General features: G+C 75.1%; 383 protein-coding genes, 1 tRNA gene, 6 pseudogenes and 1 riboswitch (1 of these 391 cut by a window edge). Of the genes and pseudogenes, 185 read left to right on the top strand and 205 right to left on the bottom strand.

The window, feature by feature from the left end; translation table 11 throughout:
- Positions 1-308 (top strand): annotated as a pseudogene (locus ACR9E3_RS03020) (hypothetical protein); the annotation flags it as partial.
- Here the strand turns inward: ACR9E3_RS03020 and ACR9E3_RS03015 are convergent.
- Positions 214-801, bottom strand: a complete 588-nt coding sequence (locus ACR9E3_RS03015) for a hypothetical protein (protein WP_460378394.1) — start codon at positions 799-801, stop codon at positions 214-216. The pseudogene ACR9E3_RS03020 and the gene ACR9E3_RS03015 overlap by 95 nt on opposite strands.
- 29 nt (positions 802-830) lie before the next feature.
- Positions 831-959: pseudogene (locus tag ACR9E3_RS03010) on the bottom strand (ion channel); the annotation flags it as partial.
- Between the two features lie 525 nt (positions 960-1,484).
- On the opposite strand from ACR9E3_RS03010, the gene ACR9E3_RS03005 reads away from it, so the two are divergent.
- The 6 genes from ACR9E3_RS03005 to ACR9E3_RS02980 all read left to right on the top strand — a co-directional run bounded on the left by ACR9E3_RS03005 (position 1,485) and on the right by ACR9E3_RS02980 (position 6,191).
- Positions 1,485-2,264: a DUF6544 family protein gene (locus tag ACR9E3_RS03005; protein WP_460378344.1), complete on the top strand. Its 780-nt coding sequence runs from the start codon at positions 1,485-1,487 to the stop codon at positions 2,262-2,264.
- Between the two features lie 154 nt (positions 2,265-2,418).
- A complete protein-coding gene (locus ACR9E3_RS03000; RefSeq protein ID WP_460378343.1) occupies positions 2,419-2,943 on the top strand; it encodes an HdeD family acid-resistance protein in 525 nt (174 codons plus the stop codon).
- 102 nt (positions 2,944-3,045) lie between these two features.
- On the top strand, positions 3,046-3,600 hold the full coding sequence (locus ACR9E3_RS02995) for a universal stress protein (protein ID WP_460378341.1): 555 nt from the start codon (positions 3,046-3,048) through the stop codon (positions 3,598-3,600).
- A gap of 201 nt (positions 3,601-3,801) precedes the next feature.
- Positions 3,802-3,924, top strand: coding sequence for a hypothetical protein (locus ACR9E3_RS02990; protein ID WP_460378339.1), 123 nt, complete (start codon positions 3,802-3,804; stop codon positions 3,922-3,924).
- Positions 3,925-4,089: 165 nt separating this feature from the next.
- A complete protein-coding gene (gene ctaD, locus ACR9E3_RS02985) occupies positions 4,090-5,760 on the top strand; it encodes an aa3-type cytochrome oxidase subunit I (RefSeq protein ID WP_460378392.1) in 1,671 nt (556 codons plus the stop codon).
- Positions 5,757-6,191 carry a DUF1622 domain-containing protein gene (locus ACR9E3_RS02980; RefSeq protein WP_460378337.1) on the top strand — a complete coding sequence of 145 codons (435 nt, stop codon included), beginning with the start codon at positions 5,757-5,759 and terminating at the stop codon, positions 6,189-6,191. The genes ctaD and ACR9E3_RS02980 overlap by 4 nt, the downstream gene beginning before the upstream one ends.
- 36 nt (positions 6,192-6,227) lie before the next feature.
- On the opposite strand, the gene ACR9E3_RS02975 is transcribed toward ACR9E3_RS02980, so the two are convergent.
- The 10 genes from ACR9E3_RS02975 to ACR9E3_RS02930 form a co-directional block, all read right to left on the bottom strand.
- A complete protein-coding gene (locus ACR9E3_RS02975; protein WP_460378335.1) occupies positions 6,228-6,851 on the bottom strand; it encodes a chemotaxis protein CheB in 624 nt (207 codons plus the stop codon).
- Positions 6,852-7,022: 171 nt separating this feature from the next.
- Positions 7,023-7,544 (bottom strand): DUF3455 domain-containing protein, encoded by a 522-nt coding sequence (locus tag ACR9E3_RS02970; RefSeq protein ID WP_460378334.1) that lies wholly within the window; start codon positions 7,542-7,544, stop codon positions 7,023-7,025.
- Positions 7,545-7,663: 119 nt separating this feature from the next.
- Positions 7,664-7,816, bottom strand: a complete 153-nt coding sequence (locus ACR9E3_RS02965; protein ID WP_460378332.1) for a hypothetical protein — start codon at positions 7,814-7,816, stop codon at positions 7,664-7,666.
- 256 nt (positions 7,817-8,072) lie between these two features.
- Positions 8,073-8,864, bottom strand: a complete 792-nt coding sequence (locus ACR9E3_RS02960; RefSeq protein ID WP_460378330.1) for an FAD:protein FMN transferase — start codon at positions 8,862-8,864, stop codon at positions 8,073-8,075.
- Positions 8,861-9,355: an FMN-binding protein gene (locus tag ACR9E3_RS02955; RefSeq protein WP_460378328.1), complete on the bottom strand. Its 495-nt coding sequence runs from the start codon at positions 9,353-9,355 to the stop codon at positions 8,861-8,863. Before ACR9E3_RS02955 ends, ACR9E3_RS02960 begins: the two co-directional genes overlap by 4 nt.
- Positions 9,352-10,779, bottom strand: coding sequence for a ferredoxin reductase family protein (locus tag ACR9E3_RS02950; protein ID WP_460378326.1), 1,428 nt, complete (start codon positions 10,777-10,779; stop codon positions 9,352-9,354). The genes ACR9E3_RS02955 and ACR9E3_RS02950 overlap by 4 nt, the downstream gene beginning before the upstream one ends.
- Before the next feature lie 147 nt (positions 10,780-10,926).
- A complete protein-coding gene (locus tag ACR9E3_RS02945) occupies positions 10,927-12,351 on the bottom strand; it encodes a sensor histidine kinase (protein WP_460378324.1) in 1,425 nt (474 codons plus the stop codon).
- Positions 12,348-13,109 carry a response regulator transcription factor gene (locus tag ACR9E3_RS02940; RefSeq protein WP_460378323.1) on the bottom strand — a complete coding sequence of 254 codons (762 nt, stop codon included), beginning with the start codon at positions 13,107-13,109 and terminating at the stop codon, positions 12,348-12,350. Before ACR9E3_RS02940 ends, ACR9E3_RS02945 begins: the two co-directional genes overlap by 4 nt.
- Entirely contained in the window at positions 13,106-13,780 is a 675-nt protein-coding gene (locus ACR9E3_RS02935) for a DUF2231 domain-containing protein (protein WP_460378321.1), read from the bottom strand. The genes ACR9E3_RS02940 and ACR9E3_RS02935 overlap by 4 nt, the downstream gene beginning before the upstream one ends.
- 97 nt (positions 13,781-13,877) lie before the next feature.
- Positions 13,878-14,441: a hypothetical protein gene (locus ACR9E3_RS02930; RefSeq protein ID WP_460378319.1), complete on the bottom strand. Its 564-nt coding sequence runs from the start codon at positions 14,439-14,441 to the stop codon at positions 13,878-13,880.
- Between the two features lie 185 nt (positions 14,442-14,626).
- On the opposite strand from ACR9E3_RS02930, the gene ACR9E3_RS02925 reads away from it, so the two are divergent.
- Positions 14,627-15,352 carry a class I SAM-dependent methyltransferase gene (locus tag ACR9E3_RS02925; protein ID WP_460378318.1) on the top strand — a complete coding sequence of 242 codons (726 nt, stop codon included), beginning with the start codon at positions 14,627-14,629 and terminating at the stop codon, positions 15,350-15,352.
- On the top strand, positions 15,349-15,876 hold the full coding sequence (locus tag ACR9E3_RS02920; RefSeq protein WP_460378316.1) for a flavodoxin domain-containing protein: 528 nt from the start codon (positions 15,349-15,351) through the stop codon (positions 15,874-15,876). Before ACR9E3_RS02925 ends, ACR9E3_RS02920 begins: the two co-directional genes overlap by 4 nt.
- Here the strand turns inward: ACR9E3_RS02920 and ACR9E3_RS02915 are convergent.
- Entirely contained in the window at positions 15,845-18,349 is a 2,505-nt protein-coding gene (locus tag ACR9E3_RS02915) for a cation-translocating P-type ATPase (RefSeq protein ID WP_460378315.1), read from the bottom strand. The genes ACR9E3_RS02920 and ACR9E3_RS02915 overlap by 32 nt on opposite strands.
- Before the next feature lie 164 nt (positions 18,350-18,513).
- Between ACR9E3_RS02915 and ACR9E3_RS02910 the strand changes: the two genes are divergently transcribed.
- The 4 genes from ACR9E3_RS02910 to ACR9E3_RS02895 all read left to right on the top strand — a co-directional run bounded on the left by ACR9E3_RS02910 (position 18,514) and on the right by ACR9E3_RS02895 (position 20,946).
- Entirely contained in the window at positions 18,514-19,242 is a 729-nt protein-coding gene (locus ACR9E3_RS02910; protein WP_460378314.1) for a hypothetical protein, read from the top strand.
- The gene (locus ACR9E3_RS02905) at positions 19,239-19,766 is read left to right on the top strand and encodes a universal stress protein (protein WP_460378312.1); all 528 of its coding nucleotides are present in this window, start codon (positions 19,239-19,241) and stop codon (positions 19,764-19,766) included. Before ACR9E3_RS02910 ends, ACR9E3_RS02905 begins: the two co-directional genes overlap by 4 nt.
- An 89-nt stretch (positions 19,767-19,855) precedes the next feature.
- Entirely contained in the window at positions 19,856-20,497 is a 642-nt protein-coding gene (locus ACR9E3_RS02900; protein ID WP_460378311.1) for a response regulator transcription factor, read from the top strand.
- Between the two features lie 2 nt (positions 20,498-20,499).
- Positions 20,500-20,946 (top strand): universal stress protein, encoded by a 447-nt coding sequence (locus tag ACR9E3_RS02895; protein WP_460378309.1) that lies wholly within the window; start codon positions 20,500-20,502, stop codon positions 20,944-20,946.
- Between the two features lie 27 nt (positions 20,947-20,973).
- Here ACR9E3_RS02895 and ACR9E3_RS02890 read toward each other — a convergent pair whose 3' ends face one another.
- From ACR9E3_RS02890 to ACR9E3_RS02880, 3 genes are all read right to left on the bottom strand, one after another.
- The gene (locus ACR9E3_RS02890; RefSeq protein WP_460378307.1) at positions 20,974-22,287 is read right to left on the bottom strand and encodes a wax ester/triacylglycerol synthase family O-acyltransferase; all 1,314 of its coding nucleotides are present in this window, start codon (positions 22,285-22,287) and stop codon (positions 20,974-20,976) included.
- 70 nt (positions 22,288-22,357) lie between these two features.
- Positions 22,358-23,899, bottom strand: a complete 1,542-nt coding sequence (locus ACR9E3_RS02885; protein ID WP_460378305.1) for a long-chain-fatty-acid--CoA ligase — start codon at positions 23,897-23,899, stop codon at positions 22,358-22,360.
- Entirely contained in the window at positions 23,896-25,293 is a 1,398-nt protein-coding gene (locus ACR9E3_RS02880; protein ID WP_460378304.1) for a WS/DGAT domain-containing protein, read from the bottom strand. The genes ACR9E3_RS02885 and ACR9E3_RS02880 overlap by 4 nt, the downstream gene beginning before the upstream one ends.
- Positions 25,294-25,415: 122 nt before the next feature.
- On the opposite strand from ACR9E3_RS02880, the gene ACR9E3_RS02875 reads away from it, so the two are divergent.
- Positions 25,416-26,261 carry an esterase/lipase family protein gene (locus ACR9E3_RS02875; protein ID WP_460378302.1) on the top strand — a complete coding sequence of 282 codons (846 nt, stop codon included), beginning with the start codon at positions 25,416-25,418 and terminating at the stop codon, positions 26,259-26,261.
- Between the two features lie 9 nt (positions 26,262-26,270).
- On the opposite strand, the gene ACR9E3_RS02870 is transcribed toward ACR9E3_RS02875, so the two are convergent.
- Entirely contained in the window at positions 26,271-27,044 is a 774-nt protein-coding gene (locus tag ACR9E3_RS02870; RefSeq protein WP_460378301.1) for a slipin family protein, read from the bottom strand.
- A 201-nt stretch (positions 27,045-27,245) separates the two neighbouring features.
- Here ACR9E3_RS02870 and ACR9E3_RS02865 point away from each other — a divergent pair, with 201 nt between their 5' ends.
- Positions 27,246-28,595 carry a phosphoribosyltransferase family protein gene (locus ACR9E3_RS02865; protein WP_460378299.1) on the top strand — a complete coding sequence of 450 codons (1,350 nt, stop codon included), beginning with the start codon at positions 27,246-27,248 and terminating at the stop codon, positions 28,593-28,595.
- A complete protein-coding gene (locus ACR9E3_RS02860; protein WP_460378298.1) occupies positions 28,582-29,232 on the top strand; it encodes a phosphoribosyltransferase in 651 nt (216 codons plus the stop codon). The genes ACR9E3_RS02865 and ACR9E3_RS02860 overlap by 14 nt, the downstream gene beginning before the upstream one ends.
- Positions 29,233-29,237: 5 nt before the next feature.
- Here the strand turns inward: ACR9E3_RS02860 and ACR9E3_RS02855 are convergent, their stop codons facing one another.
- Positions 29,238-29,768, bottom strand: a complete 531-nt coding sequence (locus ACR9E3_RS02855) for a MarR family winged helix-turn-helix transcriptional regulator (RefSeq protein ID WP_460378296.1) — start codon at positions 29,766-29,768, stop codon at positions 29,238-29,240.
- Positions 29,769-30,319: 551 nt separating this feature from the next.
- Between ACR9E3_RS02855 and ACR9E3_RS02850 the strand changes: the two genes are divergently transcribed.
- Positions 30,320-30,514 (top strand): hypothetical protein, encoded by a 195-nt coding sequence (locus ACR9E3_RS02850; RefSeq protein ID WP_460378294.1) that lies wholly within the window; start codon positions 30,320-30,322, stop codon positions 30,512-30,514.
- Positions 30,515-30,520: 6 nt separating this feature from the next.
- On the opposite strand, the gene ACR9E3_RS02845 is transcribed toward ACR9E3_RS02850, so the two are convergent.
- Positions 30,521-30,832, bottom strand: coding sequence for a 2TM domain-containing protein (locus ACR9E3_RS02845; protein ID WP_460378292.1), 312 nt, complete (start codon positions 30,830-30,832; stop codon positions 30,521-30,523).
- A gap of 154 nt (positions 30,833-30,986) precedes the next feature.
- Here ACR9E3_RS02845 and ACR9E3_RS02840 point away from each other — a divergent pair, with 154 nt between their 5' ends.
- Genes ACR9E3_RS02840 through ACR9E3_RS02800 form a run of 9 tightly spaced genes read left to right on the top strand, consistent with a single transcriptional unit; the run spans position 30,987 to position 37,672 of the window.
- Complete coding sequence (locus ACR9E3_RS02840; RefSeq protein ID WP_460378290.1) at positions 30,987-31,295, top strand: hypothetical protein; 309 nt, start codon at positions 30,987-30,989, stop codon at positions 31,293-31,295.
- Between the two features lie 25 nt (positions 31,296-31,320).
- Positions 31,321-32,115, top strand: coding sequence for a SpoIIAA family protein (locus ACR9E3_RS02835; protein WP_460378288.1), 795 nt, complete (start codon positions 31,321-31,323; stop codon positions 32,113-32,115).
- A 29-nt stretch (positions 32,116-32,144) separates the two neighbouring features.
- Positions 32,145-32,639, top strand: coding sequence for a universal stress protein (locus ACR9E3_RS02830; protein ID WP_460378287.1), 495 nt, complete (start codon positions 32,145-32,147; stop codon positions 32,637-32,639).
- A 28-nt stretch (positions 32,640-32,667) separates the two neighbouring features.
- Positions 32,668-33,099 (top strand): SpoIIAA family protein, encoded by a 432-nt coding sequence (locus ACR9E3_RS02825; RefSeq protein ID WP_460378285.1) that lies wholly within the window; start codon positions 32,668-32,670, stop codon positions 33,097-33,099.
- A complete protein-coding gene (gene ppsA, locus ACR9E3_RS02820) occupies positions 33,096-35,513 on the top strand; it encodes a phosphoenolpyruvate synthase (RefSeq protein WP_460378283.1) in 2,418 nt (805 codons plus the stop codon). The genes ACR9E3_RS02825 and ppsA overlap by 4 nt, the downstream gene beginning before the upstream one ends.
- A gap of 11 nt (positions 35,514-35,524) precedes the next feature.
- Positions 35,525-35,827 carry a dsRBD fold-containing protein gene (locus ACR9E3_RS02815; protein ID WP_460378282.1) on the top strand — a complete coding sequence of 101 codons (303 nt, stop codon included), beginning with the start codon at positions 35,525-35,527 and terminating at the stop codon, positions 35,825-35,827.
- Positions 35,824-36,525 carry a universal stress protein gene (locus tag ACR9E3_RS02810; RefSeq protein WP_460378280.1) on the top strand — a complete coding sequence of 234 codons (702 nt, stop codon included), beginning with the start codon at positions 35,824-35,826 and terminating at the stop codon, positions 36,523-36,525. The genes ACR9E3_RS02815 and ACR9E3_RS02810 overlap by 4 nt, the downstream gene beginning before the upstream one ends.
- The gene (locus ACR9E3_RS02805) at positions 36,522-37,322 is read left to right on the top strand and encodes an HPF/RaiA family ribosome-associated protein (protein ID WP_460378278.1); all 801 of its coding nucleotides are present in this window, start codon (positions 36,522-36,524) and stop codon (positions 37,320-37,322) included. Before ACR9E3_RS02810 ends, ACR9E3_RS02805 begins: the two co-directional genes overlap by 4 nt.
- The gene (locus tag ACR9E3_RS02800) at positions 37,319-37,672 is read left to right on the top strand and encodes a hypothetical protein (protein ID WP_460378276.1); all 354 of its coding nucleotides are present in this window, start codon (positions 37,319-37,321) and stop codon (positions 37,670-37,672) included. Before ACR9E3_RS02805 ends, ACR9E3_RS02800 begins: the two co-directional genes overlap by 4 nt.
- A 14-nt stretch (positions 37,673-37,686) precedes the next feature.
- Here ACR9E3_RS02800 and ACR9E3_RS02795 read toward each other — a convergent pair whose 3' ends face one another.
- Positions 37,687-38,964: a hypothetical protein gene (locus tag ACR9E3_RS02795; RefSeq protein ID WP_460378274.1), complete on the bottom strand. Its 1,278-nt coding sequence runs from the start codon at positions 38,962-38,964 to the stop codon at positions 37,687-37,689.
- A 165-nt stretch (positions 38,965-39,129) separates the two neighbouring features.
- Here ACR9E3_RS02795 and ACR9E3_RS02790 point away from each other — a divergent pair, with 165 nt between their 5' ends.
- From ACR9E3_RS02790 to ACR9E3_RS02755, 8 genes are all read left to right on the top strand, one after another.
- The gene (locus ACR9E3_RS02790; protein WP_460378272.1) at positions 39,130-39,600 is read left to right on the top strand and encodes an Hsp20/alpha crystallin family protein; all 471 of its coding nucleotides are present in this window, start codon (positions 39,130-39,132) and stop codon (positions 39,598-39,600) included.
- Positions 39,601-39,814: 214 nt separating this feature from the next.
- Complete coding sequence (locus ACR9E3_RS02785) at positions 39,815-40,207, top strand: STAS domain-containing protein (RefSeq protein ID WP_460378270.1); 393 nt, start codon at positions 39,815-39,817, stop codon at positions 40,205-40,207.
- A gap of 119 nt (positions 40,208-40,326) precedes the next feature.
- Positions 40,327-40,551 (top strand): hypothetical protein, encoded by a 225-nt coding sequence (locus ACR9E3_RS02780; protein ID WP_460378268.1) that lies wholly within the window; start codon positions 40,327-40,329, stop codon positions 40,549-40,551.
- Between the two features lie 286 nt (positions 40,552-40,837).
- Positions 40,838-42,622, top strand: coding sequence for an acetate--CoA ligase (gene acsA / locus ACR9E3_RS02775; protein WP_460378267.1), 1,785 nt, complete (start codon positions 40,838-40,840; stop codon positions 42,620-42,622).
- Between the two features lie 38 nt (positions 42,623-42,660).
- Positions 42,661-43,587 carry a pyruvate dehydrogenase (acetyl-transferring) E1 component subunit alpha gene (gene pdhA / locus ACR9E3_RS02770; RefSeq protein WP_460378390.1) on the top strand — a complete coding sequence of 309 codons (927 nt, stop codon included), beginning with the start codon at positions 42,661-42,663 and terminating at the stop codon, positions 43,585-43,587.
- On the top strand, positions 43,584-44,597 hold the full coding sequence (locus tag ACR9E3_RS02765; protein ID WP_460378266.1) for an alpha-ketoacid dehydrogenase subunit beta: 1,014 nt from the start codon (positions 43,584-43,586) through the stop codon (positions 44,595-44,597). Before pdhA ends, ACR9E3_RS02765 begins: the two co-directional genes overlap by 4 nt.
- Positions 44,598-44,600: 3 nt before the next feature.
- Entirely contained in the window at positions 44,601-45,944 is a 1,344-nt protein-coding gene (locus ACR9E3_RS02760; RefSeq protein ID WP_460378265.1) for a dihydrolipoamide acetyltransferase family protein, read from the top strand.
- Positions 45,941-46,201, top strand: coding sequence for an acyl carrier protein (locus ACR9E3_RS02755; RefSeq protein WP_460378263.1), 261 nt, complete (start codon positions 45,941-45,943; stop codon positions 46,199-46,201). Before ACR9E3_RS02760 ends, ACR9E3_RS02755 begins: the two co-directional genes overlap by 4 nt.
- 28 nt (positions 46,202-46,229) lie before the next feature.
- Here ACR9E3_RS02755 and ACR9E3_RS02750 read toward each other — a convergent pair whose 3' ends face one another.
- Genes ACR9E3_RS02750 through ACR9E3_RS02740 form a run of 3 tightly spaced genes read right to left on the bottom strand, consistent with a single transcriptional unit; the run spans position 46,230 to position 49,048 of the window.
- The gene (locus tag ACR9E3_RS02750) at positions 46,230-46,823 is read right to left on the bottom strand and encodes a proteasome activator (RefSeq protein ID WP_460378261.1); all 594 of its coding nucleotides are present in this window, start codon (positions 46,821-46,823) and stop codon (positions 46,230-46,232) included.
- A gap of 50 nt (positions 46,824-46,873) precedes the next feature.
- Positions 46,874-48,448 carry an FAD-dependent monooxygenase gene (locus tag ACR9E3_RS02745; RefSeq protein WP_460378259.1) on the bottom strand — a complete coding sequence of 525 codons (1,575 nt, stop codon included), beginning with the start codon at positions 48,446-48,448 and terminating at the stop codon, positions 46,874-46,876.
- A gap of 3 nt (positions 48,449-48,451) precedes the next feature.
- Positions 48,452-49,048 carry a hypothetical protein gene (locus ACR9E3_RS02740; protein WP_460378257.1) on the bottom strand — a complete coding sequence of 199 codons (597 nt, stop codon included), beginning with the start codon at positions 49,046-49,048 and terminating at the stop codon, positions 48,452-48,454.
- Positions 49,049-49,283: 235 nt separating this feature from the next.
- Here ACR9E3_RS02740 and ACR9E3_RS02735 point away from each other — a divergent pair, with 235 nt between their 5' ends.
- The gene (locus ACR9E3_RS02735; protein WP_460378255.1) at positions 49,284-50,774 is read left to right on the top strand and encodes a sensor histidine kinase; all 1,491 of its coding nucleotides are present in this window, start codon (positions 49,284-49,286) and stop codon (positions 50,772-50,774) included.
- Positions 50,775-50,817: 43 nt separating this feature from the next.
- Here the strand turns inward: ACR9E3_RS02735 and ACR9E3_RS02730 are convergent, their stop codons facing one another.
- Genes ACR9E3_RS02730 through ACR9E3_RS02715 form a run of 4 tightly spaced genes read right to left on the bottom strand, consistent with a single transcriptional unit; the run spans position 50,818 to position 53,475 of the window.
- Positions 50,818-52,098 carry a site-2 protease family protein gene (locus tag ACR9E3_RS02730; protein ID WP_460378253.1) on the bottom strand — a complete coding sequence of 427 codons (1,281 nt, stop codon included), beginning with the start codon at positions 52,096-52,098 and terminating at the stop codon, positions 50,818-50,820.
- Entirely contained in the window at positions 52,095-52,505 is a 411-nt protein-coding gene (locus tag ACR9E3_RS02725; protein ID WP_460378251.1) for a carbohydrate kinase family protein, read from the bottom strand. Before ACR9E3_RS02725 ends, ACR9E3_RS02730 begins: the two co-directional genes overlap by 4 nt.
- Complete coding sequence (locus tag ACR9E3_RS02720) at positions 52,502-53,113, bottom strand: PfkB family carbohydrate kinase (protein ID WP_460378249.1); 612 nt, start codon at positions 53,111-53,113, stop codon at positions 52,502-52,504. Before ACR9E3_RS02720 ends, ACR9E3_RS02725 begins: the two co-directional genes overlap by 4 nt.
- Positions 53,110-53,475, bottom strand: a complete 366-nt coding sequence (locus ACR9E3_RS02715) for a VOC family protein (RefSeq protein ID WP_460378247.1) — start codon at positions 53,473-53,475, stop codon at positions 53,110-53,112. Before ACR9E3_RS02715 ends, ACR9E3_RS02720 begins: the two co-directional genes overlap by 4 nt.
- Positions 53,476-53,643: 168 nt before the next feature.
- On the opposite strand from ACR9E3_RS02715, the gene ACR9E3_RS02710 reads away from it, so the two are divergent.
- A complete protein-coding gene (locus ACR9E3_RS02710) occupies positions 53,644-53,850 on the top strand; it encodes a DUF1918 domain-containing protein (RefSeq protein ID WP_460378245.1) in 207 nt (68 codons plus the stop codon).
- Between the two features lie 12 nt (positions 53,851-53,862).
- Here ACR9E3_RS02710 and ACR9E3_RS02705 read toward each other — a convergent pair whose 3' ends face one another.
- The 8 genes from ACR9E3_RS02705 to ACR9E3_RS02670 form a co-directional block, all read right to left on the bottom strand.
- Complete coding sequence (locus ACR9E3_RS02705) at positions 53,863-55,947, bottom strand: amylo-alpha-1,6-glucosidase (RefSeq protein ID WP_460378243.1); 2,085 nt, start codon at positions 55,945-55,947, stop codon at positions 53,863-53,865.
- A 5-nt stretch (positions 55,948-55,952) separates the two neighbouring features.
- Complete coding sequence (locus ACR9E3_RS02700) at positions 55,953-57,020, bottom strand: glycosyltransferase family 4 protein (RefSeq protein WP_460378241.1); 1,068 nt, start codon at positions 57,018-57,020, stop codon at positions 55,953-55,955.
- 6 nt (positions 57,021-57,026) lie between these two features.
- The gene (locus ACR9E3_RS02695; RefSeq protein ID WP_460378239.1) at positions 57,027-57,266 is read right to left on the bottom strand and encodes a hypothetical protein; all 240 of its coding nucleotides are present in this window, start codon (positions 57,264-57,266) and stop codon (positions 57,027-57,029) included.
- Positions 57,267-57,270: 4 nt separating this feature from the next.
- A complete protein-coding gene (locus tag ACR9E3_RS02690; protein WP_460378238.1) occupies positions 57,271-57,972 on the bottom strand; it encodes a universal stress protein in 702 nt (233 codons plus the stop codon).
- On the bottom strand, positions 57,969-60,662 hold the full coding sequence (locus ACR9E3_RS02685; RefSeq protein WP_460378236.1) for a glycosyl hydrolase family 65 protein: 2,694 nt from the start codon (positions 60,660-60,662) through the stop codon (positions 57,969-57,971). Before ACR9E3_RS02685 ends, ACR9E3_RS02690 begins: the two co-directional genes overlap by 4 nt.
- Positions 60,663-60,669: 7 nt before the next feature.
- Positions 60,670-61,098: a CBS domain-containing protein gene (locus ACR9E3_RS02680; RefSeq protein ID WP_460378234.1), complete on the bottom strand. Its 429-nt coding sequence runs from the start codon at positions 61,096-61,098 to the stop codon at positions 60,670-60,672.
- A gap of 14 nt (positions 61,099-61,112) precedes the next feature.
- A complete protein-coding gene (locus ACR9E3_RS02675) occupies positions 61,113-61,733 on the bottom strand; it encodes a DUF1003 domain-containing protein (RefSeq protein ID WP_460378233.1) in 621 nt (206 codons plus the stop codon).
- A 93-nt stretch (positions 61,734-61,826) separates the two neighbouring features.
- Positions 61,827-62,087, bottom strand: a complete 261-nt coding sequence (locus ACR9E3_RS02670; protein WP_460378231.1) for an SHOCT domain-containing protein — start codon at positions 62,085-62,087, stop codon at positions 61,827-61,829.
- A gap of 182 nt (positions 62,088-62,269) precedes the next feature.
- Between ACR9E3_RS02670 and ACR9E3_RS02665 the strand changes: the two genes are divergently transcribed.
- Both ACR9E3_RS02665 and ACR9E3_RS02660 read left to right on the top strand, forming a co-directional pair.
- On the top strand, positions 62,270-63,268 hold the full coding sequence (locus ACR9E3_RS02665; protein WP_460378230.1) for a zinc-binding alcohol dehydrogenase family protein: 999 nt from the start codon (positions 62,270-62,272) through the stop codon (positions 63,266-63,268).
- 85 nt (positions 63,269-63,353) lie between these two features.
- Positions 63,354-63,869, top strand: a complete 516-nt coding sequence (locus ACR9E3_RS02660) for a universal stress protein (protein WP_460378228.1) — start codon at positions 63,354-63,356, stop codon at positions 63,867-63,869.
- A 9-nt stretch (positions 63,870-63,878) separates the two neighbouring features.
- On the opposite strand, the gene ACR9E3_RS02655 is transcribed toward ACR9E3_RS02660, so the two are convergent.
- Positions 63,879-65,186: a DUF4010 domain-containing protein gene (locus tag ACR9E3_RS02655; RefSeq protein WP_460378227.1), complete on the bottom strand. Its 1,308-nt coding sequence runs from the start codon at positions 65,184-65,186 to the stop codon at positions 63,879-63,881.
- A 182-nt stretch (positions 65,187-65,368) separates the two neighbouring features.
- Here ACR9E3_RS02655 and ACR9E3_RS02650 point away from each other — a divergent pair, with 182 nt between their 5' ends.
- The 6 genes from ACR9E3_RS02650 (at position 65,369) to ACR9E3_RS02625 (ending at position 69,156) form a co-directional block, all read left to right on the top strand.
- Positions 65,369-65,827 carry a CBS domain-containing protein gene (locus tag ACR9E3_RS02650; protein WP_460378225.1) on the top strand — a complete coding sequence of 153 codons (459 nt, stop codon included), beginning with the start codon at positions 65,369-65,371 and terminating at the stop codon, positions 65,825-65,827.
- A gap of 14 nt (positions 65,828-65,841) precedes the next feature.
- A complete protein-coding gene (locus ACR9E3_RS02645) occupies positions 65,842-66,666 on the top strand; it encodes a universal stress protein (protein ID WP_460378223.1) in 825 nt (274 codons plus the stop codon).
- Positions 66,667-66,796: 130 nt separating this feature from the next.
- The gene (locus ACR9E3_RS02640; protein WP_460378221.1) at positions 66,797-67,279 is read left to right on the top strand and encodes a universal stress protein; all 483 of its coding nucleotides are present in this window, start codon (positions 66,797-66,799) and stop codon (positions 67,277-67,279) included.
- Positions 67,280-67,290: 11 nt separating this feature from the next.
- Positions 67,291-67,734 carry a hypothetical protein gene (locus ACR9E3_RS02635; RefSeq protein ID WP_460378219.1) on the top strand — a complete coding sequence of 148 codons (444 nt, stop codon included), beginning with the start codon at positions 67,291-67,293 and terminating at the stop codon, positions 67,732-67,734.
- A complete protein-coding gene (locus ACR9E3_RS02630; RefSeq protein WP_460378217.1) occupies positions 67,731-68,672 on the top strand; it encodes a universal stress protein in 942 nt (313 codons plus the stop codon). Before ACR9E3_RS02635 ends, ACR9E3_RS02630 begins: the two co-directional genes overlap by 4 nt.
- The gene (locus tag ACR9E3_RS02625) at positions 68,665-69,156 is read left to right on the top strand and encodes a universal stress protein (RefSeq protein WP_460378215.1); all 492 of its coding nucleotides are present in this window, start codon (positions 68,665-68,667) and stop codon (positions 69,154-69,156) included. Before ACR9E3_RS02630 ends, ACR9E3_RS02625 begins: the two co-directional genes overlap by 8 nt.
- Before the next feature lie 17 nt (positions 69,157-69,173).
- Here ACR9E3_RS02625 and ACR9E3_RS02620 read toward each other — a convergent pair whose 3' ends face one another.
- Together ACR9E3_RS02620 and ACR9E3_RS02615 are read right to left on the bottom strand one after the other, a co-directional pair.
- Positions 69,174-69,584, bottom strand: a complete 411-nt coding sequence (locus tag ACR9E3_RS02620; protein ID WP_460378213.1) for a pyridoxamine 5'-phosphate oxidase family protein — start codon at positions 69,582-69,584, stop codon at positions 69,174-69,176.
- A complete protein-coding gene (locus ACR9E3_RS02615) occupies positions 69,581-72,364 on the bottom strand; it encodes a cation-translocating P-type ATPase (RefSeq protein ID WP_460378211.1) in 2,784 nt (927 codons plus the stop codon). Before ACR9E3_RS02615 ends, ACR9E3_RS02620 begins: the two co-directional genes overlap by 4 nt.
- Before the next feature lie 137 nt (positions 72,365-72,501).
- Between ACR9E3_RS02615 and ACR9E3_RS02610 the strand changes: the two genes are divergently transcribed.
- Positions 72,502-72,648, top strand: coding sequence for a hypothetical protein (locus tag ACR9E3_RS02610; protein ID WP_460378209.1), 147 nt, complete (start codon positions 72,502-72,504; stop codon positions 72,646-72,648).
- Positions 72,649-72,665: 17 nt separating this feature from the next.
- Here the strand turns inward: ACR9E3_RS02610 and ACR9E3_RS02605 are convergent, their stop codons facing one another.
- Together ACR9E3_RS02605 and ACR9E3_RS02600 are read right to left on the bottom strand one after the other, a co-directional pair.
- On the bottom strand, positions 72,666-73,670 hold the full coding sequence (locus ACR9E3_RS02605; RefSeq protein ID WP_460378208.1) for an Acg family FMN-binding oxidoreductase: 1,005 nt from the start codon (positions 73,668-73,670) through the stop codon (positions 72,666-72,668).
- Positions 73,667-73,948: a hypothetical protein gene (locus tag ACR9E3_RS02600; protein WP_285659107.1), complete on the bottom strand. Its 282-nt coding sequence runs from the start codon at positions 73,946-73,948 to the stop codon at positions 73,667-73,669. The genes ACR9E3_RS02605 and ACR9E3_RS02600 overlap by 4 nt, the downstream gene beginning before the upstream one ends.
- A gap of 156 nt (positions 73,949-74,104) precedes the next feature.
- On the opposite strand from ACR9E3_RS02600, the gene ACR9E3_RS02595 reads away from it, so the two are divergent.
- From ACR9E3_RS02595 to ACR9E3_RS02580, 4 genes are all read left to right on the top strand, one after another.
- Positions 74,105-74,869, top strand: coding sequence for a universal stress protein (locus ACR9E3_RS02595; protein ID WP_460378207.1), 765 nt, complete (start codon positions 74,105-74,107; stop codon positions 74,867-74,869).
- Positions 74,870-74,922: 53 nt separating this feature from the next.
- Entirely contained in the window at positions 74,923-76,074 is a 1,152-nt protein-coding gene (locus ACR9E3_RS02590; RefSeq protein WP_460378206.1) for a cation:proton antiporter domain-containing protein, read from the top strand.
- A 142-nt stretch (positions 76,075-76,216) separates the two neighbouring features.
- Positions 76,217-76,639, top strand: coding sequence for a pyridoxamine 5'-phosphate oxidase family protein (locus tag ACR9E3_RS02585; protein WP_460378205.1), 423 nt, complete (start codon positions 76,217-76,219; stop codon positions 76,637-76,639).
- A 153-nt stretch (positions 76,640-76,792) separates the two neighbouring features.
- Positions 76,793-77,395, top strand: a complete 603-nt coding sequence (locus ACR9E3_RS02580) for an Rv1733c family protein (RefSeq protein WP_460378203.1) — start codon at positions 76,793-76,795, stop codon at positions 77,393-77,395.
- A gap of 20 nt (positions 77,396-77,415) precedes the next feature.
- Here ACR9E3_RS02580 and ACR9E3_RS02575 read toward each other — a convergent pair whose 3' ends face one another.
- Both ACR9E3_RS02575 and ACR9E3_RS02570 read right to left on the bottom strand, forming a co-directional pair.
- Entirely contained in the window at positions 77,416-78,744 is a 1,329-nt protein-coding gene (locus ACR9E3_RS02575) for a GAF domain-containing protein (protein ID WP_460378201.1), read from the bottom strand.
- A gap of 60 nt (positions 78,745-78,804) precedes the next feature.
- The gene (locus tag ACR9E3_RS02570) at positions 78,805-81,468 is read right to left on the bottom strand and encodes a bifunctional acetate--CoA ligase family protein/GNAT family N-acetyltransferase (RefSeq protein WP_460378200.1); all 2,664 of its coding nucleotides are present in this window, start codon (positions 81,466-81,468) and stop codon (positions 78,805-78,807) included.
- 178 nt (positions 81,469-81,646) lie between these two features.
- Here ACR9E3_RS02570 and ACR9E3_RS02565 point away from each other — a divergent pair, with 178 nt between their 5' ends.
- Positions 81,647-83,365, top strand: a complete 1,719-nt coding sequence (locus ACR9E3_RS02565) for a GAF domain-containing sensor histidine kinase (RefSeq protein WP_460378199.1) — start codon at positions 81,647-81,649, stop codon at positions 83,363-83,365.
- Here ACR9E3_RS02565 and ACR9E3_RS02560 read toward each other — a convergent pair whose 3' ends face one another.
- Positions 83,366-84,370, bottom strand: coding sequence for an Acg family FMN-binding oxidoreductase (locus ACR9E3_RS02560; RefSeq protein WP_460378197.1), 1,005 nt, complete (start codon positions 84,368-84,370; stop codon positions 83,366-83,368).
- Between the two features lie 160 nt (positions 84,371-84,530).
- Between ACR9E3_RS02560 and ACR9E3_RS02555 the strand changes: the two genes are divergently transcribed.
- A complete protein-coding gene (locus tag ACR9E3_RS02555; RefSeq protein ID WP_460378195.1) occupies positions 84,531-85,064 on the top strand; it encodes a universal stress protein in 534 nt (177 codons plus the stop codon).
- Positions 85,065-85,154: 90 nt separating this feature from the next.
- Here the strand turns inward: ACR9E3_RS02555 and ACR9E3_RS02550 are convergent, their stop codons facing one another.
- Positions 85,155-86,057, bottom strand: coding sequence for a CBS domain-containing protein (locus tag ACR9E3_RS02550; protein WP_460378193.1), 903 nt, complete (start codon positions 86,055-86,057; stop codon positions 85,155-85,157).
- Between the two features lie 129 nt (positions 86,058-86,186).
- On the opposite strand from ACR9E3_RS02550, the gene ACR9E3_RS02545 reads away from it, so the two are divergent.
- Positions 86,187-86,957 carry a hypothetical protein gene (locus tag ACR9E3_RS02545; protein ID WP_460378191.1) on the top strand — a complete coding sequence of 257 codons (771 nt, stop codon included), beginning with the start codon at positions 86,187-86,189 and terminating at the stop codon, positions 86,955-86,957.
- 48 nt (positions 86,958-87,005) lie between these two features.
- On the opposite strand, the gene ACR9E3_RS02540 is transcribed toward ACR9E3_RS02545, so the two are convergent.
- Together ACR9E3_RS02540 and ACR9E3_RS02535 are read right to left on the bottom strand one after the other, a co-directional pair.
- Entirely contained in the window at positions 87,006-87,764 is a 759-nt protein-coding gene (locus ACR9E3_RS02540; protein WP_460378189.1) for a SpoIIAA family protein, read from the bottom strand.
- Between the two features lie 92 nt (positions 87,765-87,856).
- On the bottom strand, positions 87,857-88,303 hold the full coding sequence (locus tag ACR9E3_RS02535; protein ID WP_460378188.1) for a CBS domain-containing protein: 447 nt from the start codon (positions 88,301-88,303) through the stop codon (positions 87,857-87,859).
- A 172-nt stretch (positions 88,304-88,475) separates the two neighbouring features.
- Here ACR9E3_RS02535 and ACR9E3_RS02530 point away from each other — a divergent pair, with 172 nt between their 5' ends.
- The 5 genes from ACR9E3_RS02530 (at position 88,476) to ACR9E3_RS02510 (ending at position 95,136) form a co-directional block, all read left to right on the top strand.
- The gene (locus ACR9E3_RS02530; protein ID WP_460378186.1) at positions 88,476-89,291 is read left to right on the top strand and encodes a DUF6544 family protein; all 816 of its coding nucleotides are present in this window, start codon (positions 88,476-88,478) and stop codon (positions 89,289-89,291) included.
- Positions 89,285-91,741: a phosphoketolase family protein gene (locus tag ACR9E3_RS02525; RefSeq protein ID WP_460378388.1), complete on the top strand. Its 2,457-nt coding sequence runs from the start codon at positions 89,285-89,287 to the stop codon at positions 91,739-91,741. Before ACR9E3_RS02530 ends, ACR9E3_RS02525 begins: the two co-directional genes overlap by 7 nt.
- 145 nt (positions 91,742-91,886) lie before the next feature.
- Positions 91,887-92,771, top strand: a complete 885-nt coding sequence (locus tag ACR9E3_RS02520) for a universal stress protein (RefSeq protein ID WP_460378185.1) — start codon at positions 91,887-91,889, stop codon at positions 92,769-92,771.
- On the top strand, positions 92,771-93,643 hold the full coding sequence (locus ACR9E3_RS02515) for a universal stress protein (protein WP_460378184.1): 873 nt from the start codon (positions 92,771-92,773) through the stop codon (positions 93,641-93,643). Before ACR9E3_RS02520 ends, ACR9E3_RS02515 begins: the two co-directional genes overlap by 1 nt.
- A complete protein-coding gene (locus ACR9E3_RS02510; protein WP_460378182.1) occupies positions 93,640-95,136 on the top strand; it encodes a bifunctional aminoglycoside phosphotransferase/ATP-binding protein in 1,497 nt (498 codons plus the stop codon). Before ACR9E3_RS02515 ends, ACR9E3_RS02510 begins: the two co-directional genes overlap by 4 nt.
- A 19-nt stretch (positions 95,137-95,155) precedes the next feature.
- Here ACR9E3_RS02510 and ACR9E3_RS02505 read toward each other — a convergent pair whose 3' ends face one another.
- Together ACR9E3_RS02505 and ACR9E3_RS02500 are read right to left on the bottom strand one after the other, a co-directional pair.
- Positions 95,156-96,622 carry a DUF4389 domain-containing protein gene (locus ACR9E3_RS02505; RefSeq protein ID WP_460378180.1) on the bottom strand — a complete coding sequence of 489 codons (1,467 nt, stop codon included), beginning with the start codon at positions 96,620-96,622 and terminating at the stop codon, positions 95,156-95,158.
- Positions 96,619-97,026: a CBS domain-containing protein gene (locus ACR9E3_RS02500; protein WP_460378176.1), complete on the bottom strand. Its 408-nt coding sequence runs from the start codon at positions 97,024-97,026 to the stop codon at positions 96,619-96,621. The genes ACR9E3_RS02505 and ACR9E3_RS02500 overlap by 4 nt, the downstream gene beginning before the upstream one ends.
- A 139-nt stretch (positions 97,027-97,165) precedes the next feature.
- Here ACR9E3_RS02500 and ACR9E3_RS02495 point away from each other — a divergent pair, with 139 nt between their 5' ends.
- The 10 genes from ACR9E3_RS02495 to ACR9E3_RS02450 all read left to right on the top strand — a co-directional run bounded on the left by ACR9E3_RS02495 (position 97,166) and on the right by ACR9E3_RS02450 (position 103,706).
- On the top strand, positions 97,166-97,693 hold the full coding sequence (locus ACR9E3_RS02495) for a flavodoxin family protein (RefSeq protein ID WP_460378174.1): 528 nt from the start codon (positions 97,166-97,168) through the stop codon (positions 97,691-97,693).
- Positions 97,690-98,604, top strand: coding sequence for a universal stress protein (locus tag ACR9E3_RS02490; protein ID WP_460378172.1), 915 nt, complete (start codon positions 97,690-97,692; stop codon positions 98,602-98,604). Before ACR9E3_RS02495 ends, ACR9E3_RS02490 begins: the two co-directional genes overlap by 4 nt.
- Positions 98,601-99,221, top strand: coding sequence for a CBS domain-containing protein (locus tag ACR9E3_RS02485; RefSeq protein WP_460378170.1), 621 nt, complete (start codon positions 98,601-98,603; stop codon positions 99,219-99,221). Before ACR9E3_RS02490 ends, ACR9E3_RS02485 begins: the two co-directional genes overlap by 4 nt.
- 148 nt (positions 99,222-99,369) lie before the next feature.
- Positions 99,370-99,813: a DUF7144 family membrane protein gene (locus tag ACR9E3_RS02480; RefSeq protein ID WP_460378168.1), complete on the top strand. Its 444-nt coding sequence runs from the start codon at positions 99,370-99,372 to the stop codon at positions 99,811-99,813.
- A gap of 60 nt (positions 99,814-99,873) precedes the next feature.
- Entirely contained in the window at positions 99,874-100,419 is a 546-nt protein-coding gene (locus ACR9E3_RS02475) for a MarR family winged helix-turn-helix transcriptional regulator (protein ID WP_460378167.1), read from the top strand.
- A 118-nt stretch (positions 100,420-100,537) separates the two neighbouring features.
- Positions 100,538-100,741, top strand: coding sequence for a hypothetical protein (locus ACR9E3_RS02470; RefSeq protein ID WP_460378165.1), 204 nt, complete (start codon positions 100,538-100,540; stop codon positions 100,739-100,741).
- A gap of 8 nt (positions 100,742-100,749) precedes the next feature.
- Complete coding sequence (locus ACR9E3_RS02465) at positions 100,750-101,691, top strand: universal stress protein (RefSeq protein WP_460378163.1); 942 nt, start codon at positions 100,750-100,752, stop codon at positions 101,689-101,691.
- A gap of 248 nt (positions 101,692-101,939) precedes the next feature.
- A complete protein-coding gene (locus tag ACR9E3_RS02460; protein ID WP_460378161.1) occupies positions 101,940-102,971 on the top strand; it encodes a hypothetical protein in 1,032 nt (343 codons plus the stop codon).
- A 213-nt stretch (positions 102,972-103,184) separates the two neighbouring features.
- A complete protein-coding gene (locus ACR9E3_RS02455) occupies positions 103,185-103,487 on the top strand; it encodes a DUF1905 domain-containing protein (RefSeq protein WP_460378160.1) in 303 nt (100 codons plus the stop codon).
- 24 nt (positions 103,488-103,511) lie between these two features.
- A complete protein-coding gene (locus tag ACR9E3_RS02450) occupies positions 103,512-103,706 on the top strand; it encodes a hypothetical protein (protein WP_460378158.1) in 195 nt (64 codons plus the stop codon).
- 5 nt (positions 103,707-103,711) lie between these two features.
- Here the strand turns inward: ACR9E3_RS02450 and ACR9E3_RS02445 are convergent, their stop codons facing one another.
- From ACR9E3_RS02445 to ACR9E3_RS02435, 3 genes are all read right to left on the bottom strand, one after another.
- Positions 103,712-104,476 carry an alpha/beta fold hydrolase gene (locus ACR9E3_RS02445; RefSeq protein ID WP_460378156.1) on the bottom strand — a complete coding sequence of 255 codons (765 nt, stop codon included), beginning with the start codon at positions 104,474-104,476 and terminating at the stop codon, positions 103,712-103,714.
- Positions 104,473-105,441: a lysostaphin resistance A-like protein gene (locus tag ACR9E3_RS02440; protein ID WP_460378154.1), complete on the bottom strand. Its 969-nt coding sequence runs from the start codon at positions 105,439-105,441 to the stop codon at positions 104,473-104,475. Before ACR9E3_RS02440 ends, ACR9E3_RS02445 begins: the two co-directional genes overlap by 4 nt.
- A 178-nt stretch (positions 105,442-105,619) precedes the next feature.
- Positions 105,620-106,177 carry a cysteine hydrolase family protein gene (locus tag ACR9E3_RS02435; RefSeq protein ID WP_460378152.1) on the bottom strand — a complete coding sequence of 186 codons (558 nt, stop codon included), beginning with the start codon at positions 106,175-106,177 and terminating at the stop codon, positions 105,620-105,622.
- Between the two features lie 75 nt (positions 106,178-106,252).
- Between ACR9E3_RS02435 and arr the strand changes: the two genes are divergently transcribed.
- Both arr and ACR9E3_RS02425 read left to right on the top strand, forming a co-directional pair.
- Positions 106,253-106,699 carry an NAD(+)--rifampin ADP-ribosyltransferase gene (arr, locus tag ACR9E3_RS02430; RefSeq protein ID WP_460378151.1) on the top strand — a complete coding sequence of 149 codons (447 nt, stop codon included), beginning with the start codon at positions 106,253-106,255 and terminating at the stop codon, positions 106,697-106,699.
- 158 nt (positions 106,700-106,857) lie between these two features.
- Complete coding sequence (locus ACR9E3_RS02425) at positions 106,858-107,601, top strand: TetR family transcriptional regulator (protein ID WP_460378149.1); 744 nt, start codon at positions 106,858-106,860, stop codon at positions 107,599-107,601.
- 134 nt (positions 107,602-107,735) lie between these two features.
- Here the strand turns inward: ACR9E3_RS02425 and ACR9E3_RS02420 are convergent, their stop codons facing one another.
- Positions 107,736-108,386 (bottom strand): hypothetical protein, encoded by a 651-nt coding sequence (locus ACR9E3_RS02420; RefSeq protein ID WP_460378147.1) that lies wholly within the window; start codon positions 108,384-108,386, stop codon positions 107,736-107,738.
- Between the two features lie 223 nt (positions 108,387-108,609).
- On the opposite strand from ACR9E3_RS02420, the gene ACR9E3_RS02415 reads away from it, so the two are divergent.
- The gene (locus tag ACR9E3_RS02415; RefSeq protein WP_460378146.1) at positions 108,610-109,329 is read left to right on the top strand and encodes a DUF998 domain-containing protein; all 720 of its coding nucleotides are present in this window, start codon (positions 108,610-108,612) and stop codon (positions 109,327-109,329) included.
- A gap of 192 nt (positions 109,330-109,521) precedes the next feature.
- The gene (locus ACR9E3_RS02410) at positions 109,522-110,325 is read left to right on the top strand and encodes a hypothetical protein (RefSeq protein ID WP_460378144.1); all 804 of its coding nucleotides are present in this window, start codon (positions 109,522-109,524) and stop codon (positions 110,323-110,325) included.
- Between the two features lie 263 nt (positions 110,326-110,588).
- On the opposite strand, the gene ACR9E3_RS02405 is transcribed toward ACR9E3_RS02410, so the two are convergent.
- Positions 110,589-111,041, bottom strand: coding sequence for an anthrone oxygenase family protein (locus ACR9E3_RS02405; RefSeq protein WP_460378142.1), 453 nt, complete (start codon positions 111,039-111,041; stop codon positions 110,589-110,591).
- An 88-nt stretch (positions 111,042-111,129) separates the two neighbouring features.
- On the opposite strand from ACR9E3_RS02405, the gene ACR9E3_RS02400 reads away from it, so the two are divergent.
- Positions 111,130-111,699 carry a TetR/AcrR family transcriptional regulator gene (locus tag ACR9E3_RS02400; RefSeq protein WP_460378140.1) on the top strand — a complete coding sequence of 190 codons (570 nt, stop codon included), beginning with the start codon at positions 111,130-111,132 and terminating at the stop codon, positions 111,697-111,699.
- A 10-nt stretch (positions 111,700-111,709) separates the two neighbouring features.
- On the opposite strand, the gene ACR9E3_RS02395 is transcribed toward ACR9E3_RS02400, so the two are convergent.
- Positions 111,710-112,780 carry a homocysteine S-methyltransferase family protein gene (locus ACR9E3_RS02395; RefSeq protein ID WP_460378138.1) on the bottom strand — a complete coding sequence of 357 codons (1,071 nt, stop codon included), beginning with the start codon at positions 112,778-112,780 and terminating at the stop codon, positions 111,710-111,712.
- A gap of 195 nt (positions 112,781-112,975) precedes the next feature.
- Here ACR9E3_RS02395 and ACR9E3_RS02390 point away from each other — a divergent pair, with 195 nt between their 5' ends.
- A complete protein-coding gene (locus tag ACR9E3_RS02390) occupies positions 112,976-114,328 on the top strand; it encodes an NAD(P)/FAD-dependent oxidoreductase (protein WP_460378136.1) in 1,353 nt (450 codons plus the stop codon).
- Positions 114,329-114,337: 9 nt separating this feature from the next.
- Here the strand turns inward: ACR9E3_RS02390 and ACR9E3_RS02385 are convergent, their stop codons facing one another.
- Positions 114,338-115,033: a hypothetical protein gene (locus tag ACR9E3_RS02385; RefSeq protein WP_460378134.1), complete on the bottom strand. Its 696-nt coding sequence runs from the start codon at positions 115,031-115,033 to the stop codon at positions 114,338-114,340.
- Between the two features lie 30 nt (positions 115,034-115,063).
- Between ACR9E3_RS02385 and ACR9E3_RS02380 the strand changes: the two genes are divergently transcribed.
- A complete protein-coding gene (locus ACR9E3_RS02380; RefSeq protein ID WP_460378132.1) occupies positions 115,064-115,579 on the top strand; it encodes a YchJ family protein in 516 nt (171 codons plus the stop codon).
- Here ACR9E3_RS02380 and ACR9E3_RS02375 read toward each other — a convergent pair.
- The 5 genes from ACR9E3_RS02375 to ACR9E3_RS02355 all read right to left on the bottom strand — a co-directional run bounded on the left by ACR9E3_RS02375 (position 115,516) and on the right by ACR9E3_RS02355 (position 121,698).
- Complete coding sequence (locus tag ACR9E3_RS02375) at positions 115,516-116,511, bottom strand: NAD-dependent epimerase/dehydratase family protein (RefSeq protein WP_460378131.1); 996 nt, start codon at positions 116,509-116,511, stop codon at positions 115,516-115,518. The genes ACR9E3_RS02380 and ACR9E3_RS02375 overlap by 64 nt on opposite strands.
- Positions 116,508-118,163, bottom strand: coding sequence for a fatty acid CoA ligase family protein (locus tag ACR9E3_RS02370; RefSeq protein ID WP_460378129.1), 1,656 nt, complete (start codon positions 118,161-118,163; stop codon positions 116,508-116,510). Before ACR9E3_RS02370 ends, ACR9E3_RS02375 begins: the two co-directional genes overlap by 4 nt.
- Positions 118,160-119,056: an alpha/beta fold hydrolase gene (locus ACR9E3_RS02365; RefSeq protein ID WP_460378127.1), complete on the bottom strand. Its 897-nt coding sequence runs from the start codon at positions 119,054-119,056 to the stop codon at positions 118,160-118,162. The genes ACR9E3_RS02370 and ACR9E3_RS02365 overlap by 4 nt, the downstream gene beginning before the upstream one ends.
- Positions 119,053-120,081 (bottom strand): 3-oxoacyl-ACP synthase III, encoded by a 1,029-nt coding sequence (locus tag ACR9E3_RS02360; RefSeq protein WP_460378125.1) that lies wholly within the window; start codon positions 120,079-120,081, stop codon positions 119,053-119,055. Before ACR9E3_RS02360 ends, ACR9E3_RS02365 begins: the two co-directional genes overlap by 4 nt.
- Positions 120,082-120,333: 252 nt before the next feature.
- A complete protein-coding gene (locus ACR9E3_RS02355; RefSeq protein WP_460378123.1) occupies positions 120,334-121,698 on the bottom strand; it encodes an MBL fold metallo-hydrolase in 1,365 nt (454 codons plus the stop codon).
- Between the two features lie 132 nt (positions 121,699-121,830).
- On the opposite strand from ACR9E3_RS02355, the gene ACR9E3_RS02350 reads away from it, so the two are divergent.
- On the top strand, positions 121,831-122,940 hold the full coding sequence (locus tag ACR9E3_RS02350; protein WP_460378122.1) for a YeiH family protein: 1,110 nt from the start codon (positions 121,831-121,833) through the stop codon (positions 122,938-122,940).
- A gap of 11 nt (positions 122,941-122,951) precedes the next feature.
- On the opposite strand, the gene ACR9E3_RS02345 is transcribed toward ACR9E3_RS02350, so the two are convergent.
- Positions 122,952-123,722, bottom strand: coding sequence for a GntR family transcriptional regulator (locus ACR9E3_RS02345; protein WP_460378121.1), 771 nt, complete (start codon positions 123,720-123,722; stop codon positions 122,952-122,954).
- 135 nt (positions 123,723-123,857) lie between these two features.
- Positions 123,858-124,847 carry a hypothetical protein gene (locus tag ACR9E3_RS02340; RefSeq protein ID WP_460378120.1) on the bottom strand — a complete coding sequence of 330 codons (990 nt, stop codon included), beginning with the start codon at positions 124,845-124,847 and terminating at the stop codon, positions 123,858-123,860.
- A 252-nt stretch (positions 124,848-125,099) separates the two neighbouring features.
- On the opposite strand from ACR9E3_RS02340, the gene ACR9E3_RS02335 reads away from it, so the two are divergent.
- The gene (locus ACR9E3_RS02335) at positions 125,100-125,423 is read left to right on the top strand and encodes a hypothetical protein (RefSeq protein ID WP_460378118.1); all 324 of its coding nucleotides are present in this window, start codon (positions 125,100-125,102) and stop codon (positions 125,421-125,423) included.
- Between the two features lie 125 nt (positions 125,424-125,548).
- Positions 125,549-126,142 (top strand): hypothetical protein, encoded by a 594-nt coding sequence (locus tag ACR9E3_RS02330; RefSeq protein ID WP_460378116.1) that lies wholly within the window; start codon positions 125,549-125,551, stop codon positions 126,140-126,142.
- A 37-nt stretch (positions 126,143-126,179) separates the two neighbouring features.
- Here ACR9E3_RS02330 and ACR9E3_RS02325 read toward each other — a convergent pair whose 3' ends face one another.
- Positions 126,180-126,770 (bottom strand): dihydrofolate reductase family protein, encoded by a 591-nt coding sequence (locus ACR9E3_RS02325; RefSeq protein WP_460378114.1) that lies wholly within the window; start codon positions 126,768-126,770, stop codon positions 126,180-126,182.
- Positions 126,771-126,942: 172 nt separating this feature from the next.
- Between ACR9E3_RS02325 and ACR9E3_RS02320 the strand changes: the two genes are divergently transcribed.
- From ACR9E3_RS02320 to ACR9E3_RS02305, 4 genes are all read left to right on the top strand, one after another.
- Positions 126,943-127,434, top strand: coding sequence for a TIGR03618 family F420-dependent PPOX class oxidoreductase (locus ACR9E3_RS02320; RefSeq protein ID WP_460378112.1), 492 nt, complete (start codon positions 126,943-126,945; stop codon positions 127,432-127,434).
- On the top strand, positions 127,428-128,090 hold the full coding sequence (locus ACR9E3_RS02315) for a haloacid dehalogenase type II (RefSeq protein ID WP_460378110.1): 663 nt from the start codon (positions 127,428-127,430) through the stop codon (positions 128,088-128,090). The genes ACR9E3_RS02320 and ACR9E3_RS02315 overlap by 7 nt, the downstream gene beginning before the upstream one ends.
- A gap of 17 nt (positions 128,091-128,107) precedes the next feature.
- Positions 128,108-128,704, top strand: coding sequence for a hypothetical protein (locus ACR9E3_RS02310; RefSeq protein WP_460378108.1), 597 nt, complete (start codon positions 128,108-128,110; stop codon positions 128,702-128,704).
- Between the two features lie 93 nt (positions 128,705-128,797).
- Complete coding sequence (locus tag ACR9E3_RS02305) at positions 128,798-129,844, top strand: CHAD domain-containing protein (protein ID WP_460378106.1); 1,047 nt, start codon at positions 128,798-128,800, stop codon at positions 129,842-129,844.
- Between the two features lie 9 nt (positions 129,845-129,853).
- On the opposite strand, the gene ACR9E3_RS02300 is transcribed toward ACR9E3_RS02305, so the two are convergent.
- On the bottom strand, positions 129,854-130,009 hold the full coding sequence (locus tag ACR9E3_RS02300; protein ID WP_285659049.1) for a DUF6131 family protein: 156 nt from the start codon (positions 130,007-130,009) through the stop codon (positions 129,854-129,856).
- A 213-nt stretch (positions 130,010-130,222) separates the two neighbouring features.
- On the opposite strand from ACR9E3_RS02300, the gene ACR9E3_RS02295 reads away from it, so the two are divergent.
- From ACR9E3_RS02295 to ACR9E3_RS02285, 3 genes are all read left to right on the top strand, one after another.
- Positions 130,223-130,780, top strand: coding sequence for a hypothetical protein (locus ACR9E3_RS02295; protein WP_460378104.1), 558 nt, complete (start codon positions 130,223-130,225; stop codon positions 130,778-130,780).
- Positions 130,781-130,844: 64 nt separating this feature from the next.
- Positions 130,845-131,678 (top strand): polyphosphate kinase 2, encoded by an 834-nt coding sequence (ppk2, locus tag ACR9E3_RS02290; RefSeq protein WP_460378102.1) that lies wholly within the window; start codon positions 130,845-130,847, stop codon positions 131,676-131,678.
- A gap of 96 nt (positions 131,679-131,774) precedes the next feature.
- The gene (locus tag ACR9E3_RS02285; RefSeq protein ID WP_460378100.1) at positions 131,775-132,983 is read left to right on the top strand and encodes a pyridoxal-phosphate-dependent aminotransferase family protein; all 1,209 of its coding nucleotides are present in this window, start codon (positions 131,775-131,777) and stop codon (positions 132,981-132,983) included.
- 13 nt (positions 132,984-132,996) lie between these two features.
- On the opposite strand, the gene ACR9E3_RS02280 is transcribed toward ACR9E3_RS02285, so the two are convergent.
- A complete protein-coding gene (locus ACR9E3_RS02280) occupies positions 132,997-133,899 on the bottom strand; it encodes an Acg family FMN-binding oxidoreductase (RefSeq protein ID WP_460378099.1) in 903 nt (300 codons plus the stop codon).
- A 194-nt stretch (positions 133,900-134,093) separates the two neighbouring features.
- Entirely contained in the window at positions 134,094-134,231 is a 138-nt protein-coding gene (locus ACR9E3_RS02275; protein WP_460378097.1) for a hypothetical protein, read from the bottom strand.
- Between ACR9E3_RS02275 and ACR9E3_RS02270 the strand changes: the two genes are divergently transcribed.
- The 8 genes from ACR9E3_RS02270 to ACR9E3_RS02235 all read left to right on the top strand — a co-directional run bounded on the left by ACR9E3_RS02270 (position 134,218) and on the right by ACR9E3_RS02235 (position 142,454).
- Complete coding sequence (locus ACR9E3_RS02270; protein WP_460378095.1) at positions 134,218-135,483, top strand: ammonium transporter; 1,266 nt, start codon at positions 134,218-134,220, stop codon at positions 135,481-135,483. The genes ACR9E3_RS02275 and ACR9E3_RS02270 overlap by 14 nt on opposite strands.
- Positions 135,484-135,598: 115 nt before the next feature.
- A complete protein-coding gene (locus ACR9E3_RS02265; protein ID WP_460378093.1) occupies positions 135,599-137,416 on the top strand; it encodes a [protein-PII] uridylyltransferase in 1,818 nt (605 codons plus the stop codon).
- Positions 137,417-137,443: 27 nt separating this feature from the next.
- Entirely contained in the window at positions 137,444-138,082 is a 639-nt protein-coding gene (locus ACR9E3_RS02260) for a DNA-3-methyladenine glycosylase family protein (RefSeq protein ID WP_460378092.1), read from the top strand.
- 13 nt (positions 138,083-138,095) lie between these two features.
- Positions 138,096-138,893, top strand: a complete 798-nt coding sequence (locus ACR9E3_RS02255; RefSeq protein WP_460378090.1) for an alpha/beta fold hydrolase — start codon at positions 138,096-138,098, stop codon at positions 138,891-138,893.
- 79 nt (positions 138,894-138,972) lie between these two features.
- Positions 138,973-139,662, top strand: coding sequence for an alpha/beta fold hydrolase (locus ACR9E3_RS02250; RefSeq protein WP_460378088.1), 690 nt, complete (start codon positions 138,973-138,975; stop codon positions 139,660-139,662).
- 71 nt (positions 139,663-139,733) lie between these two features.
- A complete protein-coding gene (locus ACR9E3_RS02245; protein WP_460378086.1) occupies positions 139,734-140,498 on the top strand; it encodes an SDR family NAD(P)-dependent oxidoreductase in 765 nt (254 codons plus the stop codon).
- Positions 140,498-141,541 (top strand): 2,3-butanediol dehydrogenase, encoded by a 1,044-nt coding sequence (locus ACR9E3_RS02240; RefSeq protein WP_460378084.1) that lies wholly within the window; start codon positions 140,498-140,500, stop codon positions 141,539-141,541. The genes ACR9E3_RS02245 and ACR9E3_RS02240 overlap by 1 nt, the downstream gene beginning before the upstream one ends.
- 10 nt (positions 141,542-141,551) lie before the next feature.
- Entirely contained in the window at positions 141,552-142,454 is a 903-nt protein-coding gene (locus tag ACR9E3_RS02235) for a sulfite exporter TauE/SafE family protein (RefSeq protein WP_460378083.1), read from the top strand.
- Between the two features lie 84 nt (positions 142,455-142,538).
- On the opposite strand, the gene ACR9E3_RS02230 is transcribed toward ACR9E3_RS02235, so the two are convergent.
- The 5 genes from ACR9E3_RS02230 to ACR9E3_RS02210 all read right to left on the bottom strand — a co-directional run bounded on the left by ACR9E3_RS02230 (position 142,539) and on the right by ACR9E3_RS02210 (position 147,113).
- A complete protein-coding gene (locus ACR9E3_RS02230; protein WP_460378081.1) occupies positions 142,539-143,318 on the bottom strand; it encodes an SDR family NAD(P)-dependent oxidoreductase in 780 nt (259 codons plus the stop codon).
- 44 nt (positions 143,319-143,362) lie between these two features.
- The gene (locus tag ACR9E3_RS02225) at positions 143,363-144,676 is read right to left on the bottom strand and encodes an alpha/beta hydrolase family protein (protein ID WP_460378079.1); all 1,314 of its coding nucleotides are present in this window, start codon (positions 144,674-144,676) and stop codon (positions 143,363-143,365) included.
- Positions 144,677-144,743: 67 nt separating this feature from the next.
- The gene (locus ACR9E3_RS02220; protein ID WP_460378078.1) at positions 144,744-145,619 is read right to left on the bottom strand and encodes an EamA family transporter; all 876 of its coding nucleotides are present in this window, start codon (positions 145,617-145,619) and stop codon (positions 144,744-144,746) included.
- 218 nt (positions 145,620-145,837) lie between these two features.
- Positions 145,838-146,764: an LLM class flavin-dependent oxidoreductase gene (locus ACR9E3_RS02215; protein ID WP_460378077.1), complete on the bottom strand. Its 927-nt coding sequence runs from the start codon at positions 146,762-146,764 to the stop codon at positions 145,838-145,840.
- Between the two features lie 10 nt (positions 146,765-146,774).
- The gene (locus ACR9E3_RS02210; protein WP_460378075.1) at positions 146,775-147,113 is read right to left on the bottom strand and encodes a hypothetical protein; all 339 of its coding nucleotides are present in this window, start codon (positions 147,111-147,113) and stop codon (positions 146,775-146,777) included.
- A gap of 10 nt (positions 147,114-147,123) precedes the next feature.
- Between ACR9E3_RS02210 and ACR9E3_RS02205 the strand changes: the two genes are divergently transcribed.
- Entirely contained in the window at positions 147,124-147,696 is a 573-nt protein-coding gene (locus tag ACR9E3_RS02205; RefSeq protein ID WP_460378073.1) for a 2'-5' RNA ligase family protein, read from the top strand.
- Here the strand turns inward: ACR9E3_RS02205 and ACR9E3_RS02200 are convergent.
- Entirely contained in the window at positions 147,632-148,099 is a 468-nt protein-coding gene (locus tag ACR9E3_RS02200) for an SRPBCC family protein (protein ID WP_460378072.1), read from the bottom strand. The genes ACR9E3_RS02205 and ACR9E3_RS02200 overlap by 65 nt on opposite strands.
- A gap of 142 nt (positions 148,100-148,241) precedes the next feature.
- On the opposite strand from ACR9E3_RS02200, the gene ACR9E3_RS02195 reads away from it, so the two are divergent.
- The 5 genes from ACR9E3_RS02195 (at position 148,242) to ACR9E3_RS02175 (ending at position 153,052) form a co-directional block, all read left to right on the top strand.
- Positions 148,242-148,790: a helix-turn-helix domain-containing protein gene (locus tag ACR9E3_RS02195; RefSeq protein ID WP_460378070.1), complete on the top strand. Its 549-nt coding sequence runs from the start codon at positions 148,242-148,244 to the stop codon at positions 148,788-148,790.
- A 70-nt stretch (positions 148,791-148,860) separates the two neighbouring features.
- Entirely contained in the window at positions 148,861-149,376 is a 516-nt protein-coding gene (gene msrA, locus ACR9E3_RS02190; protein WP_285659028.1) for a peptide-methionine (S)-S-oxide reductase MsrA, read from the top strand.
- Positions 149,373-150,161 (top strand): DUF1684 domain-containing protein, encoded by a 789-nt coding sequence (locus ACR9E3_RS02185; RefSeq protein ID WP_460378068.1) that lies wholly within the window; start codon positions 149,373-149,375, stop codon positions 150,159-150,161. Before msrA ends, ACR9E3_RS02185 begins: the two co-directional genes overlap by 4 nt.
- Positions 150,162-150,218: 57 nt before the next feature.
- Positions 150,219-151,049 carry a mycofactocin-coupled SDR family oxidoreductase gene (locus ACR9E3_RS02180; protein WP_460378066.1) on the top strand — a complete coding sequence of 277 codons (831 nt, stop codon included), beginning with the start codon at positions 150,219-150,221 and terminating at the stop codon, positions 151,047-151,049.
- Positions 151,049-153,052 carry a CehA/McbA family metallohydrolase gene (locus ACR9E3_RS02175; RefSeq protein ID WP_460378064.1) on the top strand — a complete coding sequence of 668 codons (2,004 nt, stop codon included), beginning with the start codon at positions 151,049-151,051 and terminating at the stop codon, positions 153,050-153,052. The genes ACR9E3_RS02180 and ACR9E3_RS02175 overlap by 1 nt, the downstream gene beginning before the upstream one ends.
- Before the next feature lie 28 nt (positions 153,053-153,080).
- Here the strand turns inward: ACR9E3_RS02175 and ACR9E3_RS02170 are convergent, their stop codons facing one another.
- A complete protein-coding gene (locus tag ACR9E3_RS02170) occupies positions 153,081-153,824 on the bottom strand; it encodes a methylated-DNA--[protein]-cysteine S-methyltransferase (RefSeq protein WP_460378063.1) in 744 nt (247 codons plus the stop codon).
- On the bottom strand, positions 153,821-154,381 hold the full coding sequence (locus ACR9E3_RS02165) for an RNA polymerase sigma factor (protein ID WP_460378061.1): 561 nt from the start codon (positions 154,379-154,381) through the stop codon (positions 153,821-153,823). The genes ACR9E3_RS02170 and ACR9E3_RS02165 overlap by 4 nt, the downstream gene beginning before the upstream one ends.
- Before the next feature lie 91 nt (positions 154,382-154,472).
- On the opposite strand from ACR9E3_RS02165, the gene ACR9E3_RS02160 reads away from it, so the two are divergent.
- The 4 genes from ACR9E3_RS02160 to ACR9E3_RS02145 are packed head-to-tail and all read left to right on the top strand — an operon-like array spanning position 154,473 to position 156,777.
- Positions 154,473-154,823: a VOC family protein gene (locus ACR9E3_RS02160; RefSeq protein WP_460378060.1), complete on the top strand. Its 351-nt coding sequence runs from the start codon at positions 154,473-154,475 to the stop codon at positions 154,821-154,823.
- Positions 154,824-154,833: 10 nt separating this feature from the next.
- Positions 154,834-155,574 carry an SDR family oxidoreductase gene (locus ACR9E3_RS02155; RefSeq protein ID WP_460378387.1) on the top strand — a complete coding sequence of 247 codons (741 nt, stop codon included), beginning with the start codon at positions 154,834-154,836 and terminating at the stop codon, positions 155,572-155,574.
- 13 nt (positions 155,575-155,587) lie between these two features.
- Positions 155,588-156,043 carry a GatB/YqeY domain-containing protein gene (locus tag ACR9E3_RS02150; protein WP_460378059.1) on the top strand — a complete coding sequence of 152 codons (456 nt, stop codon included), beginning with the start codon at positions 155,588-155,590 and terminating at the stop codon, positions 156,041-156,043.
- On the top strand, positions 156,040-156,777 hold the full coding sequence (locus ACR9E3_RS02145) for an SDR family NAD(P)-dependent oxidoreductase (RefSeq protein WP_460378058.1): 738 nt from the start codon (positions 156,040-156,042) through the stop codon (positions 156,775-156,777). The genes ACR9E3_RS02150 and ACR9E3_RS02145 overlap by 4 nt, the downstream gene beginning before the upstream one ends.
- A 257-nt stretch (positions 156,778-157,034) precedes the next feature.
- Here ACR9E3_RS02145 and ACR9E3_RS02140 read toward each other — a convergent pair whose 3' ends face one another.
- Positions 157,035-157,778 carry a sulfite exporter TauE/SafE family protein gene (locus ACR9E3_RS02140; RefSeq protein ID WP_460378056.1) on the bottom strand — a complete coding sequence of 248 codons (744 nt, stop codon included), beginning with the start codon at positions 157,776-157,778 and terminating at the stop codon, positions 157,035-157,037.
- Between the two features lie 85 nt (positions 157,779-157,863).
- Here ACR9E3_RS02140 and ACR9E3_RS02135 point away from each other — a divergent pair, with 85 nt between their 5' ends.
- The 3 genes from ACR9E3_RS02135 to selD all read left to right on the top strand — a co-directional run bounded on the left by ACR9E3_RS02135 (position 157,864) and on the right by selD (position 160,178).
- Positions 157,864-158,085: an RNA-binding S4 domain-containing protein gene (locus tag ACR9E3_RS02135; protein ID WP_460378385.1), complete on the top strand. Its 222-nt coding sequence runs from the start codon at positions 157,864-157,866 to the stop codon at positions 158,083-158,085.
- A gap of 404 nt (positions 158,086-158,489) precedes the next feature.
- On the top strand, positions 158,490-159,167 hold the full coding sequence (locus tag ACR9E3_RS02130; protein WP_460378054.1) for a DUF742 domain-containing protein: 678 nt from the start codon (positions 158,490-158,492) through the stop codon (positions 159,165-159,167).
- A gap of 9 nt (positions 159,168-159,176) precedes the next feature.
- Positions 159,177-160,178 carry a selenide, water dikinase SelD gene (selD, locus tag ACR9E3_RS02125; protein ID WP_460378052.1) on the top strand — a complete coding sequence of 334 codons (1,002 nt, stop codon included), beginning with the start codon at positions 159,177-159,179 and terminating at the stop codon, positions 160,176-160,178.
- On the opposite strand, the gene ACR9E3_RS02120 is transcribed toward selD, so the two are convergent.
- Positions 160,171-161,268, bottom strand: a complete 1,098-nt coding sequence (locus tag ACR9E3_RS02120; RefSeq protein WP_460378051.1) for a glycosyltransferase family 9 protein — start codon at positions 161,266-161,268, stop codon at positions 160,171-160,173. The two genes, selD and ACR9E3_RS02120, sit on opposite strands and share 8 nt — an antisense overlap.
- 25 nt (positions 161,269-161,293) lie before the next feature.
- On the opposite strand from ACR9E3_RS02120, the gene ACR9E3_RS02115 reads away from it, so the two are divergent.
- The 8 genes from ACR9E3_RS02115 (at position 161,294) to gcvP (ending at position 169,567) form a co-directional block, all read left to right on the top strand.
- Positions 161,294-162,040 carry an SDR family oxidoreductase gene (locus ACR9E3_RS02115; protein ID WP_460378049.1) on the top strand — a complete coding sequence of 249 codons (747 nt, stop codon included), beginning with the start codon at positions 161,294-161,296 and terminating at the stop codon, positions 162,038-162,040.
- A gap of 18 nt (positions 162,041-162,058) precedes the next feature.
- Positions 162,059-162,640: a CDP-alcohol phosphatidyltransferase family protein gene (locus ACR9E3_RS02110; RefSeq protein ID WP_460378048.1), complete on the top strand. Its 582-nt coding sequence runs from the start codon at positions 162,059-162,061 to the stop codon at positions 162,638-162,640.
- Positions 162,641-162,724: 84 nt separating this feature from the next.
- Positions 162,725-163,111, top strand: coding sequence for a glycine cleavage system protein GcvH (gene gcvH / locus ACR9E3_RS02105; RefSeq protein WP_460378046.1), 387 nt, complete (start codon positions 162,725-162,727; stop codon positions 163,109-163,111).
- A gap of 263 nt (positions 163,112-163,374) precedes the next feature.
- A complete protein-coding gene (garA, locus tag ACR9E3_RS02100; protein ID WP_274234813.1) occupies positions 163,375-163,842 on the top strand; it encodes a glycogen accumulation regulator GarA in 468 nt (155 codons plus the stop codon).
- A complete protein-coding gene (locus ACR9E3_RS02095; protein ID WP_460378045.1) occupies positions 163,839-164,741 on the top strand; it encodes a MerR family transcriptional regulator in 903 nt (300 codons plus the stop codon). Before garA ends, ACR9E3_RS02095 begins: the two co-directional genes overlap by 4 nt.
- A gap of 236 nt (positions 164,742-164,977) precedes the next feature.
- Positions 164,978-165,451 (top strand): bifunctional nuclease family protein, encoded by a 474-nt coding sequence (locus ACR9E3_RS02090; protein ID WP_285647930.1) that lies wholly within the window; start codon positions 164,978-164,980, stop codon positions 165,449-165,451.
- A 209-nt stretch (positions 165,452-165,660) separates the two neighbouring features.
- Complete coding sequence (locus tag ACR9E3_RS02085) at positions 165,661-166,275, top strand: MerR family transcriptional regulator (RefSeq protein ID WP_460378044.1); 615 nt, start codon at positions 165,661-165,663, stop codon at positions 166,273-166,275.
- Positions 166,276-166,337: 62 nt separating this feature from the next.
- Positions 166,338-166,441: riboswitch (glycine riboswitch) on the top strand.
- 207 nt (positions 166,442-166,648) lie between these two features.
- Positions 166,649-169,567 carry an aminomethyl-transferring glycine dehydrogenase gene (gcvP, locus tag ACR9E3_RS02080; RefSeq protein ID WP_460378042.1) on the top strand — a complete coding sequence of 973 codons (2,919 nt, stop codon included), beginning with the start codon at positions 166,649-166,651 and terminating at the stop codon, positions 169,565-169,567.
- Positions 169,568-169,619: 52 nt separating this feature from the next.
- On the opposite strand, the pseudogene ACR9E3_RS02075 reads toward gcvP, so the two are convergent.
- The 11 genes and pseudogenes from ACR9E3_RS02075 to ACR9E3_RS02025 all read right to left on the bottom strand — a co-directional run.
- Positions 169,620-169,772 (bottom strand): annotated as a pseudogene (locus ACR9E3_RS02075) (Clp protease N-terminal domain-containing protein); the annotation flags it as partial.
- A gap of 111 nt (positions 169,773-169,883) precedes the next feature.
- A pseudogene (locus ACR9E3_RS02070) lies at positions 169,884-170,186 on the bottom strand (Clp protease N-terminal domain-containing protein); the annotation flags it as partial.
- Positions 170,187-170,208: 22 nt separating this feature from the next.
- Positions 170,209-170,424, bottom strand: coding sequence for a helix-turn-helix domain-containing protein (locus tag ACR9E3_RS02065; protein ID WP_460378041.1), 216 nt, complete (start codon positions 170,422-170,424; stop codon positions 170,209-170,211).
- Between the two features lie 70 nt (positions 170,425-170,494).
- Positions 170,495-171,298 (bottom strand): universal stress protein, encoded by an 804-nt coding sequence (locus tag ACR9E3_RS02060; protein WP_460378039.1) that lies wholly within the window; start codon positions 171,296-171,298, stop codon positions 170,495-170,497.
- Positions 171,295-172,689, bottom strand: a complete 1,395-nt coding sequence (locus tag ACR9E3_RS02055) for an APC family permease (RefSeq protein WP_460378383.1) — start codon at positions 172,687-172,689, stop codon at positions 171,295-171,297. The genes ACR9E3_RS02060 and ACR9E3_RS02055 overlap by 4 nt, the downstream gene beginning before the upstream one ends.
- Before the next feature lie 112 nt (positions 172,690-172,801).
- Positions 172,802-174,106 (bottom strand): MFS transporter, encoded by a 1,305-nt coding sequence (locus tag ACR9E3_RS02050; protein WP_460378381.1) that lies wholly within the window; start codon positions 174,104-174,106, stop codon positions 172,802-172,804.
- Between the two features lie 117 nt (positions 174,107-174,223).
- Positions 174,224-175,000 (bottom strand): hypothetical protein, encoded by a 777-nt coding sequence (locus ACR9E3_RS02045; RefSeq protein ID WP_460378038.1) that lies wholly within the window; start codon positions 174,998-175,000, stop codon positions 174,224-174,226.
- A gap of 316 nt (positions 175,001-175,316) precedes the next feature.
- The gene (locus ACR9E3_RS02040) at positions 175,317-176,324 is read right to left on the bottom strand and encodes an NAD(P)/FAD-dependent oxidoreductase (RefSeq protein ID WP_460378036.1); all 1,008 of its coding nucleotides are present in this window, start codon (positions 176,322-176,324) and stop codon (positions 175,317-175,319) included.
- On the bottom strand, positions 176,321-177,499 hold the full coding sequence (locus tag ACR9E3_RS02035; protein WP_460378034.1) for a hemolysin family protein: 1,179 nt from the start codon (positions 177,497-177,499) through the stop codon (positions 176,321-176,323). The genes ACR9E3_RS02040 and ACR9E3_RS02035 overlap by 4 nt, the downstream gene beginning before the upstream one ends.
- Positions 177,496-178,854 carry a hemolysin family protein gene (locus ACR9E3_RS02030; protein WP_460378033.1) on the bottom strand — a complete coding sequence of 453 codons (1,359 nt, stop codon included), beginning with the start codon at positions 178,852-178,854 and terminating at the stop codon, positions 177,496-177,498. Before ACR9E3_RS02030 ends, ACR9E3_RS02035 begins: the two co-directional genes overlap by 4 nt.
- Before the next feature lie 19 nt (positions 178,855-178,873).
- On the bottom strand, positions 178,874-179,338 hold the full coding sequence (locus ACR9E3_RS02025) for a PPOX class F420-dependent oxidoreductase (RefSeq protein ID WP_460378031.1): 465 nt from the start codon (positions 179,336-179,338) through the stop codon (positions 178,874-178,876).
- A 52-nt stretch (positions 179,339-179,390) separates the two neighbouring features.
- Here ACR9E3_RS02025 and ACR9E3_RS02020 point away from each other — a divergent pair, with 52 nt between their 5' ends.
- The 4 genes from ACR9E3_RS02020 (at position 179,391) to ACR9E3_RS02005 (ending at position 182,330) form a co-directional block, all read left to right on the top strand.
- Positions 179,391-180,131, top strand: a complete 741-nt coding sequence (locus tag ACR9E3_RS02020; RefSeq protein WP_460378029.1) for an SDR family oxidoreductase — start codon at positions 179,391-179,393, stop codon at positions 180,129-180,131.
- An 87-nt stretch (positions 180,132-180,218) separates the two neighbouring features.
- Entirely contained in the window at positions 180,219-181,151 is a 933-nt protein-coding gene (coaA, locus tag ACR9E3_RS02015) for a type I pantothenate kinase (protein WP_460378027.1), read from the top strand.
- A gap of 85 nt (positions 181,152-181,236) precedes the next feature.
- A complete protein-coding gene (locus ACR9E3_RS02010; RefSeq protein WP_285647941.1) occupies positions 181,237-181,704 on the top strand; it encodes a MarR family transcriptional regulator in 468 nt (155 codons plus the stop codon).
- Positions 181,705-181,763: 59 nt separating this feature from the next.
- Positions 181,764-182,330, top strand: a complete 567-nt coding sequence (locus ACR9E3_RS02005; protein WP_460378025.1) for a mycothiol transferase — start codon at positions 181,764-181,766, stop codon at positions 182,328-182,330.
- Here ACR9E3_RS02005 and ACR9E3_RS02000 read toward each other — a convergent pair whose 3' ends face one another.
- Together ACR9E3_RS02000 and ACR9E3_RS01995 are read right to left on the bottom strand one after the other, a co-directional pair.
- Positions 182,331-183,128: a DUF427 domain-containing protein gene (locus ACR9E3_RS02000; RefSeq protein WP_460378023.1), complete on the bottom strand. Its 798-nt coding sequence runs from the start codon at positions 183,126-183,128 to the stop codon at positions 182,331-182,333. It lies immediately after the preceding gene.
- A gap of 73 nt (positions 183,129-183,201) precedes the next feature.
- Positions 183,202-183,855, bottom strand: a complete 654-nt coding sequence (locus ACR9E3_RS01995; RefSeq protein WP_460378022.1) for a GOLPH3/VPS74 family protein — start codon at positions 183,853-183,855, stop codon at positions 183,202-183,204.
- Positions 183,856-183,947: 92 nt separating this feature from the next.
- Here ACR9E3_RS01995 and ACR9E3_RS01990 point away from each other — a divergent pair, with 92 nt between their 5' ends.
- A complete protein-coding gene (locus tag ACR9E3_RS01990) occupies positions 183,948-184,682 on the top strand; it encodes a YqjF family protein (protein WP_460378020.1) in 735 nt (244 codons plus the stop codon).
- A gap of 49 nt (positions 184,683-184,731) precedes the next feature.
- Positions 184,732-185,529 carry an MmyB family transcriptional regulator gene (locus ACR9E3_RS01985; RefSeq protein WP_460378019.1) on the top strand — a complete coding sequence of 266 codons (798 nt, stop codon included), beginning with the start codon at positions 184,732-184,734 and terminating at the stop codon, positions 185,527-185,529.
- A 12-nt stretch (positions 185,530-185,541) separates the two neighbouring features.
- Here ACR9E3_RS01985 and ACR9E3_RS01980 read toward each other — a convergent pair whose 3' ends face one another.
- On the bottom strand, positions 185,542-186,156 hold the full coding sequence (locus tag ACR9E3_RS01980; RefSeq protein WP_460378017.1) for a class I SAM-dependent methyltransferase: 615 nt from the start codon (positions 186,154-186,156) through the stop codon (positions 185,542-185,544).
- 89 nt (positions 186,157-186,245) lie between these two features.
- On the opposite strand from ACR9E3_RS01980, the gene ACR9E3_RS01975 reads away from it, so the two are divergent.
- Genes ACR9E3_RS01975 through ACR9E3_RS01965 form a run of 3 tightly spaced genes read left to right on the top strand, consistent with a single transcriptional unit; the run spans position 186,246 to position 189,263 of the window.
- A complete protein-coding gene (locus tag ACR9E3_RS01975; RefSeq protein ID WP_460378015.1) occupies positions 186,246-187,148 on the top strand; it encodes an acyl-CoA thioesterase in 903 nt (300 codons plus the stop codon).
- A 37-nt stretch (positions 187,149-187,185) separates the two neighbouring features.
- Complete coding sequence (locus ACR9E3_RS01970; protein ID WP_460378014.1) at positions 187,186-187,884, top strand: DUF998 domain-containing protein; 699 nt, start codon at positions 187,186-187,188, stop codon at positions 187,882-187,884.
- An 11-nt stretch (positions 187,885-187,895) separates the two neighbouring features.
- Positions 187,896-189,263, top strand: coding sequence for a pyridoxal phosphate-dependent decarboxylase family protein (locus ACR9E3_RS01965; protein ID WP_460378012.1), 1,368 nt, complete (start codon positions 187,896-187,898; stop codon positions 189,261-189,263).
- On the opposite strand, the gene ACR9E3_RS01960 is transcribed toward ACR9E3_RS01965, so the two are convergent.
- Positions 189,232-189,690 carry a MarR family winged helix-turn-helix transcriptional regulator gene (locus ACR9E3_RS01960; RefSeq protein WP_460378010.1) on the bottom strand — a complete coding sequence of 153 codons (459 nt, stop codon included), beginning with the start codon at positions 189,688-189,690 and terminating at the stop codon, positions 189,232-189,234. The genes ACR9E3_RS01965 and ACR9E3_RS01960 overlap by 32 nt on opposite strands.
- 59 nt (positions 189,691-189,749) lie before the next feature.
- Here ACR9E3_RS01960 and ACR9E3_RS01955 point away from each other — a divergent pair, with 59 nt between their 5' ends.
- The 4 genes from ACR9E3_RS01955 (at position 189,750) to ACR9E3_RS01940 (ending at position 191,735) form a co-directional block, all read left to right on the top strand.
- Positions 189,750-190,076, top strand: coding sequence for an antibiotic biosynthesis monooxygenase family protein (locus tag ACR9E3_RS01955; protein WP_460378008.1), 327 nt, complete (start codon positions 189,750-189,752; stop codon positions 190,074-190,076).
- A gap of 20 nt (positions 190,077-190,096) precedes the next feature.
- Positions 190,097-190,861 (top strand): 5-formyltetrahydrofolate cyclo-ligase, encoded by a 765-nt coding sequence (locus ACR9E3_RS01950; protein ID WP_460378007.1) that lies wholly within the window; start codon positions 190,097-190,099, stop codon positions 190,859-190,861.
- A gap of 71 nt (positions 190,862-190,932) precedes the next feature.
- A complete protein-coding gene (locus ACR9E3_RS01945; RefSeq protein ID WP_460378005.1) occupies positions 190,933-191,082 on the top strand; it encodes a hypothetical protein in 150 nt (49 codons plus the stop codon).
- A 32-nt stretch (positions 191,083-191,114) separates the two neighbouring features.
- Positions 191,115-191,735, top strand: coding sequence for a Uma2 family endonuclease (locus tag ACR9E3_RS01940; RefSeq protein WP_460378003.1), 621 nt, complete (start codon positions 191,115-191,117; stop codon positions 191,733-191,735).
- Here ACR9E3_RS01940 and ACR9E3_RS01935 read toward each other — a convergent pair.
- From ACR9E3_RS01935 to ACR9E3_RS01925, 3 genes and pseudogenes are all read right to left on the bottom strand, one after another.
- Positions 191,687-193,786, bottom strand: a pseudogene (locus ACR9E3_RS01935) (protein kinase domain-containing protein); the annotation flags it as partial. The gene ACR9E3_RS01940 and the pseudogene ACR9E3_RS01935 overlap by 49 nt on opposite strands.
- A 70-nt stretch (positions 193,787-193,856) precedes the next feature.
- Positions 193,857-194,939, bottom strand: a complete 1,083-nt coding sequence (locus ACR9E3_RS01930) for an AbrB family transcriptional regulator (protein WP_460378002.1) — start codon at positions 194,937-194,939, stop codon at positions 193,857-193,859.
- A gap of 11 nt (positions 194,940-194,950) precedes the next feature.
- Positions 194,951-196,141 carry an MFS transporter gene (locus tag ACR9E3_RS01925; protein ID WP_460378001.1) on the bottom strand — a complete coding sequence of 397 codons (1,191 nt, stop codon included), beginning with the start codon at positions 196,139-196,141 and terminating at the stop codon, positions 194,951-194,953.
- A 485-nt stretch (positions 196,142-196,626) separates the two neighbouring features.
- On the opposite strand from ACR9E3_RS01925, the gene ACR9E3_RS01920 reads away from it, so the two are divergent.
- Complete coding sequence (locus ACR9E3_RS01920; RefSeq protein WP_460378000.1) at positions 196,627-197,280, top strand: sigma-70 family RNA polymerase sigma factor; 654 nt, start codon at positions 196,627-196,629, stop codon at positions 197,278-197,280.
- On the opposite strand, the gene ACR9E3_RS01915 is transcribed toward ACR9E3_RS01920, so the two are convergent.
- From ACR9E3_RS01915 to ACR9E3_RS01895, 5 genes are all read right to left on the bottom strand, one after another.
- The gene (locus ACR9E3_RS01915) at positions 197,228-198,466 is read right to left on the bottom strand and encodes a class I SAM-dependent methyltransferase (protein ID WP_460377999.1); all 1,239 of its coding nucleotides are present in this window, start codon (positions 198,464-198,466) and stop codon (positions 197,228-197,230) included. The genes ACR9E3_RS01920 and ACR9E3_RS01915 overlap by 53 nt on opposite strands.
- A gap of 11 nt (positions 198,467-198,477) precedes the next feature.
- On the bottom strand, positions 198,478-199,869 hold the full coding sequence (locus ACR9E3_RS01910) for an FAD-binding oxidoreductase (protein ID WP_460377998.1): 1,392 nt from the start codon (positions 199,867-199,869) through the stop codon (positions 198,478-198,480).
- Between the two features lie 113 nt (positions 199,870-199,982).
- On the bottom strand, positions 199,983-200,918 hold the full coding sequence (locus ACR9E3_RS01905) for a YihY/virulence factor BrkB family protein (protein ID WP_460377997.1): 936 nt from the start codon (positions 200,916-200,918) through the stop codon (positions 199,983-199,985).
- A gap of 50 nt (positions 200,919-200,968) precedes the next feature.
- On the bottom strand, positions 200,969-201,508 hold the full coding sequence (locus tag ACR9E3_RS01900) for a UGSC family (seleno)protein (RefSeq protein WP_460377996.1): 540 nt from the start codon (positions 201,506-201,508) through the stop codon (positions 200,969-200,971).
- Positions 201,508-202,944: a hypothetical protein gene (locus ACR9E3_RS01895; protein ID WP_460377995.1), complete on the bottom strand. Its 1,437-nt coding sequence runs from the start codon at positions 202,942-202,944 to the stop codon at positions 201,508-201,510. Before ACR9E3_RS01895 ends, ACR9E3_RS01900 begins: the two co-directional genes overlap by 1 nt.
- A gap of 106 nt (positions 202,945-203,050) precedes the next feature.
- On the opposite strand from ACR9E3_RS01895, the gene ACR9E3_RS01890 reads away from it, so the two are divergent.
- From ACR9E3_RS01890 to ligD, 4 genes are read left to right on the top strand one after another with little or no spacing between them, the layout of a single operon-like run.
- Positions 203,051-203,635 carry a dihydrofolate reductase family protein gene (locus tag ACR9E3_RS01890; RefSeq protein ID WP_460377993.1) on the top strand — a complete coding sequence of 195 codons (585 nt, stop codon included), beginning with the start codon at positions 203,051-203,053 and terminating at the stop codon, positions 203,633-203,635.
- 39 nt (positions 203,636-203,674) lie between these two features.
- Positions 203,675-204,088 (top strand): CopG family transcriptional regulator, encoded by a 414-nt coding sequence (locus tag ACR9E3_RS01885; protein ID WP_460377992.1) that lies wholly within the window; start codon positions 203,675-203,677, stop codon positions 204,086-204,088.
- 14 nt (positions 204,089-204,102) lie between these two features.
- Positions 204,103-205,137: an extracellular catalytic domain type 1 short-chain-length polyhydroxyalkanoate depolymerase gene (locus tag ACR9E3_RS01880; RefSeq protein ID WP_460377990.1), complete on the top strand. Its 1,035-nt coding sequence runs from the start codon at positions 204,103-204,105 to the stop codon at positions 205,135-205,137.
- Positions 205,138-205,147: 10 nt separating this feature from the next.
- On the top strand, positions 205,148-206,575 hold the full coding sequence (gene ligD / locus ACR9E3_RS01875) for a non-homologous end-joining DNA ligase (RefSeq protein WP_460377989.1): 1,428 nt from the start codon (positions 205,148-205,150) through the stop codon (positions 206,573-206,575).
- Positions 206,576-206,588: 13 nt separating this feature from the next.
- Here ligD and ACR9E3_RS01870 read toward each other — a convergent pair whose 3' ends face one another.
- Entirely contained in the window at positions 206,589-207,422 is an 834-nt protein-coding gene (locus ACR9E3_RS01870) for a hypothetical protein (RefSeq protein ID WP_460377987.1), read from the bottom strand.
- Between the two features lie 175 nt (positions 207,423-207,597).
- Here ACR9E3_RS01870 and ACR9E3_RS01865 point away from each other — a divergent pair, with 175 nt between their 5' ends.
- Together ACR9E3_RS01865 and ACR9E3_RS01860 are read left to right on the top strand one after the other, a co-directional pair.
- The gene (locus ACR9E3_RS01865) at positions 207,598-208,413 is read left to right on the top strand and encodes a glycerophosphodiester phosphodiesterase family protein (protein WP_460377985.1); all 816 of its coding nucleotides are present in this window, start codon (positions 207,598-207,600) and stop codon (positions 208,411-208,413) included.
- A gap of 240 nt (positions 208,414-208,653) precedes the next feature.
- Positions 208,654-208,998 carry an RNA polymerase-binding protein RbpA gene (locus tag ACR9E3_RS01860; RefSeq protein ID WP_285647969.1) on the top strand — a complete coding sequence of 115 codons (345 nt, stop codon included), beginning with the start codon at positions 208,654-208,656 and terminating at the stop codon, positions 208,996-208,998.
- 66 nt (positions 208,999-209,064) lie between these two features.
- Here the strand turns inward: ACR9E3_RS01860 and ACR9E3_RS01855 are convergent, their stop codons facing one another.
- From ACR9E3_RS01855 to ACR9E3_RS01845, 3 genes are read right to left on the bottom strand one after another with little or no spacing between them, the layout of a single operon-like run.
- On the bottom strand, positions 209,065-209,832 hold the full coding sequence (locus ACR9E3_RS01855) for a polyprenol monophosphomannose synthase (RefSeq protein ID WP_460377983.1): 768 nt from the start codon (positions 209,830-209,832) through the stop codon (positions 209,065-209,067).
- A complete protein-coding gene (gene lnt / locus ACR9E3_RS01850) occupies positions 209,829-211,445 on the bottom strand; it encodes an apolipoprotein N-acyltransferase (RefSeq protein ID WP_460377982.1) in 1,617 nt (538 codons plus the stop codon). Before lnt ends, ACR9E3_RS01855 begins: the two co-directional genes overlap by 4 nt.
- On the bottom strand, positions 211,439-212,545 hold the full coding sequence (locus ACR9E3_RS01845) for a M24 family metallopeptidase (protein WP_460377980.1): 1,107 nt from the start codon (positions 212,543-212,545) through the stop codon (positions 211,439-211,441). The genes lnt and ACR9E3_RS01845 overlap by 7 nt, the downstream gene beginning before the upstream one ends.
- 81 nt (positions 212,546-212,626) lie before the next feature.
- On the opposite strand from ACR9E3_RS01845, the gene ACR9E3_RS01840 reads away from it, so the two are divergent.
- On the top strand, positions 212,627-214,597 hold the full coding sequence (locus ACR9E3_RS01840) for a DUF2339 domain-containing protein (RefSeq protein WP_460377979.1): 1,971 nt from the start codon (positions 212,627-212,629) through the stop codon (positions 214,595-214,597).
- Here the strand turns inward: ACR9E3_RS01840 and ACR9E3_RS01835 are convergent.
- Positions 214,489-215,865 carry an FAD-dependent oxidoreductase gene (locus ACR9E3_RS01835; RefSeq protein ID WP_460377977.1) on the bottom strand — a complete coding sequence of 459 codons (1,377 nt, stop codon included), beginning with the start codon at positions 215,863-215,865 and terminating at the stop codon, positions 214,489-214,491. The two genes, ACR9E3_RS01840 and ACR9E3_RS01835, sit on opposite strands and share 109 nt — an antisense overlap.
- Positions 215,866-216,041: 176 nt before the next feature.
- Here ACR9E3_RS01835 and ACR9E3_RS01830 point away from each other — a divergent pair, with 176 nt between their 5' ends.
- Positions 216,042-217,022 carry a 5'-3' exonuclease gene (locus ACR9E3_RS01830; protein WP_460377976.1) on the top strand — a complete coding sequence of 327 codons (981 nt, stop codon included), beginning with the start codon at positions 216,042-216,044 and terminating at the stop codon, positions 217,020-217,022.
- On the opposite strand, the gene ACR9E3_RS01825 is transcribed toward ACR9E3_RS01830, so the two are convergent.
- The 11 genes from ACR9E3_RS01825 to pafA all read right to left on the bottom strand — a co-directional run bounded on the left by ACR9E3_RS01825 (position 217,019) and on the right by pafA (position 230,624).
- Entirely contained in the window at positions 217,019-217,429 is a 411-nt protein-coding gene (locus ACR9E3_RS01825) for an MmcQ/YjbR family DNA-binding protein (RefSeq protein WP_460377974.1), read from the bottom strand. The two genes, ACR9E3_RS01830 and ACR9E3_RS01825, sit on opposite strands and share 4 nt — an antisense overlap.
- Positions 217,429-218,529, bottom strand: a complete 1,101-nt coding sequence (locus tag ACR9E3_RS01820; protein ID WP_460377972.1) for a DUF4333 domain-containing protein — start codon at positions 218,527-218,529, stop codon at positions 217,429-217,431. The genes ACR9E3_RS01825 and ACR9E3_RS01820 overlap by 1 nt, the downstream gene beginning before the upstream one ends.
- A gap of 42 nt (positions 218,530-218,571) precedes the next feature.
- Entirely contained in the window at positions 218,572-221,430 is a 2,859-nt protein-coding gene (locus ACR9E3_RS01815) for a DEAD/DEAH box helicase (protein ID WP_460377970.1), read from the bottom strand.
- Positions 221,431-221,488: 58 nt separating this feature from the next.
- On the bottom strand, positions 221,489-222,508 hold the full coding sequence (gene tatC / locus ACR9E3_RS01810; protein ID WP_460377969.1) for a twin-arginine translocase subunit TatC: 1,020 nt from the start codon (positions 222,506-222,508) through the stop codon (positions 221,489-221,491).
- Between the two features lie 37 nt (positions 222,509-222,545).
- Entirely contained in the window at positions 222,546-222,839 is a 294-nt protein-coding gene (gene tatA / locus ACR9E3_RS01805; protein ID WP_460377967.1) for a Sec-independent protein translocase subunit TatA, read from the bottom strand.
- Between the two features lie 30 nt (positions 222,840-222,869).
- Positions 222,870-223,067 (bottom strand): hypothetical protein, encoded by a 198-nt coding sequence (locus ACR9E3_RS01800; protein ID WP_285647980.1) that lies wholly within the window; start codon positions 223,065-223,067, stop codon positions 222,870-222,872.
- Between the two features lie 117 nt (positions 223,068-223,184).
- Positions 223,185-225,188 carry an HNH endonuclease signature motif containing protein gene (locus ACR9E3_RS01795; protein WP_460377965.1) on the bottom strand — a complete coding sequence of 668 codons (2,004 nt, stop codon included), beginning with the start codon at positions 225,186-225,188 and terminating at the stop codon, positions 223,185-223,187.
- A gap of 45 nt (positions 225,189-225,233) precedes the next feature.
- Positions 225,234-226,226: a helix-turn-helix transcriptional regulator gene (locus tag ACR9E3_RS01790; protein ID WP_460377963.1), complete on the bottom strand. Its 993-nt coding sequence runs from the start codon at positions 226,224-226,226 to the stop codon at positions 225,234-225,236.
- Positions 226,223-227,206, bottom strand: coding sequence for a helix-turn-helix transcriptional regulator (locus ACR9E3_RS01785; RefSeq protein ID WP_285647983.1), 984 nt, complete (start codon positions 227,204-227,206; stop codon positions 226,223-226,225). The genes ACR9E3_RS01790 and ACR9E3_RS01785 overlap by 4 nt, the downstream gene beginning before the upstream one ends.
- Before the next feature lie 54 nt (positions 227,207-227,260).
- Positions 227,261-229,174 (bottom strand): serine/threonine-protein kinase, encoded by a 1,914-nt coding sequence (locus tag ACR9E3_RS01780; protein ID WP_460377961.1) that lies wholly within the window; start codon positions 229,172-229,174, stop codon positions 227,261-227,263.
- 91 nt (positions 229,175-229,265) lie between these two features.
- Entirely contained in the window at positions 229,266-230,624 is a 1,359-nt protein-coding gene (gene pafA, locus ACR9E3_RS01775) for a Pup--protein ligase (RefSeq protein WP_460377959.1), read from the bottom strand.
- A 170-nt stretch (positions 230,625-230,794) separates the two neighbouring features.
- On the opposite strand from pafA, the gene ACR9E3_RS01770 reads away from it, so the two are divergent.
- Both ACR9E3_RS01770 and ACR9E3_RS01765 read left to right on the top strand, forming a co-directional pair.
- Positions 230,795-232,330, top strand: coding sequence for a bifunctional phosphatase PAP2/diacylglycerol kinase family protein (locus tag ACR9E3_RS01770; protein WP_460378379.1), 1,536 nt, complete (start codon positions 230,795-230,797; stop codon positions 232,328-232,330).
- On the top strand, positions 232,303-233,832 hold the full coding sequence (locus ACR9E3_RS01765; protein WP_460377958.1) for a diacylglycerol/lipid kinase family protein: 1,530 nt from the start codon (positions 232,303-232,305) through the stop codon (positions 233,830-233,832). Before ACR9E3_RS01770 ends, ACR9E3_RS01765 begins: the two co-directional genes overlap by 28 nt.
- Here the strand turns inward: ACR9E3_RS01765 and prcA are convergent.
- The 8 genes from prcA to ACR9E3_RS01725 all read right to left on the bottom strand — a co-directional run bounded on the left by prcA (position 233,829) and on the right by ACR9E3_RS01725 (position 242,881).
- Positions 233,829-234,659 carry a proteasome subunit alpha gene (gene prcA / locus ACR9E3_RS01760; protein WP_460377956.1) on the bottom strand — a complete coding sequence of 277 codons (831 nt, stop codon included), beginning with the start codon at positions 234,657-234,659 and terminating at the stop codon, positions 233,829-233,831. The two genes, ACR9E3_RS01765 and prcA, sit on opposite strands and share 4 nt — an antisense overlap.
- 53 nt (positions 234,660-234,712) lie before the next feature.
- Positions 234,713-235,558: a proteasome subunit beta gene (gene prcB / locus ACR9E3_RS01755; RefSeq protein ID WP_460377955.1), complete on the bottom strand. Its 846-nt coding sequence runs from the start codon at positions 235,556-235,558 to the stop codon at positions 234,713-234,715.
- Positions 235,559-235,711: 153 nt separating this feature from the next.
- Positions 235,712-235,906 (bottom strand): ubiquitin-like protein Pup, encoded by a 195-nt coding sequence (locus tag ACR9E3_RS01750; RefSeq protein WP_274194800.1) that lies wholly within the window; start codon positions 235,904-235,906, stop codon positions 235,712-235,714.
- 92 nt (positions 235,907-235,998) lie between these two features.
- A complete protein-coding gene (gene dop, locus ACR9E3_RS01745) occupies positions 235,999-237,516 on the bottom strand; it encodes a depupylase/deamidase Dop (RefSeq protein WP_460377954.1) in 1,518 nt (505 codons plus the stop codon).
- Positions 237,513-238,784, bottom strand: coding sequence for a multidrug effflux MFS transporter (locus ACR9E3_RS01740; protein ID WP_460377953.1), 1,272 nt, complete (start codon positions 238,782-238,784; stop codon positions 237,513-237,515). The genes dop and ACR9E3_RS01740 overlap by 4 nt, the downstream gene beginning before the upstream one ends.
- Positions 238,781-240,031, bottom strand: coding sequence for an esterase/lipase family protein (locus tag ACR9E3_RS01735; protein WP_460377951.1), 1,251 nt, complete (start codon positions 240,029-240,031; stop codon positions 238,781-238,783). The genes ACR9E3_RS01740 and ACR9E3_RS01735 overlap by 4 nt, the downstream gene beginning before the upstream one ends.
- Positions 240,032-240,050: 19 nt before the next feature.
- Positions 240,051-241,871: a proteasome ATPase gene (gene arc, locus ACR9E3_RS01730; protein WP_460377950.1), complete on the bottom strand. Its 1,821-nt coding sequence runs from the start codon at positions 241,869-241,871 to the stop codon at positions 240,051-240,053.
- A 173-nt stretch (positions 241,872-242,044) separates the two neighbouring features.
- Positions 242,045-242,881, bottom strand: coding sequence for a tRNA (adenine-N1)-methyltransferase (locus ACR9E3_RS01725; protein ID WP_460378378.1), 837 nt, complete (start codon positions 242,879-242,881; stop codon positions 242,045-242,047).
- Between the two features lie 117 nt (positions 242,882-242,998).
- Between ACR9E3_RS01725 and ACR9E3_RS01720 the strand changes: the two genes are divergently transcribed.
- The gene (locus tag ACR9E3_RS01720) at positions 242,999-243,859 is read left to right on the top strand and encodes a RecB family exonuclease (protein ID WP_460377948.1); all 861 of its coding nucleotides are present in this window, start codon (positions 242,999-243,001) and stop codon (positions 243,857-243,859) included.
- Positions 243,860-243,879: 20 nt separating this feature from the next.
- Positions 243,880-244,680, top strand: coding sequence for a thioesterase family protein (locus ACR9E3_RS01715; protein ID WP_460378376.1), 801 nt, complete (start codon positions 243,880-243,882; stop codon positions 244,678-244,680).
- Between the two features lie 112 nt (positions 244,681-244,792).
- Here ACR9E3_RS01715 and hisG read toward each other — a convergent pair whose 3' ends face one another.
- From hisG to metH, 4 genes and pseudogenes are all read right to left on the bottom strand, one after another.
- Positions 244,793-245,704: an ATP phosphoribosyltransferase gene (hisG, locus tag ACR9E3_RS01710; RefSeq protein WP_460377947.1), complete on the bottom strand. Its 912-nt coding sequence runs from the start codon at positions 245,702-245,704 to the stop codon at positions 244,793-244,795.
- A 33-nt stretch (positions 245,705-245,737) separates the two neighbouring features.
- Positions 245,738-246,001: a phosphoribosyl-ATP diphosphatase gene (locus ACR9E3_RS01705; protein WP_285647996.1), complete on the bottom strand. Its 264-nt coding sequence runs from the start codon at positions 245,999-246,001 to the stop codon at positions 245,738-245,740.
- A gap of 151 nt (positions 246,002-246,152) precedes the next feature.
- Positions 246,153-246,812 (bottom strand): annotated as a pseudogene (locus ACR9E3_RS01700) (HAD family hydrolase); the annotation flags it as partial.
- The gene (gene metH, locus ACR9E3_RS01695; RefSeq protein ID WP_460377946.1) at positions 246,805-250,350 is read right to left on the bottom strand and encodes a methionine synthase; all 3,546 of its coding nucleotides are present in this window, start codon (positions 250,348-250,350) and stop codon (positions 246,805-246,807) included. The pseudogene ACR9E3_RS01700 and the gene metH, both read right to left, overlap by 8 nt.
- 173 nt (positions 250,351-250,523) lie before the next feature.
- Between metH and ACR9E3_RS01690 the strand changes: the two genes are divergently transcribed.
- Together ACR9E3_RS01690 and ACR9E3_RS01685 are read left to right on the top strand one after the other, a co-directional pair.
- The gene (locus ACR9E3_RS01690; RefSeq protein ID WP_285648567.1) at positions 250,524-251,387 is read left to right on the top strand and encodes a PAC2 family protein; all 864 of its coding nucleotides are present in this window, start codon (positions 250,524-250,526) and stop codon (positions 251,385-251,387) included.
- Positions 251,384-252,544: an MFS transporter gene (locus tag ACR9E3_RS01685; RefSeq protein ID WP_460377944.1), complete on the top strand. Its 1,161-nt coding sequence runs from the start codon at positions 251,384-251,386 to the stop codon at positions 252,542-252,544. Before ACR9E3_RS01690 ends, ACR9E3_RS01685 begins: the two co-directional genes overlap by 4 nt.
- Here ACR9E3_RS01685 and ACR9E3_RS01680 read toward each other — a convergent pair whose 3' ends face one another.
- The 6 genes from ACR9E3_RS01680 to ACR9E3_RS01655 all read right to left on the bottom strand — a co-directional run bounded on the left by ACR9E3_RS01680 (position 252,545) and on the right by ACR9E3_RS01655 (position 260,684).
- Positions 252,545-253,741, bottom strand: coding sequence for an MFS transporter (locus tag ACR9E3_RS01680; protein ID WP_460377942.1), 1,197 nt, complete (start codon positions 253,739-253,741; stop codon positions 252,545-252,547).
- 97 nt (positions 253,742-253,838) lie between these two features.
- Entirely contained in the window at positions 253,839-255,287 is a 1,449-nt protein-coding gene (gene eccB, locus ACR9E3_RS01675; RefSeq protein ID WP_460377941.1) for a type VII secretion protein EccB, read from the bottom strand.
- A gap of 37 nt (positions 255,288-255,324) precedes the next feature.
- The gene (locus ACR9E3_RS01670; RefSeq protein ID WP_460377939.1) at positions 255,325-255,681 is read right to left on the bottom strand and encodes a DUF2237 family protein; all 357 of its coding nucleotides are present in this window, start codon (positions 255,679-255,681) and stop codon (positions 255,325-255,327) included.
- Between the two features lie 64 nt (positions 255,682-255,745).
- Positions 255,746-256,996: a cysteine--1-D-myo-inosityl 2-amino-2-deoxy-alpha-D-glucopyranoside ligase gene (gene mshC / locus ACR9E3_RS01665; RefSeq protein WP_460377937.1), complete on the bottom strand. Its 1,251-nt coding sequence runs from the start codon at positions 256,994-256,996 to the stop codon at positions 255,746-255,748.
- Positions 256,997-257,281: 285 nt separating this feature from the next.
- On the bottom strand, positions 257,282-259,267 hold the full coding sequence (locus tag ACR9E3_RS01660) for a VWA domain-containing protein (RefSeq protein WP_460377936.1): 1,986 nt from the start codon (positions 259,265-259,267) through the stop codon (positions 257,282-257,284).
- Positions 259,257-260,684 carry an ATP-binding protein gene (locus tag ACR9E3_RS01655; protein ID WP_460377934.1) on the bottom strand — a complete coding sequence of 476 codons (1,428 nt, stop codon included), beginning with the start codon at positions 260,682-260,684 and terminating at the stop codon, positions 259,257-259,259. Before ACR9E3_RS01655 ends, ACR9E3_RS01660 begins: the two co-directional genes overlap by 11 nt.
- A 184-nt stretch (positions 260,685-260,868) precedes the next feature.
- On the opposite strand from ACR9E3_RS01655, the gene ACR9E3_RS01650 reads away from it, so the two are divergent.
- Positions 260,869-261,090, top strand: coding sequence for a hypothetical protein (locus tag ACR9E3_RS01650; protein ID WP_460377933.1), 222 nt, complete (start codon positions 260,869-260,871; stop codon positions 261,088-261,090).
- A complete protein-coding gene (locus tag ACR9E3_RS01645; RefSeq protein WP_460377932.1) occupies positions 261,087-261,755 on the top strand; it encodes a sortase domain-containing protein in 669 nt (222 codons plus the stop codon). The genes ACR9E3_RS01650 and ACR9E3_RS01645 overlap by 4 nt, the downstream gene beginning before the upstream one ends.
- Positions 261,756-261,759: 4 nt before the next feature.
- Here the strand turns inward: ACR9E3_RS01645 and ACR9E3_RS01640 are convergent, their stop codons facing one another.
- Entirely contained in the window at positions 261,760-262,380 is a 621-nt protein-coding gene (locus ACR9E3_RS01640) for a TetR/AcrR family transcriptional regulator (RefSeq protein ID WP_460377931.1), read from the bottom strand.
- Positions 262,381-262,494: 114 nt separating this feature from the next.
- Here ACR9E3_RS01640 and ACR9E3_RS01635 point away from each other — a divergent pair, with 114 nt between their 5' ends.
- From ACR9E3_RS01635 to ACR9E3_RS01625, 3 genes are read left to right on the top strand one after another with little or no spacing between them, the layout of a single operon-like run.
- Positions 262,495-263,643 carry an acyl-CoA dehydrogenase family protein gene (locus ACR9E3_RS01635; protein ID WP_460377929.1) on the top strand — a complete coding sequence of 383 codons (1,149 nt, stop codon included), beginning with the start codon at positions 262,495-262,497 and terminating at the stop codon, positions 263,641-263,643.
- A 20-nt stretch (positions 263,644-263,663) separates the two neighbouring features.
- Entirely contained in the window at positions 263,664-264,410 is a 747-nt protein-coding gene (locus ACR9E3_RS01630; protein WP_460377927.1) for an SDR family NAD(P)-dependent oxidoreductase, read from the top strand.
- Between the two features lie 40 nt (positions 264,411-264,450).
- Positions 264,451-265,251 (top strand): enoyl-CoA hydratase/isomerase family protein, encoded by an 801-nt coding sequence (locus tag ACR9E3_RS01625; RefSeq protein ID WP_460377925.1) that lies wholly within the window; start codon positions 264,451-264,453, stop codon positions 265,249-265,251.
- Here the strand turns inward: ACR9E3_RS01625 and ACR9E3_RS01620 are convergent.
- The 6 genes from ACR9E3_RS01620 to ACR9E3_RS01595 form a co-directional block, all read right to left on the bottom strand.
- Positions 265,197-266,489, bottom strand: coding sequence for an MFS transporter (locus ACR9E3_RS01620; protein ID WP_460377923.1), 1,293 nt, complete (start codon positions 266,487-266,489; stop codon positions 265,197-265,199). The genes ACR9E3_RS01625 and ACR9E3_RS01620 overlap by 55 nt on opposite strands.
- Positions 266,486-267,448, bottom strand: coding sequence for an MBL fold metallo-hydrolase (locus tag ACR9E3_RS01615; protein ID WP_460377921.1), 963 nt, complete (start codon positions 267,446-267,448; stop codon positions 266,486-266,488). Before ACR9E3_RS01615 ends, ACR9E3_RS01620 begins: the two co-directional genes overlap by 4 nt.
- Complete coding sequence (locus ACR9E3_RS01610) at positions 267,433-268,191, bottom strand: SCO1664 family protein (protein WP_460378373.1); 759 nt, start codon at positions 268,189-268,191, stop codon at positions 267,433-267,435. The genes ACR9E3_RS01615 and ACR9E3_RS01610 overlap by 16 nt, the downstream gene beginning before the upstream one ends.
- Positions 268,192-268,276: 85 nt before the next feature.
- Entirely contained in the window at positions 268,277-268,846 is a 570-nt protein-coding gene (locus tag ACR9E3_RS01605) for a DUF3090 domain-containing protein (RefSeq protein ID WP_285648015.1), read from the bottom strand.
- A gap of 74 nt (positions 268,847-268,920) precedes the next feature.
- Positions 268,921-269,652, bottom strand: coding sequence for a histidine phosphatase family protein (locus tag ACR9E3_RS01600; protein ID WP_460377920.1), 732 nt, complete (start codon positions 269,650-269,652; stop codon positions 268,921-268,923).
- Positions 269,653-269,673: 21 nt separating this feature from the next.
- Entirely contained in the window at positions 269,674-270,522 is an 849-nt protein-coding gene (locus tag ACR9E3_RS01595; RefSeq protein ID WP_460378371.1) for an undecaprenyl-diphosphate phosphatase, read from the bottom strand.
- A 121-nt stretch (positions 270,523-270,643) separates the two neighbouring features.
- On the opposite strand from ACR9E3_RS01595, the gene ACR9E3_RS01590 reads away from it, so the two are divergent.
- Both ACR9E3_RS01590 and ACR9E3_RS01585 read left to right on the top strand, forming a co-directional pair.
- Positions 270,644-271,657 carry an aldo/keto reductase gene (locus tag ACR9E3_RS01590; RefSeq protein WP_460377918.1) on the top strand — a complete coding sequence of 338 codons (1,014 nt, stop codon included), beginning with the start codon at positions 270,644-270,646 and terminating at the stop codon, positions 271,655-271,657.
- A gap of 89 nt (positions 271,658-271,746) precedes the next feature.
- Positions 271,747-271,995, top strand: coding sequence for a DUF5703 family protein (locus ACR9E3_RS01585; RefSeq protein ID WP_460377916.1), 249 nt, complete (start codon positions 271,747-271,749; stop codon positions 271,993-271,995).
- A 52-nt stretch (positions 271,996-272,047) separates the two neighbouring features.
- Here the strand turns inward: ACR9E3_RS01585 and ACR9E3_RS01580 are convergent, their stop codons facing one another.
- The 4 genes from ACR9E3_RS01580 to ACR9E3_RS01565 all read right to left on the bottom strand — a co-directional run bounded on the left by ACR9E3_RS01580 (position 272,048) and on the right by ACR9E3_RS01565 (position 277,139).
- The gene (locus tag ACR9E3_RS01580; RefSeq protein ID WP_460377915.1) at positions 272,048-274,084 is read right to left on the bottom strand and encodes an MFS transporter; all 2,037 of its coding nucleotides are present in this window, start codon (positions 274,082-274,084) and stop codon (positions 272,048-272,050) included.
- A 72-nt stretch (positions 274,085-274,156) separates the two neighbouring features.
- On the bottom strand, positions 274,157-275,107 hold the full coding sequence (locus ACR9E3_RS01575) for an NADPH:quinone oxidoreductase family protein (RefSeq protein ID WP_460377913.1): 951 nt from the start codon (positions 275,105-275,107) through the stop codon (positions 274,157-274,159).
- A gap of 2 nt (positions 275,108-275,109) precedes the next feature.
- Positions 275,110-275,826, bottom strand: coding sequence for an SDR family NAD(P)-dependent oxidoreductase (locus ACR9E3_RS01570; RefSeq protein WP_460377911.1), 717 nt, complete (start codon positions 275,824-275,826; stop codon positions 275,110-275,112).
- Positions 275,823-277,139 (bottom strand): M20/M25/M40 family metallo-hydrolase, encoded by a 1,317-nt coding sequence (locus ACR9E3_RS01565; protein ID WP_460377909.1) that lies wholly within the window; start codon positions 277,137-277,139, stop codon positions 275,823-275,825. Before ACR9E3_RS01565 ends, ACR9E3_RS01570 begins: the two co-directional genes overlap by 4 nt.
- Before the next feature lie 64 nt (positions 277,140-277,203).
- Here ACR9E3_RS01565 and ACR9E3_RS01560 point away from each other — a divergent pair.
- Positions 277,204-277,287: transfer RNA gene (locus ACR9E3_RS01560), tRNA-Leu, on the top strand.
- 112 nt (positions 277,288-277,399) lie between these two features.
- Here the strand turns inward: ACR9E3_RS01560 and ACR9E3_RS01555 are convergent.
- Positions 277,400-278,518, bottom strand: a complete 1,119-nt coding sequence (locus tag ACR9E3_RS01555; RefSeq protein ID WP_460377907.1) for a hypothetical protein — start codon at positions 278,516-278,518, stop codon at positions 277,400-277,402.
- A gap of 386 nt (positions 278,519-278,904) precedes the next feature.
- Between ACR9E3_RS01555 and ACR9E3_RS01550 the strand changes: the two genes are divergently transcribed.
- Together ACR9E3_RS01550 and ACR9E3_RS01545 are read left to right on the top strand one after the other, a co-directional pair.
- Complete coding sequence (locus ACR9E3_RS01550; protein ID WP_460377906.1) at positions 278,905-279,648, top strand: VOC family protein; 744 nt, start codon at positions 278,905-278,907, stop codon at positions 279,646-279,648.
- Between the two features lie 63 nt (positions 279,649-279,711).
- The gene (locus tag ACR9E3_RS01545) at positions 279,712-280,671 is read left to right on the top strand and encodes an endonuclease/exonuclease/phosphatase family protein (protein WP_460377904.1); all 960 of its coding nucleotides are present in this window, start codon (positions 279,712-279,714) and stop codon (positions 280,669-280,671) included.
- On the opposite strand, the gene ACR9E3_RS01540 is transcribed toward ACR9E3_RS01545, so the two are convergent.
- From ACR9E3_RS01540 to ACR9E3_RS01500, 9 genes are all read right to left on the bottom strand, one after another.
- Positions 280,655-281,089 carry an MOSC domain-containing protein gene (locus ACR9E3_RS01540; protein ID WP_460377902.1) on the bottom strand — a complete coding sequence of 145 codons (435 nt, stop codon included), beginning with the start codon at positions 281,087-281,089 and terminating at the stop codon, positions 280,655-280,657. The two genes, ACR9E3_RS01545 and ACR9E3_RS01540, sit on opposite strands and share 17 nt — an antisense overlap.
- Positions 281,086-282,126: an Atu2307/SP_0267 family LLM class monooxygenase gene (locus ACR9E3_RS01535; protein ID WP_460377900.1), complete on the bottom strand. Its 1,041-nt coding sequence runs from the start codon at positions 282,124-282,126 to the stop codon at positions 281,086-281,088. Before ACR9E3_RS01535 ends, ACR9E3_RS01540 begins: the two co-directional genes overlap by 4 nt.
- Positions 282,123-283,997, bottom strand: a complete 1,875-nt coding sequence (gene htpG, locus ACR9E3_RS01530; protein WP_460377898.1) for a molecular chaperone HtpG — start codon at positions 283,995-283,997, stop codon at positions 282,123-282,125. The genes ACR9E3_RS01535 and htpG overlap by 4 nt, the downstream gene beginning before the upstream one ends.
- A gap of 191 nt (positions 283,998-284,188) precedes the next feature.
- Positions 284,189-284,413, bottom strand: coding sequence for a hypothetical protein (locus tag ACR9E3_RS01525; protein WP_460377897.1), 225 nt, complete (start codon positions 284,411-284,413; stop codon positions 284,189-284,191).
- Between the two features lie 23 nt (positions 284,414-284,436).
- Positions 284,437-284,661 carry a DUF7715 family protein gene (locus tag ACR9E3_RS01520; RefSeq protein WP_460377895.1) on the bottom strand — a complete coding sequence of 75 codons (225 nt, stop codon included), beginning with the start codon at positions 284,659-284,661 and terminating at the stop codon, positions 284,437-284,439.
- Complete coding sequence (locus ACR9E3_RS01515; RefSeq protein WP_460377894.1) at positions 284,642-285,046, bottom strand: hypothetical protein; 405 nt, start codon at positions 285,044-285,046, stop codon at positions 284,642-284,644. Before ACR9E3_RS01515 ends, ACR9E3_RS01520 begins: the two co-directional genes overlap by 20 nt.
- Complete coding sequence (locus tag ACR9E3_RS01510; protein ID WP_460377893.1) at positions 285,039-286,496, bottom strand: multicopper oxidase family protein; 1,458 nt, start codon at positions 286,494-286,496, stop codon at positions 285,039-285,041. The genes ACR9E3_RS01515 and ACR9E3_RS01510 overlap by 8 nt, the downstream gene beginning before the upstream one ends.
- A gap of 127 nt (positions 286,497-286,623) precedes the next feature.
- Positions 286,624-287,316, bottom strand: coding sequence for a response regulator (locus tag ACR9E3_RS01505; RefSeq protein WP_460377892.1), 693 nt, complete (start codon positions 287,314-287,316; stop codon positions 286,624-286,626).
- Entirely contained in the window at positions 287,313-288,428 is a 1,116-nt protein-coding gene (locus tag ACR9E3_RS01500; protein WP_460377890.1) for a sensor histidine kinase, read from the bottom strand. Before ACR9E3_RS01500 ends, ACR9E3_RS01505 begins: the two co-directional genes overlap by 4 nt.
- Positions 288,429-288,576: 148 nt before the next feature.
- On the opposite strand from ACR9E3_RS01500, the gene ilvA reads away from it, so the two are divergent.
- Positions 288,577-289,851: a threonine ammonia-lyase IlvA gene (ilvA, locus tag ACR9E3_RS01495; RefSeq protein WP_460377889.1), complete on the top strand. Its 1,275-nt coding sequence runs from the start codon at positions 288,577-288,579 to the stop codon at positions 289,849-289,851.
- On the opposite strand, the gene ACR9E3_RS01490 is transcribed toward ilvA, so the two are convergent.
- The 5 genes from ACR9E3_RS01490 to ACR9E3_RS01470 form a co-directional block, all read right to left on the bottom strand.
- On the bottom strand, positions 289,848-290,348 hold the full coding sequence (locus ACR9E3_RS01490; protein WP_460377887.1) for a GNAT family N-acetyltransferase: 501 nt from the start codon (positions 290,346-290,348) through the stop codon (positions 289,848-289,850). The two genes, ilvA and ACR9E3_RS01490, sit on opposite strands and share 4 nt — an antisense overlap.
- Positions 290,349-290,352: 4 nt before the next feature.
- A complete protein-coding gene (locus ACR9E3_RS01485; protein WP_460377885.1) occupies positions 290,353-291,561 on the bottom strand; it encodes an MFS transporter in 1,209 nt (402 codons plus the stop codon).
- Between the two features lie 62 nt (positions 291,562-291,623).
- Positions 291,624-293,546, bottom strand: a complete 1,923-nt coding sequence (locus tag ACR9E3_RS01480; protein WP_460377883.1) for a cytochrome c oxidase assembly protein — start codon at positions 293,544-293,546, stop codon at positions 291,624-291,626.
- A complete protein-coding gene (locus tag ACR9E3_RS01475; RefSeq protein WP_460377882.1) occupies positions 293,543-294,007 on the bottom strand; it encodes a hypothetical protein in 465 nt (154 codons plus the stop codon). Before ACR9E3_RS01475 ends, ACR9E3_RS01480 begins: the two co-directional genes overlap by 4 nt.
- A 255-nt stretch (positions 294,008-294,262) precedes the next feature.
- Positions 294,263-295,264, bottom strand: a complete 1,002-nt coding sequence (locus ACR9E3_RS01470; protein ID WP_460377881.1) for an RDD family protein — start codon at positions 295,262-295,264, stop codon at positions 294,263-294,265.
- 56 nt (positions 295,265-295,320) lie between these two features.
- Here ACR9E3_RS01470 and ACR9E3_RS01465 point away from each other — a divergent pair, with 56 nt between their 5' ends.
- Genes ACR9E3_RS01465 through ACR9E3_RS01455 form a run of 3 tightly spaced genes read left to right on the top strand, consistent with a single transcriptional unit; the run spans position 295,321 to position 297,222 of the window.
- A complete protein-coding gene (locus ACR9E3_RS01465; protein ID WP_460377879.1) occupies positions 295,321-296,328 on the top strand; it encodes a stage II sporulation protein M in 1,008 nt (335 codons plus the stop codon).
- A 16-nt stretch (positions 296,329-296,344) separates the two neighbouring features.
- Positions 296,345-296,791 (top strand): helix-turn-helix domain-containing protein, encoded by a 447-nt coding sequence (locus ACR9E3_RS01460; RefSeq protein ID WP_460378369.1) that lies wholly within the window; start codon positions 296,345-296,347, stop codon positions 296,789-296,791.
- A complete protein-coding gene (locus ACR9E3_RS01455) occupies positions 296,788-297,222 on the top strand; it encodes a VOC family protein (protein WP_460377877.1) in 435 nt (144 codons plus the stop codon). The genes ACR9E3_RS01460 and ACR9E3_RS01455 overlap by 4 nt, the downstream gene beginning before the upstream one ends.
- Before the next feature lie 9 nt (positions 297,223-297,231).
- Here ACR9E3_RS01455 and ACR9E3_RS01450 read toward each other — a convergent pair whose 3' ends face one another.
- The 5 genes from ACR9E3_RS01450 to ACR9E3_RS01430 form a co-directional block, all read right to left on the bottom strand.
- Complete coding sequence (locus ACR9E3_RS01450; protein ID WP_460377875.1) at positions 297,232-298,539, bottom strand: DUF58 domain-containing protein; 1,308 nt, start codon at positions 298,537-298,539, stop codon at positions 297,232-297,234.
- Between the two features lie 14 nt (positions 298,540-298,553).
- Complete coding sequence (locus tag ACR9E3_RS01445) at positions 298,554-299,543, bottom strand: AAA family ATPase (RefSeq protein ID WP_460377873.1); 990 nt, start codon at positions 299,541-299,543, stop codon at positions 298,554-298,556.
- A gap of 61 nt (positions 299,544-299,604) precedes the next feature.
- Entirely contained in the window at positions 299,605-300,759 is a 1,155-nt protein-coding gene (locus ACR9E3_RS01440) for a DUF4350 domain-containing protein (protein ID WP_460377871.1), read from the bottom strand.
- Positions 300,760-300,770: 11 nt separating this feature from the next.
- Positions 300,771-301,439 (bottom strand): DUF4129 domain-containing protein, encoded by a 669-nt coding sequence (locus ACR9E3_RS01435; RefSeq protein WP_460377870.1) that lies wholly within the window; start codon positions 301,437-301,439, stop codon positions 300,771-300,773.
- A 2-nt stretch (positions 301,440-301,441) separates the two neighbouring features.
- Entirely contained in the window at positions 301,442-302,830 is a 1,389-nt protein-coding gene (locus ACR9E3_RS01430; RefSeq protein ID WP_460377869.1) for a glycerophosphoryl diester phosphodiesterase membrane domain-containing protein, read from the bottom strand.
- A 113-nt stretch (positions 302,831-302,943) separates the two neighbouring features.
- On the opposite strand from ACR9E3_RS01430, the gene ACR9E3_RS01425 reads away from it, so the two are divergent.
- Positions 302,944-303,534: a putative glycolipid-binding domain-containing protein gene (locus ACR9E3_RS01425; RefSeq protein WP_460377867.1), complete on the top strand. Its 591-nt coding sequence runs from the start codon at positions 302,944-302,946 to the stop codon at positions 303,532-303,534.
- 13 nt (positions 303,535-303,547) lie between these two features.
- Complete coding sequence (locus ACR9E3_RS01420) at positions 303,548-304,216, top strand: TVP38/TMEM64 family protein (protein ID WP_460377866.1); 669 nt, start codon at positions 303,548-303,550, stop codon at positions 304,214-304,216.
- A 4-nt stretch (positions 304,217-304,220) separates the two neighbouring features.
- Here the strand turns inward: ACR9E3_RS01420 and ACR9E3_RS01415 are convergent, their stop codons facing one another.
- Positions 304,221-304,508, bottom strand: a complete 288-nt coding sequence (locus ACR9E3_RS01415) for a hypothetical protein (RefSeq protein WP_285648047.1) — start codon at positions 304,506-304,508, stop codon at positions 304,221-304,223.
- Between the two features lie 141 nt (positions 304,509-304,649).
- The gene (locus ACR9E3_RS01410) at positions 304,650-306,173 is read right to left on the bottom strand and encodes an FAD-dependent oxidoreductase (protein WP_460377864.1); all 1,524 of its coding nucleotides are present in this window, start codon (positions 306,171-306,173) and stop codon (positions 304,650-304,652) included.
- Positions 306,174-306,266: 93 nt separating this feature from the next.
- On the opposite strand from ACR9E3_RS01410, the gene ACR9E3_RS01405 reads away from it, so the two are divergent.
- From ACR9E3_RS01405 to ACR9E3_RS01395, 3 genes are read left to right on the top strand one after another with little or no spacing between them, the layout of a single operon-like run.
- Positions 306,267-306,965, top strand: coding sequence for a ThuA domain-containing protein (locus ACR9E3_RS01405; RefSeq protein WP_460377862.1), 699 nt, complete (start codon positions 306,267-306,269; stop codon positions 306,963-306,965).
- Positions 306,958-307,734 (top strand): sugar phosphate isomerase/epimerase family protein, encoded by a 777-nt coding sequence (locus ACR9E3_RS01400; protein ID WP_460377861.1) that lies wholly within the window; start codon positions 306,958-306,960, stop codon positions 307,732-307,734. Before ACR9E3_RS01405 ends, ACR9E3_RS01400 begins: the two co-directional genes overlap by 8 nt.
- Entirely contained in the window at positions 307,734-308,492 is a 759-nt protein-coding gene (locus tag ACR9E3_RS01395) for an SDR family NAD(P)-dependent oxidoreductase (RefSeq protein ID WP_460377860.1), read from the top strand. Before ACR9E3_RS01400 ends, ACR9E3_RS01395 begins: the two co-directional genes overlap by 1 nt.
- A 73-nt stretch (positions 308,493-308,565) precedes the next feature.
- On the opposite strand, the gene ACR9E3_RS01390 is transcribed toward ACR9E3_RS01395, so the two are convergent.
- The gene (locus ACR9E3_RS01390) at positions 308,566-309,441 is read right to left on the bottom strand and encodes a TrmB family transcriptional regulator (RefSeq protein WP_460377859.1); all 876 of its coding nucleotides are present in this window, start codon (positions 309,439-309,441) and stop codon (positions 308,566-308,568) included.
- Between the two features lie 17 nt (positions 309,442-309,458).
- Positions 309,459-310,235, bottom strand: a complete 777-nt coding sequence (locus tag ACR9E3_RS01385; protein ID WP_460377857.1) for an SDR family NAD(P)-dependent oxidoreductase — start codon at positions 310,233-310,235, stop codon at positions 309,459-309,461.
- 121 nt (positions 310,236-310,356) lie between these two features.
- On the opposite strand from ACR9E3_RS01385, the gene ACR9E3_RS01380 reads away from it, so the two are divergent.
- Positions 310,357-311,736 carry a metal-dependent hydrolase family protein gene (locus ACR9E3_RS01380; protein ID WP_460377856.1) on the top strand — a complete coding sequence of 460 codons (1,380 nt, stop codon included), beginning with the start codon at positions 310,357-310,359 and terminating at the stop codon, positions 311,734-311,736.
- Positions 311,729-312,748 (top strand): amidohydrolase family protein, encoded by a 1,020-nt coding sequence (locus ACR9E3_RS01375; RefSeq protein ID WP_460377854.1) that lies wholly within the window; start codon positions 311,729-311,731, stop codon positions 312,746-312,748. The genes ACR9E3_RS01380 and ACR9E3_RS01375 overlap by 8 nt, the downstream gene beginning before the upstream one ends.
- Here the strand turns inward: ACR9E3_RS01375 and ACR9E3_RS01370 are convergent.
- The 8 genes from ACR9E3_RS01370 to ACR9E3_RS01335 form a co-directional block, all read right to left on the bottom strand.
- The gene (locus tag ACR9E3_RS01370; RefSeq protein ID WP_460377852.1) at positions 312,717-314,033 is read right to left on the bottom strand and encodes an MFS transporter; all 1,317 of its coding nucleotides are present in this window, start codon (positions 314,031-314,033) and stop codon (positions 312,717-312,719) included. The genes ACR9E3_RS01375 and ACR9E3_RS01370 overlap by 32 nt on opposite strands.
- A 94-nt stretch (positions 314,034-314,127) precedes the next feature.
- On the bottom strand, positions 314,128-314,907 hold the full coding sequence (locus ACR9E3_RS01365; protein ID WP_460377850.1) for a metallophosphoesterase family protein: 780 nt from the start codon (positions 314,905-314,907) through the stop codon (positions 314,128-314,130).
- 18 nt (positions 314,908-314,925) lie between these two features.
- On the bottom strand, positions 314,926-315,672 hold the full coding sequence (locus ACR9E3_RS01360) for an SDR family oxidoreductase (protein ID WP_460377848.1): 747 nt from the start codon (positions 315,670-315,672) through the stop codon (positions 314,926-314,928).
- A gap of 19 nt (positions 315,673-315,691) precedes the next feature.
- A complete protein-coding gene (locus tag ACR9E3_RS01355; RefSeq protein WP_460377847.1) occupies positions 315,692-315,922 on the bottom strand; it encodes a ferredoxin in 231 nt (76 codons plus the stop codon).
- Positions 315,919-317,124 (bottom strand): cytochrome P450, encoded by a 1,206-nt coding sequence (locus tag ACR9E3_RS01350; protein WP_460377846.1) that lies wholly within the window; start codon positions 317,122-317,124, stop codon positions 315,919-315,921. Before ACR9E3_RS01350 ends, ACR9E3_RS01355 begins: the two co-directional genes overlap by 4 nt.
- Before the next feature lie 38 nt (positions 317,125-317,162).
- Positions 317,163-318,212 (bottom strand): Gfo/Idh/MocA family protein, encoded by a 1,050-nt coding sequence (locus ACR9E3_RS01345; RefSeq protein ID WP_460377845.1) that lies wholly within the window; start codon positions 318,210-318,212, stop codon positions 317,163-317,165.
- Positions 318,209-319,234 carry an LLM class flavin-dependent oxidoreductase gene (locus ACR9E3_RS01340; RefSeq protein WP_460377843.1) on the bottom strand — a complete coding sequence of 342 codons (1,026 nt, stop codon included), beginning with the start codon at positions 319,232-319,234 and terminating at the stop codon, positions 318,209-318,211. The genes ACR9E3_RS01345 and ACR9E3_RS01340 overlap by 4 nt, the downstream gene beginning before the upstream one ends.
- A 29-nt stretch (positions 319,235-319,263) precedes the next feature.
- Entirely contained in the window at positions 319,264-320,721 is a 1,458-nt protein-coding gene (locus ACR9E3_RS01335; RefSeq protein ID WP_460377841.1) for an FAD-dependent oxidoreductase, read from the bottom strand.
- Positions 320,722-320,888: 167 nt separating this feature from the next.
- On the opposite strand from ACR9E3_RS01335, the gene ACR9E3_RS01330 reads away from it, so the two are divergent.
- The 7 genes from ACR9E3_RS01330 to ACR9E3_RS01300 all read left to right on the top strand — a co-directional run bounded on the left by ACR9E3_RS01330 (position 320,889) and on the right by ACR9E3_RS01300 (position 326,700).
- Positions 320,889-322,091, top strand: coding sequence for a cytochrome P450 (locus tag ACR9E3_RS01330; protein ID WP_460377839.1), 1,203 nt, complete (start codon positions 320,889-320,891; stop codon positions 322,089-322,091).
- Complete coding sequence (locus tag ACR9E3_RS01325; RefSeq protein WP_460377837.1) at positions 322,088-322,519, top strand: nuclear transport factor 2 family protein; 432 nt, start codon at positions 322,088-322,090, stop codon at positions 322,517-322,519. The genes ACR9E3_RS01330 and ACR9E3_RS01325 overlap by 4 nt, the downstream gene beginning before the upstream one ends.
- Complete coding sequence (locus ACR9E3_RS01320) at positions 322,516-323,514, top strand: LLM class flavin-dependent oxidoreductase (protein WP_460377835.1); 999 nt, start codon at positions 322,516-322,518, stop codon at positions 323,512-323,514. Before ACR9E3_RS01325 ends, ACR9E3_RS01320 begins: the two co-directional genes overlap by 4 nt.
- Positions 323,511-323,966: a nuclear transport factor 2 family protein gene (locus ACR9E3_RS01315; RefSeq protein WP_460377834.1), complete on the top strand. Its 456-nt coding sequence runs from the start codon at positions 323,511-323,513 to the stop codon at positions 323,964-323,966. The genes ACR9E3_RS01320 and ACR9E3_RS01315 overlap by 4 nt, the downstream gene beginning before the upstream one ends.
- Before the next feature lie 79 nt (positions 323,967-324,045).
- Complete coding sequence (locus tag ACR9E3_RS01310) at positions 324,046-324,888, top strand: SDR family NAD(P)-dependent oxidoreductase (RefSeq protein ID WP_460377833.1); 843 nt, start codon at positions 324,046-324,048, stop codon at positions 324,886-324,888.
- Between the two features lie 16 nt (positions 324,889-324,904).
- A complete protein-coding gene (locus tag ACR9E3_RS01305; protein ID WP_460377831.1) occupies positions 324,905-326,179 on the top strand; it encodes a cytochrome P450 in 1,275 nt (424 codons plus the stop codon).
- Positions 326,176-326,700, top strand: a complete 525-nt coding sequence (locus ACR9E3_RS01300) for a nuclear transport factor 2 family protein (protein ID WP_460377830.1) — start codon at positions 326,176-326,178, stop codon at positions 326,698-326,700. Before ACR9E3_RS01305 ends, ACR9E3_RS01300 begins: the two co-directional genes overlap by 4 nt.
- 6 nt (positions 326,701-326,706) lie before the next feature.
- Here the strand turns inward: ACR9E3_RS01300 and ACR9E3_RS01295 are convergent, their stop codons facing one another.
- On the bottom strand, positions 326,707-327,282 hold the full coding sequence (locus ACR9E3_RS01295) for a TetR/AcrR family transcriptional regulator (RefSeq protein WP_460377828.1): 576 nt from the start codon (positions 327,280-327,282) through the stop codon (positions 326,707-326,709).
- Positions 327,283-327,367: 85 nt separating this feature from the next.
- On the opposite strand from ACR9E3_RS01295, the gene ACR9E3_RS01290 reads away from it, so the two are divergent.
- The 3 genes from ACR9E3_RS01290 (at position 327,368) to ACR9E3_RS01280 (ending at position 330,615) form a co-directional block, all read left to right on the top strand.
- Positions 327,368-327,997, top strand: a complete 630-nt coding sequence (locus ACR9E3_RS01290; RefSeq protein ID WP_460377827.1) for a hypothetical protein — start codon at positions 327,368-327,370, stop codon at positions 327,995-327,997.
- 72 nt (positions 327,998-328,069) lie between these two features.
- Positions 328,070-329,536: an NAD-dependent succinate-semialdehyde dehydrogenase gene (locus ACR9E3_RS01285; protein ID WP_460377825.1), complete on the top strand. Its 1,467-nt coding sequence runs from the start codon at positions 328,070-328,072 to the stop codon at positions 329,534-329,536.
- Between the two features lie 182 nt (positions 329,537-329,718).
- Positions 329,719-330,615: a hypothetical protein gene (locus tag ACR9E3_RS01280; RefSeq protein ID WP_460377823.1), complete on the top strand. Its 897-nt coding sequence runs from the start codon at positions 329,719-329,721 to the stop codon at positions 330,613-330,615.
- 36 nt (positions 330,616-330,651) lie between these two features.
- Here the strand turns inward: ACR9E3_RS01280 and ACR9E3_RS01275 are convergent, their stop codons facing one another.
- From ACR9E3_RS01275 to ACR9E3_RS01265, 3 genes are all read right to left on the bottom strand, one after another.
- A complete protein-coding gene (locus tag ACR9E3_RS01275) occupies positions 330,652-331,698 on the bottom strand; it encodes a DUF3616 domain-containing protein (protein WP_460377821.1) in 1,047 nt (348 codons plus the stop codon).
- 61 nt (positions 331,699-331,759) lie between these two features.
- Positions 331,760-332,152, bottom strand: a complete 393-nt coding sequence (locus tag ACR9E3_RS01270; protein WP_460377820.1) for a hypothetical protein — start codon at positions 332,150-332,152, stop codon at positions 331,760-331,762.
- A gap of 45 nt (positions 332,153-332,197) precedes the next feature.
- A complete protein-coding gene (locus ACR9E3_RS01265) occupies positions 332,198-333,850 on the bottom strand; it encodes a glutamate--tRNA ligase (protein WP_460377818.1) in 1,653 nt (550 codons plus the stop codon).
- 113 nt (positions 333,851-333,963) lie between these two features.
- On the opposite strand from ACR9E3_RS01265, the gene ACR9E3_RS01260 reads away from it, so the two are divergent.
- Positions 333,964-334,893 (top strand): NADP-dependent oxidoreductase, encoded by a 930-nt coding sequence (locus tag ACR9E3_RS01260; protein WP_460377817.1) that lies wholly within the window; start codon positions 333,964-333,966, stop codon positions 334,891-334,893.
- 1 nt (position 334,894) lies between these two features.
- On the opposite strand, the gene ACR9E3_RS01255 is transcribed toward ACR9E3_RS01260, so the two are convergent.
- Genes ACR9E3_RS01255 through ACR9E3_RS01245 form a run of 3 tightly spaced genes read right to left on the bottom strand, consistent with a single transcriptional unit; the run spans position 334,895 to position 337,403 of the window.
- Positions 334,895-336,067, bottom strand: a complete 1,173-nt coding sequence (locus tag ACR9E3_RS01255; RefSeq protein WP_460377815.1) for an SPFH domain-containing protein — start codon at positions 336,065-336,067, stop codon at positions 334,895-334,897.
- Complete coding sequence (locus tag ACR9E3_RS01250; protein ID WP_460377813.1) at positions 336,067-336,582, bottom strand: NfeD family protein; 516 nt, start codon at positions 336,580-336,582, stop codon at positions 336,067-336,069. Before ACR9E3_RS01250 ends, ACR9E3_RS01255 begins: the two co-directional genes overlap by 1 nt.
- 17 nt (positions 336,583-336,599) lie before the next feature.
- A complete protein-coding gene (locus ACR9E3_RS01245) occupies positions 336,600-337,403 on the bottom strand; it encodes a DUF3097 family protein (protein ID WP_460378367.1) in 804 nt (267 codons plus the stop codon).
- Between the two features lie 1,195 nt (positions 337,404-338,598).
- On the opposite strand from ACR9E3_RS01245, the gene ACR9E3_RS01240 reads away from it, so the two are divergent.
- Positions 338,599-339,390, top strand: a complete 792-nt coding sequence (locus ACR9E3_RS01240) for a hypothetical protein (RefSeq protein ID WP_460377811.1) — start codon at positions 338,599-338,601, stop codon at positions 339,388-339,390.
- On the opposite strand, the gene ACR9E3_RS01235 is transcribed toward ACR9E3_RS01240, so the two are convergent.
- The 6 genes from ACR9E3_RS01235 to ACR9E3_RS01210 form a co-directional block, all read right to left on the bottom strand.
- On the bottom strand, positions 339,387-339,836 hold the full coding sequence (locus ACR9E3_RS01235) for an FmdB family zinc ribbon protein (RefSeq protein ID WP_460377810.1): 450 nt from the start codon (positions 339,834-339,836) through the stop codon (positions 339,387-339,389). The genes ACR9E3_RS01240 and ACR9E3_RS01235 overlap by 4 nt on opposite strands.
- Positions 339,837-339,840: 4 nt before the next feature.
- On the bottom strand, positions 339,841-341,133 hold the full coding sequence (locus ACR9E3_RS01230; protein ID WP_460377808.1) for a hydroxyacid-oxoacid transhydrogenase: 1,293 nt from the start codon (positions 341,131-341,133) through the stop codon (positions 339,841-339,843).
- A gap of 14 nt (positions 341,134-341,147) precedes the next feature.
- Positions 341,148-341,969, bottom strand: a complete 822-nt coding sequence (locus ACR9E3_RS01225) for an N-acyl homoserine lactonase family protein (RefSeq protein ID WP_460377807.1) — start codon at positions 341,967-341,969, stop codon at positions 341,148-341,150.
- A gap of 177 nt (positions 341,970-342,146) precedes the next feature.
- A complete protein-coding gene (locus ACR9E3_RS01220; protein ID WP_460377806.1) occupies positions 342,147-343,181 on the bottom strand; it encodes a ferrochelatase in 1,035 nt (344 codons plus the stop codon).
- 18 nt (positions 343,182-343,199) lie between these two features.
- Entirely contained in the window at positions 343,200-343,967 is a 768-nt protein-coding gene (fabI, locus tag ACR9E3_RS01215) for an enoyl-ACP reductase FabI (protein ID WP_460377805.1), read from the bottom strand.
- A gap of 28 nt (positions 343,968-343,995) precedes the next feature.
- Entirely contained in the window at positions 343,996-344,700 is a 705-nt protein-coding gene (locus ACR9E3_RS01210; protein ID WP_460377804.1) for a beta-ketoacyl-ACP reductase, read from the bottom strand.
- Between the two features lie 185 nt (positions 344,701-344,885).
- On the opposite strand from ACR9E3_RS01210, the gene ACR9E3_RS01205 reads away from it, so the two are divergent.
- The gene (locus tag ACR9E3_RS01205; protein WP_460377803.1) at positions 344,886-346,001 is read left to right on the top strand and encodes an alpha/beta hydrolase fold domain-containing protein; all 1,116 of its coding nucleotides are present in this window, start codon (positions 344,886-344,888) and stop codon (positions 345,999-346,001) included.
- Between the two features lie 9 nt (positions 346,002-346,010).
- On the opposite strand, the gene ACR9E3_RS01200 is transcribed toward ACR9E3_RS01205, so the two are convergent.
- From ACR9E3_RS01200 to ACR9E3_RS01185, 4 genes are all read right to left on the bottom strand, one after another.
- Complete coding sequence (locus ACR9E3_RS01200; protein WP_460377802.1) at positions 346,011-346,982, bottom strand: VWA domain-containing protein; 972 nt, start codon at positions 346,980-346,982, stop codon at positions 346,011-346,013.
- 3 nt (positions 346,983-346,985) lie between these two features.
- On the bottom strand, positions 346,986-348,086 hold the full coding sequence (locus ACR9E3_RS01195; protein WP_460377801.1) for a DUF58 domain-containing protein: 1,101 nt from the start codon (positions 348,084-348,086) through the stop codon (positions 346,986-346,988).
- Positions 348,087-348,096: 10 nt separating this feature from the next.
- Positions 348,097-349,215: an AAA family ATPase gene (locus ACR9E3_RS01190; protein WP_460377800.1), complete on the bottom strand. Its 1,119-nt coding sequence runs from the start codon at positions 349,213-349,215 to the stop codon at positions 348,097-348,099.
- A 136-nt stretch (positions 349,216-349,351) separates the two neighbouring features.
- On the bottom strand, positions 349,352-350,770 hold the full coding sequence (locus tag ACR9E3_RS01185; protein ID WP_460377799.1) for an NlpC/P60 family protein: 1,419 nt from the start codon (positions 350,768-350,770) through the stop codon (positions 349,352-349,354).
- A 445-nt stretch (positions 350,771-351,215) separates the two neighbouring features.
- Between ACR9E3_RS01185 and ACR9E3_RS01180 the strand changes: the two genes are divergently transcribed.
- The gene (locus ACR9E3_RS01180) at positions 351,216-354,047 is read left to right on the top strand and encodes an aconitate hydratase (protein ID WP_460377798.1); all 2,832 of its coding nucleotides are present in this window, start codon (positions 351,216-351,218) and stop codon (positions 354,045-354,047) included.
- A gap of 81 nt (positions 354,048-354,128) precedes the next feature.
- Here the strand turns inward: ACR9E3_RS01180 and ACR9E3_RS01175 are convergent, their stop codons facing one another.
- Positions 354,129-354,956 (bottom strand): siderophore-interacting protein, encoded by an 828-nt coding sequence (locus tag ACR9E3_RS01175; protein WP_460377797.1) that lies wholly within the window; start codon positions 354,954-354,956, stop codon positions 354,129-354,131.
- A gap of 121 nt (positions 354,957-355,077) precedes the next feature.
- Here ACR9E3_RS01175 and ACR9E3_RS01170 point away from each other — a divergent pair, with 121 nt between their 5' ends.
- A complete protein-coding gene (locus tag ACR9E3_RS01170) occupies positions 355,078-356,100 on the top strand; it encodes a class I fructose-bisphosphate aldolase (RefSeq protein WP_460377796.1) in 1,023 nt (340 codons plus the stop codon).
- A gap of 190 nt (positions 356,101-356,290) precedes the next feature.
- Here ACR9E3_RS01170 and ACR9E3_RS01165 read toward each other — a convergent pair whose 3' ends face one another.
- The gene (locus ACR9E3_RS01165; RefSeq protein WP_460377795.1) at positions 356,291-356,605 is read right to left on the bottom strand and encodes a hypothetical protein; all 315 of its coding nucleotides are present in this window, start codon (positions 356,603-356,605) and stop codon (positions 356,291-356,293) included.
- A 10-nt stretch (positions 356,606-356,615) separates the two neighbouring features.
- On the opposite strand from ACR9E3_RS01165, the gene ACR9E3_RS01160 reads away from it, so the two are divergent.
- Both ACR9E3_RS01160 and ACR9E3_RS01155 read left to right on the top strand, forming a co-directional pair.
- Positions 356,616-357,947, top strand: coding sequence for an efflux RND transporter periplasmic adaptor subunit (locus ACR9E3_RS01160; RefSeq protein WP_460377794.1), 1,332 nt, complete (start codon positions 356,616-356,618; stop codon positions 357,945-357,947).
- Positions 357,944-358,726: an efflux RND transporter periplasmic adaptor subunit gene (locus ACR9E3_RS01155; protein ID WP_460377793.1), complete on the top strand. Its 783-nt coding sequence runs from the start codon at positions 357,944-357,946 to the stop codon at positions 358,724-358,726. The genes ACR9E3_RS01160 and ACR9E3_RS01155 overlap by 4 nt, the downstream gene beginning before the upstream one ends.
- A gap of 4 nt (positions 358,727-358,730) precedes the next feature.
- Here the strand turns inward: ACR9E3_RS01155 and ACR9E3_RS01150 are convergent, their stop codons facing one another.
- The 8 genes from ACR9E3_RS01150 to ACR9E3_RS01115 all read right to left on the bottom strand — a co-directional run bounded on the left by ACR9E3_RS01150 (position 358,731) and on the right by ACR9E3_RS01115 (position 369,556).
- The gene (locus ACR9E3_RS01150; RefSeq protein ID WP_460377792.1) at positions 358,731-360,440 is read right to left on the bottom strand and encodes a DHA2 family efflux MFS transporter permease subunit; all 1,710 of its coding nucleotides are present in this window, start codon (positions 360,438-360,440) and stop codon (positions 358,731-358,733) included.
- 145 nt (positions 360,441-360,585) lie between these two features.
- Positions 360,586-362,367: a choline/carnitine O-acyltransferase gene (locus ACR9E3_RS01145; RefSeq protein ID WP_460377791.1), complete on the bottom strand. Its 1,782-nt coding sequence runs from the start codon at positions 362,365-362,367 to the stop codon at positions 360,586-360,588.
- 26 nt (positions 362,368-362,393) lie between these two features.
- Positions 362,394-363,260, bottom strand: coding sequence for a HalD/BesD family halogenase (locus ACR9E3_RS01140; RefSeq protein ID WP_460377790.1), 867 nt, complete (start codon positions 363,258-363,260; stop codon positions 362,394-362,396).
- Between the two features lie 71 nt (positions 363,261-363,331).
- Positions 363,332-364,903: a GMC family oxidoreductase gene (locus tag ACR9E3_RS01135; RefSeq protein WP_460377789.1), complete on the bottom strand. Its 1,572-nt coding sequence runs from the start codon at positions 364,901-364,903 to the stop codon at positions 363,332-363,334.
- Positions 364,903-366,462, bottom strand: a complete 1,560-nt coding sequence (locus ACR9E3_RS01130) for an APC family permease (RefSeq protein ID WP_460377788.1) — start codon at positions 366,460-366,462, stop codon at positions 364,903-364,905. The genes ACR9E3_RS01135 and ACR9E3_RS01130 overlap by 1 nt, the downstream gene beginning before the upstream one ends.
- Positions 366,459-367,952, bottom strand: a complete 1,494-nt coding sequence (locus ACR9E3_RS01125) for an aldehyde dehydrogenase family protein (RefSeq protein WP_460377787.1) — start codon at positions 367,950-367,952, stop codon at positions 366,459-366,461. Before ACR9E3_RS01125 ends, ACR9E3_RS01130 begins: the two co-directional genes overlap by 4 nt.
- A gap of 139 nt (positions 367,953-368,091) precedes the next feature.
- Positions 368,092-368,682: a class I SAM-dependent methyltransferase gene (locus ACR9E3_RS01120; protein ID WP_460377786.1), complete on the bottom strand. Its 591-nt coding sequence runs from the start codon at positions 368,680-368,682 to the stop codon at positions 368,092-368,094.
- A 34-nt stretch (positions 368,683-368,716) separates the two neighbouring features.
- Positions 368,717-369,556 carry an SAM-dependent methyltransferase gene (locus tag ACR9E3_RS01115; RefSeq protein ID WP_460377784.1) on the bottom strand — a complete coding sequence of 280 codons (840 nt, stop codon included), beginning with the start codon at positions 369,554-369,556 and terminating at the stop codon, positions 368,717-368,719.
- 192 nt (positions 369,557-369,748) lie between these two features.
- Between ACR9E3_RS01115 and ACR9E3_RS01110 the strand changes: the two genes are divergently transcribed.
- From ACR9E3_RS01110 to ACR9E3_RS01085, 6 genes are all read left to right on the top strand, one after another.
- Complete coding sequence (locus ACR9E3_RS01110) at positions 369,749-370,633, top strand: helix-turn-helix domain-containing protein (RefSeq protein ID WP_460377782.1); 885 nt, start codon at positions 369,749-369,751, stop codon at positions 370,631-370,633.
- 132 nt (positions 370,634-370,765) lie between these two features.
- Complete coding sequence (locus tag ACR9E3_RS01105; RefSeq protein WP_460377780.1) at positions 370,766-371,023, top strand: DUF397 domain-containing protein; 258 nt, start codon at positions 370,766-370,768, stop codon at positions 371,021-371,023.
- Positions 371,020-371,301 carry a hypothetical protein gene (locus tag ACR9E3_RS01100; RefSeq protein WP_460377778.1) on the top strand — a complete coding sequence of 94 codons (282 nt, stop codon included), beginning with the start codon at positions 371,020-371,022 and terminating at the stop codon, positions 371,299-371,301. The genes ACR9E3_RS01105 and ACR9E3_RS01100 overlap by 4 nt, the downstream gene beginning before the upstream one ends.
- 209 nt (positions 371,302-371,510) lie before the next feature.
- Entirely contained in the window at positions 371,511-372,647 is a 1,137-nt protein-coding gene (locus ACR9E3_RS01095; protein WP_460377776.1) for a hypothetical protein, read from the top strand.
- Positions 372,644-373,084, top strand: coding sequence for a hypothetical protein (locus ACR9E3_RS01090; protein WP_460377774.1), 441 nt, complete (start codon positions 372,644-372,646; stop codon positions 373,082-373,084). Before ACR9E3_RS01095 ends, ACR9E3_RS01090 begins: the two co-directional genes overlap by 4 nt.
- A gap of 25 nt (positions 373,085-373,109) precedes the next feature.
- On the top strand, positions 373,110-373,832 hold the full coding sequence (locus ACR9E3_RS01085) for a hypothetical protein (protein WP_460377772.1): 723 nt from the start codon (positions 373,110-373,112) through the stop codon (positions 373,830-373,832).
- Here the strand turns inward: ACR9E3_RS01085 and egtD are convergent.
- Positions 373,783-374,754: an L-histidine N(alpha)-methyltransferase gene (gene egtD, locus ACR9E3_RS01080; protein ID WP_460377770.1), complete on the bottom strand. Its 972-nt coding sequence runs from the start codon at positions 374,752-374,754 to the stop codon at positions 373,783-373,785. The two genes, ACR9E3_RS01085 and egtD, sit on opposite strands and share 50 nt — an antisense overlap.
- Before the next feature lie 90 nt (positions 374,755-374,844).
- Positions 374,845-375,075, bottom strand: the end of a protein-coding gene (gene egtC, locus ACR9E3_RS01075) for an ergothioneine biosynthesis protein EgtC (protein WP_460377768.1). It continues 570 nt past the right edge of the window; only the last 231 of its 801 coding nucleotides appear in the window; its start codon lies beyond the right edge, outside the window — the gene reads right to left on this strand; the stop codon is at positions 374,845-374,847.

The raw sequence follows: 375,075 nt of genomic DNA, 5'->3' as shown, positions 1-375,075 counted from the left end.
GCGAGCTGGGCCTGTTCACCCAGGTCGAGAACGACACGACCTGCTGCTACGCCCGCCAGGACAAGGTGTGGGTCCGGGGTCCGGGGAACGAGCCCTGGGAGGTCTACACCGTCACCGACGACTCCCCGGTCTACGGCACCGACGGGATCATCACCTCGATGCCCGACGACGCCTCCGCCGAGGCCGGCGCCGGGCAGACCGCGTGCTGTGGGGTCACCGCCTGCTGCTCCCACGACGAGCAGGCCACCGAGCCCGGCGTGACCGTGACCGAGGCCACGACCGCCGCCGGCTGCGGGTGCGTCGCGTGAGCACCGGGTCCGCGGATCGGTCGGCCGTGGATCCGACGGCGTGGTCGTGGGCGTAGGCCTCGAGCACGTCGCGGGTGGAGGCGCCGCCCGGCATCCCGAACCGGTCGCCGATGCCGGCGGCGAAGTCGTCGATCGCCCGCAGCAGCAGCCCGCCGTGGAAGTGCGCGTCGGTGGAGGTGTCCTGCCGGCGGGCCTCCTCGGCGAGATCCAGCAGGTGGTGCATCACCGCCGGGAGCGCGAAGCGCGCGTCGTCGTCGTGGAAGTAGTAGGTGATGGGGAAGGTGACCAGGTCGCGCTCGCACGCCACGAGCCGCGAGGTCAGGTCGGCGTACATGCTCGCCGGGAGCGGTGACGGCGGACCGGGGTCGCCCACATCGGTCCCGACCTCCTCCAGGAGGCGGATCTCGTAGGCGAGGGCCCGCCGTCGCGAGAGCACGGGGAAGATCGAGAGGAGCCACGACACGCTCGCGGTGAGCAGCCCGAGCCCGAGCAAGGCTTCCAGGGGGGGGCGGCGAGGCGGAGCAGCCCGTGGGCGGGCGAGACGTCGCCGTAGCCGAGGGTCGTCAGCGTGACCAGCGAGAAGTAGAGAGCGTCGAGCAGGCTCGTGCCGGCGGCGTCGAGGCCCGTGGTGTGCAGGAAGCCCTCGGGCATCCACGGCCAGTACACGAGCGCCCAGCCGCACCCCAGCAACGTCGCCCAGCTCGCCACGACGACCAGGAAGGAGACGGGCCCGGCGAGGGCCGGGGTCCGCGACCCGGGCAGGTGGCGACACGCCGACCACGTCGTGGCGATCACCGCGCGGCTCGGCGAGCGTCGCCTCGGATGTGAGAACAGGGTGGCGAACACGTCGACGAGGGCGATCACGATCAGCGCCACGCCGGCGACCGAGCCGAGCACGGCGACCGCGGGGGTCACCGCACACCCGGCGGGAGGTGCGGACGGGTCACCCGGACGATCCTGCGGCCCACCGGCGCGACCCGACACGGACCAACGTCCCGGACACCGGTGCCGCCCGGTCCGGGACGCGCCCGTGGGGTGCCGGGCGCGGGCCCCCGGGCCGTCGTCGACGCGCCGGCGGGACCAACGTCCCTGGCGGGTCCGGGCCGGCCCGGCTTCTCTCGTCGCGGCGGACGGCAGACGACACTCCGCCCGGCCGGCTGAGCGGGAGGCCCCTGCATGATCACGTCTCGCGAGCTCGAGTCACTGTTCGGTGCGAGGGAGGCGGTGACGCCCCGCGGTCCGGGGGACGCCGGGCGCTTCCGGCTCGCCACGCTCGACGACCAGGACGCGCCGGTGGCGCAGTACTTCGCGCGAGCGGTCGCGCCCGGGGCGCCGGTCGTCCCCGCGGTCGCGCTGCGGATGCACGGCCGGCTGCGGCTCGGCCGGGTGTGGCTGCCGTACCGGGCCGAGGAGTACCTGGCGCCGCGGCACGGCTTCCGCTGGACGGCGACCGTGGCCGGGATCCTCCGCGGCCAGGACACCGCCGGGGACGGGCAGGGCGCCATGCGGTGGCGTCTGGTGGGACGGGGGAGACCGCTGGTCGACGACGACTCGGCCGACGTCGCCCGCAGCGCCGCCGGTCGCTGCGGCGCGGAAGCGATCTGGGCGCCGACCGCCGTGCTCCCCGGGACGGGCGTCGCGTGGTCGGCAGTGGACGAGCGGGACATCTCCGGGCGGTTCACGATCGGGGACACGGCCGTGGACCTGCTTTACCGGCTCGACGAACGGGGCCACCTCGCGGCGTTCCGCACGACGCGGTGGGGCGATCCCGACGGCAGCGGCCGCTGGGACTGGCATCCCTTCGGCGGCCGGGTGATCTCGACGCGCACCTTCGGCCCGTACACGGTCCCCGCCGCCGGCGCCGTGGGGTGGTACCCCGACGGGCCCGACGCCTCCCGGCGGGAGTTCTTCCGGTTCCGGCTCACGGAACTGCTCCCGAGGACCGTGGACGGCTGACCTCGCTCAGGTGCGGCCGGGCCGAACGCGCGGGCGACAGGGGACCGAGGCCCTGCCCCTGACGGGACCCGCGGCCCTCCCGGAGGACGCCGCGGGCGGGCACCGTCGGCGACCCGACTCCGGATGAAGGGAGCAGGTCGAGATGACGACCGTCATGGAACGACGCAGGACCGGCTGGGATGTGGTGCTCGGCATCCTGCTGCTGCTGGCCGGGCTGTTCGTGCTCGGCAACGCGGTGATCGCCACCTTCCTGTCCGTGCTGCTCCTCGGATGGATCGCGATCGGGTCCGGCGTGGTCACCCTGGTCGGCGCGTTCTTCCGTCGCGAGTCCGGTGTCTCGTGGTCGGCCGCCCTCGGCGGGGCCGTGCTCATCACGCTCGGCGTGATCATCGTGCGCGACCCTCTCGCCGGCGCGGCAGGCCTGACGCTGCTGGCCGGCGCGCTCTTCCTGGCCGTCGGGCTGACCCGGCTCTTCGCCGCGACACAGGTGCCCGCAGCCCGCGTGGTGCTGGTCGTCAGCGGAATCCTGTCGATCATCCTGGGCCTCATCGTGCTGTTCAACTTCACGATCGCGGTGCCGTCGCTGCTGGGCCTCTTGCTCGGGATCCAGATCCTGGTCGAGGGAGCGACGATCCTCGTCGCCGGCCGGATGCGGCCCGCGCCGGCGACGGCTGAGTGACGGTGCCGGTGCGCAGCCGGGCTCCGGTGCGAGGCGCTCGCCCCTGATCCGCCGGTCACGCCGTGGGAGCGAAGGGATCGACACGTGGGGGAGGGCGAGATCGTGGACGACGTAGCGGCACCCGCGCGTCGGGAGGGGGCCGAGGGGGCCGAGGAGCCCCGCCACCGGATCGACGAGGTCGGGGTCCGGGACATCGCCCTCGTCGTGGCGGGCTTCGACGGCTCGGACGAGGCCGCCGAGGCCGTGCGGTGGGCGGCCTCGCTCGCCCGGCTCACCGGGGCAGCCCTGCGGGTGGTGTGGGCGTGGAAGACGCGCGACGTGTGGGACGCGGCGGTCACGGTCAAGGAGACCGGGACGCCCTCGCTCAGCGAGATGGAGGTCGTCGCCCGGCGCCGCCTGGGGGAGGCGGTCGCCGGGCTCGCCGGCGACGAGGTCGCGGACGTCGACCTCCACCTGTCCCAGCGACCCGACGCGGCCGGCATCCTCCTGCACGCCGCGCGGGACGCCGACGTCCTCGTGGTGGGCTCCCGGGGACGCGGGCGGGCGCGTGCCGCGCTGCTGGGCTCGGTGAGCGCGCGCTGCCTGCGCGACGCCGCGTGTCCGGTACTGGTGATCCCGCACCGGCTCGCGCGGCCGGCGGAGGCCACCGACTCCTGACGGACCCCGCCCGTTCGGCCCGGCTCTCCTGACCGACGGCGCTCCGATCACGGGTCCGACGTCCCGGTCCACGGAGGCGGCTCCTTCCTACGGTGACGCTCGACCAGCACCGAGCACGGAGAGTTCACCCGGCGGCTGATCGGGGCGAACGGCCCGCTCGCCTTCCCGCCGGAGTCGCTCGACGTCGACGCCCGCCGCGAGTTGCTGACCGACCTGCGGCGCGAGATCGACGATCCGCCCGGCGACATCGACACGGCCGACCTGGCCGAGTTCGCGGGCATGATCGAGCGCTCGCTGGTCGGCGAGGTGGCGGCCGCGAGCTGACATCCCGCGCCGTCGGACACCGCAGCGCCACGGCGGGAGTCCGACGGCACGGGTGTCCGGGCCTTTCGCCTCTACGCGCCCCGGGCCGCCCGGCGGACGGTGGCGTGGTCGTGAGGAGGGGGCATGGCCATCGCTGAACCGCCGTCGGTGTCGCGCGCGCCGCGGATGCCGACGCCCGTCGTCCCGGCCCCGGCCCCGTCCCCGCCGCGCCGCCGCTCCCGCGGCTCGGCGTTCGCGCACTACCTCCGGACGACGGATCCGAAGGACATCGCGATCCTGTACCTGGTGACCTCGTTCGCCTTCTTCATGACCGGCGGGCTGATGGCCCTGCTGATGCGCGGCGAGCTGGCGCAGCCGGGACTGCAGGTCCTGTCGGTGGAGCAGTACAACCAGCTGTTCACGATGCACGGCACGATCATGCTGCTGCTCTACGCGACCCCGATGGTGTTCGGATTCGCGAACTACATCGTGCCGCTGCAGATCGGCGCACCGGATGTCGCGTTCCCCCGGCTCAACGCCTTCTCCTACTGGCTGTTCCTCTTCGGCGGCACCATCGTGCTGTGCGGGTTCTTCACCCCGGACGGAGCCGCCTCCTTCGGCTGGTTCGCCTACGTCCCGCTCTCCGACATGACCCACAGCCCACAGCTGGGCGCCGACCTGTGGCTGGTGGGTCTGACCATCGGCGGTCTGGGCACGATCCTCTCGGGCGTCAACTTCGTGACGACGATCCTGTGCCTGCGCGCGCCAGGCATGACGATGTTCCGGATGCCGATGTTCACCTGGAACATCCTCGTGACGAGCATCCTGGTCCTCATCGTGTTCCCGCCCCTGGCCTCGTGCCTGCTCGGGCTCGAGGCCGACCGCCGCCTGGGCGCCCACCTGTTCGACCCGGCCAACGGCGGGGCGATCCTCTGGCAGCACCTGTTCTGGTTCTTCGGCCACCCCGAGGTCTACATCCTCGCGCTGCCGTTCTTCGGCATCGCCACGGAGATCTTCCCGGTGTTCAGCCGCAAGCCGCTCTTCGGCTATCGCACCCTCGTGTACGCGACGGTGTCGATCGCGGCGTTGTCGGTGGCCGTGTGGGCCCACCACATGTACGCCACCGGCGCGGTGCTGCTTCCCTTCTTCTCGCTCACCACGTTCCTCATCGCCGTGCCGACCGGCATCAAGTTCTTCAACTGGATCGGCACGATGTGGCGCGGGCAGCTCACCTTCGAGTCGCCCATGCTCTTCGCGCTGGGGTTCCTGGTCACGTTCCTCTTCGGCGGCGTGACCGGCGTCCTGCTGGCGAGCCCGCCGCTGGACTTCCACGTGTCCGACTCGTACTTCGTCGTGGCGCACTTCCACTACGTGCTGTTCGGCACGATCGTGTTCGCCACCTACGCCGGCATCTACTTCTGGTTCCCGAAGATGACCGGCCGGATGATGAGCGAGCGCATCGGGCAGCTGCACTTCTGGATGACGTTCATCGGCTTCCACATGACGTTCCTCGTGCAGCACTGGCTGGGCAACGAGGGCATGCCACGCCGCTACGCCGACTACCTCCCCGGCGACGGGTTCACGACACTGAACACGATCTCCACGATCGGCGCGTTCATCCTCGGGGCGTCGACGCTGCCGTTCGTCTACAACGTGTTCCACAGCTTCCGCTACGGCCGGCGGGTCGAGGTCGACGACCCGTGGGGCCACGGGCGTTCCCTGGAGTGGGCGACGACCTGCCCGCCGCCGCGGCACAACTTCACCGAGCTGCCCCGCATCCGCTCGGAGAGTCCGGCCTTCGACCTGCACTACCCGCACGTGCGGACCCTGTCCGGTCCCGCACACGCCGACCGGTGACCACCTCGGGCTTCGTCGAGGCGATGTCCCGGGTCGCCGAGGCCTTCGAGATCGTCGCGGCGGGGCTGCTCGTCGTCGGTCTCCTGTGGTCGTTCGTGCTGGCCGCGCTGACGTGGGCTCGCACCCGCGCCGCCCACCGCGCCTACCTCGCCCTGCGCGAGTCCTTCGGCGGCACCCTCCTGCTCGGCGTCGAGGTCCTCGTGGCCGCCGACCTCATCCGGACGATCGCCGTGGAACCGACGCTGGAGAACGTCGCGGTGCTCGGGCTCATCGTGGTGATCAGGACCTTCCTGAGCTTCTCGCTCGAGATCGAGATCGAGGGTGTGCCGCCGTGGCGACGGGCTCTGACCTCCGGCCCCGCGCGGGTGGCGCGGGCCGCGCGCCGCGCGCTCGCCGACCCAGCCCGCCCGGAGGACCCGCCCACGGGGTGAGGGAAGCGCTCCGGGACGCCGTGGTCGCCGATCGGCTCAGAGCGCCGGCCCGTCACGCACCGCCGCGGGCTGGACCAGGTCGACCAGCGTGGCGGGGATCCGGGTGACGGGGAGGACGCGGTCGACGGCGTCGTCACGCCCGATGGCCGCCTCCGGCATGCCGAAGTTGGCGGAGGAGGCCCGGTCCGCGGCGAGCACGGTGCCACCGAGATCGTGGACCGCGACCGCCCCCGTGGCGCCGTCGTTGCCGCGGCCGGAGAGCACGACCGCGATGACGCGCGAGCCGGCGGTGACGGCGAGGGTGGTCAGCAGCAGGTCCGCCGACGGTCGGTAGGGCGGGGGGCCACCCGACGCGACGAGCACGATCGTGCCCTCGGCGGTGGCGAGAGCGTGCCGTCCGGGCGGGACGACGAGCACCGGACCGGGCAGGAGTCGCTCTCCCGTGCGGATGGCGCGCACCGGACGCCGGCACCGCCGCGCGAGGACGTGGGGGAGGAAGCCCTCGGAGGTGGGTGCCTGGTGCAGCAGGACCACCAGGGCGGCGGGGAGATCCAGCGGGAGCGGTTCGAGGACCGCGATCGCGGCGTCGAGCCCGCCCGCCGAACCGACGAGGGCGATGACGGGCGCCGACAGCTCGTCGAGCTCGTGCTCCTCCGTCACCGCTCCTCCCGGGTGAGCGTCACCGACCTCGTCATCGTTGCCGCCTCCCGCCTCCGTTGCGTCCAGCCAGTGCCTCACATCGCGCGGTGCCGGGGACCCGTCGTCGGTCCTCCGGGAGCCGGGCCGAACGACCCGAGCGGCGACGTCCTGAGCCGCTGCGCTCGGGTGCCCTCACAGCTCCGGTGCGTAGAAGCGGTACTCCGCCGTGTACGCGACCGGCTGCTCGGCGCCGTCGGCGCACGCCCCGGACGGTGCGGCACCGCCCTGGACACCGAGGCGTTGGACGAAGTCCACCGCGGCCATGACGCCCTGCCCGTCGTGGCCGGTCGCGCGGAGCAGGAGGTCGGAGGCGGCTCCCGGGACGGGCACCGACGCGGCCTGCGTGCCGATCACGGAGCTGCCGTCCGCCGTGGCCGTCCACCGGGGACCGGCGTCGTGGAGGACGTCGGTGCTCTCGGCCGTCAGCACTGCGGCCGGTTGCTTGAGCGCCCACGCGCCGGCGCGGCAGGCGTAGACCTGCACCCCGCGCCGGACTGTCGCCGTCAACGCCAGTCGCTGCCCGACCGGCACGGCGAGCTGCGCCGGAGCCGGTGCTCCGCCGGGTGGCGCCGGCGCGGGCCGGGTTGATGTGCTGCAGGCCGTCAGCGCCGCCACCACGAGCGCGAGGATCAGGGCCCGGACGGAGCCGGTCACGCCGGGATCACCGCGAGGACGGCCGCACGGACGAGACGGTGGTCACGCTGGCACCGGCTCGACACGGGCAGGACCATAACGGTCCCGGCGATTCTTTCCGGCTGACGCTGACATCATCCTCAGTGGTGCGGCAGGTGGGGGTGCATCGACACCTCGGCGACCCGTTGCTCGATGCGCAGCCGGTGGTCCTGGCCGTGCGGGTGCTTCCGCGCCGGCCGAGGCATGCTCGCGGCTCGGTCGAACAGCGTCGACGGATCGCGGAATTCGTCCATGGTCGTCATCGTGGGCTTCCCCCGAATGTCCTTCTCGCCACGACCCACCGTCGGCAGCGGCGCCGTCACCGCCATTCTGCGACATCACGTGATCGTCAAACGGGGCTGTCCGAGTGAACAACGGTGCAGATCCACGAGCAGTACCACGCAATGTCACGGGGTTCTCGCAGAACGAGAACACGGAATGTGTTGGTCTGCCGTGTTGATGCCGGTCGCGCCGCCATTCCGGATCGGCCGTCGGACGACCACTCAGCCCTCACGGGCGGGCGCCTCCCACGGTCGTGCACGTGCCGTCGTCGTCGACCACGAACCCTGTCCGCCCGACCCGGTGCCCGAGCCAGGCGGCGGCGTCCGCGCCCCGGGCGAAGGCGGCGGTGGCGTCGACGTCGGCGACGGCGAGGCTGCCGGCGATCACCGTCACCGACGCGACGCCGGCGGGCGGGAGGCCGGTGCGGGCGTCGACGACGTGGGTGCCGCGGTGGGCGGTCCCCGAGGTGGCGACGGCGCCGTCGCGGATCGGGACGACGGCGAGGACACGACGGGTGTCGTGCGGGTCCTCGATGCCGACGCGCCACGGGCGGTCGGGGTCGAGTGCGTGCCCGAGGACGTCGCCGCCGGCGCCGACGCAGAAGTCGGTGTCGTCGAGGGCGCGCAGGGCCGCGGCCGCACGCTCGACCGCCCAGCCCTTCACGACGCCGCTCGGGTCGAGACGGCGCCGGCCGTCCGGCCCGTGGTGCCACACGGAGAAGGCGCCGTCGGAGGCCCGTTCGGCGCGGTCGGCGAGTGCCAGGACCTCGCCGATCTCGGGTGGGACCGCCGGGTCGTCGAGGGCGAGCTCACCGCGGTCGAGCCGGGAGACGATCGAGTCGGGCCGGTAGGTGCTGAAGACGCGGTCGGCGTGGCCCAGCGACGCCATGACCGCGCGCCACGCGTCCCGACCACGGGCGTCGTCGGCGTGGCGTCCCCGCAGGGCGAGGCTGATCGGGAGGCCCATCACGTGCTCGACGTACCGGGTGGCCGGCGGCCCCGCCGGCGCGCCGGCGGTCACGCCGCCCGGGCCTGGTCGAGGGCGCTCTGCAGCGAGTCGAGGTACCCGGTGCTGGTCACGGTGGCGCCGCTGACCATGTCGATGTCGGCGCTCTGCGCCTGCACCGTCTCGTCGACGAGCTGGGGGATCGCGTCGGCGTTGATCTCCCGGTCCTTGCCGTTGCCGTCCGGGTACTGGACGACGTCGACCGCGGTGATCCGGCCGCCCGCGACGGTGATGCGGGTCTGGACGGGTCCCCAGCGGGTGTCCGCGACGGTGCCCGTGAAGGTCCCGGCGGTGGTGGCCGGGAGGGCCGTCGGCGCGCCCGCCGACGAGGTCGCGGTGGTGCTCGGGGCGGCGGCTCGGGCGGTCGTCGTGGTCCCGCCGGTGCCGCCGGCGGCCTCCTCGCCGGAGGGGAGCGTCGACGAGGTGGAGGTCTTGTAGCCGAAGAGCAGGACCACCGTGCTCACGGTCGTGAGGAACCACAGCAGGATGCGGCGCACGCGGGTCACCAGCCGAAGGTCTCGGAGTGGATGCGGTCGGTCGGGGTGCCGGCCGCGGAGAGGGTCTGCCGCACGAGACGGGTCCACGGGTCGGGGCCGCAGACGTAGACGTCGCGCTCGGCGATGTCGGGCACGCGGGCGAGCAGGGCGGTGAGGTCGTCGGTGTGGCGGAGAGGGCCGCCGACTCCGTCCCCGAGCCAGGAGTCGCTGGATCGCCTCGGCCCGGGCAGCGGGAACAGCCCGATCCCGCACTCCCGGGCGAGGACGGTGAACTCGCGGGCGAAGAGCGGCTCGTCGGTGAACCGGTGGAGGACGACCACGTCACGCCCGGCCTCCCCGAGCTCCTCGGCGAGGGCCCGCAGCGGTGTGATGCCGACCCCGGCGCCGACGAGGGCCACGCGCCCGTTGCTGCCGGCACGGTCGGCGAGCCGCCCGAAGGGGCCCTCGACCAGCGCCCGGGTGCCCGGGCGCAGCCGGCGCAGGGCCCGACTGCCGTCGCCGAGGTCCTTGACCGTGATCCGCAGGCTCCGTCCGTCGGGTGCCGCGGACAGCGAGAAGGGATGCGCGCGGGTCCATCCCGGGCCGGTGAGGAAGCGCCACCCGAAGAACTGGCCCGCCCGGACGTCGAGCTCGGCCAGGTGCCGCCCGCTGAGGTGGACCGACACGCACCCGTCGCCCTCGTCGACCACCGACGTGACGACGAGGCGATGGCGCAGGCTGCGCCGCAGCGGCAGCGCGACCCGCCAGAGGAGCACCGAGCCGGCGGCCAGCGCCCACAGCGTCCACCAGAAGACCGTGCGTGCGGTGGACTCCAGGAACTCCTGGCCCGTCCAGAGCTGGTGCGGCAGCGCGAGCCCGACGCCCAGGTAGGCATAGAGGTGCAGCAGGTGCCAGGACTCGTAGCGCAGCCGAGACCGCGCGGCCCTGATGCTGGTGATCACCACCATGACCAGGCATGCGGTGCCGGCGACGGCGAGCAGCATGCCGGGGTAGTCGACGGTGAGATCCCAGGCCTCGGCGGGGACTCGGGCGAGATCCCCGGCGGCGTAACCCCAGGTGATGAGCCCGATGTGGGCGAGCATGCCCGTGAACGAGGTGAAGCCGACGAGTCGGTGGATGCGGGCGAGCCGGTCCTGCCCGAACGCCTTCTCGAGCAGCGGTACCCGGGCCATGAGGATCACCTGCACGAGCAGGAGCACCGAGGCGAGCAGCCCGGTCAGACGGCCCAGCGAGTCCAGGCCGGTCGCCCAGCCGCTCAGGTCGGAGAGACCGCCGCCGGTGGCCCACCAGAACGTCACCAGCGTGAGGGAGGCGCACAGGAGCGCCTCGGCCGCGGTGCGGAGCCGGCGGTCGCGGACCGCGGGGGTCGCGGCGGCCGCATGGCGGGTCGGGCGGGTCGCGCGGGGGACCGGGCGGCCGAGGGTCGCGGTCACCAGGGCCGCCCGGCGTCCTCGGACGCGGGGACCTCGTGGGGGTTCATCGATCACCTCAGGGCGGTGGTGCGGATTGGTGATCCCCACCGTGACCGCCCGGGGTGAAGCGTCGACGTGGCGCGGTTCGGAGTCGGGTAAGAAGCGCGGCTAGGCGGGCGACGGGGTGCCGTCGGGGCGTTCCGCGGGCAGCAGCCGGCCGGCGCCCACGGAGAAACCGACCGTCGTCCCGCCGCCGGGCGGGGTGGAGACGAACGCACCCCCGTCGTGCCCTTCGGCGACGTCACGCACGATCGCGAGGCCCAGCCCGGAGCCGGGGAGGCCACGGGCCGAGTCGGCCCGGTAGAAGCGGTCGAAGACCCGGGCCGCGTCCGCCGGGGCGATCCCCGGCCCCCGGTCGGTGACCGTCGTCGTGCCGGCGCGGACCCGGGCCAGGATGTCGCCGCTGCCTCCGGCATCGAACTTGACCGCGTTCTCGAGCAGGTTGCCGACCGCGCGTTCGAGCGCGCCGCGCCGACCGCGGACCCGGGAGCCGTCGTCGTCGACGGCCACGTCGCGCCCGCTGCGGCGCTGCACCCGCCCGGCGACCCGGCGCACGAGATCGCCGAGGGCGACGTCCTCCTCGGGCTCCTCGTTGCGACGCGAGAGGGCGAGCTCGACCAGCTCGTCGACGAGGTCGGACAGCTCGCGCGTCTCCCCTTGGACGTCGCTGAGCAGGCGATCGCGGGCGTCGGGTGAGAGCTCGTCGAGGCGGCGCAGGACGCTGGCGTTCGTGCGCAGGCTGGTCAGGGGAGTGCGCAGCTCGTGGGCGGCGTCCTGCACGAGGCGGTCCTGCGCGTCCCGGGCCGCGGCCAGGCGGGCGAGCATGGTGGTGAACGAGGTCGCGAGCCGCCCGACCTCGTCGCGGCCGGACACCGGCACCGCGACGTCGATCCGTCCGTGGTCGGCGATGTCCTCGGCGGTGGTGGCGAGTCGCACGAGCCGCCGGGTGATGCGCCGCGCGAGCAGCCAGCCGGCGCCGGCGGCGCCGACGGTGACCGCGAGGCTGATGAGCGCGATCTCGGTCGCCAGCCCGCCGAGGACGCGGCGGGACAGGTCGATGTCGATGCCGACCTGCACCGCGCCGCGGCCCTCGCCGAGCGCGGTGGTACGCACCCGGTAGGCGCCGCGGCCGAGGTCGGTCTCGGTGGTCGCCGTCTGGCCCGCGGCACCGGAGGAGGCGAGACGGCGCGTCGGGTCGTCGACGGGCAGCCGCACGCGGCGGCCCCCGAGGTAGGAGGCGGTGCCGTCGGGCGCGATCCGTTGGGCGGTCAGCGTCGGGCCTTCGCGGCGCGGGTCGGGCCCGCCGGGCTCGTCGCCGTCGAGGCCGTCGCTGTCGGTGGGCTGCGTGGGCGGGAGCGCGGAGAGGACCGCGGTCTGACCGTCGAGGAGCGCGGTGGTCGCCGAGGCCAGGGAGCGGTCGGTCTCGTCGCTGATGCGCTCGCCCGCGGAGTGGTAGCTCAGGACGCCGACGAGCCCAGCGACAACGGCGGCGACGAGGGCGAACGCCAGGGCGAGGCGCGTGCGCAGGCTCACGGCCGGCGCACCGCGTAGCCGACCCCCCGCACCGTGTGGATCAGCGGAGGAGCGCCCGCCGCCGCCAGCTTGCGGCGCAGGTAGCCGACGTAGACCGCGAGGTTCTTCGAGTCGGCGCCGAAGTCGTAGCCCCAGATCCGGTCGTAGACGGTGCCGTGGTCGAGGACGATGCCCTCGTTGCGGACCAGGAGCTCCAGCAGGTCGAACTCGGTCTTCGACAGCGTCAGCTCCTCGTCGCTCCACCACGCGCGCCGCGCCGCGGGGTCGACGGCGAGGTCCCCGACCGTCAGCCGGGAGCCGGCACCACCCTCCGCGGTCTCCTCGGGGGCGTATGCGGCGCGGCGCAGCAGGGCCCGCAACCGGGCCAGGAGCTCGTCGAGCTCGAAGGGCTTGGGCAGGTAGTCGTCGGCCCCGGCGTCGAGCCCGGCCACACGGTCCGGCGTCTCGATCCGCGCGGTCAGCATGAGCACCGGGGTCCGGTCGCCCTCCGCGCGCAGGAGCCGGCACACCGCGAGCCCGTCGACCCCGGGCATCATCACGTCCACCACGAGCGCATCGAAGGCGACGCGGCGGACGCAGGTCAACGCCTCCACGCCGTCGGCGACCGCGGCCACCTCGTAGCCCTCGAGCTCGAGGGCCCGGGCGAGGGACTCGCGGATGGCGCGATCGTCGTCGGCGACCAGGACGCGCGGCGGCACCCGTCCATCGTGCCGGACCACCGGGGCCGGATCGCCCGCCTTGTCGCCCCGCGGGGTCATCCGTCGTCGTCGGCATCACCGGTGCCGGCTGTGCCGGGAGCGGTGGGCGGTGCGGTGGCACCGGCGGGCGGCTGGGCCGCACCGCCGCCCTGGGGCACGGCGGCCGGGGCTCCCGGCTCGGCGGCGCCCCGATCGGAGATCGGCTGGGAGCTGAACTGCCCGGTCCAGGCCGCGCGGGCCCCGGACTCGCCGATGCGGTAGACGGCGAGCACCGATCCGCCCGCGACGACCACGGCGATCAGTCCGACGATGACGCCGACGACGAGACCTCCGGGCTCGCCCTGGTCCGAACGGTGGCGGGTGAGGCTGCTCGCTGCCCCGGGTCCGTCGTGCGGCCGGGTCAGCCGGTGGGCGGCGAGCCGGCGGCCGAGGACGACCAGGGCGAGGACGGCGAGCCCGACGGACCAGGGCAGCATGCCGTCGCCGAGCTCGGTGTGCTCGTGCACGAGCGGAGAGCTCGGCACCCGGTGTTCCAGCCACTCCCCGGCCTCGGTGGTCAGCGGCACCGACACCAGCGTCAGGACAGCGAGAGCCGCGGTGAGCCAGCTCAGGCGGGCGCGGGCGGCCGGCCAGACGGCGACGGCGACCAGCAGCAGTGCGGTCAGGGGGACGAGCACGACCACCGCGTGCACGAGCAGGACATGGGCGGGGAGGCCGTTGACGACGCTCATGAACGAGGTGCTCCCGGGATAGGGCGAGGCGGGGTCGGCTCGGGGACCCGATGACGCCGCCCTGCCTACCCGGTCCGCGCTGATCCTGCGTCCGTTCTTACCGAACTCCGAACCAGCGATCACGATGCGCGGACCGAGAGCCGGTCGCTGCCACGCCCGGAGCGGGCGCTCGCCCTGGGGGACCGGGAGCCACCGCCGGTGCCGCGGCACGGCGCTCGGCCCGCAGCAGCAGGACCATCGGCAGGATCAGCACCAGGACCCAGACGAGCTCCATCCAGCCGAAGATCCACAGCAGGAGGTAGAACGCGATCACTCCCGCGTACCCGACCTGCGTCGCGCGGCCGCCGCTGAGGGCGAGGACGCCGACACCTGCCTCGAACACCGCCAACAGCCCGATGAGCACGACGGTGTTCGGCACGACGACCGCCTGCCACGCGGTGGCCACCCACGGGAAGAACGACGGGTCGGCGAAGCCGGAGTAGGTCGCGCCGAGCACCAGATTGATCACGTGCAGGAGCGCGCCGCCGACGAGGAAGAGGACACCCACCGCGATCCTCCCGACGACGAGCGCCGCGCGGCTGCGGTGCGCGAGCGCGGCTGCCACGAGAGTCACGATCGCGCACGCGAGCCACAGGCCGATGAACACCGGACTGCTCTCCATCGCGGTCCCTCCCCGGATCGTCAGCCTGGTCCGTGGGATGGCACCGCGGTGGACCGGCGCGCACCAGGGCTCCGGGGCGCCGATCGCGCGTCGAAGGACCCGGGTCGACACCCCCGGAGGACCCTGCCCCGTACGCGGCGGCCCGCCGAGTGTCGCGTCCGTCCCGACACACGGAGGAGACGACGATGGTGGGCCTGACCGGTATCGACGCGCTCGGCTGCGCTGCCGGTGCCCGTGGGCTCGGCGGCCGGGGAGTCGTGATGGACGCCGACGCCTGGAACGCGCGCTGGGCCGAACGGGAGCGTCTCCGCAGCGAGACGCCGAACCGCTGGGTGCACGAGGTCCTCGCTCACCGGTCGCCGGGTCGCGCCCTCGACCTCGCGTGCGGCGACGGCCGCGACGCCGTGTGGCTCGCCCAGCGGGGCTGGGAGGTCACCGGCGTGGACTTCTCCGCGACAGCCCTCGAGCGCGCCGCCGACGAGGCGCGACGCCGAGCGGTGGTGGTGCGCTGGGTGCGGGCCGACGTCACCCGCTGGACGCCGCCCGGGCCGGTCGACCTCGTCCTGATCGCCTACCTGCACCTCCCGCCCGAGGAGCGTCGCCGCGTCCTGCACACGGCGGCGGCCTCTCTCGCTCCCGGCGGCACGCTGCTCGTCGTGGGACACGACAGCGCCAACCTCACGCGCGGTGCCGGGGGGCCGCAGGATCCGGCGGTCCTCTACACCGCGCAGGACCTCGTCGACGACCTCGCCGACGCCCACCTGGAGCTCGTCCGGGGCGTCGAGGTCCCGCGGCCGGTGCCCGGCGGGACCGAGCCCGATCCGATCGACGCGCTCGTCGAGCTGCGGCGGGCGCCCGACGAGGCCGCGGTACCAGCCGCGTCGACGACCGCGGCGGAGGCGCGGTCGTGAAGGTCCTGGTCGGGTACGCCACCGCTCACGGGTCGACCCGCGAGATCGCGGAGCACCTCGCCGCGCGCCTCGCGGCCCACGGCCTCGACGTGGCGGTGCGGGATCTCCCCCACGCCGGGTCGCTGGACGACGTCGACGCCTTCGTCATCGGCAGCGCCGTCCACGACCGCCACTGGTTGCGGGAGGCCGAGGCGTTCATGACCGAGCGGGCCCCCGAGCTGGCGGCGAAGCCGCTCTGGGCCTTCAGCGTCGGCATGCCGGACGCGCTGCGATTCCCGGTGAGCCTGCTGGGCGGATGGCAGGCGCCCGCGCTCGTCGCAGGGTTCGCGGGCTCGGTGTCGATCCGGGACCACCTCGCGCTCAGCGGCGTGGTCCGCGACGAGCACCTGTCGCTGCTCGGCCGGCTGCTGCTGCGCGTCGTCGCGCGCGGCGCGGGGGACTACCGCGACTGGGACCGCGTCGACCGGTGGGCCGACGGGATCGCCCGGGTGCTCAGGAGCCTGCCCGTCGCCCCGTCCCGGTGACGCACGGCCGGGCCACCCACCGCGCGACGAGCCCGGCGACGATCGCGCCCAGGAGGGCGCAGGCGAAACCGGCGGGGGTCGGGGTCGTGGTCCGCAGCAGGGTCATGAGCGGGGTGACGGTCACACCCGCGACCTGGGCGGCGACCGCGCCGACGACCGCCACGAGCAGCCAGTCCGGTCCGGGGGCCGGGCGGGTGCGCGAGCGCCGCGCCCGGATCCCGACGGCCACCCCCAGCTGGGCCAGGCCGAGCGCGAGGAACGCCGCACTGCGGGGGTCGGGATCCCCGGCCAGGAGCAGGGTGCCCAGGCTCAGCGCCGCGACCGTCGCGCCCACGGCCAGCACGGCGAGCCAGAGGCCGCCGGCCAGGACCGAGCTCCCCGGTCGCCGGGGCCTGCCGTTCACCGTCCCGGGCTCGGAGGGCTCGGTGCCGAACGCGACACCGGGCAGCCCGTGGGTCAACAGGTTGATCCAGAGGATCTGGCCGGGCAGCAGCGGCAGGGCGACACCGATCACCGGACCGGCCAGCATGACGAGCACCTCGGCCAGCCCGCCGGCCAGGGCGTAGCCGAGGAAGCGGCGCACGTTGGCGTGGATCCGCCTGCCTTCCTCGACCGCCGTCACCACCGTGGCGAGGTCGTCGTCGGCGAGCACCAGGTCCGCCGCCTGGCGCGCCACCTCGGTGCCGCGCCGTCCCATCGCCACCCCGATGTCCGCGCGCCGCAGGGCGGGTCCGTCGTTCACGCCGTCGCCGGTCATCGCCACGATCTCGCCGCGCGCCTGCCAGCCGGCGACCAGGTCGAGCTTGCGCTCGGGGCGGCAGCGCGCCACGACGTCCGCCCCGATCAGCGCTTCCTCGGTGGCGGTGTCGGCGGACGCGACCCGGAGCGGGCGATCGTCCTGCCCGGCGAGCCCGACCTGCGTGGCGACGGTGGCGGCGGTGCCGGGATGGTCGCCGGTCAGCACCACCGTGCGGATGCCCGCGCGGTGACAGCCGTCGAGGGCGCCCCGCGCCGCGGCGCGGGGGAGATCCCGCAGGGCGACCGCGCCGACGACCTCGAGACCGTCCTCGGCATCGTCCCCTCGGGGCGCCGCGTCGCGGTGGCCGACGGCCAGCACCAGCACGCGCAGCCCCCGACCGGCGGCGTCCTCGGCCCAGGCGCGGGCCCCGTCGGCGCGGACCGAGACCCCGGGCGCCGGGAGCAGTGCCTCGGGGGCGCCCTTCCCGACCACGAGGATCCCGCCCTCGCCGTCGTCGTGCCAGGTCGTCATCCGCCGCCGGACGGCGTCGAAGGGCAGCGCACCCCGGCGGGGGTGCCGCGACCGCATCCCGGTCACGTCGAGACCGCGCTCCGCCGCCCAGGCGACGAGAGCCGCCTCGACCGGGTCGGTGCCAGGCCCCGCGTCGTCGTCGTCCCCGACGGGCGCGTCGTTGCACAGCACCGCGGCACGCAGCAAGTCGCCCCCGTCGTCCTGATCGCCGCTCTCGGCGCTGTCACCGCTGTCACCGCTGTCACCGCTCCACGTCTCCGCGACGCGCAGCCGCCCTTCGGTCAGGGTGCCGGTCTTGTCGGTGGCGAGCAGGGTGACGGCGCCGAGGGTCTCGACCGCCGGCAGGCTCCGGGCGACCGCGTGCCGGGCGGCCATGCGGCGCGCCCCGAGCGCGAGCCCGAGCGTGACCACCACCGGCAGCGACTCGGGCACCGCCGCCACCGCGAGGCTCAGCGCCGCCACGAGCATGAGCAGCGGGGGCTCGCCCCGCAGCAGGCCCAGGACGAAGACCACGGCGCAGGCGACCGCCGTGGCGACCGCGAGCCGGCGCCCGAGGACGGCGAGCTGACGTTGCAGCGGGGTGCGCCGCGACCGCGTGCGGACCAGGCCCTCGGCGATGCGGCCCATCGCCGAGGACGGGCCGGTCGCGTCGACGACGACCTCGCCGCGGCCGCGGGTCACGACGCTGCCCGAGAGCACCGCGGTGCCGGGGCGGTGCGCCTCCACCGGCAACGACTCCCCGGTGACCGCGGCCTCGTCGAGCTGCAGCGACTCGCCCCACAGCACGGTGCCGTCGGCGGCCACGACGTCCCCGGCCGCGACGGCGAGGACGTCGCCGGGCACGACCTCGCGGGCCGGCACCGTGCGCACCCCCTCGAGGCGCCGGACGCGGGCGCGGGCCGCGCCGAGCCGGTCCAGGGCCTCGACGGAGCGGTCGGCGCGGATCTCCTGCACGACCCCGACGGTGGTGTTGCCGAGGACGACCAGCAGCACGACCGCGGTGTCGGCGTGGTCGCCGATGAGGGTGGTGACCACCGCGACGGCGAGCAGGACGAGCACCAGGGGGTCGGTGAGCTGGCCGGTGATCCGCGCCGCGACCGACCGGCGTGGGGAGCGCGGCAGCTCGTTGGGGCCCGACCGGATCAGGCGGAGGGTGGCCTCGGCCTCGGCGAGCCCCGCCGCACCGCGTGCCGTCCTCGTCACGACCCCGGACGGTGACCGGTCGGCGGGACGCGGGACCAGGGCCGGAGGTCACGGGACCACCGTGCCCCCGGGACGGACCTCGGTCCCTGGTGCCGGGGTGTCGCGGCCCGCAGCGTCGTCCGCGACCGGGCCGCGCTCGCCCGGTGGACCACCGGGAGGACACCGTGCACCCTGACGACCGATCGCTGCTCGCCCGGTGGATTCCCGTCGTGACCCTGGCCGAGCTCGCCGGGTTCGCGCTGCCCGCCGTCGTCGGGGTCCTGACCGCCCCGGCGCCGGCGTCCGACGCCGTGCCCGCGCTGGTCGGCGCCGGTGTGGTCGAGGGGATGCTGCTGGGCGCCGGACAGGCCCTCGTCCTGCGCCGCGTCCTGCCCCGTCTCTCGGCGCGGCGCTGGATCGGCGCCACCGCGAGCGGGGCCGCGCTGGCCTACCTGCTGGGTCTCCTGCCCTCGACCGTCTCCCCGGTCGCCGCCACCTGGCCGGCCGCGGTGCTCGTGCTGCTCGCCGTCCCGCTCGGTGTCCTGCTGCTCGCCTCGATCGGCGGGGCGCAGTGGCTCGAGCTGCGGCGCCACGTCGACCGGGCCGGGTGGTGGGTCGCGGTCACGGCGCTCGCCTGGCTGCTCGGGCTCGGCGTCTTCCTCGCCGTGGCGACGCCGCTGTGGCAGCCGGGGCAGACGGTGCTGGTGTCCGTCCTCGTCGGCCTCGCCGCCGGCGCCCTGATGGCGCTGGTGATGGCCACGGTCACCGGTCTCGGACTGGTCCGCCTGCTCGCCACCGCCCAGGCACCCGGGACCCCGGAGGTGCCCTTCGGCCCTGGTCCCGGGGTCCCGCGGGCACGACCGTCCGGGACGACGCCCATGCGGCGGGACGAGCGACAGGAGGAACGGACGTGAGCACCACGGAGACGACGACGCAGGCCGCCATGGCGACGACCGGGCAGGGTCACCGGCCGACGGTGGTGGTCGGCGTCGACGACTCGGGTGGGGCGCGGGCCGCGCTCGCCGACGCCATGCGGTCGGCCGCGCGCCGGGGCGCGCTGCTGCGGGTGGTCGCCGTCTACGAACCACCGGAATGGCGCCTCGGGCCGGCGTTCATGGTGCCGCTGCCGAGTCGCCGGGAGATCGAGGAGTCGCTGGTCGACCGCGCCCGGGCGATGGTCACCGACCTCGCCTACGAGCTCGGCGGCGAGGGGCTGCGGCGCCCCGAGATCGAGGTGGTCGCGATGCCCGGCGACGCCGCGGAGGTCCTCGTCGAGGCCGCGCGGGACGCCGACGAGCTGGTCGTCGGGCACCGCGGCCGTGGTGCGGTCGCGAGCGCGCTGATCGGGTCGGTCGGGTGGGGCTGTGTGCTCCACGCGCCCTGCCCGGTGCGGGTGGTGCCCGACGCGGCCCGGACCGGCTCACCGTCGGTCCCGTGATCGTGGGGACGTTCGACCCTGTCACCTCCTCCTGATCCCGACGAGGCTGGACGCCGTCGCACCCGCGGGACCGCAGAGAGGAGCGCACCGTGATCACGGTGTTCCTGGTGGATGATCATGAGGTGGTCCGGCAGGGCGTCGCGGCGCTGCTCGACGCGCAGGAGGATCTCGAGGTCGTCGGCGGTGCCGGGTCGGTCGCGACGGCGCTGGCGCGCATCCCGGCCCTGCGCCCGCGGGTCGCCGTGCTCGACGTGCGCCTGCCCGACGGCACGGGCATCGAGCTGTGCCGCGAGCTGCGGTCGCGGATGCCCGAGCTGAAGTGCCTCATGCTGACGTCCTTCACCGACGAGCAGGCGATGTTCGACGCGGTGCTCGCCGGTGCCGCCGGCTACGTCATCAAGGACGTGCGCGGCAACGACATCGTCAACGCCGTCCGCGAGGTCGGGTCGGGTGGCACCCTGCTCGACGGCCGGGCCGCCAGCGCTCTCATGCAGCGGTTGCGCACCCGCAGCGAGACCCCGGACCCGTTGGCCGAGCTCACCGCGAAGGAGCGCGAGGTGCTCGACTACATCGGTGAGGGGCTGACCAACCGGGAGATCGGCCAGCGGATGTTCCTCGCCGAGAAGACGGTGAAGAACTACGTCTCCGCGCTGCTCGCGAAGCTCGGGATGCAGCGCCGTGTGCAGGCGGCCGTCCTCGCGAACAAGGTGCGGTCCGAGGAGGGTCGCTGACGGTGCCCGGCGCCGGGAGCGTCGTCGTCGGGATCGACGGGTCGGCGGGATCGGACGCCGCCCTGGAGTTCGCGCTCGACGAGGCCGCGCTGCGGGGGCTGACCGTGACGGCCGTGGCCGCCTGGACGATGCCCGACCCCTGGAACACGCCCGAGGGCCGGGTGCCCTCGGTCGCCGAGATGCAGCGCGCCGCGCTGCGGTCCGGCCGCGAGCAGGTGGCGCGCGTGACCGGGCCGCGCGCGGAGCGGGGCGCCCCGGCGGTGGAGGTCTCGGTGGAGGCGGTGTCCGGCCCGGCCGCGGCCGTGCTCGAGCGCTACGCCCACGACGCCGCCATGCTCGTCGTCGGCCACCGCGGCCGCGGTCCCCTCGCGAGCCGGTTCATCGGCTCGGTGGGCCTGAGCGCGGTGATCCACGCACCCTGCACGGTGGTCGTCGTCCGGCCGGCCTGACCGTCCTTCGCTGTCACGGCGGCGCTGTCACGGCCCCGACAGCGCCGCGAGCACCCTCAGCTCCGAGGAGATCGTGCCCGCGAGCACGTCCAGGTCCTCCACCGACTCGTCGGCGGTCAGGCCGAACACCAGCGCGTCGCGGTAGGTCATGATCGAGACCCCGAGCTGCGCGGAACTGGCGATCGGCACGTAGGGGATGATCTCCAGGAGCTCACGGCCGAGCCCGTAGAGCGTCTCCCGCGGCCCCGGGACGTCGGTGGCCACCGTGACCACCGCCCGCTGGGTGGCCCGCGACGCCCACCGGACCCCCTGGGCGACGAGCGGGTAGGGCTCGTAGCGCGTCATCCCGGTCAGCAGCACACCGGCCTCCGCCTCGCGCGCGTCCTTGCACCCCCGCAGCTCGGCGACGGTGGCGGCCAGCCGTTCCACGGGGTCGTCGAGCTCGACGGGGAGGTGCGGCAGCAGGAGCGAGACCTGGTTGTTCGTCGACGCGTCCCCCGCGGTCCGCGTCGACACCGGCACCAGGGTGCGGACCATGTCCCGGGCGGGCTCCTCGCCCCGCGCGAGGAGCAGGGCGCGGAACCCCGCGGTGACCGCCGCCAGGACCACGTCGTTGAAGGTCCCGCCGAGGTGGCGGCGGACGGTCCGGACGTCGCCGACCCGGCCGCGGGCGAGGGCGAACCGGCGCCCGCGGTGGCGGGGCCCGGTCAACGACGACGGACGGGTCGGCCACAGCGCGCTCAGCAGCGCGCCGCCGCCCCGGGCGAGGGCGCCCAGGTGGTCCCGCCCGACGCGCGGGTGGGTGAGCAGGGTGCCGGCCGCCTGCGCGGCCGCCAGGGGCAGACCCAGCAGGGTGCGGGTGGCCCCCAGCGCGAGCTCCGCGGAGGAGGGCTCGGGCGCCGGTGCGGGCGGGTCGGCGGCCGGCGGGCGCGGTACGGGGGCGACGTCCAGGATGACGCCGTAGAGGTCGGTCCCCGAGATCCCGTCGACCATGCAGTGATGGATCTGGGAGATCAACGCCCAGCGGCCCTCGGCGAGCCCCTCGACCACCCAGTAGCGCCACAGCGGCCGGTCGCGGTCCAGACGGGTGGCCATCACCCGGGCCAGCAGGGCCGCCAGCTCGGCGTCGCCGCCGGGAGCGGGCAGCGCGACCCGGACCACGTGGTCGCGCGCGACGAACCGCGGGTCGTCGACCCAGACGGGGGCGCCCAGGTCGAGCGGCACCCGCCGCACCTTCTGGCGGTAGCGGTGCACGAGGGGGATCCGTCCCGCGAGATGCGCGGCGAACTCCTCGGTGCCCGGGACCGGCCCGGCGAAGACCGCGACGGAGGCGATCGCCATCGACACACCTCGGGCTCGGCGTCCTCGAGCTCCAGGAAGGCCGCGTCGAGCGGGCTCATCGCCTCGGCGTTCACAGGGCCCGCTTGAGGATCTTGCCGCTGGCGCTGATCGGCAGCTCGTCACGGAACTCGACGGACCGCGGGTACTTGTAGGCCGCCATCCGCTCCCGGGCGTAGGCGATCAGTTCCGCCTCGTCGACCTCCGCCCCGGGACGGAGCGCGACGACCGCGTGCACCTCCTGGCCGAGCCGCCGGTCCGGGATCCCGATCACGGCGGCCTCGCGGACGGCGGGATGGGTGCCGAGGACGTCCTCGACCTCGCCGGGGTGCACGTTGTAGCCACCGCGGATGATCAGCTCCGAGGTCCGGCCGACGACGAAGACGAAGCCGTCCTCGTCGACGTACCCCCGATCGCCGGTGTGGAGCCACCCGTCCACCAGCGCCGCCGCGGTCGCCTCCGGGTTGCCGCGGTAGCCGCGCATGACGTTGACGCCGCGCACCACCAGCTCCCCGACGTGGTCGGGGCCGTGGGGCATCGGGCGCCCGTCGGGGTCGCGCACCTGCAGGTCCACGCCGTAGATGGGCTTGCCCGCGCTGTAGGCCCGCCGCTCCTCCGCGCTGATGTTGAAGGTGGTCGTCGAGGCGGTCTCCGAGAGCCCGTAGCCCTCGAGCACGACGACGCCGAACGCGCGCTCGACCGCGTCGAGCACGTCGGCGGCCAGGTGGGCGCCCCCGGAGATCGCCACGCGGAGCGGGGTGAGGTCGCGCTTCGTGCGGTCCGGGTGCTCCAGCAGGGCGACGTACATGGTGGGAACGCCCTCGAACACGGTGACCTGGTCGCGTTCCATCACCTCGAGCACGCGGCCCGCCTCGAACCGGGGCACCAGCGACATCGTCGCCCCGAAGCGCGTGCAGAGGTCGAGCTGGCTCGACAGGGCGAAGATGTGGAACAGCGGCAGCGTCACCAGCACGACGTCGTCCTCGCGGATGCCGAACAGGCGGCCCGGGGTGTCGGCGTTCATGAACAGCTGGAAGTGGGTGAGCTCCGCGCCCTTCGGGTGCCCGGTCGTCCCGGCGGTGTAGACGACGGCGGCGACGTCGCCGGGGTCGCGCGGGACGAGCACGCCGTCGGGGTCGGTCGGCGGGTGGGCGAGCAACTGGTCGAACGGCACGCCGGGGCCTCCCTCGCCGTCGCTCGAGCTCTGCGGCGCGGCGCCTCCCTCCCCGAGCACGAACACCTGCCCCACCCCGGCCCCGGCGGCCGCCGCGGCCGCCGCCGTCGCGCATCCCGCCCAGGTCAGCAGGGCGCGCGCCCCCGAGTCGGCGAGCACATCCGCGATCTCGCGCTCCTTGAACAGCACGTTCACCGGCACCGCGACCAGCCCGGCCTTGAGGATCCCGAACCAGGCGATCGGGAACTCCGGGACGTTGGGGAGCTGGAGCGCCACGGCGTCACCGGGCCGCAGCCCGTGGCGGGACAGCCCCTCGGCCATCCGGTCGGCGGCCGCGTCGAGCTCGCTCCAGCTCAGACGCTGCTCGTCGGCGATGACGGCCGTGCGGTGCGGGTGGCGCCGCGCCGACTCGCGCAGCATGACGGCCAGGTTCAGGCTCATCGTGTCCTCCTCGGGACGTCGGGGTTCGGGGCGTGTCCGCTCCGGCACGGGGGCCGCGGGCCGCCGACGACGGCGGTGAGCTCCTCGTCGAGGGCCCGGACGAGGACGCGGGCGTCGCCGACGCGGCCGAGGTCGGTGCCGAAGCCGATCCGGACGCCGCCGGCGTAGCTGACGATGCAGGCGGTGAGCACCTGGTCGGCGCTGCAGGGCGCCCAACCGACCATGCCGGTGACCTCCGCCCCGGCCAGCGCCATCCGGGTGCGGGGTCCGGGCACGTTCGTCACCACTCCGATCGCCTTGTTGGCCAGGTGGTCGCTGACGAGCGTGGCGACCGGGTCCCACGCCCGGCCGAGCAGCTGCTGGAGCCCGTGGGTGAGCGCCGGCTCCCAGCTGTGGCGGATCCGCTCGACCCGGGCGTGGACCTCCGCCAGCCGGGCCCGGAACGGGCCCCGCAACGGCAGGACGACGAGCACGAGGGCGAAGTGGTTGCCCAGCCGCTCCGGCGGGCCGGCCTCGAGCGGGTCGAGGTTCACCGGCACCATCCAGGCCAGGTCGGACGGCGTGGGGCCGCTCAGCTCGGCCTCGTGGGCGCGGGCGACCGCGCCGCCCAGCAGGGCCAGGCACGCGTCGTTGACCGACGCGCCGTCGGCGTGGGCGAGGTCCGCGAGCAGGTCGAGGGGGATCTCCCGGCTCCAGGCGGCGGTCTTCGTCTCGCGGGGCGGTCCGGTCCAGACCGTGGGCGGGTTCGCCCACCCGAGCATCTCGACGGTGTCGACCGCGGTGTTGAGCGCGGCCGCCGTGAGCCGTACTCCGGCGCCCAGCGCCCGCCAGGGCCGGCGCAGCATCGCGCGCAGGTCGCCCACGAGATCGTCGGTCCCGTGGGTCGCGACCGGTCGGGCGTCGTCGACCGCCCCGTCGAGCGGGTCGAGCAGTCCGAGCGCCAACCGCGTCAACCGCACGCCGTCGGCCAGGGCGTGATGAGCGCGGACGACGATCGCGCTGCCGCCGTCGTGGTCCTGGAGGAGGTGGACCGTCCAGGGCGGGCGCGTCAGGTCGATCGGTGTGCTGCGCAACAGTCCGACCCGCCGCTGCAGGACGGACTCCGGCCGCCCCGGCGGCAGGGGCTCCACGACCAGGTGGCGGTCGAGGTCGAAGTCGGGATCCTCCGCCCAGGACGAGGGCGTCGTGCCGTGGCCGGACACCGGTCGGCAGCGGAACACGGGATGCGGGTCGACGACCCGCTCGGTGAGCAGCCGTCGCAGGGCGGCGGGCTCGACCGGCGTGGCCGTCCACATCACCGAGACGATGCCGAGCACGTTCGAGGGCCGGTCGAGCCGGAGCCACAGGCCGTCCTCCGACGCCATCGGCATCGTCATCGGGGTCGCGTGGGCCATCTCCGCACCGTGCGGGCCGCCGCGACACCGGGACAGGTCCCAACGGCCCGGACCGCCTACCCCGGGTGGCCCGGCGTCTGGTTACGATCCGCACGCGGGGGGCCACGGTGCGGAGGTGGTCCATGACGGCGCTGCGCGAGGATCCGGGTCACGACGAACGCCCCGCGTCCTGGCGGCCCGGTCTCGAGCTCGCGTTCCGCGCGCCCGGCCCGACCGAGACGCCGCCGTCGTGGCCCTTGTTCGCGACCGACCTCGGGCGCGCGCTCGGGGCGTCCGGGATCACCGCGCTCGGGCGATCGGTGCTCCGGGCCGCGCCGACGGGCGACGGGCACCCCGTCCTCGTCCTCCCCGGGCTCGGCGCCGGCGACGCCTCGACCCGCACCCTGCGCCGCGTCCTGCGCCACCGCGGCTACCGCGCGCACGGCTGGCACCTCGGCCGCAACCTCGGGCCGACGCGCGACGTCGTGGAGGGGGTGCCGGCCCGGCTCGCGGAGCTGCACGCGCGGTACGGCCGCCGGGTCAGTGTGGTCGGCTGGAGCCTCGGCGGCATCTACGCCCGCGACGTGGCGCGCCGGGCGCCGGGATGGACCCGCTGCGTCGTGACCCTGGGCAGCCCGGTGCGACTGACGCACCCGGCCCAGACCCGCGCGATGGGTTTCTACCGGGCGGTGTCGGGCCGGCACGTGGCGGCCCACGACATGCCGCCGCCGGAGGTCGACCTGCCCCCGCTGCCGGTGCCGTGCACCTCGATCCTCTCGTCGTGGGACGGGATCGTGTCCTGGCGCGCCTGCGTCGAGCCGCGCGGCGAGCGGGCGGAGTCGATCGCGGTCGTGGGCAGCCACTGCGGTCTCGGCGCGCACCCGGCGGTGCTCTGGGCCCTCGCCGACCGGCTCGCCCTGCCCGAGGGCCGGTGGCGTCCCTTCACCCCGCCACCGGCGCTGCGCTGGCTGTACCCCCCGATGCCCTGACCGCCGGGCTCAGCCGCCGACGGGCGCGCCGTTCACGGCCGCCCCGACCACCGGTGGGGCGGCGGGCGCGGCCTCCCGGGCCACGAACGACCCGAGATCGCGGACGCTGTCGAGGAACTGCGCCGGGAAGACGATCGTGGAGTTCCGCTCGATGGCGATCTCCGAGAGCACCTGCAGGTTGCGCAGCTGCAGCGAGATCGGGTGGGCGGCGATGACGTCCGCCGCCTCCGCGAGCTTGCCGGCGCTGAGCGCCTCGCCCTCGGCGGCGATCACCTTCCCGCGCTTCTCGCGCTCGGCCTCGGCCTCACGGGCCATCGCCCGCTGCATCGCCTGGGGCAGCTCGATGTCCTTGAGCTCCACCAGCTCGACGAGCACCCCCCAGCGCTCGGTGATGCGGTCGAGGATCTCCTTGATGGACTCGTTGAGGGTCTCGGTGTTCGACAGCACGTCGTCGAGGCTGGAGCGGCCGACCACGTTGCGCACCGTCGTCTGGGCGATCTGGCCGATGGCGGTCTGGACGCTCTCGATGGCGATGATGCACGCGACCGGGTCGACGCGGCGGAAGTAGGCGACGGCGGCGACGTTGATCGACACGTTGTCGCGGGTGATCACCTGTTGCGAGGCGATCGGCATCGTCACGGTCCGCAGGGACACCTTCTTCATCCGGTCGACGAACGGGATGATGAAGCGCAGGCCCGGCTCGCGTGTCGAGTGCAGGCGGCCGAAACGGAACACGACGCCGCGCTCGTAGTGCCGCACGACCGCGATACCCAAGAAGCTCATCTGGCACCTCCACCGGGGCCCGGGACCGGGCCCGCCGCCCCCAGTGGGACAGCGGGCGCCGCTCCCGGCCAGGGGCCGCACGTCCTCGCGGCCGGGCCGTAGGGCCCGGAACCGGGTGTCCATCGCTCCTGGAAGCCGCCGGCGGGTCGGCGCGAACCTCGGGGCGCACGAGCGTCCGGACGCGCACCCGAGGAGCGACCCATGATCTTCGACGATCGCGAGGACGCCGGACGGCAGCTCGCCGGGCGCCTCGCTCACCTGGTTGCCCGGGACGTCGTGGTCCTCGGCCTGCCCCACGGGGGCGTCCCCGTCGCCGCGGTCGTCGCCCGCGCCCTCGCGGCGCCGCTCGACGTCATCGTCACCCGCCGTCTGGGGGTGGCCTTCCAGCCCGGGGTGACGATGGGCGCGATCGGGGAGGAGGGCGCTCTGGTGCTCGACGAGGACGTCCTGCGCACGACCGCGTCCGGTGAGGCGGAGCTCGCCGACATCGAACGCCGGGAACGCGGCCGGCTCGCCGAGGACGTCCGGCGCTACCGGGCCGTCCGGCCGCCCGAGCCCCTGGCCGGACGTGTCGCTGTGATCGTCGACGACGGGGCCGTCAGTGGCAGCACCGCCCGGGTGGCCTGCCGGATCGCCCGTGCCCGGGGTGCCTCGCGGGTCGTGCTCGCGACGCCGGTCTGCTCCGGGGACGCCCTGGCCGCGCTGCGGGCGGTGGCCGACGAGGTCGTGGTGCTCACGACGTTGCGTCGCTTCCACGCCGTCGGCGAGGTCTACACCTCCTTCCCCGTGGTCGGAGTCGAGGAGATCGCCGAGCTGCTGCGCCGGGGCGGGCCCGTGCCGAGCACCCGGCCGCTCGACGGCGAGCCGACGGCCGCCGTGGAGGTCGACACGGACCGGGTGCGTCTGCCGGGCTACCTCACCGTGCCCGTCGGTGCCCAGGGGCTCGTCGTGTCCGCCCACGCGAGCGGGAGCAGTCGTTTCGACCCGCGTCATCGCGAGACGGCGCGCTACCTGCGCGAGTCCGGCCTCGCGACGCTCGTGATCGATCTCCTCACCACCGAGGAGGAGATCGCGCGCGAGCACGTCTTCGACGTCGACCTGCTCGCCGCGCGCCTCGGTGCCGTGGTGGCCGACGCGCACGCGCGCCCCGTCTGCCGCGGGCTCCCGGTCGCCCTGCTCGCGGAGAGCACCGCCGGGGCCGCCGCCCTCGTCACCGCGGCCCGCCGCGACGACGTCGCGGCGGTGGTCTGCTGTGAGGGCCGGCCCGACCTCGTCACCGCCTGGCTCGCGCACGTCACGGTGCCCGTCCTGCTCGTCGTCGGCGACCGGACCCCCGTGCTCGCCGAGCTGAACCGCCGGGCCCGCGAGGAGCTCCCGGACGACAGTCGGCTGCGGGTGGTGATGGGCTCGGGGCGGGCCGACGGGGAGCGCGTCCGGGAGGGCGCGCCGACCCGGGCCGCGGAGCTGGCCCGTGACTGGTTCGCCCGGTACCTGACCGCGGCCGCCGAGGCGGTGGCGGTGACGCCCGGGGGTCCCGATGCCGTTCACTGATCGCGTCGACGCCGGACGGCGGCTCGCCGCGGCGCTCGAGCACCTGCGCGACGAGGACGTCGTGGTCCTAGCGCTGCCGCGGGGCGGGTTCCCGGTGGCCGCCGAGGTGGCCCGCTCGCTCGGTGCCCCGCTCGACGTCATCCTCGTGCGCAAGCTCGGGGTGCCCCTCCAGCCCGAGCTCGCGCTCGGCGCCGTGGGCGAGGGCGGCGTGCTCGTGCGGAACGACGTCGTGATCGACCGCGCGCTGGTCGGGGAGCCCGAGCTCGCGGAGATCGAGCGCCGGGCCCGGGCCGAGCTCGAGCGGCGCGCCCGCCGCCTCCGGCCGGACCGGGAGCGGTGCTCCGTCGCGGGCCGGACAGCGCTCCTGGTGGACGACGGTGTCGCGACCGGCGCGACGGCGCGCGCGGCGTGCCGGGTGGCGCGCGCCCAGGGTGCCGCGCGGGTCGTGCTCGCGGTCCCGGTGTGCCCGGCCGCCGTGGCGGCACGGGTGCGCCGCGAGGTGGACGAGCTGGTGTGCCTCGAGACACCCGACGAGCTCTTCGCGGTGGGCGGGTACTACCGGGACTTCCGTCAGATCCCCGACGAGGAGGCGGCCGAGCTGCTGCGGCGCACGGTCCCCGACGACGCCGGCCCCTGACCGGCTCAGCGGGGCTCGTCCCCGACGCCGTGCTCGCTCCTCGCTGCCGTCGCGGCGTCGATCGCGGCGTCGATCGCGGCGCGGACGCCCCCGGTGTCGCCCGCCCGGACACGCAGCGCCGCCGCCATCGCGCTGATGAGCTCCGTGACCGCCGTGCGGAGTACCGGGTCCTCGCGCAGGCGCGGGTCGGCGCGCTCCACGGCGCGACGGAGATCGTCGGTGAACATCGTGAACATGGCCGTGATGGCGGCGTGGCCGCGGGGGGTGAGCTCGACGAGGAGCCGGCGCCGGTCGCGGGGATGCGGCCCCCGCTCGACGTACCCGGCCTGTTCGAGCCGGTCGACCAGGGACGTCCCCGCCGCCGGCGAGACCCCGGCGCGTGCGGCGAGGACCGACGGCGAGTGCGGCCCGTCGTGCAGGAGGTGGCCCAGCACGGCGGCCTCGGTGGTGCTCAGGCCGGCGCCGGCCGCCATGGTCCGGCGGTAGCTGTCCGAGGCGACGATCAGCTCGCGGACGCGGCGGCCGAGCTCGTGCATGGGGTGGTCTCTCGACGAGGGCGCGGGCTCCCGCACGCTAGGCCGGCCCTCCGGGATGTCGCCACGGGCACGAGCCCTCGCCGTCCCGGGACCAAGGTCCCTGGTGCCGTCGCTGCCGGGGAACGCACACTGCGGCCACGACGGACGAGATCGTCCGACGGCCGGATGATCCCGTCGTCGAACTGCTCGGCGAAGATGCGGCGGGTGGCGACTGTGCGCGCCCTGGTCGTGTCCCTAGCGTCGGTGGTGCCCCGATTGATCCGCGCGGTCCTTCCCGATCGACGGGGACAGGCCGCCGGTGGTCGCCATGCCCCCCCAGACCGCCGGCGGCTCCCACTCTCTCGACGACGGGACCGTCGGATGTTCCTGGAGATGCACGGCATCGGTTGCGCCCACTGCGGCCGGGCCGCGTGGGCATGGGTCCACGACCGCCTCTGGCCCTGCGCGTGCCCCGCCCCCGAGCTGGGTCGATCCGCCGCGGACGGGAACGCGGAACGCACCGCGGGACACCCCTCGACGCCGGTCGCGGTGGCGGCGCCGAGGGTGCGGGCGTGATCGGGCCGCAGCGACGGCCGGGCCTGCCGACCCCGCCGCTGTGCGAGCGCTGCTGGTTCCCGGTGCGCCCGGAGCAGCCGGCCCGGCGGCTGGTGATCCGGGGCCTGGACGGCGCCGTCGTCGCCGGATTCGAGCACGCCGGTGACGTCTGCACGCCGCAGCACCCGGGGGCGTCGGACGACGGCGTCTGACGCGGGTCAGGAACGGAGACGCCCCATCTCCTGCTGGATGCGCTCCTCGGTCACGGGATCGGGCCGGTAGACGTCCCAGGCGTTGGCGGCCAGCCCGATGCCCCACCCGAGGATCGGGAAGATCGGCCAGAACAGGGGTGCTCCGGTGACCGCCCAGATCACGACGAGCACGGTGTTCACCAGCACGTAGACGAGCACGTGGGTGCGGAAGTCGGCCCGCTTCTTGAGCCGGCTGATCGCCCGCTGCCGCAGCTCCTCCTCGGTCGGCGGTGACGCGGCCGGAGCGGGCTCGGAGATGCGCTGATCGTCGGTGGTCATGGCGGACCCTCCTCTCGGATCGTCCGGGCACGGTAGGCCCCTGATGAGCGGTGGGGGAGGGCCGCGCGGTCCGGGTCATGGACCCCGTCCGGCGCGGCGGGGAAGGACCATCGGCCCTCACCTCCCGGCGACCACGCCGCGACGATCCTCTCCCATGACGGTGCAACACGCCGTGGTGCCGCGGGAGGCGGCGCCGGCGGCCGCGGACACCCCGAGCCCGGTCGATCGGGGGCAGCACGGCCTCGACCGGGTCGGCGATGTCCTCGTCCGGGGGATGCGCCGGGGAGCGGACGTCGTCGGGGGCGTCCGCTCCCGTCTGCCGCGGCCGGTGCCGATCTACCTCGGTCTCGGCGCCCTCGCTGTGACCGGGGTGCTCAGCTGGCCGGTCGCCGTGGCGGCCGGGTGCGGCTACGCCGCCTTCCGCCACTGGGAGCCCCGGCCCAGCGGGATGCCGCGACCGTGACCCACCGAGGACCGGAGGAGGAGCCGTGCTCGAGAGGATGACCGACGTCCCGCCGGAGATCGACGGTGTCCGTGCCGGGGGTGTGCTGACCCGCGGTGAGTACGACACGGTCGTGCTGCCGATCCTGCAGGACGCCGAGCGGGCGGACCGGCGGCTCCGCGTCCTGTGCCAGATCGACGACGACTACACCGGTCTGACACCGCCCGCGCTGTGGGAGGACCTCCGGCTGGGGGTGCGCGCCGTCGGGCGCTTCGCCGCGTGCGCGGTCGTCTCCGATCTGGCCTGGCTCCGCACGGCGTGCCGCATCGCCGCCTACGCCGTGCCGTATCCGCTGCGGGTGTTCGGGACCGACGAGCGCGAGGACGCCGTCGCGTGGCTGCTGGCGTTCCAGGAGGGGCCGCGGATCCAGACGCGGACCTACGCCGGCACCGGCGTCGTCGTGGTCGAGATCGACCGTGCCCTCCGGACCGCGGACGTCGACGCCCTCGCGGCCGCTGTCGACGACGAGCTCCGGACAGCCTCCGAACTGCGAGGTCTCGTCCTGCACGCGCCCGGGATCCCCGGCTGGGAGAACCTGCCCGCCCTGTGGCGCCATCTCGGGCTCGTGGCGGGCCACCAGCGCCGGGTCCGCCGGCTCGCCCTCGCCGTCGACGGCGCGGTGCCCATCGTCGGGGCGAGCGTCGCCGACGCCGCGCTGCACCCGACCGTGCGCCACTTCGCCTTCGCGGACCTGGACGCCGCGATCGCCTGGGCCGCCGCCGAGGACGAGCCCGGGCAGCACGCACCGGATGAGGCGGTGCCGGCGGGCACGACCGGCTGACCGCCGCCGGTGACGACGAGGAGACCGGGATGGGGCACGAGGAGGAGCCGCTCGTCGTGGTCGGGGTCGACGGGACCGCGCACGGCGCGGTCGCCCTGCGCGAGGCCCTGCTGGAGGCCGCACGCCGCGGGGCGCGGGTGCTGGCCGTCTCGGCCTGGGACCGCCGAGAGCTGACGCCCGACGACTTCTCCGGTGGGCACGTCCACGCCCCGGACGACCGGCGAGTGCGCGAGCAGCGCACGCGCGAGTGGGTCGACGAGGTGCGGGCGGGCGTGCCCGACCTCGCCGCGGTCCCCGTGGACGTCGAGGTGATCCCCGGTCACGCCGGCGAGGTGCTCGTCGAGCGGGCGCACCAGGCGGACCTGCTCGTCGTGGGTCACCGCGGCCGGGCCGGGCTCGCCAGCGTCGCGCTCGGCTCGGTCGGGCTGACCTGCCTGCTGCACGCGCCCTGCCCCGTGCTGGTGGTCCCCGCGATCGGGGCCGCCCTGCGCCCGCCGCCCGAGGCGGCCGCCACCGCCCGGTGACGGCCCCACCGTTCACAGGAGAGACGACATGTTGCAGAAGATCCCGGGCATCCCGGACGGCATTGCGGCGTTCGACGCGGTGGGGACGATCACGGCGGACGACTTCGCGGCCACGATCGAGCCGGTGCTCGACGAGGCCGCACGCGAGGGCCGCCGGCTGCGGATCCTGCTCCGGCTGGGGCCCGAGTACGAGGGCTTCACCGCCGGCGCCGTGTGGGGCAAGACCGAGGCCTGGATGCGGCACCCCCGGCTGTGGCGCTACATCGAGGGCTACGCGCTCGTCAGCGACATCGGGTGGATCGACGAGTTCGTCCACCTGGCGAGCTTCCTCGTCTCCTTCCCGATGCGCGTCTTCGGCGACGACGCCTTCGACGACGCCGTCGCCTGGCTCGTGACGCTGCCGCAGACCTCGGGGGCGACCCACGACGAGGCCGCGGGCCGGGCGCCCGCCTCCTGGTGAGCGCCACCACCGAACGAGCGACGACGGGCGGCGTCCGGCCGCTGACCGAGCTGCGGGCCACCGACGCCGACGAGGTCGGCGGCAAGGCCGCCCACCTCGGCGAGCTGATCGCCCTGGGTTTCCCCGTCCCGGACGGCTTCGTGCTCCCGGCGGAGGCCTACCGCGCGGCGATGGACACCGCGGGGATCCGTGACGCGCTCGCCGCCGGGCACGAGGACGCCCTCGCCGCCCCGCCCGAGACGCTCCCGGGGCTCTGCGCGGCACTCGGCGACCGCGTCCGGGCGGCGGGGATGCCCGGGGCGCTCGCCGAGCACGTCCGCGCCGCGTGGGAGCACCTCGGCCGTCCCGTCGTCGCCGTGCGCTCGTCGGCGGTGGGGGAGGACGGCGCGCAGGCGTCGTTCGCCGGCATGAACGCCTCGTTCACCAACGTCCGCGACGCCGACGAACTGCTCGGGCGCATCGTCGACTGCTGGGCGTCACTGTTCGGCGCCCGGGTCGTGGCCTACCGGGCGGCCCGCGGCAGCGCCGGCGAGCCCGCGATCGCCGTGGTCGTCCAGACGATGGTGCCCGCGGAGCGGGCCGGCGTGGCCTTCACGGCAGACCCGCGGACCGGCGAGCGCGACCGGGTGCTCGTCGAGGCGGCGCTGGGGCAGGGCGAGGTCGTCGTAGGCGGCACGGTCGAGCCCGACACCTACGAGGTCGACGCCGCGAGCATGCAGCTGCGCTCGATGCACGTCGGGACCCAGACGCACGAGGTCGTCCGCGGGCCCGACGGCGCCGACACGACCGTCTCCCTCGACCCCGCCCAGGGCGGCGCACCGGTCCTCGCGCCCGACGAGGCGCTCGCGATCGCCGCCCTGGCGCGCCGCGTCGAGGAGCACTACGGGCACCCGCAGGACGTCGAGTGGGCTCTCGCCGGTGGACGTCTGTGGCTGGTGCAGGCTCGCCCGATCACGACGGGCGTCGGCGTCGGACCCGCGGGACCGTCCGCGGGTGGACGCCTGCTCCGCGGGCTGCCCGCGACCCCGGGGCGCGTCAGCGGGCCCGTCCGGGTGCTCCGGAGCCCGGACGACGGTGGCGCGCTGCGGCCCGGCGAGGTGCTCGTCGCCCCGCTGACGAGCCCCGACTGGCTGCCGACCCTGCGTCGCGCCGCGGCGATCGTCACCGACACCGGCGGCGCGACCTGCCACGCGGCGATCGCCGCCCGTGAGCTCGGCGTGCCCTGCGTCGTGGGCACACGCCGCGCCACCACGGTGCTGACCGACGGCCGGGTCGTCACCGTCGACGGCAGCACCGGCGAGGTGTTCGCCGGGCAGGTCACCGCCGCCCGTGGGACCGGCGACGCCGCCGCGGGCACCGCCGTCGCCACCGTGCCCCCGGCGGAGGTCGCGGTCCGCGAGCCCGCGACCGCGCCCGCCGAGCCCTCGCCCGGCGACGTGACGCCGCTGGGCACCGAGGTCCACGTCAACCTCGCGCTGCCCGAGGCGGCCGCCCGGGTCGCCGTCCAGCCCGGGGTGGACGGCGTCGGGCTCCTGCGCGCCGAGTTCCTCCTGACCTCGGCCCTCGACGGCGTCCACCCCCGCGAGGTCGTGGCCCGCGGGGAGCAGGAGCAGTTCGTCGACCGGGTGGCCGCGTCGGTCGGTCTGATCGCGGCGGCCTTCGCGCCGCGTCCCGTGATCTACCGGACCACCGACCTGCGGAGCAACGAGTTCCGGGGCCTGAGCGGAGGTGACCGCCACGAACCGGTGGAGAACAACCCGATGATCGGCTTCCGGGGCGCCTACCGGTACCTGTGCGAACCCGAGGTGTTCGCCCTCGAGCTGCGCGCGCTCGCGCGCGTCCGCGAGCGTTCGGCGAACCTGCACGTGATGCTGCCGTTCGTCCGGACACGCTGGGAGCTCGAGGCCTGTCTCGAGCTGATCGACACGAGCCCGCTCGGGCGCCGGCGCGGGTTGCAGCGGTGGCTGACGGCCGAGGTGCCCTCCGTGGTGTTCCGCCTGCCCGAGTACCTCGGCTGCGGCATCGACGGCGTCTCGATCGGCAGCAACGACCTCACCCAGCTGATGCTCGGGGTGGACCGCGACAGCGAGCGCTGCGCCGAGGTCTACGACGAGGGCGACGCCGCCGTCGTCGACGCCATCGAGCGGATCCTCGCCACCGCCCGCCGGCACGGCGTGCCGTCGTCGCTGTGCGGCCAGGCGCCGACCCGCCGTCCCGAGTTCGCCGAGGTGCTGGTCCGGGCCGGGATCGGCGCGGTGTCGGTCGACCCGCACGCCGTCGGTGCCGTCCGGGCGGCGATCGGGCGTGCCGAGTGTCGCGTCCTGCTCGACGCGGCGCGGGCCGGGGGGCCGCCAGGACCTCCGGCCACCCGGCCGGGTCCGTCCGCCCCCTCCGACCGACCGCGAGCCGGGTGACGGTGGCGGGCATGACGACCACACGCACCTGGACGGTCACGCTCACCTTCGAGGACGACGACGGCGGGGTGACCTGGGCGCGGGCGGTGCTGGACAGCGCGCCGGACGACGTCCTCGGCCGGGGTGAGGTGCTCGCGGTCGAGGGACGCGCCGTGCGGTGGCCGGACCACCCGGCCGTCGGGATCATCGGGCGCGAGGCGGCCGCCGCCCGGGCGCTCGTGGCGCTCGGGCACCAGCTCGGCGACCACGCCTTCGACGACGCCTTCGCCAACGCCTACGGACGCCCGGCCCTCGGGGCGGGCCCGACCCCGTGACCACCGGGATCGACCCGCTGGCCCTGCTCGCCGTCGGGATCTGGGTCGCGGCGGGAGTGCTGGCCGCGCTCGTGCTGCTGGGCCGCCAGGGCTACCGGGACTGGCGCTGGTACGTCGCGGGCGCGGTGCTCGGCCCGCTGTTCATCCCGGTCGCCGCCGAGCGGGCGGACCGCTCGACGACCGTGCTCGCGACCGACGGCACCGTCCCGCACACCGGGGCACCGACGGTCGTCGTCGGCGTCGACGGGTCGCCCGGGGCGGACGCGGCCGTGCGGTCGACCGCGGCGCTGTTCGACGCCCGGACGGCCCGTGTCGTCCTCGTCGCCGTGGTGGACCCGGAAGCCGCCCATCGCAGCGACGACGAGCGGCGCGCGCGGGCGCGGGCGATGCTCCTCCAGCGGGCCGGGTGGTTCGGTCCCGGCGGCGTCGCCGACCGCGTGGTCCTCGAGGTCGTCGGCGGACAGCCGGCTCGCGCACTGCGGGACGTCGCCGCGGCCCAGCACGCGGCGGTGATCGTGGTCGGCCGACGGGGCACCGGTCTAGGCCCGCGGCTGCTCGGCGACGTCGCCGGCCGGCTCGTGCGGCGTGCCGGGGTGCCGGTCCTGCTCGCCGAGCCCGCCAGGACGCCGGACCCCGGGGCGATCGGGCCGAACGGCCCTGCCGGGCGCCGGGCGACCGGCTCAGCGTCCCGGGCATGACGTCGACTCCTGAGGCCGTTCCGGCCACCCGCGTCCCACCGCCGGTCGTCGAGCTCCGCGGAGCGATCGCGGGCGACCTCGCGACCTACGTCCGGGACAAGATCCTGCGTGCCCTCGACCGCGGGGTCCGCCCGATCGGCCCGGCGCGCGTCCGCGTCGTGCGCCACGACGACCCGGCGCGCGAGCGACCGGTGGTCGCCGCCGCCCACGTCGACGTGGCCCGGCGTCGGTTGCACGTCCACGCGGTCGCCGAGGAGCCCCGGGAAGCGGTCGACCTGCTGATCGACCGGCTGGCCCGCCAGATCGGCGACGCCCACTCCCGTCGGCAGCACCACCACCGCGGTGGCGCCCCGGACGCCGGGGACCCGGACACCGCGATCGGCCGCCACGACGTCGTGCAGGCCGTGCCGACCTCCGCGGCCGACGCCGCCGCGATCATGGAGGACCGGTCGGAGGCGTTCCACCTGTTCGTCGAGCGGACGACCGGGCGGCGGGCCGTCGTCTACTGCGCCGGCCCGACCGGTCGCCGGCTCGCCGTCGACGACGGGTCCGGTCCGGCCGCGGCCACGCCCGACGTGACCACGAGTCCCCACGCCGCCCGCTCGCTCACCCCGGAACGTGCCGTCGAGCACCTGCGTCTCGCCGACATGCCCTTCCTCTTCTTCCACGACACCGAGGCCGACCGCGCACGGGTCGTCCACCTCGACCACCGGGGACGCGGGGTCCTCGTCGACGTGGAGACCGGCGCGGACGGGGACGCGGAGATCGGCGGGGACGTGTCCTGGTCCTCGCCGTGACCGTCCGGGACGTGGCGGCCGGCGTGCTGGTCGCGCTGGCCGTCGCCGCCTGGGTGTTCGGGACCGCGTTCCTGGCACCGCTGGACGGCGCGCGCGGCACCGCGGTGGTCATGACGGCGCTGGGTCTGGCCGCGGCGCTGGTGGGCGGGACCTGGCACGAGCCGGTGCGCAACCCGACCGTCCTGCGGGCACCGGCGGCCCTCGGCCTCGTCGCGATGCTCGCGGCCCTCACGGGCATCGCCACCGGGAGCCGGGCCGCCCTGTCGGTCCTCGTCCTGCTGCTCGTCGTGCTGTGGATGCTGGCCACCCTGCACCATCTCTCCGGGACGAGGCGCCCGCCGCCGCGGTGAGGAGGGGGCGTTCTTCAGGCCCCGGCGTCGTCGGTGGACGGCTCCGGGGCCTCGCTCGGCCCGGACTCCGCCGAGGGCTCCGAGGGCTCCGAGGGCTCCGAGGGCGTGGTCGAGGGGGTGGCGGGCCGGTGGGACGCCGTGCTCGACGGCCGTGCCGACGCGGTGCCCGTCGGCCGGGACGTCGATGCGGACGTCGATGCGGACGTCGATGCCGGTTCCGCCGGTGCGGTGGTGTGCCCGGGAGCCCGCGCCGTCGTCACGGCGGCCGGGGGACGGGCGCGGACGGCGACCGCCGAGACGGGTTCGTCGACCGGGCCAGGGCGGCGCGGGGCGCTCGACCCCCGCGGCCCCGGGACCGGCGGCGCAGGCGGCGTCGCGGCGTCGGGCTCGCCCGGAGCGACGAGGGCGGAGGCCCCGGACGCCGGCGCGGCCAGATCCGTCATCACGGCCAGGGCGGTCGACGCACCGAGCGCGACACCACCCACCACGGCCGCCACGGCGGCCGTCCGGGCGAGCCGCCGGGGCGGTCGCGCGGTCCCGGTGGCGGCCGCCCGGTCCCGGCAGACGGTGAGCGTCGTGGCCACCTCGACGGCACCCGGTCGCTCCCGGGGATCGGTCGCCGTCATCCTGCCGCCCAGGGCGCGCAGGGTCGCCGTGCCCGGCGCGCGGGGCCGCACGCGCGCGTCGAGGAGGATCCGTCCCAGGGCGTACACGTCGGCGGCGGGCCCGGTCTCGCCGGCCCGCTGCTCGGGGGCGCGGTAGCGGCTGTCGTCGGGGAGCCCGGACCACCGCTCGACGAGGGCGGCGACACCGCACTCGGCGATCATCGGGCGTGACCCGCCGAGCAGGATCCGCTCGGGCGTCAGCGCTCCGTGGGCGGAGCCGTGGCGGTGCACGACCGCGAGGGTTCCGGCGAGCTGTCGGGCGAGCTCGGCGAGCTCGGCGACCGTGAACCGGTGGGCGAGGCGCTGCGCGAGCGTCGTCCCCGGGACGCGCTGGCAGACCAGGAAGATCTCGCCTCGGTGCACCCCGCCGTCGAAGAGCTCCACGAGACCGGGCCGGTGCAGGTGGACCGGCGACGCCGGCGACGGCGGCAGCGTGGGGTCGGGGTCCGCGCCCTCGGCGGGCGTGACGAGCACGATCGCGACGCCGCGGCGGAGTCGCGTGTCCCAGCCGTCGTAGACCCGGCGGCGGCGGTCGGCGGTCAGCAGGGGGCCCCGCCGATACCGCCCCGCGATCACGAACGTGTCTGCCCCGGCGCCGTCGGCGGCCGGGGTGTCGACCAGATCCACGGCGTCCCCCCTCGCTCAGCTGACGACGAGCCTCGGGGGGCCCCGAGCGGCGCGGCAGCGCCGGTCGCACCGTCACGGCCGGGACGGGATACCGGCCGGTCGCGGGCCCTTGGTCCCTGGAGCCCTCCGGCGCACCGTCCGACGGTCGGGGCGGAGGTGGAGAACATGACAATCATCCGACGCCAGGGCCCCATGACCTCGGGCGAGGTCTTCCGGCAGTTCGACCGCATGTTCGACGACTGGATGCGTGCCTTCCCGGTGCGCGCGTGGGACCAGCCGGGGCTGCAGGCGCCCGAGGAGATCATCAAGGTCGACGAGTACCGCGAGAACGGTGATCTGGTCATCAAGGCCGAGATGCCGGGCATCGACCCCGAGAAGGACCTCAGCCTGACCGTCGCCGACGGGATGCTCGACCTGCGCGCGGAGCGCAAGGTCACCGAGGACACCGAGGACAAGGGCTACCACCGGCACGAGCTGCGCTACGGCACCTTCGCCCGCCGCCTGCCGCTGCCGGAGGGCGTCGATCCCGACGCCGTCAGCGCGTCCTACAAGGACGGGATCCTGACCGTCCGCGTGCCCATGCCCGCGATCGAGAAGGCGGCCGAGCCCACGACGATCGCCATCGAGAAGGGCTGACCCGGACGCGCGAACGGGACACGTCGACCGTTCGTGTCCGGAGGATCGTCGCTCCGGAGCACACCGCTGGACGGTGCGGCGGATTGTCCGCCGTCCGCACAGTGGGACTCTGGGGCAGCAGAGGGCCGGTGCGACCGGGGAGGTCGCGGCCGGTCCGCGGGGTGGGGGTCACGGCGGGGGCGTCGTCGAGATGCGGGGAACCGAGGTCCTGGTCGTGTTCGAGAGCGACCTCGTCGCGGCCCCACACGTCCGGAGCTGCGTCGAGGAGGTGCGCGCCTCGGGCGTGCCGCTCGTCGTGGAGCCCGCGCTCGTCGACGGTGGGCCGGGTTCGCCCTGCCGTCTGCACCTCGGCGGTGCGCTGTCGTTCTTCACGAGCAGTGGCGCGGCCCTGGTCCTCGCCGCCGCCAGCGAGCCCTGCCGGCGGACCTTCCGCCTCGATCTGGCGCAGCTGGAGTTCCTCGGTCTGCGGGGATGCGACGCCCTGCTCAGCGGTACCCGCGACCTCCGCGAGCACGGCGGGGTCCTCGTCGTCGAGCACCCGCGGGTCGCCGTGCGGCGGGTCCTGCGGCGTGGACTGGCCGGAGCGCAGAACGTGTCCGTCGAGTGACAGCGCGTACCCAGGACGTTCGGCCCTGTCGACGGAGGGCGCGCACGACCGAGGGTGACGCGGGCGCGGGCGGCCCGCTCGTCCCCGATCCCGACCCCGATCCCGACGAACAGGATGCGATGACCACCCAGCTCCCCCTCCGTCCGAGGTCGCATGCCGGGACCGACGGAGAGACCGTCGCCAGCACCGTCCGTCGTCTCGTCTCGGAGTTCCCCGGTCGCTCGCGCGCCCTGGTGGCGACGACGGTGGTCCGCTGCCGGGGCGACCTCGACGGCGTCCCGCCCGGCGCCGTCCCCGAACTGCTCGAGCGGCTGGCCCGCCAACGGCTCCTCGAGTCCTCCTGACGAGCCGGTCCGGGGCAGGAGATCCTTGGGCGGAGTTGCGTCCGGCGGCTGATCGTCCGGACACGGAGCGCGACCGTAGGGTCATGAGGTCGTCGGGCTCATCCCGACCCCGGCGGCAACCGGACCGTCGGTCGCCCCGCCTCCCCCCGCGAGGGCGGCCGACGGTCCCGGCCTCCCGGCCTCCCGGCCTCCCGGCCGCCGCGCCGGCCCGCCGGGACCCGGGGCACCACCGATCAGGCCGTTCGTCCCTGACGCCCGGCCCGTGGTGGGCGGCAGGTTCCACGGTGTGATCGAGACGGCGGACAGGATCGAGAAGCCCCCGGCGGTCCGGCGCGGTGCGCGGATGCCCGACTACGACCGGGCGCGCCGCACGTTCTCCTGGTCCGCGGCCCGCGCGGAGATGAGCGGGCTGCCGGACGGCCGTGGCCTCAACATCGCGCACGAGGCCGTCGACCGGCATGCGGCCACCCGCGGCAACGCGGTGGCCCTGCGGGTGCTCGGACCGGACGGCAGCACCGAGGTCACCTACGCGGAGCTGCGCCGGCGGACCAACCGCTTCGCGAACGTGCTCCGGGCGCTCGGCGTGGGACGTGGCGAGCGCGTCTACACCCTGCTGCCGCGCACGCTCGACCTCTACGTGGCGGCCCTCGGCACGCTCAAGGCCGGATGCGTGCTCTGTCCGCTGTTCTCCGCCTTCGGCCCGGAGCCGGTGGCCCAGCGCCTGCGTCTCGGCGCCGGCCACGTGCTCGTGACGACGTCGCGGCTGTACGAGCGCCGGGTCCGTCCCGTCCGCAGCGAGCTGCCCGCCCTGCGTCACGTGCTGCTCAGCGGCGACCCCGCCGCCCTCCCCGACGACGGCGAGGAGGACCTGTCGTCGCTGCGCAACGCGCTCGCCGCCGTCGACGACGACTTCGCCATCCCGCCCACCGATCCCGAGGACGTGGCGCTGCTGCACTTCACGAGCGGCACCACGGGCACGCCGAAGGGGGCCGTGCACGTGCACGACGCGGTGGTCGCCCACCACGCGACCGCGCGGGCCGCGCTCGACCTCGGGCCGGGCGACGTCTTCTGGTGCACGGCCGACCCGGGCTGGGTCACGGGGACCTCCTACGGGATCGTCGCCCCGCTGACCCACGGCGCGACGCTCGTGGTCGACGAGCAGGAGTTCGATGCCGACCGCTGGTACGAGATCCTCGCCGACCAGCGCGTCACCGTCTGGTACACCGCACCGACGGCCCTGCGGATGCTCGTCCGGCACGGTCCCGAGGCCGCGGCCCGCCACGACCTCTCGGCGCTGCGGCACGTGGCGAGCGTCGGCGAGCCGCTCAACGCCGAGGTCGTCCGATGGTCGGCGGACGTCCTCGGGACGCCGGTGCACGACAACTGGTGGCAGACCGAGACCGGCGCGATCATGATCAGCAACTTCGCGGCGGAGGAGGTGCGCCCCGGGTCGATGGGACGACCGCTGCCCGGTATCGAGGCCACGGTGCTCGAGCGCGGTCCCGACGGACGCGCGCTGCGCACCGACGGCCACGTCCGCGAGGTCGCGACCCCCGACGTCGACGGGGAGCTGGCCCTGCGCGTGGGGTGGCCGTCGCTCTTCCGGGGCTACCTGCACCAGGAGGAGCGGTACGCCGCGTCGTTCGCCGACGGCTGGTACCTCACCGGTGACGTGGTCCGGCGGGACGCGGACGGGTGGTACTGGTTCGCGGGCCGCGCCGACGACGTGATCAAGACCGCCGGCCACCTCGTCGGGCCGTTCGAGGTGGAGAGCGTCCTCATGGCGCACCCCGCCGTGGCCGAGGCCGCGGTGATCGGCAAGCCGGACCCCGTGGCCGGGGAGCTGGTCAAGGCGTTCGTCACGCTCCGGCCGGGGTGGACCCCGGACGACACCCTGCACGGCGACCTGCTGGCCTTCGCCCGGCGACGGCTCGGCAGCGTCGCGCCCAAGGAACTGGTCGTCGACCCGCACCTTCCCCACACCCGCAGCGGGAAGATCCTCCGCAGGCTCCTGCGGGCCCGTGAGCTCGGCCTGCCCGAGGGCGACCTGTCGACGGTGGAGACGTCGTGAGCACCGTCGGCGCCGACCAGCTCGACCTGCTGCGCGGGATGGTGCGGGTCCGGCGCTTCGAGGAACGCTGCGTCGAGCTCTACAGCGGCGAGAGCATCCGCGGCTTCATGCACCTGTGCATCGGGGAGGAGGCCGTCGCGGTCGGGCTCGTGGGCGCGCTCGCGACGGACGACGCCGTCGTGTCCACCTACCGCGAGCACGGCCACGCCCTGGCTCGCGGCGTACCGATGACGGCGATCCTCGCCGAGATGTTCGGCCGCGCGACCGGCTGCAGCCGGGGCCGCGGCGGCTCGATGCACCTCTTCGACGCCTCCCACCGGTTCTACGGCGGCAACGCGATCGTCGGCGGGGGACTCCCGGTGGCGGTCGGCCTCGCCCTGGCCGACGCCCTCGCGGAGCGGCCGGTGGTCACCGCCTGCCTGTTCGGCGACGGCGCGGTCGCCGAGGGCGAGTTCCACGAGTGCCTCAACCTCGCGGCGCTGTGGCACCTGCCCGTGGTCTTCTGCTGTGAGAACAACCGCTACGCGATGGGCACGGCCCTCGAGCACGAGCACGCCCAGACCGATCTCGCGCTGCGTGCCGCGGGCTACGGGATGCTCGCGTGGGCCGTCGACGGCATGGACCCCGAGTCCGTCCGCGATGCCGCCGAGCGCGCCCTCGCCCTCGTCCGCGGCGGGTCCGGTCCCTGCTTCCTGGAGCTGCGCACCTATCGCTTCCGCGCCCACTCGATGTACGACCCCGACCGCTACCGTGACCGCGCCGAGGTGACGCGGTGGAAGGAGCAGGACCCGGTCGACCGCCTGCGGGACCGGATGCTCGCCGCGGGCGACCTCGACGACGAGGGCTGGCGCGGGCTGGTCGCCGACGTCGACGCCGAGATCGCCGAGGCCGAGACGGCCGCCGCGGCCGCCCCGCTCGAGCCGGTCGAGGACCTCGAGCGCTTCGTGTACGCGGAAGCGCCGTGAGTACCGAGGCGGCGGCGACCGCGACCGCTGTCCCCGACGGCGCGGGGCCGATCACGTATCGGGAGGCGCTGCGGGAGGCGCTGCGCGAGGCGCTGCACCGCGACGAGCGCGTGTTCCTCATGGGGGAGGACGTCGGCCGCTACGGCGGCTGCTTCGCGGTGAGCCTGGGTCTGCTCGAGGAGTTCGGACCCGAGCGGGTGCGCGACACCCCGCTGTCGGAGTCCGCGTTCGTCGGAGCCGGCATCGGGGCCGCGCTCGGCGGCCTCCGGCCGATCGTCGAGATCATGACGGTCAACTTCAGCCTGCTGGCCCTCGACCAGATTCTCAACAACGCCGCGACGCTGTCGCACATGTCCGGCGGCCAGCTCGCCGTGCCGCTGGTCATCCGGATGACGACCGGTGCCGGACGGCAGCTCGCGGCGCAGCACTCGCACAGCCTCGAGGGCTGGTACGCCCACATCCCCGGGCTGCGCGTGATCGCCCCGGCGACCGTCACCGACGCCCGCGGCATGCTCGCGCCGGCCCTCGCGTGCCCCGACCCCGTCCTGCTCTTCGAGCACGCCGGCCTCTACGGCTCCCGGGGTGAGACCGGCGCCGGGGCGGTCGCCCTGGACGGGGCGGCGGTCCGACGTCCCGGCACGGACGTCTCCCTGGTGACCTACGGGGGCATGCTCCCCACGGCGCTGGCGGCCGCCGAGCGACTCGAGGCCGCGGGGACGAGCGCCGAGGTCGTCGACCTGCGCTCCCTGCGACCGCTCGACGAGGACACCGTCCTCGCCTCGGTGCGCCGCACCCACCGCCTCGTGGTCGTCGACGAGGGCTGGCGCAGCGGGAGCCTCGCGGCCGAGGTCGCGGCCCGGGTGGCCGAGCGGGCCTTCTACGACCTCGACGCGCCCCCGGAGCGGGTGTGCACCGCCGAGGTCCCCGTCCCCTACGCGGCCCACCTCGAGCGGGCGGCGCTCCCCGCCGTGGACGACGTCGTGGCCGCCGCGCGCCGCACGGTGGGCTGAGCCGTGGGCGAGTTCCGGATGCCCTCGCTCGGCGCGGACATGGACGAGGGAACGGTGGTCGAGTGGTCGGTGGCGCCCGGGGACCCCGTGCACCGCGGGGACCTGATCGCCGCCGTGGACACCGAGAAGTCGGTCGTCGACATCGAGTGCTTCGAGGACGGCGTCGTCGAGCGGATCATCGTCCCCGTCGGCGCGACGGTCCCGGTGGGCACGCCGCTCGCCGTCATCGCCACCGACGGCGCCGTCCCGGAGCGCGCGCCCGAGCCCGTCCCCGAGCCCGTCCCCGAGCCCGTCCCGGCATCGCCGCCCGCCGAGCCACCGCGGGCGACCCCGCTGGTGCGGCACCTCGCCGAGCGGGCCGGGCTCGACGTCGACGACATGCCGGGCACCGGCGTCGGCGGGCGGGTCACGCGCGCCGACGTCCGGGCGGCGTCGGGGGAGCACGCCCCGGTCCCCGTGGAGCCCGTCGCGGTGTCCGCCCCGTCCGCGGGCCCGCCGCGGCCGAGGATCACCCCCTACGCGCGGCGTCTCGCGGCCGAGCGGGGTCTGCCGGTGGAGGAGCTGCGCGCGGGCGGCCCGGACGGTGTCGTCCGGGCCCGGGACGTCCTCGACGGCGCCGAGCCCATCCCCGAGCCCACCCCCGAGCCCACCCCCGAGCCCGGTCCCGCCCCCGAGAGGTCCCGCGCCGCGGGCATGCGGGACGTGATCGCCGCCCGGATGACCCGCTCGCTGGAGATCCCCCAGTACCACGTCGACGCCGTCATCGAGCTCGGCGCGGCGCTGGATCGCCTGCGGGAGACCAACCGGAAGGCCGCGGTCCCGGACCGGATCGTGCCGGCGGCGCTCCTGCTCCACGCCGCGGCGCTCGCGGCGCGGCGGGTCCCCGAGCTCGCCGGATCCTGGGTCGACGGCACGTTCCGACCGGCCGCGGCCGTCGACCTGGGCGTGATCGTCTCCCTGCGCGGCGGGGGCCTGCTGGTGCCCACGATCCCGGCGGCGGATCGGTTGGCCCTGCCCGACCTCATGGCGGCCCTGCGCGACGTGGTGGCCCGCGCTCGTGCCGGGCGCCTCCGGTCGTCCGACACCGCCGACGCCGCCCTCACGGTCACCGACCTCGGTGAGACCGGCGGGCACGCCGTCCACGGGCGGATCTTCCCGCCCCAGGTGGCGCTCGTCGGATTCGGCGCGATCGTGCGTCGCCCGTGGGCCGAGGGCGACCTCCTCGGGGTGCGCCCCACCGTCGCCGCGACGCTCACCGGCGACCACCGGGCCACCGACGGGGTCGTCGGCGGCCGGTTCCTGCACGCGATCGACGACGTCCTGCACGACCTCGAGGAGTGGTCATGAGCCCCACCGCCACCGACGCCGCCCGCGCGCTCGTCCGGTCCAGCCTCGCGCGGATCGCGCCGGGACCGGATCTCGACGCGCTCGGCGACGGCGACGACTTCCGCGACGTCCTGGAGCTCGACTCGCTGGACTTCCTGGCGTTCGTCGAGGACCTGGCCCGGGCCACGCGCGTGCGGATCGACGAGGACGACTACCCGCGCCTGCGGACCGTCGCCACCGCCGCGGCCTTCCTCGCCGGCTCCGGGGTCACCGGATAGGGGCGGCGTCCGAGGCGGTCGGAGGTGGTCAGAGGTAGGGGGCCGACGTCGTCGCGCGGGCGTCCCCCTGCCCGGCCGCCTCGGCCCGCAGCCGCTCGAGCTGCGACTGCCGCGACATCTGCTCGGCGGCGAAGGCCATCTGGGCGCCCTGGAACAGCCCCTCCAGCCACCCGACGAGCTGCGCCTGCGCGATCCGCAGCTCGACGTCGCTCGGCACCTCGGCGTCGGGCAGTGGCACGTCGAGGGCCCGCAGCTCCTCGCGCAGCTCGGGCCCGAGGTGGGTGGCGAGCTCGTCGACCGCACGGTTGCGGAGATCGCGGACGCGCTCGCGCGCCCGGTCGTCGAGCGGCGTGTCCCGGACCTCCTCGAGCACCTTGCGGATCATCGTGCCGATCCGCAGCAGGGGACCGGCGTCGGTGACCTCGCGCTCGGCGCCGGGCGCCGCCGCGGCGCCGTCGGACGCGGGGACCACGGGAGCCGCCGGCGGGGGTGCCGGTACCGGGGCACCGTCCCGGGACCACCGCCGCGTGTCGTGGACGACAGGGCCCGCCGACGGTGCCGACGGTGCGGCCGGCGCGGCCTCCCTCGCCTCGTCGGCCTCGTGGTCCGGGCGCGTCGCCACCATGTCTCCTCCAGCTCCGGGTCCCGCTCGCGGTCTCTGCGATCGGGGTTTCAGGGTTCGCCGGCCGGAGGGCGTCGACCAGGGGCGGAGGGCCCCGATGGGCCGGGACCGACCTCACCGGCCGGCAGCGCGCCGAGGTCGGCCAGCCACTGCATCAGCCGGGCGGGGTCGCGACCCCGGAAGCCGACGTGGCCGTCGGGGCGGACCGCCACGAGGAGGCCGTCGGGGCGGTCGCGCAGCCGGTGGACGGCGACCCTCGGCCCGAGCGGCGGGGGAGCGGGCGCGTCCCGGCCGAGCAGCACGTGGACCGCCGGGGTGGCGGTCAGCGCCGCCAGCCCCACGCGGCCCTGCTCGGTCTCGACCACGGCGTCCGGCAGCCGGTCGCCGGGCCGGGTGCCACGGGGGCCGGGAGCCTCGTCGCGCGAGACGGCGCTGCCCCGGTGACGCACCCACAGGCCGGCGACCAGGTGCCGAGCCGGCGCGGTGAGCCCGCGCCGGCGCAGCAGCGCGGGCAGGACCGGCGCGGCGAGGGGCGCCAGGCCGCCGCGCAGCGCGCCCGCGAGGACGGACGGGGACGACTCGGCCCAGAACACGGCGTCGGTCCAGGCGGCCGAGGCGCGGGCGACCCGGCCGCGCTCGGCACCGTAGGAATCGAGCAGCTCCCCGGGGCGGCGGGCGGTTCCCGCGAACGCGAGCCGCCAGCCGAGGGCGGCGGCGTCCTGGAGGCCGACGTTCATGCCCTGGGCCCCGGCGGGGGAGTGGCCGTGGGCCGCGTCGCCCGCCAGGAACACCGGACCCGCCCGGAAGTGGCGTGCCTGCCGGCGGGCGAGACGGAGGCGGTCCGACCACGCGACGTCGTCGACCCGGGCCGCGAGACCGGCGACGTCGAGGTGGTGCTGCAGCTCGGCGCGGCCCGGAGGCGCCGCGGTGCCGGCGCGCGCCGCGGGGCGTGTCGCGAGCAGCCGCCACGGGGCCTGCTCCCCGAGGCCGAACGCGAACACCACCCCCGCCCGGGCGGCGGCGACGTGGACGGCGCCGGGCTCGAGACCGGTCGCGAGGTCGACGTCGGCGAGCAGGATCTCCTGGCGGTAGGGGCGGGCGTCCTCCCCGATGCCGGCGAGCGACCGCACCGTGCTCGTGACGCCGTCACAGCCGACCACCCAGCGGCTCTCCGTCGCCCCGTCGTCGACCGCGCCGCGGAGCCGCACGCGGGCCCGATCCTCCGGGGCGGGATCGAGACCGTCGAGGGCGACGCCGCGCTCGACGGCGACGCCGCGGCCGTCGAGCGCCTCGGCGAGCACGTCCTCGACCTCCTGCTGGCGGATCATCAGGGGCCGGCCGCAGGGCCCCCCGGAGACGGCGAGCTCCTCGAGCCGCACGCGCACCGTCCGATCGCCGAGGTGCAGCACCGCCCGGGGGTCGTCGAGCGACCGCGCGCGCAGGGCCTCGACCACCCCGAGGGGGCGGAGCTGCTCGAGGGTGCGCGGGTGCACGACGAGGGCGCGGGAGGGCCGGCGGCCGGTGCGCGGGTCGACGATGCGCACCCGGGCGCCGTGGGACCGGGCGTGCAGCGCCAGCGCCAGGCCGGTCGGTCCGGCGCCCGCGACGAGGATGTCGGTGGACACGGGTCAGACGGTGACGGCACGCCACCAGTCGGCGGGCACCGGGCCCGCGCCCGCCGACGCGGGCTCGTCGAGCAGGTCGTCGCGACGCCGTCCGGGCAGGACGGTGTAGGCGATCGAGCCGGGCACGCTGACCAGGGCGAGGACGCGCCAGAGAGCCCGCGCGTAGGCCTCGGCGCGGTCGGCGCCGTCCCAGTCGTAGAGCCCGCGGTACACGCCGAGCTCGTCGGCCGCGACCCACCACTTCGCGACGAACCCCGGGAACCCCGCGAACAGCGGGGTGTTGAGCAGGCTCTCGGCGCGGAACAGGGCGTGCCCGCGGCCGCGGACCCCGCGCAGGCGGAAGCACACCGCCAGCGCGCACGGGCGCGCGGCGGCCGCCCGGTCGACCACCGTCTCGCGGTAGATCGACGCCGAGGTGCCGTCCGCGAAGTGGATCCGGGTGCCGACCCGCGACCGCGGGCAGCGCAGGCGTCGCCGCGCCAGGAGGACCAGCGAGACCACCACGCAGCGCGCGACGGCGAGCGCGGCCCGGCGGCGGGGCAGGGGACCGCCGACGGTCCCGGTCATCCGGTCCGGTCCGCCCGGGTCGATGTGGATCATGGCATCGGTCTCCCGTCGGGCTCGGCGTCGCCGTATCGGCGGGCCCGCCCCGAGGATCGGAGCGGGCGGGCCCGCGCAGGAGGGTCGACCGGCCCGGCGTCGGCAGGGCCTTGGGCCGCCCGGCGCGCCCCGCGGAGCGCCGACGTCACGGCGGGACGGGCCGGAGGTCCCTGGGGACAGCGGCGTGCGCCGGGGATGCTCGCGGCAGCGACGAGCCGAAGGGCGGGCGATGGCCATGGAGCTGCCGAGGGACGGCGCCGACCGGCGTCCCCCGCGGCGTTCCCCCACGCTGCGCGTCACGGTGTGGAGCCTGGTGACGGTGCTGGTCGGGCTCGTCGTGGTGAGCGCTCTCGTCACGGGTCTCGCGCGGCTGCGCATCGCGGGCGGGGTCGAGGAGCTGACCGACCACCTCCTGCCCGCCCAGGCCGAGAGCCGCGCTCTGACCACGGCCTTCGTCGACCAGGAGACGGGCCAGCGCGGGTACCTGCTCACCGGGGACCCGACGTTCCTCGCTCCGTACGCCGCGGGGCGGCGTGCCGAGGCCGACGCCACGGCGGGGCTGTCCGGGCTGCTCGGCCCGGACCCGGGCGCGCAGGCGGACCTGGCGGCGGTCACCGCCGCCGCGCAGCGGTGGCGCACGGAGGTCGCCGAGCCCGACATCGCCGCCCGCCGCGCCGGCCCGGTGCCGCCGCCGGTGCTGGCGTCGTCCGTGGACCGCGGGAAGGCGCTGTTCGACGTGTTGCGCGGGCGCCTGGGCGTGCTCGACGACCGTACCGACGGGCAGGCCCGCGCGGAGATCGCGGTGGTGGCCGCGGCCCAGCAGGCCGCCGACGCGGTCGTGATCGGCGCGGCCGTCCTGTCGTTGGTCGTGGCCGCGGTCGCGATCCCCCTGGTGCGGCGGCGCCTGATCGGTCCCCTCGTCGACCTCCAGAGTCAGGCCGAGCGGACGGCCGCCGGCGCGTACGACACCCCGATCGTGCTCGCCGGTCCCCGGGACCTCACCGCCATCGGCGACGCGGTCGAGACGATGCGGGCCGCCCTGCTGCGTCACGGCGCGGACCTGGCCGACGCGCGGCTCGAGATCGCACTGCGCGACGCCCGCGACCGGTTGGCGGCCGAGGTCCACGACAACAGCATCCAGCGCCTCTTCGCGCTCGGTCTCGCGCTCCAGGTCGCGGCGCACCGCCACCGGGACGCGGCGGACGACCTCGCCCCGCTCGTCGACGAGACCGACGACATCGTCCACGAGCTGCGGGAACTGATCTCCGGTCTCGTCCGCACCGAGGTCTCGGCGGCCACCCTGCGCGAGCAGATGTTCGACCTGGTCCGCGACAGCGGCCGGACCCTCGGGATCACGCCGGCCCTGGAGATCCGCGGACCGGTCGAGGACGTGCTCACCGACACGGTCGCCCAGGAGCTGCTCGCCGTGCTGCGCGAGTGCCTCGCGAACATCGCCCGCCACGCGCGGGCACCGTCGGCGTCCGTGCGGCTCGCGGTCGACGACGAGGCGATCGCCCTCACGGTCTCCGACGACGGCGTGGGCGTCCCGTCCGACCTCACCCCCGGGCAGGGGCTCACCCTCGTCGCGGACCGCGCCGAACGCCTCGGGGGCGCGGTGTCGGTCACGCCGCGCTCCGGCGGCGGCACCCGGGTGTCGTGGCGGATCCCGCGCCCGCAGGGGGAGGAGGCCGTCGAGGCGATCGGACCCGTCTCGACGGTGCCCTGAGCCCGCTCCGCGCCGGTGTCGGCGGTGTCGGCGGTGTCGGAGGTCAGGGCGCGGGACGGGGCGACGAGGCGCCCGACGACCCCGGGCCGCCGGTCCACCACCAGCCGGGGGGCGGGGGCTCGTCGGGGGACGGGACCCCGGCGGGCCGGGTGTCCCCGGCACGTCCCGACCGTGGCGCCGGACGCGGCGGGATCACGCCCGCGTCCCGCAGGACGTCCTCGACCTCGGCGCGGGACACCGTGCCGACCGGCCGGTCACCGTCGAGCAGGACGAGGCGGGCGTCGCGATCGGCGAGAGCGCCGACGGACCGCCCGAGCGGGGCGTCGGGTGGCACGGTCGTCAACCGGGAGGCCGGCACCGCGAAGTGGCGACGGGCGCTCGGGCTCCCCGCCCGCGCCGCCACGGTGCCGAGGAGCTCCGGCGGGAGGTAGCCCGACGGACGCCCGTCGGCGTCGAGCAGGAGGAGCCCCCCGACCGCGGCCGACGGCGACAGCGCCGCGGCGGCCAGCTCGTCGGCCGGGGCGTCGGCGGCGAGCACCCTCGGGGCGGGGGCGGCCGCCGCGGAGACGGGCACACCGTCGAGGGCGCGCCCCTGGCGGGCACGCCGTTCCTCCTCGCCGGCCGCCGCGGCGATGAACCAGCCGACGACCGCCACCCAGAGCCCGCCGAGGTCGACCAGGAACGCGAGGAGGACGCCGCCCGCGACCAGGAGGACCGCGAGGGCCTGCCCGACGCGCGCCGCGGCGATCGCGGCCTGCCACCGGTCCCCGCGCGAGGCCCACAGCGCCGCGCGGAGCACGCGCCCCCCGTCGAGCGGAGCCGCCGGGAGGATGTTGAACACCGCGAGGGCGAGGTTGATCACGGCGAGCTCGGCGAGGACGGCGACGACGAGGTCCCCCGCCGACGCGCGGCCGAGGAGCGCACCGCACGCGAAGAGGCCGGCCAGGCCGGCGCTGACGAGCGGGCCGACCACCGCGACCCGGAGCTCCACCCCGGGGCGCTCCGGCTCGCCCCGCATCCGCGTGGTGCCCCCGAGCAGCCACAGCGTGATGCCCTCGACCTCGAGACCCGCCCGCCGTGCGACCAGTGCGTGGGCCATCTCGTGGGCGAGCAGGGACAGCAGGAGCAGCAGCGCGACGGCCAGCCCGCCCGCGGCGTAGGCGACGCCGGTGTGCCCGGGGGTGAGCAGGGGCAGCTCGGACCGCGCCACGACCAGGGCGATCAGCACGACGATCCCGGCGACGCTCCAGTGCGCCGCGACGGGGATCCCCGCGACGCGGCCCAGCCGCACCGCGCCGGCGTCGGCGGTCCCCGGAGCGGTCACGGCCGGGCGCCCGGGAACGGGACCGGTCGGTAGTCGGCGGGGGCGCGGGAGAGGAGCTCGGTGAGCTCGCCCCGGCGCAGCAGCCCTGCCTGACCACCGACCCGCTGCACGACGTGCATGCTGTTGACCGGCGCCCATCGCAGTGCGGTCCGGAAGGATTCGCCCAGGGCGAGGGCGGCCACGAGCGTCGAGGCGAACGCGTCGCCCGCGCCGGTGCGTTCCACCGGTGGTGCCGGGTCCGGGTAGGTCGGCATCCAGAGGTGTTCGTCCCCGTCGGACGCGTAGGCACCGGCCGGGCCGTCGGTGACCACGACCATCGACGGGCCGAGGTCGTGGAGACGAGCGAGCAGACCGTGCACGTCGGCGTGGTCCCCTCCGGTGACCGTCACGGCCTCCTCACGGTTCATGATCGCGACCTCGCTGCGCCGGTAGACGTCCCGCAGCGGCGCGACACCCGCCCGGATCGGAGCGTCCCGGGCTGGAACGCGAGCCGGACCTCGGGATGCCTGCCCAGCCAGCCGACGATCTCGTCCTGGTAGGCGTCGGCGTGCTCGCTCAGCGAGCTGAAGTAGAGCCAGCGGGGCGGGATCGCCGGCGCCGGCCACCGGTAGGCGAACTCGTGGTGCTTGACCAGGATCGTGCGCTCCGCGCCGTGGCGCAGCAGGAAGTGGTGGTTGCTCTGCTGGTCGGGGTGCACGTGCACGAAGGTGGTGTCGACGCCGTGCTCGGCGAGGCGAGCGGCGATGCGCTGCCCCGTGTCGTCCTTGCCGACGTCGGTGGCGATGGCCGCGTGCAGCCCCAGCCGCGAGCACGCCACCGCGGCGTTCGCCGCGTTGCCCGCGGCGTCGAAGTCCTGGAATCCGGCGAACGGCAGCTTGGCTCCGGAGCGCATGGCGAGCCACGCACCCTCGTCGTCGACGTAGGTGACCGTGTTGGCGTCGCGGATCAGCTCGATCGCGGTGTCCGTGACGACGTCGCCGACGCAGAGGACGTCGCCGTCCCCGGGGGTCGTCACGGCGTCCGCTCCCGCGGCGTGCCGAACAGGCCGACCGGGTTGCCGTCGGGATCGGTGAACATGGCGATCTCGCCGATGTCCCCGACCGGTGCCGGCCCCATCACGCGCCGCCCGCCGAGCTCCTCGACCCGGGCCAGTGTCTTCTCCAGGTCGTCGACCTCCACGTAGAAGGTCACCCACGGCGGCACGCCCTCGGGGGTCTGCATGATGCCGCCGCCGATACCGTCCGGGGAGCCGGTGGACACGACGCCGTAGCCGTGGGACTCGGGCGTCACCGACCAGCCGAAGAGGTCGGTGTAGAAGGCGCGGGAGCGGGCGCCGTCCGCGCCCCCGATCTCGAAGTGCACGACGGGATGACCCATGGTCTCTCCTCCTCGAGGCGTGGCGGGTGCCGTCGGACGACACGCTGGACGCGTTCGGCGGCGGGCGGAGGAGCCGTGGGGCCCGCCACGCACGAGCCGGAGGTCCCTGGTCCGCGCGCGGGCGCGGCGCGACGCTCGGCTCCGGCGGAGCGCGGAGGAGGACCGGACATGCACGCACGGGTCGGGAACTGGCTGATCGTCGAGGGGCTGACCGACGAGTCGCCGCGGCGGCAGGCGCAGATCGTGGCGGTCGACAACGCCGACGGCAGCCCGCCGTTCTGGGTGCGGTGGCTCGACGACGACCACACCAGCCTCGTCTTCCCCGGCCCGGACGCCCGGGTGGAGGAGCATCCGTTGCACGCCGGCACGTCCTGACGCCGCGGCCGATCAGTCCCGCGGCGCCTCGACGCGCAGCGCCGTGCCCTCGAGCCCGGCGATCGACCAGCCCGAGCCGTTGACGGTCACGTCGACGTCGGCCTGCCCGATGCGCAGTCCGCGTACCCGCAGCGGCACCAGCTCGTCGGGCAGCACCGGGCCGCACCGCACCACCCCGCGAGGAACGTCGGGCTCCAGGCGGAGCAGGGACCGCAGCACGAGCACGGGGGCGGCCGCCGCCCACGCCTGCGGGGCGCAGGACGTCGGGTACGGCACCGGACGCCCGGTCCCGTCCCGGCCGAAGCCGCCGAACAGCTCGGGGAGCCGGTGACCGAACGCCTCCGAGGCCCGCAGGAGCGCCGTCGCGAGGCGGCGGGCCTCGTCGAGGAATCCGTACCGCACCAGGCCCGCCACGCACAGCGCCGTGTCGTGCGGCCACACCGAGCCGTTGTGATAGCTCATCGGGTCGAAGGCGCCCATCGACGTCGCGAGCGTCCGGACGCCCCACCCCGAGAACAGCTCGGGGGAGGTGAGGTGGGCGGCCACCGCGGCTGCGTGCTCCCGGTCGACGATCCCGGCCCACAGGGCGTGGCCCATGTTCGAGGCGAGGGCGTCGACGGGGCGCTTGTCGGCGTCGAGCGCGACGGCGAACCAGCCTCGGTCATCGAGCCAGAAGGACCGGTGGAAGGCCCGCCGTAGGTCCGCTGCCCGGCGCCGGCACCGTGCCGCCGTGGCGGCGTCGCCGACCGTGTCCGCGAGGTGGGCGCGGGCGCGGTAGGCCGCGTAGCCGTACGCCTGCACCTCGACGAGGGCGATCGGGGGTTCGGCGAGCCGCCCGTCCGCGTGGTTGACGCCGTCGCGGGAGTCCTTCCACCCCTGGTGCAGGAGCCCGCGTTGCGTGGCGCGCCGGTACTCGACGAACCCGTCCCCGTCGGCGTCCCCGTACGTCTCGATCCAGGCCAGGGCGCGGTCGGCGTGCGGCAGGAGGGCCGTCACCGCGTCCGCCGGCGCCCCCCACCGGGCGAGCTCGTCCAGGACGACGACGAAGAGCGCCGTGGCGTCGGCGGTGCCGTAGTACCGGTCGCGCACGCCCGGGGCGAGCGGGCTGGGCGGGCCGAACCGCAGTTCGTGCACGATCCGCCCGGGCTCCTCCTCGGTGGCGGGGTCGACGGCCGTGCCCTGGTAGGACGCCAGGGTCTGCAGGGTGCCGAGGGCGAGGCTGCGGTCGAGCGGCAGCAGCATCAGGGCGGTCAGCAGCGAGTCGCGTCCGAAGAGCGCCATGAACCACGGCGCGCCCGCCGCCACGACGGCGCGCTCCGGGTGCTCGGGATCGAAGATCCGTAGCGCGCCGAGGTCCTCGACGCTGCGCCGCAGGACGCCCGCGAGGTCGCCGTCGGCGGTCTCGAGGCCGGGATAGCGGTCCCGCCAGGCCCGCAGCCGCCGCGCCGGGCGCGACTGGGCGACGTCCCGACCCGGCGGGTGGTGCAGGGTCATGCGGCGCCCCGCGATCACCGGCTCGACCGCGACGCTCACACGCCACTCGTCGCGGGGCGGGATCTCGGCGTCCCACACCAGGCCGTCCCCGCGCGCCTCCGGGTCACCGTCGGCGCTGACGGTGACGGTGTGGCCGTGCTCCGGGGCGGAGATCACGAGCACGCCCGATCCCGTCGCCGTGGTCGTGGCCAGCCCGTGCGACCGGCCCTCCTTGACGGCGAAGAGGTCGGCGAAATCGGCGCCCACGGTGAGCGCGACGCGGCAGGACACGGCCCGGGCGGTGCTGTTGCGCAGGAGGAGGTCCTCGCGCATGCCCTCGCCGACGTAGCGCCGCCGCACCAGCAGCAGGCTCCCGCGGCGGTGGGCGCTGTCCGGGTCGCCCCGGACGTGCAGGAGCACCGAGCCCACGAACGGCTCGGCGACCTCGGCGCGCAGCGGCTCTCCGGGCAGGTCGTCCACGGTCAGCTCCCAGCGGGAGACGACCCGCACGTCGCGTACGAACAGGCCGCTCGCGTGGCCGGGGGCGATGTCCCCGGAGTCGCCGCTGATGCAGAACGTCGACCCTTCGACGAGCGTGAGCGCCGCGCGCGCCGGGGACGTCACGGCCGTCAGGCGCCGCGCGGCAGGAGCTCGCGGGCCGGGCGGGTTCCGTGGCGCGGGGTGTCGAGCAGCGCGCGATAGAGGCGCACGTGGTCGCGCGCCATGCGGGCCACCGAGAAGCGTTGCTCGGCCGCCGCGCGGCACGCCCGCCGGTCCAGCGACCCGATCCGGTCGAGCGCCGCGACCATCGCGTCCTCGTCGTCGCAGAGGAACCCGGTGCGGCCGTCGTCGACGATCTCCGGAGCGGCGCCCTCGGGGAACGTCACCACCGGCGTCCCGCACGCGAGCGCCTCGGCCATGACGAGCCCGAACGGCTCGCGCCACCGGATGGGGTTGACCAGGGCGACCGCGCCGCCCAGCAGGCGCGCCCGCTGGTCGGGTCCCATCTCCCGCGGGGGCTCGGCGTCCGGGAGGAGCAGCGGACGGACCTCGTCCTCGTAGTAGGCCCGCTCTTCGGGAGTCCGGATCTTCGTGGCCAGGACGAGCCGTCGGCCGGCGGCGCGCGCCACACGCACCGCCCGGTGGACGCCCTTCTCCGGTGCCATCCGACCGATGTACATCAGGTGACCCCCGTCGCCCGGCCCGAACCGGTGGACGTCGAGGTCGATCCCGTGGTGGATCACCGCCGTCACCGGCACGCCGACCGCGGAGCGCGCCTGCGACCGTGAGATCGCGACGATCGAGGCGTGACGGGCGGCCTCGGCCGCCACGCGCAGCGCGGGCGGGGTCAGGAGGTGGTGCAGGGTGGTGACCACCGGGACGCGGGTCGCGCCGCGCCGGCCCGCCACCAGGGGCCCGAGCACCGTGTGGTCGTGGATCAGATCGACGTCGTCGAGGGCGTCGTAGGCGGCGAGGACGTGGGCGGCCTCGGGCAGCGCCGTGTTCATCGGGGCCACCGGGTCGTCGAAGAGGTGGTCCGAGGGCACCGGGCAGGTCGACGTGCCGACGGTGAACAGCCGCACGTCGACGCCCTCGGCCACGAGGCCGTGCGCGAGGTTGTCGATGACCGCCTCGGTGCCGCCGTAGGCCACCGGGGGCACGGGGACCCAGGGCGGGGCGACGATCCCGATCCGCACGGCGGCCTACCGCTCGCCCGGGGCGCGCAGGCATGCCTCCTGCTCGAGGCAGGTTCCGCACGCGTGGGGGTCCACCTGGGAGGTCCACGCCAGCTCCTGGTGCCAGCAGCGCCCGCACGCGCGGCAGAGGAAGTTGGTGCGCTCGGCGTCGTCGACGGGCCACAGCGGCTCGGCGCCGCACGCGGGGCACGCCACCGGCGGGGCGAAGGCGTCGCCCAGGTCCAGCGGGACGGTGTAGGTGGTCATGGGGTCATCGGAACGCGGCGGACTCCTCGGCACGCAGGGCCGAAGGACCCGGAACGCGTCCGTCGACGGGCACGAGCAGCACGGGGACGTCGGCCTCGGCGACGGTGCGGCGGACGACGGGGGCGTGGGCGCCGGCGAGGTCCCGCGACCAGCCGAGCACGATGAGCCCGACCTCCTGCTCCCGGGACGCCGCGAGGACCTCCTCGGCGGGCGCGCCCGAGCGCAGGAGCAAACGGGCCCCCGGCCGGTCGCACCAGCGCGCGAGGAACGCGTCGGCCCACGCCTCGCCCGCGTGGGCGGCCTGGTCCCAGAACGGCGGCGCGCCGGTCCCGGGGTCGAGCACGTGCAGCACGACGAGGTCGCGCCGGGCGAAGCCGGCGGCGTGCGGGATCGCCGCGGCCGCCGCCGCGGTCCCGTCGAGGGGCGCGAGGACGTCCCCGAGGCGGGGACGCGCCGCCTCCACCCCGGGCGGGACGAGGAGCACCGGGACGTCGGCCCGGCGGGCGATCTCCCAGGCCGCGGGCCGGGGCCGCAGCACAGCCGCGGCCGCGTCCCGGCTCGTGAGCGCCTCGAGCACCGCCTCGACCCCGGCGGCACCGGCCGGCGTCGGGACCTCGCGCAGCGACGCGTCGAGGGCCGACGCGGCCGCCCGGCCGACGAGCAGGACCTGCTCGTCCGGGCGCCCGGGGACGACGATCTCGCTCATGCCGGCCTCCCGGCGACGTGGGAGGTGCGGGGGAAGGCCATCGACCCGACGACGCGGGTGGGTGGAGCGTCGTGGACGCCGACCGCGAGCGGCAGGTCGGTGGTCACCGTCGTGGTCCCGCCGTCGGTCCGGACACGCAGCCGTCTCCCCAGGGCACGGAAGCGGACCTCGAACCGCGACCACGACGCCGGCGGGCGCGGATCGACCCGCAGGACGCCGTGCTCGACCCGGACCCCGGCGAAGCCGGTCAGCACGGCCTGCCACGCGGCGCCCATCGCGCCCACGTGCAGGCCCGACACCGTCGTCCCGGTGAGGTCCTGGAGGTCGAGCGACACGGCCGTGCGGAGCATCTCGACCGCCTCGGCGGTCCGCCCGGCCCGGGCCAGCAGCGAGGCCGTGATGCCGGGGGAGAGCGACGAGCCGTGGGCCGTCCGCGGCCCGTAGCGGTCGAGGTCCGCCCCCAGCGCGGCGGGCCCGGCCTCGCCGGGCACCAGGTGGTGGGCCATGAGCACGTCCGGCTGCTTGATCACCTGCGTGCCCGCGACCCGGTCGTGGCCGAGGACGACGTCGGCCGCGACCGGTGCCCGCAACGTCCCCTCCAGCGGCAGGGGCCGCAGGGCGTCGTAACCGGCGAACTGCTCGTGGGCGCCCGTGACCGGGTCGAGCCCGTCGACGATCCGGTCGGCCAGGTCCCGCCAGCGCGCCGCCTCCGCGACCACGACCCCGGCCCGCTGCGCGGTGTCCGCGGCGGCGCGCAGGTTCCACCGCGCCATGATGTTCGTGTAGGCGTCGTCGTCGACGTCCTCGTGGTACTCGTCGGGCCCGATCACCCCGTCGACGTGGGCGCGGCCGTCGTCGTCGACGCGGCAGCGGGCCGCCCAGTAGCGGGCGGTCTCCACCAGCAGCGCGCGGGCCGGCCCGAGGAGGAACTGGGGCTCGCGGCACCACGTGGCGTGGTGGACCGCGGCCCAGGCGACGTCCGCGGTGATGTGCTCCTCGATCGCCCCGGTCCGGATCGCCACGGGGCGGGCCCCGAGGAGCCCGGCGGTGGGGGTGACGTCCTCGCCGCCGGCCGCGGACTCCCACGGGAAGCGGGCGCCCGGCCGGCCGTGGCGACGCGCGTGGTCGCGCGCCGCGGGCAACCGCGCGAGCCGGTAGCACAGCGCGGCGCGGGAGGCCGCGGGATCGAGGGTGGCGAGGGCGGGCACCACGAACACGTCGGCGTCCCAGAAGACGTGGCCCCGGTAGCCGCGCCCCGAGGTGCCGCGGGCCCCGATCGCCAGTTCGCGGTGCCCCGCCCCGCGCGCGGCCCCGGAGGCGAGCCCCCACAGGTGGAACAGGCAGAACCGCAGGGCGCGCTGGAGCTCGGGGTCGTCGGGGATCCGGACGTCCACGTCGTCCCATCGCCGGGCCCACGCCGCGCGGTGGTCGCGCAGCAACCGGTCGAACCCGTCCCGGCCGGCCTCGTCGAGCCCCGCCAGGGCCGGCGCGACGCGCGGCGGCGGACTCCCGGTGGCGTACCGGGCGAGGCGCTCGACGGTGCCCACCGGTCCCTGCCGGCCCCGGTGCTCGACCGCCGCGGCGACGGCCCCGCCCCGCCCGTCGCCGGCACCCACCCTGGCGTAGCGCGACGCGCCGTGCCCACCGGTGGCGGCCCGCTCGCCGGGCGGCACCCGCAGGGCGGGCCCGGGACGCAGCCGTCCGCGGGCCGCCTCCGCGCGCAGGGCCATGACGCCGGGCCGGGTGGCGCTGGCGAAACGGACGGTGCGCAGCCGGACGTCCGGACCCTCCGAGCTGTCGGGGCCGTCCGTCTCCTCCCGCAGCACCACCCCGGTGCGCAGGTCCAGGACCCGGTCGTCGCGGTGGGGCGCGGACCCGAGAGCCAGTCCGGTCCACGACGGCAAGGGGCGCAGCTCCTGCGCCGCCCCGTCGCCGCGGTACACGCCCTGGGCGAGCACGGTGGGGGCGGCTCCCGGGTCCTCCTCGGCCGATCCCCGGGTCCCGACGCCGCCACCCTCGAGGCCGAACAGGGTGTCGACGGCCCGCCGGGGGACCCCGGCCGGGGCCCGCAGGACCCAGCCCGGGTCCTCGTCGATCGTCGGGACGCGACGGTGCCGGCGTCGCCGGCGCTGCTCGTCGAGCAGCGCCAGCACGGTCGCCGCCCCGCCACCGGCGTGGCGCACGGCCGGACCGGCCGGCGCGAGGTCGCCCACCGCGACCGCCGGCGAGCGTCCGGCCTCCGCCACGAGGAGGTCGGCGTCGTCCGGCCCGAGCACGAGCAGGACGAGACCCGGGCCGATGCCCTGGGCCTCGAGGTGGGCCAGGAAGGCGCGCACGGCGCGCGGGGCGCGGGGCCCCCGGGCAGGAGCCGGCGGCCGGTGGTCCGGGAGCGCCTCGGGGCCGTCGGGTGTGCTGGCGATCGGCCGGCCGGACCGGGTGGGCCAGAGCCACCGGACGCCCGGTCCGGTCGCCGGCGGAAGCGTGGCCTCCACCCGGCGCGCGGGCGAGCTCGTGATCAGGAGCAGGTCGATCCCGAGCTCGGAGAGCGCTGCCAGGCGGTGACGCACGCGGGCCGCGACCGCGTTCCCGGCACGCGGGGGCCGCCCGACGGCGGTCTCCCAGCGGACCACGACCGCGTCGACGGTGGCGCCGAGCGGCTCGGCCCGGGCCGGGCTCCCGGTCGGGCCCACGAGGGTGTCAGCCCCGGTCGTGGTCGACGAGGCCGAAGCGGTGCCGCCACACCTCGGCGGACGTGAGCTCGCCCGCCGCCACGCACCGCAGCACGTCGCGCCGGGCGATGAGGCCGACGAGCTCCTCGTTCTCGACGACGGGGAGGGCGCGCAGACCGTGGTCGAGCATCGTGCCGACGGCCTCGCTCACGTCGGCGCCCGGTTCGCGCGTGACCGGGGCGGGGGTCATGACGTCGCGCACCCTGGTGCCGTGCCCGCCGGGCGGGCCGTCCTGCGCCGGGATGCGTCCGCGGACGAGGTCCGCCTCGCCGACGATGCCGACCAGGCCCTTCGCGTCGTCCACCACCGGCATCGAGGAGAAGCCCCGTTCGACGAGCAGGGTCGCGGCCTCGGAGACCGGGGTGTCGGGCCCGACCCGCACCACGGGATGGCTCATGATGTCTCGCACCTTCACGGGGACCTCCTGGGTCTCGGGGCCGCGGGTCCGCGGCCTGCCGGCCAGTCCAGCCCCTGCTCCGCCGAGGGCCCAGGGCCGTTGGTCGCTGGGCGGGGACCCGAACGGCTCGGTGACCGGTCCCCGGGCGGAACCCGCCCGTGGTCGGCCTGGGCCGCCAGCAGTCTCTCGGCGTCCGGGCCGAGGTCGGCGACGCAGCGGCAGCCCGGCGGGTGGGCGTCGCGGTGCCAGGCGAGCAGGAACTGCAGGGCGAGCTGGTTGACCGCGTAGTCGTGCTCGGCCTTGACGCGGTCGCGCTCGGCCTGACGGTTCTGCGAGAGCAGGATGAGCGGCGCCGCGTAGGCGGCCTGCGTGGAGAAGAGCAGGTTGAGCAGGATGAACGGGTAGGGGTCCCAGGCGCGCAGGACGCCGACGACGTTCGCCGCGATCCACACCACGATCGCGGTGCTCTGCGCCAGGATGAACGCCCAGGATCCGAACGCCACCGTGACGCGGTCCGCGACCCGCTCGCCGAGCGTCGCGCCCCCGTGGCGCAGCTGGTTCGCCGGGTGCCGGTAGCGCCCCGACCAGCGGCCGCGGTGCGCGGCGAGCCGGTCGGGGACGTCGGACACGGACATGCCGACGAGCGTCGTCGGAGACCCGGCCGGTCCGGGAGCGTCCGGGGTCCCCGGGGCGGCGGGCCGATCGTCCCGGGCCGGGCGGGACCGGGGTCAGCCGCCGGTCAGCACGCGGCGACGCTCGGCGTAGTCGTCCGCGTCGATCTCGCCGCGCGCGAAGCGCTGGTCGAGGATCTCGCGGGCGTCGGGCGCGCTCGTCGCCGGCCCGACGGCGTCCGGCGGTGTGCCCGGTCCGGCCCGCCACCAGCGCGCCACCCCGAGCACGACCACGACGACCAGCACCCACCACAGGACGGCGCTCACGCCCATCAGCGGCCCCATCCACGCGCCGCCCCAGCCGTAGCCCCACATCATCGTGTCCTCCTCGCCCGTCCGACCGGTACGGGCCGGACGATCGGTGCCGGCGCGCGTCGCGAGGAGTGCCTGACGACCCGTTCCGGGGTGACCACCGGCGGGCGCCCGGCGGGTCCCGCGGCCCTGGTCCTGCCCCCGACGAGAGCGGAACCTCGGGACGTGACGACCGGGAGGGGAGGCCCATGCGAGCGTTCCGCGTGAAGCGCCCGGCACCGGCGGCCGACGGGCCGCTGGAGCAGGTCGAGAAGGCCGTGCCGACGCCGGGGCCGGACGACCTGCTGGTCGCCGTGCTGGCCTGCGGGGTGTGCCGGACCGACCTGCACGTCGCGGAGGGCGACCTGCCGGTCCACCGCTCCGGTGTTGTCCCCGGGCACGAGGTGGTGGGCCGGGTCGAGCGGGTGGGCGAGGACGTCACCGGGTTCGCCGAGGGCGACCGGGTCGGCATCGCGTGGCTGCGCCACACCTGCGGCACGTGCCGGTACTGCCGTCGCGGGGACGAGAACCTCTGCCCCGCCTCGCGCTACACCGGCTGGGACGCCGACGGCGGCTACGCCGACGTCACCACGGTGCCCGCGGCGTACGCCCACCGCCTGCCCGACGGCTACACCGACACCGAGCTCGCCCCGCTGCTCTGCGCCGGGATCATCGGCTTCCACGCCCTGCGCCGCGCCGAGCTCCCTGGGGGCGGGCGCCTCGGGCTCTACGGCTTCGGCGGGAGCGCGCACCTCGCCGGCCAGGTCGCGCTGGCGCAGGGCGCCACGGTCCACGTCATGACCCGCAGCCCCGCCGCGCAGGAGCTGGCCCGGGAGCTCGGCGCGGCCTCGGCCCAGGGCGCCGCCGACCCGCCGCCGGAGCCGCTCGACGCGGCGATCCTGTTCGCCCCGGCCGGCGAGCTGGTGCCGCCGGCCCTGGAGGCCCTCGACCGCGGCGGCACGCTGGCGCTGGCCGGCATCCACCTGACCGACGTCCCGGTCCTGAACTACCAGCGCCACCTGTTCCAGGAACGCACCCTGCGCAGCGTCACGTCGAACACCCGCGCCGACGCGCGCGCGTTCCTGCGCGTCGCCGCCGAGCACCACCTCGAGGTGACGACCGTGCCGTACCCGCTCGACCGGGCGGGCCAGGCCCTCGCGGACCTCGCCGACGACCGCATCACGGGGGCGGCGGTCCTCGTGCCCTGACATCCCGGGACCGAGGGCCCTGCCCGGGGCGCCCCTTCCGTCGCACCGTGAGCTCGACGCGAGGTGTCGGAAGGAGCGGGTGACCATGGTGGACAGTGCGAGGAGCGACGGCGCTCGACGCGTGGTGGTGGGCCTCGACGACTCGGTCGAGGCGCGGGCCGCGCTGCGGTACGCGCTGCGGGAGGCCCGTCGTCGGCGGACCTCGGTCGAGGTCGTGGCCGCCTTCGTCTCCCCGGAACGGCTCGCCGTCCTCGACCGCGTGCCGGTGGTCGCCGATCGCGCCGCGGTCGCGACCGCGACCGAGGCCGCGGCCCGCTCGGTCGTCGACGAGGTGCTCGCCGCCGACCGCGTCGAGCACCCGGACGACGCCGTTCCGACGGTGGCCGTGCGGGCGGTGGCGGGGGACCCGGGCCCGGTGCTGACCGGGGCGTCCTCCGACGCCGCGCTCCTCGTGCTCGGCCACCGTGGTCGCGGGCGGGCGGCGACGACCGTGCTCGGCTCGGTCGGGTGGTGGTGCCTGCGGCACGCCCGGTGCCCGCTGACCGTCATCCCGGCCGCGACGGCCACCCCGGCCGGCCGCAGCGCCGCGACGGCGTCGTGAGTCCGGCGGTCAGGCCGCGAGCACGATGCCCGCGGCGATGGCGGAGACCGGTCCGGTCAGCAGCAGCGCCAGCCGCGTCGCGAAGCGGCGTCCGCCCGCGACGAGCGCCAGGGCGAGCTTGACCGCCGTGTTCGCGGCGAGCGCCAGCCCGACGGCCCCGAGGGCCGTGCCGACCGCGATCACGGGGCCGGCCAGGCTCGCCGCCGCCACCGACGCGGCGTGCGCGTCGGCCAGGCCCCCGACCGCCGCGACGACGGCGACACCGCCCCCGCCCGCCAGCGCGGCCGCACCGCGCGTGGCGAGCAGCAGCACGACGAGGATCGCGGCCAGCGCCAGTGTCGCGGTGAGCGACAGCGGGCGCGCCACGGGCTCGCGCGCCGCGTCGGGGTGCTCCTGCTCGCCTCCGGCCTCCGTGGTCGGGTCGTCGGTCGGGTCGTCGTCCGTCCCGACGGGCAGTCGCCACCAGAGCCAGCCGATCTCGAGGACCAGGACCACGATGCCGCCGAGTGCGGCCGGCAGGAGCCGCAGGGCCACGGTCGGCGCGGCGACGGAGACCACCACGACGAGCTGGACGAGCGTCGCCACGTTCGCGGCGAGGACCGCCGGCATCACCGCCGGCGCCGGGGTCGTCTCCCCTCGCCGTCGCCGGTGCGCCAGCACGAGCGTGGTCGCGGACGCCGACACGAACCCCCCGAGGAACCCGACCAGCAGGAGCCCCATCCGCTCACCCAGCGCGCGGACCCCGACGTAGCCGACCCAGCCGACGACCGTGAGCGCGACGACGAGCAGCCAGATCCGTGACGGGTTGAGGACCCCGTACGGGCCGAGCGGCCGGTCCGGCAGCAACGGCAGGACGACCAGGGCGACGACGAACAACCGCAGCGCGTCCGCCACGTCCTGGTCGGACACGAGCTGGGTCGCGAGGTGGTGGAGCGGACGCTTGAGGGCGAGGACCACGACGACGCCCACGGCGATCGCGACGGCCCAGGAAGGGCGCGTCCAGGCCAGGGCCCCGAGCAGGAAGGCCGCGACGGAGGCGACCTCGGTGGTGGCGCCCAGGTCCGGAGCGGCGGCGGCCCGGATCCCGGCCAGGTAGCCGGCGACGAGCAGCAGCGTCACCGCGGCGAGGGCCGCCACCAGGACGGCGCCGCCGATCGCCGCGGCCACGGCGCCGGTGAGGGCGACGAGGGCGACGGTGCGGGCACCGGCGCTCGGGCGCGGCTCGTCGTCCCGCGCGCTGCGCTCCCGCTCCAGGCCGATCATCAGCCCGATCGCGAGCGCGGTGCCGACGTGGGCGAGGGCCGTGACGGTGTCCACCGGGCTCATCACCTCCCGCCGCCGCGCAGGGGTTCCAGTGCCGCACGCGGGCGGTGGAGCGGACAGGGCCGGCGGTCGTGCCCGGGGCGGCGGAGGTCCCGGGCCGGGCGGACCGTCGTCCCCTGCCGCGCGGTCGCGGCGCCCGGCAGCCTCCGGCGCAGCGACCGTCCCCAGGAGGAGAGATGAGCCCGACCGTCACCCGCTCCGCGGGCGAGACCGTCCCCGTCGGGCGGCTGGCGAACCGCAACCTCGCCACCGTGCCGCCCGACACGTCCCTGCAGGAGGTCGCGGAGGAGCTCGCCATGGACGAGATCGGCGTGGTCGTCGTGCAGTACGGCCACGAGCCGATCGGTGTGGTCTCCGAACGTGACCTCGTCGCCGTCGTCGCGAACGGCGGGACCCTCGACACCCAGGCCTCCGACCTCATGACCGTGGACCTCGTCTCCGCGTCCGAGGACACACCGGTCGTCGCGGTGGCGCGCCTGATGCTCGACGCGGGCGTGCGGCACGTCCTCGTGCGATCCGAGGGCGGCGGGGACGACGGGAACGACGGCGACGACGGGGACGACGGGGACGCCGTCGTCGGCATCGTGTCGATGCGCGACATCGTCGGCTTCCTGCTCGGCGACGCCGGCGCCTGACGCGGGACCTCGCCGTGGCCGCGTCCGTCGCCTCCGGGGACGTGCCCCCCGGACGACGCCCGGCGGGCGTGGTGCGCGCCTACGCGCCCGCCGGGCCGGGGCGGCACGCCGTCCTCTCGTGGGCGCGCCGGCACGCCGACCGGACCGGCGCGCCGCTGGAGATCCTCGTCGATCCCGAGGCCGCCCGGGCGACCTCCCGCCGGCCCTCGGTGCGGGACCTCGGCGCCCGGGCACTCGCCGCGGTGGTGGGGCGGCCGACCCTGGCCGACCGGCTGGGACGCGCCGGTGCGGGCGCCGGGGTCCTCGTGGTGCCGCAGGACACGCCCGGGATCGACCAGCTGGTCGACGGCGCCTACGAGACCGTGGCGGTCGTGCCCGACCAGCCGCCGCACCGCGGCGGGCCGGTCGTGCTCGCGGTCGCACCCCGCACCACCGACGAGGCGGTCGGCGCCGCCTTCGACGCCGCCGCGGCCCGCGGGGCACCCCTGGTCGCGCTGCGCTTCCGCGATCCGGAGCCGGGGGTCCTCGTGACCGACGACGAGCTCGCGGCGGAGACGGCGGAGGAGCGCCGCTTCTGGACCGACCACCTCTCGGGCTGGCACCTCGCCTACCCGGAGGTGGCTCTCGAGGTCCACGTCGCCGACGGCGACCCGGCGCCCGAGCTCGTGGAGGTGTCGTCCGGCGCCCGTCTGCTCGTGCTCGGGCGCCCGCGCCGAGGTCGGCTGCTGGCCGCGGTCACGCCCTCACCCGTGCCCCGGGTCTCCCGGGCGGCCCGGTGCCCGGTGCTCGTCGTCCCGTCGGACGGACCACCGCGCCGGACGTGGCGCACCCGCCCCTGAGGCGGCGGCCGGGACCTTCGGCCCCCGCCTTTCGGGTCGACCCCCGGACCGTCCGGCTCTGACCCGCGGGCGTCGGCGCGCACGAGGCTGGACCCGCGGCACGAGGCCGCAGCCGAGGGAGGGAAGGACCATGACCGAGAACGGCAACCAGGCCGGCGTGATCGTGTGCGGGATCGACGGGTCGACCGGCTCGCGTCTCGCGCTGCAGGAGGCGATCCGCATCGCCGCCCGCCGCGGCGACCGCGTCCGCGCCGTCGCCGTGTACGAGCCGCCCGAGATGTGGTCCGCGTGGAGCTACGGCGCCGCGGCCGCCATCCCGGTGCCGGACCCCGACGCCCTGCGCGAGGACGAGGCGAAGGCCGCCCGCACCATGGTGGACGAGGTGCTCGAGCAGACCTCCTGGGACGTCGCCCTGCCCGAGGTCACCGTCGAGACCGTGGCGGGCCGGCCGGCCGAGGTCCTCGTCGATCTGGCCCGGGGCGCCGACGAGCTGGTGGTCGGTCACCGCGGCCGCGGGGCCTTCGGCAGCATGATGCTCGGCTCGGTCGGCCTCGGCTGTGTGCTGCACGCCGGGTGCCCCGTGACCGTCGTGCCCGAGCCCGCCGCGGCCTGAGGGAGCCGACCGTGTCCGCCTCCGCGGAAGAAGACGTCACGACCGTGGTCGAGGACGACGTGTCGGTGGACGCGGTCGCTCGCCCGGCTGCCTTGATCCCGGAGTCGTGCCCGCTGCCGGAGGCGTGGGCACGGCTCCACCACGACCCGGCCCGTGCGGGTGTCGTGGTGCGCGACGGCCTGCCGATCGCCGTCGTCACGGCGGGCGGCCTCGCCGAGCGTTGGCCCGCGGGCGGACCACTCGTCCAGCACCGGTGGACCGTGCACGACGCGCTCGACCGCCCCTGTGGCGTCGAGGTGCTCGCCGCGGAGGACCCGGTGGTGTACGCCGGTCGGCGTCTGCTCGCCACCGGCCTGCCCGCCCTGCCGGTACGTCGCCGCACCGTGGACGACCCGCTGCGGATCCTGACCACGACCGATGTCCTGCGGGCGCTCCTGGGGGAGTGGGGACCGTGACGCGGCGCGGGGTGGTCGTCGGCCTGGACGGCTCGCCCGCGGCCGCGGCCGCGCTGGCCGTCGCCCTGGAGGAGGGGGCCCGCCGCGGCGACCCCGTCACCGCGGTGCTGGCGTTCCCGGCGGCCGGTTCGTGGGCCGACGGGGAGGGGGTCGAGGACCTGCCGGAGCCGGACCGCATGAGCGAGGCGGTCCTCGAGCAGGCACGGCGCTTCGCCGACGAGGCAGCGATGCCCCTGCCCGCGGGCCTGCGGTCGGTACCCCTCGAGGTGCGGGTGGAGCCGGGATCGCCGGCGCCCGTTCTCGCCGAGGCCGCACGCGACGCCGCGATCCTGGTCGTCGGGCACCGGGGCCGCGGTCCGCTGGGCAGCGCCGTGCTCGGATCGACCGGACTGCGGGTCCTCGCCCTCGCCACCTGCCCCGTGCTCGTGGTGCGACCCCGGGAGCCCGGCCCGGACGGCCCCGTCGTCGTCGGCGTGGACCGCTCGGAGGGTTCCGCCGCCGCGCTGCGCCACGCCCTGGACGAGGGTGCGCGCCGCGGCTCGCGGGTCGTCGCGGTCACCGGGATCGCGCCCCCACCGACGACCGTGGGGTTCCGGCCGCTGCCCGGCCCGACCCTCGAGGCGGTGCGCGAGGCGCTGCGTCCGCGCGTCGAGAAGTTCGTGCACGACGTGACGAAGGAGCACGCGCGTACCCGGTCCGTCCCGCATGTCGACGTCGTCGTGCGGGCCGAGGACCCGACGATGGCGGTGATCGACGTCGCGGAGCAGCTCGGTGCGGGCGTGGTCGTCGTCGGGCGGACGGGACACGGGGCGCTCGTCCGCTGGCTGATCGGGTCGGTCGCGCACGGCGCGGTGCTGCGGGCGCCGTGCCCGGTGGTCGTCGTCCCGCTCGGGGGCCCCGCGGAGACCGACCGGGCAGGAGGCGACGGCGGTGGGTGACGGCACGCCGGGTGTCACCGGCGGCACGGTCGTGGTCGGCATCGACGGCTCCGACGGAGCCCGGGCCGCGCTGCACCACGCCCTCGCGGAGGCGGCCCGTCGCGCCGCCGGGCTCCGCGCGGTCGTCTCCTACCCGCCCGCGGACTACTGGACGGACATCCTGAACCTGGACCGGCGCGCGCCGGCTCCTCCTCCGGACGGCGGCGCCGCGGCGCGGGTCCGGGCCCTCGTCGACGAGGCCGTCGCCGCCCGCCGCGCCGCCGGGGAGCCGGTGCCGCCCGGCCCGGTCGACGTCCTGGGTGTTGCCGGACCGCCCGCGGACGTCCTCGTCGACGCCGCCGGCGACGCGGATCTCCTCGTCGTGGGCCACCGTGGACGTGGTGCCCGGCACGGCCGCCTCACCGGGCCGGTCGCGATCGGGTGCGTCCTGCGCGCCCGCTGCCCCGTGACCGTGGTGCCGCCACCCGGGCCGGGCACCGCCTGACCCCGTCCGACGCCACCTCACTCCCGCCGCGTCTCGCGGCGCAGGCGCCGGCCGGTGAGGCGGTCGATCCTCACCTCGAGCAGGAGCCGGTCCTCCCCGTCGTCGGCGTCCGGCCAGGGATCGGGGTCGGCGGCGACGCCCGGGCGGGCCCGGTGCAGCGTGCCGATGGCGACCACCGACCATCCCGAGCGGTGCACCGGGTCGATCTCGTCCACCTCGAAGGCCACCGTCTGGCCCGCGGCCGCGCGCGCGCCGCTGCGCGGCCCCGCCGCGAGCACGATCGCGGTGTCCTCGACGGCGAAGGCGAACGGCTCGACGGTCGGGCCGTGCTCGTCGGTGAACGCCAGTCGCCCGAGCTCGGCGGTGAGCACCAGGGCCAGGCTCTCCGCGGCGCCCAGGGGTTCGACGATGCCGTGGTCCACCGTCATGACGTCCTCCTCGGGATCGGCGGGGTGTGGCGCCGCCGGCGGCGCCACCGGTCGAGCTCGTCGACGCCCCAGACGACCGGGGCGCAGCACAGCAGCAGGGCGACGGTCGCGGCGTCGAGCGGGGCGGTGCCCACGACGTGCTGGGCGACCGGCAGGTAGACGACGGCGGCGGTGACGACGACCTCGAAGCCGATGCCCCACCACAGCAGCGGGTTGGTCCCCAGACCCACTGACCGCAGCGAGGCGTGCTCGGTGCGGGCGGCGATCGCGGTCCCGATCTGGCAGGCGACGATGCCGACGAAGGTGGCGGTGGTGGCCTCGACGTAGGCCCCGTGCAGCGTGCTGCCGGGCCCGGTCGGGGCGCCCGGGGTCCAGCCGGAGCGCAGCAGCACCAGCAGGAAGGCGCCCGTGGTCAGCACCGCCGAGGTGACCCCGAGCAGACCCCACGCCCGCCAGAGCATGCGGGGGCGGATGACACCCTCGGACCGCGGGCGCGGCGGCCGGGACATGACGCCGGGCTCCGCGGGCTCGCGGCCGAGGGCCAGCGCGGGCAGCGTCTCGGTGCCGAGGTCGATCGCGAGGATCTGCAGCACCGTGAGCCCGAGCGGGATCGCGCCCCCCGAGAGCGCGAAGACCAGGAACGGGACGACCTCCGGGACGGCGTGCGCGAAGATGTAGAGCACGAACTTGCGGACGTCGTCGTAGACCTGCCGTCCGGAGGCCACGGCGCGCTCGATCGTCGCGAAGTCGTCGTCGGTGAGCACCATGGTCGCGGCCTCACGGGCCACGTCGGTGCCCGAGGCCCCCATCGCCACGCCGATGTCGGCGCGCCGCAGCGCGGGCGCGTCGTTGACGCCGTCGCCGGTCACCGCCACGACCTCCCCGAGGTGGTCGAGCGCCTCGACGATGCGCAGCTTCTGCTCGGGCGCCACCCGGGCGAACACGATCTCGTCCCCGGTGGCCAGGAGCGCGTCGAGCTCGCTCTCCCGCAGCGCGGCGAGCTCGTCACCGCCGACCACGCGCAGCCCGTCGGCCCCGATGCCCACCGAGCGCGCCACGGCCTCGGCGGTCACCGGGTGGTCCCCCGTCACCACGTGCACCCGGATCCCGGCGTCGTGGCAGCGGGCGACCGCCGGGGCGACCGAGGCCCGGGGGCGGTCGAAGAGCCCGACCAGCCCCTCGAGCACGAGCCCGGACTCGACCTCGTCGCGCGGTGCGGACACGTCGGCGGCCGTCGCGGGCCGGTCGGCCAGCGCCAGCACCCGCAGGCCCTCGGCGGCGAGCACGGCGGTCGCCTCCAGCACCGTCCTCCGCGCTCCCGCGTCCAGCGGGACCACGCCGCCGCCCCGGCGCATCCCCGTGCAGCGCGCGAGGACCGCCTCCACCGCGCCCTTGGTGTGCACCGCCGGGCCCGCGGGCGTCTCGTCGACGGTGGACATGGCCTTGCGGACGGGGTCGAAGGAGTGCACCGCGCGGCGGTCCGACCCGCGGGGTGCGGCCCGGGTGTCGAGCCCGGCGCCGGCCGCCAGGGCGAGCAGCGCGAGCTCGGTGGGGTCGCCGGACCCCGCGCCGCGGGCGGGGTCGGGGAGGTCGGCGTCGCTGCAGCGCTGGGCGACGCGCGCGAGCTCGGGGGCGCGGCCGATGTCCCGCGCCGGGTCGCCGCGGCCCGCCCCCGGCGTCCAGAAGACCTGCGGACGCATCCGGTTCTCGGTCAGCGTGCCGGTCTTGTCGGTGCAGATCACGGTGGTCGAGCCGAGCGTCTCGACCGCCGAGAGCCGACGGACGACCGCGCCGTGGCGGGCCAGCGAGCGCACCCCGGCGGCGAGGGCCAGCGTGATCGTGGGCAGGAGTCCTTCGGGCACGTTGGCCACGAGCAGGCCGATCGCGAACACCAGCGCGGCGGTGAACGACAGCCCGGCCAGCAGCCCGATCGGCAGGAACGCCGCGCCGGTGCCGATCGCCACCGCCGCGATGAGCCAGGCGACGCGCCGGACCTGGTGCTCGAGCGGGCTCTCGCGGTGGGCGACGCGCCCGGTCAGCGCGGCGATGCGCCCGATCTCGGTGTGCGCCCCGGTGCCCGTGACCAGGGCGCGCGCGGCACCGACCGTGCAGGTGGTGCCACGGAACACCAGGTCCGGGGCCTCCAACGGCGGCCCGGGCGGGTGGGCCCCGGCGCGCCGGGCCACGGGCACCGACTCCCCGGTCAGGGCACTCATGTCGAGCTCGACCGCGCCGGACACGAGCCGCCCGTCGGCGGGGACCGCGGAGCCCTCGGTGATCAGCACGACGTCACCGGCGACGACCTCGGCGGCCGGGATCTCGCGGGCGACGCCGGCGCGCAGCACGCGCGTGCGCGCCGGGAGATACGCCTCGAGCGCCGCGACGGCGTGCTCGGCGTGCTGTTCCTGCCAGAACGCCAGGCCCGCGTTGAGCACGACGACCACGACGATCGCGACGGCGAGGACGGGGGTGTTCGCCAGCAGGGCGAGGCCGGCAGCCGCCCAGAGCAGCAACGCGAGCGGGTGCACGAGCTGGCGGCCCAGCGCACCGGGCCACGCTGCGCGACCGCGGGTCGGCAGGGCGTTGGGCCCCTGGACCTGCAGACGGCGGGCGGCGTCGCGGTCGTCGAGCCCCGCGGGTCCGGAGCGCAGCTCGTGCCAGAGCCGCTCGAGGGGGGCGTCGAGGTCGACCTCGTGACCGGCGCCGGTCCCGCCGTCGCGGCGAGGGCGGGGCGGTCCGGTCCACGTCGCGGTGATCGCCCCGCCCTCGCTCCTCGGCACGAGCCCACCCTCGGCGGGAGGAGTGGCTCCTCCCAGGGCCGAGGGTCGCGGTCGGTTCGGGACGTGGGACCCGGGGCGGGGCCGGTACGTGGGGTCCGGGTCCTGTGCGAGAGGACGTGTCGTCACCGGGACCGGTCGTGCACGCTGCCGCACCGCCGGACACCGACGAGGGTGGCGACCCCGACGCGCCCTCGATGCTCCCGCCGCCTGCCGAGCGCGACCGGTACCGGCCGCTGCGCGGTCTCGAGGAGCTGCTCGACGACGTCCTGGGTCGCACCGGCTGATCCCGGGGAGCTGCGGCTCATCCCACCTCGGTGAGCACCTGCTCCAGCGGGCGCCGCGGGGTCGGGACCAGCGGCGCGCCGAGCGGATCGGGCCAGCCGAGGCGCAGCACGCACACCGGGGGTCGGTGGGCGCCGACCACGAGGTGGCGCACGAGCTCCCTCGTCTCGGGTACCTCGAGGACCTGGGTGACGGGCGTCGTCCCCAGGCCCTGGGCCGTCGCCTCGAGCAGCACCGCGCTGAGCGCCTCGCCCGCCCGCAGCACCGACACCGGGTCGTCGTCGACCGCCGTCAGGACGGCCAGCGCCGAGGCGTCCTCGTGATCGGCGCCGGCGTGGGGCTGGCGCAGCGTCCCGCGCGGGAACCAGCGCAGGACGAGGTCGCGGTAGGACGGCGGGGGCCCGTCGAGGCGGGCACCGGCCGGGATGCCGTCGTGCGCCCCCGCGTAACGATGGGTCCACTGGTTCAGCTCGGCGAGGTAGCCCTCCTGCTCGGGCTGACGGGCCGCGGCGTCCCGCATCGCCCCGGCCAGGAGCGCCCGGTGCCCGCCGTAGGTCAGGTGCAGGACACCGCCGAAGGGACGCGCCGCGTCGTCCAGCGCGCCCAGGACGGCGGGCGACACCGACCGCCCCGAGAACCGCCGGCGATCCGTGTGGCGTTCGTCGATGGCGGCCGCGTGCCGGGACGTCCGCGCGTCCGGCTCGCCGTCCGCGGGCCGGATGCGGACCCGGGCGAGCGGGCGGTCGGCCGGGCCGTCGGGCTGGTGCCGGACGTCGGCGAGCCATCCGTCGCCGGCGAGGGCGACCTGCAGGTGGTGCAGGGCGCATCCACAACCGAGCAGCGTGCCGTGCCCGCGCTCGTCGGTGAACCGGAGCCGCCGGGACCGGTCGACGTACAGGTCGAGCCCGTCGGGACCGAGGACCCATCGCCAGGGCTGGGCGTTGTGCTCGGAGGGGGCCCGCATCGCGCGGGCCGCGGCGGTCCGCAGGGCGGCACGCTCGGCGGCGAGCATCGGGGTGCTCATCGCGCGTACCCCGCCGACGGCGGGCGCCCCAGGTCCCGGGCCGCGACGCGGAGCGCGGCGTCGACGCACGCGTCCGCGCTCTCACCCCGCTCGACCGCCCCGACGACCCAGGTCAGGGTGCGTCGCACGTCGCGGTGCGGCTCGCGGCGCAGCGACGTCCGGGCCTGGTCGAGCGCGGCGAGCAGCGTCACCCGGGGGACGTCGCGACGGCTCAGCGCCACCACCGCGGCGGCGAGGTCGTAGGCCTCGGTCGGTCGGCGTTCGGGCACGGTGTCCATGGCGGCTCCTCTCCCGGCCGCCAGCCCATCGCGGCCGGCGGACCGCGTCGAGGTGCTGCTGGTCCCGACCCACCGGGCCCTGCGCCCCTTCTGGGCGCCGTTCCGGCCCGCCAGTCTCGCCACACCGTGATCCAGCGATCTCCGGAGGTGGGTGTGGTGCTCCGGCGAGTCGTGGTCGGCGTCGGGATCGAGCCGGACGAGCGGACCGTGCGGTGGGCCGCCACGGAGGCGCGCGACCGCGGCCTGGGCCTGGTGCTGGTCCACGCCCTGGTCGGTCCCGTGGGACACCATCCGGGATGGGCCCGCATCGCGGGGCCTGCGCTGCGCCGTCGCGGCCGGCAGGCCCTCGCCGACGCCGCGGGCATCGCGCACGAGGTGGCCCCCGACCTGGAGATCACCAGGTCGGCGGCCGACGGCGGGCCGGTCCCCGTCCTGCGGTCGCACCTCGAGCACGCCGAGATGGTCGTGGTCGGCAGCGACGGGTACGGACGGCTCGGGGACCTGCTGCTCGGTGGCGTGGCCCGCGGTCTCGTCGGCCGCGTCGACGTGCCCGTCGCGGTCGTGCCGGCCGACTTCGACCCCGTGGCACCCCACGGTGACCACGCGCCGGTGCTCCTCGGCGACGACGGCACGCCCGGGTGCGCGGGCGCCTGGCGCTTCGCCGAGGACCGGGCCCGGCGTCGCGGCGCCCCCCTCGTCGCGGTCCGTGTCGCCGCGGACGGCCCCGTCGACCGCGCCCTGGTCGACCGGGCCCGCGGCGCGGACGTCCTCGTGCTCGGCGTGGCCGACCCGTGGTTCCACCACAGCGCGGCACCGGGCGTCGTGCGCCACGCGACGTGCCCGGTGATCATCGTGCCGCCGACGCCCCCGAGGATCGGTGCCGGTGTCCCGGCGCGCGGGGCGGATGTCGGCGCGTCCTGAGACCGGAGCCGCGACGAGGCTCCCGCCCGACCCGTGCGGTGGATGATCGGCGGGTGACGTTCGGGCTGCTCGCGGTGGTCGTGGTGGCCGGGCTGACGGGCCCGGCGCTGGCCGCCGTGCCCCGGGTCCGGGTGCCCGCCGTCGTCGGGGAGATCCTCGCCGGCGCCGTGATCGGGCGCGGGGGGCTCGGCTGGGTGGACCCGTCGGAGCCGACCCTGCGCTTCCTCGGCGAGGTGGGCCTGGCGATGCTGATGTTCGTGATCGGCACCCGGCTGCCGGTCCGCGACCCGGGCCTGCGTCCCCAGCTGGCGTCCATGGCCGCGGCCACGGCGGTCACCGTGGCCCTCGCGATCCCCGCGGGGCTGCTCGTGGCGTGGCTCGGAGCGTCCCCGCCCGCGGTGCTGGTCGTGCTGGTGGCGACGTCGTCGGTCGCGGTGGCCGTCCCCATCCTCGAGTCCGGGCCGGGCGGGCTGCGGGAGCCCGTCGCCGCGTTCACGGCGGGGTGGATCACCGCCCTCGACGTCGTCACCGTGCTCGCCGTCCCGGTGGTCCTGGCCGGCGGAGAGGTCGGGCGGGCGCTGCTCGGCGCGGCGCTCGTCACGGCACTCGCGGTGGTGGCGTGGTGGCTCGGCCGGCGGTTCCGGGCGGCCCGTGCCGTGGTCGTCCTGCGGGACGAGTCCGTCCGCCAGGGCTGGGCGCTGGACCTCCGGCTCGGCCTCGCGGTCCTCTTCGGCCTCGCCGCCCTGGCGGTGGCGTTCGGCGCGAGCGTCCTCGTCGCCGGGTTCGCGGCCGGTGCCGTGCTGGCCGCGCTGGGGGAGCCCCGGCGCCTGGCCCAGCAACTCATCGGGGTCGCCGAGGGCTTCCTGGTGCCCCTTTTCTTCGTGACCTACGGCGCCGGGCTGCGCTTCGCGGCGCTGTTCTCCTCGGCGAGCGCGCTGGTGTTCGGCGGCGCGCTGGTCGCGGCGGCGGTGGTCGTCCACGTCCTGACCGCGATCGCCCTGCGCCGCCCGGCGGCGTCGGGGCTCGTCGCCACCGCCGCACTCGGCGTGCCGTCCGCCGTGGTCGCCGTCGCCTCCTCGCGCGGTCTGTTCGGCGCGGAGCAGGCCGCGGCCGTGACGGCGGCGGCGCTGGTCACGGTCGCGGTCGCCGGGGTGGGCGGAGCGCTGCTGGGCCGGCGCGGCGAGGTCGGGCCGGCGCCGTCCTAGGAGTGGCGTCCCGGGTCGCCCGCCGACCCGTCACGAGCCGATCCGGGACCAACGTCCCCGCGACGAGGGCACCTCGGGGTCCTGCGGCCGGCGGTGCCGGGGGCGAGCGTCGGCCGTCGACGAGACGAGCGGAGGTCCGGACATGACGACGAGCCGCGAGACCGACGAGCTGACCGTGGGCGAGTGCTCCCGCCTGCTCGACACCGTGCCCGTCGGGCGCATGGTCTTCACCGAGGACGACGCCCCGGCGGTCCACCCGGTGAACTTCCTCCGGCACGAGAACTCGATCATCGTGCGGACCGGGGCCGGCCCCAAGCTCGAGGCCGCACGCCGGGGCGACGTCGTGGCCTTCGAGGCCGACGAGATCGACGCCGACGCCCGCGCGGGGTGGAGCGTCCTGGTCGTCGGGCGGGCGGAGGTCGTCAACGACGTCGACGAGCTGCTCGCCGTCCTCGACGTCGGGCACCGGCCGTGGGTCCGGCGCCGTGGTGCCCACGTCCTGAGGATCACGGCCCGGCGCGTGACGGGCCGGCGTCTCGTGCTGGACCCGGAGGGCGGTGGCTGACCGCCGCGACGACCGTCCGATCACCGGCCGATGGTCCCGCCGACTCCGGGCCCCCCCGGCCGCCGTCGGCGGGTCCGCCGCCGGTGCCGTCGCCCCCGGCCGGCGCCCGAGGCTGTCGGTGACAACGAGGAGCACCGAGGGAGGCGGCTCACCATGCGCGACACGACCGAGGCGACGCGACGGGCGATCGGCGCGTTCGTGCCGAGGGCGTCGACCCTGCGACGGCGCAGCGACCGGATCGAGGTGGGCGCACGCTGGGTGCTGCTCGTCCTGGGGCTGATGCTGCTGCCCGTGTTCCTCACGATCGGCAGCTCGGTGACCGCGAGGCTCACCCCCCAGATCGCCACCCAGCAGGCGGAGCGACACCAGGTCACGGCGGTGGTGCTCGCGCCCCCCGAGGACGACACGGGGGCGCGCCCCAACGCGGAGAGCTACGGCTTCCGGGCCCCGGTGGGCTGGACCGCCGCCGACGGCACGCGCCGGGTCGTCGTGACGCACGTGCCGTCGGACGTCCGACGCGGCGACACCCGGACCCTGTGGGTGGATCGTGCGGACCGGCCGACCGTGGCGCCGATGACGCCGGCGTACCCGGCGGGGCAGGGCATCCTGACCACGCTGTTCCTCGTGGTGGCCGACCTGGTGGTGTCGTTGTTGCTGCTCGCCGCACTGCGGTGGGTGCTCGACCGGGCGCGCCTGCGGGCGTGGGAGACGGCGTGGCGCCGGTTCACCGGGCCCGATCACGAGAGCCGGCTCTGAGCCGACGGTGAGCCCGCGGCTCAGCGCGGGAAGACGGTGTCGCGGACCGCGCGGGTGACGTCGTCGAGCTCGGCGACCTGGGCCAGCAGCTGATCGCGCAGCCCCGGCTCGGCGCCCGAGGCGGCGCTGGTCAGCGCGAGACCGACCCGCTGCACGCGCGTGAGCACCTGCTCGGAGAGCGCCAGCACGAGGTGCTCGCGGTCCTCGAGGATGCGGACGGCGTCGCGGTCGCGCCGCCCGCGGGCGATCTCGATCGCGGTGGTGGCGTGTGCCGCGAACGAGAGCAGCATCTCCGCCTCGACCGGCCCGAACACCTCCTCGCCCGCGGTCCTGGTCAGCACGAGCACCGACCGGGTGCCGGCGGCCGACGCGCTCAGCGGGACGGCCAGCAGCGACCGGACCTCCGGGGCCCGCTCGACCATCCCGGTGGTGCGGGGATCGGTCGTCGCGTCGGTGATGAGCACCGGTCCGCCCGCGTCGAGGGCGGCCTGCGTGATCGAGCCGGACACCTCGGCCCGGCGCCCGGCCCAGTCGGCGAGCAGGCCCGCGGCCACCGTGACGCGTGCCGTCCCGGGGTCGTCGTCCGCGACCTCGGTGACCGCGGCACCGCGCGCCCGGGCCACGTCGAGCGCGGTGTCGAGGAGGTGCTGGATCTCCGCCTCCGGGGCGAGCTCGCCGGAGAGCAGGCTGCTCGCGAGGCGCGCGGACGCGGCCTGCCAGCGCGCCCGGCGCCGGGTCGTGTCGAGCAGCAGCGCGTTCTCGATCGCGATGCCGGCCGCGCCGGCGAGGGCCTTGAGCAACTGCTCGTCGTCGGCGCCGAAACCACCCTCGTGCTCGCTCTCGGTGACGTAGAGGTTCCCGTACACGGTGCCGCCCGCGAGCAGGGGGACACCGAGGAAGGACCGCATCGGCGGGTGCCGGGCGGGGAAGCCGACCGCCGACGGGTGGGTCGACAGGTCGGCGAGGCGCAGCGGCCGGGGGTGCTCGATGAGCTCGCCGAGCACGCCCTTGCCCTCCGGGAGCTCGCCGATCCGGGCCACGGTGTCGGCGTCCATCCCCACGTGCACGAAGCGGATGAGACGGCCGTCGCGGACCACCCCGAGCGCGGCGTAGCGCGAGCGCACGAGGCTCCAGGCGTTCTCCACGATGCGTGCCACGAGGTCGTCCAGGTCGAGGCCCGCGGTGATGTGGTGGACGGCGTCGAGGAGACCGCGCAGCCGGCCCTGGGTCAGCTTGACCTCGGTGGCCCGGGCGATGAGCTGGTCGAGCAGGTCGTCGAGCTCCAGGCGGGCGACGGTCGGGAAGGCCAGGCCCTCCGACGGGGTCGTGGGCTCGGAGCGGTCGGACACGACACCCTCTCAGGTCACGGCGTACGCGAGAGGTCCATCGTCGTGCGGAGGGATCACCTGTCAAGCACCTCGGCCGGAGGTCACCGGCGCCACGCGGATGCGCGCGTCGACGAGCCGGCAGGCCCCGGGGGTGCAGACCACCGGGTTGAGGTCCATCTCGGCGATCTGCGGCAGGAGCTCCGCCAGACGGGCCACCCGCGCGATCACCACCGCGAGCCGGTCACGGTCGACGAGCCGGGCGGCGATCCCGCGGTCCAGCGGGAGCTCGTCGAGGAGCTCGGCGAGGTCGGTCGTCGTCAGGGGGACGAGACGGTGCCAGCGGCGGTCGGCCACGTCCGTGCCCGTCCCCCCGACACCGGCGGAGACGAGGGCGCCGAAGTCCGGGTCCCCGGCCACGCCCACGAGCATCTCGGCGCCGGCCGGGACCATCGGCTGGACCAGGGTGCCGCGCCAGGCGTCGCCGAAGCGGGCGGCGAACCCCTCGACGGCGGCACGGACCGCGTCGTCGCCCTCCACCGCCAGGGCGACCCCGCCCTGCTCGGACTTGTGGACCACGCCGTCCGCGACGACCTTGAGCGCCACGGGCCCGGCGTGCGCGCGGGCGGCGGCCACCGCCTCCTCCACGGTGCGGGTGGTCCGGGCGGACAGGAGCTCGAGCCCGGCCGCGCCCAGCACCGCGGCGCACTCGCCGGGGTCGAGCCAGCCGCCGGGGCGCCCGAGCGCGCCGGAGACCACGGCCCGGGCCGCGGCGAGGTCGACCGGGTGCTCGTCGACGGGCAGGGGCCGCCCGGGATCCCGGGCGACGTCGGCGCCGCGACGGACCAGGTGCGCGAGGGCGCGCACGGCGTCCGCGGGGTCGGCGAAGGAAGGGGCGCGGGGGATGCCGGCCGGATCGCTCAGCGGGGCGACGCGGGCCCGCTGGTCCAGCGCGACGGCGACCACCGGGACGCCGCGTCCGACGGGCCGCGCGAGAGCCCGGCCCAGCTCGGTGCCGGGGTCGCCCAGCGCGGTGGGGCACCCGACGGTCACGACGGCGTCCACCTCGTCGGCCTCGCGGAGCACGTCGAGGCAGGCCGCGAAGGTCGCCGCGTCGACGGTCGCCGTGGTGTCGACCGGCCCCGCCGTGGCCGCCGTGGTCGGCAGCAGGGCGTCGAGCCGCGCCCGGGTCGGCGCCGCGAGCGGCGGGACCCGCAGCCCGGCCGCGACGCAGGCGTCGGCGGCGAGGACGTTCGTGCCGCCGGCGTTGCCGAGCACGGCCACCCGGTCACCGGGCGCGGGAGCGCTCCAGCACAGGGCGGCCAGGGCGCCCGCGAGCTCGCCGAGATCGTCCACCGGCGACACCCCGGCCTGGCGGTAGAGCGCGTCCCGACGCACCGCCGGGGTGGCGGAGGCGGCGGTGTGCGAGGCCGCGGCACGTGCCCCGACCTCGCTGCTCGCCGCCCGCACCGCGAGCACGGGCACCCGTGTCGAGAGCCGGCGGGCCAGACGGGAGAACGCCCGGGGGTTGCCGAACGACTCCACGTGGAGGACGGCGACCTGCGTGGCCGCGTCCTCGGACCACCAGGCCAGGAGATCGTTGCTGCTGACGTCGTAGCGGTCGCCCACCGAGACGAGGGTCGAGACGCCGAGGCCGAGTCCGCGCAGGGCCTCGAGCACCGCGATCGCCACCCCGCCGGACTGGGTCACCACGCCGACCGGGCCCGGCGGCGCCGTGCCCGGGGCGAAGGAGGCATCGAGGCGCACGTCCGGCGCCGTGTCGACGAGACCGAGGCAGTTGGGGCCGACCATCCGCATCCCGTGGCGGTGCACCGCGTCCAGCACCGCCTCGTCGACCCCCGCGGCCGCCAGGCCGGACGTGATCACGAGCAGGGACCGCGCCCCCCGGCGCCCGCACGCCTCCGCGAGCTCGGGCAGCGAGGCGGGCGGGGTCGCGAGGACGACGAGATCCGGCGCCTCGGGCAGCAGGTCGACCGACGCCACGGCCGGCACCCCCGCGACCTCGGCGGCCCGGGGGTGGACGACCTGCAGGCGCCCGGCGTACCCGCCGGCGAGCAGGGCGTCGAGCACGGCGCGCCCCACCGACCCCGTCCGCCGGCCGGCGCCGACGACGGCGAGGGAGCGCGGCCGCAGCACCGGGCCGAGCCCCGCCCGGGCGGCGTGGGCCGAGCGGGCGAGCGCGGCGGTGGCGAACGCCGATCCCGCCGCCGGATCGTCGGGGTCGGGCAGGGTGATCGCCACGTGCAGCGACGGTCCGTCCTGCTCGGCTCTGACCGGCAGCCCGAGGTCGGTGAAGACCCGCCGCATCGTCGTGTTCTCGGCGAGCACCTCCGCGCTCCAGTGGCCGATGCCGCGCCGGACGGACTCCCGGACCGCACGTTCGAGCAGCGCGGTCCCCACGCCGTGCGACTGCATCCGGTGGCTCACGGTCACCGCGACCTCGGCACCGCCGGGCGTGGGATCGGGGGCGAGGTGCACCGCGCCGACCAGTTCGGCGCCCAGGAAGGCGCCCCAGACGTCGCCGGAGGCCGCCGCGGCCGTGGCGTAGCCCTCGACGGCGTGCTCGGAGACCGTGGCGAAGCGCAGCCACCGGTCACGCTCCGGGAGCTCGCGGTGCAGGCGCGTGAGCGCGGCCGCGTCGCGACCGGTCAGGGCCCGCACCTCCACGGGACTGCCGTCGGCGAGCAGGACGCGCTGGTCGGACGCCGGCCGGTCGAGAACGCTCATGGACCCGATGGCAGCGCAGGCCGGGGCGGCGCCGTCAGGGTCGACCGTCCGGTGCGCGCGGGACCTCCGACCGTCGGTCCGGGGTCGCGGGCGATCATGGGGACCTCCGGCCCTGGTCCGGGCGTGCCGTGGCGCCCACCATGGGTCGCGCATCCGTGGGGGAGGGGAGGCTCGCGCCGTGGTGGACATCGAGGGCACGGCCCCGGGGTCGGTCGCGGGGCCCCGTCGGGTGCCGGCCGGCCCGCCGTGGAGCGCCGCCGGCCCCGAGCAGGTGGCTGCGCTGTTCTCCTCGATGACGGCCGTGGCCGACGGCCTCGACCTGGACACCACCCTGCGCCGCCTGGTCGAGGTCGCGACGACGCTCGTCGACGCCCGCTACGGGGCCCTGGGCGTGCTCGACGAGACCGGCGACGGGCTGGCCCGCTTCGTCTCGACGGGCCTCGACGAGGCCCGTCGCGCGCAGATCGGCGACCTCCCGCGCGGCCGCGGTCTGCTCGGCGAGCTGATCCGCCACCCCGCACCGCTGCGGGTGGACGACCTCCGGGACCATCCCTCCTCGGTCGGTTTCCCGGAGCACCACCCGCCGATGCGCTCGTTCCTCGGCGTCCCGATCCGGGTGCGCGGCGAGGTCTTCGGCAACCTCTACCTCGCCGAGAAGCGCAGCGGGCCGTTCACGCCCGGCGACGAGGAGGTGATCGTGGCCCTGGCCGCCGCGGCGGCGGTGGCCGTCCAGAACGCGCGGCTGCACCAGGACGCCCAGCGCCTCGTCGTCGAGGGGCAGCGCCGCCAGCGCTGGCTCGAGGCGTCCGGTGAGATCACCACCCAGGTCCTGGCCGGCGCCGACGCGGGGGAGGCCCTCGTCCTGGCCGCCGAGCGCGCCGCGGAGCTGGCCGACGGCGTCGGCGCGGTGATCACGACGCCCCCGGCGGCGGTCGCCGACGAGGACGCCGCCCCGTCGGTGCGGGTGACCGTGAGCGTGGGACTCGAGGACCGGTTGCCCGTGGGGGCGCGGCTCGCCGTCGCGGGGTCGCCGCTCGCCGGCGTGGCCCGCACCCATCTCCCGCACGTCGAGGACGAGCTGGTGCTCGCGGTCGAGGGCGTCGTGCAGCGCCTCGGGCCGGCGCTGCTCGTGCCGCTCGACGGGAGCGAGGTCGTCACCGGAGTGCTGGTCGTCGCCCGGCGGCCGGGCTCACCCGCCATGGACGGCGAGGGCCTGTCGACGGTGGCCTCGTTCGCCGACCAGGCGGCCCTCGTGCTGCGTCTCGCCGAGTCGCAGCGCACGCGGCGCCAGCTCGACGTGGCCGCCGACCGGGAGCGCATCGCCGCCGACCTGCACGACCACGTCCTGCAGCGCCTCTTCGCGCTCGGCCTCGGGCTGCAGGCCACCCAGGCCCGGCTGCGCTCGTCCCCGGAGGCCGCGGCGCGGGTCAACGAAGCGGTCGACCAGATCGACGGCATCGTGCGGGAGATCCGCACGAGCATCTTCGACCTGCACGCCGTCGGCACCACCCCGGGTCTCGGTGGGCGGCTGCGCGCCGCGGTCGCCGAGATGGCCGCGCACGTGGAGACCGAGCCGGTGGTGCGCCTCTCCGGGCCCGTCGAGACCGTTCCCGAGGATCTCGCCGTGCAGGTGGAGGCCGTGGTCCGCGAGGGGGTCTCCAACGCCGTGCGTCACGGCGGCGCGGACTCCGTGGTCGTCACGGTCTCCGTGGACGACGTCCTCGCCGTGGACGTGACCGACGACGGCGTCGGCATCCCCGACGCCGTGGCCCGCAGCGGGCTGGCCAACCTCACGGCCCGGGCGCGGGCCCTGGGCGGGGACGCGACGGTCGCGCGCCGGACGAACGGCACCGGCACCCGCCTGTCGTGGTGGACGCCGTTCGACCCCGGCAGCTGATCACGCCCCCGGGTCGTGACGGCGCGGTGTCGGGTGCACCGCCCGTCCCCACCCGAGGCGCAGGACGACCTGCGGCCACAGCACCCCGCCGAGCAGGGCCCGCACCCGCGCCCGGACCGGGGCGACCTCGAGCGGGGGAGCGACGAACGAGGCGCCGACGCCGCGTGCGGTGGCGGTGAGCAGCACGTGCTGCATCGCCTCACCGGCGCGCACGTGCGCGAGACCGGTGTCGTCGTAGGACACCAGCACCGCGATCGTGGGCTCGTCCGTCGCCGCGCCGTCGGGCCGGGACCCGCGGTCGGCGTCCTCGGCCGCGGCGCCGAAGTCACGCGGCCGCCAGGCCGCGTCGCCGGGGGGCTCGCGATGCGCGTCGGTGGCCGGCAGACCGTCCTCGGTCCGCGCGGCGTGGCCGATCCACTGCTCCCACTCGGCGACGAAGGCGGGGTCCGCCCGCTGTCGCCGATGGGCCTCGGCGGTGAGCTCGCGCAGGGCGCGCCGCTGGGCCGGGTCGTCCACGACCACGAGACGGCATCGTTCCCGCCACGCCGCTCGCACGAGCTGGTCACGCAGGGTCGCCGACAGTGGCCGGTGCTCGAACGCGTGCCGATCGGTGTGCCGGCGGGCGACGGCCCCCGCCAGCTCGATCTCCCACCCCGACGGGGGCAGGGCAGCCCCGGGCCGCACGCGCCCGAGGAACCACGGATCCTCGGGGTCGGGCATCAGCGCGACGTGAGCGCGGCGTCCCTGGGCGCGTACGGCCAGGCGCACGTTGGTCAGGGCCGCGCCGCAGGCCAGGCGCAGCTCGCGCCCGTCCGGGTCGGCGGCGGACAGGAGCCGTCCGGGGTCGCCGTGCACCTCGATCGACCTCTCGTGCCAGCGCAGCCGCCAGGGCTGGCTGTTGTGGCTCGAGGGCGCGCTCGCCCCGGCCCGCAGGAGGGTCGCGACCTCCTCGGGGCTCGGTGCGCCGTCCCCCTGCGTCGTCACGGTGCCTCCCGGGTGGGCCATGGCCGCCTCCTCGCTCCCACCCAGCACAGACGGTGGCGGCCCGGGTCACCAGGGACCGACGGCCCGCCGGGCGGGGACCGTCCGGCTCCTGCGGCGCGGGCGCCGCCCCGGGGACCGTGGTGACGACACGGAGAACGCCCGTCGGACGAGGAGTGGGCAGATGGACGCAACGGTGGAGGGCCGTGGCGCGGTCGTCGTGGGATTCGACGGCTCGGCGCCGGCCGAGGACGCGGTGCGCTTCGCGATCGACGAGGGCAGGCGCCGCGGGGCGTCGGTCCGGGTCGTGGTGGCGCACGAGCCGCCGGACGCCTGGATGACGTCCTACGGCTACCCGCTGCTGGCCGACACCGGCGAGATCCGCCAGGCGGTGGAGGACGGCGCGCGCAGCCGCGTCGAGGAGATCCGGGCCGGGCTCGGCGCCGCGGAGCGTGCGGTGCCGGTGGAGGTCGTGGCCGTGACCGGGCCCGCCGGGTGGGTGCTGACCCAGGAAGCCGAGGGCGCCGCGATGCTGGTCGTCGGCCACCGCGGCCGCGGCGGGCTGCGCAGCACCCTGTTCGGGTCGGTCGGGCTCTCGGTGGTGCTGCGCGCGCCGTGCCCGGTCACCGTGGTCCGCCCCACCCCGGCACCGGCGCACGAGGCGAGCGAGCAGGACGCCGCCCTGGCCGGGCCCCTGCCCGTCGGGCCGATCGCCTGACGCCTCGGACGAGCTGCGACATCGCCCCGCCGGTCCGGTGGGGCGGTGTCATGCGGTGTCGTGCGGGGACGAGCGGTCGTGGAGCGACCCTCAGGGACCGGGGGTGAGGACGGACCCGTCCTCGGCCATCCGCGCACGCCCCGCCCCGAGGACGTCCGAGCCCTCGGGCACCGCCACGACAGGGCACCGGGCGTGCCCCACGAGCCGCGCGGTGAGCGACCCGCGGCGGGGCCCGCCGAGACCCTCGACCTGCCGGCTGCCGACCACGAGCAGCCGGGCCTGCTCGCTGGCGTCGACGAGGGCGCGCAACGGCCGGCCCTCGCGCACCTCCTGGCGGATCGTCTCCGGTCCGTCGGCGTCGGCACCGAGTGCCCGGCGCACCGACGCGGCGAGCTGCCGGCGCGCCTCGTGCGCGAGCTCGGCCTCGGTGCCGTAGAGGTCGGGGGCCCCGAACACGGTGAGCGCGACCAGGGGAGCCCCGTCCGCCCGCGCCGCGCGCGCCGCCCACCGGACGGCCCGGATCGACCCCTCGGACCCGTCGACGCCCACCACGACCGGGCGCGTGTCCCCGTCGCCGGGCTCCGCCCCGGCCGAGGGAGCGCCCGTCGGGACGAGCTCGCCGCGGGCCACGCGACGCAGGACGTCCCGGCGGCTCACGATCCCCACCGGGACGTCCTCGCGCACCACGGTCACGGCACGCGTCCCGGCCTCGAGGAGGCGCTGGACCAGGTCCTCGACGGGGGTGTCGGGGTCGGCGACGGGGACCGGACGGGTCATGAGCTCCGCGGCGGGCGCGGCGTCGTCCGCGCCCACGAGGTGCAGCTCGTCCACGAGCCCCAGCAGGCGTCCGCCGGCGTCCACCACCGGCGCCGAGGCGATGCCGTGGGACACGAGCAGCGCCGACACCGCCGGCCGCGTCGCGTCGGGCGGCACGGTGAGTACCGGACTGGTCATCATGTCGCGGGCCCGGCGCGAGCCCGGGTCGGTGTTCATGGCGACGATGCTCCGGCGCGACCCCGCCACGCAGCAGGGCCGCCGGACCGTACGACGGGGGCACGGAGGGCCCGACGTCGGTGACGTCCGGCCCTGGGGCCGGGTGGAGCACCTGCGCACGCTGACCCCATGAACGCGACCCGCACCCCGACGCCGGCGCAGCGGTGGACACCGTCCGAGATCGCGGCCCTGCTCCACGCCCTGGAGCCCCTGGGCGGCCCGGCGGCCCCGGCGTGCGCGGTGTCGGTGCACGACCGGCGGGTCGAGCTCGCGCTGGACCCGACGGCGGACCCGGCCACCCACCGGGCGCTCGTCCACGCCGGCCGCCTCGTCGGTGCGGTCGAGAACGCGCTGCGCTCGCTCGGCTGGGCGCCCCGGACCGTGATCTCCGCGAGCGCGGACAGCCGCCCGCTGGTGACGATCTCGGGCACCCGCCGGCGGCCTGCGACGCCGATGGACCTCGCCCGCCGGCGGGTGGACCGCCGCGCGGGCGACGGGGCGTCGCCCCGGTACGCGGCGCCCGCGGACCTGGCCCGCGTGGTGGACGTGGCGCACGCGGCGGGCAGCCGCGGGGCCTGGCTGCACCTGCTGAACGGCCCGACCCGGGACGGGTCGCCGGCCTGGCGCACCCCCGGGTCGGTCCCGGCGGACACGCTCGGGCTCGAGGTGCCCTGGCGCCGCCAACCGGTCCTCGCCGTCTGCACCCACACCGAGGGGGTGCGGGAGACGGTGCTCGCGGGCGTGGTGATCGAGCGGGCCACGGTGGAGGCCGCTCTGCGCGGACTGCAGTGCGACGTGCACGTCGAAACCTTCGACGACCCGGCGGTCCGCGCCGCGACCCTGGTCCACGCCGAACGCGAGCACGGCGTGGGCCACGGCGCGGTCTGCCTGCACCCCTGATCGGCGCCACCGCGAGAGCAGGCCGCGCCGCACGTGGGTCGGGGTCGCTCAGGCGGTGTGCGCCTGCCGCGACGCCGCCCCGGCCCACCTGATCGCCGCGTCGAGCTCGTTCGCGGCGAACTGCCGGACCTCGGGGTGGAGCAGGGTGCCCGCCACGCGCGCGGCGATCCCGACGGGCTGGCCGTCGACGGCGAGCGCGACGCGGCCGATCCGGCGCTGGTGGCCGCCGACGAACCGGAGGTGCTGCACGAGCGCCCCGACGTTCTCCCACCCGGGGAACGACGCGGCGTGCAGGACCAGGCCGGGCAGCTCGGTGTGGTCGGCGAGCCAGCTGTCGACCGCCGCGGCGATGACGTCGACGTCCTCGCGGCGCAGCGGCTCGCCGACGTCCGCGACGACGACCCCGGCGGCCGGGTCCACCCGCGTCGTCACGAGACGGCCCGGCAGCGACTCGAGCCAGCGCAGCGCCTCGGCCCGCTCGTCGGCGTCGAACACGCGCACGTGGCCGGGCAGGAAGAACGACGCCATGCTCGTGGAGCGTCGCACCCAGTCGAGATCGCTCACGACCGCGCAGCCCTCGAGGTTGCGCATCGCCGTGAGGCCGAGCTTGACGTCGGCCCACGCCGCGTCGGGGGTCAGACCGCGGAAGTCCTCGTCGACGACGCAGAGGAAGCGCAGCCGCCGACCTTCGCGGACCGCGGCGTCGAGCATGGGCACCACGACCGCGTCGTAGTCGTGGCGGCTGAGGGTCCCGACCGCGCGCACGGCGTCGATCCCGGCAGGGACATCGGTGTCTGTTTCGATCATCCCCCGAGTCGATCCCCGGGCGACGCCCGACGGCACCGGCCGGACGGCCCGACGCCTCGGGCCGCAGGTCCCCCGGCGCGCGCGGTCGGGGCTCAGCGCCGGGTCTCCGCCACGCTGTGCAGGATCGTGCGGGCGTCGAGGACGCCGCAGGGCTCGCCGTCGGCGACCACGATCAGCACGGGGTGGTCGTGGGCGAGCATGCGCGCCGCGGCGCGGGAGCGACGCGTCTCCGGCCCGACCGACTCCGTCGGCCGGGCCAGGTCGGACACGGGATCGAGCAGCCGGGCCGGGCTGGCGCCGCCCGCGAGCGCGTGGCGCAGCAGGTCGGCCTCCGCGACCGTGCTGAGGCGGCCGTGACCGCGGAGCACGAGGTGGCCCGCGTCGAGCCGGCGCAGGTGGTCGAGCGCGGTCGCGACCCGGGTCGTCGCGGGCACCTCCACGGGGGCGAGGGGGCTCATGAGGGCGCGCACCGGCGGGTCGTCGTCGAGCGTCTCGGGCGGTGCCGCGAGCCGGGTCCCCGGCGGCGCTGGCGTGGTCATGGCCCGCAGCGTCGCCCGGGGCCCACCGCAGGCAGCAGGGTCGGAAGACCCGGAGGGACCGGGACGCGCGCCGTCGCGGCGGGACTGTCGGACCCTGCCCTCCCGACCCGCCGTCCGGGGAACGTGGCCGCCGTCCGGGCCGGGAGGTGCCCGGCCGAGAGAGGGACGTCCGATGACGACGGAGACGAGGGTCGAGCCGACGGGCACGCCGGCGACGATCCGGCGCAGGGCCACCGCGACCACGGGAGCCGACGACCTCGGGAGCGCGCCGGAGCCTGCTGCCCGCTACGCGCGGTGCTCGGTGGCGCCCGCCGCGCACGACGTGATCGGGGTGCGGATGCGCTCACGGGGGATGATCCGCCTCGGCCGCCGGTGGTGGCCCTACCGCGGGCACGAGGTCACCCTGCCGACGCACGGGTACTTCCGCGAACTGCGGGTCGCGGGCGTGCTGCGCATCGTCGACTCCTGGGTGGCCGGACACGCCCGCCGGGAGACCACCGTCCTCGGGCGCCACCGGCACCCGGCCGTCGTCGGCCCCGACCTCGCCCGCGCCGACCTGGCCCATGCCGCGATGAGCGCGATCTGGGTCCCCTCGGTGCTCCTGCCGTCGGACACCGTGCACTGGACCGCGGACGGCCGGGACTCCGCCACCGTGGCCTTCGCGGTCGCGGGCGCCCCGGTCGCGCTGCACCTGACCCTGCACCGCGGCGGGCTGCCCCGCCGTGCCACCACGACGCGCTGGGGCGATCCGCGGCACCAGGGTGTCTACCGGGACGAGCCGTTCGGCGCGGAGATCCTCGAGCACCGGACGTACGGTGGGCTGACCGTGCCCGCCACCGGCATCCTCGGGTGGGGGATCGGGGCTCCCGGGCCCACCCGCGAGGTCCTCCGCTTCCAGCTCACGGCGCTCGCGCCCGTCTCCGGATCCGAGGCGCTGCCCGGGCCCGGCTGCTTCGGCGTGGACGCGGGCGAAGGCGACACCTGGTGAGCGTGAGCTCGCTCGGTGCCGCGGCGGTCCGGCCCGGCGCCCCGGCCGACCAGGAGCTCGCGGCCGTGGACGCCTGGTGGCGGGCGGTCGACTACCTGACGGTCGCCCAGATCTACCTCCTGGCGAACCCGCTGCTGCGGCAGCCGCTCGAGCAGGCGCACATCAAGCCGCGCCTGCTCGGTCACTGGGGGACGAGCCCCGGGCTCGCCTTCGTGCACGCCCACGCCTCGGCGCTCGTCCGGCGCACCGGGCAGCGCATGATCTACCTGGCCGGGCCCGGCCACGGCGGGGCCGCGCTCGTCGCGGCGTCCTGGCTCGAGGGCCGCTACAGCGAGGTCTATCCCGAGGTGAGCCGCGACGAGGCCGGACTGACCCGGCTCTGCCGGCAGTTCTCCACCCCCGGCGGCATCCCGAGTCATGTCGGCGCGAGCACGCCCGGCTCGATCCACGAGGGCGGCGAGCTGGGCTACGTGCTGATGCACGCCGTCGGTGCGGTGCTCGACAACCCCGATCTCGTCGCGCTCGCCGTGGTCGGCGACGGGGAGGCGGAGACCGCGCCGCTGGAGGGATCGTGGAAAGGCATCTCGTTCCTCGACCCGCGAGGCGACGGCGCGGTCCTGCCGGTGCTGCACCTCAACGGCGCGAAGATCTCCGGGCCGTCGCTGCTCGCGCGCAAGCCGGCCGGCGAGGTCCGGTCCCTGCTCGAGGGGCACGGCTACGAGGTGCTCGAGGTGGGCGGCGACGACCTCCCGGAGATGCACGAGCGGTTCGCCGCCGTGCTCTCCCGCGCCACGGCCCGCATCCGCGCGATCCAGCACGAGGCCCGGCGCGGCGGCACCCCCGCCGCGCGCCCCCGCTGGCCGATGATCGTGCTGCGGACCCCCAAGGGGTGGACCGGTCCCCGCGAGGTCGACGGCCTGCCGGTCGAGGGGACCTTCCGTGCCCACCAGGTCCCGCTCACCGGCGTGCGCGAGGACCCGGCGCGGCGCGCCCGGCTCGAGGCGTGGCTGCGCTCGTACCGCCCGGAGGAGCTCTTCGACGCCACCGGTGCGCCGACCCCGCTCGTGATGGCCGCCTGCCCCGAGGGCGACCTGCGCCTGAGTGCCTCCCCGCACGCGGACGGCGGCCGGCTCACCCGTGACCTGGACCTGCCGCCGCTGGACGACCACGCGGTCGACGTCCCGGCGCCGGGCCGGCTGCGGGAGGAGTCGACCCGGCGGCTCGGGACCTACCTGCGCGACGTCGAGACCCGCAACCGCGGGCTCCTCCGGATCACGAGCCCCGACGAGCTGCTGAGCAACCGTCTCGGCGCCGTCCTCGAGGTCACCGACCGCGCGTGGAGCGAGCGCACCGAGCCGATCGACGTCGGGTTCGCCCCCGGCGGGCACGTGATGGAGGTGCTCTCCGAGCACAACTGCCACGGCTGGCTCGAGGGCTACACGCTGACCGGCCGGCACGGTCTGTTCGCGACCTACGAGGCGTTCGGCATGGTCAGCGCCTCCCAGACCATCCAGCACGCCAAGTGGCTCGAGGAGGCCGCCGAGCTGTCCTGGCGTGCCCCGGTGCCGAGCCTCAACGTGCTGCTGACCTCCACCGTGTGGCGCAACGACCACAACGGCTTCTCCCACCAGGGGCCGGGGCTCATCCAGAACGTGCTGACCCAGCGCGGCACCGTCTCGCGGGTCTACCTGCCGCCGGACGCGAACTGCCTGCTCGCCGTGGCCGACCGCTGCCTGCGCTCCCGCTCGCGGGTCAACCTGATCGTGATCGACAAGCAGCCCCAGCTGCAGTACCTCGCCCTGCCCGACGCGCTCGCGCACTGCGCCGCGGGCGCCGGGGTCTGGCGCTGGGCCGGGACCGACGACGACCGCGAGGACCCGGACGTCGTGCTGGCCTGCGCCGGCGACGTGATGACCATGGAGACGGTCGCCGCCGCCGACATCCTGCGCCGGTTCGTGCCGTGGCTGCGGGTCCGGGTGGTCAACGTCGTGGATCTCTGGTCGCTCGCGCCACCGGCCGCACATCCCCACGGCATGGACGAGCGACGCTTCGCCGAGCTGTTCACCGAGACCGTCGGCGTCGTCTTCGCGTTCCACGGGTTCCCCGGAGCCGTCCACCAGGTCGTGCACGGGCGCCCGGTCGCCGACCGCTTCCACGTCCGCGGGTTCGTCGAGCGGGGGAGCACCACGACGCCCTTCGACATGCTCGTGCGCAACCACGTCTCGCGGTACCACCTCGTGCTCGACGCGCTCGCCCGCGCGCGGCGCGTGCCGCGGGGGGCCGCGGCGGTGGAGGGGTGGTGCCGGCGCCGTCTCGCGGAGCACGCCCGCCACGTCCTCGCCCGTCTCGAGGACCTGCCGGAGATCCGGAACTGGACGCTCCTGCTCCCGCCGCCCGCCCGTGCCGCGGTGGAGGACGACCTGCGGCTGCGCCGCATCGCCGCGGAGTGACCAGGGACCTCCGGACGCCGGGTGAGCCGGTGGGCTCGGGGAGGAACGGACCTCCGGCCCTGCCGGTGGACCGTCGCGGGGACGGACGCTCGGGGCGCACACACGACACGGCGGCGCGAGCGCCGCGGCCCGAGGAGGCTGAAGGATGATCGATCGCTCGGTGCCACCCGCCGGGGTGGTCGTCGGCGTGGACGGCGATGCCGCGACCCTGCGGGCGGCGGCGTGGGCGGCCCGCGAGGCCGACGGCCGCGGACTGCCCCTCGACCTCGTCCAGGTGCTCCCGCCGTCGCACCGCCCGGCCGACGAGCTCCGGGCACCGTCCGGCCGCGCCCTCGGCCTGTTGGAGCAGGCCCGTCGCATCGCGGTGGGGGAGGCCCCGGGCGTCTCGGTCCAGCTCTCCGTGGTCGACGGGGCGGTGGGGGAGGCACTCGCCGCGGTGGCCCGTCGGGCGCACCTCCTCGTCGTCGGGTCCCGGGGGTTCGACAGCGTCGTCGACGTGACGCTGGGGCGCACGCTCGTCCACGCCATGACCCACGCCGCGTGCCCGGTGGTCGTGGTGCCCCCGCGCTGGGACCCCTCCGAGCGGCACACCGGGGCCGTCGTGGTCGGTGTCGACGGCTCGCCGGAGTCCCACGGCGCCGTCGCCTTCGCCACCGACGTCGCCGACCGCTGGCACGCCCGGATCACGGCCGTCCACGTGGCGACCCGGCGTGGCGATGCCGACCACGACGACCAGCGGCGCGTGCTCGCCGAGGCGCTCGCCGGACTCGCGGACCGTCATCCCGGGGTCCGGATGCGCGAGGCGTTCCCGCACGGCGCGCCCGGTGAGGGGATCCTGGGCGAGGCTCGTCACGGCGCCGCGCTGATCGTGCTCGGCAGCCGCGGGCGGGGGTCCCTCGTCGGGCCGCTCGTCGGCTCGACCAGCCAGACGGTGGTGCGCTCCGCGAGCTGCCCGGTGGCGGTCCTGTCGTCGGCCGCCGCGCAGCGCTGGACCTCCCCGGACCGCGCCTGGGCCGAGGAGGGCGTGTGATGGCCGCCCGGACGACGGCCGACCCGGTCGTGATCGGCGTGGACGACGGACTGCTGCGGCTGCGCGTGCTCGACCGCGCGGTCGTCGAGGCCCGTCGCCGGACCGGGGCCGTGGTCCTCGTCCACGCCCACGGGCCCGAGACGCCGGTCGCTCCCTGGTACGACGACGCCGGCGCCCGCGCCCAGTCCTACCTGACGCGCACCGCCCCCGACCTCGACGTGCAGCTCGTCTGCCGGGCGGGCGACGTCACCGACACCCTGGTCGGCGTCTGTGGTGCGGGCTCGGTGCTGATCCTCGGCGACCGTCACCGCCGTCTCGGGACCGAGGCCGGGCGCGGCACCGAGCGCGCGATCGTCGAGGCCCCGTGCCCCGTCCTCGTGATCCCCGAGTACCGCGGTCCGACCCCGCGCGGCGTGGCGGTGCGCCGCGCGGTCGTGGTCGGCGTCGACGGCGGGCCCTCGTCGCCGGCGGTCCTCGCGTTCGCGCTCCGGAGCGCGGCCGATCAGCACGTGCCGCTCGAGGTCGTGCGGGCGGTCCCACCGCCCGCCGGGGCCGAGGCCGCGGACGTGGCCGGGTCCGACCTCGCCGCGGCCCGGCAGCAGCTCGACACGGTCCTGGCGGCCGCCAGGAACCACGCACCCGAGGTGTCCGTCGAGGTGGAGGTGGTCGCCGACCGGCCGGCGCGCGCGCTGCTGGAGCGGGCGGCCGGCGCGGACGAGGTCGTGATCGGGCACCGGCGCGACGCCACGGCCACGCTGCGCGGGCCCGGCTCGACCGCCCGGTCGGTGCTCGCCGGGGCGCCGTGCGCCGTCGCGGTCCTCGGGCCGCTCGGCCGCCCCGCGCCGGTCCCGGCCGGGGACGGCGCGCGGTGAGCGTGACGGACCTCGCGCCTGCCGTCACCGAGACCCACACGGCGGTGCTCTGGTTCGCCGGCGACCGCGTGCACAAGATGAAGAAGTCCGTCGACCTGGGCTTCTGCGACTTCACGACCCTCGAGCGCCGCCGCGAGGCGTGCCTGCGGGAGCTCGCGCTGAACCGTCGCCTCAGCCCCGAGGCGTACCTCGGGCTGGAGACCCTGCTCGACGCGGACGGCCTCGCCTGCGAGTACCTCGTGGCGATGCGGCGGATGCCCGCCGAGCGCAGCCTCGCCGCGCTCGTCCGGGCCGGCGAGCCGGTCGACGACCACCTGCGGGCGCTCGCGCGACGCCTCGCCGCGTTCCACAGCACCGCGGCCCGGGGTCCGGCGGTCGACCGGGAGGGCACGGTGGAGGCCGCCCGCACCCGGTGGGCCGGCGTGCTCGACGGCCTGCGGCGGCACGCCGGCTCGGTCCTCCCGGCCGACCTCGTCGACGTCGTCGCCGCGGCCGCGGGGGCGTTCCTCGACGGGCGCCGCGCCCTGTTCGACCGGCGCCGCCGCGAGGGCCGCGTGGTGGACGGCCACGGGGACCTCCTCGCCGACGACGTCTTCTGCCTGCCCGACGGCCCGGTCGTGCTCGACTGTCTGGAGTTCGACGAGCACCTGCGCTACGTCGACGGCCTCGACGACGCCGCCTTCCTGGTCATGGATCTGGAACGCCTCGGGGCCCCGGACGCCGCCGAACGCTTCGTCGGCTGGTACACCGAGTTCGCCGACGACCCCGCCCCCGCCGCCCTGCGCCACCACCTCGTGGCCTATCGGGCCGCGGTGCGGTCCGCCGTCGCCTGCGTGCGCGTCGACCAGGGCGGGGAGGGGGCGACACTCGCCCGCGAGCTCCTGGACCTGGCCGCCGCGCACCTCGACGAGGGACGGGTCCGGCTGGTGCTCGTCGGCGGCCTGCCCGGCACCGGCAAGTCGACCGTCGCGGGCGGCCTGGCCGACCGGCTCGGGGCGACGCTGCTGTCCAGCGACCGGGTGCGCAAGGAGATCGCCGGTCTCGACCCGGCCACCGACGCGGGGGCCGCGTACGGCACCGGCCTCTACCGGACCGAGCACACGGCGGCGACCTACGGCGAGCTGTTGCACCGCGCGGAGGAGCTGCTCGCCCTCGGGGAGTCGGTGGTGCTCGACGCCTCCTGGACCGGGGCCGCCCACCGCGAGGCCGCCACGGGCGTCGCGGCCCGCTGCTCGGCGGCGTTGACGTCCTTGCGCTGCGAGGCGCCCGGCGACGTCGCCGCCGAGCGCATCCGCCGGCGCCGCGGGTCGCCCGACCCGTCCGCCTCGGACGCGACGCCGCTCGTGGCCGCGGTGATGGCCGCCGACGCCGACCCGTGGCCGGAGGCCACCGTGGTCGACACCGCGGGGACCGTCGCCGCCGCCGTCGCCGCCGCCCTCGGGGCGGTCCGCTCGCCCCGCCCGCACGCCACGTGGACGGTCGTCGAGGTGTGAGGCCGGCCGGGCCGACCGGTCAGGTGGGCTCGGGGGCGCGGCGCCGGTGGGCCGTCGAGACCGCGAGGGTCACCGCTGTCACCCCCAGGGCCACCAGGACGGCGGCGACGACCAGCAGCAGCACCGACAGCGTCCGCAGGGCGGGCACCGTGGCGCCGGCGTCGGCGCCGACGTGGACGCCGGGCCCGCCGTCCGGCTGCAGCACCACGACCGACCAGTCGCCCGGCGCCGGCCGCCACGTCACCGTCTGGGTCCCGGGGCCCGCGGCCTGGGCGACCCAGATGCCCGCGTCACTCGGTGCGACCGCCGGCGGGCCGCCCGGCTGCTCGACGATCACCGGCCGCGTGCGGCCGCCGTCGTCGCTCGCCATCGTGCCGGTGGCGACCCCGGCCAGGTAGCGGTCCGCCGCGGCGCGGGGCGCGATCCCGACGAACACCGGGCGCGCCGGGTCGAGGGAGGCGACACGGATCCGCACCTCGCCGAGGCCGGCGGACGGGGAGAACGCCTCGCCGGGTGGGGCCTCGAGCAGGAGCCCGGGCGCGCGCACGGCGTACCCGGTGCTCGTCACGAGGCTGGGCGGCGTGGTGAGGAAGCCGGCGTCGTCCCGGGCCGAGGCGTCGGCCCCCAGCCCGGTCAGGCCACCGACCAGCGCCGGCACCGCACCCAGGCACAGCACGATGCCGAGCGCCAGGGCGACGACCGGGCCGGCGGTCCACCCGCGGCGCGCGGCGTCGGGCGGTGCGGCGGCGCGCGTGGCGTCGGGCTCCGCGGCGGTCTCGCCGGGCTCGCGCGGGCCGGTGTCGAGGACGAACGGCGGGTAGCGGTCGGTCATCAGGGCGGCGTAGACGGCGACCCGGAGCACCCACCGGTCGAAACCGATCACGAGGTCGAACAGGGTCTGCGGGTAGGCGCCCCGCACGGCGTGGACGACGATGCCGACGAGCGCCAGCAGGCCCACCAGCCCGCCGGCGCCGACCGACCACCGGTAGTCCTGGCCCTGCCAGACCCACCAGGGGCTCGCGATCAGCAGCCCGACGACCACGTACTGGGGGATCGCCAGGAGCCACCACTTGACGAGCACCAGACCGCGCGAGAGCCGCTCCGGGTGGTCGATCTCGAGATCGGCCGGGTAGGAGTCGTCCCGCTGGAGGCTGAACGGCGGGTAGCGGTCGGTGCCGAAGGCCGCGTTGGTATAGAACGCCACGCGCCACGCCCACCGCAGCACGCCCACCGCGAAGTCGAACAGCGCCCGCGGGTAGCGACCGGTGATCACGATCGCCACGAGGGCGACGAGGCTGACGACGGCGAACGCGACCCAGAGGAACGCCAGCACGACCCAGTGCGGGACGGCGAGGAGCCACTTCAGCAGCCACAGCCAGCGGGACAGCTGCGGATCGAGCTCACCGCGCACCCGCACCGGCGAGCGGGGTGCCGGGGCGGGCGGCGGCGTCGACTCCGGCGAGGTCGGGGCATCCGTCGTGGTCACGGTGACTCCTCCGTCGGGCGCTCGCCGTCGTCGGCGTGCGCGAGGGTGGCCAGCGCGTCGCTGGCGGTGACGATCCCGACCACGACGCCGTCGTCGGTGACGAGTGCGGCCTCCATCCCCCCGGTGAGCACCGCGCGGGCGATCCGGGGCGCCGACGCCCCGGCCTCGACGGTCGGGACCGGACGCCGGGCCAGGCGGCCCACGGGGACGGTGACGCCGTCCACCGCCGCCGCGACGAGGTCGCGGTCGACGAGCAGTCCCACGCACCGGTCGTCGGCGATCACCGGCAGGTGCCGGACGCCGGCGACGCGCAGGACGCGCAGGGCCTCGGCGACCGTGGCGTGCTCGGTCACCACCCGGACCGGGCGGCTGGGGTCGAGGCGCAGGACGGGGTCGGTGGTCATGCCGCCATCGGAGTCGCCCGCGGTCGTCGGCGGCAGGGACGAGGGTCCCGGTCACGCGGCCCGACGGTCGGGGACCGTTCGGCCCTGCCGGGGTCCCGGGAGGCCGGGCGACCGTGGAGGCCTCACGAGGAGGTGGACCATGGCCCGGGCCCTGGTGGTCTTCGAATCCATGTACGGCAACACCGAGGCCGTGGCACGCGCGATCGCCGACGGACTCGCCACCCGCGTCACCGTCGACACGGTCGAGGTCGGCGAGGCCCCTGCCGCCCCGCCCGGCGACTGCGCGCTGCTCGTCGTCGGCGGGCCGACGCACGCGTTCGGGATGAGTCGCCCGTCGACACGCCGGGACGCGGCCACGAAGACCGGACGGGCGATCGTCTCGCGGGGGCCCGGCGTCCGGGAATGGCTCGCGGCGCTGCCCGACCGGGCGGGGTTCGCGACGGCGGCCTTCGACACCCGCGTCGCCCGCCCCCGCATGCCCGGCTCGGCGGCCAGGGCGATCGCCCGTCGCCTGCGCCGCGGCGGGATCGGCCCCGCGGACGGGCCCCGCAGCTTCTTCGTCGACGGCTCGGAGGGGCCGCTCGTCGAGGGCGAGCTCGACCGGGCCCGCGCCTGGGGCGCGAGCCTCGCCACCGCGGTGACCGTCCCGGCGGGCGGCGCGTCGTGACCGGCGGGCCGGACGGCGGGGCGATCGTCGTCGGTGTCGCCCTCGCGGGCCGGGGCGCGCCGGCGGTGCGGTGGGCCGCGGCCGAGGCAGAGGAGCGCGGCGCGTCGCTCCGGCTGGTGTGCGCCCTGGTGCCGCCGCGCGGCAGCTACCCGGGCCGCTCCGTCGTCGGCGTGGACGCGGGCGAGGCGCTGCTCGCGGCGGCGCGCCGCGAGCTGCACGCGATGCGCGCGGTGGCGCGGGAGGTGGCCCCGGGACCGGTGGTCGACGAGACGCTGATCGAGAGCGGTCCGATCGGGGTCCTCCGGGCGCAAGCCCGGACCGCGGCGGCGATCGTGATCGGTACCGATCGGTTCGGCCTCGCCGGCGAGCTGCTGATGGGCGGGATCGCCCGGGGCCTCGTGGGCCACGTCGACGTCCCCGTGGTCGTCGTCCCCGGCGACGACGACGCCCCGCTCGACGGTCGAGCCGTGGTCGTCGGCGACGACGGCACCCCCGGCTCCCGCGGCGCCCTCCGCTTCGCCGCCGACCGGGCGGCGCGACGCCGGACGCCGCTGGTCGTCGTGCGGGCCGGTCGGGACGCCCGCACGGTGTCCGAGGAGCCTCCCGAGCTCGGCGCCGACGGTCCGCCCGCCGTGCACGTCGTCGTCGCCGAGGACCGGGTGGACCGGGTCCTCGCCGATCAGGCTCGCGACGCCGAGCTCGTGGTGCTCGGCGTCGGTGCCCACGGCCGCTGGCACCCCGTCCACTCCACGCGCCGCACCCTCCTCCGACGGACGTCCTGTCCCGTCGTCGTCGTGCCGCCGGGCACGCCGGCCGGGACCCGCCCGGAACCGGCGCGCGCCGCCGGGCGGGGAGCGCCGGGTGCCGGTGCCCCGCCCGCGGGCGCCGCCCGGGCGGAGGACGGCCCGTGAGAGTCCAGGACGTCATGACCCGGACCACGGTGACGGTGGGCCCGGACACCCCGGTCCACGACGCGGCCGAGCTGCTGGTGCGCCACGGGTTCACGCTGCTGCCGGTGCTCGCCGCCGACGGCGTCCTCGTCGGCGTGATCGGCGAGTCCGACGTCCTGCGCGGACGGGTGCTGCACGACCCGCGGTCCGGCGGGGCCTACGACGACCCGCCCCCGCCGCGGACCGTCCGCGAGGTGATGACCCGCGACGTCCGCACGGTGAGCGCGTGGAGCGACGTGGCCGACGCCGTCGCTCCCATGATCGATCGGGGCCTCCGCAGCCTGCCGGTGCTCTCGGAGGGCGCGCTCGTCGGCATCGTGACCCGCCGGGACGTCGCCGGCGTGCTCGTCCGCAGCGACGAGGACCTCCGGGCGGCCGTGTCACGGCGCCTCGACGCCTACGCCGGCTGGCACCGCTGGGACGTGCACGCCGACCGGGGCGAGGTCGTCCTCTGCGACGAGGAGGACGACCCGCTGCAGCAGCACATCGCGACGGTGATCGCTGCCGGTGTCCCCGGCACCGTGCACGTCGCCACGCACCACCGCGACCGGTGCCCGGCCCATGGCAGCGCCGCTTGAGCGCCCGGGAGCCCCGATCGCCCTCCGGCAGCGGGCCCGGCGGCCGTCCGGACGGGGACGTTGGTCCCTGCACCCGCGCGGAGACCGGCGGGAACGTCGCGGTGGACCCGTCCACCCGACGGGCCGATCGAGAGCCCCGGGAGGAGCCATGAGCGAACGGACCGAGATGAGGAGCGAGTACCCGTCGGCCGCGCCGGCGTCGGGTACGTGGGCCGGCTGGGTGCACTTCGGCGCCATCGTGATGGTCGTCGTCGGGGTCTTCGGCGTCCTCGAGGGCCTCGCGGCGACGCTGAGCCCGACGTACTTCGTCTCCACCGCCGGCGGCGCCGTGTTCGTCCTGTCCTGGGCGACGTGGGGCTGGGTGCACCTGATCCTGGGGGCGCTCGTCGCCCTCGTCGGGGTCAGCATGCTCGGCGAGGCGCCCGCCTGGGCGCGCAGCGCGGCGATCGTGCTCGTCGCCCTGAGCGCGATCGTGCACCTGATCGCCATCCCCGTCGCGCCGGTCTGGTCGATCGTCGTGATCGGCCTGGACGTGCTGGTGCTCTACGCCCTCGTCACCACGTGGGGCATGCCGCTGGGCACCCGGCGCTGACGCCCGCGGCCCCGGGCCGGCGCACGTGCCGGCCCGGGGCCCGCGTCGGGAGGAGGGCCGATGACCGACCGCGCGGACATGCCCGGCCGGATGCGGGATCTGGTGCTCGCGCTCGACGCCTACCGGCGAGCCCACGCGGACGTCCTGGGGCTCGGCATCGGGGAGGTGCTCACGCTCTCGGACCTCGGCAGGCAGGACGCGCAGCCCGTCTCCCTGCTCGCGGCGCGGCTCGGCGTCGCGGCCCCGGCCGGCACCGCCCTCGTCGACCGGCTGCAGGCCAAGGGTCTCGTCGTCCGGCGCCGACACCCGACGGATCGCCGCAGCAGGCTCGTCGAGCTCACGCCGCGCGGCCGTCGCGTCGCGGAGCTCATGGACCGGCTGTTCCACGAGGACGTCTCGACCGGGCTCGACGGCGTGCCGCTGGAGCACCTCGCCGAGCTCGCCGACCTGCTGGACCGTGTCGCGGCCGCCCTGCGGCTGCGCGCCGGCGACCTCAACGACCTGCGACGCCGGATGGTGCGGGCGGACATCGCGTCCGGGGACGGTCCCGCCGTACCCGGACCCCCACCACCGGTGGTCGAGTCGGGAGAGGAGCCGATCACCTGACCGGGCACGGACCAACGGCCCGGCACGGCGGGTCCTCGGGCCGCGGTGCCCGACGGCCCCGGAGCGGGAGCCTCGACCCCGGCGGGCGGCGCGCCCGCCGTGCCGAGAGGAGAACGAGATGGACACGACGCAGGACGGCGCCCGCCGGGTGGAGAACCACGCCGGGGTGGCGATCGGCCGGGTGGACGACCAGGGCTGGGTGACCGACTTCGCCGGCGTGCGGATCGGGCGGCTCCTGCCCGACGGCGTGGTCGAGGACTTCGCGGGTGTCCACCTCGGCGGCGTCGCCGGCGGGCCGGCGCGCCACGCCGCGGTCGCCTGAGCGCCGCCGTGACGAGCAACGGCAGCGGCGTTCTCGGGCCGGTCGTGGTCGGGACCGACGGGTCCGCGACGGCCCGGCGCGCCGTCCGGTGGGCCGCCCGCGAGGCCCTGGCCCGCGGCCGCGAGCTGCGCATCGTGCTGGCGTACGGCGGCGTCGACCCCACCCTCATGTCCGAGGCGTCGCTGTGGCGCCGGTACCAGCAGGGCATTCTCGACCGGGCGCGCCACGACGTCGACGAGGCGCTGCGGGCGGCCGACGAGGTCGCCCCCGGACTCATCGTGACCGACCGGCTCGTCGACGGTCCCGCCGCCCCGGTCCTGCTCGAGGAGGCGGGGAGAGGACTCCTCGTCGTGGGCGAGCGCGGCGAGGCCGACCTCGGGGAACCCTTCGCGGGCTCGGTGGCGGCCTCGTGCGCGGCGCACTCCGCCGGGCCGGTCGTGGTGGTGCGGGGCGACGTGACCGCGGACGACGCCGCGCCGGTCGTGGTCGGGGTCGACGGGTCGCCGACGAGCGCGGCCGCGGTCGACTTCGCCGTCGAGGCCGCGGACGCGGCCGGCTGCCCGCTCGTGGCCGTGCACACCTGGTGGGATCTCCGCATCGGACCGGACCTCGAACCGCTGCTCGACTGGGGCGCGATCGCCACGAGCGAGCGCCGCATCCTCGCCGAGCAGCTCGCGGGCCACTCCGCGGCCCATCCCGACGTGGCGATCTCGTCGGTCGTCGAGCGCACCCACCCGTCGGCTGCGCTGGAGCACCACGCCCGCGGGGCGCGGCTGCTGGTGGTCGGCACCCGTGGGCGCGGACCGGTCGCCGGCCTCCTGCTGGGTTCGGTGAGCCGGCGCATGGTGCACCGCTCGCCGTGCCCCCTGGCGGTCGTGCCGCCGCCTGGAGGGCCGCGTCACCCGCTGGCGAGAACGCAGGACGCCAGGCGCCGACCCGAGAGCGTGTGATCATCGAGAAGCGGAGCGATTAACGTTGACCAGCCGCGGAGACACCCCCTCGTCCTGACGACGAGCGAGGACGAGCCGTGCACCGTCGCCGCCTCGGAGCCCCCACCAGACCCGGTGCGCTACGAGCCGACGCGGACCGACGTCAACTCGAGACCAACTCGGTGTCGACTCGAGGCTCACTCGAGTTGACATCACTTCTGCTTGGCGAGTCACTGAAGCAGTCGTGTATTTCGAGGGGGGAACACAAGATGTCGGCCTACCTGATGATCGCAGTGTTGCTCGCCTTCGTGCTGATATCACAGGCAGCCAGGTTGGGATCTCGTAGGCGCTCGGCAAATGCTCCGGTATATGAGGAGTCATTGTCGCGGATAACGCAGACGAATGAGAAGTACTGCCTCATACTCAGACCGTTCGGAAGTGACGGGCTGACTCGTCTTCCCTATGGCTACCGACCGTGGTTCGTACCACGAGACGCGGGCCTCACTCGGTCACTCGAAGAGGTGGTCAGCCGATCAGCCTTCTACGCCTGCGGCCTGCAGACCTACACTCTGACCGATCATCGCCAGCGTTACGCCCCCGTGGGCCCCGTACTGGTCCGTGTGGAGAACGAGCATTGGCAGTCGTGTACCGAGACGCTGCTCGACCGCGCGCACACCGTCGTGATCATCATTCCACCCATCGAGCAGCTTCAGAACGGATTCCAATGGGAGATCCAGCAGTTGTCCCTGAAGAATCTGCGCTGTCGAACGATCATCGTTCTTCCGCCTGTGGCGCTTGCATCGTGGGCGCATGCGTGGTGCGTCAGGCAAGCCGCTCAGATCCTCGCGGCTCTGCAGGAGTTCGCGATGGCTGTCGACGAAGTCGACCCCTCGATCGTCTTCTATTGGGAGGAAGTGCTCCGCGAAAGCTCTGCTCTGGTCGTCGAAATCGTCCCGGACGTATCCGCGCCCGACTCGCGCATACGTGTTCTGCCCTGGAGACTGTTGGGTAAACCCTCGCCCAGACGCGTTGGGGCCAAGACCTACGAGTCTGCGCTGGTTCCCGCGATCCGAGGCATCGACCTGCGCAACGGGAGTCTGCCCGAGCGGAAGAACCCGATCCTGCATCGATCCGAAAGACGGGCCGACGAGGCGCGGAGTCAGTCGGGCCGACGAGCTGGAATCTGCAACGGGTCCGTTCGGGATCCGAACCCCCGCCCGTCCAGCAACCGGAATCCTGCGGACACGGGTGTCGCTGGACCGGTCGCGGAGGTCAGGCCTCCCCGACGATACGACTCGTGACGGACTCCGCGGGATACCTTCTTCCGCGCTGCCATCGGAGGCGTCCTCCACGGCTCGCGGACATGGTCGTCGGTCGCCGGGTTACCGGGAGACTTCACGGAGACGTTCCGGACGCTCGCTGGTCCGTCGGAGTGAACGTGGGACGGGGATGTCGATGACGGCGAGGCTGTTCGTGGAGTTCTCGACAGCGTCGAGACGATCGAGGAGACCGCCATGAGCACGGACACCACGGACACCACCGGCCTGGACCACACGTTCACCGGCGTGGTGCAGCGCAGCCCGAAGCCGGGCGGCTGGACCTACCTCTGCACCGACTGGTCCGCGGCGTTCTTCGGCACGCGCGGTCTGGTGAAGGTGGCCGGCACGGTCGACGGCCACGCCTACCGCGGGTCGTTCATGGCCCTCGGCGACGGCACGCACAAGCTGCCGATGCCGGCGGCGCTGCTGGCGGCGATCGGCAAAGGCGTCGGCGACACCGTCACCGTCCACCTGACGCAACGCCTCGCCCGTGTGTGAGACCCGCGCCCGTACGGTCGGGTCATGGCGAGGGAGGGCCGGGGCGGGACCGGGATCCTGATCCTCGTGATGTTCGCCGGGATCGCGATCGCGGTGGTCAGCGTCGGGCAGGTCTTCCAGCGCGGCGGGACGACGTGGCTCGGCGTGGTCGTCGGCCTGGCCATCGCCGCGGTCGCCGGCGGCGTCCTGGTGCTGCGATCATCGAGCCGAGGGCGCTGACCGGCTCACGCGCTCCAGGCGCGGGCGCGCCAGAAGGCCGTGAGCACCCGAGCGGCGCGGGCCGGGTCCTCGGCCATCCACCAGTGGCCCAGACCGTCGAGCTCCGTGACGTCCGCGCCGGCGCGCTCCGCGGCGCGCCGGCGCAGCTCCACCGGCCCGCCGTAGGGATCCGCCGTGGCGACGATCCCGAGACCGGGGCGAGCGGCGAGGGCGGACAGTCCCCGACCGAGCTCGGCCATGGTCGGCTGGGCGGCGGAGCGGTAGAGGCTCAGGACCGCCTGCTTCATCTCGTCGCCCTGCACGCCCGCGATCTGGAGCGCCTCGGCGCGGCCGATGCCGAGCGACTCCATCTGCTCGGCCCGCTGCTCGGGCGTCCCGCCGAACATCGCGTCGAGGGCGGCCTCGCCGTCGCCGGGCGTCTGCCAGGTCTGCGCGAGGTCGTGCCAGGTGTAGTCCGGCTCGAAGAGCCCGAGGGCGTCGCTCGCCCAGCTGCGCACCAGCTCCGGGCGCGCCATGAGCGCGGTGACGACGTGGCCACCGCCCCAGTCGTGGCCGAGGAGGTCGACGGGCCGGTCGAGGCGCTCGAGCTCACCGACGAGCCAGTCGCGGTACCCCGTCACTGTCGGGGAGAACCCGGCCGGCAGCGGCACGCCGAAGCCGGGCGGGGAGAGCCGGACGACGTCGTCGACGCCCGCGCGGGCCAGCTCGGCGACGAGCGGGTCCCACAACGCCGCGCTCTCCGGGTTGCCGTGTACCAGTGCGACCGTCACGCCGCCGCATACCCCGGACGCGTCGTCTCGATGCCCCGACGCCGGGCCAGGGCCAGCACGGCCGCGGCGTAGACCACCGTCCCGGCGATCGAGACCACGAACACGCCGGCCCCGACCTCGCTGTAGTCGGCGACCGAGTCGGTCGCGGCGTAGGCGGCCGAGACGACCCAGGCGACGGTGTTGTGGACCAGGTGCAGGGCCAGGGCGGCCTCGAGCCCGCCGGTGCGCAGGGTCAGGACCGAGAGCACGACGGCGAACACGACGAGGTCGGCGAAGCCCCATACGCTCGCGGTCGCGCCCTCGTGGACGAGAGCGAACAGGACGGCGCTGACCGCGACGCCGGGCCACGGGCTGCGGACGACGGCGCCGAAGGTCTGCACGATCCAGCCCCGGAACAGGTACTCCTCGGCGGCGGCCTGGAACGGTGTGAGCACGAGGACCACGACGGCGACCCCGAGGAACGACGACCAGCCCGCGAAGGTGCCCCCGGTCGGGTCGACGAGCTCGCCGACCAGACCGGCGAGGACGGAGACCGCGAGCGCCGGGACCAGGCACACGACGAGCCAGCGACCGCGCAGGCGCCCGGTCACCGACGACAGCGTCCCGGGCCGGCGCCGTTCCACGATCCGCACGACCAGGAGCACCGCGGGCAGGGTGGCGGCGATGACCAGCAGGCCGGCCCCGGCCGCCCAGACGGGGTCGGTCGGGAAGCTGTCGGCGTCGAGGGGGACCGCCGCCATCAACGCGGCCAGGTCGATCGCCGCGGCGGTCGCGACCACGAACAGCAGGCCCCCGACCACGATCGACAGCAGTGCCGTGGGACCGACCCACCAGCGGCGTCCCGGGGTCCGGGCGAGGTGGTCGTAGGTCACCGGGGCCGGGGCGGCCGTCTCGGTGCCGACGGGGACGTCGGTCGCGGTCGTCGGCGGGGTGGACGGATGGGTGGACGGATGTGTCGCGGTCATGGCTTCCTCCGGCGGGCTGCAGAACGGCACGGTGACGGGCGCGATGGCTCTGCGAGCAGGGTCGGGCGCATCACCGGTGCGGTCTGTCGCCTCGCGGTGCGAGTCTCGTGGCCGCGGGAGCAGGCTCCTGTCACCGCGAGGACAGGTCGGAGGACCGCCGGAGAACAGGTCGGCGACGCTAGGCCCGGCCCACTGCCGCGATCCAGTCGGCCGCGGTGGTCACGGCGGCCTGGCTCGGGAAGACCTTCTCGGTCAGCACGCGGTGGACCTCGGGATCCCGGTCGAGACAGCAGTCGGCGAGAACGGTGAGCTCGAAGTCGAGGTCCGCCGCCTGCCGGAGGGTCGAGAGCACGACACCGCTGGTGGCGACCCCGGTGAGGACGAGGTGGTCGATGCCCTGGGCGCGCAGCACCATGTCGAGGTCGCTGCCGGCGAACCCGCTGACGCGGCGCTTGGTGACCACGACGTCACCGTCCCGCGGTGCCACCTCCGCGGGGATGGCGGTCGCCTGCGGGCCGGCGTCGCCGAGGCGGGCGACGACACCGGCGAACACCTTGTTGCGCGGGCTGACCTCGGGGGCGCCGGGCCGGAAGCCCACGACCACGTAGACCACCGGGACCCCGGCGGCCCGGGCGGCGTCGATCACCTCGCGCAGCCGGGCGAGGTACTCCGGGTCGGGGATCCGGGCGAGGACCATGGTCTGGACGTCCATCACGAGGACGGCACGGCGTGACATCGCCATCTCCTCCGCGGCGTGGGTGTCGGATGATCGGTACCCGCGGAGCGAGCGGCAGAGACGGAGAACCTGGCGATGGCGAGTGGACAGGACGCGACCACCGGGCCGACCCCGTTCGAGGTCCACGAGTCGGGGTCCCTGCTGCACGGGACGAAGGCCGACCTCGCGGTCGGCGACCTGCTGGTTCCCGGACGTCCCTCGAACTACGAGGAAGGCCGGATCATGAACCACGTCTACGTGACCGCGACGCTCGACGCGGCGGCCTGGGGAGCCGAGTTCGCGGTGGGGGAGGGCCCCGGGCGCATCTACCTGGTGGAACCCACGGGCGCCCTCGAGGACGACCCCAACGTCACCGACAAGAAGCTCCCCGGGAACCCCACGCGCTCGTACCGGACCCGCGAGCCGGTGCGCGTCGTCGGCGAGCTCGAGGGCTGGGTCGGCCACACGCCCGAGCAGCGGCAGACGATGCAGGACGGTCTCGACGACCTCCGGCGACGCGGCCTCGCAGTGATCTACGACTGACGGCCGTCGGCGCGGCGCCGCCGGCCCCCCGGCCCGGCGACGCCACCCCCGACTGACGGACACGCCCTCGCCGACCGTGCCGATGAGAAAAGTACCGAGCGGTATGCGTCTGGGCAAGACGATGGGATGCTCGCCGTCGGCGAAGCAGGGGGTGTCCGATGGTGGCGACGATCGGGACGGCCGGCGACGGCCGGCGCCTCCCGCGGCAGGCACGGTCCCAGGCAACGCACCGGGCGCTGCTGACGGCGGCGGGCGAGCGTTTCGCGGCCCAGGGCTTCCACGGCACGGCGCTCAGCGAGCTGGTGGGCGACGGCGCGGCGACCAAGGGCGCGTTCTACTTCCACTTCTCCTCGAAACAGGCGGTCGCCGAGGCACTGGTGGCGGCCATGACCGACTCGTGGGACGCCGTGACCGACGCCGTGACCGCGGCGGGGCGCGACGGTCTCGAGGCGCTGGTCCTGCTGACGGACGCGGTCACCGTGCGCCTCGACGACCCCGTCGTGCGCGGCGCCGGGCGCGTGCTGCGGGACGGGGTCGTGGCCTCGCCGACCCTGGCCGAGATCGCGGGCTGGTGGCGTGACCAGGCCGAGGACCTGCTCGAGCAGGCCCAGCGGGCGGGCTTCCTGCGGCCCGAGGCCGACCCGGCGTGGGTCGCCCGCGAGCTCGTCGCGGGGTTCGCCGGGCGCGCGACGGTGAACGAGGCGCCGGGCTCCGCGGAGGCGCTCTGGGATCTGATGAACGATTTCTGGGCCGGCCTGCTGCCGTTGATCGCGACCGCGGAGTGGCGAGCTCGGTGGGACGCGCGGCCCTGGGCGCGGCGCCCGCGCCCGGTCGGTGTCGGACCCGGCGACGCCGAGCACCTCGTGGTCCGGCCGATCGGGGAGCCGTCGCCCGCGCCGTGACCGTCCCGCGGCGACCCGCTGCGGCGTGGGCGGGTCGCTCCGGATCCGTGCGCGGCCGCTGATCGCCCCCATCCGTCCGGGGAGCGGCGGCGTGTGGTTCGCGGCGTGGGGCTTCACGGGGACCACCAGGCGGGTCACGGGCTGACGTCGAGTTCCTGGTGCATGCCGTCGGCGTAGTGGTTCGCCAGGTTGCACACGATCTCGTAGCGCCCGGGTGCCAGGGTGAGCGTGGTCCAGCCGATCCCTCCGGCGGGGATTCCCTCCCCGGAGGACGCGCCGCAGGCGGCGGACACCTCACCGTCCGTGCCGCTCTCGTCGATCGTGCCGTCGGCCCTCGGCGCCCGTCGTCCGGCAGCGGCACCGGCGGCGAGGGGGAGCACGACCACCTCGTGCGGACGCCGGCCCATGTTCCGGGCCACCAGGCTCACCTGACCCGCGGGCACGGTCGAGGGCACCGCACGCACCGTCATCGGTTCGCCGAGCGGTGCGGGCTCCTCCGGCGAGAACGCCATCATCCCCATCTCGGCCAGCCCGACAGTCACGACGTGTCCCGGCAGCGACGTCGGGACGGCGCACGGCTGCTGCGGCGGAACGGTGGCGACCGCACCGTCGTCCGCACCGCCCATCATCCCGGCCTCCGGTGCTCCCTCGGCCGTCGCGGCACCGGGACGCCCCATCATCCCGGGACCCATCGGCGAAGATGCCGGAGCGGGGCCCGCACACCCCGCGAGCGCGGCGGCGAGCACGCCGGCGAGGGCGAGCGCCGCGAGGGGGATCGTCGTCATGACGGCAACGTCCCGCCGAGCCGCCCTCGCCGGGAGAACCATCCGGCACCCGGTTCCGGGTCACTGGACCCGTTGAGCCGCGACTGACCGGGAGCAGGAACGCGCCCGGGCCGCTCCCGGCCGGTGGACCCCCGAGCGTGGCCCCTTCGGCCTCTTCTCGACGCGGCGAGCGTGCGCGGACCGTCGGTGGCCAGTCGTGGACTCGACGGAAGGGACGTCCGCCATGTCGACACTCGATCGACCGATCCCGACCGCGGGGCTCACCGCGGCCGGCCTCGGCGCGCTCGACCGCGTCCTGCTCCTGTGCGGGATCGCGTACGCGCTCGTCTACGTGCTGGGGAACGACGTCGTGGCCGCCGCCCGGTTCCCCGGGTACGACTGGCGCGCCCAGAACGTCAGTGAGCTGTCCGCCCTGGGTTCGCCGGCACGCCCTTTCGAGCTGGTCGTGCTCCTCCCGATCCTGACCGCTCTGATGGTCGCGTTCGGCGTCGGCGTGTGGCGCTCGGCGCGTGGGGGACGCGCCCTGCGGATCGCCGGGACCCTTGTGGTCGCCTGCGGGCTCTTGGGGCTGCTCTCGATCCCGTTCCCGATGACGTCGCGCGCCGCGCTGGTCGTCGGAGGCAGGATGCCGGCCACCGACGTCGGGCACATCGCGCTGACGGCGGGCACCGTTCTGCTGATCATCGGCATGATGGGGTTCGCGTCGGTGCCGCTCCCGACGGTGTTCCGGGCGTACACGGCGGTGTCGGCGTTCGCGGTCCTCGTGTTCGGCGTCCTGACCGGGTCGCAGGCCCCGCAGCTGGCCGCCGGCGCGCCGACGCCATGGATGGGCCTGTCCGAGCGGATCAGCATCGGGGCCTGGTTGCTGTGGATGGTCGTGCTGGCCGTCGTCCTGCTCGCGGGCGCCCGGAACGTGGCAGGTCGAGCAAGGGACCAGCGATGACGACCTCTCCAGCGTGGTCTCCGGGCCCAGCCACCTGGCGGTCCGACCGACGAGCGGGCGGGGGAGCGACCGTGAGTGACGGGCGGGCGTCCAGGGCCGCCGGGGCGCCCGGCTGGTGACGCCCCACCGGCCCGGGTCCGGGGGGTCGACCGGCCCTGCCGCGCCGGACGAGCGCCCGACAACCTCCCGGCCGTGAACGCACTCGGACCGACGGCGCCGCGTCCGGGATCGTCGCCGCTGCTCGGGGCGATCCTCAACCTGGCGCACTTCCACAAGGAGCACGAGCGGTTCTACTCGTCGGCTCCGCTGGAGACCGCGCTGCGGTTGCAGCGCCACGGGCGGACCCTGCAGGCCCTCGCCGACCGGTGGGAGACCGCCGCCCCGGCACCCATGAGCCGTGGCGGCCGGAACCCCTACGAGGGCGCCGACGACCTCAACAGCGAGGCGGCGATCGCTCTGGACGGGGCGTTGTTCATGGAGGGTGAAGGCCGACCCGTGGAGCTCGCGGCCATGATCGCCGAACTGCGCACCGACGCCGAGGGCTTCTCCTCCGGCGGACGCTGGCTGGCCCAGGCGATGGAGAGCAGCTGGACGGTGGCCACGGCCCTGCTCGAGTTCGATGCGTTGGCCGACGTGATGGGTGAGCGGCACCGCATCATCAGCAACGACTGGCTCGCCGCGCACATGCAGTCGCTGATCGCACAGATGCTGACCCGCGCCGCGGACATGCTCGACCGTGTCGACTTCGCTCCCGGCGCGCTGCGCGCCGACCTCGCCGACCGTGCCGTCAGCCCTCGACGGCTGCACTCGGCGGCAGAAGTGATCGCCCGTGCGGCGGACCTGTGCGGCGAGTCGGCGCGGCTGGTGCACGACAACGAACGACGCTGGCGGGTCTTCCGGCAGCGGACCGCCGAGCTGGTCGGCTCCGCCCCCGGCGACGACCACACCGCCGTGGTCACGGCCGAGGGTGTGGACGCCGACGGGAAGGGGACATGACCTGCGTCGCTCGCCCGTCCTCGATGTCGTGGGCACCCTGGCGTCGCCGGGACTCCCGTGGCCGGCTCGTCACGCCGGCACGGCCGGCGACGTCGCCGGCCGTGCCGCACTCCGCAGCGCCGCACCGCGTCCGGTGCGGCGGCCGTCCACGCCGGCACCAGGACCCAGATGCGACCCACGCCGGCCCGATCGCCCAGGCCTGGCGGGCGGTCGTGATCGGCCGGGATCGAGGGTTGCCGGTCCCGCACCCCGGTCCCCCTTCGTCACAAGGTGGTCACCGCGACGACCACGAGCACGAAGGCCGCGACGATGATCGCCACGCGGCCGTGGTGCAGGCGGTCCCAGCGCTGGTGCTGCTCGCGCCAGTCGTCGGGGTGGTCCTCGGCGGTCCACGTCCTCGAGCGGTTGTTGATCGGGACCAGCAGCGCGACGGACAGGACGACGCTGAGGGCCAGCAGCCCGCCGGCGACGAGGGCCGAGGTGGCGCTCGGCGTGCCCCAGGCGACCGCCGCGAGGGCCGCGGTGAGGATCAGGGAGCCGACGTACCAGAACGGCATCAGGCGCCCGAGCATGCGCCCGCCGTCCGCCCGCGCGGCCAGCGAGGCGCCCGCCGGCAGGCGCAGCAGGATCGGGTTGACGACGAAAGCGACCGCGAGCTCGACGCCGACCATGAGGCCGACGACGGTCGCGGTGACGACGGCGAGTACGGGTGTCATGGCGGGCTCCTCGGTATCTAGCAACGCTAGAAATCCTAGCGCTGCTAGGATACGTCCGTCCCGACGCGACCGGCAAGGGAGGAGACCGATGGCGGAGCTGACGCGACAGGAGCGCCTCGACGAGCGCCGTCGTCGCATCCTGGCGGCCGCCCGGGAGCGCGCCGACGGCGGCGGGTGGTCGACCGTGACGACCCGGCACCTCGCCGAGACGATCGGCTACACCCAGCCCGTGCTCTACAGCCATTTCCCCGGCGGCAAGTCGGAGATCATGCTCGCGGTCGCGCTCGAGGGCTTCGTCGACCTCACGCAGCGGTGCCGCGCCGCGCTGGGCCGCAAGCGGGGGCGACGGGCGATCGAGGCGGTGGCCGTCGCCTACCTCGACTTCGGCCGCGAGCACCCCGCGGTCTACGAGGCCATGTTCCAGGAGCCCATCGACGCCGAGTTCGCCCGGGACGACACCCGCGCTGAGCTCCGCGCGGGGTTCGACGTCCTCGCCGACGCGATCGGCGACGACGGCGACGGCACGGCGACCGAGGTGTTCTGGAGCGCCCTCCACGGCGTCACCCTGCTCGAGCGCGCCGGCCGGGTGCGCCCGCGACACCGGACCCGCCGCGTGGCCGACCTCGCGAGCCGTTTCGCGGCGGACCGGGCGGGGTGATCAGGGCACGTCACAACGAGTGGCGGTACTCCTGGTTCGCCGGCCGCAGCCGGCGGTCGGCGCCGAGGTACACGTGCTTGGACATGTCGGGGGAGTAGCGGCTCGCGGGCGGGGTCCGGCCGAGCGTCTCGGCCATCGCGCGCAGGTGGTGCGGGGCGGCGCCACAGCACAGACCGAAGTAGCGGACGCCCGCGGCGCGGGCGCGGCGGGTGAAGTCGGCGATCTCGTAGCGGTGGCAGGTGAAGGGGTCGAGCGCGGTCGGGAAGGGCAGCTCGTCGGGCAGGGGGAGAGGCTCCGGGTCGCGCAGGGCGTGGAACGTCGGCTGCTCCGGGGTGGTCCGGTAGGGCACGGGCAGCGCCGCGACGGGGCAGTCGACCGCCGCGGCGATCGGCCCGAGCAGCGGGAGCATGGTGGCGGGCCCGCGGACGCAGTTCAGCCCGACGACGTCGGCGCCGGCGCCCGCCAGCGCCCGGCACGCCTCGGTGATCGGCACGCCGTCCCGGGTCGTCGGCTCGTGGCCCGCGACGAGCAGGACGACCGACGGCAGGCCGGCCGCGCGGATCACCTCGAGGGCGATCCGCGCCTCGCCGAGGAAGCGGAAGGTCTCCCCGATGACGAAGTCGGCGCCGGCCTCCGCGGCCCAGCCGACCTGCTCGGTGAACATCTCGCGGACGGCGGCGTGTGTCGCGGGATCGGCCGGGTCGTAGACCCCGGTGTTGCAGATGTTGCCGGCGAGGAGCGTGCCGGTGCCGTCGGCGACGCGGCGGGCGATCTCGAGGGCCTGCCGGTTGAGCGGTTCGAGGATGCCGTCCTTGCCGATGACGCGCAGCTTCTCGCGGTGCGCGTAGTAGGTGAAGGCCTCGACGACGTCGGAGCCGGCGTGCACGAACTGCCGGTGCAGCGCCTCGACCTCCTCGGGATGCTCGAGGACGACCTCGGGCACGAACGCCCCGGCCTGCAGGTAGCCGCGGCGCTCGAGCTCGAAGAGGTAGCCCTCGCCGCAGACGACGGGTCCCGTTGCCAGCCGTTCGTGGAGGGTGCGGCGGCGGGCGGATTCCGGTGCCGGCTGGGGGAGGGCCATGGTCGTCTCGCTTTCGTGGCGGATCTCCCCCAGGGTCGCGCTCCGGCGCCGCCGTGACGTCGCGCGACCCATCCGAAGCGTCACTGGTCGCAGAAGGCGCGCCTTATGATCCGCCGCTCTCCGAACGCTTCCCGAGCGCCCTCGCGTGCCGCACGCTGGAGCCGATCGGCGTCGTCGGCGAAACGGGTGAGCAGCATGAACCCCACCGTGCCCTCCGTGCCCACCGAGGCCCGCTACGTGATCGTCGGCGCCGGCATCCACGGGCTGTCGACCGCGTGGCACCTCGCCACCGAGCTGCGCGCGCGAGGGCTCGGCGACGGCAGCGAGGTCCTCGTCCTCGACAAGACCGCCGTCGGCGCGGGCGCCTCGGGTGTGGCGTGCGGCGTCATCCGCAACAACTACTTCCAGCCCGCCATGCGCCGGCTCATGGCGCACTCGGTGGGCGTGTGGGAGTCCGACCCCGAGGCGTTCTCGTACCACGGGGTCGGCTACATCCAGGCCGCTCCGGACGCGATGCACGACGACGTGGTGCAGATCCACGCCGAGCAGCAGGCCATCGGCTACGAGTCGGTGCTCGTGGAGGGCGTCGACTCCTGTCGCGACTACATGCGGGAGATCTTCTCGGACTGGCAGGCCCCCGGGGTGTCGGTGATCCTCCACGAGAAGCGCGGCGGGTACGCCAACAACGTCGCCTCGCTGCGGGGGCTCGCCGACAAGGTGCGCGCGGCCGGCGCCACCGTCGTCACCGGCGTCACCGTCACCGGGCTGCGCCTTGACGGCGACCGCGTCGACGCGGTCGAGACCGACGCCGGGACCATCGCGTGCGACCACCTCGTGGCCGCCGTCGGGCCCTGGATCCGCGACCTCTGGTCGATGCTCGGGATGCCGTCGACGATCACGGTGCGCACCCCGGAGGGCCGCGAGGTCCCCGACGCCCCGATGTGGACCTACTGGGCGCTGCAGGAGGGCATCCTCGGCGTCGACCCCCACGAGTTCACCGACAACCACGGGCGGTTCCCGCCGGTCGTCCACGTCGACTCGGACGCCCCGCTGTACGACGACGTCGACGGGGAGCTGATCACCGACGAGATCTGGGGCATCTACTACAAGCCCGACTTCCACTTCGGCGGCGTGCAGGGCGGGGCGTCACCGGAGCCGGTGGGCCGGCCCGCGGACACCGTGGCCGTCGACCCGTACGGCCCCGCCAGCCCCGAGTTCGTCGTGGGCGCCGACTTCGTGCGGATGTGGACCTCCGCGCTCGCCGCCTGCCACAAGCGCTTCGAAGGACGCCGCGACGTCTACCGCCGCGAGCCCTCGGGCGGTCTCGGCGCCTTCACCCCGGACAGCTTCCCGGTGTTCGACAGCGTGCGCGGCAACGCCTACGTCATCGCCGACTCCAACCACGGCTACAAGATGATCGGTGTCGGCGCGCTCGTCGCCCGGGAGCTGCTCGGCGAGCCGCAGGAACTCCTCGTGCCGTTCCGCCTCGCGCGGTACGGGCGCGGCGAGCTCCACCCGACCAGCCACTCACCGTTCCCGTGGAGCTGACGGCCGGGATCAGAGCAGCCCGCGGGTGACGAGCCCGACCCCCTCCGCGGTGACGTGGTGCGCCCGGCTCGACCCTCCGACGACCCGGCTCCAGCTGCGGACCTCGACCGTCGGCTCGGCGGTGTCCTCCGCCCACCGGCACGCGAAGCCGCCGTACATCCCGGGGATCCCGACCCACATCGTGGCGTCGGGGTGCTCGAGCAGGGGCCCGAGCTGCGGTGGGCGCAGACGTCGCCCCAGCCGGCGGGTCCGCACCTCGATCAACGCGTGCAGGAAGATCTCGAGGCTGGCCCAGGTCTCGTCGTCCACGTCGAGGGCGAGGTCGGGGCGCAGCCGGTCGGCGAGCTCGGTGTGCCCGAGGCGGCGGGCCAGCTCCTCGGCCGTGTCGCCGTCGGCGGTGCGCAGCGTGCGCCACGCACCGCGCCGGACGAGGTCGTCGACGACGTCGGGGTGCGCCCCCTGCAGGGCCGCGTGGTGCACGGGCGCCGTCCCCGCCGCGTCGCCCGCACGCAGGGCGTTGGCGCTCAGGGCCGACGGCAGGTCCTCGTCGGTGCGGTCCAGCAGCGTCGCGACGTGGGCCCAGTGACCCTGCTCGACGGCGTCGGAGAACGAGTCGCGCAGGGCGAGGACGGTCGGCTCGAGATCGGAGCGCTGGACCACGGCGTCCCACACGAGGCGGGTCTCGGCCGGAGCAGGTCGAACCATCGGCGTCGACCCTTCCCGACGGGTACCGGCATGTCAGTCCCCCGATCAGACCCGCCGCGCCCGCCTCCCGGATCAAATCGGGGCCTATCCTCCCCGGGCGTGGACGACGTCGCCCGCTGCGCCTGCGGCTCGCTCGAGACGTTCCCCGCGTGCTGCGGCCGCTACCTCGGCGTCGACGGCGCCGCGCCGCCGACGGCGGAAGCCCTGATGCGGTCGCGCTACACGGCCTTCGTCCACGGCGACGAGGAGTACCTGCGGCGCACCTGGCACCCGGATCACCGACCCTCCGCGCTGGACCTCGACCCGGGCGTGGAGTGGACCGGGCTCGAGGTGCTCGACCGTGTCGGCGGGGGCCCGTTCGACGCCGACGGTGTCGTGGAGTTCCGTGCCCACAGCCGACGCCGCGGGCGGCCCGAGGTGCAGCACGAGCGGAGCCGGTTCGCCCGGCTCGCCGGGAGATGGGTGTACGTGGACGGCGTCGCTCAACCGGCCAGCGCCCGGGCGAGGCGCGCGAATCCCTCGTCGAGGTCGACGCGGGGCCGGTAGCCGAGGTCGCGGCGCACGGCGGAGATGTCGAACCAGTGGGTGGTGGCGAGCTGGCGGGCCAGGAACCGGGTCATCGGGGGCTCCCCGAGGTCGACGAGCTCGCCCAGCAGCCGCCAGGCCGTCTCCACCGCCGCGCCCGCCGCGACCGCGACGGGACGCGGCACCGTGCCCGTCACGGGAGCCAGGCCGCCGGCGCGGAGGATGCCGTCGATCAGGTCGCGCACGGGCCGCGGGTCGCCGGAGGTCACGAAGTAGGCCCGACCGGCACAGGCGGCGTCGGGAGCGAGGCGGTCGACCGCGTCGAGGTGCGCGGCCGCGGCGTCGTCGACGTACGTCGTGTCGATCACCGCGGAGCCGTCGCCGACGAGACGCAGGGTGCCGGCACGGGCCCGGGCGAGGATGCGGGGGACGAGCTGCGTGTCGCCGGGACCCCACACGAGGTGGGGCCGCAGCGCCGTGGTGGCGAGGTCGGGCCCGTTCGCGGCGAGGACCAGACGCTCGGCCTCGGCCTTCGTACGCGGGTAGGCCGAGTCGTAGTGCTCGGCGTAGGGCAGCGACTCGTCGCCGCCGGCGATGTCGCCGCCGCGGTGCACGACGCTGGGCGTGCTGGTGAAGACGAAGCGCCCGACGCCGGTGTCGCGGCACGCGTCGAGCAGGACGCGGGTGCCGTCGACGTTGCTGTGGTGGAACTCCGCGTCGCGCCCCCACAGCCCGGCCTTGGCGGCGACGTGGACGACGACGTCCTGGCCCGCCACGGCGGCGTGCGCCGCGACCGGGTCCGCGAGGTCGCCCCGCAGCGTCCGTACGCCCCGGGCCTCGAGGCCGGGATAGGCGCCCCGGGCCAGGCTGGTGACCTCCGTGCCGCGTGCGAGCAGGGCGTCGACGACGGCGCCGCCGAGGAACCCGCCGCCGCCGGTGACGAGGACCTTCACCGCGCACCCAACCGGGTCGTCGCCCACCGCGCCAGCGCGTCGCGGTCGATCTTCGAGTTGTGGCGGGGGTCGACCGGCAGCCCCGGGTGCGCGAGGACGGTGGTGATCGAGGCGGTGCGCGGGTCGGTCGCGACGTGCGCGCGCAGCGCGGCCCGCAGGTCGTCGGTCATCCGGGTGCCGGCCACGAGCTCGACGACGATCACGGGTTCGCGGACGGGGCCGGTCCCCACCCCCACGAGGGCGCTGCGGCGGACCGCGGGGTGGTGGTTGACGACCTCCTCGCACGGCACGCTGTGGAGCGGGCCGCCGGCGGTCGGCACGGTGTGCGCGACGCGGCCCGCGTACCAGAGCCGGCCGGCCGCGTCGTACGCCGCGAGATCGCCCATGCGGTGCGCCGGCGTGCCGTCCCAGTCGAGGGTGGCGGCCGCGGTCGCGTCGGGCCGGTCGGCGTAGCGCCGGCTGACCACCGGGCCGCGGACCACCACCTCACCGACCTCCCCGGCCGGGACCGCCAGGTCCGGGGTCAGCGCGCGGACCGGCCCGTCCACCACCCGGATCAGGGTCACGTCGACCCCGGCCACCGGGCGTCCCACGCAGATGCCGTCGTCGGGCAGCTCCAGCAGCTCGTCGCTGCCGATCGAGGTGACCGGCAGGGCCTCGGTGGCGCCGTAAGGGGTGTGGACCTGCGCGCCGGGCCCGAGCAGGGCGAGGACCCGGCGCTGGACGTCGCGGGGGATCGGCGCGCCCGCGGAGATGATCCGGCGCAGGCGGGGGAGCGACGTACCCTCCGGTGCGCCGCGCCCCAGGCGGTCGAGGACCGCGGGCGAGCCGAACATGACGGTGGCCCCGGTGCGCCGGGCGGCGCGGACCAGCCGCGCGGGCACGACGCGGGCGGGCCGGGTGGGGTCCATGCGGGGCACGACGGTGGTCATGCCGAGCGCGGGCCCGAACAGCGCGAACGGCGGGAAGGTGGCCAGGCTGACGTCCCCCGGCGCGAGTCCGTACAGGTCGCGCACGAGGCCGGCCTGCGCGAGGAGGCCCGCGTCGTCGTGCTCGACGCCTTTCGGCGGCCCGGTGCTGCCGCTGGTGAACACGATGGCCGCCGGGCTCCCGGGAGGACGCTCGACGGGGCCGGCCGGCCCGAGGCGGCGACCCGTGCGCTCGAGCCGGCGCAGCGGCGTCGTGCCCGGGGCGGGGACGGCGCCGACCCCGATGGCGAGGCGGGCCCCCGGGCACCAGCGCAGCGCGCGGCGGGCGAGGTGCGCCTGCGCGGTCCCGATGACGGCCTCGGGGGCGACCTGACCGAGGCAGCTGCCCACCCGGCGCAGCCCGATGCCCGGATCGACGACGACCGGGACGGCGCGGACCCGCATGAGGGCGTAGGCGACGACGAAGAAGTCGTCCGACGGCGGGACGAGCAGCGCCACGCGCGTCCCGGGCCCGATGCCGGCGCTCCGCAGGCCGGCGGCGACGTGACCCACCCGGCGCTCGAGCGCGCGGAAGGTGACCTCGTGGGTGGCTCGGTCGCCGAGCACCGGCTCGAGCCGGCCCCGGCCCGCCGACGGCAGGACGAGCGCGGCCGCGTCCGGCCGCTCCCGCGCGTGCGCGGTGAGCAGCTCGTCGAGCGCGGTCACCGTGGTCGGTGTGGTCACGAGCGGTCCAGGAACGCACCGACACGCTCGACGATCGCCGGGGTCGCGTCCTCGAGGACGTAGTGGCCGGCGTCCGGATAGCGGTGCACGTCGGCGTGGGGGAGGTGGTGCTCGACGTGGGCGAGGATGTCGGCGTCGAACACCGGGTCCTTCATCCCCCAGTGCACCTGCACCGGCAGGGCGTCGAGGTCGGGGAGCCGGGCGGCGAGGCGGACGAGCACCGGGTGGGCGGGGTCGTCGGGGCCGAGCGGGATGTCGCGCACGAAGGCCTGGACCGCGACCCGGTGCTCGGGACGGTCGTAGGGCGCGAGCAGCCCGCGTCGGGCCTCGGGCGGCAGCCATGCCCGGCCGGTGCCCAGCACGAGCGCGCCGAGGGAGAACGCCCCGAGACGCCGGACGAGGACGTCGCCGACGACGGGCAGGCGCGCCGCCTGCAGCATCCACGGCAGCCCGTGGTCCGGGGGGAGCGGGAAGGCGCCGGTGTTCATCACGACGACGTCGCGCACGCGGTCGAGGTGCTCCGCCGCCCAGGCGAGCCCGATCGGCCCGCCCCAGTCGTGGACGACGAGCGACACCGGCTCGGTCAGCTCGAGCCCGTCGACGAACGCGGTCAGGTCCGCGACCCGCCGGGCGAGGGTGTGCGGGTAGTCGCCGGGCGCCGGCTTGTCCGACAGGCCCATGCCGATGTGGTCCGGGGCGATCGCCCGCCGCCCGCGGGCGGGCAGGGCCGCCAGGAGGCTCCGGTAATAGAACGACCAGGTCGGGTTGCCGTGGACGAGCAGGACCGGCGGCGCCGCGGGGGCGCCCTCGTCGACGTAGGACATGCGGTGACCGCCGACGTCGACCCGGTGCGGCGTGAACGGATATCCGGCGAGCGCCGTCGCGGTGCTCACCAGTGCACCTCGGCCGCCGCGGCGTTGATGCCGCTGCCGACCCCCATGAGCATCACCGACGAGCCGTCGGTGATCGTGCCGTCCTCGACGGCCTTGCTCAGCACCGTCGGCACCCCGGCCGGGCCGATGTTGCCGAACCGCGGGTACAGCGACGGGAAGCGCGCGATGTCGAGGCCGAGCTGGTCGGCCACCGCCTGGGTGTGCACCTTGCTGACCTGGTGCAGGCAGTAGGCGTCGTAGCCGGTCGGGTCCCAGTCGAAGGTCGCGACGGCCTCCTTCCAGACCCGTCCCGCCAGCTCCATCCCCGCCATCAGGAGGCCCTTGCTGTCGGTGCGCATCTCGTCGCCCTGCCCGACGCACAGCCCGGCGTTGCCGACGGTGCTCGCGCGCCCGAGCCCGCCGCGGTAGCGGTGCCCGCCCGGCCCGTCGGCCCGGGACAGCACCATCGCGACGGCACCGGATCCGACCGTGAGCGTGGCGAACTGCTCGTGGAACATCCGCCGGGTCGCCGCGTCCGACGCGAGGCGGGCGACCGTCCCCTCGGTGGCCGCGCGGCTCGTCTCGCCGGCGACCACGAGACCGTGGTCGATCTCGCCGCCGGAGATCATCGACGACACGAGGTTCATGCCGTCCAGGAATCCGAGGCACGCATTCCCGACGTCGAAGTTCACGGCCTCCGGCGGTAGGGACATCCGGCCGTGGACGATGCTCGCCGTCGACGGTTCGAGGTGATCCCGGCTCACCGAGGTGTTGATGAGCGCGCCGATCTCCGAGCGCGGGACACCGCTGCGGGCGAGGGCCTTCTCGCCGGCCTCCGCGGCGACCTCGCTGGGCATCGTCCCCGCGTCCCACACCCGCCGTTCCCGGATGCCGGAGAGCCTCTCGAGCAGCCCCGGCGCGATGCGCAGGCGGGCGAACATGCCGCCGAGCTGGTCCTCGAGCTCCTCCGACGTGACCACGTGGGGCGCATCGAGGTGCGCCAGTCCGGTGATCACCACGTCGCCGTACCGCCGCGCCGCTCGCATGGGTCGAGCTTGCGGGGCCGTGGGGGACACCGCAGGGAGGAGCCACGGGCATCGGTGTGCGCTACCGTCGGTTCTAGGAACAGCAGTAACGGGAACACGCTGTCCGAATGCCGCCGCACGGTGCAGTCGGTTCTCCGGCATTCGCAGGAATGGCCGCGGTGGAATCGTTGATCGTCGAGCATACCTGTGCGCCGTCGGTTCCGGTGACGACGGGCCGTGCGATTCATCCGACAATCGCCGGCCGGTTGCCGCTCAGCCGCCGGCGAGGCCGAGCTCGACCGCCCGGGCGTAGTCGTCGTCGACCAGCACGACGTCGCGTCCGGCGCGGTCGAGGAGGCTCGCCGCGATCCCGGCGCGGAAGCCGGAGGCGCAGTGCACCCACAGCCGCCCGGCGGGCAGGCCGTCGAGTCCCGCGGGGAGGTCGTGCAGTGGCGCGTGGTGCGACGCCGGGATGCCGCCGCGGGCGCGCTCGTCGTCCCGGCGCACGTCGAGCACGGGCTCGCGAGCCTCCCGGCCGGACCGCGCGCCGAGGTCGGCGAACGTCGCGATGGGGTAGCGGCGCAGGTCGCCGGCCGGGGCGAGGTCCGTGGGGTGTCCGACGGCGGCGCCGGCCGGCCGGTCGATGCCGATGCGGGTGAGCTGGCGCTCCGCCTCGGCGACCGCCTCGGCGGTGTCACCGACGAGCGTCACCGGCGTCCCCCAGGGCACCAGCCAGCCGAGGTAGGTCGAGAACTGCGTGCCGACCGGGATACCGACCGTGCCCGCGAGGTGCGAGGCGGCGAACGCGACGCGGTCGCGCAGGTCGACCACCCACTCGCCGTCGGCGACGCGCTTGCGGAGCTCGTCACGGTCGACCTCGGCGACGGGGGAGAGGTCGGCGGCCTCGGGCCCGGCCAGGTTCCGCGCGCCCATGTGGGCGTAGTACCGCGGGTAGGCGGTCAGGTTCGCGATCAGCGTGGCGACGAACCGGTCCTCGTCGACCGCGAGCAGGGCGTCGTTGCCCGCGCGTTCGGCGCCGATGGTGCTCGCCGCGGCGCCGGTCGCCGACCCGGAGGAGCAGAAGCTGCCGAACCCGTGGGTCGGGAACACGCGTGTCCCGTCGGGCAGTGCGTCCGCGAGTCGGTGGGCCGACCGGTACTGGTCGCGGGTCAGTTCCGGGGTGCGGGCGGGATCGACGAGATCGGTGCGGCCGACGCTGCCGAACAGGAGCGATCCGCCGGTGAACACGGCGGGCGGCTCGGCGGGCGCGGCGGTGTCGTCCACGACGTAGGCGAGGTGTGTGACGGTGTGCCCGGGCGTGGCCATGGCGCGCACCCGCAGGGTCCCCACCCGGATCTCCTCGCCGTCGACGACCGCCCGGCGGTCGAACGCGACCGGATCGGCCGCGTTGACGAGGTACGACGCCCCCGTCGCGGCGGCCAGGGCGTGGCCGCCGGTGACGTAGTCGTTGTGGATGTGGGTCTCCGCGACCGCCGCGACCCGTACCCCCTCGCGCGCCGCGACGGCCTCGACGCGGTCGAGATCCCGCTGCGGGTCGACGACGAGCGCCACCTCGCCGTCGTGGATCACGTAGCTGCGGTCACCGAGCGAGTCGGTGGCGATCACGTCGACGTGCACGGGGGACCTCCTCGGAACGATATGTACCTACATTAAAGGGGCCGCGGGGCACCGTCAACCGAACTCCCGGGCTTGCGCGAGGCCAATGTAGGTACATACTGAGGCCAAGCGCAGAGACGAAGGGGGTGGCCGGTGCGTCCCATCACGGAGCGTGCGCCGACGACCGAGGTGCTCACGACGCCGTCGCCCGCGGACACGCCGTCCCGCGCCGACCGCCTGGCATCACGGTCCCGCGCGGTGCTGCCGGGTCTCGGGCTCGCGCTCGTGGTCGCCGGGATCGCGACGCCGCTCGGACACCTCGTCCCGGTCGTCGGCGCGCCGGTGTTCGGGATCGTGCTCGGCATCGTCGCCGGGGCGTTCCTGCACCCGGGCGCACGGCTGCGGCCCGGGCTCGACGTCGCCGCCCGGCCGGTGCTGCAGGCGTCGATCGTCGTGCTCGGCGCGACGCTCTCGCTGGGCCAGGTGGCCGCCGTGGGTCTCGAGTCCCTCCCGGTGATGCTCGGGACGCTCGCGGTCGCCCTGGTCGGTGCCTTCGTCCTGAGCAGGCTGCTGGACGTCCGCGGCGCCACCGGCCTGCTCATCGGCGTGGGCACCGGCATCTGCGGCGCGTCGGCGATCGCCGCCACGACGGCGGTCGTCCGCCCGAAGGAGCACGAGGTCGCCTACGCCATCGGCACGATCTTCACCTTCAACGTGCTCGCCGTGCTGGCGTTCCCCCCGCTCGGCCACGCTCTCGGCATGGACGGTCAGGCCTTCGGGCTGTGGGCCGGGACGGCGGTCAACGACACGTCGTCGGTGGTCGCCGCCGCCTACTCGTTCGGTGACGGCGCAGGGCCGGCAGCAGTCGTCGTCAAGCTCGTGCGCACCCTGATGATCATCCCGATCGTGGTGGTGCTCGCGGTGTGGACCGCGCGTCGCGAGGCGGGGCCGAGCGCGCCCGACGAGCAGGGACCCGGCTTCTGGCGTTCGCTGCCGTGGCGACGGATCGTGCCGCTGTTCCTCGTCGGCTTCGTCGTCGCCTCGGCGCTCGACACGGTCGGTGTCGTGCCCCCGTCGTGGCACGCGGGCCTCGCGGCCGCCGGTACGTTCCTGATCACGACCGCTCTGGCCGGCATCGGCCTCGGGATGCGGCCGGCGGACATGCGCCGCGCGGGCCTGCGCCCGCTCGTCCTCGGCGCGTGCCTGTGGGTGCTCGTGGCGACGTCGAGCCTGGGTCTCCAGGCCATCACCGGCACGCTCTGACGCGGGCCCGGTCAGGCGCTGCGCGACAGGGCGGTCGCGACGTCGAGCTGGTAGCCCTGCGCCGAGAAGCGGGCGTCGAAGGCGAAGCGGTCGCCGCGCACCACAGTCTGGCGCCACTCGACCGGCCGGCTGGCGGCGACACCGGTGCGCTCGATGACGAAGACCGCGACGTCCCGGGCGCACTCCAGCAGCGTGCGTTCCCCCGGCGTCGGCAGCTGGGCGCTGATGCGCTCGTGCCCGGACTCCAGCCGCGTGCCGGTGCGCCGGGCGAGCTCGGCGTAGAGCGAGGTGTGGGTGAAGTCCGCCGCCAGCAGTGGCTCCGCGATCGCGGCCGGCAGCCAGACACGGTCGACGGCCAGGGGAGCGTCCCCGGCGCGACGCAGCCGCTCGAGGTGCACGAGCGGGGTCGACTCCTCGAGCCCGAGCCGGGCGGCCACGACCCCGTCGGCCCGCGTGTCGAGCACGCGTACCTCCGAGCGCTGGGTCAGGCCCGCCGCCTCGACCGACGCGAACAGGCTGTAGAGCGTCCCGACCGGCTGCTCGATCTCCGCGTGCCGCACCCGCGGCGCCCGCCCGCGCTCGGCGGTGACGAGCCCCTCGGCGCGCAGGCCCTGCAGCGCCTGCCGCACCGTGTTGCGGCTGACGTCGTAGTCGGCGACGAGTGCGTTCTCGCCGGGGAACACCGCGTCGAACTCGCCGCCCGCGAGCCGTCGTCGCAGGTCGTCCCGGACCTGCGACCACAGGGGGACGGGACTCTGCCGGTCCACCGGACGCCGCGCCATCTCGCCATCTTAACGTCGGGACATTGGCCTGACCGGGGAGACCGCACGACGGACACGTCGGCTGACGAGCCGACCCACCGGACGTCGCCGGCGTGCCGCCCGGGGGCGCCGTCCTCGGGTCGTGGTCGGTCGATGTCACCGCCCGGGGAAACCTCCCGTCAGAGTGGAGGCCGCCACGACGAGCGCGATGGCCCCGAGAAGCACGACGAGCATCGAGAGCGTGATCGCCAGGCACCCACCGATGTGCGGGAGAGGCGTCCACGGGACCCCCGTTGCTCGAAAGACCGGCCAGAAGGAGTAGCGGAGCATCTGTCGTTGCGGCTTGAAGCCGCGGGCGAAGGCCTGGGGCGCATGAATGGGCATGAATGTGGCGAAGCCACCCGGCCGGAAGAAGATGTAGCCCGCATTTCCGTAGATCGTGCGCCGAGTGCTCGCCTCGACGGTTTCCCAGGGTGGGAGACTCGCACGGAGCAGTCGCTCGGCGGCCGCCCGGATCTCGGCGTATCGCCGCCGGCTGAGATGGTCCGAGACGAGGATGACGAGGCGTTCGGGCGGGACGACCCGAGAGGCGCACTCGAGTTCCCAGACGACGCCGGGACTGCGACCCGGCCGGATGACGGTCAGCCGGGATGCCCTCATCAGGTAGGCGACGGCCCGTTGCCAGTCGTCCCCGACGTAGACGCGACGAGCGCCGGGAAGGGGGAGGGGCTCCGTCGGATTGCCGATCGCCACGAGCGTCCCGATGGGACTCAACGCGTCCGCCAGCTGCTCCTCCTCGGTGGCCCAGCCCTCCATCAGACGCGCGATCATCTGCAGGACCGAGAGGAATTGAGCTGCCGCGGTCACCGTCTCTCTCCGCGCCGTGACATCGGCGTCGAAGCCTCGGAGGTACAGGACGGTGGGGTGGCCCGGGACGAGTCGTGTGGCGTTGATGCTCCGGGCGACGAGTTGGCGGCCGCGGAAGAGCGACAGTGCGCCGAGCGCGACGACGCCGAACGGTGCGATCAGAACCGTGGCGTGATGACCTTCGAAACGGAACAGTCCATAGGCCAACGTCCCGACCGGCAGGCTGAGGATCACCAGGACGAATCCGGTCGACCGCAGGACGGCGGCGAGGGCGCCCATCGGTGGTCACCCCCTCCCGTGCAGCGACGGGGAGCCGGACACGAGGGTCGCGCGGCGAGGTCACGGATGCCACCCGATCAGGGCGACGGCGACGGGTTGCGTCCCGTGGACCACGAGGAGTGCCGACAGCGGCGCGGTCCGTGGCGGCGACGATTCGGGCCGGGCTGGTCCGGACGGACGAATGCGCTCGCTTCGTCTCGAAACGTGCTGCAAGGTGTCGGTCACGGCGGGTGGCGGAGGTGGCACGAGCAAATGCACGAACGGCACAGTTCCGAGTCCGGGATCACCTACGAGGCTTTCACGCCCGAAAGCGGCGTCGACGGCACCATTCGGCGCGCGGTGCATTATCTCGGTCGGGGCCGGAAAGGGGAGAGGGGCGCGGGGACGACCGAGGAGTCGGCCACTGATTACTACGACATCTGCGGCACGGTCCCGGCCGACGTCCTCGAGAAGCTCGGTGCCGCTCTCCGGGCCGGCGACCCTCCCGGGGAGGGTGTCACCGTCAGGTGCCGGGCGCACGATCCGTTCGACCCGCACGTGACGAGGCTCCACGGGTGGGCCGACCTCGAGGCATAGGACCGGTCATGCCTCGACCGGGCGACTTCTGGAGCACGCCGCGCCCTCTCGGCCATCCCAGCGCCACCGCGGCGTTCGCGTCCGTGGCGTCACCGCTCCTCGCCGGCTTCTCCATCGCGGCGATCGTGGCGCTCGCCGGGAGGCCCGACCGCGGTCTCCGCGGCGACTTCGCGATCATGTTCTTCGCGCTCGCCATCGCCTGCCTCGTCTTCGCCATCCAGGCGGGACTGGCCGCCGCGAGCCGGCACGTGGCGGTGACCGAGCGCGTCGCGGTCCACCCCGAGAAGGCCCGGGATCCGGAGCGGATGCACGAGATCCGTTCGGAGCAATGGCTCGACGAGGACGTCGCCAGTCACCACCGCCTTCTCGCGCGCCACACGTACAACACCGGCATCCTCGCCTTCCTGGCCGGGCTGCTGTGCGTCGCCGTTCCGGGCCCGGGTGACTGGAACGCTCCGCGCGTCGTTGCTCTGGTCATCGTGGGGTCGGCCATCGCTGTGGAGCTCGTCCAGCAGATCCACCGCCCGCGCCTCCTGGCCGCTTTCCTGGCCCCGTCGGACGAGGACCTCCGGCGGGGATACGTCCCCTTCCGGCGGCGAGAAGTGCCGCCGCTGCACGCCGATGTCGTCGCCGAGGTGCTCGGTCATCAACCCGGCGAGCGGTCCACCGGCCGGTGTGCGGACTGTCCGCACCCGTCCGGCGGATCCGAGCTTCGGTGACGGCGCTCGATCCGTTCTCGGTCCCGGATGTCCTCGTTCAGCCGGCGCTGCTCCGGCGGTACCGGATGTGCGTGGTCAGCGGCGAGTGCAGGACCTCGACGGGTTCGAAGTCGAAGGAGGCGACACCGTCGAACATGCGCTCCCCGCTCCCGAGCAGGGTCGGGGCGATGTCCAGGGTCAGCTCGTCGATCACGCCCGCGTTCAGCGCCTGGCGGACCGTCGACGCGCCGCCGGCGATGTCCACGCCCTTCTCGCCGGCGGTCTCGCGCGCCAGCGCGTAGGCGGCGTCGAAGCCGTCGGTGACGAAGTGGAAGGTGGTCCCGCCCTCCATCTCGATCGGCTCGTGGGCGTGGTGGGTGAGCACGAAGACCGGCGCGTGGTACGGCGGCTCGGGTCCCCACCAGCCACGCCAGTCCTCGTCCCACTCGCCGCGGACCGGTCCGAACATGTTCCGGCCCATGACGTAGGCCCCGCGCGGGCGCATGAGCCAGTCGGTCGCGACCTTGTCCGCCTCGGTCGCCCGCGGGTCGCCGATGTGCCACCCGTGCACCTCGACACCGCGCTTCCCGAGCGGGTCGTCACGGCTCTGGTCCGGCCCGGCGACGAAGCCGTCGAGTGAGATCGACATGTGGCACGTGGTGTCCGACATCGGGCCTCCCAAGCGGTTGCAACTTGCAATCGGTCGGCGACACCGTAGCAGGCGCCGGCCGGGTCGAGGCGCTGCCCGTGACCGGCGAGCACCGCCGCCCGAGGCCCGGACACCGGTTCCCGGCGCGGCGGATCGGGCCTACCTTGCCGTCATGGACCAGGCCGAGCGCCGGGACTTCGTCCGGGAGCACCGCACCGCGATCTTCGGGTACAACCGCCGCGCCGACGGGCCCGCGATGACGGTCGTCTACTACGTCCTCGATCCCGACACCGGCGACATCCTCGTCTCCACCATGGCCGAACGGCAGAAGGCCAAGGCCGTCGCGCGCGACGGCAAGGTCAGCCTGTGCGTGCTCGACGAGCACTGGCCGCTGACCTACCTGCAGGTCTACGGCGACGCCGTGATCGAGGACGATCTCGAGGCCGCCACCGAACTGATGCGCCGCATCATCGTGTTGATGGGCGAGGGCCAGGAGGTGCCCGAGGAGAAGATGGCGACCGTGCGGACGATGTGCGCCGACGAGCACCGGGTGGTCGTGCGGATCACCCCGTACGCGACGTTCGCGACGCCGCCGCGGCACACCCACAGCCCCGACGACATCGACACGCTGACCCACTGGACCAGCAGCAGCCAGCCGTGGTGACGCCGCCCGAGGTCGACACGATCGTCTTCGACATCCTGGGCACGCTCGTGGACGACACGGCCGGCCTGCGCTCCGCGCTCGCCGGGCTCGGCGCCGACGCCGGCCGGGTCGACGACCTCGTGGCGCTCTGGGGCCGGTGCATCGCGACCGAGCACCGGCGCGTCGTCGCCCGCGAGCGCGCGTACGCGCCGAGCGAGGTGCTGGACCGCGAGGCCGCCCGGGCCGTCGCCGAACACCTCGGGGACCCGACGGTCGTCGACACCCTCGTCGAGGCCGTCCGGCAGCGGCCGGCGTGGCCCGACACCGCGGACGCCCTGGCCCGGCTGGGAGCCGACCACGAGCTCATCGGCCTGTCGAACGCCGACACGACGGCCCTGCTGCGCATGAACGCCGCCGCGGGCCTGCGCTGGCACACCGCGCTGTCGACCCAGGCCGCCGGCACCTACAAGCCCGACCCGGCGGTGTACCGCCTGGCGATCGACTGCGCGGGCCGTCCCCCGGAGCGCATGCTCATGGTCGCCGCCCACGCCTGGGACCTGCGCGGCGCGCAGGCCGCCGGCCTGCGCACCGCGTACCTCGAGCGCCCCGGCGGCGACCCGCCCGCCGCGGGGGACCGGTTCGACCTCCACCTGGGCGCCCTCGCCGAGCTCACCTGACCCGACCCGGAGCCGCCATGCTCGTCACGTTCAGCTTCACCCGCGTCGCCGCCACGGTCCGGCGGTGGTTCGAGATCGGTCCGGACGCCTCCATGGAGCACGGCGCCCGCATCGAGCTCGCGCTCCGCGAGCCCCAGGAGCACCGCGGTTCGGAGTCGGCCGCGCAACGCCTGGTCGTCGACGGGGTGTTCTGGCGCGCCGACCTCTTCGGTCGCCTCGATCGGCCGGCCGAGCCCTTCTCCGCGGCGCATTTCCACCCCTGGTTCGAGGGCGTCGAACCGTCCGACCGGCACTGGGACGCCGGCCTGACCGCGGCGCCGTGGGAGTGGCTCGCCGCGCAGTTCGCGGACCTCGGGCAGCGTCTCGCGGGCGCCGGGCTGGATCCGGCCGTCGGCGGGCCCGACGCGGAGGACGTGCGCGACGCCGCCGGCGACATCGTGGCGGCGGCCCGACGGTTCGGGCCCGACCGGCCGTTCACCCGTGACGACGACGCCCGGCTCACGAAGGACGCCGCGCATCGCCACGCGCTGATGCTCGACCTCGTGGCGGACCCGGCCGCGCTCGACCGCGAGCACCTCCGGCCGTGGCTCGAGCGGACCGGCTGGAGCGGGTGAGCACCGGGTCCGCGAGGTGTCCGCCCCGTGAACGTCGGGGGATCCTCGCTCCGGCGTCGATCGCGCGGGGGAGGGTGGGGTACACCTGACCTCGTGTCGAACACCGTCTCCGCCGCCACCGTCGTCCTCGCCGCGATCCGTGAACGGGTGGCCGCGCTCCACGCCGCCCTCGAGCCCGAGACGGTGGCCCCGGACGCGGCCCGGGTCGACGACACCGACACCACGGCCGGCGACGGCGGCGACGACGCCGGTGCCGGATTCGGCGCGGACGGCGGCTCGTCGGTGACCGTGCCGGCCGCGGAGGACGAGACGCCCGACGACGCGCCGGTGCTCGCGGCCGGCGGCTCCGACGAGCCGGACGTGGAGCGCCTCGCGGAGGCGCTGGCGGACCTGGAGGCGGTCGTCACCGGGTTCGCGTCGCTCATCGAGGGCGGCGAGCTCGCCGCGCTGCGCGCGGAGCTGGCCTGGGCGCGGTCGACCGTCGACGAGGCCCGCGCACTCGACGGCACGGTCGAGGTGCTCGAGGAGCTCGTCGAGGACCTCGACCCCGCCCTGCGTCAGGGTCCGGTGGAGGCCCGGGTCGGGATCGTCGTCGCCGCCCGCACGACCGAGCGCCGTGACGCCGTCACCGGGATGCTCGCGCAGCCCGAGTGGACCAGCCTGCTCGCGCACGCCGACCAGCTCGTGCTCTCGGCACCGATCGGGGGCGGCAAGCCCAAGCACGCCGGCCGTGTCCTGGCCCGCGCGCTCACCGACGCCGACGCCGCGGCGCTCGAGGCGGCCGAGCCCGTGGTGGACGGGGAGGCCCCCGAGCTGGGCGCCGTCGCCACCGCGGCGCACGCGGTCGCCACGACGGCCCGGATCGTCCGTCCCGTCCTCGGCAAGCAGGTCCGCCGGCTCGCCGACGCCGCGGACGACCTCGTGGGCGCCGCCGAGGACCGCCGCCGGAGCGAGGCCGTGGCGCACTGGCTCGTCGACCTGGCCGACCTGGCCCACCGTGCCGGGGAGCCGAGCTTCACCTACGGCGTGCTGCACGCCGAGGCGCGCGCCCGTCGTGCGGCGGCCGACGAGGCCCTGACCGCCGCGGTCGCGGCGTACACCAGGCCCAAGCTGCGCAAGGGCCTGGTGGACGCCGCCTGAGGGTCGGGCTCAGAAGTACGTCTTGCGCCCCATCGGCCGCCCGACCGCCCCGAGCAGGGTGAGGATCAGGCCGACGACCAGCAGGATCCAGCCGATCGTCATGACGATGGAGGGGACCGGGGCCAGGTAGCCCAGGACGATGAGGATGATGCCGAGGATGATCACGTGAGGACTCCTGTCCGCTGGGGAGCGTTCGCCGCCGGGCGAGGAACGTCCTGACCCCCGACGGGCAGAGCGGCAACGACACGGTCGGCGCCCGTGGTGCGGCCCAACCAGGGATTGCGGACGAGGTTGCGCTGTTCGGCCGTGCCGTCGCTGGGGGTTCTGACAAGCGGCGCGACAGCGACAGCGGACCTGTCTCAAAGGGATGCTGGCCCCGTGGATGATCGCGCGGCGGACCCGTTCGGCCGGCTCGTCGGCACGCTCGTCGCGGCCGTCTTCGGGGCCGTGTTCGTCCTCGCCAACACCGACGCGTTCCCGCCGCCGTGGGCCGCGGCGCTGCGGATCGCGGCGGTCGCCGCGGCCCTCGCGCTGGCCGCCGGCGCGGTGGCCGTGTTCCGCCGGGCCGCCCGGCACGCGGCGGGTGTCGGCGCCGGTCGGACGCGGTGGGGGCGCGGGTACTGGCTCGTCGTCGCCGGCGAGGTCGTCGCCCTCGCCGTGGGCCTGTGGCTGGTCAACGGTGTGCTGTACCGCCCCGACCTCGCCGTCGTGTGGGTGGCCCTCGTCGTGGGGGTGCACTTCGTGGTCCTCGGGCGCGTCTGGCGCTTCGGGCGGTTCGTCGCCCTCGGCGCCGTGATGACCGTCCTCGCCGTACTCGCGGTTCTGGCGGCGGCGCTGACGGGGTCCGGACTCCTCGTGCAGCTGCTCGCCGGCGTCGGTTCCGGGGTCGCGCTGCTGGGCTTCGGCGGCGCCGCGCTGTCCCCCCGGATCGGCTGATCTGTCCGATCGGCGCCGCGCACGACATGCTGGTCCGAGGTCGCTCGAGGCAGGGGGTCAGGACGTGGCGAAGGCGGACACGAAGTCGGGCACGAAGAAGAAGCGCTTCCCCAAGAAGGTGTACGAGGCCGAGCTGCTGCGTCTGCAGGGCGAGCTGGTCCAGATGCAGGAGTGGGTCAAGGCGACCGGCGCGCGCCTCGTCGTGATCTTCGAAGGACGGGACGCGGCCGGGAAGGGCGGCGCGATCCAGCGGGTCGTGGAGAACCTCAACCCCCGCGTCGCACGGATCGTCGCCCTGCCCGCGCCCACCGAGCGCGAGCGCACCCAGTGGTACTTCCAGCGCTACGTCCCGCACCTGCCGGCGGCCGGGGAGATCGTGCTGCTGGACCGCTCCTGGTACAACCGCGCCGGCGTCGAGCACGTCATGGGCTTCTGCACGCCGCAGGAGTACGACCGCTTCATGCGGCAGTGCCCCACGTTCGAGAACATGCTGATCGAGGACGGCATCCTGCTGCGCAAGTACTGGTTCTCGGTCAGCCCGGAGGAGCAGGAGCGCCGCTTCTTCGAGCGGCGGGCGAACCCGCTCAAGCGGTGGAAGCTCTCGCCCATGGACCTGGAGTCGATCAAGCGCTGGGACGACTACTCCAAGGCGAAGGACGCCATGCTCTCCGCCACCGACACCCAGATCGCGCCCTGGACGATCGTGGAATCGGAGGACAAGCGCCGTGCCCGGCTGAACATGATCGCCCACCTGCTGCACACCGTGCCGTGGGAGCCGATCGAGCAGCCGGCCCTGCATCTGCCGGTGCGCCCGCCGAGCGACGGCTACGTGCGCCCGCCTCGTGAGCTGGCCCGCGCCGTCCCCGATCACGCCGCGACGCTGCTCGACGGGCACTGAGCTCCCCCCCTCGTCCCCCCACATCGGGGGACGAGGGGAGGCCGTCCGTGTGCCTACGGTGCGAGACGACCCACGCCCCCGGCGAAAGGCTCGGTCGTGAAGATCGGAACGACGCACCTGTTCGTGCCCGGGCCCACCGTGGTGCCGGAGGTGGTCCGGCGCGCGATGAACGTGCCGATGGAGGACCACCGCGCGCCCGACTTCCCGGACTTCGTCCTGGAGCTCCTCTCGGACCTCCGGTGCGTCTTCCGGCTCCGCACCGGCCGCGTGCTGCTCTACCCCGGCTCCGGCACGGCGGCGTGGGAGGCGGCGATCACCAACTGCCTCGAGCGCGGTGACCGCGTCCTGATGTCGCGCTTCGGGCACTTCTCCCACCTGTGGGCGGACATGGCGCGCCGCCTCGGGCTCGACGTCGTCTGCCACGACGTGCCGTGGGGGGAGGGCGTCCCCGTCGAGGCCTACGAGCGGGAGCTCCGCGCCGACCCGAGCATCAAGGCCGTCTTCGTCACCCACAACGAGACCTCGACCGGCGTCGCCTCCGACGTCCGCGCCGTCCGCCGGGCGATGGACGCGGCCGGCTCCGACGCGCTGCTGTTCGTCGACGGCGTCTCGTCGATCGGCTCCGTCGACTTCCGGCAGGAGGACTGGGGCGTCGACCTCGCGGTGGCGGGGAGCCAGAAGGGCTTCATGCTCCCGGCGGGCCTCGCGATCCTCGGCGTGAGCGAGCGGGCGGTGGAGGCCGCCGAGCGCACGGCGACGGAACGGTGCTTCTTCAGCTTCCGGGAGATGATCACCGCGAACGACGTCGGCTACTTCCCCTACACGCCGCCGACCCCGTTGCTGCACGGACTGCGGGCCTCGCTGGACCGGCTGCTCGACGAGGGGATGGACGACGTCGCCGCGCGCCACCGCCGCCTGGGCCACGGCGTCCGGCAGGGTGTGCAGGCCTGGGGTCTGGACCTGTGCGCGACCGCCCCGCACTGGCACTCGGACACGGTGACCGCCGTCCGTCTCCCCGCCGAGGTCGACGGCGCCGCGCTGTGCCGGATCGCGTACCACCGCTACCGCACGTCGTTCGGGGGAGGCCTCGGCAAGGTCGCGGGGAAGGTGTTCCGGATCGGGCACCTCGGCGACGTCAACGAGGTGTCCTGCCTGACCGCCCTGGCGGCGGCGGAGATGGCCCTGCTCGACGCCGGCGCCGGGATCGAGCCCGGCGCGGGCGTGGCCGCGGCGCAGCAGTACTTCCGGCAGGCGCTGGCCGACGAGAAGGCCGGGGAGGCCGTCGGAGCCGGCCGGCCGCGCTGAGCACCGGACCCCGTCAGGACTGCTCGGTCAGCACCTGCTCGAGCGGACGGCGAGGGGTCGGGACCAGGGGCGGCGCGAGGGGCTCGGGCCATCCGAGGCGCACGACGCACACGGGCGGACGGTGCGCCCCGACGACCAGGTGCCGCAACCGCTCGCGGGTCTCCGGGACCTCGAGGACCTGGACGATCGGTGTCGTGCCCAGGCCGCGCGCGGTGGCCTTCAGGAGCACCGCGCTGAGGGCCTCGCCCGCGCGCAGCACCGACACCGGGGCGTCGTCGACCGCGGTGAGGACGGTCAGCGCCGACGAGTCCCGATGGTCCGCGCCGGCGCGGGGCTGGCGCAGCGTGCCGCGTGGGAACCAGCGCAGCACGAGGTCGCTGTAGGACGGCGGCGGACCGTCGAGCCGGGCGCTCGCCGGGATGACGTCGCCGGCCCCGGCGAAGCGATGGGTCCAGCGGTGCAGCTCGGCGAGGTAGCCCTCCTGCTCGGGCTGGCGCTCGGCCGCCTCGCGCATGGCCTCGGCGACCAGCGTCCGGTAGGTCCCGTAGGCCAGGTGCAGCACGCCTCCGAAGGGGCGCGCCGCGTCGTCGAGCGCGTGCAGCACGTCGACGGGGACCGAACGCTCCGCGAAGCGCCGCCGGTCGGTGTGGCGCCGGTCGATGGCCGCCGCGTGCGTGCGGGTCCGCGCGTCGGCCGACTGGTCGTCCGGCGTGATCCGGACCCGGGCGAGCGGCCGTCCCGCGGGACCCTCGGGCTGGTGGCGGACCTCCGAACGCCATCCGTCCGCGGCGAGGGCGACCCGGAGGTGGTGCAGGGCGCAGCCGCACCCGAGCAGGACGCCGCGCCCCGACTCGTCGGTGAAGCGCAGCCGGCGCGTCGGGTCGACGTGGAGCTCGAGCTCGGCGTCCCCGAGCACCCAGCCAGGGCTGGGCGTTGTGCTCCGAGGGGGCCCGCTGCGCCCGGCCGACCGCGTGGCGCAGGGCGGCTCCTCTCCCCGCCGCCATCCCAGTGCGGTCACCGCGTCGCGGCGAGGACCCTCCGGCCCCGTCCCGGCCGCCGAACGTCCCGCTCGCGCCCGGTGATCTGGACGTAACCGGCGGGACCGTGACGTCACCCGACTGTCACTCCGGGCGTTTCGTCACGCAACACGATGATCAGAAGCTCGGCGACCGGATTGTCCTGATAGGGAAGGAACCCGCCGGTCGTGGAACTCGACAGTGGAACGATCGCCTGGATGTTGACCAGCACCGCGCTGGTCCTCCTCATGACGCCGGGCCTGGCGCTGTTCTACGGCGGCCAGGCGCACTCGAAGAGCGTCCTCAACATGATGATGATGGTCTTCTCGACGTTCGCCACGGTCGGCGTCCTGTGGGTCATCGTCGGCTACTCGCTCGCCTTCGGTGACAACGCCGTCGGCGGGTGGTTCGGCAACCCCGCGCAGTACTTCATGCTGTCGAGCCTGCTCTCGGAGACCGTCCAGACCGACGGGCTGCCCGACATCGCGTTCGCGGCCTTCCAGGCGATGTTCGCCATCCTCACGGTCGGGCTGATCGCCGGCGCGGTCGCCAACCGGATGAAGTTCAACTCGTGGATGGTCTTCTCGCTGCTCTGGGCGCTGCTCGTCTACTTCCCGATCGCGCACTGGGTGTTCGACCTCGACGCGGGCTGGATCGCCAACGGCATCGGCGCGGTCGACTTCGCCGGGGGGACGGCGGTGCACATCAACGCCGGCATGGCCGCGCTCGTCCTCGCCCTCATCCTGGGCAAGCGCAAGGGCTGGCCGAACGACTCGGCGCGTCCGCACAACCTCACGATGGTCATGCTCGGCGCCGGGCTGCTGTGGTTCGGCTGGTTCGGGTTCAACGCCGGCTCGGCCGCCGTCGCGAACTTCGCCGCCTCCTACGCGCTGCTCAACACCGTCGTCGCGACCTGCACGGCGATCTGCGGCTGGCTGATCATCGAGCAGGTCCGGGACGGCAAGCCCACGTCGCTGGGGGCCGCCTCCGGCATCGTCGCGGGCCTGGTCGCCATCACCCCGGCGTGTGCGGCGGTGACGCCGCTGGGCGCCATGGCCATCGGCTTCATCGCCGGCCTCGCCTGCGCCTTCGGCGTCGGCCTGAAGTACCGGTTCGGGTTCGACGATGCGTTCGACGTCGTCGGCGTCCACCTCGTGGGCGGCCTCGTGGGCACGCTGCTGATCGGCTTCTTCGCCTGGGACGGCGCGCCGGCCGGTGCCGGGGGCGTCTTCTACGGCGGGGGCTGGGGTCAGCTCGGCATCCAGGCGGTCGCCGCGCTCGCGGTCATCGTCTACTCCGGGGTGCTGACCGCGATCATCGCGCTGATCGTCAAGGTCACCATGGGTCTGCGGATCGAGGAGGAGGCCGAGACCGTCGGCATCGACGAGGCCGAGCACGCCGAGTCGGGCTACGACTACTCCGGCATGTCGAACGGCCGCGTCGGGGCGGCCGCCGGCAACGGCGCGACCGCCGGGGTCCTCTAGCGCCCCACGTCGAACGGCACCGGTCCGCCGTCCTCCCGCCGGGAGCGACGGCGGGTCCGGTGCCGTTCGCCTGCGCGCGTCGTGGAGCCGGCACGGTCGAGACGAGAGGTCGGGGATGGACGGGGACGCGGCGACGGACCTGGCGCGGGCCCGGGAGGCGCTGATCTCCCCGCCGGAGGGCGCCCGGCGCCTGGGCCCCGCGGCGCTGCGCGGGGCGCTGGTCGAGCTGCACGACTTCTGGCTGACGAGCCGGGTCGCGGCCGTCGGCGTGACCCGGGGGACCGCGCTCGTCGCGCTCGGGGCGCTGGGCCGCCGCGAGCAGGCTCCGTGGTCGGACCTGGATCTCCTGCTCGTGCACGACGGGAGCGCCCCGGCCGCGGGCACCGGCCGGACCGCCGGCGCGCTCTGGTCCCCGCTGCGGGACGCCGGGATCGGCCTGAGCGCCGCGACGGGCACCGTGGGCGAGGTCGTCGCGAGGTCGCTCGAGGACCTCGACGTCGCGACGGACCTGCTGGACGTGCGGCCGGTCGCGGGCGACCCCGCCGTCGCCGAGCGTCTCGCCGCGGCGGCGCGCCGGGCGTGGCGCGCCGGGGCACGCGGCCGGATCGAGGTGGTCGCCGACGCCGTCCGGGCCCGCCGGGAGACCTCCCGTGAGGTCGCCCGGCAGACCGGCGCCGACCTCGAGCACGGCCGCGGCGGGCTGCGCGATCTCCGGGTTCTCGACGCGCTGGTCGCCGCCCAGCTCGTGGAGGAGCCGGGAGCCGACGTGCGCGCGGCCCGGGCGTTGCTCCTGGACCTGCGCACCGAGCTGCACCGCCGCGCCGGCCGTGCTCGCGACGTCCTGTGGGCCGAGGACGCGCACGAGCTCGCCGCGACACCCGGGTCGGGGTTCGCCGACGGAGTCGAGCTCGCCCGGTCGCTCTCGGGCGCGGGGCGCACGGTCGCCCACGCCCTCGACGTGGCGCTGCGGTCCGCGCAGGCCACGGCGACGAGACGCGGTCTCGCGGCCCTGCGGCGCGGCCCCGGGCGCCGGTCGCCCGCCGAGGGGGTCGTCGAGCACGGCGGGGAGGTCGCACTCGCCCGCCAGGCACCCGTCGGCCGGGATCCCGCGCTCGTGCTGCGGCTCGCGGCGGCCTCGGCCCGCACGGGGCTGCCGATGGCGCCGGCGTCCCTGCGCCGGCTGGCCGACGCCGCGCCGGAGCTGCGGGAGCCGTGGTCCGACGAGGCCCGCGGCGAGCTGCTGACCGTGCTCGGGTCGGATGGGGTCGTCGGCGTCGTCGAGGCGCTCGAGCGTGCCGGGCTGTGGGGCCGGCTGTTCCCGGAGTGGGGCGCGGTCCGCGACCTGCCGCCGGGGGACCGCCGGCATCGCTGGACCGTCGACCGCCACCTGATGGAGGCCACGCGGCACGCCGCGGCGCGGACGGCCCGCGTCGCGCGTCCGGACCTCCTGCTGCTCGGGGCGCTCACGCACGACCTCGGGCGGGGCCGCGGCCACGACCACGCCGCGGTGGGCGCGGAGCTGGCCCGCCACCTCGGGCGCCGGCTGGGGCTCGCTCCGGCGGACGGGGAGACCCTGGCGGCGATGGTGCGTCACCACCGGCTCCTGCCCCTGACGGCACGGCGCCGCGATCCGGACGATCCGGTGACGGTGCGGCGGGTCGTCGCGACGCTCGGCGGCGACCCGGTCCTGCTCGAGCTGCTGGCGATCCTCGCCGAGGCGGACGCCCTCGCCACCGGCCCCGAGGTGTGGACCCCGTGGGAGGCGGCCCTGCTCGGCGACCTCGTCGGCCGGTGCCGGGCGGTGATGGCCGGGCGGCCGGTGCCCCACCCGCGACGCGGCGCGAACGAGGCGGCCGTCGGCGCCGGGATCGGGATGGAATCCTCGGAGCTCCCGGACGCCGGCGTCGTCGTCGGCGACCGGGACGGAGTCTGACACCCGGGCGGGAACGGAGGCCGCGTCGTGCCGGTCCTGTCGGAGGCCCATCGCGCCGCGGCCACCGCTCTCGCGGCGCGGGAGCCGACGATCGCGCGTCTGGCCGACAGGTTCGGCCTGCCGACGATCGTCGAGCCGACCTCGACCGGCTTCGCCTTCCTCACGCGGGCGATCACGCACCAGCAGCTGTCCAACCGCTCCGCGGACGCCATCCACGGCCGCCTGGTGGACGCGCTCGGCGGGGAGGTCACGGCGGACACGCTCCGGGCGGTGCCGGACGACGACCTGCGCCGGGCCGGGCTGTCGCTCGCGAAGATCGTGTCGCTGCGGGACCTGGCCGTGAAGGTCGACGACGGCGCGGTGCGGCTCGACGGCCCGACGCTCGCCGCCCTGGACGACGCGGACGTCGTCGCCGAGCTGACGGCCGTGCGCGGCGTCGGCCGGTGGACCGCGGAGATGTTCCTCATGCTCCAGCTGCTGCGCCTCGACGTCTGGCCGACCGGGGATCTCTCCGTCCGCAAGGGCTACGCCGCGGCGTGGGAGATCCCCGTCCCGACCGCACGGGAGCTGGACCTCCTCGGGGAGGCGTTCCGGCCTTCTCGGACCGTCGCGGCCTGGTACTGCTGGGCGGTGCTGGGGCAGGCGCCGGGGCCGGGGAACGCCTGACGACGATGGGCGCATGACGATCGAGGGAGTGCGTGTCCACGGCGACGACGGCCCGGCGGTGCTGTTGCTACCGGGCGGCGCGGCGCCGTGCGAGGGCTTCTTCCCGGGGGTGGTCGAGGGGCTCGTCGCCGATCCCGGCTGCCGCGTGATCGTCCACGACCGGCCCGGCACGGGCTCCTCGCCCGTGCCCGGGACGCTCGCCGGCGCCGCCGACCACCTGCACGCCCTCGTCGGCGAGCTCGGGACGGGTCCCGTGGTCGCGGTCGGCCAGAGCCTCGGCGGCGCCGTGGCGACCCTGTTCGCCGCCGCGCACCCCGCCGACGTCGCCGGGCTCGTGCTGCTGGACATGACACCGGTGAACGACCCGGAGCTCTGCGCGCAGATCGAGCGGCGCACGGCGGCGACGGTCCGGGTCGCCGCGATCCCGCGCCTCGGGCCGACGCTGCTGCAGGGGCTTCTGTGGCTCTCGACCCGGCGGATGAGGCGTGCGATGCGACCGGACTGTGCCGCGGCCGTCGACCGGACCGTGCGCCTGGACCCCCGGCAGCTCGCCGCCTCGGTCACCGGGCTCACCGAGCAGGCCCGCCGCTGGCGCGACGACGCGCTGCCGCCCGTGCCCGCCGCCGTGGTGACCGCGGACCGCAGGCCCACCGCCGCGGTCCGGCGCGCCCACGAGCGCGTCGCGCACGCGCTCGGCGCGCCGGTGATCTCCTGGCCGCGGGCGGGCCACAGCGTCCACCTCGACCATCCGGACGACGTGCTGGCCACCGTCCGCGACGTCGTGCGCCGCGTGATCCACCCCGTCACCTGATCGACGTACCCGCGATATCGGAGCGTGTCCGCCACCGGGAACGGTCGGTGGCACGGCAGCCGTTGCGGGAGGAGACCAGGTGAGCGGCTTCAACATCGTCCTCGTCCATGGCGCGTGGGCCGACGGCTCGTGCTGGAGCGCCGTCGTCCGGGCGCTCCAGGAGCGCGGCCACACCGTGACCAGCCCCCAGTTCCCCGAGACGTCCCTGGACGCCGACGTGGCGCGGCTGCGCCAGGTGCTGCGACGGCAGGACGGGCCCACGCTCGTGGTCGGGCACTCGTACGGCGGGCAGATCATCACCGCGCTGAGCCAGGACGCCCCGAACGTCGTCGGCCTCGTCTACATCGCCGCGTTCGGGCTCGACGAGGGCGAGTCGATCGGCAAGCTCCTCGCCCAGGGGCCGCCGACCCCGGCCCTGGCCCACCTCGAGATCGACGAGCTCGGCTACGCGTGGTTGCCGCAGGACGACTTCGTGGCGCACTTCGCCGCCGACGTCGACCCGGCGCAGGCCCGCGTCATGCACGCCGTCCAGCAGCCGCTCGCGGCGAGCACGCTCGAGGACGTCATGGGCATCCCGGCCTGGAAGGGGCTGCCGAGCTGGTACATGGTCGCGGCGCAGGACGAGGCGATCCCGCCGGACGCGGAGCGCGCGTTCGCCGCCCGCATGGGCGCCGCGACCGTCGAGGTCGCGTCCAGCCACGTGCCGATGATCTCCCACCCGGACGCGGTCGTGGAGCTCGTCGAGACCGCGCTGGCCCGCGTCGGCTGACGTCCTTCTCCTCGCCCGGGCCCCGCGTCCATCATGTCGGTTGCACACCACCGACGATGTGAGGACCCTCGATGGCCCAGCTCCAGGACAAGGTCGCCCTGATCACCGGCGGGGAGAGCGGGATCGGTCGCGCCGCGGCCGGGCTCTTCGTGCGCGAGGGCGCGAAGGTGGTGCTCGTCGGCATCGACGAGGCCAAGCTCGAGAGCGCGGCCGAGGAGATCGGCCCTGACCACGCGGTGTCGGCGGTCGCCGACGTCACCGACTCCGCCGCGGTGGCCGCCGCGGTCGGTACCGGCGTCGAGCGCTTCGGTCGCCTCGACGTCGTGTTCTCCAACGCGGGCATCTCCGGCGCGGTCGCGAAGATCGTCGACTACCCCGAGGACGTGTTCGCCCGCACGCTCGCCGTGCACGTCGGGGGTGCGTTCCACGTCCTCAAGCACACGCTGCCGCAGATGAACGACGGCGGCAGCGTGATCATCACGTCCAGCGTGGTCGGGCTGGTCGGCTTCGGCGACCTCTCGGCGTACGTCGCGGCGAAGCACGGTCAGGTCGGGCTGATGAAGTCCGCGGCCGCCGAGGTCGCCCCCCGTCGGATCCGGGTCAACACCCTGCACCCCGGGCCCACGTCGACCCCGTTCCAGGACGACATCGAGATGCGGGCGACCGGCAAGTCGCAGGCCGACGCCGCGGTCGACTTCGACGGGATGATCCCCCTCGGCCGGCACACGACCGTCGACGAGATCGCCCAGGCCGCGCTCTACCTCGCCTCCGACGCGAGCGCGATGGTCTCCAGCACGACCTTCGCGATCGACGGCGGCATGAGCGGCGGCGCCTGATGCGTGCCGCGGTCTACCACCACCCGCGCGACATCCGCCTCGCCGACGTCGACGAGCCCGAGGCCGGGCCCGGCCAGGTCAAGCTGCGCGTCGCCCACAACGGCGTGTGCGGCTCGGACCTGCACGAGTACTTCGCGTCCGAGACCTTCGTCCCCGTCGAACCGCATCCGCAGACCGGCGTGCGGGCCCCGGTGACCCTCGGGCACGAGTTCTCCGGCACCGTCGTCGCCACCGGCGACGGCGTGCGCTCCGTGGCCGCCGGCGACCGGGTCGCCGTGCGCCCCACCTACACGTGCGGCGCCTGCCCGTCCTGCCGCGCGGGCGCGCCCAACACCTGCCGGGTGCTCGCCTTCCACGGGCTGTCCGGGCACGGCGGCGGGCTCTCGGAGTACACCGTGCTGCCCGAGAGCATGGTGTTCGCGCTGCCGGAGAACGTGTCGCTGGAGATGGGCGCGCTGGTCGAGCCGATGGCCGTGAGCTATCACGCCGTGGAGATCTCGGGGATCCGGCCGGGACAGCTCGCGGTCATCGCGGGCCTCGGCCCCATCGGGGTCGGGCTCTACTTCGCCCTGCGCGCGAAGGGCATCACCGACATCGTCGCGAGCGACCCGTCGGCCCAGCGGCGCGCGATCCTCACCGGGCTCGGCGCGCGGCACGTCATCGACCCGACCACGACCGAGGTCGCCACCGCCGCCCGCGACGCCACCGACGGCCTCGGCGCCGAGGTGGTCTTCGACGCCGCCGGCGTGGGCGCCGCGATCCTCACCGGCATCGGGGCGCTCGCGCCGCGGGGTCGGATCGTCGTCGTCGGCATCCACGAGCAGGCGATGGAGCTCAACCCGACCGCCCTGCTCCTGGGTGAGGCCCAGATCGTCGCCTCGCTGGTCTACACCGACGACGACTACCGCCACGTCATCGCGAGCATGTCCCGCGGCGAGATCACGGGTGCGGGCTGGGTCGACCACGCGCCGCTCGACGATCTCCTCACCGTGTACGAGGAACTGCGTCGCGGCGAGCGCATGAAGGTGCTGATCGATCTCTAGCGTGGGGCGGGTGACGGACGAGGAGGTCGGTTCCACCGGGCGGATCGCGGCCATCGGGGTCGCGGGCGGTGTGGTGGGCGGTCTCATCGGCGGCGGCGCCGGGGTCCTCTTCGTCCCGGCACTCGACCGCTTCACGTCGATGACCCGTGCCCGGGTGCACGGTACGTCCACCGTCGCGCAGATCGGGCTCTGCGTCGCCGGCGCCGCCACCTATGCGATCGGGGGCGGCGCGCTCGACCTCGCCGTCGGGACCGGGATGGCGGTCGGCGCGACCGTCGGCGGGGCGCTCGGGCCGTGGCTGCTCGCCCGGACCCGCGAGAACGTGCTGCGCGTCCTGCTGATCGCGATCCTGCTGCTGACGGCGGCCAAGTTCGGGGTCGACGCCTTCGGCCCGCCGCTGTTCACGCACGCCCTCGTCCCGCCCGCGCTGCTCGCCGACCCGTGGTTCGTCGTGCCGACGACCCTGGTCGTCGGTCTCGCGGTGGGCGCCTGGTCGGGCGCGATGGGGCTCGGCGGCGGGCTGCTCGCGGTGCCCGCGATGGTGCTGCTGTTCGGCGTCGAGCTGCACGTGGCGGCCGGGACGTCGCTGCTGATGTTCATCCCGAACTCGGTCGTCGGCTCCTGGGTGCACGTCCGCCAGGGCACCGCCTCGGCGCGCTGGGGCTGGGTGCTCGGGCTGACCTCGGCGCCCGGCGTCATCGTCGGGGCCCTGCTCGGACTGGCGCTGCACACCGAGGTGCTGGGTCTGGTGTTCGGGACGTTCGCGCTGCTCATGGCCGTGCGGGAGATCGCGGCGCTGGCGCGTCGGCGATCGTCGGTCAGTACTCGTCGTGCCGCTGCGCCCGATACGGCGGGATCTGTGGACGGCCCTCGGGGGTGTCCTCCCACGTCTCCTGACGCCCCAGAGCGGTGAGGTCGAGCATCGACAGGGTCGGCAGGAGCGGCTCGACGCCGCGGCCGCCGACGAAGAAGGGTTCGGGTCCGCTCAACCGCCGCCTCACAGCGTGTCCACCAGCCCGCCGTCGATGGTGATCCCGGTACCGGTCACGTTCCCGGCGCGCCCGCCCGCGAGCAGGACGACGAGGTCCGCGACCTCCTCGGGCCGGGTGAAGCGTCCGGTGGCCGTGCCCGCGACGGCGGCGTCGGCGATCTCCTGCGGCGAGCGCCCGGCCGCGGCGCCGACCGTCTGCGCCACACCCGAGTCGCCGAGCCACAGGTCGGTGGCCACGGGCCCGGGACTCACGCAGTTGACGCGGATCCCGCGCGGGCCGACCTCCTTCGACAGCGCCTTGGCGAAGTTCTCGAGTGCCGCCTTGCCCGCGCAGTAGTCCATCACCCCGGGGTCGGGGAGGAACGCGTTGACCGACCCGACGCACACCACCGATCCCCGCCCGGCCGCGAGCATCGCCGGGAGCGCCGCGCGCGTCGACCGGACCGCGGTCATGAGGTTGAGCGTCCAGGAGCGCTCCCACTGCTCATCGGTGATCCCGAGGAAGCCCTCGAGGCGCGGCGTGACGGCGCCGACGTTGTTCACCAGCACGTCGATCCGGTCGCCGGCCGCGGCCACCAGCTCGGCCGGACCCGCGGGATCGGCGAGGTCGACCGGGACCACGTCGACCGCCCCGGCGTCGGCGAGCGCCGCCAGGTCCTCCGAGCTCGAGCGGGCGCCCGCGACCACGTGCGCCCCCTCGTCGACCAGCGCGCGCACCACCGCGAGCCCGATGCCGCGGCTCGCCCCGGTCACCACGGCGACCGCACCACGCAACCCCAGGTCCATGACTCCTCCTCGTCCTCCGGCGACCCGCCCCGTCGCAGCGGTGCTCAGGCCTCGGTGTGACCGATCTGCTCGTCCAGCCAGTCGAGCATGCGCTGCTCGGTGAGCTCGCGGGCGAGCGGCTGGCAGTGGTAGCTCGCGCCCTCGTCCTCGGTGAACCGGGCGTGGGTCGCGCCCGGGACCAGGGCCGCGAGCTCGGCGGGCTGGCCGGCGAAGAACTGGTCGCCGTCGGCGTCGATGACGTAGAGCGGTGTCGTGATCCGCCCGGCGACCGGACGCACGTCGTACTTCGCGACCTCGTCGAGGACCGCGGAGTGGCCGGACACCCCGTAGGGCCGGGCTCGGAACGCCCAGGCGATGCGACGCTCCCTCATGCCGGGCAGGTGCATGGCGATGCCCATCTCCTCGTCGAAGCGCTTCTTCTCGCCCCGCTCGTAGGCGGCGAGGATGCGCTGCGGGAGGTACGCGGTCCAGGTACGTGCCATGTCGACGACGCCCCCGTCCGCGATCGCGGCGGCGAACCGGTGCTCGAACGCGAGGGCGCGGGGCACCCAGTAGCCCGCCTGGCTCACGCCGTAGAGCGCGAGCTTCGCGGCGTCGACGTCCGCGAACCCCAGGACGGCGTCGACCACGGGCGTGAGCACCTGCTCCCAGTCGGGACGGAACGGGATGCCGCGCTCGAAGAGCATCGACTGCTGGCCCGGGCCCTCGAAGATCACGACGTCGTAGCCCCGCTCGAGCGCGCCCTCCGCGCCCTCGCTCCACACCCCGGTGATCGCCTCGTCGCTGCCCAGGTTCATCACCAGCGTCGGGCGCACGGCGCCGGAGGTGTCCGGCCGGAAGATCCAGCCGGGCATCGTGTCGCCCTCGTAGGGGATCGTGAAGCTCTCGACGGGCCAGCGGACGGTCGCGAGGAACCCGTCCCACGCCGCCCGGTGCGCGCGGAACGTCGGCAGCAGCTCGTCGTCGCTCTCGAGACCGGGAACGGCGTTGACCGCCGCCGCGAGGTAGTTGGCCGCCCGGAGGTAGGCGCGCGCCGCGCTCGCGCGGTGGCCGCGCGTCCTGCTGGTCTCGGCGATCGCGGCGACGCGCTCACCCAGCGTCCTCCACGCGGCGAACCACCCGGTGTGGTCCTTCGGACGGATCGGGGCGATGGCGGCGAGCACCTCGCCGATGTCCGCGCCGCCCCGTGTCGCCTTGCCCAGCAGCGTGCGGACGACGAAGTCCCAGCCGGTGTCCTCGTAGAAGCCGGCGGTGTAGACCTCGTGCGAGGGCGTCCCGGCGTGGTCGAGCTGGTCGACCGTGAGGCCGGCGGTCGGGGCAGTCGGCGGAGTCGGGGGAGTGGTCTGCGCGTGCGCCATACCGGTCGATCGTGGTCGCCGACCGCGCGGCGGGCACTGGTCACGACGACCAGTCCCGATACCGGTGTCAGACGTTGACCAGCACGATGCCGACGGCGACGACGGCGGCGGCCACCGCCCGGCGCAGCCCGAAGCTCTCGCCGAGGAAGACCGTCCCGATCAGCGCGCCGATGACGATGCTGGTCTCGCGCAGGGCCGCGACGGCCGCGGTGGCCCCGCTGGTCTGGGCGACGAGCACGAGCCCGTACGCGGCCAGGGACACGACGCCGCCGCCGAGGCCCACGAGCGCGACGGACGGCGTGACGGCCCGCAGCCGGCGTCCGCGGCGCGCCAGGGCGACGATCGGCATCACCGGGCCCTGGAGCAGGAACGTCCACGAGGCGTACACCAGCACCGGGGTCGTGGCGACCGCGGTGGCGTCGACGACGGTGTACGCGGCGATCGCGAGCCCGGTGGCCGTCGCGGCGCCCAGCGCGGGCAGCGTCGCCCGGGACGGGCGCCCGCCGTCGAGCGCCAGGCTCAGGAGTCCCAGAGAGATCACCACGACGCCCGCGAGCTGCTGCGGCGGCAGGCTGTGCCCGAGCGCCACCTCGATGAGCGCGACGACCCACGGCGCGGTGCCGCGCGCCACCGGGTAGACCTGGCTGAACTCGCCGAGCTGATAGCTCGCCCAGAGCAGCAGCGTGTAGACGACGTGCAGCGCGGCCGAGGCCAGGATGAACGGCCACGCGTCGGCCGGCGGCAGCCCGAGCACGATCACGCCGATGCCGGGCACCACCACGTAGGCCGCGCCGATCAGCCCGAAGCCGACGAGACGGTCGGGGACGCCGTGGGCGACCGCGTTCCACACGGCGTGCAGCACCGCGGCGAGCAGCGTGATCGCGACGATGCCGCCGGACAGGCCGTCGGTGGCGGGGGAGGAGGAGAGGACGGGGAGGATCACCGGGGAGGCTCCTGGGCGTCGGTCCCGTCCGGGGACGGGCACGTCGAATCGGAGCCCTCAGGGCTTCTCTCCCGTCAGGTGTCGACCGGCCCGACGCTGTCGTCGGGGCGGCCGTGGCGCCGCTCGGTCCAGACCCCGGCCACCCTGGTTGTGGGTCAGGAGGCGGGCGGCGGGCGGAACCCTAGGCGCAACCACGTGCTGCGCCGGACCGTACCCGCTCAGCCGACCCGCGGCAGGACCACGGCCGCGAGGCGCTCCATCTGCTCGCGGTCGTCGGTGACGGTGTCGCCGAGGGGGTTGAGCACGATCATCTCGGCGCCCGCGGCCGTGACCTCGGTCAGCCCCCGCGCGACGTCGTCGGGGGTCCCGGCGACGGCGACGTCGTCGAGGCCGGGCATGTCGCCGTAGATCCGGTGCAGGCCGGCGGCGACCTGCCGGCGCGCGCGGTCCGCGTCGTCGTCGACGGCGAGGTAGACCCGCTTGCCGATCGTGAACGGGGCCGGGTCGCGGCCCTGGCGGTCGAGCTCGGCGCGCACCGTCGACACCTGCTCGGCGAACCGCGCCGTGGACGACGACCCGGCGCCGAGGAACGCGTCGCCGAGCCGGACCGCGCGGGCGAGGGCGCGCTGGGCGTTCGCGCCGAACCAGATCGGCGGGTGCGGGCGCTGCACCGGCTTCGGGGCGATGGGGAGGTCGTCGACGTCGCGGAACCGGCCGTGGAACGTCACGCGCGGGGCGTCCGACCAGGCGGCCTCCATCAGCGCGAGGCCCTCGGTGAAGCGGGCGACGAAGGTCTCGCGCTCCACCCCGAACGCCTCGAACTGCCGGAACCCGCCGCCGGGCGCGACGCCGACGTCCAGGCGCCCGTGGCTCAGTCGGTCGACCGCGGTGAGGGACGCGGCGAGCTGGAGGGGGTCGTGCAGCGAGCTCACCAGCACCGCGACGCCGAGGCGCAGGCGCGTCGAGTGCCCGGCGGCCCACGCGAGCAGCTCGAGCGGGGCGATGAGCGGCGTCGGGCCGACCGCCTGCTCGAGCGTCCAGCCGCCCTCGAACCCGAGCTCCTCGGCGCGGGCCAGGAAGAAGGCGAGCCCGTCGCCGTCGAAGCCGTCGACGTCGAGCTGGGGCAGGGAGATCGACCAGCGCACGCCGACGACCCTAGCCCCGCTCGGCGCCGTCGCCGGCCTGCTCGGTCGCGCCGTACAGGGCGCCGTGGCCCTCGTCGGGGTCGAGGGCGACCGTGGCCACCGGGGTGCGCCGGAGCACGTCGAGGACACCGGGCAGGTCGTCGATCCCGAAGTAGAGGACGACGTTGCCGCTCGAGCCCAGGCCGCCCGGCAGCGTCACCGGGACCCCGCGGGGGAAGAACTGCAGCTGCGCGACCTCCCCGTCGCCGGAGAAGCACTGGACCACCGCCGTGATGGCGCCCGGTGCGCGGGAGTTGCCGGTCAGGTAACTCACGCCGAAGCGGTCGAAGCTCGCCGTCGTCGCTGCCACGCTCTCCAGCATGGACGATCAGCCGCGCCGCACGATGATCGCGGTGCTGGTCCCCGACGCCGAGCCGCTGGTGGGCCCGTTCCGCGAGCGGCTCGACCCCACCGCGCGCCGCGGGCTCGGGGCGCACCTCACGCTGGTCTACCCCTTCCTCGAGCCCGCGGACGTCACCGACTCCGACGTCGGGGCGCTCCGCGCGGCGGTGGCGCCGGTCGCGCCGTTCGCCTGCTCGTTCGGCGCGCTGCGGTGGTTCTCCGACCGCGTGCTGTGGCTCGCGCCCGACCCGGTCGCCCCGTTCCGCGAGATCGCCGAGCGCATCCGGCGCGCCGTGCCGGCGGTGCCGCCCGCGGACCGCGAGCTCGTCCCGCACCTCACCGTCGGCCTGCGCCGGGCCGCCCCGGCCGCCGCGCTGGCCGACGCCGCCGCGGCGCTCGCCCCGCGGCTCCCCCTCACGACCACCGTCGACCGGGTGCAGCTCATGGTGCGCACGCAGACCTGGGACGTCGGGGCCGAGGCGGTGCTCAGTCCTTCTGGACGGTCCGGGCGAGGATCCCCAGCGTCGACCGGAGGGCCTGCGCCGAGATGATCGGGAAGACGTCCTTCTCCGCCCATTCGGGATGGATGCGCGACCAGTCGTAGTAGGACGTGACGCGCGTGCCGTCCTCGACGGGCTCGAGGTGGTAGCCGTAGACGTGGCCGATGAACGGCCGCGCCACGCCCTCGATGGTCCAGGCGATGTCGTGGTCGGGCTCGTACAGGGTGATGACGACGTCGACGTCGTAGCGGCCGAGCGGCCGGTCGCCGAGCGACTCGCGGTCCATGTGCACGGTGAAGCGGTCGCCCACCGCCTCGACGGGCTCGCCGGTGGCGTCCATGAGCATGCCCGAGCTGTCGATCGAGACGTGCCCGTGCGGGTCGCGCAGGACGTCGAAGATCGTGGCGGGCTCGGCGGCGATGACCCGCGAGACCTCGATGCGCTGCTCGCTCACGGTGCGGAGCATGTCACCCCGAGTGGCACATCGACCGTCGGCACCCGGACGCACCACCGGAAACGTCCCTGTAACCCACCGCGTCGCGCCGCGGGTGACGCTGGTCGGGCGACACGAGGGGGAGGCCGGGTGAACGGGAGCCGTGACTGAGGATCCCGGGGCCCCCGAGCACGCCCTCGCCGAGCAGGTGCGCCGGCGTCGCCTGGCCCTCGGTCTGTCCAACGGCGAGCTCGCCGCCCGCGCCGGGATCTCCAAGGCGATGCTCTCGAAGATCGAGCACCGGCGGACGTCCTGCAGCCTGACGACGCTGGCCCGTCTCGCGGCGGCGCTCGAGGTGCCGGTCGGGGCGCTGCTCGGTGAGGTCGCACCGTCCCACCGGGTGGTGTTCACGCCCGCCGGCGCACCGGTCGCCGCGGCGGGGGACCGCCGGCTCGGACCACCGCACGGCCCGCTCGAGGCCCACCTCGTCACGCTGGACGGCGACGCGCGCGTCGACCCCGGGGACCGCGGCCGTCACCCGGGACGTGAGCTGCTCTACGTCCTCGAGGGCGCGATGGTCTACGGCTACGAGGACGCGCGGTACACCCTGCGGCCGGGGGACACGCTGCAGCTCGACGCCGAGGGCGAGCACGGCCCGTACGAGCTGCTCGAGGCCCCGGTGCGGTTCCTGTCGGTGGTGAGCCGGGACTGATCGACCCACGGAACACCGTGGCGGCGGCGTGCGTTTCCCCCACGCAAGCCGAGACCGAGGAGGTCGATCAGTGGCCACGCAGACCGCCATCCTGGCCGGTGGGTGCTTCTGGGGAGCGCAGGAGCTGCTGCGGCAGCGTCCGGGGATCCTCTCCACCCGGGTCGGATACTCCGGAGACCCGAACACCCCGAACGCCACCTACCGTCGCCACGGCGACCACGCCGAGGCCGTCGAGGTCGTGTTCGACGACGAGGTGATCTCCTACCGGACGATCCTGGAGTTCTTCTTCCAGATCCACGACCCGTCGACCAAGAACCGTCAGGGCAACGACATCGGCCGCAGCTACCGCTCGGCCATCTACTACACGACGCCCGAGCAGGAGCGCATCGCGCGCGACACCATCGCCGACGTCGACGCCTCCGGCCTGTGGCCGGGCAAGGTCGTCACCGAGGTGGAGCCGGCGAGCGACTTCTGGGAGGCCGAGCCGGAGCACCAGGACTACCTGCAGAAGCAGCCCTGGGGCTACACCTGCCACTTCGTGCGCCCCGGCTGGGTGCTGCCGCGCCGGGAGGCGACCACCGGATGACGAGCACCCTGGACCTCGCGCAGGACTGGGCCACGTGGCACGCCGAGCGCGAGGAGGTGCTCCGCGCGCCCCACGGCTGGCTCAGCCTCACCGGCCTGTACTGGCTCGACGGCGAGGCCCGCCCGTACCCGGGCCTGCCGGGCACCTGGCGCGCGGTCGACGGCGGGGTGGAGATCACCGCCGCGGCGGCCGACGACGTCGTCGTCGACGGCGAGCCCGTGGACGGCACCGCGCGGGTCGAGCCGGTCGACGGCAAGCCGGGCGTGCTCGTCACGGTCGACCGGCGCCGGGTCGAGGTGATCCGCCGCGAGGAGCACCTCGCGCTGCGGGTGCGCGACCCCGAGGCGCGGACGCGCCGGGAGTTCGCCGGCGTGCCCGCGTTCCCGGTCGACGCCGCGTGGGTCGTCACCGGCCGGTTCACGCCGTGGGACGCGCCGCGGCGGATCGACGTCGACACGGTGGTGGACGGTCTCGGGTTCCACCCGACCGCCGTCGGCACCGTGACGTTCACCGTCGGCGGGGCCGACCAGGAGCTGGTGGCGCTCTCCGGTGAGGGCGAGGAGCTCAAGCTGCACTTCCGTGACGAGACGTCGGGCGAGCTGACCTACGGCGGCGGGCGCATCCTGCGCACCGACGCGCCCGCGGCCGACGGCAGCGTGCGGATCGACTTCAACCGCACGGTCAACCTGCCGTGCGCCTTCACCGCGTCGGCGACGTGCCCGCTGCCCCCGGCGGGCAACACCGTCACGGTGCCCGTCGCGGCGGGGGAGAAGACGCCGGTCTGATCCCGTCGTCGTAGTCGATGGTTCTTGAATAGGACCATCGCTGCTACGGTGCCCGCCATGGACGCACGCACAGGACCTCAGGCGGGGCGGGTCGCGCTCGTCACGGGCGCGGCCCGCGGGCAGGGCCGCAGCCACGCCTGGCGGCTCGCCGAGCAGGGCGCGGACGTGGTCGCGGTCGACATCTGCGCGCCGATCGAGGGCGTCGCCTACCCGATGGCGGGACACGACGACCTCGAGGAGACCGCGGCCGGGATCCGCGCCCGCGGCGGTCGGGTCAGCGCGCACGTCGCCGACGTCCGGGACGCCGACGCGCTCGGCAAGGCCGTCGCCGCGGGGGTCGCCGAGCTCGGCGGCGTCGACGTCGTGCTGGCCAACGCCGGCATCGGCATGGCCTCGCCGGACGTCACGGAGGCGCGGGCGTTCCGCGACCAGCTCGAGGTCAACACCGTCGGCGTCTGGAACACCGTCCAGGCCGCGGTGCCCACGATGATCGAGCAGGGGCGTGGCGGCGCGATCGTGCTGACCAGCTCCTCGATGGGCCTGACCGGGCGCGGCGGCGACGGCAGCGGTCAGATGGACGGCTACATCGCGAGCAAGCACGCGGTCGTCGGGCTCATGCGGTCGTGGGCGCACTGGCTCGCGCCGCACTCCGTCCGCGTCAACTCCGTGCACCCCGCGGGCGTCGCCACGACGATGGTGCTGAACGACGCCGTGGCGGCCCGCTTCTCCGTGCCGGCGGACGAGATGCCCGACGTCGGCAACCTCCTGCCCGTCAGCCTGCTGGCGCCGGAGGACATCACCGACGCGGTCGCCTGGCTCGTCTCGGACGAGGCCCGCTACGTGACGGGTGTGGCGCTGCCGGTCGACGCGGGGTTCACTGCTCGCTGATGTGCTGTCAGGACGACGAGGTCCTCGATCTCCCGCCCGCCGCGATCGAGGCGCTCGCCCACTACCGGCGGCTGCGCGACGAGCGTCGCTGGGACTGGGGCTCCGAAGACCTGCCCGAGTTCTTCCGGCTCGCGCGCTTCTCGCGGCTCGGCGACCTCACCGCCGCGCTGGCGGCGACCGGCGGCGACTGGTCGCTGGCGATCCGCCGGGTCGCGGGCGAGCACCCCGGGCCCGGGCTGGTGGTGCTCTCCGTGGATGCGGACGGGGTGCTGACCTCGCGCGTCGGGACGCCGCGGCTCGCGGTCGCGGGCCGGCCGTCGACCGTCGACGTGGTCGTCGAGGCCGCCACCACCGCGGAGCTCGACGTCACGGGCACGCCGGTCACCGTGCGCACCGGGGGCGCGCACGTGCTGACCGTCGACCTCGTCGGCGACGCCCTCCGGGTCGGGCACCGCGGCGCGGTGCACCTGGTGGACGGGGCGGTCGACGTCCGGGCCGCCGCGACGCTGCGGGTGCGCGGGACGGGGTGGTCGCGCTGGTCGGTGGTCGACGCGGCGGGCGGCGGGTGGTGGCCCGAGGGCGTGCCGCCCAAGCACGACGGCGCGCACCGGCCGTACTTCCACGCGCGCGACACCACGCTCACGGTCCCGGCCGGGGAGCTGACGGTGACGTGCACGCGCGGGCCGGAGTACACGCCGGTGTCGCGGACGGTCGCCGTGGACGGCGAGGCGACGGTCGATCTCGACCCCGAGCGCGTCGTCGACCCGGGCGCCGAGGGCTGGCGCTCGGCGGACCTGCACGTGCACCTCAACTACTCCGGCGACCTCGTCGTCACCCCCGAGCAGGCGCGGGCGATGCAGTGCGGCGAGGGCCTGGACCTCGTGAACCTCACCGCCGGCAACCTCGGCGGCGAGCGGGTCTACGACCGCGAGCTGTTCGAGGTGACGGTGGGGTCGGACCTGTGGCGTGGTGACGCCTCCGCCCGGGCGTCGGTCGAGTTCCGCAACGACCTGCTCGGCCACGTGCACGCGCTGGCCCCGGGCGCGCCGCCGGCGCGGTACCAGACCGGGCACGCCGGCACCGGGCACCCGTACGACTGGCCGCCGAACAGCGCGGCGTGCGCCGACCTGCGGGCGTCGGGCGCCTCGACCGCCTACGCGCACCCGGTGTTCGCACCCTTCGGGGTCGCGGAGGACGACCCGTACGGCCCGTTCCTCTCGCCGCACCGCACCGTCGAGGCCCGCGCGCTCGTGGTGGACGCCGCGCTCGGCCTGGTCGACGGTCTCGAGGTCGTGTCGTGCTTCGACGACCGTGCCGGCGCCGAGCTCTACCACCGCCTGCTCGGGTGCGGCCTGCGTCTCGCAGCCGTGGCGGGCAGCGACGTCTTCCTGTCCTTCGCCCACGGCCCGGGCGTCGCGTCCAACCCGCCGGGCTGGCTGCGGACCTACGCGCAGCTCGGCGGGGCGCCGGTCTCCGCCGAGGCGGTGCGGGATGCGGTGCGGGCGGGGCGGACGGTCGCGACGAACGGGCCGTTCGTCTCCCTGGCCGTCGACGGGGCCGGACCGGGTGACGTGGTGACGGCCGAGGTCGGCGACGTGCTCGCGGTGCGCGCCCGGGTGCGAGGGAGCGGGGCGGACGAGGTCGTCCTCGTCGGCCCCGACGGCGAGATCGCCGCGGCTCCGGTCGGACCGGACGGCACCGTGGTGGCCTCGGTGACGGTCGGCGGCCCGCTGTGGATCGCCGCGCTCGCCCGCGGCGGCCCGCACCCCCTCGACCCCGAGCGGCCGGTGTTCGCCCACACCTCGCCGGTGCACGTCGAGGTGGCGGGGGAGCGGGTCGGCCGCCCCGCCGACGCCCGCTGGTGCCTGGGTCTGCTCGACCGCGTCGAGGCGCTCGTCCTGGCCGAGGGCCGCTTCGACCCCGACCACCGCGACGCCCAGCTCGCCGACCACCACGCGGTGTTCGAGCAGGCCCGCGCGGTGTACCGGTCCCTATGTGAGTGAGCTTCGGTGCTATAGCCCCGAAGTTCGCTCACATGGGGCGGCAGTCGCGGCAGGGGCGGTACCCGGCGTCGCGGGCGCGGGCGAGGCTTGCGAACCGCTGCCGGTGCGCCGTGGTGATCCGGCGCGCGTGGTGGCACGTCGGGAAGCAGACGACGCCCGTGGTGTCGCTGCCGAGGTAGCGCACGCCCCCGGCGGCGAGGTCGGCCAGCCCGCCGAGGTCGACGCCCTCGCCCTCCAGCAGCGACACCTTGTCCGCGACGCCCGAGAGGTACTGCCCGACCTGGCCGTCGCCGCGGGTGACGCGGTGGCACGGGACGAGCAGCGGTACCGGGTTGCGCGCGAGCACCGTGCCGACGGCGCGGACGGCCTTCGGGTGCCCGATCTCGCGCGCCACCCAGCCGTAGGGCCGCGTCTGGCCGGACGGGATGCGCGCGGTGGCGGCGAGGACCTCGCGGGCGAAGGGGGTCAGCTCGCCGAGGTCGATGGCGGGGCCGGGGCCCCGTCCCCGCAGGGCGGGCAGCAGCCCGCGCGGTGGACGCGGGGCCGGGCGGACCGGGCGCCCGTGCCGCTCGCGGTAGCCCTCGAGGAACGCGTCGAGGTCGCCGGCGTACGCGGCGGGGCGCAGCAGGCGCACGCCGCGGTCGCCGACCACGGCGTACACCTCGCCCAGCGGGCTCGGCGCGCGCACCCAGCCGTCCACGACGCGGTCGGCCAGGGTCGTCGGCGCGGGCTCGGCGAGGTCGCGCAGTGAGGTGAGCAGGGAGTCGGTCATGACGTCTCCTCCGGTGTGAGGCGGGTGCGCAACGCCGCGAGCCCCCGCGCCGCGTACGAGCGGGCGGTCCCCTCGGTGCACTCGAGGACGGCGGCCACCTCGGCGACGGGCAGGTCGACCACGTGGCGCAGCACCACGGCGGTGCGCTGGGCCACGGGCAGGTCGGCGAGCAGCGTGGCGAGGCGGTCGCCGAGATCCGAGGCCTCGGCGCGCTCGGCGGGCCCGGGTGTCGGGCTGGGGCGGTCGGGCACCGGCGTGACCCCGTCGGTGCGGGGTCGCCGGGCGGCGGACCGACGGTCGTTGCGGGCGGTGTTGAGCAGGATCGTCAACAGCCAGGGCCGGAGGTCCAGGGCCTCGATCCGTGCGGGGGTGTAGCCGCGCAGGGCGCGGTAGGCGCGCAGGAACGCCTCGGCGGCGAGGTCCTCGGCGTCCGCCGCGCGGTCCGAGGTCCGGCGCGCGACCGCGTGCACCACGTCGCCGTGGGTGCGCACCACCGCCTCGAACCCCGCGTCGAGGTCCTCGACCAGCGCGGTGCGCAGCTGCTCGTCGTCGGCCACGTCGGGGAGAACACCACAGGCGCGCGATCCGTGGCGCGCGCCTCCGATTCCGACAAGACCCCTCGCCACCGTCGGCGGCAGGCTCGCGACCATGACCGTCACCCGCATCGTCGCCAACCTCGCCGTCGCCGATCCCGCCGCCGACGCCCCGTTCTGGACCGGCCTGCTCGGCCTGGACACCCCGATGGACCTCGGCTGGATCGTCAACCACCGCCGCGGGACGTCCCAGGTGCAGCTCATCAGCCGCGACGCGACGGCCCCGGAGGACAGCCGCGTCTCGGTGGAGGTGGACGGCCTGGACGCGCTGGACGCCGTGTACGCGCAGGCCGTGGCCGACGGCTACGAGATCGTCCACCCGCTGACCGACGAGGAGTGGGGCGTGCGCCGGTTCTTCGTGCGGACCCCGCAGGGCGTGGTCGTGAACGTGCTCGCCCACCCGTGAGCTGGTAGGCATCCCACCCGTGCGGACACTGATCACCGGTGCGAGCGCGGGGCTGGGCGAGGGCATGGCCCGCGAGCTCGCGCGGCGCGGCCACGACCTGGCGCTCGTCGCCCGCCGCCTCGACCGTCTCGAGGCCCTGCGCGACGAGCTGGCCCCGACCGGCGTGCGGATCGCGGTCGCCACCCTCGACGTCGACGACCACGACGCCGTGTTCGCGACGGTCCGCGCGATGCGCGACGAGCTCGGCGGGCTCGACCGCGTGATCGTCAACGCCGGGGTCGGCAAGGGAGCACCGATCGGCACCGGGCGCTTCGACGTCAACCTCGCCACCGCGCGGACCAACTTCGTCGCCGCGCTCGCCCAGTGCGAGGCCGCGATGGAGATCTTCCGCGCGCAGGATGCCGGGCACCTCGTCGTCGTCTCCTCGGTGGCCGCCGACCGCGGGCTGCCGGGCGCCCAGACCACCTACGCGGCGACCAAGGCGGCGCTCTCGCACCTCGCCGAGGGCATCCGGGTCGACGTCGCGGGCACCCCGATCCGGGTCACGACGCTCGCCCCCGGCTACATCCGCACCGAGCTCAACGGCGGGATGCGCCGGCCGATGTCGGTCGACGCCGCGACCGGCACGAAGGCCATGGCGGACGCGATCGAGAAGGCCCCGGCGTCCGCCTACATCCCGACCTGGCCGTGGGCGCTGCTCGGGCGCGCGCTGCGGGTGATGCCGACGGCGCTGCTGCGTCGCGTCACCTGACTACGGTGGAGCCGTGGCCGAGCTGAAGGAACGACTGCGCAGCGATCTCACCACCGCGATGAAGGCCCGCGACGAGGTGCGGGTGTCGACGATCCGCATGGCGCTCTCGGCGATCAACACCGAGGAGGTCGCCGGCGACGCCCACCGCGAGCTCAGCGACGACGAGGTCGTGACGGTGCTGGGCCGCGAGTCGAAGAAGCGCCGGGAGTCCGCCGAGGCGTTCGACGGCGCCGGGCGCACCGAGCTCGCCGAGCGCGAGCGCGCCGAGCAGGCGGTGCTCACCGACTACCTGCCCGCCCAGCTCTCCGACGAGGAGCTGACCTCCCTCGTCGCCGCGGCGATCGCCGAGACCGGCGCCGAGGGCCCCAAGCAGATGGGCGCGGTGATGAAGGTGGTCCAGCCGCAGGTGGCCGGGCGCGCCGACGGTCGCCGCGTGTCGGGCGAGGTCAAGCGGCAGCTGAGCTCGTGACCGCACCACTGGCCGCCGCGCTGGTCACCGGCGGCGGCACCGGGATCGGGCGCGCCTGCAGCCTCGCGCTGCACCGCGCCGGCCATCCCGTCGCGATCTCCTACCGCCGCTCCGCCGACGACGCCGAGGCCACCGTCGCCGAGATCTCGGCCGACGGCGGGCGCGCGGTCGCCGTGCGGGCCGACGTCACCGACGACGCCGCGGTGCGGGCCATGGCCGCGGAGGTCCGCGAGCGGCTCGGGCCGGTCGCGGTGCTGGTCAACAACGCCGGCGCGACGATCCCGCTGCCCCTCGACGACCTCGACGGCGCCACCGACGACGTCTGGCGGCAGATGCTCGCGGTCAACCTCATGGCGCCCTGGTACTGCGCCCGCGCGCTGGCCGGCGACCTGCGCGCCGCCGACGACGGCTGCGTGGTCAACATCGGCTCGATCGCCGGGCTCACGGGCAACGGGTCCTCGCTGCCCTACGCGGTGAGCAAGTCCGCGCTGCACGGCCTGACCCGCTCGTTGGCCCGCGCGCTGGCCCCGGTGCGCGTCAACGAGGTCGCCCCGGGCCTCGTGCTGACCCGCTGGTGGGCGGGCAACGAGGAGCGCGGCCGGCAGCTCGCGTCCTCGGCGCTGCTCGACCGCGAGACCACGCCCGAGGACGTCGCCCGCGCGGTGCTCGGCGTCGTGGAGAGCCGGGCGATCACCGGGCAGACGATCACCGTCGACGGCGGGCAGACGCTCTAGCTCCGGGGTCGGCGGCGCCCTCCCGGGGTGGAGCGAGGGACGCCTTCGCTGCGTAGGACGCAGCGAGGGACGCCTTCGCTCCGGACCCGCCCGGCGTGCTCGGTGGAGCGAGGGACGCCTTCGCTGCGTGGGACGCAGCGAGGGACGCCTTCGCTCCGGACCCGCCCGGCGTGCTCGGTGGAGCGAGGGACGCCTTCGCTGCGTGGGACGCAGCGAGGGACGCCTTCGCTCCGCACCACCCCACCACGACGCCCGGGTCAGGGCGTCGCGAGCGCGCGCTGGAGCAGCACCGCGGCGAGGACGAGACCGGCCAGCGCGATCCCGACGCGCAGCACGGTCGGGGGCAGGCGGCGGGCGATGGCGGGTCCGCAGTAGTTCCCGACGAGCAGCCCGAGGGTCAGGGGGAGCGCCGAGGACCACGCGACGTCGCCGAGCACCGCGAACCCGATCGCGGCGACGGCGTTCGACGCCCCGAGCAGCACGTTCTTCACCGCGTTGACGCGCACCAGCGAGTCGGCGAGCGCGCGCACGAGCATCGCCATCATCACCACGCCCGCCGCGGCGCCGAAGTAGCCGCTGTAGACGCCGACCAGCACGACGCCGACGACCGTGGCGGCGCGCCCGAACCGGGAGGACACCGGCTTCGCACCGGTGCCGGGCCGCCACAGGAGCACCAGCGAGGCGCCGGCCACGAGGAACGGGACGATGAGCGCGAAGGCGTCGGACGGGGTGACGAGCACCAGACCGGCGCCGATCGCCCCGCCGAGGACCGTCAGGGGCAGCAGGCGCAGCACCCGCGGCGCCTGCCCCCGCAGCTCGGGACGCGAGCCGAGCATCGAGCCGACGCTGCTGACCGCGAGCGCGATGGTGTTGGTCTGGTTCGCGACGACGGGCGGGAGCCCGGCGGCGAGCAGCGCCGGGTAGGAGAACAGCGACGCCAGCCCGGCCATCGAGCCCGTGAGCCCCGCGGCGACGCCGGCGAGGAGGAGGACGACGACCATCGCCGCTCATCCCACCACCGCGCGCGCCGCGTCGCCGGAGTCCTGAGGCGCGTTGCACACTCGCCGGGTGGAGCAGCGCACGCCGATCCGGGACGTCGAGATCCGCGACGAGACCATCCGCCTCGGCCAGCTGCTCAAGCTCGCCGGGCTGGTCGAGCACGGCGCCGCGGCGCGGGAGGTGCTCGACGCCGGCGAGGTCACCGTCAACGGCCGCGACGAGGACCGGCGCGGGCGGCAGCTCGTCCCGGGCGACGTCGTGGCGCTCGCCGGGGAGCGGATCCGGGTCCGACACCCACCCGACGGTTGATGTGTACATGCAACGAAGCTCGGGGTCGACGTCCCGGCGAACCGGGTGGAACGACGACGACCCCGAGCCTCGGTGGGAACAGCCCCACGGAGAGAGGTCAAGGTGGGGCTGGCGCCGAGCCTAGCCCTCCGGACCCGGAGCGGAGAGGTCGGACGGGCCGTCCGATCCGGTCGGAATCGGGTCGGTTCGGGGCCGTGACCCCGTCGTCACCGCGTCACCGTCCTGTTACTGAGGGTCATCGTGGTGACGCTCTCCGCCTGCGCCTCCGCGTGCCGTGTGATCGGACCGAGACCTGCACTATCGTGAGGTCCGTCCGGTCCGTCCGGGGTGACGATCAGTGGCTCCCGACGGACGGAGACGTGGCGGCGGATCACCCGATCGGGGACGCCAGGAGGGGGCAGTGCGTGACCGAGGGCGACGGTGATCGGCGCCGCCGTCGCGCGCGCGTCGGGCGCACCGGGGCCCGCTTCCCCCGGATCGTCGACGACCAGCTCGCCGACGACCAGCTCGCCGACCTCGCCGAGGACCGGCCCGAGCCGCCCGCGGAGACCGTCCCGTCGGACGACCAGATAGGACGCACCGGTGCCCGCTTCAACTCCCGCGGCCGCCGTGCCCGCCGGGAGGCCGAACGCACCGCGGCCGAGGACGCCGCCGTCCCGGCCCAGGCGCTGCCGCCGGCGCGGCGCCAGCCGGAGCCGGACGACGCCCCCACCCTCCCGCTGTTCCTCGCCGCGCCCGCGCCGCCGGAGAGCACCCGCACCCGGGTCCGCCCGTACGTCCGCACCCGGGGGCGCACCCGCTCGCGGTCGGACCTCGCGGTCGAGACCCTCGTGTCGATCCCGTCGCCGCGCCCGCCGCTGGAGGATCCCGAGCACGTCGCGCTGGGCGACGTCGTCGCGGACCCGCGGTCGGTGGCCGAGGTGGCCGCCCTGCTCTCGGTGCCGCTCGGTGTCGCCCGCGTGATCATCGACGACATGGCGGGCGCCGGGCTGCTGCTCGTGCACCCCCGCGCGGTGGCCGCCACCGGCGCTCCGTCGCGGGACATGATGCAGCGGGTGCTGGACGGGCTGCACCGGCTGTAGAACAGAGGCATGACGGCCACGACCCCGCGCCTCACCGGATACGCCCACGGCGGCGGCTGCGCCTGCAAGATCCCGCCGGGAGAGCTCGAGGACGTCGTCAGAGGCCTCGTGCCATCGCCGACGACGCAGCGCGAGGGCGAGCTCGTCGTCGGGCTCGACGACGGTGACGACGCCGCGGCGGTCCGCATCCGCGACGGCCTCGCGATCATCGCGACCACGGACTTCTTCACCCCCGTCGTCGACGACCCCTACGACTGGGGCCGCATCGCCGCCGCGAACGCGCTCTCCGACGTCTACGCCATGGGCGGGCGCCCCGTGATCGCGCTCAACCTGCTGTGCTGGCCTCGCGACGTCCTGCCCTACGACCTCGCGGCCGAGGTGCTGCGCGGGGGCCTCGCGGTCGCCGACCTCGCCGGTTGCCACGTCGCGGGCGGGCACTCCGTGGACGACCCCGAGCCCAAGTACGGCATGGCGGTGACGGGGACCGGCGACCCCGAAGCGCTCATCCGCAACGACGCCGCGCGTCCCGGGACCCCGCTGACGCTGACGAAGCCGCTCGGGCTCGGCGTGCTCAACAACCGCCACAAGGCCACGGGCGAGTCGTTCGCGGCGGCGATCGAGGTCATGACGACGCTGAACGCCGAGGCCTCGCGGGCGGCGCTCGCGGCCGGGGTCCGCGCCGGCACCGACGTCACCGGCTTCGGCCTGCTCGGCCACGCCCACAAGCTGGCGCGCGCCTCGGGCGTCACCGCCGTGATCGACAGTTCGGCGGTCCCGTTCCTCGACGGCGCGCGCGAGGCGGCGGCCGCGGGCTACGTCCCGGGCGGCTCGCGGCGCAACCTCGACTGGGTCCGGCCGCACGCCCGCCTCGACGTCGACGAGGTCGCGGCGCTGCTCCTGGCCGACGCCCAGACCTCGGGCGGCCTGCTGCTCGCCGGCGAGATCCCCGGGCACCCGGTGATCGGCGAGATCGTCGCCGCGGAGGAGGGGCGCACGCTCCGCGTCATGTGAGCGTCTGGTCCCACAGATCGACGGCGGCCTCGCGGACCTCGTCGACGCCGACGTCGTGGGTGGCGCTGGCGCCGTGCCCGCACCAGCCCTCGAGCACCCGCAGACCGCACACCTGGCAGCCGCCGTGCCACGAGACCAGCACGCGGTGCCAGACGCGGGTCAGCGGGGCGACATCGGCGAGGTTGGCGTAGGTGAACACGGCGACCGTGGGCGTACCGACCGCCCCGGCCAGGTGCCGCGGCCCCGAGTCGTTGCCCAGCACCAGCGACGCCCGGGAGAGCAGGCCGACCAGGGCCGGCAGGTCGAGGGTGCCGACGGCGGTCTCGGGCGCGTCACGCATGCCCGCGGCGACCCGGGCGACGCGGTCGGCCTCGCCCGGGCCGCCCGCCACGACGACGCGGGCGCCCCGGTCGGCGAGGTCCTGCGCCACCGCGCCCAGGCGCTCCTCGGGGTAGCACCGCCGCGCGTCGGTCGCCCCGGGGTGCACGACGAGCAGCGGCCCGTCGCCGGGCGGGACCACGGCGCGGGACGCCTCGAGGTCGGCGGCGGTGACCTCGACCCGCGGCTCGACCCGGGTCGCGCGCGCACCTGCCGCGGCGGCCACCTCGAGCCAGCGGACCGTGTCGTGCTGGTAGGGCCAGTACGGCACCCAGCGGTCGGGCCGCGGCGCGTCCGGGGTGGCGGCGCCGACCGTGACCCGCGCGCCGAGGCGCAGCAGGAGCTTGTTGGAGTTGCGGCCGCCGCCGTGCATCTGGACCGCGAGGTCGTAGCCCTCGGCCCGCCGCGCCGCGCACCAGGCCTCGATCTCGGCCTCGGTCGCGTCCTCGTCGGGACCGACCCGCACCCCGGGCATCAGCGGCACGGTGACGACGCGGTCGACCGGCGAGCGCCGCCCGGCCAGGAGGGCCTCGTGGTGGCCGGCGCCGAGCAGCGTCACCTCCGCGTCGGGGTAGGCCCGGTGCAGCGCGGCGAGGGCCGGCTCGGCGACCACGTAGTCGCCCAGCCCGTTCGCGCGCAGCACCGCGATGCGCCGGACGTCGGGGACCGGGGGAGCGGGGAGTGCGGGGAGGCCGAGGGCGGGGCCGATCACGGCGCGAGAGCCTACGGTCGGTGCCATGAGCGAGCAGCGAGCAGCACTGGTGACCGGATCCGGCAGCGGCATCGGGCGCGCGATCGTCGACCGCCTCCACGGCGACGGGTGGTCGGTCCTCGGGGTGGACCTCAAAGGGGACGAGACGCTGCCCGGTCCCTCGCTCGGCGCCGACCTCACCACCCGCGAGGGCAACCGCGCGGCGGTGGACACCGCGCTCGAGCACTTCGGGCGCCTCGACCTCGTGGTCGCCAACGCCGGGTTCCAGCACGTGTCGCCGGTGGCCGACTTCGACGAGGACCGTTGGGACGCGCTGCTCGGCATCCTGCTGACCAGCCCGTTCCTGCTCGCCAAGTACGCGTGGCCCTCGTTGCGCGCGGCCCCGGAGGGCGGCCGGTTCGTGGCGATCGCCTCGGCGCACGCCCTGGCCGCCTCGCCGTTCAAGGCCGGCTACGTGTCGGCCAAGCACGGGGTGCTCGGCCTGGTGAAGACCCTGGCGCTCGAGGGCGCCGAGGACGGGATCACCGCCACCGCCGTGTGCCCGGGCTACGTGCGGACCCCGCTCGTGGAGAAGCAGATCGCCGACCAGGCCCGCGCGCACGGCATCAGCGAGGACCGGGTGCTGGAGGAGGTCATCCTCACCCCGCACGCGGTCAAGCGGCTCATCGAGCCCGCCGAGGTCGCCGACGTGGTCGCCTTCCTGCAGACCCGCGCGGGGTCGGCGTTCAGCGGGTCGCCGGTGACCATGGACCTCGGGTGGACCGCACGCTGAACGGGGATACTGCCCGGCGTGACCCTCCGGGAGCTCGCCCAGGAACGGTGGCTGACCGTCCCCAACGCCCTCAGCTTCGTCCGGCTCCTGGGCGTCCCGCTGTTCCTGTGGCTGCTCCTCGGCCCGCAGGCCGACGGGTGGGCGCTCGTGGTGCTCGTCGCGAGCGGGATCACCGACTGGCTGGACGGGCGCATCGCCCGCGCGCTCGACCAGTACAGCCGGCTGGGCGAGCTGCTCGACCCGCTCGCCGACCGCCTCTACACCGTCGCAACGCTCGTGGCCTTCCTCCTCCGGGGGATCGTGCCGTGGTGGGTGCTCGCGCTGATCATCGGGCGGGATCTCGTCGTCTCGCTCGCCCTGCCGCTGCTGCGGCGCAAGGGGTACCTGGCGTTCCCGGTGCTCTACATCGGCAAGGCCGCGACGCTGAACCTGCTCTACGCCTTCCCGCTGCTGCTGCTCGCGCAGATGGATTGGCCGGGGGCGTGGATCGCCGAGCCGGTCGCCTACGCGTTCACCGCCTGGGGCATCGCGCTGCACCTGTGGTCCGGGGCGCTGTACCTGGTGCAGCTAGCGCGGAGCCCCGTCACGGCCGTCACGTGACGCGCGCCCCGCGCCGGTTGGCCCTGCCGTCCCGGGCCCTCTAGCCTGCCGCGGCCCGTACCAGTGACGATTGAGGAGGCGCCGGTGGTCCCCGAGGGCCTGCGCTACACCGCCGAGCACGAGTGGATCACCGCGACGGAGGGTGACCCCTCGGTCGTCCGGGTCGGCATCACCGACTACGCCCAGGACCAGCTCGGCGACGTCGTCTTCGTCCAGCTGCCCGACGTCGGCACGTCCCCGTCGGGCGGCGACTCGATCGCCGAGGTGGAGTCCACCAAGTCGGTCTCGGAGATCTACGCACCGCTCGCGGGCGAGGTGACCGCCGTCAACGACGCCCTCTCCGACACCCCGGAGCTGATCAACTCCGACCCCTTCGGCTCGGGCTGGATGTTCGAGCTGCGGCTCGCCGACGCCGGGGCCCTCGATGGTCTCCTCGACGCCGCGGGCTACCAGAAGATCCTCGACGGCTGACGCGGCCGAGCCGGTCACGAGGCCTCCTCCCGGCCCGCCGCGAGACGTTCCCGACGACGCTGTGCCACGGCACGCCCGTCATCGCTCACGGTGGGTGGGGAGGGCCTCGACCCCGTGACGGCGACCGGTACCGTGACGGCCACCTCGCGACGATCCGTCACCGAGCCCGGACACCGCGCCCGCGTCGGCGCCCTGACCGCGGCCGCGGCGCCGGCGGGACGGGCGGGCCACGACGACCGAGCACGACACGACGGAGGAGCACGGTGAGCACAGGCGGTCCCCCGGTCCCCCCCGAGCGTCAGGGCGAGACGACGTCGGTCTTCCGGGCCGACTTCCTCGCCGAGCCCGAGACGGAGTCGCGCGGCGCCCCGGTCTCCGGGGTCGACTCCCTGCCCGCGGGCTCGGCCCTGCTGGTGGTCAAGCGCGGCCCCAACGCGGGCTCGCGCTTCCTGCTCGACCGCGACACCACGAGCGCGGGGCGCCACCCCGACAGCGACATCTTCCTCGACGACGTCACGGTCTCCCGCCGGCACGCGGAGTTCCGCCGTGACGGCGCCGAGTTCGTCGTCGTCGACGTCGGCAGCCTCAACGGCACGTACGTGAACCGCGAGCCGGTCGACACGGCCGTGCTCGCCAACGGCGACGAGGTGCAGATCGGCAAGTTCCGCCTCGTCTTCCTCACCGGCCCCCGCGACGGCGGGTCGGCCGGAGCGGGGGCGGGGCTGGAGTGACCGCCGCCGGGCTGCCCGAGCCGGGAGGAGCTCCCCTCTCGATCGGCTCGGTGCTCGACGCGCTGCGCGCCGAGTTCCCGGAGATCACGATCTCCAAGATCCGGTTCCTCGAGTCCGAGGGCCTGATCCGGCCGGCCCGCACCCCGGCCGGCTACCGCCAGTTCTCGCACGCCGACGTCGTGCGCCTGCGGTTCGTGCTGTCCGCCCAGCGCGACCACTACCTGCCCCTCAAGGTCATCCGGGCACGGCTCGAGGAGTTCGACCGCGACCCCACCGCCGGCGGCCCGACGCTGCCGGGGGAGGTGGCGGGCGAGCCGTCGATGCTGTCCGGCGCGCCGGCCGGACCCGCGCCGGGCCCGCCCGCAGTCACCGGTGGTCCCGGGGGACCGGGTGGTCCGTCCGGCCCGACCGGGGCACCGTCCGGCCCGAGCCCGGCGGCGACCGCCCGGGTGCGCAGCCTCGCCTCGGTGGCCGACCGCGCCGAGCCCGACGAAGACCCCGACGGCGTCCGGGAGGGCGCCCGCCGCGGCGACACGGTCGGCCGCGACGTGCTGCTCGCCGAGGACGGCGTGGACGCCGCGCTGCTCGACGGCCTGGAGCACCACGGGATCCTGCGCACCGACGCCGACGGCCGCTACGAGCCCGAGGACGTCCTCGTCGCCCGCACCGCCGCGGGCCTCGCGCGCCTCGGTGTCGAGCCGCGCCTGCTGCGCTCGCTGCGCGCCGGCGCGGACCGGGAGGTCGGGCTGCTCACCCAGCTCGTCACCCCGGTCGCCCGCAGCCGCGGTCCCGAGGCGACCGAGCGCGCGGAGGAGCTCTCCTCCGAGCTCGCGGCGCTGTCCGGGCGCCTGCACGCCCTGCTCGTCGGGGCCGGCCTGCGCGCCGGTCTCCGGCGCTGACCCGGCGCTGACCCGGGGCCGACCCGGCCGCTGACCGGCCCGTCACACCACTGTCACACGGCCTCCGGGCCGCTGAGCGAAGCGACCGCCGGCGCTCCCGCGGACGCGCGCGAAGGGGTGTCGGAGCGTGTAGCGTCTCCGTCGACCGAAGGCCCCGGAGACGGAGCCCGCGGAGCTCGACCGCCAGGTCCGGCGACGGACCGGCGGAGCTCGACCAGTCGAGGAGGGCGAGTCGCATGAGCGAGATGCGTGTCGTGGGCGTTCGGGTCGAGCTCCCCGCGAACCAGCCGATCCTCCTGCTGCGGGAAGCCGACGGTGATCGCTACCTGCCGATCTGGATCGGCTCGGTGGAGGCCACGGCCATCGCCCTCGAGCAGCAGGGCGTGAAGCCGGCCCGGCCCCTGACCCACGACTTGCTGAAGGACGTGCTCGGCGCCCTCGACCGGCGCCTCGAGCAGGTCCGGATCATCGATCTGCAGGAGGGCACGTTCTACGCCGAGCTCGTGTTCGACGGCGACGTGCGCGTCTCGGCCCGCCCCAGCGACTCGGTCGCCCTCGCGCTGCGTGTCGGTGTGCCGATCCACGCCGAGGAGGACGTCCTCTCCGAGGCCGGTCTCGTCATCCCGGACGAGCAGGAGGACGAGGTCGAGAAGTTCCGCGAGTTCCTCGACTCGGTCTCGCCGGAGGACTTCCGCGGCGCGGATACTTAGTGTCGCGCCGAGCGTGAGCGCTGTGCTCACGCTCCTTCGTCGCGTGATCCCAGCGGTCACGCGGCGCGGGCCAGGGGTCGAGAAACGCTGCTGGTCACCGGCCAGTACGCTGACCCTCAAGTCGAGGTCGAGGGCTGCCGCGCGTCGCGTTGACCCCCGTCTCCGCCGCTCGTACCGTCGGCGCCACAACGGCACGAGGGAGGCAATCGGTGAGCGGTGGTCAGGACGGCGGTCCCGCCGGCCCCGAGCTCGAGCCCCTCGGCCCGGAAGGTGAGCAGGGTTCCCTGTTCGCGGACGAGGTGTTCGGTGACGGCCCGCCGTCGGGCGACGTCGTCGGCTACCGCGGTCCCGCCGCCTGCCAGATCGTCGGCATCACCTACCGCCAGCTCGACTACTGGGCGCGTACCAAGCTCGTCGTCCCGAGCATCCGCACCGCGACGGGGTCGGGCTCGCAGCGGCTGTACTCGTTCAAGGACCTCGCGGTGCTCAAGGTCGTCAAGAACCTCCTCGACACCGGCGTCTCGCTGAACAACATCCGCGTCGCCGTCGAGCAGCTGCGCCGCCACGGCGTGCGCGACCTCGCGCGCATCACCCTGTTCTCCGACGGGGTCACCGTCTACGAGTGCACCTCGCCCGAAGAGGTCGTCGACCTGCTGCAGGGCGGCCAGGGCGTCTTCGGCATCGCCGTCGGCGGCGCCATGCGGGAGATCTCGGGCACCATCTCGCGGTTCCCGGCCGAGCGGGCCGACGCCGCGGTCATCGACCACGCCCCCGAGGACGAGCTGGCCTCGCGCCGGGCCCGCGGAGCGCGCTCGGCCGGGTGACACGGGCCACGGAGGTCCTGGGACGGACCGGCCCGCTGCGGTACCCTCACCGCGTCGTACTTGGACACCGCGCGGGAGAGACCTGCAGTCAGAAGCCTCTGGTCGCAGGCGCCGAAGGAGCAACTCCTCCCCGGAACCTCTCAGGCACCCTGACCGCGCGGAGGAGACGACCTCTGGAAAGAGGTGTCCGATCCGGCACCCGCCGGTCCCGGCCACCCGCCGATGGTGCAAGCCGAAGGTGAGCCCACCTCACCGGCGAAGCTCTCAGGCGCCCGCACGGTAGCGGGCAGCGGCAGAGGGGGAGGCCGCGCGAGTCGGACGGGGACGTCCGCGCCGCGCGAGGCCCCAGCCCGCCCAGTCGCCGGAGGCGTCGATGACCGCACAGCACTCGTCCTGGGAATCAGCACCGCTCGCCGCGCTCGAGCACGGCGTGCCCTTCGCCGACCGCCACATCGGCCCCGACGCCCGGGGTCTCGCCCGGATGCTGGAGACGATCGGGGCCGGGTCGCTCGAGGAGCTCGCCGACCGCGCGATGCCCACCTCGATCCGGACGGACCCGGCCGACTGGTCCGACGACGCGACCGGTCACGCCCCGCCGCCGCCCGCGACGGAGGCCCAGGTCCTCGAGGAGCTGCGCGGGATGGCCGCGCGGAACACCGTGCTCGAGCCGATGCTGGGGCTCGGCTACCACGGAACGATCACGCCGCCGGTGATCCGCCGGAACGTCCTCGAGGACCCGGCCTGGTACACCGCCTACACGCCCTACCAGCCCGAGATCTCCCAGGGCCGTCTCGAGGCGCTGCTGAACTTCCAGACGATGGTCTGCGACCTCACGGGCCTCGACGTCGCGGGCGCCTCGATGCTCGACGAGTCGACCGCCGCCGCCGAGGCGATGCTGCTGCTGCGCCGGGCCGACAAGACGAAGAGCAACGTGTTCCTCGTCGACGCCGACACGCTGCCGCAGACGATCGCGGTGCTGCACACCCGCGCCGCGTCGCTCGGCATCGAGGTGCAGGTCGTCGACGCCACGGCCGAGCTGCCCGCGGACGACTTCTTCGGCCTGCTGCTCGCCGCGCCCGGCGCCTCCGGCGCGCTGCGCGACCACCGCGCGGTGGTCGACGCCGCCCACGAGCGGGGTGCCGCGGTCGTCGTGGCGTGCGACCTGCTCGCCGCCACGATGGTCACCCCGCCCGGCGAGATCGGTGCCGACGTCGCGGTCGGCTCCACCCAGCGCTTCGGTGTGCCGCTCGGCTTCGGCGGCCCGCACGCCGGCTTCCTCGCGGTGCGGCAGAAGCTCGCCCGCCAGCTCCCGGGCCGGCTCGTCGGCACGTCGGTCGACGCCGACGGCGACCCCGCCCACCGCCTGGCACTGCAGACCCGCGAGCAGCACATCCGCCGCGACAAGGCGACGAGCAACATCTGCACCGCCCAGGTCCTGCTCGCGGTGATCGCCGCGATGTACGCCGTGCACCATGGGCCGTCGGGCCTGCACACCATCGCCCGGCGCACCCACCGCATGGCCGCCGTCCTGGCCGCGGGCCTGGTCAAGGGCGGGGTCGAGGTCGTGCACCGCGAGTTCTTCGACACCGTGCTCGTGCGGGTCCCCGGTGGCGCCGCCGGCGCGGTGGCCGCGTGCCGCGACGCGGGCATCCTCGTGCGCGAGGTCGACGCCGACCACGTCGGCATCTCCTGCTCGGAGCGCACCTCGCGCGAGCACCTGCGGGCGCTGTGGCGCGCGCTGGGTGCCGGGGAGATGGACGTCGAGGACCTCGACGCGGCCACCGACGACGCCCTGCCCGCGGCGCTCGGGCGCTCGTCGTCGTACCTCACGCACCCGGTCTTCCACCGCCACCGCAGCGAGACCGAGCTGCTGCGCTACCTGCGCGAGCTCTCCGACAAGGACGTGGCGCTGGACCGCAGCATGATCCCGCTGGGCTCGTGCACGATGAAGCTCAACGCCACGGCCGAGATGGAGCCGATCACCTATCCCGGCTTCGCCGAGCTGCACCCGTTCGCCCCGGAGTCCGACGCGCCCGGGATGCTGCAGGTGATCCACGACCTCGAGGACTGGCTGGTGCACCTCACCGGCTACCACGCGGTCTCGCTGCAGCCCAACGCCGGCTCGCAGGGTGAGCTGGCCGGTCTGCTGGCGATCCGCGCCTACCACCACAGCCGCGGCGACACCCACCGCGACATCTGCGTCATCCCGTCCTCGGCCCACGGCACCAACGCGGCGTCGGCGATCTCGGCGGGCATGCGGGTGAAGGTCGTCAAGACCACCGAGCGCGGCGACGTCGACCGCGAGGACCTGGACGAGGTCATCGCCGAGGCCGGCGACGCGCTCTCCGCGATCATGATCACGTACCCGTCGACCCACGGGGTGTACGAGCCGCACGTGCGCAAGGTCTGCGCGGCCGTGCACGACGCCGGCGGGCAGGTCTACGTCGACGGCGCCAACCTCAACGCGCTCGTCGGGCTCGCCCGTCCGGGCCGCTTCGGCGCCGACGTCAGCCACCTGAACCTGCACAAGACGTTCTGCATCCCGCACGGTGGCGGCGGGCCCGGTGTCGGGCCGGTCGGCGTGGCCGAGCACCTGGCGCCGTTCCTGCCGAACCACCCGGCGCAGCCCTCGGCAGGCCCCGCGACGGGTGTCGGGCCGGTGGCCGGCGCGCCGTGGGGGTCGGCGTCGATCCTGCCGATCTCCTGGGCCTACGTCCGGCTCATGGGCGTCGACGGGCTCCGGCGGGCCACGCTGACCGCGGTCGCGGCGGCGAACTACGTCTCGACCCGCCTGCACGACCACTTCCCGACGCTCTACACCGGGCCGGACGACTTCGTCGCCCACGAGTGCATCCTCGACCTGCGCCCGATGACGAAGTCCTCGGGGATCACGGTCGACGACGTGGCCAAGCGCCTCGCCGACTACGGCTTCCACGCGCCGACGATGTCGTTCCCGGTGGCCGGCACGCTGATGGTGGAGCCGACCGAGTCCGAGGACCTCGCCGAGATCGACCGCTTCTGCGACGCCATGATCGCCATCCACGGCGAGGTGGTCCGCGTGGAGTCGGGGGAGTGGCCCGCGGACGACAACCCGCTGGTGCACGCCCCGTTCACGGCGCGCTCGGTGCTGGGCGCGGAGTGGGACCACGCCTACACCCGCGAGGAGGCGGCGTTCCCGGCCGGCGGTCGCGCGACGAAGATCTGGCCGCCGGTGCGCCGGATCGACGCCGCCCACGGCGACCGCCACCTCGTCTGCTCCTGCCCCCCGCTCGAGGAGCTCGCCGAGTCCTGAGGTGCGCTCCGCGCATGTGAGCACTTCGGAGTGCTGGAGCACTCCGAAGTGCTCACATGGCGTAGCCACCGGTCTCGTCGACGGCGGCGCGCATCCCCTCGAGGGTGAGGCCACGGGCACGCAGGAGCGCCGACGCGCGGCCGGTCTCCTCGTGGAGCAGGCCCAGGACCAGGTGCTCGGTACCGAGCGAGCGGTCGCCGCGGCGGATCGCCTCTCGGAGCGAGTACTCGAGTGCCTTCTTGGCGCCGCTCTCGAAGGGGATGTGACCCCAGAGGCGCTTGCGGTCCCGGCTCGCCGCCCGGGTGCTCTCGAGCGCGCCCGGTCCGAACGCTTCCTCCACCCGCTCGCGGACCTCGTCGAGGTCGATCCCGACGCTCGCCAGGGCGTCGCGGTCGGGCAGGTCCGGGCGGTCCCGCGGCGCCGTGCGCCGGAGATCCGCCTCGACGGTCGCGGCCGTGACCCCGCCGGCCGCGAGCAGGGCCGCACCGCGGGTGTCGCCCGCCCGGCAGAGCCCGAGCAGCAGGTGCTCGCTGCCGATGCTCCGGTCGGCGCGCTCGCGCGCGTCCTCCTGGGCGAGCACCACCACCCGCCGCGCCGGCTCGGTGAATCGTTCGAACACGTCGGCCTCCCGCCGCGAGGGTTCAGGGGATGTGGCGGCGGTACTTCTTGTGCACCGCCTGCCGGCTGACCGACAGTCCGTCGGCGATCTGCTGCCACGACCAGCCCTGGTCGCGGGCGTTCCGCACCTGCAGCTCCTCGAGGGACTCCAGGAGCGTGCGCAGCGACGACACCGCCGCGAGCCCCGTGGACGGGTCCCGCGAGGACGCCGCCGCCGCCACCGCCGTCGCATCAGCCATGCGTGTCAATCTAGGTTGACACTTCGGGGCATGTCAACCGTGGTTGACGCGGGCCGGAACCCGGGGCGCGCTACAGGGTGGTGGTCCCCGGGGTGAGGACGACCGGCACGGGCGCCGCGCGCAGGACTGCCGCGCCGGGGTCGCCGAGCAGGACCCGGGTCGCGGCGCCGACCGCGTTGGCCCCGACGACGAGCAGCTCACCGTCGTCCCACCCGACGCTCGCCACCGCGTCCTCGACCGTGGTGTCGGCGACGGCGAGGGTCTCGGCACCGGTCACGTCGAGCTCGGCGAGCGCCGCGCGCTGGGCCGCGAGCATCTGCTCGCGCCACTGCTCGACGACGACCTGCTCGGCGTGCAGGCCCGCCTCGGGCGGCACGGTGGGCCCGCGCTGCGGTCCGAACGAGACGACGCGCAGGGTCGCTCCGGTGTGGCGGGCGAGGTCGACGGCCGTCGCGAGGACGATCCCGGCGTGGCGGCCGCCGCCCCACGCGCACGTCACCCGGGCGATCGGCCCGTCGTGCACGGCGGCGTCGCCGGCCAGGGCGACGGGGACGTCGGCGGCGCGGGCGAGGCGGGAGCCCACCGACCCGGGGCCGGGCGGGGCGTCGCCGAGCACGACGATCCCGGCGCCGTGGGCATGGGCCGCGCGAGCGAGCCCGCCCGGGACGGAGCGGTCGGTGACGTGGTCGACCTCGACGGCGAGCCCGTCGACGACCGCCGGGTCGGGCGCGGGGTCCGGGGGCGGCGTCTCGTCGGGCGGCGTCACGGTGCACACGACCAGCGGGCCCCCGAGAGCCCGGGTCAGGCGCGCGCCGAGCACGACGGCCCCGCCGCCGGGATCCGCTCCCGGCATGACGCCCACCAGGACGGTCACGACGCCTCCTCACCGGTCGGGGCGCGCAGTCGCGAGTGCCGGGCGCCGTAGAACGACCAGAACACCAGCGCGGCGCCGAGCCACAGGACGAACACGAGCAGCGTGATCCAGTGCAGCCCGGAGATCAGGTAGATGCACGCGGCGATCGAGAGGACCGGGGTCACCGGATAGCCGGGCACGCGGAACCCGCGGGGCAGGTCGGGGGCGGTGCGCCGCAGGATCATCACGCCGAGCGAGACGACCGCGAACGCCACCAGCGTGCCGACGCTGACGAGGTCGGCGAGGACGTCCAGCGGGATCAGCCCGGCGAGGATCGCGACGGCGACGCCGACGATCAGCGTGGTGGGCACCGGGGTGAGGGTGCGGGGGTTCACCCGGGAGAGCAGCGGGGGCAGCATGCCGTCGCGGCTCATCGAGAACAGGATGCGGGACTGCGCGTACATCGTCACCAGCGTGACACTGAAGATCGAGATGACCGCACCCGCCGCCACGACGATGCCCGGCCAGGCGGCGCCCGTGACCTCGCCCATGATCGCCGCGAGTCCGGCCTCCTGGCCGTCGAACTGCTCCCACGGCTGCGCGCCGACCGCGGCGACGGCCACCAGCAGGTAGATCACCGTGACGACGACGAGGGCGAGCATGAGGGCCCGGGGGAGGGTGCGCCGCGGGTCCTTGACCTCTTCGCCGGCCGTCGACACCGCGTCGAGCCCGATGAACGAGAAGAACACCGTGCCCGCCGCGGCCCCGACGCCGCCGACACCGAGCGGGGCGAACTGGGCGAAGTTGTCGGCGTTGAACGCGGTGAAGGCGATGACGACGAACAGCAGCAGGACCGCGAGCTTGATCACGACCATGACCGCGTTGACCGTCGCGGACTCGCTGACCCCGCGGATCAGCAGCAGCGTGCAGAGGACGACGAGGATCACCGCGGGCAGGTTGAACACGCCGCCCGCGCCCGGCGCGCCGGAGAGCGCGTCGGGGAAGCGCAGGCCGACCACGGCCTCGAGCAGGGCGTTGAGGTACTCCGACCACCCGACGGCGACGGCCGCCGACGACACGAGGTACTCGAGGATCAGGCAGGCGGCGACGCCCATGGCGGCGGCCTCGCCGAGCGTCGCGTAGGCGTACGAGTACGACGAGCCCGACACCGGGACGGCCGAGGCGAGCTCGGCGTAGCACAGCGCGGTCAGCCCGGCGGTGACGGCCGCGATGACGAACGACAGGACGACGGCGGGCCCGGCCTCCGGTGTCGCCTCGGAGAGCACGAAGAAGATGCCGGTGCCGACCGTCGACCCGATGCCGATCGCGGCCAGCTGGCCGAGGCCGATCGAGCGCTTGAGGTCGCCGCCCTCGTGGCCCGCGGAGGCGTCGGCGCCGGTCTCGGCAGCCATGGTGGCCACCGGCTTGCGCCGCAGCCAGGCGGCTCGGTCCGGTGCGGGCACGGCGGTCCCCCTCGAGGTTCGTGCGGACGGTCCCCTCGCCCTCGAGCGGGTGATCGGCAGCTTAACCCGAGGTTGCGCCGATCGTGGAGCGGCTCGTCCGGCGTCCGACGACCAGCGCCGTGATCGCCGCCAGCACCGTCACGATGCCGACCACCCAGAGCCCGGCGCGCTGGCTGCCGGTGAGGTCGGCGAGCCCGCCAGTGACGTACGGCGCGACGAAGCCCGAGATGTTGCCCAGGGAGTTGATCAATGCGATGCCGCCGGCCGCCGCGGCGCCGGTGAGGAACTGCGAGGGCAGCGGCCAGAAGGTGGGCAGCGCCGCGCACGTCCCGACCGCGCAGACGGTGACCGCCGCGATGGCCGAGTACGGGTCCTTCAGGTAGAGGGCGACCGGGATCGCGATGCCGCCCACGAGCATCGGGAGCGCGAGCCACCAGCGCCGCCCGGCCTCACCGGCGAGGAATCCCCCGTCCTGGCGGGCGGCGGCGCGGTCGGCCATGCGGCTCCAGACCACCATGCCGATCGCGGCGACGGCGTAGGGCACCGACGTGACCAGGCCCTTCTCGACGATGTCGAGCTTCGTGCCGTACTGCTGCTCGAAGCCGGAGACGATCGTGGGGAGGAAGAAGCCCAGCGCGTAGAGCCCGTAGGTGACGCCGAAGTAGACGAAGGCGAGCACGAGGATCCGCGGGGCGGTCAGCGCCCGGCGCAGGGGCCAGTGGTCGGCGGCCTCCACCTCGGCGGCCTCGGCGTCGAGCCGGCGACGCAGCCACTGGCGCTCGTCCTCGGCGAGCCAGCGCGCCTGTTCGGGCCGGTCGGTGAGGGCGAAGAACGTGACGACGCCGAGCAGGATCGCGGGGATGCCCTCGACCAGGAACATCACGCGCCAGCCCGAGAGCCCGAAGAGGCCCTCCCCTCCGGAGATGATCAGCGCGCTGACCGTCGACCCGACCGCGGTCGAGACGGGCACCGCGACCATGAACCAGCCGACCGCCCGGGCCCGGTACTCCGCGGGGAACCAGAAGGTCAGATACAGGATGATGCCGGGGAAGAAGCCGGCCTCGGCGACACCGAGCAGGAACCGCAGGATGATCAGCACCGTCGCGTTCGGCGTGAACGCCATGATCGTTGCGATGATCCCCCAGGACACGAGGATCCGGGTGATCCACCGGCGCGCGCCGAAGCGGTGCAGCGCGAGGTTGCTCGGCACCTCGAGCAGCAGGTAGCCGATGAAGAAGATCCCCGAGGCGAGCCCGAACACCGTCGCGGTGAGCCCGAGCTCCTTGTTCATCCCGTTCGGCCCGGCGAACCCGATGTTCACGCGGTCCAGGTAGTTGACGAAGTAGAGCAGCCCCAGCAGGGGCATCAGCCGCCAGGCGACCCGGCGCAGCGTCCGCCGGCCGACGTCACTCTCGGTGCTTGATCCACTCGTCTCCGTCGACACCCGTTCAGTGGACCAGCCGGTCAAGCGGATGTGAAGCGGTCAGCCGCAACTGCGCAGCGCCGACACGTCCGGCGACCCGCCGTGGTCGAACGAGATGTGCACGTGATCCTTGTGGTTCGCCGTCGTGCCGCCGCGGTCCTCCATCTTCTCCCAGCCGGACCCGGTGTTGATCCGCTGGTTCCAGATGACGTAGGAGACGCCGAGATCGCCGCGGTTGCTGATGACGCAGTCGGCGATCGCGTCGCCGTCGGTGGTCATGAAGTCCAGCGCGTAGCCGTCGGGGTGGTCCGAGGCGTTGCCGCGGCTGCCGACGCCGAGGACGTCGTGACCGGGGAACACGCACTCCATCGCGTTGCCGACCTCCTGCACGGAGTCGGCCACACCGCCGTAGGAGCCCGAGGCGCCACAGTTCGTCACCGAGGCCGTGCGCTGCTCCTCGGCGGCCGCCTGCTGGGCGCGCTGCTCGTCGGCGGCCCGCGCCTCGGCCTCGCGGGCGGTGGCCGCGTCGGCGGCGCGGTCGCGCTCGGTGGCCTTGATGAGGTCCGCGGCCACGGCGCCGCCGCCGGTGCTGCTGACCGGGCTGACGCCGCCGGTCGGAGCGGCCGAGGCCGTGTCGTCGTCGAGCGTCGCGCCCTGGGCGGACAGCGCGAGGGCGGCGGTCGCGTCCGGCGTCCCCTGGTCGGGCAGGGCGATCACCGCGGGGCCGACGAGCGCGAGTGCGCTGCCCGTGAGGCCCGCCGCGACCGCGCCGTGCCGGACCGCCGAGCGGCCGGGGGAGCGGTGCCGGGAGCCGCCGCGGGGGGCGCCCTCGGGCATGACGAACGGGACGGTGCGGGGCTCGCGGCGGCGCGTTCCGGCCTCCGCGTCACGGCCCCAGGGGGAGCGTTGCCGTGTCACGTCCTGCCTTCCGTTCACGGAACGGCCGTGCGGCACCGTCGGGGTCGGTGTCGCAACGAGGGGGAGCAGGTCGAAACTTGGGGGAGCCGTGACCTGTTCGTGACCGTTCCGTGAGCGACAGTAGACGCGGGCAGAACGGACAGGCGGGCAGGTTGCTGACGCGACGACGAGCGGGAGGCCCGATGCGGTCGGCGGATCACGCCGGCCGACGGGCGGGCGGACGACGCTCAGGCGGTCAGCAGGCGACCCGCGAGGCGATCGCCCGGCCGAGCAGGGTGCCCGAGCGCCAGGCCGTCTCGACCTTCGGGCTGCCCCAGCCGTCGCCGCAGAGCCCGACCAGGTCGTCGGTGAGCGCGAACTCGTCGTCGCGGGGCTCGGCCGGGCTCGCGTAGGACCAGCGGTGGGCGAACGTCCACGCCGGCGCCTGCTCGAGCCCGAGCAGCTCGGTGACCGCGGCGACGACGGGGGCGATCGCGCCGTCGGGGTCGTCGAGGTGGCGGCGGGCGCGCTCGGCGCTCGTGTGCGCGACGAGGACGGGGGCGCCGTCGCCGCGGCGGTCGCCGTCGTCGGCGACGAGGTCGAGGTCGGGATGGCCGTTGACGAACGCGGCCGGGAGACGGAGCGGAGCAGAGCTCGACCCCGGAGGCCGGAACGGCGTCCACTCCCGGTGCCCGTAGCCCAGGGCCACCGAGATCACCGGGTTCCAGGCCCGATCGGCGACCAGGGGGCCCGCGCGCAGGGCGGGGTGCAGCAGCCGGGCGGCCTGCGGGTCGGGCATCGCGAGCACCACGGCGCAGGCGGGGACGCCGTCGACGGCAGGGCCCGGCTCGACGGCGCCCACCGTGTGGCCGGTGCTCACCGTGACGCTCTCGGCCAGGTCGGCGACCAGCGAGCGCAGCCCGCCGGGCGCGGCCCACCGCTGCGGGCCCGTGGTGGACGACCAGGTGCCGTCGGCGTCGTGGCTGGCGAGCGTGTCGGTCCAGGGCCGGGCGAGTCCCCGCGCGCGCCAGTCCTCGACGACGCCGGCGAACGCGTCGTCGCGGACGGTGAAGTACGCGGCGCCCAGGTCGACGGGGTGGTCGGCACCCGCGGGCAGCGGCCGCGAGGCCATGCGGCCCCCGACCCGGCGCGAGCGCTCCAGCACCCGCACCGGCGTGCCCGCGGCGTCGAGCGCCCGCGCGCACGCGATCCCGCTGATGCCGCCTCCGACGACGAGGACCTCGTTCCGGACCGGGGGTGTCACGCCCGGCTCCCGGACCGGAAGACGTGGGTGCTGTCGCGGACCGTGCCGACGTACTCCTCGACGAGGTCCTCGAGCGCCACGAGGCCGACCGTCGCGCCGTCCTCGTCGACGGCGCGGGCGAGGTGCGACCCCTCCCGGCGCAGCGCGGCCAGCGCCTCGTCGACGGGCGCCGAGAGCGCGAGCTCGGGCAGCGGCCGCACGCGCTCGGCCGGTACGGGGAGGTCGCCGGCCTCGTCGTCGGAGGCGCCGTCGCCGTCGACGTCACCGAGGTCGAGCACGTCCTTGACGTGCAGGTACCCGTCGAGCGCGACGACCGGCGCGTGCTCGGCGTCGCCGCGCGGGGTGATCGGCGTCGTGCCGGGTTCGAGGGCGTCGGTCGACAGCCGGGGATGCACGTCGGGGGCCTGGGCGGCCTGCACCGGGAAGCGGGAGAACCCGGTGCGGGCGACGGCTTCCTCGACCGCGCCGACCGTCGGGTGCGGCGGCAGCACGGTGACGCGCTCGAGCGGGATCATCACGTCGGCGACGGTGTGCTCGGCCGAGCTGAGCGCCTGGGTGAGCCTGCGGGTCTGCGAGGCGTCGAGCAGGCCCTCGCGCCGCGACTCCGAGAGCATCTGCGCGATCTCCTGCGGCGTGTACGCCGACTCGCGCTCGTCGACCGGCGTCACCCCGAACAGCCGCAGCACGTGGTTGGCGCACCAGTTCAGCACCACGATGACCGGCCGCGTCACCTTGAGGAACGCGACGAGCGCGGGCACGAGCCACAGCGAGGTGCGCTCGGGGCCGGCGATGGCGATGTTCTTGGGCACCATCTCGCCGATCACGATGTGCAGGATCGTGACGATCGTCAGCGCGACGACGAAGGCGATGGGGTGGATCAGCACCTCGGGCACGCCGACCGGCTCCAGCACCGCCTCGAGCTGGTGGGCGACCGCGGGCTCGCCGAGCGAGCCCAGCGCCAGCGAGCAGATCGTGATCCCGAGCTGGGCGGCCGCGAGCATCATCGACAGGTGCTCCGAGGCGCGGATCACCGTGCCCGCGCCGGTCGCGCCCTCGGCGAGCATCGCCTCCAGGCGGTCGCGGCGCGCCGAGATCAGCGAGAACTCCGCGCCGACGAAGAAGCCGTTGGCCAGCAGCAGCGCGAGCATCAGCAGCAGCGCGACGGTGTCGCTCATGCCGGTGCCTCCGTCTCGACCTCGACCTCGACCGCGGCCGGCACCTTCGGCGGACGCACCACCCGCACCTCGGCGATCCGCCGCCCCTCGACGCGCGTGACGATGAGCTGCCAGTCGTCGCGGGTGACGGCGTCACCGACGTTCGCGAGCCGCTGCAGCTCGGCGACGATGTAGCCGGCGAGCGTCTCGTAGACGTCGCTCTCGGGGAACGACCAGCCCACGACGTCGGCGAGCTCATCGGGACGCAGCATCCCGGAGACGATCCAGGTGTCCTCGCCCGCGCCGCGGACCCGGGCGGCCTCGCCGCGGTCGTGCTCGTCGCGGACGTCGCCGACGATCTCCTCGACGAGGTCCTCGAGGGTGACGATCCCGGCGGTGCCCCCGTACTCGTCGACCACCAGCGCCATCTGCAGCCCGGCGCCGCGCAGGCGGTCGAGCAGCTCGTCGCCGTCGAGGGAGTCCGGCACCGTGGTGGCCGTGCGCATGAGGTTGCGCAGCTTGGTGGTCGCGCGCCGCGACCGGGCCTCCGAGAACGCCTGCTTGACGTGCACGACCCCGCGGATGTCGTCGAGGTCGCGGTCGACCACCGGGAAGCGGGAGAAGCCGGTGCGCACGGTGGCGGCGAGCAGGTCGTCGACCGTGTCGTCCTGGGACAGCGACTCGACCCGCACCCGCGGGGTCATGAGCTCGTCGGCCCGGCGCTCGCCCACACGCAGGGAGCGGGCCATCACCTGCGCGGTGCCCTCGTCGAGGGTGCCCTGCTGGGCGCTGGTGGTGACGAGCGAGCCGAGCTCCTGGGGCGAGCGCGCCGAGCGCAGCTCCTCGGCCGGCTCGACCCCGAGGCGCCGCACGATCCAGTTGGCCGACCCGTTGAGCCCGCCGATGAAGAACGAGAACACCCGCGAGAAGCCGGCCTGGATGCCCGCGACCATGCGCGCGGTGCCCATCGGGCGGGCGATCGCGAGGTTCTTGGGGACCAGCTCGCCGAACGTCATCGACAGCCCCGTGGCGACGACCAGCGCGATGACCGCGGCCGTGCCCGTCGCCGCGCCCGGCGGCAGCCCGACGTCCTCGAGCACCGGCGAGATCAGCGTCGCGATCGCAGGCTCGGAGAGGTAACCGGTGACCAGCGTGGTGATCGTGATGCCCAGCTGGGCGCCGGAGAGCTCGAACGACAGGTTCCGGTGCGCGCGCTGCACGATCTTCGATCGCCGGTCGCCCACCTCGGCGACGTGGTTGTCGATCTGGCTGCGCTCGAGGCTGGTCAGGGAGAACTCGGCCGCGACGAAGATCGCCGTGCCGAAGGTGACGGCGACGAAGCCGACGAGGCCCAGCACCGAGAGCAGGACGTCCACGACCGACCGAGTCCCCGTCTCAGCCGGCGGCCAACCGGGCGGGGAACCCGCCCGTGGCGATCGGGCCCCACCGCTGCACCGACAGCCGGATCAGCGACTTGCCCTGGCGCGCCATGGCCTCGCGGTACTCGTCCCAGTCGGGGTGCTCGCCGGAGATCGAGCGGAAGTACTCGCACAGCGGCTCGAGCGCGTCGGGCAGGTCGAGCACCTCGGCGGTGCCCTCGACGTGCACCCACGGCCCGTCGAAGTCGTCGGAGAGCACGCACATCGCGACCCGCGGGTCGCGCCGGACGTTGGCGACCTTGGCCCGCTCGGGGTAGGTCGACACGAGCAGGCGCCCCTCGGCGTCGATGCCGAGCGTCACCGGCGACGTCTGGTCGCCGCCGTCGGCGCGCCGCGTGACCACGATCGCCTTGTGCCGCGTGCGCAGGAACGCGTCGAGCTCCTCGCGCCCCACCCGGTCGTTCGTCGCGACGTTCGCCATGCCCACGAGCCTAACGGCGGGGTCCGGCGCACCCCGCTCTACGGTGATCTCCGTGGGTGCGCTGGACGGGAAGCGGGTCGTCGTCACCGGGGCGTCGTCGGGCATCGGGGCCGCGGTGGCCCGGGCGGCCGCGGACGCCGGCGCGCGGGTGGGGCTGCTGGCCCGCCGGGCCGACCGCCTCGAGGAGCTGGCGGGCGAGGTCGGCGGGCACGCGGCGGCCGCGGACGTCACGGACCCCGACGCCGTCACCGCCGCGGTCGACCGGCTGGCCGGGCGGCTCGGCGGTCTCGACGCCGTGGTGGCCGCCGCGGGCACCATGCACCTCGGAGCGGTCGCCGACACCGACCCCGCGCGGTGGCGCGAGGTGTTCGACGTCAACGTCGGCGGCCTGCTCACGACCGCCCGCGCCGCCCTGCCGCACCTCGGCGAGGGAGCGAGCTTCGTGACGGTGTCGTCGATGTCCGGGCGGCGGGTGCCGTCGGCCGCGGGCGGGGTCTACGCCGCGAGCAAGCACGCCGCGCACGCCGTCGACGAGACCCTGCGCCGCGAGGCCGGCCCGCGCGGGGTGCGCGTCACGACCGTCGCGCCCGGGTTCGTCGCCACCGACCTCATGGCCTCCCTGGAGCACGACGAGCCCGGCCGCGACGACGTCGCCGCCTTCCGGGAACGCATGCACACGCTCGGGCTGACCCCCGAGCACGTGGCCGCCGCCGTGGTGCACGTGCTCGGTCTGCCGCCCGAGGTGTGCGTCGTCGAGTACGCGCTGATGGCCACGGCACAGCAACAGGCGTGAGACCCGGTTCGGTGACCTGCGCCGCAGCGAGTGGCGGGCGACCGGGCGGCCGCGTGAACAATGTCGCGCCATGTGCGAGGGAGCCTCGTGAGCGGAAGCCCGTTCGTCGACTTCGACCGGACGTCCTGGGCGCAGCTGCGCGACACGAGCGCCGTGCCCCTGACCGCCGACGAGCTCGAGGAGCTGCGCTCGCTGGGCGACCCCGTGGACCTCGACGAGGTCCGCGACGTCTACCTCCCCGTCTCCCGCCTGCTGGACCTGCACGTACGGGCGACGTCGGGCCTGCTCGACGCCTACCGGACGTTCCTGCGCCAGGACGAGGTGGCGACGCCGTTCGTCATCGGGATCGCGGGGTCGGTGTCGGTGGGGAAGTCGACGACGGCGCGGCTGCTGCGGCTGCTGCTGGCGCGCTGGGACGACCACCCCGACGTCGCGCTGGTGACCACCGACGGCTTCCTCTACCCGAACGCGGAGCTCGAGCGCCGCGGGATGATGCGGCGCAAGGGCTTCCCCGAGTCGTACGACCGCCGCGCGCTGCTGCGCTTCGTCGCCGACATCAAGGCCGGCAAGCCCGAGGTGCCGGTGCCGACGTACTCGCACCTGACCTACGACGTCCTCTCCGAGCAGCGCATGGTGTCCCGCCCGGACATCCTCGTGCTCGAGGGCCTCAACGTGCTGCAGCCGGCCCCGTCGACGGGGGAGCGGGCGAGCGCGCTGGCGGTCTCGGACCTCATCGACTTCTCGATCTACGTCGACGCCCACCCGGCCGACGTCCGGCGCTGGTACGTCGAACGCTTCCTCGCCCTGAGGCAGACGGCGTTCCGCGACCCCGCGTCCTACTTCCGGCGCTATGCGGAGATGGACGAGTCCGCCGCGCGGGCGCAGGCGGCGACCCTCTGGGACACGATCAACGGGCCGAACCTGCGGGAGAACATCGCCCCGACGCGCTCGCGGGCCGGGCTCGTGCTCACCAAGGGTGGTGACCACTCCGTCCGGCGCATCCGGCTCCGGAAACTCTGACCCGTCCGGCCGTCGTCAGCAGGTCGCAAGGGTGACCCTCGGCCACTACCCGTCCGTGACGGGCGCCCGGATGGGACCATGAGGCATGACCACCTCCGCCACCGGGACGCAGGCCGGGCCGTCCGGTGGGTCCGGATCGTCCGATCCCGACCTCCCCTCGCGCCTGCGGCTGGCCATCGGCCGTCTCAACCGCCGCATCCGCGTCGACACCGCCGCCGCCCTGCCGCCGCTGCAGACGTCGGTGCTGGCGACGCTCGAGGACCACGCGCCGCTGCGGCTCTCCGAGCTCGCGCGCCGGGAGGCGGTGACGCCGCCGACCATGAGCCGCGTCCTCGCCGCGCTCGACGACGCCGGTCTGCTCGTGCGCACGCCCGACCCCCAGGACGCCCGCTCCGCGCTCATCCACCTCTCGGACTCCGGGCACGACGCGATCCGCCGTATCCGCACGGAGCGCACGGCGTCGCTCGCCCACCGGCTGGATCGTCTGGACGCGGAGCAGCGCGCGGCGCTCGAGGCGGCGCTGCCGGCGCTCGAGATCCTCGTGGAGGAGTAGACGCGAGACCGGACGGAGTAACACTGCGCGTCCGGGCGACGACACACCGTGTGTCAGGAGTGAGCACGACGACCCCGGGAGAGCCGGTGCGGTTCCAGGCACCCCTGCAACGCCGTCCGTCCCCGCCGGAGGTGGCCGACGAGCGCGAGGCCCTCGAGGGCTGGCTCGACTACTTCCGTTCGCTGGTGGTGCTGGCCCTGGACGACCTCGACGAGGCGAACCTGCACCGCCGGATCCCCGCGGAGGCCGGGCCGAGCCTGCTGGGGATCGTCAAGCACCTCACCGAGCTCGAGCGCACGTGGCTGGTGGAGCGCTGGGGCGGGCGCGGCGGCCGGCACGTCCCGAGCTACCTCGACGACCACGACGCCGGCTACCGCATCGCGGACACCGAGCAGGCCGACGAGGTCGTCGGCACCTACCTCACGGTGTGCGAGCAGGGGCGGGACGCCCTGGCGGGCGCCGAGTCGCTCGACGACACCGTGCGCGACGACCGGCGCGGCCACATCGAGCTGCGCTGGATCCTCCTGCACGTCATCACCGAGACCGCCCGCCACGCCGGGCGCGCCGAGACGCTGCGCGCGGCCGTGCTCGAGACCCCGGCACCCGAGGACCTCAGCCCCTCCTGATCAGCCGGTGACGTCCGCGCGGACGACCAGGTCGTCGTGGGCGAAGCAGACGAGATCCTCGATGGCGCGCGACTCGTCCGTCGGGTCCTCGTAGGACCAGGCGGCGTCGGTGATCACGCGCCCGTCGGGCAGACGCACCGAGTAGTAGGTCGCGTGGCCCTTGTACGGGCAGACCGTGCGGGTGCCGGACGGCTCGAGCGTCGCGGACACCGCGTCCCGGGCGACGTAGAGGCGGTCGACGAGGCCGGTCTCGCCCAGCAGGATCCCGCCCGCGGCGTCGGCGACGGGCACCCCGTCGGTCGTGGCGATGGTGACGTGGCGGCTCGTGTGGCGCAGGTCGACCCGGTGGTACGGGTCGGTGAGGTGCCCGATCACCTCGTCGTCCTCGTCGAGCCAGCGGTCCGCCGCCTTCGGGGCGAGCACGGCCAGGCCCGCGAGCCACGCCGCGTCGGGCTTGGGGTCGGGGTAGGCCCACACCGCGTCGGCGACGACCCGGTCGCCCACCCGGACGCTGCGGTAGGTCGCGTCGCCCTTGAAGGGGCAGTGGGTCGTGGTGTCGCTGGGTTCGAGCAGATCGGCCCGGAAGTCCTCCTCGGGCACGTAGAGCTGCGGCGGGAGCCCGGTCTCGAAGAGCAGGTTCGCGCGCGTGGTGTCGAGCACCGTCACCCCGTCGACCTCGGCGCGCACCCGGCGCGTGAACGGCTGGAGCAGCAACGAGTGCGCCGGGCCCTCCACGGTGAAGGTGCGGGTCTCGGGCAGCTTCCGGGACAACGGGCCACCGAACATGGTCAGGGCCATGACGACCTCCTCGGGGTGGGCGTAGACGGTGCAACCCCGGCCGTCGGCGGCGTTGTTCCCGTCGGGGTCCCCGTCAGGTCGACCCGGCGGCCGCGGCGCCCGCCGCGGCCGTGGCGGCGACGGCCGCGTGGATGTCGGCGATCGCCTTGCGGACCGCCTCGCCGGCCCACTCGCCCTCGGCCACCTCCTTGCTCCGGGCGCGCAGGTCCCGGCGCGGGGCGTCGAGCAGCTTGTGCTCGGCCTTGACCGCCCGCACGAGGGCGACCAGCGCCGCGTCGTCGGTGCTCGGGGCGACACCGTCGACGAGCACCGCCCGCAGCCGCCCGATCGCGGCGTCACGCCGGGTCGTGTCCGCGGCCGGGTAGCGCGGGCTGCGGGGGATCCCGAGGAACGCGCGCTCCTCGACGCGCAGCGAGCCGTCGTGCACCAGCCCGGCCATGAGCGGGTCGCGGACGCGCCCGTGCAGCTTCTCGATGGCGCTCTTCGGCGCGAGGTCGTCGGGCAGGCGGTCCAGCGCGAGGTCGAGCACGTGGTCGCCGGTCGGCCCGCGGTCGTCGATCACCAGGTGGGTGCGCCACCGGCCCTCGGCCAGGTGCGCCCGGCGGTCGAGGACGAGCTGCAGGACGACCGCGCCCGCGAGCGCCCGGGGCAGCGAGGTCGAGTCGACCAGCGGCGCGCCGGTCGCGGGGTCGTGCAGGAGCAGGGCCAGGTCCTCGGCGGTGCGCATGGGCTCATCGTGGCGTCCGGCGCGACGGCGCCGCCTCCTCCCTGCGACGGAGATCGGGCGTGGCGCTCCTCCGCAGCGGGGATGCGGGGGAGGTGACCGAGCCCGTGACCCGCGCGGCCCCGGGCTACACCGGGCCGACGATGATGACCCAGCGGTGGTGCGACGTCGCCTTCCTGCACTGGGCGGTCGACCCGGACACCGTGGCTCCGTTGCTGCCGCCCGGCGTGCGCCCCGACGTGCGCGACGGCGTGACCTGGGTGGGGCTCGTGCCGTTCCGGATGGTCGGCGCCGGCGTGCTGCGCGGTCCGTCGATCCCGTGGCTGGGGACGTTCCCGGAGACCAACGTCCGGCTCTACACCGTCGACGCGCGCGGCGTGCGGGGGATCGTCTTCCGCAGCCTCGACGCCACCCGGCTCGCGGTCGTGGCGGGCGCCCGGGCGGCGTTCGGCCTGCCGTACCGCTGGGCGTCGATGACCGTGACGACGTCGGGGGCGGACCGGACCTACGCGACGTGGCGGCCGCACGCCGACTGGGTCCGGGTCCGGGTGGGAGAGCCGATGACCTCCGGCCCCCTCGAGGACTTCCTCACCGCCCGCTGGGGCCTGCACGAGCGCCACCTCGGCGTCGACTGGTACGTCCCGAACGTCCACGAGCCGTGGCCGCTGCACCGCGCCGAGCTGCTGGAACTCGACGACACCCTGCTCGCGCGGGCGGGCTTCCCGGATCTCGCCACCCGCCCGCCCGACCACGTGGTCTGGTCGCCCGGCGTGACCGTGCGCTTCGGCTTCCCGCGGCCCTGGCGACGCCCCGGGTCACGCCGGCTATGACCTCCGAGGTCATGGCCGCCGTGCACCGGCGGCCCTACCGTCTCCCCGTGTGACCAGCACGCTCGACCGTCCCGCACCCGGTGACCTGCTGCGGGGCTGGCGCACGCGCCGCCGGCGCAGCCAGATGGACCTCGCGCTCGACGTCGGCGTGTCGACCCGGCACCTCAGCTTCGTCGAGACCGGCCGGTCGCGGGCGAGCCGCGAGCTGCTGGTCGACCTCTGCGAGCACCTCGACGTGCCGCTGCGCGAGCGCAACACCCTGCTGCTGGCCGCGGGCTTCGCCCCGACCTACAGCGAGTCCCGCCTCGACGCGTCGGCCCTCGACGCCGTCCGCGGCGCGCTGGAGCACCTGCTGGCGGGGCACGAGCCGTTCCCCGCGCTCGTCGCCGACCGCTGCGGCGACGTCGTGATGGCCAACCGGGCGGTCGGCGCGCTGCTCGCGCGGCTCGACCCGGCCCTGCTCGCGCCGCCGGTGAACATCTACCGGCTCAGCCTGCACCCCGACGGCCTGGCACCCCACGTCCGCAACCTGCCCGAGTGGGCCGGGCACCTGCTGCACCGCCTCGAGCGCCTCGCGGACCTCACCGGCGACCCGCGCCTGGCCGGCCTGCGCGAGGAGCTCGCCGGGTACGTGCCGCCGGCCCCGACGGGTGCCGCCGCCCGCGTCGCCCACGTCATGCTGCCGCTGCACCTCGCCCTCCCCGACGGGGACCTGCGCCTCTACTCGACGATCACGCACTTCGGGGCGGCGTGGGACGTCACCCTCGACGAGCTCTCGCTCGAGTCGTTCGTGCCCGCCGACGCCGCGACCCGCGCGGCGCTGGACCGGCTCGTGAGGGAGGGCTGATCCGGGAGAGCGTCAGCCGCTCGTCGGCCGCCGGACGGCGTACACCCCGATCACGGGGTCGTCGGTGGACGCGCGCTGCTGCGCCACCGGCTCGCCGAACCCGCCGGCGTCCCGGAGGTACGTCGCGACGATCGCGGCCCGCTGCCGGTCGTCGGCCGCGAGCCAGCCCCGGATCGCCTTGGTGGGGAAGCAGCGGTTCGAGAACGTCAGCGCGAACGTGCCGCCCGGGCGCAGCACCCGGCCGACCTCGCGGCACACCGCGACCGGCCGGACGAGGTAGTCGACCGAGACCGTGCAGACGGCGGTGTCGAAGGCGGCGTCGGGGAGGGGCAGGGTCGGGTCGGCGTTGAGGTCGTGGACCACCCGCGCGTCGGCCATCGGGTTGGCGTCGAGCTCCGCGGCGTTCATCCCGAGCACCGTGAGGTGCCGTGGCCGGGTGCGCAGGTGCGAGACCCAGGAGCCCATGAGGTCCAGGACGTCGCCCGTCACCCCGACCTCGTCGTAGAACGCGCCGACCGCCGCGATCGCGCCGTCGTCGATGTGCTGGACGAGGCGCGGCGGGCCGTAGAAGCGGGCGTCGTCGCCGTCGTCGTCGCGGTCGAAGAACCCGGGCGGGAAGTCGGTCACGGCCCCCGGGTATCCCGCCGTCGGTCGTCACATGTGATCCGGGCGGTACGACGGGGCCGCGGCCGGTCGCGGTGGGGACCATGGCCCCCATGGCCGATCACGCACCGGTGCTCGCCGCCGGCCCGTCGCTGGCCGAGGACGGCGCCGGGCTCACCGACCCCGCCGCCTTCCCGGTCCTGCGCCCGGTGGTGCCGCGCTACGCCGACCTCGGGGGCGACGGCCGGGTGACGACGGTGGCGCTGAGCCGCTGGTTCGAGGAGGCCCGCGTCGGCGCGGAGCTGCCCCGGTTCCGGCGGCTGGTCGAGGACGGGGGTCTCGGCCCGTTCCGGGTGCTGCTCGCCGCGCAGCGGGTCCGGCACCTGGCGCCGCTCAGCCACGGCGGGGAGTACCGGGTCGGCACCGGGGTCCGTCGGATCGGCGGGTCGTCGTACTCGTACGGCCACGGGGTGTTCGACGGCGACCGGTGCGTCGCGGTCTCGGACTCCGTGACGGTGCTCGCGACCGGGTCGGGCCCGTCGGGGCTGCCCGACGCCCTGCGCACCGACCTCGCCGCGCTGGTGATCGAGGAGCCCGGCGGCGCCCCGCCACGGCCGGAGAGCGCCCGCCACGACCGCGCCCGCTACCCGGTCGGTCACGCGATGGTCTCGCGCATCGGCGACGTCGACACCAACCGGCACGTCAACAACGCCGCCGTCCTGTCCTGGTACGCCGACGCCGTGGCCGCCTGGCAGTCGGCGCGGCTCGACGACCCGGACGGCGGTCCGCCGGAGGAGCTCGCCCCGAGCGCCTGGGAGGTGCAGTTCGTCGCCGAGGTCGCCCACCCGCGCACCTACGACGTCGCCCTCGCCGTCGACCCCGCCCCCGACGGGGGACTGCACTACCGCGCGGGCATCTTCGCGGGGGAGCGGTGCGTGGGCCTGGCCGACGGGTTCGGCGCGGCGGGTCCGTTCGCCGGCCGCGGCCTGGGCCCCCGCTCGGCGTGGCGGGCGTGATCGGAACGCGGCGGGCTCCCCGGACGTTGGCCCGGTCGTGACGACGAGGATCGGCGCCCGCCTGGGCGTGGCCGCGGTCGCCCTGGCGCTGGTGCTGATCGGGGTGATGCACCTCGTGGGTCCGTCCTCGCGGGTCGACCCGGTCCGGCGCACGATCAGCGAGTACGCGCTGCTGCCGGGCGGGTGGGTGTTCGACGTCGCCGTGGTCGGTCTGGCGCTCGGGTCGGCGGGGGTGCTCGCCGCCCTCGTCGCGACGCGCCTGGTCCCGGCACGTTCCTGGCCGTCGGCGCTGGTCGGGGCGTGGTGCGCGGGCCTGCTGCTGGTCGTGGCGTTCGAGAAGACGAACTGGTCGATCGGGCCGAGCGTCTCGGGGTACGTCCACCGCTACGCGAGCCTCGTCGCGTTCGTCGCGCTGCCGGTCGGGGCCCTGCTGATCGCCCACCGCCACCGTCGTGACCCGGCGGCGCGCCCGTTCCGTCTCGGGGTGCGCGTGCTCTCGTGGCTGGCGCTGGCCTCGTTCCTCCCGATCGTCGGGGCCATCGCGTTCCGCGGGGTGATCGGCGTGCCGTGGTGGCGCGCCGTCCCGCTCGGGCTGCTCGAGCGTGGCCTGGCCCTCGCCGAGGTGGTCGTCGTGGCCCTGCTCGGCCTGTGGGCGCTGGCCCACGCGCGCCGGGACGCCGCGACGGGCCCGCCGGATCCGCGGCCGCTCACGGCACGGCCCGCCGGCGCCCCGTAGCGTCCCGTCGGGTGTGGGACGAGCCGCTCGACGAGGCCCGGCGCTTCGCCGACGGCTGGCTCGCCGGGCTGGGGGAGCGGCCCGTCGGGCGACCCGTGACGGACGCGGCGATGCGGGCGCGGATCGACGACCGTCTGCCCGAGGCCGGCGCTCCGGCCGGGACGGTCCTCGCGGAGCTGGCGACGGCGCTCGAGCCCGGGCTGGTGGCGAGCGCGGGTCCCCGGTACTTCGGGTTCGTCACCGGCGGCGCGCTGCCGGTCGCGCTCGGCGCGGACTGGATGGTGGCCGCGGCCGACCAGAACGTCGCGGTGCGGGTGATGTCCCCGGCGATGGCGGCGATCGAGGACGTCACGGCCGGCTGGGTGCTCGACCTGCTCGGACTGCCCGCCGACGCCGCGGTCGGGTTCGTCACCGGGGCCCAGATGGCGAACGTCTCCGGGCTCGCCGCGGCGCGCCACGCCCTGCTCGCCGCCAAGGGCTGGGACGTCGGTGCCGACGGGCTCGCCGGGGCGCCGGTGCCGACCGTGCTCCTCGGGGCGCACGGGCACTCCACCGTGCTGCAGGCCCTGCGACTGCTCGGGTTCGGCGCGGATCGTGCCGTGCGGGTGCCGGCGGACGACCAGGGTCGGATGCGGCCCGAGCTGCTGCGCGACCTGCTCGGCGCGATCGACGGGCCGGTGCTCGTGTGCGCGCAGGCCGGGCAGGTCGACACCGGGGCGTTCGATCCCCTCGACGCGGTCGCCGACGTCGTGGGGGAGCGCTCCCGCGCCTGGCTCCACGTCGACGGCGCGTTCGGGCTCTGGGCCGCGGCCGCCCCGGCGCGGCGGCACCTCGTCGCCGGCGTCGAGCGGGCCGACTCCTGGGCGGTCGACGCCCACAAGTGGCTCAACGTCCCCTACGACTGCGCCATGGCCGTCGTCCGGGAGCCCGCCGCGCTGGCGGCCGCGTTCTCCAGCACGGCCGCCTACATCACGATGGGGGCGGACGACCCGTCCGGTCGTGTCCCCGAGAGCTCCCGGCGGGCCCGCGCCCTCCCGGTGCACGCCGCGCTGCGCCACCTCGGCCGGTCCGGTGTGGCCGACCTCGTCGAGCGGTGCTGCGCCCTGGCCCGGCAGGCGGCCGACGAGCTCGGGCGCCACCCCGGCATCGCGATCCTCAACGACGTCGAGCTCAACCAGGTCCTGGTCGCGCCGCGCGACGTCGAGGCGGGCGTGCTCGCGCGGGCGATCGCCGAGGACGGCACGTGCTGGGCCGGCACCAGCGTCTGGCACGGCCGGCCCGTGGTGCGGCTCTCGGTGTCGAACTGGTCGACGACTCCCGCGGACATCACGCGGTCGACCGCCGCGATCACGGCGCAGGTGGACCGGTTGTCGCGCTGAGGTCCCCGAGGTTCGCCGCGCAGACGGTCAGCAGCTCGGTCAGCGTCGCCACCTCGCGGGCACTCAGGCCCGCGAGCATGCGCTCCTCCACCTCCGCCATCGCGGTCTCGGCGGCGGCCAGGCGCGCGCGGCCCACAGTGGTGAGCGCCATCGGCCGGGCCCGCCCCCGGGCCGGCTCGCCGTCCTCCACTGCCCCGGCGGCCCGGAGCGGGCCGAGGACGTCGGCCACCGACTGCCGGGTGACGAAGCAGCGCCGGGCGACCTCGGCCGACGAGGCCCCGGGCCGGTCGGCGAGCGCCCGCAGCGCCGCGTACTGGCTCACCGACAGCCCGATCCCGCGCAGCGCCGCGTCGCCGGCGTGCCGCAGCGCCTGCTGCACCTGCTTGACCCGGTAGCCGGGCCGGTCGCCGACCGGGGCTTGACCCATGGCAGGAACCTTACACACTATGGAGACGTTCGTCAGGAACCTGACATGAGGAGGACGCCGTGACCACGTCGACCATCGACCCCGGGGCAGGAGTCACCACGCTGATCAACCACTTCACGGTGGCGCCGGAGCGGCAGGCCGAGCTCGTCGCCCTGCTGGAGAAGGCGACCGAGGACGTCATCCGCCACGTCCCGGGCTTCGTGTCGGCGAACCTGCACGCGAGCGTCGACGGCACCCACGTCGTCAACTACGCGCAGTGGGAGAGCGAGGAGGCGCTCGGCGGGATGTGGGGGGACCCGGCCTGCCGCGAGCACATGGACGCCGCGCTGGCCCTCGCGACCGCCGAGCCGCGGCTCTACCGGGTCGCCTCGGTGCACCACGCGTAGCGCGCCCTACGGTGGCGCGCGTGGCACGGACCCCGAGACGGCACGACGCTGACGCCGGCGGACCGGCGGAGGTCAACGAGGCCAAGGCGGCGATCCGGCAGCGGGTGTGGGACGCGCTGCGCGACGAGAAGCTCGCGCGATTCCCGGGCGCCCACGGCCGCATCCCGAACGTCACCGGCGCCGAGGCGGCGGCCGAGCGGCTGCGGGGGACCGAGGTCTGGCAGCGGGCCCGGACGCTCAAGTGCAACCCGGACGCGGCGCAGTGGCCGGTGCGCCAGCGCGCGCTCGAGGACGGCAAGACCGTCTACATGGCCGTGCCGCGCCTGGCCGAGGAGGCGCCGTTCTTCCTCCTCGACCCCGAGCACCTGGAGGACACCCCGCGCAAGGCCTCGTCGATCAAGGGTGCGTCCCGCTCGGGGCGCACCGTGGCCGTCGAGGACCTCGAGCCCGTCGACCTCGTTGTCACGGGCTGCGTCGCGGTCGCCGAGGACGGCGCGCGCCTCGGAAAGGGTGGGGGCTTCAGCGACCTCGAGTTCGCGGTCGCGAGCGAGGCCGGGCTCGTCGCGCCGGACACCCCGGTCGTCACGACGGTGCACGAGCGGCAGGTCGTCCCGACCGGCGAGATCCCGGTGACCGACCACGACGTGCGCCTGGACCTCGTCGTCACCGCCGACCGCGTGATCGCCTGCACCCGCGAGGCCCGGCACCCCGGACGGATCGACTGGGACCAGCTCACCGACGAGAAGATCGCGGCGATCCCGGTGCTGCGGCGCCTGCGACCCTGAACGCGGTTGCTTCTGCAAAGCGGCACCACCTGACCGGCCAGCTCACCACCGACGCCGGCCCCGGATGGTGCGTGTTCGTCCTCGAACGCCTCGGCACGCCAGCGATCGAGCCCGCCGACGAGGAGTGGGCCGAGGCCCTCACGGCCGCCGCCGTCGGCGCCGGGTTCGGGTCGCTCGGGGTCTTCCTCAGCTCGCCGGTCGATGTGCGCCGGGTGCGGTAGCCCGCTGGCCGGAGCAGGGGAGGAGCGGCACGATGGCCCTCGTGAGCAACCAGGCCTCGACCGCGGAGTACACCGTGGCCGACCTGCACGCGATGCCGGACGACGGCCGGCGTCGTGAGCTCATCGACGGGATGCTGTTCGTGACGCCGGCGCCCGGCTGGCCGCACCAGGAGATGGGCCTCGCGCTCTACCGGCTCCTGCACGCGGCGTGCCCGCCCGAGCTCCACGTCCTGGCCGCGCCGTTCGGGGTGACGACCAGCGAGGTCGACGAGGTGCAGCCCGACGTCCTCGTCGCACGGTTCGCCGATCTCACGCGGGCGAACCGGCCGGTCGCGCCGGTCATGGTCGCCGAGGTGGCCTCGCGCAGCACCCGGTTGCACGACCGGAACACCAAGAAGGCCCACTACGAGCGGCTGGGCGTCGCCTCGTACTGGCTGCTCGACCCGGACGGGGCCGGCGGCCCTGACGGTCAGCCCGCGATGCGCAGCACCGCGAGCCGGGACTCGTCGAGGCACGACACGCGGACCGTCGCGCTGTCGGGCGGCACCACCACGACGCTCGTGGGGGAGGAGCACACGGGCAGCGTGGCCGTGGCGGCGTCGGTGCCCGTGTCGATCACCGACACCGTCCCGTCCTGCACGTTCGCGGTGTAGAGGTGGCGCCCGTCGGCGGCGTACGAGACGAACTGGGGGCCGCGGCCGACCGGCACCGTCGCCGCGACGCGATTCGACGCCGTGTCGATGAACGAGATCGAGGCGCCGTCGTAGTTCGCGACCGCGACCCGCCGGCCGTCGGGGGAGACCGCCAGGGCGTGGGGGCTCACCCCCACCGGCACGGTCGTGATCACCGACGCGGTGGCCGTGTCCATCACCGAGACCACGTTCGACTCGTGGTTGGCGACGTAGGCGCGCGCGCCGTTGAAGGCGATGTAGTGCGGGTTCGGGGCCACCGGGATGCGCCGCGTGACGGTGTCGGTCGCGGTGTCGAGCAGGTCGATCGCCCCGTCGTCGTGGCTGGGCACCCAGACCGTGCGCTGGTCGGGCGCCATGGCCAGCGCGTACGGGCGGCGGTCGACCGGGACGGTGGCGACGACGGCGCGGCTGCGGGTGTCGACGACGTGGACGACGTTGACCGCGTCCTCGTCGGTGTACGCGCTGACGTAGGCCCGCGAGCCGTCGGCGGCGAACGTGATGAACCGCGGCGGCGCGTCCGGCACCGGGATCGTGGCGACGGGTGCCCCGGTCGCGAGGTCGAGGACGGTGAGCACCCGGGGGTCACGGTTGACGACCCACCCCTCGCGGGCGCCGGGCGCGACCGCGAACGTCCCGGGGGTCGGCGGCGTCGGCACCGAGCCGACCACCGCGGGCGTCGCGACGCTCGCCGCCGGCGTGACGGGTGCGTCGTCGTGCACGTGCCCGCTGGGCGCGGCCGCCGGGGTGACGCCGCCGGTGAGCGAGACGATCACTCCTGCGACCACGACCACCACCAGGACCGCGGCCGTGACGAGCAGCGCGACCCGTCGGCCGGGGTCGGTGACCCAGGCCCGCGCCCGCCCCGCCGCACCCGACGACGACGGGGGCGGAGGCGGTGTCGGCGGGCCGATCGCGTGCGGCTCGGTCGGGCCGTCGAGGGGCGGCGGCGTGCCCGCGTACGCCGGCGACCGCCGTTCCGGGGCCGGCGGGGACGAGGAGGACGGTGCGCCCGCGCCGTCGGGCTCGAGGTGGCCCGTGCCCCCGCCCGGATCCGCGGGCGCCGCCCCGACGACGCCGACGGCCTGGTGGGGTGCGGGGGAGTCGGGGCCGCCGGGCTCGTCGACCGTCTCCGGCTTCGTCCGGCGCGGCGGTGTCGCGACGGGGCGCGGGGACGGACGGCTCGTCGCGGCGCCGTCGAGGGCCCGGTACGCCGCTTCGCCCAGGGCGCCCGCGGTGGCGTAGCGCGCGTCGGGGTCCTTCGCCATACCCGTCGCGACGACCTCGTCGAGGGCCGCCGGGACCTCGGGGGCCACGGCGCTCGGTACGGGCGGGTCGGTGTGCACGTGCGCGAACATGAGGGCCGGGACCTCGGAGCCCTCGAACGGTGTCCGTCCGGTGAGGCACTGGTAGAGCAGGCAGGCCAGGGCGTAGACGTCGACGCGGCGGTCGATGGCGCCGTTGGTGAAGCGCTCCGGCGCCATGTAGTCGAGCGTGCCGACCGTCGACCCCGTCAACGTGAGCCCGAACTGCGTCTGGCCGACGGCGTGGGCGATGCCGAAGTCGACGACGTAGACGAAGTCGCGGGACGTCACGAGCACGTTGGACGGCTTCACGTCGCGGTGGATGAGCCCGTCGGTGTGGGCCGAGTCGAGGGCGTCGGCGGCCTGGCCCACCAGGTGCACCGCCCGCGCGGGATCGAGCGGGCCCTCGTCGCGCAGCAGCGTGGCGATGGAGGTGCCGCTGTCGACCAGGCGCATGTCGATGTAGAGGCGCTGGTCGATCTCGCCGAAGTCGTGGATCGGGATGATGTGCGGGTCGCGCAGGCGGGCGACCACCCGCGACTCGCGCCGGAACCGTTCCTGGAACTCGGTGTGCCCGCTGAACAGCGGCGGCAGCAGCTTGAGGGCGACGACGCGGTCGCGCTCGGTGTCGACGGCCTCGTAGACGTCGCCCATGCCGCCGGAGCCGATCAGCCGTCCCAGGCGGTATCGACCGAACTCCTCGCCCTGCACCGCGCCCCCCTCCGGCTCGTGCGCATCGTAGGAGATCGAGAACGCCGGTGGGCGTGATCCGGCGGACGAATCAGGCAGGCGGCGTGCTCGCCGTCCGGCGCCCGACGACGCGGGCCAGCAGGGGAGCGACGATGAGCATCAGCAGGACGCGCAACACCTGGACGGCGACGACCGACGTGACGTCGACGCCCGAGGAGATCGCGGTGGCGAGCACGGCGTAGACGCCGCCGGGCGTCGTCGCGAGGTAGCCCTCGAGCGGCGTCATGCCGGTCGCCCACGACAGCACCAGCCCGAGACCCGCGCAGACGGCGATCACCGCGAGGATCAGCGCCGTCGCCAGCGGCAGCACGCGCAGCACGGTGGCGAGGGCCTGCCGGGTGAACCGCAGCCCTGCCTGCCACCCGATGACGGCGTAGGCGACGTCGACGAGCAGGCTCGGCACGCTCACCCCGACGAGCACGCCCGACAGGCTCAGCGCGGCGGCCAGGATCATCGGTCCGAGCAGGGCGCCGGCGGGCACGTGCAGCCGGCGGGCGACCGGGATGCCGACGACCGAGCAGCCCGCGAGCACCAGCAGCCCGACCCACCACGGCGCCGTGGTCGCGGTGTCCCCGCCCGTGCTGCTCGCGCCGACGTGCCCGGCGCCGTACCCGACGACGGCGACCACCGGCATCGTGGCCGTCACCAGGCCGACCCGCAGGTACTGCACGACGGAGACCACGCGCTCGTCCCCGCCGAGCTCGCGGCTGATCGCGACGAGACCGGAGGCGCCGCCCGCGGTCTGCGCGAGCATCCCGGTGAGCGGGCTGACGCCGCGCTGCAGGCCCATCGCCAGGCCGGCGCCCATGCTCGCGACGAGGGTGGCGACGCTGATGAGCAGCACGGGCAGCCAGTCGGCGGCCACCGCGCCGAGCGTCTCCGGGCGCGCCAACAGCCCGATGACGACGCCGATGACGGCCTGACCGACCGCCGTGGCGCGCTTGTCCACGGCGGCCGGGCCGAGCCCGGCGAGCGCCAGCGCCGTGGCGACGGCCAGCCCGGCGAACAGCGCCGCCGACGGCACGGACAGCGCGGCGAGCCCGACGGTGGCCGCAGCGGTGAGCACCGCCAGCAGCGCCCAGCGCGCCGGCGCGCCGGGGGTGCGGTCCGACATCGTTGGCAAGCCTAAGCGTCGAGGGGCGGTCCGTCGTGGCCCGTCGACGGCGTCACAGCCGGGGTGCGGCGGCCGGGCAGGAACGCGGCGAGCACGAGGCCCGGCACGGCGAGGACGGCGATCGCGAGCAGCCCGGCGACGGGCACGCCGATGAGCGGCTCGACCGCCGCCACGAGCACGACGCCGCCCAGGTTGCCGGCCAGCAGGAGCAGCGCGGTCCCGGTGGCCGCATCACCCGCGCCGACGCGCTGCTCGGACCAGTCGAGGGCCACCGGCAGCCCCGCGAGCAGGAAGAACCCGGCGACGCCGAGCAGGACGGCGGTGACGGCGAGGCCCGGCCCGAGCGCGATCACCGCGAACGCGATGGCGAGCGCGGCGGGGGTGACGACCAGCGCGGCACGGCGGCGGTCGTGGCGCGCCGCGAGGCCCGGCACGATCGCCGCGCCCGCGATGCCGGTGACCGTCATCAGGGCGATCAGGGGCCCGCCCGCGTCGGGCAGGCCGAGCCCGTCGAGGAGCACGTCGAGCCAGGTGGCCGTGGCGTTGAAGATCCCGACACCGACGAAGAGCAGCCCGGCGAGCAGCCAGAGGACGCGGTCACGGGGGAGCGTCCGGCGGCTCTCGGTCCCGTCGGTGAACGCGGCCGGCACCCGCAGCGCGAGCAGGGTGGCCAGGGCGCCCGCCAGGCTCACCGCCGCGCCCACGACGAGCAGGGCGCCCACGCCGCCGGCGGCCACCACGGGCGCACCGGACAGCGCGGCGACCAGGATGCCGACGAACTGCCCGGCGCTGCCCACCGAGATCGCCGTGGTGCGCTCGCCGGGCGGGAACCACCGGGCGGCGACCTTCGTCGTCGCGTTGAGCACCAGCGGCTGGCCGCACGACATGACCACCTGCCCGGCGAGCACCCAGCCGTACGAGCCCGGATCGATCAGGCGGATCAGGGCGCCGCCGGCGGTGAGCACGGCGCCGAGGGCCAGCGCCGGGCCGAACCGCCGGTCGGCCCACCGGCCGGCCGGGAGCGCGAGCAGGACGTAGACGAGGGGATTGACGGCGGCGAGGTTGCCGACGGCGCCGTCGGAGACGGTCAGTGCCCGGCCGACCTCGGACGTCACCGGGGCGAACCCGAGCCACAGCAGCTGCGTCGACGCGACGAGCAGCGTGAACGCGGCGAGCACCGCCCAGCGGCTGCGTGTCACCACGGCGTCTCCACGGCACGGACGCTAGGGGCGGGGGTCCTCCTGACAAAGTGACATAATGTCGATTATCGGATCGACGGGGAGAGGCGCGCGGGCGTGGTGCGCCGCGACCACCCTGCGCCGTGTTTCCCGACATTCAACGAGCACGCCCGCCGCGGCACCGTCCCGCCTGCTCCACCGGAGTGAGCGAGATCCGCTCGGCGGCCGCCGACGACCGGTGAACGGCGTACGCAGGGTGCATCGTGTCCGTCCGATCGGCCGCTGAGCGGCCCGTGCGCCCGTCGACCGCGCGCCTCCTTCCCCCGGGCCACCTGATCGAGCACGGTGGGGTCACGACCGGGTCGCGTCTCGAACCCTCTCTGTTCGGAGCGTGATGGTCCGGTCACTGACAGTGGACGTGCTCGGTCCCGACCGGGCACACCGTGGGGGGACGAGGTGTCAGGACGCAACGCGGTGGGGGCGCCGCGGGCCCGGCGTGGAGATCACCGGTGACCGAGGAGTCCGACGAGATCGACCGGTTGGTCGCCGCGGTGGTGGCCGGTGACCGGCGTGCGCTGAACCAGCTCCTGGTGATCCTGCGCCCGCTGGTCGTGCGCTACTGCCGGTCCCGGCTGGGCACCGAGCGCGGCGGCGTCGCGGCCGACGACGTCGCCCAGGAGGTCTGCCTGGCCGTCCTCAAGTCCCTGCCGACCTACACCGACCAGGGCAAGCCGTTCCTGGCGTTCGTCTACGGCATCGCGGCGCACAAGGTCGTCGACGCGCACCGCCACGCGGGCCGCGACCGCTCCGAGCCCACCGACGAGGTCCCCGAGGGGTTCGCCGACGCGATCGGCCCGGAGCAGGCCGCGCTGGAGATGTCGGCCAGCGAGGAGATGCGCGCCCTGCTCGAGCAGCTGCCGCCCAAGCAGCGCGAGATCCTCGTGCTGCGCGTGGTCGTCGGCCTCTCGGCCGAGGAGACCGCCCTCGCGGTCGGCTCGACGCCCGGTGCCGTGCGGGTCGCCCAGCACCGGGCGGTCGCCAAGCTGCGGGGTGTGCTGGGCGAGCCGGACGTGCCGCCCGGCCCGGACGACACCCCGGCCAGAGGGTTCCTCAGTACGCGGGCCGCAGCGGGAACCCGGACCGCGCGGAGGGGCCGAGCTTGACCCCCAGCACCTGGTGGAGCTGGATGTTGTTGAGGTCGAACCCCACCTGGCACGCGGGCATGTAGAGCCGCCAGACGCGGGCCCGTCCCTCCCCGGCCTCCGAGACGCACTCGTCCCAGTTCGCGTCGAGGTTCGCCGACCAGCCCGCGAGCGTCTTCGCGTAGTGCTCGCGGAGGTTCTCCTCGTGGCGGATCTCGAAGCCCGCCGCGTTCATCCGCGACATCAGCCACCCGATCGGCAGGAGCTCGCCGTCCGGGAAGACGTACCGGTTGATGAACGGGTCGGCGCCGGCGCGGTGGTGGGCGTCCGGGCGCGTGATGCAGTGGTTGAGCATCCGGCCCCCCGGCCGCAGCTTGCCGTAGAGGAAGCGGAAGTAGCCGGGGATGTTGCGCCGTCCGATGTGCTCGGTCAGCCCGATCGAGCTGACGGCGTCGAAGCCGGTCTCGGTGACGTCCCGGTAGTCGCCGTGACGGATCTCGACGAGGTCGCCGAGGCCGCGGCGCGCGACCTCCTTCTGCGCCCAGGTCGCCTGGTCGCGCGAGAGCGTGACCCCGAGCGCCTGCACCCCGTGGTGCTCGGCGGCGTGCATCGCCATCTGGCCCCAGCCGCAGCCGACGTCCAGCAGCCGCATCCCCGGCTCCAGGTGCAGCTTCTCGGCGACCAGCGCGTGCTTGGTGAACTGGGCCTCCTCCAGGGTCGCGCCCTCGGAGGGGTACACCGCACACGTGTAGGCCATCGACGGGCCGAGCACCATCTCGTAGAAGCGGTTCGAGACATCGTAGTGGTGCTCGATCGCCGACGAGTCGCGCTCCTTGGAGTGGCGCCGGCCGTGCTGGCGGTGCTCCTCGGGCGGCGGCGCGACGCGGTGCTTGAACCGCAGCGGCGCGAGGCGCGCCGCGGTGTGGACCAGCGTCGCGGGCGAGACGTCGGAGACGGTCAGCTCGCCCATCGCGGAGAGCGCCTCGTAGAGGTCGCCCTCGACGTCGAGGTGGCCGGACACGAACGCCCGAGCCAGCCCCAGCGTGTTCGGGGCGCCGGCCAGATAGGCCAGCGCCGTCTCGCTCCGGATGTCGACGGTGGCCACGGGCTGCGCTCCCGTCGGCGACGACGAACTCCCGTCGTACGCGCGGATGGCGACGGGGGCCTGCTCCCCCAGCACCGGCCGGAACATCTCAGCGACCTGCACGGCGATCCTCCCTAACCCGTCACGGTCTTGGTGTAGAGATCGGGGAGGCGGCCGTCCGGGTCGTAGCGGGCCTTGAGCTCGCCGTATGTCGCTCCCCCGTACAGCGCGTCGAACTCCTCGCGCGGGTAGCTGGACGTCGAGTACAGCGACTTGTGTCCACCCATGCCGAGGAGAACCTGTTCGATGCGCCGGTTGTGGTGGTCCGGCGCCTGGCCCGGGGCGAGCTCGGCGTCCGACCAGAACCCGACGTTCACGTACGTGAGGTCGGGGTCCAAGGGATACAGCGGCCACGTCGGCGGTCGCTGTGTCTGCGCAGCTCCGCTCCGCTCCGTGCGTCGTTGCCGCAGCGGGCACAGCCAGACCGGGCTGATCCCGATCTCGTCGTGGAAGAACGCGAGGAACTCCGGCAGCCGATCCACCGGCACCTCGACGTCCTGGATGATCGGTTCGACGCCGGCGGCCCCGCCGCGGCGCGCCACCGCCTGCGAGAGCCCGACGCGGCGGTCGAGCGCCACGAGCCGGCGGTAGACGTCCGAGCGCCGGTACCGCGCGGGCCACAGGCGGCGCACCACCGGGTGCTGGACGCCGAGCGCCCGCGAGCACCAGAACCAGTCGGTGTCCCACCGCCACAGGTAGTCGTGGATCGACAGGTAGTCGCTGTCCCGCTGCTGGATCGACCGGTAGTAGATGCCCTGACCGGTGTAGTCGGACAGGTAGGGCGCCGTGTCGACCATCTCGCCGACCGTCATGTAGTGCTCGTCCGCGCCGAACACGACACCGTCGACGAAGTCGACCCGCTCCCCCGCCCAGCTCCGCGACGTCGAGACCTCGGCGAGCGCCTTCGCGATGTCGTCGGCGTCGTCGAAGCGGACGTGGCGCAGCCGCACGAACGGCCGGACCGGCGCCAGCTCGATGCGCAGGCGCAGCGCGTAGCCGAGCGTCCCGTACGAGTTCGGCAGGCCGGCGAGGAGATCGGGGTGCTCCCGCGTGGAGAGCACCTCGCCGGTGCCGGTGAGCACGTCGGCCTCGACGACCGACTCGTGCGGCAGCCCGTCGCGGAACGACGACGACTCGATGCCGAGCCCGACGACCGCCCCGCCGAGGGTGATCGTCTTGAGCTGCGGCACGACGAGCGGCATCAGCCCGTGCGGCAGCGTGGCCGCCACGAGGTCCTCGTACGTGGTCATCCCGCCGACGTCGGCGGTGCGGGCCTCCGGGTCCACCGACAGGACGCGGTCGAGCCCGTCGACGGCGAGCCCGCCCGCGCCCCCGCGGAACCGGAAGAGGTTCGACGTCTTCTTGCGCAGTCGCACCGGCGCGTCCGCCGGGAGTGCGGCGAGGCCACGCCGCACCGCGTCGACCGCCTGGCGGTGCTCGGTCTCGGCGTCAACCGCGACGCTCATCCGCGTGCCTCCTCCCGGTTCTGGCCGCAGCGTATGCCTGCGGTGAGCCCGGAGCACCGGTGTTCCACCGTGGGGTGGGCCACCCGGACGGCGGCCGACGCGCACGGGGCGGGTCAGCCGACGAGGTCCGCCACGAGCTCGAGCCCGGCGCGACCGGCCTCGCCGCGGTCCGAGACGGCGTCCGGCGTCTCGGTCTCGGTCCACACCGTGACCAGGAACAACCAGCGGACGACGAGGTAGACGATCAGCAGGAAGCCGACCAGCGTGCCGAGCGCCGTGACCGTGGGTGAGCCGCCCATGAGGCGCAGGTACAGGCCGCCGATCTGCTGGAGCACGACGAGCCCGACGGCGGCCGCGGCCGCCGCCGGCAGCAACGGGTGCAGCGCGCGCTTCGGGCGCGGCAGGTGGGCCAGGCACCACGCCACCACCAGCCAGTTGGCGGCGACCCCGATCACGAGGGAGCCGACCGCCAGCAGCGCCCGGGCGCCGCCGGTGCCCGCCAGCCCGAGCAGGTCGAGCAGCCACCGCCCCAGGACCCCGGTCAGCGCGGCGAGCGCGAACGACACGGCCAGCGCGAGGCCGATGCCCAGCAGGGCGCCGGCGTCGGAGAACGCGTGGCGCAGCCGGCGCTCCGGGATCGGCCGTCCCAGCAGGGCGGTCACGGCGTCGCGCAGGTGGCTGATCCAGCTCCACCCGGTGACCGCCGCGGCCGCGAGCCCGAGCACGCCGAGGGTCCCGCGCTCGGCCACGACGACGTGGACGACGTCGACGACCTGGCCGCTCACCGGCTGGGGCAGCGCATCCGCGACGAGCTGTTCCAGCTGGGCGAACACGGTCTGGCTGGAGGACAGCACGAACCCGACCGCGGACACGGCGAGCATCAGCAGCGGGACCAGCGCGAGCACGGTGAAGAACGTGACCGCGGCCGCGAGGTGGTCACCGTGCCGGGCGCGGTAGAGCCGCCGGCACTCGCGCAGGCGCCGCCACGACGGCGCCCAGCGGCCCGCCGCCAGCAGCCCGACCCGTGGTCGCCACCCCGCCGGTGCCATCCGACCAGGCAACCACGCGCGCACGAGGCGCCGTCACCGGGGTCCCGCACTCAGCCGGCGGCCTCCCCGGTGACCGCGGCGAGGACCCGCGGCAGCGCCTCGTCGGCGAGCGCGGCCATCTCGGCGTCGGTCCGGTCCTGGATCGGGTGGGCGACGTAGACGGCGGGCACCGCGGCGAACCCGAGCGCCCGGGACTGGGCGTCGGTGGCGGCCACGAACTCGGTCGACGCGACGAACGTGGCGGCGACGCCGTCGGCCTCGAGGGCGGCGAGGTCGTGCACACTGCACGACGTGCACGAGCCTCAATCGGCGAGGGCCTCGATCACGACCTCGCACTCCGCGGCGATCTCCGCGCGCAGGTCGGCGGGCAGCGGCTTCGTGAAGGTCGGCTTGGCGTAGCGCCGGACGGTCGCGCCGTGCTCGCCGAGCAGCGTCGCGAGCCGGTCGAGGAACACCTCCCCGCGCGGCTTGGAGATGTCCAGCAGGCCCACGGTGCGCCCGGCGAGGTCGCCGGGCCGCGGGCCGACGGTGCGGGCCGCGGGGCGGGACTCGTCGGTCGGGTCGAGCACTGTCGTGACCTGCGGGACCATCAGACCTCCTCGATGACGCGGGTGACCGGGCTGCTGCCGCCGGGTCCCCCGACCCAGCCGCCCAGCACGGCGGAGAACTTGCCCGCTCCCCCGCCCGCGACGGCCACCAGCAGACCGCCGGGACGGAACTTCGGGAGCGGCTTCGACGGGGCGGCCACGCCTTCCTCGATGCCCCCGGCACCGCGGACGAGCTCCTCGGGCGGCAGCAGGAGCAGCTCGTCGATCTCGGCGTGGAAGCGCGCCCGGTCCCACCCGGCGGCGGCGAACACGGCGACGTGCTCCGGGCTGAGCACGAGCGTCGCGTCGAACCCCCGCGGGAGCTTGGGGTGGGCGACGCCGCGCAGGGCGGCGGCGAGCGAGCGGGCCAGCGACCCGGGGGTCCGCGAGATCTGGTCGGCGACGCCGTGCGCGCCCTCGGCGGCGAACACCGTCACCGCCGACGCCCCGGCCGGCACGCCGCGCGACACGGACAACGGTTCCCACGGCGAGGCGTCCTCGTCCTCGGCGAAGCACAGACCGACCTTGCCGGGCTGGCCCAGCGTCGCGCGGTCGACCTCGCCGGGGCGCCCGCCGCCCACGTTGCGGATCACGAGCTGCAGGGCGCGCCCGATCGTCGAGTTCGCGCGCGTGCCCTGGCCGAGGACGTTGCCGCGGGCGTTGACGCCGATCCGCCGCGCCACCGGCCCGTGCACGAGCACCGCCGGCGCCGCGCCCCACGTGGTGGCGAGCAGGCCGTGGGCGTTGAACTCCTCGGCGCACGCGGCCTCGACCGCGGCGATCACCACCGGGAGGTACGCGGGCCCGCACCCCGCGAGCACCGCGTTGACGGCGACCTTCTCGACGGTCGCGGGCACGAGGTTCGGCGGGACGACCGCGACGACCTCGTCGGGCGCCCGGGTCGTACCGGCCAGCATCCGCAGGACCCGGGGAGGCGTGGGCGCCACGACGGGCAACCCGTCGGTCCAGCCGCGGTCGTACAGCGCCTCGGCCTCGTCCTCGAGCCCGGCCAGGTCGATGTGCCGGGCGGCGAGCTCGTGGCCACGGGTGCGCACCAGCATGGCGTCGGCGACGGCCGGGTCGTGGGTGCGCGAACCGCAGCCGGGCTTCCAGTCCGGCAGGTCGGCGCCCAGGTCGGCGAGGCCGGAGAGCTCCCGCCAGCGCTCGCGGTCCCACCCCTCGGCACGGTCGGTCTCGGCCCCGCCGGTGCGGCGCAGGAGCGTCGGGACGACGTCGATGCCCAGGGCGAGGCTCACGTCGAGGTCGGTGTCGTCGCGCACCGCGACGCCCTCGGGGAAGGCCGGGTCGTCCTGGCTGAAGACCACCGCGCCGAGCCCGCCGAGCACGGGCGCGACCAGCTGACAGGTCGGGCAGTCCTGCTTCACCACCACGACGAGCCCGTCCTCGGGCAGGGTCGCGGACGCGGCGGGCGCGCTCACGCCCGGGACGCTATCCCAGATTCCCGGCGGCGCCGTGTCGAGAACGGCGCGCCTGCTCCGTCCCGGGGATGCAGGAAGCGCACCGACCCGACAGGAGCACCCCGAGATGCGCAAGCTCGTCGTCACCGTCATCGCCACCCTGGACGGCTACGTGGCCGGCCCCGGCGGGGACCTCATGGTCATGCCCTTCGACGAGGGCTTCAACGTCTACGCCGCCGAGCGGATCCGGGCGGCAGGCACCCTGCTGGCCGGGCGCACCACCTACAGCGACTTCGCGTCGTACTGGCCGGCGGTCGCGGACGACCCCGCGCAGGACGACCTGCAGCGCGAGATCTCCCGCATGCACAACACCCTCGAGAAGGTCGTCGTCTCCGACTCGCTGGTCCTCGACCCGGGTGCCCCGTGGGCGGACATCACCCGGGTCGTGCCCCGGGCCGACGCGGCGGCGACGGTCAAGGAGCTGAAGGCCGGGGACGGCGGCGAGGTCCTCGCGTTCGGCAGCACCACGACCTGGAACCCGCTGCTCGGGGCCGGCCTGGTCGACGAGCTGCACGTCATGGTCGGTCCGGCGCTGCTCGGGGCCGGGCTCCCCCTGCTCGGCGACGCGACCCGGGTGCCGCTGCGCCTGCTCGACGCCCGCCCGCTGCCGGACTCGTCGCTCGTGCTGCACCGCTACGACGCCCGGGGCTGACTTGCGCCGGCACCGACCTGCCGTGCACCATCCAGATGGATGGTGAGGGGATGGTCCATGGTCGGCGAGCCGGGCACGGAGAAGATCACGATCAACATCGGTCCCGTCGACCTCGGGCGCATCGACCTGCTCGTGCAGGAGGGGCACTTCAGCAACCGCACCGACTTCATCCGCACCGCCGTGCGCAACCAGCTCGCGGCGAGCGGTCCGGCGATCGAGCACACGGTCGCCCGCCGCACGCTCGTCCTCGGCACGCAGCACTTCGCGCGGCGCGACCTCGAACGGCTGCGGGACGCGGGCGAGCAGGTCCACATCCGCGTGCTCGGGCTGGCGAGCGTGGCCGACGACGTCCCGCCCGACCTCGCGCTGGCCACGATCGCGTCGGTCGAGGTGCTCGGCGCCTTCCGCGCGAGCCGAGCCGTGAAGGCCGCGCTCGGCCCCCGCATCGTCTGACCTCGGAGGTCACCGTGTTCGGTACCGGCAAGCGGATCCGCGAGACGCTGTGGGCGGGCACGCCCGGGTCGCCGGAGGCCGCCCGTCTCGTGCGGCAGGGCCGGCTCCTCGAGGCGACCGCCGCGATCCAGGAGCGTCTGGGCGCCGGGTCGACGGGGCTCGTGGTGCCCGGCGTGCCGGGTGCGCGGGGTGCCGGTGCCGCGGGTGACCGTTCTCGGGCGTCTGGCACGGTCGCCCGGGGCGCCGCCGGCGGTCTGGCGTACCGCCTCTACGTCCCCGCCGGCGTCCGCGCGGGCGCGCCGCTGCTGGTCATGCTGCACGGCGGCACCCAGGACGCGGACGCCTTCGCCGCCTGCACCGGCATGGACGAGGCCGCCGAGCGAGCCGGGGTCGTGGTCGTCTACCCCGAGCAGTCACGCGCCGCCAACCCGATGGGCTACTGGAACTGGTTCCGGCCCGGCGACCAGGCCCGCGACGCGGGCGAGCCGGCGGCCATCGCGGCCGTGGTGCGCGCGATGGCCGCCGACCAGCACACCGACCCGGCCCGTGTTGCGGTCGCCGGGTTCTCCGCCGGCGGGGCGATGGCCGCGGTGATGGCGGCGGCGTACCCCGATCTGTTCTGCGGCGCGGGCGTGCACTCGGGCCTTCCCCATCGCGCCGCGCACGACGTCGGCTCGGCGTTCGCGGCGATGTCCAGCCCGCCGACCCTTGTAGCGGACGGTGGCCCGGTCCCGCTCGTGGCCGTGCACGGCGACGCCGACCGCACCGTGGCGCCCGGTAACGGTGACGCCGTCGTGCGCTCGGCGCTGACCGGGGCGGGACGCACCGAGCACCGCCGGGCGACCGGGCGAGCCGGCCGGGCCTGGACCCGCGCACGGTGGTCGGAGCCCGGCGGGCGGGTGCTCGCCGAGTCGTGGACGGTGCACGGGATGGGCCACGCCTGGTCCGGGGGCCCCGCCGGCGCGACCTACGCCGACCCGGCGGGACCCGACGCGTCCGCGGCCATGCTCGCGTTCTTCGGCTTCACCCCCTGCGCGGGCGTCGGGTAGACCTCTCGTCATGCCCGACCTCTCCGAGTACAACGCGAAGCGCGACCCGGCGCGCACGCCGGAGCCGTTCGGGGAGGTCGACGCCGGCGCGCCGACCGGCGACCGCTTCGTCGTGCAGGAGCACCACGCACGTCGCCTGCACTACGACGTGCGGTTCGAGCGCGACGGCGTGCTCGTGTGCTGGGCCGTGCCCAAAGGTCTGCCGGACAAGCCCGGGGCGCCCCGGCTCGCCGTGCACACCGAGGACCACCCGATGGAGTACCTGGAGTTCCACGGCGAGATCCCGGCCGGCGAGTACGGCGGCGGCGAGATGACGATCTGGGACTCCGGGCGCTACGAGACCGAGAAGTGGTCCGACCACGAGGTGGCCGTGACGCTGCACGGCGAGCGCGTCGACGGCCGGTTCGTGTTCTTCCGGCCGGAGAGCAGCGACCACGACGCGAAGGACTGGCTCGTCCAGCGGCGGAAGAACGACACCGCAGCCCCCTCGCGGGACAAGGCCGCCCAGTCGCCGCGCGTGGCGGTCGGCGGGCGGACCCTGCGGCTGTCGAACCTCGACAAGGAGCTCTACCCGGACGTCCCCAAGGCGTCGGTGATCGACTACTACGCCCGGGTCGCCGACACCCTGCTCCCCCACCTCGCCGGCCGCCCGCTGACGCTGCGCCGCTTCCCCGACGGCATCGCCGCCCCGTGGTTCTACGAGAAGAACGCGGGGGCCAAGGCGCCGGAGTGGATGCGCAGCGTCACGGTGCCCACCCCGGGCAGCAGCCGGGGCTCGACCACCGCGGCCTTCATCGTGGTCGAGGAGCTGGCCACGCTGGTCTACCTGGCGAACCTCGCGGTGCTCGAGCTGCACGTGCCCCAGTGGCGGGTCGACGACGAGGACCGCGTGCAGACCCCCGACGAGCTCGTGTTCGACCTCGACCCGGGCGAGGGCCAGACCGTCGTGGACTGCGCCCGCATCGCGGTCCGCGTGCGCGACCTGCTCGCCGCCGACGGCCTCGAGCTCTGCCCCAAGACCAGCGGCAGCAAGGGGATGCAGGTCAGCGCGGCGGTGCGCGTCGACGACCCCGCCCGCACTTCGGCCTACGCGAAGGCCGTGGCCGAACACCTGGCCCGCGAGACCCCGCGCGCGGTCACCGCGATCATGGCCAAGGAGCGGCGGCGCGGGAAGATCTTCGTCGACTGGAGCCAGAACAACACCGCCAAGACGACCGTCGCGCCGTACTCGCTGCGGGCGCGCGCCGCGCACGGTGCCCCGACGGTGTCGACGCCCCTGACCTGGGACGAGGTCGAGGCGGCGGCCGACGTCCGGGACCTGACCTTCTCCCCCGCCGACGTGCTGGCCCGCATCGACCGGGACGGCGACCTCTACGCCGCGGCGCTCGGCGCGGGCGTCACCCGCCCCGACCTGCCGGAGCGCCCGTCGGGCGCCTGAGCCGCGCGGCGTCTCAGCGCAGGATGCCGGTCACGCCGTTCACGGTGCTGCCGACGGTGTCCACGAGGCCGCCGACGACGCCGCCGCTCTGACCCGAGCCGCCGCCGGAGGACCCGCCACCGCCGGAGCCGCCGTCGGACTCGCCGCCGGACGATCCACCGCCGCCCGAGGAGCCCGAGCCGCCGCCGGAGGAGCTGCCGCCCGACGAGTCGTCATCGTCGCCGCGGGTCGTCGGGGTCTCGGTGGCACCGGTCGACTCGTCGTCGTCGGCCGACGTCGTGGTGGTCGGCCGGGAGGTCCGGGTCGTGGTCTCGTCGTCGGCGTCGCGCGCCAGGGCACGGGGCGTGACCGTCTCCCGACGCGGGGGTTGGGCGGGCACGATCGGCGGCGCCGCGGTCGGGTCCTGCAGGGGCGGGAGCGCGGTGGCGTCGCCGTAGCCACCGGGAGCGGCGCCGCCGGGAGCCCGGGACGGGGCGGCCGGGGGTCCGCCGGGCAGCTCACCGGGCGCCACGACCGGGAACGTGCCGACGCGCGGCAGGGCGGTGTTCTCGCCCGAGTGCGAGAGCGTGGAGACGGCCAGCGGGACGGCCGCCGCGGCGGCCGCGACCGAGGCGGCGGCGAGGCCCCAGCCTTTGAGCCGCTGGGCGCCGCCGACGCCAGCGGCCCCGGCACGGCGGCGACCGCCCCGACCCGTCGTGCGGTGCCGACCGGTGTCGGACGGAGCGGCAGGTGAGGGCGTGAGCTCCTCGGGAGCCTCGTCGAGGCCGCGGCGCGCCCAGGCCGGCAGGTCGTCGGGGACCGAGCCCGAGGACCACCAGGAGCGCTCACCCCCCGGCCGCTTGCCCATCTGCGCTCCCCTCAGCCCAGTGTGATCGTCAAGGCTACTGCACGTGCACGCCGGCCCCCAAGGAGGCCCACCGATTCCCCGGAACGTGCCATCCGTGGCGGCTGTGTGCATCAGCGGGATCCCCGAGACGGATGTCCCGCGCGCGTGTCGGCGAGACGCGGCACACTCGTCGGACGTGACCCGGGCCCACCACCCGTACCTGGCCGGACGGACACCCCGTGCCTTCGCCCACCGCGGCTGGCACATCGACGACCTCGACGGCCTCGAGAACTCCCTCGCGGCGTTCCGCCGCGCGGTCGACGAGGGCTACACCCACCTCGAGACCGACGTCCACGCGACCTCCGACGGCGTCCTCGTCGTGCACCACGACGCGACCCTGCGCCGCGTCGCCGGGCACCCCGGGGTGCTGCGGACGACGCCGTGGGCCGACCTCGCCGGCGTGCGCCTGCGCGGGCGCGAGCCCCTGCCCCGCCTCGAGGAGGTGCTGGAGGCGCTGCCCGGGACGCGGTTCAACGTCGATCTCAAGGCGCCGGGGACGCTCGCCCCGATGCTGCGCCTGCTCGAGCGCGACGACGTCGCCGAGCGGGTGGCCGTGGCGAGCATGGACGAGCGCCGGCTGCAGGCCGTGCGCGCCCGGTTCGGCGATCGGGTCGTCACCGGCATCGCGTCACGGTCGGCGCTGCGCCTGCGCGCGCGCTCCGCCGCGCCGTCGGTCGTGCGGTGGGGCGTCGAGCGCGTGCTGCCGGTCCGGGGGGATCTCGCGCAGCTGCCGGTCCGCCTGGGCTCGTTGCCGGTGGTGGACCCCGCCCTCATCGCCGCGGCCCACGCGATGGGCGTCGAGGTCCACGTCTGGACCGTCGACCGCACCTCGGAGATGCACCGGCTCCTCGACCTGGGGGTCGACGGGCTGATGACCGACCGCCCCGACCTGCTGCGCGACGTGCTGGTCACGCGCGGGGCGTGGACGGCTCCGGCCGACGACGGCGGATGAGCCTGGTGGGCCGGCAGGGGGAATCTCGGCTGGTCCTGGTTGGTTGGTAACGATGGGACTCGTGTGGACGCTGTTCCACGGGGTATCCCACCCCTGTGTGCTCGGGCTCGTGAGTCCGGTCACGGACGGTGTGAACACCCGGTGCCGCGGGAACGAACCGCGATGGTCCGGCGTTGACCCCTCCGTGCCCGATGACCGTGCGTCCCCGGGTGCACTCGCAGTCGAGGAAAGGACACCATCATGGCCGACCGCGTCCTCCGTGGCAGCCGTCTCGGAGCCGTGAGCTACGAGACCGACCGCGACCACGACCTCGCCCCCCGCCGCTCCTTCGCCTACCGCTGCCCCAAGGGTCACGACTTCGAGGTCCCGTTCTCCGACGAGGCCGAGGCGCCGGTGACCTGGGAGTGCCGCCTGCACGGCGACGAGGGCAAGCGCATCGACGGCACCGAGCCCGAGCAGAAGAAGGCGAAGCCGCCGCGCACCCACTGGGACATGCTGCTCGAGCGCCGCTCGGTCCCCGAGCTGGAGGAGCTGCTCGACGAGCGCCTGGGGCTGCTCAAGGAGCGCCGCTCCGAGAGCGCCTGAGCCGCTGGTCGGACCCAGCACCACCAGAGCCGTCCCGGCACCGCCGGGGCGGCTCTTGCGTGTGCGCTAGCGGGGTCGCGCCCGGCGCCGCCGCACGCGGTCGCGCAGACCCCACGACGTGATCCGCCACAGGGCCTCGCGCACCACCGCGCCGCTCATCTTCGACTCCCCCTGGGCGCGCTCCACGAACGTGATCGGGACCTCGCGCACCCGCAGGCCCGCCCGCTCGACCCGGAACGCGACGTCGACCTGGAAGCAGTAGCCCTCCGAGGCCACCGTCGCCATCCCGAGCTCGGCGAGCGCGGCCCGGCGGAAGCAGCGGAAGCCGCCGGTGACGTCGTGCAGGCCCATCCGCAGGACCCGCCGCGAGTAGACGTTGCCCGCCCGCGACAGCATCCGCCGGTGCCAGGCCCAGCCCTCGGTGCCGCCGCCGGGCACGTAGCGGGACCCGAGCACCACGTCCGCGTCCGAGGCCGCCGCCAGCAGGCGGGGCAGCTCCTCGGGGGCGTGCGAGCCGTCGGCGTCCATCTGCACGATCCACCCGACGTCGCCGAGCTCGCACCGCCCGTCGAGCAGCCCGGTGAACGCGTCCACGTACGCCGCGCCCAGCCCGGCCCGCGGCGCGTGGTGGTGCACGCGCACCCTCGGGTCGGTCGCGGCGATCGTCTCGGCGAGCGAGCCGGTGCCGTCGGGACTGCCGTCGTCGACCACGAGGATCCGCGCCCCCGGAAGGGTGGCGAGCAGGCGCGTGACCAGCCCGGGCAGGCTGTCGCGCTCGTTGTAGGTCGGGACGGTGACGAGCACGTCCGACCCGTCCGGGGACGGTCCGCTCACGCCCGCGTCCTCCGGACGACCGCCCCGGCGACGGCCGCCGCGACGCCCAGACCGGCCAGCACCCACTCCGGCGCGGGACCGAGCCGGGTCGCGAGCGTCGTCGTGGTGCGCAGCGGCACGGTCTCGACGAGCAGGCCCGGCGTGAACAGCGCGCCGGTCCGGGCGACGAGCGACCCGTCCGGCGCCACCACCGCGCTCTGCCCGCTGGTGGCGGCGATGACGACCGCGCGGTCGTGCTCGATCGCGCGCAGCCGCGACATCCCCTGCTGCTGGTAGGTCATGTCGCTGTACCCGAAGGTCGCGTTGTTCGTGGGCACGGTGAGCAGGTCGGCGCCGCCGCGGACGGCGTCGCGCACGGCGTCGTCGAAGACGACCTCGTAGCAGGTCACGACCCCGAGCCGCGCCGGTCCGGCCGGCAGCACCCCGGAGCCGGTGCCCGGCTCGAAGTCGGTGACCCGGTCGACCAGCGGCGAGACCAGCGAGGCGACGCCGCGCAGCGGGATGTACTCGCCGAACGGCAGGATGTGCCGCTTCGTGTAGGTCGCCGCCGGCCCGCCGGTGGTGACGGGGTCGGCTCCGCTGCGCTGCGCGACCCTGGGCATCCAGACGATGGCCGTGTTGCGCGGCCCCTGCAGCAGCGTGCCGTCGGCGGCCCGTGTGCCGGACAGGACCGCCCCGACGACCACGGGCACCCCGATCTCGTCGGTGACCGCCTGGACCTCGGCGCCGGCGTCGGCGTTGCGGATCGGGTCGATGTCCGAGGAGTTCTCCGGCCAGATCACCAGGTCCGGACGCGGCGTGCGGCCGGCGCGGACGTCGTCGGCCAGCCGGCGGGTCTGCGCGACGTGGTTGTCGAGCACCGCGCGGCGCTGGGCGTTGAAGTCGAGGCCCGCCCGCGGGACGTTGCCCTGCACCGCGGCCACCGTGATCGTCGGGCCGGGCGGGCTCGCCGTCACCGAGTGCCAGGTGGCGAGCCCGGCGACGGGACCCAGCAGGAGCGCGACCAGCGCCACCGCCGCGGCCCGCGTCTGCCGTGGCGGCCGCAGCGCCCGCACGAGCGCCCACAGGCCCGCACCACAGAGCACGACCGCGAAGCTCACCAGGGGCGCACCGCCGACCGAGGCCAGCGACGCGAAGGGCCCGCCGGGCTGCCCGAACGCGACCTTCGCCCACGGGAAGCCCGCGAACGGCCAGCGCTCGATGACCGCCTCCCCGGCCACCCAGACGCACGCCACCCAGAACGGCGCGCCCGGCAGCCGCGTGACCAGGGGCATGAGCGCGACGGGCAGGGCCACGACCACCGTGAGCGCGACGAGCAGCAGCAGCCACACGGCGCCGACGTACTCGCCGGTCCAGTGCAGCAGCGGCCACTGGTAGGCGACGCCCACCAGCAGCCCGAGCCCGAACGCCGACCGCAGCCGGCGCCCGTCGACCGCGGCGAGGACCAGCGCGATCCCCACCGGCGCGGCCCACCACGCCCCGAGCGGCGGGAACGCGACGTAGAGCGCGAGCCCCCCGACGACGGCGGCGGCCAGGCGCACCCACGTGCCGCGCGACGGGCGCCTGCGTTGAAAACCCTCGAACGACGGGGCGCTCCGGTCGGACGTCAGCACGACAGCAGGTCGTGCGGGCGCCGGTTGACCGGCTCGCAGCCCGTGTCCGTGACGACCACGATGTCCTCGATCCGCGCGCCCCAGCGGCCCGGGAAGTAGATGCCCGGCTCGATGCTGAACGCCATCCCGGGCTCGAGGGCGAGGTCGTTGCCGTCGACGATGTAGGGCTCCTCGTGCACCTCGAGGCCGATGCCGTGGCCGGTGCGGTGCACGAAGTACTCGCCGTAGCCGGCGTCGCGGATGATCGCTCGGGCGACCTCGTCGATGCTCGCCGCGGTGGCGCCCGGGCGCACGGCGTCGACGGCCGCGGCCTGGGCGCGCTGGAGCACCGCGTACACGTCGCGGACCTCGTCGGACGCCTCGCCGACGACGTAGGTGCGCGTCGAGTCGGAGTTGTAGCCGTCCGGCAGCGGGCCGCCGATGTCGACGACGACGACGTCGCCGCGTTCGATCACCCGCTCCGAGACCTCGTGGTGCGGGCTCGCGCCGTTCGGGCCCGAGCCGACGATGACGAACGCGGCCTCGGCGTGGCCGGTCTCGACGATCGCGCGGGTGATGTCCGCGCCGACCTCGGCCTCGGTCCGGCCGGCGACCAGCCAGTCCGGCACCTGCGCGTGCACGTCGTCGATGGCGGCGCCGGCCTTCCGCAGCGCGGCCACCTCGCCGGCGTCCTTGCGCATCCGCAGCTGCCGCAGGATCGGTGTCGCCAGCTCGAGCGTGGCCGCGGGCAGCGCGTCCCGCAGGCCCAGGACGTGCAGCGCGGGCATGTCGGCGGCGACGGCCACCCGCCGCGGGTCGCCCAGCCGTGACGCGGCCAGCGCGTGCGGGTCGACCCCGTCGGTCCACGTGAGCACGTCCATCGACTCGACGGCCGACCCGTCGAGGCCGGGGCGCTCCAGCGTCGGCACCACGAACGCGGGGTCGCCCTCGGCGGGCAGCAGCAGCGCGGAGAGCCGCTCGTGGGAGTGCTTGACGACGCCGGTGAGGTACTGCAGGTCGGGACCGGGGGTCACGACCAGGGCGTCCACCCCGGCCTGGCGGGCCGCGGCCTGCGCGCGCTCGAGCCGGGCGGAGACGTGGTCGGGGGCGGTGCCGCTCATGGTCGCCGAGCCTAGGTCAGCGCACCGATCTGAGTAGTCCTCCCCTGGGCGGGTGGCACGCCACGCGCGAGGGTCGTCGCCATGACGACCTCGGTGCCGCAGGACGCGCTCCTCGCCCGGCTGGGCGACGACCTGGCCGGCGTGACCCGCGAGATCGACCGCATCCGTGCCGCGATGCAGACGCTCCGGACGAGTCCCGCGCCGGCCCCGCCGGCCCCGCCGGCCGTGACGACGCCGCCCCGGCCCACCGTGCCGGGCGCCTCGTTCGGCGCCCCGGTCCCGTCGGGTGCCTGGTCGCCCCCGGCGGGATGGGGACCGTCGCGGGGCCCGTCCTGGCGCGGGGCGCCCGCGGTCCCGCCGCGTCCGCCGCGTCCGCCCCGTCCCCCGCGCGCGCCACGCGCCGCGTGGACGCCCGCGCGCCTCCTGGCGATCACGGGCGCGGCGACGACCGTGCTCGGCGTGGTGCTGCTGCTCGTGCTGGCCGCCAACCGGGGCTGGTTCAACCCAGAGGCGCGGGTGGCCGGCGGGGCGCTGCTGGGCCTCGCGCTGGTCGGCGTCGGGGTCCGGGTGCGCCGCCGCACCGGGGACGGACCGACACCACCCGCGACCGTCGCGCTGGCCGCGACCGGGGTGGCGACGCTCTTCCTCGCCGTCGCGGCCGCGGTCTCGCTCTACGCGATGATCCCCCTCGCGCTCGCCGTCCCCGCCGCGCTGGCCGTCGCCGCGGGCGGTCTGCTGCTCGCCGACCACTGGCGCCACCGCGGGCTCGCGCTGTGCGTGCTGCTGGCGTCCGCCCTCGCCGCGCCGCTCGTCGTCGGTGCGCCGACCCCGACGCTGGTCGCCCTGCTCCTCGGCGCGCAGGTGGCGGCGGTGCTCGTCGCCCGCCGCCGCGCCTGGCCCGCGGTGGCCGCCCTCGCCGCCGGCGCCTCGAGCCTCGCCGCTCTCGGCGCGGCGATCCGGGTGCTCGCCGACGCCCCGGACAGCCACCTCTCCACCACCGTCGCCGTGCTCGCGGTCCTCGCCGCCGGCGCCGCGTCCGCGGTCCTGGTCGGCGCGCCGGGCCGCCCGGTGGCCGCCGCAGTGCTCGGCGCGCCGGTGCTGCCGGTCCTGCTCACCGCGCTCGGCCTCGCCCGCCTCCCCGGCACGCTCGTCGCCGGCGGCGTCGCGGTGGCGCTGCTCGTGCTCGTCGTGACCCTCGACCGGCTGCCGGCACCCGCCGGGCGCCGCGGTCTCGCGGTCGTCGCGGGCACCGGTGGCACGGCCGCGCTGCTCGTCGCGACCGTGCTCGCCGTGGGCGACGGTCCCGGCGCCGCGCCCCTGCTCGCCGAGGCGGCCGTGCTCGCGGTCGCGGCGGCGGTGACCCGTCGCGTCGGTCCGCTGCTGGCCGCGGCCGCGCTGGGGCTCGTCGGCGGCCTCGCCGCGCTGGTGGTGGACGCGCCGATCGACCTCGTCGTGGACTTCCCCACCGCGCCGTTCGTCGTCACCACCCCGGGCGGGACCGTCACGGCCGCCGTGGTCGGTGAGCTCGCCGGCGCCCTCGTCACCTCCCTGCTGCTCACCGCCGCGGCCGCGGCGGGCATCGTCGCCCTCGCCCGCCTCGGCGCGCTGCGCGACCGGGTCCAGGCCGCGGTCGCGGTCGGCGGGCTGGGCGTCGTCGGGCTCTACGGCGCGACGGGCACCGTCATCGCCGGCGCCCTGCTGGTCTCGCCGACCCGCGGCGCGTTCCTCGTCGGCCACGTCCTCGTGACCGTCTCGTGGACCGCGGTGGCGCTCGTCCTCCTGGCGCGCGGCCTGCAGGCCTCGTTGCCCCGGGTGCTCGGCGGCGTCCTGGTCGTCGCCGCCGTGGCGAAGCTCGTCCTGTTCGACCTGACCGCGCTCGACGGGCTCGCCCGCGTCGCCGCGTTCCTCGGCGCGGGGCTGGTCCTGCTGGCCGCGGGGACTCGCTACGCCAGGGCCGTGGCCGGCACCTCGGCGAGCGACCCCGTCACCAGCGCCGCGAGCTCGCCGCGGGTGGGCCCCTCGGCGTACGACGGACGCCAGCCCGACGCGTAGATCTCCCGGGCGCGCGGGTGGGCCTCGATGAGCGACCCGGGCAGGGCCCGCATCGTCAGGTACGGGCCGACGATGCGCATCAGCGAGGGGTCGACGGCGGTGACGCGCACGACCAGGTCGGACGTCGGCGTGCCGGCGGGATCCACGTCGGCGCCGTCGCGGCCCTCCCACCGCGCCACCTGGGCGGCGTCGTTCGCCACGTGGTCGAGGAACCACGGCCGGATGTTCTCCGCACACCAGGCGTCGAGCGCGAGCCCCGTCGCCTCGTGGTCGTCGCCGTGCTCGTCGAGCAGGGCGAGGAACCGCTCCACCTGCATCAGCGACGTCGACACCCCGCGTCCCGCGGTCGGGTTGGTGGTGCAGACGCTGTCGCCGAGGAACACCAGACCCGGCAGCGGCAGGCGGCCGGCGTCGTCCAGCTGACCGCGGTAGGTGTTGTGCAGCCGCCCGCCCGGCAGGACCGGGGTCAGCGGCTCGGCCCGCTCGGGGTCGGTCCACGCCGCGAGCAGCGGGATCGCCCGCACGGCGGCGTCGTAGGCGGCGTCGTGGCGCAGCAGGGCGAGGCGCCGGTCGGCGCTCGGCCGGGCGATCAGGGTGGAGAAGACCCCGGCGTCGTGCACGAAGACGATCGCGACGTAGCCGTCGTGCTCCGCGACCGCGCCGATCGGCGAGGTGATCGGCCCCTGCTCCGCGCCCGGCCGCAGGCGGTACTGGCGCGAGACGTAGGACAGCCCGCAGTCGGACGACTCCTCGGGAGCCCGCAGGCCGTCCGCCAGTCGGCCGCCCCGGCCGGTGGCGACGACGACGAGGTCCGCGTCGAGCGACCGGTCGCGCGCCCCGACCCCGACCGCGCGCCCGCCCTCGCGGCGGACCACGTCGGCCCGGGTGTGCACCCTCCGCACGCCCGGCTCCTGCTCGGCGACCCGGCGCAGCTCCCGCTCGACGACCATCCGCCGGCACCGCAGCCCGGCCCCCGCCGGCAGCCGGCCGTCGCCCGCACCCTCGGAGGCGTCCGCGACGGTGATCGGCTCCGCCCCGAGGGCGAGGAGGGCGTCGACGACCTCGGGCACCTCGGCCCGCATCACGTCGACCGCCTGGCCCCGGAAGGCGTGTGGATGGTGGAACTGCATCACCCCGCGCCGGGTCCACTGCCCGTCCGGACCGGGTCCCCGATCGTTGTCGACCAGTGCGACCCGGTGCCCGCGCCGGGCCAGCCCGACCGCGCTCACGAGGCCCGTCGGGCCCGCGCCGACCACGGCGACGTCCATGGTGACCTCCCCGGGTCCCCGCCCAGCGCACTCCCTCCCCCGCGGTGCGTCAAGCACGGTGACCCTCGGCGCCCGGCCGTACCCGCAGCGTCCTGACCAGCGACGACGACCGTCGCCGACGCGCGGAGCGGCCGGTCGGCGTCCGTCCCGGCGAGCGAGGTGGGAAGCTCTCGCGCATGGACGCGCCGGTGATGCTGCTCGACTCGGCCAGCCTGTGGTTCCGGGCCTTCTACGGGGTGCCCGCCTCGCTCACCGCCGAGGACGGGACGCCGGTCAACGCCGCGCGCGGCATCTGCGACATGGTCGCCCGGCTCGTGCGGGAACGTCGCCCCGGCGCCGTGGTCGCCTGCCTCGACCGCGACTGGCGCCCGGCGTTCCGCGTGCAGGCGATCCCGTCGTACAAGGCGCACCGCGTCGACCCGTCGATGGGCGACCCCTCCTCGCCGGTCGGCGGCGCACCCGACGCCGAGGCCGCGCCGCCCGAGCTCGGCCCGCAGGTGGAGATCATCCTCGAGGTGCTCGCCGCGGCCGGGATCCCGACCGCGGGCGCCGAGGGCTACGAGGCCGACGACGTCATCGGCACCCTCTGCGCCACCGAGGCCACCGACGCGATCGAGGTCGTCAGCGGCGACCGCGACCTGCTCCAGCTCGTGCGCGACGAGCCGGCCCCGGTGCGGATCGTCTACATCGCCCGCGGGGTGTCGAAGTACGAGCTCTACGGGCCCGAGGACGTCGCCGCCCGCTACGGCGTGCCGGTGGCGCGGGCGGGCGACGGCTACGCCGAGATGGCGATGCTGCGCGGCGACCCCTCCGACGGGCTTCCCGGCGTCGCCGGGATCGGGGAGAAGACCGCCGCGCAGGTGGTCTCGAAGTTCGGGTCCTGGGACGAGATGATCAACGCGGTGCTCGACCGCTCGGATCAGCGGATGTCCTCGGCCGTGCGCGCCAAGATGGCGAAGGCCGGCGAGTACCTCGTCAAGGCGCCGGAGGTCGTGCGCGTCGCCCCGGACGCCCCGCTCGACTGGACCGGTGAGCGCCGCGCGCTGCCCCACGGGCCCGTCGACACGGACGAGCTCACCGAGCTCGCCGAGCGGTGGAACCTCACGGGCTCGGTCGACCGCCTCGTGGCCGCGCTGAAGGGCGAGGAGGCTCCCTAGTCGCCCCGGCGGCCCTGCTCGGCGAGCCACGCGCGCGCCACGGTCGTCGGCGCCCGCAGGACCCAGGCCTCCTCGACGAGCTCGCGCAGCTCGTCGGCCCCGATCCGCTCGAGCCGCACCAGCACCGCCGGGTAGCCGTCGAAGTGCGGGGTCGTGAAGTAGACGTCGGGGTCGTCGGCGAGCAGCGCCTGCTTGACGCCCTCGTCGGCCACCCGGACGCCCAGCACGTCGCCGTCGGGCAGCGGCACCCCCGCCGCCCGCAGCGCCTCCTCGTCCGCGCGGCGCAGCGGCCGCTCCCAGACGAAGCCTTTCGACGACACCCGCCAGTGCGCCGACCCCCAGGACACCTTCTCCGTGGTGCGCGGGAGCGCGAGCGCGAGGCTGCGGACGTCGTCGAGGGTGGCCATCAGCGCGGCTGGCCGACCGAGTAGGTCCCCTGGCCGTCGAGCACCGCGACCGGGACCTGGACCGGACGCCCGTCGACCGTCGCCGAGCAGGTGAACCGCACCCCGGCCCGGACCTCCTGGTCCGCCGGGCACGACACGCCGGTGATCTGGCGTCGCCAGTCCTCGGTGACGACGCGCGTGACGCCCTGCGCCACCGAGTCCGCGTCGAGGACGTCCACGCGCGCGAACTTCGGGCCGACGACGAACGCGAGGAGCCCGACCACGATCACCGCCACGAGCAGCAGCGCACCCCCGACGATCCCGACGACCTTCCAGGGGAAGGGACGGCGCGGCGCCGGCGGATACGGCCCGCCCCACCCCGGGCCGGCCTGACCGCCCCAGCCGGGCGGCGCGCTGCCGGGTGCCGCCCAGACGTTGGTGCCCTGGCCGCCCTGACCTGGCGGTGGGTACGGGCCGGGCTGGGGGAACTGGCCGGTCCGGTGCTGGCCGGCGGGGTACTGACCGGTCTGGCCGTAGCCCGGCGGGAGCGGACCGGTCGGCGGATAGCCGGGTTGGCCGGGTTGGCCGGGTTGGCCCGGTTGGCCGGGCTGGCCATAGCCCGGCTGGCCATAGCCGGGCTGGCCATAGCCGGGCTGGCCGGGTGGGGCGCCGTAGCCCGTGGGTGGCGCGGAGGCCGCCGCCGGCCCGTAGCCGGTCGCCTGCCCGTAGCCGGAGGTCTGGCCCTGGCCCGACGGCGGACCCCACCCGGTCGGCGGGGTCTGCCCGCCCGGCGGCGCGAATCCGGGCTGCGCGAACGCCGGGTCCCCGCCGGGCCGCGCGAACGCGGACTCCCCGGCCGAGGAGACGGGCGCCTGCTGTTCGGGAGCCGACGGCGGGTCCGGAGCCGGCCGGGCGGTCGACGGGGACGTCTCCTGGGCCGGCGTCGGCTGCGCGGGCGCCGTCGGACCGGACGACGCCGTGCCGTCGGGCGGGGTGGGCTCCTGGGGCGACGAGGCCTCGCCCGCCGCGCCGGGTGCCGGCTCACCGGGAATCGTCCGCGACTCGTCGGGACGGGCCCACGGCGAGGTACGACCGCTCGGTTCGTCCGGCGGTGTGCTCATCGGTCCCGCTCCGCTCCGTGCCGTCTCCCGGTGCTCACCCCGTCAGCCCTCCCCCACGGCGACGACGCCGCGCCGGATGGCGCGGACGGCGTCGGCGGCGGCGCGGCCGACCGTGTCCCCGGTGCCCGCGACGGCGCGGATCTGGTCGAGCAGGTCGACGACCTGCCGGCACCAGCGCACGAAGTCTCCCGCGGACAGCTCGGTGCCGTGCGCGCGGGCCCCGGCGAGGACCGTCGCCAGGGTGTCGCCGCGGACCCACCGGTGGACCGGCCACGCGAACCCGAGGTCGGGCTCGCGGGTGCGGTCGAGGTGGTGGCGGCGTTCGTCGGCGACGAGGTCGTGCCAGAGCTGCACCGTCTGCTCGACGGCCGAGGTCGCGTCGTCGGGGACGCGCGGGACGCCGCCGTCGTCGCGACGGCTGTCGTACACCAGCGACGACGCGACGGCCGCGATGTCCGCGGGGCCGAGACCCCGCCAGATGCCGTGCCGCAGGCACTCCGCGACGAGGAGGTCCGACTCGCCCCACAGCCGGGACAGCCGCCGGCCGTCGTCGGTGACGTTCTGCTGGGCGTCGGGCGCGTCGTCGAGGTAGCCGCGCTCGCCGAGCAGCCCGCGGATGCGGTCGAAGGTGCGGGCCAGCGAGTGGGTCGTCGAGCGCACCCGGGACTGCAGCTGCTCGGTCTCGCGCTCGAGGCGCTGGTAGCGCTCGAACCACCGGGCCCGCTGGTCGCGATCGGCCAGGCCGTGGCACGGGTGGCTGCGCAGGGCCCGGCGCAGGGACGCGAGCTCGGGGTCCTCGTTATCCGCGCCGCGGCGCCGACGCGCCGAGCCGGAGCGGGTCGGCGGCTCGATCCCGGTCTCGCGCAGCGCGTTCGCGAGGTCGCGGCGCACGCGGGGCACGCGGTGGTCGACCTTGCGGGGCAGCTTCATCGTGCCCAGGGCCGTCACCGGCTCGGGGAAGTCGGCGAGCGAGAGCCGGCCCGCCCAGCGGTCCTCGGTGAGCACGAGGGGCCGCGGCTCCATCCCCCGCGGGCTGCGGTCGATCCCCGGGTCGATCACGACGGCCAGCCCGGCGCGCTTGCCGCCGGGGACGGCGATGACGTCCCCGGGCCGCAGCGCCTCCAGCGACCCGGCGGCCTCGGCCTTCTGCGCCGAGCGCCCCTGGCGGGAGAGCATCTTCTCGCGCTCGGACACCCGCCGGCGCAGGTCCATGTACTCGGCGAAGTCGTGGAAGTCCTTGTCCTCGCCGGAATGACCCCCGGCCGCCTCGGCGTAGCCGGCGAGGGCCTCGCGGTTGCGCTCGAGCTTCTTGGCCAGCCCGACGACGCTGCGGTCGGCCTGGAACTGCGCGAACGACTGCTCGAGCAGCTCGCGGGCGTCCTCGACGCCGAGCCGGTCGACCAGGTTGACGGCCATGTTGTAGCCGGGGCGGAACGACGAGCGCAGCGGGTAGGTGCGGGTCGAGGCCAGGCCCGCGACCTGCTCGGGGTCGACCCCTGGTGTCCACACCACCACGGCGTGGCCCTCGACGTCGATGCCGCGGCGCCCCGCCCGGCCGGTGAGCTGGGTGTACTCCCCCGGCGTCAGCTCGACGTGGGCCTCGCCGTTGTACTTCACGAGCTTCTCGAGCACGACCGTGCGCGCCGGCATGTTGATGCCGAGCGCAAGCGTCTCGGTGGCGAACACCGCCCGCACCAGGCCGCGGACGAACAGCTCCTCGACGGTCTCCTTGAAGGCGGGCAGCATGCCGGCGTGGTGCGCCGCGACGCCGCGCTCGAGGCCCTCGCGCCACTCCCAGTAGCCCAGGACCTCGAGATCGGCGTCCGGCAGCCCGGACGTGCGCCGTTCCACGACCTCGCGGATCGCGGTCACGTCGTCGGGGCCGGTGAGCCGTAGCCCGGAGCGGACGCACTGGGTGACCGCCGCGTCGCACCCGGCCCGGCTGAAGATGAAGGTGATCGCGGGGAGCAGCCCGGCGGCGTCGAGACGCTCGATGACGTCGACCCGCGACGGCGGCCGGAACCCCGAGGACCCGCCGCGTCCCGGCGGCCCGGACCGCCCCGGTCCCCCGCGCCGGTCGCCACCCCGGCCGTTGCGTCCCGGCGGCCCGGAGCGGGCCTTGCCCCCGCGCACGGCGGAGCCACGGTCGACCTCGGCGACCGCGCGCACGAGCGTCGGGTCGACCTTCAGCGCCGACGTGCCGCCGCGGCGCTCCTCGGCGAACAGGTCGAACATCCGGTGCCCGACCACCATGTGCTGCCACAGCGGCACGGGCCGCGTCTCGTCGACGACGACGGTGGTGTCACCCCGGACGGTCACGAGCCAGTCGCCGAACTCCTCGGCGTTGCTCACCGTCGCCGACAGCGAGGCGATCTGCACGTGCTCGGGCAGGTGGAGGATGACCTCCTCCCACACCGCGCCGCGGAAGCGGTCGGCGAGGTAGTGCACCTCGTCCATCACCACGTAGGCGAGGCCCTCGAGCGCCGGGGCCTCGGCGTAGAGCATGTTCCGCAGGACCTCGGTGGTCATGACCACGACCGGGGCGTTGCCGTTGACGGCGGCGTCCCCGGTGAGCAGCCCGACCGCGTCGGCGCCGTGGCGCTCGACCAGGTCGGCGTACTTCTGGTTCGACAGCGCCTTGATCGGCGTCGTGTAGAAGCACTTCTGCCCGCGGGCGAGCGCCAGGTGCACGGCGAACTCGCCGACGACCGTCTTGCCGGCACCGGTCGGCGCGCACACCAGCACCCCGTGGCCCTGCTCGAGGGCGAGGCAGGAGCGTCGCTGGAAATCGTCGAGCTCGAAGGACAGCTCGGTCGCGAACAGGGACAGCTGAGGATGTGCGGCGCGCGTGCGAGCCTGCTCGTAGGCCTCGGCGGGAGAGCGGGTGGCGCGAGTGGCCATGGCCCCACACTGACACATCTGACGGGCCTACCCACGGATCAGGTGGGCTCGGATCGGCTCAGGTCACGTCCCACCGGTCGGTGGAGCCGTCGTTCGGCCGGTCGGTGGCCGTCGGCGGGATCGGTTCGATGCGGGGCGAGGGCGTCGCGGCAGGACCCGGGGAGCCGAGACGGTCGTCCAGCGGCGAGGGCTGGTCGGGGCCGAGGCCGTCCCACCCCTGTTCGAGGCGCCGCTGGGCGGCCCGCTTGTCGTGCACCCGCGCGACCTGGATCGAGAACTCGAGCAGCAGCACCAGCGAGACCCCGAGGGCGAGCATCGAGATCGGGTCCTGGCCCGGCGTCGCGATCGCCGCGAACACGAACAGGCCGAAGATCAGCCCTCGCCGCCAGCGCTTGAGCTGCGCGTACGAGACCACCCCGACGCGGTTGAGCATCACCACGAGCAGCGGTAGCTCGAAGCTCACCCCGAAGATGATCAGCAGGGCGACCAGCAGGCTGAAGTAGTCCGAGCCGCGCAGCACCGTCGTCTGGATGTCACCGCCGACGGTGAACAGGAACTGCAGGGCCTGGGTGACCACGAAGTAGGCGAGCACGGCGCCGGCGGTGAAGAGCACCACCGCCGCGGTGACGAAGACGTACGCGAAGCGCTTCTCCTTCGCGTACAGCCCCGGCGTGATGAAGCCCCAGATCTGGGCGAACCAGATCGGGCTCGACAGCAGCGCGCCGGCCGTCGCGGCGACCTTGAGACGCAGGGTGAACTGCTCGAACACCCCGAACGCGACCAGGCGGCACTCCTGCCCGCCGCCGAACTGGACGCGGTTCTCCGGGGGCAGCTCGCAATAGGGCTCGGTGAGGATCTGGCCGAGCGACGGCAACCCGAACGGGTGGGCGGTGTACCAGACGAAGCCCAGGATCGTGCCGACCGCGACGGCGAGGAGCGCGATCGCGAGCCGCCGGCGCAGCTCGTAGATGTGCTCGACGAGCGTCATCGTGCCGTCGGGGTTGGCCCGGCGGCGCGCGCCGGGCCAGCGCAGGCTGCGCCACCACCGGGCACGCGACGCGTCCCCGGAGGTCGTCATCGGCGGCTCAGGTCTCGACGGCTGGCGTGGTGCCGGCTCAGGACGAGGTGGAGCCCGGCTGCGTGGACCGGGTGTCCTGCGGGGGCACGGTGCCGTTGACGCCGGTGGTGCCGTTGACGCTGGTGGTGCCCTCGTCCAGCTGGCGGCCCGGCGCCTGGGGCTCGGCGGCGGGCTGACCCGGCTTGGCGGCCTGCTCGTCCTCGCGCAGCCCGCGCGTCTCGGCCTTGAAGATGCGCATGGACTGGCCCAGCCCCCGCGCCATGTCGGGCAGCTTCTTGGCGCTGAACAGCAGCACCACGCCGACGATCGCGACGATGACCCATTCGCTCACGGTGTGGCTCCTTCCACGGTGCCGCTGATGCTACGCGCGACGCTCGGCGAGGCGGACCTTCAGCGCGGCCACCCTGGCGTTGATCAACCCGGCGTCCCTGCCGAGCTGCTCGCGTGCCACCCCGGCGACCACACCGAACCGCTTCACGGGCCCGAGCAGCGCGGCGACGGCCAGCCCGAGACCGACCAGTGCCACGAGCACCACGATGACGCTCCACAGGTACGGCACTCCTCCGACCCTATCGGTCTGCCGTGACCGGACGGTGAACGCCCGAGCGCATCCCGCATCCCGCGCCGCGTCACGGAGGTCCGCTCCCCCCGGGGGGCCGGGGCTCCTGCCCGGGCCTCAGCTCGCGTCGCGCCACGGTGCGTACGGGTCCGGCGCGGCGTCAAGCCGGTCGGACCCATCGTCGCCGGGCGCATTCGAAGGCGAACGGTTCTCGACGAGCCGCGTCAGCGCGGCGTCGGCCTCCGCGGGATCGCCGGAGAGGTCTCGCTCCCACGGCGGGGGCTCGAGCTGGGGCGAGCGGACCCACCACCGATGGCCGGACGGGGACGTCCACACGATCACGGAGTCGCGTCCGCCGTCCGGATCGGGGGCGACATGGGTCTCCCAGCGCGTGAAGGTCTTCAGCCGGTGGTGCGTGCGGCAGCACGGCTTGAGGTTGATCCGCGTCGTCCCGCCCGCGCCGCCCCGGCCGTCCGGGTGCCCGAAGTCGTAGGGCACGACGTGGTCGAGGTCGCAGCGCGCGGCCGGGATGCGGCAGCCGGGCGCGGCACAGGTGAGGTCCCGTGAGCGGATGAAGTCCTGCATCGCGGGCGGTGGTCGGTAGCGCCGGGACTCGAGATGGTCGGCGACCCCGGTGACCGGGTCGGTCAGCAGCCGACGCCACATCGCCTCGGGGTCGGCGGCGAGGCGCCGCGCCAGGACCGCCGGGATCGGCCCGTGGCCCTCGAGCTCGGCGGGCCGCTCGGACAGCCCGGCGAGCACGTCCCACCCGATCGTGACCCGGACCTCCGGGCGCACCGGCGCACGCTCGCCCTCGAGCAACCCGCGCTCCGGGTCGCGCGCGGCACGCACGGAAGCGCGGAGCTCCGACACGGTCGCGTCGGTCCCGTCCGCGCCGGCGTCACGGGTGCTCTCCCCCGCGAGGTCCTCCTCGGCGAGGTCCTCCTCGGCAACGTCGTCGCTGGCGGTGTCGTCGCTGGCGGTGTCGTCGCTGGCGGTGTCGTCGCTGGCGGTGTCGTCGCTGGCGGTGTCGTCGCTGGCGGTGTCGTCGCCGTTGGTGTCCTGTCGCTCGGCGGTGTCGTCGCCGTTGGTGTCCTGTCGCTCGGCGGTGTCGTCGCCGTTGGTGTCCTGTCGCTCGGCGCTGTCGCTGTCTGCGTCGTCGTCCGCGGCGTCGGCATGCGCATCGTCGGCGGTGTCGTCGGGTGTGTCGGCGGCGGTCGAGTGCGAGTCGCCGGGGTGGTCGTGAACGGCGGAACCATCCGCCTCGCCCCCGCACCCGCAGGTTCCGCAGCCGCACGGCTCGGTGTCGCGGCGGCGTGTGGCGGCGTCGAGGATGAGGTCGCGTGCCGTGTCGGCGCGCTTCTGGCCCAGCGAGCGCTGCTCGCCCTCGGGGGCATCGCCCGCGCCGCGGGCGATCGCGTCGATGACGGCGTAGACGCCACGCGCCTGGTCGCCGGGCAAGCGCAGCTGGATGACGCCCGTGGCGCCGTCGTCCTCGGCCCAATACCGGAGCTCACGGTTCCGGCGCGCCTGCTCCGGGCGGCGCCGCACCGCATCGGCGTCGAGGCGGTAGAGGATGCGGCGGACCGTCTCACGCAGCTGGGTGGGCGTGCGGTCGCGCGGCGGCCGGGACCACAGCTCGACGTCGAGAGCGCGGGCCGTGGCGTCGTCGCACTCCTCGGTCTGCTCGACGACCACCCGCGCGTGGGACAGCGAGATGCGCCCGTCCTCCAGCGCGGCGAGCGTCCCGGGCAGCCTCTCGATCAGCATCCGCGCCTGGTGCGCCCGGATGCCGCCGGTACGTGGCGCGACCCGAGCGAGGGCGGCGACCTCCATGGCCACCTCGTCGAACACCAACGCCCGCTGCCCGTCGCCCCGGGCGCGGGCCTGGCGCGCACCCAGGTACTCCGCCGTCTCGCGGTACAGGTGCGCCGTGGCCCAGCCGGCCAGTCTCTCCCAGCCGGCGAGACGCTCGGCGGCGTCGAACCCCTGGTCGTCGGCCAGGTCGACCGCCTCCGTCGCGGCGAGCGCGACGGCGAGCTCCGGCCCCGTCGGCCGCTGCGACCAGGACAGCTCCGCAGGGGCCACCGGCGCTCCGGCGTACCACCCGCTGTCGAACATGTGTTCGAGTCTACCACCGACGGGTGACAGCGGAGGCGGTCTGGCTCAGTCGTCCTCGCCGTACGCCGCGAGCGCCTCCCGGGCGCGGGCGCGGCGGGCCTCGACGAGGTCGGGCGGGGCGAGGACGTCGACGGCGTCGCCGAGCCCCAGCAGCAGCCGCACCATCCAGTCGCGGTCGCCGTAGCGCATGGTGATCCGGGCCGACCCGTCGTCCTGCGCGTGCAGGCTCTCGACCGGGTAGTACTCCGCGACCCAGCGCGCGGCCGGGTGCAGCACGAGCGCGGCGACGTGGGCGCCGTCGTCGGGGCGCAGGAGGTCCTCCCCCGCTCCCGGACGGCCCTGGGCCCCGGGCGGTGGGGCGGAGGGCTCGTCGAGCACCTCGGCGTCGTCGACGCGGTCCAGTCGGAACAGCCGGACGCCCTCGGCGCTGCGGCACCAGGCCTCGAGGTACGCGGAGGCGTCCACCAGCAGCAGGCGCATCGGGTCGACCACGCGGCGCCCGACGGCGTCACGGGAGGCCGAGTAGTAGGTCAGCCGCACCGCGCGACCGGTCTCGACGGCGCGGCGCACCGCGTCCTCCGCGCCCCCGGGCGAGCGGCCCAGACCGACGGCGACGGCGCCCGGGCTCCCCGGCTCGGGCTCCTCCGGAGCGGCGGTGCCCGCGCGTCCCGCGGCGTCCTCGATCTTGGCCAGCGCCCGCTGCACCGCGTCGGCGTCGACCATGCCCGGCGCGTCCGCCAGCGCCCGCAGCGCCACGGCCAGCGTCGCCGCCTCGGCCCCCGAGAGGCGCAGCGGTCGGCGCATGCCGGCGTCGAACGTGACGGTCACCGTGTCGCCCTCGAAGGAGAGGTCGACCAGGTCGCCCGGGCCGTAGCCCGGCAGCCCGCACATCCAGAGCAGCTCGAGGTCGCGACGCAGCTGGGCCTCGCCCACGCCGAAGTCGGCGGCCGCGTCGGCCACCGCGATACCGGGACGCGCCAGCAGGTAGGGCACGAGCGTGAGCAGGCGCGGCAGCCGCTCGGACACCCCCGCGGTCACGGTGCACTCCCCACGTTCACGGCCCCCACCGACCCCCGCAGGAGCGCGACGACGGCCTTGCGCAGCTCCGGCGGCTCGAGGACGACCGCGTCCGGTCCGTGGCCCGCCACCCAGCGCGCGGCGGTGTCGATGCGGGACAGGTCGATCTCGACGACGTCCGGGTCGCCGTCCGGGTCCGGGTGGGCGCCGCGGCGCAGCCCCTGGGCCCGGCCGGGAGTGAGCCGGACCCGGGCGCGGCCCGTCGGGGGTGGCGGGCCGGCCGAGGCCGCCACCAGCGCCACGAGGTCGACGTCAGCCGGCGGCGTCACCGCACCCCGCGGCCCGATCGCCCGGGCGTCGTCGCCGATGCGGGAGAGCCGGAAGCAGCGGACGTCGGCGCGGTCGCGGTCGTGGCCGACGAGGTACCAGCGCCCGCGCCAGGACACGACCCCCCACGGCTCGACGGTGCGGGTGCGCGCCTCGGCGGTGGGGTGGGAGCGGTGGGTGAAGGTGACCACCCGCCCGGCCCGGCTCGCGGCGAGCAGCGGGGCGAAGGCCGGCTCGGCGGCCTGGAGCCGGGGCTGCACCGCCGACGCCGCGTCCGGGTCGACCGCGATCCCGGCGGCGCGTAGCTTCTGCAGCGCCGACCGCGCCGCCCCCGCCAGCGCCGGGGAGTCCCACAGCCGGGCCGCCAGAGCGACGGCGGTGGCCTCGTCCGGCGCGAGGTCGATGTCGGGCAGCTCGTAGTCGCCCCGCGCGATGCGGTAGCCGTCGACGGGCTCGGCCATCGACGACCGCCCGGTCTCCAGCGGGACGCCCAGCTCGCGCAGCTCGGCCTTGTCCCGCTCGAACATCCGGAAGAAGGCCTCGTCCGACGCGACGTCGGCGTAGCCCGGCACCGTGGCGCGGATCCGCTCGGCGCTGAGGAACTGGCGCGTCGAGAGCAGGCAGAGCACCAGGTTGACCAGGCGTTCGGCGCGCGCGGACGGGCTGGTCGTCACGGGCACGAGCCTACCGAGGTCTCGCCCAGGTGTTCGAACGCCGGTCCCGGCGCGTCAGCTCGAGTCGCTGCTGCGCTGGGCACGTTCGATGCGCACCTGGCCGTCGTCGTCGCGGTCGACCTCGAACCGGTAGTTCTCCCGGCTGGTCCGCCCGCTCGTGGTGGTGAACTCGATGTCGGCGGTGACGGTGCTGCCGCGCACGCTCACGTTCGTCGCCTGCACCGCGCTGATGCCCGACCAGAAGCGGCAGTAGCCCTCGTAGCCCCCGGAGTCGTCGCGGGCCTCGTCCGAGAGCACCGCCCAGGCGCCGTCGATGTTCCCGGGCAGCGACGCGTAGTAGTCGACGACGACGGTGGCCGGGTCGGACGACGCCGACGGGTCCATGGGTTCGACCGGCGCCGCGACGGTCGGGGTCGGCGCCGGCGTGGCCGTGGTGCCCGCCCCGCCGAGCGGGTCCGCCGGCGCCGGCTCCGTGGTGCCCGGCACCGGCGCCGCGGGGGTGGCGACCGTGCCGCCGGTGCTCGTCGCCGCGACCGCGACGCCGATCCCGGCCGCCAGCACGAGCCCGGACGCGGCGGCGACGACGGCCGTGCGCCGCCGGCGCCCCGCGTGGTCACGTCGCGTCCGCGGCACCGGCGTGATCCGCGGGACGCGCCGCGCGGCGGTCAGGCCCGGTCGCGCCAGCGACGACGCCGCCGCGGCGGCGGCCGGTGCGGCCGCGTCCCCCGCGACCGGCCCGGCGGCCGGCTCGGCGGCCGGCGAGGGCGCCGCCGCGGGACTCGGCGGAGCGGGGTCCGACACGGGGTCGGGTCTCGATCCAGGCCGGGATCCCGGTTCGGCATCCGGCCCGACGTCGTTGCCGGCACTCGACCCGCCACCCGGTCCGGCGACCGACCCGGCGACCGACCCGGCGACCGACCCGGCGACCGACCCGGCACCCGACCCGGCATCAGGGGCCGGCCCGGACGCCGTGGACGGCAGGTCCGCGGTGCTCGGGTGGCGCGGTGCCGGGACGTCCGCGGCGGCGTCGCCGCCGCTGCGGGGGGCCGGCACGAACGGCGTGGTGCCACCGCGGGCACGCAGGGCCCGCTCGACGGCCCCGGTGCCGGGGCGGTGCGCGGGGTCGAGGCGCAGCATCGCGGCGAGCGGGCGTCCGAGGACCCCGGCGCGGGTGGCGGGGCGCAGCCGGCCCTCGGCCATGGCGTGCAGCACCGCGAGGGTGTTGTCGTGGCGGCCGCAGACCAGCTCGTTCTCGACCGCGGCGTAGAGCGTGGCGCCGAGGGAGAACACGTCCGACGCGGGCGTGGGCTCGTCGCCGCGGGCCACCTCGGGGGCGAAGTAGCCCGGGGTGCCCGCGACGGTCCCGCCGCCGGTGGCCGTGGTGTCCCACGTCGCGCGGGAGACGCCGAAGTCGGTGATCTTGGCGACGCCGTCGTCGGTGATCAGGACGTTGCCGGGCTTGATGTCGCCGTGGACGATGCCGGCCTCGTGCACCGCGCCCAGCGCGTCGGCCACCTGCGCGCCGACCCAGGCGGCCTCGGCAGGCTCGAGCGGGCCGTGCTCGGCGAGCAGCGCGGCCAGCGAGCGCGACGGCAGGTACTCCATGACGAGCCAGGGCCCGGCGTCGTTGACCACGACGTCGAGCACGGCGATCGCCCGCGGGTGGGCCACGCGCGCGGCGATGCGGCCCTCGCGCATCGCGCGGGTGCGGGCGAGGCGCTCCTCGGTGGCGTCCCGGTGGCCGCGGGCGGCGAGCTGCTTGACCGCGACGGTGCGCCGCAGCCGGCGGTCCCAGGCCGTCCAGACCACGCCCATGGCGCCGGCGCCGATGCACTCCCCGATGCGGTAGCGCCCGCCGAGCACCGTGCCCACGACCTCCCCGTCGACCGGCACGGCCGCGCGGTCGTGGAGCGTGCCGGGGGGCGGGCCCGGCCGGTGCAGGCGGGAGGTGCGGGGCTGGTGCTCCATGAGGTCTCTCGTGCCGTCCTCGGCGTCGTCGGTGAAGTGCGGTCGTGGTTACCTCGTGCGCCCCGGACGCACGCCGCCGACGTGGCCGTCGTTACAAGGTGGCGATCAGGCGGTCCACGCGTTCGTCGACGGCGCGGAAGGGGTCCTTGCAGAGGACGGTTCGCTGGGCCTGGTCGTTCAGTTTGAGATGCACCCAATCCACGGTGAAATCGCGCCCGGCGGCCTGCGCGGCGGCGATGAAGTCGCCGCGCAGCTTGGCGCGGGTGCTCTGCGGCGGGGTGTCCTTGGCCGCCTCGATCTCGCCGTCGTCGGTGACACGGTCGACCATGTCCTTGCGCTGGAGCAGGTCGAAGATGCCGCGACCACGCCGGATGTCGTGGTAGGCGAGGTCGAGCTGGGCGACGCGCGGGCTCGAGAGCCCGAGGTCGTTGCGGTTGCGGTAGCGCTGGACGAGGCGGTGCTTGATCGCCCAGTCGATCTCGCGGTCGATGAGGGAGAGGTCCTGGCGCTCGACCGCGTCGAGCGTGCGGCCCCAGAGCTCGACCACGCGGTCGGTGATCGGGTCGGAGCCCCGGCGCGCGACGTGCTCGACGGCGCGGGCGTGGTACTCGCGCTGGATGTCCAGCGCGCTCGCCTCCCGACCCCCGGCCAGGCGCACGGGACGTCGGCCCGAGAGATCGTGGCTGATCTCACGGATGGCACGGATGGGGTTGTCGAGCGTGAAGTCCCGGAACTGCACGCCCTGCTCGATCATCTCGAGCACGAGGTGGGTGGTGCCCACCTTGAGCAGCGTGGTGACCTCGGACATGTTCGAGTCGCCGACGATGACGTGCAGCCGGCGGTAGCGCTCGGCGTCGGCGTGCGGCTCGTCGCGGGTGTTGATGATCGGGCGGCTGCGTGTCGTCGCGGACGACACGCCCTCCCAGATGTGCTCGGCGCGCTGCGAGAGGCAGTAGACGGCCCCGCGCGGGGTCTGCAGCACCTTGCCGGCACCGGCGATGAGCTGGCGCGTGACCAGGAACGGGAGCAGGACGTCGGCGATGCGGGAGAACTCGCCCGAGCGGCCGACCAGGTAGTTCTCGTGGCAGCCGTAGGAGTTGCCCGCGGAGTCGGTGTTGTTCTTGAACAGGAAGATGTCGCCGCCGATGCCCTCGTCGGCGAGCCGGCGCTCGGCGTCGAGCAGGAGGTCCTCGAGGATCCGCTCGCCCGCCTTGTCGTGCGCGACGAGCTGGGTGAGCGAGTCGCACTCCGCGGTGGCGTACTCGGGGTGGCTGCCCACGTCGAGGTAGAGCCGCGACCCGTTGCGCAGGAACACGTTGGACGACCGTCCCCAGGACACGACCCGGCGGAACAGGTAGCGGGCGACCTCGTCGGGCGACAGGCGCCGCTGGCCGTGGAAGGTGCAGGTGACACCGAACTCGGTCTCGACCCCGTAAATCCTCCGCTGCATCCCTCCACCCTAGGACAGCAACCCCGCCTGTGAGGGCTCCGCGAGCGGCCGGGTTCACGCTCCGTCGCGGGGCGTGCGGTACGGCCGGGGCCCGGATCACTACGGTCGGGCCCGTGGCGCTCCCGGGACGCGAACTGGCATCGGACATCTCCCACGGCGTGGGCCGCCGGGTGCGCCAGGGCGCGCGGGGCGGCCGCCGCCGGCTGGCCGACGTCAACGAGGCCGACTGCCGGATCACCACCGCCATCGGGCACCTGCCCTACTCGGCCGCCGATCCCGCCCTCGGGGCCCTGACCCGGTCGGCCAACCACAGCAAGCTCTGGTTCGGCGTGGCCGGCGTGCTGGTCGCGGGCAGCCGGCACACCCGCCGCGGCGCGCTGCGCGGAGTGCTCGCCATCGCCGGGGCGAGCCTGCTCGCCAACGGCGTGCTCAAACCGCTGGTCCCCCGCCGCCGGCCCGCGGCCGAGCTCCTCCCGGCGCACCGTTCGCTCGACGACCCGCCGACGTCCTCCTCGTTCCCGTCCGGCCACGCGGCGTCGGCCGCGGCGTTCGCGGCGGCCGTCGCCATGGAGAGCCCCAAGGCCTCGACCTGGGTGGTCCCGCTCGCCGCGACCGTCGCCTACAGCCGCATCCACGTCGGTGTCCACTGGACCACCGACGTCGCGGCGGGGGTCGGGCTCGGGACCCTGGCCGCACTCGCCACCCGGCGCTGGCTGCCCGTGCGCGACATCGACGAGGCCGCGGCCCGCCCCGTCGCCGGCGCACCGACGCTGCCCGAGGGCGAGGGACTCGTCGTGCTGGTGAACAGCCGGTCCGGCAAGGCGGGCGTCGACCCGTACGACGAGCTGGTCGGTGCGCTGCCCCGCGCGCGGGTCCTGCGTCTCGACGACGGGGCGGACCTCGCCGAGACGCTCGTGTCGGCCGCGCGCGAGCCCGGGACGCGGGCGCTGGGCATCGCAGGGGGCGACGGCTCGGTGGCCGCCGCCGCCCGGGTCGCCGAGGACCTCGACCTCCCCCTGGCGCTCATCCCGGCGGGCACGCTCAACCACTTCGGCCGCGACGTCGGCGTCTACGACACCCAGGAGGCCATCGACGCCACGGGCGCGGGCGAGGCCGTCGCGGTGGACCTCGGCGAGCTGCGGATCCACGCCGACCTCGAGGGCCGGCAGGAGCCGCAGCGGGTCGTCTTCGTCAACACCTCGGCGTTCGGCGGCTATCCCGAGATGGTCCGCCTGCGGGAGAAGTGGCAGAAGAGATGGGGCAAATGGCCCTCGGCGATCGCCGCGCTGCTCGTCACCCTGAAGCGCAGTCGGCCCATCCGGGTCCGCCTGAACGGGGTCGAGCGGTCGGTGTGGATGCTGTTCGTCGGCAACGGGCCCTACGTCCCGACCGGGATGGTGCCGTCCTACCGCCCACGGCTCGACACCGGCGTGCTGGAGGTCCGTTACCTGCGCGCCGATCGGCGCTTCGCCCGCGCGCGGGCGTTCGTGGCCCTGGCCACGGGCGTGCTCGGGCACAACCGGATCTACCAGGAGAGCGCCATGCGATCACTGGACATCGAGCTGCTCGACGGGCCGGTCGAGGTCGCCGCCGACGGCGAGGTCGTGGGTCGCGGCCGGCGGCTGCGCTACCGGGTGGCCGACCACCCCGTGCCCGTCTACCGGCGCGACGAGGCGCTGTGGCCGCACCGGGCCACGGCCCGCTGAGCCCGGCCCCGACCGCCGAGACCACCGGGATCCCCGTGACGCTCCCCCGCCACCGCTCCCCCGTCGGCTCCCGCTGGGCCCGCCGCGTCGACCGCACCGCCGACCGCGGACTGCTGTGGGCCGTCATCGCGGGCGGCCTGTTCGTCTCCGGGAAGGGTCCGCGCCGGCGCGCCGGGGTCCGCGGGGTCATGGCGGCCGCGGCGACGTCCGCGATCGCCCACACGCTGGCCAAGCCCCTGCTCCCCCGGATGCGTCCGTGGGGCCGGCGCTTCCCGTCCGCGCACGCCGCGTCGTCGTCGGCCTTCGTCACGGCCGCCGCGATGGAGTCGCCGCTGCTCGGCGCGGCGCTCGCGCCGGTGGCGGTGGCCGTCTCCGGCGCCCGCGTGACCCTCGGGGAACGCACGGTCGCCGACGTCCTCGCCGGCGCCGGGCTCGGCGTCGGGGTCGCGGCGCTGACCCGGCGCTGGTGGCCGGTCGTGCGCCACGCGCCCGCCCGCGCGCGCCCCGCGCACGACGCGCCGGCGCTGGCCGACGGCTCCGGGCTCGTGATGGTGGCGAACCGCTCGGCCGGCACCCCGGGACCCCTGGAGGCCCTGGGCCAGCTCGTCGCTCCGGTGGTCGGCGCCGTCGAGGACGACGCCGAGCCGTCCCCGCCGGAGGAGATCCACGCCGTGCTCCCGCGGGCGCAGGTCCTCGTCCCGGAGCCCGGCGTCGACTTCGTCGAGGAGGTCGAGGCCGCCCTGGACCGCCCGGCTCCGGACGGCGGCGCGCCGCGCGCCATCGGGGTCGCCGGCGGCGACGGCTCCGTCGCGGCCCTCGCCGGGCTGGCCCAGCGTCGCGGCGTGCCGCTGGTGGTCATGCCCGAGGGCACGCTCAACCACTTCGCCCGCGACGTCGGCATCGAGGACTCGGCGACGGCCCTCGCCGCGGCCCGCGACGGGGAGGCCGTGGCGGTGGACGTCGGCCTCGTCGACATCACCGCCCCCGAGGGCGGGGAACGGACCGTCGCGTTCATCAACACCGCGAGCCTCGGCGGCTACCCGGACATGGTCAAGCTGCGCGAGCAGTGGGAGGGCCGCTGGGGCAAGTGGCCGGCGGCCGCCATGGCGCTGGTCCGCGTGCTGGCCGAGGCGACCCCGCTCGTCGTCGAGCTCGACGGCCGGCGCCGCACGATCTGGCTGCTGTTCGTGGGGATGGGCGGCTACGAGCCCCGGGGCATGGCCCCGCTCTTCCGCCCCCGGCTCGACGCCCGGGTGCTCGACGTGCGCTACCTGCGCGCCGACGGCCGCTTCTCGCGCACCCGGTTCGTGGTGTCGGTGATGGCCGGGACCCTCGCGCGCAGCCGCGTCTACACGGCGGCCTCGCGGACCCGGCTCTCGGTGCGGGTCGTCGGCCCGGCGGTCGGGCTGGCCACCGACGGCGAGGTGCAGCCCGACTCCGACCGGTTCGTCTTCCGGATCGCGCCCAAACCGGTGCCGGTCTACCGGCTGCCGGAGGCTTAGGCCTCAGGGTCGGCGCCGCCCGCGCCCGAGACCTCGTCGCCGGCGCCCGTGTCGTCCGCGTCGGTGTCCCCCGCGGGCTCCTCTGCGGAGGACCCCGCCTGGTCGCCGCCCGGCAGCAGGGCGGCCAGGGCGGCCCCGGTGACGCGCCGGAACGCCCGGCGCGGCCGGCGGCTGCGGTCGAGGACGGCGACTTCGAGGGCGTCGACCCCGAGGGGCTCGGGAGTCGAGCCGCCGGACCCCGAGCCGGACGAGCTGCCGTTCTGCGCCTGCAGCGCCTCGAGGGCGATCCGCAGGGCGTTCTGCATGTCGAGGTCGGCCTCGTAGGACGAGCGCAGGGCCGCGCTGATGGGCTCGGTGGTGCCGCCCATGACCACGAACCGCGGCTCGTCGGAGATCGAGCCGTCGTAGGTGATCCGGAAGAGCTTGTCGCGGTCGGGCGTCTCGCCGACCTCGGCGACGCACAGCTCCACCTCGAACGGCTTCTGCTGCTCGATGAAGCTCGCGCCGAGGATCTGGGCGTAGGCGTTGGCCAGCGAACGGCCGGAGACGTCGCGGCGGTCGTAGGAGTAGCCGCGCACGTCGGCGTAGCGGATGCCGGCGGTGCGCAGGTTCTCGAACTCGTTGTAGCGGCCGACCGCGGCGAACCCGAGCGAGTCGTAGATCTCCGAGACCTTGCGCAGGGAGTTCGACCGGTTCTCCGCCACGAACAGCACGCCGCCGGCGAAGGTCAGCACGACGACGCTGCGGCCCCGGGCGATGCCCTTGCGCGCGAGGTCCGAGCGGTCGCGCATCAGCTGGTCGACCGACGCGTAGAACGGCATCGTCATGGCGGGGAGCGCTCCTGGGTCCGAAGGTGTCTGCGGGTTCGTGGGTGGGGAGCTCAGCCGCCGGGCCGCTCGCGGCGGCCCGCGACGACGGCCTCGGCGACCGCGGCGGTCTCGTCCTCGGGCACCGTGACGGCGCCCTCGGCGTCGATGGTGACCACGATCGGGTAGATCGCGCGGATGGTGTCGGGCCCGCCGGTGGCGCTGTCGTCGTCGGCGGCGTCGTAGAGCGCCTCGACGAGCGTGCGCACGACGTCCTCGCGCGAGCCCTCCGGGTCGTGGCGCTTCTTCAGCGACGACTTCGCGAACAGCGACCCGGAGCCGACGCCGGCGTAGTGGGTCTCCTCGCTGCGGCTGCCGACCACGTCGTAGGACACGATGCGCCCGGCGCGGGCCGGGTCGGCGGCGTCGACGTCGAAGCCGACGAACAGCGGCACGAACGACAGCCCCTGCATCGCCGCGCCCAGGTTGCCCCGCACCATGCCCGCGAGCTTGTTGGCCTTGCCGTCGAAGGTGAGCGGGACGCCCTCGATCTTCTCGTAGTGCTGCAGCTCGACGGTGAACAGCCGCACCGCCTCGACCGCGATGCCCGCGGTGCCCGCGATGCCGGCCGCCGACCAGTCGTCGGTGACGAAGACCTTCTGCATGTCGCGCGAGGAGATCAGGTTGCCCATCGTCGCCCGCCGGTCGCCGGCGATGGCGACACCGCCGGAGAAGGTGGCGGCCACGATGGTCGTGCCGTGCGCGGCGGTGACGTGCCCGCCCGCGCCGGCCTGCTCGGCCGTCACCGGACGGGCGCCCGCGCCGGGCAGCAGGTCAGGCCGGACCTCCCGCAGGAAGTCGACGAACGAGGCCGTCCCGGCGGAGAAGTAGGCCGGGGGCAGGGCCGACGAGGGCTCCATCGGTGGGGCGCTCCTGTGCGTGGGTGTCGGGGCTGGGCTCAGGACTTCGGGGAATGGACCGCCGCCCCCGTGGCCCCGGTCACAGCGAACCGGGGTCACGGGGGCGGCGTGGTGTCTGTAGGCCGAACGGAGTACGAGGACTCCGCCGGGAGGTTACTGGCCGCCCTTCTGGACGTACGCCCGGACGAAGTCCTCGGCGTTCTCCTCGAGCACGTCGTCGATCTCGTCGAGGATCGTGTCGACGTCCTCACCGAGCTTCTCGCGGCGCTCCTGGCCGGCGGCGGTGCTGTCCTCGCCGCCGTCGCCGTCGTCGCCCCCGCCCTGCCGCTGGGTCTGTTCCTGCGCCATGGCTAGCCTCCCGGGGTCTTTCGTACAGCGGGGTACTGCGCTTTCGAACCCTACAGACCCGGGGCGACATCTGCCCGTGACGCAACGCTCTCTCACCCCCGCGTCAGGGCCTCCACCAGCGCCGTCGCGTCCGCCGAGTTGTCGATGAGCTCCCCGACGTGCCCGCGCGTGCCGCGCAGGGGCTCGAGGGTCGGGATCCGCACCAGTGACTCGCGGCCCAGGTCGAAGATGACCGAGTCCCACGACGCCGCCGCCACCTCGGCGGGGTAGCGCTCCAGGCAGCGGCCACGGAAGTAGGCGCGGGTGTCCTCCGGAGGGTGGGTGACGGCCGCGCGCACGGCCTCCTCGTCGACGAGGCGCTTGATCGAGCCGCGGGCGACCAGCCGGTTGTACAGGCCCTTGCCCTGGCGGACGTCGGTGTACTGCAGGTCGATGAGGTGCAGCTTCGGCGAGTCCCAGGGCAGGTTGTCGCGCTGCTGGTAGCCCTGCAGCAGGTTGAGCTTGGCGACCCAGTCGAGCCGGTCGGCGCAGCGCAGCGGGTCGGTGCCGAGGTCGTCGAGCACCTGCTGCCACGTCTCGAGGACCTCGAGGGTCATCGGGTCGATCTCGCCGTCGGCCGTGGTCTCCTCGTGCTTCCAGGCGCGCTCGAGGTAGGCGTGCTGGAGGTCCAGGGCGGTCATCTTCCGGCCGTCGGAGAGGTCGACCGTGGTCTTCAGCGTCGGGTCGTGGCTGATGCGGTGCACCGAGCGCACCGGCTCGAGCAGGCGCAGGTCGTCGAAGCGCACCCCGCCCTCGATCATCGAGAGCACCAGGGCCGTCGTGCCGAGCTTGAGGTAGGTGGAGTACTCGGCGAGCGTCGCGTCGCCGATGATGACGTGCAGCCGGCGGTACTTGTCGGCGTCGGCGTGCGGCTCGTCGCGGGTGTTGATGATGCCGCGCTTGAGCGTGGTCTCCAGCCCGACCTCGACCTCGATGTAGTCGGCGCGCTGGGAGAGCTGGAACCCCGCCTCGTCGCCGGACGGGCCGAGGCCCACGCGCCCGGCGCCGCACACCACCTGCCGCGACGCGAAGAACGGCGTCAGCCCCGTGATGATCGTGGGGAACGGGGTCTGGCGGGCGCAGAGGTAGTTCTCGTGGGACCCGTAGCTCGCGCCCTTGTTGTCGATGTTGTTCTTGTAGAGCTGGATCCGCGGGGTCCCGGGGACCGTCGCCGCCCTTTCGGCGGCGTCCTCCATGACCCGCTCCCCCGCCTTGTCCCAGATCACCGCGTCGCGCGGGGTGGTCACCTCGGGGGCGGAGAACTCGGGATGCGCGTGGTCGACGTAGAGCCGGGCGCCGTTGGTGAGGATGACGTTGGCGGCGCCCAGGTCGTCGAGGTCGCCCGCGTCCGGCGGCGGGCCGGCGCTCGGACCGAGGTCGAACCCGCGGGCGTCGCGCAGGGGCGACTCGACCTCGTAGTCCCAGCGGGCACGCCGGGCGCGCGGCACCTCGGCGGCGGCCGCGTAGGCCAGCACGATCTGGGTCGAGGTGATCACCGGGTTCGCGGCCGGGTCACCGGGGACGGAGATGCCGTACTCGATCTCGGTGCCCATGATGCGGCGCGCGGTCATGCCTCCGACCCTAAATGTGTCCGGGCCCCGCGGCCCGCTCCGGGCGGCGCGGTGCGCCACAGGACACCGAAGACGACGGCGCCCAGCACGACGGCCCCGGCCATCGTCGCCGCCATCGGCACCGCCGACCGGCTGCCCGCCAGGCCGACGAGCGGGGCGGTGCCGGCGCCCACGATGAACTGGGCGGTGCCCAGCAGGGCCGACGCGCTCCCGGCGTGCTCCGGGTGGTCGGCCAGGGTCAGCGTCGTGGCGCTGGGCAGCACCAGGCCGACGCCGACGACCGTGACGAAGAGACCCGCCACGACCCCGGCGAGCCCGCCGTCGAGCAGCGTCGCGACCAGCAGCACCCCGGTCCCGACGGCCGCGACGCCCAGCCCCGTGGCGACCAGCCGCACGGGCGCGACCCGGCCCGAGCCCGCCAGACGGCCCGCGACCTGCACCGACGCCACGATCCCCACCGAGTTGGCGGCGAACACCCCGGAGAACGCCTGGGGCGAGAGCCCGTAGAGGTCCTGCAGGACGAACGTCGAGCCGGAGATGTAGGCGAACATCGCCGAGAACAGCAGGCCGGCCGCGAGCACGCAGGCGACGACCCGGCGGTCGCCGAGCAGCACGCGGAACGACGCGAGGGTGGCCGCGGCGCTGCCGGCGCGACGGCGGGACCGCGGCAGCGACTCGCGCACCAGCGCGAGGACCGCGAGCCCGGACAGCGCGCCGTACACGGCGAGGACGACGAACACCCCGCGCCAGCTCGTGGCCCGCAGCAGCTGCCCGCCGAGCACCGGCGCGACGATCGGGGCCACGCCGGAGACGAGCATCAGCGTCGCGAAGGCCCGCGCCGACGCCGTGGCGTCGCTGGTGTCGCGCACCACCGCCCGCGCGACGACGATGCCCACGGCCCCGAGCAGCCCCTGGAGCAGGCGCAGCGCGACGAGCACCTCGATCGACGGCGCCACCGCGCACAGCACCGAGACCACCGCGAAGCCCGCGGCCCCCAGCAGCATGGGGCGACGGCGCCCGAGCACGTCGGACAGCGGGCCCGCGACGAGCTGGCCCAGCGCGAGCCCGACCAGGCACGACGTCAGCGACAGCTGCGTGACCGACGGCGTGGTGGCCAGGTCGGCGGTCAGCGACGGCAGGGCGGGCAGGTACGTGTCCAGCGACAGCGGCGCGGCCGCGGTCAGGGCGCCGAGCACGACCAGGCGCGCGCGGTGACCCTGCTGTCGCTCCCCGCTCGCCGGGTCCCCGGACGGAGCGGGCCCGCTCACGCGCTCGTCTCGTCCGTGTCGTCGTCCTCGGCCGTCAGCCAGCGCATCAGGTGGTCGTGGACGTCGGGGTCGTTGAGCAGGTGGAAGTGGTGCGACGACGTCAGCGGCTCGACGTCGGTGACGGCGCCGCCCGCGGAGTCGACGGGGACCAGCAGGTCGCCGAGGGCGTTCGCCAGCGGGTGGTGCGCGGAGCTGGTGAGGCACGCGGCGACGGCGTGGTGCGACGCGTGGGCGAGCAGGGGCACCTCGGTGTCCGACACCCCCGTCACGAGGTCGCGGATGCCCGCGGAGCGGCGGTCGAGGAACTCGCCCCAGGTCCTCGAGCTCGACCACCCGCTGAGCCGGCTCGCCAGCTGGTCCACCCGGTGGGCCAGCGGAGCGCCCCGGTGCGGCGAGCCCAGGTAGATCATCCGGCGCACCGCGCCGACCCAGGGCTGACCGGTCTGCACGGCGTGGTGGCAGGCGTGGCGCAGCACGAGGCCGCCCATCGAGTGCCCGACGAGGTCGAGGCGCCGGACGGCCTCGGGCCAGCGGGCGAACAGGTCGGTGAGCAGCAGCGAGAGCGCCGTGCCGTTGTCGGCGATGCGCAGCCCGGAGTTGTAGCGCAGCAGCAGCGGCGTCGCGCCGGTGGCGGAGGCGACGCGCTCGGCGTAGCCCTCCCCCGCGCTGGCCTCGCCGTAGAGCCGCCAGGCGTGCTCGGTCTCCCCGAGGCCGTGCACGAAGAGCACGAGGCGGGTCAGGTCGCGCTCGGGGTGGTCGGCGACCGCGGCACGCAGCGCCTCGGGATCGGCCGTGTCGCCGGGCAGCTCGCCGTGCTCGTCGTCGACGGTCGCGGTGTAGAGGGCCATGGGCACGGCGAGGTCGTTGTCCAGGGCCACCATGTGGTCGCCGACCAGGCCGTTGATCGCGCCGGTGAGCACCGCGCCCGTGGGCGTGCCGGTGATGGGGCGCCAGTCGCCGGGACGGGCCAGCGACGCCGCGGCGCCGACCCCCTGCCCCGCGAGCCGGGAGATGCCGCGCACCGCCGCGTAGACGCCGGTGCTGATGCCGTCGTGCATCACCTGCACGGGCTTCGACGCCGGCCCGAGCCCGGCCCGGCGGAGCGCGCCGAACACGGTGCCGGAGATCGCCTCGTGGGTGCCCTGGACGGGTCGCGAGACGATGTCGACGGCCTCCGACGCGACACCGGCCGCTCCGCGGACCTCGTTGCGGTCCTGGCGGGGCGGCCGGTGGTGCTCGTCGGTCATGCCTACACGGTACCCGCTGTCACAGGTACTGGCCCGTGTTGGAGGCCGTGTCGATCTCCTTGCCCTGCGTCGCGCCCTTGCCGGTGACGAGGGTGCGGATGTAGACGATCCGCTCGCCCTTCTTGCCCGAGATGCGTGCCCAGTCGTCCGGGTTGGTCGTGTTGGGCAGGTCCTCGGACTCGGCGAACTCGTCGACCACCGCGTCCAGCAGGTGCTGCACGCGCAGGCCCGGCTGGGAGCTCTCCAGCTCGGACTTGATGGCCGACTTCTTCGCCCGGCCGACGATGTTCTCGATGACCGCGCCGGAGTTGAAGTCCTTGAAGTACAGGACCTCCTTGTCCCCGTTGGCGTAGGTGACCTCGAGGAACCGGTTGTCGTCGGTCTCGGCGTACATCCGCTCGACGACCCGCTCGATCATGCCGTCGAGGCACGCCGCGCGGTTGCCGCCGAACTCGTCGATGTCGTCCTCGTGCAGCGGCAGGCCGTCGATCAGGTACTTCGAGAAGATGTCCTGCGCGGCCTCCGCGTCCGGGCGCTCGATCTTGATCTTCACGTCGAGACGGCCGGGCCGCAGGATCGCGGGGTCGATCATGTCCTCGCGGTTCGAGGCGCCGATGACGATGACGTTCTCGAGCCCCTCGACACCGTCGATCTCGCTCAGGAGCTGGGGCACGATCGTCGTCTCGACGTCGCTCGAGACACCCGAGCCGCGCGTCCGGAAGATCGAGTCCATCTCGTCGAAGAACACGATCACCGGCGTGCCCTCGGACGCCTTCTCGCGCGCCCGCTGGAAGATCATCCGGATGTGCCGCTCGGTCTCGCCGACGAACTTGTTGAGCAGCTCCGGGCCCTTGATGTTGAGGAAGTGCGCCTTGACGTCGCGGCTGTCCTCGCCGCGGGTCTCGGCGACCTTCTTCGCCAGCGAGTTGGCCACGGCCTTCGCGATGAGCGTCTTGCCGCACCCGGGCGGGCCGTACAGCAGCACGCCCTTGGGCGGACGCAGCTGGTAGGTCCGGAACAGGTCGGCGTGCAGGAACGGCAGCTCCACCGCGTCGCGGATGGAGTCGATCTGCCGCGCGAGGCCGCCGATGTCGGTGTAGGCGACGTCGGGGACCTCCTCGAGCACGAGCTCCTCGACCTCGGCCTTCGGCACCTTCTCGTAGGCGTAGCCCACCTTGGTGTCGACCATCAGCGAGTCGCCCGGCTTGAGCTCGGGCCCGTCCTCGGACAGCAGCGAGTCGGCCAGGTGGATGACCCGCTCCTCGTCGGCGTTGCCGATGATCAGCGCGCGGGTCCGGCTGCCGTCCTCGTCGGTGAGGATCTCGCGCAGCGCGCAGACCTCGCCGATGCGCTCGTAGGCGCCCGCCTCGACGACGGTGAGGGCCTCGTTCAGCCGCAGGGACTGCCCGCGGGTGAGCTCGGAGGTCTCCACGGCCGGCGACACGGCCACGCGCATGCGGCGGCCGGACGTGAACACGTCGACCGTCGAGTCCTCGTGCGCCTCGAGGAACACGCCGTAGCTCGACGGCGGCTGCGCGAGCCGGTCGACCTCCTCGCGGAGGCTCACGAGCTGCGCGCGGGCCTCTTTGAGGGTGTCGGTCAGCTTGTCGTTGCGCTCGGTCAGCTGCGCCACACGCTGCTGAGCCTCGCCCAGACGCTGTTCGAGGATGCGCGCGTGCCGAGGGGATTCGGTCAACTTGCGACGCAACAGCGCGACCTCGTCCTCGAGGAAGCGCACCTGTGCTGCCATGTCCGCCGAGCCACGGTCGTGTCGTTCGCCGCGGTCCCGGCCGCTGTCTGCCCTGTCGGATCGGCCCCTGGGGTCGTCGTCAGTCGTCACGGCGCCCTCCTCCGCTACTCCGTGGCGCAACCGTACCCGTGAATCGAGGTGTCCGTGGAGTAGCGCGCCGGTGACGGAGTTCTCACGGGCGGCTCTTGCGCGGCGTCACGGTGGGTCATTCCCGCATCACAGGAGGGCCTTCTCCGATCACCGATGATCGGATCTCCCGCGCGTCAGCCCCGGCTCGGCCGACGCTGCACGCGCGGCGGGGTCACGCCGTCGGCCAGACGCCGCGCCGTCAGCAGGAACGCCGTATGGGCGATCATCCGGTGCTCCGGGCGCACGGCGAGCCCCACCGCGTGCCACGGGCGGACCATCGACTCCCACACCTGCGGCTCGGTCCAGCACGCCTGCTCACGGAGCGCTTCGGTCAGCGTCGAGAGCTGGGTCGTCGTGGCGACGTAACCGACGAGCACGCCGCCGGGCACGAGCGTCTCCCGCACGACCGGCAGCGTCTCCCACGGCGCGGCCATGTCGAGGACGATCCGGTCCGCGGTCCCGTCCGGCTCCGTGGGGTCGTGGTCGGCGAGGTCGCCCACGCGCAGGTCCCAGGTCTCCGGGCGCTCGCCGAAGAAGCGCTCGACGTTCTTCTCGGCGTGCTCGGCGTGGTCGGCGCGGACCTCGTAGGAGCGCACGTGGCCGGTGGGCCCGACCGCGCGCAGCAGGCTGCACGTCAGCGCCCCCGACCCGGCGCCGGCCTCGAGCACCCGCGCCCCCGGGAACACGTCGCCCCACATGAGGATCTGCGCCGCGTCCTTCGGGTAGATCACCTGGGCCCCGCGCGGCATGGCGAGCACGTAGTCGGGCAGCAGGGGGCGCAGCGCGAGGTAGGGGGTGTTGGCGGCCGAGAGCACGACGCTGCCCTCGGGGGCGCCGATCAGCCTGTCGTGGTCGATGGCCCCGCGGTGCGTGTGGTAGCTCTGCCCGCGCTCGAGCACGAGGCTGAAGTGGCGGCCCTTCGGGTCGGTGAGCTGCACCCGGTCGCCCGGCCGGAACGGCCCGCTGCGCACCGGGCCCCGCTCGGTGTCGGTGACGTCCTCGGCGCTCTGCACGACGGACCACCCTAGGCAGCGGGGTGCGTCGCGACCGCGAGGGGCGTGTCGGGGGCGTGATCTAGCCTCGCGGGCATGAGCACGGAGGCCGGGGTGACGGTGGGTGCGGCGTCCGCCGACGCCCCGCGACGTCCCGCGCTCTCGCCGTCGCGGGCGGTCGACTTCCGGCGGTGCGCGCTGCTCTACCGCTTCCGGGCGGTCGACCGGCTGCCCGAGACGCCGTCGCCCGGCGCGCTGCGGGGCACGGTGGTGCACGCGGTGCTCGAGCGGCTGCACGGCCTCGACGCCGCGGACCGCGATCCCGCCGCCGCGCGCGAGCTCGCGCGCACCGTGCTCGACGAGCTGGATCCCGCCGAGCGGGCCCGGCTGGGCGAGGACCCGGGCCTCGACGGGCTGCTCGCCGGTTACTTCGACCTCGAGGACCCGCGCACTGTCGTCTCGGAGGGCCGCGAGCTGCGGGTCGAGGCGGAGCTGGGTGACGGGACGCCCCTGCGCGGCTACCTCGACCGTCTCGACACCGGGCCCGGCGGGCTCACGGTGGTCGACTACAAGTCGGGGCCCTCGCCCACGCCGCGCGGGGAGATGCGGGCGCTGTTCGGCGTGCGCTTCTACGCGCTGCTGCTCGCCCGCACGCGGGGCGTGGCGCCGACGGTGCGGCTGCTGCACCTCGGGAACGCGACGTCGCTGACGCTGCGCCCGACCGCCGGCGAGCTCGACCGCTTCGCCGGCGTCCTGGCCGCGGTGTGGGCGGCCGTCACGCGGGCGGCGCCCACCGGCGACTTCCGCCCGAACCCCGGCCCCGGCTGCTCGTACTGCGAGCACCGCGTGCGCTGCCCCGCCTGGGGCGGCGAGCCTCCGCCGTACCCGGGCTGGCCCGAGGACGGACCCGTCGACCTCCCCCTCCCCCGCCCCCGCACCGGAGAGCCGCTCCCGTGACCTCCTCCGCGACACCCACCGTGACCGAGCCGTTCTTCCGGCTGCTCGAGCCCGGCACCCCCGATCCGGAGGGCACCCAGCGCGTCCTCGCCACCGGCTCCACGGCCGGGCCGTGGTTCCCCGACGCCCAGCACATGGGGCCGCCGAGCGCGCTGCTGGTGCGCGCCCTCGAGCGGTGCGCGCCGCGGGAGGGGATGGCGCTGACCCGCCTGACCGTCGAGGTCCTGGGGCGCGTGCCGATGGGTGAGCTGACGATCAGCAGCCGGGTCGAGCGCGCCGGGCGCACCATCGAGCTGGTGGTCGCGGAGCTGGTCGCGGGCGGGCGGGCCGTCGCCCGCGCCACCGGATGGCGCCTGGCGGTCACCGACACCACCGCCGCCGCCACCGACCCCGGACCGGCGCTGCCGCCTCCCGAGGAGGGGCGCACGATCCCGAACCCGCCGGGCTGGCTGCCCGGCTACCTCGACGCCGTGGAGTGGCGCTGGCTCGCGGGCCACCTCGGCGAGTCCGGCCCGGGGCGCGCGTGGGGCCGGCTGCGCGTGCCGGTCGTGGCGGACGAGGAGCCCACCCCGTGGCAGCGGCTGGCCGCGGTGGCCGACTCGACCAACGGCGCGGCGGCCCGCCTCGACCTCAACGACTGGCTGTTCGTCAACACCGACCTGACCCTGCACGTCCACCGCGCCCCGCGGGGCGAGTGGATCGGGCTCGACGCCGACAGCGTCATCGGCCCGGAGGGCGCGGGCCTGGCGTCCTCCGTGCTGCACGACCGCGACGGCCCCGTGGGGCGCGCCGCGCAGGCGCTGACGGTGCGGCCGAGGTAGCCGCCGACACGGTCGCGGCGCCCCATGTCGACACGTCACGCGACGGAGGAGCGTGAGGGGTCGAACCGGCTTGCCGCGAGAGCAGAGCGCAGGCGCTGACGGTGCGGCGCCGTTAGGGGGTCAGGGCGCCGGCGCCGTTCGCGGCGGGACCGATGGCGCGGCAGGACTGCAGCGAGGACGTCACGATGCCCGTGGCGCCGAGGTCCGCGAGCTCGTCCATGATGTCGTTGACCCGCTTGCGCTCGACCATGGAGCGGACGGCGACGAACTTGTCGTTCGACAGCGGCGCGACGGTGGGCGACTCGATGCCCGGGGTGAGCTCGACGGCGCGGTCGAGGAGATCCACCGGGCAGTCGTAGTCGAGCATGACGTAGCGGCGGGCGTAGACGACGCCGCGCAGGCGCTCGACGAACCGCGACTTCTCCCGCTCGGTGTCGGGCGCGTCGGGCACCTGGTCGAACTTGGCGTTGCGGTCGATGATCACCGCTTCGGACTCGGTGATCGGGTCGCCGATCGTCACGAGGCCGTGCTGGGCCAGGGTGCGCCCCGAGCTCACGACGTCGGCGATCGCGTCGGCCACGCCGAGCTCGATCGAGATCTCCACGGCGCCGTCGAGGCGGATCACGTCCTTGGCCGCGATGCGCTGCTGCGCCAGGTTGGCGCGCACGAGGCGGGGGTAGGACGTCGCGATCCGCTTGCCGGCCAGGTCCTGGACGGTCCACTCGTTGCGCAGGGGCGCCGCGTAGCGGAACTTCGACTGCCCGAAGCCGAGCTGGAGCAGCTGCTTGACCGACGCGGAGGACTCCTCGGTGAGGTCGTGGCCGGTGATCCCGAGGTGCAGCTGGCCCTCGGAGACGTAGGTCGCGATGTCCTTCGGGCGCAGGTAGAAGAAGGTGACGTGGTTGGCCTCGTCGTGCAGGCTCAGGTCACGGCTGTCCGACCGTTGCCGGTACCCGGCGTCGCGCAGCATCGTCGACGCCTCTTCGGCCAGGGATCCCTTGTTGGGAACGGCGACGCGGAGCATGGTCCTTCTCCTCCTGACACCTGGCGGTGTCCACTACAGGTGCTTGTAGACCTGGTCGAGCGTGAGCCCGCGGCCGAGCATGATGACCTGGGTGCGATAGAGCAGCTGGGAGATCTCCTCGGCCAGCTTGTCGTCGGTCTCGTACTCGGCAGCGATCCACACCTCGCCGGCCTCCTCGAGCACCTTCTTGCCCTGGGCGTGGACCCCGGCATCCAGAGCGGCCACGGTCCCCGACCCCGCAGGTCGGTCACGGGCCTTGACGGCGAGCTCGTCGAAGAGCTCCTCGAACGTCTTCACGGACAGCCATCGTTGCACGTGGTCACTGCGGGGTGCACAACCTGGGTTCCCGTGCACCGCCGGAAGAGTTCGTCCCAGGCCCCGCCGCCGCGCCGTCCGGCGGTTCCGACGCGCCGAACGGACGGTCGGTCCGGGTCCGGACGGTGACGGGGAGGGCCGAACGGAGGTCGTCGACGGTGAGCCCGACCAGGCTCTCGCGCAGGATCCGGCGCTCCCCCGCCGGGACGGGGACCTCGGACGGGACGACGAGCACCGTGGCGCCCGCGGCCACCGCCGAGCGCGTCCCGGTCGGCGAGTCCTCGACCGCGACACAGCCCGCCGGGTCGACACCGAGCAGCTCCGCGGCGCGACGGTAGGGGGCGGGGTCGGGCTTGGTCGCGGCCACCTCGTCGCCGCACACGGTGACGTCGAAGTACTCGCGGCCGATGGTGTCGAGCGCGACCTCGGTCAGCTCGCGGTAGGTGCTCGTGACCAGCGCCGTCGCCACGCCGCCGGAGCGCACGGCCGCGAGCGCCTCCCGGGCGCCGGGGCGCCACGGGAGGTCCCGGGCGAACAGCTCCTTGGTGCGCTCGAGCAGCCAGCGGCCGTCGGCCTCGACACCTGCCTCGTCACCGGGGTCCAGCCCGACCTCGGCGCGCACCGCCGACACCGAGCGCCGCAGCGACGAGCCCACGAGGTCCTCGCGGGTCGCCGCCGAGAGCGTGCCGCCCAGGTGGGCGGCGAGGTCGGCCAGGGACACGTCCCAGAGCCGCTCGGAGTCGACCAGCGTGCCGTCCATGTCCCACAGGACGGCCGCCAGGGACTCAGGCATTGAAGTACTTGGCCTCCGGGTGGTGCACGACGAGCGCGTCCGTGGACTGCTCGGGGTGCAGCTGGTCCTCGTCGGAGAGCTCGACGCCGATGCGGCTCGGGTCGAGGAGGTCCACGATCTTCGTGCGGTCCTCGACGTTCGGGCAGGCCCCGTAGCCGAGGGAGAAGCGCGCGCCGCGGTAGCCGAGCTTGAAGTACTCGTGGACGTCGGCCGGGTCCTGGTCGGCCATCGTCGAGCCGTCGGCGAAGGTCAGCTCCTCGCGCACGCGGCGGTGCCAGTACTCCGCCAGCGCCTCGGTGAGCTGCACGCCCAAGCCGTGCACCTCGAGGTAGTCGCGGTAGGAGTTGTCCGCGAACAGCTGGTTGGCGAAGTCCGCAATGGGCTGGCCCATCGTCACGAGGTTCATCGGCATGACGTCGACGCCCCCGAGCTCGCGGGCCTCGTCGCGCGTCCGGAAGAAGTCCGCGAGGCACAGGCGCCGGTCGCGCTTCTGGCGCGGGAAGGCGAAGCGGTGCAGCTCGCCCGCGTCCGGCTTGGCCTCGTCGAGGACCACGACCTCCTGGCCCTCGGAGATCACCGGGAAGTACCCGGTGACCAGCGCGGCGTGGCTGGTGATGCCCTCGGACTGCAGGCGGTCGAGCCAGTAGCGCAGGCGCGGGCGGCCCTCGGTCTCGACGAGCTCCTCGTACGACGGGCCCTCGTCGCCCTTCTGGCCGCGCAGGCCCCACTGGCCGAAGAACGTGGCGCGCTCGTCCAGCAGCGCCGAGAAGTCCTGCAGACGCAGGCCGCGGACCACGCGGGTGCCCCAGAACGGCGGCTGCGGGACCTCGATGCGCCGCGCGACGTCGGAGATCGCGTCCGGGTCGAACGCCGGGTTCTCGCCGCCGGCCTCCTCCTCGCGCTTGGCCTTGATGCGGTTCGAGCGCTCACGGCGCTCCTTGCGCTCGGCGGCCTTCTGCTGCTCCTCCTCCGAGGGGCCCTCCCCGGTCATGACCGAGTCCATGAGCTTGAGGCCCTCGAAGGCGTCCTTCGCGTACCGGACGTCGCCCTGGTACAGCTCGCCGAGGTCGTTCTCGACGTACGAGCGGGTGAGCGCCGCGCCGCCGAGCAGCACCGGGTACTTGTCGGCGACCCCGCGGTCGTTCATCTCCTGCAGGTTGTCCTTCATGACCACGGTGGACTTCACCAGCAGCCCGGACATCCCGATGGCGTCGACGTTGTTGTCGTCGGCGGCCTCGAGGATGGCGTTGATCGGCTGCTTGATGCCGATGTTCACGACGTCGTAGCCGTTGTTCGACAGGATGATGTCGACGAGGTTCTTGCCGATGTCGTGGACGTCGCCCTTCACCGTCGCCAGCAGGATCTTGCCCTTGCCGGAGTTGTCGGTGGCCTCCATGAACTGCTCGAGGTGGGCCACCGCGGCCTTCATCACCTCGGCCGAGGCGAGCACGAACGGCAGCTGCATCTTGCCGGCGCCGAAGAGGTCGCCGACGACCTTCATGCCACCGAGCAGGTCGGTGTTGATGATGTCGAGCGGGTCCTTCTCCTCCATGCCGGCGTCGAGGTCCTCCTCGAGGCCGTTGCGGTCGCCGTCGATGATCCGCTGCGCGAGGCGCTCGAAGAGCGGCATCGCGGCGAGCTTCTCGGCGCGCTCGTCCTTGGCCGACTGCGCCGACACGCCCTCGAAGAGGTTCATGAAGTGCTGCAGCGGGTCGCGGGACTCGCGACGGTCGTAGACCAGGTCGAGCGCCGCCTCGCGCTGCTCCTCGTCGATCTGCGAGAACGGCAGGATCTTCGCGGAGTTGAGGATCGCGGTGTCGAGACCCGCCTCGGTGCACTCGTTGAGGAAGACCGAGTTGAGCACCTGGCGCGCGGCCGGGTTGAGGCCGAACGAGATGTTCGACAGGCCCAGTGTCGTCTGGACCTGCGGGTACTTCTCCTTCAGCTGCTTGATCGCGTTGATCGTCTCGATGCCGTCCTTGCGGACCTCCTCCTGGCCGGTGGAGATCGGGAAGGTCAGGCAGTCGATGATGATGTCCTCGACCCGCATGCCCCAGTTCTCGGTGAGGTCCTCGATCAGGCGGAACGCCACGCGGGTCTTCCACTCCGCGGTCCGGGCCTGGCCCTCCTCGTCGATGCACAGCGCCACGACGGCGGCGCCGTGCTCGTGGACGAGGCGCATGATCTTCTGGAACCGCGAGTCCGGGCCGTCGCCGTCCTCGTAGTTCACCGAGTTGATCGCCGACCGGCCGCCGAGCTGCTCCAGACCGGCCTCGAGCACCTCGGGCTCGGTGGAGTCGAGCACCACCGGCAGCGTCGAGGCCGTCGAGACGTCGTGGGCGAGGCGGTCCATGTCGGCGACGCCGTCACGGCCGACGTAGTCGATGCAGAGGTCCATCCAGTGCGCGCCCTCGCGGGTCTGCGCCTTGGCGATGTCGACGCACTGCTCGTAGTCCTCCTCGACCATCGCCTCGCGGAACGCCTTCGAGCCGTTGGCGTTGGAGCGCTCGCCGATCATCAGCAGGCCCGTCTCCTGCCGGAACGGCACGGAGTGGTACATCGACGAGATGCCCGGCTCGGGCTGCGGGTCCCGCGTCGCCGGGGTGAGGTCGCGGCACTTCTCGGCGAGCGCGCGCACGTGGTCGTTCGTGGTGCCGCAGCAGCCGCCGACGAGCTGGAGCCCGTAGTCGGTGATGAAGGAGGCGCAGTAGTCCGCGAGCTCGTCGGGCGAGAGCGGGTACTCCGGACCGTTCGGGCCGAGCTCGGGCAGGCCGGCGTTGGGCATGACCGTGACCGGGATCCTCGACTGCCGCGAGAGGGCCCGCAGGTGCTCGCTCATCTCGGCCGGGCCGGTGGCGCAGTTCAGGCCGATGCCGTCGATGCCGAGCGGCTCGAGGGCGGTGAGCGCGGCGGTGATCTCCGAGCCGACGAGCATCGTGCCGGTGAGCTCGACGGTGACGTGGCAGATGACCGGGACGCGCTTGCCGTACTGCTCCATCGCGCGGTACGCGCCGAGGATGGCGGCCTTCGACTGCAGCAGGTCCTGGCAGGTCTCGACGAGGATCGCGTCGGCGCCGCCCTCGAGCTGGCCGAGCACCGACTCGATGTAGGCGTCGCGCAGCTGGGCGTACGGAGCGTGGCCGAGGGTCGGCAGCTTGGTGCCCGGGCCGTTCGAGCCGAAGACGAAGCGCGGGCGGTCGGTGGTGGAGTACTCGTCGGCGGCCTGGCGGGCGATCTTCGTGCCCTCGAGCGAGAGCTCGCGGATCCGGTCGGCGATGTCGTACTCGTTGAGGTTCGGCCAGTTCGTGCCGAAGGTGTTCGTCTCGATGATGTCGCTGCCGGCCTCGAGGTGGCCCTGGTGCACGGCGAGCACGGCGTCGGGACGCGAGACGTTGAGGATCTCGTTGCAGCCCTCGAGCTGCTCGAAGTCGTCGAGCGAGAGGTCCTGGTCCTGCAGTGCCGTACCCATGGCACCATCACCGATGAGTACTCGGGAATGCAGCGCGGCCAGGAATGCAGACTCACTCGAAGTAGTCATCACACGATCGTAACGTGATCGACGAGCAGTCCCGGGCGCACTGCGAGCCTCGTCACGACACGTACGCTGTCCGCGTGCCCGTGCCCGACGACCTCTCCGACGAGACGACCGAGACCACCCCGACCGGGGAACCGGAGGACGCGACCGCCTCCGAGGGGACGAACGCGCCGGTCATGCTGGCGGCGTTCGAGGGCTGGAACGACGCCGGGGACGCGGCGAGCACGGCCGTCGAGCACCTCTCGCTGCACTGGGACGCCACCGAGCTGTCGTCGATCGACCCGGACGAGTACTACGACTTCCAGGTCTCGCGCCCGACCATGCGCCTCGTCGACGGCGTCAGCCGCGCCATCGACTGGCCGACCACCCGGCTCACCCGCTGCCGGCCGCCGGGCTCGGCGCAGGACCTGGTGCTCGTGCGCGGGATCGAGCCGAACATGCGGTGGCGGGCCTTCTGCGCCGAGATCATCGACCGTGCCCGGGAGCTGGGCGTGGGCACGGTGATCACGCTCGGGGCGCTGCTCGCGGACACGCCGCACACCCGGCCCGTGCCGGTCACCGGGACGTCGTTCGACAAGGCCTCGGCGGCCCGCTACCGGCTGCAGCGCTCGCGCTACCAGGGTCCCACCGGGATCGTCGGCGTCCTCCAGGACGCGTGCGTGCAGGCGGGCATCCCGGCGATCTCGTTCTGGGCCGCGGTGCCCCACTACGTGTCGCAGCCGCCCGCGCCCAAGGCCACGATCGCCCTGCTGCAGCGCGTCGAGGAGGTCCTCGACGTCGAGGTGCCCCTGGGCGGGCTGCCCGAGCAGGCCGAGAAGTGGGAGCGCACGGTCTCGGAGATGGCCGACGAGGACGACGAGGTGCGCGAGTACGTCAAGGCGCTCGAGGAGGCCGGCGACGCCGAGACCGACCTCGAGGAGGCCTCCGGCGAGGAGATCGCCGCCGACTTCGAGCGCTACCTGCGCCGGCGCGGCCCCGGCGGTCCGGGCGACACCGCCGGCGGGCCTCCCGGCCCCGGCAAGGGTCCCTGGGAGCGGTGACCGGGGCGCCGACTCGCCCGACCGTCGCCCGCCTGCAGGTCGCGGGCCTCTACGCCGGCGCCTTCCTCGGCCCGTTCGGCGGCGGGATCACCGCCTCGATGCTCCCGGAGCTCGGCGCCGACCTCGGGATGACGCCGGCGGCGGCGTCCAGCTCCCTGACCGCGTACCTGCTGCCGTTCGCGCTGCTCATGCTCGTGTCGGGCACGCTGGGCGAGCGGTGGGGCGCGCGCCGGACCGTGCGGATCGCCTACGTCGCGTACGTCATGTTCTCGCTGCTCGGCGCCGTCGCCACGACGGGCTGGCTCTTCCTCGGGGCCCGGGCGCTGCAGGGGGCCGCGAACGCCTTCACCACCCCGCTGCTCCTGGCCTCGCTCGCCGCGGCCACCCCGCCGGAGCGCCTCGGCCGCTCGCTGGGCGTGATGGGCTCGCTGCAGGCGGCCGGGATGACCTTCGCCCCGCTGGTCGGCGGGATCGCCGCGGCGCTGGACTGGCGCGGCGCGTTCGTCGGGGTGGCGGTCGTCGCCGCCGTGCTCGCCGCCGTCGGGCTGCCCGCCGCCCCCGCCCGGGACACGGAGCGCAGCGGAGCCGGACCCGAGGGGACCGACCCGGCTGACCGCCCGCGGCTGCGGGACGCCTGGCGGCCCTCGGTGCTGCGGCTGGGCCTCGTGGCCGGTCTGGCGTGGGGCGCGCTCGGGGGCCTGGCCTTCCTCGTCGCCCTGCGGGTCGAGGACGCCTTCGCCCTGGGCGCCGGGCTGCGGGGCGCGCTGCTCACCGGGTTCGGGATCGTCGGTCTGCTCACCGCGCGCCTCATCGGCGGCGGCGTCGACCGCGTGGGGCCTGCGGTGGCCGTGCGCGTCGGCGCCGTCGCGGCCGCCGTGCTGGTCGCCGCGGTCGGCGTCCTGTCCTCGGCGCTCGCGGTGGCCGTGGTCTGGGCGCTCGCCGGCGCGACCGCCCAGCTCGTGCTCGTCGGGGTCAACACCCTCGTGCTGCGCGGTGGCACCGCGGGCGGCGTGTCGGTGGTCCAGGCCCTGCGCTTCCTCGGGGCCTCGGCCTCGCCGGCGGTGTTCCTCGCGCCGTACCACCTCTCCCCCGCCGCCGGCTTCGGTCTCGCGGGCGTCGTCCTGCTCGGCGCGGCGACGCTGGTGCCCCGGCGCTGATCAGGCCCCCATGAGCCGGCGGGCGGCGGGCAGCCCGAGCGCCGCGGCGGCGACGGCGGCGACGACCGCCAGCCCCGCGAGCGGACCGAAGAGGCTGCCGCCGCCGGCGAGGGCGGAGAGCACGAACGGCACGCCGAACCCGAGGTAGGCGCACGCGTAGAAGGTGCCGGTGAGGGCGCCGCGCTCGGTGGGCAGCGCCAGGCGGGCGACCGTCGAGAGCCCCGACGCGAGGCACAGCCCGTAGCCCGCGCCCAGCAGCAGCGAGGCGGGGAGGAGCAGCGGCCACGCGTCGAGGGCGAGCGAGAGCAGCGCCACCCCGAGCCCGGCGGCACCGAGCCCGAGACCGACCGGACCGGCCACGGTCGCACCGAGACGGCGCTCGAGGGGCGGCACCAGCGCCCCGGTCGACAGCGTGACCCCGGCGACGATCCCCGCGACCGCCACCGCGATCCCCGGCATCTGCGGGGTGAGCAAGAGCGGCAGGACCGTCGCCGCCGTCGACGGGAACGCGAACACCCCGAGCGCGATCGGCACGACGACGAGCACGAACGCGCGCCGCGTCCCGGCCGGCACACCGAGGTTGACGATCGGGCCGCGTCCCTTCCGGCGGTCCGGCCCGAGCGTCTCCGGGACGACGGGCAGCAGGGCGAGGGCACCGAGCATGAGCACGACGTGCACGAGGTAGGGCAGCAGCGTCGGCAGCGGGGCCCACTGCCCGAGCAGGCCCGCGACCAGGGGCCCGCCCGCCCAGCCGGCCGCGAGCGCGATCGTGGTGAGCCGCGCCGACCGGCCCGGCTCGCCGATCAGCTCCCCCAGCCACGCGGTGCCGACGCTGAACACGACCCCGGAGACCGCGCCCTGCAGGAAGCGCCCGGCGAACAGCACCGGCACCGACGAGCCGGCGGCGAGGAACAGCACCGACACCAGCCCGGCGAGCACCACGAACGGCACCACGACCGGCCGGCGCCCGAAGCGGTCCGACGCCGGGCCCGAGAGCAGCAGCGCCGGGATCAGGCCCGCCGCGTAGACGCCGAAGGCCGCCGTCAGCGTCGTCGGCGACAGCCCGAGCGTCTCGCGGTAGATCAGCAGGAGCGGCGTGGGCACGTTGGTGCCGAAGGCGACGACGAACACCACGGTCCACAGCGCCGCGGTCGCCGACGGCGCGCCTCTGCCCGTCGGGACCCGCGCCGGTCGCATGACCCGCACCCTGCCGCACGCAGGGGTGGCGCAGCGAGGGCGTCCTCCGCTGCGTGGGACGCCGCGAGGGCGCCCCTCGCTCCCCTCGGCGTCGGGGTCAGCGCGCCGTCTGCGCCGCGAGCGGGTCGAGGGTGGGGCCGCGCGGGAGGAGGTCGAGCACCGCGCGGGAGGCCGGGCGCGGCGTCCCGAGGCCGAGGGCCGCGGCCGCCGCGGGGTCCGGGACGGCGTAGACGCGCCCGCCGGGGTCGACGAGCACGCCGCGGGCCGGGTCGACGGACGGGTCGGGGGCTCCCGGTCCGACGGGCACCACGTAGGCACCGCCGCCCGCGACCCAGGCGCCGTCCAGCGGCGGGCCGACGAGCGGGGTCGGCTCGACCGGCCCGGGCAGCGCCGGGGCGGCGTACACCGCGGCCCCGCCGCCGGCGTCGGCGCGCACGCACGCCGTGGTGGCCTCGTCGTAGGTGACGAGGCGGGGGAAGGTCGAGGGGTACGCGCCGCCGTCGACCACCCCGACGCGCGGGACCGCGGCGAGGCGCCCGGCCGGGACGGCGGCGATGCCCGGGTCGGCGGCCGGGTCGGGGTTGGCGAACCGGGCGAGCTGCGCGACGACCGCGGGGACCTCCTGCACCCCGCGGGACGCCACGAGGAAGAAGCGGCCGCCGTCGGGGCTGACGACGGCGCCGACCGGGACGCCGAGCGCCGCGGTGCGGGCGTCGGTCGGCGGGGTGCCGCTGCCGGCCACGGAGACCGGGACCAGGGGCGGCCCCTCGGGCAAGGTCCCGAGCAGCGCCGGGCTCGCGGCGCGCGCCCGGGCGCCCGTGAGCTCGAGCCCTCGCACCACGGAGCCCTGGGACGGGTCGATCCGCGCGCGCCTGCCGTCGGTGACGAGCCAGAACCCGTCGGGGCCGCGCAGCAGCAGCGCGCGGTCGGCCGCGAGCGGGCGGCCGGGGGCGGCCAGGCCGCCCAGCGCCACGGTGGTCACCTCCGGGTCGGCGCCCGGGTCGGGCACCGACGGATCGAGGACGGCCCGGTCGCACACGGCCCAGGCGTCCGCCGCCTCCGTCGCCGGGTCCGGGAGCACCGACGGCGCCCCGGGGATGCCGGCGGGCGCGGTGCGCGGAGCGGTCGCGAGCTCGTCGTCGCGCACCGGGACGGGCGGTCCGCCGACGTCGCGGTGGCCTGCGCTCGCCGCGAGCAGGCGCGCCGAGGTCAGGTTGAGCGCCGGGACCAGACGGTCGGGTCCGTGCGCGACGGCGTAGAGCGCGCCGGAGGGCTCCCCCCGCACCACCGCCTCGTCGCGCCACCCCTCGTCGCCGCGGACGAGCCCGACCACCGCGAAGCCCGCGAGTGCGAGCACCCCGAGGACCGCCCCCACGAGCAGCGCCCGGTTCTGGCGGCGCCCGGGGTCGTGGCGCGGCGTCGGGTCCCGCCCGACGAGCGCGGACTCCAGTCGACGCACCGCGAACCGGTGCGCCTGCACCTGGGTCGCGGTGGGCGGCTCCGGGAGACGCAGCGGAGCGGAGCTCGACCCGTCGACGTTCCGCACGAGCAGATCCCTACCGCATCGCGCGGCCGGGCGTAGGTCACTCGCTGATGCGGTGCGCCTCCAGGTCGGCGAGGTCGACCCACTCCAGGGTGCGGGCGTGGGTCGCCTCGAGGACGACCGGCGGGGCGACGCCCCCGTCGAGGGCCTCCTTCCACCGGCTCGCGCACAGGCACCAGCGGTCGCCGGGCTGCAGCCCCGGGAAGCCGACGTTCGGCGCCGTGAGGTCGTTGCCGCGGGCGGCGCTGAAGGTCAGGAACTCCTCGGTGACGCGGGCGCACACGGTGTGCACGCCCGCGTCGTCGGCGCCGGTCTCGCAGCAGCCGTCGCGGTAGAAGCCGGTGATCGGGTCGTGACTGCAGTCGGCGAGCTCGCCGCCGAGCACGTTGCGGGCCATACCCCTGGCATACCCACGTGAGCAGGTGGCGCCCCGGCCGGGGCGCCAACTGCTCCCATATCGGTCAGCGGAGGGTGACGCCGAGGAGGGCGTCGGTCGCGTCGGCGATGCGGGACGGGCCGTCGGCGGTCCAGCCCTGGCCGTCGCGGCGGACCAGGACCTCGTCCGCCCAGGCGTCGAGCGCCGCGAGCGCGCCGGCGGTGTCGAGGTCGTCGGCGAGGTGGGCACGCACCCGGGCGACGGTGTCCTCCGGGTCGGGTCCGGACGGCGCGCCCGCCGCCTCGCGCCAGCGGTGCAGGCGCGCCTGGCCGCCGGTGAGCAGCTCGGCGGTCCACGAGCGGTCGGAGCGCCAGTGCCCGGAGAGCAGGGCCAGGCGCACGGCCATCGGGTCCACGCGATCGCCGCGCAGGCGGGAGACGAAGACGAGGTTGCCCTTCGACTTCGACATCTTCGCGCCGTCGAGCCCGATCATCCCGGCGTGGCAGTAGTGGCGGGCCAGGGGGTGCGCGCCGGTGAGGGCCTCGGCGTGCGCGGAGCCGAACTCGTGGTGCGGGAACGCGAGGTCGGAGCCGCCGCCCTGGACGTCGTACTGGTCGCCGAGGCGGTTGAGCGCGATCGCGGCGCACTCGACGTGCCAGCCGGGGCGGCCGTCACCGAGGTCGGAGCTCCACGCCGGCTCGCCCTCGCGGGCCGTGCGCCACAGCAGCGCGTCGAGGGGGTGGCGCTTGCCGGGCCGGTCCGGGTCGCCGCCGCGCTCCGGGAAGACCCGCAGCATCTCGGCCTCGCTGTAGCGCGAGACGTAGCCGAAGTCCCGGGTGGCGGTGTGGTCGTGGTAGACGTCGGGGTATTCGTCGTCGTCGGCGCGGTAGGCGGCGCCGCTGGCCAGCAGCTTGCCCACCAGCTCGCTGATCTCGTCGACGGCTTCGACGGCCCCGATGTAGTCGTGCGGCGGGAGGATCCGCAGCGACTGCATGTCCTCGCGGAACAGCGCCGTCTCGCGCATGCCGAGCACGACCCAGTCGACGGAGTCGCGGTCCGCGCGCTCGAGAAGCGGATCGTCGATGTCGGTCACGTTCTGCACGTAGTGCACGCCCAGGCCCGCGTCGAGCCACAGCCGGTGGATGAGGTCGAACGCCAGGTAGGTGGCCGCGTGACCGAGGTGGGTCGCGTCGTAGGGCGTGATGCCGCAGACGTACATCTTCGCGGTGGACCCGGGGGTGACGGGCCGGACGTCGCCGCTGGCCGTGTCGTGCAGCCGGAGCGGGGGCGGGGTGCCGGGGACACGGGGGACGTCGATGGCTGGCCACGCTCGCATGACCACGAGCCTAAGCCCGCCCCGACCCGGTCGGCCGGGACTCGTGGCGAACCGCTCGCGGCGCGGCCGCGAACACCGTGGTGGAACCCCGGCCGGGTCGTGTCGCAGGGACCTCGGTGGGCGAGCACCGGTGTCCCTGCACGGGATGACGGACCCGGCCGGGGTGGCCGGGAGCCGCGGGGGGGATCGGCTCCAGCCACGATCGAGCGTAACCGCTTCCGACATACCGTGGCGGCACGTGGTCGGGGTTGCCCCGTCCGGCTGAACGAGTGTTCGGCTGATGCCTCAGCGTCGTCGGCGACTCGCGAGGTAGTCACTGACCACGGCCGCCCCGAGCCCGTCGAGGTCGGGGTTCACCACGCGCCCGCCGGCCCGCCGCGCGACGAGGTCGACGAACTGCTCGAGACGCGGGTCGTCCCCGAGCATGAACACGGTCAGGGCCGCGTTCAGGCGCGTCAGCGCGTCGACCTCCCCGAGCGTGGCCCGGAGCGTCTCCGGGCTCGGCGGGTAGTCGAACGCCGCGTGCCCGTCGGGCTCGAGGTGGGCGGTCGGCTCGCCGTCGGTGACCACGAGGACCACCGGCGCCGCGTCCGCGTTCTTGCGCAGGTGCCGCCCGGCGAGCAGCAGCGCGTGGTGGAGGTTGGTGCCCTGCTCCCACGCCCCCTCCAGCGCCGTGAGCTCCCCGAGCTCGACCTCCTTGGCGTGCCGGCCGAAGGTGATCAGCTGCAGCGCGTCGCCGCGGAACCGCGTCGAGACGAGGTGGTGCAGCGCCAGCGCGGTGCGCTTCATCGGCACCCACCGCCCGTCCGCCACCATGGACCACGAGGTGTCGACGCAGAGCGCCACCGCCGCGCGGGTGCGCTGCTCGGTCTCCACGATCTCCACGTCGGTGACGTCCAGGGCCCGCGCGTCGCCGGAGGCATGGCGCATCTCGGCGTTGAGCAGCGTGCGCGGCACGTCCCACTGCTCGGTGTCGCCGAACGACCACGGCCGGGTCGCCCCGGTGGCCTCGCCGGCCGCCCCGGACCGCTGCGTCTCCCGTTCCCCCCGCCGGGTCGACAGCGAGCCGACGACGTCGCGCAGCGACGACTGCCCGAGCTGGCGCAGCGCCTTCGGCGAGAGCATCAGCGACCCGTCCGCCGCGCGCTGGAAGACGCCCTGGCGCTCGAGCTCGCGCTGGAGCTCGGCCAGGCGCTGGGCGTCGACGCGGGCCTGCTCGCCGAGCGTGGCCTCGAGCGCCTCGAGGTCGATGTCCTCCATGCGGGCGCCCGGGTACGACTGGGAGAGCTGCTCGGCCAGGGCGTCCATCTGCCCCAGCTCCTCCATCGCCCGGGTGGCCTCGCCCATGCCCAGGGGGTCGTCGCCGCGGAAGCGGCCCCGCCCCTGCCAGTCCTCCCCCGGGCGCATGCCCTGGAGCTGCTGGTCGAGCCGCGAGAGCTGCTCGGCCAGGCCGGGGTCGCCGAAGGCCTGCTGCATGAGGCCCTCGAGCTCGGCGCGCTGCTCGGCCGACAGCGAGTTCATCATCCGCTGCGCGGCCGCCGAGCGTTCCGCGAGCAGGTCCACCAGCTCGTCGGTGGTCTGCGGGTTCTCCGGGAAGAACTGGCCGTGCTTCTCCATGAACTCGCGGAACTGGTCCGTGGTGTCCTCGCCGCGGCTGTGCGCCTCGAGCAGGTCGTTCAGGTCGGAGATCATCTCCTTGACACGCTCGACGTCCTCGGGCGTCGCGTTCTCCATCGCCTGCTTCATGCCCTGGAAGCGCTGGTCGAGCGCCTCCCGGCCGAGCAGGTCCTGGATCTGCTGGTAGGCCTGGCGCGCCTCGGCGTTGCGCCAGTCGTAGTTCTCCAGCTCGGCCACGGCGCCGGCCGGCGAGGGCGGCAGCGCGTCGAGCTGCATCTCGCGGAAGCGGGCGTCGTCGGAGTCCTCGGCCTGCAGGGAGTTCCGCTCGGCCTCGAGCGCGCGCTCGAGCAGCTCGCGGACCTCCTGGAGCGTGCCGTCGAGCCGGTGGGTGCGCTGCAGCCGGCTGCGCCGCTCGTTGAGCCGGCGCATGAGGTCGTCGAGACCCCGCTGCTCCTCGGTGCCGCGGCGCATCAGCTCGCGCATCGCCTGCCGCGGCGAGGTGCCCTCCATGACGTCGCGGCCCAGCTCGTCCATCGCCGAGCGCAGGTCGAACGGCGGGGCGAGCGGGTCGGGGCCGTCGTAGAACCGCCCGTAGGAGTAGCGCCCGCTGGACGGGCCCTGTCCGGATCCGGAGTCGGCCGGGTCAGCCGCCATACGCCACCGTCCCGTCCTCGGCATCGTCGTCCTTGGCCAGCTTGCGGGTGAGGTAGAGGTGCTCGAGCGCCAGTTCGACCGCGCTCGCCAGCGGCCCGGGGGCCTCGGTGCCCGCGGCCCCGAGCCGCTCCGCCACCGTGTAGACCACCGAGATCGACGGGAGGGCGTCGACGACCTGACGGGCGGCCACACGGTCGCCGGTGACGACCCGGCGCGAGCCCTCGAGCGCGGAGACGCCGTCGGCCAGCGGAGCGAGGTCGACCCCGGCGAGGCGGGCACGGGCGGTCTCGGAGATCGAGCGCCGCAGCAGGTGGGTCAGGAGCTCGGCCTCGCGGCCCTCCTCCCCCGACTCGAACTCGAGCTTGCCGCGCAGCACCGGCGGCACCGACTCGAGGTCGACGGGGCGGGCGACGGCCGTGTCCTCGCCGGTGACCGCGGCCCGGCGCAGCGCGGCGGCCGCGACGGTCTCGGCCGCGGCGATCGTGAAGCGTGCGGACACGCCGCTGCGCTGGTCGATCGCACCCGACGAGCGCAGGTGGCGGGTGAAGCGGGCGAGCACCTCGACGAGGTGGTCGGGCACGTCGGCCACGAGGTGCGCCTCCTGGCGGGCCAGGGCGATCTCGCCGGCGACCTCCAGCGGGTAGTGCGTGCGGACCTCGGCGCCGAACCGGTCCTTGAGCGGGGTGATGATGCGCCCGCGGTTGGTGTAGTCCTCGGGGTTCGCGCTGGCCACGAGCATGATGTCCAGCGGCAGGCGCAGCGTGTAGCCGCGCACCTGGATGTCGCGCTCCTCCATGACGTTGAGCAGCGCGACCTGGATGCGCTCGGCGAGGTCGGGCAGCTCGTTGATCGTCACGATGCCGCGGTGCGCCCGCGGCACGAGGCCGTAGTGGATGGTCTCGGGGTCGCCGAGGCTGCGCCCCTCCGCGACCTTGACCGGGTCGACGTCGCCGATGAGGTCGGCGACGCTGGTGTCGGGCGTGGCCAGCTTCTCGGCGTACCGCTCGGAGCGGTGCCGCCACGCGATCGGGAGGTCGTCGCCCAGCTCGGCGGCCCGGCGCCGGCTGGCGGGGGTGATCGGCTCGGCCGGGTGCTCCCCCAGCTCGGAGCCGTCGATCACGGGGGTCCACTCGTCGAGCAGGTTGACCAGGCTGCGCAGCAGACGCGTCTTGCCCTGGCCCCGCTCGCCGAGCAGCACCACGTCGTGCCCCGCCAGGACCGCGCGCTCGAACTGCGGCAGGACGGTGCGGTCGAACCCGACGATGCCCGGCCAGGGGTCCGCCCCGGCGCGCAGCCGGGCGAGGAGGTTGTCGCGGAGCTCGGTGCGGACACTGCGGGCGTGCGCCGCCGGGTGGCCGCTGCGGGCCAGGTCGCCGGCGGTGGTGGGGAGATCAGCAGGAGCGGAAGGAGTGCTCACTCCTCCACGCTACGTCCGTGGTCGCGATCCGGCCCACGAAAAGACGGATCGTCGTTCCGAAACCGGGTTCCACCGATCGTGTCGACGGCCGACCGGTCACGTTGCGTGGTCTCTGGACACTCACCGGAGTTGACTGCGGTCCTCCTCCCGCACGGGGCGGGTGGCGGAGGCGATCGGGGAGATCATGCAGCGATCCGTCGTGGTGGTGGGCCTGTCGGTTCTCCTGCTGCTCGGCGGGGTCGGCCCCGCCCTCGCGGCACCGCCCACCCCGAGCGCACCCGAGATCGTCGACGACCAGCCGCCGCTCGTCGCGCCTGCGGTCGCGTGGTGGACCGGCACCGGGCTCGCCCTCATGGCCGGCGCCGCGGGCGTCGCCGGGATCCGGCACGTGACGCAGCGCCGGTGAGCCGGCACCGCCGGGAGCCCGACGGTCACCTGCGGGCGATCGCGGCGCTGGAGACCTCGGCGACCGTGCGGGCGCTGGCCGTGCTGGCCTTCGTCCTCAGTGCGGCGTGCCTGGCCATGGGGGTGGCCGGTGTCGCGGGGGCCGGCCCCGCGCCCGACCCCTGCCCCCCGCCGACGGCGCCCTGGCACGCGGACCCGGCGCCGCTCGACCGCGGAGACCCGGTGGCGTTCTCGCTCGACCGCGTCGACGCCTGCTCGTCCCTGGTGCCCGTCGGCGTGGACGCGCGGCGCCGGCTCGAGGCGCCGTCGGTGCACACCCCGGAGCAGGCGGGCTGGTACCGCCTCGGCCCGACGCCCGGGGAGCGCGGGCCCGCCGTGATCGTCGGGCGGATGACCGGAGACGGGCACCGCGGCGTCCTCGCGGGCCTGACCGACGCGCGGACGGGCGACCGGATCACGGTCTGGCGCCGCGACGGCACGGTCGCCGTCTTCGCCGTCAGCGGCACGACCCGGGTCTCGACGGCGAAGTTCCCCACGCGGGCGGTCTACGGCAACACCGACGGCGCCGAGCTGCGGGTGGTCACCGCCGGGGCGGTGCCCGACGGTGCCGGGCGCGCCGCGGACGACGCCGTCATCGTCTACGCGCACCTCGTCGGCCGCGGCTGAGCGCTCACGCGACGAGCTTCATCAGCGTGTCGGTGAGCTCGTCGAGCGCGCGCTCCTGCTCGGCCTCGCCGAGCCCGGCACACCACAGCGGTGCCTGGCTCATCGCGGCGTGCATCGCCTGCAGGGTGCTGCCCAGGCCGACGACCCGGAACTCGCCGCGGTCGATCCCCTCGGTGAGCACCGTCCGGAAGACGTGGTCGTGCCGCCGGCGCAGCTCGGTGATCCGCACGCGCAGGGCGTCGGGCCAGGTGCGCGGGACCAGGAAGAGGCGCAGCGCGGCGGGGTACTCGCGCACCGCGATCGCCACGTGCTCGCGGATCAGCGCCCGCAGCCGGTCGGTGGGAGATCCCTGCGACCCGGCGGGCAGGGCCTCGAGCCGGCCGGTCCAGTCGCTGCCGAGGGTCTCGATGGCCGCGGCCGCGAGCTCCTCCTTGCTCGCGAAGTAGTGGTAGAGCGAGCCCTTGGTGACGTCGAGGCGCTCGGCGACGTCCTCGAGGTTCACGGCGTCGTACCCGCGCTCGCCGAACAGCTCGGCGCCGACGGCCAGGATCTGCTGGATGCGGCGCCCGCGCTTGCGGGCGACCCGGCCGACCGGCTCCGGCGCCTCCGCCGCGATCTCCGTCATGGGCCCAGCGTGGGCGAGTACGACCCCAGAGTCAAACTTCAGGTTCGAATATTGACTCTCGGGTCGACGTTTGCCACCGTCTCCGGTGTCCGGGACCCGAGCGGGAGGCCGACGATGGACTTCGAGCTCAGCGACGCCCAGCGCGCGCTGCGCGACCGGGCGCGTGCCGTGGCGACCGAGCACCTCGCCCCCGGCTACGCCGAGCGCGAGCGGGCCGGTCGCATCGCGCCCGACCTGCGCCGCGAGATCGGGCGCCGCGGCCTCATCGCCCCGGAGCTGCCGACCGACCTCGGCGGCGGCGGCCACGACCGGGTCACCGCGGGCGTCGTCACCGAGGAGATCGCCCGCGGCGACATCAACGTCGGCTACCTGCAGGTGGTCGGCTCGCTGGTCGGCGCCGTGCTCGCCCGCAACGCCGCGCCGGAGGTCGCGAAGGAGTGGGTGCCGCGCATCTGCTCGGGCGAGGAGATCGTCGGCATCGGGCTCACCGAGCCGCACGCCGGCTCCGACGCCGGGGTCCCCCGGCTCACCGCGCGGCGCGACGGATCCGACTGGGTGCTCGACGGCGTCAAGTCGCTGTCCTTCGCCGGCGACGCGGCCGCGGTCGTGGTGTTCGCCCGCACCGGACCGTCGGAGCAGCGGGGCCGCGACATCAGCGCGTTCCTCGTCCCCCTGGACGGCGCCGGTGTGACCCGCGAGCCGTACCGGGACATGGGGACGACGGCGGTCGGGCGCGGCGCCGCGCACCTCGACGGCGTCCGCGTGCCGGCCGAGCACCTGCTCGGCGACGAGGGCCGCGGGTTCGTCCAGGTGATGCAGGGCTTCGACTTCAGCCGGGCGCTGATCGGCCTGCAGTGCCTCGGCGCCGCCGAGCAGAGCGTCGACGAGACCTGGACCTACGTCAGCGAGCGCGAGGCGTTCGACCGGCCGCTGTCGACCAACCAGGGCGTCGCCTTCCCGCTCGCCGAGGCCGAGACGCTGCTGGCGGCGGCGCGGCTGCTGTGCCTCGAGACCCTGTGGCGCGGCGACACCGGACGGCCGCACACCGCCCAGGCCGCGATGTGCAAGTGGTGGGCCCCGAAGACGGCCTACGACGTCATCACCCAGTGCCTGCTGCTGCACGGCCAGTACGGCTACCGCACCGAGCTGCCGCTCGAGCAGCGCCTGCGCGACGTGCTCGGCCTGCAGATCGGCGACGGCACCGCCCAGATCATGAAGCTCGTGGTCGCCCGCGACCGCCTCGGTCGCGAGCTGGCCCCGTGATCACCGGAGAGGACTCCCGCATGGGACGGATGGACCAGAAGATCGCGATCGTGACCGGCGCCGGCCGCGGCATCGGGCGCGGCATCGCCGAGAAGCTCGCCGCCGAGGGCGCCACCGTGGTGGCCACCGACGTGGACGAAGCGACGGCGAAGGACACCGCGGCCGCGCTCGGCGGGGACGCCCTCGGCCTCCCCGCCGACGTCGCCGACCGCGACTCCGTCGACGCGATGGTGGCCGCGGTCCGGGAGCACCACGGCCGCGTCGACGTGCTCGTCAACAACGCCGGCTGGGACAAGGTCGGACCGTTCGTCGACTCCGACCCCGCCGACTGGGACAGGATCATCCAGATCAACCTGTACGGCGTCCTGCACACCGCGAAGGCCGTGCTCCCGATCATGGTCGAACAGGGCGGCGGGCGGATGGTCAACCTCGCCTCCGACGCCGGCCGGGTCGGGTCGTCCGGCGAGGCCGTGTACTCCGCGGCCAAGGGCGGGGTCATCGCGTTCACCAAGACCGCCGCCCGCGAGATGGCCCGCCACCAGATCGCCGTGAACTGCGTCTGCCCCGGGCCGACCGACACCGCGCTCTTCGCCTCGGTCACCGAGGACAACCCCAAGCTGCGGGACGCGCTGACCAAGGCGATCCCGCTGCGGCGCCTCGCGCAGCCGACCGACCTCGCCAACGCCGTCGCGTTCCTGGCCTCCGACGAAGCCGCCTACATCACCGGCCAGACGCTGTCGGTCAGCGGCGGACTCTCGATGAGCTGACCCTGCTCCCCCACCCACCCCCCCACGACGAGGAGACCGCGTGTCCTTCGAGGACTACCAGCAGCTGACCTTCGAGCGCCGCGACCACGGCGTCCTGCTGATCACGATCAACCGCCCGGACAAGTACAACGCGGCGGACGAGCAGCTCCACGGCGAGCTGGCGCGGGTGTGGCGCGACGTCGACGCCGACGAGCGGACCCGCGTCGCGGTGATCACCGGCGCCGGGAAGGCGTTCTCCGCGGGCGGCGACCTCGCGATGGTCGAGCGCATGGCCGGGAACTACGACGGCGTGCAGCACATGCTGCGCGAGATGTCCGACCTGGTCTACAACATCATCGACTGCGACAAGCCGATCGTCTCGGCGATCAACGGGGTCGCGGTGGGGGCCGGGGTGGTCGTCGCGCTGCTCGCCGACGTGGCCATCGCCGCCGAGGACGCCAAGCTCGGCGACGGGCACGTCAAGCTCGGCGTCGCCGCCGGCGACCACGCCGCGATCATCTGGCCGCTGCTCGCGGGCATGGCCAAGGCGCGCTACTACCTGCTCACCGGCGAGATGGTCACCGGCGCCGAGGCCGAGCGGTTCGGCATGGTCGCCAAGGCGCTGCCCCGCGACCAGGTGCTCGACGAGGCCCTGCGCGTCGCCGATCAGCTCGGCACCGGCGCCCAGCAGGCGATCCGGCTGACCAAGCGCAGCCTCAACAACTGGCTGCGCAGCGCCGGGCCCACCTTCGACCAGTCCGCGGCCTACGAGATGCTCACGTTCCTCGGACCGGACGTCGTCGAGGGCTACACCGCGCTGCGGGAGAAGCGGGCGCCGGTGTTCCCGTCCGCGGCCGACTGACGGCCCACCCGCCGCGACGCGGCGGCGATGCCGACCAGGGCGACCAGCCAGACCGGGACCTGGACGAGCATCGCGACGCGGAACGCGGCGAGGGTGTAGTCGGCGGGGGCACCGGCCCCCTGCAGGTCGAGCAGCAGGCCGACGAGCAGCACGACGGTGATCGTGGAGACGAACCCGCCGGCGTTCACGATCCCCGAGGCCCGGCCGATGCGGGCGGGCGGGACGGCGGCGCGCGCGATGTCGAAGGCGACGAGCGACGCCGGCCCACCCCCGCCGATGACGACGACGAACACGACGAGCAGCGCCACCGGGGCCGGTCCCGGCCAGGCGAGCACCACGATCCAGGCCAGCGCCTGGGAGACCACGCTCGCCACGATCAGCCGGACCCGCCGGTGCGGGAACCGCCCCGCCAGCGTGCCGAGCAGCGGGCCGATGGCGATGCCGGCCGCGACGTAGAGCGCCAGCAGGCCGCGGGCGGCGCCGCTCGTGACGCCCTCGCCGCCGGTGAGGAACGGGAAACCCCAGAGCAGCCCGAACACGTTGCCGGGGAACGGCGACGCGAGGTGGCACCAAAAGGCGAGCCGCACCCCCGGTTCGCGCAGGGCCGCCCCGAGACCGCCGGCGACCCGCGCGGCGGGCGCGGCCGGGGCGCCCGCGGGCCCGTCGCGCACGACGGCGAGGACGAGCACGGCGACGAGCACGGCGGTGCCCCCCGCGGCGAGATAGGCCGGGGTCCAGCCCGCGCTCGCGACGAACGCGGCGAGCGGCACCGCCGAGATCACCTGCCCGAGCTGGCCGAGGATGCCGGCGAGCTGGTTGTAGAGCGGCACCCGCCGGGCCGGGAACCAGGACGGGATCAGGCGCAGGACGCTGACGAAGGTCACCGCGTCGCCGGCGCCGATCAGCATGCGCCCGGCCACCGCCAGCCAGAACGGCGCGGCGAGCGCGAGCACCGCCTGGCCGACCGCGACGAGCACGGCGCCGCCGGCGATCACCCGCCGCGGGCCGATGCGGTCGACGAGCACCCCGGCCGGCATCTGCAGCGCGGCGTACACGGCGAGCTGGAGGACCGCGAGCAGGGAGAGGACCCCGGAGGAGACGCCGAACCGCTCCGCGGCGGTGACGCCGGTGGCGGCGAGCGACGAGCGCCCGAGCACGGCGGCGACGTAGGCCAGCACGGCGACGCCCCACACCAGCAGGGCGCGCCCGGAGCGGCGCGGCGGGACGGGTGCGGTCACAGCAGCCGCGTACCGCCGATCGGCAGGTCCCAGAGGTCGGCGCGGTCGCGCCCGGCGCGCGCCCACGCGTCGCGCACCCGCTCGAGGGGCTCGAGCACCGGTTCCCCGGAGAGCACGAACGTGCCCCAGTGCACGGGCACCACGCGGCGCACGCCGAGGTCGCCGGCGGCCCGGACGGCCTCCGCCGGGTCCATGTGGACGCTGCGCAGCAGCCGCCGCGGGGCGTAGGCGCCCACCGGGAGCACGGCGACGGCGAGGTCGTGGTCCAGCTCCCGCTGCCGCGCGGCGATCCGCGCCGGGAACGGGCCGTAGCCGGTGTCGCCGGCGTGCAGCACGCTGCGCCCGTCCGGCGCCGTCACCACCCAGCCACCCCACAGGCGGCGGCAGGTGTCGAGCACGCTGCGCCGGGACCAGTGGTGGGCGGGGACGAACTCGACCCGGTTCCCGCCCACCTCGACGTGCTCCCACCAGTCCAGCTCGGTGACGTCGGTGAACCCGCGGCGGGCGAACCACGGCGCGCTGCCGCCGCCGGTGAGGATCGGCGTCGCGCGGTCGAGCCGGCGCAGGGTCGGGGCGTCGAGGTGGTCGTAGTGGTCGTGGCTGATCAGCACCGCGTCGAGCGGGGGCAGCTCGTCGGGGCCCAGGGCGGGCGCCGTGAGGCGTTCCCGCGCGCCGGGGATGCCGCCCAGGAGGACCGGGTCGACGAGCAGCGTCACCCCGTCGACGCGCAGCAGCACCGACGCGTGGCCGAGCCAGGTGACGCTGATGTCCCCCGGCCCCGCCGGCGGCAGCGGCAGCGCCTCGGTGACCGGGATCGCCGAGGCGTCCCGCCGCGCCCCACGCGGGAAGGTGCGCCAGAGCTCGACCACCTCGAGCGGGTTCAGCAGGTCGGCCGTGCGGCGGTGGTGGAAGTCGCGCGGCCAGCGGGGGTCCCGCCGAGGGGCTAGAACGCCGGCCACGGGATCGCCGGCCACCGGCCGCCGGGGGCGGGGAGCTCGTTCGCGTCGAGCAGCTTCGACACCCGGGAGCGCAGCGCGGACACCTCGGCGCGGGTGAGGTGGTCGTGCAGCGTGTCGTTCAGGCCGGCGGCGTTGCCGGGCGAGAGCGCGGCGCGCAGGCGGCGCAGGCCGTCGACGACGTCGTCGGTGAGGGGCTCGCCGACCCATCCCCACAGCACCGTGCGCAGCTTCTCCTCGCGGTGCAGGCAGATGCCGTGGTCGACGCCGTAGACGCCGCCGTCCTCGCCCGCGAGGACGTGGCCGCCCTTGCGGTCGGCGTTGTTGACCACGACGTCGAGGGCCGCCATCCGCCGCAGCGCGGGGTCGTCGGCGTGCACGAGCAGCGCCGGGTCGCCGTCCATCCCGCGGGCGCGCAGCACGGTGCGCCAGCCCTTGCCGACGTCGCGGGGCGAGACGATGTCGACGAGCTCGCGCTCCTCGTCGGTCTCGATCCAGCGCTGCACCATGCCGGGGCCGAACGGCCCGTCGCGCAGGACGGTCGCGGGGACGACGCCGAAGCCGGCGGCCTCGCTGACCAGGTACGTCGCGACCTCGCGGCCGGCCAGCGTGCCGTCGGGGAAGTCCCAGAGCGGGCGCTCGCCACGCACCGGCTTGTAGACACAGTGCTCCTCGACCCCGTTGACCGCGATCGAGCAGAACAGCGTGGTGTTGGAGGCCTCGGTGAGGCGCCCCTCCACCTCCATGCGGCCGTGGAGCAGCAGCTCCACGTGCTCGTCGGTCGTGTCGTCCGTCGGCGGCTCGGTGCCGTGCGTCTCCCGGTCCACGCGCCTACTCGGGGGTGGCGACGCGTCGGTAGCCGTTCTGCCGCGGGCACACGTGGCCGGCGGCGTCGAGCGGCTGGGTGCACAGCGGGCACAGGCGGCGACCGGCGGAGACGACGCGCTCCGCGCGGGTCGCGAACGCGCGCGCCCCGGCCGGCGAGAGGAAGACGCGCAGCGCGTCGGGGCCCTCGTCGGTGTCGTCGAGGACGACGGACTCGTCGACCTCCTCCTCGGTGACCGCGAGCAGCTCGACCACCACGTTGCGGGACTCGGCGTCCCAGCCCAGGCCCATGGTGCCGACCCGGAACTCCTCCTCGACGGGGACCTCGAGCGGCGAGGTGTCGACCTCGTCCTCGGGCACGGCCACGGGGACCTCGGCCCCGAACCGGCGGGAGACCTCCTCGAGCAGGGTGCCGATGCGCTCCGAGAGCACCGAGACCTGCTGCTTCTCGAGCAGCACGCTCACCTTCCTGGCCTGCTCGGTGGCCTGCAGGTAGAAGGAGCGCTCACCGGGCTGCCCGACGGTCCCGGCGACGAACCGGTCGGGCTGGCGGAAGACGTGGATCACCCTGGGCATGACATCTCGATCGTAGGACTCCGGGCTGCGGGGCGCCGGAGGAGGTCAGCGGTCCTCTCGGCTCGACGGCCCACTCATGCTACTCCCGTCGATCCCCCGACGGTGGCCTCCGCGGGCACCGCGGGGTCGTCCGCGGACCCGTCCTCGGGGGTGCTCGACTCCTCGCTGTCCGGCTTCGGGACCAGCGACGACAGGTCGCCTCCGGTGTCGTTCACCCGCACCACGAACGGCCGCGTCGGGGTGTAGCTGATCACGCTGACCGAGCAGGGGTCGATGACGATCCGCTGGAACGAGTCGAGGTGCAGCCCGAGTGCGTCGGCGACGGCGGCCTTGATCACATCGCCGTGGCTGCACGCGACCCAGAGCGCCTTCTCGCCGTGCTCCGCGCCGATCCGCACCGCGTGGCGACGGATGGCGGCGACGGCGCGCGACTGCATGCCGGCGAGACCCTCGCCGCCCGGGAACACCGCGGCCGACGGGTGGGCCTGGACGACCTTCCAGAGGTCCTCCTTGCCCAGCTCCCCCAGCTTGCGCCCGGTCCAGTCGCCGTAGTCGACCTCCGAGAGCCCCTCGTCGACCTCGGCGGTGAGCCCGCGGGCCGCCAGCAGCGGCGCGAGCGTCTCCTGGCACCGCTGCATCGGGGAGGTCACGGCGGCGGCCAGGGGCAGCTCGGCCAGACGGTCGACCAGCTTCTCGGCCTGGGCGCGTCCGTGGTCGTCGAGGCCGACCCCGGGGCTGCGGCCGGCCAGCACGCCCGAGACGTTGGCCGTCGACCGGCCGTGCCGGAGCAGGATCACCGTGGTCACGGTGTCGACCCTACGTCCGGGCTACACCGCGGGGACGACGCCGTTGCTCACGGCGAGCAGCACGATCAGGCCGAGCAGCACGCGGTACCAGACGAAGACGTAGATCGTGTGGTTCTCGACGAAGCGCAGCAGCCAGGCGATCGAGGCGTAGCCCAGCACGAACGCGATGAGCGTGGCCACGATCATCTGGGCGACGCTGGGCAGCACGACCACACCGCCCTGCACGTCCGAGGCGGCGGGATCGAGGATGTCGGGGATCTGCGTCAGCCCCGACGCGAACACCGCGGGCAGGGCCAGCAGGAACGAGAACCGCACGGCCACCGACCGCTCGAGCCCGAGGAACAGGCCCGCGGAGATCGTGCCGCCCGACCGCGAGACGCCGGGGATCAGCGCCATCGCCTGCGCGCAGCCCATGACGAGGCCGTCGCGCAGCGTCAGCTGGTCGGAGCCCCGGCGCTGGGGGCCGTAGCGCTCGGCCGCCGCGAGGACCAGGGCGAAGATCACGAGCACGGCGCCGTTGAGGTACAGGTTGCGTGCCGGGCCCTTGATCGCGCTCTCGAACGCCAGACCGAGGATGCCGATCGGGAGCGAGCCGAGGATCACGTACCAGGCGAGCTTGTAGTCGTACCCGCGCTCCTCGCGCCGGGCCAGGCCGACGAACCAGGCCTTGAGCAGCCGCCAGATGTCGGAGAAGAAGTAGATGAGCACCGCGGTCTCGGTGCCCAGCTGGGTGACGGCGGTGAACGCGGCCCCCGCGTCGTTGCCGAAGAAGAACGCCGACGTGATCCGCAGGTGCGCCGACGACGAGACCGGCAGGAACTCGGTCAGTCCCTGCACGATGCCGAGGACCACGGCCTCGAGCCATCCCATCGGAGCGCCCACCACGGCGCCGGACGGTAGTCCACCAAGGGCACGTCAACTCCTCCCCCTCGGGTGGTCCCCGGCGTGCCCCCGGGTGGTGTCACGGCGCCGGTTCGTAAGCTCGCGCCCCGTGGAACAGCGACGCCTGGGCACGAGCGGCCTGCGGGTCTCGCGCCTGGCCCTGGGCACGATGAGCTGGGGCCGGGACACCGACGCCGACGAGGCGGGCGCCTCGTTGCTGGCGTTCCTCGACGCGGGCGGCACGCTGGTCGACACCGCCGACGTCTACTCGGCCGGCGAGGCGGAGCGGATCCTGGGCGGCCTCTTCGACGACGTCATCCCCCGGAGCGAGGTGGTGGTCGCCACCAAGGCGGGCGCCCGCCGCGAGGACGGCCCCTTCGGCGGCGGCGCCTCGCGGGCGGCCCTGCTCGCGGCGCTGGACGACTCACTGGACCGGCTGAACACCGACTACGTCGACCTCTGGCAGCTGCACGCGTGGGACGACGACGTCCCGCTCGAGGAGACCCTCGCGGCCCTGGACGTGGCGCTGACCACCGGGCGGGCCCGCTACGCCGGGGTCGCGAACTACGCCGGCTGGCAGCTCGCCTCCGCCGCGACGCGCCAGAGCCTGACCTCGCTGCCGCTGGTGTCGGTGCAGTCGGAGTACTCCCTGCTCGACCGGTCCGTCGAGACCGAGGTGCTGCCCGCCGCCGAGCACCACGGGCTGGGCCTGCTGCCGTGGGGCCCGCTCGGGCGCGGCGTCCTGACCGGGAAGTACCGCGAGGGGGTGCCCGCCGACTCCCGCGGCGCGTCGGAGCACCTCGCGGGCTACGTGGGCCGGCACCGCACCGAGCGCACGGCCCGGATCGTGCAGGCCGTCGTCACCGCCGCGCACGGCCTCGGCACCTCGCCCCTGGCCGTCGCGCTGGCCTGGGTGCGCGACCGTCCCGGCGTCGTGGCCCCGGTCGTCGGCGCCCGCGACGGCGCCCAGCTGCTGGGGTCGCTGGCCGCCGAGGAGCTCGTCCTGCCGCCCGCGATCCGCGGCGCCCTCGACGACGTCAGCTCGCCCTCCGGGTCCGCGGCGTGGACCTCGGCGGGGACCGACGACGAGCCCGGGGAGCCCGACGTCCCGCCCTGGGAATGATCGGTCCCGTGCGCGGACGGGTGCGCGGGGTGTCCCGCTGTGCGTACGGTGGTTTCCGCTCCTTCTGGTGTCCCGGAGGTGGTCGGCTCGTGAACGACGCTGGTGCCCGCGATGGCGGGGCAGTCGTGGGATCGGCGGTGGTCGACGGGGACTGGGAGTACCAGCCCGTCCGGCTGCCTCCGGACGTGACCCGCATCTCGGCGACGGTGCAACTGGGCATCCGCGCCGAGTTCGGGGGCTGGGAACTCGCGCGGACGCTGCTCTACGCCGACGGCACGCGGAAGGTGTGGCTGCGCCGGAAGCTCTCCCGCTCGCTCGTGGCGGGGCTCGCGACCTGAGGTGCGCTGCGCGCACGTGAGCAGTTCGGAGTGCCGGAGCACTCCGAAGTGCTCACCCGCGCCGGAGGCGCACCGGTAGGACGAGGTCCATCGCGGACGGGCCGCCGTTCACCGACACCCGGTCGGCGCGTGGGCTGAACGCGGTCGCCGCGCCGTCCTGCGGGGTCGCGACGAGGACGTAGTCGCCCGAGCGCGGCGGGCCGAGGTGGAAGGCGCCGTCGTCGCCCGTCACGGCGCGCGCGGCCTCCTGCCCGTCGTGGCCGACCAGCGTCACCACCGCGTGCAGACCGGCACCGTCGGGGGCCAGGACGTGCCCGAGCACCGTGCCCGTGCCCGGCGCCGTCGGGGTGGCCGCCGCGACGGCGGGTTCCGGCTGGGCCGGCTGGGCCGCCGTCGTCGCGACGACGGAGTCCTCGTGCGCGTACTTCCCGCCGCGCAGCAGCGAGCCGAACGCCGCGACCAGGCAGCACACCGCGGCGAAGACGAGCGCGAAGGTCAGGCCGTCGGCGAACGGGCCGCTGATCAGCTGCGGGAAGAAGCTCCGGCCCGTGAGGTAGGCGGCCTGGTCCGGACCGATCTGGGCGAGGACCTGCGGCCCGAGCAGCGTCTGGATCGGGTTGTAGCCGAGCAGCGCGGCGAACAGCGTGCTCACCGGCGGCAGACCCGCGATCTGCCCGGCGACGTCGGCGGGGACCCCGTGCTGCGTGAGGCCGTCGAACAGCGACGACGGCAGGGTCGACGAGAGCCCGAGGATGAGCATCGAGAAGAAGATGCCGATCGAGAGCACGGTCGCCGAGTTCTGGAACGTCGAGGTCATCCCGGCGGCGGCACCGCGCTGGTCCGGCGGGACGCTGTTCATGATCGCGGCACGGTTGGGCGAGGAGAACAGGCCCATCGCGAGGCCGTTGACCGCGAGGACCACGGCGAACCCGGCGTAGGCGAAGTCGACGGGCAGGAACTTCAGCGCCAGGAAGCTCGCCGCGGCCACGACCATCCCGAGCGTCGCGAACGTCCGGGCGCCGTAGCGGTCGGACAGGATGCCCGAGACCGGTCCGGCGACGAGGAAGCCGATGGTCAGCGGGACCATGTAGATGCCGGCCCACAGCGGTGTCGACTCGTAGTCGTAACCGTGCTGCGGCAGCCAGATGCCCTGCAGCCAGATGATCAGGATGAACTGCAGACCGCCGCGCCCGAGGGCGGCGAGCAGGCTCGCGACGTTGCCGGCGGTGAAGGCGCGGATCCGGAAGAGCGAGAGGTGGAACATCGGCTCGGGGACGCGGGTCTCGATCACCGCGAACGCCGCCAGCACCACGACGCCGCCGATGATCAGGGTCAGCACCATGGGGCTGGTCCAGCCCATGACGTGCCCGCCGTACGGCTGGATGCCGTAGGTGATGCCCATGAGCACCGCGACGAGGCCGACGGCGAAGGTGACGTTGCCCCACCAGTCGATGCGCGCGACGTGGCGTTCTCCGGCCTCGCGGAGCTTGAGGTAGGCCCAGATCGTGCCGAAGACGCCGATCGGCACCGACACGACGAACACGAGGTGCCAGTTCACCGGCGCCAGGACCCCGCCGATGATCAGGCCGATGAACGACCCGGCGATCGCGGCGACCGAGTTGATGCCGAGGGCGAGACCCCGCTGGTGGGTCGGGAACGCGTCGGTGAGGATCGCCGTCGAGTTCGCGAGCAGCAGCGCGCCGCCGATGCCCTGCAGCACCCGCATCGAGATCAGCCACAGCGCCCCCGCGTCGCCGTGCATCCACGTGACGGCGAGCAGGACGGAGAAGACGGTGAAGACCGCGAAGCCCAGGTTGTACATCCGGGTCCGGCCGTACATGTCACCGACGCGGCCGAAGCTGACCACCAGCACGGCGGTGACGACCAGGTAGCCCATGATCAGCCACAGCAGGTAGCTGATGTTGCCCGGCGCGAGCGGGCTGATGTCGATGCCCTTGAAGATGTCCGGCAGGGCGATGAGCAGGATCGACATGTTGATCGTGACGATCAGCACGCCGAGGGTGGTGTTGGACAGCGCCACCCACTTGTAGCCCTCGCCCGGCCGGTCGACGGCCTTCTCCCCCGTCACGGACGCCTCCCGCACTAGTCGTTAGCTAGCGACAACTATATGACGGGGACGGCCGGCGGGCGCGGCCCGGCCTCAGGGTGCGAGCAGCACCACGCGGCCGGTGGTGCGGCGGGCGGCGAGCTCCGCCAGCGCGGCGGGCAGGTCGTCGAAGGCGTACTCCGCGCCGACGAGCGGGTCGATCGCCCGCCGGTCCCACAGCGTCTCGATCTCCCGCTGCCACGCGCCGACGAGGTCCGGGCGGCGCTGCTGGTACGCCGACCAGTGCACGCCGAGCACGCCGTAGTTCTTCACCAGCGCGTGGTTGGTGGGCGCGTCGGCGATCCGGCCGCCCGCGAACCCGATGACGAGCAGCCGGCCCTCCCACGCGACGACGCGGCGCACGGCGTCGAAGGTGTCGCCGCCGACCGGGTCGTAGACGACGTCCGCCCCGCGCCCGTCGGTGAGCCCGCGGACGGCGTCCACCAGGGTGTCCGGACCGGTGACCAGCACCTCGTCGGCGCCCGCGGTCCGGGCCACCGCCGCCTTGGCCTCGTCGCCGACCACGCCGATGACGCGCGCGCCGGCGGCCCGCCCGAGCTGCACCGCGGCCACGCCGACCCCGCCGGCCGCGGCCAGGACGAGCAGGGTCTCGCCGGGGCGCAACGTCGTGCGGTGGTGCAGCGCGCACCAGCCGGTCTGGTACGAGACGAAGAACCCGGCGGCCTGGGCCGCGGTCATCCCCTCGGGCCACGGCCAGGTCGTGCGCAGCACCGCCTCCTCGGCGAACCCACCGTGCGGCAGGGCCACCGGGCCGAAGACGCGTCGGCCGTCGTCGGTCTCGCCCGCGACCTCGAGACCCGGGGTGAACGGCGGCGGCACGCGCTCCTGGTACTCGCCGGCGGTGTGCAGGATGTCGGCGAAGTTCAGCGCCGCCGCGGCGACGCGGACCCGCGTCTCGCCCGCGCCCGGCTCGGGACGCGGCACGTCGTCGACCTCGAGGACGTCGGCGAACGGCCCGTACCGCGGCACCCGCCAGGCGCGCACGCTCAGCGTCCCCGCTCGCGGCTGTGGGGTGGGCGCGCGTCCGCCCCGGCCGGTCCCGGGACGTCCGCGAACCGGAACGGCTCGGGCTCGCGGCCGGGCCGCGCGACCCAGCACTCCCCCGTCGCGCCCCGCGCGAGCACGCCGCCGACGGCCTCGGCCACCTCGTCCGTGGTGTCGTCCGCGCAGACCGCCATGACGCGCACCCGCTCCTCGATCAGGGTCGCGGCCGCGGAGCGCACGAAGCCGACCACGGCGTGCTGGGCGAGAGCGCCGATCGCGTCGCCGGCCACACCGGTGAGGCCCGCGAGCGACGACGTCGCGATCACCGTGCCGCCCCCGGCGCGGCGCAGCGCCGGCAGCGCGGCGTGGAGGCCGAACACGACGTGGTCGACGGTGGCGGCCGTCGTCCGGCGGTAGGCCTCGACGTCGAGGGCGGCCCCGGACCCACCGCCGGGCGTCGCGGCGTGCAGCACGACGACGTCCAGGCGCCGGCCCCAGCCGACGGCCTCGTCCACCGCGGCCCGGATCGCCGTGTCCGACGTGACGTCGCAGGCCACGGCCACGCCGCCGCACTCCCCCGCCACGCGCGTCGCGGCCTCGGCGTCGCGGTCGACGACCGCCACCTTGTAGCCGTCGGCCGCGAGCCGGGTGCTGATCGCGGCGCCGGCGCCCGACGCCCCGCCGGTCACCAGCGCGACGTGCCCGTGCCGCACCGTCACGAGCGCAGCAGGATGCGCTCGAGCACCCGGGTGCCGAAGGGCAGCGCGTCCACGGGCACCCGCTCGTCGATGCCGTGGAAGAGCGCGGTGAAGTCGAGGTCCGGGGGCAGCCGCAGCGGGGCGAACCCGAAGCAGCGCATCCCGAGCTTGACGAACGCCTTCGCGTCCGTGCCGCCCGACATCATGTAGGGCAGCGTCCGGGCCTGCGGGTCCTCCTCCTGCACGGCCCGGGTGATGACGTCGACGAGATCGCCCTCGAACGGTGTCTCGACCGCCTCGAGGTTGCGGATCCACTCCCGCTCGACGTCCGGGCCGAGGAGCTCGTCGAGCTCACGCTCGAAGGCCTCCTGGCGTCCCGGCAGCACGCGGCAGTCGATGGTCGCCTCGGCCACCGAGGGGATGACGTTGGCCTTGTAGCCCGCCTGCAGCATGGTCGGGTTCGCGGTGTCCCGGGTGGTGGCGCCGACGACGCGCGCCACACCGCCGAGCTTCGCGACCGCGCCGTCGAGGGCGGCGGCGGAGTCGGTCGGGAACTCGATGCCGGTCAGCGCGCTGACCTCGTCGAAGAAGCCCTGCACGGACTCGGTGAGCACGAGCGGGAAGCGGTGGCGCCCGAGCCGGGCGACGGCCTCGGCGAGGATCGTCACGGCGTTCTCGTCGTGGACCATCGAGCCGTGGCCGGGCCGCGAGCGGACCCGCAGCTTCATCCAGGCGATCGACTTCTCGGCGGTCATCACGGGGTAGACGCGGACGTCCTCGCCGAGCGTCACCGAGAACCCGCCGACCTCGCCCAGCGCCTCGGTGCAGCCGGCGAAGAGGTCGGGGCGGTGCTCGGCGAGCCAGTGCGACCCGTACGCCCCGCCGGCCTCCTCGTCGGCGAGGAACGCGAAGACGATGTCCCGCGGCGGCACCGTGCCCTCGGCGGCGAACTGGCGCGCCAGCGCCAGGATCATCGCGTCCATGTCCTTCATGTCCACCGCGCCGCGGCCCCAGACGTAGCCGTCCTGCACCGAGCCGGACAGCGGGTGCACCGACCACTCGCTCGCGTCGAACGGCACGACGTCGAGGTGCCCGTGCACGAGCAGTGCCGGCCGCGAGGGGTCCGCACCCTTCAGGCGCGCGAAGACGTTCTGCCGGTGCGGCGCCCCGGATTCGACGACCTCGGTCTCGTACCCGACCTCCCGCAGCTTCTCGTCGACGTAGGCGGCGGCCTCGACCTCGCCGGTGGTGGTCTCGAGCTCTCCGGTGTTCTGGCTGTCGATCTGGATGAGCTCGCTGGTCAGCTGCACGACCTCGTCCTCGGCACGACCCATGCGCCGCATCCTGCCACCCACCGTGATCGGGCTGCGCGGCGTCGTCTACGCTGTCCCCTCGCAGGTCCGAGTGGCGGAATGGCAGACGCGCTAGCTTGAGGTGCTAGTGCCCGAGTAGGGCGTGGGGGTTCAAGTCCCCCCTCGGACACCCCTGGTTTCTCTCGATCCGGACGACACGGATCACACCCTCCCCCGCACGGCCCCGGACACACGTCCGCGCCGGCCGCCCGAGGGCCACCGGCGCGGATGATCGTGCGATCTCAGACGGCGATCGGCTCCTCGCCGGTGCTGCCGTCGGTCCCGATGATGCCGCTCTGACCCGGCGTGCCACCGTCCCCGGCGTCGCCGCCGTCGCCCAGGACGAGGCCGCCGTTGCCGGCCGTGCCGTCCTCGCCGGCCGCGCCGCCGTTGCCGATGAGCAGGCCGCCGTCGCCCGCGGTGCCGCCGTCGCCGGTGGTGCCGCCGTTGCCGATCAGACCGCCGTCTCCGGCGACGCCGCCGTCACCGGTCGACCCGCCGTCGCCCCCGACGATGCCGCCGTCGCCACCGGTGCCGTCGCCGCCGGCCGCCCCGCCGGCACCGAGGAGACCGCCGTCGCCTCCCACGCCGCCGTCGCCGGCCTCGCCGCCTTCCCCGAGGACGAGGCCGCCGTCGCCGGCCGTGCCGCCGTCACCCGCGGCTCCGCCGCCACCGATGAGCCCGGCGTCGCCGCCGGTCCCGCCCGCGCCGCCCGCGCCGCCGTCCCCGAGGACGGTCCCGCCGCTACCGCCCGTGCCGTCGGCACCCGCCGTGCCGCCGTCGCCGATCAGCCCGGCGTCGCCGCCGGTGCCGTCGTCGCCCGCGTCGCCGCCGTTGCCGGCGACGGCGCCGCCGTCACCGCCGTCCTCGCCGTCACCGGCGTCGCCGCCGTTGCCGACCAGCCCGCCGTCGGCGCCGGGCGTGACCCCCTCCTCAGCGGTCCCGCCGGGCGTCGGGTCGCCAGGGGTGGTGTCACCCGGCGTGTCCTCGCCCGGGGTGGTCTCGCCCGGGGTGGTCTCACCCGGGGTGGTCTCACCCGGGGTGGTCTCACCCGGGGCGGCACCGGTCGGGTCCAGGATGCCGCCGAGCACGCCGCCGGAGGAGGGGCCGCCGGTCGACGGGGCGCCGGACTCCTGGCCCCCGTCCGGGCCGTGCCCGTGATCGCGGCCGTGGCCGTCGCCGTGGCCGTGGTGGTCGCCGGCCCCGGCGGGCTGGTCGCACTCGTGCGCGGACGCCACGCCGCCGCCGGCCAGCAGGAGTGCCGGGAGCGTCGCGGCGAAGCCCAGGCGGCGCAGGGATGCGCCGCGGTCGATCGTTGCTGTGTGCCTACCCAAGGTCTCGGCCTTTCGTTCGCTGGACACGTCGCACAGGGGAGCCGTCGGGAGGTCGACGCGGTGCGACGTCGGCGCACGCTAGGAGCCAGCGTTCCGGTCACGGACGAACGAACCGATACCGGGCGCGTTGGGGCTCGTGTGGGTGAGGAGTCGTCGGAGTGTGGCGACCGTGATCTGCACGTCCCCCACCCGTGGCGAGACGCGCGTTCGCTCAACGGCTAGATCCACAAGCGAGCGGCGGGCGCGATCTCACGGAGGGTCATCTCCGTGTGGGCGACGCCGTCGCGACGACGATCCCGAAGGATGCAGGAATACCCGGTCGAGTGGTGACCGGTCGTGCCCGTCCGGTCGGCCGTCCCCGTGCTCCCGGACCCCGTGGGACTCGGCGGGCGCACGAGGGGGTAGTGGGTGGCATGACGCTGACCGCGCGGACGGCCGGTGCCCCGTGCTGGGCCGAGCTGGACGCCGGCGACGGCGCGGACCTCGACGCCGTCACCGGTTTCTACGGCGCGGTGCTCGGGTGGACTCCGGACGCGTCCCCGAGTGCGGAGCACCAGCGGCTCGCGGTCCGGGCCGGCGGGGAGACCGTCGCGGCGCTGGGCTCCCCCGGGGCGGCGGCGCCCCCCGCGTGGACGCTCTACCTCGCCGTGGACGACGTCGACGCCGCCGCCGAGGCGCTCGAGGAGCTGGGCGGGCAGGTGCTCCACGGACCGGAGGACGACCTGGCCGGCGGGCGGTTGCTCGTCGCGCTCGACGCGGGCGGGGCGGTCGTCGGGCTGTGGGAGTCCGACGACGTGCTGCCCGCGCCGGGCCCCGGGCGCCTCTGCTGGGCCGAGGCGGCGTCGGCCGAGCCCGGGACGACCCGCACGTTCTACCGGGCGCTGCTCGGCTGGGAGATCGCCGACGATGACGAGGCGGGGCGGCTGGTCTGCCACGGCGAGGACGGGCGGGCCCTCGCCGGGCTCGGTCTCGCCGGCGACGCGCTCCCCCACTGGCTCCCGGTCTTCGCGGTCGCCGACGCCGACGCCGCGCTGGTCGCCGCCCGGGACGCCGGCGGATCGGTGGTGACGCCGGTGAGCGAGGGCCCGCGCGGCCGGCGGGCCACCCTCGCCGATCCGGCCGGAGCCCGGTTCGGGGTCCTCCGCATCCCGGGCTGAGGTGGGGCGGACCACCCCGCGCCTGACCGACACCGTGCTGCTGGATCGGTACGGTCGATCACCGTGGAGCGAGGCGCCGGGGTGTCGTCGGCGCCGGACCGCCGGCGTGTCCGGGGTGTGCCGTGGGCCCTCGTCCTGGTCCTGGCCGCGCTGCCGTGGGCGTGGTTCCCGCTCCGGGACGAGCTCGGTCTCGTCGGCGACGTCGTCGCGATCGTGCTGCCGCTGCTGGTGGCGGCCGCGGCGATCGTGGCCGTCGCCCTGATCGGGCGCCGGGGCGTCCTCGTCGCGGTGTCCGCGCTGCTCGCGGGGACGATCGCCGTGGTCGCACCCTGGACACCCGCCGACGTCGGTCCGGTGCGCCCGGGCGCGGGCGTGACGGTCGCGAGCGCCAACGTCACCGCGATGCCGTCCACCGTGCCGGCCCTGCGCGCGGCGCACGCCGACGTGCTCGCGGTCGTGGAGAACTCGCCCCCGGTCGACGCCGGCGTCGCCGCGGCCTACCCGTACCGGTTGTTCACGCCCGGCGAGCCCTCGGTCGGGGTGTACAGCCGCTTCCCGCTGCGGCTCCTGCAGCCGCCGGGCCCGGGATTCCCCGGGATGCGCGCGGCGGTCGCCGCGCCGACGCCGTTCGTGCTCTACGCCATGCACGTCCCGAAGCCGTGGTGGACGGGCAGCGGCGGCTACTGGACCACCCCGGCCGAGCACCACCGTCTCGTCGAGGGCCTGGACGCCCGGGTCATCCACGAGCCGGGCCCGGTGGTGGTGGCCGGCGACCTCAACTCCACCGACCGCGCCCGCGACTACCGCCTGCTCGTGCGCTCCGGGCTCACCGACGCGATGCGCGCCGAAGGGACCGGCCCGACGTCGGTGACGATGTGGCGCGCCCTCCTGCTGCGCATCGACCACCTGCTGGTCGGACCGGGCTGGTGCGGTGACGCGCCACGGCAGTTCGCGCTCCCGGACTCGGACCACGACGGCATCACCGCCACCGTCGGCCCGTGCGCGGTCACACCGGCAGCGTGACCTCGTCGCCCACGGCGATCGTCCCGGAGGTCAGCGCCCGCAGGATCGCGCCGCCCCGCCCGTGGAGCGCCGCCCGGGCACCCTCGCCGATCTCGGTGTCCATGACACGGCACGGCGCGGCCCGCCGGACGACCTCCAGCACCACGTCGCCGACGACGACCCGCGCGCCGGGCTCGGTCGGGACGGTCCCGTGGTCGAGGGTCACGGTGCGGCGGGTCAGCCCCTCGGGCACCGGAGCGCCGAAGGCCTCGGTGGCCGCCGCGAGCTCGTCGCGGCTCTGCAGCGACACGTGCCGGTGGCGCGTGCCGTGGTACCGGTCGCCGACGACGCCCGATCCGGCCTCGACCTCGATCCGCGGCACGGCGACCATCGGGGCCTTCCGCTCCGGCGCGACGTGCAGCGCCGCGACGCGGGTCATGCCTGCTCGACGCGCGGGATCACCTCGGTGCCGAGCAGCTCGATCGAGTGCAGCAGGTCGTCGTGGGCGAGGCGCGGGTTGGTCATCTGCAGGTTGATCCGCTCGACGCCGCCGAGCTGCTCGGACACCCGCACGACCTTGGCGGCCACCGTCTTCGGGTCGCCGACGAAGAAGGCGCCGTCCGGCCCGCGCATGGCGTCGAACGCGCCCCGGGTCGGCGGCGCCCCGCCGCGCTCCGCGGCGACCGTCGTGAACATCTCCTGCCAGCCCGGATAGAAGGCGTTGGTGGCCTTCGCGACGTCGTCGCCCACGAACCCGAAGCAGTGCAGCCCGACCCGCATCGCCTCCGGCGGGTGCCCCGCGTGCTCGCCCGCGCGGCGGTAGAGGTCGATCAACGGCGCGAACCGCCGGGGCTCCCCGCCGATGATCGCGACCATGAGGGGCAGCCCGAGCAGGCCCGCCCGGACGAACGACTCCGGCGTCCCGCCGACCCCGACCCAGATCGGCAGCTGCTCCTGCGACGGACGCGGGTAGACGGGCTGCTCGGTCAGCGCCGGGCGGTGCTTGCCCGACCACGTGACGATCGGCGACTCGTTGATCTTCAGCAGCAGGTCCAGCTTCTCGCTGAACAGCTCGTCGTAGTCCTCGAACGCCAGCCCGAACAGCGGGAACGCCTCGACGAACGAGCCCCGGCCGACGACGAGGTCGACCCGCCCGCGGGAGATGAGGTCGATCGTCGCGAACTCCTGGAACACCCGCACCGGGTCGGCCGCCGACAGCACCGTGACCGCGCTGCGCAGCCGGATGTTCTCGGTGCGCGCGGCGGCGGCCGCGAGGATCACCGGCGGGGCGGCGTCGTAGTACTCGCTGCGGTGGTGCTCGCCGATGCCGTAGGAGTGCAGCCCGACCCGGTCGGCGAGCGCGATCTCCTCGAGGAGGTGCTCGAAGCGCTCCTCGGGGCCGATCTCCCGCTCGGTGTGGGGGTCGGTGACCCGGGCGACGAAGCTGTCGACGCCGAGGCGGAGCGGTGGTGTCACAGCGTCTTCTGCAGGCGCTCGGCGAGGGTGTTGACGAACGCCGTCGGCTCCTTGAGTTCGCCACCCTCGGCGAGCAGCGCCATGCCGTAGAGCAGGCGGGCGACATCGGGGTCCGCGTCGCCGCCGCCCTGCTTGTCGCGCAGACCGCTCACCAGCGCGTGCTGCGGGTTGAGCTCGAGGATCCGCTTCGTGACCGGCGGCTCCTGGCCCATCGCCCGGTACATCTTCTCCAGCATCGGCGACATGTCGCCGGGGTCGCCGACGAGGCAGGCCGGCGAGCTGGTCAGGCGCGTGGAGAGACGGACCTCCTTGACGTCGTCGGCGAGCTCGGTGCCCATCCAGGTCAGGAGGTCGTCGAAGCCCTCCGGCTTCTCGTCGTCGCCACCGAGGTCGACGTCGCCCTTGGCGATCGAGGCCATCGGGGTGCCGTCGAACTCGGTGACCGTGTCGGTCCAGACCTCGTCGACCTGGTCGGTGAGCAGCAGGACCTCGTAGCCCTTGGCCCGGAACGCCTCGATGTGCGGGGAGTTCTCGATGCTCCCGCGGGTCGCCCCGGTGAGGTAGTAGATGGCCTCCTGGCCCTCGGGCATGCGCCCCTTGTAGGCCTTCAGCGTGGTGTTCTCGTCCGCGGAGTGGGTCGACGGGAACGCGCTCGCGGCGAGGATCGCCTCCCGGTTGTCCGGGTCGGTGATCAGGCCCTCCTTGAAGGCCCGGCCGAGCTCGCCCCAGAAGCTCGTGTACTTCTCCGGCTCGTTCTCCTGCAGGGCGGCCACCGTCTGCAGGACCTTGCGGACGAGCCGCTTGCGGATCGCCTGGATCTGGCGGTCCTGCTGGAGGATCTCGCGGGAGACGTTGAGCGAGAGGTCGGCCGCGTCGACCACGCCCTTGACGAAGCGCAGGTACTCGGGGACGAGCGCCTCGCAGTCGTCCATCACGAACACGCGCTTGACGTAGAGCTGCACGCCGCGGCGGGCCTCGCGCATGAACAGGTCCATCGGCGCGTGCGCCGGCAGGAACAGCAGGCCCTGGTACTCGAACGTGCCCTCGCCCGAGAGCCGCATGGTCTCCAGCGGCTCCTGCCAGTCGTGGCTGACGTGGCGGTAGAACTCGGTGAGCTCCTCGTCGGTCACCTCGGACTTCGGACGCGCCCAGAGCGCCTGCCGGGAGTTGATCGTCTCCGGCTCGGGCTCCGGGGTCTCGTCCGTGGCGGGCGGGGTCATCCGGATCGGCCAGGTGATGAAGTCCGAGTACCGCTTCACGATGCGGCGCACCGTCTCGGGCTTCGCGTAGTCGTGGAGGCTGTCCTCCGCGTCCTCGGGCTTGAGGTGCAGGGTGATCGAGGTGCCCTGCGGGGCGTCCTCGACCGGCTCCAGGGTGTAGGTGCCCTCGCCGGTCGACTCCCAGTGCACGCCCTCGCTCGTCCCGGCCTTGCGCGTCACCATCTCGACGCGGTCGGCGACCATGAAGCTCGAGTAGAAACCGATGCCGAACTGGCCGATGAGGTCCTCGGCGTTCTCGCCCTTCTCGTTCTGCGACTCGCGGATCTGGGCGAGCATCTCCGCGGTGCCCGACTTGGCGATGGTGCCGATCAGCTCGACGACCTCGTCGCGGGTCATGCCGATGCCGTTGTCGCGCACGACCAGCGTGCGGTGCTCGACGTCGGGGGCGCTCTGCTCCAGCTCGATCCGCAGGTCCGACGTGTCGACGTCGAGATCCTTGTCGCGATAGGACTCCAGCCGCAGCTTGTCCAGCGCGTCCGAGGCGTTGGAGATCAGCTCGCGGAGGAAGACGTCCTTGTCGGAGTAGATCGAGTGGATCATCAACTGGAGCAGCTGACGGGCTTCGGCCTGGAACTCGATCGTCTCGCTCATGCGTCCTCTCCCGCGGTGGGTCGTGCGTGCAGAGTTCAGGATATCGACCGGTCGGCGCGGGCCGGAGGCCCCGACCGCGCGGACGGCTCAGAGATCGAGAGCTGCCCTGAGTGCGCCGTCGATGCGGGACAGGGTGGTCGTGTCCACGGCACCCAGCCGCTCCCCCACCCACGCCCGGCACGGGCGGCTGGTCAGTTCGCCGGGGTCGACGACGTGGCGATGACGTGGTCGGCGTCGTCGGCCAGGGCGTCGGACTCGTGGTCGCCCCAGGAGGAGCCCGCCCCCTGCCGCACGGCTTCCTGCCGGGCCGTCTCGGCGAGCCACGCGGACAGCGACATCCCCGCCCGCGCGGCCGCCCCCCGGACGAGCTCGACGGAGAACTCGTCGAGGGTGATGCTGACCCGCCTGCTCGCCACGGAGGGCAGTTTACCGGCGAGTCTCACGCCGCGAGCTCGTTCGGCAGGGCGCGGACGTGCAGGAGGTCGAGCCGACGTTCGACGATCGTGCCCACGGGCCAGCCGGCCACGTACTCGGCGAGGTCGTCGGCTTCGTCGGTCGAGCAGCAGGCACAGGCATCCCAGCCCTGCGCCTGCAACGAGGACCGGACCGGCGATGATCGCTCCAGGTGCTCCTCCGGGGCGATGTCATCGACCCGCCGGAGCACCCGGAGCGATCACGGGACGCGCGCGCACCGCCCACCACGCGAACCACACCGCCGTCCCGACGATCGCCACCCCGAGCGGGACGTGCACCGCGAGCACGCCGGTGGCGCCGAGGGCGACCTGGGCGGTCTCGGCGACGACGAGGCCGGCCGCGACCGCGATCGGCCACGCCGGCAGATGCCCGGGACGCCAGGCGAGCACCGCGGCGACGACCTGCACCAGCGTGACGAGCAGGAGGGAGCCCCCGACCGCCTGGTGCACGGTCAGCCCGACCGTCGACGCCTGGAGCAGGGCCCCGGCCGCGACGGGCTGCACGAGGGCCATGGCGGCGTGCAGCACCGCCACCCCGCGCAGGATGCCGACGGCGGCCGCCGAGCCGTCAGCCATGGTCGTGCCCGGGCATCGCGATCGCCGTGGCGGGCCGCTGGCCGGGGGCGACGACGAGGAACTGGAGCATCATCCCGTCGTCCTCGTGGCGCAGCAGGTGGCAATGGAGCATGTACGGCGTCGCCGGGTCGGCGTACGGACCCACGCGCACCAGCAGCCGGACGGTGGTGCCCGGCGGGACGGGGACCGTGTCCTTCCAGGCCCGCTCCGCCGGCGCGATCACCTGGAGACGGGCGTCGTGCACGTGGATGTTGTGCGGCAGCGTGTGCCGGTTCGTGAGCTCCCAGACCTCGGTCGCGCCGGTCTCGAGGACCTCGTCGACGCGGCCCATGTCCATGGCGAGCCCGTTGATCCGGTCGTTCGACAGGACGAAGCGCCGGGTCCGGCCGCCGCCCTCGACCAGCGGCGTCTCCCGCGAGAGCACCGACGGCACCGACGGGGACTCCTCGAGGCGGTCGGCGGGCCGGAGCTCGAGCAGGTCGAGGGTGTCGTCGCCCCCCGTCGCGCGGGCGATCCCGTTGACGGCGCCGAGGTCGTGGGGCAGCGAGCGCACCGTCACCGGCCGGCCCGGCGCGACGTCGACGACGATCTCGGCCCGCTCCCCCGGGGTGAGCACGACGTCGGGCACCACGCGCGGCGACGGGAGCAGGCCGCCGTCGGTGCCGACGAGGGTGACCGGCTCGCCGGCGGACACGCGGTAGCTGCGCGCCGGCGAGGCGTTGAGCACGCGCAGGCGCACGCGGGTCGTGGTCACCGCGAACCACGGCGCCACCGTCCCGTTGACCAGCACCGTGTCGCCGAGCAGGCCGACCGCGTTGCGGTGCGCGGTGTCGAAGCTCCCGTCCGGCGCGAAGCTGCGGTCGGTGAGCACGACGGGCACGTCGTCGACGCCGTAGCGGTCGGGCAGGTCGACGGCGACGTCGTCGTCGACGAGGAAGAGCCCGGCGAGCCCGCGGTGCACGTGCCGTTCGGTCTGCCCGTGCGGGTGCGGGTGGTACCAGAGGGTCGCCGCGGGCTGGTCGACGCGCCACGACGCCTCCCACGTCTCCCCGGGGGCGATCGGCTGGTGCGGGCCGCCGTCCATGCGCGCGGGCAGGGTCATCCCGTGCCAGTGGGTGGTCGTGGTCTCGGGCAGGCCGTTGGTCACGCGGACGACGACCTCCTCGCCGCGCGACGCCCGCAGCGTCGGGCCGCCGAACGGCAGGCCGCCGTAGCCCCAGGTGGCCGTGGTGCGCCCGTCGAGGAAGTGGCTCGTGCCGGGCGCGGCCGTGAGCTCGACGACCCGCCGGCCCGCCGCGTCGGGGCGCGACGGGGCGATCGGCGGGATCGCGAGCGGCCGCTCGGCCGGGCGGCGCACGATCGGTGGCGCGCCGGACGAGCACGCCGCGAGCGCGGTGACGGCGCCGGCCGCGAGCGTGGCGCCGAGGAAGCGGCGGCGGGAGAGGGACACGGCTCAGCAGCGTCGTGACGCGGACCCGTTCCGGCGTCGGCCCGGCGACGTGTCCCCGGCGTACGCCCGCGGGCGTAGCGACCCCGAGCGGCCGCGAGCGTGTGCTCCTATCGGCGTGCTCCTCTCATCAGGGACGCCCCGCGCCTGCGGTGGCCCCCCGCTGACATCTCGGGGTGACGAGCCCCGTCTCGTACGCGACGACGACGAGCTGGACGCGGTCGCGGGCGTCGAGCTTGGTCAGCAGCCGGCCGACGTGGGTGCGGGCGGTGGCCGGGCTGATCACCAGGCGCGCGGCCACCTCGTCGTTGGTCAGCCCGGCACCGACCAGCGCGAGCACCTCCCGCTCGCGCGGGGTGAGCACGTCGAGCCGGGTCGCGGCCACGAGCGGCTGCGGGCGCCCGGCGAACTCGGCGACGAGCCGGCGCGTGACCGCCGGGGCGAGCAGGGCCTCGCCCCGGGCGACCACCGCGATCCCGCGGACGAGGTCGAGCGGCTCGGCGTCCTTGAGCAGGAAGCCCGCCGCGCCCGCGCGCAGGGCGCGGTAGACGTACTCGTCGAGGTCGAACGTCGTCAGGACGAGCACCGCCGTGCCCGCGAGGTCCGGGTCGGCGGTGATGGTCTCCAGCGCGGTCAGCCCGTCGACGCCGGGCATCCGCACGTCCAGCACCAGCACGTCGGGGTGCTCGGCGCGAGCGAGCGCGACGGCCGCGGCACCGTCGGCGGCCTCGCCGACCACGGTGAAGCCGTCCTCGGTCTCCAGCAGCACCCGCAGCCCCGCGCGGATGAGCTGCTGGTCGTCGGCCAGGGCCACGCGGATCACCGCGCACCCGCCCCCGGCAGGGGGAGGGCCGCCTCGACGACGAACCCGTCCTGCCCGGGCACGACCGCCGCCCGCCCGCCGAGCGTGCTCGCGTGCTCGACGAGGCCCCGCAGGCCGTTGCCCGCGGTGGGCGGGTCCACCGCCTCGCCGTCGTCGGCCACCCGGACCCGCAGCTCGGCGGGGTCGCGGTCGAGGTCGACGACGACCCGGCGGGCGCCGCGCGCGTGGCGCACCGTGTTGGTCACGGCCTCGCGCACGATGCGGAAGGCGGCGGCGTCGACCGGCGCGGAGAGGGCTCCGGCCCGTCCCCGGACCGCGACCTCGACCCCGGCGAGCCCGGCGACCCGGGTGATCTCGTCGAGGCGGTGCAGGCCGTGGGGTTCGGCGGGATCGGGGTCCCGCAGCACGTCGAGGGTGCGCCGCAGCTCGGCGAGCGCCGCGCGGCTGGCGTCCTTGATCTCGAGGAGGGCGGCCACGGCCTGGTCGGGACGCCGGTCGGCGACGTGGGCGCCGACCCCCGCCTGCACGGCGATCATGGCGAGGCTGTGGGAGACGACGTCGTGCACGTCGCGGGCGATCCGCAGCCGCTCCTGCTCGACGCGCCGCCGCGCCTGCTCCTCGGCGCGTTCGGTCGCGGCGGTCTGGGCACGCCGCAGCCCGCCGACCGCGACCCCGACGGCCACGGTGACGACGATCCACATCACGTGCTCGCGCGCGCCCGGGGTCGCGACGCCCTCGTGGGCGGCGACGACCCGCTCCAGCCCGACCCACACCGCGAGCAGCACGACGCCGACCGCGACCGAGCGGTGCCAGGTCAGCCGGCTCGCGACCGTGTACACGGCGAGGACGACCATCAGCGACGTCGGGCCGTCGGGGTAGCCGAGCCAGTAGTACGGCGCGACGGCGGCGAGCGTGAGCGCGAGCACCACGAGCGGGGCGCGTCGCCGCCAGGCGAGCACGGCCGCGGCCGCCGCGATGAGCAGCGCGCCGCCGGGCCACCAGGGGCGGTCGGCGGGCGTCGCCGAGATCGCCGCACCGACCAGGCAGCCCGCGCCCGCGAGGGCGGCGATCGCCACGTCGGCGTGGGCGGGGCGCAGGGCATCCGGGCTCACCCGGGGGACGCTAGGGAGCGGCGGGGGCCGTGTCGTCAGCGTTCCGACGTACGCGACCCGGGCATCTCTCGGGGTACGGCGGGACCGCGTCCCCGGGGGCACCTACGATCGACGGATCAACCCCTGGTAATGAAGGAGCGGGACACCCATGGCGCGCGACGGCGGTACGACCTTCGAGAAGCAGGTGCTCGAGGCGTCGGAGCGTCTGGCGGGCATTGCCGAGCGCACCCCGCTGCAGCGCAACCCGCGCCTGTCGTCCGTCACCGGCACCGAGGTGTGGTTCAAGCGCGAGGACCTGCAGGTCGGCCGCTCCTACAAGCTGCGCGGGGCCTACAACCTCATCAGCCAGCTCGACGACGAGGCCCGCGCGGCCGGCGTCGTGTGCGCGAGCGCCGGCAACCACGCCCAGGGCTTTGCGTTCGCCTGCGCCGCGCACCGGGTGAAGGGCCGGGTCGTCATCCCGTCGACCACCCCGCGCCAGAAGCGCGAGCGGATCGTCGCCCTCGGCGGCGACATGATCGACCTCGTGGTGGACGGCGACACCTACGACGAGTCGTCCGCGGCGGCGACGCGCTGGGCCGAGGACACCGGGGCGACGCTGGTCCCGGCGTTCGACGACACCCGCACCGTGGCCGGCCAGGCGACGGTGGTCGCCGAGATCGTCGAGCAGCTCGGGGAGGCGCCCGACACGATCGTCGTGCCGGTCGGCGGCGGCGGGCTGCTCGCCGGCACCGCGACCTGGCTGCAGGCCACCCACCCGCGCACGCGCGTCATCGGTGTCGAGCCGGCCGGGGCGCGCAACGTCGCCGCCGCCCTGCACGCGGGCAGCCCGGTGATGCTCGACGAGCACGGCTTCGACCGCTTCGTCGACGGCGCCGCCGTGCGCAAGGCCGGGGCGGTGACCTACCCGCTGATCCGCCGCTCGGGCGCCGAGCTGGTCGCGGTGGACGAGGGCCTGGTGTGCACCGAGATGCTCGCGCTCTACCAGACCGACGGCATCATCGCCGAGCCCGCGGGCGCGCTGGCCGGCGCCGCGATCCGCCCCGACGGCCCGGGTCTGGACCTCGTGCCGGGCGAGACCGTGGTCGTCGTCCTCTCCGGCGGCAACAACGACGTCTCCCGGTACGCCGAGGTCATCGAGCGCTCGCTGCGCTTCCAGGGCCTCAAGCACTACTTCCTCGTCGAGTTCCCCCAGGAGCCCGGGGCGCTGCGCCGCTTCCTCGACGAGGTCCTCGGCCCGGACGACGACATCACCCGCTTCGAGTACGTCAAGCGCGACAACCGCGAGGCCGGCCCGGCGCTGGTCGGTGTCGAGATCGGGTCCCGCGACGACCTCGAGCCGCTGCTCGAGCGCATGGCCCGCTCGCCGCTGCAGATCGAGGCGCTGGAGCCGGGCTCGCCCGCGTTCCGGTTCCTGGTCTAGAGGTTCCTGACCCACAGCGTCGCGGGCGCCGACCACCCGGGCCCCTGGTACGGCTCGCCGTCGGCACGCCAGCCGCGGTGGGCGTAGAACGCCTGGGCGCTCGTGTTCGCGGTGTAGACCCACAGCGTGGCCCGCGCGAAGCCTGCCGCCGCGAGGTGCGCGACGCCGGCGTCGTGCAGCGCCCCGCCGGCGCCGGTGCCGATGACCGCGGGGTCGAGGTAGAGGGTGTAGAGCACGCCGTCGGTGACATCGGGCTCGCGCGACGGACCGACCGTGCAGTAGCCCTGCACCCCGGCACCGTCCTCCGCCACGAACACCGCCATCGGCTCGGGCGCGGCGATCGCCGACCGGCGGACCTCGGCGATCTCCGCGGCGTCGAGGGCGTCCAGGCGCTCGTCGGCGACGATGCCGCGGTAGGCGTTCCGCCAGCCGGCGACGGTGATCTCGCCGATCCTCCCGGCGTCGGCCTCGACGGCGCGGCGGATGCTCCAGCCCACGGGGTCAGTCTCCGGAGGCGGCCGTCCGCACCGCCACGCGTTCGGGGACCGGCTCGTCGGCGACGGGGGTGACACCGATCGCCGCGAGCGGCGCGAGGGCGACCACGGCGAAGCCGACCGCGTAGCTCGAGACGCCGATGAGGGCCCCCAGGGCCGGCGGCGCGACGGTGGCGACGATGTTCTGGGTGGTGTTCTGCACCCCGAGCGCGCGGCCGGACCAGCCGGGCCCGGCGATCTCGGCGGTGGCGACGAACGCGAGGCCGTTGTCGGCGACGGTGATGACCGATCCGGCGGCGATCCCGGCGACGGCGATCAGCCCGACGGTGAGGTCGCCGACCGAGAACACGAGCAGCACCGCGGCGCTCGCCACGGCGAGCTGACGCATCGGGCGCAGACGCGAGCCGACGCGGTCGGACCACCATCCGCTGCCGATGCGCCCGGCGGCGCCGGCGATCTGGGCCGCGGCCACGAAGACACCGGCCACCCCGGGCGACCAGCCCTGCTCGCGCACCAGGTACTCCAGCGAGAACGCCGAGATCGCGAACTGCGGGAGCACCAGCAGGGCGCTCGCCGCGTGCACCCGCGGCAGGACCGGCGAGCGGTACGGCGACGCGGGCGGGGCCTCCCCCGGCGCGCGTGGGGTGCGCGGCGGATCGGCGGCCACGAGCACCACCAGCACCGCGCACACCACGCACGCCAGTGCCGGCCACACGAGCGCCTCGAACGACCCCTCGCGCTGCGCGAGCGTCGGCAGCACGAGCCCGCCGACGGCGACGCCGAGCGGCTGCGCGGTCTGGCGGATCCCCATGGCGAGGCCGCGCTCCTCGACGTCGAACCACCCCATGATCAGCCGCCCGCTCGCGGCGTTGACCGAGGCCGCCCCGATCCCGGCCAGCACCAGCAGGGTGACGGCGAGGGCGAGCGACGCGGGGGCGAGGAGGGCGAGCGCACCGGTCAGGACGCCACAGAAGCCCAGGCCGGCCGCCATCGGGAGGCGCTCCCCGACCCGGTCGACGACCGCGCCCCAGGCGATCAGCGCGACGAGCAGGCCGAGCGTGGGTGCCGCGACGACGATCCCCACCTCCGCGAGCGAGAGCCCCCGCTCGTCCCGCAGGCTCGGCACGAGGAACGGCACGCCGTAGACCACGGCGGACGCGGCGGTCTGCGCCGCGACGCCCACGGCGAGGACGGCCCAGCGTCGACGGGATCGCACACGTGCTTGTCTACGCTATCGACGCCCATTCCGCAGGAAAGTCCTCCCACGATGTGGGAAGTTCACCGTGATCCGAGACCCACCAGCAGGTCGGCGCGCCGGTCGGCGTCCTCGACGCGGGCGTGGCGCGACCACGCGACGAGCACCACGACCACGGCCGCGAGCAGCGGCAGGTCGCCCAGCAGCCACGTGAGCACGCCGGCGAGGTGCTGGTCGGCCAGGAGATCCGGGGCCCAGGGCAGGCGCAGGCGTACGAAGAAGTCGTCGACGAAGACCTGACCGCTCCCCCCGTCCGCGGGGAGCACCGGCGTCCGCGAGATCGGGTGGTCCGCGGCGAGCAGCGCCAGCCCCACCAGCGCGTGCAGGGGCATGGTCGCCAGGAGGAACGTCAGCCGGGCCAGGTACGGCAGGCCCGGACCGTTCGGCGGGCCGGCGACGAGGGGGCCGAGGAACAGGACCCCGACCAGCAGGAACCACAGCGTCATCACCGGCTGCAGCCAGCCCAGCGGCTGGGTCAGCGAGAACACCGGAGTCAGGTAGAGCAGGGCGGGCGAGCCGACGACGAGCACGACGGCGACGACGGGGTGCGACGCCACGCGCAGCGTCGGTGCCGCGAGGACGTGCTCCAGCCACTCCGCCGGACCCTCGGGTGCACCGGGCGGGGCCTCGCGCAGCGTCCGGCGCGCCAGCACGATCGGCGCACCGAGCGCCCAGAGCAGCGGCACCGCCGTGGCGACCAGCATGTGCCCGGCCACGTGGATCGACAGCACCGCCGGGCCGTAGCGCCCGAGCCCGGACGAGGTGGCGACGACGAGCAGCGCGCACCCGGCGAACCAGGCCACCGCGCGCCCGACCGGCCAGCGCGCGCCCTCCCGCGCGAGCCGCCGCAGGCCCCCGGCGTACAGGGCGGCGAGCGTGACGGCCAGCGTGAGCGAGGTCAGCTCGGGTCGCCAGGAGGTCGCGAGCACCCACGGGTCCGGCGCCGCCGCGAGGCCGTAGCCGAGGACCGCGGTGGGGGCGCTCGTCGCTCCCGGCGCCTGCACGGGCGGCACCGCGCGGGTCGCGACCGCCGACAGCCCGACGACGACCGCGAGCACCCCCAGCTCCAGGGGCCACGCGACGCGCCCGGTGCGCCGGCGCCAGAGCACGCCGCCCGCGACGACGCCCAGGGCGGCGGCGAGCAGGACGAGCACCGTGTAGTCCCGGTGACCCCCGACCCCGGTGCCGCCCGGCGCGGAGAGCGCGACCCCGGCGGCCACGGCCCCGGAGGCGACGGTCGCGATCCCCGCGGCGGTGCCGATCCGGGCGGCGCGCCACCACGATCGAGGGCTGCGGTCGCCGACGACCGCCAGGGCACCGAGCGTGCCGAGCCAGACGGCCGCGGCGACGACGTGCAGCGCGGTCGCGGGCAGGGCGAGGTCGCGGCCCACGCCGTCGGCGGCGTGGCCGGTCGCGGCGGGGGCGAGGAGGGCGGCGAGGGCGAGGGCGAGCACGCCCGCGCCGCCGGTCCAGCGCCGCACCTCGCCCGCCGCGACGGCCGTCGCGACCCCCAGCACGGCCGCGATCAGCCAGCTGACCGGCTCCCCCCGCGCGAGCATCACCGTGACGAGCCCCGGGCCGAACGGGAGGCGCCCGCCGACGGACTCGGCGAGCGTCGCGGGCACCGACACGGCCGCCGCGGCCGCGCCCACCCACGCCGCCCACCGCGCGAGGCGCAGGGCCCGCGTCCCGGTCGGGGTGAACGCGGACCCGCTGTCCGCCGACGGCGTGGCGACGACCAGCGCGACGAGGAGCCCGCCGACGGTCGCGGCGCCCGTCAGGTCGACGGCCGCGCGCAGCACCGGCACCGCGGCCCGCAGGGCGGCGCCGGGGTCGTCCAGGCCCAGCTCGGCGTAGCCGACCGGCCCGCGCACGAGCACTGCGACGGCGGCGACGAGCAGCCCCAGCCCGGCGGCGGCACCGGCCAGGACCGCGCCGCGGCTCACGGGTCGATCTCGCTCGGGTACCGGGCGCGGTACTCGTCGAGGTGCTGGGACTTGCAGACGTGCTGCTCCTTCTCGTTCTGCGCCTGGCGCATGCACTCGTCGAGCGTCCGGACGCCGCCGGTCTCGAGGTAGGTCACGGCGCCGGCGAGCGTGCTCCACTCCACGACCACGGCGATCCCGATCGCGACCACGCCCAGCGCGAGGCCGGCGAGCGGGCCGCGGCGGGGGTGCGCGCCGGCGTCCGTGCGGCCTCGCAGCCGGGCCAGCGCGGCGAGCGCGACGATCACCGCGAGCAGCCCGAGCGCGAGCCCGCCCCAGCCCGTCCACGCGCTGACCAGCGCCATCACCCCGAGCACCAGCGCCGCGACCGCGATCGCGGGGCGCTGTGGGTGCCCGGAGCCGGGCTCCTCCGTACCGTCCGCCGCGGCGGAGGCCGGCGTCGCCGTGGGGTCCGAGGGCACGGACCGATCGTGGCAAGTCGCTCCGGCGACCTGCGCCGCGGGGGGTCGGTCGGGCTCGGGAGGAGGGGCCGATACCCGGGGAAACGCTTCGGTTCCCGAAGCATCTCGAGGCGGGATCGGAGCGTCGGGAGCGGGCCTCGACGCAGCGTCACGCCCGCCGGATCGTGCGCTTCGCCCCGTGATCCGCCCCGGTGCTCCTCTGACCCCGTCACATCGGGTCAGGGGAGCACCTGGAGCGATCATGCCCCGGCGAGGTCAGCCGGGCGGGGCGAAGCCGCCGGTCGAGGGCGCGGGAGACCCGTCGTCCTCGGGCCGGCTCGACGGGGGTACCGAGTCGGACGGGCCGGACGGACCCGGCGCGGCAGGCGTGCTCCACGGACCCTGGGGTCCTGGACCCGTCGGCGGCGCCGCGGACGGCGGACCCCACGGCGAACCGGCGGCGCTCGACCCGCTCCCCGACAGGGCTGGGGCGGCGCCCGTCCCGTTCCCCCACGGCGACCCGGCACCGAGGCGCGCGGTCTCGCGGCGGCGGCGCTCCCCCAGCACGGCGAGGAGGTAGGGCTCGGCCGGCACGCCCGTCGGTGGCGGCGGGGCGACGCGCGCGGCCACGTCGCCGGCGAGGCGCTCGGCGAGCGACATCCGGACCGCGGGAGCCAGCTGCGGTGCGCGGACGAGGAACTGGCGGGCGGCGAGGGCGAGGTCGTCGGGCAGGCGCGAGAGCTCGCACCCGGTGGCCCAGGCGGCGAGCCGCGGGTCGGCGGGCGGGAGGCTCGCGAGACCGGTGCGCGGGAGCCGCTCGCGGACGACGACGGTGCCCGCGAGGAGGTCGCCGACCCGCTGACCGCGGACGGAGGTGGCCGACACGACGATCGCGATGATCCCCGTGAACGCCGAGAGCAGCCCGAAGTCGACGATGAACCCGGCGAGCGCGCGGGCCAGGGCGTGCCGGAAGACGATCGGGCCGCCGTCGGTGCGGACCACCCGCAGACCCATCGCGTACTTCCCCGGGGTGCGGCCGCGGGTCAGCGTCTCCCAGAGCAGCGGATAGCCCACGAACGTCACGACGATCAGCCCCAGGCCGACCGCCGCGGCGAGCGCGTCGTCGACCTCCGAGCCGACGAGCGACATCAACAGCAGGAGGAGCACCAGCAGCACGACCATGAGCACGATGTCGATGCCCAGCGCCAGCGCTCGGCTGGGCAGGCGGGCCGTGCGGACGTCCAGCTCGACCGCTTCCCCGATCACCACGCGGTCCACGCAGCCATCGTGCCAGCGACGACGCCCCGCACCGGGCGGTGGGAGGATCGGCGACCGTGGACGTCGACGCCTACGTGGCCGCCCACCGGCCCGAGTGGGACCGGCTGGCCGACCTGCTGGACCGCCGCCGGTGGACCGGCGCGGAGGTCGACGAGGTGGTCGCGCTGTACGAGCGCACGGCCACCCACCTCTCCGTCGTGCGCTCCACGTCGCCGGACCCGGCGCTGGTGGCACGGCTCTCGACGCTGGTGGCCCGCGCCCGCACGGCGATCACCGGGTCGACGACGGCGTCCTGGCGCGACCTCACCCGCTTCGCGACGGTCGGGTTCGCCGTGGCCCTCGCCGCGTCGTGGCGGTGGTGGCTGACGACCCTGGCCGTCTCGGCGGTGGTGATGGTCGCGGTCGGGGTGTGGGTCGCCCGCTCTCCCGATGTCCAGGCCGCCCTGCTGCCCCCGGAGGAGACGCGCCGGCTCGTCGAGCGGGACTTCGAGCAGTACTACAGCTCCAACCCGGCGTCGTCGTTCGCCGCGCAGGTCTGGACCAACAACGCCTGGCTCGCCGCGGTCTGCCTGGTCACCGGGGTGCTGATCCTGCCGGTGCTGTGGGTGCTGCTGCAGAACGTGGTGAACGTCGGGCTCTCCGGCGGGATCCTCGCCGCCAACGGGCGCGCCGAGCTGTTCTTCGGGCTGATCACCCCGCACGGTCTGCTCGAGCTCACCGCCCTGTTCGTCGCCGCGGGCGCGGGCCTGCGGCTGGGCTGGTCGTGGATCGACCCGGGACCGTTGAGCCGCGCCGAGTCGCTGGCCCGGCAGGGCCGCACCACGGCCGGGATGGCGCTCGGGGTCGCCGTGCTGCTGATGATCTCGGGTGTCATCGAGGCGTTCGTGACGCCGTCCGGCCTGCCCACCTGGGCGCGGGTCGGCATCGGCGTGCTCGCCGAGGCCGCGTTCGCCGCCTACGTCCTGTGGGGCGTGCACCTGGTCCGCCGCCACGGCCCGACCGCGCCCGCCCTGGCCGACCTCGCCGACGACCGCCGCGGCGCCGTGCTCCCGAGCGCGGGGTGAGGACCCGGTGACCGCCCTGGTGCCGGAGGACCTCCTCGTGGGCCTGCGCCGGGCCCGCGACCGGATCGACCGGCACTACGCCGAGCCGCTCGACCTCGACGCCCTGGCCGCGACGGCGGGCCTGTCGAAGTACCACTTCCTGCGCTGCTTCGCCCGGACCTACGGGCTGACCCCGCACGCGTTCCTGGCCGAGCGCCGCGTCGAGCGCGCCCAGGACCTCCTGCGCGCCACCAACCTCACGGTCACCGAGGTCTGCCGGCTCGTGGGCTACGAGTCGCTCGGGTCGTTCTCCACGCGGTTCCGGCGGCTGGTGGGCGCGAGCCCCTCCGAGTACCAGGCCCGCTGGGCGCACACCGGGCCGCCGCGCATCCCCGGCTGTTTCGTGCTCATGCACGGCTTGTCGGACTGCGCAATCGCGGAGAAGCCGGTGGAGGGCCTGCGCCCGGGAGAATCCTCCGCATGATCACGAACGTTTCCCTGGTCACCCTCTACGTCACCGACCAGGACGAGGCCAAGAAGTTCTACGTCGACGTGCTCGGCTTCGTCGAGGGCACCGACGTCACGATGGGCGAGGGCTTCCGCTGGGTGACCGTGCACCACCCGGACCACCCCGAGCTCGAGGTCACGCTGATGGTGCCGGGGCCGCCGCTGAACGAGGAGATGGCGGCCGCGGTCCGGCGGGCGCTCGCGGCCGGGTCGATGGGCGGGTTCGGGATCACCACCCACGACTGCCGCGGCGACCACCAGCGCCTGGTCGAGCGGGGCGTCGAGTTCACCCAGGAGCCCGCGGAGCGCCCGTACGGCGTCGAGGCCGTCCTGCGCGACAACTCCGGGAACTGGCTCGTCATGGTCGAGCCGCGGCCCTACTCCGGCGAGGACTTCCCGCACGCGTAGCGCCGTGGGTCAGAGCCGGCCCGCGGCCTTCAGCGCCAGGTAGCGGTCCGCGACGGCCGGGGGCAGGTCGTCGGGGGCGGCGTCCACGACCTCCACACCGCGGCCGGCGAGACGCTCCGCGACGCCCCGGCGCGCGGCGCGGGCCGTGCCGGCGGCGGCCGCGGTGTAGACCGCCTCGGCGTCGCCCCGCCCGGCGGCCATCGTGGCGAGCCCCGGGTCGGCGACCGCGGCGAGCATCACCGTGTGCCGGCGCAGCAGCGAGCCGAGGACGGGCTCGAGGCCCTCGACGACGGCGGCCTCGTCGAGCCCGGTCACCAGCACCACGAGGCTGCGCCGCCCGGCCCGCGCGAGCACCGAGGCGGCGAGCAGGCGCATGTCGGTCTCGACGAGCCGCGGTTCCAGCGGGGCCATCGCCGTCACCAGCGACGGCAGGAGCTCGCCCGCGGTGGCCCCGAGCACCGAGGCGCGCACCTCGCGGTCGAGGGCGAGCAGGTCGACCCGGTCGCCGCCGCGGGACGCGAGCGCGGCGAGCAGCAGCGCCGTGTCCAGTGCCGCGTCGAGACGTGGGGCGTCACCGACCCGGCCGGCGGCGCTGCGCCCGGTGTCGATGACGACGAGCACGTGGCGGTCGCGCTCGGGACGCCAGGTGCGCACCACCAGCTCGGTGGACCGCGCCGAGGCCCGCCAGTCGATCGAGCGGACGTCGTCGCCGGCGACGTACTCGCGCAGCGAGTCGAACTCCGTGCCCTGCCCGCGGATCTGGACGGCGCGACGCCCGTCGAGCTCGCGCATCCGCGCCAGGCGCGAGGGCAGGTGGCGCCGCGACCCGAAGGCCGGCAGCACCCGGACGCGGGCGGGCACCTGGTGGCGGCCCTGGCGCGCGGCGACACCGAGCGGACCGAGCGAGCGCACCGTCACCCGGACCGCGTCCCGGTCGCCACGGCGCGTCGGGGTCAGGGTGCTGACGACCCGGCGCCGCTCCCCCGCCGGCACCACGAGCCGGTGCCGCGGCGGCGCCGCGCCGGCCGAGGGCTCCCACGCGTCGCGCAGCACGAGCGACGCCCGTCGTCGCCCGGGGTTCGCCACCCGCAGCGGCACCTCGAGCGACTCCCCGAGGCGCACGGTCACGACGGCACCGGGCTCCTGCTCGCGGTCGAGGCGCAGCGACCGCACGGGCACCGCGACCAGAGCGTCGGCCAGCGCCACGACGACCAGCACCCCGGACACGACGAGGACACCGAGGCCCGACGGGAACAGCAGCCCCACGACCAGGGCGGCGAGCGCGACGAGCAGCGCGAAGCGCCCGGTGACGGCCATGTCGTCGCGGGCCGCTAGCGCGGCACCGGGACCGCGCCGAGCACGCCGGACACGACCCCGTCCGCGGTCACGCCCTCGAGCTCGGCCTCGGCGCGCACCGCCACCCGGTGGCGCAGGACGGGCAGGGCGAGGGCCTGCACGTCGTCCGGGGTCACGTAGGTCCTGCCCGACAGCCAGGCCCAGCTCCGGGCCGCGAGCAGCAGCGCGGTCGCCCCGCGCGGGGAGACCCCGAGGCGCAGGGACGGCGACGACCGGGTCGCGCGGCACAGGTCCACGACGTAGGCGAGCACGTCGGGCCGCGCGGTCACCTGCGCCACCGCGGCGCGCGCGGCCCGCAGGTGCGCCACCCCGGCGACCGGGCGCACACCGGCCGCCGCGAGGTCGCGCGGGTCGAAGCCCTCGGCGTGGCGCGAGAGCATGCGGATCTCGTCGTCGCGCGGCGGCAGGGGCAGCACGAGCTTGAGCAGGAACCGGTCGAGCTGGGCCTCGGGCAGCGGGTACGTGCCCTCGTACTCCACCGGGTTCTGGGTCGCGGCCACCACGAACGGGTCGGGCAGCGGGCGCGGCGTCCCGTCCACCGAGACCTGGTACTCCTCCATGGCCTCCAGCAGCGAGGCCTGGGTCTTGGGCGGGGTGCGGTTGATCTCGTCGGCGAGCAGGAGGTTGGCGAACACCGGCCCGGGGCGGAACGAGAACTCGGCGCTGCGCGAGTCGTAGACCAGCGAGCCCGTGACGTCACCGGGCATGAGGTCCGGCGTGAACTGCACCCGGCGGTCCTCCAGCGACAGCGCCGCGGCCACCGACCGCACCAGCAGCGTCTTCGCCACGCCCGGCACGCCCTCGAGCAGGACGTGCCGGCGGCACAGCAGCGCGATCACCAGGCCCGTCACCGCGGAGTCGTGGCCGACCACGGCCTTGGCCACCTCGCGGCGCAGCGCGAGCAGGGCCTCGCGCGCCTCGTCGGGCCCGACCTCGCCGTCGACGTCGCCGCTGTCGGTCACCACGCCATCCGATCACACGCTCCGTGTCGTGCCCGTCGCGCGGTCCCGGTGCCCCCGGAGCACCTCACCCACCCGGGGCCTCCCGCACCGCCTCGCGCAGGCGGTCGAGCTCGCCCGCGAGGGCCACGAGCGAGGAGTCGTCCGGAGGCGGCGGTCCGGCCAGGAGCGCACCGACGTCGGCCGGCGGCCACCCCGTCCGGCCCGCGGCGGCGTCGACCAGGGAGGCCACGTTGGCGCCGCGCGGGACGCCGAGCCGGGCGGCGAGGTCGCGCCGGACGTCGGAGCGCAGCGCCTCGGCGGCACGGTCGCGGGCTCCCGCACGGCGGTAGAGCCGGGCCCGGCCCCGCACGGTCTCGCCGGCGGGCACCACCACGGGCAGGTCCTCGGTGACCACGGGGCCGAGCCGGCGTCCGCGCCAGAGGGCGACGGCCAGGCCCGCCACGAGCAGCTGCACCGGCCCCCAGATCCACCCCGGCGGCAGGAGCTCGGACGCCCCGCGCTCCTGGCCGGGCTCGGCCGGCGGGGGCACCGGCAGGTACCAGAGCAGGTCGGGGTGCGCGCCGAGCAGGCCCAGGGTGAGCGCCGCGTTGCCGCGCTCGTCGAGGACGTCGTTGGTGAAGGGGGTGGCGTCGCCGACGACGGTCACGGTGCGGCCGTGGACGCCGAGCTCGACCAGCGACGCCGCCCCGGTCGGGCTGCCGGTCGGGTAGCAGCGCTGGGCTCCCGGCGGCACGGTCGGATCCAGCGTGTAGGCCCCGCCCTCGAGGTCGACCGGCCCGGCGCGCAGGGCGGCGGGCAGGGCGCACGCCGGGTCGACGGGCTCGGGGAGCTCGATCGGCTCCGCGTGCACGCCCGGGGCCAGCGCGGTCAGGGTCGCCTCGTCGGGGCGCACGAGCACGAGGTCGGCGCCGGACGCGGCGAGGGCGTCGCGCTGCCGGGTGCTCATCCGCTCCGGCGCGGCGACGAGCACGGTGCGGCCGGGGGCCGCGGTGGCGGCGTCGAGGTCGCTCAGCGGCTCGACGCGGACCCCCTGGCCCTCGAGCACCCGGGCCAGGGCCATCGCGCCGTCGGGCGAGGCGGAGTCCGGGCGCATGGCGCCGGTGCGGGTCGGGGTGGCGAGCACCGCGACGAGCAGGGCCCCGAGCAGCACCAGCGCCCCGACCAGCACCGGGCCCCGCCAGCGGACGGGCGGCCGTGGCGTCGCCGTCTCCGGGGTCACCGAGGTGGACGTCACGGGGCCGCCACGGCCCGCGTCGCCGCCACCTCGCGGTCGGCGGAGCGCACGCGGGCGTCGGCGTCCTCGTCGGCGGGGCGGCCGCCGTAGACGGTCTCGTCGAAGATTCGGGCGGCGTCGCGCAGCGTGTCGGCGACGGCCGGCAGGGCCCGTCCGCCCTCCCGGGCCGCGTCGCCCGCGGTCCGTCCCCGGCGGGGCTCGAGGATCGTGCGCTCCTCCAGCGACCGCACGACCGCGCGCATCCGCTCGCGGACGGCGTCGTCCCACCGGCCCGCGGCGGCGTGGCCGTCGGCGAGGCGGCGGTGCTCGTCGGCCGTGCGCACGGCGTCCCCGAGGACGGCGCCGGGCACCGCGGCGGACCGCTCGAGCCGGCCGAACCGCCGCCGCACCACCAGGACCACGACCACCAGCAGCACGAGCAGCACCGCGAGGCCCCAGGCCCCGCCGGGCGAGATCCCCGACGCGGCGCGCAGCAGGTCGTCGAGACGGCGGGCCAGCCACTGGAGCGACGCCTGCACCGGGTCGGGCGCGGCGTCGCGGTAGACCTGCCGCGCGAGCTCCTCGCGGGCGAGCTCGCGGGCCGGGTCCGCGCCGAGGTCGATCGGGACCGTGCCCGGGGCGGCGGGCACGTCCGGCGGCGCGGGGACGGGCAGCGCCGTCAGCACCGTCAGCGCCCGCCCGCGGCGGCGCGCTGCAGCTCGATGTCGAAGCCCTCCCGGCGCATCCGCTGGTCGACGTAGAGCAGCCCGGTGACCCCGGACTGGAACGGCGTCGTCAGCGTGTACCCGATGATCGCCCCGAGGGCGGTGAGCAGCAGGACCGGCAGCGACGTGGTCGCCGCGGCCGGGTTGTCGGAACCGCCGGCGAGCAGGGTGCCGACGAGCTGGAACGGCGCGGTGATCACGCCGGCGATGACGAACGCGATGAGGCCGCCGAGCAGCTGGATGCCGAACACCGGCCAGAACCGCCCGCGCACCAGGAACCACGAGCGCCGCAGCGCCTCGGTGACCCCGATCCCCTCGAGGACGTAGGCGGGGGTGGCCAGCGACAGCGACACCGAGATCCAGATCGCGACGACGATCGCGGCGATGACCCCGAGGGCGATGACGACCCCGCCGAGCGTGCCGTCGACGAGCAGCAGGAGCAGGCCCGGCACGGTGCCGATCACCACGAGCCCGACGGCGATGAGGGCGACGAGCAGGGACACGCCGATGACGCCCGGGATCCGTGGGCGCGCGGCGCGCCACACCTCGCCGGCCTCGACCGGGGCGCCGAGCACCGACCGGCTGATCGTGACCATGAGGATGCCCGTGAGCACGGCGACGGCGATGATCGTGACGATCGTGGTGACGACGCCGGTGATGCCGGTGCCGGCCAGCAGGCTCGTGAGCTGCGCGAGGTCCGGCGTGGTGCCCGCCTGCGTCGTCGAGCGCAGCACGAACACCTGCAGGACCGTCGCGAGGGCCTGGGTGATCACCGCGACCACGGCCGACGTGCCGAGCACGACCCGGGGGTGCGCGCGGATGTAGCCCAGCGCGCCGTCGAGGATCTCGCCGAGGCCGAGGGGGCGCAACGGGACGATGCCGGGCTTCGGGGCGCGCGGCGGCCCCCCGAAGCCCCCGGGGAACCCGCCGGGAGCGCCACCGCCGTACGGGGGTCCGGGCGGCGGCTGCTGCCCGTAGCCCTGCTGCCCGTAGCCGGTCGGGCCGCCGTAGGCGGCACCGGGCGGTCCGGCGGGCGCGGGGTGCCCGAAGCCACCAGGACCCGCGGGCCCGGGCTGCGGGCCTCCGTGCTGCTGACCCGCCGACTGCCCGGGTCCTCCCTCGGAGCCCGCGCCCGGGTCCCAGGCCGGCACGGCCGCGGGGCCGGGGGTGCCGTGCGGCGGAGTGGGCTCGTCACCGGGGACGTCCGACGCCGCGGTCTGCTGCCCGGTGGGTCGCTCGACGGCCTGGTCCGGGGCATCCGGGCCGGTGGTCTCCCGGGCCTGCTCCGGGGCCTGCTCCTCGCGCTCTCCCCCGGACCCGTCCCCCGACGCCGGACCACTCACCTCGGGCACGCTCCCTCTCCGCGTCGGTGTCCCCCACGCCGGAGGAGATGACGTCGCGATCGTCCCACGCGTGTCCCCGTGGCACGCGCGGGTCGCCGCCGGGTGTCTGCCACGATCACGTCGTGGCCCTGAACGCGGCGCTGTGGCGGCGGCTCGACGTCTCCGACGGTCTCGCCCACGGCGCGCTCTCCGACTTCACCCCCGACGCGTCGCACCCCGACGGCGCCTACCTGCTCGACGGCTCGGCCGTGATGCGCGACGGCTCCGGTGTGTGGTCGCTGCGGTTCTCCGTCGTGGCCGACCGGAGCTGGCTCACGCGCACGGTGTTCGTCGAGGTGCTCGGCGACGACGGGCTGGAGCGCGTCACCCTGTCGGTGGACGCCCTCGGCGAGTGGACCCTCGACGGGCGGCCGTGGCCCGAGCTGCGCGGCTGCACCGACGTCGACGTCTCGGCGACCCCGCTGACCAACGCGCTGCCGGTGCGCCGCCTCGGGCTGCCGGTGGGCGGCGAGGCCGCGATCGACGTCGCCTGGCTCGACGTGCCCTCGCTCGCGGTGCACCGCGTGCGCCAGGTCTACCGCCGCGGGCCCGACGACGCCCGGGGCCTCGCGACCTACACCTACGCCGACCCGACCTACGGCGAGTTCGCGCTCACGGTCGACCCGCTGGGTCTCGTGGTGGCCTATCAGGGCCTGTTCTCGCGGGTCGCCTGAGTACCCTCGATCGGTGTCCGACCCGCGGCGTCCGCCCGGCCGCGCCCACTGGGTGGTGCTCGCGGTCGTGCTGCTCGCGCTGGTCGTGCTCGCGCTGACGGTGCCGCTGCCGACGCCGCTGGAGCTGCGCGACCGGGTGGCAGCGCTCGGGGCGTGGGCGCCGGCGGCGTTCCTCGCGCTGCACGCGGTCGTCACGGTGACCCCGGTGCCGCGCACGGCGTTCTCGCTGGCGGCGGGCCTGCTGTTCGGCCCGTGGCTGGGCCTCGGCCTGTGCCTGGTGGCCAGCACGGTCTCGGCGGTGATCGCGTTCGCGGTCGTGCGGCGCCTCGGCGGCCGGGCCGTGCGACGGCTCGGACCGGGGCGGGTCCGGATGCTCGAGGCGCGCCTGAGCTCGCGCGGCCTGCTCGCGGTGACCTCGACGCGGCTCGTGCCGGCGATCCCCTTCGCCCCGCTCAACTACACGTTCGGGGTCACGACGGTGCGCTGGCGGCCCTACCTCGTCGGCACCGCGATCGGGCTCGTGCCCGGGACCGCGGCGGTGGTCCTGCTGGGTGACGCCGCCACGGGGACGTTCTCGCCGCAGATGGTCGTCGTCTTCCTGGTCAGCGGCGCGATCGGGCTCGCGGGCGTGCTGCTCTGCGCCCGCGCGCCGGAGCGTCCGGGTGCCGAGCCCGAGGAGTGACGGCTCAGGGACCCGACGGCGCGGCGCTGGAGCTCGGCGCGGGCTCGGCGCCCTGCGGTGCGCCGGCGGGCGCCTGGGGCTCGTTGGGCGACGGGCCGGGCTCGACCACCGGGTTCGGCGTGATGACGCCGGGCTGCGGCGCGGGGCCGGGCGGCGGGAAGCCCTCGGTCGAGTAGCCCGACGGGCTGGCCGGCGAGTCCGGGGCCGGCTCGGCGGGGAAGCTGCAGGCGCTCAGGGCGGCGAGGCCCACGCCTCCGGCGAGCAGCACGGCGGCCATCCGTCGGTTCGGCACTCGGGTGTCCCTCCAGATTCGTCCCGGCGCACCCGGGGCCGCGACCCCCGTCGCCGGCGCGGGCACGGTATCGCGTCCCCGCCCGCGCCGCCCTGCTCGCCCCATGTGAGCGATCTTCGGTGCTATAGGCCCAAAGTTCGCTCACGTACGGCGGCGGGCGAGGATGCCGCGGGGCGGGATCGAGCGCATCGGTTCCGGGGCGGCGCCCTCCTCGCGCAGGACGTCGTTGGCGGCCGTGACCGCGGTGACCGCGGCGCGCTCCATGAGGGCGGACGGGACGTCGCTGGCGACCCAGTCGCCGGCCAGCCGCAGGCCGCGGGCGTCGGACAGGACGCCGGGGCGCACGAGGTGGTAGCCGGGGTCGAAGCCCGGCGCGTTGGTGTACCGGTGGGCGTCGACGTCGAGCACGCGCAGGTCCGCCGCCTCGGGCCACAGGGCGGTGAGCTCCTCGCGCATCGCGGCGACGAGCGCGTCGAGGGACTCCCCCGCCGGGCAGGCGTACGAGTGCAGCTCGACCACGGAGCCGCCGCGCTCCCCGGCCCAGCGCGCCGACCCGCCCTCGAGGCGGTGGAACAGGCTCACCGAGTCGAGGACCCGCTCCCGGGTGACGCCCGTGAACACCGCGCGACCCGGGTCGACGTCGCCCTCGCAGAACAGGCGGGCCACGACGTAGGGCTCGCCGCCGGGCAGGCCCGCGACCCGCCGCGCGAGCCCCGGAGCGGTCGCGACGAGCTCGGGCGAGGCGGCGACGAGGTCGCGGGTGGCGGGGACGTCGGTGGCGACGACGAGGTGACGGGCGTGGCGGGCGGGCTCGCGGTCGACCTCCACCGCCCAGCCCCGAGCACCGTCCGGGCGCAGCGACACCGCCCGGGCGCGCGTCGTCACCGTCGCGCCGTGCTTCTCGAGCAGCCGCGTGAACGGCTCCCACAGCGCCGTCCGGTAGTCCTCGGTCGGGGCGTCCATGCCCAGGCCCTCGGGGTTGCCGGTGAAGTAGAAGTGGCACATCGCGAGGAACTCGGCCGCGGAGTAGCGCTGCTCGACGTTGAAGAACGAGTGCGCGAACACCTCGAAGAGCATCGCGCGGCCCCGGTCGGAGAACCCGAGGGAGTCGAGGAGCTCCCGCGCGCTGCGGTGGTCGTGCTCGGCGTAGGTCCTCGCCGGGTCGTAGCGCAGCATCGCGAGCGCCTCGTCCGCGTTGACGTGCCGCAGCTCCCGGAGCTTGAAGCTCGGCGAGCGCAGGACGAGCGTCGCGAGGTTGAGCAGCGGGGTGCGCGGCAGCGCCGTGAAGTCCTCGGACTCCCAGCCCACCGCGGGCCGGCTCGCGATCGGGTAGCCGCCGACGTCGCGCAGGAAGCCGAGCGCGGGGTCGATCCGGCGCAGGACGTCGCGCAGCGTGTAGTACTGCCGGAAGAAGCCGTGGTAGCCGTGCTCGACGACGACCTCGCTGCCGTCGGGCAGGCGCCGGTCCCACGTGCCGAGCCGGCCGCCGAGGTGCGGCGCGGCCTCGAGCAGCTCCACCCGCACGCCGCGCTCGGCGAGCACCAGCGCGGCCGTCACGCCCGCGATCCCGCCGCCGACGACGACGGCGGTGGCGTCGGGTCCGACGCGCTGCGAGAGGTCGGGGCGGGCGACGACGTGGTGGTGGGGGCGGAACGGGCCGGGCACGGACGCCGACCCTAGCCGCGGGCGCCGGGACCGGCCGGGTATCGCGGTAGGGTCCGCCGTAGTGGTGAGACGCCTGACGACGAGGGAGTCCCGATGCGCGCGGTGGTGCTGTCCGGAGGGTTGACCCACGACTTCCCGGCCACCACGTCCTGCCTCGTCGAGATGCTGCGCCCGCTCGGGGTCACGGCGGAGGTCCACGAGGGCGTCGCGGGGGTCGACGCGGCGCTGCTCGCCCTGCCCGGCGCGGACCTCCTCGTGGTCAACGCGCTGCGCTGGTCGATGACCGGCCCCGGGGTGCCCGACCGCTACCGGCAGCAGGCCGGCGCCGAGGGGGCGAGCCCCTCCGACGCGGCGCGCGCGGCGTTCGCCGACCACCTCGCCGGAGGCGGCGGCGTGCTCGCGATGCACACCGCGGCGCTGTGCTTCGACGACTGGCCGGCCTGGCACGCGGCCCTGGGCGCACGCTGGGTGTGGGGGCACTCGCAGCACCCGCCGCTGGGTCCCGAGATCGACGTCTCGGTCGTCGGCGGGGACGACCTGGTGGCGGGCGTGGACGACTTCTGCCTCGTCGACGAGGTGTACGGCGACATGGAGCTCGCCGCCGACCTCGACCCGCAGCTCAGCGCGCCCCAGCCGGGCCCGGACGGGCGCGTCATGCCCCTGCTCTGGGCCCGCGAGCACGGCGGCGGCCGTGTCGTCTATGACGCCCTCGGCCACCACCCGCCGTCGTACGCGGTGCCCGAGCACGCGGAGATCGTCACGCGCGCCGCCCGATGGGCCCTCGGTGCCTGATCACCCGCTGTCGCTGTCCGCCGGCTGCGTGCTCGACCTCGGCCCGGCCGAGGTCGTCGCCTGCGCGACCGCGGCCGGCTACGACCTCGCCGGTGTCCGCCTCGGCGACCCGTGGGGGCAGCGCGACGCGGTCGCCGGAGCGCTGGCGCGCGACGGGATCGGGCTCCTCGACGTCGAGGTCGTCCGGCTCGGCACCGCCCCGCTGGGCGAGCACGAGCTCGCCCTGGCGGACGTCGCCGCCGACCTGGGCGCCCGGTTCCTGCTCACCGTCTCCGACGACCCCGACGAGGACGTGACCGCCGCCCGGGTCGCGGAGCTCGCCGCCCGCCTGCGCGGGTCGGGGACCCGAGTCGCCCTGGAACCGATGCGCTTCACGGGTGTCCGGACCCGCGACGCGGCCGAGCGCGTCGCCCGCGCCGTCGGCGACGGGGTCACCGTGCTGCTCGACCCGCTGCACCTGCACCGCGCCGGCGACGACCTCACCCGCCCCGCCGACCCGGCGCTGACCGGCTACGCGCAGCTCACCGACCTCGCCGACCCGGCCACCGTCCCCGACGACCCGGCCCGCGAGGCCCGCCACGACCGCGTCCCGCCGGGGCACGGCGGGCTCGACCTCGGCGGCTTCGTCGCGGGCCTGCCGGCGGGTGTCCCGCTCGCGGTCGAGGTCCAGTCCGACCGGCTGGCCGCGACCACCGCGCCCCTCGAGCGGGCCCTGCTGCTGCGGCTCGCCGCCGAGACCGTCCTCACCGCCCGAGAAGGAGCCCGCTGATGGCCCGAGCGATCGCCGGCATGTCCGTGCTCGTCACGGGAGGGGGCTCGGGCATCGGCGCGACCGTCGTGGAGCGCCTGGCCGCCGCCGGCGCGCGGGTGACCGTGACCGGGCGGCGGGTCGAGAGGATCGCCGCGGTGGCGGAGCGGTCGGGGGCTCGGCCCGTCGCGGGCGACGTGACGGTGGACGCCGACCGCCGGGCGATGGTCGACGCCGCGGTCGAGCACGGCGGCGGGCTGGACGCGATCGTGCACGGCGCCGCGAACATGTACCGGGGCCCGCTCGCCGAGCTGACCGAGCAGGGCCTGCACGACGTCTTCGCGTCCAACACCGTCGCGCCGATGCTGCTCACCGGCCTGGCGCTGCCGCACCTGGAGGCGTCCGGCGGGGCCGTCGTGTTCTTCGGGTCGGTGCACACCCAGCGGGCCTTCCCCGGCGCGTCCCCCTACGCCGCGACGAAGGGTGCGCTCGAGACGCTGACCGGGGTGCTCGCCGCCGAGCTGGGCCCGCGCGGCGTCCGCGTCAGCTGCGTGCGTCCCGGCGGCGTCCTCACCGAGATCAACCAGCGGGCGGGGCTGTTCGACGACGCCACGGCCGCCGAGCGCATGGAGGCCCTGGGCCCGGCGCACGCGCTGGGCCGCCCCGGCACGACCGACGAGGTCGCCGAGGCCGTCGAGTACCTGCTCGGCGCGGAGTGGGTGACCGGGAACGTCCTCACCGTGGACGGCGGGCTGGGCCTCGGGGTGACGAACGCGTGAGGTGCGCCTCCGGCGCTCGTGAGCACTTCGGAGTGCTCGGGCACTCCGAAGTGCTCACATGCGCGGAGCGCACCTAGCGGCGCCGGCGGCGGGACGGCGCTTCGTGCCCGCCGAGCTTGAGCAGGGCCGCGGGGATGCCGTGGTCGGCGCGCAGGCGCGCGATCGCGGGGTCGTTCGCCCAGAACGTCTCGAAGTCCTCGGGCGCGAGCTTCTCGGCGATGAGGTGCATGGCGATGTCGTGGCGCACGTACTCGACCGCGACCAGGACGACGGCGGGGTCGTCGGTGAACACGCCCCACGCGTCGTCCCCCACGACGCCGCCGATGACGGCCTGCTCGCGGTCGGCGGCGACCACCAGCAGCCGGCAGCCCAGGTTCTCCAGGGCGACCTCCGGCGACGAGAAGCGGTGCACGGTGGTCGTCCCGACCGGCTCGGGGTCCTCGCCGAAGCTGACCACCGAGACGTCGACGCCCTCGGTCTCCGCGCGGCGGGCCGCCGCCTTGAGCGGTGCGAGCTCGGCGGGCCAGCCGGAGAGGAACAGGTCGTTGCGGGCCGCGCCGACGACGTCCCCGGCGCGCGCGAGCAGCGAGTCGCGGTCGGTGAGGTTGTGGACGATGCGCACCTGGGGCGGCGCGGCGAGCCGGGGCAGCTCGGTGTTCAGCGCGTCCATCGAGGCGTCGAACTCGCGGCGCATCCGCTCGAGCAGCGACGCCGGCGGCAGCGACAGGTAGCCGACGCTGCCCTCGCCCGCGTGCACCTCGTAGGCGGCGCCCCGTCCGACCAGCTTGCCGAGCGTCTCGTAGACCGTGCTGCGCGGCACGCCCGAGCGCTTCGCGACCTCGTAGCCGTTCAGCGGCGTGCCGGCGGCCACGAGGGCGACGTAGGCCTTGGCCTCGTAGCCCGACATCCCGAGACGGCCCAGCTCGTCGATGACGCTCTGCTGCGACATGGCCCCATCGTTCCAGGTCAGTCGGCGGCGGGGTCGGTGGCCGCGCCGCGCGGCATGGCGTTGAGCGCGCCGCGGGTGATCCCGCCGTCGACCGCGATCGTCTGGCCGGTGATGTAGGCCGCCTTCTCGGAGCCGAGGAAGAGCACGGCCTCGGCGACGTCCTGCGCGGTGCCGAGCCGCCCGAGCGGGACACGCCCGGACCGCGCCCGGCGCGCCGCGGGGTCGGCGTTGATCGGCTCCGACATCCCGGCGTCGATGAGGCCCGGCGCGACCGCGTTGACGCGGATGCCGTGGCCGCCCCACTCCAGGGCCATGTGCTCGGTGAGCTTGACGACCGCGGCCTTCGACGACGTGTACGCCCCGGCGCCGGGGGCCGCGGCGAGCCCGTTGATCGAGGAGATGTTGACGACGGCACCGCCCGTGCCCTCGGCGACCATGCGCGCGGCCGCGGTGCGCGCCACGAGGAACGAGCCGGTGAGGTTGACGTCCAGCGCGGCCCGGAAGTCGGCGGCGGCGAGCTCGAGCAGGGGGCCGAAGCGGACGATGCCGGCGTTGTTCACCACCAGCGCCGGCGCGGCGGGCAGCTCGGCCATCGCCGCCCGGACCGAGCTCTCGTCGGCGACGTCGACGACGTTCGGCACGCACGCCTCGCCGATCTCGGCCGCCACCGCGTGCACCGCCTCGCCGTCGAGGTCCCAGGCCGCGACCCGGTAGCCCTCCTTGGCGGCGTGCCGGGCCAGGACGGCGCCGATCCCCCGACCCGCCCCGGTGATCACTGCCCACGTCGTCGTCACGGTAACGACGCTAATGGTGCCGATCGATCGCGTCCATCACCGGGCGATCGGCGGTCCGTGTGGGACACTGGCACCCAGGTACGAGCGGGAGCACCTGTAGTCGTCAGTATCCTGACGGCGCATGCCCGACCCGGGAGGCGCGATGGCGAGCATCCTGATCCACGGCGGCACGGTCGTCGACGGCACCGGCGCCGCGGCGCGTCCCGGCGAGGACGTGCTGCTGCGCGACGGGCGCATCGCGGCCCTCGGCGCGGAGGCCGCCGCCGGCGCCGATGCGGCGACCGAGCGTGTCGACGCGACCGGGCGCACCGTCATGCCCGGGATCATCGACGCCCACACGCACCTCACCTTCGGCGAGCCGACCGGCAACGACGAGCTGTTCCACCACCGCACCGAGGCCTACAGCTCGATGCTCTCGGCCTACAACGCCCGCAAGGTGCTGCGCGCCGGCGTCACCAGCGTGCTCGACGCCGACTGCCTGTGGAACATCGGCTGCGAGCTCCGGGACGCCATCGAGTCCGGCATCGTCGAGGGCCCGCGGATGCGCGCGGGCGGCCAGGCGCTGATGACGATGCTGGGCGGCACGGCCGGCCGGATGATCTCCGACGAGGGGACCACCGGGTACGCGACGGTCGTGACCGGCCGGGACGTGATGGTCAACGAGATCCGGCGGCAGATCAAGTACGGCGTCGACTGGATCAAGATCATGGTCACGGGCCTCATCCCCTCGATGAAGGGCCCCGAGGTCAAGGTCTGGAACATCGACGAGCTGCGCACCGTCTGCGACACCGCGCACGAGCTGAACACCAAGGTCGTCGCGCACTGCCGCAACTCCGACTCCACCCGCGACGCCGCCCGTGCCGGGGTCGACCTGATCTACCACGCCTCCTACCTCGACGACGAGGCCATCGAGGCCGTCGTCGAGGCCGGCGCCTCGATGTGCCCGACGTTCACGCTGCTCGGCAACCTCGCCGACTACGGCGCCCGGATCGGCACCGCCCCGGAGCTGCTCGACGTGTTCCGCGCCGAGATCGAGGTGACGGCCAAGCAGCTCACCAAGGCCCACGCCGCCGGGGTCCGCTTCCTCACCGGCTCCGAGACCGGGTTCGCGGTCACCCCGGTCGGCGAGTGGCACGCCCGCGAGCTGGAGATGTTCGTCGACTACATGGGGATGACCCCGATGGAGGCGATCGTCGCCGCGACCCGCAACGGGGCGTTCGCGATGCGGATGGAGGGCCCCGACGGCGTCGGCACGCTCGAGGCCGGGAAGGTCGCCGACGTGCTGGTGGTCGACGGCGACCCGCTGCGTGACGTGCGGGTGCTGCAGGACAAGGAGCGCATCGTCGAGGTGATCAAGGGCGGCAGGCGCACCGACCTGACGACGCCCATCCCGGAGCACAAGCAGCGCGCGTCGGACCAGGTCCGCTTCCTCGCCGCGTGCCCGCTGACGCGCTCGCTCGCGCTCACCGAGGAGGACCTCGAGCGCCTGTCGCATGTCTGAGCCGGGCGTGCTGGACGTGCACGCCCACGCCGTCCTGCGCTCCTCCGAGGGCGCGGCGGGCGCGGCCGGTCCGGAGCTCGGCACGTCCGACGACGGCCGGCCGTTCTACCGCGTCGGCGACTACGTCCTGCACGGTGTGCGGTACGAGGGCAGCCCGTTCACCGACGTCGACCTCCGGCTGGCGGCCATGGACGCCGCCGGGATCGGGCGCCAGCTGCTCTCCCCCAACCCGCTGACCTACTTCGGCGACCTCCCCGTCGACGACGCCGTCGCCTTCGCGCGCCGCCACAACGACGGGCTCGCCGCTCTCGTCGCCGGGCACCCCGACCGTCTCCTCGGGGCCGCCCAGCTGCCCGTCCAGGACGTCGCGGCCTCGATCGCCGAGGCCCGCCGCGCGGTGCGCGACCTCGGGATGAGCGCGATCTACCTCGACACCGACCCGGCCGGCCGGACCCTCGACGACCCCGCGCTCGACCCCCTGTACGAGGCGGTCGTCGACCTCGACGTCCCGCTGTTCGTCCACCCCTCGCCGATCGGTCCGGACGGTCCCCCGGCCGACCCGCGGCTGCGCCGGTTCGACCTCGACCTGCAGTGCGGCTTCGCCTACGACGAGACCCTCGCGGTCGCCGCGCTCGTCTTCGGCGGCGTGCTCGAACGGCACCCGGAGCTGGACGTCTGCCTGTCCCACGGCGGCGGCGCCGCGGCGTTCCTCGCCGGGCGCTTCGCCCGGGCGGCCCGCAAGCGGCCCTGGGCCTCGGAGCAGCTGCGCGAGCAGGGCTTCGCGCCCTTCTTCCGCCGGCTCTGGCTCGACGTCCACGTGCACGACGAGGGCTCGCTCGCCCTGCTCGCCGACCGGGCCGACCCGAGCCGCCTGGTGTTCGGCACCAACTTCGCCGGCTGGGACTCCGACGCCGACGACACCCCGACCGGCCCGTGGGCGAAGGAGCTGACGGCCAACGCCGAGCGTCTCCTGCGACTCCCTACGGGAGCGGCTTGCGCGCCGTCTCCCTGAGCGCGAGCACGGCGGGCAGCGACACGACCGCCAGCACCATGACGTAGTACGCCCCGACCATCGTCGAGCCGGTCAGGCTGCCGAGCCAGGTCAGCAGGTAGGGCGCCGAGCCGCCGAAGAGGGCGACCGACAGGTTGTACGTGATCCCGTGCCCGCTCACCCGGACCCGGGTCGGGAAGAGCTCGACGAGGGCGGCGTTGATCACCGCGGCGTAGGCGCCGGCCAGCAGTCCGAAGAGCACCAGCCCGCAGGCGATGAGCCCGAACGTGCCCGAGGTGATGAGCAGGAAGCTGGGGTACGAGAGCACGAGCAGGCCCACGACGCTCGCCAGCAGCACGGTCCGCCGCCCGACCCGGTCCGAGAGCCTTGCCCCGCCCACCTCGGCGACGAGGCAGGCCGCGAGTGCGATCACCGAGGGCGCGAAGGCCTGCACGCCGGTCAGCGCCAGGCTCTTCGTGGCGAAGCTCGGGAGGTACCCGACGATCATGTAGAACGACGAGGCGTTGGCCGCGACCAGGAAGAACGCGATCACGAGCAGGCGGCGCTGCCGGTGGCCGGCCAGGGCGGCGCGCACCGGGTTCGCGGCCCGGGCGCGCTCCTCGCGCAGCGCCAGGAAGTAGGGCGTCTCGTCGAGCCGCCGGCGGATGTAGAGACCGACGAGCCCCAGCGGCAGGGCGACCACCAGCGGGATCCGCCAGCCCCAGGACTGCATCTGCGCGGTCGTCAGCGTCAGCAGCAGGGCCCCGGGCAGGAGGCTCCCGAGCAGCGTCCCGACGACCGCGCCGACGGAGATCATCCCGACGTAGAAGCCGCGCCGGTCGACGGGCGCGTGCTCGGCGACGAACGAGACGGCCCCGGAGATCTCACCGCCCGCCGAGACGCCCTGCACGAACCGCAGGAGCACGAGCAGCGCCGGGGCCGCGAGCCCGATCGCCGCGTAGCCCGGCAGCAGGCCCATCAGCGCCGTGGCCGCGGACATCAGCAGGACCGTGAGCGCGAGGGTGCGCTTGCGCCCGATCCGGTCGCCGACCGCGCCCCACACGAACCCGCCGAGCGGCCGGGCGAAGAACGCGACGGCGAACACGGCGAGCGTGGACAGCAGCGCCGTCGTCGGGTCGACCGCGGGGAAGAAGACCGCGGCGAGGGTGGTCGCGAGCACGGCGTAGACCGAGAACTCGTAGAACTCCACGAAGGAGCCGACGACGCCGCCGGCCAACAGGCGCCGCAGCGCCCGCCGGGTGGTGGCGTCCTGCCCGGCCGGGACGGCGGTCGAATCCGTGGACACGGCGCCCTCCTCCCTGGACTCGTCGTGGCGGGAGGATAGACGTTAGGTATCTGACGACGTTTCTGTCAAAGGACGGTGAACCGCCGTCGACGGATCATGCCGACGAGGGCCGGAGGACCCGCCGCTCCACCGTGAGCCGGGGACCGTCCGCGAGCCGGTAGGTGAGGTAGCCGGTGTCGGGATCCCCCGGCGGCGACGGGAGCTCCGGGACGGCGAACGCGACGCTCGGCGCGGTGATCTGACGCACCCCGTCGGTCGTGTCGTCGCGGTGGCGGTGGACGTGCCCGCCGGCGACGACGGACACGCCGGCGCCGGCCAGCCGCCGGACGAGGCGCTCCCGGGGGCCGCTCGGCGGGACCGCCCAGCGCTCGGCCTCGCCGACGACGGGCAGCAGCAGCGGTTGGTGGCAGAACAGCAGGGTCGGCTCGGCCGGTCCGCTCGCCAGCAGGTCGTCGAGCCAGTCCTCCTGCTCGCGCTCGGCGGACAGCCCGCTCCCGAGCAGGAGCGAGTTGATGCCGACGAGCCGCCAGCCGGCGTGGCGGTGGACCCACCGGTCGACACCCCAGACGCGCAGGTAGGCCACGCGCCGCTCGTCGGTGATCGACGCGTGGTCGCCGAGGTCGTGGTTGCCCGGCACCAGGAGCACCGGGACCGGGAGCTCCCCGATCGCCCGGCGGGCGGCCGCGTGGTCCTCGGTGCGGTCCGGATCGTCCAGCACCATGTCGCCGGTGTGGACGACGAGGTCGGGCGGGTCGGCCCGGAGCGCGTCGCGCACCAGCACCCATTGGGTGCGGGCCCGGGCGGGCCGGCCGTGCGGATCGTCGTCGGGGCGCGGCGCCGAGAGATGGGTGTCGCTGATCTGGGCGAGCATCATGGGCAGGTCCCCCGTGCCTCAGAGCAGGGCCTGGTACGCCCCGCCGTCCACCGGGATCGCGGCCCCGGTGACGAACGCGGCCGGCGCCGAGCACAGGAACGCGACCAGCGCCGCGCACTCCGCGGGGTCGCCGAGGCGGCCGGCCGGTACGCCGGCGAGGGCCTCGGCGCGGACCTCGGGGTCGGCGTAGACCGAGCGGACGCGGTCGGTGTCGTGCAGGCCCGGGAGCACCGAGTTGACGGTGACCCCGTCCCCGGCCACCTCGCGGGCCAGCGTGCGCAGGAACCCCGTGGCCCCGGCGCGTGCGGTGTTCGACAGCGCGAGGTTCGGATAGGGCTGGCGCACGCCCAGCGAGGTGATCGCCACGACCCTCCCCCAGCCGCGCTCGCGCATCCCCGGCACCGCGGCAAGGCACATGCCGACCACCGCGAGCAGGCTGCGGTCCAGCGCGGCCTGGTAGTCGCCCAGCGCGGTGTCGGCCACGCGTCCCGGGGCCGGCCCCGGCCCGTTGACGACGAGGACGTCGAGCCCGCCGTGGCGCGCCTCGACCTCGCGGACGAACCCCGCGGCCGCCTCCGGGTCCGTGAGGTCGGCGACGGCCCAGTCGGCGCCCAGCTCCGCGGCGGCCGCCTCGGCGCGTCCGACGTCGGAGCCGCAGACGGTGACCTCGACGCCCTCCGCCACGAGCGCCGCCGCGCACGCCCTCCCCAGCCCGGCCGTCCCGGCGGCCACCGCCGCGCGCCGCCCCCGGATCCCCAGGTCCACGTGCCCTCCCGCTAGGTGCTCACGAGGCGAAGATGTCGATCTCCTCGCCGGTCCCGGCATCGAACACCAGCAGCGCGGTCGCCGGACAGGCGCGGGCGAGGCGCAGCGCCGTGTCGTCGGGCAGCGGCGGGGCGCCGGGCACCCCCTCGGCGACCTCGTCGTCGTCGAAGCGGAAGCGGTCGGGGTGCTCGGCGACGCAGCGCCCCGAGCTGAGGCAGATGTCCTTGTCGACCTCGATGCGGTAGGTCACGAACCTCCTCCGAGCAGCACCGGGTAGGTCGCCCAGTACGGGCGGGCGGTGGTGGTGTCGCGCTCCGGCGGGTGGTCGGGGTCGTGGCGGACCCCGGCCGCGAGCAGCTGACCGACGGCACCGGTGACGAGACCGAACAGGTGGGTGTCGGGATCGGTGTCGGGGCGGGCCACGACGCCGGCCGCGAGGTCCTGGCCGATGCAGACGTGCATCCCCGCGGCGAAGCTCAGCCCGAACGGGGCGACGCCCGCGGGTGCTGTGCGGTCCGGGTCGAACGCCGCCGCATCGGGGCCGAAGAGCGTGGTGTCCCGGTTCACCGCCTGCAGGTCGATCACCACGGTGGCGCCCTCGGGGATCGTCGTGCCCGAGCGCAGCGCGACCGGGGCGAGCGCCCGGCGCCTGCCGACCGGGCTCGACGGGTTGAGCCGCACCGTCTCGTGCACGGCGCGCTGCAGGAACAGCGGGTCGGTGTGGGCGTCCGCTCGTCCGGGGTGGTCGGCGAACCAGCCGAGCAGGTGGTCGACGGTGCGCACGAACGCCGTCGCGCTCGTGTGGGCGCCGGCGAGCAGGTAGAACGCGACCTCGCGGCGGACGACGTGGTGCGGGAGCTCCAGCTCGTCGGCGTGCCGAAGCAGGGTGGTCAGGACGTCGCGCGGTGGCTCCGCGTCCCCGTTCGCCAGGATCTCCCGCCGCCGGGCGATCGAGGGCGCGAGGAACTCCGCGTCCCACTCCTCGAGCGCCCGGGCCACCTCCGCGGCCTTCGCGGCCTTGTCGCCCGTCGCGTGCGCCAGCGTCGCGCCCTCGATGAACCGCATCATGTGCGCGTGCAGCCGGGCGGTCTCGGCGGCCGTGCCCTCGGGCCGGTCGATCCCCGCGGTGAGCGCCGCGAGGTTGAGCATCAGCTCGTGGCCGAGGTGCACGAGGTCGACGTGGCCCGCGGCGACGTACGGGGCGAGCGTCCGGTCCGTGACCTCGGGGAAGAGGTCGCGCTCGTAGCGCTCGAAGACGTCGCGGCGGAACATCCGGTTCTCCACGCGGCGCCGGTCGCGGTGCTCGGTGCCGTGCAGGTTCACCAGCACGTCGGCCATGACGACCTCGCCCTCGTCGTAGAGGGACTGGCGCAGGTCGCGGCTGCGATAGGCGTCCTTGGCGTCGGCGAACGTGCTCAGGGTGACGACGACCGACTCCCCGGTGGTGGTCACGGCTCCTCCTCGACCCGGTGACCCTGGAACGGTAGTCGTTAGGCGACTGACGTCAACCCGCCGTCGACCGCGTCGGCCACCCGCAGGGCGGCGACGCCGTCGGCGAAGGTCGGCAGGTCCCCGGTCGCGTCGTCCCCGGCCACACGCGCGGCGAGCGCCCGGACGAGCCGGGTGAAGGGCTCGGTGGCGGCACCGGTGGCGGCGACGATCTCGGTGACCTCCTCGCCGGAGCGGGCCCCGGAGAGACGCACGGGGAAGTGCCCCGTGTGCCCGGCGGCCTCGGCGACCAGCACCCCCTCGGCGCCGTGGGCGACGAGGCGCCACCCCGCGCCGGCGGGCGCGACCCACGAGGTGTGCACCGAGCACAGGCCCCCGCCGTCGAGCCGGGCGACCCAGGCCGCCGAGTCGACGCTGTCGGCCGGCAGCGGCCCGTCGGGACCCGGCCAGGTGGGGGCCCGGCGCGCGGCCACCCCGCGGACGTCGTCCAGCCCGCCGAACACCCACCGCAGGATGTCGGCGGTGTGCAGCCCGTGGACCCGCAGCGAGCTCGCCCCGTGGACGGCGTCGGCGCACCACCCCGAGCCGCTCACGGCGGCCGGCATCGTGAACGTCGAGTAGAACGCCTGGACCGCGACGTTGTCGACCCGGCCGATCCAGCCGTCGGACACACGGCGGCGGAGCTCGGCCAGGCCCGGCCAGAACCGCGACTGCATGTCGACCACCGCCAGCCGCCCCGAGGTCGCCGCCGCGTCCGCCATCGCGAGCCCCTCCGCCGTCGACCGGGCCAGCGGCGCCTCGCAGAGCACGTGCTTGCCCGCCGCGAACGCCGCCGACGCCATCGCCGCGTGCCGGCTCGGCCGGGTGGCCACGTCCACGAGGTCGACGTCCGGGTCGGCGCACAGGGCCTCGAAGCCCACGTGCGCCCGCGGGACACCGTGGGTGCGGGCGGCCTCGTCGGCGGTGTCCCGGTGCGCGGTCGCGACGGCGGCGAGCTCGACCAGGCCCTCGCGGGCCAGCGCGGCGTAGACCGGGAGGTGCGTGCCGGCCGCGTAGTTCAGGCCGACGACACCGATGCGCAGCGGCGTCACGCGGGGACCGTGGGGACGGAGGGCCGGTCGAGCGCGGGCAGCACCTCGGTCCCGAACAGCTCCATGGCCCGCAGGACCGACCGGTGGTCCGGGCCGGTCGGGTAGCGGAAGATCATGAGGAAGTCGTCGACGCCCGCCTCGTCGCGGAAGCGCCCGATCGTCTCGACGCACTCCTCGGGGGTGCCGAACACGAACCGGTCGCGCACGAACTCCTCCAGGGTGATCTGGTCGGCGCTCGTGACGCCGGGCAGGTCGGTGATCGCGCCGTAGTCGAAGAGCGTGCGGGCCATCGCGAGCGCGGTGTCGCCGAAGAGCTCGAGGGCCTCCTCGCGCGAGGTGTACGGCCAGCAGAAGCGGATCGAGGTCACGTGCGGGCGCCGGCCGGACGCCTCCGCCGCGGCCCGGTAGTCGGCGGCCATCGCCGTCATGGTGTCCAGGGACATCAGCGCGTTGGTGATCCAGCCGTCGCCGAGACGGCCGGCGCGGCGCAGGCCGCCGGGCGTCCAGGCCGCGAGGTGCAGCGGGACCCCGCCGTCCTGCAGCGGGCGGGGCAGCACGGCGAGGTCGTCGAAGCGGTGCAGCCGGTCGTCGAAGGAGAAGCGCTCCTGGGTGTGCGCGGCCCGCACGATGCGCACGGTCTCGTCGAAGCGCTGGGCCCGGTCGTCCCAGGGCACGCCGGCGGCGGTGTAGTCGACGGGCATGTAGCCGGCGCCGAGCCCGAGCCAGGCGCGGCCACCGGAGAGCTGGTCGAGGATCGCGGCGTCCTGCGCGAGGACGACCGGCGCGTAGAGCGGGGCGATGGCGATCGCCGTCCCGACGCGGACCCGCTGCGTGCGGGCGGCGATCGCGAAGGCGAGGTGCAGGGGCGCGCCGAAGTACTCGTCGGAGTCCTTGTGCTCCGTGGTCAGCGCGGCCGAGAAGCCGAGCCGGTCCGCGGCCTCGGCCTGCTCGAGGATCTCCGCCAGCACGGTCTGCGGCTCGCCGGTGACCTGGCCCTGCGTGAACAACACTCCGACCGACATCGTCGTCTCCTCGGGGGGTCCGGGACTGCTCAGGAGGTGGGCTCGGGATCGAGCCGCACGAGCGCGATGCGGGTGTCGAGCATGCTCGGCAGCCCCGCGTGGAGGACCGATCCGTGGCCGCCGCCGCCGGCGACGTCGCGCGCCGCGGCCCGCCCGGCGACGCGGCCGAGCGTGAAGCCGCCGCTGATGTGGATCCCGCCGAGGTCCGAGACCGGGTTGAGCCCGCCCACGCAGTCGCCGGCGGCGAACAGCCCGGGGATCGCGTCGCCGAACACGTCGAGGACCTGCAGGTCGGTGGTGACGCGGAAGCCGCCGCAGCAGAAGTTGATGCCCTCCACCATCGGCACGGCGGTGAACGGCGCCCGGGTGCACGTCCGGCGTCCGGGCGGGAGCACCACGCGGCCGAAGTCGGGGTCGCGGTCGTCCGCGGTGCCCGCGAGGAAGTCGTTCCACCGCGCGACGGTGCCCTCGAGCGCCGCGGCCGGGACGCCGATGGCCGCGGCCAGCTCGGTCAGGCTCCCGGCGGAGACCGGCGGCTCGGGCATCTGGCTGATCAGCGTGGCCTTCTCCCGGAAGACCTCGTCGTCGACGACGTACCAGGCCCGGCGCCCGGGCTGCTCGTGGAGGCGGTCGACCCGCTCCTCGTAGGGCCCGGCCTCGTCGTGGAACCGCTCCCCCGCGGTGTTGACCGCGATGGCGTCCTCGACGACCGACGACGAGACGATCACCAGCGGCGGCACGAACGTCATGTTGACGAGGTCGCCGCCCACGGCCTGGCCGAGGAGGTGGCCGTCGCCGCGGCACGTGTCGATGCCCAGGTAGGGCGCCCGCGCCACCACCTCGGGCTGGAAGCGGCGCCGCAGCTCGGGGTTCGACTGGTAGCCGCCCGTGGCCAGGACGACGCCGCGGCGCGCGGTGACCTCCAGGGGCGCGTCTTCGTCGCGGCGGTGCGCCCGCACGCCGGTGACGCGGCCGTCGGTGACGACGAGGCGGTCGGCCACCGTGCCGTACCGGACCGTGACGCCGGGGCGCGTCGTGTCGGGCACGAAGGCCCGGCCGAGCATCCAGCTGTCCTCGACCGCCGCCATCCGGTCGACGGTGTGCTGGCGCGGGCGCGGGATGAAGCGGCTGAAGCGCACGCCGCGCTCGGTGAGCAGCCGGTAGGTCTCCGCGCTCTCGCGGGCGAACAGCCGGACCAGGTCCTCGTCCCACTCGACGCCGAAGCGGTCGCGGGCCTCGTCGACCATCGCGCGGGCGTCGGCGACGAAGGTCTCCTCGTCGTCGGCGAGGCCCTGCTCGCGCTGCATCGCCGAGTCGACGAACGCCAGGTAGCCCGTGGACCAGACCGCGTTGCCGCCGATGTGGTCCATGGCCTCGAGGACGACGACCGACGCGCCCTCGTCGGCCGCGGCGGACAGCGCCGCCATGCCGGCGGGTCCGGTACCGAGCACGACGACGTCGGCGTCGAGCGTCTCGACCTCGGGCACGGCGACTCCCGCTACGTTGGGTCCGGCGGTGGGGCGGGTCACAGAGTGGGCAGATCACGGGGCGGCGTCAAGCACCTGACGACGTCCGCGCCACTCGACCGGCTCCAGGCGCGTTGCTAGCGTCGTTAGTCACGCCACGCCGATGCCGGACCGCGAGGGAGCGCTCCTTGTCCACGATCACCCTGGACCGCTACGCCGACGTCCGCGAGGCCTACCGTCAGCACGACCTCGAGCAGGCGCTCTACGACGCCGGCGGCGTCGTGATGGCCGACTGTCTGCTCGTGCTGCACGGCTCCGCGCACCGCACCCGGCGGCGGGTGGAGAACCGGCTGTTCCGCCGCGGGACGTTCCGCCACTGGGAGCACACGTTCCTGCGCGACGTCGTCACCGACACCCTCGCGCCCTTCGTCGCCGCCGGGCACGCCGACCTGCTCGAGCTCGGCTACCGCACGGTCATGAACCTGACGGCGATGGTGGCCGGGGTGGACCACTCGACCACCGACGTCACCGAGACCGACGCGCTCTACCGCTTCGCCAAGAAGTTCTCCGAGGGCGCGACGCTGGTGCACACCACGCGCGACCCCGCCGAGGTGCGCGCCGAGGTCGCGGCGGCGCTCGACGAGTTCGACCGGATCTTCTTGACGCCCTCGATCGCCCGCCGCGAGGCGCTGCTCGACCGGCTCGCGGCCGGGGAGATCGCCGAGGACGACCTGCCGCGCGACGTCCTGACCGCGCTGCTGCGCCACCGCGACGAGCTCGGCCTCGACCGGGACATGCTGCGCCGCGAGGTCGCGTTCTACCTGCAGGCCGGCTCCCACAGCACCGCCGACGCGTTCTCCCACGCCGTCGACGACTGGTTCGCGTGGCGGGCCCGCGACCCCGAGGCCGCCGAGGAGGCCCGCCACGACCCCGCGCTGCTGCAGGCGTGTGTCTACGAGACGTTGCGGCTGCACCCGGCGAGCCCCGTGGCGCGCCGCCGCGCGCTGGCCGCGATCTCGCTGCGCGGCGGCACCGACATCCCGGAGGGGTCCGAGGTCGTCCTCGACATCGCCGCCGCCAACCGCGACCCGGAGGTCTTCGACCGGCCCGCGGAGTACGACCCGGCCCGCGACGTCCCGTCCGACGTCCCGCGCTGGGGGCACGCGTTCGGCGGCGGCATGCACGCCTGCATCGGCACCGAGCTGGCGGGCGGGGTGCCGGCCGCGGGATCGGCCGAGGGCGCCCAGGTCCTCGGCACCGTCACGCTCATGCTCGACGCCCTGCTCGCCGCCGGGGCCCGTCCGGACCCGGCGAGCCCACCGGTGCGCGACCCGCACTCGGCGCGGGACCACTTCGCGTCCTACCCCGTCGTGTTCGGAGACGAAGCATGAAGGGGAGCACGCCGATAGGGGAGCTCGACCATCGGCACGAGCCCGTGATGGCGCCGGTGATCGGCCGGTTCCTCGCCGCGGTCGAGGCGCGCGACGCCGACGCCGCCGGTGCCTGCTTCGCCGAGGACGCGACGTGGGCGAACGTCCCGCACCCGCCGGTGGTCGGGCCGGCGGGCGTGCGGGACATGCTGGCGCCGATCCTCACGCGGTCGGCGTGGGTGCGCTGGGACGTCGTCACCGCCGCGCACACCCCCGAACGGTCGTGGCTGGAGCGGGTCGACCGCTTCGGCATCGACGGCGCCGAGTACGCCGTCGCGTGCCACGGCGTCGTCGAGGTCGACCCCGCGCGGGACCTCATCACCGGGGTCCGCGACTACGTGGACCTCGGCGAGTGGCGCGCCCGCCTCGGCGCGGTCCTGACCCTGTGACCGACGAGCTCAGGATCGGCCTCGGACTCTGGAGCGGGCAGCACGGCGACCCCACCGACGCGGTCGCGCTCGCCCGGGCGGGCGAGGACGCCGGCTTCGACGCGTTCTGGGTCACCGAGCACCACGGCCTGCCCGACGGCTACCTCCCGTCGCCGCTGACCGTCCTGGCCGCCTGTGCCGCCGCGACCTCCCGCATCGAGCTGGCGACGGGCGTGGTGCTCGCGCCGCTGCACCACCCACTGCGCCTGGCCGAGGACGCCGCGCTCGTCGACCGGCTCAGCGGCGGGCGGCTCCTGCTCGGTCTCGGGCTCGGGTACGCCGAGCACGAGTACCGGGCGTTCGGCGTCGACCCGTCCCGCCGCGGGGCGCGCCTCGAGGCCCTCGTGGGCGCGCTGCGCGCGGCGGGGACGGGCGAGCCGTTCTCCGTCCCGGCGCTCGGGCTGCACGACGTCCGGGTCACGCCGACGCCGGCGCGCCCGATCCCGCTCTGGCTCGGCGGCTACGCCGACCGGGCCGTCGCACGCGCCGGGCGCCTGGCCGACGGGCACCTCGTGGGGCGCGGCGAGCCGGCGATCGTCGAGGCCGCCTCGAGCACGCTGGCCGGGGTCCGGGACCCCGCCGACCCGACGTTCGTCCGCGGCGTCGTCGTCACGTGCGTGCTGGACGCGCCGGGCGGCGGCGCGGCGCAGGCCCGCGCCGGCTTCGCCCGCGCCCAGCAGGCCTACGAAGGCATCCAGCGCGGGCGCGCGGTCTACGCCGGGCTCGCGGAGCCCGTCGCGGCGTCCGACGCCGACGCCCACCTCCAGGTCCGCGGCGACATCGAGGAGGTCGTCGCCGGCCTGCGGGCCGTGGTCGCGGGACTCGCTGCCTGGTCGCGCGTCCACCTCGTGATCCGCCTGCTGTTCGCCGAGCCGGACCTCGACACCGCCCTGACCCGCGTCGCGACCGTCGGCGAGCGGGTGCTCCCCCGTCTGCGCTCCCCGGAGGCGTCGTGAACCAGGACGACCGCATCGCGATCACCGACGTGCTCGCGCTGTACTGCGAGCGGATCGACGACTACGACATGGACGCCGTCGTGGACCTGTTCACCGCCGACGCCGTCATGGACTTCGGCCCCGGCCGCGGCGGGGTGCTGCGCGGCCGCGCGGCGCTGCGGGCGCGGTTCGCCGGCGGCCAGGGCGGGTTCCGGCGGACGCACCACCACCTCGGCCAGGTGCGGCTCACGGAGGCCGAGGACGGGACCGTGCACGCGGTCTCCTCGTGCTCGGCGGGGCACGAGCTCCACGACGGGACGCAGTGGCGGGTGGGCCTGCGCTACGTCGACGTGCTCGTGCGCTCGGACGGCGCGTGGCGGATCGCCGAGCGCCGGATCGAGGCCGCGCTGGTCGAGGGCGGCCCGCGCGACGGGTGGACGTGGATCGTCCGGAAGGAGCCCGAGACCGGCTGAGCCTTGCCCGCTGCGATCGAGCGGCGTTAGCGTCCTCACGACGCATGAGCGGCGTCACAGGAACCCGAGGAGGCGTTCGATGGCGGCAGTACTGCGGGGGCTCGAGGGCAAGCACGTCCTGATCACCGGCGCGGCGAAGGGCCAGGGGCTCAGCCACGCGCTGGCGTTCGCCGACGCGGGGGCCGACATCGCCGCGCTCGACATCACCGACCCGATCCCGGACATCTATCCGCTCGCCACCGGCCAGATGCTCGAGGACACCGTGCAGGCCGTGGAGAAGTCCGGGCGCCGCTGCCTGCCGCTGCCCTGCGACATCCGCGACGAGAGCCAGGTCGAGGCGTCGGTGGCCAAGGCGCTCGACTACTTCGACGGCCGCATCGACGTGCTCGTCAACAACGCCGGCGTCGCCGCCCTCGACACCATCCAGGGCATGCGGCCGCACGTCATGGACGCCGTGATCGACACGATCGTCAAGGGCCACATGTACGTCGCGAAGTACGTGGTGCCGAACATGATCGGCCGGGGCTCCGGCAAGATCATCAACATCTCGTCCGGGGTCACCGGCTCCGGGCACGCCCAGCTGTCGCACTACGTCGCCGCCAAGCACGCGATCCAGGGCCTGACCTCGGCCTGGGCCTTCGAGCTCGCCGAGTTCGGCATCAACGTCAACGCGATCGCGCCGGCCACCATCAAGCCGGGCGAGGGACAGGGCTCCGGCATGGTGCTGGGTCTCGCGGGCGAGGTCGGGATGGCGCCCGACGACGCCTACGAGATGTTCTCCGCGGCCGGCAACATGCCCGGGGAGAAGTGGCGCACCGAGGTCTCCGACATCACCGACTCGGTGCTGTTCCTGGCGTCGGACAACGCCGACCAGATCACCGGACACATCCTGCGCGTCGACGCGGGCCAGGGGGCGAAGTAGCGCGATGAGCACCGCGATGCGACCGACCCAGCCGATCTTCGACCAGGAACCGGACGCGATGCGGTGCCCGTACCCGCACTACGCCCGGTTGCGGCACGAGGCCCCGGTCTTCCACGACACCGAGCACGACATCTACGTCGTCACCCGCCACGCCGACATCGAGCGCGTCAACACCGCGCCGCGCCTGTTCTCCAGCCAGAACCCGATGGGCCCGACCGTCTCGGAGGCGGTGGCGGCGGTGGGCCGGGCGCTCTCCGACGCCACCCCGGAGTTCGCCGAGCGCGTGCGGGTGGTGATGAGCCGCGGCGACGTCCTGTTCACCCAGGACCCGCCGGACCACACGCGCCACCGTCGGATCCTCGCCAAGGCGTTCACACCGCGGTCGGTCACGCGGATCGAGCCGCGCATCCGCGAGCTCTGCCACGGGCTCGTCGACGGCTTCGCGGTGTCGGGCGACCCGGGCGAGGTCGACCTCGTGCCGGCCTTCTGCTCGCCCGCGCCGGTGCAGGCGCTCGCGACGCTGCTCGGTGTCCCGGTGGAGAAGTCCGGTGACTTCGCCCGCTGGGCCGACGCCATCAACGCCGCCATCGGCACCGCGATGACCGACGAGGCGCTGCTCGCGACGCTCGAGACCCAGATCGAGTTCTGGACCTTCTTCGAGAACGAGATCGCCGACCGCGAGCGGGACCCGGGCGACGACCTGCTCTCGGCGATCGTGCGGGCCCGCGACGAGGGTGACGAGCCGCTGACGCGCAACGAGATGGTCGGCTTCTGCAGCCAGTTCATCGGCGCCGGCGCCGACACGACGACCAAACTGATCTCGTCGTTCATGCTGATGCTCTGCGAGAGCCCGGACCTCATGGCCCAGGTGCGGTCCCGCCCCGAGGAGCTCCCCCGCTACCTCGAGGAGGCGCTGCGGCTCGAGTCGCCGGTGCAGGGGCTCTTCCGCGTCGCCACCGAGGACACCGAGCTCGGCGGCGTCGCGATCCCCGCCGGGGCCCACGTGTGGGTCGTCTACGCCTCCGGCAACCGCGACGAGGAGGTCTTCGACGCCCCGGAGTCGTTCGACCCGGACCGGGCGCACCTGCGCTCGCACCAGGCGTTCGGCCACGGCCCGCACTCCTGCATCGGCGCCCCGCTGGCCCGGTCCGTCGCCCGCATCGCCGTCGAGGTGCTGCTCGAGCGTCTCGACGACATCGCGCTCGCCGAGCCCGGCTTCGTGCCGCGCTACGACCCGAGCTACGTCATGCACGGCATGCAGCGCCTGCCCCTGACGTTCACCGCCCGGTGACCGAGCTCGAGGAGCTCCGGCGCCGCCTCGACGTCCTCGAGGCGGAGTCGGCGCTGCACCGGCTGCGCAACCGGTTCCACGACTACGTCAACACCGACCGGTGGGACGAGATCGGGAGCCTGTTCGCCCCGGACGCCGAGCTCGACTACTCCTACCTGGGGTCGGCGTCCGGGCGGGCGGCGATCACCGAGTTCTTCGCGGCGATCCCGCGGCTGCTGCCGGACGGCGGGAGACGCAGCGAAGCGGAGCTCGACCCATCAACGCCGGGGAAGCCGTTCGTCCGGCAGTTCATCCACGGGCACGACGTCACCGTCGACGGTGATCGCGCGACCGGGACGAGCTTCCTGTTCGCCACCCCGATCTATCACGGGCAGAGCTTCGTGCTCGCCGGGCGCTTCGCCGACACCTACCGGCGCGTCGACGGCGCGTGGATGTTCGCGAGCGTCGCGCTGGAGATCTACTACTCGGTCCCCGTCGCGGAGGGGTGGGCCGGGCCGGACCGGCACCGGATGGCCCTCTAGGTCCGGCTAGCCCCGGACCACCGGCAGCAGCACCTCGTCGACGATCGCCACCACGAGCGCGTCGTCGATGGGGTCGCCGGTGACGAGCAGGCGGTGCCACAGCACCGACTGACCCAGCTCGCGGACGAGGTGCACGGGCACGTCGGGGCGCGCCTCGCCGCGGGCCACCGCCCGGGCGATCAGCTCGGCCATCTCCTGCTTGCGCCAGCCGATCACGCCCTCGCGGAACGCCGTCGCCAGCTCGGGATCCTCGGCGGTCGCGGCGATGACGGCGACGAGCACCGGGGCGAGCTCGCCGGTCATGGCGGCCGCCCAGCCGCGCAGGACCGCCAGCATGTCCGACCGGTAGCCGCCGGTGTCGGCGTGCGGGATCGCCTCGGTGGCCGCCGTGAGCAGCGTGTCGCGCAGGAGCGAGGCGCGGTCGGGCCACCGCCGGTAGAGCACCGGCTTGCTGGTGCGGGCCCGGGCCGCGACCGCCTCCATCGTCACCGCGGAGACCCCGCGGTCCCGCACGAGGTCGAGCACCGCGTCCCGGATCGCGTCCTCGAGCTCCGCGCCCCGACGTCGCGTCGGCGTCGCCACCACGCCCTCCTGGAGAAACGGTTGCGTTTCCTGTTCGCCGGCCCCACGCTACAGGAAACGACACCGTATCCTGAGGAGGTCTCCCGTGCTCGTGATCCCGCCCGCGCGTCCCGTGCTCCACCCGCTGCGCGACCGCTCCTCCGCGCGACTGACCCGCGTCGAGCGGCACCGGCACGGTCGGCGCCGCGCCGTCATCGACCACCGCCCGCTGGCCGGCGTCACGCCCCCGATGCTGCTCGACTGGTTCTCCCACATCGGCGGGTCCATGACCTACGGCGGCGAGACGCTCCCCCGCTACCTCGCGTGGCACCCGCGCGACCACATCGCCTGGAGCCTCGCCCGCGAGGCACCCGGGGGCGGGGCGGCGGAGGGCGCCCGCTTCCACATCGTCGAGGCGTTCGACCGGCGCCCCGAGTACCGCTACGACGGCGTCGACCGCGTCGAGAAGCTCGACGAGACCGGCATCCGCCTCGTGCAGCGCGTGGCGGGCGTGGTCGTGGTGCAGCTCGAGCACACCTGGTCGGCGGGGGCCGAGGGGACGCACTACGTCAGCGTCCTCGACGTCGGTGCGCGGTCGATGGCGTTCGCCCCCGTCAACCGGGTCCTGCGGCACCGCTTCCCCGACGACATGCTCGACGCCTGGATCACCCACAACATCGAGGAGGTCGGGCACCTCGAGGCGCTCCTGCCCGGCCTGCACGCCGTGCACGCGTAGCAGCCCGGGCCCGAGGGCACTCCGCCGTCCGACCGGTCCCGCACGACGGGGCACGCTGACGGGAGGGGACCCATGGCCGAGACCGACCGCGAACGCCGAGTGATCGACGACGTCACCAAGGGACTGATCATCGGCGGGTCGGTGCGCGACGCGACCGACGGGCGGACGTTCGGCGTGGAGGACCCCTCGACCGGGGAGATCCTCTGCGACGTCGCCGACGCCTCGCCGGCCGACGGGATGGCCGCCCTCGACGCGGCGGCGTCCGCCCAGCCCGGGTGGGCGGCTACCGCCCCCCGCGAGCGCGGGGAGATCCTGCGGCGCGCCTTCGAGCTCGTGACCGAGCGCGCCGACGAGATCGCCCTGCTCATGACGCTCGAGATGGGAAAGCCGCTCGCCGAGTCGAAGGCCGAGATCACCTACGCCGCCGAGTTCTTCCGCTGGTTCTCCGAGGAGGCCGTGCGGATCAGCGGCGAGTGGAAGGTCAACGCCACCGGCAACGGGCGGGTGCTCGTGATGCGCCAGGCGATCGGGCCGTGCCTGCTGATCACGCCGTGGAACTTCCCGCTCGCGATGGGCACCCGCAAGATCGGCCCGGCGATCGCCGCGGGCTGCACGATGGTGATCAAGCCGGCGGGGCTGACGCCGCTGACGATCCTCAAGCTCGCCGACATCCTCGCCGAGGCCGGCCTGCCCGACGGCGTGCTCAACGTCGTCACCACCTCCTCCACGGGCAAGGTGATGGAGCCGCTGATCCGGGACGGGCGCATCCGCAAGCTGTCGTTCACCGGCTCCACCGAGGTCGGGCGCAGGCTGATCGAGCAGTCCGCGGAGCAGGTGCTCAAGACCTCCATGGAGCTCGGCGGCAACGCCCCCTTCGTCGTCTGCGCCGACGCGGACGTGGACGAGGCCGTCGCAGGCGCGATGCTCGCCAAGATGCGCAACATCGGCGAGGCCTGCACCGCGGCCAACCGCTTCTACGTGCACGCCGACGTCGCCGAGGAGTTCACCAAGAAGCTCACCGAGCGGATGGGCGACATGAAGGTCGGGCGCGGCACCGAGGACGGCGTCGAGGTCGGCCCGCTGGTGGAGTCCGACCAGCGCGACAAGGTCGCCGAGCTCGTCGACGACGCCGTGCAGAAGGGCGCCACCGTGCGCACCGGCGGGCAGATCCCCTCCGGCGCCGGCTACTTCTACCCGCCCACCGTGCTCGCCGACGTCCCCACCTCGGCCCGCCTGGCCAAGGAGGAGATCTTCGGGCCGGTCGCGCCGATCTTCACCTTCACCGACGACGAGGACGCGGTGCGCGCCGCCAACGACACCGAGTTCGGCCTGGTCAGCTACCTCTACACGAACGACCTGACCCGGGCGATCCGGCTGTCCGAGCGCCTCGAGGCCGGCATGGTCGGCCTCAACCAGGGCATGGTCTCGAACGCCGGCGCCCCGTTCGGCGGCGTCAAGCAGTCGGGCCTGGGACGCGAGGGCGGCAGCGTCGGCATCGACGAGTACCTGGAGATCAAGTACGTCGCGATGAACGTGTGAGGTGCCCTTCGGGCTCGTGAGCACTTTCGCGTGCCCCAGCACGCGAAAGTGCTCACATGGCCGCAGGCCACAGGTCGCCGCCGTCGGTGAGATCGTTACCGAACCTTGACGTAGTTCGTTGTTCCACTCGGGAAGGACGGCGCACTCGCTGTGCGCCCGTCACGCACCGAGGGGGGCACCAGGTGTCGAATCACCACGGCCGGGACGACGACGAGACGACGCAGCAGGCGTACTACGGACGCGACACCAGCAGCTCGCAGATGACGCAGCACGACGGGGAGCGGTCGGCGAGCGGACAGCACGGCGGTCCGTCGGCCCACGCGTTCGGCCAGCAGTCGTACGGTCAGCAGTCGTACGGTCAGCAGTCGTACGGGCAGCAGGGGGGTGGCCAGCAGCCGTACGGGCAACAGACGTATGGCCAGCAAGCTCCTGGACAGCAGTCATACGGCCAGCAGCCGTACGGTCAACAGCCTCAGGGTCAGCCGACGTACGACCAGCAGTCCCGTGGCCAACCGCAGCAGCGCAACGGGCTCGCGACCGGCGGATTCGTCGTGGCGCTCATCGGAGCGGTGATCGCTCTGATCCCGTTCCTCGGGATCGTGTCGTGGGTGATCTCCCCCGTGGGGCTGATCCTCTCCGCCGTCGGACTCGCCCTCGCGCTGCGCCGCGGTGTCGGGAAGGGCCTCTCCATCGCCGGCGTCGTCCTGGGCGTCGTCGGCATCGTGATCTGCTCGATCTACGCCGCGAGCTTCGCGGCGGCGGTGAACGGGACCACCACGGCGGCCGAGAACTACGCGCCGACACAGGTCGCGCCATCGGCGCCGGCCACGGCCGAGACCGACGCGGACCCCAACACGTTCTCGGGGGGCACCTACGTCGTCGGCCAGGACATCCAGCCGGGGACCTACCGCACCCAGGGCGAGGGCTCGTTCTGCGGATGGTCACGGAACCGGGACACCACCGGCGAGTTCGACGCGATCATCGCGAACGGCATCGTCCAGGGGCCGACGACGGTCACGGTGCGGGGATCGGACGGCGCGGTCGAGTTCTCCGGCGATTGCACGTGGACCAAGAGGTAGGCGCGGGCCGCCGGCCCACACCGGGAGCCGGTGAGGTCACATCTCCGCAGGCCACAGGTCGCCGACGAGATGGGTGCCGTCGAGGCGGTGCGGGGCCGGGGTGTCGTGCAGGACGAGCAGACCCTCGGGCAGGACGGCGAGGCCCTCGGGGCGGTCGCAGCCCCGGCCCACCGCCACCTCGGTGACCAGCGTGACCTCGTCGGCCGTGATCGCCGGCGGCAGCGGGCCCGCCGCGCCGCCGGGCAGGCGCACGATGCGGGCCGGGCCGTCGAGCACCATCGTCGGCCCGGCCAGCACGAGCAGGTCGTCGCCGTCGCGGGCGAGGTCGCGCACCCCGAGACCCTCGAGGTCGACGAAGTGCTTGGTCAGGCCGTCGAGCACGAGCTTGCCGCCGTCGGCGTGCACGGCGAGCTCGAGCAGCACCGCCCAGCCGCGCAGCACCGGGCCCCGCAGCCCGAGCACCGCGGCCCCGCCGGCCTGGGCGTCGCGGACCGCGACACCCTCGACGTCGAACCCGTTGTCCTTGCCGGGGATGTCGAGGAACGGGCCGAGGTGCTCGTCGTCGGCCAGGGCAGCCAGGAGCCCCTTCTTCCCGGCGGGCAGCCGGGCCGCCTCGCCGAGCCCTTTGACCTCCTTGCCGGCCCGGACGGTCTGGGGTCCCTCGGGCCCGTCCTTCAGCGGCAGTCGGGCCAGCACGCTCCGGGAGGGTTGCGGATCGACCTCGGCGAGCCGGGGCCCGATGTCGGCGGGCGGGGTGCCGGGCTTGATCCGCTTGCGCTTCGCGCTGTGCGAGCCCGCCACCCAGAGGCAGCCGTCGACGACGTCGAGGCCCTCGGCGTCCACCTCGTCCTCGGGGCCGCCCTTGAGGTCCACCGCCTCGGTCAGCGGCATCGCCTCGGGCAGCTCCCAGTCCAAGGATCCGCCCGGGACGCGGCGCAGCCGCAGCAGGCCGGACCCCTCGTCGGGCGCGAGGAACATCGTGTCGCCGACGACGGCCACCCCCGAGAGATCCACCCCGGCGGTGGGGGCGTACGTGCCGAGGTCGAGGCGGACGGGCAGGGGCGTGCTCGGGACGGCGTTCATCGCCGCCATCGTCGCCTGCCGGGGTGCCGTGACGGAAGAAGATCGCACCCGGGGTACGTGCTCACCGCTTCTGGAACGTGAAGACGGCCGTCCGCCCGTCCGACGACTCGAGCCGCACCGTCGAGGAGTCCTCGACGAACGACCCGCCCTGCGGGATGCGGGTCACGGTGCCGTCGTCCTCGACGTCGACCCAGCCGGGCCCGATGGCGTTCACCCCGAAGTCCACGCCGTCGTTGTTCCGCGGCGGGCGCCGCTTCGTGCTGCTGCGTGTGCGGGTCGACTGGTTCGCGTCGGGTTGTGACACCTCGACGGGCGCGCCGCTGACCGTCGCCCGGCAGGTGCTGCCGCTGCAGCTGACCGAGGTGCTGGACCCGCCGCCGCAGCCGGCGAGCAGGCCGCCGGCGAGGACGGCCAGGACCAGGGCGCCGGCGGGGGAACGGTGAAGGGCGATCATGCCGCTCCGACGGTCCGGGCGGAGCGGAATGTTCCGGGTCGACCCTCAGCCGGTGACGGCGCGCAGTCGACGCACCACCTCGTCGGCGCCGAGCGCCCGGGTGACCTCGTAGAGATCCGGGCTGCGCTGCGCCCCGGTGATCGCGACCCGGGCGACGTTGGCGGCGTCGCGCAGCATCCCCGGGTAGGCGTCGGGGTCCTTCTTGTACGTCTTCGGGTTCGGCGCGAAGCCGTGGCGGGCGGCGAGGTCGCGGATCTGCTGGAACCAGGTCGGCTGGTCACCCTCGTGGGTGTAGGTGTCGGCGAGGTCGGCCGCGACCGTGCGCACGAGTGCCGGGTCCAGCTCGCCGAAGCGCTCGTCGGCCGGGTCGGTGACGTCGGTGAACAGCTCCGGGAAGAAGAACCCGTAGGCGTCGCGGAAGTCCGACCACTTCGCGAGGTCCTTGCGCGGGTTCTCCACATCGACCCGCTCGACGTCGATCGCCGCCAGCGCCAGCTCGGGGTTCGCGTCGAGCACCTTGACGATCTCGGGGTCGTACTCGGCGGCCCAGTTGCGCACGCCGGCGAGCACGTCCGGACCGGGCAGCGTCGCGATGTGGTCGGCGGAGATGTCGGAGAGCTTCACCGTGTCGACCAGCGGCCCGGCGAGCCCGAACTCGTCGAGGCGCAGCGGGGTCGCCAGGGCCTCGGCCAGCGGCATCTCGGCCAGGCGCGGGTTGGCGAGCCCGCGCAGGTAGTACTGCACGGCGGGCACCGGGAAGCCGGCCTCGAGGTAGAAGTCGACCGACGCCTCGGGGTCCTTGCGCTTGGAGAGCTTCCGCTTGGACCCGCCCTCCTGCTTCATCAGCGGGGCCAGGTGCGCGTAGTCGACCGGCTCGAAGCCCAGCGCGGCGAAGAGCTGGCGGTGCACCGGCACCGACGAGAGCCACTCCTCGGTGCGGACGACGAGGTTCGTGCGCATGAGGTGGTCGTCCACGGCGTGCGCGAAGTGGTAGGTCGGCAGCCGCACCGGGCTCTCGGAGGTCTTGAGGATGACGACGTCGTTGTGGTTGTCCTCGGCCTCGACGCGGCCACGCAGGCGGTCGGTGAACGCGAACCGCTCCCCCACCTTCCCCTCGGACCGGAACCGCGCGACCCACGGCTTCCCGGCGTCCAGCGCCGCCGCCACGTCCTCGGCGGAGGCGTCGCGCCACGGCGCCCATCGGCCGTAGTAGCCGGTCGGCAGCTTGAGGGTGCGCTGGGCGTCGGAGATCTCCGCCAGCTCCTCCTTGGTGGCGAAGCAGGGGTAGGCCTTGCCCGCCCGCATCAGCTCGCGCACGTAGGCCTGGTAGATCGCGGCCCGCGCCGACTGGTGGTACGGCCCGTAGTCGCCGTGCGGGGTGGGGACGTCCCCCTCGTCGGGCATGAGGTCGAACGCCTCGAACGCCCGGCGGAACTGCGCGTCGGCGCCCTCGACCTCCCGGCTCTGGTCGGTGTCCTCGATGCGCAGGACGTAGACGCCGCCGGTCGAGTGGGCGAGGTCGCGCGAGACCATCGCGGTGTAGAGCCCGCCGACGTGCACGAACCCGGTCGGGCTCGGCCCGAAGCGCGTGACGAGCGCGCCCTCGGGCAGCTCACGCGGGGGGTAGCGCTCCTCGAGCTCGGCGGGCTCGGGCAGGTCGGCCGGGAACAGGCCGTCGACGAGGGCGCGATCGAGCATGTGCCCAGGCTACGAGGTGGCCTCGTCGGTGACCCACGAGACGTCCCGGCGGGGAAGCGCGCGCCGCCCCGCCGCGCTCCACGTCACAGTTCTCGCGATGAGGAGTGGTCATGATGACCGACACGGCACGCGCGGTCCGGTTCGACGCCTACGGCGACGTGGGCGTCCTGGAGGTCCGTGAGGTCGAGGTCCCGCCGCCCCCGCGCGGCGAGGTGCAGGTCCGCGTCCGGGCCGCGGGCGTCAACCCGGGCGAGAGCATCATCCGCTCCGGCGGCTACCATTCGCGACTGCCCGCGACGTTCCCCTCGGGCGAGGGCAGCGACCTCGCGGGCGTCGTCAGCGCCGTCGGCGAGGACGCCGGCGACTGGCGCGTGGGCGACGAGGTCCTGGGCTGGACCGACCGCCGCGGCAGCCACGCGGAGCTGGTGACCGTGCCCGCGGACCACCTCGTGCGCAAGCCGGCCGCGGTGCCCTTCGAGGTCGCCGGCGCGCTCTACGTCGCCGGCGCGGCCGCCGTCGGGGCGGTCCGGGCGGTGGCTCCGCAGCCGGGCGAGACGGTGCTGGTCAGCGGTGCCGCCGGCGGTGTCGGCTCGATCGCCGCGCAGCTCGCGCGGCGGGCCGGGGCGCGGGTGATCGGCGTGGCGTCGGAGCCGAACCACGAGTGGCTACGCGGCCTCGGGGTCGAGCCCGTGGCGTACGGGGACGGTCTGCGCGACGCGATCGAGCGGCTCGCGCCCGAGGGCGTCGACGCGGTGGTCGACGCGTTCGGCGGCGGCTACGTCGCCCTGGCCCGCGAGCTGGGCGTCCCCGGCCCGCGGATCGACACGCTCATCGACTTCGCCGAGGTCGGCCGGGGCGGCGTGCAGGGCGAGGGCACCGGGTCGGCCAGCAGCGCCGAGACCGTCGCCTTCCTCGCCGACCTCGTCGCCCGGGGCGAGCTGCGGGTCGAGATCGCCGCGACGTACCCGCTCGAGCAGGTGCGCGAGGCGTTCACGCAGGTCGAGCGCCGTCACACCCGCGGGAAGATCGTGCTCGTGCCGTGAGCTAGACGTCGTCGGGCGGGATGTCGCTGGCGTGCCGCCCGGCGCCGTTGGCCGTCGGCTCCGAGCTGGCCGCCTCGGCGCGCTGCTCGGCCGCGGCGACGACCTTCGCGATCTCGGGGTCGGTGCTCGTGTCGAACCAGTCGGCGACGTCGTCGTCGGTCTCGCCGGGCCGCGTGGCGGGCGTGCCGTCGTCCGGCGTCGGCTGGTAGCGGAAGACGCCGTCCTCGCCGGGCGCCCCGAGCATCTTGGTGAAGCCCTCGAGCGCCTTGCCGAAGTCGCTGGGCACCACCCACATCTTGTTGGCCTCGCCCTGCGCCATCTGCGGCAGCGTCTGGAGGTACTGGTAGGCCAGCATCTCGGGGGTCGGGCGGCCGGCCTTGATCGCCGCGAACGTCTTCTCGATGGCCTTCGCCTCGCCCTGGGCCTGGTAGTACTGGGCGGCCCGCTCGCCCTGGGCGCGCAGCATCGTCGACTGCCGGTCGGCCTCGGCCTCGAGGATCGCCGCCTGCTTGGCACCCTCCGCCGAGAGGATCGCGGCCTGCTTGTTGCCCTGCGCCTCGGCGATGGCGGCCTCGCGGTGACCCTCGGCCGTGAGGATCATGGCGCGCTTCTCGCGGTCGGCGCGCATCTGCTTCTCCATCGAGTCCTGGATCGACGGCGGCGGGTCGATCGCCTTGAGCTCGACGCGCACGACCCGCAGGCCCCACGGCCCGGTGGCGTCGTCGAGGGCACGGCGCAGCCCCGTGTTGATCGTCTCCCGCGAGGTCAGCGCCTGCTCCAGGCTCATGCCACCGACCACGTCGCGCAGCGTCGTCGTGGTGAGCTGCTGGACGCCGTTGATGTAGTCGTTGATCTCGTAGACGGCGTTGCGCGGCTCGGTGACCTGGTAGTAGACGACCGTGTCGATCGAGACCGTCAGGTTGTCCTGGGTGATCACCGGCTGGGGCGGGAACGAGACGACCTGCTCCCAGAGCGCCACCCGCTCGCGGATGCGGTCGATGAACGGCACCAGGAACGTCAGCCCGGGAGCCGCGGTGCGCTGGTAGCGCCCGAGCCGCTCGATGACGGCGGCCTCGGCCTGGCGGATGACGGTGACGCTCTTGACCACCGCGGTGATGATGAGGATGAGCGCGGCGGCGATCACCACGTAGAGCACGAGCGTGATCGGGTCCATCAGCTCTCTCCCTGCAGGGGTGGAGGGGCGGGCGCCGGGCCGGCGGAGGCCGCCGTGACCACGGCGGTGGCCCCGCGGATGTCGACGACGACCACGGGGTCGCCGGAGGCGAGGACGGGGTCGTCCGGGCCGTCGTGCAGCGCCGTGGCGGTCCAGAGCGCGCCGCCGATGCGCACGGTGCCCGCATCGTGGCCGGTGATCGGCTCGACGACCTCGGCCTCGGCGCCCAGGAGGGCCGCCGGGCCGGCGTTGACGGACGATTCGGCGTCGTGGGCGCGCATCCGCCGCTGCAGCGCGGGCCGGGCGAGCAGGACGAGCGCGGCGGACGCGACGCCGAACACCACGACGTCGGGGCCGAGCGGGACGCCCAGGGCCGAGGCACCGGCCGTGACGAGCGCGGCGAGTCCGAGCATGAGCAGGACGAAGGTGCCGGACACCAGCTCGACCGCGATCAGCACCACCCCCGCGATCGCCCACAGCAGCGGGATCACATCGCCGAGTGTGCCACGGGCCACCGACGGCGAGGGTGAGTTCAGGCGCCGACGGTCACGAAGTCGATCAGTTGCTCCATCGCCGTGATCAGGGGCGTCTCGAGGTCGGTCCACGTCGACACCGAGCTCAGGACGCGCCGGGCCCCGGCCCGCTCGTCGCCCCAGCCGAGCGCGTCGCTCACCCCGCGCTTCCAGTCGACGCCCCGGGGCACCGACGGCCAGGCCGCGATCCCCACCGCGCGGGGCTTCACGGCCTCCCAGATGTCGACGTAGGGGTGGCCGAGGACGAGGACGTGCTGGGACGCCGCGCCCAGGTCCCGGCGCAGGCCCTCGGCGATCCGCGATTCCTTCGACCCGGTCACGAGGTGGTCGACGAGCACCCCGAGCCGGCGGTCCGGGCCCGGCCCGAACTCCTGTGCCGCCTCGACGAGCACGTCCGCGCCGTGCAGGGGCTCGACGACGACGCCCTCGACGCGCAGGTCGTGGCCCCACACCCGCTCGACGATCTCGGCGTCGTGCAGGCCCTCGACCCAGATCCGGTGCGGGAGGGCGGTGCGCGCCTTGACGCTCTCCACGCGGCGGGACCCCGACGCCGACCGGTGCGCCGTCTCGTCCGGCCCCGCCGCGCGCTGCGGCGGGACCAGCGTCGCGGGGCGGCCCTCGTGCAGGAACGCCGCCGGCTTGTTCGGGAAGAGCCGCCGGCGCCCGGCCGCGTCCTCCAGCACCACCTCGCGCACGTCGGCCCGGATCACCGCGCCGCAGAACGTCTCCGCGGCGTCCTCGACGACCAGCCCGGGCTCGGCGACGACGGAGACGACCTCGCGCTTCGGCGTGTGCGGCGCCATCCCCGGCAGCCCGCCGGTGCGCCCCGACCCCGACGACGGCGCGCCGCCGCGGCCCGGTGCCCGCACGGCTCCGCCGGTCGAGCGGAACCCGGGGTCTCCCGACGATCCGTGCATGCCCCGGCCCTGCGTTCTCGCCACGGCTGGCGACGCTAACGGCGCGCGGTGATCGTCCGGGCCCGACACGCCCGTACGCCGTCCGGGTGGTGGGCGGGAGCCCGCCGGACCGGGCGGGCGAGCCGCGTCGGGGCGCTCGCGCGCGCCGGGTGGAGCGAGGGTCACCTCTGCTGCGTGGTGGGCGATGCGGGGTGCGGGGTGCGGGGTGGAGCGAGGGTCACCTCCGCTGCCCGGTGCGCAGCGAGGGCGCCCTTCGCTCCTCCAACGCGGAGCCGCGCTCGCCCGCCCTCGCGCGCTCGCCGCCGCGAGAGGCACCTCGTGCATGATCGAGAGCGCCTGGAGCCTGCGGGACGGGCTCCTCGCGGACAAGATCCGGAGTTGGTGAGCGTGGGTTCCGCTGACCGGAGCGTTCGCTCACCCATTCCGGATCTCGACCAGCAGCACGCGCCTCGCCGACCCGCCGGGGCAGCGCGTCGCTCGCGAGGGGCACGCTGCGCCGCATGACCGAGAGCCTCCGCCGCCTGCGGGACGTGCTCCTCGCGAACAAGATCCGGAGTTGGTGAGCGTGGGTTCCGCTGACCGGAGCGTTCGCTCACCTGTTCCGGATCTCGTCGGCGACCGGCGCGCCGGGCCGCCGCCGCCGAGCCGAGGGGCACGCTGCGCATGATCGAGAGCCCCGGGAGCCTGCGAAACGTGCTCCTCGCGAGCCCGGCGCGAGAGCCGGGCGGAGCGAGGGTCACCTCCGCTGCGTGGCACGCAGCGAGGGCGTCCTTCGCTCCCCCAGGCGGCCGCCGACCGGCCATCTCAGATGATCAGGGGCACCTCATCGACGACGCGTGGGCGTCGACGGTGCATGACGCTCTCCTGATCCCCATGACCCGGGCCCGGCGCGGCCGTCGACGGGCAAGATCTCGAGTTGGTGAGCGGATGCTCCGCTGACCGGAGCGATCGCTCACCAGGCCACGATCTTGCGCGCACCGTCCCTGGTGACATCCTCGAGAGATCGAAGTGGAGAGCGCCGAGCGGTCGCCCCGTGCCGCTCCCCCGGCGTCCCGGTCCGCCCCGCCCGTATCGTGATCGGGTGCCCTGCGCGAGTGCCTCCCTGGCCGTCTGGAGCGCGGCGTGGCTCGCCGGCGCCGCCGCGGCCGACGACGTCCTGGACGCGCTGGCCCCGTGGTCCGAGGCCCACGACGTGGTCGCCGCCGACGCCGCGACGGCCGCCGTGACCGACCTGCCGACCCCGGATCGCGCGGGGGCGGGGCTCGCCACGCTGCTGGTCCTGGCGCGCCGGCGCAGCGTGCCGACGGGGCCGGACGCGCGGCTCGTGATGCCCGTGGCCGGCGACGTCCGCGGGCTCCCGGGGCCCGCGGCGCTCCGGACCGCCGCGATGGAGGCCGGGGAGTGCGCGGTGCTCGCGGGCCCGGCGCTGGCCGCGGTCCCGGCGCCCGTCGCCGACGGCGTGCTGCGCTGGACCGTGCACCTCGTCGACGACGTGCCGCCGTCGGCGCACCCGAGCCTGCCCGACGCCGAGCACGACCTGCGCAGCTCGGTGCGCGACGCCGCCGACACGCTCGCGGCGATGGACGTCGCCAAGCACCGGGCGGGTGTGCGGGAGGAGATCGCCGACAGCCTGCGCCGGCGGCCCCACGCCACCTGGCCGACCGGCACCCCCGGCAGGCCGCTGCGGGTGCTCCAGCACGCCGACGAGGTCGAGGCGATCCTCGTCGCCGCGTCGGGGGACGAGCCCGGCGGGGCGATGTCCGCCTCCGCCGCGCTCGCCCGCACCGACGCCCTGCGCCCGCTGGCCACCGCCGTCCGCGCCGCCCGCGTCGCGGCCGTCGCCGAGACCGTCCGGGCGCTCACCGCCGCCTAGTGGCCGTGTCCGTGGCCGTGTCCGTGGCCATGACCGTGCCCGCCCGACGAGCCCTCACCGGACGGGGAGTCGGACCCGGACGGCTTCGAGTGACCCAGGTACGGCTCCCCCGCCCGCAGCGGCGCCTGCTCGTAGCGGCCCTCGTGGGCCACGACGGGACGGGAGTCGCCGCGGAGCTCGGGGTGCTTCGCCTCGAGCTTCTGGCGCTGGTCCCACTGGCGCTGGAGCCCGGTCACGTACTCCCGGTTGCCGCGGTAGGTGCCCTTCCACGTCTGCGGCATGTACTCCTGGGACGGGCCCGGGTCGGCCGTCCCGTGGAGTGCCGGACGCGACGGGACCTTCCGCGCCTCCCCGCCGCACTCCGGGCACGGCGGGGTCGGCGCGTCGCGGCCGACGAGCGCCTCGAAGCGCACGCCGCAGCCACAGCGGTAGTCGTAGATCGGCACGCGGCTACCAGTTCTCGATCGACTTGCGGAAGATGTCCGCGAGGTCGTCCTCGGTGGGCGTCTTCGGGCAGGTCGCGAGCAGCCGCTGCTGCTTGAGCGTCCCGTCCACCAGGTCGGGGATGTCGCCCTCGCCGAAGCCGACCTCGCCGATCCCGTTGGGGATGCGGATGTCGCGCATCAGCTCGGTGACCACGTGCGGCAGCTGCTCCGACGCGTCGCTCTGGGTGTCCGCCGTCGGGCCGAGCAGCTTGGCCGCCGCCATGTGCCGGTCCGGCGCCGCCTCGAACGAGAACCGGAACGCCTCGGGCGCCGTCAGCGACACCGACATCCCGTGCGGCACCATCGCCTCGTCCGAGGGATAGCCCGCGGGGTGGAAGTCCCGGACCTGGCCGGCGATCGGGTAGGCGTTGGCGTGCGGGATGTGCACGCCGGAGTTGCCGAAGCCCATGCCGGCGAAGGTCGCCGCCATCATCATGTCCATGCGGGCGTCGACGTCCTCCTCGCCCCGCTCGACCGCGGTGCGGAACGAGCGCGCGAGCAGCGACATCGACTTCTCGCACCAGAGGTCCGAGACGGGGTTGGACCCGCAGTAGGTCACCCGCTCCTCGGGCTTCTTGCGGTCGAACGTCGTGTACCAGCGCGCGGTGTACGACTCGAGCGCGTGGCACACGATGTCCATGCCGGCCGCGGCGGTGACCTCCGGCGGGAGGGTCATCGTCAGCAGCGGGTCGACCACGGCGAGCGTGGGCCGCAGCCGCCAGTGGCTGATGCCCGTCTTCACCCGCAGCGAGAGGATGTCCAGCACGCACATCGCGGTGGACTCCGAGCCCGTGCCGGCCGTGGTCGGCACCGCGATCAGCGGCTTGAGCTGCCCGGGCGGGGCCTGGGCGTTGCCGACGGGCTTGTTGACGTAGTCCATCAGCTCGCCGGGGAAGGTCGTCAGGAGGTTGACGGCCTTCGCGGTGTCGATGGACGAGCCGCCGCCGACCGCGACGAACCCGTCCCACGGCCCCTGCTGCTGGGCGTAGCCGACGGCCTTGTTCATCGAGTCGTCGGTCGGCTCGACGTGGACGCCGTCGAAGATCTCGACGGTCATGTCGTACCGGCGGATCTGGTCGGCGATGCGGTCGGGCAGACCGGTCTGCTGCATGCCAGGGTCGGTGATCAGCAGGATGCGCTTCGCGCCGTACTGCGCGAGGTCGAAGCCGATCTCGTCGCAGGCCCCCGCGCCGAACTTCAGCGGCGGGGCGCCCCAGGTGAAGACCGACTCCTCGGTGGGGACGGGGGGGACCGTCATGGAGGGCTCTCCGCTCAGGTGTAGTGGCCGCCGTTGCCCACGGTCTTGAGCTCGTGGATCTGCTGGGCGTCGTGCCCGAACACCACCGTGGCGTTGGTCTTCTCGGCCACCCCGCGGATCTTCTCCACCGACGAGTAGAACTGGCCCATGTCGTTGACGATCGCGGCCGGCGTCGTGGGCGGGCCGTAGCTCTCGCCCATGTAGACGGCGTCCGACGTGAAGATCATCGTGCCGCTGTCGGGCAGGTCGACCTGCATCGACATCGTGCCGGGCGTGTGGCCCGGCGTCTGGAGCAGCGTGACGCCCGGCAGGAACTCGGTGTCGCCCGAGACCGTCTCCCAGGTCAGGTCCTCGTAGTCGGTCTTGAGGTGGGCGCCGTTGAACAGGCCGTCGAACCCGAACGCCCAGTCCTTCTCCTTGTCGGAGCAGACGAGCTTCGCGGTCGAGTCCTTGAACATGCCGGCGTTGCCGCAGTGGTCGAAGTGCAGGTGCGAGAGCACCACGTAGTCGATCTGGTCGACCCCGACGCCGATCTGCTGCAGGCGGGAGTCGAGGTACTCCTCGTCGCTGACCTTGTCGTAGGGGAAGAAGTCCTGCAGGCCCGTCGGACCCCAGCGCTCCTCCCAGTCACGGGGGCAGCTGGTGTCCCACAGGATGGTGCCGTCGGGGGTCTCGACGAGCACGCAGTGCGTGGGGACGTCGGCCCACTCGGTGGGCTGGTCGCGCATCTGGCGGGGGCGGATCGAACGCCCGGGCTTGAGCAGCAACCACGTCAGGTCCGCGGTCATCTGCCCGCAGTCCAGGATGCTCACCTTGATCTCGCCACTCGCAGCCATCAGCGCTCCTCCGCATTGCCGCGTGCCGTCGGGGGACGCGGCCGGGAACCGCTGCACCAGTGATGCATGCATCACCGACCACGTGACGCCGGACACTAGCCACGGTGACGATCATCGGCAACAGCCGGGTCCGCCTCCCGCCAGTGGCCCGCGAGGGGTTGCTGCCAGGGCGTGGCGCTAGGTCCCCGGACGCGGCGCCGGCTCGCAGCAGCCGGGGTGGCACAGGGCCCCGTTGCACCCCTCCCCGGCCCGCGGCACGGCGCCGAGACCCCTGGGCTCCACACCCTCGGTCTGCTCGGCGATCAGCTCGACGATCATGTCGATGAAGCGCGGATCCGCGCCCGCCGTCGCGGCGCGCGTGAAGCCCATCCCGAGCTTCTCCGCCCGCTCGGCGAGCTCGTCGTCGAGGTCGAAGACGACCTCCACGTGCGCGGACACGAAGCCGACCGGGCTGACGACGACGTCGGTGACGCCGCGGTCGGCCAGCGCGTCGAGGTGGTCCTCGACCTGAGGGTCGAGCCACGGGATCCGCGGCGGCCCGGAGCGCGACTGCCAGACCTGGTCGTAGTCGCCGACGCCGACCTCGGCCGCCACCAGCCGCGAGGCCTCGGCGACCTGGCGGGAGTAGCGGTGGCCGCCCTCCCCCGGCGGGCCCGCGGTCGCGTCGGCGGACTCCGGGATCGAGTGGGCGGTGAACACCACCCGGGCGTCCGCGCCGAGACCCTCCCGCGCCTCCCGCACGCCGTCGGCGACGGCGGCGACGAACAGCGGGTGGTCGAAGAAGTGGCGCAGCTTGACGAGCTCCGGCGCAGCGCCGGTACGCGCGATCGCCGCCTCGCGGGCCCGGGCGATGTCCTCGTGGTACTGGCGGCAGGCCGAGTACCCGCCGTAGGCGCTCGTCGCGAACACCAGGGCGCGCTGCACGCCGTCGCGGGCCATCCGCTCGACGGCGTCCTCGGCGTACGGGTGCCAGTTCCGGTTGCCGAAGTAGATCGGCAGGTCGATGCGGGGCTCCAGCGCCGCGATCAGCTCGCGGTTGAGGTCGTTGATCGGCGAGCGACCGCCGAGGTGGTGGTAGTGCTCGGCGACCTCGTCGAGGCGCTCCGGCGGCACGTTGCGCCCCCGGGTCACGTTCTCCAGGAAGGGGCGCACCTCGTCGGGCGCCTCGGGCCCACCGAAGGACAGGAACAGCAGGGCATCGAACGACGGCACGCCCTCAGGATGCCCCGCTCAGGCACCCATCGCGTGATAGCCCCCGTCGGCGTGCACGACCTCACCCGTCGTGGCCGGCATCCAGTCCGAGAGCAGCGCGCAGATGGTCTTCGCGACCGGCGTCGGGTCGGCGAGGTCCCAGCCCAGCGGCGAGCGCTGCACCCAGGCCTCCTCGAACGTGTCGAAGCCGGGAATCGACTTGGCGGCCATCGTGCGCACCGGCCCGGCGGCGACGAGGTTCGCGCGGATGCCCTCGGGCCCGAGGTCCCGCGCCAGGTACCGGGTGGTCGCCTCGAGGGCCGCCTTGGCGACGCCCATCCAGTCGTAGCCGGGCCAGGCGACGGTGTTGTCGAAGTCCATGCCGACCAGCGAGGAGCCCGGGCCCAGCAGCGGCTTGCAGGCCATGGCGAGCGACTTGAACGAGTAGGCGGAGACCTCGACCGCCGTCGCGACGTCCTTCCACTCGGTCTGCAGGAAGTTGCCGCCCAGCGCGTCCATCGGCGCGAAGCCGATCGAGTGCAGGACCCCGTCGAGGCCGTCGACGTGCTCGCGCACGTTGTCGGCGAGCGAGTCGAGGTGCTCCTGGTTCTGCACGTCGAGCTCGATCACGGGCGCCTCGCTCGGCAGGCGCTTCGCCACCCGCTGCACCAGCGACAGGCGCCCGAAGCCGGTGAGGACGACGGTGGCGCCGGCCTCCTGGGCGGCCTTGGCCGCGTGGAACGCGATCGACGCGTCGGTGATGATCCCGGTGACCAGGATGCGCTTGCCCTCGAGCAGTCCGCTCATGTCCTACCTTTCGCGGTGGTCCGGGAGATCAGTGGCCCATGCCGATGCCGCCGTCGACGGGCAGCACGGCGCCGGTGATGTAGCCGGCGTCGTCGGAGGCGAGCCAGGCGACGGCCTTGGCGATGTCCTCCGGCGCCGCGGTGCGGCCGAGCGGGATCGAGTTGAGGATCTCCTCGCGCCGCTTGTCGGTGAGCTCGGCGGTCATGTCGGTGTCGACGTAGCCGGGCGCGACGACGTTGGCGGTGATCCCGCGCCCGCCCAGCTCGCGGGCCGTCGAGCGCGCCAGCCCGACCAGGCCCGCCTTCGAGGCCGCGTAGTTCGCCTGGCCGGGCGCGCCGGTGAGCCCGACGACGCTGGAGATGTAGATCAGCCGGCCGAACCGCGCCTTGACCATGCCGCGGATCGCGCGCTGGGTGACCCGCCAGGCGCCGGTGAGGTTCGCGTCCAGCACCTCGGTGAACGCGTCCTCGGGCATGCGCATCAGCAGCCCGTCGCGGGTGATGCCGGCGTTGGCCACGACGACCTCGATCGGGCCGTGCTCGGACTCGACCTGCGAGAACGCGGCGTCGACGGCGGCGGAGTCGGTGACGTCGGCCTGCACCCCGTGCAGGCCCTCGGGCGGCTCCCCGGAGCGGTGGGTCACCACCACCGTGTTGCCGCGGTCGGCGAGCTCGCGCGCCGTGGCGAGCCCGATCCCGCGGTTGCCTCCCGTGACCAGTACGACGCGGCTCACGCGGTTCCTCTCGGTCGGGACCCATCCGGGCGGACGGCGGCGGAAGGCTACCGACTCGACCGGTCCGGAGCCCACCGAACCCGCTGGTAGCACCGCCGAACGGCGCCTTGCGGGGTGTGGCCCACGCCATAGAGTCGATCACAGCGCCCACCGCGTGCCGACACCGCCGCCCGCCCGGAGGACCCATGACCGCGACCGACGCCCAGCCCACCCTTCCCGGCCGCCTCGGCGACCCGTCGCTCGACCTGCGTACCGACCCGCGGGCGAAGCCGGACCTCGTCGCGGCCCTCGCCGCGTTCGGGCTGGACGGGCCGGCGGCGCCGCCTCCCGTCACCCGGGCCGACGGTCCCGCCGCGGTCAGCGAGGCCGTCGGCGCGCTCCACGACGGGTTCAGCGCGATCTACGCGAACGTGCCCCTGGACCTGCCCGGCGACGCCCCCGACGACGCCGTCGAGGTCACCGAGACGTCGGTGGCGTCCCCCGACGGCCACCTCGTGCCCGTGGTCCTCTACCGGCCCGCCGGCGTCACCGGGCCGCTGCCGTGCGTCGCCTACATCCACGGCGGCGGGATGGTGATCCTCGACGCCGAGACCCGCGTGCACGACCGCTGGTGCCGCGAGCTCGCCCTCACCGGGGTCGTCGCGGCACGGGTCGGTTTCCGCAACGCGTGGACCGAGCTCGGCCCGCACCCCTTCCCCGCAGGCCTGGACGACTGCGCCGCGGTACTGCGGTGGCTCGACGACCAGCGCGGCGAGCTGGGCCTGACCCGCATCGTGCTGCAGGGCGAGTCCGGCGGCGCGAACCTGGTGCTCGCCACGACCCTGCGGGCCAAGCGCTCCGGCGACCTCGACGCGATCGACGGCGTGTACGCCTCGGTGCCCTACGTCAGCGGCGGGTACGCCTGGGACCGCGCCCGCAAGCTCCGCGAGCTCCCGTCGATGATCGAGAACGACGGCTACTTCATCAACTGCGCGCTCATGGACCTGCTCGTCGCCCAGTACGACCCGCACGGCCGGCACACCGAGGACCCGCTGGCGTGGCCCTACTTCGCGACCGACGAGGACCTCGCGGGCCTGCCGCCGCACGTCATCTCGGTCAACGAGCTCGACCCGCTGCGCGACGAGGGCCTCGCCTACTACCGCAAGCTCCTCCGGGCCGGCGTGCCGGTGGAGGGCCGCGTCAACCTCGGCATCGTCCACGGCGCCGAGATGATCTTCCGGCAGGCGCTGCCCGCCGAGCACCGCGCCGCGATCGCCGACATCCGGGCCTTCGTCGACCGGCTGGACGTGGTGCACGACTAGGCAGGACGACTACGGCAGGCGCTGGCCCGTCACGATCGCCGCGGCGGCGCCGAGGAGCACCAGGATGGTGGCCGCGAGGAACCACCGGCCGGAGAGGTCCACGGTGCGCTCCTCGTAGCCGACCTGCTCGGCGAGGTTCGCGTAGGTCTCGCGCAGGTCCAGCTCGGTGGACGCCCGGCGGAAGTCGCCGCCGGAGAGCGCGGCGATCTCGCGCATCTGGTCGTCGGCGACGGCGACCGACACCGGCCGGCCGTCGATCTCGATCTCGCCGTACTCGGTGCCGAACGAGATCGCCGAGATCGGGACGCCGGCCGCCCGGGCCTCCTGGGCGGCCGGGAAGGCGCCGCGGTCGTCGGCCGGGTCGGTGGTCGGGGTGGTCTGCTTGCCGTCGGAGAGCAGGATGATGCGGGCCGGCGGCGGGCCCTCGGGGCCGCGGATCTGGCTGCCGAACGCGCGGATCGCGGCGAGGCTCGCCCGGATCGCGTCGCCGGTGCCCGTGGACTCGGCGAGCTGCAGGCTGCCGATCGCGTTCTTCACCGCCTGCCGGTCGGTGGTCGGCGTGACCAGGGTGCTCGGCGTCGCGGCGAACGAGGACAGGCCGAGGTTGATCCCGGCCGGCAGCTGGTCGGCGAAGGCGGAGGCGGCCGTCTGGGCGACCTGGAGGCGCGACGGCTCGACGTCGGTGGCGCGCATCGAGAGCGACACGTCGATCGTGAGCATCACGGTCGCCCGGTTGCGCGGGACCTGCGCGGTGCCCTGCGGGCCGGCCAGGGCGATCGTCATGATCACCAGAGCGACGAGGATGAGCGCCATCGGCACGTGGCGCCACCGGCCGGGCCCGCGCGGCGCGATGCGCTCGAGCAGCGCCAGGTTGGTGAAGCGCATCGTGTAGCGCTGGCGGCGGCGGTTGATCCACCAGTAGCCGACCGCGAGCGCGGCGACGACCAGCAGCAGCAGGAACCACCAGGGGTGCGCGAACACGGCTCACCGCCCCCGTACCGGGTCGGCCGCGGCCGGGACCCGCCCGGTCGTCGCGCCGCCGGACCACCCGCGCTTGCGCGCCACGGCGAAGCGGACGACGTCGGCGATCCAGTCGCGGTCGGTGCGCAGCACGAGGTGCCCGGCACCGGCCCCGCGCAGCGCCGTCGCGACCCGCTCGCGGTGGGCGGCGGCCTCGGCGGCGAAGCGCCGGCGCAGGGTCGGGGTCGTCGTGATCTCGCGGCGGTGCCCCGACTCGGGATCGGCGAGCACGACCGTGCCGACGTCGGGCAGCTCCTCGTCGCGGGGGTCGACGACCTCGATCGCCAGCAGCTCGTGGCGCGCCCGCAGCGCCCGCAGCGCGCGCTCCCAGTCGACGTCGCCGAGGAAGTCCGACACGACGACCACGAGCCCGCGGCGCCGCGGCGGCCGGCGCAGGGCCTCGAGCGCGGCCGCCAGGTCGCCCCGCGTGCCCTCGGGCGCCGGCGGGGTCGCCGCGATCCGGCGCAGCAACTCGCGCGCCGCGGTCTCCCCGCCGCGCGCGGGCAGGCGGTCGGTGCGGGCGCCGGTGGCGACGACGGCGCCGACCCGGTTGCCGCCGCCGCGGGTCAGGTGCACCACCGCGGCGCAGGCGGCGACCGCGAGGTCCCGCTTCTCGCAGGCGGCCGTGCCGAAGTCGAGGCTCGGCGAGAGGTCGACGACGAGCTGGGTCTCGAGCTCGCGGTCGGCGATCGTCTCGCGGATGTGGGGCTCGGTGGTGCGCGCCGTGACCGCCCAGTCCATGCGGCGCACGTCGTCGCCGGGCTGATAAGGGCGCGGCTCCCCCGGCTCGGTGCCCGGGCCGGGGACGAGGCCGAGGTGGTTGCCCTGCAGCAGGCCGTCGAGGCGACGGCGCACCGAGAGCTCCAGGGTCCGCAGGGAGGCCTGGAGCCGGGCGTGGGTGCGCTCCCCCGCGACCTCCTCGGGACCCGTGGGGACCGGCGAGGTCGGCGGCGGCGCCCACGCCGGGCGGGGGTCGCCGTCCGGCGTCGTCGCCGGTGGCGCGCCCGGCGGGAGCGGCCCGGTCTCGGGGACCCGCGCCGCCGGGGTGTCGTCCGGCTGTGTCACTGGCGTGGTGTCACCGGCCCGCCGCGGGCATCGGCGCCGGACCCATCCCCACGGGACGGGCCGACACCTGGGGCAGCGGGACGGTCTGCAGGACGCGGGTGACGACGTGGTCGATCGGGACGCCGTCGGCGAGCGCGTCGTAGGACAGCACGAGGCGGTGGCGCAGCACGTCCGGCGCGATGTCGACGACGTCCTGGGGCAGCACGTAGTCCCGCCCGCGGACGAGCGCCAGCGCCCGGGCGCCCGCGATGATGCCCAGCGAGGCGCGCGGCGAGGCGCCGTACGCGACCCAGCCGCCCACGTCGGTCATTCCGTGCTCCGCGGGCGAGCGGGTCGCGATCACGAGGCGGACCACGTAGTCGACGAGCGCGTGGTGCACGAACACCTGCGACGCGACGTCCTGCAGCCGGCGCAGCTCGGCGGGGTCGAGCACCCGGTGCGGCTGCGGCGGGCTGACGCCCATCCGGTAGACGATCTCGCGCTCCTCGTCGGCCGTCGGGTACTCGACGAGGATCTTGAAGAGGAACCGGTCGCGCTGCGCCTCGGGCAGCGGGTAGACGCCCTCGTTCTCGATGGGGTTCTGCGTGGCCAGCACGAGGAACGGGTCGGGCATCGGTGTCGTCTCGCCGCCGATGGACACGTGCCGCTCGGCCATCACCTCGAGCATCGCCGACTGCACCTTGGCGGGCGCGCGGTTGATCTCGTCGGCGAGCACGAAGTTCGACACCACCGGGCCCAGCTCGATGTCGAACTCCTCGCGGCCCTGGCGGTAGATGCGCGTGCCGAGGATGTCGGCGGGCACGAGGTCGGGCGTGAACTGGATGCGGGCGAACGACCCGCCCACCACGCGCGCGAACGTCTCGACCGCGAGGGTCTTGGCGACGCCCGGCACGCCCTCGAGCAGCAGGTGGCCGCGCGCCAGCAGGCCGACGAGCATGCGCTCGACCAGCCGGTCCTGGCCGACGATCACCCGCTTGACCTCGAGCACCGTGCGCTCGAGCTGCTCGGCGTCGTGCGCAGGCGTCGCGGGGCCCTGGCCCTGCGTCTTCTCGGTGCGCTGCGTCGCCGTCGTCTCCGCCTCGGAGGGTCGAGCCCCGCCGCGCTCCGCCTCGCTCGCCGGCTCGCTCACCCGCGTCCCTCCCCGACCTCTCGCTGTCCCGCGGCCGGCACCGGCCGTGGGCGTCCCGGGGCGGCACGGTACCTGCCGGTCCACCAGGCAACCCGGCGACCGGTGAGGGCGCCGTGAACACCCGCCATCCCGCCCGTCAGACGAGCCTCGTCACGGTCGGGACGAGCTCGTCGGTGAAGCGCACGGGGGCGATGCGGACGTTCTTGCCCGATTCCGGTGCCTCCACCATCTGGTCCTGTCCGTCGACGCTGCCGAGGTAGAGCGCGACGTGGTGCACGGGGCCCGCGCCGTCGTCCTCGGCCCAGAAGAGGAGATCCCCGGGCTTGCGCTCCTCGAGCGGCACCCGCTGACCCGCCTCGGCCTGGTAGCCGCTGTAGTGCGGGAGGTCCTTCCCGGCGGCGGCGAACGCGTAGATCATCAGCCCGGAGCAGTCGAAGCCGGTCTTGTCGAAGTCGCCGTTCTCGTCGGCCACGCCGCCGTCGTGGATGCCCTTCGTGGGGCCCGCGGTGTCGCCGCCGCCCCAGGCGTAGACGACGCCGAGCTGTGAGAGCGCGCGCTCCAGCACCGTCTTCACCCCGTCGGACATCCCGTTCGTGTCGACCCCGGCGGCCGCGAGCGGGTCCTCGCCCTGGTCGCCGCCGTCTCCCGAGTCCCCCGAGCCGCCCGAGTCACCCGGGTCGGCCGCGGCCCGGGAGGAGCGGGCGGCGAGCCCGCTCGCGGCGGCGTCGCGGACCCGGGCGTCGCGCGCGCCGTCCCGGCGGGTCGCCGCGTCGTCGAAGGCCTCGGCCCGGCTCTGCTGGGCGGCCAGGGCCGGGTCGGCGTCCTCGAGCGTGCGCAGCCGGGCCGCCGCCGCGTCGCGCCGGGCGATCAGGTCGCGGACGCGGGCCTGCTGGGCGTCGGTGTCGGTGCGCACCCGGGCGACCTCGGTGTCCGCGGCGGTGCGCGCCTGCGCCGCGCGCGCCGCGGCGGCGTCGGCCTCGATCCGGGCGGCCCGGGCTCGGGAGTCGGCGTTCGCCGCCTCGATGCGGGTGCGCTCGGCGCCGTCGAGCGCGGCGCGCTGGTCGTCGGTGACGACGTCGCGCAGGTGGGCGCGCGCGGCGACGTCCTCGGGCCCGGTCGAGCCGGAGAGCACCGAGAGCGGGCCGAGCACGTCCGCCTGCTGGAACCAGGCCGTGACCCAGCGGTCGACGTCGGCCCGGGCGCGTTCGGCGGCCGCGGCCGCCGCGTCGGCGTCGTGCCGGCTCTGCTCGGCGGCTCGGCGGGCCTCGTCGGCGCGGGAACGCGCCGCGGTGTCGTCGGCGAGGGCGCGGTTCGCGAGCTCCTGGCGGTGGTTCAGGTCGGCGGTGAGCCGGTCGAGGTCCGTACGTGCCGTCGCGATCTGCGCGACCAGCGAGCCCGCCTCGCCCGCGGGGTCGTCGGTCGGCGGCGGCGTGCCGCTCGTCGTCGGGGGCGGCGTGGGGCTCGGGCCGGGCACGGCCGGTCCGGCCGCCGCGGCCGGGGCGAGGACGAGGGTCGCGACCAGGACCGCGGTGGCGACGGTCCCGGAGGTGCGCACGCCTCGTCCTCCTCGCGCCGGCTGGGACCACAGGAACGGGTGCCGTCGGTGTCGGGCGGTGGGCAGCCTGGCCGCCACGGGCGCCGTCACCCGGCTGCGACACGCGCCGGTGTGGCACGAATCGCCCGGCCGGGTGGGGTGAGGACCGTTGGCGGGGCCCGTCACGGGGCACCTGGCCGGGGTGTCCGCCGTAGGCTGGTGAGGGCGGGAGTGCGGTACCCGCCAGGGTGCGCGAGACTCCCGCCCGACCCCCGGGTCGAGCGTCGTCTCCGGCGTCGGGCGGCACGAGCTGTGCCGACCGGACCACCACCGGAGGACAGGCCGTCCGGACCCGCACGACAGCGGGCACCGGGCCGGACCGTCCCGGCGACGCCGCCGGGAACCGCAGCGACCCCGGGTCGCGGCCGACCACCACGGGCCGCGCCCGCGAGGAACGAGGAGGAACGTGTCCGAGAGCTCGCCAGACCAATCCGCTGATTCGTTCGGTGCGAAGGGCACCCTCGAGGTCGGCGGGCAGTCCTACGAGATCTTCCGCCTGTCGGCGGTCGAGGGCTCGCAGCGTCTGCCGTTCAGCCTCAAGGTGCTGCTGGAGAACCTCCTGCGCACCGAGGACGGACTCGTCACCACCGAGAAGTCGATCCGCGCGCTCGCGGAGTGGGACCCGACCGCCGAGCCGGATACCGAGATCCAGTACGTGCCCGGCCGCGTCGTCATGCAGGACTTCACCGGCGTCCCCTGCATCGTCGACCTCGCCACGATGCGCGAGGCCGTCACCGAGCTGGGCGGCGACGCGCAGAACGTCAACCCGCTGGCGCCCGCCGAGCTCGTGATCGACCACTCGGTCGTCGCCGACCTGTTCGGCACGCCCGACGCGTTCGAGCGCAACGTCGAGCTGGAGTACCAGCGCAACGAGGAGCGCTACAAGTTCCTGCGCTGGGGCCAGACCGCGTTCGACGAGTTCAAGGTCGTCCCCCCGGGCACCGGCATCGTGCACCAGGTCAACATCGAGCACCTCGCGCGCGTCGTGATGACCCGGAACGGCCAGGCCTACCCCGACACGCTGGTCGGCACCGACTCGCACACCACGATGGTCAACGGCCTCGGCGTGCTCGGCTGGGGCGTCGGCGGCATCGAGGCCGAGGCGGCCATGCTCGGCCAGCCCGTCTCGATGCTCATCCCCAAGGTGGTGGGCTTCCAGCTCTCCGGCGAGCTGCCCGCGGGCGCGACGGCCACCGACCTCGTGCTGACGATCACCGAGATGCTGCGCGAGCACGGCGTCGTCGGGAAGTTCGTCGAGTTCTACGGCGAGGGCGTCGGCGCGGTGCCGCTGGCCAACCGCGCCACCATCGGCAACATGAGCCCGGAGTTCGGCTCCACCGCGGCGATGTTCCCGATCGACGACGAGACGCTGACCTACCTGCGCTTCACCGGCCGCGACGACGAGCAGGTCGCGCTCGTCGAGGCGTACGCCAAGGAGCAGGGCCTCTGGCACGACCCCTCCGCGGAGCCGGACTACTCGGAGACGCTGTCGCTGGACCTGTCAACGGTCGTGCCGTCGATCGCCGGGCCGAAGCGCCCGCAGGACCGGATCCGTCTCGACGCGGCCAAGGAGTCGTTCCGCCAGTCGCTGCCGGACTACGTGGACGACGGGGGCGACCCGAAGGCGGGCTCCGAGGAGTCCGACGTCGAGTCCTTCCCGGCCTCCGACCCGCCGGCCGAGACGCAGAACGAGGAGTTCGACCGGCCGGTCGTGCACAAGCAGCCGGCCGACCCGAGCGGGCGTCCGTCGCACCCGACGCCGGTGACCCTCGAGGACGGCACCGAGCTCGAGCTCGACCACGGTGCGGTGACGATCGCGGCCATCACCTCGTGCACCAACACCTCGAACCCGTCGGTCATGATCGGCGCGGCGCTGCTCGCCCGGAACGCGGTCGACAAGGGCCTCGCGCGCCGGCCGTGGGTGAAGACCTCGCTGGCCCCCGGGTCCAAGGTCGTCATGGACTACTACGAGCGTTCGGGCCTGCTGCCCTACCTCGAGAAGCTCGGCTTCAACCTCGTCGGCTACGGCTGCACCACGTGCATCGGCAACTCGGGCCCGCTGCCCGAGGAGATCTCGAAGGCCGTGAACGACGAGGACCTCGCCGTCACCGCGGTGCTCTCCGGCAATCGCAACTTCGAGGGCCGCATCAACCCCGACGTCAAGATGAACTACCTGGCGAGCCCGCCGCTGGTCGTCGCCTACGCGCTGGCCGGCACGATGGACCTCGACCTCGCCACCGAGCCCCTCGGGCACGACCCGCAGGGCAACCCGGTGACGCTCGAGGACATCTGGCCGTCGCCGCAGGAGATCCAGGAGACGATCACCTCGGCGCTCTCGCCCGAGCAGTTCACCCAGGGCTACGCCGACGTCTTCGCCGGCGACGAGCGGTGGACCTCGCTGCCCACCCCCGAGGGCGAGACGTTCACGTGGGACGAGACCTCGACCTACGTGCGGAAGCCCCCGTACTTCGAGGGCATGTCCCGGGAGCCGTCGTCGGTGTCGGACCTGTCGGGCGCGCGGGTGCTGCTGAAGCTCGGCGACTCCGTCACGACCGACCACATCTCCCCCGCCGGGGCGATCAAGGAGGACTCGCCGGCCGGCCGGTACCTCAAGGAGAACGGCGTCGAGCGCAAGGACTTCAACTCCTACGGCTCGCGGCGCGGCAACCACGAGGTCATGATCCGCGGCACGTTCGCGAACATCCGGCTGCGCAACCTGCTGCCGACCGGCGACGGCGGCGCGCTCGACCAGGGCGGCAACACCGCCGACTTCACCCAGGGCGGCAAGCAGGTCGCGGTCTACGACGCGGCGCAGAACTACGCCGCCGAGGGCACCCCGCTCGTCGTCCTCGCGGGCAAGGAGTACGGCTCGGGCTCGTCGCGCGACTGGGCGGCCAAGGGCACGACGCTGCTCGGCGTCCGCGCCGTCATCGCCGAGTCCTACGAGCGCATCCACCGCTCGAACCTGGTCGGGATGGGCGTACTGCCGCTGCAGTTCCCCGAGGGCCAGGACGCGGACTCGCTCGGCCTGACGGGCACCGAGACCTTCGCGATCAGCGGGGTCACGGCGCTGAACGACGGCGAGGTGCCGGACACGGTGCACGTCACGGCGACCCCGTCGGACGGCGGGAACGCGACCGAGTTCGACGCGCGCCTGCGCATCGACACCCCGGGCGAGGCGCAGTACTACCTCAACGGCGGCATCCTGCCCTACGTCCTGCGCAAGATGCTGGGCTGAGAGCTCGCCGGGTTTCGGAGCGAACGCTGCGTTCCGGGGGGTGCGCATCCGGGGCTCCGCGAGCCTCCGGACGGGCGAGCCTCAGTCGTCGGCGGGGTCCGCGGTGCCGTCCATGGCGGCGCGCACCTCCTGCTCCTCGGTGCGCCCGCGCCGCCAGTAGCCGGTGAAGCAGACGTCGGCCTTGTCGACGCCGCGTTCGCGGACGACGTGCCGGCGCATCGCCTTCACCTCCGAGGCCTCGCCCGCGAGCCAGACGTAGGGGCGCGCGCCGGGGAGGTCGAGGTCGCGCAGGCGCTCGGTGAGCCGCTCGGGCGTCGTCCAGTACGTGGTGACGTCCCCGTCGGTCGCCCACACCTGCTGCTCGGTGACGTCCCGGACGCTCGCCAGCACCGTCGCCCGCCGGCCCGGCGGCAGGCCCTCGACGATCGCGCCGATCGCCGGAACCGCCGTCTCGTCCCCGGCCAGCACCACCGCGTCGTGGTCCTCGCGCGGCGCGTAGAGCCCGTAGGGGCCGGTGAACGCGAGGTGCTCGCCGGGGGTGGCGCGCAGCGCCCAGTCGCGGGCGGGGCCCTCGTCGTGGAGGACGAAGTCGACGTCGATCTCCACCGGGTCCTCCCGCCGGCGGCGCAGCGTGAACGTCCGCATCGGCGGGCGGACGTCGTCGGGCATCGCGAGGTAGCGGCGGAACCAGGAGGTCACGTCGCCGTCGTCGAGCGCCGGTACCTGCGGCACCGTCTCGCCGTGCCGCGGGAAGAAGAGCTTGAGGTAGCCGTCCGGGGCCACCACCGGCAGGTCGGCGAGCTCCGGTCCGGCGAGCGTCACCCGGACCACCCGCGGCGTGGGGCGTCCCACGGCGCGGACGACCGCCCGCCGGACCCGGACCTCCGGACGTGTCGACGCCGTCGTCACCCGCTCCCCTTCCGCCGTGATCGAGTGAGGCGACCCTAACTCGGACACGGGACGGTCGGGCACCCCGCATGACCGGCGCCCGCACCGTCAACCCCCCGCGCGCGGAGGGAAGGAGACGACGATGACGACACCTGCGCTCCAGCAGACGGCGCGCGAGATCCTCGCCGACGGCAAGGGCATCCTGGCCGCCGACGAGAGCACCGGGACGATCACCAAGCGGCTCGAGGCCGTCGGCGTGGAGTCCACCGAGGAGACCCGCCGGCGCTTCCGCGACCTGCTGTTCACCACCAAGGACGTCGAGCAGCACCTCGGCGGCGTGATCCTCTACGACGAGACCGTCCGCCAGGACGCGCTCGACGGCACCGGGATGGTCGCGCTGCTGCACCGTCGCGGCATCCTGCCCGGGATCAAGGTCGACGCCGGCGCGAAGGACCTGGCGGGCTTCCCGGGCGAGAAGGTCACCGAAGGCCTCGACGGGCTGCGCGAGCGCTTCGCCGAGTACGCCGACCTCGGTCTCCGCTTCGCCAAGTGGCGCTCGGTGATCACCGTGTCGGACACCCTGCCGACCGAGACGGCGATCGCGCTCAACGCCGAGGGCCAGGCGCGCTACGCCGCCCTGGCCCAGGAGGCCGGCCTCGTGCCGATCGTCGAACCCGAGTCGATCATGGACGGGGACCACGGGATCGACCGCTCCGCCGAGGTCACCGAGCAGGTGCTCGCCGCGACCGTCGAGGCGCTGCGGCGCCAGCGGGTGGCGCTCGAGGGGGTGCTGGTGAAGACCAACATGGTGGTCTCGGGCTACGCCGGCCCCGACCAGGCCGGCCCCGACGAGGTCGCCGACCGCACCCTCGCCGTGCTGCGGCGCACCGTCCCGGCGGCCGTCCCCGGGATCGTGTTCCTCTCGGGCGGCCAGGCCGACGAGCAGGCGAACGCGAACCTCGATGCCATCGCCCGCCGCGGTCCCCAGCCGTGGACCGTGAGCTTCTCCTACGCCCGCGCGCTGCAGAGCCGCCCGATGTCGGTGTGGGCGGGGGCCGACGGGAATGTCGCGGCGGCCCAGGACGCCTTCGCCGAGCGCCTGCGCGTCACCGGCGCCGCCAACCGCGGCGCGTGGAGCCGCGACGCGGAGCGCGCCGCCTCCTGAGCGCCGGACCCCGCCGGTCCCGCCCCGCGAGAGGCACCGTGCGCACGATCGACAGCGCTGGCGGGCTGCGGCACGTGCCACTCGCGCAGGAGGAGGGGCCGCGCGGCTCTGAGCGGAGGGCACCCTCGCTCGGACATGCCGAGCGAGGGTGCCCGTCGCTCGGTATTCGATGGGGTGGTCACCGGGCGTGCTAATGCGGACGGGTGACGAAGACTCCGCCGATCGACGGTGTGACATGAGCCGCACGGGCGACCGATGAATCGTCACTCAGCTGCTTGAAGGTCGTTGGCCCGAGCATGATCTTCCGCTCCCCCCGGAAGGCCGTCGGGGCCATGGCAATGATCACGCTGATGGTGGCGGCGGCGGGGTGCAGCAGCGGCGGATCGCCACCTCCGCGCACGGTCCCGGTGTCGCGGGCGGCGGTCGAGACGGGTGTGTCGGCGCAGGGCTCGGTCTCCGCGACGGCGACCAACAACCTCGGCTTCGGCTCGGGGGGCCAGCTCACGGAGCTGAACGTGTCGGTCGGTGACGAGGTCCGGCCGGGCCAGGTGCTCGCGAAGATCGACGACTTCAACGCCCGCCAGCAGCTCGCCCAGGCCCAGGCCGCCCTCGACGGCCAGGAAGCGGCGTACGAGCAGGCGCTCGACAACACCGCCGTCGACGGCGCGGGGAACTCCGTGGCCTCGGCCCGGCGGATCGTGAAGGCCACCGAGGACCAGGTCGACGCGACCCTCGACGCCGACGACGACGCCATCCACGCGGCGGAAGCGGCGGCGCGGCAGGCGCGCGACGGCGCCGCGGCCGCGCAGGCCAACTTCGCGGCGCTGAATCAGCAATGCACGATGCAGGACGCGGGGCGCTCTTATGGGCCAACATTCTTGAGCCCGGGTCAGCCAACCAACACCTCCTGCATCCTCCTCCCCGGCGCGCAGAGCCAGGCCGCGCAGTCGCAGCAGGCCGCCGCGCAGGCCGAGGGCCAGGTCCAGCAGGCCCGGAGCAAGAAGAACCTCGACGAGGCCGCCGGGCAGGTCCAGATCGCGCAGGCCCGCAACGGTCTCGTCCAGGTCCAGAACCAGCTCGACGCGACGCGCGCCGACCGGCCCCACCAGCTCGACGGCGCGCAGGCGCAGGTCGACGGGGCGCGGGTCGGGGTGGAGAACGCCCAGCGCGCGCTCGACAACACGACGCTGACCGCGCCCGTCGACGGTGTCGTGACCGCGATCAACGGTGCCGTCGGCGAGTACACCCAGCCGAGCTCCGGACTGACGCCGCAGGCGCCCGGCGGCACGGCGGCCATCCCGGGCGCGGCGGCCGCGGGAGCTGGCGCGGCCGCGGCATCGGCCGGCGCGGGCGGCGGGGCCTCCCCCAGCCGGCCCGGCGGCCAGGAACTGATCATGCTGCAGAGCACCTCGGGCTTCTCCGTGGTCGCGCCGTTCCAGGAGATCGACGCCGCCGCGCTGCGCCCGGGCCAGCCCGCCCACGTCACCCTCGACGCCCTGCCGGACGTGACGATCGACGGCACCGTGCTGGCGGTGTCGCCGGCCTCGACCGACATCGCGAACGTCATCAACTACTACGTGACGGTGGCCGTGGCGCGGCCCGACCCGCGGCTCAAGGACGGCCAGACCGCGCAGACGTCCGTGATCACGGGCGAGGGGACGAACGCGCTGAGCGTCCCGAACTCGGCCATCATCAGGCAGGGCGACCGCACCTCCGTGGTCGTCGTGCAGTCCGACGGAACGCAGGTGCCCATGCCCTTCGTGCCCGGCCTCGTGGGTGCCGACCGCACCGAGGTCCGCAGCGGTCTCGTCGAGGGTCAGCAGGTCCTGCTGACGGCGCGCCGGTGAGCGCCGGCCCCGGCGGCACCGACCGCCCCGAGACCCACGGCGCCGACACCGGCCCCGTCGCCACGCAGCAGGCGCCCGAGGGCGCCGAGGAGAGCGGGAGCGCGGAGAGCGGCCGCCGCCCGATGAGCCGGCGGACCCGCATCGCGCTCGCGGTCATCCTGCTGATCGCGGTGCTCGCCGCGATCGGCTTCACGCTGAGCTACTTCCTCGACGCGCGCCAGTACGTCTCGACCGACAACGCGCAGGTCGACGGGACCCAGATCCCGATCGTGGCGCCGACCAGCGGCACGCTCATCGGTTGGACCGGCACCCAGGGCGCCGTGCTCCGCCCGGAGCAGGTCGTGGGGCGGGTGGAGATCGACGGCGGGTACGTGCGGCCCCAGCGCCCCATCCGCGCGCCCGCGGCCGGCACCGTCGCGACCAGCGACACCACCGAGGGCGCCTACGTCACCGCCGGCCAGCAGCTGGCGATCGCCTACGACCCGGGGAACGTCTACGTCACCGCCCGGATCGACGAGACCGACATCAACGACGTGCGTCCCGGACAGACCGTCGACTTCACCGTCGACGCCTACGGCGACCGGACGTTCACCGGCTCGGTCCGCGAGGTCCAGGGCGGCGCCGCGGGCGTGTTCTCCCCGCTGCCGCAGTCGAACAGCTCGGGCAACTTCCAGAAAGTCACCCAGGTCATCCCCGTGAAGATCGCGATCGACGACCTCCAGGGCCTGGAGCTCATCCCCGGGATGAACGTCGAGGTCAACATCCACAAGAACGGCTGAGCGGCTACTCCATCACCCGCGGGCCGTCGCTCGGCGCCGGGCGCCCACTCGGCAGCAGCAGGGCGAGGAGCACGGCAGCCGCGGTCAGTGCCGTGGTGACGAGCATGAGGTCGCCGAACGACGTGTCGAACACGCGGGTCTGGAGCTGGCTGTACATCTGGTACTGGTCGAGCATCGAGCTCGTCGAGGACCCGGACGCGGCCGCCGACCCCGCCGAGTCCGTCGGCAGCAGGCCGGCGCGGTCGGCGTAGCCCTGGGACTGCACACCGGTCATGAGGGCGGTCATGGCGGCCAGCCCGATCGCCGACGACGAGCGCTGCACCACGGTGTTGAACGCGCTGGCGCCGTCGATCCGGTTCGCGGGCAGCGACGACAGGCCGCCGGTCATGATCGGCATCATGGCCAGCCCGATGCCCGCCGCCCGGAACGCGAGGATCCAGGCGAGCTCGGTGTGGGACGTGTCGATCGTGAGGTCGCGCAGCAGCCAGGTGCCGTACGCGGTGATGACGAGACCCGCCACGGCCGGCCACCGGGCGCCGATCCGGTCGTAGATCTGCCCGGCCAGCGGCATGATCACGGCCATCACCAGCGCCTGCGGCAGCAGCAGCAGGCCCGTCTCGAAGGCGCCGAGGCCCTGGTTCTGCTGCAGCGACTGCGGGATGTAGAACAGCACGCCGAACAGGCCCGCCGAGATCACCGCGATGAGGATCAGGGAGTTCGAGAACGCCCACGTGGCGAACACCCGCACGTCGAGCAGCGGTCTCTCGACCTCGAGCTCGATCACGACGAACGCGGCCATGGCCAGCACGCCGTAGGTCAGCAGGATCATCACGGGGTAGGACGTCCAGCCCCAGTCCTCGCCCTCGTGCAGCCCGAGCAGCAGCGCGAACAGGCCCGAGGCGATGGTGACGAAACCCCACACGTCGAAGCGCTGCGCCTTCGCGGGTCCGAAGTTCGGCAGCCAGATCATCGCCGCGACCGTGCCGACGACACCGATCGGGACGTTGATGAAGAAGATCAGCCGCCAGTCGACGTACTCGACGAGGTAGCCGCCCAGCGTCGGGCCGATCGCCGGGGCGAAGACGATGCCGAGGCCGTACATGCCCATCGCCGCCCCGAGACGGTCCTTCGGCACGATCTTGTAGAGCATCGTCAGCGCCACGACGGGGATGACGCCGCCCGGGATCGCCTGGAGGATCCGGAACGCGATCATCGAGTTGAGGTCCCAGGCGAGCCCGCACAGCACCGACCCGATCGCGAAGCCGACCATCGCGACGATGTAGGCGCGGCCCAGCCCGAGCCGCAGGCCCAGCCAGGCGCTGGCCGGGACGATGACGCCCTCGGCCAGCGAGTAGGCCGTCGAGATCCACGAGATGTCCTCGGTGGTGACGCCGAAGTCGTTCTGCATCACCGGGATCGCGACGTTGACGATGCTGATGTCCAGCACCGACATGAACATGCCGGCGACGAGCACCAGCAGCGCCACGACCCAGTTCGTCGAACCGGCGGGCGACGGCGCCGCGGCGGGCTCCGGCGGGGCCGGGGTCGGCGCCGCCGGTGGAGCGGACGCCGGCTCGGCCGGCGCCGTCGCAGTGACCATCGAGCCGCTGCGGTGCCCGTTGCCGTTCCCGTTGCCGTAGACGTGCCCGTCCGACTCCTCCGGCGGGTCGAACGGGGTCGCGGGCGACTCCTGCGTCCCGGGCCTGGCCGTCACGTGGCCCTCCTGCGAGCGGGGCGTGCCGCCACGCCCCCCCGGCCGTGTGGCGCGATCATCACGTCGAGGCTACGGCTCACTGAGCGACGCTTCACCCGGAGCCCACGGTGACGATCGTCGCTCCCGGGTCACACGATCGTGCGCGTCAGCTCTCCAGCAGCGCGGCGATCTCGTCGACGGCCCGGCGCAGCTCGGCCGCGAAGCGCTCCATCTGCTCGCCGACCTCGGTCGGCGTCGACAGGTGCACGACCAGCCGGTCGGGCAGCAGCACGTAGGCCACACCGATGCAGTGGGTGCTCGTCGAGCCGAAGCCGAAGACGCGCACGTTCTCCGACGGCGCGGAGCTGGTCGACATGAAGTCGTCGCGCATGATGCGCCAGCCCGGGGAGTCGACGACCTCGAGCGGCTCCGCGGCACCCAGCGACGACCCCTGTCGCTGCTGGATCAGCGAGAGCTCCCAGAGGTGCTGCTCGGGTGCCCGCCCGGCCTGGCAGTCCTGGGCCCGGCGGACGTGCGCCCCGGCCGCCGCCTCGAACGCCTCGCGGCGCGCGGCGTCGTCGGCGCCCGGGTCGTCCATGGCGGCGGTGAACGCGAGGATCTCGGGGGTCACGACGCGCATCGCCTCGGTGCGCCCGTGGTGGAACTGCAGCGTCGCGATCGACTCGTAGGTGGCACCCACGAAGCCCTTCGCCCGGAGGTGCGCCAGCTGGTAGGCCATCTGCACGAACGCGTCGGGCGAGGCGCCGAGCTTCTTGATCCGGTCGCTGCCCAGGTCGTCGAACACCACGAGCTGGGTCGCGATCGACCCGGCGTAGGCGGCGAAGTCCTCCCCCGCCGCCCGGATGTCGGCGGCCCGCTCGTCGGTCACCACGAACGGGAGCTCCGAGGCGGCGGGGACGCCCTGGGCGCGGGCGCCCAGACGGTCGGCGTGCTCGTCGGTGCTCGCCCCGAAGATGCCGTCGACCAGCGCGAGCACGGTCGTCCCGTCGAGGCGGCAGTGCTCGGTGTTGATGCCCGCGGCGCCGTCGGCGAACACGACGAAGGTGACCGACTTGTCGAACCAGCGGTTCGCGCTGTCGCCGCCGAGCAGCTGCGCGCCCCGCGCCAGGTCGTCGTCGGGCGCGACGTCCTCGAGCGCCACGGCGAACAGGGCGGTCTCGACGTCCTCGAGCGCGGCCTCGTTGCCCTCGTCGAGCAGCGCCCGGCGGCTCGCGGCCCACGCCGCGCGGTCCTTCGTGGTGAGCCGACCGACGCCGACACCGGGCTGCGACCCGGCCTGCGACCGGACCGCCCGGAGCCCGTCGGCGATCTCGGCGGCCGTGTGGGCGGTGCCGTCGGGGCCGAGGACGCCCAGGCGGAAGGCGTGCCCGCGCACGAACACCAGGATGTGCCGGGCCCGCGACGGGCCCGGCCACTGCTCGGTGTACGGCGTGCGGGCCGTGTCCTGCTCGTCGCCGGGGATCCTCGTCGACGAGAAGAGGTAGCGGTGCTGCTCCATCGTCATCGGCGCGCCCTTGCGGGTCGCCGGCGGCAGCGCCTCGGTGTCGACCTGGTGCTTGTGGTCGAGCGCGCCGAGCACGAGCGCGGCGGCGCGCGCGGCCGGGTCGTGCTCACCGGTGTCGGTGAACAGGAAGAAGAAGTTGGCGTTCAGCGCGATCCGGTCGCGCCGTCCGAGGTAGCGCGACTCCCAGAAGTCGTCGAGCCAGCTGTGCGTGGTCGGCGCGGCGTCGTAGGCCTCGAGCGCGGCCTGGAGCACCGGGCCCGGGCCGTCCGGACGCAGCAGCTGGTCCACGGCGGCCCGCGTCTCGGCCCGCTGGGCGTCGTCGAGCAGCGGGCCGCACCACGCCAGGAACTGCGTGGCGCTGTCGGCCAGGGCCGGCACCGGGACCCGGGGCAGGCCGTCCTCGGCGTCGAACGTCCCGGTCATGCTGGTCCTCTCGCCGGTGATCGGGGTCAGTCGAGCAGCGTGTCACCCCGGACGGTCGCCGCCGCGAGGTGCTCGGGGGCGACGCGGCCGAAGAGCTGGCGGGTGCGCGTCGGGGAACCGACGACGCCGGGCCGCTCGCTGTAGGCGAGGATCGCGGCGTGCCGCGGCGAGCCGCCCTCGACGGGCGCGACGCGGTGCAGGGCGAAGCGCCCGCGGAACAGCTGCAGGTCGCCGGGGCGCAGCTCGAGACGGCGCACCGGCGTGCGGTCGCCGTCGAGCACGGCCCGCACCCCGGCGTGGTTCTCGTCCCCGGCCGAGCGCAGGCCCGGGCAGTACTCGAACGCGCCGCCGCCCTCGGGCGCGCGGGTCAGCAGGCTGACGGCCAGCTCGTTGGTGTCGAAGTGCCACGGGTGGTCCCCGCCGGGGGCCACGACGTTGAGCGTCAGGCCCGCGTACGGGTCGGCCAGCGGGTGCACCTCGGGCACCTCGAAGCACGCGGCGAGCAGCCGGTGCAGGCCGGGGTGGGCGTAGAGCCGCGCGACGAGGTGGTCGGCCGGGATGTGGTCGCGGGCGACGAAGGCGTTGCGTCGCTGCAGCACGACGCGGGCCGGGTGGTCGTCGGGCAGCGTGGGGTCCGGGTCGGTGTTGTAGACGTTCACCTCGGCGACGTCGGTGTGTGCCGCCCCGGCGACGGCGTCACCCTGCGCCCGCAGCAGGTCGTGCTGCTCGGGACGGACGACGTCGCGCAGCACCGTGCACCCGCGGGCGCGCAGATCCGCCCGGGCGCGGTCGACGACCCCGCCCCAGGTCGGGTGGTCGGGGTCGTCGAGGGGGTAGCGCCACGGGTCGACGATCTCGTCGATCCCCCGCCCGCCGAGCACGTCCGCACCCACGGGGGTGAACCGTAGCGACGATCACGCCGGGCCCGCCCCGTCCATCAGGGCGGGCCGGGCGCGATCACCGACTAGCGCGGGTTCCGGATGAAGTCGGCGCAGCGCTCACCGATCATCATCGTGGTGATGCACGGGTTGACCGTGATCAGGTCGGGCATGATCGACCCGTCGGCGACCCGCAGGCCGTCGACGCCCTTCACCCGCAGCTGCGCGTCGACGGGGGCCATCGCGTCGGAGTCCGCGCCCATCTTCACCGTGCACGACGGGTGGTAGACGGTGTTGTGGGTGTTCTTGATGTACTCGAAGAGCTCCTCGTCGGTCGAGTCCTGCTCCCCCGGCGCGAGCTCCTTGCCCACCCAGTCCTTCAGCGCCGGCGCCGCCGTGATCTCCCGGGCGACGCGGATACCCCGGATCATGACCTCGCGGTCGTGCTCGTGGGTGAAGTACCGCGGGTCGACCTTCGGCTTGTCGTGGTAGTCGCGGGTCGACAGCCGGACCGTGCCCTTCGACTGGGCGCCGGTGACGTTCGGCGTGAGGCAGAACGTGTTGTCGGCGGTCGGGTAGCCGTGGCGCACGAGGTTCATGTCGAACGGCACCGAGCCGTAGTGGAACATCAGGTCGGGCGTGGTCCGGCCCTCGGCCCCCGCGAAGATCCCGATCTGCCACCACTGCGTCGAGGCCGTCGGCATCGGCTGCAGGGCCTCCCACTGCACGAGTCCCTCGGGGTGGTCCTGCAGGTTCTCCCCCACGCCCGGGGCGTCGACGACGACCTCGATCCCGATCTCGCGCAGGTGCGCGGCCGGCCCGATGCCCGAGAGCATCAGCAGCTTCGGGCCGTCGATCGCCCCGGACGAGAGGACGACCTCGCGCCGGGCGGTCACGTCGATCGCGTGCCGGGTGTCCGGGGTGCGCAGGCGCGCGCCCGTCGCCCGGGGCCGCGACCCGGAGGTGTCGAGGTTCAGCTTCTCGGCCCGGTAGCCGGTCATCAGCGTCAGGTTGGGGCGGTCGAGGTTCGGGTGGATGTAGGCCACCGACGCCGACGACCGCGAGCCGTCGGGCTTCGCGTTCACCTGGAACCAGTTCGCGCCCCGGAGCACCGTGCGGCCGGTGTTGAACGGCGTCGTCGGGAGCCCGACCTGCTCGCACGCCGCCAGCAGCGCCTCACCGCACGGGTCCTGGTCGCCCACCGTCCGGATGGTGACCGGCCCGTCGGTGCCGCGGCCGGGGGCCTCGGCCTCCTCCGTCGTGTCCAGCGCGGTCTCGAGCTTGCGGTAGAAGGGGTAGCACTCCTCCGCGCTCCAGCCGGTCGCGCCGCCGGCGGCCCAGTCGTCGAGGTTCTCCTTCGGCGCCCAGAAGGCGATCGCGGAGTTGTGGGAGGAGCAGCCCCCCAGCACCTTCGCGCGGGCGTGGCGCATGAAGGAGTTGCCCGACTCCTGGGGCTCGATCGGGTAGTCCCAGTCGTAGCCGGACTCGAGCAGCTCCATCCACCGGCTCAGGTCGAGGATCTGGTCGTCGCCGACGTCCGAGGGTCCGGCCTCGATGAGGCAGACGGACACGTCCGGGTCCTCGGACAGCCGGGAGGCGACGGCGCATCCGGCCGTCCCTCCGCCGACGACGACGTAGTCGAACTCGCTCTCCGCCATCACGCCTCCTGGACGGGCTTGTCGGTCGGGGTGTCCACACGGGCGTGCTCGGCGACGACGCCCGTCTTGTGCTGCTGGACGAACCAGTAGTACGCGAACCCGGCGCCGAGGATGATCCCCGGCAGCAGCACGCCGCCCCACTGGAGGTACCAGTGGAAGGGCTCGCTGGCGTTGTAGATCTCGTTGCGGGGCCAGGCGAGGTTCACGGTCATCAGGCCGCCCCAGATGATCGCCAGGATGTTGACCGGGAGACCCCAGCGGCCCAGCGAGAAGCCGTCGGGACGGGGCTGCCAGGTGCCGCGCAGCCGCTGGAAGAGCATCGGCACGGTGACCAGCAGGTAGGCCGTGTAGATCATGATGATCGCGATGGACGTGACCACGGTGTAGATCTGCGGGCTGAAGGTGACCATCAGCAGGACGATCGCGATGACCCCGATCGTCACCGACGAGACCACCGGGGTGCCGAAGCGCGGGCTGATCGTGCACAGCTTGGTGCCCGCGGGCAGGTTGTTGTCCCGGCTCATCGCGAACGCGAGCCGGATCGCGGCGGCGTGCACGGCGAGCGCGCAGACCACGACGGCCACGGCGACCGCGACGAGGATGACGGTGCCGCCGAAGGGGCCGAGCACCGCGAGGACCAGGGCCTGCAGCCCGCCGAGCTGGCTGAACGTCGGGTCGGCGAGGTCCGGGGCCGACATGATCGCGAACAGCAGGATCAGCCCGCCGAGCAGGAACGAGAAGAAGAGCGCCCGCAGGATGGCCTTCGGCGCGTTGCGCCGCGGGTCGTGCGACTCCTCGGCCAGCGAGCTCGCCGTGTCGAAGCCGTACATGACGTAGAGCGAGGCGAACATCGCCACGAGGAAGGCGCCTGCGTACCCGAGCGGCCGCCCGCTCGTGTCGATCCCGCCGTTCGAGAGCACGACCTGCGGCCCGCGGACGATGTTGATCGCGAGCAGGATGATCAGCAGGACCGCCGCGATCAGCTCGATGAACACCCCGGTCGAGTTGATCTGCGCCATCAGCTTGGTGCCGAAGGCGTTGATCACGGTGGTGAAGACGATCAGGGCCGCGGCCAGGATGACGCCGTTGAGCGCCTCGGCGTTGGTGGTGTCCTCGGGGATGAACTGGAAGCCCGACCAGATCTCGGGCAGCGTCGCCTGCAGCGCCAGCGCCACGGCGGCGATGGAGACGATCGACGCGGTGAGCATCGTCCACCCGGCGAGCCACGAGACCCCGTGGTTCGAGAGCCGCTTGCTCCAGTTGTAGATCGACCCGGCCACCGGGAAGCGCGCGGCCAGCTCGCAGAAGCACAGCGCCACCATCAGCTGTCCGACGAAGACCAGCGGCCAGGACCACCAGTACGACGGGCCCCCGGTGCCCAGCCCCAGGTAGAAGAGCTGGAACGTGCCGGTGAGGATCGAGATGTAGCTGATGCCGGCCGCGAAGGTGTGGAAGCTCCCGAGGGACCGCACGAGGCTCGGCTTGTAGCCGAACTCGTCGATGTCCTCGGAATCGGCCGCGCTGGCCTGCTTGTGCTCCTTCTCGTGGCTCGTGCTCATGAACCACTCCCATGCTGTGTGGAGGAGGGGAACCACCCGGTCGGGCCCGGCCGGGTGTTGGTCCAGATGTGCTTCGGCTCCTGGTACTCGGCTAGGCCGGCCCGTCCGAGCTCCCGGCCGACCCCGGAGTGGCCGAAGCCGCCCCACTCGGCGGCCGGGACGTACGGGCCGAAGTCGTTGATCCAGATCGTGCCGTGGCGCAGCCGGGCCGCGACCTCCTCGCACGTGCCGTGGTCGGACGAGAACACCGCGCCGGCGAGGCCGTACTCGGTGTCGTTGCCGATGCGGACGGCGTCGTCGAGGTCGGTGAACGTCTCGACGGTGAGCACCGGCCCGAAGGACTCCTCGTGGACCACCGTCATGTCCTGGGTGCAGCGGTCGAGGATCGTCGGCGGGTAGAAGTACCCGTCCCGGAGCTTCGGGTCGGTCGGGCGCTCGCCGCCGCAGCGCAGCACGGCGCCCTCGGCGACGCCCGCGGCCACGTAGGCCTCGACCTTGTCGCGGTGCGCGGCGGAGATCAGGGGCCCGGTCTCGGTCTCCGGGTCGTCGGGGCCGCCCATCCGGATGCGCTCGGCACGGCGCACCAGGTCGTCGACGATCCGGTCGTGCGCGGACTCCTCCACCACCAGCCGCGCCCCGGCGGAGCACACCTGCCCGGAGTGCAGGAAGATCGCGGTGAGGGCGTTGTCCACGGCGGTCTCGTGGTCGGCGTCGGCGAAGAGCACCAGCGGGTTCTTGCCGCCCAGCTCGAGGGCGACCTTCTTCACCGTCGGCGCCGCGGACTCCATGATCCGCCGCCCGGTCACCAGGCCGCCGGTGAAGCTGACCATGTCGACGCGCGGGTCGGTGGAGAGCGGAGCGCCGGCCGCGGCCCCCGCGCCGAGGACGAGGTTCGCGACGCCGTCGGGCACCCCCGCCTCGGCCAGCAGCTCCATGAGGATGATCGCCGTGTGGGGCGTCAGCTCGCTGGGCTTGAGGACGAACGAGCAGCCTGCCCCGAGCGCCGGCGCGACCTTCCACGCCGTCTGCAGCAGCGGATAGTTCCACGGCGTGATCAGCCCGCAGACGCCGACGGGCTCGTGGACGACCTTGCTGCGCGCGGCCGGGATGCCGGTGTCGACCAGGCGCCCGTCGTCGGACGCCGCGAGGTGCCCGAACCACCGGAAGCAGTTGATGATGTCGTCCATGTCGATCTCGGACTCGGCGACCCGCTTGCCGGTGTCGTCGGTCTCGGCCCGCGCGAGGCGCGCCTTGTCGCGGACCATGAGATCCGCGACCCGCAGCAGCAGGCCGCCCCGCTCCGGCGCGGGCACCGAGGTCCACCGGCCGTCGTCGAAGGCGCGGCGGGCGGCCCCGATGGCCAGCTCCGTGTCCTTCGCCCCGGCCTCGTCGACCTCGGCGACGAGGTGCCCGTCGGCCGGTGACCGGATTTCGCGCTTCCCTCCGTCGACGGCCGACGTCCACGCTCCGTCGATGAACAGCTCCGCCACAGCCGGATTCCCCTCCCCGTCGTCACCCGGACGGCCCTGTGCCAGGGCCCGATGAGTATCGACCTTCTCCTAGCGATCGCACCATGCCTTGACAGCCGCCACACGCGGCGCAGCAGCCGATCGACGGGCGCCGATCGGACTAGCGCGACGGCCCGCGCCGCCCGTCCGGAGTACGCGCCACGAGGCTCGCGCGCCCGAGGCCCTCGTCGTGATCGATGACGTCGAGGTGGCCGAACGCCGCGAGCAGCTCGCCCGGGGCGGCGCGGAACGGTCCGCCGGTGTCGCCGACCTCCGACAGCACACTGATCACCAGCAGCCCGCCCGGCGCGAGGGCGTCCACGAGCGCGGGGTAGAGCGCCGGGTCGCGGAAACGCTGGCAGACCACGATGTCGTACGGCCCGGCGGCACGGAGCGCAGCGGAGCTGCCGCGCCGGAGGCGGGTGACCGCGACGGGCAGCCCGTCGTCGAGGTCCGCCGCGATCCAGTGCACGTCGGGCGCCTCGGCCCGGCCCGCCTCGAGGGCCACGGGTGAGACGTCGACGGCGTCCACGTCGAGGCCGCGGCGCGCGAGCCACACCGCGACCTGGCCGCGCCCGCAGGCGAGGTCGAGCGCGCGTCCCGCGGTCGGGACGAGGTCCTCGCGGCCGATCAGCGCGTCCGGCGGACCCGGCTCGCCACGGCCGAGGCCGGCGAACCGGGCGTCCCAGCGCTCCCGGTCGGCCCGGCTCACGGGCCCGAGCCCCGCTCCGCTGCGTCTCCCGGGCTCAGGGCTTGCGGCCCACGACACCCGCGATGCAGCGCTGGGCCGGCACGAGCGGCTGCAGCATCGGGCCGTCCGGCCACCACTTCACGCACAGCTCGAGGCCCGGCTCGACGAGGTCCAGGCCGGGCATCATCGCGAGGATCTCGTCACGGGTGCGGAACCGGCCGGTGCCCAGCGGGCTGTGGAGGAAGACGTCCTCCATCCGCCGGGCGACCACGCTGTCGTCGTCCTGCGGGTCGAGGAAGTGGCTCAGCGCGACGTACGAGCCCGACGGCAGCGCGTCGACGTACTGCTTCATGATCTCCGCGCACGACAGACCGGACTCGTCGTAGTGATGCAGTGTGCCGAGCTGCAGCAGGGCGAGCGGACGCGAGAAGTCGATGTTCCGCGTGACCGTCGGGTCCTCGAGCACCTCCGCGGGATGCGTGAGGTCGCCCGGGGAGAAGAACGTCTGGTCGTTCTCCTCGAGCAGCGCGCGGCCGTGGGCGACGACCGACGGGTCGTTGTCGACGTAGACCACCCGCGCCTCGGGACGCAGCCGCTGGGCGGCCTGGTGGGTGTTCTCCGCGGTCGGCAGCCCCGATCCGAGGTCGAGGAACTGGTCGATCCCGGCCTGACCGGCGAGGAACCGGACGGCGCGCACGAGGAAGGCGCGGTGGTCGACCGTGAACTGCTCGATCTCCGGCGCGACCTGGCGCAGCTTGTCGACGACCTCGCGGTCGGCGGGGTAGTTGTCCTTGCCGCCGAGGGCCGTGTCGTAGACGCGCGCGATGCTCGCCTTGCTCGTGTCGATGTAGGCAGGAGCGGACCCCGAGCGGTACGAGGAGTGCGCAGCGGTCATCGGCAACCAATCGCGAGGTACGTCACGGACGGTCGATCACCCTAGGAGGGTACGCGGAACGACCCGATCACGGGTCGGCGAGCGGACAGAGGCGTCTCGCGCCGTGTAACGTCTCGACCTCGCGGCGGGGTGGCGCGCCCGCAGGGGCACGCCGAGATCAGGCCGGACAGCAGAGCTGGGGAGCGCACGAGCGTGGCCGAACGGGAGCAGCAGGAGCCCGAGGGCGCCGGACCCACCGCACGACGGATCATCCTCGGGGCGCAGCTGCGCAGGCTCCGGGAGCGCGCCCAGGTGGCGCGGTCGGACGCGGCGTGGTCGATCCGCGGGTCGGACTCCAAGATGAGCCGCCTCGAGGCCGGCAAGGTCGGCTTCAAGGAGCGCGACGTCGCCGACCTGCTGACGATGTACGGGATCACCGACGAGGACGAGCGCGAGCTGCTGCTCGACATGACCCGGCGCAGCAACGAGCCGGGCTGGTGGCAGCCCTTCGGCGACGTGCTGCCCGACTGGTTCGAGGACTACGTCGGCCTCGAGATGAGCGCCTCGCGCATCCAGACCTACGAGCTGCTGTTCGTGCCCGGCCTGCTCCAGACCGAGGCGTACGCGCGGGCGATCATCACGTCCGGCCACCCGGAGCGCGCGAGCGCCGACGACGAGCGCCGTCTCGCCGTGCGCATGCGCCGCCAGCAGACGCTCGGGCGCCGCGACGCGCCGACGGTGTGGGCGATCGTCGACGAGGCCGTGCTGCACCGCCCGATCGGCGGCCACGCCGCCCTCGTCGAGCAGATCGAGCACCTGCTCGAGCTCTCGTCGCTGCCCAACGTCGTGGTGCAGGTCCTGCCGTTCACGCTGTCCGGCTACGCCGCGGAGAGCACCTTCTCGATCCTGCGGTTCGCCGAGCCGGAGCTGCCCGACCTCGTGTACCAGGAGCACCTGACCGGGGCGTCCTACCTGGACAAGCGCCCGGAGGTCGAGGCCTACAGCCGGGTCATGGACCGCGTCGCCGTCGACGCGCTGACACCCGACGAGACCCGGCAGTACCTCACGAAGCTCGCCGCCGAACGCCGGCCCGCCTGACGGGTCCGCCGCGGGTGCGGTGATCCCGCGCTCGCGACCCGCCGGAATCGGCATCTGCACGTGCAGATGATCCGCTCGGTTGCTATCGTTCGTGCACTGTCGGATGCACGTGCAGATGATCGAGGCGGTCGCATGGGCCAGGTGGCGAATGCACAGCTCGCCCTGCCGGACGTCATCTGGCGCAAGAGCGCCCGGTCGGGCAAGCAGGGCAACTGTGTCGAGCTCGCGCCGGTCAGCCGGCGCGGGGTCGCGGTGCGCAATTCCCGCTTCCCCGAGGGCCCGGCCCTCGTCTTCTCCGTCGCCGAGATGACGGCGTTCGTCGCCGACATCAAGGGCGGCGCGTACGACGACCTGCTCGGCGGCGACGGCGCCCCGGAGCTGGCATCGTGAGGCGCGGCGAGGGTTCCCGGCTGATGTGGCTGACGTGCGCCGTCGACGGCGCCGACCACGCGGTCTCCGACGCGGCGTTCCTGGCCGCGCAGGGCGGCGACGGGCGCTTCGAGGCCCTCTGCCGGGCGACCGTGTGGGCGTCGTCCCTCGCCGCTCCCCCGGCCGGTCGCTGCACGTCGTGCGCCGACGTCGCCGGCGAGCCCGCGCCCGGTGACCGCACGGACGACCGGCGCGGGCCCAGCCTGTGGTCGCGCCTCGTCCCGCGCGCCTCTGCCTGAGAGGTCCGGATCGCCCGATCGGTGGTAGCGCCGACGGGGGACCACCCGATCGCCAGGCGCAGCGGCCGTTCGGCGTAGCGTAGTCACTCCGTCTACGGACGGCCGTTGCGTCACCCGTACAGGTGTCGCGTCAGCCGAACGGCCAATTGCTCTCCGTATAACACCCTCCTACGCTCGTGATCTCATCGAGAGACCAGCGAGAGGGTTTCGTGATCCAAGCCGCGACGTCCACGGCGGTCCCCACGGGGGCCCCGACCCGGGTGGTCACCACCCCCGGGACGCCGGCGACACCACCTCGGGGCGGTCTTCTCGAACCCCTGCACGAGCTGCCCGGCCTGACGCGGGCGACCCTCGTCGACGCCTCGGGCGACCACGTGATCGCCGACCTCGGAGACGACGAGGACACCCGGGACGACACCGTTGCCGCGGTCCTCGCCTGGGGACGGCGGGCCGCGACGGTCGCCGTCGACCGCGAGCTCGTCCTCGACGACCTGATCGTCACCACCGACGCGGCGCACCACCTCCTGCGCCGGCTCGACACCCCGGCCGCGCCCGGGGCCTGGGTGTACCTGCGCGTCCGCCGCGACCAGGGCAACCTCGCGCTCGCCCGGCGTCGCCTCGCCGCGGTCGGCGTGGTGCGCACCCTCGCGCTGGAGCCGGCCCGGACGCCCGCTCCCGATCCCGTGCCGCGCTCGCCGGCTCCGGCGGCGCCCGCCATCCCCGCCGCCGCGGCGCCCGCGATCCCCGCCGCGGCGCCCGTGTCCGCGCCCGTGTCCGCGCCGATGTCCGCGCCGATGTCCGCGCCGGTGTCCGCACCCCTGTCCGCGCCCGTGTCCCCGTCGCCCCCCGCGACGCGGGTCCGCCGGGCCCCCACGACCTCCGTACCGGCTCCCGTGCCGGCGCGGACGCCGGCATCGTCGCCGGCATCAGCGGTGCCGGCTTCACCGTCGGCACCGTCGGCGCCGTCGGCACCCTGGCCGACCCGGGTCCCCGGACGGACCAGGCCGACCGCCGACGCCGCCCCGCTCGCGGCGGCGGCGCCCGCGGGACCGCCGGTGCTCCCGGCCCCCCGGCGCCCGCCCGGGCCGTCGGTCCCGGCGGCGGCCCCGGCCGAGCCGGTCCCGCCCCTCGACGCCGCGCCGCGCCGGGTCACGCCGGACAGCGCCGGCGTGCTCGGTCAGCGCTGGCGTTCCGACCCGGACACGTTGCGGCGTGTGCTGGCGGGCCTGCTCCGCCTCGGGCGCACCCCGCAGCCCGCCCTCACCGGCGCCCCGGAGGGCACCGACCCGACCACCACTCCCCGCTCACCCGGAGCGACCCCGACACGGAGGAAAGACAGAGAATGAGCGACATCGAGTACGCCCTCAACGCGGCCGCCAACATCAAGGGCGCGTTCGCCGTGGCGATCGTCGACTACGACAGCGGCATGACGCTGGGCTCCCGCGGCGGCAGCGCCGAGTTCGACCTCGACGTGGCCGCCCCCGGCAACAGCGAGGTCGTGCGGGCGAAGTTCGACGTCATGCAGAAGCTGGGCCTGCGCGAGACGATCGAGGACATCCTCATCACGCTCGACACGCAGTACCACCTCATCCGGCCGATCTACGGCAACCCCGAGGACAAGATGTTCTTCTACCTCGTCCTCAACCGCCAGCAGGCCAACCTCGCGATGGCCCGCCGCGACCTCAAGGTCATCGGCCAGCGCTTCTACCTCGACGACCCGTCGTCGGCCGCGGCGGTGCCGGCGCAGGACCAGGGCTACTACCAGCAGGCCGGCCGGCGCTGAGCCACGTCGACGGACAGGAGCGAGGGTGGGGCGACACCGCCACCTGACGTGCGTGCGGTCGGACGGGCTGTCGGCGGTCCTCACGCCGCTGCTCGACGACCGCCGCATCGTCGCCGCCACGCTCGTGGACGTCGACAGCGGCCTGGTCCTCGACGGCTACGTCGGCGACCCGGGCGAGCACCCGACGCTCGCCGACGTCGAGCTGCTCGGCGCGGCCCATGCGGACATGGTCCGGGCGGCGGCGGTCGTCGCCGGCCCGCAGCTCGCCGAGCTCACCGTGAGCACCGACGACGGCCACCACCACCTGCTCCACGCCGTGCCCGACCCGCACGGCGAGCGGCTGGCGGTGGCCGTCGTCGTGCGGGGCTCCCCCCGCCACGTCACCCGGGCGCGCCTGCGCCTGCGGACCGTGTCGGTCGAGGCCCTCACCGCCGGCCCCACGCTCGCCCGCCGCCCCGTGGACGGCAGCTGGACGGTCGACGACCCCGCGCCCGTGGCCCCTGCTGAGGACCCCGGGGACGAGGCCGCGGTCGGGGAGCCGGCCCCGGTCGCCGGGGCCGCTCCGCTCTCGGCCATGGCGCCGCGCGGCGCGGCGGAGCCCACCACCGCGACGACCGCGCTCTCCGGCACGGTGTCGTCGGTGGCGTCCCCGCTGGTGCCGGGGCTCGCGTCGGAGCTGTCCTCGCCGCTCGTCCCGCTCAGCGACGGACGGCCAGCGACAGCGCGAACCGGCCCTGCGGGTCGGTGAACCACCCGTCGTGGGAGAAGCCCGCGGCGGCCAGCTCCCCGCGGATGCGCTCGCGCGTGAACTTCGTCGAGATCTCCGTGCGCATCTCCTCGCCCTCGGCGAAGTCGACCTCGAGATCCAGCTCGGGCACCCGCACGTGCATGGGGCGCCGCGCCCGCAGCCGCATCTCGATCCGCCCGGCCTGCGGCACCCACACCGCGAGGTGGTCGAAGCCCGAGCGGTCGAAGTCGGCGCCGAGCACGCGGTTGAGCACCGAGAGCACGTTGAGGTTGAAGGCCGCGGTCACGCCCGACGAGTCGTCGTAGGCCGCGACGAGGGTCGCCTCGTCCTTGACCAGGTCCGTGCCCACGAGGAACGCCTCGCCCGGGTCGAGCGCGTCCGCGAGCGCCTCGAGGAAGTGCTGGCGGTCCGCGGGCTCGAAGTTGCCGAGCGTCCCGCCCAGCAGCGCCACGAGGCGGCGGCCGTCGCGCGGGACGCTGCGCAGGTCCTGGGTGAAGTCGGCGACGACGCCGTGCACGTCGAGGCCCGGGTAGGACTCGATCAGCCCCGGGACGGCCTCCTCGAGCGCGGACGGGGACACGTCGACGGGGATGTAGCGCGCGAGCGTGCCCGCGTCGCGCATCGCGTCGAGCAGCACGGGGGTCTTCGACGACGATCCGGAGCCCAGCTCGACGAGTGTGTCCGCGTCCGCGGTCCGCGCGATCGCGTCGGCGTTCCCGGTGAGCGCCTCGCGCTCGGCGGTGAAGGGGTAGTACTCGGGCAGTGCCGTGATCTGCTCGAACAGCTCGCTGCCGCGGGCGTCGTACAGCCACTGCGGGGTCAGCACCTTGGGGCTCGACGTGAGCCCGCGGCGGGCGTCCCGGCGCAGGGCCGCGTCGGCGTCGTCGGCGGTGAGATGGATGTCGAGCGCAGGCAGGCTCATCGGTGTCGGTTCACGTCCTGGGGTCGGGGCGCGCGTCCTCGCGCGGGCGCGCGCCGGCGTTCACGGCGTCGGGAACGAGAGAGGTCGCGGCTAGAGGGCCGCGACCGTGACCACGGGCGGGTCGTGGATCCCGCCGGGTCGGGCGGCGAGCAGGGAGCCCTCGGGAACCGGGGCCCAGGCGGGGTCGTCGTCGAGCGGCTCGGAGGCCACGGTCACCGCGCCGTCGGGATCGACGCGGTGGGACAGGGCGTGGTCGACGGCGGTCGCGATGACCTGGTCGCCGTCGGAGAGCAGGAGGTTGAGACGCGAGCCGGGCGCGGC

The organism is Actinomycetospora sp. C-140 (assembly GCF_054796175.1).
This window is presented reverse-complemented; position numbering and strand designations above follow the sequence as displayed.

Bases quoted from the DNA above. Each gene is read 5' to 3' on its own strand.
- ACR9E3_RS03005 (WP_460378344.1), top strand. From the start codon at position 1,485: ATGATCACGTCTCGCGAGCTCGAGTCACTGTTCGGTGCGAGGGAGGCG.
- ACR9E3_RS03000 (WP_460378343.1), top strand. From the start codon at position 2,419: ATGGAACGACGCAGGACCGGCTGGGATGTGGTGCTCGGCATCCTGCTG.
- ctaD (WP_460378392.1), top strand. From the start codon at position 4,090: ATGCCGACGCCCGTCGTCCCGGCCCCGGCCCCGTCCCCGCCGCGCCGC.
- ACR9E3_RS02965 (WP_460378332.1), bottom strand. From the start codon at position 7,816: ATGGACGAATTCCGCGATCCGTCGACGCTGTTCGACCGAGCCGCGAGC.
- ACR9E3_RS02940 (WP_460378323.1), bottom strand. From the start codon at position 13,109: ATGACCCCGCGGGGCGACAAGGCGGGCGATCCGGCCCCGGTGGTCCGG.
- ACR9E3_RS02935 (WP_460378321.1), bottom strand. From the start codon at position 13,780: ATGAGCGTCGTCAACGGCCTCCCCGCCCATGTCCTGCTCGTGCACGCG.
- ACR9E3_RS02930 (WP_460378319.1), bottom strand. From the start codon at position 14,441: ATGGAGAGCAGTCCGGTGTTCATCGGCCTGTGGCTCGCGTGCGCGATC.
- ACR9E3_RS02925 (WP_460378318.1), top strand. From the start codon at position 14,627: ATGGTGGGCCTGACCGGTATCGACGCGCTCGGCTGCGCTGCCGGTGCC.
- ACR9E3_RS02890 (WP_460378307.1), bottom strand. From the start codon at position 22,287: ATGGCGATCGCCTCCGTCGCGGTCTTCGCCGGGCCGGTCCCGGGCACC.
- ACR9E3_RS02885 (WP_460378305.1), bottom strand. From the start codon at position 23,899: ATGAGCCTGAACCTGGCCGTCATGCTGCGCGAGTCGGCGCGGCGCCAC.
- ACR9E3_RS02880 (WP_460378304.1), bottom strand. From the start codon at position 25,293: ATGGCCCACGCGACCCCGATGACGATGCCGATGGCGTCGGAGGACGGC.
- ACR9E3_RS02875 (WP_460378302.1), top strand. From the start codon at position 25,416: ATGACGGCGCTGCGCGAGGATCCGGGTCACGACGAACGCCCCGCGTCC.
- ACR9E3_RS02870 (WP_460378301.1), bottom strand. From the start codon at position 27,044: ATGAGCTTCTTGGGTATCGCGGTCGTGCGGCACTACGAGCGCGGCGTC.
- ACR9E3_RS02865 (WP_460378299.1), top strand. From the start codon at position 27,246: ATGATCTTCGACGATCGCGAGGACGCCGGACGGCAGCTCGCCGGGCGC.
- ACR9E3_RS02860 (WP_460378298.1), top strand. From the start codon at position 28,582: ATGCCGTTCACTGATCGCGTCGACGCCGGACGGCGGCTCGCCGCGGCG.
- ACR9E3_RS02855 (WP_460378296.1), bottom strand. From the start codon at position 29,768: ATGCACGAGCTCGGCCGCCGCGTCCGCGAGCTGATCGTCGCCTCGGAC.
- ACR9E3_RS02845 (WP_460378292.1), bottom strand. From the start codon at position 30,832: ATGACCACCGACGATCAGCGCATCTCCGAGCCCGCTCCGGCCGCGTCA.
- ACR9E3_RS02840 (WP_460378290.1), top strand. From the start codon at position 30,987: ATGACGGTGCAACACGCCGTGGTGCCGCGGGAGGCGGCGCCGGCGGCC.
- ACR9E3_RS02830 (WP_460378287.1), top strand. From the start codon at position 32,145: ATGGGGCACGAGGAGGAGCCGCTCGTCGTGGTCGGGGTCGACGGGACC.
- ACR9E3_RS02825 (WP_460378285.1), top strand. From the start codon at position 32,668: ATGTTGCAGAAGATCCCGGGCATCCCGGACGGCATTGCGGCGTTCGAC.
- ACR9E3_RS02815 (WP_460378282.1), top strand. From the start codon at position 35,525: ATGACGACCACACGCACCTGGACGGTCACGCTCACCTTCGAGGACGAC.
- ACR9E3_RS02805 (WP_460378278.1), top strand. From the start codon at position 36,522: ATGACGTCGACTCCTGAGGCCGTTCCGGCCACCCGCGTCCCACCGCCG.
- ACR9E3_RS02790 (WP_460378272.1), top strand. From the start codon at position 39,130: ATGACAATCATCCGACGCCAGGGCCCCATGACCTCGGGCGAGGTCTTC.
- ACR9E3_RS02780 (WP_460378268.1), top strand. From the start codon at position 40,327: ATGACCACCCAGCTCCCCCTCCGTCCGAGGTCGCATGCCGGGACCGAC.
- pdhA (WP_460378390.1), top strand. From the start codon at position 42,661: ATGGTGCGGGTCCGGCGCTTCGAGGAACGCTGCGTCGAGCTCTACAGC.
- ACR9E3_RS02755 (WP_460378263.1), top strand. From the start codon at position 45,941: ATGAGCCCCACCGCCACCGACGCCGCCCGCGCGCTCGTCCGGTCCAGC.
- ACR9E3_RS02740 (WP_460378257.1), bottom strand. From the start codon at position 49,048: ATGATCCACATCGACCCGGGCGGACCGGACCGGATGACCGGGACCGTC.
- ACR9E3_RS02735 (WP_460378255.1), top strand. From the start codon at position 49,284: ATGGAGCTGCCGAGGGACGGCGCCGACCGGCGTCCCCCGCGGCGTTCC.
- ACR9E3_RS02725 (WP_460378251.1), bottom strand. From the start codon at position 52,505: ATGAACCGTGAGGAGGCCGTGACGGTCACCGGAGGGGACCACGCCGAC.
- ACR9E3_RS02715 (WP_460378247.1), bottom strand. From the start codon at position 53,475: ATGGGTCATCCCGTCGTGCACTTCGAGATCGGGGGCGCGGACGGCGCC.
- ACR9E3_RS02710 (WP_460378245.1), top strand. From the start codon at position 53,644: ATGCACGCACGGGTCGGGAACTGGCTGATCGTCGAGGGGCTGACCGAC.
- ACR9E3_RS02695 (WP_460378239.1), bottom strand. From the start codon at position 57,266: ATGACCACCTACACCGTCCCGCTGGACCTGGGCGACGCCTTCGCCCCG.
- ACR9E3_RS02690 (WP_460378238.1), bottom strand. From the start codon at position 57,972: ATGAGCGAGATCGTCGTCCCCGGGCGCCCGGACGAGCAGGTCCTGCTC.
- ACR9E3_RS02680 (WP_460378234.1), bottom strand. From the start codon at position 61,098: ATGAGCCATCCCGTGGTGCGGGTCGGGCCCGACACCCCGGTCTCCGAG.
- ACR9E3_RS02675 (WP_460378233.1), bottom strand. From the start codon at position 61,733: ATGTCCGTGTCCGACGTCCCCGACCGGCTCGCCGCGCACCGCGGCCGC.
- ACR9E3_RS02670 (WP_460378231.1), bottom strand. From the start codon at position 62,087: ATGATGTGGGGCTACGGCTGGGGCGGCGCGTGGATGGGGCCGCTGATG.
- ACR9E3_RS02665 (WP_460378230.1), top strand. From the start codon at position 62,270: ATGCGAGCGTTCCGCGTGAAGCGCCCGGCACCGGCGGCCGACGGGCCG.
- ACR9E3_RS02660 (WP_460378228.1), top strand. From the start codon at position 63,354: ATGGTGGACAGTGCGAGGAGCGACGGCGCTCGACGCGTGGTGGTGGGC.
- ACR9E3_RS02650 (WP_460378225.1), top strand. From the start codon at position 65,369: ATGAGCCCGACCGTCACCCGCTCCGCGGGCGAGACCGTCCCCGTCGGG.
- ACR9E3_RS02640 (WP_460378221.1), top strand. From the start codon at position 66,797: ATGACCGAGAACGGCAACCAGGCCGGCGTGATCGTGTGCGGGATCGAC.
- ACR9E3_RS02620 (WP_460378213.1), bottom strand. From the start codon at position 69,584: ATGACGGTGGACCACGGCATCGTCGAACCCCTGGGCGCCGCGGAGAGC.
- ACR9E3_RS02605 (WP_460378208.1), bottom strand. From the start codon at position 73,670: ATGAGCACCCCGATGCTCGCCGCCGAGCGTGCCGCCCTGCGGACCGCC.
- ACR9E3_RS02600 (WP_285659107.1), bottom strand. From the start codon at position 73,948: ATGGACACCGTGCCCGAACGCCGACCGACCGAGGCCTACGACCTCGCC.
- ACR9E3_RS02585 (WP_460378205.1), top strand. From the start codon at position 76,217: ATGACGACGAGCCGCGAGACCGACGAGCTGACCGTGGGCGAGTGCTCC.
- ACR9E3_RS02580 (WP_460378203.1), top strand. From the start codon at position 76,793: ATGCGCGACACGACCGAGGCGACGCGACGGGCGATCGGCGCGTTCGTG.
- ACR9E3_RS02570 (WP_460378200.1), bottom strand. From the start codon at position 81,468: ATGAGCGTTCTCGACCGGCCGGCGTCCGACCAGCGCGTCCTGCTCGCC.
- ACR9E3_RS02560 (WP_460378197.1), bottom strand. From the start codon at position 84,370: ATGGCCCACCCGGGAGGCACCGTGACGACGCAGGGGGACGGCGCACCG.
- ACR9E3_RS02555 (WP_460378195.1), top strand. From the start codon at position 84,531: ATGGACGCAACGGTGGAGGGCCGTGGCGCGGTCGTCGTGGGATTCGAC.
- ACR9E3_RS02550 (WP_460378193.1), bottom strand. From the start codon at position 86,057: ATGAACACCGACCCGGGCTCGCGCCGGGCCCGCGACATGATGACCAGT.
- ACR9E3_RS02545 (WP_460378191.1), top strand. From the start codon at position 86,187: ATGAACGCGACCCGCACCCCGACGCCGGCGCAGCGGTGGACACCGTCC.
- ACR9E3_RS02540 (WP_460378189.1), bottom strand. From the start codon at position 87,764: ATGATCGAAACAGACACCGATGTCCCTGCCGGGATCGACGCCGTGCGC.
- ACR9E3_RS02535 (WP_460378188.1), bottom strand. From the start codon at position 88,303: ATGACCACGCCAGCGCCGCCGGGGACCCGGCTCGCGGCACCGCCCGAG.
- ACR9E3_RS02530 (WP_460378186.1), top strand. From the start codon at position 88,476: ATGACGACGGAGACGAGGGTCGAGCCGACGGGCACGCCGGCGACGATC.
- ACR9E3_RS02520 (WP_460378185.1), top strand. From the start codon at position 91,887: ATGATCGATCGCTCGGTGCCACCCGCCGGGGTGGTCGTCGGCGTGGAC.
- ACR9E3_RS02515 (WP_460378184.1), top strand. From the start codon at position 92,771: ATGGCCGCCCGGACGACGGCCGACCCGGTCGTGATCGGCGTGGACGAC.
- ACR9E3_RS02500 (WP_460378176.1), bottom strand. From the start codon at position 97,026: ATGACCACCGACCCCGTCCTGCGCCTCGACCCCAGCCGCCCGGTCCGG.
- ACR9E3_RS02495 (WP_460378174.1), top strand. From the start codon at position 97,166: ATGGCCCGGGCCCTGGTGGTCTTCGAATCCATGTACGGCAACACCGAG.
- ACR9E3_RS02480 (WP_460378168.1), top strand. From the start codon at position 99,370: ATGAGCGAACGGACCGAGATGAGGAGCGAGTACCCGTCGGCCGCGCCG.
- ACR9E3_RS02475 (WP_460378167.1), top strand. From the start codon at position 99,874: ATGACCGACCGCGCGGACATGCCCGGCCGGATGCGGGATCTGGTGCTC.
- ACR9E3_RS02470 (WP_460378165.1), top strand. From the start codon at position 100,538: ATGGACACGACGCAGGACGGCGCCCGCCGGGTGGAGAACCACGCCGGG.
- ACR9E3_RS02460 (WP_460378161.1), top strand. From the start codon at position 101,940: ATGTCGGCCTACCTGATGATCGCAGTGTTGCTCGCCTTCGTGCTGATA.
- ACR9E3_RS02455 (WP_460378160.1), top strand. From the start codon at position 103,185: ATGAGCACGGACACCACGGACACCACCGGCCTGGACCACACGTTCACC.
- ACR9E3_RS02450 (WP_460378158.1), top strand. From the start codon at position 103,512: ATGGCGAGGGAGGGCCGGGGCGGGACCGGGATCCTGATCCTCGTGATG.
- ACR9E3_RS02440 (WP_460378154.1), bottom strand. From the start codon at position 105,441: ATGACCGCGACACATCCGTCCACCCATCCGTCCACCCCGCCGACGACC.
- ACR9E3_RS02435 (WP_460378152.1), bottom strand. From the start codon at position 106,177: ATGTCACGCCGTGCCGTCCTCGTGATGGACGTCCAGACCATGGTCCTC.
- arr (WP_460378151.1), top strand. From the start codon at position 106,253: ATGGCGAGTGGACAGGACGCGACCACCGGGCCGACCCCGTTCGAGGTC.
- ACR9E3_RS02425 (WP_460378149.1), top strand. From the start codon at position 106,858: ATGGTGGCGACGATCGGGACGGCCGGCGACGGCCGGCGCCTCCCGCGG.
- ACR9E3_RS02420 (WP_460378147.1), bottom strand. From the start codon at position 108,386: ATGACGACGATCCCCCTCGCGGCGCTCGCCCTCGCCGGCGTGCTCGCC.
- ACR9E3_RS02415 (WP_460378146.1), top strand. From the start codon at position 108,610: ATGTCGACACTCGATCGACCGATCCCGACCGCGGGGCTCACCGCGGCC.
- ACR9E3_RS02405 (WP_460378142.1), bottom strand. From the start codon at position 111,041: ATGACACCCGTACTCGCCGTCGTCACCGCGACCGTCGTCGGCCTCATG.
- ACR9E3_RS02400 (WP_460378140.1), top strand. From the start codon at position 111,130: ATGGCGGAGCTGACGCGACAGGAGCGCCTCGACGAGCGCCGTCGTCGC.
- ACR9E3_RS02395 (WP_460378138.1), bottom strand. From the start codon at position 112,780: ATGGCCCTCCCCCAGCCGGCACCGGAATCCGCCCGCCGCCGCACCCTC.
- ACR9E3_RS02390 (WP_460378136.1), top strand. From the start codon at position 112,976: ATGAACCCCACCGTGCCCTCCGTGCCCACCGAGGCCCGCTACGTGATC.
- ACR9E3_RS02385 (WP_460378134.1), bottom strand. From the start codon at position 115,033: ATGGTTCGACCTGCTCCGGCCGAGACCCGCCTCGTGTGGGACGCCGTG.
- ACR9E3_RS02380 (WP_460378132.1), top strand. From the start codon at position 115,064: ATGTCAGTCCCCCGATCAGACCCGCCGCGCCCGCCTCCCGGATCAAAT.
- ACR9E3_RS02360 (WP_460378125.1), bottom strand. From the start codon at position 120,081: ATGCGAGCGGCGCGGCGGTACGGCGACGTGGTGATCACCGGACTGGCG.
- ACR9E3_RS02345 (WP_460378121.1), bottom strand. From the start codon at position 123,722: ATGGCGCGGCGTCCGGTGGACCGGCAGAGTCCCGTCCCCCTGTGGTCG.
- ACR9E3_RS02340 (WP_460378120.1), bottom strand. From the start codon at position 124,847: ATGGGCGCCCTCGCCGCCGTCCTGCGGTCGACCGGATTCGTCCTGGTG.
- ACR9E3_RS02335 (WP_460378118.1), top strand. From the start codon at position 125,100: ATGCACGAACGGCACAGTTCCGAGTCCGGGATCACCTACGAGGCTTTC.
- ACR9E3_RS02325 (WP_460378114.1), bottom strand. From the start codon at position 126,770: ATGTCGATCTCACTCGACGGCTTCGTCGCCGGGCCGGACCAGAGCCGT.
- ACR9E3_RS02320 (WP_460378112.1), top strand. From the start codon at position 126,943: ATGGACCAGGCCGAGCGCCGGGACTTCGTCCGGGAGCACCGCACCGCG.
- ACR9E3_RS02310 (WP_460378108.1), top strand. From the start codon at position 128,108: ATGCTCGTCACGTTCAGCTTCACCCGCGTCGCCGCCACGGTCCGGCGG.
- ACR9E3_RS02270 (WP_460378095.1), top strand. From the start codon at position 134,218: ATGTTGACCAGCACCGCGCTGGTCCTCCTCATGACGCCGGGCCTGGCG.
- ACR9E3_RS02265 (WP_460378093.1), top strand. From the start codon at position 135,599: ATGGACGGGGACGCGGCGACGGACCTGGCGCGGGCCCGGGAGGCGCTG.
- ACR9E3_RS02255 (WP_460378090.1), top strand. From the start codon at position 138,096: ATGACGATCGAGGGAGTGCGTGTCCACGGCGACGACGGCCCGGCGGTG.
- ACR9E3_RS02245 (WP_460378086.1), top strand. From the start codon at position 139,734: ATGGCCCAGCTCCAGGACAAGGTCGCCCTGATCACCGGCGGGGAGAGC.
- ACR9E3_RS02240 (WP_460378084.1), top strand. From the start codon at position 140,498: ATGCGTGCCGCGGTCTACCACCACCCGCGCGACATCCGCCTCGCCGAC.
- ACR9E3_RS02230 (WP_460378081.1), bottom strand. From the start codon at position 143,318: ATGGACCTGGGGTTGCGTGGTGCGGTCGCCGTGGTGACCGGGGCGAGC.
- ACR9E3_RS02225 (WP_460378079.1), bottom strand. From the start codon at position 144,676: ATGGCGCACGCGCAGACCACTCCCCCGACTCCGCCGACTGCCCCGACC.
- ACR9E3_RS02205 (WP_460378073.1), top strand. From the start codon at position 147,124: ATGGACGATCAGCCGCGCCGCACGATGATCGCGGTGCTGGTCCCCGAC.
- ACR9E3_RS02185 (WP_460378068.1), top strand. From the start codon at position 149,373: ATGACGAGCACCCTGGACCTCGCGCAGGACTGGGCCACGTGGCACGCC.
- ACR9E3_RS02180 (WP_460378066.1), top strand. From the start codon at position 150,219: ATGGACGCACGCACAGGACCTCAGGCGGGGCGGGTCGCGCTCGTCACG.
- ACR9E3_RS02175 (WP_460378064.1), top strand. From the start codon at position 151,049: ATGTGCTGTCAGGACGACGAGGTCCTCGATCTCCCGCCCGCCGCGATC.
- ACR9E3_RS02170 (WP_460378063.1), bottom strand. From the start codon at position 153,824: ATGACCGACTCCCTGCTCACCTCACTGCGCGACCTCGCCGAGCCCGCG.
- ACR9E3_RS02160 (WP_460378060.1), top strand. From the start codon at position 154,473: ATGACCGTCACCCGCATCGTCGCCAACCTCGCCGTCGCCGATCCCGCC.
- ACR9E3_RS02140 (WP_460378056.1), bottom strand. From the start codon at position 157,778: ATGGTCGTCGTCCTCCTCCTCGCCGGCGTCGCCGCGGGGCTCACGGGC.
- selD (WP_460378052.1), top strand. From the start codon at position 159,177: ATGACGGCCACGACCCCGCGCCTCACCGGATACGCCCACGGCGGCGGC.
- ACR9E3_RS02115 (WP_460378049.1), top strand. From the start codon at position 161,294: ATGAGCGAGCAGCGAGCAGCACTGGTGACCGGATCCGGCAGCGGCATC.
- ACR9E3_RS02090 (WP_285647930.1), top strand. From the start codon at position 164,978: ATGAGCGAGATGCGTGTCGTGGGCGTTCGGGTCGAGCTCCCCGCGAAC.
- gcvP (WP_460378042.1), top strand. From the start codon at position 166,649: ATGACCGCACAGCACTCGTCCTGGGAATCAGCACCGCTCGCCGCGCTC.
- ACR9E3_RS02065 (WP_460378041.1), bottom strand. From the start codon at position 170,424: ATGGCTGATGCGACGGCGGTGGCGGCGGCGGCGTCCTCGCGGGACCCG.
- ACR9E3_RS02055 (WP_460378383.1), bottom strand. From the start codon at position 172,689: ATGGCTGCCGAGACCGGCGCCGACGCCTCCGCGGGCCACGAGGGCGGC.
- ACR9E3_RS02050 (WP_460378381.1), bottom strand. From the start codon at position 174,106: ATGCCCCTGCTGGGGCTGCTCTACTTCGTCAACTACCTGGACCGCGTG.
- ACR9E3_RS02045 (WP_460378038.1), bottom strand. From the start codon at position 175,000: ATGCCCGAGGGCGCCCCCCGCGGCGGCTCCCGGCACCGCTCCCCCGGC.
- ACR9E3_RS02035 (WP_460378034.1), bottom strand. From the start codon at position 177,499: ATGAGCGACACCGTCGCGCTGCTGCTGATGCTCGCGCTGCTGCTGGCC.
- ACR9E3_RS02025 (WP_460378031.1), bottom strand. From the start codon at position 179,338: ATGGCGAACGTCGCGACGAACGACCGGGTGGGGCGCGAGGAGCTCGAC.
- ACR9E3_RS02010 (WP_285647941.1), top strand. From the start codon at position 181,237: ATGACCACCTCCGCCACCGGGACGCAGGCCGGGCCGTCCGGTGGGTCC.
- ACR9E3_RS02000 (WP_460378023.1), bottom strand. From the start codon at position 183,128: ATGGCCCTGACCATGTTCGGTGGCCCGTTGTCCCGGAAGCTGCCCGAG.
- ACR9E3_RS01995 (WP_460378022.1), bottom strand. From the start codon at position 183,855: ATGCGCACCGCCGAGGACCTGGCCCTGCTCCTGCACGACCCCGCGACC.
- ACR9E3_RS01975 (WP_460378015.1), top strand. From the start codon at position 186,246: ATGGCCGATCACGCACCGGTGCTCGCCGCCGGCCCGTCGCTGGCCGAG.
- ACR9E3_RS01960 (WP_460378010.1), bottom strand. From the start codon at position 189,690: ATGGGTCAAGCCCCGGTCGGCGACCGGCCCGGCTACCGGGTCAAGCAG.
- ACR9E3_RS01940 (WP_460378003.1), top strand. From the start codon at position 191,115: ATGGCCCTCGTGAGCAACCAGGCCTCGACCGCGGAGTACACCGTGGCC.
- ACR9E3_RS01930 (WP_460378002.1), bottom strand. From the start codon at position 194,939: ATGTCGGACCGCACCCCCGGCGCGCCGGCGCGCTGGGCGCTGCTGGCG.
- ACR9E3_RS01910 (WP_460377998.1), bottom strand. From the start codon at position 199,869: ATGAGCGTCGCGGTTGACGCCGAGACCGAGCACCGCCAGGCGGTCGAC.
- ACR9E3_RS01905 (WP_460377997.1), bottom strand. From the start codon at position 200,918: ATGGCACCGGCGGGGTGGCGACCACGGGTCGGGCTGCTGGCGGCGGGC.
- ACR9E3_RS01890 (WP_460377993.1), top strand. From the start codon at position 203,051: ATGCGCAAGCTCGTCGTCACCGTCATCGCCACCCTGGACGGCTACGTG.
- ACR9E3_RS01885 (WP_460377992.1), top strand. From the start codon at position 203,675: ATGGTGAGGGGATGGTCCATGGTCGGCGAGCCGGGCACGGAGAAGATC.
- ligD (WP_460377989.1), top strand. From the start codon at position 205,148: ATGCCCGACCTCTCCGAGTACAACGCGAAGCGCGACCCGGCGCGCACG.
- ACR9E3_RS01870 (WP_460377987.1), bottom strand. From the start codon at position 207,422: ATGGGCAAGCGGCCGGGGGGTGAGCGCTCCTGGTGGTCCTCGGGCTCG.
- ACR9E3_RS01860 (WP_285647969.1), top strand. From the start codon at position 208,654: ATGGCCGACCGCGTCCTCCGTGGCAGCCGTCTCGGAGCCGTGAGCTAC.
- ACR9E3_RS01845 (WP_460377980.1), bottom strand. From the start codon at position 212,545: ATGAGCGGCACCGCCCCCGACCACGTCTCCGCCCGGCTCGAGCGCGCG.
- ACR9E3_RS01840 (WP_460377979.1), top strand. From the start codon at position 212,627: ATGACGACCTCGGTGCCGCAGGACGCGCTCCTCGCCCGGCTGGGCGAC.
- ACR9E3_RS01835 (WP_460377977.1), bottom strand. From the start codon at position 215,865: ATGGACGTCGCCGTGGTCGGCGCGGGCCCGACGGGCCTCGTGAGCGCG.
- ACR9E3_RS01830 (WP_460377976.1), top strand. From the start codon at position 216,042: ATGGACGCGCCGGTGATGCTGCTCGACTCGGCCAGCCTGTGGTTCCGG.
- ACR9E3_RS01825 (WP_460377974.1), bottom strand. From the start codon at position 217,429: ATGGCCACCCTCGACGACGTCCGCAGCCTCGCGCTCGCGCTCCCGCGC.
- ACR9E3_RS01820 (WP_460377972.1), bottom strand. From the start codon at position 218,529: ATGAGCACACCGCCGGACGAACCGAGCGGTCGTACCTCGCCGTGGGCC.
- ACR9E3_RS01815 (WP_460377970.1), bottom strand. From the start codon at position 221,430: ATGGCCACTCGCGCCACCCGCTCTCCCGCCGAGGCCTACGAGCAGGCT.
- tatC (WP_460377969.1), bottom strand. From the start codon at position 222,508: ATGACGACCTCCGGGGACGCGTCGCGTGCCCGGTGGTGGCGCAGCCTG.
- ACR9E3_RS01795 (WP_460377965.1), bottom strand. From the start codon at position 225,188: ATGTTCGACAGCGGGTGGTACGCCGGAGCGCCGGTGGCCCCTGCGGAG.
- ACR9E3_RS01780 (WP_460377961.1), bottom strand. From the start codon at position 229,174: ATGGAGCACCAGCCCCGCACCTCCCGCCTGCACCGGCCGGGCCCGCCC.
- pafA (WP_460377959.1), bottom strand. From the start codon at position 230,624: ATGCAGCGGAGGATTTACGGGGTCGAGACCGAGTTCGGTGTCACCTGC.
- prcA (WP_460377956.1), bottom strand. From the start codon at position 234,659: ATGACGATGCCGTTCTACGCGTCGGTCGACCAGCTGATGCGCGACCGC.
- prcB (WP_460377955.1), bottom strand. From the start codon at position 235,558: ATGGAGCCCTCGTCGGCCCTGCCCCCGGCCTACTTCTCCGCCGGGACG.
- ACR9E3_RS01750 (WP_274194800.1), bottom strand. From the start codon at position 235,906: ATGGCGCAGGAACAGACCCAGCGGCAGGGCGGGGGCGACGACGGCGAC.
- dop (WP_460377954.1), bottom strand. From the start codon at position 237,516: ATGACCGCGCGCCGCATCATGGGCACCGAGATCGAGTACGGCATCTCC.
- ACR9E3_RS01735 (WP_460377951.1), bottom strand. From the start codon at position 240,031: ATGACCGACGAGCACCACCGGCCGCCCCGCCAGGACCGCAACGAGGTC.
- ACR9E3_RS01720 (WP_460377948.1), top strand. From the start codon at position 242,999: ATGAGCACGGAGGCCGGGGTGACGGTGGGTGCGGCGTCCGCCGACGCC.
- hisG (WP_460377947.1), bottom strand. From the start codon at position 245,704: ATGCTCCGCGTCGCCGTTCCCAACAAGGGATCCCTGGCCGAAGAGGCG.
- metH (WP_460377946.1), bottom strand. From the start codon at position 250,350: ATGACTACTTCGAGTGAGTCTGCATTCCTGGCCGCGCTGCATTCCCGA.
- ACR9E3_RS01690 (WP_285648567.1), top strand. From the start codon at position 250,524: ATGCTGGCGGCGTTCGAGGGCTGGAACGACGCCGGGGACGCGGCGAGC.
- ACR9E3_RS01680 (WP_460377942.1), bottom strand. From the start codon at position 253,741: ATGCGACCGGCGCGGGTCCCGACGGGCAGAGGCGCGCCGTCGGCGACC.
- ACR9E3_RS01670 (WP_460377939.1), bottom strand. From the start codon at position 255,681: ATGGCCCGCAACGTGCTCGGCGGCGAGCTCGCCGACTGCAGTCACGAC.
- mshC (WP_460377937.1), bottom strand. From the start codon at position 256,996: ATGCGAGCGTGGCCAGCCATCGACGTCCCCCGTGTCCCCGGCACCCCG.
- ACR9E3_RS01660 (WP_460377936.1), bottom strand. From the start codon at position 259,267: ATGGCGGCTGACCCGGCCGACTCCGGATCCGGACAGGGCCCGTCCAGC.
- ACR9E3_RS01650 (WP_460377933.1), top strand. From the start codon at position 260,869: ATGCAGCGATCCGTCGTGGTGGTGGGCCTGTCGGTTCTCCTGCTGCTC.
- ACR9E3_RS01640 (WP_460377931.1), bottom strand. From the start codon at position 262,380: ATGACGGAGATCGCGGCGGAGGCGCCGGAGCCGGTCGGCCGGGTCGCC.
- ACR9E3_RS01635 (WP_460377929.1), top strand. From the start codon at position 262,495: ATGGACTTCGAGCTCAGCGACGCCCAGCGCGCGCTGCGCGACCGGGCG.
- ACR9E3_RS01630 (WP_460377927.1), top strand. From the start codon at position 263,664: ATGGGACGGATGGACCAGAAGATCGCGATCGTGACCGGCGCCGGCCGC.
- ACR9E3_RS01610 (WP_460378373.1), bottom strand. From the start codon at position 268,191: ATGGAGGTGGAGGGGCGCCTCACCGAGGCCTCCAACACCACGCTGTTC.
- ACR9E3_RS01605 (WP_285648015.1), bottom strand. From the start codon at position 268,846: ATGCCCAGGGTGATCCACGTCTTCCGCCAGCCCGACCGGTTCGTCGCC.
- ACR9E3_RS01595 (WP_460378371.1), bottom strand. From the start codon at position 270,522: ATGGGATGGCTCGAGGCCGTGGTCCTCGGCATCGTGCAGGGACTGACC.
- ACR9E3_RS01565 (WP_460377909.1), bottom strand. From the start codon at position 277,139: ATGGGTCGTGCCGAGGACGAGGTCGTGCAGCTGACCAGCGAGCTCATC.
- ACR9E3_RS01550 (WP_460377906.1), top strand. From the start codon at position 278,905: ATGACGCTGACCGCGCGGACGGCCGGTGCCCCGTGCTGGGCCGAGCTG.
- ACR9E3_RS01540 (WP_460377902.1), bottom strand. From the start codon at position 281,089: ATGACCCGCGTCGCGGCGCTGCACGTCGCGCCGGAGCGGAAGGCCCCG.
- htpG (WP_460377898.1), bottom strand. From the start codon at position 283,997: ATGAGCGAGACGATCGAGTTCCAGGCCGAAGCCCGTCAGCTGCTCCAG.
- ACR9E3_RS01515 (WP_460377894.1), bottom strand. From the start codon at position 285,046: ATGGCTGACGGCTCGGCGGCCGCCGTCGGCATCCTGCGCGGGGTGGCG.
- ilvA (WP_460377889.1), top strand. From the start codon at position 288,577: ATGGCGCGCGACGGCGGTACGACCTTCGAGAAGCAGGTGCTCGAGGCG.
- ACR9E3_RS01455 (WP_460377877.1), top strand. From the start codon at position 296,788: ATGATCACGAACGTTTCCCTGGTCACCCTCTACGTCACCGACCAGGAC.
- ACR9E3_RS01450 (WP_460377875.1), bottom strand. From the start codon at position 298,539: ATGGCCGTCACCGGGCGCTTCGCGCTGCTCGTCGCGCTCGCCGCCCTG.
- ACR9E3_RS01405 (WP_460377862.1), top strand. From the start codon at position 306,267: ATGCGCGCGGTGGTGCTGTCCGGAGGGTTGACCCACGACTTCCCGGCC.
- ACR9E3_RS01395 (WP_460377860.1), top strand. From the start codon at position 307,734: ATGGCCCGAGCGATCGCCGGCATGTCCGTGCTCGTCACGGGAGGGGGC.
- ACR9E3_RS01390 (WP_460377859.1), bottom strand. From the start codon at position 309,441: ATGTCGCAGCAGAGCGTCATCGACGAGCTGGGCCGTCTCGGGATGTCG.
- ACR9E3_RS01380 (WP_460377856.1), top strand. From the start codon at position 310,357: ATGCCCGACCCGGGAGGCGCGATGGCGAGCATCCTGATCCACGGCGGC.
- ACR9E3_RS01375 (WP_460377854.1), top strand. From the start codon at position 311,729: ATGTCTGAGCCGGGCGTGCTGGACGTGCACGCCCACGCCGTCCTGCGC.
- ACR9E3_RS01365 (WP_460377850.1), bottom strand. From the start codon at position 314,907: ATGATGCTCGCCCAGATCAGCGACACCCATCTCTCGGCGCCGCGCCCC.
- ACR9E3_RS01340 (WP_460377843.1), bottom strand. From the start codon at position 319,234: ATGTCGGTCGGAGTGTTGTTCACGCAGGGCCAGGTCACCGGCGAGCCG.
- ACR9E3_RS01325 (WP_460377837.1), top strand. From the start codon at position 322,088: ATGAAGGGGAGCACGCCGATAGGGGAGCTCGACCATCGGCACGAGCCC.
- ACR9E3_RS01310 (WP_460377833.1), top strand. From the start codon at position 324,046: ATGGCGGCAGTACTGCGGGGGCTCGAGGGCAAGCACGTCCTGATCACC.
- ACR9E3_RS01305 (WP_460377831.1), top strand. From the start codon at position 324,905: ATGCGACCGACCCAGCCGATCTTCGACCAGGAACCGGACGCGATGCGG.
- ACR9E3_RS01285 (WP_460377825.1), top strand. From the start codon at position 328,070: ATGGCCGAGACCGACCGCGAACGCCGAGTGATCGACGACGTCACCAAG.
- ACR9E3_RS01275 (WP_460377821.1), bottom strand. From the start codon at position 331,698: ATGAACGCCGTCCCGAGCACGCCCCTGCCCGTCCGCCTCGACCTCGGC.
- ACR9E3_RS01270 (WP_460377820.1), bottom strand. From the start codon at position 332,152: ATGATCGCCCTTCACCGTTCCCCCGCCGGCGCCCTGGTCCTGGCCGTC.
- ACR9E3_RS01265 (WP_460377818.1), bottom strand. From the start codon at position 333,850: ATGCTCGATCGCGCCCTCGTCGACGGCCTGTTCCCGGCCGACCTGCCC.
- ACR9E3_RS01260 (WP_460377817.1), top strand. From the start codon at position 333,964: ATGACCGACACGGCACGCGCGGTCCGGTTCGACGCCTACGGCGACGTG.
- ACR9E3_RS01255 (WP_460377815.1), bottom strand. From the start codon at position 336,067: ATGGACCCGATCACGCTCGTGCTCTACGTGGTGATCGCCGCCGCGCTC.
- ACR9E3_RS01245 (WP_460378367.1), bottom strand. From the start codon at position 337,403: ATGGCGCCGCACACGCCGAAGCGCGAGGTCGTCTCCGTCGTCGCCGAG.
- ACR9E3_RS01230 (WP_460377808.1), bottom strand. From the start codon at position 341,133: ATGACGGTCCCCCCCGTCCCCACCGAGGAGTCGGTCTTCACCTGGGGC.
- ACR9E3_RS01225 (WP_460377807.1), bottom strand. From the start codon at position 341,969: ATGGCTGCGAGTGGCGAGATCAAGGTGAGCATCCTGGACTGCGGGCAG.
- fabI (WP_460377805.1), bottom strand. From the start codon at position 343,967: ATGAGCGGACTGCTCGAGGGCAAGCGCATCCTGGTCACCGGGATCATC.
- ACR9E3_RS01205 (WP_460377803.1), top strand. From the start codon at position 344,886: ATGACCGCGACCGACGCCCAGCCCACCCTTCCCGGCCGCCTCGGCGAC.
- ACR9E3_RS01170 (WP_460377796.1), top strand. From the start codon at position 355,078: ATGACGACACCTGCGCTCCAGCAGACGGCGCGCGAGATCCTCGCCGAC.
- ACR9E3_RS01145 (WP_460377791.1), bottom strand. From the start codon at position 362,367: ATGACCGGGACGTTCGACGCCGAGGACGGCCTGCCCCGGGTCCCGGTG.
- ACR9E3_RS01135 (WP_460377789.1), bottom strand. From the start codon at position 364,903: ATGGCGGAGAGCGAGTTCGACTACGTCGTCGTCGGCGGAGGGACGGCC.
- ACR9E3_RS01130 (WP_460377788.1), bottom strand. From the start codon at position 366,462: ATGAGCACGAGCCACGAGAAGGAGCACAAGCAGGCCAGCGCGGCCGAT.
- ACR9E3_RS01115 (WP_460377784.1), bottom strand. From the start codon at position 369,556: ATGACCGCTGCGCACTCCTCGTACCGCTCGGGGTCCGCTCCTGCCTAC.
- ACR9E3_RS01105 (WP_460377780.1), top strand. From the start codon at position 370,766: ATGGGCCAGGTGGCGAATGCACAGCTCGCCCTGCCGGACGTCATCTGG.
- ACR9E3_RS01090 (WP_460377774.1), top strand. From the start codon at position 372,644: ATGAGCGACATCGAGTACGCCCTCAACGCGGCCGCCAACATCAAGGGC.
- egtD (WP_460377770.1), bottom strand. From the start codon at position 374,754: ATGAGCCTGCCTGCGCTCGACATCCATCTCACCGCCGACGACGCCGAC.